Raw genomic sequence first — 461,373 nt, 5'->3', positions numbered from 1 at the left:
GCATGTAGAAGATCACGCCCGGCTTGTCCTGACGAAACCAGAACTGCTCGATTTTTGCGTCGAGATACAGTTGCAGCGTGGCGGGCACTTCCTTCGGCATCACCTGCGCCTGTTGCTCGGGCGACGGTGCTTGGGTGATCGAACCGATTGCGATGACTTTCATGAACGTTTCCTCGTTGGGGTTGAGTGGCGGAGTTGATACTAGCGATCGGACAGCCCATTCGATAGCGGCGTAACTGCCAACTTTATGGTCATTCGCGCCAGTCGAAATGACGTAAAAACTGGCTTGGGAACGAAAAATCCGCTACCGTCGTAACAGGTCACTTTTGAATCGATCTCGCCATGCGCATCCAGATCCTTGCTCTCGACGGTGTGTTCGACACCGGCCTCACCGCGCCGCTCGACGCGTTCACGCTCGCCAACAAGTTCTCGGCCAAACTGATGGGCGGGTCGCCGCACTTCGACGTGTCGATCGTCGGTGTGCGAAAGAAGGTGCGCTCCGGCCAGGGCTTTCCGATACCCGTGCAACCCGTCCCGCAGGATTCGAAGCCCGACTGGGTGATCGTGCCTGCGCTGAACACCGGCACGCCCGAGCTGCTGGTTCCGGCGCTCGCGCGAGCGGACATGAAGCAGGTGAGGGCGCAGCTATTGAAGTGGCATGCCGAAGGCGTGCAGATTGCCGCGTCCTGCATCGGGACGTTTTTTCTCGCGGAAGCCGGGCTGCTCGATCATCGCGAAGCGACGACGACGTGGTGGCTCGCGCCGCTGTTCCGGCAACGCTATCCGAAGGTGAAGCTCGACGAGTCGCGCATGCTCGTGCCGTCCGACATCGGCGTCACGGCCGGCGCGGCGATGGGGCATCTTGATCTCGCGCTGTGGTTGATCCAGAAAGCGAGCCCCGAGCTGGCGAGCGTCGTGTCGCGCTACCTGCTCGCCGATCTGCGCTCTTCGCAGGCGGCGTACATCATTCCGAATCATCTGTCGCAGGCTGATCCGTTGATTCATCGCTTCGAGCGGTGGGCGAGAAAACACCTGAACCAGGGGTTCTCGCTGGACGAAGCTGCTGCCGCACTGGCGACGAGCGCGCGCACGTTGCAACGACGCTGCACCGCTGTGCTCGGCAAGTCGCCGCTCGCGTACTTTCAGGATCTGCGTGTCGAGCATGCACAGTCGCTGCTGCACGGCAGCGGTCTCGACATCGATGCGATCGCGGCCGAGGTCGGTTATGCCGATGGCCGCACGTTGCGTGTGCTGTTGCGTGATCGGTTGGGACGGGGTGTGCGGGATCTTCGTGCGGAGTTGCGGTGATTCGAGCGCTTCGGGTTCACGTCGCGAATGAGCGGCGGAACCCATACCCCAGACCGCCTGCGTAGCGTCATGCCCTAGCGCGCAGCGCCGGCAGACATCGAGCGTGGCAGGTTGCTGCGCGAGATTGCATTCACTGCGCCGCGATGCCCTTCTTCTGCGCAAGCGCCTGCGCCATCTTGTAGTGATGCTGGATCGTCGGCAGCGCCTTTTGCGCGGCTTTCTTCAGGCTCGCGTTCTGACCGTTCGACGCTTCGTCCTGGAACACCGCGACGGCGTCCTTATGACCCTGCACCGCGAGCTTTTGCACATAGGCCGTGTCGAAGTCCTTGCCCTTCAACGGCTTCAGCGCGTCGAGCGCCTGCTGATCGGCATTGTCCTTCGGTATCGATACGCCGTGCGGCGCGGCCATCTTCAACTGGGCGGCGAGCTTCGTATGATCGACGATCATGTGACGCGCGAACGACTTCACGTCGGCATCGTTCGACTGATGCAACGCAAGTTTTGCCGCGTCGATTTCCGTCGAGCCTGCCGCAGACGCGGTTTGCACGAACTGTCGATCCGCATCCGGCAGCGCGTTCGCTGAGGTCGTCGACGCGGCATCGGTCTGCGCAAACGCCGACGAAGCGACGAAAGGCAACGGCAGCATGCCCGCGGCTGCGGCAACGGTGAGCGTAGCGAGCGTGGTAGTGGCTAGCTTCATGAATCCTCCATCGGGAACGATCGATCCGCGTGGGACGCGGAAAACATCTTCGAATCAGCAAGCCGCGTACCGGCGCACGTCGCATGCAGTTTCGCGGCTGACTCGTAAGCGCACCCGCACACCCCGGGCGCACAACTTGCGCTCAACTCCGTCTGGCGCCCAGCCGCCACAGGGAGGAAAGCAATGAGCGGGACACCCGGATCACCCGGCGACGCGTCACACGATGCGTACTCGAACGACGACGTCGTGCTATGGCGTCCGATTGCACGTGCAATGACCGACCACCGCCGCGTGCTGGTCGTCGACGACTATTGCGAAGCGGCCGACGCGCTGCAGTTGCTGCTGGACGCTGACGGCTTTGAATGCCGCACGTTGAACGACCCGCGCGAAGCCTGCGCACTGGCCGGCGCATGGCAGCCGTTCGCGGTCGTGCTGGACATCGCGATGCCGGGACTCGACGGGTTGCAGCTCGCGCGTCGTTTGCGTGCCGATCCCGCGACCGGGCACATGCTGCTGATTGCATGTACCGCATTTGCATCGAGCGGCGATCGCGAGCGCGCGAAGGAGGCGGGCTTCGATGCGCACTGCGCGAAGCCGCTCACGCCGCAGCGGCTGCTGCGTGTGCTCGAAGTCGCCACCGCGCGACCCACGGGCGGCGCGTCGTGAACTTGCACGACGGTTGCAAAAACTGCGCGACGTTGGGCGTGTGGCTGTGTCGACGCACTACTGCGACGAATCTCGCATCCGGTAGCGCTTCATTAGCGGCGTCGCCGACACGCCATGCACGATGACCGATGCCGCAACCACGGCCAGCACCGGCGACACGAGCGCCGCGATCTGCGCGCTGCGATCGCGTTCGAGCGCGAATGCGAGGTAGTAGAACGAGCCGATTCCGCGAATGCCGAACCAGCTGACCAGACGCCGCTGCGCCCGCGACGCGCTCGACCCCGTCAACGACAGTTCGGCAGCAACGGGACGCACGATCAGGAACAGCACGGCGACGAGCGCCGCGTTGTTCCACGTGAGCAGCGCGATGTGCTGCTGCGGTAGACCGGATAGCGTGGCACCGATCATCGTCATCACCGCCATTTCGGCAATACGCTCGAGTTCGATCGTGAAGCCGAGCACCGATTCCGCCATATACGCATGGGCTTTTTGCGGATCGGCGGCGGTCGCGGTGACGTCCTGCGCATCGATCGCACCGATCGCTTCGTGCGGCGAGCGGTCGCCGCTCGCGCGCTGCTCGACGCGTCGCATCGCGACGCCGGCTGCGAACACGGCGAGAAAGCCATACGTGTGCGCGATCTGCGCAACGCCGTACGCGAGTTCGATCAGGCCGAGCGCGAAGAAGCCTTCGAGTCCGAGCGCCTGCTCGTGACGCGTCCGCAGCCACGTCACCATATGCGTGGCCGCCCAGCCCAGCGTCCCGCCGACCACGAGCGCACCGACGACACCCCACAGCACGCTGCCCGCGAAAGACCACGTGATCGCGTCGGCACCGCTGGCTGAAGGCGCGGCGCACCACATGAGCCCGAGCAACGCGAACGGCAACGCAATGCCGTCGTTCAGACCGCCTTCGCCCGATAGCGCAAAACGCAGCAGATCGACGTCGCCGGGATTCTGCACCTGGACGTCGTGTGCGAGCACCGGGTCGGTCGGTGCGAGGATCGCGGCAAGCAGCAGCGCCGGTCCCCACGCGAGTTGCAGCACGTACACGCCGAACGCCGCGACGAGCGGCACCGTCAACACCATCGCGACGAAGCCGAGTCGCAGCGGCAACGCCCACAATCGGTCGAACAGCGGCACCCGCAATCGCAGGCCGATTGCGAACAGCGAGACGAGCAACGCGACTTCGGTGAGCAGGCGCAGCAGCGGTGCGTCGCGCACGGCATCGAGGACGAGCAGGCCCGCGCCCGACGGCCCCAGCGCGTAGCCGATCGCCAGATAGAACATCGCGGCGCTGCACGGCAGCCGCTTCAGCGTGGTTGCCGCGATGCCCATGAACACGAGCACCGCGCCGACGATCAGGAACCAGGCGTTCTCATGCATCGCGGCTCGTCGATTGGTAGCTTGATTCGGCGGTGCGTCGTATGCGGCGCGGGTGCAGCATCAGGGCGCACGTCCAAACGCTTCGCGGAGTTTGCGCTTGGCCTGTTGCAGCGTCACCTTGCGTGTCTTCGGCAGATTGTGACCCGCGCGGTTGATGTAGAAATTGAGCATCGACATCGCGGACTGGAACGGCGTGCCCTTGCGGCGACGGCTATGCGTCGACGAGCGTTTCAGCGACTGCGCGATGGCCTCGGCGCTGCCGGACTTGAAGATGTCGCCTTCGATGTCCATCGCGTCGCTGGTTTCCATCACGTGATGCGACCAGCGATGGTTGCTGTTTGCGGATGCGCGTGCCGTGTGTGCTGCGTTTGCCTGGGCGTGACGCTGACGCGGCGGATGGCCAGACTTGCCGCGCGTGGAAGGGTGTTGGGTCGGGTGCTTCGATTTCCGGGTAGTCATCGTGGCTCCTCGCAAAAAGTGAAGCGATGCGGAGGAGGCGCGCAAGGGGTGTGCCCGTGTTGGGTCGCGCGCCGAGCCTTGGGGGACGAAAAGGCGCCCGCAATGGGGCGCCGTGTACAGCTACATGCTCAGAGCTTCACGCCCCCCGCCTCCGGCGCATCCGACGACCCCGCCGGAATGTCGCCGACGCCGAGATCGTCGCGTGGCGGCTGCGCACGCGAACGGTCGCGTGCGTCGCCGTCATCGCTCCAGTAAGGCTCGATGCCGTAGTACTGATGAACGGAAGTAGCCCACGTCTGGTCCGCCATCGAAGGCCAGTGCTCCTTGTCGAAGCCCGGCGCGTTTTTCACCCGCTCCGACGAAATCGACAGCACGAAGCATTTGCGTCCGGTATCGAGCGTGAGCGCGCTCCACGGAATCGCGAGCAGTTTGTCGCCGATACCGAGAAAGCCGCCGCTCGACAGCACGACGTACGCGATCCGTCCGCTTCGCACGTCGAGCATGATGTCCTTCACCTTGCCGACGTCGTCGCCGTCGGTGCTGAGCACCTTGTTGCCGTCGAGTGTCGAGGCGGCCATTACGCTCGGGCCGGGACCGTCGGCGGTCGCGCTGCCTTTGCCGACGATGCGTGCGCCCGTGTCCGCGACAGGCGAGGGATGGTTGAGCTGCTGGGTCATGAGGGATCTCCCGATTCGAGGTGTGACGTTCAAGCGATACAGCAAACGCCGTTCCGCGAGAATCGGTCGCGGAACGGGAAGGTCTGGCAAGAACGCTTAAGGCCGCGCGGCAACCTCGTCGAGATGCAGCAGCAGATCCGCGGGGTCTTCATACACGCGCAATGCGCCCGAGCGTTCCAGTTCCTCCATTCCATAGCCGCCGGACAGCAGCCCTACGCCCAGCGCACGACAGCGGCGTGCCGCGAGCATGTCCCAGATGCTGTCGCCGACGACGACCGCGTGTTCGATCGGCACGCCCAACCGATGCGCGGCGGCGACGAACAGATCCGGGTCGGGCTTCGCGTACTTCACGTCATCGCGTGTGACGATCACCGACTTCGCCGGATCGATACCCAGTGCCTCAAGATTCAGGCGTGCGGTTTCCATCCGGCCGCTCGTTGCGACGGCCCAACGCGTGCCGGCCTGCGTCAGCGCATCGAGCAGCGCTCGCGCACCCGGCAGCGGACATACCTGCGCGCGCATCCGCGTATAGGCGTCCGCATGCGCGCGACGCAACCGGTCCACCCGTTCCGCGCTGATGTCGCCGCCGGTTTCGCGCAGCAACTGATTCGTGAACAGCCCGCCGCTCATGCCGATCTTGCGATGAATGCGCCACACCGAAAGCTCGATCCCTTCCGAGTCGAGCGCCTCCTTCCACGCGAGCACGTGTTGATAGACGCTGTCGACCAGCGTGCCGTCGAGGTCGAACAGGAAGGACGTTTCGATGCGCATGATGGGTTCTCCGTGGAAGAAAGCCGACGTTACACGATTCGCGTGGCAGCGCGCTACACGCAAATCCACACGCGAATCGCCAGTTGACCCACATACGGTGCAAAAAGAGGGGCGAAGGAATTACGTCGGCCTGTGTAATTTACCGCCGTTCTCCGGCCGCCTACCGCACCGCGAAGAACATGGCCTGCCTCGTCACGCGACGTACACAGGGTCTGGCCCGCACATTCGTGTGGCGGAAGGCACGGTGCTTGCTCCATCGTAATCGGGTTGCCACCAAAGCCAGGAGGGCTTGCAATGAAGCTGAACACGATCCAGATGAAGAACGTTCTCGTGATCGCATCGATCGCGCTCGTCACGCTCGGCGCAGCTGGCTGCAAGCGTGCGGACAACAGTGCTTCGAGCAGCGACAGCAGCGCGAGCAGTAGCGGTGCGATGAGTGCGCCTTCGCCGAGCAGCGGCGCAGCGGATTCAAGCGCAAACACGCCGGCGGCGGGTGCATCGGCCGATATGAGCGCAAGCGCACCAGGGGCTGACACTGGCGCGAGTGCACCGGCTGCGGCGTCGGGCGCGAGCCAGTAACGACGTTCCGGTCCGCGGAGTGTCCGCGGCCGGCCCCATGCAGGGCAGCAGTCGCCCTGCAAGGATTCGCGCGATGCCGCGGCATGCGGCATCGCGCAGTTTTACGCAGTGACTGGCTTGGTGTTCCGACGCTGCGAGACGGCAAGAGAGTGGCAGATGCGCGCAGTACGCCTGCGCCGAAGAGGTTTAATCATGGCATCGAAAATTCACTACCAGGCCAATGTGTGCGGCGGCGATTTCCAGCATGTCGAAGCCTGCTTTCATGAATGGAAGCAGCAGACGCTCGTATATCGCAAGGACGAGCACATGTTCGAAGGCAAGCAGGAGGTGCGTCGTCTGACCGATCGCGCGTTCAGCAACGGCGAGGTTGCGCAGACGATGCTCGCGCAAACCTGCAGCCCCGGCGACGCATATGCACTCGCAGCCGAGATCAAGGATGAAGATCACGACCTCTGGCTCGTGATGGCGGCTTACGACGAGTCGTAGCGGACGCGGGCTGTTCGATATGGCGTGTCTTTTCCGCAGGCTTTGCCCTTTTTGCGTTTGCATGGCTACCGTTCGCGTTGCGACGCGCATCACGGCGAGCCGTCCGTTCCGCGCGTTCGAGCAGTGCAGCGAGCGCCGCTTCATCCGATTTCATCCCGCGCCGCACCCGCTCCGTTACGAGACCCGTTAGCGCACCCGCTTCGAAAGCCGCGAGCACCGCAGGATGGATGTAGCACTTGCGGCACACAGCAGGCGTATTGCGCAGCAGCGCCGCGACGTCCTTCACGGTGTCGACGACATGACGCCGTATTTCCGCCGGACTTTCACACGTAGCGTGCCGCAGCGACGCGAGCGTGAACACGCTGCCCGCCCACGTCCGGTAGTCCTTCGCGGTGAAGTCCGCGCCGCTCGCTTCGCGCAGATAGTCGTTGATATCCGCGGAGCCGACCGTATGCCGCTCGCCGTCGCTGTCGAGGTACTTGAACAGTTCGTGTCCCGGCAATTCCGCGCAGCGCCGCACGATCTTCCTGACGCGCGGATTGTCGACCGTGACGTCGTGCTCGACGCCGCTCTTGCCGCTAAAGCGAAATCGCACCTGGCCCGCTTCGATCTTGACGTGCTTCTTGCGCAACGTCGTCAATCCGTATGACTGGTTGTCGCGTGCGTATTCGGGGCTGCCGATGCGGATCAACGTCGTGTCGAGCAGATCGACGACCGCGGCAATCACCTTGTCGCGTGGCATGCCGGCGAGTTTCAGATCGCGTTTGACGCGGCGCCGGATGCGCGGCAACGCGCATCCGAACGCCTGCATGCGACCGTATTTATCGGCATCGCGTGTCTCACGCCAGCGCGGGTGATAGCGATACTGCTTGCGACCGCGTGCATCGCGGCCCGTTGCCTGGAGATGGCCGCGTGGGTCTGTGCAGATCCACACGTCGGTATAGGCCGGAGGGATCACGAGCGCATTGATGCGTGCGATTTCCGCTTTATCGCGGATACGCTGGCCCGACGTGTCGTAATAGACGAATGCGTTGCGTTGTCGTCTGCGCGTGTAACCTGGGCGCGAGTCGTCCGCGTGCCGCAGGCCTGTGGGCATCGTCGGTGTGTCGACGGCTGGCGGGGAGGAGGATGCATCGGTCCGGGTCATGGATGGCTTGCCGGTAAGGGCGATCGGGTAAAGGTCGAAGACGATATCGTCTCCTAAGCAAGGTAAGTGCCTGTTGTGATTTTGGGGGTTGAGAGAATCGCCAGGGGGTTTCTGAGGGCATCGCTTTTTTCTCTGAACACACGAGCGCCTTCAGCGCAGGCAAATAAAAAAGGTGACGTGCCGTTCTGCAGCGGCACGTCACCTGTAGCGATTCACCGCCGCTCGTGACTGGCGGTGGTCCTGTTCATGCGTTGCCGGGATCGCCTGAATAACTCCGCTTGCGCGAGCGGCAATAGCAGCGACAGCGCAACAGATCCTCCCTCGCTACCCTCCAGACGCAAGATCGCTGGCAAAGTGGTTCGTGTAACCGAGCGCGCCCACACCACCGATCGAATTGCACGTCGGCGATGCAGCACCGGGCGCGCAGTCGGCATCGCGATCAAGCGACCAGAAGTGCAGGCCCACCAGGCCGTACTGCTTGACGAAGCTCGTGACGGTGTCCACGTCGCCCGGCGTGAACGTCTCGCCGGCCGAGTCGTTGCCGCCGATCATCGGTGTGACTTCGATCTGGTTATACGGCACGCCCCAGTGATCGTGCAGATTCAACGCAGCCTGGACGGTCGATTGCCCCATCTGGCACGCTCCACCCGACAGCACGCAGTTGCCTGGAAGCGCCGAACCGTAGTCCATCGTCATCAGGTTGATCGTGTAGTTCTGCAGGCCGTAGGTCTTGATGGCCTGCATCACCCAGTCGCCGTACGTATTGAAGCTGTCTGGCGCACTGGCGCCCCACGACGTTGCTTTCGATGCGCCCGACGGCGCAGGCGCAACCGTCGCGAGCGTGAAGCTGAAGCGCAGATTCGGGAACTGCTTCTGCGCTGCGACGACACGCTGTATGAGGTTGTTGATGACCTGCTGCGTTTGTCCTCCCTCGATGTCGAAGTCGATGCCGACCAGATTCTTCGACGCGTAGCGATTGATGAACGTCGTCATGCCCGCGTCGGTGCCGCAGGAAAACACGCCGCCTGCACCGCCCGTCGAAACGATGTAGTTGACGTTCGACGCAGTGAACAGCGACACGTTTGCCGATGCGAGCGCAGCGGCGCCGACGCCGCCCCAGTTCTCGCTGCCGCATTCGCCGGTCGCGAACGCGAGGGTGAGCGTGCGCACGCTGGTCGGCAGGACGGTCAACACGGGACTCAGTCTGCCGGTCACGTTTGTCGAGATCGTGTTGGTGTTCCAGTTCATCGAGATCGACGCGTCCTTGTACGGGCTATAGATGAACCCCGGCGCCGTCCCGGTCGGACCACCCGTACCTGGGCCCGACGGCGGCGTGGTGCCGCCCGAGCCGGAGTCCGGGCCGACGAGCGTCCATAGCGATGCAGTCGTCGGATTCCAGCCGGTACTCGAATAATCGGTCTGACTGACGAGTGCCTGGTAATCGTTGCCGTTGTAACTCACGACCGTGCCCGCCGCGTAATACGTATCGGGTGCCCATGCACTCGCTGCCGATGCGCGTTCGGACGATAGCCCGAGCATCAGCAGCGCTGCGGCGACGCTCAATACCGCGTTCTTCGCAATCGACGATCGTTTCTTCGACACATGAGAATCCGCCTGGACAGGGACATGACGGACACGGGATGAGGACAAATCGAATTGCATGCTGTTCTCCATGTTCTTGAGTCTCTATAAGGGATGGACTTTGATCAGCACAGCACTGCCGTTTCGCATAAGGGTTGCGAAAAAAGGCAGTGGCTAATCATCTGGATTTATAGCCGTCAGGTCAATTAAATTGGAAAAATTTCTGGATCAACATGAAATTAAGCGAGGCATTATATCGATTGAATGTTTTCGTAATATCGGGCTGAAATCGCCTGTCGCAGCGGAAATTGGTCTTGTGGTTACGGGGAGTGGTTCTATGGCTACATGGAAAATGCACGATGGGTCATTCCGGTATTTCAGATATTCCTGATTTAAATTTATATCCGGCGTAGTGGCTATTTAATAGAGGCAGGGTTTCATTGCTTTGTCGGGGTTTAATGATTCGATGAATCTGTCGAAGATGATTTCCGCGTGAATTTAACGGGCGCGTGAAACTGGATATCCCGATCAAATCGCACGGGTCGCGACCGCATATCGGTAAAAACGCAACGGGATCGAATACAAGGAAAAATCCGCCCCGAGCAAACGCGATGCCACCTCTACACACCTGACGAGGAACGACGTTTGCGGACCTCCTGAAGTACGCAGACGCGCACGCAGTGCATGGCGCTGCGGTTTTCATCTTCGTTTCTGGAGGCACGATATGAGCAGCACGTTGAATCCCGATGAAGAACCGTTGCATACGCCCGATGAGGGCGAACCACGCGGCCACGATACCGGGTCGCTGGGACCAAGCGATTCGTCCGATAGCGGCAGCGACGTCGCAGGTGCGAAGCGGCACGACTTCGACCGCGACAGCGAACTCGACGAGCACGCGCTCGAAACCGGCGATACCGAACTCGCGAGTGACACCGATCGTCATGGCACCGGCGAGCGCGCATCCGCGGACGGCGACGGCACGCTAGAACTGGACGAAGACATCGAACCGGATCGCATCGACGATCCGCTATCCGATGCTGATGCCGATGCGCGCGGTGAACGTTGAGTACCACTACCCGAAACCGAGGACCAAAGGAGGCATACCGATGAGCATTCACGTGAAGCCCGGTGACAAGCGCGAACTTGCCGAGACGCTGGGCCGCTACTTCGAGGCGCGCAGCATGCCGTTCGAACTCGATGAACACGCGAACGGCTCGCTGCACATCCGCTTTCATGCGGACGGTCACGACACGCTGGTGACGGTGTCGTTCGACGATGTCGCGTACAACGCATTCGCGCACAGCAACACGGGCGACAAGCGCCGCGCGCTTACACGTGTGGGACAGGAATTTGCGCAACTGATGAGGCATCGCAGGCCCACCGCGCTGGCGGGCGATTTCCATATTCGCCGCTTTTGATCAGAAGCGGGCGAGGCGTGCGGATTGCTGCACCGCACGCACGTCCGCACATCACTTTTCATCTGTTTTAAGGGTTTTTCTCATTCTTCCGGAAATTTTTCGCATCAAGGAGAGCCAGTCATGTCTAACGCTTTGAACGGTTGCAAGGTCGCGGTGCTGGCCGTCGACGGTTTCGAACAGGCTGAACTCGTCGAGCCGAAACGCGCGCTGGCCGAAGCCGGCGCCACCGTGCACGTGATTTCGGCGAAGCCCGGCAAGATCCAGGGCTTCAAGCACGTCGACAAGGGCGATCAGGTCGACGTCGACGCGACGTTCGACGATGCCATCGCGAACGATTACGACGCCGTCGTGTTGCCGGGCGGCGTCGTGAACGGCGACGCGATCCGCCTGCTGCCGAAGGCGCAGGCCTTCGTTAAAGACGCGGATGGCGCGAAGAAGCCGATCGCGGTGATTTGCCACGGTACGTGGCTGCCGGTGTCGGCGGGCATCGTGAAGGGCCGCACGGTAACGAGCTGGCCGAGTCTGCAGGACGACATCCGCAACGCGGGCGGCACCTGGGTGGATCGCGAGGTGGTCGAGGACGGCAACCTGATCACGAGCCGCAAGCCGGACGATCTGCCGGCGTTCAACCGCGCGCTGATCAAGCAGTTGACCGCGCAGTTGAGCAGGCGCAAGGCGGCTTGAACGCGACACGCCAGGCGATGCGTCACGACGCGTCGCACCGCAAACAGGGAGGCTGCGATGCACATCACTTTTCCCGACGACCCTCCGGCTTTCGACGGTGCGAGCCTGACCGTCCGTTTTATCGCGCACGTGGACGGCGAGCCGGTGATCTGCGAAATCACGGCGGAGGCACTCGAAGATCACTTCGGTGCCGATTCGCCGCTGGAGAGCGTGCTGCTCGCCGCGTTCGAGCGCGGCAGGCCGCGCATTCGTCCGGTGTGCTCGGCAGCGCTCGAACAGAACGAAGGGGCGAGCGTGGTGCTGCGCAGCGGATTCTTCCGCGTCGAAGGCATCGAGGCGGGGCGCGACGAATAGCATCGCGCGGTTGCCTCACGTTGCGTTTGTATGTCGTTCTAGAGGAGGCTGACATGTCATTGATCGTCGCTGCACGCTATACGACGTTCCCGTCCGCCGAGGACGCCGCCCAGCGGCTGTTCGAAAGCGGTTTCGTCGAAGAGGACGTCACGCTGTTCTTCGTCAATCCGCGCGGCCAGCATGCGCGGCATCCGATCGGCGGAGACATGAACGAGGACCCGGCTTCCGTCGATGCACCGAAGGGCGCAGGCAAGGGCGTGACGATCGGCGCGGTCGTGGGTGCGATCGTCGGCGTCGCCATCTTCGCGACATTCGCGGCACCGTTGCTCGTGTCGATCATCGCGGCCGGCGTCGGTGCGTATATCGGGTCGCTGATCGGCGCGATGTCGCATACGCGTCGCGGCGGCCGGCTTGCGCATCGAGAGAAGGGACCACACGAAGAGCACAGCTCCGGTGTGCTGCTGGCCGTGCACGTGTCGCCCGACACGCAGCAAGTGGCCGCACGTGTGCTGCGCGATACCGGCGGCGTGGAAGTGGAGCGTGCGAGCGGGCGCTGGCAGCAGGGGCGTTGGGCCGATTTCGATCCGACGCGTACGCCGACGCCGCTCGATCGCGTGAGCGAAGAGCAGATGCAGAACTCGAGTTCTGCGTAACGTTGTCGCTCGGTTGTCGCTCGGGTAACAAAACAAAAAGGACGGCGGCCCGGGACCAGCGACCGCCGTGCGCCTAAAGCGGATGTCTGTGCTGTCTATACCCAGATCTGTGCGCGATGCGTGATCGTGGTCGCGCGATCGGCCGGTTCATCAGCGTCGTTGCGTGTGCGGTCCTGGGCTTCATCGTGCGGCGTGCGCGAATCGCGTAACGACACGCACGAAGCCGGTATCACGCCCGCCGGCTGTTGCGCACAGGTAGTCGCGGTGGAACTCGCTGAGGTCGCGTGCGCGACCGGCAGCAGGTGTTCGCGAATCTGCATGACGCCGGCTGACGTGACGATTGCCACGAACACCAGCGACTCGATGGTCCTGGTTTTCATTTGTGCTGCTCCCTCTTTGTCGTGTTAAGGCCGTCTTCGTGCATCCGGCGCATGCGAATGCAGGCGGCGACGCGTGCGGGCGCTCAAATAACGCAATGTCCATGCCATTGAGGCGAATCATCGGCCGGCCAAGGCTTATCGGCGAATTCGCTCGCGTGACCACGCGTGATCCAGCGACATCACCGCGCAATATCTACGCAGCGCTGGTAATCCTGCCAGTCCCACGCGGTATCGCGACACGCATTGCATTCACGTAGCGCTCAGGCATGCACCGTGCGGAATCGGGAGCACGTCCCGCGATGCCCGCGGGCCGATGACAGCAAACGTAACCGGGAGAGACAGATGGCGACGAAAGTGGTGGAAGTGCTAAACGATCTGGTCGAAACGTCGAAGGATGGCGAGCGCGGTTTTCGCAAGGCCGCCGAGGATGCGCACGATCAACAGCTGAAGACGCTGTTCGCCGATCGTGCGGACAACTGTGCGGTCGGTGCGCGCGAACTGCAGGACGTCGTGCTCAAACTGGGCGGCAAGCCGGAGAGTCACGGGAGCGTCAGCGGCGCGCTGCATCGCGGCTGGGTCGATGTGAAGTCGGTGGTGGGTGGACGCGACGATCACGCGATTCTCGCGGATTGCGAGAAGGGCGAGGACGTCGCGAAGAAGCACTACGGCGATGCGCTCGGCAACGATTTGCCGGCGGATGTGCGCAGTGTGGTCGAACGGCAGTATCAGGGCGTGCTGCAGAATCACGATCGCATCCGCGATCTGCGCGACCAGTATGCGGCGCGGAAATAACGTTTGTAACGTTCGCCATAAAGAAGGGCCGCCTGCATCGAGCAGGCGGCCCGTTGAACTTCACGCGAAGCCGGCGAACCTGCACCAGCATTGCGAGCAGTCGCCCGCAGCGTTATTCCGCCGCGACCTTCAGATGATTCTTCACGCCCTTCACGCCGTCGACGTTTTGCACGACGTCCTGCGCCGCGCTCTTGTCGTCGGCGGACGGCACCGTGCCCGACAGCCACACGATGCCCTTGCGCGTCTTCACGTGAATATGCGTCGACTTCACGTTCTTCGCGCCGAGCAGATCGGCCTTGACCTTCGTCGTGATCGTGCCGTCGTCGATATGCTGGCCGACGGTTTCCGACGAAGCGGGCGGTGCTGAAGCACTCGTCTGCGCAGTAGCGTTCAGGGCAAACGCGACGCATGCGATGCTGCCAGCAGCCTTGAGGAACTGAATTGTTCTCATGATCTCTCCTTCCGGTTGTTGATGAATGCGGCGGTTCTACTGCCTTGCTGCGGTCTCTCGACCCAATTCAAAAAGCGAGGGCATCCGTCCACCCGTACCGGATCCGCAAGCGCTGTGCCCGGCAAATCTTGCGGCGTGCGCGCGTTGCGGCGGGACGGTGCTGCGACGCGTCGTTACAGCAGATCTAAAGATGTCGGGCGAGCGGAATGAATGCCGTGCGCCAGGTGCGAGCGATGTCCGCATTTTTCCGGTGCCTTGTAAAAACAGCGGTCGAAGTAGCAGGTCCCGGGCCACGTCGAAAGAACAAAGCGTCGATAAAACAGCACGTTGCCGCAATTGGCACAGGAGTTGCTGTTTTCACGATCGAATTTCATCGACAGGACCACCGACAATGCCTCAATCGCTTGAATTGCGCGCACGACAATCGCTGGCGCTCACGCCGCGTTTGCAGCAATCGGTACGCCTGCTGCAACTGTCTTCGCTGGAGTTTCAACAGGAACTCAGAACAGCGCTCGATACCAATCCGTTTCTCGAGTACGACTCGTCGCAGACCGAGGACGTCGCGCTCGAAACGTCGTCGACTGCTTCGAGCGATGCGGCCACGGGAGAGGCGGCCGCACTCGATCGCGACGCGTCGGGCGACACCGCCGTGGCTGAAATGCACGATGCACCAGCCGCATCACAGGACGACTCACGCGACGACGGCGGACACGACGATCACGGCGCCGATTTCCCCGGCGATCCGTATGGTCGCGGCGCGTCGCGCTCGAGTAGCGACGGCGAGGGCGCGGACCCGTCCTCGTGGGCGCGTGTGCAACCGACGCTACACGAACAGCTGCACGATGCGCTGTGTCTGTATCGCCTCGACGAGCGCGATCGCGAAGCGGCACGCCTCGTAATCGAAGCACTCGACGATGACGGCTATCTGCGTCAATCGTTTGCAGACCTCGTGACGCTGATCGATTTTGAACCTGCGCTGACCGAAGACGAACTGCTCGTCGCGCTGCGACTCGTGCAGTCGCTGGACCGGCCGGGACTCGCCGCGCGCTCGCTGTCCGAATGCCTGATGCTGCAGATCGCTGCGCTACCGGAAGACACGCCCGCACGCGACGTCGCGCGCGAGATCGTCGAACATCATCTGGAGCGTCTTGCGCGCCGCGAGCATGCGGAGTTGCAGAAGCAGACCGGTTGCAGCGCCGAGACGCTGCGCGAAGCAACCGCGCTGATACGCCGGCTCGATCCGAAGCCGGGCAATTCGTACGGCCGCACGGAAGACAACTACGTGGTGCCGGATGTGATCGTGCGTCAGGTGCGCAATAAGTGGGTCGTCGCGATCAACCCGGCGGTGCTGCCGCGCGCGCGCATTCACCGGATGTATGCGGAGCTGTTTGCGCAATCGGCCGGCGCGAGCCGTTCGCCGCTTGCGCAGCAGCTGCAGGAAGCGCGCTGGCTGATCCGCAACGCGCAGCAGCGTTTCGATACGATCCAGCGTGTGGCCGAATGCATCGTCACGCATCAGAAGGCGTTCTTCCAGTACGGTGAAATCGCGTTGAAGCCGCTCGTGTTGCGCGACGTCGCCGACGAACTCGGTCTGCACGAATCGACGATCTCGCGCGCGACGGGCAACAAGTACATGGCGACGCCGCGCGGCATCTTCGAGTTCAAGCATTTCTTCCCGCGCGAGCTGGGCACCGAAAGCGGCGGCACGTGTTCGGCTGCTGCCGTGCGCGCGCTGTTGAAGGAAATGATCGCTGCGGAGAACGTTCGCGATCCGCTGTCCGACGTGACGCTCGCGAAGATGCTCGCCGATCAGGGCGTGCTGGTCGCGCGCCGCACGATCGCGAAGTATCGGCATCTGATGAAGGTGCCGCCGGCGGAGATGCGTCGACAGGTGTAGGTGGTGGGTTGGGGGGACGGTGGGTCGGGCCGGCATGAGAGTGTCGGCCCGATTTTTATGGGCGGCGAGGTAGCGCGGTTCAGGCCGTTTTCACAGACTTCACACGCGAGGCAACGCCGCCCGCCGTCCACCCCTCAAACTCCGCGCAGCCGACACCCCCAACACCGCCGTCACGATCGCCGTAAACAGATAAAGCCCCGACGGCCCCGCGACGCTCATCATCGCCGATGCCAACGTCGGGCCGCCGCTCGCGCCGAGCGAAAAGATCAGCAGCAGGCCGGCGCTGACCGCGACGCGTTGATCGGCGGGAATGCTGTCGTTGACGTACGACGTCAGCACGCCGTACAGCGAGAAAGCGAGCCCCACGTACACATAGCCGAGCAGATCGAGCAGCGGACCGCCACGCAGCGTGAACAGCAGCGCGCTGCATACGGCGCAGACGACGGTGATCGCGAGCACGATGCGCCGCCGGTCGAAGCGGTCCGCGAGTCGTGCGACCGGCCATTGCGGCACGAGCGCGGCCAGCAGCGCGAAGCCCATGAAGTGCGATACGGACTCGACCGGATAGCCGAGACGTCGCATGAACACCGGCTGCATCGTATAGAACGCGGCGTTCAGCATGCCCGCCGCCGCGCAGCCGATCAAACCGAGCGGCGCCCACGCGGCAACCGCGCGCAGCCCCGAGATACCGAGTGCGAGTTTCGAGCCGGGCGTGCGATGGCTCTGCGCGGCGGGCATGTCGCCGGCCAGCGCGACCGGAATCAGCGATGCCGAAAACAGCGCGCTCACCACGCTGAACAGCACGAAGCCCGCCGGATCGGCGAGCCCGATCAGAAACTGGCCGATGCCGACGCCGAGGTAGTTCGTGATCAGGTACGCGGAGAACACGCGTCCGCGGTGCGCGTTGCTCGCGACCTGATGCAGCCAGCTCTCGACCACCGTGTAGATGCCGACGAGGCAGAAGCCCGTCACGAAGCGCAGCACGGCCCAGACAGGCGCGTTGTCCCAGACCGCGTAGCCGAGCGCGCAGCATGCGACAGCGGCCGCGAACGTGACGAACGCGCGATGATGGCCGACCCGGCCGATCAGCACGCCGCCCCACAGCGCGCCTGCCATGAAGCCGACGTAGTACGCGGACTGCACGACCCCGACGACGATCGACGGTGCCTGCTGCTGGATCAGTCGCAACGAGATCAATGTGCTGAGCAGCCCGTTGCCGGTGATCAGGATCGCGTAGCCGAGCAGGAGTACGGCGGTGGCGCGCAGACCGGAAGGGGCGGGGGATTCAAGCGGCAACGGTGACGATGAAGTGGACGGCACCGCTTCGAGCGCTGCCGTCGCCGCCTCCGACTCGACGACGGACGGCGGCAGCGGAGTGGAGCCGCAGGGCGGGAGGTCGTGCGCCGTTTTCATCGTGAGGCACCTGTCTTGTGCTTATCGTGCAACCGTGGCGCGACCGTCGCGCGTGTCTTGCTGTTTTCCTGATCACTCTAGCGCCGTCCCGCGACGCATCGCTTGACGCCGTGCGACGTCGGCTTGCTTGCCAGCGACCTTGTGATGACCTCGTGCGCGGGCATTCTGCCGCCGCTCCGTCGAGACATAGCCGTGGCCGCAGGAGATCAGCAATATAACGCAGCGCAGGAACCCTGGTCGCGGCCGTGACGTGCCGTTCCACGACGTCGAAACCGCGTTCTGGCATTGCTTCGTTTGCCGGCACGGAAGGTCTGGTGGTTTCTCGTGCCGCTTGCATGCGTCGGTTTCGCGGCGTTCCAGTAGTGGAGGTATCAGCACGGCACGCACGTCGTGCAACCCGGCTGGGCATCGACATGGGTGAGTGCGTGCGGCAAACCGCCAGCAAAAAGGCCATGCATCGCGCGCATGGCCTTTTTGCTTTCTTCACGGGCGACTGTCAACCCGCCGCAGGCTTTCTGTCCGCCAGTTCCTCAAGCAACGACGCCGACGGAACAAAAAACAGCCCACCCGTCACCGCATGACTGTAATCGAGCAAGCGATCGTAATTGCCCGGCGGTTTTCCGACGAACATGTTCTCCAGCATCTGCTCGATCGGTGCCGGCGAGTTCGCATAGCCGATAAAGTACGTGCCGAACTCGCCCGCGCCCGGACGGCCGAACGCCATGTTGTCGCGCAGGATTTTGACTTCCTTGCCGTTTTCTTCGAGTGTCGTCAGCGAGCTGTGGGACCACGACGGCTTCACTTCGTCGTCGAGTTCGACGTCGGACAGTTTCTTGCGGCCGATGATGCGTTCCTGCGCCTCGACCGTCAGCGCATTCCACGCGGTCATGTCATGCAGATATTTCTGCACCATCACATAGCTGCCGCCGGCGAAGCCGGGCTCCTGATCGCCGATCAACGTAAACTCGTCGCGTTCGCGGCCGCGCGGATTTTCCGTGCCGTCGACGAAGCCCACCATCGCGCGCAGATCGAAATAGCGGAAGCCGTGGACTTCATCGACGACGGTGACCGCTTCGCCGAGCCGTTCCATCAGCAGCGCGGCGAGTTCGAAGCACAGATCCGTATGGTCCGCGCGGATGTGCATCAGCAGGTCGCCGGGCGTGCCGATCGCGCGGCGGTCGCCGTCGCCGAATTCGCGGAATGCGTGCAGCGATGCGGGACGCGGCGCACCGAACAGCGTGTCCCACGCGGCGGAAGCGAAACCGCACACGCATGACAGGTTGCCGGTGGGGACACGCGTGCCGACCGCGCGCACGAGCGAGTCGACGTCGGCGCAAAACGCGCGCACGGTGTCGGCGTGGTCGTCGCCGGGCTTCAGCGTGGCGACCAGGAAGATCGCGCTGCGCGTGATCGGGCTGCAGACGGCTTGCGGTTCTGGGAGATCGTCGGGCATCGTGGGTTGTTCTTTCTCGACACGTTGGGGATCCCGGTGGAGCGGGGCGGATGGTTTGGGGCAGCGATCGACGTTGAGTATTTCTGCGCCGACAGATTAGCGGATTCTCATGAGCCGCGCGAGATGGGAAACGATTTCGCGTTTGGCGCAGGGCCAATTGCACAGTTGCCCCCTCAAGAGCCGATCGGATCGTGAGAGAATCGATTGTCCCGTTGCATTTCCCCGTCGCTTTCGATGTGCGCGTCACGCTGTTCGAGATTCGCGTGCCCGGTTTATCCCATTGCCTGGCTAGTCGCGTCATCGATACAGATCTCCTGACTACACACACTTTTCCCTCTATCCGGAGTTAACCATGTCCCGCACCGTTGCCGAAAAACGCGCCGCCTTCCGTGCCTTGCACGCGTCGGGCTGCTTCGTCTTGCCGAATCCGTGGGACGTGGGCAGCGCACGCTATCTGGCGAGCCAGGGCTTCAAGGCCATCGCGACCACGAGTTCGGGATACGCATGGTCGACCGGGCACGCGGACAACCAGGTCGACCGCGAGACGATCCTCGCGCATCTGCGCACGATGGTCGAAGCGACCGATCTGCCCGTCAACGCGGACTTCGAAAATGGCTTCGCTACCGACCCGGCCGGCGTGGCCGAGAGCGTCAGGCTGGCGGTTGCGACCGGCGTGGCGGGCCTGTCGATCGAAGACGCCACCGGCGACGCCGCGCAACCTCTATTGGCGATCGATGCCGCGGTGGCGCGCATCGAGGCGGCCCGTCGTGTGATCGACGAAACCGGCGGCGATACCTTGCTGATCGGCCGCGCGGAAAATTTCGTCGTCGGTGTGCCGGATCTGAACGACACGCTCGCGCGTCTGCGAGCGTACGCGGCGGCAGGCGCGGACTGCCTCTACGCGCCGGGTATTCGCACGCGCGAAGAAATCGAAGCCGTCGTTGCCGCGGTGGCGCCCAAGCCGGTGAACGTGCTGATCGGCTCGAACTCGGCGTTCACGTTGCAGGATCTGGCTGCGCTCGGCGTGCGACGCGTGAGCGTCGGCGGTGCGCTTGCGCGGGCGGCGTGGGGTGGTTTTATGCGCGCGACGCAGGCGCTTGCGGAGGGGCGCTTCGATGGGTTTGGCGAGGCGGCGGCTGGCGCGCAGCTTAATGCGTTGTTTGTCGGGAAGGAGTGACGCACTTATCGTCCTGAGCTCTCGATATGTCGCCGTCCGTTGACGAACTCCTTGCGCTCGATTTGCTGACGTTACGTGCCCACACGGAACAGGCCGGCGATACATTCGACGTAGACGAGCAGCGGATAAAGCTGCAAAAAGCGGTAGACGTCAGTGAGATATGTTCGGTGCGGCGCGACGGCAACCTCGTCGCGTACGCGATGCTTCGGCCGGATTCCGGGGCGTGCTGGTTCGTCGGCGCATTCGGTACCCATCCCTCGCACCGGACGTCCGCCGTTATGACTGATCTGCTTGCGAAGATCGCGACTCTCGCGAAAGAACGAGGAATCGGCGAGCTTCGAAGCCATGTCTACAAGACCAATCGATTGTCCGTCGCTTTCCACCGCAAGCTTGGATTTCGGGTGACGCGCGAGAACGACAAGGCGTTCGAATTCTTCACTACGGCGGATGAATTAACCATGAAGCCAGCAGTTCGACGCGCGGTTGCCAGAGCGGCATCCCACCCCGAGTAATTGGCGTTGTCGATGATGAGCTTGAGCTAATTTAAAAACCGGGACCCAGCCTCACCAGCCCCGTTTCCCAGCAGCTTCCCACCTTTGCTATCATCACTGTATATCCATACAGTGATCGCCGATCCCATGCCGGCCGAGCCCTCATCCGCTCCGTCCCCAGGCCCAACGCCGTACTACCTCGCGAACTTCGAACGCGCGCTCGCGTGGATCGGCGCGCGTTACGCCGACGTCCTCGACGAAACCGAGCACACGTTCATCACAACGTTCGCCGCATTACCGCTCGCATCGCGCGCGCTGCTCGTGCGGATGCTGATGCGCAAGGGGCCGCTGTTCCGCGCGAGCCGGCTCGTCTATGACGAAATCGGTTGTCCGTTACAGGCGGCCGCACCGCTCGTCGGAGCGGGTTGGGTCGATCCCGATCCGCTGCTCACACTCGACGATCTGTTCGCGCTCGCCACCAAGCCCGACCTGCTGCGTGCGTTTCCCGAAGCCAGCACGATGGCAACGCCGCGCAAGGCCGAACTGCTCGACGCATTACGCGACACACACGACGATTCGCGAACGTTCGCCGACTGGAATCTCTGCACGGAAAAGGAAGATCGCGTGCTGCACGTGACCGTCACGCCGCTGTGCGACCGCTTGCGATTGATGTTCTTCGGCAATCTGCATCAGGACTGGTCGGAGTTCGTACTCGCGGACCTCGGCGTGTATCAGTACGAGCGCGTTGCATTTGCACCGTCGTCGCGTGCGTTTCAGCGGCGCGGCGACGTCGATGCATGGCTCGCGCTGCATGCGTGCCGTGGCGCGCTCGATACGCTGGCCGCATTAGATCCCGAACCCGGTGCCGAAGCCGCGCTAGCGCTAGCTGACGAAGCCGGTTCGATCGACTGCGCGCACGCGTGGCTCGAAATGCGTCGCGCGAAGCTGCTGTTCCTGATCGGCCAGCATTGCGAGCGACGACACGATTGGGACACCGCACTCGACGTGTACACACGCAGCGCGTGGCCCGGCGCGCGACATCGGCGAGCTCGCGTGCTCGAACGCAGCGGACGCGATGCCGATGCGTTCGCACTCGCGTTACAGGCCGTTGCCGCGCCGGAAAGCGACGAAGAGCATCAACGCATCGCACGAATGCTGCCGCGTTTGCAGCGCAAGGCAGCGCCACGCGATGCAACCGCCGCACTCACGTCCCCGCAGCCGCCGATCACACGCGGCATGCTCGTTTTGCCGCGCCCGGATGAGCCGACGACCGTCGAATGCGTCGCGCGCGATCATCTCGCGCGGCCCGATGCGCCGGTTTATTTTGTCGAGAACGCGCTGATCAATTCGCTGTTCGGTCTGCTGTGCTGGGACGCGATTTTCGCGGCAATTCCCGGAGCTTTTTTCCATCCGTTCCAGCGCGAACCCGCCGATCTGCACGCGCCCGATTTCCGCGCGCGTCGTGCCGATGCATTCGCCGCGTGCTTCGCACAACTCGACAGCAGCGAGTATCGCGCGACGATCCGCCGGCACTTCGCAACCAAAGCCGGCCTGCAATCGCCGTTCGTGTCGTGGGGCCTGCTGACCGACACGCTGCTCGACGAGGCGCTTGCGTGTCTGCCGGCCGCGCATCTGAAGCACTGGTTCGAGCGCCTGTCCGCCGATATCCGCAGCAACCGGTCGGGCTTGCCTGATCTCGTGCAATTCTGGCCGGCCGAACAACGCTACGAGCTGATCGAGATCAAGGGGCCGGGCGATCGCCTGCAGGACAACCAGATCCGCTGGCTCGGGTACTGCGCGGAGCACGGGATTCCGGTGCGCGTGCTCGACGTGCGATGGGCTGAGCAAGTGGCCGAGGCGCGCGCATGAGCTACACAGTCGCCGTGCGCGCGATGTGCGAATTCACCGCGCGCTGCGGCGATCTCGATCTGCGCTTCACGCCGGCACCGACTGCACTCGAAGGGATGGCCGGTCACGCGACGGTCGCCGCGCGGCGCGGCGACGCGTACGAGGCGGAGGTCTCGCTGTCCGGCGAATATCGCGGTCTCATGGTGCGCGGTCGTGCGGACGGTTATGACGCGGCGCTCAACCGGCTCGAGGAAATCAAGACCTATCGCGGCGATCTCGCGAGCATGCCCGCCAATCATCGCGCGCTGCATTGGGCGCAGGCGCGTGTGTATGCCCATCTGCTGTGCGTGGCGCGCGGGCTCGCGGAGATCACCGTCGCGCTCGTCTATTTCGACATCGCGAGCCGGCAGGAAACGGTGTTGACCGAGACCCACAGTGCAGGCGCACTGCACGCGTTTTTTGTCGAGCAGTGCGAGCGTTTTCTCGGTTGGGCCACGCGTGAGACCGCGCATCGCACGGCGCGCAACGCAGCACTGCGCACGCTGCCGTTTCCGCACGAACACTTTCGCAGCGGGCAGCGCGAACTCGCAGTCGCCGTGTACCGCGCGGCACGCGACGGCCATTGTCTGATGGCGCAGGCGCCGACCGGCATCGGCAAGACGCTCGGTACGCTGTTTCCGGTGCTGAAGGCGTGCGCGGAAGAGCGCGTCGATCGCGTGTTCTTCCTCACGGCGAAGACGCCGGGTCGCGCGCTCGCTTTCGATGCGCTCGATACGCTACGTGTCGAAGGCGAAGCGCCGCCGCTACGTGTGCTCGAACTGGTCGCACGCGACAAGGCGTGCGAGCACCCCGGCAACGCCTGTCACGGCGATGCGTGTCCGCTGGCGCGCGGCTTCTACGATCGTCTGGCGCAGGCTCGCGATGCCGCGCTCGGCGCACCGCCCGATGCGCGACGCGACATCGCGCGACCGGCGCGTCTCGATCGCGCGACCGTACGCGCAGCCGCGCTCGCGCACGACGTCTGTCCGTACTACCTCGCGCAGGAGCTGGCGCGCTGGTGCGACGTCGTGATCGGTGACTACAACTACTACTACGACGATGGCGGTCCGCTGTTGTATGGGCTGGCGCAGGCAAATCAATGGCGCGTCGCGGTGCTCGTCGACGAGGCGCACAACCTGCTCGACCGCGCGCGCCGGATGTACAGCGCGTCGCTCGAACGAAGCACGCTACGTGCACTGAAAAAGACCGCGCCGGCTGCGCTGCGCGCGCCGTTGACGCGGCTCGATCGCGAATGGAGTGCATTGAGCCGTGCGCAGACCGAGTCGTACGCGGTGCATGCCGAAGTGCCGGCGCGAGTGCTGTCGGCTGCGCAGAATTTCGCGAGTGCCGTGACGGAACGGCTCGCCGATGCACCGCTATCGCTCGACGACACGCTGCTGCGCTTCTATTTCGACACGCTGCATTTCGTATCGCTGGCCGAGCAGTTCGGCGACCATTCGATTTTCGACGCGACGCGCACGGGCGGCACTGTACGACGGCCGGACCTGACGCTGTGCGTGCGCAACGTGATCCCCGCGCCGTTTCTCGCGCCGCGTCACGCGGCTGCGCAAACCGTCGTGCTGTTTTCCGGCACGCTGAGTCCGCACGGTTTCTATCGCGACACGCTCGGGCTGCGCGACGACACCGGCTGGCTCGACGTCGATGGGCCATTTCGCGCGCAGCAACTGACGGTGCGTGTCGCATCGCATGTATCGACACGCTGGCGCGATCGCGACAAGTCGCTCGAACCGATCGTCGAGTTGATCGCGCGGCAGTTCGACGATCGGCCCGGCAATTACCTCGGCTTTCTCAGCAGCTTCGATTATCTGCAGCGTGTGGTCGAGATGCTGCGCGAGCGGCATCCGGCGTTACCGGTGTGGGCACAGGCGCCCGGCATGGACGAGGCCGCTCGCGATGCGTTCCTGCGCCGCTTCGACGAAGCGCGGCAGGGCATCGGCTTCGCGGTGCTGGGCGGTGCATTCGCGGAGGGCATCGATCTCGCCGGCGACCGGCTGATCGGCGCGTTCATCGCGACGCTCGGGTTGCCGCAGGTGAACGAGGTCAACGAGCAGATGCGTCGCGCGATGGAGGCGAAGTTCGGTTGCGGTTACGACTACACGTATCTGTTTCCCGGGCTGCAGAAGGTCGTGCAGGCAGCCGGGCGCGTGATTCGTACCGAACACGATACGGGCGTCGTGCATCTGATCGACGACCGGTATCGGCGGGCAGAGGTGCGGAGGTTATTGCCGCGGTGGTGGACGGTCGGGTAGGGCAGGAGAAGCGCTCCGACGAGGCGTGATGCTTGATCCAGCGTTGTAGAAGAACAAAGGGGCCGCAATCGCGGCCCCTTTGTTCTTCTACCCGACGGTCATGCTCAAGCACGACTCGCGCAATTCGTCATTGATGACCGCTTTCCCGATCGCAAACACCCGAGGTCATGACGAATCCCGGCGGCCTGATCGTATCCGGCAGCGACGCTAAACCGGGGACATCGAGGCACCACAAAGCCTTCACGCCTCTTCCCTTTCCCAGCAAAACCGCGAGCAAGGGTAAACCACCCTATCCGATCGGTTTTTGGCTTCGCCATAATAAAAATGAATGTTGTTAACGAAGTACATTTTAACGAATGGATCAGGAATCGATGCCCACTCCCGTTATCACCGCGATCGAGCTGTCCCGTGCGTATGCGGTTGGCGAAGCCGATCCGGTCGAGGTGGCAGAAGCCGCGTTGCTGAAGGCGCTTGAGGCGCCCGCCGTGTTTCTCGCCGTCACGGCGGAGCGCGCGCGGCGCGAAGCCGCCGCGTCCGCGCGACGCTGGCGCGAAGGGCGGCCCCTGAGCGCACTCGATGGCGTACCGGTCGCCTGGAAAGATCTCTTCGATATCGCAGGCACCGTTACGACCGCCGGGTCCGCCGTCTTCGCCGAGCATCCGAATGCCGCCGAGGATGCACCGCTGGTCGCCGCCGGCACGCATGCGGGCATGGTGTGCATCGGCAAGACGGGGTTGAGCGAATTTGCATTCTCGGGGCTTGGCCTGAATCCGCACTTCGGGACGGCGATCAATCCATCACTCGATAGCGGCCGACGCGTGCCAGGTGGATCGTCATCCGGCGCAGCAGTCGCGGTGGCGTCGGGCATCGTGCCGATTGCAATCGGCACCGACACCGGCGGCTCGATCCGCGTGCCGAGCGCGTTCAACGGTCTCACCGGCTATCGCGCCAGCGCGGACCGGTACTCGCGCGACGGCATGGTCGCGTTGTCGGCGACGCTGGACACGTGCGGGCCGCTTGCCGCGAACGTAGCGGACTGCATCGCGTTCGATGCCGCCGTGCGTGCCAACCAGCCGCCATCGTCGACCGATACCGCTGCATTGACCGGCGCACGTTTTATCGTCGATCCGGATCTGTTCGAGCGTTATGCGGTGACGTCGATCGTTGCCGAAAACTTCGAACGCTTCGTGATGCGCCTGGAAGAGGCCGGCGCGGTGATCGAACGGAAGCCACTCGGCGTGCTTGCCGACGTGCGCGATCTGATTCGCGATTACGGCTGGCTAGGCGGACTCGAAGCGTTTGCGATGCATCGCGCGTTACTCGATTCGCCGGACGCGAGTCGAATCGATCAGCGCGTACGTGTGCGCCTCGAAGCGAATCGCGCGGTTGCGTCGGACCGCCTCGCGTACCTCCTCGCGCGACGCGGCGAATTGATCGACGCATTCGCCAAAGAAACCGCAGGCGCGACGCTCGTCATGCCCACGACCCCGCACGTCGCTCCGTTGCTCGCGCCACTCGAAAGCGATCCCGATCTGTTCGCACGCGTGAACCTGCAGACGCTCGCGATCACCATGCTCGGCAGCTTCCTCGATACCCCTGCGTTTGCGATGCCGTCCGGCGTCGACGCAAGCGGTCTCCCAACCGGCGTGCAACTCATGCGCGCACAGCACGACGACGACGCGTTGCTGCGCATCGCATCGGCAGTCGAAGTCGCCGTGCGTTGATAATACGCGCACGTCGCTCACTCACCATTCGCTGCACATTCGAACGAAGGAGAAACAAAGATGGCCAAGGAAATTCTGGTGGCATTCGGTATCGACGTCGACGCTGTAGCCGGCTGGCTCGGTTCATACAGCGGCGAGGATTCACCCGACGACATCTCGCGCGGCCTGTTCGCCGGCGAAGTCGGATCGATGCGTCTGCTCAAACTGTTCGAGCGCGAGAAGATCAGGACGACATGGTTTATCCCCGGCCATTCGATCGAAACTTTTCCGCAGCAGATGAAGGCGGTCGCGGACGCAGGGCACGAGATCGGCATTCACGGCTACAGCCATGAAAACCCGATTGCGATGACGCCGGAGCAGGAAGAGGCCGTGCTCGATCGCAGCATCGAACTGGTCACGCAATTGTCGGGACGGCGTCCGACGGGTTACGTCGCGCCTTGGTGGGAGTTCAGCCCGGTATCGAACGAGCTGCTGGTGAAAAAGGGCATCAAGTACGACCACAGCCTGATGCACAACGATTTCCACCCGTACTACGTACGCGTGGGCGACACGTGGACGAAGATCGACTACAGCAAACACCCGAGCGCGTGGATGAAGCCGCTCGTGCGTGGCCAGGAAACCGATCTGGTCGAGATTCCCGCCAACTGGTATCTCGACGACCTGCCGCCGATGATGTTCATCAAGAAGTCGCCGAACAGTCATGGCTTCGTGAACCCGCGCGACATCGAACAGATGTGGCGCGATCAGTTCGACTGGGTGTACCGCGAGCATGACGACTACGCGGTGTTCCCCATCACGATCCATCCCGACGTGTCAGGGCGCCCGCAAGTGCTGTTGATGCTCGAGCGGTTGATCGAGTATTTCCGCTCGCATGAAGGCGTGCGGTTCTGCACCTGCGATGAAATCGCCGATGACTTCCTCACCCGCCATCCGCGCGGGAAATAGACCACATCGATCTCTGTCTACCCCTATGGGAGAGCAATAATGAAAGAAAATCCGCTCGCTGCGTCCGGCTTCGTGCTGGAAAAGATTTTGCCGGTCGATGTGAAACGCGCAACCGTTGTAGCGTTTTTCGCGTGGGTGTTTGCCGTCTACGATTTTATTTTGTTCGGCACGTTGTTGCCGCAGATCGGTACGCACTACGGATGGGACGCGGCGATGCAAGCCGAGATCGCGACGTTTGTCGCGATCGGCACAGCGGTGATTGCGTTTGGGATCGGGCCGGTGCTGGATCGTGCCGGACGCAAGGCGGGTCTTCTGTGGACCGTGGCAGGCGCGGCGCTATGCTCGGGGCTGACGGTAGTGGGCGGCGCGCTCGGACAGTGGCCGCTCGTACTGATCCGCTCGCTGTCGGGACTGGGCTATGCCGAGGAAACCGTCAACGCGACCTATCTCAACGAACTGTATTCGGCGGCGAACGATCCGCGTCTGAATCGCAACAAGGGATTTATCTATAGCCTCGTGCAGGGCGGCTGGCCGATTGGCGCGCTGATCGCGTCCGGTTTGACGGCGCTGCTGCTGCCGCGCATCGGCTGGCAAGGCTGTTTTATCTTCGCGACGTTCCCGGCCATCGTGATCTTCTTCATGACGCGGCGTCTGAAGGAAAGCCCGCAGTTCCTGCTGCACAAGCGTATCAAGTCGCTGCGCGAAGCGGGCAACGACAGCGCCGCGCGAACGCTCGCAGGCGAACATCGGGTGGACTATGAGCAGCACAGCCGCGCCGGTCTGCGCGAAGCGTTTCGCGGCACGTCGCTGCGTGCGACGCTGGTGCTCGGCGGCGGCATCCTGCTGAACTGGTCCGCGATCCAGGTGTTCAGTGTGTTGGGCACGACGGTGCTGACGCGTGTGCATAACGTGTCGTTCGAAAGCTCGCTGCTGATTCTCGTGCTGTCCAACGTCGTCGGTTATTGCGGCTATCTGAGCCACGGCTGGATCGGCGACAAGATCGGCCGACGCAACACGCTTGCGATCGGCTGGATGCTCGGCGGTCTCGTGTTCGCCGGCATGTTGATGGGGCCGAGCAGCACGGGTGTTGTCGTCGCGCTGTATAGCCTCGGCCTGTTCTTCCTGATCGGACCGTATTCGGCTGCGCTGTTTTTTATCGGCGAGAGCTATCCGACCGCCATTCGCGGCACCGGCAGTTCGATCGTTCACGCAATGGGTCCGATCGGCGCGATTCTCGCGGGCGTCGGTGTGACCGCGATGCTCAATCATGGCGGCGACTGGATGCACGCGGCGGTGTGGTTTGGCGCGGTGCCGTGTTTCCTGTCCGGCGCGCTGATCTTTTTTGCGAAACACGTCAATCCCGAGGAAAGCAAATGACCGTGAGTTCAGGCGCATCGAATGGAAAACCGCAACGCGTCGCTATCGTGACCGGCGCGGCGAGCGGGATCGGACAGGCGCTGGCGGTGGCGTATGCGCAGATCGGCGTGGCGGTTGTTGGCGGGTATTTCCCCGGCGATCCGCACGACCCCGCGCAGACCGAACGCGCGGTACGCGAAGCGGGCGGTGAGTGTGTGATGCAGGCCGTCGACGTCACGTCGGCGGAAGAGGTCGATGCTTTTGCACAAGCGGCCGTCGACCGCTTCGGCCGGCTCGATTACGCCGTCGCCAACGCGGGTTTGCTGCGGCAGGCCGCGCTCGTCGAGATGCGTGACGAACAATGGTTCGAGATGCTCGACGTGGATCTCTCGGGCGTGATGCGGACGTTTCGCGCGGCCGCCCGGCATATCGGGGAGCACGGCGCGATGGTCGCCATCTCATCGATCGCCGGAGGGGTCTACGGCTGGGAGCAGCACGCGCATTATTCGGCCGCGAAGGCCGGGGTGCCCGGTTTGTGCCGTGCGGTCGCAATGGAACTCGCGCCGCGCGGCGTGCGCTGCAACGCGGTGATTCCAGGGCTGATCGAAACACCGCAATCGCTCGATCCCGTGAACTCGCTCGGCCCCGAAGGTCTGCGTGACGCGGCACGCGCCATTCCGCTGCAACGGGTCGGCCGTCCGGAGGAAATCGCGAGGCTGATCCGCTTCCTCACGAGCGACGATGCGTCTTATATCACCGGCCAGTCGATCGTTGCCGACGGTGGCCTCACTGTGCGCTGGCCCGGCTAAGGAGCGTATTCGAATGAGCAGTTTATTTTCACTCGATGGTCGACGCGCCGTCGTGACCGGTGCGGCAAGCGGCATCGGCGCGGCGATCGCGCGTCTTTACGCCGAGTCCGGCGCGCGTTTGCTGCTTGCGGATCGCGATGCGGCGCGTCTTGCGGTCCAGGCCGACGCGTGCCGCGCAACCGGTGCGACCGTCGAAACGGTGCAGGCAGATGTCGGCGATGAGGCAGGTGCGAACCGTATCGTCGATCGTTGTGTTGAGGCGTTCGGCGGTATCGATATCCTCGTGAACAACGCCGGCATGCTGACGCAGGCGCGTTGCACCGAGCTCACCACGGCGATGTGGGACGACATGCTCCGCGTCGATCTGCGCAGCGTGTTCCTGTGTACACGGCGTGCGTTGCCTTTCATGACCGCGCAACGCTGGGGTCGGGTGATCAACGTTGCGTCGCAACTGGGTATCAAAGGTGGCGCGGAGCTGTCTCACTACTCGGCGGCGAAGGCGGGCGTGATCGGCTTTACGAAGTCGCTCGCGCTGGAGGTCGCGCCCGACAACGTGCTGGTGAATGCGATTGCGCCGGGACCGATCGAGACGCCGCTCGTCGATGGCATCAGCGCGGCATGGAAGCAGGCGAAGTCGGCGGAATTGCCGTTGCGGCGTTTTGGCTACGCGGACGAGGTCGCTCCCACCGCGTTGCTGCTCGCATCGGATCCGGGCGGCAACCTGTTTGTCGGCCAGACGCTCGGGCCGAATTCCGGCGACGTGATGCCATGAAACCGTATTGATCCACCGGAGGGAACAGCATGTGCGGCATGTGCGGATTGCTCGGCGGCGGCGATCACTGGTCGAATACCACCGCGCCGGTGGCGGGCGCGAATCCGCGTCGGCAACGTCTTATCCAGGCGGCGCTGGCCAATCGCGTGCTGGTGCCGTTCCGGCTAAAACTCGACGACTTCCACGGGCAGTCGTTCATTCTGTCGTCGCCGACGGGTGCAAGCGAACTCGTCGGCGACTTCGCTCAGGTGTGGCGCGTTGCCGAGCGCATGCTCGGACATCCGCTCGACCCGCTGACGCTGTTCATCGACGACGCGAACACACCATGAGTCTGAGCTACGACATCCTGCCGCTGACGCTCGTCACCGGATTTCTCGGCAGCGGCAAATCGACGTTGCTCGCCGATGTGCTGCGCGGCGACGCCGCGCGCGACACCGCCGTTCTCGTGAACGAATTCGGCGACGTCGGTCTGGATCATCTGCTGATCGGCGAGGTGGATGCGCGAACCGTTCTGCTCGATAACGGCTGCGTATGCTGTTCGATCCGGGGCGAGTTGAAGGACGCGCTCGCGACGCTTTTCTCGCAGCGCGCTCGCGGCGACGTGCCGCCGTTCACGCGCGTCGTGCTGGAGACGACGGGGCTGGCCACGCCCGCACCGATTGTCGCGACCCTGCTCGCCGATCCCGTGATTCGCAGCCATTACGCGTTGAATGCGACGATCACCGTTGTCGATGCGGTGAACGCTACCGAGCAGCAGGCACGCTATCCGGAATGGCTCGCGCAGGTGACGGCTGCGGACCGGTTGCTTGTCAGCAAGTCCGATCTCGTCGATGACACGCATCTGCGGGAGTTGGCCGCTTCGCTCGCGGCGCTCAATCCAGCAGCCGATATTCTGATTCGCGGAGAGGCATCGAGCGCAACCGGTATCGATCGCGATAAGGGACAGCGCGGACGTGCGTTGCTCGACATGTTGTTTGCATCGGCGAGTTCGATCGATCTGATCGGACGACTCGGGCGGGCCCAGCGTTTGGCGAACCAGAATCAGGACGAGGCGGCGAACGGTCCGCTTGCGCATCGCGGAGTACCCCGTTCAAGCGACACCGCACCCATCCAGTCTTTCTGCATGCGAATAGACGAGCCCATCGACTGGCAGGTCTTCACGCTCTGGTTCACGATGCTGCTCAACCGTCACGGTGATAAGATTTTGCGCGTCAAAGGGCTGCTGTCCATCGCGGGATCGGATCGACCGGCTGTGCTCCATGCCGTGCAGCATCTGGTCCATCCGGTGCTGCATCTGGATGCGTGGCCTGCGGCCTCGTCGAACGCGGAGCGCAGTTCGCAGCTCGTGTTCATCACCGAGGGCCTGGCGCGCGACGCGATAGAAGCGTCGTATGCACGGTTCCAACATCACCTTGAAGAAGCGGTTCATTGAAACCCAAGTCGACGTCTTCCAGACCTGCCTCGGCCGCCGTGCATCCGGCGAAGATCGAATTGCGCGTGCTCGGCACCACGGTCACGCTGCAGGAACATATTCGCAAACGGGCAGAGCAGGATCTCGGGATCAAGCTGCGCTTTATCGTCGATGACGGCTCTGCCGTGCAGCGCGTGGGCGTCATGCACCCGGAAAGCTACGAAGTCTACGACCAGTGGTTTCACAGCATCGACTGTCTGTGGCCGGCGCGTGCGTTGCAGCCGATCGACATCGCGCGGATCGGCAGATGGGACGAGATCAACTCGTTGCCGCGCACCGGCCAGCTCGACGACCATGCGTGCACGAATGCGGGCAGCGTGCCGGTCGATCGCCTCTACGTGCAGCCGGACAATTCGCTCGCGCGCGCGCCGACGGATCGCATCAGCATGCTGCCGCTGACGCATAACGCGGACAGCTTCGTCTATCTGGAAGACGCGTTGCCGCCTGCGCTGCAGGCCACACCGGAAAGCTGGGCGTGGCTGCTCGCGCCCGAACTGAGCGGGCGAGTCGCCCTGCAGGCCGACGCGGCAATCGGCGCGATCGACGCCGCGCTCGCTGTCGAAGCAGCGGGCCTGATGACCTTCGCCGACATCGGCAATCTGACGATCGAAGAAATCGACGGCCTGATCGCGACGCTGATCGACTTCAAACGACGCGGCCATTTCGCCGGGTTCTGGTCGAGCTACGCGGAAGCTGCGCAACTGATGATCGCGGGCAAGGTCGCGATTCAAAGTATCTGGTCGCCGGCGACGGTCGAGCTGGAGCGCGCCGGCTTGCGGTTCCGGCTGGCGAGGCCGTACGAAGGGTATCGCGCGTGGTTCGGCGGCATGGCGCTGTCGCGCTGCGCACGTGGCCGCGTACTCGACGCTGCTTATGACTATCTGAACTGGTGGCTCGACGGCTGGGCCGGCGCGACGATGGCGCGACAGGGCTTTTACATCTCGAACCCCGAGCGTTCGCGCGGCCATATGAACGACGCCGAATGGGCTTACTGGTACGATGGCAAACCCGCCGAAGCGGAATTACCCGGACCGACCAGCAAGCATCTGGTCAGAGCCGGCCAGCAGCGCGACGGCGGTAATTACATTGCGCGCATGGGCCGCATCGCCGTTTGGGATTCCGTGATGGACGAGCATAACTACCTGGTGCGCCGCTGGAACGAATTCATGCGCGCCTGACGCCGTACCATGATCCGACCATGACAAGAAGCGCACGCGCGGCGCTCAAGCAGCCGCCCCATACCGAGACAGCAGCCGAATCCGCGATCGATACCCAGGTCGACACGCGGGTCGATACCGACCAGCGGCTGCGCTATCGCCTGATCCACGACCAGTTGAAAAGCGCGATTGTGCTTGGCCGTATCGCGCCCGGGCTGGTGCTGCTGGAAGGGCCGGTCGCGCGTATCTTCGGCACGAGCCGCGTGCCGGTGCGCAAGGCATTCGAGATGCTGCACGCCGATGGTTTGCTGCATACCTTCGAAGGGCGCGGTTATCTGGTGGCCGGCCCCGACGGCCCGGACGGCCATACGCCCGAGCCATTGCGTGCGCCGCTGTCGGAAGCATCGCTGGGTTTCGAACAGGCGCAGGCGCCGCTGGAATTGCCGTCGAACAGCGAACGCATCTATCACGCGCTCGAAGACGTGGTGTCCATCGCGATTGCGTTCGGTCATTACCGTATCGACGAAAGCGCAGCGGCGGCCGCGTTCGGTGTGAGCCGCAGCGCGGTGCGCGAAGCATTGAGCCGGTTGCGCGACTCGGGTCTCGTGGAAAAGTCGTCGTATTCGCATTGGCTCGCCGGACCGCTGACCGCGCGAGCAGTCGCACAGGATTACGAATTGCGGATGCTGCTCGAGGTGGCGGCTCTTCGCGCCAGCTATCCGAAGCTGTCGCGCGAGATGCTCGAAAGCGCTTGCGCGGAGATCGAGCGGGCGATTCACGATCCCGATTCAATCGATGCCGATGCGCTTCAGCGGCTCGAAATCACGTTGCATGTCGAATGTCTTCAACACGCACCGAACAAAAAGCTGCTCGGCACGATCGATCACGCGCTGATGCCGCTGACCGTGAACCACGCGTTTTTCAACGCGTTCAATCTGCATCCCGATCCCGCGACGCTCGCCGAACATCGTGCGGTGTTGCAGCCTTTGCTCGATGGAAACATCGATGCCGCAGCTGACGCGCTGCTCGATCACTTGCGCGCGGCGCAGAAGCGCACGCTGCAGCGATTGAAGGTGCTGGCTGTGCTGCCCGAACCGGATCTGCCGGGTTATATGCAGCGGATCGTATAGGCGCCTGAGCCGTTCATCCGCTTCTGGGTCGCAGACCTGATCGCACCATCGCCTCTGCCTCTGCGCGACTTCGCTTCGCGTTAAAAGCGGGCGACCTTCTACCAAGATACCGAAGACAAACAAAAAGCCGCTGTCGGTGAGGACAGCGGCTTCTCTTGTGACGCGCCGTAGATGACGAGCGCCTGTTCGCGTCGCGCTCGCGCCTCGGCGTCGACTCGACTTGCTGCTAGTTTGCTGCCGGCGAAGCGGTGCTCGGCCTTGCCAGCGTATTGTTGACCCCGAAAGCCGGGGTGGCAGGCGTCGCGTTGTTTTGCATGCGCATGTTCGACGATCCGGCGCTCATGCCGCTGTCCGAGTTCGCGGTGCCGGGCGTGCCGTAGCCGCTCGTTGAGGGTGCGGGTGCTGTTTGCGCGGCAGCCGGCGAAACGACGCTTGGAGTCGCCAGCGTGTTGTTCTGTGCGTAAGCGCCGGCCGACAGCGCGAGTGCGGCGGCAGCCGCGAGGGATGTATAGATTGCCTTGTTCATCATGCCTCTCTCCTTGATAGGAATGGAGTATCGATGCTGATCATCGTCGGCAGCGTGACCACGGGTGGTGAAATCGATGCATTTTGCGAGACCGTGGCAGCGCGTGCCTACCGCGACATGACCGCTCGATACACTTAGCAGTGTAAAACATCCGATCGAATCGTGTTTTGAAGCCCTCCATTCAAACCAGGAGCCTCCGTGCGGGCCATCGAATACTGCTTTTCGACCATCTGGCGATTCGATGCGCCGATGCCCACAGTATGGGACGCGATCCACGATTCCGCGCAATGGCCGCAGTGGTGGAAGAACGTCGAGCAGGTGGAGAACCTTGTGCCGGGCAATGGCGACGGGGTCGGCGCGGTCCAGCGCTATACCTGGAAGGGCGCACTTCCATACCGGCTGATCTTCGACGTGCACGTCACCGACGTCGAGCCGCTACAACTACTCGCAGGCGATGCGACCGGCGACGTCGCGGGCCGCGGATGCTGGCGTTTTTCCGCTGAAGGGGGCACGACGGTCGTGCGCTACGACTGGCAGGTACGCACGACGCGAACATGGATGAACCTGCTCGCACCGCTGGCGCGGCCCTTCTTCCAGTGGAATCACGATGCGGTGATGCGCGAAGGCGGCGCGGCGCTCGCGCGAAGGATCGGTGTGACGCTGCTCGACGACACGCACACGGAGTGACCGAAGGCTAACTATTGACCACGAACGTCGCGTCATGCATCGCGCCTGTCGCCCTGTTTATCACTGTGTTCGCCCTTGCCCGAAGAAGCATCATCGCCCGTACCATCGCGAGCCGCATCATCCCGCACCCACACACTCCGCTGCGGATTCGCAATGCTGATTCCCCGCGCCTTGAACTGCTCGGCAATCCGTCGATTGAATTCGCGCTGCACGCCCCAGCGCGCGGTATCGCGGCATTGAATCTGCCCCGACAGCGCGAGCGCCGAACCGTCGACCTGATCGATGCCCCAGTAGCTGAAGTCGGACAGGATGCCGCTCTTGAACGCATCGTCGGTACGCAGCGCGGCGCCGATTTCCTTCAGCGTCGCGATCGCGAGATCGATGTCCTGGCCGTACGCGATGCTGACCTTCACCGACGCGTTGCCGAGCCCACGGTTCGTGTTGTTCACGGTCGATACCGAGCTGAACGGCACGGTGTACAGCGAGCCGTCGCCGCCGCGCAACCGCACGGTGCGGATCGACAGATACTCGACGGTGCCCGACACGCCCGCGAGCGTCACCCAGTCGCCGACCTGCATCGCGTTTTCCATCAGCAGAAAAATGCCGGTGATGAAATCCTGCACGAGCTTCTGCGAACCGAAGCCGAGCGCGACGCCGAAGATGCTCGCGCTCGCGAGCAGCGGCGCGGTGTTCACGCCGAGTTCGCTCAACCCCGTCATCACGACGACGAGCGCGATCACGACGAACAGCGCGGAACGCAGCATCGGCAGCAGCGTGCGCAGGCGCGCGGCGCGGATGAAGTCGCCGTGCGCGGTCCAGTTGTCGAGCCGTCGTTCGATCGCGACGTTCACCGCTTCCCACACGAACAGCGCAATCGCGGCGGCAACAGCGATCGTCACGATCGCGGATGCGAGCCGGTGACCGATCGAGCCGCTCTGGAAGAACTGCCGCAGATCGACGCCCCACACGAGCAGCAGCAGAAACACGGTGACGATCGCGACGATTACGGAAATGGTCCGGCGCAACAGCGGGTAGTAGCGGTACGCGTGCCGGTGGAGGAGTGACGTCTGCGTCGTTTCGTCGACGTGAAAGAGCCGCGCGAGCGCGCCGAACACGACGATCGAACCGACCCGCGCGCCGACCAGGATCGCAATCGTAATCCCGCCGACATGCAGCAGCGTGTGATAACCGTTTTCGACGTCGAGTGCCCAGACGAACCACAGCGCCATCACGAGGAACACGGCGATTGCGGCCCATGCATCGGCGAAACCGTTGCCGACGATCGTGGTCGAGCGGTTGCGTGTGGTGTGCGCGCGGATCCATTCGGCGACCGGTTGCCGGCATTGCAGGATCATCACGCAGACCAGCACGTGACCGATCAGCGCGACGATTTTCGTCAGCGCGAGATGCGCGCCTGGGCTCAGGCCGAGCGCCGCAGCGGTCTCGACGATGGCCGCGCCCAAGCCGATCACGGTCACGCCGCGCACGACCCAGCGTTGCAGCCACGCGGACCACGTATCGCCGAGTCGCAGCAGACGCAGGCCCGGCGCATCGGGCTGCGTGAAGAAGCCGGCCGCGATCGCGATCACGCGGCAGAGCACGTAGATGTCGACCAGCGCGCCGAGCGCGTCGTCTTCGGGCGTGCCGTCCTGCGTGAGCAGCGACATCGCGGCACTCGCGACCGTGATGAACACAACGAGCGGCAGCGCCTTCACGATGAGCCTCAACAGCGCGTGCGGCAGACGCCGCAACAGCGACCAGTGATGCGCGGCGCGCTGGATGCCTTGCGTTTCCTTCGATGCACTGTTTTTGGCTGCGTCGGGCGCAGGCGGCGAAGCCGTTTGAGCCGGCGTCACATCCGATGCATCGCGCTCACGCGCGGCGAGCGCGGTGCTCGCGCGCAGCAGCAGACGCCGCGTGGCCCATTCGAAAATCAGCGCAGGCAGCAGCGCCGCGAGCAGCATGCCGATCACGTGCAGCAGCATCGAGCGATGCTGCGGATTCGTGATCTGATCGTTCCACCATGCGCGCAGCGACGACAGATCGAGCAGCGATTCGAGCGACGTGCGCAACACGTTGACCGCATGCAACGCCCAGTGCGCACCGTAGCGCACCAGTTGCGACGCGAGCCCGTTGGTCTTGAACGCGGTGACTGCCGATGCGCCGCTCGCAGCGCTGGCGGCGGCCGGTGCCGACACCGGCGTCGTGGCGGACGCGGGCGTGCTGAGCGCGCCTGCCGCGGCGATCGCGCGCAGCGTGTCTTCGACCTGTCCGCGTCGCGTGGGATTGTTCAGCACGTCGAGCGCTTCGCGCGCCTGGTCGGGTGTCAGCGCGACCGGCGGCGCGGTCGCGGCGTCCGCATGCGCGACGAAACCCGGCATCGCGATGGCGGACAACATCAACAGCAGGGCGGTCAGGAGCTTTTGCATGAATCGGTCGGAATTGGAATCGGGAGGACGACAGGGGAAGCAGTCGTAAGTGGTGCAATTTGCATGCCGCGAAGCACACGGGCAACAAGGAACCGACAACATGCAGGCGGTACAAGTTCCTGCTTCGACTGCACGTCCGGAACGTTTCACTCGATCACGCCGCGTCAACGCGGTTTGCGTCCGATCGTCAGCGCCGCGCCGATCGCACCGACAAACGCGCACGCCGCACAGACGAGCGCGACGGCTGCGAATGCATGATCGATGGCCATGGCCTGCAAGGCGTCGGGCGCGATTGCCGTTGCCGAGGAAGGCGCGGCATCGAGCGAAGCCGAAGCGTGCCCATCGCCATGTGTCGATAGTGCAGCATCGTGCGCGGCGACGAACACGATGCCAAGCACCGCGATCGCGAGCAAACTCGCCACGCGCGCGACTGCATTGTTGATGCCCGACGCAATGCCGGTTCGTTCGCGCGACACGGCGGTCATCACCACGGTCGTCAGCGGCGCGATCGTGATCGTCATGCCGAGGCCGAGCGTGGTCAACGCGGGAAAGTAGTGGCTCCAGTAGCGACCGTGCGCACCCGGCAGCGCGAACATCGCGAACCCGATCCCGGCGACCGCTGGCCCCGCGACCAGCAGCGCGCGCATCCCGAAGCGCGCGGTGAGCCCACCGGTGACACGCGACAGCAGACCGATCGCGAGCGGCACCGGCAGCAGCGCCGCGCCCGCCTGCGTCGCGCTGTAGCCGTGCGCGCGGATCAGCGCGAACGGCAAAAAGAAAAACAGGCCGCCGAGCGCGAAATACAGCAGCAGCGTGACGAGATTCGCGCCGGTGAAATCGAGCGAACGGAATACGTCGAGCGGCATCATCGGGTCCGCGCGCTTGCGCTCTAGCGCGATGAACGCGGTCAACAGCGCGATGCCGCACACTATCGGCACGAACACGACCGGCGCCGCGAAGCCATGGGCGGACGCAGTCGTGAGTCCGTACGTGAGCGCGCCGAGACCGGTGGCGGCCGTCAGTGCACCGGGCCAGTCGAGCGATTTCTGTGCCTCGGCGTTGCGGCTGTCGGGCACGGCGATCGCCGCGAGCGCGATCGTCGCGCATGCGAGCGGGACGTTCAGGAAGAAGATCGCGCGCCACGACCACACGTCGACGAGCCAGCCGCCCGCCACCGGACCGAGCGCGCCGGTGATCGCGCCAAAGCCGGCCCATGTGCCGATCGCGCGACCCCGGTCGCGTTCGTCGAAGACCGCGCCGATGATCGCAAGGCTGCCTGGCACGAGCAGCGCCGCGCCGATGCCCTGGACCGCGCGCGCGGCGATCAGCGTGCCGGAGCCGGGCGCGAAGCCGCACGCAATCGACGCGAGCGTGAACAGCGCGACGCCCGCGATAAACACCGTGCGCCGGCCGAAGCGGTCGCCGGCCGCGCCGCCGACCAGCACGAGCGAGCCGAGCAGCAGCAGGTATGCATCGACGACCCATTGCATCGCCGCGACGCTCGACCCGAGTTCGGTCTGGATCGACGACAGCGCGACGTTAACAACCGACCCGTCGATAAACGCCATGCTCGACCCGAGAATCGTCGCGATCAACGCGAGACGTTGATGCACACAGGGTTTGCCTGAATCGGACGGCTGCGCGCGGATCACGAGCGCATCGCACGGACCGGCCGTGGCGCCGCCCTGCGGGGTGGCACGTGGAGCTTGCGGCGGAGCGAGGGCGTCGTCGATGGGCAAGGCGGCTTCTCCGTGGGGGATTGCGCACAAGCATAGCAACGTCGGGTGCGCGGCGCCATGCTGCGCGCGCGTTCCGGTTGTTCGATACGCGGGATTCTGTGTTGACCGGCGTGAGCGCTAGTCCTGGTGTGCGGTTGTTGTGCCCGATGAGGTTCCTGAAACCGTCGCGCCGCCGTTATCCGCTGCCGCGCCCGTATCGCGCTGCCAGCCGCCGCCCAGCGCCTTGTACAGCGCGACGAGATCGGTCGTCACCTGGACTGTGCCTTGCGCGGCCTGCTGGCGTGCCTGCGCGAGTTGACGTTCCGCGTCGAGCACGTTGATGAACGTGACGATGCCTTTGCGATAACTGTCGCGGGCCAGCTCGAATGCGGCCTGCTGGGCGGCGACGCTGTCGTCGAGCGACGCGCGGCGCGTCTGGTCCGTCCGGTACACGACCAGCGCGTTGTCGACGTCGCGCAGCGCCGTGAGCACGGTCTTGCGATAGTCGAGTGCGGCTTCGGCCTGCTGCGCTTTCGACAGCTTCAGGTTCGACACCAGTGCACCGCCCTGGAAGATCGGCAGCGACACCGACGGCCCGAACGAATAGAACAGATGCGACCAGCGCGACAGATCGCTTGCATTCGTCGCGCGCGTGCCGACGTTGCCCGACAGCGACAGGTCCGGATAGAACTGCGCGACCGCGACGCCGACGTTGGCCGTCGCCGCGTGCAGGTTCGCTTCCGCGCGGCGGATGTCGGGACGTCGCCGCGCGAGCGTCGACGGCAGACCGATCGGGACCGTCGGCGGCACCGGCGGCACCGCGCCGGGTGCGGACAGTTCCGCGTCGAGCGCGCCCGGCGGCGAGCCGACCAGATACGCGAGCGCGTTCAGCGACTGCGCGATCTGCTGGTCGTATTGCGGCAACTGCGCCTGCGTCTGCGCGAGTTGCGCGGTCGCGTTCTTCACGTCGAGCTGGCTCGCGAGTCCGACCTTCGCCTGGCTCTGCGTGAGGCCGACGATCTCGTTCTGCTGATCGACGAGGCTTTGCGTAATGCTGCGCAGCGTCTGCGCGCCGCGCAGTTGCACGTAGGTTTGCGCGACCTCGGCTTCGAGCGACAGCAACGCGTCGTTGCGGCTTTCCTCGGCGGCTTCGGTTTGCGCCTGCGCGGATTCGACCGAGCGTCGCACGCGGCCGAACAGGTCGAGTTCCCACGACGCATCGAAGCCCGCCTGCCACAGGTTGACCGGCGACGTCAGCTGATCGAGCAGGTTGTTCGCGCCGTGTTGCACGGCGGCACCGCTGCCTGGGGCGATCTGGTTGACCGGCGAATTCGGTGCGCCGAGTCCATTCACCTTGCCGTACACATCGTTCGATTCGAGGAAGCCCTTGATGCCGAGCTGTTCGCGTTGATAGCTGGCGGTTGCGCGGACATTCGGCAAGCCTTGCGCGGCCGCTGATTGCACCTGCGTCCGCGCCTCGACGATCCGCAATACCGCTTCCTGCAGATCGGGGTTGCCCTGCGCGGCGCGTTCGATCAGCGAGTCGAGCGTCGGGTCGCCGAAGCTGCGCCACCAGCGCGGATCGGGATCGGAATCGACGGTCGGATTCGACACGACGCGCGACGATGGCGCGCTAGCTGCATTGGCTGCATCGGCGGTGCGCGACGTGTCGTGCCACGTTGCCGGCGTTTGAGTGTGCGGCGGCTTGAAGTCGGGTCCGACTGTGCACGCGGTGACGGCCGCACTCAGTAAGAGCGGAGCAACGCGTAAGGAAGAAAACGAAAAACGCATGTCAGTGTCCTCCTGCGCCGCCGGCGGCTTTCGCATTCGAGAAGAAAAACGTCATCGGCAGGCAGAGCAGGCAGAACACCGCGAGAATCGCGAACACGTCGATGTACGCGAGCACCGTCGCCTGCGAAACGAACGTCTCGTACAGACGGCCCGTTGCAGTCTGCAATGCGGCGGCCGGCGCCTGCCCGGTGAAGTCCGTGATGGTGTGAGCCGTGCGTTGCAACGTGTCGTTGTAGTTCTGCGAGAACGTCGACATGTGATCCGACAGATGCGCCATCCGCGCCTGCGTGCGCTCGCGTATCAATGCGGTGGACAGCGAAATGCCGATCGATCCCGCGACATTGCGGAACATCGTGAACAGCGCCGACGCATCGTTGTTCAGGCGCTGTGGCACCGTGAGGTACGCGAGCGTGGTGATCGGCACGAACAGGAAGCCGATCGCAATCGACTGCGCGCTGCGCATTTTGACGAGCGTCGTGTAGTCGACGTCGGGCACCAGCGTATGCGCATAGGCGAGCGCCAACGTCAGCAGCACAAAACCGCACGTGACCAGATAACGGGTCTGCACGTACGGCATCACCTTGCTGATGATCGGAATCTCCATCACGATCAGCACCGCGCCCGGCGACAGCACCAGGCCCGCGAGCGTCGCGGTATAGCCGAGCTGTTGCTGCGCGAGCTGCGGCACGAGCACCGCGCTGCCGTAGAGAATCACCGCGAAGGCAGCCATCGACGCGCAGCCGAGCGCGAAATTGCGATCTTTCAGACAGCGCAGATCGACCACCGGCTTTTTCGTGTACAGCAGCCACAACGTCGCACCGACGATGCCCGTCACCGCGAGCGCTGCGAACGTGCAGATGAGTGTCGACGAGAACCAGTCGTCGTCTTCGCCGCGATCGAGCATCACCTGCAGGCAGCCGAGCCCGATCGCGATCAGCCCGATGCCGATGTAGTCGATCGACAGCTTGCCCTTGCGTGCGCGTTTTTCCCATGGCGGATCTTCGACAAGCTGCATCACTGCGAGCGTCGTCAGGATGCCGACCGGCACGTTCAGCAGGAACACCCAGCGCCACGTGAAGTTGTCGGTGATCCAGCCGCCGAGCGTCGGTCCGAGCACCGGTGCGACGACGATCGCGATCGCCGAGATCGAGAACGCGCGGCCGCGCTGTTCGGGCGGGAACGTATCGAGAATGATCGACTGCTGGTTCGGTTGCAGGCCGCCGCCGAAAAAGCCCTGCAGTACGCGGAATACGATCAGTTGCCCGAGATTCGTCGCGATGCCGCACAGGAACGAGCACACGGTGAACGCGATGATGCACAGCAGGAAATAGCGCTTGCGGCCGAGCGCCTTGCTGAAGAACGCGGAGATCGGCAGCACGATGCCGTTCGCGACGAGGTACGACGTGAGCGTCCATGTGGCCTCGTCGTAGCTCGCCGACATCGTGCCCGCGATGTGCGGCAGCGCGACGTTGACGATCGTCGTGTCGAGCACTTCCATGAATGCGGCGAGCGTGACCGCGATCGCGATCATCCACGGGTTGGCCGACGGGCGCCACGTGCCGTTGCCGGACTTGCCTGCCTTGTCGGTTCCGCTGTTGTCCTGCGAACTCATCGGCGTTCCGTTGCGGTGTGCGCGGGCCGGACGGGTGGGGTCCGGCCGCGCGTCATTTCAGGTAGACGGTGGGCGTCACCGACAGACCGAGCGGCAGCGGATGATCGCGCGGCATGCCGTCGTCGATGACGATTTTCACCGGCACGCGCTGGACGATTTTCACGAAATTGCCGGTCGCGTTTTCGGTGGGAAATGCGGAGAAGCGCGAACCGCTGCCGAGCTGGATGCTGTCGACGTGGCCGTGCAGTTCGAGATGCGGGTACGCATCGACGCCGATCTTCACGCGATCGCCGGCACGCATCCTGTCGAGCTGCGATTCCTTGTAGTTCGCGGTGATCCACACGCGCGGCGTGACGAGCGCAAACAGCGTCGCGCCGGCTTGCAGGAAGCTGCCGAACTGCACGTTGCGGCGCGTGACCCAGCCGTCCGACGGCGCGCGTACTTCGCACCACGACAGATTCAGCTGCGCCTGCTCGAGTTGCGCATTGGCTTGTGCGACCTGCTGGCGACGTTCCTCGACTGCCGCCTCGGCCTGACGGATCTGCTGCGGCACGAGGCTCGCGGTCTGCATCTGCGCACGGGCCTGATCGACGGCTGCCTGCGTGGTGAGACGCTGCGCATCCGCGGTATCGATGTTCTGTTGCGACGTCGCGCGCGCATCGACCGCATGCTGGCGCGCGTACGCGGCCTGCGCCTGACGCTGGTTCGCCTCGGCCGATTGCGTCTGCGCACGTGCCTGGCGGAACTGCGCGGGATACTGCACGCGGGCGATGTCGAGTTGCACCTGCGCCGCGCTCAGCTGCGCCTGTGCGAGACCGAGCTGCGCGCGCGCCTGATCGACCTGCGCCTGATAGTCGCGCGGATCGATCTGCACGAGCAGATCGCCTTTGTGGACGTAGACGTTATCGTCGATTGCGAGCTTCGCGACGTAGCCCGAGACCTTCGGTGCGATCGTGATCGCGTTGCCGTCGGTGTAGGCATCGTCGGTGCTGACTTCGTTGCGGGTCGCGAACCACCAGATGCCTGCGCCGATCAGCAGCACCACGACGACGATGCCGAGGATGATCAGCGGTCGTTTGCTGGGGCGTTTGCCGTTGTTCTGATCGTCGCTGTTTTCGTCTTCGTCTTTGCCTTTGCTTTTGCCGTCGTCATGCGGGTCGTGGTTCGCGTCGTCGCCTTGGCGCTCGTCGCGTTTGCGGTGTTCGTCGTCGTCGGGGGAGTCGGCCATCGGTGCGGTTCCACGAAATGGAGGGAATTCGGCGAGCAGGGAGAACGAAGGAAGCGCGCGGTGGACGGCGCCGGCTGGGAGTGCCGGTTCGGGACCGCTCGTTGGGAGTCAGACTTCGAGCCCCACGGCGAAGACCGCGCGCCAGGGACGAGCCCGTCAGGACCGCGTGTCAGCGACGATGCGTCGCGTCGTCGTGCCGGCCTTTGTCCTTTTCGTGCGCCTTGTCGTCGTGTTCGATCTTCGTCGTGCCGCCGGTCGATGGCGGGTCGCTCGCGGGGAACGTGTCCTCGACGGCCTGATCGATCTGCTTTTCGCTCTTATCGCTGTGCGGATGCTGTTCCGACGGCCGGGATGCGTCTGCGCGGGTCATGGTGTGCTCCTTCGATCGATGAATGAAATGAGGAATCGCGGACGGGACATCGAGTGGCCGCGCTGCGGCGTCGCCGATGCTCCCAAAAGAGGGCCTGGCCAGTGAAGCAACCGGCGTTCCTCGGCAGCGGCGAGGCGGGCGAGCATGCGGGTCGGTCGACTGCGTGCGGGATCAGGTAAAAGCGGTAGAGCGCGAGTCGAATTTACATGCCGGGTAGACGATCGCCGTCCGCCTCGCGATCCGACGACGCAATGCATACCGCTACGCACGCGCGATCCGGCTTCGCGTGACCGAAGATTGCCGGAGCGGGTAATCGCGGACCGCATCTGGTCCGGGTATTGCATAGCTCGTCGACCGAATCGCGGCGGCGCATCGTGCCGGCTGTCGATCGGGAGGAGAGCCGTCGTCATGCCGTCACGTGTGTCGTTCTCTGCTGCTGCGTCGACAGCCGGCGCTTTGCCACTGCGACGGGTGCAGGCAGTCGCGCTTTCGGACGGCGTGCGCACGCCGGAGCCGGACGATCCACCGTCCGGCCCGGAGCCGCCACCGCCGCCCGCTATCGACCCGGACCCTGATCTAGGCGACCCGACCGGCCAACCACCGCCAGCCGGCGATCCACCGTCGCGTGAACCGCCGCAGCGCGCATCATCCAGCCAGTGAAAACTCAGACACAGACAAAGCAACGAGGCGACCGGACAACGTGTCCGGAGCGCTGTCGTCGTGAGAAAATCGGCTCGCGTTGCCGGCCTGCACCGGTGCATCGCAGCACCCATGCAACCGCCGGGTGGGCCGACGCGAAACCGCACCGTGACGCATCGCGCGGTGCCCGGGCAGCGCGATAACCGCATCAAGGAGACATCGTTGATGAAGCCGGACGATTCGACCGTGCGCACCGCGCCCGATAGCGTCAGCCCGACCCGCATCACCAGCCCGACCTTTCTCGCCGGCGGCGGCGAAATGGGCGAGCTGATCCGCGCTTACGACTGGAGCACGACACCGCTCGGTCGGCCCGAGCACTGGCCGCAGAGCCTGAAGACGGCGATCCGCATCATGCTCACGTCGCGGCAGCCGATCTGGATCGGCTGGGGCGACGACCTGCTGTTCTTCTACAACGATCCGTACAAGTCGATCATCGGCGGCCGGCATCCGGTCGCGCTCGGCCAGCCGACCGAAGTCGTGTGGCGCGAAATCTGGAGCGAGATCGCGCCGCGTCTCGACACCGCGCTGTCGGGCAGCGAAGGCACGTTCGACGAACAGAAGCTCCTGATCATGGAGCGCAACGGCTATCCGGAAGAGACGTACTTCACGTTCTCGTACAGCCCGATTCCCGACGACAGCGGTGGCACCGGCGGCATCATCTGCGCGAACAGCGACGACACGGCACGCGTGGTCGGCGAGCGGCAACTGCTGCTGTTGCGCGAACTGGCCGCGTCGACCGCGAACCGGCGCACCGAACGCGAGGCGTTCGAGATGAGCATGCGCGCGCTGCGCGCGAATCCGCATGACCTGCCGTTCGCGCTGCTGTACGTTGCCGAGCCGGGCAGCGATACCGTGTCGCTCGCGGGCACCTGCGGCATCGAGCCGAACCATCCGGCCGCCCCGCGCACGATGCACGCGGATCGCGACGCGCCATGGCCGTTCGCCGACGTGCTGCGGCACGACGACATGACGATGGTCGGCGACCTCGCGCATCGTTTCGGGCCGCGTCTGCCGACCGGCGCATGGACGCTCGCGCCGCGACAGGCCGCGATACTGCCGTTGCAGCCGTCCGGCGAGACGGGCCGCGCGGGTGTGCTGATCGTCGGACTGAATCCATGCCGTCTGTTCGACGACGACTATCGCGCGTTCCTGCATCTCGTCGCCGGGCAGATCGGCGCGGCGATCGGCTATGCGCATGCGTACGAGGAAGAGCGGCAGCGCGCGGAAGCGCTTGCCGAAATCGACCGTGCGAAGACGACGTTCTTCTCGAATATCAGTCATGAATTCCGCACGCCGCTCACGCTGATGCTCGGTCCGCTCGAAGAGCTGCTCGCGAAACCGGACGATCGTACCGACAGTCGTCAGCTGCTCGAAATCACGCATCGCAACGGGCTGCGTCTGCTGAAGCTCGTCAACGCACTGCTCGATTTTTCGCGGATCGAAGCGGGCCGCGTGCAGGTCGATCTCGCACCGACCGACGTCGCCGTGGCTACCGCGGAACTCGCGTCGCTGTTTCGCTCGGCGATCGAGGGTGCGGGATTGACGTTCGTGGTCGAGTGCGCGCCGCTGCCCCGGTTCACCCGGATCGATCGCGACATGTGGGAGAAGATCGTTCTGAACCTGCTGTCGAATGCGTTCAAGTTCACGCTGTCCGGCACGATCACAGTGAGCGTGCGAATGGCCGGCGACGAGCGCGTCGAGGTCTGCGTGTCGGATACGGGCATCGGCATTCCGGCGGATGAACTGCCGCGTCTGTTCGAACGCTTTCATCGCGTCGCGGGCGCGGCGGGGCGCTCGATCGAAGGCAGCGGCATCGGTCTCGCGCTTGTGCAGGAACTCGTGACGTTGCTAGGCGGCACGATTCGCGTCGACAGCGAGCCGGGCCGGGGCTCCTGCTTCACGATCGGACTGCCGGCCGACGTGCCGCACCTGCCCGCCGAAAAAGCTGCTCCTACGATTGCGCGCGACATGCGGCGCCACGCGCAGGCTTACGTCGATTCCGCCGTGCGTGCCGGTTCGACCGGCGGCAACGCGGCGCAGGACGATGTCGCAGGCGCGCTGTCCGTCGCGGACGGCACGGCCGCGAAACCGGCACCCGACGGCACGGTGCCGCGCGTGCTGGTCGTCGACGACAACGCCGATCTGCGCGACTACATGCAGCGCATTCTGCGCGCGGCGGGTTACGACGTCAGCGTGGCGATCGACGGTGCGGCCGCGCTCGACGCGATGCACGCCGGGCATTTCGATCTGCTCGTGTCGGACGTGATGATGCCGCGCCTCGACGGCTTCGGACTGCTGCGTGCATTGCGCGCCGATCCGTTGCTGAACGAGACGCCGGTGCTGCTGCTGTCGGCGCGCGCGGGCGAGGAAGCAACGGTCGGCGGGATCGAATCGGGTGCCGACGACTACATGGTCAAGCCGTTCTCCGCGCGCGAACTGCTCGCTCGCGTGTCGGGCAATCTGCAGCTCGCGCAGTTGCGTCAGCAGAACGAGCGGCGTTTGCGCGAAGAGTCGCGCACGCTCGAGATTCTCAATCGCGTCGGTATCGCGGTCGCTGCGGAACTCGATCTCGACCGCGCGGTGCAGGTCGTCACCGATGCCGCGACCGAGCTGACCGGCGCCGCATTCGGCTCGTTCTTCTACAACGTGCAGGACGCGGACGGCGGCAGCTACATGCTGTACACGCTGTCGGGTGTGCCGAAAGATACTTTCTCGCGCTTCCCGATGCCGCGCAACACGGCGGTGTTCAATGCGACGTTCAGCGGCGAAGGGATCGTGCGTGTCGACGACATTCGCGAGGATCCGCGCTACGGTCATACCCCGCCGCATCACGGGATGCCGGAAGGGCATCTCGCGGTGTGCAGCTATCTGGCCGCGCCGGTCGTGTCGCGTACCGGCGAGGTGATCGGCGGGCTGTTCTTCGGTCATCCGGAGCGTGGCGTGTTTACCGCGCGCGCGGAGCGCATTCTTGCCGGCATCGCCGCGCAGGCCGCGATCGCGATCGACAACGCGCGGCTTTATCATGCCGCGCAGGCCGAGATCGTCGAGCGGACGAAAGCGCAGCACGCGCTGCGCGAACTGAACGAGACGCTCGAGGCGCGCGTTACCGAAGCGGTGGCGGACCGCGACCGTCTGTGGGAAATCAGCGAAGACCTGCTGGTGGTCGCCGATTTCGACGGATTGTTCCAGCGGCTGAGTCCATCGTGGGGGCGTCTGCTCGGACACGACCCGAAATGGCTGCTCACGCAGCCCTATAGCGCGATGATCCATCCGGACGATCTGCCGACCGTCGCCGCCCGTCTCGGCGAACTGCGCGCGACGCGTGCGCCGTTGCGCTATGAAAACCGCGTGCGGCGTCGCGACGGATCGTGGTGCTGGATCGCGTGGACGCTGTCGGTCGACCCGGTATCGGATCATATTCACGGCGTCGGTCGCGACGTTACGTCGGACAAGGAAGCGGCCGAAGCGCTGCGGCACGCCGAGGAAGCGCTGCGGATGGCGCAGAAGATGGAAGCGATCGGCAAGCTGACCGGCGGCGTTGCGCACGATTTCAATAACCTGCTGCAGGTGATCGGCGGCAATCTGCAACTGCTCGCGCGTGAGGTCGAGGGCGCGGGCAAACCGGAGCAGCGCGTGCGCAACGCGCTCGCCGGAGTCGCACGCGGCGCGAAGCTCGCGTCGCAACTGCTCGCGTTCGGACGACGTCAACCGCTTGCGCCGAAAGTGGTCAACCTCGGCCGCTTCATTCGTGGACTCGACGACATGCTGCGCCGCGCGCTCGGCGACGGCATCGAGATCGAGACGGTCGTGTCGGGTGGCCTGTGGAATACGCTTGTCGATCCGTTCCAGGTCGAAAACGCGCTGCTCAATCTCGCGATCAACGCACGCGACGCGATGAGCGGACACGGCCGTCTCACGATCGAAGCAGGTAACGCATCGATCGACGAAGCGTACGCGAAGCGCAACGCCGAAGTTGCGCCAGGCCAGTACGTGATGGTCGCCGTTACCGACACGGGCTCCGGTATGACGCCCGAGGTGCGCGAGCACGTGTTCGAACCGTTCTTCACGACGAAGCCCGAGGGGCAGGGCACGGGCCTCGGGCTCAGCATGGTGTACGGCTTCGTCAAGCAATCGGGCGGGCACGTGAAGATCTACAGCGAGCCGGGACACGGCACGACGATTCGCCTCTATCTGCCGCGCGAGCGGCAACAGGAAGATCTCGAGATCGACGTCGACGCGGGGCCGATGAAAGGCGGCACCGAGACGATTCTCGTCGCCGAGGACGACGAAGACGTGCGCTTCACGGTGGTCGAAATGCTGTCGGATCTCGGCTATCGCGTGCTGAAGGCGCGCGATGCGCAGAGCGCGCTGGCGATCGTCGAGAGCGGTGTGCCGATCGATCTGCTGCTGACCGATGTCGTGATGCCGGGCCCGCTGCGCAGCACGGAACTCGCGCGTCAGACGCGCGAGCGCTTACCCGACGTTGCGGTGTTGTTCACGTCCGGCTATACGGACAATGCGATCGTTCACTCGGGGCGTCTCGACGAAGGGATCGAACTGCTCAGCAAGCCGTACACGCACGAGACGCTTGCGCGCAAGGTGCGTCACGTGCTGCGCAGTCGCGACGCGCAGACACCGTCGCTGATGCAGACGGGGCCGTCGGGTATCCAGCGGTTCGGCGTCCCCGCACGCGATCCGGTGGTGGCGGAGGCGATCGCGCGGCTACGCATCCTGTTCGTCGAGGATGACGAACTGGTGCGCGCAAGCACGGTGGAGTTGCTGCGCACGTACGGCCTGACGGTCGTCGACGCGGCGAACGAACGCGACGCACAACTGGTGCTGGCCGAACAGCCGGTGGACGTGCTGATGACCGACGTCGGTCTCGCGGGCGCATCCGGTGTCGATCTCGCGATCGATGCATGCGCGCGGCGGCCCGGTCTGCATGTGATTTTCGTGAGCGGTTACGACCTCGTGCTGACGCCGGAGCAAAGGCAGGTGCTGACGCGCGCGGTGCAGTTGCGCAAGCCGTATGCGCCGCTCGATCTCGTCAATGCGCTGGCTGTTGCTGTTGCGTCATGAGACTGGTGCGCTTGCGCTGCGTTATTTCCCGCTACCGTAATGTCGTCGCAGCGTATCGCGTAGCAACGCCACCGATGCACTGTCCGACCCCGGCACTGTCGCGAGCGCCACTTCGATCGACAGTGCATTGGCCCCACGCGCGACATCCGCTTCACGCAGTTCCCGATAGATCACGCCGCTACGCGCAATCGACTTCAACGATGCAGGAATCAGCGCGACACCTTCGCCGGCCGCGATCAAACCAAGCAGCACGTGATGGTCGGCAGGCTCGGGCAAGCGTTGCGGATCGAAACCGAGCGCGCGAAAGCGCTTCAGGTAGTGATCGAAATACGCGGGATTGACGCGGCGCTGCGGCCAGAACAACACGTCGTCGGCGAGTTCGAGCAGCGAGATGCGGCGCCGGCCGCGCAACGTGTGCGACGCAGGTAGCGCGGCGACGAGCGGATCGGCGAACAACCGCTCGACCTGCAAGTTGCCGGTTTCGCTCGGCAGGCCGATCAACGCGGCGTCGAGTGCGCCGCGCCGTAAATCCGCTACCGATTGCTGTGAGATCTGCCGCTTGCGCACCACCTGCAACGCGGGTTCGCGTGCGTGCAGCGCCGGTTCGAGCCAGCCGAATAGCTCGGGGTCCAGCACCGTCGTGATGCCGAGTCGCAGTGCCGGTCGCTGCGCCGCTGCGCGTTCCGCGACGCGGGCGACAAGCGCATCGGCATCGGCGACGAGACGCCGTGCTTCGTCCGCGAGCAGCGATCCCGTCGACGTGAGCCGCACGCCGCTGCGATCGCGATCGAGCAGCTTCGCGCCGACCGCTTCTTCGAGTGCCTGGATCTGTCGCGTCAGCGGCGGCTGCGTGATCGCGAGGCGGTCGGCCGCGCGGCGGAAACTGAGTTCGTCCGCGACCGCGATGAAATAGCGCAACTGCCAGAGTTCGATGCGTGGCTGCATGAGGTGAACGGGTTCGCCGGGTTGATACCCGAAAGGTATCACGCGAAAGGAATTGGCCGTGCTGCGCGCGGATCGATAACTTTCGGGTCGAAGGCAGCACGCATCGTGCGGCCCCTCTCTCTGGAGCACGTCATGCAACACACGCACCACGACATCGACACCCCATCCCGCCACGCGCTTGGCTGCCGTTATCTCGCAGCTGTCGAGGGCACTGATACGCCCGCGATCGTCGATGCACTGAAAGACGTCGCACCGGACCTCGCACGCTTCGCGATCGATTTCGCGTACGGCGATATCTACGCACGTCCTGCGCTTGGTCTGCGCGAGCGGCAGTTCGTGACCGTGGCCGCATTGGCCGCGATGGGCGGCGCGCAGCCGCAACTGCGTTTTCATCTTGGCGGTGCGTTGAACGTCGGCTGCACGCCGCGTGAACTCGTCGAGCTGATGATTCATCTTGTCGTGTACGCGGGATTTCCCGCTGCGCTCAACGGTGTGACGGCGGTACGTGGCGTGTTCGAAGAACGCGGCATCGCGGCCGATCCGCTCGTCGTGCCGCCGGGCAGCACGCGTTATGACGACGGCGTCGCGGGCCTGCGCGCCATCGACGGTGCAGTCGGCGAGCGCGTGATCGAATCGCTCGCCGACATTGCGCCCGATCTCGGCCGCTTCATCGTCGAGTTCGCGTTCGGCGATGTGTACGCACGCTCTGGCCTCGATCTCGTCACGCGCGAACTGATCACCGTCGCTGCGCTTGCCGCGATGGGTTCGGCCGAACCGCAGTTGAAGGTACACATGCACGGCTTTCTGAACGTCGGCGGCACGCAGGCGCAGATGATCGAGATCGTCACGCAGATCGCGGCGTACGCGGGCTTTCCACGCGCGATCAACGCGGCGCTCGCCGCAAAAGAGGTGATCGCGCAACGCGCGGCCGGCACGCATTGAGCGCGGCGCGAGCCGGGGCGGTGGGGTCGGTTGCACGAATCCGTGGACTGCTTTATTATTGAGTGAACACTCATTTATCGGAATCGAGCCGTGGCACGTCCCCGTAGCGAAGACAAACGCAACGCCATTCTGTCGGCGGCGACCACCGTGGTCGCGACGCTCGGCGTCAGCGCGCCGACGGCGAAGATCGCCAAAGGCGCGGGCGTGGCGGAGGGGACGTTGTTCACGTACTTCGAGAACAAGGACGCGCTGCTCAACGAACTGTATCTGGCGATCAAGCTCGAGTTGCGCGATGCGATGACACACGGTTATCCGGCCGCACAATCGATCGAGGAACGCGGTCGTTACGTGTGGGAGCGCTACGTCGAGTGGGGCGTCGCGTTTCCGTTGAAGCGCAAGGCGATGAGTCAGCTGGGTGTGTCCGGGCGCATCACGGAGCAGACTCGCGCAAGCGGCATGGCAGCGTTCGGCGAGATCAATACGGTGATCCATCGGATCTCGTCGGCGGGTCCGTTGAAGGATCAGCCGCCCGCGTTCGTCGGCGCGGTGATGAACGCGATCGCGGAGGTAACGATGGAGTTCGTCGAGCAAGATCCCAAACATGCGAAGCGCTACAAGAGCGCGGGATTCGCTGCTTTCTGGAGCGCGATCGCGGGGACGTGACCGCGTTTTTTATTGGCTTTTTAATGAGTGTGTATTCACTCAATTAAATGAATCTGAATCAAACCCTGCCGATCAAGGTCGGCGTTTTCGAAGGAGTTCGGTATGTCCAAGGTATGGTTGATCACCGGTAGTGCACGCGGCCTCGGCCGTCATATTCTCGATGCAGCGCTGGCCGCGGGACATCGCGTCGTCGCAGCCGCACGCGATCCTGGGCGCCTCGCCGATCTGCAGGCGCAGTTCGGCGAACAACGTCTGCGTACGGTCGCGCTCGACGTCACCGATGCAGCCGCTGCGCGTGCTGCGGTACAGGTTGCGCTCGACGCATTCGGTCGTCTCGACGTGCTGGTCAACAACGCGGGCTACGGCCACGTCGCGCCGCTCGAGCAGAGCAGCGACGAAGATTTTCGCGCGCAGATCGAGACGAATTTCTTCGGCGTCGTGAATCTCACACGCGCCGTGTTGCCCGCGATGCGTGCGCAGCGTTCGGGGCATATCGTCAATATTTCGTCGGTGGGCGGACGCATCGGGATGGCGGGTCTTTCCGCATATCAGTCGGCGAAGTGGGCGGTCGGTGGCTTCACCGAAGTCATCGCGCAGGAAGTCGCGCCGCTCGGTATCAAGGTCGTCGCGCTTGAGCCGGGCGGCATGCGTACCGACTGGGGTACGGTGGCACGCAGCCAGATTCCGGCGTTGCTGCCCGACTACGAGCCGAGCGTCGGCGCGTTGCTGGAACTGTTCAAGTCGCACATCGGCAACGAGGCCGGCGATCCGGCGCGCGTCGCGCAGGTCGTGCTGCGGATCGCCGAGCATGGCAACCCGCCCGCACATCTGCTGCTCGGCAGCGACGCACTGCATTTCTTCAATCAGATCGACTCGGAGCGCGTGCGCGCAGCGGACGCATGGCGCGAGGTCAGCATGTCGACCGACGTGATCGCGTCCGGTCCGATTCCCGAATTTCCCGACCGCTAGGCATTCATCGTGAAGAACTGGACCACCGACGATATTCCGGATCAGCACGGGCGTCTCGTCGTCGTGACGGGCGCGACCGGCGGCATCGGCTACGAGGCAGCGCTCGCGCTGGCCGGCGCGGGTGCCGAGGTCGTGCTCACCGGACGCGATGCCGCGAAGGGCGGCGTCGCGCTGACCCGCATCCGCGCGATTCATCCGGGCGCGAACGTGCGCTACGAGCATCTCGATCTCGCGAATCTCGCGTCGATCCGCGCATTCTCCGAGAGCTTTTCTAATCGGCATGCTTCGCTCGATCTGCTCGTGAACAACGGCGGCGTGATGACGCCGCCCACGCGCCACACCACGCACGACGGTTTCGAGTTGCAGTTCGGCACGAACTATCTGGGTCATTTCGCGTTGACCGCGCGATTGCTGCCGCTGCTGCGCGCGGGGCGCGACACGCGCATCGGTACCCGCGTCGTCAACGTGAGCAGCGGGGCGGATCGTCTGCTGTCCGATATTCATTTCGACGACCTGCAATGGGAGCGCCGCTATCACCCGTGGCGCGCGTATGCGCAGTCGAAGCTCGCGATGTCGCTGTTTGCGTTCGAGCTGCAGCGTCGAAGTGATCTGCATCGCTGGGGGCTCACGTGCGTCGTGTGTCATCCGGGTTACGCGACGACCGGTCTGCAAACGTCGGGGCCGAATCTCGGACGCGTCGCGGGACGTTCGACGATGGAGCGTCTGACGAAAGCGCTCGCACCGTACCTGTCGCAATCCGCTGCGGACGGCGCGCTGCCGACGCTGTTCGCTGCAACGTCGCCGCAAGCGCAGCCCGGGGGCTACTATGGGCCGGTGGGACGATTCGAACTGAAGGGACCGGTGGGTGCGGCGACCATCGGCAGGAAAGTGCGCGACGAGGCGTTGGCATCGCGGCTATGGACGGTCTCCGTGCCGCTCGTGGATGCCCGATGGCCCGCGGAGGCAATGACATGAAAGTGATGATTTTCGGCGCGACCGGGATGGTCGGGCAGGGCGTGTTGCGCGAATGTCTGCGCGATGCGGACGTGACGCAGGCGCTTACGGTCGGGCGCACGGCGACCGGACAACTCGATCCTCGTCTGCACGAACTGGTGCGGCGTGATCTGACTGACTACACGGGTCTCGACGACGAACTGTCCGGCTACGATGCGTGTTTCTATTGTCTTGGCGTGTCGTCGGTGGGGATGCAGGAGGCGGACTATGCGCGCATCACGTACGACCTCACGCTCGCGGCGGCAAGCGTGCTTGCGCGGCTCAATCCGTCGATGACGTTCGTCTACGTGTCGGGTCGTGGTACCGACAGCAGCGAGCAGGGTCGCGTGATGTGGGCGCGCGTGAAGGGACGCACCGAGAACGCGCTGCGCCGGTTGCCGTTCAATGCGGTGTATCTGTTCAGGCCGGGTGTGATCCAGCCGCTGCACGGCGTGCGCTCGAAAACCAGGCTGTATGACGCGGCCTACGTGGTACTCGCGCCGTTGCTGTCGACACTGCGGCGGCTCTTCCCCGCACAGGTGCAGACTACCGAGAGTCTCGGCCAGGCGATGCTCGAAGTCGCGCGGCACGGTGCGCCGCAGGCCGTGCTCGAGCCGGCCGATCTGAATCGTTTGGCTACTGCTTAATGATGTTCTTTAGCCTGCGTCGACACGCCCATCGGGACTCGCCCAGCCGAACGCCTGAATTCGCGTGACCGGTTGCGCGACCGCGACGGCCGTATGAATCGCACCGGGCATCGGCACGTCGAGGATGTGCCAGCGCGTCGGGCCGTTCGTACAGTTTGCCTCGCCGGTTTCGACGAAGCATGCGGCGGTGTCCTGGCGTAGCGCGTACGCATCGGTATCGACGAGCGGTTCGCCGGTGGCCGCGAGCAGGCTCGCGTAACGGACGCGGCTGCGTAGTTCGATCGATTGCGCGAGCGGTGTGCGCGCAAGGGGTGCGGCGGCGAGTGGGCCTTCGATGCTGTCGGCGTCGTCCTGAGCCGGAGCCGGGAGCCGCGTACCGAAGCCTAACGGTGTCGTCGCGAGACCGATCACGATCCACACGCCCGCATACGCGACCTGCATCCTGATGTGCTCGCGATGCGCATCGACGAATACCGGCTGGCCGCGCGTGTCGTCGCTCAACGCGACGTCGGCGGGTGCGCAGTCGAGCATCTCCGCGAGCACGCCGCGCAGCATCGCGCGGCCGACTGCGAAGCGCTTGCCGAGCGCGCGGTTCGGATGATTCTTCACGCGTGCGAGTTCGGCCTTCGACAGCCGCATGTACGCAGTGTCTTTCGAGATCGCCTGCCATTCCGGACGAAAGCGCCACAACAGCAACTCGCCGGCCGATGGCGGCGCGACGCCGTCCGGGCGTTGCCAGGCGAGACGCTGCGGCAGAAACGCGAGATCCGGCACGCGATAGATCGCATGAGGTATCGCGTTGCGCCGACGGCGGCTGGCGCCCGGTGTCATGCCGGTAGCCGCATCGAGAGGGGTTGCGAAGGTCGTGGTGGACACGCGTTGGCCTTCAATGCATGTACGTGACGCGCCGCACGCGCACGCGGATCACGATGCCTGCGTCGAGCAGCGAGATCGCGAACCAGCGGGCGATCTTCAGCATGCCGCTCACCGCAGGCTGCGGCAGCCAGTCGTTGAGCAACTGCATCGCGGCCTGGCTGTGAGTCTTCTGCAGCAGCGCGATGGTTTGCAGTAGCGAGGCTTCGTCTTTCGCGAGATCGCTGGCGCACCGGCAGCGCATGTCGAGCGGACGACACGTAGTGCGCATCAGTGAACGCATCAGCATGTCGAAGTAGGTCAGGCCGTCGGCGGTCATGCCGGCTTCCGACAGCACATCACGCCAGCTGTTGCGCGTACGGACCGCGTCGCACTGCGGACGCAGCCACGTGCGCACGGCGCTGACGACGGTCAGCTCGGCGACGTCGGGATGCTGCGCGAGCGAATCGTCGAGCAGCGAGTTTTGCCTCACGGGCGGGCTATGAAAATGCATGGGACCTCCGATCTGGACCGGATGCCGTCGGCTGATGTCGACGGCGGTGCTACCTGGTGTGCTGGCATCGGCACGCCGGGCAACACTATTAGCGTGTCGCCGGCCCGGTCCATTCGCGCACGTAAGCCGTGCGCTCCGGACGAACCGTGTCGCGTTGCGCGTCAGGCGGCGTGCCGACGAACAGGAAACCGAGCACCCGTTCGTCCGAACCGAAGCCCAGCGATGCATGCATGTGCGCGTGATACGAATCGGCACCGGTCGCCCAGAAGCCGCCGTAACCGAGCGCATGGATTGCGTTGAGCATGTTCATCGCAGCGGCGCCGACCGACAGCAGCTGTTCGACTTCGGGTACCGTCGACGATGCATCGACCGCCGCAGCGATCGCGATAATGACGGGCGCGGCCTGAGCCTTCTGCGCGCGATGCTGATGCGCGCTGCGCGGTTCGTCCGGCGAGCGGGTGTGTGCGATGTCGACCAGCACTTCGCCGAGTGCGGCCCGCGCGGCGCCGCGCACGAAGACGAAGCGCCACGGACGCAGCTTGCCGTGATCCGGCGCGCGCAACGCGGCGTCGAAAATCGACGCGAGTTCGGCGTCGTTCGGGCCCGGCGTGGTCAGCGGCCAGTACGACTGGCGCGACAGCAGCGATTGCAGCACGATCTGTGAGCTGTCGGAGGGGGCGATGGATGCGTCGGCGGTGTCTGCAGCGGTGAGAGGCGAGTTCATGAATAGAAACCTTGAAGGATCGCGGGAATATCAAGACAGTCCGAATCATGAGACAAAGTCCGTATAATTGCAAATGATTCTCATTTGTATGTGAGCTGGGTTGTGCGATGAATGAAGGAGCGAAGTCGATGACAGGACGCACTGAGCGGACCTACCCGGTGCGCGTCACCGCGCAGCGTCGCTGGCCCGCGGACGTCGAGGTCTGGCGCGTGCCGGTGCCTGCCGATCCGGCGGCGCTCGCGCCGCTGCTCGGCAGCGTCGACGATGCCGAGCGCGAGCGCGCCGACCGCTACCGGCAGTTCGCCGATCGCGCGCGCTTTCTCGCGGCGCGCGCCGCGCTGCGGATGCTGCTCGCCGGACGGATCGGCGCAGCGCCGCACGCGCTGCGCTTTATCGCGGGCCGCTACGGCCGGCCTGCGCTCGACGGTTATCCCGATCTGTCGTTCAACGTGTCGCATGCGGGCGAGCACGCGTTGATCGCGATTTCGGCGGGGCGGGTGGTCGGCATCGATATCGAGCGTATCGATCCGTCACTCGACTGGCCGCCGCTCGCCGACCTCGTGTGTACGACGGACGAGCGGCGCGCGCTGGAAGAGCACGCGCCTGAGAAGCAGTTGCGCGGCTTTCTGCTCAGCTGGACTGCGAAAGAAGCATTGCTGAAGGCGCTTGGCCTCGGCATTACGGAGGGGCTGCAATGCATTGCTGTCGATCCGTTCGTCGACGGTATCCAGCAGCCGTTTGCCGAGCAAGACTCGATCGCAGCCGATGCAAGTCGGCTGCGGTTTCACTGGATCGACGGCATCGAGGGGTACGCGGCCTGCGTTGCGTATGGCGAGCGGCACGACGGCGTGGCCGATACTGAAGCGCAAGTCGCGGACACGTACACAGGAAACCCCGCCGCGTGAAGCACGCAGTACCGCACAACAGCCGGACGCGCACCCCATCCGTCGATAACAACAAGCCCCCGCATCGCAGACCGGTTGCAGCAACAAAAACGCCAGGCGAAAATCGCCCCCATCGACGCGTGGCGTCGACGCGCGTGCACGTCACGCGTTCTGCACTCCCCATGCCGGTCGTTTTCGATGCCTTTCGTCAGTGCGCTGTTCGTCTATCCGGTCAAATCGTGCGGCGGTATTCCGCTCGAAAGCGCGTTGCTCGAATCGCATGGGCTCGCGTGGGACCGTCACTGGATGGTGATCGATCGCGACGGGCATTTCGTTTCGCAGCGTCAGTACCCGGCGATGGCGCTGATCCATCCCGTGCTGTCGATCTCTACCGGGATGCTCGAACTGTCGGCACCCGGCGCGGACACGGTGCTGCGTCTGCCGCTCGACGCACCGCGTGCCGCCGCACGCATCCCCGTGACGATCTGGAAAGACGCCGTGACCGCATTCGACGAAGGCGATGCGCCGGCCCGCTGGTTTTCCAGCGTGCTCGGCACCGACGTGCGGTTGGTGCGATTCGACCGCGCCGAGACGCGGCTCGCCAGCCAGCAGTGGACCCAGGGCGTCGACTCGCCGACGCAGTTCGCCGACGGCTTCCCGTTGCTTGTTACCGGCGAGGCATCGCTCGACGAAGTGAACCGCCGTCTGCTTGCGAAAGGCGCACCGGCGATTCCGATGAACCGCTTCCGTCCGAACATCGTGCTGCGCGGCATCGAGGCATTCGAGGAGGATTTCGTCGGCACGCTGTCCATCCAGCCGGCCAGTACAACCAGCACACAAGACGCAATCGAACTACGCTTCGTCAAACCGTGTGCGCGCTGTCCGATCACCACCGTCGATCATCTCGCGGGCCGGCCCGATCCGCAGTGGCCGAACGAGCCGCTCGACACGATGGCCGGCTGGCGCGCGAACGCGCGCGTTGATGGCGGGCTGACGTTCGGGCAGAACGCGATCGTCATCGAAGGGGCGGGCCGGCAGTTGAGCGTCGGCAGCGAAGTGCGCTGGGAACTCGATTTCCCCGACGACTTCTGACACATCGCGCATACGTAGTTACCGTTCATTACGAGGACGGCTCTCCTGCAGACGTATTGCGTATCGTCACAGTAAGATACGAGCCACATTGCTGTTCAGTGCGCTTTTCAATTCCATCTCCGGCCGCTTTCACTTTCGTCTCCGTTTTCGCACGGTGCGATGCGCGCCGTTTCGTCGCGTGCCCGCGACTCCCGTCGGAACGCCTCGTCGTTCTGCGTCGGCACGTGGTTCTTCATCGTCATCCGGGAGTGTCATGACTCCGTTGTTTCGCAGATTTTCCAGACTCCTGTCGACCGTTGCCGTCATCAGCGTTGCGGTGCTGCCCGCCGCACACGCGGCGTCCCCCGCAGCCTCTGCCACGCCGTATCGCGTGGACGTACGCCGTACCCAGGACGGCATCCCGCACGTCGAAGCCCGCGACTGGGGCAGCCTCGGCTATGGCTACGGTTACGTGCAGGCGCAGGACAACCTGTGCACGCTCGCCGACGCGTTTCTGACGTGGCGCGGCGAACGTTCCGCGTGGTTCGGCGCCGACGCGCGGACGCCCGACGCGGCGACCTTCGGCCAGCCTCGCAATCTCGACGCCGATTTCTTCTTCCGCTCGATCGCCGACGACGACGCAGTCGCACGCTATCGCGCCGCGCAGCCGCTGCAATTGCGTGAACTGGTCGCGGGTTTTGCCGACGGCTACAACCGCTACGTCGACGAGATGAAGCGCGGCAACTTTCCGGGCGCGCATGCCGAATGCGCCGGCAAGCCGTGGGTCAAGCCGATCTCCAGTGACGATCTGTACCGCCGTCTCGTCGCGGTGATGCTCGCGGGCGGCGGCACACGGTTTCTGTCGCAGATCGCGCAGGCGCAGCCGCCGCGTGTGCCGCAAGCGCAGTCGTCGTCGACTTCATCGTTGACCGATAGCGCGACGCTCGCCGCCATGAAGCCGATCGATCCCGACCAACTGGCGGTCGGCGGTCACGTCGGCATCGGCAGCAACGCGTATGTGTTCGGCGGCTCGGCGACCCGCGATGGTCACAGCCTGCTGTTCGGCAACCCGCACTGGTTCTGGCGCGGCCCGGACCGTTTCTATCAGGCGCAACTGACGATCCCCGGCCAGCTCGACGTCGCCGGCGTGTCGTTTCTCGCGGTGCCGGTGATCATGATCGGCTTCAATCACGACATCGCGTGGACGCATACGGTGTCGAGCGCACGTCGCTTCGGTTTCTTCGAACTGAAACTCGTACCCGGCGACCCGACGCGCTATGTGATCGACGGTCACGAAGAAGCGATGCGTCCGATGCCGGTCACCGTACAGGTTCGCGACATGAAGACGGGGCAGCTCACGCCCGTTACGCGCGTGCTGTACCGGTCGCGGTTCGGGCCGATGGTGGATCTGTCGGCGATGTCGCCGGCACTCGGCTGGAACGCGAAGCACGCATTCGCGCTGCGCGACGTGAACGAAGACAACACACGCGCGTTCGCGAATTTTCTCGCGTGGGGGAAGGCCACGTCGCTCGACGATTTCATCTCGATCCAGAAGCGCTACGCGGCGCTCCCGTGGGTCAACACGCTCGCGATCGGCCGTGGCGATCCGCGCGTGTGGTTCGCCGACATCGGCGCGGTGCCGAACGTGCCCGACACGCTCGCCGCTGCCTGCACGACGCCTGCAGGCCATGCATTCGATCAGCGCGTGGCGGGCGTGCCGTTTCTCGACGGCTCGCGGTCCGCGTGCGAATGGGTTGGGATGAACGGCAAAAACGCCGACGTCGCGCGTACCGCGATACCCGGCGCAATGCCGGTCACCGAGATGCCGAGTTTGCTGCGTCGCGACTACGCGGGCAATTTCAACGGCAGCTACTGGCTCTCGAATCCGCAGGCACCGTTGACGGGTTTCGCGCAGGTGCAAGGGGAAACGGGTACGCCGCAATCGCTGCGCACGCGGCTCGGCCATACGCTCGCACAGCAGTTGATGAGCGCACCGGGCGGCGTCGCGCGCGATGCGCTCGAACAGACAGTGCTGTCGAGCGGATCGATGTCGGAGCGTCTGTTCCGGCAGCCGCTGCTCGATGCGCTGTGCGCGCCTGGCCAATCCGCGCCGACGGTTGCGGTCGCGCCTCCTGCCACTTCTTCCGCAAAGGGCACACCGGTCGCGCGCACGGTCGATCTGGCCGAAGCGTGCCGCGTGCTGCGCGCATGGGACGGCACGGGGAACGTCGACGCGCGCGGTGCCAATCTGTGGGACGAATTCTGGGCGCGCGCGCAGCGCATTCCCGCAGCCAAGCTCTATGCGACGCCGTTCGATCCGAGCCGGCCGCTGGCGACACCCGCTGGCCTGAACACTGCGAACCCCGCGCTTGTGCAGGCGCTGGGCGCGGCAGTCCTCGCACTGCAAGACAACGGCTTCGCGCTCGATTCAACGCGCGGCACCGCGCTGTACATCGGCCGCGACGGCGCGAAAATTCCGCTGTATGGCGGCTGCGATCTGCAAGGCTATTTCACGTCGGCGTGTACGGGAGAGCCGCTCGACAGGCACGGCTATTCGCTCAACGAGCACGCGCACGGCAACACCTATGTGCAGGTGGTCGGGTTCGGTGCGGACGGTCCTGAAGCGGACACGCTGCTGTCGCATTCCGAATCGGACGATCCGGCTTCGCCGCATTCGCGCGATGCAACGCTCGCGTATGCGCAGAAGGCGTGGGCGCGGTTTCCGTTCACGGCGCAGGCGATCCGCTCGGCGCCGGGCATGACCGAAACGACGTTGAGCGGGCCGCGCGCAATCGATGCGAAACCTTGATCGCGATGCGGCTGCGTTGGACTTGCAGGTGAAGTAAGTGAACGGGTCAGGCGGCGCTGCGAGTATCGAGCGCCGCTGCTTCGCGATCGGCAGGCATGCTGCGCGATACAGACATGGACGCTGTGTCCCGACGCGGTACCGCGTACAGCGCCGCAACGTCGGGCGCATGACGCACGATCTGGATCGGCAGGGGCATCGCGCGTTCCGGCGCGGCTGTTGATACCGATGCAACAGACGTCGCCTGCACGACACGCGTCGCGCGGATGCCGTTCAGGCCGCGTTGTCCAAAGCCCCAGCCGGTCTTCGCGATCATCAGCCCGATCAATGCGGCGGCGACGTCGTCGAGTCGCGTGAGGCCGGCGAAGCTGCCGCAGATCGCGAGCGTCACGAGCAGCGACGAGATCGCGTCGGCGCGCACGTGCCATGCGTTCGCGAGCAGCAACGTGGAGCGTGTGCGCTTCGCTTCGCGCGACATCCAGCGGAACAGCACTTCCTTGCTCGCAAGCGTGAAGGCGGCGACGCCGAGCGTCGCCATGTCGAAGCTGCCGCCGGCGTTCGTGCCGAGCCGCACGACGGCCTGCCACGTCATCTCGATGCCGGTCGCGCCGAGCAGCAGCCCGAGCGCGAGCAGCGCGAGCGGTTCATAGCGGGGGTGACGACGCGTCGGATCGGCGGCGAGCGCACGCGCATCGAGCAGACAGGCAAGCAGGACGAGCGCGTCGGCGACCAGGTCGACGAATGAATGCAATGCGTCCGCGAGCATGCCGGACGAGTGGGCGTAAAGCCCGGCCGACGCTTGCAGGACCATCAACAGCAGATTCAGCACGATGCTGGCGGCGAGCACCTTCGATGCCGCGCCGGCGACCGAGGTTCTATCCTGCAACGGGGTGGTCATGGCATCCCGGTTGTGGGTGGGGATGCCAGACCTTAACGGCGCTTCGTTGCGCAACCGTGACAGCGGCGCAATTCCTCTGCTGCCTTCTTCGTGTAATCCGCGTGCGTTATTGCCGCTGCACCGAGCCGATAAGCGGAGCGAGCGCGTCGAGCAGCGCGTCCGGTGTGCACGGCGCATCGGCGCCTTTCAGCGCGGCTTGCGCGCCGCTCCAGCCGTCTTCGAATTCGGCGATCTCGATACCGATCGCGCCGCTGTCCGCGAGCACCTGCGTGCACGCGAACAGATCGTCGAGCGACAGCCCGTCCTCGACCGCGTACTCGGTCGGCACAACGCCCGGATTGAGCACGTCGCAATCGAGATGCACATACACCTCGCGACCCGCGATCGCCGTGCGCAGTCGTTCGGCCAGGCGCTCCCCGGCCGGCACCAGCGTGAGCGCACCCGAGTCGATCAGCGCGCGTTCGGGCGGATCGAGATCGCGCGCACCGACGAGGATCACGTTCGCGAGATCGAGGTCCGCACCGAGGCCGGTCGCATCGACGTGGCCTGTGCTCCAGCGTCCCGCCGCGCCGGTCAGGACCAGGCCGCCGAGGTAGCCGGACGTCGTCGTCGCGGGCGTGTTGCAGTCGCCGTGTGCGTCGAACCAGACGATCGCCGCGTCCGGGTGATGACGCGCGACGACCGGCAACGTCGCGAGCGCACTTGCGCAGCGACCCATCACAGTCAGCAGCGGCTGCCGCGGTTCGGCGCGCAGCAGTTGCTCGTAGCGCGCGGACAGTTGCCTGAGCGACGGCAGCGCCGCCGCGAGTTGCGCCCGCCAGTCGCCGTCGAACGGCGCGTCGGGCTCACCGATACGGACGGGTTCGAGCCCGAGTCGTCGGGCAAGCGCGGCACCGACTTTCGCCGCGCCGGCCATGCCGCGCGCGTTCCGGTCAGCGGTGCGGCCGGCGAAGATCGTCAGGGCAGGGCTTGCGGTGTTCATGCGAGGGCTCCTTTTTTAATGGCCGTCGGCTAGCAGTGGCACGACACGACGGCCGGCCAGTATCGCATCGCCGCACAAGCCCTTGCAATGCATCGGTCTTCGTATACATATAGACGTCTATACGTTTAAAATACGATTCCATCGACGCCATTCTCTGGACGACCATGATCAGTTATATCGGCGGCTTCGTGCTGCTGGCCGCGTTGCTGCACGCGACATGGAATGCGCTGCTGCACGGCAATCGCGACCGCTTTCTGTCGATGACCTGGATGAGCATCGGCATGGCCTGCATCGCGACGGTCGTGGTCGCGTGCGTGCCGTTGCCGGCCGCTGCGTCGTGGCCGTACATCGTCGCGTCGGGACTGATTCACGGCGTGTACAACCTGAGCCTCGTCCGTGCGTACCGGCATGGCGATCTCGGCGATGCCTATCCGATCGCGCGCGGTTCGTCGCCGATGCTCGTTGCACTCGGCGCGATGCTGTTCGCGAACGAGCAGCCCGGCCTCGCGCAGGCGGTCGGCATCGTGCTGGTGTCGGGCGGAATCGTCGGGCTTGCGCTGCAACGCAAACGACCCTCACGCGCGACGCTCGCGGCCGCGTTGCTGACCGGCGCGACGATCGCGATCTACACGGTGATCGACGGCGTCGGTGTGCGGCACTCGGGCGACGCGCTGTCCTACACCGCGTGGATGTTCACGTTCTACTGGTTGATGCCGCTGGTGTTCGTCGCGATGCGCGGCCATCGCGCGCTGCGTGCGCCGCGTGCCGATATCGGCACGTCGATCGCGGGCGGCGTGGTGTCGCTCGCCGCGTACGGCATCGTGATCTGGGCCATGCAGTTCGGCGCGATGGGATCGGTGTCCGCGTTGCGTGAAACCAGTGTCGTGTTCGCGGTGCTGATCGGGCGGCTGTTTCTCAATGAAGAGATGTCGGTGCGGCGGTTGTCGTCGTGTGTGGTGATTGCGTTGGGGGCGGTGTGTATTGGGTTGTGAAATCGGGTTGTGAAATCGGCTGCCGCACACACGCTGCACCTGGGTGACAATCGCGATCAGTCACGCACTCGCAACGAGAAACCCGTATGACGCACGATTCCTCTTCAACCCCGCTGACCGTGATCGCGATCAACGGTCCGATCAATAGCGGCAAATCGACGGTCGGCGCGGCGCTCGCGCATTTGCTGCCGGACGCGCGTTTCATCGACGGCGACGATAGCGACGATGACGACGCCCACGAAGATCTACCGCTCGCGGAGCAATGGACGTTCGCGCTCGAGCGCATCCGCCGCTGGATCGAAACGGTCGCGAGCCGGTATCTGATCGTCGCATGGCCGCTAAGGGATTCTGACTTCGCAGTACTGCGCGCCGCGTGCGAACGGCGCACAGCACGCCTCGTCGCCGTCACACTAGCCCCGCCGCTCGACGTCGCGCGTGCCGAACGCGGCGGCCGCGTGCTGACGGAATGGGAACGACAGCGCATCGACGAGATGTACGCCGAGGGCTATCACGCGCGTGCGTTCAGCGATCTGATCGTCGATACCGCCGGGCTGCTGCCCGCGCAGAGCGCCGCGCGCATCGCCGGCTGGCTGGCCGAGCCGCATTGACCGGACAGCACCACCAGGTCATTTCACATTGTTGTTAACATCGTCACATAACGTGCATCCAGCCAAGCCTGGAGCGCGTGCGCATGCCGTTAACCCGCATTAATCCACCGGTAAATGTTATTGACTCATCATTTCGATGATGACAAGATCACAAACATAGTCGCGGCCCGCTCGCGGCACAAAAATTTCGTCTCGCCGACGAAGGAGACAGTCCAGATGAGTGAGCCGGTTTCATCCGCGGCAAGTTCATCGCCCCGGATGCCATTGGTCCGTGTTGCCGGCGTCACCAAGCGGTTCGGCGGCGTGCAGGCGCTGCGCGGCGTCGACCTCGAAGTGCTGCCCGGCGAGGTCCATGCGTTGCTGGGCGAAAACGGCGCCGGAAAGTCCACGCTGATCAAGATTCTCAGCGGCGTTCACAGTTACGACGACGGCGCGATCGAGATCGCCGGCCAGAAAGTCGCGTTCGATTCCCCTGCGCGTTCGCGCGAAGCCGGCGTTGCGGTGGTCTATCAGGATCTGAGCCTGGTCGAATCGCTGTCGGTTGCGGCGAACCTGATGCTCGGCCGCGAACCGCGCACGAAACTCGGCTTCGTCAAAAAGCGCGCACTGCTCGCCGAGGTCGGCGCATTCCTGAAAGCACATGGCATTCCGCTCGATCCACGTGCATCGGTCGATTCGCTGCCGTTCGCATACCGGCAGATGACCGAGATCTGCAAGGCGTTGATGGGCGACGTGCGCGTGCTGATCCTCGACGAACCGACCTCTGCGCTGACCGGCGGCGAAGAGCAGATCCTGTTCGACGCAATCCGCGCGGTGACGGATCGCGGCGTCGGTGTGATCTACGTCACGCATCGGCTGAACGAAGTGTTCCGCATCTCGCAGCGCGTGACCGTGTTTCGCGACGGCGCGAACGCGGGCACGTTCGCGACCGCGCAGACCGACATGAAGCAACTGGTCGCGGCGATCGTCGGCTCGGGTCATGCGGCGTTGCATGCGCGTGAGTCGCAGAGCGTCGCGTCCACGACTACTTCGAATGCGAACGACGAGAAAGAGAAAGACGCATCCGTGCTCTCGCTGTCGAACGTCGGCAACGACCGTCTGCACGCGGTCGACCTCACGTTGCGACGCGGCGAAGTGCACGGCCTCGCGGGCCTGATCGGCAGCGGCCGCACCGAAATCCTGCAGACCATCTTCGGGTTGCGCTCCGTCGATAGCGGCGACATCGTGCTCGACGGCGAACCGCTCGCGGGCCTGACGCCCGCCGGCGCGATCCGTCGCGGCGTCGCGCTCGTGCCGGAAGATCGTCACGTGCAGGGCCTCGTGCTCGATCATTCGATCGAACGCAATCTCACGCTGCCCCGGCTAAGGCATTTTTCGCGTTGGGGTTGGCTGCGTCGCCATGCGGCGACCGGCGAAGCGCAGCGCGCGATGAAGATGCTGTCGGTGAAGGCACCGGGCACGTCGACCGACGTGAAGTTTCTGTCCGGCGGTAACCAGCAGAAGGTCGTGTTCGCGAAGTGGAATCATCCGCGGCCGAAGGTGCTGCTGCTCGATGAACCCACGGTCGGCGTCGACGTCGGCGCGCGCGAGGAAATCTACGGCGTCGTGCACGAGGCCGCGCGCGAGGGCACGGGCGTGCTCGTCGTGTCGTCGGATCTCGACGAACTGCTGCGGCTGTGCGACCGCATCTCGATCGTCGTCGACGGGCGCATCGTCAGCACCGTAGAGCGCGCGACGCTCGGCAATGCCGAAGACCTTCATCACCTGATCCAGCTTTCGCGCTCCCCGAACGAGTACGCATCATGAACGACTCCGTCCCCACGCTCGCGACCGATCGCGAGACTCCGCCGTCTCAGGCAACACCCGAGCAGCAAAGCCGCGCAAGAAAGCTCGCGCGACTGCTGCTGCAAGGCGACCGTCCGTACGCGCTGTACGTTGCGTTTGCGATCCTGCTGGTCGTGTTCAGCTTCGCGTCGCCGTGGTTTCTGTCGATCGACAACTTCCTCAACATCGGCCGGCAGACCGCGCTCGTATCGATCGTCGCGGTCGGCATGACGTTCGTGATCATCGGCCGGCAGATTGATCTGTCGGTCGGCTCGGTGCTCGCGCTGTCGGGCATGTCGGCGGCGCTCGCGATGACGCACGTCAGCGATAGCTGGATCGTCGGCGCGATCGCGGGCATCGGCACCGGCGCGATCGTCGGGCTGATCAACGGCGTCGCGACGACGCGCCTGAACGTCCCGTCGTTCCTCGTCACGCTCGGTACGCTGAGCGCCGCGCGCGGCCTCGCATTGATGGTCACGACGACGCGGCCCGAGATCATCACCAACGATTCGTTCATCTCGATCTTCGGCGAAGGCGATGTGTTCGGCGTACCGGTGCCGATCCTCTGGACCTTGCTCACGGTGGTCGCCGGCATTCTGCTGCTGCACTACAGCGTGTTCGGCCGACGCGTGTACGCATGCGGCGGCAACCCCACCGCCGCGCTCTATTCGGGCATCAACATCCGCCGCGTGACGACGCTGACGTTCGTGCTGACCGGCATGCTCGCAGGCGTCGCCGCGCTGGTGCTGTCCGCGCGCTCGCATGCAGCACGGCCCGACGTCGTGCAGGGGATGGAACTCGACGTGATTGCATCGGTGACGCTCGGCGGTTGCAGTCTGTTCGGCGGACGCGGCTTCGTGCTCGGCACGCTGCTCGGCAGTCTGATCATCGGCACGTTGAACAACGGGCTGGTGCTGCTCGGCGTCAGTTCGTCGCTGCAACTGGTGATTAAAGGCGCGATCATCGTCGCGGCCGTCGCGTTCACGAAGAAGTAGAAGAAGCGCAGCAGAAGTAACGGTCCGCGCGAAAGAATGAAAGCGCGACCGGGGATACCGCAGCCGCGTTCGCACGCGCTGCACAGCAAGCAGCAAACGGGCAGGAGACAGCCTCAAATCAAGACCAACGGAGAAGAGACATGAAGCAGCGTCGTATTTCCAGAGCGGTTCTGGCGAGTGTCATCGCGACGGCGAGCGCCGCAGCCGTGCTGTCGCCCAGCGCGTACGCGCAGACGTGCATGAAGGGTTTGACAGCGGATTCGATCGGCCCGAAGACGATCGTCGGGCAGGGGCCGAACGGCGAGAAGGCGGCATCGGTCGATACCGTGCAGCTGAGTGCCGCCGATGCCGCGAAGGTCAAGGCGGGCAAGTTCAAGGTCGGCATCGCGATGCAGACGATGAACCTCGACTGGGCGCAACTGCAGGTGCAGGGCATCAGCGACACACTGAAGAAATACGGCGTGCAGGTGATCGGCGTGGCGTCGGCCGAGTATCAGGTCGACAAGCAGATCGCCGATATCGAGAACACGATCCAGCGCCATCCCGACGGCATCATCTCGATCCCCGTCGACGGCACCGCGACCGCCGCGACGTACAAGAAGGTCTCGCAGGCGGGCATCAAGCTCGTGTTCATGGATAACGTGCCGACCGGTTTGCATCATCCCGATCAGTACGCGGCGATGGTGTCGGCGGATAGCGAGGGCAACGGCCAGATCGCCGCGAAGGTGCTCGCGTCGTGCATTCCGCAGGGCGGCACGATCGGGCTCGTCAACTTCGGCGTCGACTACTTCAGCACGACGGAGCGGACGAAGGCCGTCAACGAATGGATGAAGAAGAACCGTCCGGACATCCACATCAAGCAGGTCGCGTTCACCGATCCGTCGAAGGTCGGCCAGATCGCGGGTGACTTTCTGACCGGCAATCCGGACGTGAAGGGCGTGTTCGCGGTGTGGGACCAACCCGCGCTCGACACGCTGACGTCGATGCGCGCGCAGGGGCTCAACATCCCGGTGACGACGGTCGACCTCGGCCTCGAATCGGCGATCGAAATCGCGAAGGGCGGCCCGTTGAAGGCGACCGGTTCGCAGCGTCCGTACGACCAGGGCGTCGCCGAAGCGCTCGCGATGATGAAGGCGCTGATCGGCCAGACGCCGCCTGCGTGGATCGGCGTGCAGTCGCTGCCGGTGGTGCAGTCGAACGTGCTCGAATCGTACAAGACCGTCTTCAAGAAAGACCCGCCGCCGCCGCTCGCCGATGCGTGCAGGAAGGCGAAGCCCGCGTGCGGTTGAGTTTCAGAAAAACGGGGGAGCAGGGCAGCAGTACAGCAGCGCGTGGGGTCGCCCAATCGGCCCCGGATCGACGATGAGCGAAGTGATACGATGCTTGCCGCGAAGGCGGCAGGCATCGTTTTGACTGCAACGGCGGAACCTCAGCCTTCGTCGATACCGCACGATAGCGGCCGGCGCGCTTGAGGAGTTTCACCTTGATATACGACGTTGTCATCGCAGGCGCGGGCCCTGTCGGCCTGTTTCTCGCCTGCGAGCTGCGCCTTGCAGGCGTTGCCTCGGTGCTGGTGCTGGAGCAGGCTGAGAACCCGGCCTCTCCGTTGAAGCAACTGCCGTTCGGATTGCGCGGCCTGTCGGTTCCCACCCTTGAAGCTTTTCACCGTCGCGGTCTGCTTGACGACGTCACGACGCCGCCGGATTCGAAGGACGGTTCGAACAGCAGGGTGCCGAATGCGCCGCACTGGATGCAAAACAAGCGTCGACCGGCCGGCCATTTCGCGGGCATCCAGTTCTTTTACGACAACATCGATACGTCGAAGTGGCCGTTCCGGCTGCCGGGTCCGGTCGATAGCATTCTCGCGGTCGAGATGCAGCATCTTGAATCCGTATTGGCTGCACGCGCTGATTCGCTGGGAGTCGAGGTTAAACGTGGCGTAGGAGTCGAAGGCTTCGATCAAGCCGATGACGACGTGACCGTTCGCGCCGGTGGCGAGACGTTTCGCGGACGATGGCTCGTCGGTTGCGACGGCGGACGCAGCACCGTGCGCAAAGCCGGCGGCTTCGCGTTCACCGGCACCGATCCCGAGTTCACCGGCTATTCCGTTGTGGTCGAACTGGCTGATCCGGACAAGCTCAAGCCGGGCCGCCATTACACGTCGACGGGGATGTACACGTACCAGCAGCCCGGCATCGTCACGATGGCCGATTTCGACGGCGGCGCTTTTCATCGAAGCCAGGCGATCACGCTCGAGCATGTGCAAGCGGTGTTGCGCCACGTGTCCAACACCGATGTCACCTTAACGGCGCTTCCGCTCGCGACCACGTGGACGGATCGCGCGCATCAGGCGACGCCGTATCGCAAAGGGCGTGTGCTGCTCGCGGGCGACGCTGCGCACATTCATTCGCCGTTGGGTGGCCAGGGTCTCAACCTCGGTTTCGGCGACGCGATGAATCTTGCGTGGAAGCTCGCTGCGACGCTGCGTGGCGATGCACCGGATGGTCTGCTCGACAGCTACGAAAGCGAACGGCATCCGATCGGCGTGCAGATCCTCGACTGGTCGCGCGCGCAGGTCGCGCTGATGCGACCGACCCGCAGCACGCGCGCGCTCGAGGCGATCATTCGCGATCTGCTCGACACGCGTGACGGTGCGACGTACTTCGCTGAGCGCGTGTGGGGTCTTTCTCTTCGCTACGATTTCGGCGGTGGCCACGCGCTGGTGGGTCGCAGTGCGCCCGATTTTGAGCTGATCGATGGGGCGAGGCTTGGCGAACTGCTCAGAAACGGCAAGGGCCTGCTGCTGGATTTCGACGCTAGTGCGGCGCTTGAAGCGCTCGCAGGCAAGTGGAGCGATCGTATTGCGTACGTCGCGAGCGATGTGAAGGATCGGTTGGGCTTGAGCGCTGTGCTTGTGAGGCCCGATGGGTTTGTCGCGTGGGTGGGCGAGGGTAGCGGTGCTTCAGGCGATGAGGATGCGGCTCGGGCTGCGGTGCGGTGGTTTGGTGAACCGCTGAGCCACGCCTAATTCTGCGCGCTCGCTAGCGTGTCCTGCCTCACGCACCCGCACCCGGCCGCGCCCGATAACGAGCAAGAAACCGATCCAGCTGCGACGCGAACGTCTTGCTGTCGTTTGCACTATACGGCGAAGGACCGCCGGTCTCGATGCCTGTGCTGCGAAGCTGATCCATCACATCGCGCATCGTCAGGCGTTCCTGAATATTCTCGCGACTGAACCAGCTGCCACGCGGATCGAGCACCTGCGCGCCTTTGTCGAGCGCAGCAGCGGCAAGCGGAATATCCGCAGTAATCACGAGGTCACCGTTCTCGGCGAGTTCGACGATGCGGTTGTCGGCGGCGTCGAAGCCCGCGGGCACCTGCAGTGACTTGATGAAGCGCGAAGGCGGCGTGCGCAGATACTGATTCGCGACCAGCGTGACGCACACCTCGACGCGGTTTGCTGCCCGGAACAGCATTTCTTTGACGACTACGGGGCAGGCGTCTGCGTCGACGAGGATTTGCATGGGGCTATTTCCGGTGGAGAAGAGCGCGCATTTTACTGCCGGCGCAGAGGAGTGCCTCTTACGCCGATTCCCTCTGGCTATCGAACTCGGCACGAGCTGCCCGGACCGCATCGTAATTCGCGTCGGCCCAGACGAGCAAAACGTTCAGCGCATCGAACATCGATCGACCGAGATCGGTGAGGCTGTATTCGACGCCCGGCGGTTTCGTAGGGAACACCTCGCGATGCACATAGCCGTCGCGTTGCAACTCATGAAGCGTCTGCGTCAACATGCGCTGCGAAATGTCCGGCACCAGCCGACGAAGTTCGCCGAATCGATACGCTTGCTCGGACAGCGCGATCATCAGCAGCGAACTCCACCGCCCGTTGATCACATCGATGACGTCGCGCACCGGGCAATTCCCGATCGCACCATATTGAGTGCGGACCTCTTCCAGCTTCGCCTTGAGCTCGCTTATCCGCGTGTGGGTGGTTCCCATCTGGTAACTATCTCCTGAAAAACTGCCTCCTTTACGGAAGCGGGCCGAGGCCTGACTATCGAGGCACTCTCAAAAAGAGAGTAACACTCAGAATGAGGTTATTCCATGAGCAACACGATTTTCGTCACCGGCGCGTCCGGTCAGCTTGGCCGGCTCGTGATCAAGCATCTGCTTGCGCGCGGCGTGACGCACAACCGCATCATCGCCGGCACCCGCGACCCCGAAAAACTCGCCGACCTTGCGGCGGCCGGCATCGAAGTACGTAAAGCGGACTTCGAAGACCCGCAAGCTTTGACCGAAGCGTTCAAAGGCGCCGGTACGGTCGTCATCGTTTCGACGGATGCGCTGGATGGCGCCGACAAACGGTTGAAGCAGCATCGCAATGCGGTTGCGTCAGCGGTCGCAGCGGGTGTCGAGCGTCTGGCGTATACGTCGCTGCCCAATCCGGAAAGTTCGCTCGTGACCTTCGCGCCGGACCATCTGGAGACCGAGCGGGCCATCAAGGCCACCGGCTTGCCGCACGTGATTTTCCGGAACAGCTGGTATCACGAGAATCTGCTCATGTCGCTGCCTCATGCGCTGGCGAGCGGGCAATGGCATTCGGCTACGAAGGGTGGGAGAGTGTCGTCCGCCGGGCGGGAGGACATGGCCGAAGCGATTGCCGCAGCGCTGGTTGCGCCGTCGTCCGACAGCAGGACCTACACGCTCACCGGCAGCGAAGCGCTATCTCGCGAAGAGATCGCAGGCCTTGCTCGCGAGGCGACAGGCAAGCCGCTTGCCGTCGTCGATGTGACCGACGCGCAGTTCGCCGCCGGACTGGAAGCGGCCAAGGTTCCGGGCGTATTCGTTGCGATGCTGGTATCGATCGAGGTAGCGATCCGGTCCGGCAATCTTTCTATCGTCACGGACGATATCGAGTCGCTGATCGGACGCGCACCGAGGCGGCTTGGTGATTATCTGAAAGAGGCTAAGGCCAGCTATACAGGTTAAGTGTCTTTCCGCGCGGCCGCACGCATGACAAAAGCGGCCGCTGCGGTAGCGATGACACGAAGCGCGGCACACAAAAACAAAAGAACGTCCGCGCTTCGAGGTCGATCCATCAAAAGACCACAGCCGTATTACGCAGGCCGGCGCACAATAAAATCGATCTCAACCAGCGCATCCCGAGCAAGCCCCGTCACACCGATACACGTCCGCGCCGGCAAACGATCCGACGGAAAGTACGCAGCATAGGTCGCATTCATCGTCGCGTAGTCGCGCTTGAACTCGGTCAGAAAAATGCGCGCGGACACGACGTGCTCGAGCCCAAGACCGACGCCCGCGAGCACGAGCTTCAAGTTGTCCATCACGCGCGTGGTCTGCGCGGCGACGCCGTCGGGCAGCGGCGCCGAGTCGTCGTCGGGCGATGTAGGCATCTGGCCGGTCACGAAGATCCAGCCGTCCGACTCCGTCGCGTGCGAAAAAGGACCGACCGGCGTCGGTGCGCCCTGGACCATCCAGAACCGGGTGGCTGCGTTCATTGCTGCGTTCTCCTTTGAACCTTGAAAGGTAGCGGATGCGCGCCGCAAATCGTTTTCGCGGCTGGCACCGCACGACGGTATCACGACGCAAATCGTCGTGTAGTTCTGCCGCGCAACGTCGAGTTGCACTAAACTGCCGGCTTTCCCGACCGGCAGTGCCACGCCCGCGCGCACCGACTCACGACCGACCGATGACTCCCGACTCTGCCGACACCGAACCCCCTTCCGTTCTTGCATCTTCAACCGTCAGCCCGTTGCGCGATCCCGGGTTCCAGCGTTTCTGGTCTGCGCGCGTGCTGTCGTCGGTGTCGTTCCAGATGCTTGCAGTCGCGATCGGTTGGCACATCTACGCGCTGACGCACAGCGCGTACGCGCTCGGTCTCGTCGGGCTCGCGCAGTTCCTGCCGATGTTCGCACTGACGCTGGTCGTCGGCCACGCTGCAGATCGCTACGACCGTCGGCGCATCGCGGCGATCTGTCAGACGCTCGAAGCGCTCGCGGCCGGCGTGTTCCTGCTCGGCACGCTCGGCGGCTGGCTGACGGCGCCCGTTATCTACGTGCTCGCGGCATCGGTCGGCGCGGCGCGCGCGTTCGAATCGCCGGCGGTGTCGTCGTTGCTGCCGGGCATCGTGGGACGCGACGAGCTGCCGCGCGCGACCGCGTGGGCCACGTCGGCGAACCAGTCGGCGCAGATCGTCGGGCCCGCGCTCGGCGGTTTGCTGTACGGCGTCGGGCCGATGGCCGTGTACATCGCGTGTGCGATCGCGTTCGGTTGCGCGGCGATGCTGGTGAGCACGATCCCATTGCGCACGAAGCCGGCCACGCGCGCGCCTGCGACGCTCAAATCGATTTTCTCGGGCATCGCGTTTATTCGTCGCGAACCGGTGGTGCTCGGCGCGCTGTCGCTGGACTTGTTCGCGGTGCTGTTCGGCGGCGCGACCGCGTTGCTGCCGATCTTCGCGCGCGACATGTTGCACACGGGTCCGTGGGGGCTGGGCATACTGCGTTCCGCACCCGCAGTCGGCGCGCTCGCGGGCACGCTGTGGCTCGCGCATTTTCCGCTGCGCACACGGCCGGGCAGGGCGATGTTCGGTGGTGTGATCGCGTTCGGTCTCGTGACGATCGTGTTCGGGCTATCGAATCAATTTCTGCTGTCGCTCGTCGCACTCGCCGCGATGGGCGCCGCCGATGTGATCAGCGTGGTCGTGCGGCTGTCGCTCGTGCAGCTGCGCACACCCGACGAGATGCTGGGCCGCGTCAGCGCAGTGAATGCGCTGTTCATCGGCACATCGAATCAACTGGGCGAATTCGAATCGGGACTCACGGCGGGCTGGTGGGGTGCGCGGGCGGCGGTGCTCGTCGGCGGTTGCGCGACAATCGGCGTCGCGCTGCTGTGGATGCGGATTTTTCCCGAACTCAGGAAGATGCGTTCGCTCGAGCGCTGAGCGTCACGTCGAACACTATTCGCCGATCCACGACCCGCGCAGATCGCTGTCGTGCAGCAACTGCAGCAGCGTGCCTGCGGGGCGGCTGAGCCGCTTCGCCGCCAGTGCGATGAATTCGACGTCGGGTAGCACCGGCAGACTCGCGACGTTGGCCGGCGGCGCGAGTCCACGTGCCGACAGATACTGCGGCCGCACTGTCACACCAAGCCCACCTCGAGCAGCCGCGACGCAACCGGCGTGACTGCTGCTCGTGCAGACCAGTTGCCAGCGGAAGTCGGTTTGCGCGAGCGCATCGAGCACGACCGCGCGCGTCACGCTCGGTTCGGCGACAAGAATCAGCGGTAGCGGTTGCGTGAGATCCACCAGCGTGCCGGCGCGCGCGAGCCATTCGAGCCGTCCGGTGAATAGCGCGACGCCGCGTTTGTCGCCGAGCCTTCTCTTGCCCACCAGCAGATCGATCGATCCCGCGTCGAGCAATTCGTACAGCTTGCCGGTCATGCCGATCGTGATTTCGAGTTCGACGTCGGGGTGCGCGTTGCGGAAGGCGGCGAGCACGGTCGGCAACGGGCCGAGTGCGATGTCGTCGGATGAGCCTAGACGGACGCGTCCTTTCAGACGCGGTGCGCGGAATTGCGACTCGGCGCGGCCGATTGCCTGCAGGATCGCGCCGGCATGCGCGAGCATCGCTTCGCCGTCGGGCGTCATCGCGAGCGAGTGCGTGTCGCGGATAAACAGCCGCCGTCCGACCGCATGCTCGAGACGGCGAACGTGTTCGCTGACGCTCGACTGCGTGAGACCAAGCTGACGCGCTGCCTCGGTGAAGCTATGGCAGCTCGCGACCGTCGCGTATGTCTTGAGCCAGATGGGATTGAGCATCGCTCATTGTTATCGGCAACGGCGATAACAGTCAACATCGTTAGTGGGGTTCCCGATTGTCAACGATGACAATATCATGTCGGAATCCCCCAAGAACGCGTCGAAAGCCCATCTGTCGACGCACCCGAGAAGTATCGATGAGTCAGGATTCCAGCCACACCGCGTTACTGTGGATCGTCGCCGCAGGTTTCTTCATGCAGACGCTCGACACGACGATCGTCAACACCGCGCTTCCGTCGATCGCGCACAGTCTCGGTGTGAAACCGCTCGTGATGCAGCCGGTGATCGTCGCGTACACGCTGACGATGGCGATGCTGACGCCCGCATCCGGCTGGCTCGCCGATCGCTTCGGCACGCGGCGTGTGTACTTCACTGCAATCCTGATCTTCGTGCTCGGCTCGCTGTGCTGTTCGAGCGCACACACGCTCGGGCAACTGGTGGTCGCGCGCGTTTTGCAGGGCATCGGCGGATCGATGCTGCTGCCGATCGGCCGGCTCGCGGTGCTGCGCAGCGTGCGCGGCGAGCAATACGTGGCCGCACTCGCGATGATTTCGGTTGCGGGACAGATCGGCCCGATTGTCGGACCGACACTTGGCGGCTGGTTTGTCGAAGCGTTCTCATGGCACTGGATTTTCCTGATCAACGTGCCGATCGGCGCAATCGGGATGTTCGCGGTTCACCACTATCTGCCGCGTACGACCAGCGAGGCTGCACCGCCATTCGACGTGACCGGCTGCGCGCTGGTGTCGCTGTGCATGATCGCGTTCTCGCTTGCAGTCGATGCGCCGGTTCAATCGCATCGCGCTGCGTGGTCCGCAGGATTGTTCGTGCTCGGACTCGTCTCAGCGTTCGCGTACATCTCGTATGCACGGCGTCGCGAGAATCCGCTGTTCAGGCTCGCGTTGTTCAGGGAACCGAACTTTAGCGTCGGGTTGATCGGCAACCTGGTGTGCCGGATCGGCTCGAGCGCGGTGCCGTTTCTCGTACCGCTGCTGATGCAGCTCGAACTTGGCTACACGCCGCTGCATTCCGGTTTGATGATGCTGCCTGCGGCGTTGTCGGGCGCGCTTGCGAAGCGCTGGATCGCGCCGCTGATTCGCCGCTACGGGTACGACACGTTCCTGCTGGTGAATACGTTGATCGTCGGTGGATCGATCGTCGCATTTGCGCTGATTTCGCGCGGCACGCCGGTCGCCCTCGAGATCGTCGTGCTGGCGATTTTCGGCGCGGCCAATTCGATGCAGTTTGCGGCGATGAACAGCGTCACGCTGAAGGGGCTGTCGATCGAGGACGCAGGCAGCGGCAACAGTTTGTTCTCGATGGTGCAGATGCTCGCGCTCGGCCTGGGCGTAACGATCGGTGGTGCGCTCGTTAGCCTGTTCGCCGACCAATGGGGTTCGGTGACGCTCGGATTCCGGATGAGCTTCATCTGCGTCGGGGTGATTACGCTGATTTCCGCGGCGGTTTTTCGGGGTATCGATGCGACGCCGACGGTGACTTCGCCGACAAAACCGGCGACCGTGGAAGGGCGGTAACAGCGGTTCGCTGAAAGTGGCCGCGTCGCCGCCGATTACATCCGCAACGCCGCAATATACTTCGCACGCGGCCGCAGCAGGAACGCCTGCGAGCGCTGTTCAAGCACATGCGCGACCCATCCTGCCGTACGACTGATGATCCACAACGCAGTCGCGGTGCCGTCCGGTAGACCCAACGCACGCGCGAGCACGACGAGCGCGATCGCGACGCCCGGACGCATCGACAGTTTCTCTTCGGCGAGTCCGAGAAAGGCGAGCGTCGGCGCGGTATCGGTCGTCGCCTGACGCAGTGCACGCACCTGCTCGATGATCAGATTCGCGCGCACATCGCCTTCCGGATACAGCGGATGGTTGAAGCCGAACAGACTCGCGCCCACTTCACGCACCATCTGCAGACGCGGCGCGGTATCGGGATTGGACACATCGCGCAGCAGCAGCGTTTCGACTTTCTCCGTCGCGGTGCCCGTCGAAAAACCGACGTGCGATCCGATCGCCGCCGCGATGCAGTTGTAGAGATCCGCATTCGTCGATGCCGCGACACGCGCGGCGAACGTGGCCGGCGCGAGTTCGTTGTCGGCGAGCACGGTCAGCGCGCCGTTCACTGCGAACACCGCATCGGGCGAACCGATACCGCCTGCCGAACGCAGCAGATATGCCGCCAGACTCTCGCCGCGTTCACGTGCGACGAACGCCCGCGTATTGCTTAGAAACCCCAGGCATCCGGCCATCGTCTGCATGATGAGACGAGCGGCTTGCACTGCGCTGCCGTCGGAGATTTCTGCCGCGCCGCGTCCCTGCATGCCGAGCGCAAGCGGCACCATGCCGAGCAGGTTGGCTATGTCGCCGCCTTCCAGCTTGCCCGCGTACGCGCTGAACAGCGGCAGCACCGTCTGCGGCGTGTCGAGCGTGCCCCACGCAGTGACGCCGTCCTGCCAGACGCCGGTCATCAGCAGTTGCGAAACCGATTCGAACGATGCGCCGGCCTTCGCCATGTCGACAGCAGAGCGGTTGCGATACAGCGGACCCTGCGGTGTGATGTGCGTGATTGCCGACGCGAGCACCGGTTCGCCCCAGCGCATCGTCGATTCGGCCGACGCCGCCTTCGGCATGCGTCCGCGCTTGCGACTGCCCACGCGCTCGACATCGGCACGCACGTACAGGCTGCGGCGCCCGTCGTCGTGCGGCGCGGTGCCGATCAGGCCGCGGCTCACGTACGAGTAAAGCGTCGCCGGCTTGATGTTGAGGCGGGCCAGCACTTCCTCGCGTGTCATCAGATCTCTGGTCGTCATGGAATCAATCTAATCAATATAAATCGGCCGAATGGGTCGGACGCAGCATGTTCCTGAAAGTTTATCAGACCATTGCAGTAAAGCGGAGTCCGGCTATTCGTCAGTACGCGAGAGCCCGGCCCAAATATTTATATTGATTTTAAATATCAATCTTGATCGACAAAGCGCCGGCGAGTAATTTTCAGTCCTCGATTCCATTTCCGCACCTGGCCGCGACTGATCCCGGCGGGTGCTTTGAGGAGACTTCCGATGCATGACCTGAGACGCGAATTCGGGCCGGCGCAAGCGAGCTTTGTCGATCAGACTGGCCAGCGTCCCCGCGACAACCACTACTGGGCACCGGTGATCGTGAGCCGCGAAGAGATCGACGCGGAGGTCGAGCGTCTTGCCGCGTTGCCGAAGCCGGCCGACGGACGCCGTCATTCGTTGATCGTCCATCCGTCCGCGCGTGCCGGTTCGCCGGGCCTCGCCCCTGGCATTCAGGTGTCGCTGCAGGTGTTGTTGCCGGGCGAGACCACCGAGCCGATGCGTCACAACGCGACCGAGGTGAACTTCTGCATTCGCGGCGGCGGTTCGACGCGCGTCGCGGGTCGCAGCATCGCGTTCCGTCAATACGACGTGTGGAATCATCCGGCGTTCGTCGCGTACGCGCACACCAACGATACAAACGACATCCAGGTGCGGCTCGTCTACTCGAATACGCCGCTGCTGCAGCACATGGAAGTGTATGTGCCCGAGTTCGGCGTCGAGCTGGAAGTGCCAACCGAAACGCTCACGTCGCACGTCAGCGACGATCCGAAGCGCCGCAACCCGTTCGGCATGTTCCCGATCGGCGAAGACGGTGGCCTGCTGATGCCGTACGAAACGCTGATCAATCCGCAGGTCGTCGAATCGCGTCCGCTGCATTTTCCGTGGCAACTCGTGAAAGCCGAACTCGACAAGCTCGAAGCACTGGGCAGCGACTACGTCGGACGCCGGCTGTACATGATGTACAACCCGGTGACGGGTCGCACCAACGGCATCACGCCGAATTTCTTCGCGACGATGACGATCCGTCCGCCGAAGATCGTCGACCGTCCGCATCGTCATGTGTCGTCGGCGATCAACTACTACTTCTCGGGCTCGGGCTACAGCATGGTCGCGGGCAACCGCTACGAGTGGAAAGCCGGCGATCTGATGCTGTCGGCACCCGGCTGGGCCGTGCACAACCACGCGTCCTACGACGACTACGTCTACGAGCTGACCATCCAGGATCAGCCGCTCAACATCTACATGCAGTCGCTGCTGTGGCAGGAGAGCATGAAAGAGCCGCTCGCGCTGCTCGGCACGCAGACCGGTTTTTCGACCAATCGCGGTAATGAAAAAGCCGCTTGAGCCAACTAAGCCAATTCATCGACAAGGAATCCGAATCATGCGCGATATCTCATGGCTGAAGGGCTCGATTACGCCGATCGTCACGCCGTTCCGCAACCAGGCTGTCGACTACGAGACCTATGCACGGCTCGTCGACTGGCAGATCGTCAACGGCGGGCATGGCGTGCTCGTGAACGGCACGACAGCGGAGCCGAGTCTGCTGACGGTGGCAGAGCGTAACCGTCTCGTCGACGTCGCCGTCGAGGCCACGGCCGGACGCGTGCCGGTGCTCGCCGCGACCGGCTCGCAATCGCATGCCGAAACCGTCGAGCTGACGGCGCACGCGGACAAGGCCGGCGTCGATGCGATGCTGATCGTCACGCCTTACTACATCCGTCCGCCGCAGCGCGGTCTCGTCGAGTACTACGTGGACATCGGTACACGCACGGAACGGCCGCTGCTGATCTATCACATCCCGGGGCGCGCGGCGGTCAGCATGGATCTCGCGACCGTCAAGGCGATCCGCGAGCGCGTACCGCATCTGGTCGGGATGAAGCATGCGGTCAACGACATGGGCTTCGTCACGCACATGCTCGACACGTTCGGGTCGGACTGGCGCGTGTTCGTCGGTCTTGAGGAACTGAGCTATCCGATGCTCGCGGTCGGCGCATGCGGGTTGATGAACGCGGTCGGCAATCTGGCGCCGCGTCAGGTGGCGAATCTCGTCGAGGCGGTCGAGCGCAACGACTACGCGGCCGCACGCGATCTGCATTTCTCGTTGTTCGAGCTGAATCAGTCCGTGTTCTACGACACGAATCCGATCCCCATCAAATACATGATGAAGCGGATGGGCCTGCTGCCCGCGAACGAACATCGTCTGCCGATGATGCCCGCGACGCGCGAACTGGAAGTGCGTCTCGACGGCGTGCTCGATCGTGCCGGTCTGCTTTAAGCACAGCGCGATACGACAGGAAACCGGAGACATCGATGAGCGAGAAGATCCCCAGGCTGGAGCTGGCCGATATGCGGCCCGATCTGGCCGCCTATCTGACGCCGCGCGTCGAACGGCTGCGCTATCTCGGCGAGCTGTTCAAGTGCGCGGGCCATGCACCCGACGTGACGCTGCACTTCATGCATTTCACCGATGCACTGAAGCACGCGCTGCCTGATCGTCTGACCGAACTCGGCGCGCTGACGGTGGCGAGCTACATGGAGAACCGCTACGAGCGTCACCAGCATGAACGCCTGAGCGTGAAGCTCGGTTTTCCGCGCACGTGGATTGCGCAGGTCAATCGACTCGATCCGGCTGCGGCGACCGAATTGAGCGACGTCGAGAAAGTCGCACAGGCGTATGCGTTGAAGGCGTTACGCACACGCGGACTCGATGCACAAACGGAGTTCGATTCGCTCGCGAGCCTGCTGACGCCGGCCGAAGCGATGGCTTTCGTGATGCTGATTGGCCGCTACGTGACGCACGCGATGGTCGTCAACACGCTGCGGCTCGAACCGCCGGTGCCGTCGATTTTCGAGGGCGAAGCATGAACGCGGCGAGTACACCCGTCTGGATTTCCGAGCAGCAGATCGTCTCGCTGATGAACCTGTCCGGCGCAATCGAAGCGCTCGAAGCCGGCCTCGCGCAGCAGGCGAGCGGCGCGGCACGCAACATGGGCAAGACGCACGTCGCGTGGGGGCACAGCAATCTGCACGCGATCGGCGCGGCGTTTCAGGACGCGGGGATCGTCGGCACGAAAACCTGGGCGCATACCGAAGGCGGAGCGTGTCCGCTGCTGATGCTGTTCGACAGCGCGAACGGTCAGCTGAAGGCGATTCTCGAAGCGTTCGCACTGGGCCAGATGCGCACCGGCGGCATCTCCGGTGTTGCGACGAAATGGCTCGCGCGTCCCGATGCCGACGTGCTCGCGTTGATCGGTACCGGCAAGCAGGCGCTCGCGCAGCTTGCCGCAGTGGCCGCAGTGCGGCCACTGAAGCTCGTGCGTGTGTACAGTCCGACGCCTGACAAACGCCGCGCGTTCGTCGAGCGGGCGCGTGCGAAGTTCTACATCGAGATCGTGGCGGCGCAGTCGGTGGAGGCCGCTGTCGCCGATGCGCCGATCGTCACGACCGTCACGCGCGCGACCGAAGCGTTTTTGCCCGCGTCGGCGCTGGCAAGCGGCACGCATGTGAACGCAGTAGGTGCGATCACGGAAGAGCGCATCGAACTCGCCGACGACGTGTTCGCCCGCTGCACGCGCGCGGTCGTCGACGATCTCGGCGCGGCGCAGCGTCTGTCGACGGAATTCGTCCGTGCGTACGGCTCGCGCGATGCGTGGGACGAAATAACGCCGCTGTGCGACGTCGTCGCACGAGGACTCGCGCGCACGTCCGCCGACGACATCACGGTGTTCAAGGCGATGGGCATGGGCGTGTCGGATCTTGCGCTCGGCCTGCGGCTCTATGCGCTCGCGAGCGAAGCAGGGCTCGGTACACCGTTGCCGCAGCCGCGTCGCGAGGCTCCGCGTCTCGACTGAAGGCGCCCGCGTCGCAGAAGTGACCGAAGTCGTAGCAGTCTCGCCCGTGTCGTCGTCATGGGCGGGCCTGACCACGACCAGCAAGCACACGAATACAAAAACTTTGGAGACAGACACATGAAGAAACATCACGCTTTTGCCGCGCTGGCGTTGTCGTGCGCCGCCGTGCCCTACGTTCACGCGGAAGGGACGGTGACGCTCTACGGGATCACCGACGTCGGCATCGAAATCGCGAATCACGTGCCCGGTGCGAATGGCACATCAGGCACCGCGGTGCGGATGGAATCGGGCAGCCTTGCGGGCTCGCGCTGGGGCTTGCGCGGCCAGGAGGATCTGGGCGGCGGCATCAAGGCCATATTCGATCTCGAGAACGGCTTCTCGATCAACAACGGCACGCTCGGACAGGGCGGCCGGATGTTCGGACGAAAAGCGTACGTCGGGTTGAGCACACCGTATGGCGAAGTCAGACTCGGCCGGCAATACAACCTGCTGTACGACTTGATGTATGTGTACGATCCGCTCAACTTCAATCCGAGCTATTCCGCGCAGGGCTACGATGCAACGCTCGTCGGCCGCGCGGATAATGCGGTGCGCTATCTCGCGAACTTCGATGGCGTGACGTTCGCGGCGTTGTACAGCACGGGCTTCGATTCGACCATTCCCAACGGTGCACAGGTGGCAGGACATTCCAAGGTGGGCCGCGAGTACAGCGTCTCGCTGCAGTACGCGCACGGACCGGCCAATGTCGGCGTCGCGTACGACCAGATGCAGGGCACGTCGATCGCGACGCAGGACGTGTCGCAGATGCGCGTCGTCGGCGGGGCGACCTATGCGTTCGGTTCGGTGAAGGCATACGTCGGTACACGCTGGCTCAATGTGAAAAACAGCGTGACGTCGCCGGGTTCGCTGCTGTACTGGGTCGGCGCATCGTGGCAAGCGAGCGCGCCGCTGTTCCTGTCGCTCGGCGGCTATCAGGAGCGCATCCACGGCACGGGGCAGAAGACGTCGAGCGCGGTGCTGCTCGCCGACTACTTCCTGTCGAAGCGCACCGACCTCTACGCGGAAGTCTCATACGCGAGCAATTCGGATGGTCTGAACATCGGCGTGCGCGCGCTCGGCGATGTCACGAGCGGCAGCAACCAGACCGGCGCGATGATCGGCATCAAACACTCATTCTGAAGCGAGGCAGTCATGGCTCAACATAAAGTGTCGATGCCGGCGACCCGGATCGACGTTCGTCAGGAGATCGAGGAAGCGCCCCTCGGCGGCTTTCACTACCGGCTCGGCGTGCTGATCGCGCTGATCCTGCTGTTCGACGGCTACGACCTGTACAACTCCGCGTACATCGTCCACTACGTCGCGGGACCGTGGGGGCTGTCGCCGACGCGCATCGGCATCATGCTGTCGAGCGGGCTTGCGGGTTTCGCGGCGGGTTCAGCGGTGAGTGGCCTGCTCGGCGATCGCTTCGGGCGTCGCAAGATCCTGTTGCTCGGCTGCTGGGGCTCGGGTGTGATGAGTCTCGCGATCGCGCTGTTCGCACACGATCTCGCGACCTACATCGCGCTGCGCGTGACGATGGGACTCGCGCTCGGGCTGCTGATGCCGCTCGCTGTGACCTACATCAACGAGATCGCACCGACGCGTTCGTCGAACGTGTTTACCAGCGTGTTCTTCTCGCTCGGCTGGGTGAGCGGGTCGTCGTCGGCCGGGTTGATTGCTGCGTGGTTGACGCCGCATTACGGGTGGCAGAGTCTCTATTACGTCGGCGGCGTGGCGCTCGTGTTCGCGCTCGCGATCCAGTTGTGGCTACCGGAATCGCCGCGCTTTCTCGCGAGCCGTGGCCGCTGGGACGAAGTGAAGTCGCTGCTGTACCGGTTGCGTCCGGAACGCGCGGCGGCCTACGACGCCGGTCAGTTCGCGAGCGGTGGCGCGTTGTCGCACAGAAGTCCGCTCGGTCTGCTGCTGTCGCACGATTATCGATTGCGCACGCTGAGTTTCTGGGCGGCCGGCGCATTGAGCCTGTTCTCTGCGTACGGCTTGTCCGGCTGGCTGCCGACGATCATGCTCAAGCGCGGCGAAAATCTGTCGTCGAGCTTCGCGTACGGCTCGCTGTTCGCCGGCATGGCGGTGGCGGGCGGCTTGATCTCCGGTTTCATCGCCGACCGCGTCGGCGATCGGCGCAAAGTCATCTCGGCGTCGTACGTGCTCGGCGCGGCGATGGTCGCGCTGCTCGCATGGGCCACCGACCGCACCACGACGATGATCGCCGTGGCCGGCGCGGGTGCGTTCGTCGTCGGTTCGCAGATCGTGCTCAACAACCTCGTCGCGACCACGTACCCGACTGAAATGCGCGGCACCGGCGTCGGCCTGTTCCTCGGGCTGTCGCGGATCGGCGCGATGTTGGGGCCCGCCGTCGCGGGCGTGTTGCAGCAATGGTCCGGCGGCCCCGGCATCATGTTCGGCGCGATCGGCGCGGCCGTGCTGATGACTGCAACGCTGGTGCTGACCATCGGGCCTTCGCAACCGCATGTCGTCATCACGAATGCCCACTGAGGCCCACTGATTTTTCTGTCCCTACGAGAACCACTATGTCCAGACTGTCCTTGAGCCTCGCCGTGAGCGACTACGACCACGTACGCGATCTGGTGACCGGGCGCGTGCAGCCCGAAGGCATCGATCTGTTGCCGTCGGTGCTGAACGTCGAGGAGATTTTTTATCGCACGACGCATTTCCAGGAGTGGGACATCTCGGAGATGTCGTTCGGCAAGTTTTCGTCGCTGCGCTCGCAGGGCGACGACCGGCTCGTCGGATTGCCGATCTTTCCGTCGCGCTCGTTCAGGCAATCGTCGCTGTACGTGCGGCGCGATGGTCCCGTGCAACGTGCCGAGGATCTGCGCGGCAAACGCATCGGCATTCCCGAATGGGCGCAGACGGCTGCGATCTATTCGCGCGGCTGGATCGCGCATTCGCTCGGTATTCCGCTGTCGGAAATCGAATGGGTGCAGGGCGGTGTGAATCAGGCGGGGCGCAAGGAGAAGGTCAACGTGCGCGTGCCCGAGGGCGTGTCGTATCGTCCGGAGCCCGAGCATTCGCTGACGTCGCTGCTGCTCGACGGCAAGATCGATGCGGTGCTGAGCGCACGCGCGCCGGAACCGGGCCGCGAACGTGCGGGCGAAATCGTGCGGCTCTTCCCGGATTTCGCCGGCGTCGAGCGTGAATACTACGAAGCCACGCGAATTTTCCCGATCATGCATCTGATCGTGCTGCGTCGCGAGACGTTCGAGAAGAACCGCTGGATCGCGGGCAATCTGCTGAAAGCGTTCGACGAAGCGAAGCGCAACAGCCTTCATCGTCTGAGCGATATCACGTGCTCGCACTTTCCGCTGCCGTGGATGCCGTCGCGCGTCGCCGATGCGCAGGCGTTGTTCGGCGAGGACATCTGGCCGTACGGGCTCGAACCGAATCGCACGACGCTCGAAGCGTTTCTGCAGTTCGGGTATGAGCAGGGGGTGTGTCATCGTCTGTTGAAGCCGGAAGAACTGTTCGTCGCCGAAACGCTGAGTGCGGTGCGCGTGTGAGTGGGAGCGTTCGATGATCGCGCGAAGCAGAAAGAACCGTTGGCTGCTGGAACACCCGGCAGCGTGTGCGCGTGAGTGCATAGGCGTGAACGGAAGCGTCCGATGATTGCACGAAGCCGGAAGGACCGTTCGGCGCCGAAACGAGCATCAGCGTGCACACGTGAGAGCACTGACATGAATCGGAGCCGCCGATGATCACGCTTCGCAAGACGGGCAGCTTCTTCGTCGGCGGCCGGCGCGTGAGCGTCGAGGGGCGTGCGCCGTATCGCGTCACGTTGTCGTCGACGTCGACGCGCGAATACGATCCGAACGGCACGTACTGGATCGAAGCCGCGTACGTGCAGTACTTTCTGCAAGCGACGCCGCGTTACGCGGTGCCGCTCGTGCTGATGCACGGCGGTGGCCTGACGGGCGCGATGTGGGAGGACACGCCCGACGGCCGGCCCGGCTGGTTGCAGCGGTTGCTGGAAGAGGGCGTGTCGGTCTACGTGGTGGATAACGTCGAACGCGGGCGCGCGGGTTTCTGCGCGCTCGATGACGTGTGGCCTGCTCGTCCGCTGTCGCGTAGCGACGAAGAGTCGGCGCGGATCTATCGCTTCGGTTACGCGGGCCACCGTTTTCCGCTCGATGCGATGGCCGGTCTGTCAGCGCAGACGGTGCCGCGCTGGCCGAGCACGACCGCATTGCAACGGCAGGCGTTGATCGACGTCGTGATGCGCATCGGTCCGTGTGCGCTGCTCGGCTTCAGTCAGGGCGGCGGCCTCGTATTCGATGCAGCCGATGCGGCGCGTGATCTCGTGCGTGCATGTGTCGCGCTCGAACCGCATGGTGTGCCGGCTTCGTTCGATGCGGGTTTGCCGGGTAGGCCCGGGGTCGTCGTGTTCGGCGACTTTATCGAAGAGGACGACGCGTGGCGTGCACATGCGGCGCGCGCGAGTGCGTCGATGGCCGCATGGAATGCAGCCGGTGGACGCGGTGAACGTATCGATCTGCCCGCGCTCGGCCTGCGCGGCAACACGCACATGATGATGATGGACACCAACAGCGACGAGGTGCTGCGTGTGGTGATCGACTGGCTTGATCGGTGTGAGGGGATGCGGGTTGCGTGAGTGGGTGGGGCGGATGATGGCGAGGTCGGCGCTTTCTCTTTCGTCGTCGATGTCGCGGCCGCAACGTTCACTCGCCCGACGCAGGCCTGACTGCTTCGCCCCCGTGCTGCCTGTGTGGCTCATGCGGCCCATCTAGCGTGCGTCCTTGTTTCCGTAACACGCCTCCGCACGATACGTAACGCGCGAGGCCATCCCGCCACATTCGCGGCACACCCCCCCACGCCACCCAACCGCCCACGCCCCCGCAGCGGCCCCACACGCGTCATTGCCACAACGCCCAAAGATGGCACAAGATGTGCATGTTGTCCGATGGGAGGCCGGAACGAGCCGGTCGCGCAGCTCCCGCTTTCACGACGAACAGAACGAGACAATCATGCCGATACTTGACCGGTCCTGGCAGGACTGGCTGACCACCAATGTAGAACGAGGCTGCAGCGCCGAATCGATGATCGACGCGATGGTCGCTTCCGGCTTCGGGCGCGACATGGCCCGCGACACAGTCAAACAGATCGTGCTGGGCAAACCTGTTGCAACCGCGGCAACTGCGGCAACGGACGCAACCGTCGGCACCGTCGCAGCAGCAACGCAGCCGGCACCAGCAGACTCAACCAGCGCATCAACCCCCTATCGCTACGATCCATGCCCCGTGCCCGCCGGCAACGTGGTGCGCGCCGGCGGCCGCGACGTCAAGGTGTTGATGCGTTGCGAGCGTCCGCAGATCGTCGTCTTCGGCGACGTGCTGAGCGCCGACGAGTGCCACGAGTTGATGGAACGGTCACGCCACCGGCTGAAACGCTCGACGACGGTGAACGTCGTCGACGGTAGCGAAGACGTGATCCAGAACCGCACCAGCGAAGGCATCTGGTTCCAGCGCTGCGAAGATCCGTTCATCGCCGCGCTCGACCAGCGTGTCGCCGAGCTGATGAACTGGCCGCTCGAGAACGGCGAGGGCTTCCAGATCCTGCACTACAACGGCGGCGGCGAATACCGGCCGCACTTCGATTACTTTCCGCCCGATCAGGCCGGCAGCACGAAGCACACCTCACGCGGCGGCCAGCGTGTCGCGACGCTGATCCTGTATCTGAACGATGTGCCCGGCGGCGGCGAAACGATTTTCCCCGACGCGGGCATGTCGGTCGTCGCGAAGCAGGGCGGCGGCGTCTACTTCTCGTACATGAACAGCGACAGGCAACTCGATCCACTGACGCTGCACGGTGGCGCACCGGTCCGCGAAGGCGACAAGTGGATCATGACGAAGTGGATGCGCGAACACGCGTACGTCTGACGTGTGCCGCGCGACCCTGCTCAGTACGCGACGTACGGCCCGGTGCCGCCGGGCGTCGGCTGCTGTTCGATCGCGGCGTACACCGTGCGGCCGTAGAAGAACGGCAGTCCCCAGTCGAACACCGTCGACGTCACGAACGCAGGACCCGCGAACAGCGGCATCGCCGAGTCGTTGCCAAAGGTCTGCACGAGAGCGACCGCATTGCCGACGCTGAACGACACCGCGCTGTTCACGCCGTTGACGCCCTGGATCATCGCGCTCAACTGCTGCGTCGACGACGGGCAGTAGTACGCGTTGTTCGGACTCGAACACACAGGCAGCGCACCGGTCTGGAAGAAGAGGCCGGTCGAGCCGCTGTCGACGATGCTCTTCCCGTACGTCGTGCCGTTCTGCACGGTCGTGAACGTGCCGTTCGCGGGGCTCACACCGATCACCTGTGCGTTGCCGAGTCCGTTGTTGCTCTGCGTGCCGATGCCGAACACGAGCTGGCCGGACAGCGTTTTCGCGGCGTCCGCGACGGCTGGTAGCATGAGCAGCGAGCCGTTGTTATCGGTCGTGAAGTACGGCACCGGGTTCGCGACCTGCAGCGCTTCTTCGAGCGCGGTCGACGTGCAGTTCGAACCGTTGCACGTGTAGTACGTCGCCGGCAACGCCTGCTGCGTGCAGTTGAAACCGCAGTCGTGCTTGAACACGCCGATGCCGAGAATCCCGTTCGCGCCGAGCGCGCTCGCCGTGTTGCGCGATGCGCCGACGTTCGCGCAGTCGGTCGGCAACGATGCGTAGCCCGGATCGATCACCTGCACCGGCAACGACGCGGCCTTCTCTCCGCCGATCTGCACGTCGGCGATCCGCACGGGCCCCCACGTATAGCCGTCGAAGAACTGCATGCATTCGGCGAGCGCGCTGCCCGAGCCGTTCTTCTCCTGCGGCAGCGCGACCGATGTCGGCAATTGCGACGCGAACACGCGCAACCCCCACGAACCGGTATCGACCAGCACGTGATCGATCGTCTGACACTGCGTCGTGCCTGGCGCGCACACCGTCACGCTGACGAACGGCATGTTCGGCACACCGTTGACGCCTGCATCGACGGTGACCGCAGCAGCATTCGCGGCCAGCGTCTGCGCGGGGGGCGATGTGTTGGTCGTCTGCGTCGGCGATGAGGAGTTGGCCGTGGTGCTGCTGCCGCCGCTACCACCGCCGCCACCACCGCATGCGGTAACGCACAGCGAAACCAGTACGATCGACAGCCCTGAAAGCAGGCCGGAAAAACGGCGCTTGCCGTGCAACTGTGAATGGCTCATGAGCGCTCCGTTATTGAATGACGCTGGCGTCGACGCCGGCCGGGATCACGTGCGGCAGGTACGCGCGCCCGGAGAACGCGCGCAGATGACCGGCGGAAAACACGACCAGGTCGTCGCTCGATACTGCGAGCGGCGTCGCGCGTCGCGTCGCGTTGGCTGCGACGTAGCGATCGAACGACGTGCCGAGCGTCTCCTTCAGATCCGGCAGCGTCGGACCTTCCCACGCGACACCGAAGACGATGCCGCTGGCCGCGACGTATTCGCGCACGACGGTGCCGGACGCGAGCGTGATCGTGTGCACGGTGTAGCCGGCCGCGCTGGATTCGCTCTGCGACAACGCGTGCATGCGGACCTGGCCGGTACCGACGCTGGTGATGCCAGCACCGAGCGTTGCGTGGGCGGGTAGCGAGAGGACAAAAAGTGCCCCGAGCATTGCGTGAGCAATGCCTGTATGAAGCAGCGGTTTCAAGTGAATTCCTTCGCGGTGAGTGCGTCGGCGCAAACCGGAGAGCGTGCGCGGACGATAAACAGGGACGCCTGTACCCGGCCGCTCGCATCGTGTTTCAAGCGCGCGGAACGGGCGGCGTGAATGCGTCTACGGAGCGGCGGCGGGAAACTTTAGGAAGCGTCGCAATCGTTTGCCCGCGCTTGAAGGGAGCGCAGGTGGGGCGGTCGTCGCACGATGCGTTTGAGATAAAAAACGGCCGGGCCGATGGGGCGGCGCGGCGCTGCGTGTTTACCCGAAATCAGGCGTTTGAACCAAACACGTGTTTGACGGGGGCCGTCGTGCGAAAAATATTTTTCGTGTGACGCACGGTGGCTGCGTGCAGTTTAAAAATTCGCTCCATCCGCGGCGGTGGCGGTGGGTGGAGGTTTACCGAAGTGAAAGCCGTAGCGTGTGTGTTGCGTCTGGCCAATCCATGTTGAACGGCAACCGCCCGCGCTTCAGTCGAAGGTGCGCGCGATAAAAGAAGCCTTCACCGTGATCAGCCAGTTGCCATCCACCTTGTGCATGACCAGGTGATCGTTGAACAGCTTCTTGCCGATCCGCACCCTCGCGGTGGCGGTGGAAAGACTGTCCGAGATGTTTTCGATGGACAGGATCGCTTCGTCTCTCGGCGAGTCGGTCGATCGGGGGCTTGGCCTGTCGTTGATGAGCGCCGCGTAGTCCGGTGACGATAGCGTGTTCAGCCGGCCTTCATCCAGCCACTGGACAACGCAGACCGGATGAAAGACCTTGCCGAAGTCGCGGCTCTTCGGCTCATAGGCCAGATTGAAATAGTCGTCGATCAAGGCGGCGACGGCCTGGGTCTGGGTCTGGGTCGGGGTTTGGGTCTGTGTCATTGCCGGGTTTCCTCGATGGTTGATCGATCCGTATAGTGAGGATTTCCTCTGCCATCGGCTACGGCGAGTCGGTTATCGCTGCCATTACCGGAACACATAGATCATGGATGACCTCGATGGAGGGCTTGTCGGCGGCTTGCTCGTGCTGGCTGCGGTCGCCGAATCCGGCAGCTTCGGTCGGGCTGCTTCTCGTCTGGGCAAGACTCAGCCTGCGGTGAGTCGTGCCATCCAGCGACTCGAGGACCGTCTGCACGCGAAGCTCGTGCAGCGCACGAGCCGACACGTTGAAGTGACCGACGCCGGGCATGCGCTGTTGTCGAAAGTGCTGCCGCTACTCCAGGGAATCGAAGAGGCGACGCTCGATGCGTCAGGCGAGACTTCGGTCGTCGACGGCACGCTGCGGGTTGCGTGCGATGCGCGATTCGCCGACCTCGTACTGGCGCCGGAGCTCGCCCAGTTCATGAGAGACCATCCTGCGCTTCAACTGAAGCTTGAGACCAGGAATGGCCTCTCGGACCTGGTGAGCGACGGGTTCGATCTCGCGATACGGTTTGGGTCGCCGTCCATTTCAAGCCTGGTGTGTCGCCGGCTATACAGCCCGCGAGTGCTGACCGTTGCCGCGCCGTCTTATCTGCAGCGACGCGGTCGACCCAGGTCGCCGAACGATCTGGTCGACGATGGCCATGAATGCATTCAGGCCATCGATCCAGCGACCGGCCGACCCTTCGAGTGGGAGTTCTGGCGAGGCGACGAGAAGGTGAAGGTGGCCGTGAGCGGCAATCTGACAGTCACGGATGCGGGAACCAAAATCGGGACCTGTCTTGCAGGCTACGGGATCGCTCAGGTGATCGATCTGGGCATCGACGCGCATCTGCGGGCGGGCACACTGGAACCCATCTTGACGGACTGGCCTGACGAGACGTTTCCTCTTTACGTCTACTACCCCAGCCGGAGCCACGTCCCGGCCAAGGTCCGGGCATTCATCGACTTTGTTGTCGGCATGATGCCCGGGCGACAACCTCACACGCTGCGGGATGCGCTGGAAATCACGACTGGGTCCTGAGTCCCGCCTTCGTGGAAACGGTGCACGCTGACCCGGGCGACAGCATGCACCTGAACGCTCAGTACGCTCCCGGCGGAGGAGGCGGCGGCGAACCCGGCGGCGGAGGCGGTGGCGTATTCACGTAGCCCGACGACGACTGCATCGTGCGCATGCGACCCGACACCGGGATGCGATCGCCCGACGCGTACATGCACTGCAGGTACGCATAGTCGTAGCGCTGCTGCACGTCGTACGCGGAGCCTTGCGCGGCGCCTGCACCGAACACGCTGCCCGCGAGCAGACCGGCACCCGCACCGACCGCTGCCCCTGCGCCGCCGTTGAACGCCGCACCGGCCGCCGCACCAATCGCGGTACCCACAGCTGCACTGCCGAGCGCACTCGCCGTCGCTGCCTGATTGGTCGACACACCGCCGACCTGGTTGAACGCGAACTGGCGGCACGAACCGTCGTCGGCGCGGAACTGATCGAACGTCTTGCCGGTGCCCGGCAGCGCCATCACGCTCGGACCGGTCGGCACGATCGCGCACGCGCCGAGCAGTCCGCTCGACGCAAGCGCGGCGACGAGAGCAAACCTGGAAAATTTCATGAGCTTGTACCTTGCGGATTTCCGTTACGAATGAATCGTTCAAGCGATGTTCAGTTGTTCGGCGCGGGCGGCTGAGCGGGTACTGGTCGCCAGCCCGAGCGGCATTCTTTCGCGTACGGGTAGTACGTCTTCGTCGCGTCGCAGTAGTACCAGGTGCCGGCGGTCTGCGCGGGTTCGCCGTCGGCGGTGGTCGCGCCGGGTTGCCCCTGCTCGACGTATTCCTGCGGCTCCGGTGCGGGGACCGGCACGGGCACGGCAACAACCGGCGGATAGGGCGGGTAGTAGTACGGCGCCCACGGGTAGTAGCCACCGCCGCCGCCGATGTACACGCCCACGCGCGCAGCCTGGGCGACGCCGCTCGCGCAGATGGCCACGGCCGCGACAGACAGGCCGAGCACGACATTGAGTTTTTTCACACGTATCTCCACAACGAAACGACGGCAACGCGAATGCCGACACTCCCGGAGCAAAGCGCTGCTCTCCGGTATGGCTGAACGCTATGCCAGGCGTGATCGCAACTCAATTACGGGGACTCGCGCGATTTTTTCAGTGCATTACGCGATGCGTGGCGCCGCGCGGCACGAGACGGTGAGCGACGCGCGTACAGCCCGTCGCGACAACGTTTTCCGCGTGGCGAAAGATGTGCAGGATGGCGAACGAAAAGTTACCTGCCGGTAATATCCGCGGCGCACTGGAAAGGGATGGAAAGCCGGATGGCAAGGCGGGCGAAAGCCGTTACGGCGAGCCGTTCCAGCGATCCGTGGCGGCTAGCCGGAAAAGAACAGGAGGGTTATCGACAAGGAACCGTGCGGTTCGCGAGAACCGCACGGCATTGCATGGCGCGAGTGCCTCGATCGCGCAGGGATCGAGCGCTCAGACGTGGTGAACGCGCGGCGTGTCGGTGTCCGGTGAATGGGCGGCCGGATGCGCGGGCAGCGCCGAAGTCCGGTCGAATTCGTCGAGTTCGAGCAGCATGCCGTCGACTGCGACCAGTTGGCCCTTGGTCAGATGGTCGCGGGTCAGGATCTGATGCAGTCTGCGACGCCAGTAGCTCGACGGGAGGATCGGCCCGGCCAGGTCGCCGACCAGCGAAGGCCGCATGACTCTGCCGATGTGCGCGATCTCGTAATCGAGGAAAGTAATCATGACGCCCCCGTAGATTTCTTTAAATTGGCCGACAGAAATCGTCGTTTTGTATGACAAAAATGTAGTCCAAATTTCGTAAATTGCAACCTCGCAATTGACGTCGCGACGAACTTTGCAGCAGTTGCAATGACACGCAGTGTAAGGGGAGCGCGGCCGCGCTAATTTCCCGATTACCGAGGTTTTCCTGCCGCAGTTCGGCGCGCACGCTTCGGCTCCGCTCCCGGCCACGCGCCATACAAGGGTTTCCCCGACCATTAATGGCAAAAGCGCCATCGTTTCGCCAGCAACGGGCCACGGTGTGCCGCCTAGACTCCGCTCCGTACTGCGATCGTCTGTTGCATCGCTTTTTCCAGCGCGGATCGCCGTACTCGAGTTTTCCCGCCTCTCTCTATCGTCTCGTCTTCCAGGAGCCGCATCATGAACCGATTGCTTAACGCTGCCTCAACCGCCTCGCGCCCATCCGTGCGCGCGTCGTTCGCCGCGCTTGCCGCATTCGTTGCCGTCGCCGGCACCGGCGTTGCTCACGCGCAGGACGCATCCGATTCCTCCCAGCCCATGCAACAGATGCAGCAGACCCAGCCCGTCGCAGCGACGCCGGTCGGCACGAACGACGTCGGCGGCTCGTATGCCGGCTCCACTTCGTCGGGCGCCGGCCTCACGCGCGCCCAGGTGGTTCAGCAGCTTGATCACGCGCAACGAGACGGCCAGCTCAAACAGCTGGACGACACGCTGTACAAGGGCGGTCAATAAAGGGCGGTCAATAACCTGCCCACGGCCGGGCTCGCACCGTACGCACACACACGTGCCTGCATAAAAGTGCGAGGCGCTTCGTCGCCGCACGCCCGGCTTCCTCTTTCATCGCGATGCTGACAACCGCGCCATATTGGCGTCATGGTGGCGCCCGCCCGGCGCCCTAGCATCGCGGATGTTCAATGATCCGCCTGCCGCGGCGGCCTTTTTTCATGACTGCGGGTTGCCCCCATGTGGATCGTCAATCTGGCTCTCAAGCGGCCTTATACGTTCATCGTTCTCGCGATCGCGATCGTGCTTGCCACGCCGTTCGCGTTGCTGACGATGCCGACGGACATCTTTCCGTCCATCGATATTCCGGTGATCAGCATCATCTGGAATTACACCGGTCTGTCGGCGAAAGACGTCGCGGATCGCATCACGTCGGTCAACGAGCGCAGCCTCACGACGACCGTCAATAACATCCAGCACATCGAGTCCGAATCGCTGTCGGGTATCGCGATCATCAAGCTGTTCCTGCAGCCCGGCGCGAACCTGCAGACCGCGATTGCGCAGACGGTCGCGAACGAGCAGGCGCAGTTGAAGCAGATGCCGCCGGGCGCGACGCCGCCGCTCGTGATCACGTATTCGGCGTCGAGCATTCCGGTCGTGCAGCTCGGGCTGTCCAGTTCGACGATGAGCGAGCAGGCTGTCGCCGACATCGCGATGAATTTTCTGCGTCCGCAGCTGATCACGATTCCGGGCGCACAGGTGCCGTATCCATACGGCGGCAAGACGCGCGTCGTATCGGTCGATCTCGATTCGCGCGCGCTAATCGCACGCGGCCTCGCGCCGGCCGACATCGTCAACGCGGTCAACGCGCAGAACCTGATCCTGCCGACCGGCACCGCGAAGCTCGGGCAGACCGAATACACGATCGGTACGAACGGCTCGCCCGACACGATTGCCGCGCTCAACGATATTCCGGTGCGCACCGTCAACGGCTCGACGGTGTATCTGCGCGAAGTGGCGCACGTACGCGACGGCTACACGCCGCAGACCAACATCGTGCGTCAGGACGGCAGCCGTGGCGTGCTGCTGTCGATCCTGAAGAGCGGCGATGCGTCGACGCTCGAGATCGTCGATACGTTGCGGGCGCTGCTGCCGCACGCGCGCGATTCGCTGCCGCCAGGCATCAAGATCGTGCCGCTGTTCGATCAATCGGTGTTCGTGCGCGCGGCGATCAGCGGCGTGATCCGCGAAGCCGCGATCGCCGCCGCGCTGACCGCCGCGATGATCCTGCTGTTCCTCGGCAACTGGCGCAGCACGGTGATCATCGCCGTGTCGATTCCGCTGTCGATCCTGTCGTCGCTGCTCGCGCTGCATGCGCTCGGCGAAACGCTGAACATCATGACGCTCGGCGGCCTGGCGCTCGCGGTCGGGATTCTCGTCGACGATGCGACCGTGACGATCGAGAACATCGAGCGCCATTTGCATCTCGGCTCGGGTCTCGAACACGCGATCCTGAACGGTGCCGGCGAAATCGCGACACCCGCGTTAGTTTCGACGATGTGTATCTGTATCGTGTTCGTGCCGATGTTCTTCCTCACCGGCGTCGCACGCTATCTGTTCGTGCCGCTCGCCGAAGCGGTCGTGTTCGCGATGATCGCGTCGTACATCCTGTCGCGTACGTTAGTGCCGACGCTCGCGCTGCTGATGATGAACCACGGTCCCGCCGCGCAGCGTGCGCCCGGCGCGAAGCCGGGCGTGTTCATGCGCGTGCATCTCGCGTTCGATCGTGCATTCGAACGGGTGCGCGCGAACTACGTCGTGCTGATGGGCATGCTGCTCGCGCGGCGGCGTTTCTTTGCGCTCGCGTTCGCGGGTTTCTGCGTGGTGTCGACGGGGCTGGTGTTCACGCTCGGCCGCGACTTCTTCCCGAACGTCGATGCCGGCGATATCCGTTTGCATATGCGCGCGCCGAGCGGTTTCCGGATCGAGGAAACCGCGCGTCTCGCCGATGAAGTCGAGCGCACGGTGCGCGAGGTCGTGCCGCCGTCGGACCTCGAAACGATCCTCGATAACCTCGGTTTGCCGTACAGCGGGATCAACCTGTCGTACAGCAACGCGGGCACGATCGGCACGCTCGACGGCGAAATCCAGGTCGCGCTGAAACCCGGTCACCAGCCGACGCAGAATTACGTGCGGCGTCTGCGCGAATTGCTGCCGCAGCGTTTTCCGGGCGTCGAATTTTTCTTCCAGCCCGCCGACATCGTCACGCAGATCCTGAACTTCGGGCAGCCCGCCGCAATCGACGTGCAGGTGGTCGGCAACAATCTCGCGTCGGACATGACGGTCGCGAGTCAGTTGATGAAGAACGTGCGGCAGGTGCCCGGCGCCGTCGACGTACACATCGAGCAGCGTAACGACGAACCCTTGCTGACGATGCAGATGGACCGCACGCGGCTGCAGCAGGTGAATCTCGCGGCGAACAACGTCGCGCAGAATCTGCTGGTGTCGCTGTCGGGCAGTTCACAGACTGCACCGGCGTTCTGGCTGAACAAGCAGAACGGTGTCGAATATCCGCTGACCGTGCAGACGCCGCAGTACCAGGTGTCATCGCTCGACGACGTGCTGCGTACACCGGTCGCACAGCCGACCGCCGGCACCAACGGCAACCTGCAACTGCTCGGCAATCTCGCGTCGGTGAAGCCCGGTGCGCTGCCGGTCGTCGTCACGCACTACAACATCCGTCCGGCGATCGATCTGTACGTGAGTGTCGATGGACGCGATCTCGGCTCGGTCGCATCGCGCATCGACGGGATCGTGTCGAACGCGCGCGCGACGCTGCCGCGCGGTACCGATCTCGTCGTGCGCGGCCAGGTGCAGACGATGCGCTCGTCGTACGTCGGGCTCGGTGTCGGCGTCGCGATGGCGATCGTGCTCGTCTACCTGCTGATGGTGATCAACTTCCAGTCGTGGCTCGATCCGCTGATCATCATCAGCGCGTTGCCGGCGGCGATTGCGGGCATCGTATGGATGCTGTTCCTCACCGGCACGCATCTGAGCGTGCCGGCGTTGACCGGCGCGATCATGACCGTCGGCGTTGCGACCGCGAACAGCATTCTCGTCGTGTCGTTCGCGCGGCAGCGGCTCGCAGAAGGCGCGATGCCGCTCGTTGCCGCGCTCGAAGCGGGCGCGACGCGGATCCGTCCGGTGCTGATGACGGCCGCCGCGATGATCATCGGGATGGTGCCGATGGCGCTCGGACTCGGCGAAGGCGCCGAGCAGAATGCGCCGCTCGGCCGCGCGGTGATCGGCGGGTTGCTGTTCGCGACGGTGTCCACGCTGCTGTTCGTGCCGATGGTGTTCGCCGGTGTGCACAACCGCCTCGCGCGGCGTCGCGCACGCCGGGATGTGCGCAACGACACGCACGGCGACGCCCAACCCGATTCCCTTTCCTGATGCGTCACCGACCGACATGAACGACAAACATCACGAATCCCTCGCGATTCACGCGGACGATCCGGACCACGGCATGAACCTGCCGCCGCGCTCAGCCGTGCGCCGGCGTGCGCGCTACGCGCTGTACGGCGTCGTGCTGCTGCTCGCGGCCGGTTCGGTCCGCACGATCCTCGCGAACGTCAGTAACGAGCACACGCTGTCGAAAGTGGTCCAGCAGAACGCGCGTCAATACGTCGACGTCGTGACGCCGCAGGCCGCCGATGCGGCCACCGCCGCCGACGCGCAGGTGACGTTGCCGGGCACGCTGCGCGGCTACGCCGAATCTCCCGTCTATGCGCGCGCGACCGGCTATGTGAAACGCTGGTATGTCGATATCGGCGCGCACGTCGAGCAGGGTCAACTGCTCGCCGAGCTCGACACGCCCGAGGTCGATCAGGAACTCGCGCAGGCGATCGCGCAGCGTCAGCAGTCGGCGTCGACCCTTGCGCTCGCGAAGGTGTCGCTGGCTCGCGCGCAGCAGTTACGGCAACGCGACGCCGTGTCGCAACAGGAACTCGACGACCGCCAGGGCGCGTACAACCAGGACGTCGCGAACATCTCCGCCGCCGACGCGAACGTGCGACGCCTCACGCAGCTCGAATCGTTCAAGCGGATCGTCGCGCCGTTCGCGGGTGTGATTACCCAGCGCAACATCGATACCGGCGATCTGATCGACGCGGGCAGCGGCAGCAGCACGCGTGCGCTGTTCGCGGTCGCGCAGTCGGATCCGCTGCGGATTTTCGTACAGGTGCCGCAGTCGTACGCGAACACGGTCACGACGGGCGAGCACGTGCAGGTGCGTCAGGCCGAACTCGCGAACCGCACGTTCGACGGCGTGATCTCGCATGTGTCGGGTGCAATCGATGTCGGTTCGCGTTCGTTGCAGGTCGAAGTGCGGCTGCCGAATCCGGACGGCGTGCTGATTCCGGGCGCGTACGTACAGGTCAGTTTTGCGGGCGCGGTGCAGGGTCATCTCGTGTTGCCGGGCAATACGCTGCTGTTTCGCGCGCAGGGTCCGCAGGTTGCGGTGGTCGGCGCCGATAACAAGGTGCAGTTGAAGTCGGTTGTGATCGCGCGCGATCTCGGCACGGCGCTCGAGATCGAGAGCGGCATTACGCCGACCGATCGCGTCGTGCTGAATCCCGCCGATTCGATCTCGAACGGCGACACCGTCACGCTCGCGACGAAGGGGCCGGCGAAGGCAGTCGCCAAACCGGCATCGGGGGCGGCTGCATGACGGGGATGCTTAATCGGAGGCGAGGTGAGCTGCGCGTGTCGCTGATCGCCGCGCTTGCTACGCTCGCCACGCTCGGTCTCGCCGCCTGCACCGTCGGTCCGAATTATGTGCGTCCGCAGGTCGATACGCCGGCGGCCTGGCGTACCGCATCCGCGCCGCCAGGCTGGCGGCCGGCCGCGCCGGGTCACGCGCCGCTCGATCCGGACTGGTGGACGATCTTCGGCAGCACGCGGCTCGACTCGCTCGAACAGCAGGCGCTCGCGGGCAACCAGACGCTGCGTGCCGCGAGCGCGCACTACGATCAGGCGCGTGCGCTGCTCGCGTCGGTATCGTCGAGCGCGGCGCCCGAGATCGATCTGAACGGCGCGGCATCGCGCGAGAAAATTTCCGCCGATCGGCCGCAGCTGAACTACGGCACGCTGAACCAGTCGACCGTGCAAAACGATCTGACCACGGGTATCGGCGCGAGCTACGACGTCGATCTGTTTGGACGGATTCGTCGCGAGATCGAGGCGTCGAGTGCATCGGCCGAACAATCGGCAGACGACCTCGCGAACGCGCGGCTCGTCGTCACGACCGATCTCGCAACCGCGTATTTCGCGCTGCGCGAGCTCGACGCGGAAATCGATGTGCTCGACCGTTCGACTGCGTTGCAACAGAAGGCGCTCGCGTTCGTCACCGCGCAGCACGACAGCGGCGCGGTGTCCGGGCTCGACGTGTTGCAGCAGCAGTCGCAACTCGACGCGACGCGCACGCAGCGGCAATTGCTCGTCAACCAGCGCGCGCAGTTCGACAGCGCGATCGCTGCGCTGATCGGCGTGCCCGCGCCGGATTTCACGATCGAACCGGCCGTCGAGATGCCGCCGATTCCCGAATTGCCGGCCGGTGTGCCGAGCGATCTGCTGCAGCGACGGCCGGATATTGCATCGGCGGAACGCGCGATGGCTGCCGCGAACGCGAGCATCGGTGTCGCGCGTGCGGCATACTTTCCGGATCTGACGCTGTCGCCGCAGATCGGCTGGGAGGCCACGCGCTTCGCGAGCCTGTTCGGAGCGCCGGCTCTGGCGTGGTCGATTGGGGCGTCGGCGGGCGAGGTGCTGTTCGACGGCGGGCGACGCGCAGCCGGCGTCGCGTTTGCGCAGGCCGGCTACGTGGCCGCCGAGGCGACCTACCGGCAAGCCGTGCTGGACGCGTTCCAGCAGGTGCAGCGTGCGGTGACCGGGCTCGCGGTGCTCGACGACGCGGAGCATCGCGCGCAAGCGGGCGTCGAGGACGCGAAACATCTGTTGAGCCTCGCGAACGATCGCTATGCAGGCGGTCTGACGGCGTTCATCAACGTGCTCGACGCGGAGCAGCAGTTGTTGACGGCACAGCGCACCGAGGTGCAAATTGCGGGCAGTCAGGCTGCCCTTGTCGTGCAACTGGCGAAGGCGTTGGGCGGTGGATGGCGGGGTGGGGCGGCGGAGGGTAAGCCGGCTGGCACACCATCGAGCCCGGCGACCGCGCAGAGTACGAAGACGGGAAACGGCTGATGCAGCAGTAGAGGGGATGCGGCGAAAGAAGTATCGCCAGAGCCGCCCCTGCAACAAAGGGACACGATGAAAGTACTATTGATCGAAGACGAACCGAAAGTCGTCGAATACCTGCGTAACGGGCTGTCCGAGCAAGGCTGGGTCGTCGACGTCGCGACCGACGGCGAGGACGGCGCGTTCATGGCGAACGAGTACGACTACGACGTGGTGATCCTCGATGTGATGCTGCCGAAACTCGACGGCTTCAGCGTGCTGAAGACGATCCGCGCGCACAAGCAGACGCCGGTCATCATGCTGACCGCGCGCGACCGCGTCGACGACCGAGTGCAGGGACTGCGCGGCGGCGCCGACGACTATCTGATCAAACCGTTTTCGTTTCTTGAACTGGTCGAACGTCTGCATGCGCTGACGCGTCGCGCGCGCACGCAGGAATCGACGCTGATCTGCGTCGGCGATCTGCGTGTCGATCTGATCAGCCGCCGCGCGAGCCGCGACGGCACGCGGCTCGAACTGACCGCGAAGGAATTCCAGCTGTTGAGCGTGCTCGCGCGCCGGCATGGCGAGATCCTGTCGAAGACGCAGATCACCGAACTTGTCTGGGACGTCAACTTCGAGAGCGACACCAACATCGTCGAGACGGCGATCAAGCGGCTGCGCGCGAAACTCGACGGCCCGTTCGCTAGCCGGCTGCTGCACACGATCCGCGGGATGGGCTACGTGCTCGAAGAACGCGACGGAGGCGCACCATCATGATGAAATTGTCGATTTCCCGCCGCCTGTCGATCATGTTCGCGGCGGTCGCGCTGCTGGTGTTCACGCTCGTCGGCTTCGGCCTGTTCGTGATGATGGAGCAGCAGCTGAACGGCGATCTGCGCGCGACGCTGAACGCGCGCGCCGAGATCGCGCGTTCGGTGATCTCGCATGTGTCCACGGCGGAGAAATGGCATTTTGTCGGCGAGCATCTCGCCGATCTGTCGCAGGCTGGACGGCCGCTTTTCTATGTCGACAGCCCCGATCCGCGGTTTCGCCTCGGCAAGTCGTTCACCGATGGCGACCTGATCCGCACCGACGGCGCGTACCGGATCGTGCGCCTGAAGAACCACCACGCCGACATGCTGATCACCGAGTTCAACGTGCCCGCGTCGGGCGAGCGACCGGCAGTGCGGGTCGTCGTCGCCGGTGACTGCGGCGCGAGCGAGCGGATGCTGCATCGCTTCGCGGTGACACTGGTGGTGCTGATCGTGCTGGCAAGCGCTGCCGTGCTGCTGCTGAGCAGTATCGTCACGCGCTTCGGGTTACGGCCGCTCGCGCGGCTCTCCGAAGAAGCGGGGCAGGTTCGCGTGGGCAATCGCGGTCAGCGGCTGCGCACCGATGCATTGCCCGGCGAACTGCACGATCTCGCGACGTCGTTCAACGGTGCACTCGAACGGCTCGACGGCGCGTACGGACGACTCGAATCGTTCAACGCGGACGTCGCGCACGAGCTGCGCACGCCGGTCAGCATCCTGATCGGGCAGACCGAAGTCGCCCTCACACGCGACCGCTCGATCGGTCAGCTGCAGCAAACTTTGCAGTCGAATCTCGAAGAGCTCGAACGTCTGCGCGTGATCGTCAACGACATGCTGTTCCTGTCGCGGCGCGACCGCGGTGAACGCGCGGTCAACGTGACCGACGTGTGGATCGCCGACGAGATCCGCCGGATGGTCGACTTCATGGACATCGCGTTCGACGAGGCGCAACTGAACGTCGAACTGAGCGGCAATGCGCGCGCGGCGATCGATCCGTCGCTGGTCGGCCGCGCGCTGATCAACCTGCTCACCAACGCGATCCAGCACTCGAAGCCCGGCGGCACGGTGTCGGTGAAGGCGGAACAGCGCGGCAGGCAGGTGTTCGTCGCGGTATCGAATGCGGGCACGCCGATCGCGCCCGAACTGCGGATGAATATTTTCGAGCGCTTCTACCGGCTCGACGAATCGCGTTCGAACAGCGGCGAGAATCATGGCCTCGGGCTCGCGATCGTCAAGGCGGTCGCGGAGATGCACGGCGGCAGCGTGTTCGTCGCGTGCGAGCAAGGCGTCAATACCTTCGGCTTTTCCGTCTCGGCCGCCGATCTGGCCACGACGGTCGCGCGTCCCGAACCGCACGACGAACGTGACGATCGGGATGGGCGCACGATGCGTCCGAATCCGGTGGCGCGCCGACCGCGTCTCGGCACCGAAGCGGCCGCGTTGTTCGCGACGTCGCGACGGCGTCGGCGGGTTTAGCCGCTGCGCATCCGCGCAGACCACGCGGTTTCAACCCGCCGGCCTGCCCGGGCAAAACACCCCTTTTATCCCACCGGGTCACGCCCATCGCGCCTCTCACGATGCGGCGAGCATGATCCGCGTCCGCACCGCCCGCCGCCCGCGTTGGCACGTGCGTTCGCTTCCGTGCAGGGTTTCTCCCTAGATGACAGAATGGTCATTTTCCGGCCAGCGTTTGGACAGGGCCTCCTGCCTAGACTGTGCCATGCCGTGATAGTCGTGACCCTGCGTCCGGCTGCGGCGGCGCACCGCGGATCGACCCCCGCCGGTCCGGTGCATGAGTCACAGGAGCCGTTTCATGGATCATCTGGAATCGATGCGAATCTTCGTTCGCGTCGCCGATCTCGGCAGCTTTGCGCGCGCGGCCCAGGCAATGGATGTGTCCGGTGCCGTGGTCACGCGTCACGTCGCGGGGCTCGAAGGGCGGCTCGGCGCGCGACTGCTGAATCGCACGACGCGCAGCCTGTCGCTGACCGAAGCCGGTCAGCTGTATCTGGAGCGTGCGCGGCAGGTGCTCGGCGAACTCGAGGATGTCGAGCAGATGGTGCTGTCGCGTAACCATCAGCCGATCGGCACGCTGCGTATCGTCGCGCCGGTTGAGTTCGGCATGCACGCGCTCGGTCCGGTGCTGCAGAGCTATACCGAACGCTATCCGAAGGTGATTCCCGACGTCACGCTGGTCGACCGTCCGGTCGATCTCGTCGAAGAAGGTTTCGACGTCGGCGTGATGGCGTCGCAGCAGGTGCGCGCGGGCAGCATCGTCACGCGGCGCTTCATGACCACGTATCTGATCGCGTGCGCGGCGCCGACCTATCTCGCGAAGCACGGCGTGCCGCGCGAACCCGCGCATCTGAAGGGCCATGCATGGCTCGGATTGTCATCCGACGATAACGCCGCCGCGCAGACCTTCACCGGCGCGCACGGCAGCATGCGCGTGAGCCCGGTCGATGCGATCGTCGCGAACAACGCCGAGATGCTGCGCCGCTGCGCGTTGCTCGGGATGGGCGTCGCGTTGCTGCCGGCGTATCTGGTCGGCGACGATCTCGCATCCGGCCGGCTCGTGCGTCTGCTGGACGACTACACGCTGCCGCATGTCGAATACAGCGTCGCGTACCCGAGCCGCCGCCATCTGCCGGCGAAGGTGCGGACGTTTGTGGATCACGTGGTCGCGCGTTTCGGTGGTACGCCGCTCGATCTGCCGCCGGTGGTCGATGATGCGCTTGAGGATGCGCTGGCGTGACAGCGCGTCATGATAACCGTCGCGCGAAGCAGTGCTATGCGAGTGCGACGGCCATGGTCAAAGATGCGCTCGCGCTGACAGCGCTTCATGACCGCGCGCAATGACGGTCACCGCGCGAAGCAACCCTAAGCCAGCGCGACCGCCATAATCTCGACCAGCAGTTCAGGCGCCGCGAGCTGCGCCTGAACCGTTGCCCGCGCCGGTGAGCAGCCCGGCGCGACCCACGCATCCCATACTTCATTCATCCCCGCGAAATCGCGTTCGATATTCGCTAGCCAGATTTGCGCGGACAACAGCCGCGTCTTGTCGATACCCGCCTGCTTCAGAAAACCGTCGATCTTTGCGAGTACCTGCGCGGTCTGTGCCTTGACGTCAGGTGTGCGTTCGGCTGCAGTCTGCCCGCCGATAAACACGAGGCCAGCGGCCTTGACGACGCGGCTCATCCGCTGGTTGCTGTCGATGCGTTCGATATCGTTCATCAGTGTGGATCCTTCGAGTGAAAAAATCAGTGTGAAGCGGTGGCCGTCGCGGTTGCGGCGGAATGATCCGCACGCCCGAAGCGGTCGATCGCAAACGCGTCAACAGGCAGCGACGCGTATCCATCGAGCACGAGTTCGGCAACGAGCCGACCGCACACAGGGCCCAGCTGAAAACCGCTGCCGCAATAACCAAACGAGTAAGTGAGGTTGTCCGCGCGACGGCTGCGCGACAGCACCGGCAGTTCATCGTCGATGAATGCTTCGACGCCGGCCCACGCGCGATTAACGCCGAGATTGCGCAGATGCGGGAACAGATCGGTGACGGTCTGCGCGCTGCGCACGAGCCGCGCGAAATCCACTTCGCCGTGCCGCCCCGCGAGATCGGCGATGCCGATCAGCTTGCCGCCGATCACGACCGTCCCATTGTCGAACTGCTTGAACGACAGCGGCCGGCCGGTCGCACCGAGCGTCGCGTGGCAGAACGGCGCAACGCGATGCGTGACCATCAGCATCAAACCTTCCGGATGGGCGGGCACGTCCTCGCCGACCTGACGCGCGAGTTCCGCGGCCCACGCGCCCGCGGTCACAACCAGATGCGGCGCGGAAAACGTGCCCGTCGGCGTGTGCGCGAACCACTGCTTGCCGCGCCGTTCGATACGCGTAACCGGCGTGCCTTCATGAAAGCGTGCGCCGAGACGCTGGGCCGCGAGACGGAACGCGGTCGTCGTGCGATAGGGCCGTGCATAGCCGTCGTGCTCCACGTAGATACCGCCGGTGACGTGCGGCGCGAGTGCCGGTTCGAGCGCGCGCAGCGTTTCGCGATCGATCACGCGTTCATGCGTGAAGCCATGCGCTTCGAGCAGCGCGACGCGCGCGCGGCATGCGTCGAGTTCCGCTTCGGTTTCCGCGATCTTGATCTGGCCGGACGGCACGAAGCCGCCGTCGTCGCCGATCAGATCGGCGAGCCCGTGCCAGATTTCGCGCGATGCCAGCGCGAGCGGAATCTCCGGCAACGGCCGGCCAAGCGTGCGCACGCCACCCGCATTGACGCCCGATGCATGACGTCCCACGTAATCCGCTTCGAGCACGGTCGCGCGCACACCACGGCGCGCGAGATGAAACGCGCTGCTCGAACCGTGCAGTCCGCCGCCGACGATCAATACCTCGGTCGCATCATTCACCGGCAAGCTCTCCGAGCGTGAGCGGTTTGATCGGCGGACGGATGCGGTAGTAGCCGACCGCTTCCGGCTCGACGTTGCGCGCGGCGGCGATGACTTCGGTGACCGTGAGCCCGCACAGACGTCCCTGGCACGGACCCATCCCGCAGCGACCGAACGACTTCGCCTGGTTCGGTCCGAGACAGCCGAGCGACACGAAGTGCCGCACTTCACCGGCAGTGACTTCTTCGCAGCGGCAGACGGTGACATCGTCGGCGGGAATGCGGTTCGCGTCGCGCGGGCGGTACAGTGCGTCGAGGAATGGACGGATGCGCATCACGTCCGCCAATTTCTCGCGATGCGGACGTGCGGCCGCGTCGCGTGCGGCGGCGTCGAGCTTGCCGAGTTGCGTCGCGACCGCGAGCGCGGCGAGTTCGCCGCGTTGCGCCGCTGCTTCCGCACCGCCGATGCCCGAGCCATCGCCGGCGACGAATACGCCCGCGACGTCGAGTTCGCCCCATACATCGGTCTCGGGCGTGAAGCACAGTTGCGCTTCATCCCAGCGATGCTTCGCACGCAGCGCATGCGTGAACTGCGTGTTCGGCACGACGCCTTGATGCAGCAGCACCACCGATGTTTCGATGCGCTGCGGGACACCCTTCACGCTGAAGTGCAACGCCGCCGCGCGTGGTGTGCCGTCGTCGCCGGGTGCGCTTTCGATGCGAAGATCGTCCGCTGCCGTGTAGGTCGGCACGCCGGCTTCGCGCAACGTGCGCATCAGATGCAGCCCCTTGCTCAGAAACGGCCACGCGCGCAGCGCCGCGAACAGATGTTTCTTCGCACGCCAGCGATCCTCATGGCGTGTCGTATCGACGAGCGCACGAATCTTCACGCCCGCTCGCACGTACTGCCAGCCGAGCAGATACAGCAGCGGTCCGCAGCCGGCGAGCACCGGCGGTTCGGCGGGCACTTCGCCTGCGCTTTTCAGCAGGATCTGCGCGGCGCCCGCGGTCAGCACGCCTGGTAACGTCCAGCCGGGCACAGGGAACGGTCTCTCAAGTGCGCCGGTCGCGAGGATCACGCGACGTGCGTCGAAGCTGCCGACCTTGCCGTCGCGCAGATAGTGGACGCTGCGCTCGCGTGTGACCTGCCACACCGATGCGCCCGCGACATGGCGCGCACCCGATGCGGCGAACGCGGCAGCAAGCGGCGCACCAGCTGCGTAGTCGGGGCCGAGGATCGTGCGGCGCGTGTCGTCGCTGCGCTCGATCGCGCGATAGATCTGTCCGCCGACGGCGTCCTGTTCGTCGAGCAGCACGACCGACAAACCAAGCTGCGCGGCGCGCGTTGCTGCCGCGAGTCCCGCGGGGCCTGCGCCCACGACTGCGACGTCGATCGCTTCAGTGTTCATGAGCGTTCTCCGCGACGATGGACGGTGGCAGATCGCGTGCGCCTTCCTGCGAGTGGATGCGCATGCCGTCGCGCACAGCGACCATGCAACTCTGACGACTCGGCACGCCGTCGATCTCGACGAGGCATTCGAAGCACACGCCCATCATGCAGTACGGCGCACGCGGCGCACCCGATACGGGCGTCGCGCGAAAGCGATCTATACCGGCGGCGAGCAGTGCTGCTGCGACAGAGCGTCCGCCGGGCACGCGCAGCGGTTCGTCGTTGAACCAGATGTCGACGGGCGCGTCGGTGGCGCCGGGCAACACCGTGAAGAGCGGTTTCGTGGTCATGGAATGTGCGTATAGGTCAATGAGCGCGATGCGGCACAGCGGCGGCATCGAGAAAGCGGCGTCCGGTGAAAACGGGAAGTTCGTCGGGCATCGGCGCACCTGTGATCCACGGTGCGATGCGCATCGCGTGTGCTGCCGCGAGCGTGACGCCGCTGTGGCAGGTCACGACGAACGCGCCGGGATACTGCGCGGATTCGTCATAGACCGGAAAACCGTCGGGGCTGTAGACGCGCAACGCAGCCCACATCCGCACGAGCCGCACGTCGCGCAGCAGCGGGAACGCGCGCAGGTTGCGGCGAGCGATCGATGCGAGCACGTCGGTTGTCGTGAAGTCGTTGTAGCCGACTTCTTCCATCGAATCGCCGAACTGCACCGAGCCTTCGTCGGTTTGCCGGACATTGAGCGTCGGGTACTCGAGAAAGCGCTCGACGCGTTCGCTGACGAGTACCTGTCCGCGATTCGGCGCGACCGGCGCATGCAGTCCGACGTGCGGCGCGAGCGCGCGATTGCCGAGTCCGGCGGCGAGCACGATGCGCGGGGCGCGCCATGTACGTTGCGCTGAATGTACGACGAAGCTGCCACCCTGCGGTTCGATGCGCTGCACGTCCACACCGTTGACGAGTGAGACGCCGCGCTGCTGCATCTCCGCGTGCAGCGCGCGCAGCAGCTTCAACGGATTCACGTGACCATCCATCGGCGTGTAGCTCGCGCCGATCACGTCGGGGCCGATCGCTGGCAGGCGGTCGTGGACGTCGCGTGCGTCGAGCATCTGGTACGGATAGTCACCGGCGAGTTCGCGCCGCAGCGTCGACAGACGTTCTTCGCGCGCGGTGAGTTCTTCGTCCGAGAAGCAGAACTGAAAACCGCCCGGCTGGCGCAGCGCGACGTCGATGCCTGTACTCTCCAGCAGCGACGCGGCGAACGCGGGCCAGCGTTCCGACGAACTGCGGGTCCAGCGTGCATACGGCGTGAGCCCGTAGCCCTTGCCCTGCACCCACACGAGGCCAAAGTTGCCGCGCGATGCGCGAAAACCACCATCGTCCTGGTCGAGCACCGCGACGCGTGCGCCTTCGCGCGCGAGTCCGCAGGCTACGGCTGAACCCACGAGTCCGCCGCCGATTACCAATACGTCAGGGCTCGCGGAATACGATCCGTTCATCGGGATTCTCCGATCAGAATACGGTCCAGCCCGGCCAGCCGGTCGAGCAGCACCATCAATATGATCGTGCCGGCGATCATCAGCGTCGCCACCGAGGTGACGAGCGGATCGATCGTCTGCGCGATCTGGTTGTACATCGCAACGGGCAGCGTCGTCGTGCCGGGTGTGGCCACGAAAATCGTCATCGTCAGCTCGTCGAAGCTCTGGATGAACGACAGCACCCAGCCGCCAGCGACGCCGGTGCGGATCATCGGCAGCACGATGCGGCGAAACGCGGTGAAGCGGCTCGCGCCGCACGACAACGCGGCGCGCTCCGCATCGCGGTCGAGTCCGATCGCCGCCGACAGCGCAAGGCGCAGCGCATACGGCAGCACGACCACGACGTGCGTCGCGGCGAGCGGCCAGAACGAACCGTTCAGATGCAGCATCGACATGAAGCGCAGGAATGCGATGCCGAGCACGACGGCGGGAATCATCATCGGCGACAGGAAGAAGCTCGTCAGTGCCGAGCGGCCCGGAAAGCGATAACGCGCGATTGCGAGCGCGGCCGGCACCGCAAGCACGACGCCGATCGTCGCGGCGACGAACGCGAGCCGCGCGGACAGCCAGAATGCGTCGACGATGTCGCCGTTCTGCAGGATCGCCTTGAACCAGCGCAGCGATGCACCGTCGAACGGCATCGAGATGAAGCCCTTGTCGGTGAACGCGACGAGCACCACGACGATGAGCGGCGCCGCGATGAACGACAGGAACAGCGCGTTGTACGCGAGCGACCAGAAACCGTTGCGCGAGGTCCCGTTCATTCGAACACCTGACGGAAGCGGCGCTCGGCGAGCTTGCTGCAGCCCGCGACGATCGCGACGTTCGCGATCAGCAGCAGCACGGCGATGCTCGCGCCGAGCGGCCAGTTCAGCGTGCCGAGGAATTCGTCGTATGCGGCGGTCGCGACCACTTTCAGACGGCGTCCGCCGATCAGCGCGGGCGTCGCGAACGCGGACGCAGACAGTGCAAACACGATGATCGAACCGGACAGCACGCCGGGCAGGATCTGCGGCAGCACGACGCGACGAAACACCTTCGCCGGCGATCCGCCGAGCGAACGGCCGGCCCATTCGACCTGCGGATCGAGCTTCTGCAGCGTCGCCCATACCGACATCACCATGAACGGCACCAGGACATGCGTGAGCGCGATGATCGTGCCGGTCATCGTGAACACCAGACGTATCGGCTCCGACGTGATGTGCAGCGCCCGCAGCGCGTCGTTCAGCACGCCGTTGTTGCCGAGCAGGATCTGCCAGCCGAGCGTGCGCACGACGACCGAAATCAGCAGCGGGCCCAGTACGACGAGCAGGCACAGCGACTGCCACGGTTGTTTCATCCGCGCGAGGATGATCGTTTCCGGTACGCCGAACACGATGCTCGCGAGCGTGACCGCGCACGCGAGACCGGCGGTGCGCAGAAAGATCGTCCCGTAGTACGGATCGGTGACGACCTCGAAATAGTTCGTCAGCGTCCATCCCGGTTGAACGCCGGCCGTATCGCTGAACGCGTGGAACGACAGCATGAACGTGAGGATGAGCGGCACCAGCAGCAACGCACTGAACAGCAGCAATGCCGGTCCCGACAACAGCCACGGCGCGGCGCCCGCGCGATCGTGATCAAGCGTGGCCATCGGCGGCCTCCTGTTCGAGTACGCGCAGATCGTCGTCGGACCAGTCGATGCCGACTTCCATGCCTTCGGCTGGCGGCGGCGCGCCGAAATTCGGCTGCGCGATGGAGAGCTTGCCGAGCGCCGAATCGATTTCCAGCAACCACTGGTTGCCGACGAACACGCGTGTTGCGATCCGGCCGCGCGTGCGCGATGCGGTTGCCGTTGCTGATGTAGCGTCGGATTCCTGCGGTGAGAGACGCATTTTTTCCGGGCGGATATAGACGTGGACGTGTCCCTGTACTTCCCGGCCTTCGTGCGGCACTTTCAGCGTCGTGCCTGCCACCGACACTTCTGCGCAACGTCCGTTGCGGCGGATCACTTCGCCCGGTAGTGCGTTGGTGCGGCCGAGGAACGTCGACGCGAACGGCGTGCGTGGTCGCTCATACGCTTCGAACGGCGTGCTCAACTGCGCGATGGTGCCGCGATGCATCACTGCGATGCGATCGCTCATCGTCATCGCTTCCACCTGGTCATGCGTGACGAGAATCGTCGTGATGCCGAGGCGTCGCTGGATCGCGCGCAGTTCGATGTGCATTTCCTCGCGCAGCTTCGCGTCGAGATTCGACATCGGTTCGTCGAGCAGCAGCAGATCGGGCTGCATCGCGATCGCGCGTGCAATCGCGACGCGTTGCCGCTGCCCGCCGGATAACTCCTTCGGATAGCGCGCACCGAGTCCACCGAGCCGCACGAGATCGAGCGCCTCGGCGATACGCTGCATCCGCTCGGGCCGCTTCACGCGACGCATCTCGAGCCCGAAGCCGACGTTGTTCTCGACCGTCATGTGCGGAAACAGCGCGTAGCTCTGGAATACGACACCCATGCCGCGCTTTTCCGGGCGCTCGGCGGTGATGTCGCGACCGTCGAGCACGATGCGGCCCGTGGTCGGCGTGACGAAGCCGGCGATCATCTGCAGCGTCGTCGTCTTGCCGCAACCCGACGGTCCGAGCAGCGACAGGAATTCGCCGCGCTCGACGGAGAGATCGATCTGCTCGACGGCCGTGAAATCGCCGTAGCGTTTCGAAAGGCCCTGCAGGGTGAGGAAGGTCATGATCGCGTGCCGTATCGTGAGGAGGGGCGATTAGCGCTCGACCGAACGGTTCCAGCGCTCCGTCCATTCGGTGCGGTGCTGGTTGATCGTCGTCCAGTCGACGGCGACGAGCTTCGCGATCTGATCGGGACCGTACGGCACGCGCGCGGCAACTTCCGGTGTGAGCTTCACCGTGCGATTGACCGGACCGAGACCGATGGCCTGCGCCTGCATTGTCTGCACCTCGGGACTCAGCAGGTACTGGATGAACTGCTGCGACAGCGCCGGCTGCGCGTTCTCCGCGATCGCGCATGCACCGACCTGCAACGCGACGCCGCCTTCCTTCGGGTAGATAAACTTCAGCGGAAAGCCGGTGTTCTGCAACGCGACTGCACGGCCGCTGCCGTAAGGAGCCAGGATCACGTCGCCGCTTTGCATCAGCCCGTCCATCTCGCCGGGCGTCGGTGCCCACGACAGCACGTTCGGCGCGACCTGCTTCGTGATCGCGGTGAAGCCGGGGTCGATGTTCTTCTCGCCGCCGCCGTTCATCCGCGCGAGCATCACGAGCGTGTGCAGGCCATACGTGTTGGTGATCGGCGGGACACCGATCTTTCCCTTCAGACGTTTGTCGGTGAGCGCGTTCCACGAATCGGGCGGCGGCAGGCCCGCTTTCTTGAAGGCTTCTTCGTTGTAGCCGAGACCCGTCGCGACCATGCCGATACCGACGGCGGTCGGACCGAGTCGCGCGAGCGGGTACAGGTCCTTCAATACGGGCGCGTCATCGATTTTCGCGCACAGGCCGAGCTGCATCGCCTGGTACATCGGACCGTCGTCCATCACCGCGACGTTGATCTGCTGATGCCCCTTCTGCGCCTGCAGTTTCGCGAGCGTGTCGCTCGAATTCCCCGCGACGTAGACGATTTTCACGTTGTGCGCTTTTTCGAACGCAGGGATGATCTTCTGCCGGTACAGCTGTTCGTTCGAGCCGCCGACGTTCGCGACGTAAAGCGTCGTCTCCGCATGCGCGAGCATCGTGCCCGCCAGTGCGAGCGTCGCCGCGAGTACGCGGGCGAGCGGATGAATCGACGGGCGGAAGGGCGGCGGAAGCCGGCGGGACGATGGCTGATTCATGAACGCTTCTCCGATGACGGTGGGTTCCAGAACGGCTATGTGTTGTGTATTTCGTGTGTGCGGTCTCGATCGTGCACAGCGAGTGTCCTGCGTCGTGGCTATATCGTCCAATACGAATAAAATAACTATCCATGCATTTTTGATATGGGCTGGAATCGATGAACCTCAAACACATCGAAGCGTTTCGTGCCGTGATGTTGAGCGGCTCGATGACCGCTGCGGCGAAAGAACTGTTCACGTCGCAGCCGAACGTGAGCCGGCTGATCTCGCAGCTCGAGCGTGAGACGGGGTTGCTGCTGTTCCAGCGCAACGGCGTGCGGCTGATTCCGACCGGCGAGGGCAATGCGTTCTTTCGCGAGGTCGAGCGGACTTACGTGGGCTTGCAGGGACTCGCGAATGCAGCTGCGCAGATTCGTAATCGCGGTACAGGGCGGCTGCGCATCGCGGCGATGCCGTCGGCGGGACTGACGCTTGTGCCGCGCGCGATCCAGCGGTTTCATGCGCGTCATCCGGAGGTCACCGTGTCGTTGCATCTGAATACGTCGACCACGGTAAATCACTGGACCGCGTCGCACTTCTGCGATCTAGGGATAGTGGTGTACGTGAGCGAGCAATCGAACTGCGACACCGAGATGTTTTCGAATCTCGCGGCAGTGGGCGTGGTGCCGGCAAACCATCGGCTCGCCCGCAAGAAGATCCTGAAGCCCGCCGATTTTCAGGGCGAATCGTTCGTGTCGTTATGTCATGGGGACGGCACGCGCACGCTGATGGACGAAGTGTTCGATCGCGCAGGCGTGGAGCGCGTGATGGCGCTCGAGGCGCAATACTCTGCGATCTGCTGCGAGATGGTTCGCAGCGGTGCGGGCGTGACGCTGTCGCATCCGGTGGTCGCGGAGGCTTATGCGGGACCCGACATCGCGATCCGGCCGTTTCAGCCGTCGATCCAGTTTCCGAACTACCTGCTGTTTCCGCCGCATCAGCCGCGCGCGCGTCTCACGATGCAGTTCGTCGAAGTGCTGCGTGAAGAACACGCGGCACTGATCGCGTCGATTGAGAAACGCAAGCGGGCGGTGCGGTGATGTTTGCGATACCTGCGAGTCAACCGTGAGGCAAGCACGCGACAGCGACATGACACTGCTTCAGGCGGGACACTCGTCCGATGGAAGATCGTCCTGTGACGCGGTGCAATGACGCCGCAGTTCGTCGAGCACGACATCCATCACGCCGCTGCGCTTCCACTGCAGCCAGCGCGCGTAGCAGGTTTGCGACGGAGGGAACGTGCCGGGCAGGTGATGCCATTTTTCATCGTTCAACAGCACCCACAGTACGCCGTTGAGTACATCGCGGGAGCGTCGGCGGGGCCGGCCGACGCCGGCCGTGCTGGCCGGTTCTTCAAACAGATGACAGACGCGCAGCCAGGCTTCGTCGGTCAGGGGGAGGGTTGTCATACAGCACTTCATTAACTAATGGGTACACGAATTATGCCAAATCCGTGCATGAATTTAAATTCAAAAAACGACCAGTTTAGCGCGCTGCTACGCCGGTGAGCCTACGTCGAATGCTCGACATATGGGTTCGAAAATGGTCAGACAATTTTTTTGAGACAGCGCTGCAAGGGGCCTGATCCCGGCATTTAACGGGGGCTGGATCAACGCGATTCAAACAGCCGACTCACTGTCCGGGCTGCGCGCGCGGGGCGTCCAGCGCGGCGGCGAGGTCGCTGGTGGGGCGTGAGAAATAGAAGCCCTGGACGAGCACGTTCGGCCATTGTTCGAGCCATCGCGCCTGATCGATTGTCTCGACCCCTTCGACGACGACCCGCATGCCGAGTTCGTCGAGCAGCGCGAGAATGCCGGCGATGACCGCGCTCGCGCGTTGTCGAGAGGGTACAAACGCGAGCAGTTCGCGCGCGAGCTTCACGGTGTCGACGTCCATTTCGCTCAGCAGCGCGAGCGACGAATAGCCGGTGCCGAAGTCGTCGATCGAGATGCGGATGCCCGAATCGCGTAGCGGTCGCGTCAGCACGCGCGTCGCGAGAATGCGTGCAGTGTCCTCGGTTTCGACCAGTTCGATGTCGATCAGTCCGGGTGCGATGCCGTGCATGTGCGCGATCTGTTCGACTTCTGCGGCGAAGTCTTCCTGCGCGGCGACCGAAGGCGGAACGTTGACTGCGACGGGTAATGCAGGACGTCCGGTGCGGATGCATGCGCCGAGTTGCGCGCATGCGCGGTCGATGACGAAGTGCGTGACGTCGACGGCCAGTTCGGGATCTTCGTCGAGCACTTCGAGAAATGCATCCGGCAGCAGCAGCCCGTAGTCCGGATGCATCCAGCGCAGCAGCGCTTCGGTACTGACGAGCCGACCCGTGCCCGATTCGTGAATGCCTTGAAACACGAGATGGAATTCGCCGGCGCGCAGTCCTTCCCGGATCCGGTCGCTCAATCCGTTGCGTGTCGGCGTGTCGATCGTCTGTTTTAGTTGTCCGCTGTGCACCGGTCCCTCGCGTGTCGTTCGTTCTATTGATGTCGGCGTGTGGTGGGCGCAATCGTCGTCGCGATCGTTGCGGAATCGCTGATCCCGATCGATGCGGCCGCAATGCCCCGGCGGGAAACAGCAGGTTCCATGCCATCGAGGTTCGCGCGCGATGCGGCTCGCCGTCGATCGACATGCGGCGCGCGAGCCGCGACAGGCCGTCGTCCGGCGTGTGCGGTGTACGAAACCCTCACTCCGCGATGACCGATGTTCCAGGTCGTTACGCCCGGGCGTTACGTAACGGACGCTTCATCGAAACATGACCGGTTGCGACCGCAGCTGTCCGTCGTTGCAACCGCACACAAGTAGAACGCATATGCAGCATGGGCCACACGTCGATACGTGCGATTAATCGAAGCGTTGCTACCTATTTGGCATGGATGCTGCTTAGTGGATGTCGCATTGCACAACCTGACATACATAAGACAGGACCTGTAGATGACCCTCTGTTTGAATCGACCGCTTCGGCCCGGGGTGAGCCAGCGGATCTTCCGTTTTCCAACCCTGTCCGTACGCATGACGCGGACACGTCTTCAGTGGCGGGATCGTCGCGCGTGTGTCGTGCATGCGCCGCACTATCTCCGCGGCTCTTAATCCGCAGTTTCCGATGACCGGCTGACTCCGCGAGGACCAACGCGTCCTCACGGCGAGCCGGCTTGTGTCGGGTTTTTGTTGTGCGCATTTCGCGCGCGGGGGGACGTTTTGCCGCGCGAAACGCGATCAGTACGTGCAGTACCGCTGCGTCCACACCGCAGCGACGACATTCGAATAAATCGTGCGAGCCGGGAGAGCGGCCGTGCGTCTGTGAAAAATGAGGAACACCAGAATGAGCACAGACCGATCGAAACGCAGCAGGGCGGCGGCGCGGGGGCGCACGTCGATTGATTTTTCAATGCGGGACGCGATGTGAGCACCGTCGACTTCGCTCACTCACGCCGCAAGGCGCACGCTCACGCTCACGGTCCCGAGGGTCTACTCGCGCGTGCAGTCGATGTGCTCGTGATCGCGGGCGGCGCGGCTGCTGCTGCGCAGGCACGCTTCTCCGATCTCACGGTCGCGCATCTCGACTTCTCGTTCGTCGCATTTGCGACTGCATTGACGCTCACGCTCTTTCCGGTGTTCGGCATCTACGAGTCGTGGCGCGGCCGTTCGCTGATGAGTCTCGCGAGTCGCATCTCGCTCGCGTGGTGTGTCGTTCAGTGTTGTGCGGTGGTGCTGATGTTCTGGCTGCACCGGATCGATTTCGTGTCGCGGCTCTGGTTCGCGTACTGGACCTGCCTGACCGGCGGCGCGCTGATCGTGTCGCGGCTCGCGACGCATGCGGTGCTGCGCCGCGTGCGGCATGCGGGGCTCAATCTGCGCAACGTTGCGATCGTTGGGAGCGGTGCTCATTGCCGGGATGTCGTGCGCAATATTGCTGCGTCGCCTGCTAGCGGGTTTCGTGCTGCAGCAGTGTTCGATGTTGCGCCTGCCGGGTCTTTCGAGCAAACCGACGCGTCCGCGATCACCGGTGTGCCCACCTATAAAGACCTCGCGCAGTTCGTGCGCCACGTGCGTGCCGAAGGCTGGCAGGAGCTATGGCTCGCACTGCCGCTCTCGGAAGAACGCACGATGTTGCGGCTCGTCAGCGAGTTTCGCGACGACCTCGTCAGCATTCGTTTTATCCCCGACGTCAGCAGCCTTGCGCTGTTCGACAACTGCATGATCGATCTGATCGGCGTGCCGGCGATCAACCTCGTCGCGTCGCCGCTGTCTCCGCATGCGCTCGCGAAGAAAGACGTGTTCGATCGGCTATTCGCCGCAGCTGCGCTGTTTGCGCTTGCACCGCTGCTCGTCGTGATTGCGATTGCGATCAAGGTCACGTCGCGTGGACCTGTGCTGTTCACGCAGCAGCGCAAGGGCGCCGATGGTCGCGTGTTCCGCATCTACAAGTTCCGCTCGATGCGCCCGCACGACGAAGCACCTGGCGTGATCACGCAGGCGACCCGCAACGACAGCCGCATCACACGCGTCGGTGCATTCCTGCGCCGCACGAGCCTCGACGAACTGCCGCAGTTTTTCAACGTGTTGCGCGGCGAGATGTCGGTGGTGGGGCCGCGTCCGCATGCGCTAGAACACGACGAGCTGTACCAGAAGGTAGTCAACGGCTACATCCACCGCTACCGGATCAAGCCGGGCATCACCGGATGGGCACAGGTGAACGGCTTTCGCGGCGAAACGGATCGCGTCGAGAAGATGCAGGGGCGCGTCGAACACGACCTGTACTACCTGCGCAACTGGTCGTTCGCACTCGACATGCGCATCGTCGCCGCGACGATTTCGAAAGGCTTCCTGCACAGCAACGCATTTTGACTAACCGATGACCGCGCGTGCGCGCGTTTGGTCAGCGTCACATAGAAAAACAGCAAACGATACGAGGTGAACCAGATGGAACCGACGACACAAAACCAGCCTCACGCAGGCCCGCCGCCTGGATGGAACGCGCGCACCGGCATGCTCGCGTTGATAACGACGGCATGCGTTGCACTGTCCGCATGCGGCATCGCGCCCGGCATGCGGATGAGCGCACCCGCGACGCTGCCTGTCACGAGCGGCGACGCGCAGACGCAGGCGACCGACATGCAGGTGCCGATCGCCGACATCAACACGACGCTGATCCGTCAACTGCGCGAAGCGGCGACGCAAACCAACACGGACCAGTTGCGCGAGCTGTCGGCGAAACCGGGGCCTTACACGATCGGTGCCGGCGACGTGTTGCAGATCACGATATGGGACCACCCCGAACTGACCGCCGCACTCGGCGCGCAACCGCAGACCAACGGCCGGCCGTTCGATCCGGCGCTCGGTTTCGTCGTCGACAGCAGCGGCAACGTGCAGGTGCCGTACGCGGGCAACGTGCACGTCGCGGGACTGCGACCGGACGAGGCGCAACGCGCGGTCTTCACCGAACTCGCGAAGGTCTTCCAGAAACCGCAGGTGACGGTGCGCGTCGCGTCGTTCCGCGCGAAGCAGGTGTACGTCGATGGTGAAGTGCATACGCCCGGCACCGTGCCGATCAACGACGTGCCGATGACGCTGTACGAAGCGGTCAGCCGCGCGGGTGGTTTCAGCCCGAACGCGGATCAGAGCCGCATGGTGCTGGTCCGCGACGGCGTGTCGTATCCGCTGAACCTGTCGCGGATGCTGGAGCGCGACCAGAACCCGTCGAACATCGTGCTGAAAAGCGGTGACCTGCTGCGCGTCGTGTCGCGTGACGAAAACGGCGTGTACGTGATGGGCGAAGTGAATCGCCCGGTCACTGCGATTCCGATGAAGACCGGCAAGCTCACGCTGAGCGATGCGCTGTCGCAGGCGGGCAGCCTGAACACCGCGAGCGCCGATGCCGCGCAGCTGTACGTGATTCGCGGCTCGACCGATGCGACGCCGCAGGTGTTCCATCTCGACGCGCGCTCGCCGGTCTCGATGGTGCTCGCGAACCAGTTCGAGCTGCAGCCGAAGGACGTCGTGTATGTGGACGGCAATGGCCTCGTGCGCTTCAGTCGCGTGCTGAGCCTGCTGTTACCGGCGATCAACGCAGGACTGACCGCGGCGGTCGTGACCAAATGATCGATCGCATCCTGGTGGTTTGCGAAGGCAACCTGTGCCGCAGTCCGATCGCACAGGGACTGCTGACGCGTGAGATGGCAGACGTGGTCGTCGCGTCGGCGGGACTGTCGGCGGTACCGGGGACTGCGATTGATCCGGTCGCCGCGTCGCTGCTCGCTGATCGCGGCATCGACATGTCCGCGCATCGCGCACGCCGCCTCGACGAGCGGATGTGCCGCGTCGCCGATCTGATTCTCGTGATGGAGCTGGAGCAGAAGCACGCGATCGAACGTTTCTATCCGATCGCACGCGGCCGCGTGTACCGGCTCGCGGAAGCCTATCCGACCGACGTTCCGGACCCCTACGGACGGCCTCATCGCAGTTACGAATATGCGATGACGCTGATCGATCACGGCGTGCAGGACTGGACCCAGCGCATCGCCCGTCTGTCGTTCAGCAGGAGTTGACATGACATCACTCCATCACCGCTTCCTGCGTACCCGTGCCACGACAAACCAGCCGCAATCATGAATTCACCAACAATCCATAGCCAGTTTTCCCGCGATAACCGCGACGCGGACGAGATCGATATTCGCGCGGTGCTCGACGTGCTGATCAAGAACGTGAAGACCATCGTCGCGATCACGGTGGTGTTCATGCTGATCGGCGCGTCGTACGCGTTCATCGCGCGGCCCGTGTACAGCGTCGACATCACCGTGCAGGTCGAGAGCAACGGCGACCTCGCCGGCGCTGCGGCCGGCAATCTGATCGGCGGACTGAGTTCGCTGTTCGACGTCAAATCCACCGACGACGGCGAAATGGAAATCCTCCATTCGCGGCTCGTCACCGATCGCGTCGTCGACGATCTCGGTCTCTATATTGATGCGCAGCCACGCTACTTCCCGTTGCTAGGCTCATGGGTTGCGCGGCACGGTCGCACGCTGTCGCAACCCGGGCTGCTCGGTTTCGGCGGCTATGCGTGGGGTTCCGAGCAGATCGCTGTGAAACAGTTCGACGTACCGAAGGATTTCGAGGAAGACCGCTTCGTCGTCACCGCACTCGGCGGCAATCGCTACAAGCTCTCAGGCAGCGATCTCGATGCGGATGCGACCGGCGAAATCGGCGCGCCGCTGAAGGTGAGGACGTCAGCAGGCGACATCACGCTGCTCGTGTCTCAACTCGACGGTAAACCGGATGCGCAGTTCGTCGTGAAGCGCTATTCGAAGCTGAAGGTGCTCGACAAACTGCAGAAAGACCTGACGATCACCGAGAAGGGCAAGGACCAGTCCGGCGTGATCGGCGTCACGTACGAGAACCCCAACCCCGTGCTCGCGGCTGCGGTGCTCAACGAGATCGCGAACAACTACGTGCAGCAGAACGCCGATCGCAAGGCAGCCACCGCTGACAAGTCGCTGCAGTTTCTGAACGCGCAGTTGCCCGACGTCGAAAAGCAGTTGCGTACCGTCGAGGACCGCCTCAACGCGTATCAGAACAAGCACGAATTGGTCGACCTGAGCGAACAGGCGAAGGCTGTGCTGACGCAATCGGTGGCTGCGCAGTCGAGCCTGTTCGAACTCGAACAGAAGCGCAAGGAAATGGCCGCGCTGTACACGCCGCAGCATCCGGCGCTCGCGGCGCTCGATCAGCAGATCGCTGCGGCGCGACTGAACGTCGATTCGTTCAATGGCTCGATCCAGCGCCTGCCCGATGCGCAGCAGAACCTCGTGCGCCTGAAGCGCGACGTCACTGTTGAAACCGATCTCTATGTTGGTTTGTTGAACAGCATCCAGCAGTTGCGCCTTGCCACAGCGAGCAAGATCGGCAACGTGCGCGTGATCGATCATGCCGTCGTGCCGGACGAATCGGTTAAGCCGAAACGTGCGCTCGTCGTCGCGATTGCCGCCGCGCTTGGTTTGTTGTGCGGCATCGGTACCGCAGTCGTACGTGCCGCGCTGTTCGGTGGACTCACCGATCCGATGGACATCGAACGCGACGCGATGCTCAACGTGATCGCGACGATTCCGCTGAGCGTCGCGCAGCGTCAGTTGATGCGACCCGGCGAACGCTCCGATCACGTGCCGTCGATTCTCGCGCTGGCGAGACCACAAGAACCCGCGGTCGAAGCGCTGCGCAGCCTGTGCACCGCGCTGCAGTTCGCGCTGCTTGAGCGACCAGAGAACAACGTCGTGCTGATGACGGGACCGTCGGTCGGCATCGGCAAGTCGTTCGTGTCGGCGAATCTCGCGACGCTGATCGGCCTGTCGAAAAAGCGCGTGCTGCTGATCGACGGCGATCTGCGACGCGGCCACCTCGCAGCCGATTTCGGTGTGCCGGGACGCGTCGGATTCACCGACGTGCTGCGCGACGACATGCCGATCGAACAGGCGATCGTCACCGACATCACACCGAACGTCGATTTTCTGCCGGCCGGTCCGTTGACCGGGCAACCGGTCGAGCTGTTTTCCACCGGCGGCCTGGCCGAGATTATCGCGTGGGCGTCGCAGCGCTACGACATCGTGCTGCTCGATGCACCGCCCGTGCTGCCTGTCACCGATGCGACCGTGTTCGCGCCATACGCCGGCATCGTGCTGCTCGCCGCGCGCTCGGGGATGACCAGCAACGGCGAAATTCTCGAATCGGTGAAGCGGATCGAACGCGTCGGCGCGAAGGTGACCGGCGTCGTGTTCAACGGTTTCCGGCCGGGCCTGCGCTCCGCGCAATACGGCAACTACGGCGGTTACGCATATCGCGGCAACGAGCAGGAACCGCAACTGGGCGGCCAGTGAACGGACGGGCGGAGCACACCATGGACATCGAAAGAAAGAAGATTCTCGTGACGTTCGGCACGCGGCCCGAGGCGATCAAGATGGCGCCGCTCGTGCATCGCCTGCGCGCAATGGCGCACGTCGACTGCGAAGTGTGCGTCACTGCGCAGCATCGGCAGATGCTCGACCAGGTGCTCGACCTGTTCGCGATTACACCCGACTACGACCTCGACGTGATGCGCGCCGGCCAGACGTTGACCGACCTGACCGGTCATCTGCTCGGCAAGCTCGACCCGGTGCTGGAAGCGAGCCGCCCGGACCTCGTGCTCGTGCACGGCGACACCACGACGACGTTCGCGACGTCGCTTGCTGCGTACTACCGACGCGTGCCGGTCGGGCACGTCGAAGCGGGATTGCGCACCGGCAACCTGTATTCGCCGTGGCCCGAGGAAGCGAACCGCAAGCTGACCGCCGCGCTCGCCGCGCACCACTTCGCACCGACGGAAACATCGCGCGGTAATTTGCTGCGCGAAGGTATTGCGCAGGAGCGGATCGTCGTGACGGGTAATACCGTGATCGACGCGTTGCTCGCCGTGCAGACGCGACTGAACCGCGAACGCGATCTCGCGCAACGCCTGCACCAGATGTTCCCGTTTCTCGACGAAACGAAACAGATGATCCTCGTCACCGGACATCGACGCGAGAACTTCGGTCAGGGTTTCGAGGACATCTGCGCGGCGCTGCTGCGCATCGCTGAAAAGCATCCGCAGGTACAGATCGTTTATCCGGTGCATCTGAATCCGAACGTCCGCGAGCCCGTGAACCGGTTGCTCGGCAACGTGCGCAACGTCGTGTTGATCGAGCCGCAGGAGTACCTGCAGTTCGTGTACCTGATGACGCGCGCGTGGCTGATCCTGACCGACTCCGGCGGCATCCAGGAAGAGGCGCCGTCACTCGGCAAACCGGTGCTCGTGATGCGCGATACCACTGAGCGTCCCGAGGCCGTTGCAGCGGGAACCGTACGACTTGTCGGCACCGACGCGCAGCGTATCGCCGATACCGTCGAGCGCCTGTTGAACGATAGAAGCGAATACGACGCGATGAGCCGCGCGCACAACCCGTACGGCGACGGCCGCGCATGCGAGCGGATCGCTGCGGCGCTGCCGGCAGCGTTGTGGCCGAACGCGACCGCCGCGCTGCAACCCGTCGCCGTGCATTGAACACAAAAAGCGAAGAGACCACACACCATGTCATTCGACGTTATTTCCATCATCGGGCTCGGCTATATCGGCTTGCCCACCGCGGCCGCGTTCGCAGCGCGGCGAAAGACCGTTGTCGGCGTCGACGTGAATCGCACGACCGTCGACACGATCAATCGCGGCGAAGTGCACATCGTCGAGCCCGAACTCGACATGCTCGTGCGCGCGGCGGTCACGCAAGGTCATCTGCGCGCGACGACCGAACCCGAACCGGCTGATGCATTTCTGATCGCCGTGCCGACGCCGTTCGGCGAGGGGCACAAGCCGGACCTGACTTACGTCGAGGCCGCGAGCCGCGCGATCGCGAGCGTGCTGAAGCCGGGCGATCTGGTCGTGCTCGAATCGACGTCGCCAGTCGGTACCACCGAGAAGGTCGCTGCGTGGCTTGCCGAGATGCGGCCTGATCTGAGTTTTCCGCAGCAGACAGGTGAAGCGTCGGATATTCGTGTTGCGCATTGCCCCGAGCGCGTGTTGCCGGGGCACGTGATCCGCGAGCTGGTGGAGAACGATCGGGTGATCGGCGGGATGACGCGTCGTTGTAGCGAGACGGCGGCCGAGTTGTATCAGACCTTTGTGCGCGGCGAATGCGTGCTGACCGATGCGCGTACGGCCGAGATGTGCAAGCTGACGGAGAACTCGTTTCGCGACGTCAATATCGCGTTCGCCAACGAGCTGTCGATTATTTCGGACAAGCTCGACATCAATGTCTGGGAACTGATCCGGCTGGCTAACCGTCATCCGCGCGTGAGTATTTTGCAGCCGGGGCCTGGGGTGGGCGGGCATTGTATTGCGGTGGATCCGTGGTTCATCGTGGATTCGGCGCCGGAGCATGCGCGGTTGATCAGGACGGCTAGGGCGGTGAATGATGAGAAGCCGCGTTATGTGGTGGAGAGGGTCGAGCGCGCGGCGAAGCGCTTCCGTGAACCGGTGATCGCGTGCCTCGGGCTCGCGTTCAAGGCGAACATCGACGATCTGCGCGAGAGTCCGGCGATCGAGATCGTGAGCCAGCTTGCGGATCGATTCGAAGGGCAGGTGATTGCGGTGGAGCCGAACGTCGAAGCGTTGCCGCCGTCGCTGGATGGCAAGGTGCGGTTGGGCGATCTGTCGGGCACGCTCGCGCAGGCGGACGTGGTGGTGATTCTTGTCGATCACACGCAGTTTAGACGGATCGACCCGGTGAGGTTGCAGGCGAAGGTGGTGATTGATACGCGGGGGGTGTTGGCCGAAGCCCGGATGGCGGGTTGAGCGATGACGATGAGTGATCCGTCCAGCCTCGGCTCGGTTGCGGCTATTCCTGTGACGGGACCCGCGAAGAGTCTCGGCCGGAATTTCTCGGCAATGCTGCTTTGGCAGATCGGCAATTACCTCGTACCGCTCGTCACGTTTCCCTATCTGACGCGCGTACTGGGACCGGCGCAGTTTGGCGTACTCGGTTACGTGACGGCGATGACGATCTACGGAACCGTGTTGACCGAATGGGGTTTTAATCTTAGCGGGCCACGCGCGGTGGCCGAGTCTCGGGGCTCCTCCGCCAGTCTCAACGAGTTGATCTGGTCGATCATGGGCGCGAAGGCATGCCTCTGCGTGCTGTCTTTCGCGGCGCTGTTGCTGGTGCTTTATCTGGACCCACGTATCGCGGTTGCCGTACCTGTGATGCTGATATCGTGGCTCGTTGTGGTCAGTAACGTGTTTACGCTTAACTGGCTGCTGCAAGGTCTCGAGCGGTTTTCGCTCTTTGCAACCTTGTCGCTTGGCGCTCGCTTTGTCACGTTGCCGCTGACGTTCCTGTTCGTGCGCAATGCTGACGACGTTGCCGCAGCGGTAGCGATCCAGGCCGCAGCACCGTTCATCGGTGGGGTATTTTCGCTTGTTGTCGTGTCGCGCCTTGGCTTGCTTGGACGGCCAGAGACGTCATGGGTAGCTGTGTGGGCGCGATTGAGACAGGGCGCCGACATGTTTGCCGCGAGTGCTTCTGTCAGTCTGTTCAGTGCGACCAACGCGATCATTCTCGGGTCCACAGCGGGTTCATATCAGGTTGGCCTCTACGCCGCCGCAGACAAGCTGAAGACGGTTGGCAATATGGTGCCGGCCCAGATCAACACGGTGCTGTATCCGCGCATCTCGGCGCTATTTGCGGAGCTTCGTCCGGAGCGCATCCGCGATGCTGCAAAGCTTACTGTATTCGGCGCAATCGCAACGGTGGCGACAACGGGTACGGGCGTAGTGGTGATCGCGTGTCTTGCGGAACCGTTGACGAACCTGATACTAGGTGCCCGTTATGAAGGATCGGCGGCCGCACTGACGCTGCTCTGCGTCGCGACACTATTCGGCAATCTTGCCTATTTCCTCGGACTGCAGGTCATCGTGCCGTTTGGTGGCACCCGTCGACGCTCCGGCGTGATGCTTGCGGCAGGCGTTCTGAATATCGTGCTGGCGTTTTCCCTTGCGCCGCACTTCGGTGCCGAGGGGGCTGCGATTGCTTTCCTGATCGCCGAGGCGGCGATTCTGGGCGCCTATCTTTTCCTGATCGCAAGGTCGCCGTCGTTACGCGCCCATTTCACTCAGCTACTGAACCGATAGACGCGTGTCCATGTTCGATATTTTTGTTATTTCGCTCGCATTGTCTGAACGGCGTCCGTCGATCGCGAAGGCATTGAACGACCGCAGCGTGGCATTCCGTTTCGAAGATGCGTTCGATGCGCGCTGCCTGACCGATTCGGAGATCGATTCGATGACTGATCGTAGCGCCGCCGTTCGGCGCTACGGTCGCATGCTGACGCGTGGCGAGATCGGGTGCTTTATGAGTCACCGGGCAGTCTGGAGAAAAGTCGTGACATTGGGTCGGTCCGCTGTGGTCCTGGAGGACGATGCGCTGCTGGACAACGGATTCTTCGAACACGTGCTGACCGCCGAAGAACGAGGATTGAATGCGGCCGCCGATATTGTTTTGCTCGGTCGCTCCAAGTTACGTCAAGCGGATGCGAAACGCGCGTATCTACGTGAACCGTTGAAGCGGTTGCGCCTCGTCGGCGGATTGACCGTTGGCATACCGTTCAAGCAGTGGACGAGCGGAACTGTCGGCTACTGGATTAGTCCCGAAGGCGCAAGAAAAGCGTTGGCTCATACCGAAAGAGCGACCGACATGCTGATCGATGACTGGCCGTTACATCGGGATCGCGGAGGTATCTGCGTTGCTGAGCTTCGCCCGTATGTAGTCTGGGAGGCTTTCGAAACAATGCCGAGTAGTCTCGATGCGGCACGACGCGCGCAGACGCGAGGGCGTTCCGCATTGCTCGATGCACTACTGGGGCCGCTACGTGTTTTGCGGACGATTGGCAGATGGTCGATGGTCGCGGTATTGACTGTGACGGCATCACGGAAGCAAGGACTGACGAGCCATGAGTAGCTATGTGCTGCACGACGGGAACCGACTTGCAGATAGGGTGACGAGGCAGGCCACCACGCTGTCGACGACGTTCATTTGGGGCTTGTTGGCAATAGGTCTGGTGTTGTCGCCGATCGGCGATTTTCTGTCTGTTCGTGCGTCGCAAGGCGGCCTCGTCATGCACAGCGACGATGCGCGATTTTCGCTTCTGATACGAGGGGCGATGGTCGCCGGTTTGATGGCGGCGATGCTGTGGGGATTCAGGATGCGCATGTCGGGTTTGCGTTTGTCCGCGCTGGCGTTGCTAGCGGTTCTTTCCACCAGTATTACCTACGCGGTTGGCGATATGTCCGACCGGGAGTGTCTCGAACAAGCCGTTTTCATCTTCAAGATATTTTCATTCTTCGTTTATCTGGGGGCGATGTCGAAGCTCAGCGACGGTCGCCTGGCAAAACTGGAATCGATTGTGTGTTTCGTGTTGCTGGTGTACGCAGCCGCGATCGTTGCAGGCGCGGCGTTTTCAGTCGACATGTTCCGTAGTTACCAGGACGATACTCATATTCGTTCCGGCTACAAGGGAATCGTTTACGCGCAAAACGAAGCTGCGGCGCTCGTAATCGTCGGACTCGCCTTCGGATATCTGCAGGTATTGCAACGGGGATGGCGACTGTCGTCCATCCTTCTGGTCGGTGGAATGCTGCTGGCCTCCATGCTGACCGGAACGAAAGGCGCCGTGGTGGGGGCGCTAGGTGTGACGTGTGCGTACTACTTTGGTCGCTATAACGTCTTGAAGGCGACATTACGCGCGTGCGCTGTGATCGGGGTTCTGATGACGGCAGCTGTCCTTGCCTATCTGCTTGTGCAGCAGGTTCACGAAGCGGTGGAACTCAGCCTGCGCTATTTCCAGCACCAGGGCGGGCGCATCGGTACCGACAAGCTGTTGACGCTCCTGCTCTCCGGGAGAAATCTGAAATTCGCCAATGTCTGGGCGGATCTATCGCAACAGAACTACATTTCGCTGCTGACTGGTGGATATCCGGTAGTGCGTTACATGGTCGAAATTGATATTCCGGATCTGATCCTGGTGCTAGGTTTGCCTGTCTTCGTGGTGTATTTCGTTGCATTATTTCCCGCGTTTGTTCATCGAAGAGGCCGCAACCCGGTTCTGCGTTTCGGCACACTGTTTTTTTGCGTTCTGATGGCGGTAGCGGCCACTGCGGGACACGTGCTCGGCTCTGCGGTCATTGGTCCTTATCTGGCGATAATCGCGGTTCTCCTGGCACGTTCCGTCAAACCGAATCGACGCTTTATCGGAGATGCAGCATGACGATGCGTCAGGACGATCTGCCGGGAGATAAGCTACCCGCGCACGGTATCCGTGTGCTTCACGTGGGTCCCGGCTGGAAACAACGGGGAGGCATTGCGTCGGTGCTCGAAGAACTGGCGATGCAGAGAAGTCGCTTTGCATCAGAGAATGTTTTTGTTTCGTTCTTCGAGACGCATGGCTTTCATCGGGCGAGCGATCTACTGCAGTTCTTTCTACAGGATGTTCCGCGCTTTGTTGCTGCGCTGAGACAGGTTGATATCGTTCATTTTCATGTGTCGGAGAAAGGCTCCTTTTATCGAAAGGTCTTGTTGTTCTCTCTTGCGAAAGTTGTTGGGAAGAAGACGATTTTCCATCTGCATTCCGGCAATTTTGGACAGTTTGTCGGAGGCGGAGGCGACACGATACGGCGATTGGTCTCGTGGTTTATTGGCAATGCCAATGCGGCAATCGGTGTTTCTTCCGCAACAGCCGAAGTGCTGCGACGCTATGCCGGAACTACCCCACGCATCTATGTAATCGGCAACATGGCGCGTCTTGCTGAATACGCTGGGTCGACGGGTTCATTCTCCCAAATGGAATCGTCCGATTCGCCTTACGTCGCCTTTGCTGGTCGCTTCTCTGTCGAGAAAGGCGTTCATCTGCTAATGGAGTCGCTGGCGTTGCTTAAACGCCAGGGGTGTCCCGTTCATTTGCGACTCGCTGGGGCAGGAGAGACCAGAGTGTGGATGCGCATGGCCGCAGAGCGCGAAGTAGACGACCGTGTCGCCTTCATGGGCTGGCTGGATGGCGATGCGAAGCTGGCGTTCTACCGTAATGCACGTTTGTTCTGTATGCCGAGCAGGTTCGAGTCCTTTGGAATTTCGGCACTCGAAGCAATGTTCTGCGGAACCCCTGTGATTGGAACAAGGCTCGGTGGTTTTCTCGATCTGGTTGAAGAAGGCGTGACCGGTCACCTGATCGAACCAGGCGACGCGGAGGCACTGGCTAACCGTATTCGCGGACTCGTCGAAGATCCGCCGCGTGCTGCCAGCATGGGTGCAGCCGCGCAGCAACGGGCGCGGCTGAAGTATTCGACTGAAACCATCGTTCTGCAGTACGTCGAGTGTTACCGGGTGATTGAGAGGAGTCGACAATGACGGGCGTAGCTCGTTTCAGATTTCAGCGGTATACCGTCGCGTTGTTCGCGGTGCTGCTCTGCACGACTGTTCATGCAGAGCAAGCCAGCATGGCTGGCGATATCGATATGTTCCATAAGGTTTATGAAACGGCATGGAAGGACGGCTTAGGTAGCGATGCTGGAATTCAATCGTCCAGACAGTCCAACATTGCGCTGGTTGACGACCCGTTGACTCACGACCGCAAGGTGGTACGAGTCCATATCGAGCGGAGTGAAAATTTTTCGAAAATTATCAATGGTTTGCCCCGTGCGGAATTTTCACTTCCGCCTGACGTGCGCCTCAAGTCCGGACATCACTATCTGATTCGATGGAGCACGCTGCTTCCCAGCGGCTTCAGTTTCGATGGGCAGCAGATGGCGATCATCACGCAGATACATCAGAGTGCGTCGAGCGGTGGTTCTCCGCCCTTTATGTTGACGCTGATGGGATCGGACTACACGGTGTCGGAGCGTGGCGGCACGAACACCGTACACGGACGCGGTGCGCGCATTTGTTGCGCGTCGGGGGATGTGGGCAGGTGGATCCACTGGACATTGCTGTACACGCCAGATGCGGAGGGGAGCCAGGCGGTGACGCAGTTGCTGAAAGATGGCGTAAAGGTCTTCGATTCTCACGGGATGCCGAACGCCTATCCGGATGACCAGAGGGCGTACCTGAAGTTCGGCGTCTATAAACCCGGCTGGCAGCAGTCCGCATCGGATGTGGATCAGATAACCCTGTTTTATGGGCCGATTTCCGTTCTGGAACGTAGAGAGTGAACTGATGAACGGTTCCATCGATCCTGTCGATATCCTCGAAGCGCTGATCGCGCAATGCCGGGAATCGGACTATGCGGGCTACGATCCGTTTGACGGACTGAACAGCGGCTTGTTCCGATACTCCGGTTTAGGCCGGCTACCGGTTGCAAGCATTGCGTGGTTGCAACTGCACAAACGCAGTCCGATCAACTTGCGCGGTCTCATCGGCGTACCACGGCAGAGAAATCCAAAAGGTATCGCGCTGATCATTCTCGGTTTGCTCCAGCGCGAGCAGAGGACGCGGGATGGCATGAGTTTGAAGGAGGCCGAAGAGCTCGGAGAGTGGTTGCTCGAGCAGCGCACGGATCGCGCGGTTTGGCGATATAGCGCATGGGGCTATCACTTTGACTGGGCCGCACGCGCGTTCTTTGTACCGAAGGGAACGCCGAATGCGATCACTACCTGCTACGTGGCACGTGCGCTCCACGCCTTGGGGCGGGCAACGAATGATCTACGCTTTACCGATGCCGCAGTTGATGCAGGATTGTTTCTCGACAGCCTTTATCTCGGCGATGAAACGGCCGGTTACTACGCCTATATTCCGGGTGAGACCGCATTTGTCCACAACGCAAGTTTATGGACTGCGGCGCTGGTATCGGAGACGGCTCGGCATACCGGCGACACGCGTATGCGGCGGCGTGCGTTGACGGCAGCGAGTCAGTCTGTGTCGATGCAGCGCGCTGATGGCTCATGGTTTTATGGCCTGCGTGCTCATCACGCATTCGTCGACGGGTTTCACACCGGCTACAACCTCGAGGCGCTTAGCTTCGTGCAAGCTGCCCAGGAAACCGCACAGTTCGAGTCCGCGATCAATCGCGGGCTTGCGTACTATCGCCGGGAATTTTTTCTGCCCGACGGCACCGTCAAGTACTACAACAACAGGACTTGGCCCCTCGACACACATTCAGTTGCGCAAGCGCTGATCACGTTGCTGACGGTCGCTGATGAAGAAGAGGACCGACAACTGGCGCGGCAGGTTTTGCAGCGAGCCATTGAAACGCTTTATATGCCTGGAAAGCAGCGTTTCATGTATCAACGGCATTCCCTTTTCGCGAATCGTATCAACTACCTGCGATGGACACAGGCGTGGGCTTTCTACGCTATCGGTGTGTATACGAACCGCGTTGGAACGAGGGCAGACAACTGAGCGCTTCCTCATACGGAAAAGATCATGAAACGCATTGAGATGTTCGGGTGCCCGATGGATGTGGCATCGATGCAGGAAACGGTCGATCTGATCGAAGCGCGAATCGCTGCCAGGCAGTTCACGCAACACGTTGTCGTGAACGTGGCGAAGCTCGTGCAGATGCAAAACGATATAGAACTGGCCGGCTCGGTGCGTGCTTGCGACATCGTGAATATCGATGGGATGGGGGTCGTGTTGGGTGCGCGTTTGATGGGCATACCGGTTGCAGAACGGGTGGCGGGCATCGACCTCTTCGACCGATTGCTGGATATGGCCGAGGCACGCAGATTTCCGATCTTCATGCTGGGTGCGACGGAAGATGTCGTATCGCGTGCCGCATCCGTCATTGCCGCCAGATATCCTGCGCTCCAGATCGCGGGTCATCATCACGGATACTTCTGGGAGCATGAGGAATCGGTCGTCGACGCGGTTCGTCGCTCGGGTGCGCGACTGCTGTTTGTAGCGATCACGTCGCCGAAAAAAGAGAATTTCATCAATCGTTGGAAAGATAGCCTCGGTGTTGATTTCGTGATGGGTGTGGGTGGAACGTTTGACGTCGTTGCGGGGAAAGTGCGGCGTGCGCCGCGATGGATGCAGCGCAGTGGTCTCGAATGGGCCTACCGCGTAATGCAGGAGCCTCGACGGATGTGGAGACGCTATTTCGTGACGAATAACAAGTTTGCCTTGATGCTGCTGCAGGCACACATCGCGTCGGTCTTTCATTGGAGTACAGGTGGACGGGGAAAATAGTTTAGACAGGCGAATCGCGCGATACACCTGTATGTCTTGCACGTAGCCCGTCGCCTGTATATCCCCGACCGGGACCGGCGCGCGCGATTTCGATTCGAGAATGCTTGGCGTACGGGTATTGGAGTGAATATGATTTTTGTTTATCGAATTTCGAATCTGCTATATCGCTTCAACGTGCCATTTCTCCCTTGGTTGCTCAAGGTAGTGAACCGGACTCTGTTCTCGGTTTCGCTTCCTCCGTCGGTACAGGTAGGGAGAAATGTGACGTTCGGATATCAAGGGCTTGGCATCGTCGTGCACAAACAGGCGGTACTGGGAAGCAACATTACGATTGCTCCGAATGTTGTGATCGGGGGGCGAGGGCGTCCTGGTGCTCCAGTGATCGAAGACGATGTGCTGATCGGCGCGGGAGCATGCATCTTGGGTCCCGTCACTATTGGTCGAGGTGCAAGAGTGGGCGCAAACGCGGTGGTCATGTTCGATATCCCCGCCGGGGCGACCGCAGTGGGAGTTCCTGCACGCATTGTTCGAAGTGACGAGCGCTTGTGTAACGCGCCGTAACCAGTCCCGCTATGCATTGTCTTCGTGTTCTGAATAACCTTTTTATTTGCCCACTAACATTAACCCGTGCTACATGATGAGCAACTCCGTCGTCTTCGCCGCCCTCATCTTCGGCGCAGCGAATCGCACCTCTGCCCAGGTACCCGCCGGCTAACCCCGGCAAGTAACCCGCGCGCATCGCCGCCTCACTCCGCGATGCGCCAGCGTTGAATTCTCCATCAGCTCCCATAAGTGCCGTGATTGAAATCCCCTTGTCGGACGCGGACTGGACGCGCGTCAAACATCTCTTCGTCACACCGGAACCCGTGGTGTCGCGTGGCCGTCCGCGTCGCGATGCCCGGCCGCTGCTCGATGCGATTCTCTGGGTGCATCTGCATCGCGAGAAGTGGCATCGGCTGCCCACGCATTTCCCGCCGCAGCAGACCTGCTACGCGAAATACATCGCGTGGCGGCGTGAGGGGATTCTGCAACGCGTCGCTGGGATTCTCGAGATCGAGCCGTTCGATTCGTGATTCATGACACGCGTGACGTATATGGCATGCGCCATACGCGAGGCTAATAAAAATTCCGGCTGAGCGTCAGTCGTCAAGCCTCACGCAGACGCGACGGACTGACGAAGCGTCGCGCATCCCACGCGAGTTGCGTGCGGTGAATGGAAACCCACCGTGATGGCAGAGGTTCGTGGGCGCAATCGATACTATGTGCCCCGAGAAACGCGTGCGAAAGCACGCGTTTCTCGCGACATCAATCCAGCATTCACCGCGGATTCAAGCGGTCGCTCCGGCCGTCGATACTAGCGAGGATGCTCATCGCGATTGCCGTTGCTATGCTCGTGCTGCGGTTGAGGCCGCGGTTGAGGATGCGGCTGCACATTCGGGCGAGGCGGCTCCTGGGCATGCTGTGCTTCCTGAGTATGTTGCGCTTCGCGAGCCTGGTTCATCTGTGCCGCGTGTTGCTGTGCTTCGGAGTGCTGTTCAGCAGCAGCCTGCTGCTGTCTCTGTTGCTGCTGCCTTTGCTGCTCTTGCGTCTGCTGCTCCTGCCGCTGTTGTTCCTGCCTCTGCTGCTCTTGCCGTTGTTGGGCGATTGCCGCGTTTTCGCCTTGCGGTTGCTGCGCAGCGTGCATTTGCGCTTCACGCGCAGCTTGCTCCTGATGCACCTGCTCATTGCGTTCGGGCGACGGTGCGCCAATGGCAGGGTGTTGTCCCTCGACTAAATTTTCGCGTGACACACCGGGGCGAGGCAGATCTCCTGAGCGCTGACCCTCCAGCGCGGGCGCAGGCGCCGGACGCGCGCCCTGGCGCATGTCGTTCTGCGTGAAATGCGGCACCGACATCGGAGCACCGGGATGTGCCTGCTCTTGCACATGGGCCGCGTTCGTCTGCGCCGGGCCGAAGTTCGGGCGCGCCTGATTGTTGTTCTCCGTGTTATTGCGCACGAAGTTGCTGTTCGTCGAACCGTAGTTGTTTGTGACGTGCGTGTTGTTGATGTTGGTGACGTTAGTGATGTGATTCACGACCGTCGTCGACTTCGACACGTAAGTCGTGTTGTTATAGACCACCGCCGGGCGATGCCATCCACCGCCACCGCCGTTGCCATAACCGTTACCACCACCGCCCCAGTTCATCCCCCACGAGTGCCATCCCCAGTCGTGGTGATGGCTGATCGCGGAGCCGACGATGATGCCGATGCCGAACGAGATCACGCCCGCTGTAACGATCTCGCCGGTCGAGTAAGCAGGCGCGCTGTAAGCGTAGCCGGGATAGACCGGAACCGGCGCGCCGTACACGACGGCCGGGTTGTAGGCCGGCACGTAGACGACATCCGGCTGGGTCGGCTCGATCACGATGGTCTGCGGCGGTGGAGCGATGACGGCGGGCCCTGCGTACACAGGTGGCTCGTCGCCTTCGTTCGTGTACACCTGCGGTGCCGGAGTCGCGCGCGCAACCGTCGAAACCGCCATCTGCTTCGATGTCTTCAGGTTGCCGTTTTGCTGCGCCCGTTGACGCATGACCTGGATCGCATTCATCACGTCGTTCGGGTCGTTCACGTAGGCTTCGCCGAGCGCGGTCGTCCACTGGATATTGCCCGCCATCTGGCTCAGTACGGCAGGGAACGCGGTCAGCGATTTCACGCTCGGGTCCCACGGCTGCTGGTTCGCCGCGTTCTGCAGAGCATCTCCTTTCAGCGACGGATTTTGTGCAAGCCATTGGTTAGCTGCGGTGATCTGGTCCGGGTAGGTCGAACCGGCAAGCACCTGAGCAACCAGCTTGTCGGGGAACAGCGCGATCGGTGCGACCATCTGCTCGAGCTGATCCGCCGTCGGCGGCGTATAAGGGCTTGCGGCCGAGGCCGGTTGCGGGGCGGAAGCGGCGGAGGCAGCGGATGCCGCTGCGTTGGTTGCATCTGTCGGGCTGGTCTTGTTGCATCCGGACAGGGCCAACAGACTTACTATCAGCGACGATGCGACAACAGTACCGAAACCGAAAGTCTTCCTTTTGCCTTTCATATTTCCCTTTGTGTGTGGCGTCGTTATGTTTGGCGATTCAGTATCGATTAACGCATCGAAGTCTCTTTGGGAGTACCCATAATTTGTTACATGCATGAAGTTGTGTTTTTGAAAGCGACGATGCCCTGAAACGTCATAGTCCCGTTGCGGGAATGGACTGTCGAGGTCGCGAGCGATTAACTGCGCGGTTATCTGGCGATCCGAGAGCGGATGCTGATTTCCCGCTAATGAAAATTCCGGCTGACTGTCGGCAAATCTCGAAGAAGATGCGACAGATCTACCAGGCGTTTGGCAACCAGATGCCGCACGCCATCGACGCTTTGCCACACGCCGAATACCGCCAGCAATCCTGCACTGAGAACTTCCTTACGCTGCTTTTCCAGCAGGACGGGCCGGATAATTACGTTCACGTTCCCGGTTTCATCCTCAATCGTCATGAAGATCACGCCCTTCGCGGTTCCCGGCCGTTGTCGCACGGTGACCAACCCGCATCCACGCGCGAGCCGACCATTCGGATAAGTGTTCAACGTTGTCGCGGGCATCAGCTTCTTCGCATCGAGCTGCGGCCGTAAAAGTGCCACGGGATGCCGTCGAAGTGTCAATCCCATGGATTGATAATCGCTCCGTATTTCATCTCCTTCTGATGCGCATCCGAGGTCAGGCGTTTGATCATCCACACTGGCTGCAGCCAGAAGATCCTTATCCGGCACGGCAACGACGGATTGCCACAAGGCACTCCGTCGTCCATCCGCCAGCGACACGAGAGCATTGGCTCTCGCCAGGACATGAAAATCATGCCGATCCAGCTGAGCTCGTCTTCCCAGATCAGCCGTAGACGAGAAAGCCTTAACGGTTCGTGCCAAGCCGATGCGCTCAGCAGCCTCCACACGCATCCCCTGCAGAAGGGAGAGGCCTAACCTGACCGCTGGACGTTGAGCATCGGCTTGATACTCCAGCGACGATTCCCAATTGCTAACCATGACGTCGGCAGGCAAGACCGTCACTCCATGGCGCTGCGCATCCTGAATGAGCTGCGACGACGAATAGAAACCCATCGGCAGGCTGTTCAGCAACGCGGCGAGAAATGCCTCTGGCTCATGGCACTTGAGCCAGCTACTCGTGTACACCAGCAGCGCGAAACTGGCCGCGTGACTCTCCGGAAATCCATACTCGCCGAAGCCTTTGATCTGCGCGAAGATCGCATCTGCAAACGACTTCTGGTAGCCACGCTCGAGCATGCCGTTGACGATCTTGTCGTAGTACTTCTCCAGGTTGCCCTTGCGTTTCCACGCGGCCATCGCGCGGCGTAGTTCGTCGGACTCGCCCCGTGTAAAGCCCGCCGCGATGACGGCGATCTGCATCACCTGTTCCTGAAAAATCGGCACGCCCATCGTGCGTTCCAGCGCGACCTTTAGATCGTCGCTCGGATAGCTGACGGTGTCGATCTTCTGCCGCCGCCGCAAGTACGGATGCACAGCACCACCCTGAATCGGCCCCGGCCTCACGATCGCGACTTCGATCACGAGGTCGTAGAATTCTCGCGGCTGTAGTCTCGGCAACATCGACATCTGCGCGCGCGATTCGATCTGGAACACGCCGATCGTGTCGGCACGGCAGATCATGTCGTAGGTAGCTTTGTCTTCGGCAGGAATGTCCTGCATGTGGACACGCTCGCCGCGCCGTTCCGATACAAGGTCGAGCGTGCGGCGAATCGCGGACAGCATGCCGAGCGCGAGCACGTCGACTTTCAGCAACCCGAGCGATTCGAGATCGTCCTTGTCCCACTGGATCACACTGCGATCGACCATCGCGGCGTTCTCTACCGGCACGAGCCGCGTGAGTTTGCCGCGGCTGATCACGAAGCCGCCCGAGTGCTGCGACAGATGTCGCGGAAACCCAAGCAGTTGCGATGCGAGCGACGCCCATAACTGGATCAGCTGCGTGTTCGGGTCGAGTCCGCATTCTTCGAAACGCTCGAGCAGTTGCGCGCGCGTATCGAACCAGTGATGCGTCTTCGCGACCGCATCGACGATCTGCGGGTCAACGCCGAGCGCCTTGCCGGTTTCGCGCAGCGCACCGCGCGGCCGGTAGGTGGACACGGCAGCCGCGATCGCGGCGCGGTCGCGGCCGTACTTGCTGTAGATGTACTGGATCACTTCTTCGCGCCGCTGGTGCTCGAAGTCGACGTCGATGTCGGGCGGCTCGCCGCGCTCGCGACTGATGAAGCGTTCGAACAGCAGGTTGCCGCGCGCCGGATCGACCTCGGTGATGCCGAGGCAATAGCAGACCGCGGAGTTGGCCGCCGAGCCGCGTCCTTGACACAGGATGTTCTGACTGCGCGCATAACGGACGATGTCGTAGACCGTCAGAAAGTACGGTTCGTATTCGAGATCGCCGATCAGTTGGAGTTCGTATTCGAGCTGCTTCTGCACGTCATGAGGAATGCCGCCCGGAAAACGCTGGTGCGCGCCAACATAAGTTTCCTGTCGCAGCCACGCGCTCGGCGTGTAGCCGGCGGGGATGATCTCGTCGGGATATTCGTAACGCAGATCGCTGAGCAGGAACGAGCAGCGCTTCAGCAGGGCGACGGTCTCCTGGAGCGCGTGTTCCGGGTACAGATTCGCGAGCCGCAGCCGTGAGCGCAGATGCTGTTCGGCATTCGGCGCGAGCGCGTAGCCGCATTCATGCACGGGGCGACCGATGCGGATCGCGGTGAGCGTGTCCTGCAGCGGTTTGCGCGAGCGCACGTGCATCACGACGTGACCGAGCGCGACGACCGGCACGCTGTGACGCTGCGCGACGTATTCAACGGCGCCGCGATGGATGTCGTCCATCGCGCGCTGATGCAGGATCAGTCCGCACCTTGCGCGATCAGGGAACGTTTCGCCGAGCCATTCGAGTTGCGCGTCCAGTTTGTCTTCATGCGCGGGAAACTCGGGCACGAGGATCGCGAGGCAGTCGGGCATGCCGCGCAGATGGCCGTACTCGGGCTCGGGTCGCGACAGGTCTTGCGGCGTGAGCCGGTATTCGCCCTTCGGCGCGCGTTGGCGCGCGAGCGTGATCAGCTCGGACAGGTTGCCGTATCCCTCGCGATTCTGCGCGAGCAGGATCAGCCCGAACGCGGGTGAGCCGTCCGCATGGACAAGCCGGAAATACGAACCGATGACAAGCGGCAGGCCGGCCGCCTTCGCCGCGACATGCGCGCGCACGGCGCCGGCGAACGAACATTCGTCGGTGATCGCGAGCCCTGCATAGCCGAGTTGCACCGCGCGCTCGACCAGTTCCTCCGCATGCGACGCGCCATGCAGGAACGAAAAATTCGACAGGCAGAACAGCTCGGCATAAGCCGGCAACGAATGGGCGGACGGTTGCATCGCGTCACCCGAAGAGTCCGTGCAGGAACCAGTGGGGTTCCTTGTCGTCCTGGCTACTGGGGCGCTTGCGATAGATCCAGTAGCAGGATTGATCGTCGGCCTGGGCGACGAAGTAGTCGCGCGAGACGAGTTGTTCATCGAACCAGCCGGTCTCGATGCGCTCGCCGGGAGAAACCATTTTCAGTGGCGAACCGTAAAACGGCCGCTCCTTGCGCATCAGCAACTGCACGGGCTTTTTCAACAGCCAGGTGGGGCGCGGCAATCCGGTAGATGGCGATGTGTGTTGCGTCGCCGCCGACACAGTCTGGCCGAGCGGCACCCAGCGGTTGGCGATTTCCGGCCGATGATCGGAAAGCGGCGCAGGACGCAGCACGTTCTCTTCGCCGAGCCGCGCGACCAGCAGTTCGACGAGCCGCGCGTGATCTTCCGCCGAGCCGCCGGGCTCGGGGAACAGCGTGGTCGAAGCGGGCGCGGCGGCCTGCACCTGCGATGCGTCGAGCCGCAGTGCGATGACGGGCGCGGCCAGTTCGACACGCGCGAGCCGTTCGCGGATCAGCCGGACCAGATGCTCCTCATGCCATGCGGGCTCGCCGAGCGCGATGCCGATCTCAGTGGGCGCAATGGCCTGGCGTCCTCGTTCATGTTCGAGCAGCAACTGCACACTGGTGACCGCGAGCTGTTTCGCGCAGAGCCAGCCGCATAACTGGACGATCAGTCGATGCGCAGCGAAGAGCGCGCCCTCAGTGTGCTCGAGGCGGTCGGGCAACTCGATGCGCGCAGAAAAAACGGGCGGCAGTTCGAGCCAGTCGAACAGTTCGGGCGCGGTGCCGAATGCGCGATCGAGCGAGTCGAGCAGATGCTCGCCACAGCGACGTTGCAGTCCGGCGCGCGGCAGCCTGCGCACGTCGGCGATCGTCTCGCAACCGAGCCCGGTAAACCAGTCGATAAACGGCCGCACCTCGGGGACCGATGCGAGCGGCAGCGCGGCGAGCCGCTGTTCGAGCGAGCGCATTTTCAGGAGCCGGCGATTGCCGTGCTTCGCGAGCAGCCATGCACCCTGGCCAGTCGGCGCGAGACTCACGCGTGCGCTGAAGCCGAGCGTGGCGAGCAGCGTCTTCGCTTCGTGGCACAGCCGCAGCACGCCGCCGAACAGACGCAGGCTCGCGCTGACGTCGACGATGATCGTGGCCTCTTCGGTCAGCGCGACCTCGGGCGAGAACTTCATCAACGCGACCGCGACTGCCTGCTGTGCATCGGCTTCGCGTGCCGGGTCGCGCTCGAACATCTCGACACCGGGTTCGAGCGTGAGCACGCCGCCGCGCTTCATGCCGGGGCGAATGCCGGCCGTGCGTGCGGCGCGGCTGGCGACGAGCACCCGGTCCTGCTCAAGTACCGCGCAACCGTGCGCCGGCTCAGGCAGCCACTTCGGCCTGAAGACTTCGAGCTGCAACCGGGGCAGGTGAACGGCGAGCAGTGCGCGCATGACGGGAAAGCAGAATAGGGGTGGGTTGAAGGGGAAGCGGCAGCGGGTCCGTGCGCAACGGACCTCGTCGCTTGACGATATCGACGGCGAGACCTTCGCCGGTGGCTCGCAGCGCGAGCCGTAGCAACGCGGGCGACGTATCCGCCGCGGCGGCGAGCGGACGCATCGCCACGAAAAGCGTATCTGACGACTGTGCGGCCAGATGAAGCCGCCGCAGCGACGATACGGGCACGCGTTCTATCCACAGCAGCAGCGCGCCGCAACTGCCGGCGCGCAGGATTTGTTCCGTGGCCCACAGCGCGTCGCCGGTGGTTTTGGCGTTGACCAGCATCAACTGCTTGAGCGGCAGGCCGATATAGTCGAGCCCCAGTCCGTTCGGCACATGGGGCGGCTGGACCAGCGCGATGGGCCGCTTACCGGTGGCATTGGCTGCCCCGAGTGCGCCGAGCGCCGGACTCAACAGCCGCATTTCACCAACGCCCGGCTGCTGGACCAGCAGATCGACCAGCGCACCGATCGGCCAGCCGCCGCCGGGCAGTTCCGCCGACAGCGCCGCATAGCCGGTGTCGAGCGTGCGCGCGGTGTGGCGTGCAAGCTGCGACGCCCGCCAGAGCGACGGGTGCAGATCTTCCGGATGAGGCGTGGGTGAGGGCATCGGCTGATTGCAAAAATCACTGTATATATGTACAGTATCCTACACCGAAAACGAAAATGCCAAAGGGATAACTGAGAGGTAACTGAGCGCTACTTTTTTAACTGGTTGGCTGCATCGAAAAGGAGTCGTTGCCATGAACGCCCCTGTCCTCGAACGGGTGCTGGAGCCCGTTGCTGTTCACCCGATGCCCGAAACGGCCGCGTTCGTCGCGCGACTCAAGGCGGCGTTCGGCGCAGCGGAAATCGATGCGTCAATCCAGCGCGGTAAGGCCGGCGAGGCGACGTTTCATGCGGTGGAGAATGGTCATGAGGCGGGCACGGCCAGCGCATCGGGAAACAGCTGGGTGGTAGACGACAGCGTGCACGACCGGTATTTTTGCGCGGGCTGCGATGGGCGATGTGTCGGTACTGCGATGTCGTGCAAGCGGCGTTGACGAGTATCGAGGCATCAGAAGTACGCGATGAATCACGAACAAGAACCACGAAGACAAAGGCAACGGAGAGCGAATCATGAATGCCCGCGCGCTTGCGCTGACAGTACTGTTTTTTGGCGCGGCTACGGCCGCGCACGCGCAGACGTATGTCGAAATCTGGAATCCGCCGGAGGCGCGTGCGCATCCGCCGGTGCGTCATGGTGCGAGTGGGACACGTCCGAAAAGCGTCGCACAGGCACCGCGCCTCGCGAAGCGGGTGACCGGGCACGCCGGCGCCAGCGAGTCCACTGCACCCATCGTCACGCAGCCGAAAAAGAGTGACGCGTTGCCGGTCCTGCCACGCAAGATCGGCCCCGATGGCCGCGTGCTGCAAGTCTGACGGCGATAGCAATGCACATCGACAAAAGCACGAGCGGACGCGCAGTCCAAGCAGTTCAACCACCGAGCCCGATGCCGTCCGACGACACGCCGACCACTGGCGCCACCACGAACCTGCTGTGCTATCTCGCGGTGAGTGAACTCGCGGCGGTCGTGCTGCACGACACGCCGTCCACCGATGCGCACCTGGTCGAATCCGCGCGCATCTGGCTCGCGCGTCGTTCGCTCGACGCGGGCTGGCTCGAACGCGTGACGTTCGCCCGCAAGGCACGCCGTATCGCGAGGCAGTTGCACGGCGCGCAGACCTGGTCCGCCGCGCAGTTGCAGTCGGCCAATCTGTTTATCGATGCAACCACCGCGAATCCCGCCGATCCGATCGTCGCGGAAGTCTGGCGCGCGTGCGTCGACGCTACGGCCTGACCACGCTGTTCAACTACGCCGCGCCGGACGCGATAGATCGTCGGGCACCGGCACGTGGCTCGTCGATTTCACCTCACGTAATGCGAGGCTCGACTGGATCGATGCGACGCCAGGCTGTTTGCGCAGCACGCGTTCGACGAAATCGCCGTAGCTGTCGAGATCGGCGGCCAGCACCTGCAGCAGATAATCCGCGTCGCCGGTCACCTTGTGGCACGACAGCACTTCCGGCAACTTCGCGACCGCCTTTTCGAAGCGGTCTGGCGCGTTGTCACCATGCGACTGGAAGCGCACGTGCACGAACGCCAGCACATCGAAGCCGAGCCGCCGCCGGTCCAGATTCGCCTGATAGCCGCGGATCACGCCTTCGTCCTCCAGACGTTTTCTTCTTCGCCAGCACGGCGTCACGCTGAGCGAGAGCTGTTCGCTCAACGCAGCGTTCGACAGCCCGCCGTCTTCCTGCAACAGACGCAGCATTGCCCGATCGGTTGTGTCGAGTGTGGTGGGAGGGCGATTCGTTCTCATCGGTTCGTATCGGTAGTCTGTTTGTGCGAAAAGTGTAGGGTCGGGTAGATCGAAAAGCAAACAAAGTGCGTCGAACGGTCGATACACTGTTCGTTCAATCTCGCGGGAACTGCCATGCTTACCGTATTCAGCGACACGCATCGTTTGCACTACGGCATCGAGCTCAAAGACGGCCTGATTGCCAAGTCCTTCGAAAATCCGCAGCGCGCGGAGACCGTGCTTGCCCGCGTGCGCGCGACCGGTCTTGGCGACGTGATCGACGCGCGGCCATACGACCGCTCGCACTACGTCGGCGCGCACAGCGAACGCTACGTGCGCTTTCTCGAAACAGCGTGGGACGAATGGTCCGCGACCGGCCGCACGCACGACGCGTTGCCGCTCGTCTGGCCGGTGCGTTCATTGCGCGACGACATCGAGCCCGCGTTCATCGACGGCAGGCTCGGCTACTACGCGATGGACGCCGGCTCGCCGATCGCCGCGCACACGTGGGAAGCGGTGCGCGGCAGCGCGAACGTCGCGCTGACCGGCATGGACGTCGTATCGGCCGGCGCGCGTGGCGCATTTGCGTTGTGCCGTCCGCCTGGTCATCACGCGGCGCATGAGTACATGGGTGGCTACTGTTATCTGAACAACGCGGCGATTGCTGCGCAGCGCGGGCTTGTGCAAGGCGCGCACCGGGTCGCAGTACTCGACGTCGATTTTCATCATGGCAACGGCACGCAGGACATTTTCTACGATCGCGCCGACGCGATGTTCGTATCGCTGCATGGCGACCCGAGCGTGTCGTTTCCGTACTTCTCCGGTTTCGCCGATGAGCAGGGGCGCGGTGATGGGCTCGGCTTCAATGCGAACTATCCGTTGCCGAAGGGTACGGACTGGACGCGTTATCGCGATGCGCTTGCTGATGCCGGTCGACGTCTGTCAACCTATGCACCGGATCTGCTCGTCGTGTCGCTTGGCGTCGATACGTTCGAGGGCGATCCGATCAGCCACTTCGCGCTGGCCACCGACGACTTCGTTCGACTCGGCGAAGCGATCGCGGCGCTTGGTATGCCGACGCTGTTTGTGATGGAGGGTGGCTATATGGTCGATGAGATTGGGACGAATGCGGTTAACGTGCTGCTGGGGTTTGAGGGGCGGGTGGGGTGATTTTTTGGAGGCAGGCGGGTAAGCGTAAAGCGAGTGGTGCGTCGGGTGGATATCTGTCGGTCACGGTGGTTCGCCGCTGCGGATTCCACTTCAATGTTCGTGAGATTTCGCATGTTGCCCGGGTTCGGCCATAAATGGCCAATGACTTGCTGTATTTGAGCGGTAGGTAGTGCCGACGGAGTATATATTCACCAAGCTGTTGGCAGCGATGGTATCGAGAGATATATGTTCGCGAATCGCGTTATCGCGATGCTGGCAGAAGAGCTTCTGTCGGACGACGTACCGTCCGTTAGACAAGTGACCACGAACATTATTGCGATACAAGATGGCGCGTCTTTGTTGAGTCGATTTTTCGCTTCTACCTAGCGTAGAAAGAATTCATGGGTCGTCGAGGGATTGCAATGATGTGAGCCGATATGACGCGGTTACGCTGGCGATGACATTGATCCGCTAAATTCTCTGTATGATTTCGCCTATCGAACAGTGGGGTGGAGCAATGCAAAAGAAAATTCAAATTCGAGTAAGTCATAAACATGGCTCTGCTGGGTTGCTGCCGAGCCTTCCCTACACCGCTACATGGCAATGTAATGTCCTCACGACGTTGCTTTGGATCGGGGTATTGACGTCACCCCCAAGGTACACAGGAGTCGATCTTTCTACCTTCTGGGCATGGCTTAGGTATGCCAGTGCCATTTCGGAGCGTTATTCCGGCTTGCGTCTCAAACCTGTATGGTCAGAGATTGATACGCACCAAATGTCCGTCATGTCCGATGATTTTGGCATGGGCTTCGTGTGCCACTATCTAGCCGAACAACATGGCATACAAGCGTTTGCGAATACAAATTATCTGCTAGATTCCCTCGTCGGAGTCGTATCATTGCACCCGAGTAAGCGAGGGCCGGCTAAAAGCCCGGACTTCATCGGTATCGATGCCAACAGCCGATTGCATGTGCTCGAGTGTAAAGGTACGCAAACCTCGACCAGCTATTTGAGCGCAGCCCTCGAGACGGGTATCGACCAGAAGAACAATTTTTCCAACGGAACGATATTCGCATCGAGTATGGTGGGCGGGATCTATATTCCTCAGCATGCGAGCAAAGAAGATGCCTTGCTAATGTATATAGATCCTAAAGTCGATTCTAGAATCCAAAAGTTAGAAAATCTGTCTCCGGAGGTGATCGAGGCTGCTATCTATCGGATATCCTTCGCCAAAGAACTGATGGCTGCAGGACTGTGGCAAACAGCATCTGCCATTGACGGAAGAAAACAGCCCTCCGACTACTCGGAATCCGACGCCAGTATTATTGCCGACGAATTGCCGCGTGCTGGATTTTCGGTACTCGACCAGGCGTGGCTACGCAATATTCAATATCGGTCCATTGAAGTAGACCCGATCGAGCCAATATCTAATAAGAGCGAAGTGGAATACCAGCGGCTGACTTCTTTGACGCTAGAAGTACCGTCTGACACGGTTGCTTTTACTCGCGAGGTACTCGATATGGACAGAGGTGGGGCCCGGAGCCAAGCCGATCAACTTATCGTCGAACGAACCAAGGGACGACGAGAAAAGCGACGAGTGCGCGTCAGATCACAGGACTCTGAGGGCGCATCAATTCGAGTGCGGACGCATACTGTCCAATCACCTTGGAACGAAGAGACAGTCGACCCAACGTCTGCTTCTCTGACCGGACCGAGCGGTATTCGCTTTGCTCTTTCTCGACAGAAGGGAGACTAAGACGTTCTGTCGAGAAAGCGAGAGCAACGACTGTCGGTTATCCGGAGTCGGTTTCTTTAGTCAGATCACTGACGGAACGAATTTCCCGACATATACGTACGGATCGAGATCGAAAATTTTCTGAAGCTCTGCCGCATCGTAGATTACAACGTGTGGTTCGTTCAGGGCCGACGTGACCATCGCTAAGTGCCAATGCGGATCCGATTGCAGACCCTTTGCATACTCATTGCTGGTCAAGAAAAATTGTGGGACGTTGCCGGATGTTCCTTTGACTTCGACGTGCAACGTCTTCCGCCCGTTTGAAAAGATGAAGTCGTATCCGCATGGAAGATGTGTGACTCGTTCGCAATCAAATCCTCTGCTCTCGTAGTGAGCGATGACTGCTTTTTCTGCTGCCTGCTCGACACGTTTTCGTTGTTCTGCGGTACCAAATCCTTTCAATGGGTCGACCGCGTCAAGTTCGGGATCGGCAAACTCTTCTTCGTTGGGATTGACAATCGCGAACGGACGTAGCGTTCGAATGCGGTCTTCAAGCAACTCAAGAACTCTACGTCTCGTATCGTCGACTTTGACCGCTGGACCTACGAGATACATATATTTTGCTCGACGAACTGAATCATCCGAGAAAGGTACGTTGCGGAACTTAGGTGGTACGAAATAGGCCGTTTTGCTGGTGATACAGTATGACCAGTCGTACGCGAAATGATCTGTGTCGCCACGTTTTTTCACGAGGTTGGCTGGGGGTTCTAGCCATTCTCCATGCAGAGTGGCGTTCTCATACCAACCAACAATGTGAACACCAGGGTGCTTGGGATGCTTGGCAAGACAGATTACAGTCCAGCCAGTGGGTTCTTCACTTGTTGGTGCATATCTGCCAGCGTGAGGTGGTACATAACAATGGTAAATTCCATTCATGGGCATGAAGTTGAAAGCTTCATGCCCGCGGCCACCATTTTTCTCACCGTTCTCAACTAGCCATGCGAAGTTGCCGTTGACTACACCACCCTGATAGTACTCAGACCACCCGAATTTCACCCACAGGATTTTTTTCAATTTTTATCTCGACAGGTTACTAATTGTGGCCTCGACACTTACATATCTGAACCGAACTCTTCGGTTCACTGATGTCAGTGGGCGAGATCCCCGAAAACACGAACATGCCCTTGATCTATGAGGGTTGCTTGTCTGATGAAGTCAGTCTGCGGTTGTCGGGCAAATTCCTGACCGCAAGCCTGATGCTTGGATGTAGAAAGAACCGATCTTCGGTATGACCGGAGACACGATATGAGAAAGCTCCGGCCCGGCAGTTCACGGCTAGGCACCTAAACCCTTACCAAGAGGATAAGCGATATCGGAGTCCATGCAGGATGCGCTCAGGTTCATGACGTGCCAACGACACTTTCTCCCCCCTAAATCGTCCCATACAACGCCCGCGGCCGATCCCTCAACGTCCGCGACAAAACCTGCAACGCCCTCGACAACTCCTCACGCGACGTCGCACACGCGAGGTTCACGCGCACGCCATGCTCGATCGTCGAACGATCGACTGCGAACGCCGACGCCGGCATCGTATTGACGCCGCGCGCGAGCGCATTCGCGGCGAAGTCGTCGGAACGCCACGGCGCGGGCACCCGCAACCAGACGAACATGCACGCCGGATCGCTCTTCAGCAGTTCCTTCGGCAGCAGCCCGCGCGCGAGTTCCTGACGCGCCTTCAGCTCTTCGCGCTGCGCGTCGAGGATCGTCTGCGCGGTGCCGTCTTCGATCCAGCGCGTCGTGATCAGCGTCGACAGCGGCGCGGGCATCCACGCGGTCGTGCGTACTGCTTCCGCCGCGAGCGCGGCACCATGCGGCGGCGTGAGCAGAAAGCCGATGCGCAGACCAGGCGCAAGAATCTTCGACGTCGACGCAACGTGGAACGTCAGCTCCGGACACAGACTCGCAATCGTCGGCAGGCGTTTGCGAAGCAGCGGCCCATACACGTCGTCCTCGATGATCGCGACATGATGGCGGTGCGCAATATTGACGAGCGCAATGCGTCGCTCGAGGCTCATCGTCACGACACCCGGATTCTGCAGATTCGGCACCGTGAAAATCGCCTTGACCCGCATCCGCTTGCACGCATCTTCGAGCGCGTCGGGTAGCAGGCCGTCGTCATCGCTAGGAATCCCGATCAATTCGAACTGGAACACCGGCGCCAGCGCCTTGAGGCCGTAGTACGTGAGCTTGTCGCAGAGAATCACGCCTTCGTGTCCCATCAGGCTGCTCAACACCGCGTACAGCCCATGTTGCGCGCCGCTCGTCACGACGATGTCGTCGAGCTGCGGCGTGAAGTCCGGCGTGGCGATCCACTGCGCGCCTGCCGCGCGGGCCCATTCGGGCCCTTGCGGCGGCTGGTATTCCTGGGTCTCCGGGAAACGCGGGTCGCGTGAAATGACCGCCATCGTCCGCGCGAGCTGACTCAGGAATTCGCCCGTTGCCGGACGGTTGACGGTCAGGTCGATGACCGCGTTCGAGTTGCCGTCCGCCGAGCCCGCGACGATGCCCGCGCCGCGTTGCGCGGACGTCGTCACCGCCGGCATCGCGCCGCCCGTGACGATCGAGCCGCGTCGCTTGCTGGCAACGATCAATCCTCTTGCCTGCAACTCCTTGTACGCCCTCGACACCGTCGACACATTGAGGCCCAGCTCGAGCGCGAGATCGCGCTGCGGCGGCAGACGACTGCCCGGCGGATAGCGGCCGCTGCGCACCTGCTCCTCCAGGTTGCGCGACACCTCCAGATAGGTGGCTTGCCGCACTTTTGTCTGGATGTCGGTGCTGTCTTTTGTATGACTATCGTCGATTTTCATGCAAGTAATAACTCCATACAAAACTCTGCCGACCGGTTGCGAATGGGAGTGGCACGATCCGACCGTCTCCGTAGAAAAATCCTTATACCACGGCCGTGCAGCGCATTCTGCCTGATCTTTGGCGTGAGCAGTCAGGCATCTCAGGGAAATCACCGATCTCCACACAAAGCAATTCTATTTGCGAACAAAAAAGTTTTGTGTGAGCATGATTGGGTGGTTTTGTTCGGCGACCTGGCCGACGCAACACGCACTGTAGTACATGAGGAGATGCTCGTGATGGATCCGCAGTCTGCTATCGATTCAAATTCCGCTCCCCGCCACCTCGGCCACTCGCTGCGCAAGCGCCACGTGACGATGATTTCGCTCGGCGGCATCATCGGCGCGGGGCTCTTCGTCGGCAGCAGCGCGACGATCAGCGCGATGGGACCTGCCGCATGCCTGAGCTATCTGCTCGCCGGCATCGTCGTGCTGTTCGTGATGCGCATGCTCGGCGAGATGGCGCTCGCGAATCCGGGCGTCGGCTCGTTCACCGAATTCACGCGCATCGGTCTCGGCAACTGGGCCGGTTTTACGAACGGCTGGCTCTACTGGTATTTCTGGGTCATCGTCGTCGCGGTGGAGGCGGTGGCGGGCGCGGGCATTCTGCAGCGCTGGATTCCGGCACCGGTATGGGTGATCGGCCTCGTGCTGCTGTCGGTGCTGACTGCTGTGAACCTGCTGTCGGTGAAGTCGTACGGTGAATTCGAGTACTGGTTCGCGTCGATCAAGGTCGCTGCGATCATCGTGTTCATTGTGGTCGGCGTGAGCTATCTGTTCGGCTTCAGCTCGTGGCATCAGACGGTCGATCATCTGACCGGCAATCGCGGTTTCCTGCCGTTCGGTGCGATGTCGATATTCGCCGGTGTGCCGACGGTGATTTTCGCGGTGGGCGGCGCGGAGATCGCGACCATCGCCGCGGCCGAATCCGACGACCCGGGCCGCAACGTCGCGTCGATGACGCGCTCGGTGATCCTGCGCGTGATCACGTTCTACGTCGGCTCGATTTTCGTGATCGCGTGCGTCGTGCCGTGGGCGCAGATCAAGGTCGGCTACTCCCCGTTCGTCGCCGCACTCGAGACGATGCACATCCCCGGTGCCGCCGACATGATGAACGCAGTCGTGCTGGTCGCTGTTTTGTCTGCGCTAAATTCGGGCCTCTACGTATCGTCGCGGATCATGTTCCGGCTCGCCGAACGCGGCGACGCACCGCGTGCGCTGCTCGCGCTGTCGCCGAACCTGGTGCCGCGTCTCGCGGTGCTCGCCAGCAGCGTGGTCGGCTATGTCGCGATCGTCGCGGCGATCGTGTCGCCGCAGGGTGTGTTTCTCTATCTCGTGAATGCGTCGGGCGCGATTATGCTCTTCGTGTACCTGTCGATCGCGGTGTCGCAGATCGTCATTCGCCGTCGCCTGGAAGCAAGCGAGCCGCAGCGTCTGACGCTGAAAATGTGGCTGTTTCCGTGGCTCTCGTATGCCGTGGTCGCGGCGATCGCGGGCGTGCTGATTGCGATGGGCTTCGATCGATCGCTCGCCAGCCAGCTGCTGGCGAGTCTCGGCAGCGTCGCGGTGGTGTCGCTTGCGTTCCTGTTGACGCGGCACTCGCGAGCGCGTGCCGCGAAGCCGTCGCAGACGCCGACGAACATGCGCCGGCACTTCGACGAACCCGCCACGCACTGGAAGAAATAATGGCCGACGTCGCTGTCATCGGTGCAGGGTTTGTCGGATTGTCCTGCGCGCACTGGCTACTCCGCGAAGGACACAGCGTCACCGTGTTCGACCCGCAGGGCCCGGGCGAGGGCGCGTCGTACGGCAACGCCGGCACGTTCGCGAACTATGCGTGCATTCCGGTCAACAACCCGGACGTGTTCCGCAATCTGCCGCGCTTCCTGTTCTCGCCGACCAGCCCGCTGCGCATCCGCTGGCGTTATCTGCCGACGCTCGCACCATGGCTCGTGCGCTTTCTGTTGAGCGCGACGCCGCGACGCTACGAGCACAGTGCCGCTTCGCTGGCGGCGCTGCTGTCGCGCGCGTTCGAAGGCTACCGCGAGATGCTGGAGATGGACGCGCTGTCGGACTTCGTGCGCGAACGCGAATGCCTGTACCTGTACTCGAATGAATCGTCGTTTGAAGCGGCACAGCCTTCGCTTGCGCTGCGCCGCTCGCTCGGCGTGCGGTACGACACGCTCGATCGCGAGCGCATCCAGTCACTCGAACCGAATCTCGCGCCGATTTTCGCGCACGGGACACTGTTTTCCGGCAGCTGGTTTCTGAGCGATCCACGTGCGTTTCTGCAGGCACTGCATGCATCGATGACGCGTCGCGGCATGTATCACGAGCGCGTCGCGATCGATCGCATCGAGCCGACGCAAAACGGTGTGCGACTCGTCGATCACACCGGCCGCACATTCGACGCGGCCCGCACGATTGTCTGCGCCGGCGCGCTATCGAAACAGTTCGCGCGCCAGTGCGGCGACGCGGTGCCGCTCGATACCGAGCGTGGCTATCACGTGCGCTTCCCCGGCACGTCCGACCTGATCTCGCGACCGTGCGGCTGGGCCGAACGCGGCTTCTACATGACGCCGATGACCGGCGGCATCCGCGCGGCGGGTACGGTCGAGCTGGGCGGCTACGGCCCCGCTCGCAACGCCGATCTGCTGAACCTGCTGACGACTTCGGCGCGCAAGGCGCTGCCGGGTCTCGCACAACCCGACAGCGACTGGCTGGGTTTCCGGCCGAGCCTGCCCGACGGCTTGCCGGTGATCGGTACATCGCGCGCGTCGTCCAATGTCATCTACGCATTCGGGCATCAGCATCTGGGCGTGACGCTGGGTGGCGTCACCGGCAGCGTCGTCGCCGATCTGGTGGCGGGCCGCGGGAGCCCGATGGATCTTGCGCCATACAGTCCACGTCGTTTTTAACCACAGCCGCTTTCAACCACAGATTCAACCACAGCAATAGCTGCTCATAGGGGAAACACCATGAACCGCCGCAACCTGGTTTTCGCACTGGCTCTCGCGGCCCTGTGCGCGCACGTGCCGTCGTATGGCGCCGATCCCGAGATCGTCAAGATCGGCTTCGTTGGGCCGCTCACCGGCCCAGTGGCGCGCGTCGGCAAGGATCTGGAATACGGCGCGCAGCTCGCGATCGACGAGGAAAACGCGCGCAATCCGACGATCGGCGGCAAGCCCGTCAAGTTCGTGCTCGACGTGCAGGACGACCAGGCCGATCCGCGCGTGGCGATCCAGGTCGCGCAGAAGCTGCTGGATGATGGTGTGGTCGGCGTGATTGGCCATTACAACTCGGGCTGCAGCATTCCGGCGTCGGCGGTTTATCACAACGCGAACGTCGCGATGATCACGCCGGGATCGACCAATCCCGCGCTCACGCAGCAGGGCTTTGCGAACGTGTTCCGCACGATGGGCAACGACGGCATCGGCGGCGTGATCGCCGGGCGCTTCGCGGTCCAGCAGTTGAAGGCGAAGCGCATCGGCATCATCGACGACCGCACCGCCTTCGGCCAGGGGCTCGCGGACGCGTTTGCGAAGGGCGCGAAGGAGGCCAACGGCAACGTCGTGGACCGTGAGTTCACCAACGACAAGGCGGTGGATTTTCGCGCGATCCTGACCACGTTGAAGCAGAAGAACGTCGACGTGATTTTCTTCGGCGGCCTGGACGAGCAGGGCGCGATGCTCGTCAAGCAGATGCGTTCGCTCGGCATGCAGACGATGCTGTTCGGCGCGGGCGCGTTGAAGAGCAATGCGTTCCTGCAGATCGCGGGTAGCTCGGGCGAGGGCACCCAGGATCTGGAGCCGGGCCCGGCACTCGACAAGCTGCCGTCGGCGGTGGAGTTCGCGAAGCGCTATAAAGCGCGCTTTAACCAGGACGTCGAACTGTATGCGCCTTTTGCGTACGATGCCGCGCTCGCGATGATCAAGGCGATCCACGAAGCGAACTCGATCGATCGCGCGAAGATCGTTGCTGTGCTGCCGAAGGTGACGGTCACCGGTGTGACGGGCAAGATCGAGTTCGATCCGCATGGCGATCTGATCAAGCCGCCTTATACGCTGTTCCAGGTGCAGCAGGGGCAGTGGAAGAGTTTAAGGACGGTGGGGGGAAATGTTTGAGGGTGCGGGTTTTGCGAAACAACTAGCAGCGTGCGCGGGTACTGCTTTGGCAGTGCCGGCACGCTGTGTTCTTTTGGGGCTGGGGACTTAGACGATCCCATTCCCCGAGATCAGTTGGGCACCCGTTCCCCAGATCGCAACGTCAAAACCTGCACACCGTTTCGGGTCACAGCCACAGTGTGCTCAAACTGCGCCGACAGTTGCCCATCGCGCGTGACCACCGTCCAGCCATCTTCTTCGGTTCGAACGGAGTGTCGCCCTTGATTGATCATGGGTTCGATGGTGAACACCATGCCTTCCTGCAACACCAGGCCCGTCCGCGGTTTTCCCCAATGCAGCACCTGCGGATCCTCGTGCATTTCACGCCCGATGCCATGCCCGCAATATTCCCTGACGACCGAATAGCCGTTTCTGCGCGCGTGCCGCTCAATGGCATGGCCGATATCGCCAAGTCTCGCGCCGGGGCGAACGGCCTTGATCCCTTTCCACATCGCTTCGTAGGTCACCTGCACGAGCCGTTTCGCCAATGGAGACACCTCTCCCACGAGATAGGTCTTGCTGGAGTCCGCGATGTAGCCATTCTTCTCGAGCGTGATGTCGAAATTGACGATGTCGCCGCTTTGAAGAATGTCGGTCGTCGACGGAACGCCGTGACAGACAACCTGGTTGCGTGACGCGTTAAGCGCATAGGCGTAGCCGTACTGACCTTTGCTTGCCGGGCGCGCGTCGAGTTCGTTGACGATGAGGTCATCGACCAGATCGTTGACCTGCATGGTAGACATGCCGATCAGACTCATTTGATCCAGATAGCCAAATACATCCGCCAGCAACTGACCCGACTCCGCCATCAACGCGATTTCTTCGGGTCGCTTGGTCATGTCAATGCGACCTTGGCGGCTTGCACCACGACGCCCGCGGCTCTCAGTTCACGCGTCGCTATTTCATTGAAACTCAGTGTCGGACTCATTTCGCACAGCATGCCGACCTTGATCCAGAAGGCCGCTTGCGCGTTGATCGACCTGCATGACACGGAGCTTGCCTTCCGTACCTGATCGTGCAGATCGTCGTCGATATTCACGATGCCCACGCTTCTCTCCATATATATGCGATGTATACGAATCATATATTTAAATCATCAGACATGACAAGGGCTTTACGATTGGACGTGCGCGTGCGGGTCGAGCGTGCGACGTGACGACCGGCTTTGTATCTTCGGATTCAACCGGTTTCAGATGCTCGCCATCGTGGGTCACGTCATTCACAATCGACGCACAGGTGTACATTCCGCAGTACAACGAGCTACCTCTCTCGACACATGACCTCAAAGCGCGCTAAGTCTCGTCTGGCCGGCGAACTCGGTCGCTTTGTGCAGCAATATGCCCGCAAGGCTCAAGCGTGGGAGCCGAACGACCGGCAATACGATCACAAGCTCGAAAGAAAAATGAAGCGGCTTTCGGCGGTGGATTTATCAAATCTGCTTACGGGTGCGGAGGAGGATGCTAGTGACCAGACGCCCGTCGAGAGCAGGCCGGATAGCAAGTGAACCCATTGTCGGTAGGCAAGCGAGTAGCGGCGTAGACTTGAAGCGCGCAGTTGGCGAGAGGCTGCCTGGACAAATCACGCAGACATGCACGACCGTTAATGCCCGCTGCGAGTTCGGCAATGGAGGCGATCATGGTCCGGGTAATTTGCACATTCCTTTGGCTTGCGGTTTTGTCCGGGGTCGGCATCAACGCGTTGGCCGATCCCATCCGAATCGAGTCGGGCACCTATCGCGCGAATTGTGGTGCCCGTCCAGTCAATTCCACGCGTGAGCTGTCACTGCGCTGCAATTCCGTCGATACCTGCCGTTACCCGGTTGTCCTTCCGGCAGTGTTGCATACGCCACATGCGTGTAAAACCGATTTCGTTGCCGAATGGTCTTGCGGGCCGGGCGAGTTTCATCGAGCGGTAGTCAGAGCCGCCGCAGACAACGAAGGGACGCTCATGCTGACGTGTGTGCCGTCCACCGGTGCGGGCAAATAACCGAGGGCAACGTGGTCGTCAGTGCGGGGCGAATGACGAGCGTCGGGTCGAGAACAACGATTCGTTGTTCCGCTCGTCACAGTATCGATGCGAGCTTGGGCAGTCGAAGCAAAATTCCGGCAATCAGATAACAAAAGACGCAGGCGAAGCTGCCGGTTATAGCGAACTTCAGTAACGGTGCCGCTGCTACGTTTCGCCATGCGAGCGCGACAGCAACCAGTACCGGAGGATGCACGATATAGATCGTGTAGGCGCGTCGCGATAGCGGTTGCCACACGCCCTTTAGCTTATCGAAGCGGTCCTGAAAAATCTTTGCGAGAAACAGTATCGTTCCCCACGCGACGAACGGCTCCCAGAACGCGTAGAGCACCGAGAGCGGGCGCCCGCGTAATGCAGGAAAGTACGCACCGAGAAAGTAAACGAGCGGCAATACCGGTATCGTCAGCAACGCGACGCGCCACCATATGCGGACTTGCCGTTCCGGCAGATGTTCGATCCAACGCACGCGGGATGCGCGGCAGCCCGCTACGTAAAGCACGACATAGCTCGCAAAGTATCCCAGTTGAAGACCCCATACATTGATCCCGACAGGCCACCTGGACCGCAATGCGAGTGCCGCGAGACCCGTGAGTAGCGCCGCGCCGACCAGCGTCACGTGGGAAGGAAACAGCTTGCGTCCGGATCGGTCCAGCTGGTCATGAGCGGGGTGCGAGAATGCGGCACTCCAGAGCGCAGCGACCACACTGAAGATCAGCAAAGCCTGGGCGAACCACATGGGTCCGTTTTCGAAGATCGCATGTCTCCACAGGTAGACCAACGTGCTCGCGAATGTATGCCCATGACCTGTCTGCGCCAACGCTATGGTTGCGGGTCCGATCAGCCACCCGTATACGAGCAAAGGCACTCCGAGTCGAAGGAACCGGTCGGCCAGAAAGTGGCGCGGTCCTTTGCGGTCGATTGACCGTGGGGTGTAGTAGCCCGCGAGGAAAAAGAACAAACCCATGAAGAACGCCTGGTTGATCGTGCAGAAGAGCACCAGCGTCACGGATTCCAGAGATTTGCCCGGCGTTATTTCGTGGTAGTACCACCCACCGATCGCGCCGTACGTAATGGCGCAGTGATGAAATACAACGAGCAATGTCAGGCAAGCCCGCAGCGCGTCCAGACCGGCATTGCGATGCGTCATCGTATTGATCGACGGGTTTGCGAGGTCCATTGAAGCGTATTGAGTACTCATTGCACGTCCCGATCGGGTTGGCCTGCTGAGTCATGCCGATCGTGAAAAATACGCTTTCGTTCTTACAGGCTGCTAACCCGACGCAAACCCCACCGCCGCACCTGTGTAGACTGCACTCATCGCCCCCGCCCCCCAACACCCCATGAAAGCCCACTCCGACGAACTAAAAGTCTTCGTCACCGTCATCGAGTCCGGTTCGCTGACGGCCGCGTCACAGGAACTGAATCTCGCACCGTCGGCAGTGAGCCGTACGTTGTCGAAGCTCGAAGAAAAGCTCGGCACGACGTTGCTGAACCGCACCACGCGAAGGATGAAGCTCACCGAAGAGGGCGAGTTCTTTCTGGAAAACGCACGCAGCATCCTGCGGCAGATGGACGATCTCGAAGAGCGGCTAGCCGCGCGTCAGCATCGGCCGGAGGGACGGCTGCGCGTGAACGCGGCGACGCCGTTCATGTTGCACGCGGTCGTGCCGCACGTCGGCGCGTTTCGCGAACAGTATCCTGGCATCGAGTTGCAGTTGAATACCAGCGAACTGAACATCGATCTGCTCGCGCAGAGTACCGACATCGCGATCCGCATCGGTACGCTGAGCGATTCGACGTTGCACGCACGCTCGCTCGGTTCGAGCCGGCTGAACTTGCTGGCGAGTCGAGCGTATCTCGATGCAAACGGAACCCCCGCATCGATCGACGATCTGCAGCGTCACGCACTGCTCGGCTTCACCGAACCCGAGAGTCTGAACGCATGGCCGCTGAAGCATCCGGACAGCGAAGGCTTCGTCGTTCAACCGACGCTCGCCGCATCGAGCGGCGAGACGCTGCGTCAGCTGGCGCTGGCCGGGCAGGGCATCGCCTGTCTCGCGAGTTTCATGACCGCGCATGACATCGCGGCTGGTCGGCTCGTGAAGGTGATGCCGGAACTCACGCGCGTGCGTCGTCAGCCGGTGCACGCGGTGTACTACAAGAATTCGCAGCTCGCGCTGCGAATCCAGTGCTTTCTCGATTTCATGCAAGAGCGCCTGAAAAGCACGCTGGGCGACGCGGACTAAAGCACTGAGTCCACGTCACACGCGATCAGAACGCGTGACGTATCCCCACCATCCCGACAAACTGCGACGGCCCCGACGACGGCGTCGTGTTCTGCGAATCGCCGACCACCGCGACCGAATCCGCAATCGACACCCCCGACCCCGACGCGATCAGCGACTTCCCGCGCGCCAGCTGATACGCCTCAAGCGCATACAGGGTCGTGCGCTTCGACAGGCTGTAAGTCTGTTCGAGCGAAATCTGGTGATACCGCGCCGGATCGTCGATACCGTTGGCCTGGCTCGCGCGCGTGTAGCTGTAGCCGATGCCGGCGATCACGTCCGGTGTGAAACGGTACGTCGCGATCGCGCCGTACGTGTTGAACACCGCTTCGCTCGTGAACAGCGAGTGCGAGCCGGGCGCGTACTGCACGTTCGAGTAATTCACACCGACCATCAGGTTGTTGAACGTGTAGCGCGCGGCAGCCGCGATCATTTGCGTGCTGCTCGCGGTAGCGTAGCCGTTGTTGACCGGCGAGTTGTCCGCGAAGCTGCCGAGCGACTGGCTCGTCGTGATGTCCTTCAACTTCACGTAACCGGCCGCCGCGGAAAACGACTGATAGTCGTAACGCAATGCCGCGCTAAAGTTGCTGCCGTTCGCGACGCTGCCCGGCACGCCACCCAGTCCGTATTGCGCGGCGAACGTCAGGCCGGCGATGTTCGGCGACGCATACGTAATCGAGTTGTTGAAACGCAGCGTCGTGTCGAGTCCGTCGAGGTCGCCTGGGTGCGCACCGGTTGCACCGGTCAGCACGCCGGTCGGTCCGAGCGCGCCGACCATGTTGAAGTACGGCGTGTACTGGCGGCCGAGCGTGATCGTGCCGTATTTGTCGTTGCTCAGACCCACATACGCCTGCCGGTTGAAAATGAAGCCCGCGCTGCTTTGCGCGCCGGTCAGCGAATTGAAGCCGCTTTCCAGCCGGAAAATCGCCTTCGTGCCGCCGCCGAGATCTTCCGCGCCGAGCAACCCGAACTTGCTCGCCTGCAGGTTGCCCTGGCTCAGGTAGAAGTTCGAATGACCCTTCTGATTGCTGGAGTACGTGAAGGCGTTATCGACGATACCGTACAGCGTGACGCTGCTTTGTGCCGATGCTGTCGTGGACAGTATCGCGCCTGCGAGCGGCAGGCTCGAGAGAATCACTGCACGTGTGCGGGCGCGTTTCGAGCTTTTCATTGCGTTTATCTCCATTCCTGTTGACCGCATTTGCCGCGGTCCCGTGCAACATGGTTGCCGGTTGTTGTAAATGAGCGGTTTATTCCGCCTATGTTGAATTCAATGAGCGATGCGCAGTGTCAGACGACGCCAGCCGTCCACCACCGCATCGCTAACCACCTCTCCGCTAGTACAGACAACCGCACGCGTGTCCGACGCAGGTATGTCGAGCCGAACTTCGGTCTGTCCCAACGGGCCAGGCGGCATCTGTCCTTCACGTTCGATCGAAATGCGCAGCGTGGCCGCATCGCTATCGATCGTGACGTTCCAGCGTCCCTGCACACCATCGCGCCATGCTTCCGTTTCGCCGTCGTCTTCGATACAGCCGCCGTGCGTGGTGCCGACGTCAGAGAACGGCAGCGCGATGAACGCACGTTCGTCGGCGGGTTGCGCGAAGTGCTGTTCGGCAACGTTCAGCGGGATGACATGGCCTTCGCGCAGCAGCATCACTGGACGTTCGAACGGTGCAGGCAGCGTGACCGTCTGGCCGCCGGCGAACACTTCGCCGCTCCACCACGACGCCCAGCGCGCGCCTATGGGCAGATAGACGTCGCGTTCGCTTTGTCCTTCATCGACGACCGGCGCAACGAGCAGTGCCGAACCGAGCATCATGTCGTCGCCGTCGGCGAGGCACTGCGGATCGCGCGGAAACTCGGCGAACATCGGCCGCAGCACCGGTTCGTACGAACGATGCGACTGCCACAGCAGTTCGTACAGGTACGGAATCAATCGGTAGCGCAGCTTGATGAGACCAGCGATCTGGTCAGTGACGTCGGGATGCATCCACGGTTCGTTGACGGTGCCGTCGTCGTTCCACGAATGGATGCTGAAGCGCGGCAGGAAGATGCCGAATGCGACCCAGCGTACGAGCAGTTCCGGTGCCGGTGCCGGCCCGGAAAACCCACCGATGTCGTGACCGCTGTTCGACACGCCGGACATCGCGAGGCCGAGGCCCATTTTGAGGTTGTAGCGCAGCGTTTCCCACGACGTGTAGTTGTCGCCGGACCAGGTCTGCACGTAACGATGCATGCCGACGCCGCCCGAACGCGACACAAGGAACGGCCGCGCATAAGGCGCGTGTTCGCGCTGCGCGTCACGCGACGCGCGCATCATCATCTGCGTTTGCAGCACCTTCGCCTGCTTTGCGGGGAACGGTTGACCGAAACCGTGCGCGATCGCATCGGGACTCCAGATTTCGAACTCGTTGTTGTCGTTCCACGTCGACGCGATGCCATAGCGCAGCAGGCTGTCTTTCACGCGTGCTTTCCACCAGTCGATCGTTTCTGTACGCGTGAAGTCGAGATACGCGCCGACCTCGTCCCAGAACTGCACCCATGCGGGCTCGCCGTTGCGTGTCTGGATCAGCAGGTGGTCGCGCGCGGTCTCGTCGAATGCGGGATGGTCCTGCAGCAGACACGGCTTGATGTTCGCGCACAGTCGAATGCCGTTGCGCAGGTAGTCCTGCACGAAGCCTTCGATGTCCGGAAACTTGTCGTGATTCCAGTTGAACACATAGCGCTTCGCACCGATCGACGTATAACCCGACGACAGATGGAACGAATCGCACAGGATGTCGTGTTCGCGGCAGCGCTCGATGAACTCGCTCATTCGACGTTGCGCGTCGGGGGCATCGGTGTAGCTCATCGTCGAACCCGAATAGCCGAGGCCCCACTTCGGCAGGGACGCAGGCCGACCCGTCAGCCAGGTGAAGCGGCGCACCGCGTGCAACGGCGTGTCCGGCGACGCGATGAAGTAGTAGTCCAGATCGCCATGCTCCGCGACGAAGTGCCGGTAGTGGCCGTGATAGTTGTCCAGCTCGCGGCCCATGTCGAAACGGCAGTCGGCGAGCGTGTCGTAGAAGAGGCCATAACCGGTCGACGTCTGCGGCTGCCACGTCACGTAGAACGGGATGTGCTTGTACAGCGGATCGGTAGTGCGCGCGCTGTAGCCCATCGCATCGACGTTGCGCATCTCGTAGCTTTGGTCCGCGCGATTGAGCGTGCCCGCGCGTTCGCCGAGGCCGACGTAGATCTCGTCGCGCTTGCGCTCGACGTAGTGATACACGCGCTCGTCCCACCAGCCGAAGTTGTACGCCTGGGTCGTGCGATCGTTCATGACCGGCTGCCACGTCCCATCGCTGTTGATTTCCCACGAGCAGAAGCCGCCGTCCAGCGCGACCGTCAGACGCACTTGCGTCGTTTCGACAACGAGCTTGTCCGCGTCGTGCGCGAGCTTGAACGCGACCTGCGCGAAATCGCTCACGTCGCGCCGGTCGCGGCCTTCGAGCGGCACATCGTCCGTGCCGGGCGCGATCGACCACGTGCGCGGGCCGCGCAGCTCTCCGTGAGGCAGTACGAGTACGCGGACGATGTCGTCGGCGAGTACGAACAGTTCGATGCGTGCTCCGTCAGCCGAAGACAGGACGATCCGGTTGCCGGGTTGTTCCACAACCGCAGCGGCCGCAGAAAGCGAAAAGCGCGGTCGATTCTTCAATGTAGCCATGATGTGTTTCCGGAGCCAGTCAGTTCAAGCCGTGCGGCCTGCGGGGCGATCGTCGCGCGGGTTGTTCACCGCGCCGCGCATCAGGATCACGAGCAACGTTGCGCCGATCAGATCGAACGCACCGAGCGCGCCGAACAGCGGCGTGTAGCCGATCTTGTCGGCGAGCGCGCCGACCAGCAGCGAGAAACCGAGTCCACCGATCCATGCGGCCATCCCCGCAAAACCAGCCGCTGTGCCGACTTCGCCGGGTTCGAAGACATCGGCGGCGAGCGTGTTGACGAGCGCGGAGATCATCTGATGCGCGAAGCCGCCGACGCAGAAGAGGGCGATCGCCTGATACGGCGACGCGACCAGTCCGATGCACGCAGGTCCGATCATCATGAACGCGCCGAGCACGACGCCCGCGACACGCGACCAGATCAGCGGCATGCGCAGACGCTTCATCAGGAAAGGCGATAGATAACCGCCGAACAGACCGCCCAGGTCGGCGGCGAGAAACGGCAGCCACGCGAACAGCGCGATCTGCTTGAGGTCCATGTGACGTTCGGTGGCGAGATATAGCGGAATCCAGAAGCTGAATGTCTGCCATGCGGGTTCGGCGAAGAAGCGCGCCTGCGCGATCGCCCAGAAACGCCGCGTGCCCAGCACTTCGCGGATGCGTCGCTTGTCCTGCTTGCCGGTAGCAGAGGGCGTCTGTCCTTCGACGATCGCGTTGCGTTCCTTCGCGCCGATCCGCGGATGATCGGCGGGCGAGCGATAAAACACGTACCACACGACCGCCCAGATAAAACCCAGCGCACCGGTAACCGCAAACGCGCTTTGCCAGCCGTAACGCAGCGACAGAAACACGACGAGCGGCGGCGCAAGCAGCGAACCGAGCGACGTACCGGCATTGAAGTAACCGACCGCCACCGACTTCTCGCGATTCGGAAACCACTCCGCGACGACCTTCATGCCGGCCGGAATCGCGACGGCTTCGGACAGACCCATCAGACCGCGCAGCGCGGCGAGCGACATCCAGCCGCTCGCGAGACCGTGCAGCATGCCCGTCGCCGACCACAGACACGCAAACAGCGCGAAGCCGAGACGCAGGCCGATCAGATCGATGATGAGTCCGCAGACCGGCTGCATGATCGTGTAGCCGACCTGAAACGCGCCGACGACGTACGAGTACTGCTGGGTGCTCATATGCAGCAGCGTCTTCAACTCGGGCGCCATCACGCCAAGGGCGTTGCGCGACAGGTAGTTCACGATGGTCCCGGCGCACACGAGCGCGATGATCCACCAGCGCAGACCAGCGATTGTTCTCAAGTCTGTCTCCATTCCTTTGTATGGCCGCCGGGAGGCGAGGGCGCTCCGGTATCGGCTTTGGGCGATGCGCGAATTCGAACATCTATGCGCGTTTATGGTCAGTCATCGTATCAGTTGGCGAGCGACTGAATACCAGGGAAAACCATATGTATGAACGTTAAATCCTTGATAAGGCCAGAAAAAATCCTGCACCCGCAGGGTGGTGGTCAGATGAGATGAGATGTGGAAAGGCATGACCACTACGGCTGAATGTTCTTTCGAACATCACCCTGTTCCTTTCTGCGCGAGTCACGATTCGTGAGTCCACCGCAAAATTCTTGTCCCTCGCCCCGGCTTTTTCCGTACCCGCCGAGCCTGAATAATCGAAGCCTGTTCATGTTCATCGGAGACGCGTCGTGCCACTTGACCTCGCGGTCAGTCTGCCGTCGCCCGCACTTTTTATCCGCAAGCCGTTTTCACTTTCTGAGGGGTTAAACACATGAAGCTGCCATCGTTCGGTATGGGGACGTTCCGCCTGAAGGGCGACGTCGTGAAGCAATCGGTGCGCGACGGTCTTGCCGTCGGCTATCGCGCGATCGATACCGCGCAGATCTACGGCAACGAGGCCGAGGTTGGACAGGCGATCGAGGAGAGCGGCGTCGCACGCGATGAACTCTTTCTGACGACGAAGATCTGGATCGACAACCTGTCGCGCGACAAGCTCGTGCCGAGCCTGCGCGACAGCCTCGCGAAGCTGCGCACCGACCACGTCGACCTGACGCTGGTTCACTGGCCGTCACCTGGCGATGCGGTGCCGGTGCGCGAATTCATGAGCGCGCTTGCCGATGCGAAAGCGCTGGGCCTTACACGGCAGATCGGCGTGTCGAACTTCACGATCGATCTGATGACGCGCGCCATTGACGCGGTCGGCGCCGACGCGATCGCGACCAACCAGGTCGAACTGCATCCGTATCTGCAGAACCGCAAGGTGGTGGATTTCGCGCAGCGTCACGGCATCGACGTGACGTCGTACATGACGCTCGCGTATGGCAAGGTGTTGACGGATCCGGCGATCGTGCGCATCGCACAGCGACACGATGCGACGCCGGCGCAGGTCGTGCTCGCGTGGGCGTTGCAACTGGGTTATGCGGTGATTCCGTCGTCGACGAAGCGAGCGAATCTGGAAAGCAATCTCGTCGCACGCACGCTTACGTTGAGCGATGCGGACCTCGCGGAGATTGCCGCGCTGGATCGCGGCGAACGGTTGACGAGTCCGGACGGGCTGGCGCCGGCCTGGGATTAAGGGCAGCGCTTAGCGTTGCTTGTCGGAAAGGGACAGCGGCCACACGATCTCGAAGCGCTCGAACACGGTTTCGATTTCGTCGTGCATCGTGAGTCCTTCCTGTGCGGCCTGCTCGCCGAAGAACGCGCGATGCGCATCGAGCCACCACGCGCGAGTGCGGTCGCCTTCTCCTTCGTCCCATGCAAAACGCTCGTCGACGTCGATCAGCGGTTTGATGGTGACTTCGGTGGTGCGCCAGATCGCGCGTGGCATGCCGTCGCCGTCGAGCATCACGACGTGGTCGCCGGGTTTCGGCAGTGCGTCCGGTGACGCGTAGTCGCGCAGTAACGATGCGGTTGCTCGTTTGGTGCCGGCGATGACGAGGTTCGCGAGTTCCGTCGCCATCTCGGGGCTGTCGCCGAAGGCGACGACGTCGTAATCGGTCGATGCGATTCCGGTGTGTTGGGTGTAGTCGTGCCAGAAGGCTTCGGACTGTGGGGTTTGGGTGGACATCGGAGGCGCGGTGGAGAGTAGGTTAGCCGCGATTCTAGACTGATGTCGTGTGGTGGATAAAAGCCATTCGGTATGCCACTCCGGAAGTTTGGCACGTAGCCGGTCAAGCAAGGAAGGGCGAGAGCGTCACCAGGAAAGTACCTTCTCCGCCTCTGCAAAAGATTTGTACCCGCAAGTATCTACCGCAATGAACGATACACAGCGTGACAAAACTCCCATCGCCGCAATTTCGAACGTGAGTAGTGTTAGGGCTGGAAGGTTGATCTCCCTCACTCGAAGAAGTATCCGTTCATCGCTGTAGAAACCAGATTCAGATCGAAGGAGCAGGACTATGCTGAACAGACGCGGGTTCGTGTCCGGCGCGATTTGCGCCACGGTGGGTTTAGCTTTGTCTCAAGGCCGTGCCGATGCGCAGACGTCGCCGCAATACCCTCTCAGGTTCCTGAAGAAAATCGAATACCCTGGCGACAAATACGTTTGCATCCTTGTTACGCTCGATCTCGCTCCGGGAGAGCACGTCCCGCGACATATGCATCCGGGAGTCGAATCGAGTTATATCGCCACGGGCAGCATTACGCTATCGATAGTGGGGCAACCGGATCTCGTCGTGAAGGCCGGCGACGGTTATCAGATTCCACCCGAGACACCGCACAGCGTGCTCAACGGTCCCGAAAAATCGAGGATCGTTGCCACGTTCATTGTCGAGAAAGACAAGCAGTTGGTGGAGTCGGTGGCGGAGTAGATCAGACACGCATAGGGGGAGCGGCGGCTTCCGCTGTTTCTATAACGCCCCCGGCCGCGGATCAGCAACAAACCCTTCCCGATTCGGCATCCGCACCTTCGGCAGCGTCTTCGCGTCGAGTCGCGCGGTCGCCGGCACGATCCCGTTCAGATACAGCAGATACGCACTGACCGCGTAGACCTCATCGGCGGTTAGCGATTGCGGCGCGTTATACGGCATCGCGCGACGGATGTAATCGAACAGCGTCGTCGCATACGGCCAGTAACTGCCGACGGTTTTCTTCGGCTTTACGCTGGTCAGCGTGCCCGCACCGCCTACCAACTGATCGCCGATACCGCCTTGCCCCTGCGCGCCATGGCACATCGCGCACTTCGCCGCGAAAATTTCCTTGCCGAGTGCAACGCTGCCGTGACCCAGCGGCAAGCCTCGACCATCGGGACTCACGTCGATGTCCCACGAGGCGAGCGCAGAAGGTGCGACCGGCGTGCCGATATCGTAACGCTCGTGCGTCGTAACATCGGGTCGCGCCGACGTTTGCGCGAGCGCATCCAGCGATGCAAACGCGATCGCCCATACGACCGCTCGCGCTCTACGCATTACGCACCTCCCCATCCACTCCCACCCGCCAGCTCTGAATCGCGTTGTAGTGATACTGCGTATTCAGACCACGAGCAGCGACGAGCGCATCACGAGTCGGCTGCACGTAGCCGGTTTCATCGACGGCGCGACTCTGCAGCGTCGTGAGCCCGCCGTCCCAGTGCCAGTCCGCGACGAAGCGTGTCAACGCGCGATCGTGCACCGTGCCTGTGAGACGCGCCGCGCGCCACGTGCGGCCGCCGTCGTCGGACACATCGACGCCACGAATCTTGCCGCGTCCCGACCACGCGAGTCCGCTCACCGCGTGATAACCGCGCTCCGTGAGCTTATGGCCGGGCGAGGGCCGCGTGATCACCGACTTCGCATCCATCTCGAACACGAACTGCCGCGCGCAGCCATTCGGCAGCAGGCTCGTGTACTTCGACGTTTCCTCGCGCGTCATCTCCGGCGCGCGGATCAGCTTCATGCGTCGCAGCCACTTGATGTTCGTATTGCCTTCGAAGCCCGGCACGATTAATCGCAACGGATAACCGTTCTCCGGCCTCAACCGTTCGCCGTTCTGCGCATAGACGACGAGCGCACGCTCAAGAATCCGATCGAGCGGCAGACTGCGCGTCATCGCCGCGCCATCCGCGCCTTCAGCAAGCAGCCATCGCGCCGACGGCGCAACACCGGTTTCGTCGAGCAGCGTCGAGAGCCGCACGCCGGTCCACTCGCAGCACGACAGCAGTCCGTGAGTGAGCTGCACCGGCAGACCGCTCGGGCCGTTCCATTCGCTGCCCGTATTGCCGGAGCACTCGAGAAAATAGATGTGCGATTCTGATGGAAAACGCAGCAGATCGTCGATCGTGAAGATGCGTGGCTCGCGCACGAGGCCGTGAATCGCGAGACGGTGACGGTCCGGATCGATCTGCGGCACGCCGGCGTGATGGCGTTCGTAGAACAGGCCGTTCGGGGTGATGCTGCCGGCGAGATCGGCGAGCGGTGTCATCGATGAACCGGAGCCCGGCATCGCAGGCGCTCGTGCGACGCGCCGGATCACGCGAGCTTCGAACGAGGAGGGCACGCCATATGGTGGCGACAGCAGCGGTGCGCCTGGCTCGAGTGTCCACGGCGCGGGTTCGAGTACAGAGCCTGATGCAGCCGTTGCTGCGCGAGCTGCAGTAGCGAAGCCGCCTGCGAGCGTGCCGGTGACTGTACCCGCAAGGCTGCCAAGCACGCGCCGGCGATGTGGCGACGATGGTTTTGGATCGTGAGTCATCGATGAATCGGCAGCGGGTGCACGACGGACACAGCGCAAGTGAATGAACGAAAACATCGAGCGTTGCCGATCAGCCGCGAGCGACAGAAGCGTCACGAGTCATAGCGATCGATCCGGCAGGCAGTCGATGCAGGACAGCTATCGTAGCAACGCAGCCACTCATCGCTAACCGACCGTTTCAGCTAACCATTGCACCCACGCGCATAACGCCGTCAACAGCGCACAAATTCCCCCTCACGAAATCGATAGCAGAAAAAACTCGAAGCGATTCATTGACCCGCGTGGAATGTGCCACGCATGATGCGAGCACATCCGCAGACCAGTTTCATCGACAGGCACACGCACATGGCATCGAAAAAAACTTCCATCGACCACACGGGCAACGACATCGTCAGCACCACGCGACGTTCATGGCTGAAAGCCGCGAGTGCGGTTACCGTCGGCGGCGCGCTGGCGGCGGCACGTGGCACGGCACTCGTCAGCGGCGCGGCGGCGCTCGTCGCGAGCAGCAGCGCGCACGCGCAGGGCAACGGCAAGACGCTGCGCATCGGCTATCAGAAGTACGGCAATTTCATCGTGCTGAAGGCACGCGGCTCGTTGGAAAAACGGCTCGCCGCCGAAGGCGTGACCGTGCAGTGGCTCGAATTTCCCGGCGGTCCGCAATTGCTCGAAGGGTTGAATGCCGGCGCGGTCGACATCGGCACCGTCGGCGAAACACCGCCGATTTTTGCGCAGGCGGGCGGCGTCGACTTCGTCTATATCGGCAGCGAACCGCCGGCGCCGAAGGGCGAGGCGATCGTCGTGCCGGCCGATTCGCCGATCCGCACGGTCGCCGATCTGCGCGGCAAGCGCGTCGCGTTGAACCGCGGGTCGAACGTTCACTACCTGCTGGTGAAGGCGCTCGAACAGGCGAAGATCGGCTATTCCGAAATTGTCCCCGCTTATCTCGCACCCGCCGATGCGCGTGCCGCATTCGTGCAGCGCGGTGTCGACGCATGGGTGATCTGGGATCCGTACTACGCGGCCGCACAACGGCAGGCGAATGCGCGGGTGCTCGTCGATGGTGAAGGTCTCGTGCGCAACACGCAGTACTACATCGCGAGCCGCAAGTTCGCGGCCGCGCAGCCCCAACTCGTGCACGCCGTGCTCGACGAGGTCACGAAGATCGATGCATGGGCGCGCGACAACATACCCGCCGTGGCGACGCAACTGTCGCCGCTCGTCGGCCTCGACACCGCGACACTGGAGATCGCGCTGAAGCGCCAGAGCTACGGTGTGCAGCATATCGACGATGCGACGTTCGCGTACCAGCAGCAGATCGCCGACACGTTCACGAACCTGAAGCTGATTCCGCGCAAGCTCGACGTCGCGTCTGCACGCTGGCAGGCGGCCTGATTCGGTTTGCTCGATATAGCGCCCGTGTCGCGTGGAGTCGCGACACGGGCGTTGTGCTGTTCATGGGGTGCAGTAAAAATGAAACCTACCGCGCGCCCACCGTCAGCGGTTCCTGTTCATCACGCTGCGCATGCCGATTCACCGGCTTCGGCAAGCCCAGGTTCTCACGCAGCGTCCGCCCCTCGTATTCCGTGCGAAACAGTCCACGCCGCTGCAATTCCGGCACGACGAGTTCCGCGAATTCGCTCAAGCCGCCAGGCAGCCACGGCGCCATGATGTTGAAGCCGTCCGCGCCTTCTTCCTCGAACCACTGCTGCAACTGATCGGCGATGCTCTGCGGCGTGCCGATCACCTGCTGATGTCCGCGCGCGCCCGCGATGCGCAGATAAAGATCGCGGATCGTCAGGTTCTCGCGTCGCGCGAGATCGAGCAATAGCCGTTGACGGCTCTTGCCGCCGTTGGTTTCGGGCAGATCGGGAAACGGCCCATCGACCGGATACTGCGACAGGTCCACGCCACCCGACATGTTCGACAGCAGCGATAAACCGACAGTCGGATGAATCAGATTCTGCAGCGTGTCGAAGCGCTCCTGCGCTTCCTCCTGCGTGCGGCCCACCACCGGAAAAATGCCCGGCATGATCTTCAGATGATCGGGATGACGTCCATAGCGCGCGAGCCGTCCTTTCACGTCGCGATAGAACGCCTTCGCTTCGTCGAGCGTCTGATGCGCGACGAAGATCACCTCGGCGGTCTGCGCGGCCAGTTCGCGGCCGGCTTCCGATGCGCCCGCCTGTACGACGACCGGCCAGCCCTGCGGCGAGCGCGCGACGTTCAGCGGGCCGCGCACGCCGAAGTGTTTGCCGCGATGATTCAGGACGTGCAGCTTGTCTGGGTCGAAGTACACGCCGCTCGCCTTGTCGCGCACGAACGCGTCGTCTTCCCAGCTGTCCCATAGCCCCGCGACGACGTCGTAGAACTCGCGTGCGCGCTCGTAGCGCAGCGCATGGTCAGGGTGCTTGTCGAAGCTGAAGTTCAGCGCTTCCGATTCGGTGCTCGACGTAACGAGGTTCCAGCCCGACCGTCCGCCGCTCAGATGATCGAGCGACGCGAACTTGCGCGCGAGGTTGTACGGCTCGTTGAAGGTCGTCGATACCGTCGCGATCAACCCGATGCGTTCGGTCACGACCGACAGCGCGGATAGCAACGTCAGCGGTTCGAAGTGATCGGCGCGCGCGGTACGCGACAGCGACGGGAGATGCGTGTCGCGCACGCTCACGCTGTCGGCGAAGAAAATCGTGTCGAACTTCGCGCGCTCGGCGATCTGCGCGAGTTCCGCGTAGTGCGCGAAGTTGAGGCCACCGTCGGCCTGCGCGTCGGGATGACGCCACGCGGCGATGTGGTGGCCGGTTTCCATCAGGAAGGCGCCTAGCCTGATCTGGCGTTTGGGTATGGCGGTGTTGGTCATCGGGAGTCTCCGTGTCGTTGCTTTCGGTGCGGGTTTGACGGGCGTTCGTTGAACTACGGCACTACCACGCGAGCCGCCACGCGCCGATCGGTGTGTCGGCGGAAGATGGGACGCGCAGGCCACCGTGAGGCGGTTCGTCATCGCGTGCTTCACTGGGTTCCGCGAAATCCGCAAGCACCGCATCGCGCAGCTGCACGAAACGCGGATCGCTACGCTCGCGCGGACGCGGCAGCGCGACGTCGACGATCCGCTCGATGCGCCCCGGTCGCGGCGCCATCGTCACGACGCGGTCGCCGAGATACAGTGCTTCGTCGACGTCGTGCGTGACGAGGATCATCGTGATGCGTTCGTGTTCCCAGATACGCTGCAGCTCGTTCTGCAGACGGCCACGCGTGAGTGCGTCGAGTGCGCCGAACGGCTCGTCGAGCAGCAGCACGCGCGGCCGGTTAACGAGTCCACGTGCGATCGCAACGCGCTGCGCCATGCCGCCCGACAACTGATGCGGGTACGCATCCTCGAATCCATTCAGTCCAACGAGTGCGATATGTTCGGCGACCGCATCGCGCTTCTCTTTAGCGGACAACGGCGCGTTGCGCAGCGCAGCCTGGATGTTCTGCGCAGCGGTCAACCACGGAAACAGCCGGTGATCCTGAAACACGATGCCCCGTTGCAGCGACGTGTCGCGCACGCGTTCGCCCGCGACGCGGATCGTGCCGTCGTAATCGGTGTCGAGTCCGGCAATCAGCCGCAGCAGCGTCGACTTCCCACAACCGCTCGCACCCACGATGCTGACGAATTCGCCGGGACGAATGCGCAGTGTGATGTCGTCGAGGACGGCGAGCGTCGTGTCGCGTTGCGCGTAGCGCTTGCTGACGTGCAGCACGTCGAGTCCGTCGGAGAGGAGGGTGGTCGTCATGAACGGGTCCCGTGGGGAGGAATGGGCCAGGTTAGACCGGAGCGGACGACGCGGCACGTGCCGACAATCCAGGCCGCCGCGCGAACACGGCGCGCTCCAGCGCGCGGGCAAGCGCGTTCAGCGCCCAGCCGGTCAAGCCGACGACGATGATCCCGAACAGCACGAGATCCATCCGGAACTGCTCGCTGCCGTCGATCAGCGTGTTGCCGATGCCGCTGCCCGCGACCAGCAGATATTCGGCACCGAGCGTCGCGAGCCACGAATAGATCAGCGCGAGATAGAGGCCCGTGAAAATCGACGGCAGTGCGGCAGGCAAGATCACGTAGCGGATCAACTGCATGCGCGAATAGCGGAACGCGCGCGCGACCTCGATGTACGCGCGTGGCACCGTATGGATGCCGTCGCACGTGTGCGCGGCAACCGGCAGCAACGCGGCAAGCGACAGGAACACGACCTTCGCCGCATCGCCGAGGCCGAACCACACGGAAATCAGCGGAATCCACGCGAACAGCGAGATCTGTTTGAACGTGTCGAAGCTGGGCGCGACGATCCGCGCTGCGACGCGCGACAACCCGAGCGTCGCGCCGAGGACGAGGCCGGCGAGTGTGCCGATCGCGAAGCCGCTTGCTTCGCGCGCGAGCGATGCGGACAGCGCGCGGACGAGCGCGCCGCTGGAGATCTGTTCCCACGCGGTGTGCGCGACGTCAGCGGGACTGACGACGAGGCCGCTTTTCACGAGATGTGCAGCGCTGATCGCCCACCACAACGCGATCGCGATCAGCGGCAGGACTGCGCCACGTAGGTCGATGCGCTGTGCTTTACGTGTCGCGATGGCCGTGCTTGCTGACCGCGTTGAGCGCTTGCGCGATTGAGCGGCAGACGCGTCGGCCGTTTCACACGAGCAGGCCGGCGGTCCGTCGCTACGACGTGAACGCAGATGGGCAAGAAGCGTGAACGGAGTAGGCAGCATCGGCAGAATCCTTGATCGAGAATGCGAACGCGTCACTCGCGAAATGCTGAAGGTTGCCCACGTCGCAGACGCTTTTCGAGTGCATCGAGCAGACGGTTCATCGCGAAGCCGACCGCACCGACGACCACGACCGACGCCATCACCAGGTCCAGCTGAAACAGCTGCCGTCCGTAGACGATCAGATAGCCAAGCCCTTCGGACGACGCGACCAGTTCGACCACGACGAGCGCGAGCCATGCCTTCGTGAACGCGAGCCGCACGCCGGTTGCGAGCGTCGGCACGGCGGCGGGCAACACCAGATAGACGATTCGCTGCCAGCGCCGGTACTCGAATACGCGCGCGACTTCGTCGAGCGATGCGGGTGTCTGCCGGAATCCCTGCAAGGTGCTCAAGGTGACCGGCACAAGCGCCGCATGCGCAATCAGCAGATATTTGAGCGGCTCACCGACGCCAACCAGCAGCAACAGAAACGGCAACCAGCCAAGTACCGGAATCTGTACAAGCGCGTTGAAGCTCGGTAGTACATACGCTTCGAGCGTGCGCGATAACCCGAGCGCAGCGCCGATCGCGAACCCCGCGAGTGTCCCCGCGCCAAAACCGAACAGCACGCGCTGCACGCTGATCAGCGTGTTGCGCGCGAGATCGCCGCTGCGCGCAAGCTCGACGAACGTATCGTAGACACGCTCCGGCGGCGGCAGAATTTGCGGCGCGATCCAGCCGCGCGCACAACCGATGCTCCACAGCCCGAACAGCGCAGCCGGCAGCAGAAACGGCGCGATGTGCCACGCAAACGAGCGCAACAAGCGACGCGCAGGTCGCGGTGCTTCGACGCCTGTCGTTGCATGCGCGGACGCTTCGCCGTGAGTCGGTTGCAGGGAGAGGGCCGTTTCGCTCATCGTCGCACTCGCGTCGTGAATTGAAGGAATCAGATCGGTTTGCCCGCGGCGTCGTAGCGAGTCCAGTAGCGATCGAGCTTCTGCGTGCGCAGCGCGTTGTCGAGGTAACGCGTGTCGAACCAGCCGTCCACTTCGATCGGTTGACGGATCAGCTTCAACCGCAGCGCATTCTGCGCGACCGCCTTGTAGCGCCCGACGATGAACGGATCGATCAGCGGTGAATTGCGGTCCTTCAGCGTCTGGTTCGCGAACTCCGCCTGCCATGATGCTTCGCTGACGCCGCTCTTCGCCCACAGCTTGAAGAGCGCAGTACGGTTCGCTTCATCCGACGACCATTGCGCGCCTTTCACGAACGCGTTCACCACGCGCTGGACGATGTCCGGGTGTGCTTGCGAAAAATCGTCGAGTACCAGCAGATGCGATTGCCGCGTGAATTGCGGGCCGTCGGTCTGCGACTCGTAGACGATCTTCGCGAGACCCTGATCGCGCAGCTTGTACAGGTGATAGTCGTTGACCGACGCGTCGATGCCTTTCGATGCGAGCGCTGCAAGTGAACTCGCCGTGTCGAGATTGATCACGCGCAGATCGCGTTCGTCGAGATGATTGGCGGCGAGCACGTTATCGGCGACGAGCTGCAGATTGGTCCCGCGAAAGATCGACACGCGGCGGCCCTTCAGATCCTGGATCGTACGGATCGTCGAGTCGGGCGGCACGCCGATCTTGATGCCGACCCGCACACCCGATTCGAGCAGGATGTGCGTCTTCAATCCGTTCGCGCGTCCGAGTACCGACGGCAGATCGCCCTGAAACGCGAAGTCGAGCGACTTGTCGGCGATGGCCTCGTTGACCGCCGGGCCCGCGCCTTTGAAAAACAGCCATTCGACCTTGATGCCGTCCGCGGCGAATTCTTTTTCGACGAGTTGCTGAAGCTGCACGGTTGCGGCGGGCGAGCCGCCGAACGTGGGTGGATCGCCGGCACCCTGTTGCGCGACGCCGATGCGGATCGTCGAGGGTTTGTCGGCGTGAGCGGGGAGTGCAGTCGCCGACAGCGCGGCGAACGCGAACAGCAACGTGAGGAAGCGGGGATAGCGCATGGATTCGATGAGCGTGAATAAGACGTGGGCGGTGCGTGTTTTATTGCACGAGCGGCTTGCGTGCGGTCGCGAAGATCAGGCGGCGGGTCAATTGCAGACCGCGTGGTCCGCGCCGTGTTTCGAGTGCGGCGCCGAGGCGTTCGCGTAGCCGCGCGGTGTCGTCGGCGGGCAGCGCAGCGAAGAAGTTGCCGAACGAGCTTGCGCGGCTGAAGGCGATCACGTCGTCGACGGTATCGAATGCATCGTCGAATTCGCGGATTTCATTGAGCGTCGCCTGAAACCCGGTTGCAGCAAGGAGCAACGCGGCGCGTTCCCGCGTGAGCTTGTTTGGTGCGCCGACCGCCGCTTCGTGCCAGCCAGACTCGTTGTCGAGCAGCGTGCGCAGCACCAGGTGCAGATCGTGCGGGACGTCGGCGGGCATCGTCGTGAAGCCGACGCGTCCGCCAGGTTTCAGTACGCGAAACGCGTGTTGCAACGCTTTCTGCTGATCGGCTATCCAGTGAATCACGCTGTTGAAATACACCACGTCGTAGTGCGCATCGGGCAAGTCGTCGAGTGCTTCCGCGCGGCCGATGCGTACCTCGAAGCGTCCGTCTGCGCGTTGCCGTGCGCGTTCGACGCGCAGCGGCAGCGGATCGATGCCGAGTACTTCGCCGTTCGCGCCGGTGCGTTCGGCGGTCGCTTCGGTGAGCAGGCCCGTGCCGCAGCCGACGTCGAGCACGGCTTCGCCCGCACGCACATCGAGCGCATCGAGCAGGCCGAGGCCGTGATGGTACTGACGCGTGCCGAAACGATCGTACTGCTCGGCGAGCGTGGCGGAATCGAGTTCGAGACTGAGCGGCTGCGACATGAGCGTGTCCGGTGTTCGGTGAGGGATTTGTCGAACGGGAACGGACATTCTTGTCGAGCGAATGGGGCGGGACAAGAAAGCTTTTGAGCTATGCATATCGCGCGTGGCGGGTTTCTTTCGAACGACTGAAGGAGTGCAGGATGACGTGATGTTGCGGTGACGGAATCCGCGCAATGACGGTGATCGATGGCGTTATGACAGCGGGGAGGATGGCGCAGAACTGCAAGAAGGTACGAAAGTACCAGTCGATCTAGTCCGCTGAAATCTGTGCACGGCAAAGACGCGGCGCTACATTCGCAGCCATCCGGTCCGGCATGGCTAGTCAGATCAATGCGGAGCGTCGTGAGGAAGCTGCAATGGATCACGAATATATCAAGGCGGCAGCGCGGGAAGTCAACGGGACGATCCGCGCAGCCATCGACAGGTTGACGGGAACGCGCGCGGAGACCACCACGCATGCGCAGCAGACGCGGCACATAGCGCAGAACACAGAAGCGCCCGCAACGCATGAAACGCAACCCCAGACAAGGCCTCGCGCCGGCGACGAATCGACATGACATCGTCGCCCGCGACATCATCATGAACGAGATGACGAACACAGATTCATCGAACGACCCGAGCCCACGCGACGACGAAGCGTCGATGCACGTGCTGCAGATGCGCGAGGTGCATCATCGCGTGCGCAACAGCCTGAACCTGATTTCGTGCACGCTGCAGTTGCAGGCGCGGCAATCGGACAGCGAGGAAGTGCGTCGCGCGCTGACGCTCGCGGTGGAACGCATCGACAGTCTCGCGCGCATTCACGGTCATCTGTACGGACACGATGCACCGCGCGAGCGCGACGTCGTGCCGTACCTCGAAAACCTCGTACGTGATCTGCAGGCCGCGTTGCTGTCGCCGCACGACGAACGCTGTCTCGAACTGTTATCGACGGAGCCGTTTTCGGTGCGAGACGATGCGTTGATGTCGATCGGCTCGATCGTCACCGAACTGGTGACGAACGCGATCAAGTATGGCTCGGGCGATATCGCGGTCAGCGCGCGACGCACACCGGAGCAGGTGGTGATCGTCGTCGAGGACGGTGGACGTGGTTTTCCGGCGGACTTCGATCAGACCGCCGATGCGGGCTTCGGGCTGCGCCTTGTGAACCACCTATGCGTGCGCTCGGCAGGCTCGATGACGATCGAACCGGCCGCGGGGCGCGGCCGGGTTGTCGCGTGCCTTGGCGTTAGCTAACGCACAGGGCGTCGCGCGTCAAGGCGTCCAGTGATAAACGACGATGCTCGAGCCGTTGTAGTTGTCCTTCGTCACGACGTACTCGCCGGTCGAGCGCAGGTACGCGCGTAACCCATACATCGAATCGACGTCAGCACCCGTATCGACTGCGCTGGTGTTCGTGTTGATCAGCGTGGTCGCGAGGCTGCCGCTGTTGAGATCATACGCATCGATGTTCGGCACCGTGTGCACGTAACCGACGAACAGATAATTTCCGGCAGCGGTGATCGACTTCGGATTCGCATTCGTCAGCGTGATCACCGGATTCGGCGCGGTCTTGTTGCCCGCGCTCCAGCCGTGATACACCTCGATGCGCGTGCCGATCGACGTCCAGTCCGTGCTGCCGACAATGCCTTGCGCGAGGATCATCGTATCGCTCTCCGCGAGATAGATGATGCGCGTCAGCGGCCGGATGCTCAGCGGAATGTAGATCGCGATGCCGGGACCCCACGTCGGTTTGCCGGTCGCATCGAAGCCGGTCAGCGGGTAGTGGTAGATGTGGTTGGTCCGGTCGAGACCGGCCCACACGTCGCCCTTGCTGTCGAGACTGAAGCCGCCGGTGACCGGCGCAGTCGTATTGAACGCGGGGCCGGGAATCGCCGCATCCGGGATCGCGATGTAGCCGTTCGCCGCATTGAAGTGGAACAGGTAGTAGATCGCGGGATTCTGCCCGGTCGCGACAAGAAGACGATTCCCGCCGACGCTGACCAGTTGCCCGAAATGTTCGTCGCGTTGCGTGTCGTTCGGGTTGATGCGCGGGTCCGACGGGTAGGTGAACGGATCGACCGTGTTCGCGACGAAGGTGCCGCCTGCAGTGCCGGTGTAGATGTTGGTGCCGCTATAGAAGTACGCGCCGTCGGTGACCGGGTCCGGTGCAGCGACGCCCTCGAAGTTCAGCGCCTGCAGCTTCCAGCGCAGCGCGCCCGTGCTGTCGTACGAGTGGATATCGGTGCCGCCGTTGCGGCCGAGGTCCCACGTACCGCCCCACGGATTGTTCAACACATACAGGTTGCCCGCCGCGTCCTTGCCGATGCCGGTGATGCGCGTGAAGCGCTTGTCGCCGACCTGGCCTTTGGTACCGGTCGTGCTGTCGAGGTAGCCGCCCTGAACGCCGAACGTTCCCGCGAGCGTCGGCGTGCCCGACACGTTGTACTGCTTGATGTTCATGTCGGGGCCCTGATCGCCGACCAGCAGCAATCCCGTCGATGCATCGAAATAGAGTGCCGACGGCTGCGACGACGTGGGCATCTGGATCGTGTTCATCAACGCGCCGGCCGCGCTGAATTCGGTGACCGTGCCGAGGCTCTGCTGTGCGACCCACACGTTGCCCGTGCCATCGATTGCGAGCGCGCCTGGGCTCGCCACACTGATGTCGCGTTGCCATGTGCCGTCGGTCGTATAGACCCGCACACGATTGCCCGGCAGATCGCTCGCGTAGAGCAGTGAACCCGATGTTGCGAGCCCGGTGACGACGTCGCCGCGCGTCGCGGTCGTCGTCGCGCTGACGGAGATCAGCAGATCGCGTGTCTGCGTCGTACGGTTGTAGCGCCCCACCGCGCCGCTGCCATACGACGAGCTGTATTGCAGCGCTGCGAAAATCGACGTCGCGTTGCCGGTGATCGCGCTGCCCTGAAACTCGTTGTGAATGCCGATCGATCCTGCGCTCTGGCCGTTCTGATAGATCGCGACGCCGCCTTCGTTTTCATCCCACAGCGACGCGGTGTAGACGACGCCTTCCGGCGCGACCCACATCGAGCGCGCGCCGTTGCCCACGTGAGTTGCGATCGTGCCGTACGTGTTGGCGAGCCAGTCGGTGGTGTACTGCGCGTGCGAGGCCGTCGAGAGCGCAGCGATCGACACAGCGAACAGTACAGCACGTACAGCACGAATTCGTTTCCTGAACATAGGTGAGGCTCCTGAGCAATGATCCCTCGACACTATAGTTCGCAGAATGTGAATCGTTGGTGATTACATTGCCGTCAACCCGCAATGCATAGGATGCTTACGCGTCATGTGAGCTTTCGATGCATGCGTCGCAATGCGTGTGCACGAACACGCACACATGCGGATGCACACGCACTGTGAGGGTGCGCAATCGTGTTCATCGAGACCGATACTTTTCGCTACGCATCCGTCGATGAGTCGTCGCAAATGCATCGACATGAGCGCGATGCACCTGCCACGCGTGTACTACGTTGCGCAGCGCGAACGAAGTCACGAGCGCGTGCGCGAAATAGAAGAACGCAGATCCGCGAGAGGAATCGTCGAGCGCCGCCATCGCAGTCGCGGCCCGAAAGGCTTAACATCGAGGTTTTGCCGCGAGCGACCGGATGATCGCGTCGATCGCCGCGGCCGGCCCACCCCACGGTCTCCATACCCCGTTCCCGTTCTCGATGAACTCCCGACTCGCCGATCTCACCCGTATTCCCTCTTTTGTCCCGCTTGCCGGCGCCACCCTGATGCTCGGCGTGGCAATGTCGTTCACCGCGCCATACCTGTCGCTGTTCGGCGTCGAACGGGCGGCGATGACACCCCTACAGCTTGGGCTCTTCATGACAGTGATCGCCGCGAGCGGTGTCGCGGCGAGCGCGTGGGCCGGCAAGTGGTCCGACCGTCACGGCCATCATCGAGCGTTGCTGCTCGCCGCGCTGATCGCGGCGACGCTCGGCTTCGTCTCGCTGTGTTTCGTGCGCGACTACCGGTTGCTGCTGCTGATCGGCGTGCTGTTTCTCGGTGCGGGCGGCTCGGCGATGTCGCTGGTGTTTTCGTTCGGACGCGCGGCGCTACCCGTGCGCAACGAAGCGGAGCGCACGTTCGCGACCGCGACGCTACGCACGGTGCTGTCCGGCGCGTGGGTATTCGGGCCGTCGGTGGGCGCACTGGTGCTCGCGGCGTCGGACTTCTACGGGCTGTTCCTGTTCGCGGCGGCGAGCTTCGCGGGCTGCGGCGTGATCGTCTGGCGGATGCGCGACACGCCGGGCGGCGTCGTTCACGAACAGCCGGGGCATGTCGCGGGCGATCCCGCGTCGTCGCTCGAAGTGACCACGCACGAGCCCGAGACACCGGTGCAGCCCGACTTCGTGCATCCGGTCGCGCCGTCGCGACTCATCTGGCGCTCGGTGGTCGCGCTGACGCTGATCGGCCTTGCAGCCAACGCGACGATGATCGTGCTGCCGCTGTACGTCGTGCATGGCCTCGGCGGTGCGCGCATCGACGTGTCGATCATGCTCGGCCTCGGCGCGTTCCTCGAAATCCCGATGATGCTCGCGCTCGGTGCACGTGGCGCGTCGCTGAACAAACTACGCTGGCTCGCTGCGTGCGCGGCGGTGCACGTGGTGTACTTCATCGCGCTCGCGTCGGCCGGCTCGATCCCGGTGCTGATTCCGATGCAGGCGCTGAACGCGTTCGTCGTCGCGGTGACGTCGTGCCTCGGGATGATCTACGTGCAGGACCTGATGCCGCGCACGCCTGGCGTCGCGACCGCGCTGTTCTTCAACTCGGCGCGGGTCGGTTCGATCCTGTCCGGCGTGCTGTCGGGATTGCTGGTTGCGGGGCTCGGCTATCGCGGGACGTTTCTCGTGTGCGGCGCACTCGCGGCCGTCGCGTTGATCCTGTTTGCCGATCCGCCGTGGGGAAAGGTGCTGCGCGCGGTGCAGGACTGGCGGCGTTCGCGCGAGCTCTACTGAATTGAATTCTGTACCCGGTTATTGACGGCATTCACCCGAGTAAGAACCAATGATTCATTGGTATATCGGCGGGCTTTCAGAATCACTCTATAAATACAGTCAGTCTGATTCCCATCCCATTTGATGGGAATCAGACAGTCATTTCGGCAGCGATTGCGTGCCGACACGCGCTATCAGAACGGGAAACCCGAGCCCGACAGCGGCAGCTTGATTGCATGCACGCCGATCGCCGACGCGTCGAAGCGCTCCGCGCCGCCGCTCGGCGTGTTGACGATGAACGGCTGGCCGATCTGATCGGCGCGCACCAGTTCCGTCGAACCGCCGCCGTCGAGGTTGATCGCATCGGTCGCGCCGATCGCTTGCATCAGCTTCGCGGATTGCGCGTTGGTCGTGCCCGCCGAGTAACCGGTCACGCGGCCGTCGATGGCGACGAAGTACAGAAAGCGACCGTCATGCGACAGGCCGGCGAGGGTGCGCGGATTCGGATTCAGCGGATCGCCTTCGTTCGGGCTTTGCGCGCTGACGTCCTGGCCGTTCTTCAGCAGGATGGCCGAGCCCGACACCGCCGAGTCGATCAGTTGCAGTTCCTGCTTCGAGATGTCCGGTGCGTTCTTGATATACGCGCGCTTCGTGCGCGTGATCGCGAGCACGGCTTCGCTTTGCGTCGGGTCGGTCGTCAGCGGGCTGACCACCTGGCCGTGCGACACGAGCAGACCGATCACCGTCTTCGGCTCCGGCTGCGCGTTGCAGCACGGCGCGAAGAAGTTCGCGTTGATCGCGAGGCGCACGCCGGTGCGCGCTGCAAATTGCGAAATCGTTTCGGCCGTCGTCATCAGCGGACCGCTGTGGCCAGTCGTTTCCACCGATACACCCGGTGCCCACAGATCGATTCGCGTGACGTACGCACGGCTCACCGTTGCCGGGCCACCTGCGGTCGTTGGGTTCGACGGCACCGTGGCGGTTTCGGCATCGACGCCGAGGTACAGCGGCGAGTAGCCGCTCTGCGTGATTTCAGTGAGCGGGTTCGGCACATCGGCGTGCGCGCCGACGGATGCGAGGCCGAACAGTGCAACTGCAGCTAATGTCTTGAGGCGTGATGCAAAGGGGGTAGTGCGCGGCATTTCAACGTTCTCCCAGGACTGCAGGTTAAGGAACCGAAGTTCAAGCTCGTCGCTGGGAGATCACGTTAGGCAGAATCAATGACACGCTCGTGATATTTCGGAAGGATTGGTTTTGTTATTTTTTAGATCCGTAGAACCGAAGGCATAAGAATGGGAATAAAAATAAGGCAGAAAAAATAAAAAATTCATTCACCTGGACAGGCTCAACGTTGAGCAAATTCCGACTGCTGTTCATGCGTCTGCTGCCTGCAGCCACACAGGCAATTGAATGGAGCGGCAGCACCTTGAGCGTTTACGTCGTTGCTTCGAGCGCACGCACGCGTGGGATCACTTCTTCGGCGAAGCGCTTCATGTCGGCTTCGAACGGCTGGAATTGCAGCATGAAGAGTTCGATGCCCGCGCGGCGAAACGCGACGATCCTTCGCGCAACCGTGTCGTAGCTGCCGACCAGTCCTGCTGCCGTGCCGCCGTTAGAACCGACGCGCGGTGACTGCGCGAACGTCTTGAACATCACGGCGTTCGGATCGATGTTTTCTTTCTGCTGCGCGCGTAGCGGTGCATCCTGCGCGGCAAGTGCGAAGAGATGCGCGAGATGATCGTCGGCGAGTGCATCCGATTCGCGTGCAATCACGAACGCGGATAATCCGAAGCGCAGCGGTGCCGCGTTGTCCGGACGCGGGCGGCGCGACACGTCGGCGATCAATGAGGCGACGTCGTCGAGCGGCTGGCCATTGATGAACCACACGTCGCCTGCATCGGCGACCAGTGCACGCGCTGGTTCCGATTCGCCGCCTACGTAAATACGTGGCCGCGCCCGAAATGGATCGGTGGGCCGTAGCAGGTAATCGTCGATGCGAAAGTGCTCGCCTGCGAATTGCGTGCGTTCGCCGCGCAACAACGCGTCGACCACGGTAATCCATTCGCGTCCGTACGCATAGCGCGCGTCGTGCTCCGCGAAGCCGATGCCCGCGCGTTCCAGTTCAGGGCGGTTCCATGCATTGACCAGATTCAGCGCGAAGCGGCCGCCGCTGATGTGCTCGATCTGCTGCGCCATCTTCGCGAGCACGACCGGGTGGTACAGGTATGGCTTGATCGCCGCGATGATCTCGATGCGCGACGTCAGCGCGGCGAGTGCCGCCGATGCGGTCCACGCCTCGAGCTGGTCGAGGTTCGGGTCGTGCGGATTCATCGTGTGCTGCGCGACGAGCACCGAGTCGTAGCCGAGACGCTCCGCTTCGAGTACGAGGGCGCGATTGCGCGCCCAGGATGCGTCGTACGGTTCGTCGGGATCCTGCAGCGCCGCGCGGCTGCCGTGAACAAGCGCCCAGATGCCGAAGCGGGCCGGGAAAGTCGACATGAAAGAGAAGGCTCCGCAGAAAAACGGCCGATGACCGGTCGATCATGATGCCCGTCGTCGTGCGCGGAGGGTTCTAACTTCTGCCGATATCGATCGATGAAATTGGCATTTGGTGCGGGACGTGTTGTTTATATAGTGGTCGGTTCTCTCGTCAACCTGATCAACGGGAATCCGATCGATGCGTGCATTTCATTTTCTGTTTTGGCATTTCTTTCAACGCTCGCGTTCGAGAACCTTCGTCGTGGGTTTCGCGCTTGCCTGTGCATCGTTGATCTGCGCGCTGTTTGCGCCGCAGGATGCGGATGCGCGCGAGACCGTGTCGATCAGCTATCAGCGTTCGTCAACGCTGTTTTTGCTGCTCAAGCGCACCGGCGAACTGGAGAAGAAGCTCGGCGCGCTCGGCTACGACGTCAGTTGGCACGAGTTCTCGACGGGTCTGTTGCAGTCGTTGAACGCGGGCAGTGTCGATCTGCACGCGGACGTCGCCGATGCATTCGCGCTGTTCACGCAGGCGGCTAATGCACCGCTCACGTACTACGCGGAGGAAACGTCGGCGCCGTCCGCGCAGGCGATCATCGTGCCATCCGATTCGCCGATCCATACGATCGCGGATCTGAAGGGCAAACGCGTCGCGGTATCGAAGGGATCGGGCTGCAATTTCCTGTTGCTGGCCGCACTCGCGAAGGCGGGGCTGACGATCAACGACATACAGGTCCGTTACCTCGAAGCGCCCGATGCGCTTGCGGCGTTTCGCGGCGGCAACGTCGATGCGTGGGCGATCTGGGATCCGTTCCTCGCCGCGCAGCAGCGCGACGCGCATGTGCGTGTAGTCGCCGACGGTTCCGACGGAATCGCGCAGTACAACCGTTTTTACACGGCGACGACTTCGTTCGCGGAACGTCATCCGGATGTGCTGCGTGTCGTTTTCGACGAGCTGAGCACAACCGGTAAGTGGGTGAAGGCGCATCCGCAGGAGGCCGCGCAGATTCTCGCGCCAGTGTGGGGCAATCTGCCGACGCCGACTGTCGAACTCGCGAACAGCCGGCGCAGCTATGCAATCGTGCCGGTGCGGCGCGAGCAGCTCGGCGAACAGCAGCGGATCGCCGATACGTATCGTGCGGCGGGGTTGATTCCAGCGGCGTTGAAGGCGACGGACATTCGTATCTGGACGCCGGCGGGGCGCTGAGTGTTGAACAGGGCGCGGCCGCGCAATCGAAACGGAAACTCGGCGATTATCGGTGCTGCATAGCAAATGCCGCGCAGCCGCTGCGACAGAAAAGCTGTCATTGCATCGACCGAATTCGAGTACGCGTCCCCCCATATCGTTATCGCCTTTTCTTGGTTGCTTGCACCCACGCGCGAATTCTATTCTGGCTCGCTGCAGACCTACCGGAGAACACCATGACGACGATCCCGGTCCCGTTCAGGGACACGGAAACGCCTCCCGACGACGCCGAACTCGATGCCCGCTTCACGCCCGTCTTCGAGCGCATCGCGGCGGGCAACATCGACCGTGAGCAACGCCGCGAACTCGCCTATGACCCCGTTCGCTGGCTGAAGGACGCACGCTTCACCGCGCTGCGCGTGCCGCGCCGCTACGGCGGACTTGGCGCGACGCTGCCGCAGTTCTTCCGTCAGCTAACGCGGCTCGCCGAAGCCGATTCAAACCTGCCGCAGATCCTGCGCATCAATTTCGGCTTTATCGAATCGCGGCTCGAAGGCGAAGACGAGGCGCTGCGAGAACGCTGGCTCACGCGGATCGCGGCGGGCGAGACGGTCGGCGCGGCGATCTCCGAACGCACCGGCGCGACGCACAACACGGTCACGCTGACGCGCAACACGAATGGCGACGGCTGGACGCTGAACGGCGAGAAGTACTACAGCACCGGCACGCTGTACGCGGACTGGATCGACGTCGCGGCGCATGATGGCGACGACGATGTGCGCGTGCTGGTGCGCGGCGACGCGCCAGGTGTCGCGAGGATCGACGACTGGGACGGCTTCGGCCAGCGTCTGACCGCGAGCGGCACGACGCGTTTCGATGCGGTTCACGTCCGTGACGATCAGATCCTGTCGCGCTATAAGGGCTCGGAGCCGCGCCGCAATACGTCGCTGACCGCGTTCTATCAGACGGTCCATCTCGCGACGCTCGCGGGTATCGCGCGTGCAGTGCTGCGCGATGGTGTCGCATTCGTGCGGGGTCGCACGCGCACGTTCGGTGTCGCGGGCCGGTCGAGTCCGCGCGACAATCCGCTCGTGCATCGTGTGGTGGGGCGTCTCGCGAGCCTCGTGTATTCGGCGGAAAGTCTCACCGGTTCGGTGTCGGGTGCGCTCGAAAAAGCGTGGCAGGACCGGCTCGCCGGTCGCGCGACAACCGATACCTACATCGCGCTCGACATCGAAGCGTACCAGGCGCAGCAGATCGTGATCGAGCAGGTGCTCGAGGCGGCGACGCTGGTGTTCGAGGTGGGCGGTGCATCGGCGACGAGCGAAGCGCTGCGGCTCGATCGCCACTGGCGCAATGCGCGCGTGATCGCGTCGCATAACCCGGCGATCCAGCGGGAGAGTGCGGTGGGCAATTTTCATCTGAACGGCACGCCGCCTGTCGAGCGCTTCAGTCTCGTGCATACGAAAGCGGAACTGACCGGCGTGCCGGCAACCGATGACTACGAGCAGGCGGCAGTGCTCGACTGACGTTGCATGTGAGAGTCGCGGCGGCCGCTGTTGCGGTGGTTGTTATCAGGGTGATCATCGGCGCTGCGGCCACCGCCCCGTGCAAAGCTGCCGACGCGACCCACATCGCGCCGGTATCATCGCAGCATGCAACCCCTCGATTCGCCACACACCACCGACGTCGTCGTAATCGGCGGCGGACAGTCCGCGCTTGCGACCGCATACTTCCTGCGCCGCGCACAACTCGACTACGTGCTGCTCGACGATCAACCGTCGCCCGGCGGGGCATGGCAACACGCGTGGGACTCGCTGCATCTGTTTTCGCCGGCGCAATGGAGTTCGCTGCCGGGCTGGCCGATGCCACATACCGACGAACTCTATCCATCACGCGATCATGTGATCCGCTATCTGACCGACTACGAACAGCGGTACCGGATTCCTGTCGTGCGGCCGGTGCATGTGAGCGGCGTAACGCGTGAAGCAAGCGAAGGGCACACGCTCGCGGTCACAGGCGAGCATGCCGGCAAGCGCGTGCAGTGGCACGCAAAGGCCGTGATCAGCGCGACAGGCACATGGCGCGCACCGTTCGTACCGGACTATCCGGGCCGCGCGCAATTCACCGGCACACAGCTACATTCCGCGCACTATCGCCACGACAACAACCCCGTCGCGCTACATGGCAAACGCGTGCTGATCGTCGGCGGCGGCAACTCGGCCGCGCAGATTCTCGCGGAACTCTCCTCCGTCTGTGACGCCACGTGGGTCACGCTCGACGAGCCGACGTTTCTCCCCGACGACGTCGACGGCCGCGTGCTGTTCGAATGGGCGACCGAGCGATGGAAGGCACACGTCGCCGGTTTGCCGGACCCGTCGCCGCGCGGCGGTCTCGGTGACATCGTGATGGTGCCGCCGGTGCGCGCGGCACGCGAACGCGGCGAGCTGCATGCGGTGCGACCGTTCGAGCGCTTCGTTGCCGACGGTGTCGTGTGGCGCGACGGTACACATTCAGCGGTCGATGTCGTGATCTGGTGTACCGGCTTTCGGCCCGCGCTCGATCCGCTGCGGTCGCTCGGTATCGTCAACGATGCGGGCAGGGTGCACGTCGTCGACAACCGCGCAGTGAGCGAACCGGCGTTGTGGCTCGTCGGCTACGGCGAGTGGTGCGGCTTCGCATCGGCGACGCTGATCGGCGTGATGCGAAGCGCGCGCTCGGTTGCCGCGCAGGTCGCGCAATACATCGCTGGGACCGCGGGATAAGTGCGGCTTTCGGCATCCCGTCTCATATTTCCTCATTCGCATCTCGATATTCAGCCGCGACCGGAATGGTTAAAGCGCGGCGTTTTCCTTTCTGATGCAATGCGGAAAAACCATTAATTAAAATTAATCGCCGGATCACCGGTTAATTCGTGTGTCGAGGTGCGTCAAGAAACCAATCCTCAATAATTGTTTTCAAATGCCTTCCGGTGAGGAAATTTTTTGAAAGCAAGTTGACACGGTATCGTTTGCCAAATTAATCTTCCTCCCATCGCTGGCCGCCCACCGGTCTGAATATCTTTCCAGGAACGGCATTCAGGCAGCTCGGGCGGCGGTGAATTCTGCGAAGGCGAAGCTGCGCCAGAACGGCTTCCGTCATTATGTTTTTCTAACCAGGGTATGAACATGCAAAGAATCAGCTAATTGCGCTGAGGGTTATGCACGTCTGTTGTCGAGAACTGCGGTTACTCGTGGGGGAGACCATTCGCTTCGCGAAAAGTGAAAACAAAATACAAAGGTGATAACCGCACATTTTCCAGTCATTTTGCCGGCAGAGGATTAAAATGCGTATAAATTTCCGATTGCAGATACAGTGCCTGGCGCTAGCCGGGATACTGGCATTGAGCGGGTGCGGTGGCTCCGACAGCCCGCAGTCGATCACGAGCAAGAGTCAGACAGGCGCCGCCGATAACGCGGTCGTGCCGCCGGCCGCTCCGGCCGTCGCCAATCCGGCGATCACGAAGACCGTATCGCCGGTCGAGTTGCCCGACACGGTGACGCCGCTCAACTACAAGTTGTGGTTCCGTCCGAATCCCGCGCTGTCTTCGTTCGACGGCCGCGCTGATGTCGAGATCAAGGTGCTCAAGCCCGTCAACGCGATCGTGATCGCGGGGCACCGGATCAAGTTCGTCAACGGCAAGACCACGCTGCAGCCGGGTAACGTGCAACTGATCGCGACGCCGCAGGACGACGGCGACTACTACCAGCTGCGTCCCGTCAGCGGACAGATTGCGGCGGGTACGTACTCGCTGCATATGGAGTGGTCCGGCATCATCAACTTCAAGACCTATGACGACCCGGTCGCGAAGACCGGCGGCAGCTGCGGCGACGACCACTATCCGGGTTGCTCGGCGGCTGAAGGCGTGTTCCGCGTCGACCTGAAATCCACCGACGGCACGACGAGCGGCGCGATCCTCACGCAGGGCGAAAGCGATCTCGCGCGGCAATGGTTCCCGGGCTGGGACGAGCCTGCGTTCCGTCCGACCTACGAGGTCAGCGCGGAAGTGCCGCAGAACTGGCGTGTGGTGTCGAACGCGGCGGAACTGCCGGCGGTGAACGTCGACAGCGGCTACAAGCGTGTGTCGTTCGAAAAGACGCCGCCGATGCCGTCGTATCTGCTGTTCTTCGGCGGCGGTCAGTTCGATACGCTCGAGGATGACTTCACGAGTCCGCTGGCCGGTGGAGCGGGCAGCATGCATCTGCGGATCTTCACGCCGCCCGGCATGAAGGACTGGGCGAAGCCCGCGATGCAGGAAACGAAGCAGGCACTCGACTACTACTACCGCTATACCGGCATTCCGTTGCCGCTGAAGAAATTCGACACGATCGCCGCGAACGATGCGTTCAAGGCCGAGAAGGATCTGAACTTCGGCGGGATGGAGAACTGGGGGGCGATTCTCGAGTTCGCCGACGACATCCTGCCGCCGCCCGGCACGCCGATGTCCGACTACGGTCTTGTCGTGTTGACGCACGAAGCATCGCATCAGTGGTTCGGCGATCTGGTGACGCTCGACTGGTGGGACGACGTGTGGCTCAACGAGTCGTTCGCGACGTTCTTCGAGACCAAGACGAAGATCCGTTTCTTCCCGGATCACTTCAACTGGGTCGACGAAGTGAAGACCAAGTACGCGGTGATTTCGCGCGATCTGTCGTCGAAGGCATTCCCGGTGCAACCGAACTTCAATGCGTGGGCATCGAACGACTTCGTGCTGAGCGCGAGTGCTTTCACGTACGACAAGGGCGGTATCGTGCTGAAGATGCTCGAGAACTATCTCGGCGAAGACGTGCTGCGTAAGGGCCTGCAACAGTATCTGGCCGATTACCAGCTCGGCAACGGTACGCCGAAGCGTCTGTGGGATGAACTGTCGGGTGCGAGCGGGCAGCAGATGGGTCCGATCGGCGACAGCTTCGTGCGTCAGACCGGCGTACCGCTGATCTCGCTCGACACGCAATGCGATCTGACGAAGAACCAGACGGTCGTGACACTGAAGCAGTCGCCGTATCCGAACCAGAACCAGTACCCGGGCACGCAGTGGACCGTTCCGCTGACGCTCGCGTACGGCGACGGTCTCGCGAGCCGCAAGACGATCGCACTGAAGGACACGCAGATGCAGGTGCGACTCGACGGCTGTACCGCCGTGCTGGCCGACCCGAGCGGGCTCGACTACTACGTGACGAACTACGGCGACAACGCGTGGAGTCAACTGCTGGCCCAGGGCAGCGCATTGCAGGACCCGGTACTGCTGACCAGCCTGCAGATGGAAGCCGCGCTGCTCGTGAAGTCGGGGCTGGCTGCGCCGTCGCGTGCGACGAGCATCGGCTCGATCAACCCGCAGGCACTGGCTGTGATGCGTCAGCAGTTCAAGGCAGCTGCGCCGCAGGTGAACTTCGATGCACCGGTGCAGCAGCAACGTCCGGCGATCCGGATGCAAGGGCAGTTCAAGCTGCGCCAGAAGACGGAGTAACGTCCGTGCGGACCGCGTGACATGCGGTCCGCATTTTGAATGCGGGGTTGGGACCGGTGCGACGATGCGCCGGGCTCGACCCCGCTTCTTTTTTTATCTGCGGCTCACGACTCTCACGACAGCGGGATCTCCGTCGTCGACATGATTTCCTTAAGCACCATGAAGCTGCGAATCTGCCGCACGCCCGGCAGATACAGCAACTGCTCCGCGTGCAGCCGGTTGAAACTGTCGCTGTCCTTCGTGCGGACCAGCATGAAGTAATCGAATTCGCCGGTCACGACGTGACACTCCATGCATCCGACGACCTTGCGCGCCGCTTTTTCGAACGCGGCGAACGACTCCGGCGTCGAGCGATCGAGCACAAAGCCGATCACGACCAGCATCCCCGCACCCAGTCCCTCCGGATCGAGCAACGCGACGACGCGGCGAATCAGGCCGGCTTCCTTCAACCGTTCGACGCGCCGCAAACACGCGGGCGCGCTCAGCTTCACGCGCGCGGCGAGGCTCACGTTCGAGATCGACGCGTCCTGCTGTAACTGCTTGAGGATTGCGCGGTCGATCCGGTCGAGCGGCGGCGGGGCCTGCTTGCTGCGTTCCGGAACACGACGAAATTTTGTTGCGTTCATCTTGGTTTTTGAAAAATTCAGGTAGGAGAGTGTGGCGATATAGGTTTGAAAATTCGGTATTCCGCATTTACTTCGCAAGCTCATTTTGCCAGCAATTTCCTACCATGTATCCACCGCGACGACAGATCCGCGATACGTCCCGCGCCCATCGACGAACCGAGGCCTTCTCATGAACCTGAAACGTTTTCCCCGCTATTCGCTGACGTTCGGCCCGACGCCTATCCAGCCGCTGCGCCGGCTGTCCGACCATCTCGGCGGCAAGGTCGAGCTGTACGCGAAACGCGAAGACTGCAACAGCGGTCTCGCGTTCGGCGGCAACAAGACCCGCAAGCTCGAATACCTGATTCCCGAGGCGCTTGCGCAGGGCTGCGACACGCTGGTGTCGATTGGTGGCATCCAGTCGAACCAGACGCGTCAGGTTGCCGCGGTCGCCGCGCATCTCGGGATGAAGTGCGTGCTGGTGCAGGAGAACTGGGTCAACTATTCCGACGCGGTGTACGACCGCGTCGGCAACATCCAGATGTCGCGGATGATGGGGGCGGACGTGCGTCTCGTGCCCGACGGTTTCGACATCGGCTTTCGCCGCAGCTGGGAAGACGCGCTGCAAAGCGTGCGCGATGCGGGCGGTAAACCGTATGCGATTCCGGCCGGGTGCTCGGATCATCCGCTCGGCGGTCTCGGGTTCGTCGGTTTTGCGGAGGAGGTGCGGCAGCAGGAGGCCGAACTGGGGTTCCGCTTCGACTACATCGTCGTGTGCTCGGTGACGGGCAGCACGCAGGCGGGGATGGTCGTCGGTTTTGCGGCGGACGGGCGGGCCGATCGCGTGATCGGCATCGACGCATCGGCGAAACCGGAACAGACGCATGCGCAGATTCTGCGGATCGCGCGCAATACCGCGCAGCAGGTCGACCTCGGCCGCGACATCGCCGAGGCGGACGTCGTGCTCGACACGCGTTACGGCGGCCCCGAATATGGCCTGCCGAACGAAGGCACGCTCGAGGCGATCCGGCTGTGCGCGCGTTTCGAAGGCATGCTGACCGACCCGGTCTACGAGGGCAAGTCGATGCATGGCATGATCGACAAGGTACGGCTAGGTGAATTTCCGCCGGGTTCGCGCGTGCTGTATGCGCACCTCGGCGGCGTGCCGGCGCTCAGCGCGTACAGTTTTATTTTCCGCGACGGCTAGAGCTAGACGGGGTGAGGGTGCCCTTTCGGCTGCGCCAGGGTATCCGCCGTCGGGTGAGCGTCATAAAAGACGAACGATGGGTGGGCCCTCGCTTATTCTTGTGAGGCATAAACGCAGAATATTCCTATAAGGAATATTTGAATTTTATTCTTGATAGGAATAAAATGCGAATATTCTCCATGGGAATATTCGCCATGAAACTCGTCGTGAGTACGTCGGCCCAACTCGCTGAGATTCTATTGTCGGCCAGGAAGGCGAAGGGCCTGACGCAGGCGGAAGCCGCCGCACGGATCGGGGTCGGACAGCCACGGCTGTCGCTGCTCGAAACCACCGCCACCGCCACCATCACGCTGGACCAGATGCTCGCGCTGACGGCGCTGTATGGCCTCGAACTGTGCATGCAGTCGAAAGGCGACGCAGCGGCTGATCACGCGCAGGCGGAGTGGTAACGATGGGCCGCGCCTCCCGCTCCCGCGCACTGTCGATCTGGGCCAACGGTCAGCACGTCGGCACGTGGCGCATGCCCACGCGCGGCGACATGGAGCTGCATTACGAGCCTACGTGGAAGCGTTCGCCCGAGGGGCGGCCACTATCGCTGTCGCTGCCGTTCGGGGTCGGCGATACGCCGCTAAAGGGCGATCGCGTGCGCAATTATTTCGACAACCTGCTGCCCGACAGTCAGGCGATCCGTCGCCGGCTTGCCACGCGTTTCAGCACCGACACCACCGATGCATTCGATCTGCTGCAGGCCATCGGCCGCGATTGCGTGGGCGCGGTGCAACTGCTCGAAGAAGACGAAGCGCCGGTAGGCGTTGACCGGATCGAAGGCACGTCGCTTAGCGACGAACGGATCGAGCAACTGTTGCTCGACACCGCCAGTCCGTCGCTCGGCGCAGCGGACGACAGTGAGTTCCGCATCTCGATCGCCGGCGCGCAGGAAAAGACCGCGCTGCTGCGTCATCGGGGCCGCTGGATGCGGCCGCGCGGTGCCACGCCGACAACACACATCCTGAAGCTGCCGCTCGGCCTCGTCGGCAACAAACGGGCAGATCTGAGTACGTCGGTCGAAAACGAATGGCTCTGTCTCGCGATCCTGCGCGCGTATGGTTTGCCGGTGCCCGACAACGAAATTCTCACGTTCGGTTCGCAGAAGGTGCTGTCGGTGACGCGCTTCGATCGCGTCAAATCGCCGCGCGCGCAGCGTCTGCTGCGCTTGCCACAGGAGGACTTCTGCCAGGCGCTCGGCATCGCGTCGCATCGCAAGTACGAAGCGGACGGCGGCCCGGGCGTGCGCGACATCGCCGCGATCCTGCGGCAGTCCACGCACGCAGCCGACGATCTCGAGCGGTTGCTCGCCGCACAGATTCTCTTCTGGATGCTCGCCGCGCCGGACGGTCACGCGAAAAATTTCAGCATCCATTTGCGGCCGGGCGGCCGTTTCCAGATGACGCCGCTGTACGACGTGATGTCGATCTGGCCGGTCGAAGGCAATGGCGCGAACCAGTGGTCGTGGCACAAGGCGAAGCTCGCGATGGCGGTCGCGGGCAAGAACCGGCACTACCTGATGCGCAACGTCGCACGCCGCCACTTCAATGCAATGGCGCCGCTGTGCCACTACGGCCCGACGGCCGAACCGGTGATCCAGCGGCTGATCGGCGCGACGCCGGACGTGATCGCGCAGGTTGCCGCGACACTGCCGCGCGGGTTTCCGCAGAAGGTCGCGGACCGCATTCTCGGCGGGCTGCAGGATTCGGCGAACCGGCTCGACGCGATGCCGGTTGACTGAGCAACGTCCGCTGTATGCGAACCGGCCTGCGCCGCAGGTACAATCTAGGTTTTATCGATTGGCAGGCGTCATGGGCTTCGAACAACTGGCCGCGCTGAAAGCGCAACTCAAGAAACAGGCCGCGCAACAGCAGGCACAGCAGGCGCCGAAAAAGGCGCGGCCGCCGCGTCCGGCGCGCGGCGGGTCGGGTGCGCCGGCAGCGCCCGCTGAGGCGAAGGCGCATGCGAATGCGGGTGCGCGCCCGAAGGCTGCAACGCCCGGTGCTGCGCCCACTACGGCGCAGGCTCCAAAAGGAAAACCGGTCGATCCGGTCGTGCAGACTTTCGCGCGGATGCAGAAGCGTTTCCCGCTCGCATTCCCGAAGAACCCTGCGCCGAAGGTGCCGCTGAAGATCGGCATCTTCGAGGATCTGCTGACGCACGCGAAGGTACTCGGTGTCGACGAAGCGGGGCTGCGCGATGCACTGCGCACGTGGTGCCGTGGCAGCCGCTACTGGGCGTGCATGGTCGAAGGCGCGAAGCGGGTCGATCTGGAAGGCAACGAAGCAGGGGAAGTGACCCGCTCCGACGCGGTCCGCGCACTGGCGCTGAAGAAAGGGCGCAGTGCGAAGCCTGCGGCGAAGAAGGCTGACGCCGCCGCACCGGTTGCCGATGCTGTCGTCGCCGATGCGCAAGCCGCTGCGGTCGAAGTGAACACCGATGCAGCAGGCGAAGCACTCGCAGAAACGCCGACTGCACAGACCGAAGCGCCTGCCGACACCGCTGGCTCGCAACACGACGCCTGATACGCAGTCATCCGCGACAACAAAAAGCGCAGCCCGATGCACCAGGCTGCGCTTTTTTCATGACGAACTCCCGCGCAGGGAGTCAGCAGACTACGGCTGCGATTGCAGATACCGCTTCACATCGTCGAACGTCACCGAGCCTTTCTTGTTGACGTCGATGCTGCTGAAGTTATCGGAGATAAAACCCAGTCGGCTCTTCTGCGCCTGCTGCTGTGTCAGCGTGCCGCTCTTCGTGACGTCGGCGGCATCGAAGTTGGTTTTCAGGCGCGCCATCGCCTGAGCCTGCAGCGCATCGCCGGTCGATGCGACCGGCGCCGCCGTGAGCGGTCTCGTCGCGGGAAAGAACGGCCCATCCACATGCTTCACACCGGGGCGCGGAGGCGCAACGGCGAGATCGCTGGCCTGCGCGACGCCGGCCATTGCACACAGGGCAAATGCGATTGAATAGAGTGTACTTTTCATGGTGTTTCCTTAAAGCCTTCCTCATCGGGTTGGATCCAGCGCGAGCAGCGCCGGTTCCGCGAATGGCAATCCACGCTCAAGGCGCACGCTCAAGGCGCACGCTCAAGGCGCACGCTCAAGGCGCACGCTCAAGGCGCACACTCAAGGCGTACCGGCCGGCGGCTGATCGGACCACGGTTGCGGCAATTGCCTGAAGCGCATCGCACCCTCGATCGGGAAGCCGTAGTAGTAGCTCACCAGATCGGCTTTCATGTGCGGCCGCGACGTGTCCTCCAGATAGATCATGTGACCGCCCGCATAGTGCGTGACCTGAATATCCGGCCGCAGACCCTTCACGCTCTTCAACCGGCCCAGATCCTTTTCGGTCATGAAGAACGGCGTGACCAGATCGTGATAGCCGTTTTCGACGAGCACCTTCAGATGCGGATTGAGCGTCAGCGCGGCGAGCAGATCGGGAATCGTGTCAGGCTCCGACAGGCCGCCGTGGCTGAAATCCCAGTTCTCGTTCGCGGTATCGCTCAACGTCACATAGGTGGCGTTCGGCGCGGTGTACTTCAGGTAGTTCGGCAGCTGCTGGTCCAGGATCAGCGGGAACGGCGTGGACATCAACGCATCGGACGGATCGGAATCGCTGGCGATGATCGGGCTGTTGTTCGCCGCCGACACGCGTCCGTCGTAACCACCGATCGTGTAGCCGGGAATCAGCGCGGTATTCAGCGGATTGTCTCCCAGATAGGCCGTCAGCGTCCCTACGTTGAGACCGCTTTCCGCCGACAGCTGCGTATAGACCGCAGGCGTCGGAAAGACCGGCGGATTGGCGAGGCCAAGGAAGGTCGGACCATACGGCAGGAACTGCGAATAATCGCGCGTCGAAAACTCGCGCATCATCTGCGCGTAGTTTCTCAGCCAGTACAGCGGCGGCGTGACCTGCTGACCGAACGGCGGTGGCGGCGTGATCAGCCCGAAGAACGCAGCGACTTCCGCGTAGCCCGGTAGCAGCGATACCGTGTAATCGGTTGCGCGCTGCAGATCCGATGTACTCGGATACTGGTCGTTGTAGTCGAGAATGCACGACTGCAACACGATGCCCGTGAGCTTCACGCCCGCCTGTTGAAGCAACGGGGCGAGCACGTCGGTACGCGGCGTGCCATACGATTCGCCGTACAGATAGACCGGCGAATGCGGCCGTGGATTGACCGCCAGATAGCGCAGGATGAAATCGCGCATCACGCCCGCATCCTGGTCGACGCCCCAGAAGCTCTTGTTGGTGTTGGGCAGCACCGCTTCGGAAAAGCCCGTTCCCGGAGGATCGATGAACACCATGTCGGTGGTATCGATCAGGCTCTCCTGGTTATCGACGAGCGGGAAATTCGGCCAGCCGGTCGTGTACGGATCGGGCGTCTTGACCCGGCTCGGGGCGAACGATCCGAGCCGCAACCAGATCGACGACGATCCAGGACCGCCGTTGTAGAAGAACGTAACCGGGCGCGGGAACGGGCTGTTGTTCTTCGCGATATACGCCACGTAGAACATCGACGCTTCCGGTTTGCCGTTGGCGTCGGTGGCGGTCAGATGTCCGGTCGTCGTCGTGTACTCGACGCGTCGGCGGCCTGCGGTATAGGTCAACTGATGATGCGCGACCGCGGCATTCTCGTTGACGGCCGATGCCGCGAGGCCATCGGTCGCGCCGGATGCATAAGCGGTGTTATCGACATAGGGCGTGTCCGGCGGAGTCGTGGCAGCCGATGCCGACGCAAGAAAAATTCCGCACACGCCGACTGCGAGCGTCAGCGTAGGGAGTGCCGTGCCGATAAATCTTCGAAGTAGTCGAGATAGTTGAGGACCACGCCTTACATTTGCGTAACGATCTGTTTTCATATTTTGTCCTTTCTTGTTAATGGCATGCCGCAGCAATTCGCATTGCGGATGGACGTCGGCATGCGCACTCGTCATCAGGCGAGCGGCAATAGCGACCTCTTCGCGACGTCGTCGCGACACATACCAGGTTTCAGAACAGACTTCTGCGACGCATACCGGATTGCATGACGCTCCCCATGCGGCCTGGAATCCTGGTAGACAGGCTCGTGCCACAGGCGTGGCAAAGCACTATCTGCAACGCGGCACCGTTTTGCCAGGAGGCAGTGGGGAAAATAAACTCGCTGATGAAACCGCTTCGCGGAGCGTGCGTTGCGTGACATACGCTCCGGCGCTGGGAGGGGCTATCCTTTTTCAAGAATGGTGAGTGGCCGATGCTGTCACCGGCGGAGAGCACGGTGGCATATCACTTCCCCTGGCGCGTTGAGCGCGCCTGTATTTTCTTGTAATTACATGCGAGATATTAGGCGGGCGATCTGGAACGTCAAGGGAAACTTATGATGCACGCGTCGCCCGCTTTATCGTCTTTATCGCATTAACAGGATCGTCGTCGCGGTCTCGCGATGCAAAAAAATTCCAGCGTTTTATCGCGGTCGTCGACTCGCGATTTCGACGCTTCATCGCGTGTTAATCGCGTGTCGCTTCAGTGGTGAACTGACGAATTCCGTCGAACGATCAACGCCTTATGCCGACATTCCCGCGACCGTCGCAGCGATTCCGATCGTCGCGTGGTGACCGGTCGCTGGGTGGTATGGTGTACGAAATCACGCACGAACACTATTGAACCCAATAATCCGGTCGGTTACGCTGACACCATCCGTGTACGACGACGATTCGCAATATTCGCAATCCGCCGTCTCAATAATCACGACAACAGGCAACACGTATAGACAGGACACGGAGGACAGCAGTGAAGCCATTCGACGAGATGCTGACGTCCGGAGACGGCGTACGCGCACCCTATGAGTTGCTCAAGCAATGGCTCGATACGCAGGATCCCGCAACGCTCGCGCAGAAAGCGACGGATGCGGAAAGCGTGTTCCGCAAGACTGGTATCACGTTCGCGGTGTACGGCCAGCAGGAGGCCGCTGAACGTCTGATTCCGTTCGACATCATCCCGCGCATCATTTCCAGTGCGGAATGGACGAAGCTGTCGCAGGGCATCGAACAGCGCGTGATGGCGCTCAACGCGTTTCTCGACGACATCTACCATCGTCAGGAGATCGTCCGGGCAGGGCGTGTGCCGAAAGAACTGATCGCGCAGAACGAAGCGTTCCTGCCGGAGATGATCGGCTTTCGTCCGCCGGGCAACGTCTACACGCACATCATCGGCGTCGACATCGTGCGCACCGCCGAGAACCAGTTCTACGTGCTCGAAGATAACGCGCGCACGCCGTCGGGCGTCTCGTACATGCTCGAGAACCGCGAGACGATGATGCAGCTGTTCCCCGAGCTGTTCCAGCGCGTGAAGGTGCGGCCGGTCGAGGTTTATCCGCAACTGTTGCGCCAGTCGCTCGCGGCCGTGTGTCCGCCGGGCGGCAATGCGGAGAATCCGACCATCGCGGTGCTGACGCCCGGCATCCACAATTCCGCGTACTACGAGCATGCGTTCCTCGCGGACCAGATGGGCGTGCATCTCGTCGAGGGCAGCGATCTGCAGGTGGTCGACGGCCACGTGGCGATGCGCACGACCGAAGGCTTTCGTGCGATCGACGTGCTGTACCGCCGGCTCGACGACGCGTTTCTCGATCCGCTCACGTTCCGCCCCGATTCCGTGCTGGGTGTGCCCGGCATCATGGACGTCTACCGCGCGGGCAATATCACGATCGCGAATGCGCCCGGCACCGGCATCGCCGACGACAAGGCGATCTACTCGTACATGCCCGAGATCGTCGAGTTCTACACGGGCCGTCAGTCGATCCTCGAAAACGTCCCCACGTGGCGCTGTTCGGAACCGCAGAGCCTCAAGTACGTGCTCGATCATCTCGACGAACTCGTCGTGAAGGAAGTGCACGGCTCCGGCGGTTACGGGATGCTGGTCGGGCCCGCCGCGTCGAAGAAGGAATGCGAGGAGTTCGCCGCGAAGCTGAAGACGCGTCCGAACAACTACATCGCGCAGCCCACGCTCGCACTGTCGACTACCCCGATCCTCACCGAAAAGGGTCTCGCGCCACGCCACGTCGATCTGCGACCGTTCGTGCTGATGTCGGACCGCATCCGCATTACGCCGGGCGGGCTGACGCGCGTCGCGTTGAAGGAAGGATCGCTGGTCGTCAATTCGAGCCAGGGCGGCGGCACCAAGGACACCTGGGTGCTCGCGGACTGACGCACACGACGCATACGACGAAACCAACAAAAACAGCAACAGAACCGGAGCGGAGCAGCACATGCTTCTTGGGCGCACAGCGAGCGGGCTCTACTGGATGCACCGCTATATCGAGCGGGCGGAAAACATCGCCCGTGTGGTCGACGCCGGTTTGCGGATGGCGTTGACGAGAACGTCCGATGCGGCCGCGACGTGGTCGTCGGTGGTGGTGACGTCGGGCGCGGAGGAAGGTTTTCGCGCGAAGCACGACACCTACACGGCGGACACCGTGTCCGACTATCTGCTGCGCGACGCGGACAATCCGTCGAGCGTGCTGTCGTGCATCGACGCCGCGCGTTCGAACGCGCGGATGGTGCGCACCGCGCTCACGCGCGAAGCGTGGGAAAGCATCAACGAAGCGTGGATGGTGATCCGGCGCGTGCTCGCGTCGCCGGTGCGGGCCGGTGAACTGCCGGCGGTGCTCGACCGGATCAAACGCGAGGCCGCGCTGATTCGCGGCACGTTCCACGGCACGATGCTGCGCAACGAGATCTTCAGCTTCTCGCGGATCGGCACGTTCATCGAGCGCGCGGACAACACCGCGCGGATTCTCGACGTCAAGTATCACCTGCTGCTGCCGGCGATTTCCTACGTCGGCACGACGCTCGACAACTACCAGTGGGAATCGATCCTGCGCTCGGTCGATGCGCATCGTTCATACCGCTGGGTCTACGACGTGCAGTACAAGCCGGCCAATATCGCCGACTACCTGATCCTCAACGGGCGCATGCCGCGCTCGCTGAACTTCTGCTACATGAACGTCGTGCAGAACCTCGGTTTTCTCGCGGAAGACTACGGCGTCACGCATCCGTGCCAGCAGACGGCCGCGACGACGCTCGCGACACTCACCGACAACACCGTGAAGAAAATCTTCGCGGGCGGGCTGCACGAATTCCTGACCGCGTTCATCGCGCAGAACAACCGTCTCGGCTTTGAAATCGCCGAGACCTACAACTTCGATTGAGCCGGCCATGCGTATCGCCATTCGCCACCTCTCGCGCTACCAGTACGATCAACCGGTGCCGTACGCGCTGCAGCGGCTGCGGCTGCGTCCGCAGAGCGGACCCGGACAGACGGTCGTCGACTGGCGGCTGACCGTCGACGACGTCGAACCCACGACGTCCTATACCGACGGCCTCGGCAACCGCGTCGATCTCGTGCGCCACGAACGCAGCACGCGCGAGATCGTGATTGTCGCAGCGGGCACGGTCGAGACCGTCGATCGCGCCGGCGTCTACGGGATGACCGACGGCATCGCGCCGCCATGGATCTTCGAGCGCGAAACGCCGCTTACGCGTGCCGGCGACACGGTGAAGGCGCTTGCCGCGCAGGTCAGCGCGTCGGACGCGCAGCTCCCGCTGCTGCACGATCTGATGAAAATCATCCACGAACGCATCGCGTACGAGCCGGGCACGACCGGCGTCGGCACCGATGCGGAGACCGCGCTGCGCGATGGCCGCGGCGTGTGCCAGGACCATACGCACGTGCTGATCGCGGTCGCGCGGACATTGCGGGTGCCGGCGCGCTACGTGTCCGGCTATCTGCTGATGGAAGGCGTCGAGGATCAGGCGGCGAGTCACGCGTGGGCGGAGGCGTATCTGGATGGCCTCGGCTGGGTCGGTTTCGACGCGGCGAACAACCGCTGCCCCGACGACCGCTACGTGCGGATCGCCACCGGCTTCGATTACCGCGATGCGATGCCGGTCTCCGGCATTCGCACCGGGCAGGGCGCGGAAACGCTCGACGTCGAGATCACGGTGCAGCAGCAGGGGCAGTCGCAAAGTCAGAGCCAGAGCCAGAGCTGAACGCCTCTTTTCCATCGATTCGCACCGTCGCCACGCCGTCACCGCACAGCGCGGCTACAATCCCCGGCAGAGACCGCCGCCGATCACGCGGCGGCAACCCCATCCGAGGAGCGTTTCATGCAATTCACGATTGGCCGGTTCGATACGCTGTACTCCAAGCAGGGTTCCTGGTTCTGCATGCTGCAGCCTGGACCCAGCCGCGCGCAGACGGTGAGCGGCCTCGAATGGAAGTGGTCGATCTTTCGCGACATCAACGGCGCGCCCGACATGAACGACGCGGTCGCACAGGGCCGTGAAGACAGCGCGACGCTCGCGCTCGATGCAATCACCACCTGGCTCGGCGATCACCCTTCGGTCTGATCCATTCCGGCATCCGCAATTTTTGCCTGGCGGATGCATGCTATTTCGGCTTTTTCGGTAAATTCCGCGCGTCCGTTTTATAGCCGGTGCGCGGAATTTCTATTGCTTTTTCGATTTCCAGACATATAAGCGGTTTATGTTCGATGCATAGGGAAATGAAATATCGAAAAAGAAAACCGGGTGGATGCTCAATAAATATCAAATTCCCGAATAGTGATGAAGGGCGGTTTTCATGAGCCGGTTTCATTAGATTAAAAAAACATGTCGACCTAATGAATCTGAAAGAATGTGCGAAAAACGCGAGGTTTGCCTGAACGCCCGTCCGACCGGCCACAGCTGCCCGAAATAACTTCGCAGCCAGCGTAGACGAACCTCCGCACCGGTTCCACGCACGACGAAATTCTGCATCACTCCCTTTCTAAATTAATACAGATTAGAAACATCGGTATAACACGCTCTTGCGCCGCAAAATAACTCGTCTTGACAAGATATCGCCTTACAAACTATTTTTTCTCTGCGGCAGAAATTAGAAAATCCCTTCAGTCAACGAGGCGGAGGAATAAGCGTGCCTTTACCAGTTCAATAAGCCATTCAGACGAAATAGATAAGCAGGTGAATTCCCGCTATTGAACGACGACATCGCGATCCAGCCGGATCGGGATCCCGATTCCGCGTTCCCCGCCAGTACGGCGCCAGTCATTGGGCCCGGCGGAAGCGGCCTTTGTGAAGCGTATCCAACCTATCACCAGGGACAGAGATGAAACCAGACAGGAGCTGTGCGGGCTATCGCCGTGTGCGTCATGGCCGGCTAGCCGTATTGAGTGCGTTGACCGCCGGGATGCTCGCGCTGGCGGGCTGCGGAGGAGACAACGGTTCGCCGTCCGCGAGTGCGTCGAGTCTGAAGCAGGTCTCGAACGACGCCCAGCAGCAGAACCAGGATCAGGCGCAGGCGGCGAACACGACGTACGTCGACCCCGTCGCGTACTCGGAGAAAGCGGGCGATGGGCTCGCGGTGTCGCAGGTGTCGGAAAAGGCCGCGGTGATGCATTACACGTGGTCGTCGGGCAAGACCAAGGTCAAGTACACGACGACCACGGGCCACCTGACCGCGCAGGATGTCTCCGGCAATCCGGAAGCGTCGATGTCCTACGTCGCGTACACGGCGCCCAGCACCAACGGCAAGCCGCGTCCGGTGACGTTCATCTATAACGGCGGTCCGGGTTCGTCGTCGATCTGGCTGCGTCTCGGCTCGTTCGCACCGACGCGCGTCGCGACGCCCGATCCACTGTTCGGCAACAACTGGCCGAACTACCCGCTGATCGACAACAAGGAAAGCCTGATCGACACGACCGACATGGTCTTCATCGATCCCCCGGGCACCGGTCTGTCCGAAGCGGTCCTGCCGAATACGAACCAGAAGTACTGGACGACCGACGCAGACGTCAACATCATGCGCGACTTCGTGCAGCGCTATCTGAATGTCAACAACCGCGCCAGCTCGCCGATCTATCTGTACGGCGAATCGTATGGCACGCCGCGTACGGACATGCTCGCGCTCGCGCTCGAGTCGGCCGGTGTGCATCTGACGGGCATCACGCTGCAGTCGTCGATCCTGAACTACTTCGACGATGCGGTCGAGGCAGTCGCGATCACGGACAACACGGAAGGCCTGCTGCTCGATACCGATACGCTGGCCGGTTATTTCCCCGGCTACGCGGAGGTCGCGGCGTACTACGATCAGGTATCGCCGGCACCGCTCAGCCAGGGCCTGCTCGCGTTGCAGGAGGAGGTGTTCGCCACTGCGTTCTACAACCAGCTCAAGAAGTATTCGCAGACCTGGACCCTGACGCAGCTCGGCATTCCCACGGCACTGGGTACGCCGGTTTATCCGGGCAACGCGAAGCTCGTGCAATGGCAGATCCCGTCGAGTCTGACGATGTCGGCCCTGCAGGACTACTTCGGCCAGAGCACGACGCAGGCTCCGTTCGGTACGACGCTCAAGCCGGGCTTCACGATCGGCCGTTACGACGGACGCGTGTCGCTGCCGAATTCGGACCCGCGTCTGCAGAGCGACGGCGATCCGTCGGACATCCTGATTTCGCAGCCGTTCACGAACGCGCTCGCGACGCAGATGCCCGATTACCTCGGCTACACCGCGCCGAATGCGACCTACGTGCCGTTGAACGACGACATCATCGGCCTGTGGGACTTCTCGCATAACGGACAGCCGGTGCCGGACACGATCCCCGATCTGCTCGGTGCGCTGACGCTGAATCCGCAGTTGAAGGTGCTGTCGGAAAATGGCTTCCACGATCTGGCGACCCCGTTCTTCAGCACGGAGAAGCAACTCGCGCGGCTGCAGACAGTAACGGGTCTGAACCCGGATCTGCAGGTCAATTTCTTCCAGGGCGGTCACATGATTTACCTGGACGACGTCGCACGGCCTAAGATGAAATCTGACCTGGCGCTGTTCTACCAGAACAGAAGGCTGCCCGATGCGCTGACGTTGTGGACCCTGCCGCCGCCGTGGCGCGATGAAGGCCCGGCTGGCACGCCGACGGGCCCGGCACCGGCACCGGCTTCGGGGGCGTCGTCGGCGACGATCCCGCTCCCGGTAGTCCAGACGGCAACGGCACCCTGATTCGCACTGCGACCCTCAGGGAACATAGGGAACTTTCACTATTCATTGCGAGCGATCATGTCTCTCATCGATATCTTGCGGCGCCTTTCTCCGTTGATCGTCCTGGGCATCTTTGCCGGCAGCGCGCATGCGCTGCCTCCCCAGGCGATTGCGCCCGTCACGTTGCCTCAGGGCAGCAAGGGCGTGGACGGTCCTTTCTTTCCACACAAACGTGTCGCGCCGGTCGAACAGACCACCGGCACCGCGCTGCAGCAGCAGGCCCAGCAGCGGCTCGACGCGAGGCTCAATACCAACTCTGTACTGAGCAACGGCGCAGCCGTGACGAAGGCTCAGGCGCAGAGCAACGGCCTTGGCTTCGTGGCGAAGCACTTTGACGACATCGACACCGCCCACAGCGGGCGCGTGACGATGACCGACGTGCAGAAGTACATCCAGCTGCGTCAGCAGCAGGCGCAGCAACAGCAGCAACAGTAGGTGTGCGGGGCGGCGGCCTGCGGGTCGCGGCCCTTGTTCCGGAGCGCAGCAGGGGCGTCGCGAGACGCCCTTTTTTTGTTTGCTGTTTATGCGTTGTTTATGCGCTGTTCATTCGTTGCGATTGGAGGCAACGGTCGAGCAAAGTCGATGAAACGGGTGTGCTATTTGTGTATGCTGGCCCGGCATTCGCAGCGAGCGCCGCAGGTGGAAGGACATCCGCACGGCGCCGTACAAGGAGACAGAGATGAGCACGCCGCAATCCACGCACGAGATCGCCGAAGGTCTGCCGCAAGCCGTGCAGGACAAGTACCGCAATCTGCCTAGACCGCCTCGCTTCGAGACCGTTGCGGAAGAACGTCTGCACCGCAAGCAGCGGCTCGCCGCCGCGTTTCGGCTGTTCTCGAAATTCGGTTTCGACGAGGGCGTCGCCGGTCACATCACCGCGCGCGATCCCGAGTTCACCGATACGTTCTGGGTCAATCCGTTCGGCGTCCATTTCAGCCAGGTCAACGTGTCGAACCTGATTCGCTGCGATCATCGCGGCGAAGTGGTGGAGGGCGACTATCCCGTCAACGCAGCCGCGTTCGCGATCCATTCGCGTGTGCATCAGACACGCGCAGACGTGAACGCCGCCGCGCATTCGCACAGCACGTACGGCCGCGCATGGTCGACGCTCGGCCGTACGCTCGATCCGTTGACGCAGGACGTCTGTGCGTTTTACCAGGACCACGTGCTGTACGACGATTTCGGCGGCGTGGTCGTCGAACTGGACGAAGGGCAGCGCATCGCGAACGCGCTCGGTGCGCACAAGGCGGCGATCCTGCAGAATCACGGTCTGCTGACGGTCGGCCAGACCGTCGACGAAGCCGCGTGGTGGTTCATCACGATGGAGCGTTCATGCCAGGTTCAACTGCTCGCGGAAGCGGCTGCTGCACGCACCGGACGCGCGCCCGCGACGATCTCCGATGCCGCCGCGCGACAGTCGTACGCGATCATCGGATCGGCGCAGGCGGGCTGGTTCCAGTTCCAGCCGCTGTATGCGCGGATCGTCAAGGAACAGCCGGACCTGCTGGACTGAACTGAACGATGACTTCCTCCTTAGCCCCCTTCGCAGGCAAGAGCGTGCTGATTACCGGCGCGTCGGACGGCATTGGAGCCGAACTCGCGCGACGGCTCGCGCAGCAGGGCGCGCGCGTCGCGCTGGCGGCGCGCCGCATCGAACTGCTGAACGCACTCGCGCAACGCATCGTCAGTGAAACGCCGGCGGCCGACGTGATCGTGCTCAAGGTCGACGTCGCCGTGCGTGCCGAATGCGAGGCAATGGTGGCCGTGGTCGCCGAGCGTTTCGGCGGCCTCGACGTGCTCGTGAACAACGCAGGCGTGTCGGCGCACGGCTACTTCGAGCAGGTCACCGACATTGGCTATTACGAGCAGGTGATGCGTGTGAACTACTTCGGCGCGATGTGGTGCACGCATGCCGCGCTGCCGTGGCTGCGCAAAGGTCGTGGACTGATGGTCGCGGTGTCGAGTCTCGCGGGCAAGATCGGCGTGCCGGGTCGTACTGCGTATTCGGCGAGCAAGTTCGCGCTTGCCGGTTTCTGCGAAGCGTTGCGCACCGAACTGCGCGGCAGCGGCGTCGACGTCTGTGTCGTGTACCCGGGCGTGGTCGCGACCGCGACGCGCGTGAACGGTTTCGGCCCCGACGGCCAGCCGCTCGGCGAGAGCCGGCTGCGCGAGGACGATGCGATGTCGGTCGATACCTGCGTGGATCTGATGCTGCGCGGCATGACCCTGCGCAGACGCGAGGTGGTGATGACCGCAAAGGGCAAGGCCGGGCAGTGGCTGAAGCTGATTGCGCCGTCGCTGGTGGAACGGATGGCATTGAAGGCGTTGAAGCAGACAGGGCATTGAACGCGGACGGGTGCGGCTGCGCGGTTTTACGGAAGACCACACGCTCGCGAGGCATACTGTCGGCTACCGATGCGGACCAAACGGTCCCTTCTTCCACGACGACCTTCGTTCACTTCGATCATGGCCACGACCGATACTGCTGATACCTCGACTCATCATCCTTCCGAACACACCGAAGTCTGGCTGATCCGCCACGGCGAAACCGAGTGGAGCCTGTCGGGCCAGCACACCGGCCGCACCGATATCCCGTTGACCGAACATGGTCACGAGCAGGCGCGTTCGGTGCGCGCGGCGCTCGCTGCGCAGCCGTTCGATCGCGTGTTCACGAGTCCGCGCGTGCGGGCACGCGAGACCTGTCGTGAAGCGGGGCTCGGCGATCAGGCGCAGATCGAGCCCGATCTCGCCGAGTGGGACTACGGCATCTACGAAGGCCGCACGACACACGACATCCGCGCGACCGAGCCCGACTGGTCGATCTGGGAATCGGCGATTCCGCAGGGCGAGAGTCGCGAGCAGGTGCAGGCGCGCGCGCTTGGGTTGATCGAAAGATTGCTGCCGCTCGGTGGACGCATTGCGCTGTTTTCGCATGGGCACTTTCTGCGTGTGCTGGGCGGTTGCTGGGTCGCGGGATCGGCGGGGTTCGGCGCCCATCTGTTTCTCGATACCGCTTCGGTGAGCGTGCTCGGGTTCGAGCGCGATACGCATGTGCTTCGGCAGTGGAATGTGCGTTATCCGGTGAGTGCGAAATGATGCGGTGTTCTTCCGCTTCCAGTCGTGACTAGCGGCGCTGCGTTCTCGTTGCCGGAGAACCTCGCGAACCTGGGTGTAGCGACCGATCTGCTGTTGCACGCGGAAATCGGCGTCGTCGAAGAACGCGAGCGTTATGTCGTCGCGCGCACGCCCGATGCGCCCGAATACTTCTTCGGCAACATGCTCGTGCTGCCGACGCGGCCTTTAAAAAGCGATCTCGCACTGCTCGAAGCAGACTTCGCGCGACTCGTCGGCATGCCGCCGCGCATCCGGCATCGCACGTTCGTGTGGGCGGAACACGTGGACGTCACGCCCGATCTCTCGATGTTCATCTCGCACGGCTACGACGCGAACGTGTGCCGCGTGCTGGTCGCGCAACCCAACGACATACGCAACGTCGCAGCGAATCCAGCAGTGCACGTACGGCCGCTCGATTCGCAGAACGACTGGGACGCGTGGGAGAAAATGCAGCTCGCCGATATGAACGATCCGTCGGACGTCACGTCGATCCGCTACGTCGCGTGGCAGCAGAAGGCTTACCGCACGCTGATTGCGAAAGGACTCGACGACGAGTGGGGCGCGTTCATCGATGGCGAACTGGCCGGTAGTCTCGGGCTCTTTTTCACCGGCGGCGTGGGGCGCTTTCAGCAGGTACTGACCGGCGAACCGTATCGCAACCGTGGCGTGTGCAAGACGCTCGTCAGCGAGGCAATCGCACGCACGTCAACGCGTGCGAACCGGCTCGTGTTGGTCGCCGACGCAGCGCATCACGCGGGAACGATCTACGAAACGCTGGGGTTTCGGCGCTTGGAAGGAATGGGGCGTGCGTGCCGCGAGCCGCAGTGACTCCGCGCGATCAGATCAAAGCTCCGGCTTCAACCGCGCATACGTGCCGGGCGTGATTCCATACGCGCGCTTGAACAGCCGGTTCAGATGACTCTGATCGTAGAAGCCCACCGCGACTGCTGCATCGGCGGGACTGTGGCCGGCCGCGAGCAGTTGCTTCGCGCGGATCAGACGCACCTGGTTCGCGTACGCATGCGGCGGCAGACCGTATTCGGTGCAGAAACAGCGCATCAGGTAGTAGCGGCTGAGATTGACGAGCGCGGCCAGTTCGTCGATCGGAATGTCGCGCTCGCTGTGCGCTTCGATGTAGTCGCGCACGATTTCCATCTTGCGCGCCTCGCGCCCTTCGATATCGACGACGGGCTTCGGCTGCCCATAGCGGCCGAACAGCATCCCCATCGCCGCCCACCAGTTCGCCTGACGCTGCATCATCGGTGTCGCGCCGTCGCGATCGAGACTCGCGTGCGCCTTGAGCAGCAGCGCGGATAGCGCTTCATCGCGATAGAGGCCAGGTGGAATGACAAGCGGCCGATCGTCGCGTGAATCACCGCTAAAGATCGCGCTCAACGACGCAAGCCCCTGCATGTCGAGATAGATCGCGCGGTAGTGCCACGCCTTGTCTTCCCACACCTCGCCGCTGTGATATTCGCCGGGACCGAAGACGCGCACGGTGCCTGGTCCGGACACGTCGCTGCCGTCGCGTGTGTGGCATTTGCCGGCGCCGTGCTCGGTCATCACGATGACGAGTTCGTCGTGCACGTGCCGCGAGAATTCGTGCGCGCCATAACGCGCCGTGGCGAGGCACGCGCCTTCGAGCGCGGCATCGCGTGCGTACAGCACTTCGTATTCCCGATTAGCGTTCCTCACCGACGACCTCGCTGCATCACACCAGTTCGATTCTCATGCGCCGGTTATGGCGTCCCTTGTTCTCGATCTTCGTCACGCGCACCGGTCGCGATTGCGTGGTGTTCGTCAGATGCGTGCCGCCGCATGCCTGCCGGTCGAGCGTGCCGATCTCGACGATACGAATCGTGCCGTCCGGCGTCGGCGGCGGCGCGACCGACGCGCTGCGGATCAACCCCGGCGTCGCCTTCGCGTCGCTCAACCGGACATACGATGCGCGCACTTCCATCCCCTGACGGATCACGTCGTTGAGCGGCGCTTCGAGCGCGCGTAGCGCGTCGTTGGTCGCCTCGGGCAGATCGAAGTCCATCCGCGCGATACCGTCCGCACCGATCTGCGCGCCGGTGACCAGCGCGCCCGCAAACTGCTGATAGACGAGCGCGTTCAGGATGTGCGTGGCCGTATGCAGCTGCGCGACGGTCGATCGGCGTTCCGCGTCGATCGCGACGTGGACATTACCGGACAGTTCGAGCGGCGCATCGAGCAGATGCCAGTAGCGGCCGTTTTCCACTTCCATGCCGACGATTCTGGCGATTCCCTGCGCGTGGGTCAACGTCGCGGTATCGCAGACCTGACCGCCGCCGCCCGGATGCAGCGCGGAGCGGTCGAGCCGCACGGCACCGGGCCGCGCATCGGTGATGGCCGCGTCGAATTCCAGCAGATCCGGCTGTTCGTGGCAGAGATAGTGTGGCATGTGGACCCTGTGCGTGTGGCGATGGATGATCCGCAACACTGTAGGGCCGGGCCGGCGCGTGGGTATTGGTGAAAAGTGCGGGTGAAAAGTGCGGGTAAAAAGTGCGCCTGAGGAGGGGATGTAGGTTGCGCGTGCGGCACGGAATGCCGCACGCGATCTTCAAACCAAAATCAGATCAACTCCATCTTCGACGTCAGATACGTCAGCTCGATCCGGTTCGACACACCGAAGCGTTTGCGCAGTTTGCGAAGGTGGTAATCGACGTTGTGCGCGCTGGTGTCGAGGCGTTTGCCGATCTCCTTGTCGGACGCGCCCTCGGCGATGCCGGTCAGCAGCTTCTGTTCGAATGCGGTGAGACCGTTGACGGAGTTTTCGCGCGCGGCTGCGATCAATTTCGGCAAACTGAATTTATGTACCGACAGACCGATCGACAACACCTGCTCGACGGTCGTCGTCGTGATCCAGTCGCGATTCAGTTTCGGCGCGGTGAAGCTCATGAACGCATGCAGGCGCGTGCCCGGAATCGCCATCGAATACATGATGCCGCTGCACATACCGTCGCCGCGCATCGTGTTCAGGAAATCGTCGAGCGCTTCGCGCGTGGCGGGCACGCCGCTTTCGCCTGGTTCGCGCTTGTCGTGTTGTTCGCCGTACTGCTGACGCAGCTTGCGCAGATCCCACACCATCGGCACGTTGCACATCCGCGCGCCGAACGTGCGCGGATCGATGTCGAAGTGGCAACGGTCAACGTATTCGCCGCGATAAGTGGCGGGTGTGAACGCGTCGTGCAGGAAGAGCCGTTGCACGCTCTCGTGTGTGAACTCGAGCGCGAAGTACGCGAACGTCGAAAAGCCCATCAGATGCAACAGGCTCGCAACGATGCGCGCACGTTCGCCTTCGCTCTGCGCACTCGTGAGCATGTCGGCAACACCGAGACGCGGCGCGTCTTTCTGATCGACGACGATCTGCTTCGCGTCGTTATAACGGACTACGGGAATTGAACGCGTACGCGTTTCGTCGTCGTGTTCGCACAGCGACACGCAGAGGTCTGCGAACACGTCGTCATCGGTTGGATTTTCGCTTAATGCAATTTCTGACATGAAGGGTTCCTTGATGCAGCATCGCAGGATTTCACGCGGACAGAGAGAGCAGTTGTTCAGCGGCCGGGTAGTTTTACTTAGGTCCGCTCACGTCTTTCTACGTGTGCTACGTGTGAATGTGCAGCGACAGGAATTGGTGCAAGTGGAAAAATTCTTGAGGCCGCATTTGAAGCAACATTCGAACAGAGAGCTGTGTACAGAGTGTTAATTGCTCGCGTAACATATCGTAATATCAAAGCGCGCGCCGACTCAAGCGGACTCGCGAAGAAAAGAAAAAACATCAATAGACCAGCAACACTTCGGGGTTATAAAAAACACCAGGCAGAACAAAGGACCCCCGATGACCCCGTGTGAAGGCACGCCCGCAATCGACTGGTTTTCCTGCGCCGATGTTCTCGCGCATCGTATGGCAAGCACGACCGCTACGTCTCGCATTCCGCGCGAACTTGCGTCGACCGTGCGCAGCGATAGTGTTGTTGTTACCACCTCCCGCGACAACAGCGGCAAATCCGACCTGCTCGATTTCGATCTCGACGACTGTCGCGCGCACATGCGTCGTGCGGGCTTCAGCACGCTGAATTACGGCGCGTTTGAAATGATCGGCCAGCGCGTGCTGCACGCCCATCTGCTGCGCGATCTCACGCCGGCGTCTTACGTGCAGCCGTATTTCGAGGGCCTATGGTACGAGGCTGATCCGCGTTTTGCCAGCGTATTGCAAAGCGGCTTTCCGGTTGCGTGGCGGCTTGATCGCATCGAGGAAGAAGCTGCGCGCACCGGCGATCGCCGCACGCGCGCGCTGGCCGCATCGCTGCGCGCGCATGCAATGAACAGCGGGGTGATCTTCTCGCTGTCGGCGCCGCAGCTCGAATTGCGCGTCGGTGTGGGGCTCGCATCGGAGATGCACGACTCGGACTGGATCGACGATCGCGTGACCGGTGCTGCGCTTGCAGTGAGCCTTGCCGTGCATCGTTTCGTCCAGCCGTTTCTCGAAGCGCGCGTGCGCGGCCGCCGTGCAATCACGCTTGAATGCGAGCAGGAAGCGGTACTCGAAAGGCTTGTGCAAGGTTTGTCCGATCAGGAGATCGCCGACGCATTGCATCTGTCGCTGCACAAGGTCGGTTATCACATTCACGCGCTCGAACGAACGTTTAACGTGCACAACCGCGCACAGCTCGCGTACCTCGCCGCACGGCGCGTGCGCGCATCGAACGACGCATGAGCAGCACGTCAGTCATACGTCAGCCGCACATGACCCGCGTGTGAATGCACGCGGGTTTTTCAGCACTGCAGCACCGCGCGACACATCTCGTAGTCCCTTGCTCCGCGACCAGTCAAAGCACACGAATCGCTACGAGGCAGCCCCCTTCATCTGTCGAATGGCCCCGCTAAACTCGATCGCATTCGGATAAACAGCGGGACAACCAGCGGGAATAACAACGAGCCTCGGCTTCACTGCGCACAGCGCGGGCCGATGCGCGCAGACGGGCCGGCACGTGGACCACATGAGGCAGCCGGCCGGTCCCAAACAGCTTTCGCACACAGGGAGCCGGTACTCGACGATGGCAGATCTGAAGGCGTTTCCGCGCGAGTGGCGGCGGACGCTGTTCGCCGGCGCGAGCGTGTCCGGTGCCCGGCGTGCCGCTTCGCCACGCGCAGACCTGTTTATCGCGGCGTTCATCATCGCGGTCGTCGCGCTGTTCATCCTGCCGCTGCCGCAAGCGGCGCTCGACGGGATGATCTCGCTGAATCTCGCGGTCAGCATCGTGCTGCTGACGGTGTCGACGTATGTGCCGTCCGCAGTCAGCTTCTCGTCGTTTCCCGCGTTGCTGCTGTTCACGACGCTGTTCCGTCTCGCGCTGAACATCGCGTCGTGCAAGCTGATCCTGCTGCACGCGAACGCCGGTCATGTGATCGATGCGTTCGGCCGGCTGGTGGTCGGCAACAACGTGGTGGTTGGCGGCGTGGTCTTTCTCGTGATCGCGGTCGTGCAGTTCATCGTGATCGCGAAGGGCTCGGAGCGGGTCGCGGAAGTCGGTGCGCGTTTCTCGCTCGACGCGATGCCCGGCAAGCAGATGAGCATCGACGCCGATCTGCGCGCGGGCATCATCAGCGCGGACGAAGCGCGCGAGCGCCGCGAAAAACTCGAACAGGAATCGCAACTGCACGGCGCGATGGACGGCGCGATGAAGTTCGTCAAGGGCGATGCGATCGCGGGCCTGTTGATCGCGTTCATCAACATCGTTGCGGGCATCGCGGTCGGCACGCTGATGCACGACATGAGCATCGGCGAAGCGCTGCAGCGTTACGCGATTCTCACGGTCGGCGACGGCATGGCGTCGCAGATTCCGTCGCTGCTGGTGTCGATTGCGGCCGGCATCGTCACCACCCGCGTCGCGACGCGCGACACGCGGCAACGTCAGTTGGGCGAGCAACTGGGCGAGCAGCTCGGTGCGCATCCGCGTGCATTGCTGATCGCGGCGCTCGTGCTGGCGGGTTTCCTCGTCGTGCCGGGCTTCCCGGTCTGGTCGTTTGCGCTGATCTCGGTCGCGCTCGCGACGATCGCGATCATGCAGATGAAGCGCCGCACCGTCGCGCCGTCGTTCAACCTGATCAACGTTGCCGGTCGTGCCGACGGCGTGCAGGGCGAAGGGCAGGCGGCACGCGTCGCGCACGTCGCGGGCGTGACGTCGCTGATCGCAGTGACGCTCGCCGAAGATCTGCGCCGCGAGCTGAATCTCGCGCAGTTGCAGGCCGCGCTGTCGAATGCGAAGGCGCGCGTCGATGCGGACATCGGCACGGTGTTTCCGCGTATCACGCTGACCGACGACGAGCACGCGCCCGACGGCACGTATCGCGTCTATCTGCAGGACGTGCTCGCCGCGCACGGCGCGTTGAAGCCGGGCTGGCTGCTGTGGGACGGTGTGTCGGCGCTGCCCGAACAGGCCGAACGTCAGCCGGCCGAAGCGTTCGGTCCGTTTGCGACCGCGCTGTGGCTGAAGGGCGACACCGCGACGCCGGCAGAAGGTAAGCATCTGACCTGCGAGGCCGCGCTGGCCGCGCACGTCGAACAGATCGTGCGACAGCACGCGGACGAACTGCTTGGCATCCAGGAGACGCAGGCGCTCGTGCATCTGGTGCGACGCGATCATCCGGAGCTGGTCGGCGAACTGACGCGGCTGGTGCCGCTGCAACGCATCACCGAAGTGCTGCGACGGCTGCTCGCCGAACAGGTGCCGATCCGCAACCTGCGCGTGATTTTTGAAAGCCTGATTACGTGGGCGCCGAACGAGCCCGACGACGTGATCGCGCTGGTCGAGCTCGTGCGCATCGATCTGCGGCGGATGATCACCGATCGTCATGCCGGTGCCTCGCGGCAACTGCGCGTCGTGCTGTTCGAACAGAACCTGCAGGAGCGCATCGAGAACGCGGTGATGCGCACGAAGCAGGGCAATTTTCTGGCGCTGCCGAGCGGCGTCAAGGCGGACATCTGCGAGCAGGTGCGCGCGATCGCGAATGCGGCGAATGGTGCGGGAGGCGCGCCGGGGCCGCACGGCAACGCGCGGCTCGCGGTGATGATCGCGCTCGGTGCGCGCCGCTACGCGAAGTCGATCCTGCAGCCGGTGCTGCCCGATCTGCCGGTGCTGTCGTACCAGGAGATCGAAGAGGACGTGCAGCTGCATACGGTCGGCTGGGTGAAGAATCCGCCCGACGACGGCACCGTCGGTGCCGGCGCGGACGTGCGCAACGCAAACGCGGGGGCGCTGTCGTGACGAGTTCGACGATTCTCGATCTGACGCAGCAGGCGCTGATGCTGGTGCTGCTGCTGTCGCTGCCGATCGTGCTGATCGCGACGGTGACGGGGCTCGTAGTGGCGATCCTGCAGGCGGTGACGCAGGTGCAGGACGCGAACATCGGCATCGCCGTGCGGCTGATTGCCGTGATGGTGGCGCTGGTGGTGCTGTCCGGGTGGCTGGGGGGCGAGGTGCTGCGATTCGCGCAGCAAGCGCTGACACGATTGTTCGTTTCTTCGACGGGTATGCTCTGATGCGCCGACGCGCTATAACGTTCCGATTAGCGTTCTTATTCGACAGACGGCGGGCCCAGTTCGCCGCGACCATGCTGTTTGCGGCGGCGTTGCTGTCCATGTCGCTATTCACACCGGTCACGCCGTCCGCGCGCGCGGCCGAACTGCGCTGGCGCAACCGGCCGTTCACGATCGTCGCGAACGGCCGAAAGATTGCGGACTTTATCCGCGAGCTGGCGTCGTCGCAGGGCATTACGGCGGTGGTCGATCCGAAAGTGGACGGCACGATCAGCGGCCGCTTCTCCGGCACGCCAGAGCAAACGCTCGATACGGTATGTGCGACGTACGGCCTCACGTGGTACTACGACGGCTCGTTCCTGTACATCGATCCTGCCGATCAATCGCAAAGCCAGGTCATTCCGATTCCGCCGAATTCCGCCGGCGAAATCAGCCGCGCGCTGCAGACGATGCAGATCGCCGACAAGCGCTTCTCGCTCGTGATCAACGATCGCTCGAACAGCATCTACGTGTCGGGTCCGCGTCGCTACATCGAACTCGTGCGGCAGGCGGTGAGTTCGGTCGGCAATCCGGCATCGAACGGGCAACTCGCGGACGTCCACGCGTTCCGGCTGAAATACGGCTGGGCGTCGGACTTCACGGTGAACCGCTCGGGCAAGGAAGTGGTGATCCCCGGTGTCGCGACGATGCTCAAGCGTCTGTACGGCAGGGATAACGATCGCGCGACGCCCGCGCCCGTGAGCGCGACGCTCGGTGCCGCCGCGCGGCAGATGAAGCTCGGTTCGGGCATGACGATCGCCGTGCCGCGGATCGAATTCCCCGACATCGCGGGCGGTCCGTCGGGCAACAGTGGCTACGGCGCATCGGGTCTTGCGGGCGACGGCGCGGCGCTGCCGTTCGGCGGCGGTTCGAACGCCGATACGCTGCCGCACATCGAGGCCGATCCGGCGATCAACGCGGTGCTCGTGCGCGATCTGCCGGAGAACATGTACCGCTATCAGTCGCTGATCAACGAACTCGACGTGCGGCCGCGCATCGTCGAAATCAACGTGACGATCATCGACATCGACGATACGTCGCTCGACAGCCTCGGCATCGACTGGCGTCTGCATACGACGCACGGCGACGTGCAGATCGGCAACGGCTCGAATCCGCTGAACGGCAACACGCAGTACGGCGGTTCGGGCAACCCGCCGCTCACGTTCGGCGTCGGCACGAGCGAGTCGGGCCAGACGGGCACGTTTGCGCCGACCGGCATCGCGCTGACCGCATCGATCGGCGGCTCGCTGCGCGACTATCTGCTGACGCGCGTGAACGCGCTCGCGCAGAACGGCAAGGCGGAGCTGCATTCGAAGCCGAAGGTGCTCGCGCTCGACAACACCGAGGCGATCCTCGAAAACCTCACGCAGTTCTACGTGCAGGTGCAGGGCTTTCAGGATTCGTCGCTGTACAGCGTGACGACCGGCACGAGCATCAAGGTCACGCCGATGATCGTCGACGACAGCGCGGGTGCTGCTGCCGCGAAGGCGAATCCGGAGAGCGTGATGATGTCGATCGACATCCAGGACGGCAACGTCGTGCAGGGTCAGTCGGTGCAGAACATTCCGGTGATCCAGCAGCGCAACATCGTCACGAAGACGATGATCGACGAAGGCCGCAGCCTGCTGATCGCCGGTTTCAACGACGACCAGGTGCAGCTCAACAAGAGCGGCGTGCCCTGGCTCTCGGACATTCCGCTGATCGGCAATCTGTTCAAGTACACCGACAAGACCGGTTCGCACATGGAGCGTTTCTATCTGCTGACGCCGCGTGTCGTCGATACCGCGTCGCTGTATGCGCCGGACGGCTCGCCGGTGAATCCGGCCGCGAATGCAGCGTCGGATTCGAATGGTCTCACGATGTACCGGCCGCCCGACAACGACATCGCGGTGCCGCTGACGCCGAAGCCGCAGCCCGGCTCGCGCTTCGGTCCGCCGCCGCTGCCCGCTGCACCCAAGGATGCGGCCTCGCAACCGGCGGTGACGCAAACCGGAACCACGGATCATGGCTACGAGCACCCTTGATCCGCACACGGCGCTGAACAGTAGCGCGTCGGCCCAGCCGCGCGACACGGCAGCGTCGCCGTGGAATCTGTGCTTCCTGAGCGGTCCGATGTACGGCCGCACGATGTCGCTCGCGCGCGGGGCGAACTGGGTCGGCACCGCAGCCGATTGCGAAGTGATCCTGCCGGATCGCGAGATCGGCGCGAAGCAGGTGTGTCTGCAGGTCGGCGCGCTAGCGGTGACGGTGCAGAACTTCGGCGCCGCGAACGATGCGAGCGGCGGTGCGCCGGTGCTGTTCAACGACGAACCGCTCGACGCGTCGCGCCGCTCGCTGACGCCGAACGACGTCGTGACGGTCGGTTCGATCCGCCTCGGCATCGCGCGCAACGCGCAGGCCGCCGCCGCGATGCCCGCCGAGAGCGAAAAGCCGCAGACGGATCGCGATTCCGCGTGGCCCGCGTGGCTGGCGGATGCGATGCGGCGTGTCGGCAGCCGGCGCTTCGTGATCGTGCTCGGCGCGCTGTGGGTCGGTGTGTTGCTGGGCGCGCTGGGGTATGGGCTCGTCGCGTGGTCGGGCAGTTTGCCGTGGCAGCACGAATCGGCGTTGTCGCGCGTGCATCGCTTGCAGCAGGCGTTGAGCGTCTATCCGGAACTGAGCGTCGCGCCGCGCGACGACGGTGCGCTCGTCAGCGGCTATGTGAAGGATGCAGCGGAGCACGACAAGGTCGCGCAGATCGTGGCGGGTGTCGACAACGCGGCGCTCGGTACGGTGTATGTCGTCAGCGATCTGCTGGCCACCGCGCAGACCTATTTCAGCGATACGCCGCTGACCGTGTCGTATCTCGGGCACGGCAAGATCGAACTGACTGGCGACGCGCCGCATGCGCAGATCGCCACGCGGATCCAGAACTACATGAAGGACGCACGTCCTGCGCTCGAGGTCGTCGATCACGTGCATTACGGCGAGCCGGGCGCCGGCCCGACGCGCGCGGGAATGCTCGGCGGCACGGCCGGCATTCCGGAGATCGTCACGGTGTTCGCCGGCGACGGCGATCAGCGCTACATCGAAACCGCGGACGGCAGCCGCTATTTCGAAGGCTCGAAGATGAAGCAGGGGCCGACGGTCGTATCGATCAGTCCCGAGGAAGTGGTGTTCGACAACGACGGCCGCAAGGTCACGATGCCGCTCGGCGGCAGTTCGGCGGGCGCGCCGGTTGCTGCAGCATCGGATGCGTCTGCGTCTTCATCGGTGGTGGCACATGGGGCCGCGACGGGTGTCGCGATGCCGGTGTCGGGTGCGGTGGCGGATGCGGCGACTGGTTCATCGGCCAGTGCTTCGGCTAATGCAGTAACGACCGCAGCATCAGGCACCGCAGCAAGCAGTGTGACCGCTGCAGCAGCAGCGACACACGCAAGTGGAGCCACAGTCGCAGCACCGGCCACCCACGCGTCGCAGCCCTAGCGCGACGCAGCAGAACTCGCGCACGATGCATCGCCATGCATCGCGCGCAACCAGGACCGCACGCCGTGGCGCTCATCGAGCGCGGCGGCAGGCGGAGCGGTACACGGCATGGGGCCGTGGCCGCAGGCAGTAAAACGTTTCTGAACGAAGGAGTAGCACATGGGCACGACAGCAACTTCCCCGAACGGCGGCACGACGGATACCGGTGCCGTTCAGAACCAGGCAAACCAGTTGATCGCAGCGCAGGAAAAGCTGACCGAGATCCAGTTTCAGGTGCAAAGCTCGACGAGCACGTTCCAGACGACCGGCGCAGTCACGTCGGCAGCCGGGACGGCCGCGTCGCAGGCAGCAGAGCACATCGGTTCGGCTGGCCGCTCCTGACGCCGGGCGCTGGCCGCCCGCCTGTCGCAGTACCGCGACGCCGATGACGTGCATCGGCGGCGGCGTTGCGCACGCGCGCGTGCGGCCGGCTACCCGACGTAGCTGCACGACGTAGCAGTGATCCAGCACCGTGATTTAAGGAAGGAGGACAGATCATGACTGTCTCAGGTGTCGCGCCACCGTCGACGGCTGCGCTTGCGGCTTCTCAGTCTGCAACCCAGTCCGCCACGCAGTCCGTGCAGACGGATGGTGCCCAGCACGCTTCACAGGTCAAGCACTTCGATGGCCTGATGCAGCCGCCTGCGCAGACGACGGCCACGACCGCCGCGTTGCCCCCACAGGCGACGCAAACGGCGCAGGCCACGCAGGCCAACCAGACCACGCAACCCGTCACGCCCACGTCTTCCGACGTCCGCATGACGCCCGTCGATGCGAACCATTCTTCGCTGGTCGACCGGCTGCGCAATTTCACGAGCGATCTCGATACGCGGTACTCGAATCTGCAGAAGCATCAGACCGAGATGCTGTCGTCGATGACGCAGAACGCCAACGATCCGTTGATGTCGATGGCACAGGCGATGGACTTCCAGTGGAGCGCGACGACGACGATCTCCGAATACCAGTTGAGCCTCGCGGTCGCGCAGGCGACGAACGGGCTCACGCATTCGATTCTGAAGAATCAGGAATGACCGAGGAATAACTGAGGAATGAGCGCTCATCGATCGATCCGCTGGGGCCGCCATGCGGCGCGCGTCGCCATGGTCGGCGCGCTCGTGCTGCTGGCCGGCTGTCAGAAGGAGCTGTACTCGGGCTTAAGCGAGGCCGAGGCGAACCAGATGGTCGGCGTGCTCGCCGACGCCGGCATTTCGGCGTCGAAGGACAACGACGCGCGCGATACGTCGGATCGTCAGTCATGGCTCGTCGAAGTCTCCGACGACGACATGCACTCCGCGCTGACCGTGCTGCACTCGAACGGTTTGCCGCGCCCGCACTACACGAGCATCGGCGAGCTGTTCCAGAAGCAGGGGCTCGTGTCGACGCCCGCCGAAGAGCGCATGCGCTATCTGTACGGCGTGTCGCAGGATCTGTCGCGCACGCTGCAGGACATCGAAGGCGTAGTCGTCGCGCGCGTGCAGGTCGTGATTCCGGAGAACGATCCGCTCGCGGACAAGATCAAGCCGTCGTCGGCCGCGGTCTACATCCGCTACCGGCCCGGCGTCGATCTGCGCGCGATGGCGCCGATGGTGAAGGATCTCGTCGCGCACAGCATCGAAGGACTGCAGTACGACAACGTGTCGCTGTTTCTGCAACCCGCTGCGGAAAAACCGCTGCCGGCGAACGGCATCGGCAACGCGCTGAACGACATCGTGCATCTGCGTTCGCCGCTCGGCTGGCTGGTCGGTGCGCTGGTGGCGCTGACGTTTATAGTGCTTGCGCTGTCGGCGGCACGGCGTGGGATGTTCGGCAGACGGCTCGCAGGATTGCTCGGTAGCGCACGGGCAAATGGCGCGGCGGGTGGTGCGCGTCCCGGCGTGCGAGTAGCCGACAGTGCGCGCGACGGTGCATAGCGCGTTGCCGCTGCATCGCTTCAAGGAGCTTCAGCGATGACGCCCGCAGACCGTTCGCTGTCTTCGCTATCGATCCCACCCGCGCCGTGGATGCAGCCGCTCGAGCCGCCGACTGGCCCCCGTCGCATCACGTTCTACCGGATGGTGTGCGAGTTCAACCTGCGCCCGGACACCTATCTGCACGTGACGCGCGTGCCGTCCGCATGGCCCGATGCGTACCGTCAGCTGTCGCGCTTCGGCGATGCGGGGCGTCGATTGATCGCGCGGCATCTGCTCGATGCGCACGGCGTCGCGCAACTCACCGACTTCGATGCCGCGACGCCGTCCGCGCGTCTCGCGTTACTGCCGGGTGCGGCGCTCGAACAGCTAGCGTCGCTCGCGGGCCTGCTGCTGCACCGTAACTGGCTGCGCGACGCACTGCATGTGCGCCGCGTGCGTACCGAAGTCGCCGCGAAGCTCGGCGCCGACGCGCTCGAACTGACGCTCGAACGCGCGCCGGAATTCGGCGTGCTCGGCGAAACGCTCGAACCGTGGCGCAACGATCCCGCGATGTTGCCTGCGGTGATCCGCGCGCGCGGCGGTCGTCTGCTCGCGGATTTCGTCGCGGCGGCGGGCGTGTCGGTCGAACGTCGCGCGCGCCTGAAATTCAACCGCGCCATCGACGACGAAGCACCGTATCTGTTGAATCATGCGCAGCGCGACCAGTTCGGCGAGCTGCTGTTTCTGTTCCTGATACCCGAGAGGTTTGCGGCATGGGACTGGCTTTTCTGATCACGAGCGACAACCTGCAGCTGCTGTCCGAGCGCAAGGTGCTCAAGGAACGCGAATACGCGGCGCTGCTCGATGCGTCGGCGGTGATCGCGACCGCGCGCGAAGAAGCGGAGCGCATCGTCGCGGCCGCGCAGCGCGAATTCGACGCGCGTCAGGCCGCCGGCTACGAGGAGGGACTGCGCCGCGCGCAGCAGGAATACGCGGCGCGGACCTACAGCCAGGCGTTGTCGTCGGCGAAGACGATGGAGTCGATGAAGGACGCGATGGCGGAGATCGTCGTCAAGGCGGTGCGTACGATCGTCGGCGAGATGGGCACGCAGCGGTTGTACGAAGCGGCGCTCGCGCGGATCATGCCGCTCGTGCGCGACGAACCGTTTCTGATCGTGCACGTGGCGCCAGGGCATCGCGAGGAGATGGACGATGCGCTCGCGGGCGCGTTCGCCGGGCAGGTGCGGTCGCAGAAAATCCGCGTCGTCGAGGATGCGCAGCTCGCGGCGCGCGCGTGCATGGTCGAGACGCCGTCGGGGCGTATCGATGCGAGTCTCGATCTGCAGATCGATGCGTTGCGGCAGGCGATCCGTCGCGAGCCGTTCACGGGTGCCGGCGGACCTGCGAGATGAGCACCTACGCAGGCACGCTGGCCGGCAGCGACGACGAACCGCTCGTCGACAGCGGACGACTGGTCGGCGATCTCGATGCGGGCCTCGCGTTCTTTTCGCCGGTATCAGTGCAGGGGCGCGTCAATCACGCGGTCGGACAGATCCTGAACGCGACCGGCATCCGCGCGCGGCTCGGCGAAATCTGCGAACTGCGCACGCCGAATCAACCGACACTGCTTGCCGAAGTGGTCGGCTTCTCGCGGCAGACCACGCTGCTGACGCCGCTCGGCGACGTCGCCGGTTTGTCTCCGGAAACGACGGTCGTGCCGTCCGGCCGCGAGCATGTGTTTCCGGTCGGCGCGGGGTTGTTCGGGCGTGTGCTCGACGGCCTGGGTCAACCGCTCGACGGGCTCGGTCCAGTCAGCGGCGCGACATGGGTCTCGACGCAGCAGTCTCCGCCGAACCCGCTTGCACGCAAGATGATCGATACGCCGTTCACGACCGGCGTGCGCGTGATCGACGGGATGATGACGTTGGGCGAAGGACAGCGCGTCGGCATTTTCGCGCCGTCGGGTGTCGGCAAGAGCACGCTGCTCGGGATGATCGCGCGCGGTGCGAAGGCCGACGTGAACGTGATCGCGCTGGTCGGCGAACGCGGCCGCGAAGTGCGCGAGTTCATCGAACATTCGCTGTCGCCCGAAGTTCGTGCGCGTTCGATCCTCGTCGTGTCGACGTCGGACCGGCCCGCGATGGAGCGCGTGAAGTCCGCGCTCGTCGCGACCGCGATTGCCGAACACTTCCGCGATGAAGGCAAGCGCGTGCTGCTGCTCGTCGATTCGCTGACGCGCTTCGCGCGCGCGCAACGCGAGGTCGGACTCGCGAGCGGCGAGCCGCCGACGCGCCGCAGCTTCCCGCCGTCGACGTTCGCGGTGCTGCCGCGATTGCTCGAACGCGCGGGGCAGGGCGAACGTGGGTCGATCACTGCGCTGTATACGGTGCTCGTCGAAGGCGACGAGGAATCCGATCCGATCGCCGAGGAAGTGCGCTCGATTCTCGACGGCCACATCGTGCTGTCGCGCAAGATCGCGCTCGCGAACCGCTATCCGGCGATCGACGTGCTCGCGAGCCTGTCGCGCGTGATGCCGCTCGTCACGAATGCCGCGCATCAGCGTTCGGCCGCGCGGCTGCGCGAACTGCTCGCGAAGTATCAGGAGATCGAACTGCTCGTGCAGATCGGCGAGTATCGCGAAGGCAGCGACCGGCTCGGCGATCTCGCGTTGCGCGCGCGCGATTTGCTCGGCGCATTCTGCACGCAGCTCGCGACCGAGAATGTCGCGTTCGATGCGACGCTCGCGCGCCTCACACGGCTGGCGAACGATCATGTCTGAGATCGAAGAGATGCTCGCCCGCTTGCGCCGCGTGCGCGCGCTGCGCTCGCAACTCGCGCGGGTCGCGGCCGCGCGTCAGCAGGGCATTGCAGCGGAGAGCCGCCGTGCGCTCGACAACGCGCGTCAGCATCTCGATCGTCAGGTCGCGGCGAAGGTAGCAATCCAGCAGCGCCTCGCCGAACCCGCCGATACAGCACACCGCTCTGCGCGCGCCCTCCACGAAGCCGCTGCGGACACGCGCACGATGAATCTGCAGATCGGCACCGCGAACCGCTCGATCGTGCACGCGAGCACGACCCACAACGGCCACGAAGCGGAACTTGCCCAGCGTCAGCGTGCGGTGCGTCGCGCGAAGGCGGCAGAGGACAAGCTGGAGAAAGTCGGCGAACGGACGCAACGCGCGCTGGCTGCACGCGTCGAACGCGCGGACGAAGAAATCTCCGATGCGTACGCGGTGCGCCGCTTCACACCGCCGGACCTCGACGCACAGAACACGCAGGAACCCGTGCAAAACGATCAAGACCCCGCCGACGCCTTCCGCCCAGACACCCGATGCTAGATCAGGCGCAGAATTTTTCCGACATCGCGGCCAGCGCGAAGCCGCTACTCTACGTGATGCCGCGTCTGTTGCCGGTGATGCTGATCATGCCGATCTTCAACGAGGAGATTGTCACCGGCCTCGTGCGCAACGGGCTCGCGGTCGTGATCGCGGCGTTCGTCGCGCCCGCCATCGATCCCGCGCAGATCGCCGATCTGCCGTTTCTCGTCTGGTGCCTGCTTGCCGCGAAGGAAGCGGTGATCGGCATCCTGCTCGCCGGCGCGATGAGCGCGATACTGTTCGCGATCCAGGGCGTCGGCTATCTGATCGACTTCCAGACTGGCAGCGGCAGCGCGTCGTTCTTCGATCCGATGGGCGGACACGAAGGCGGACCGACGTCCGGCTTCCTGAACTTCGTCGCGATCGTGCTGTTCGTGACAGCAGGCGGTCTGCAGATGCTCGTCCAGGTGTTCGCGCAGTCGTATGTGTGGTGGCCGATCGGCTCACTGATGCCGAATTTCTCCGACGTGCTGGCGACTTTCATCCTGCGGCAGACCGACGCCGTCTTCGTGTGGATGGTGAAGATCTCCGCGCCGGTCGTGATCGTGCTAGTACTCGTCGACGCGGGCATCGGGCTCGTCGGGCGCGCGGTGCCGCAGCTGAACATCTTCACGTTTTCGCAGCCGGTGAAGAGCGCGCTTGCGATGCTGATGATGGTGCTGTTCCTGCCCCTCGTGTACGCGTCGCTGCACGATCTGCTGAGTCCCGACAGCGGAATGATCGCGCTGCTGCGCTCGCTGTTGACGCACGGTCACTGAGCAGGGCCAACCATGGCGGAAAAAAGTCAGAAGCCCACCGCGAAACGCCTGCGCGACGCGCGCGAGAAAGGCGACGTACCGAAGAGCCAGGACACGATCTCGACGGCGGTTTTTGTCGGCATCTGCATCGCGCTTGCAGCCGGTATCACGCAGATGTTCGCGCGGATCGACGCGCTGTTCCGGCTCGTGTTCGACGCAGTCAGCGCGCCGGACCCGGGCGAACGGATCGCGACGCTAGTCGATGCGGCCGCGCACACGTGGCTGCTGCCGTCGCTTGCGTTCATCGGTATCGGTCTCGCGGTCGGCGTGCTCGCGGGCTTCGTGCAGGTGGGCGGCGTGATGGCGTGGAGCCGGCTAGTGCCGTCGCTCGGGCGAATCAATCCCGCCGAAGGGATGAAGAACCTGTGGTCGATGCGCAACCTCGTCAACCTCGGGAAGATGCTACTGAAGACGACGCTGCTCGTCGCGACGCTTGGCTGGCTGATCTACACGTCGCTCGATCCGGCGGTGCAGTCGGGCTTCACGCGGCCGCTGTCGATTCTCGCGCTGATCGCGCATCTGCTGATGGTGCTGTTCGGCTGGGCTGCGCTGGTGTTCATCGTGATGGCGTTGATCGATATCGTGCATCAGCGTTTCGAGTTCAGCCAGAAGATGAAGATGTCGATCGAGGAAGTGCGGCGCGAATACAAGGAAAGCGAAGGCGATCCGCACGTGCAGTCGCGACGCAGGCAGATCGCGCTCGAAGTGCAGCTCGCGTCGCTGAACGACCGGATCGGCTATGCGTCGGCGGTCGTGTATTCGGCGCGCGTCGCGGTCGCGCTGTACTACGGCGGACTCGGCACGCTGCCGTGGGTGCTCGCGCGCGGCGAGGGCGAAGCGGCCGAGCGGATCGTCAAGCTCGCGCAGTCGTCGCTGCGGCCGACGCTTGCAAACACCGGCCTCGCCGAAGCCCTATACGACGCGACGCCCGAGAACGGAACGATTGGCCGCAGCCACTTCGAGGAAGTGGCGCGGCTGTTGAAGTGGGCGAAGGGCGCGGGCTAGACGGGCTGTGTTGAGGTCACTGCGCGTCGAGTTGTTCCTTGAAAAACGCCAGCACCTTCTCGTTGAAGTCCGCGTGAAACGCGCTGCGGTCGAAGCCGGGCGGATCGGTGCAGATCTCCGGTGCGGTTTTGAGCCGGGCCGGCGAGCACGGCGGCAGAAACCCGAAGTGCACCGAATTCGGCACCTTGTGGAAGTCCGGCGGATCGGGCAGGTTGTGCGCGATGGCGGCCACGGCTTCCGGCGCGACGCCGTCGCCGCCCTGTTCCGATGACCAGAGCTGGATCGGGATCGAGACGTCCTTCAAGCCTTCGGCGGTGAAGAGCGGCGCGAACGGGTCGGCGATCACGGCGGCGTCGATGCGGTCGTCGTGCACCACGGGGGCAGCGAGCAGTTGCTTGAAGCGCTGTCTGATCAGCGCGCAGGCCTTGCCTTCCGGGTCGGCTACGCACGGCGAGCCGGGCGGAGGTCCGAGCCGTTCGAAATCGGGATCGGCACCGGCGAGGACCAGGCCCGTGTAGCCGCCGCGCGAGAAGCCATAGAAACCGATGCGGTCGGCGTCGAGCTTCGCGTGCGCGGGCCATTTCTCGAGCATGTAGTCGATCAGCCGGCTGACGTCCATCGGGCGGGTGGCGAGCGCGATAATCGAATCGTTGGGGCCGCCGCGAATCTGGTAGTTGTCGTCCGAGTGATTGACCTCGGCGACGACGAAGCCCGCATCCGCGAGTTTTTCGGCGGTGTCGTGCTGATTGAGGAACGAGCCGCCGTAGCCGTGCGACATGACGATCAGCGGCAGGTCCGTGCCGGCGAGCGGGCAGTCGTGGGTCCCGTCGATGACCGTCTGGCCGAGTGCGATTTTCTCGGAGGGCGCTTTGCAGGGGGTCCACACGCCGCCGTATAACGCTGGGCCGTCCTTGCTGGCGGGAACCTGGATCAGATCGAAGCCGGCTGCGTGGGCAAGCGTGGCGCATAGACCGAGAGCCAGCGGGAAAAGACTCGGAAAAAGACTGCGACGGATGGCCTTGAAGCGGATGTGTGGGTGAAACATGGCACATGCTCCTTTCAGTTTTTGTGTGTAACGCGTGGTTATGGCGACGGGTTGATAAGGGTTATCTAATCGGATCGCGGCATCGGTGTCCTCGTACAGATCACCTTGCATCACGTTTTCAGGCGCCGGATTGCCGGCGTGCCCCAGCCGCCGTGCATCTACAAGAACGAATAAACGATCGATCGCCTGAAACGGCACTTTACGTGGAATTAAGGGGGAGTAGTGTGGCGGATTTAAGTACCGGCGTAATGCCCTATGCCGATGTCCGCTCTAAAGTAGCTTTCGCAGGGGTAATTTCCGGCGTATAGAATCAGTTTTCACATTATCTGCCGATAATGCGAATCCACCGACCGGCATTCTTTCGACGAAGCCGCAATACGGTCGGCACCCACACCCTATCGAGAATGACTGGAAGAGGAGCACGACATGTTTGGCATCGGCAAGAAAATCCAGGACGCAATAAAGAAAGCGGAAACCGACCCCGTCGGCGCGATGGAGGATCACAAGAAAACCTTGAACTCCGGATTAACCGGTCTCATGACAAAAACTTTTATGGGTAAAGGTTTTGTCGACAGGATGAACGGTGTGATGGACATGGGACAGAATGCGCTGGCAACACAGCAGGCACGTCTGAAACTGCTCCAGACCGGACTGGACGGCACCGCCGATATCCATTCCGTGCAGGACACCGGGGCCACGGTCAACGAGAGTCCCGTCGTCGTGATCCAGATGACGGTCACACCGGCGAACGGCGAGCCTTACGACGTCAACATCCAGACGATGGTCTCGCGCATTGCGGTGCCGCGGGTTGGCGACAAGGTAAAAATCAAATATGCCGCTGAGGATCCTCAGCAGGTTGCGATTGTCTAGGCGCGGGCGGCGTGGGCACGACGGTGCTCGACAGACGTATACCCACGCCGGGGACGACAGCGGAAGTCATTGTTTGCTGGTGTCGATGTGTTGCGCCAGCTGGCCGACCAGCGCCTGGTAATCGGCGTCGCTGCCTTTGTGCAGCACGCCGTCCATCACGTACCCCAACGACACCGTGATCGTTCGTTTGAGCGTGAGCGTGCCGGGTTTGAACGTACCGTCGAAGCCGCCCGACACCGGATCGTTTCCATCGGCAGGCCCGAGGACCCAGATGCCGGTTCGCAACGTGTCGTCGCCGGGCGTGTTTTCGGGCCACAGGTCTTTCACCTCGATGGCCTGCGGTTTCTCGCCGGCGATCGTCAGTTCTCCGCGGCCGCCGTACTTCTTCAGGAACGAATCCGTAATCGACAGCTTGAAGCGGATGACCGCGTCCTTGTGAACGGGTTGCGGATTCTGCACGAACACGTCGGGATTCGGGTTGGGGACATAGATACCGGAGATCTGCATCTTCCCGACCCACTCGCCGCGAATCGATCCGGCGGGAGCGGGCAGCACGTGCGAAAACCAGCCTTCGACGAAGTCCCGGTTCAGGTATCCGAAGACGACGATGAACAGCAGGATAACCAGCTTTGAAGGGCGCCTCATGGGGGTTTTTGTTTGCATGTTCCGTCGTTGCGGCGAGATGGTGCGTCGGCAGCTTCGCGGAGTATGCGCCTGATGGCAGGGCGGACGACAGTACAGGATGCGCGATCGCACCGGAGTAATCGATCGGCTGAAGCCAGCCCCCGCGTATTTCAACGCGCGGAGCAGGCTCCCGTTTGTTTGACGCTCAACCGACGACGATCTGCTGCCCCGGATTGATCTGCGCAGGATTGGCGATCTGCGGATTGAGCTGCAGGATCTCGTCGAACGCCTGCGTATCCTGTTTGCTGCTCGACATCGTCTGCTGCTGCGCGGCCGGAATGTGCGCCGCGTCGAGCAACGACTGACGATGACTCGTCGCGATCACCCACAGCGAATCGCCTTCGACGACGAGGTACGGCGCAGGCTTGGCGGGCGTCGACGGTGTAGACGGCTGCGTCCCCGACGACGGCGTCGAACCTGGCGCCGGTGTGTGCGTCGTGGACGGCGCCGGGGTGCCGTTCGCACCGGTGGTCGACGACACGCCGGGAGTCGGAGTGGGCAGACCGGATGAACCGGGTAGTTGTCCCGGGGCGAGATGGTTCGTCGGACTCGACGATCCAGGTTGTCCAGGTATCTGCCCGCCAGGCGGCGAGCCCGGGGACGCGTTGCTGCTTCCCCATATCAGGCCCTGGAGCAACGTCCCGCTGTAAATGACGACCGGCGCTAGCGCCAGCGCGGTCGGCAGGCGTTCGAGCGGTCGCGTCACATTCGGGAAGTGCTTGCTGATGCGGCCAGCACCGAGGATCGCTCCGGAGGCGATCGCAAGCGTGCCGAGCACCGGGTGGCCTTCGCCGATCTGTGTCAGGCCACTCGCGAAGCCCGCCGCAGAGGTTGTCATGTCGCCGAACGAATTGACGAAGCGCGCAACGCTGCTGCGTTTGTCCGCATTCACCTCGCGCAGGCTGCTGAAGAAGACGATGTTCGTGTAGGTGAAGCCGAGCGTGGCACCGAGCGTGGTCAGCGCAGGCGAAAGTCCGGGGTGATCGATGAAGGTCAGCAGGTTCGTCGTCGCGGTCGTCGTGTAACCGACGATCGCCGCGCCGCGCCCGAGCATCCCGACCATGTGACGCGGATTGCCGAGATGCAGGCGTCCTAGCGACGTGCCGCCCATCGCACTGAGCATTTGCTCGAGCGTGTCGGCGGCGATTTCCCTGGTTTGCTTTTTGGCGTAATCGAACGTGATCATGCCGGCCTTGTTCATGTCGCTCAGGTGTTTCGCCTTCACCTTGCCTTCCTGCGCGAACAACGCGAGCTGTTTGTCGCGTGCCTCGTCGAAGCCGAGCGGTCCCAGCTGCGCGCGCAGGTGGCGTTCGAGCCGGTCGACCGCGTCGTTGAACACGCGCGGATCGCCGTTTCGCAGGCTCCTCACTGCGCCCTCGTGGATAGCCTGGAGCATGCGGGCCGCGCGGGTGCCGACGAACATCGACGTCGTCGCGTGTTGCAGCGTCTCGTTGCCGACCGTATTCAGCAATTTCACCGCGACGCCGATGCCCACGCCCGTCAGCGGCGCGCCCGTCGCGACCGCAGCGGCCGCGATCCGTTTCTTGCCTATGAGGCGGACGGGACGGTGCACCCGCAGCGCATGCAGTTCGGCCTGCGCACGACTGCCCTCTGCAATCTCGCCGCCACCGAGTTGCGCGGCGGTTTTGCGGCTCGCGCTGATCGGCTTGGTGCCATCGTTCTGCAGCGCCGGGTGGTCCGCCACGGAGCGCCAGTAGTCGGCCGGCGTGGTGGGGGATGCCGTCTTGTTCGATCCGCTGCCGGTGGTCCGCGGCGTCTGCTTCGTTTTTACGACCGGCAGATTCAGCGAGTCGCCTGTCTCGGTCATCCAGCGCAGCGAATACCTGCGCGCGAGTTTTTCGGTCTGGCCGCGCGGCCCGTTGTCCGGCAGGTCCCAGAAATTCTTTGCATACGCGATGGTCTGCGTGCGTGCGCGGTTCAGGAATTGCGTCGTGTTGCCCTCGTAGAGCTGGCCCCGCAGTGCATCGATTTCTTCCGGCGTCATACTGTGCAGGCGACCGATCCGCTCCACCTCGGCGAACAGCAACTGGTGCTGGTCGGCAAACGTCTGCGCATCGGGCCGCAGGAGCACGCGGGTCAATGCGTCGGCGCCGTGCAGTCGCGCGAGCCGGTCGGGTGACGTGTGCGCGTAGTCGACGATCAGCTTTGAGAGCGCGGTCGTGAGGTCCTGGTTCGCGATGAAGTCGGCACCGTGCGTGCCGTACGACAGGCCCATGTGCACCCATTCCAGCGACGCGCGTTCCAGCACCGCCTTGATCAGTTCCACGTGGCCGTAGCCCGGCACCGATTCGAGCATCGAGTCCCAGCCGTGGAACGAAACCATCACGGTGGGTGCGGATTGGTGCGGATGATCGAGCGCCCACTGCTCCAGCACGCTGTAAGTGCGTACGAAGTCGTCGTAGGCGTCGTTCGTGCCTGCCACGAAGCGATGGTCGGTGGCCGACACGAGCGCGCGCGACGGCGCGGTTTCCAGCCGGATCGCGAAGCCTGCCTTCGCGGATGCATCGAGCCAGCCGTACAGGTGCTGCAGATCGTCGAGCGCCAGTTCCTTGCCGTCGGAACCGGGTGCTGGCCGGATCACGCCGTGTTCGCCGTCGAAGATAGCGCCCGACGGATCGCCGAGCGCCCGGGCATCGCGCAGGAACTCGCGGCTATGCGCCTCGCCAAGCCCGGCCGAGAGCGAATACGGGTCGACGACGAGCGTGAAGATCGGCGCCGCACCACCGTAGCGCTTGACCTGCCCGATTGCGAGCGCAGGGTCGTCACGCAGCGAGAACTCGCGCGACATGGGTGCGACGCGATCCTGTACGGCCGGATCGGAACGCACGTACAGCTGGATCATCCTCAGTTGCGCGACGGTCGCACCGCTGAAACGGCGCGCGAGCGACTTGAACGGAATCGGTGCGTTGCGTGACGGCAGCGTCGAATCCTTGCGCGCGAAGAAAAGCCGGTTGCCGAGCGTCTTCCACATCGACGTGTCGGCCATCATGACCTGGGCTTCGCCGGTCAGTTTCAACTGCTGTTCCGGCGGTGCGGTGCGGCGTTCGTTGAATGCCTGGACGCGGCGCATCTCGGGGAACCACAGGTCGAGGTCGGCGCTGCCGTAGCGCAGATTCGATTCGACGACCGTGCCCGTCGACAGCCCAGGTTGATACGGCTCGATCTGCAGCGGTTCGCGTGCGACGGTATTGTTTTTTCCGTTGATCTGTAGCTCATGGGCGAGCGTGTGGGCTTCCGACGTGACCTGGCTGTACTTGCGCTGAACGAAATCGGACAACCTGCGATAGGGTGTCGATTTCTTGCCGCTTGCGGCAAGCGCGTCGCGCTGTACGCGCAGTGCATCCGCGCGTGCTTCGAGGGCCGTGAACCGGGTCGCCTTTGTGTGCCGGGAAAACTCGGCGGGGTCGAGGCGCGTCAGCAGGAAGTGCAGATTCGCACCGTACGGGCCCTGTCCCACCGGCATCTCGTCGAGGCTGATACCGGTCTCGCTGAGGTTGCCTGCCTGGCTCAGGTCGTCGAACCAGCGTAGCGCGTCGTCGCGCGCCGCGATGACGCCGCGCGGCGTCAGCATCGATTCGGCGAGCGGGCCTTCGACGTCGTACACGACGATCGTGAAGGTGCTGTCGACGGCCTTCTGATCGATCGCGCGCAGCAGATGCAGCGCATTCGAGCCGCTGAAGTCGACCACGCTCAAGGGGGACGCTGCCGACGGCAACAGATTCGGCTCGACTATTGGCGTGTCGTTCGCCGCCTTTGCATTTTCGAACGCCTGCTGGCCGTGCATCCGTGCCGTGACGAGACGTGTGCCGCGGCTCAAGGTGGCGAGCGCAGACTGTCCGATATCGCCTGCGTTGCGGCGCGGTTTCCGTTCCGGTGCCGTCGGGTCGGGCACTTCGGCCGGCGTAAAGCCGCCGAGGCGCGATACCGTCGCGGGATCGAGGTCGCTGACGATGAAGGTAAAGCCGCGCCGTCCCGCGCGGCCGACCGTCAGACCAACGATATGGCGCCGGAACGCCGCCACCAGATCTTGCGGGGCGATTTCCGCGCCACCGACGCTGGTCTTCTCGTAGTAAGTCCAGTCGTACGCGGAGTCGCGTTCTCCGTGACCGAATACCTTGCCGCTTTTTATCTCGCTGACGAAGATGCGCTGACCTGTCTGCGTCACAGCTTGTGCCGCGAGCTTGGGCCGCTTGAAGCGTGGCGCGTCGGTGAGTGCCTGAATGTCCGACGTGACCGTCGGGTCGATCGCGTGGCCGGACGGTGTCGCGGACCATGACTGATCCTTGTTCGCGGTCTCGATCTTCGATGCGCCGCCGAACTTCGCGAGGTCGTCGGCAGACACCGGCGACAGGTAGAAGTCGAACTGCGCGCGCGCACGGAGTCCGATCGGGCCGGCTGCGCTCAGTGCGCTGCTCAACGTCTGGGTCTCCTTGCGTGTCAGGTTATGACCCGGCAGCAGACCCGGCGTCCCCAGCTTGCCGTGCTCGTCGGTTTGCAGTTCCGCGACGAAGGCGGGTTGCGAATGTTCGGCATTCGTGACCGGACGATCGACGTGCAGCGTGACGAGGACTTGCGCGCCGCGGCCCAGCGCCCGCGCGAGCGAGGCCTGGTCGGGCAGGTGTGCGCCGTCGATCCGGCGCAGCGTGCGCAGGTTGCGCCCGTCGAGCCATTCGGCCGCGTGCTGCTGGTCGGGTGCCGGGACGACAGACGCGGGATCGGGCGCCGCGCCGTACTGCGGCCACAGCGGCCCGCGTTTGAACATGCCGATGGCACGAAGACCGTTCGAATGGACGATCGCATAACCCTCGGGCAACCCGTGTTCGCCTGCATGGATCAATTGCAACGACGTCTCGCCGGTCGCCGGATCGTGCAGCTGGGCGACATACATGTCGACGCCCGCGGGCTTCACGTACACGCTGCCGTCGGGCAGGGCGATGTGCAGTTCCGCTGCCGGGTCGTGGCCGAGATCGGACAGTCGATGCATCTCGACTGGCGTGCTGCGCGCGACTGCATCGAGATTGGCCGCAATACGTGCGTCGAGGCGTTGCACCGGCGTTGCGTCGGGCGGCAGTGCGGCGACGACGGCCGCTTCGTCGGGCAACGCGCCGGCCTCGATGAACCCGTAGCGTTGCCGCGGGCCGTTCTGCTTCCGGTCGGCGATCGCGTGCGCCAATTCCTCCTGCGTGACAGTGACCTGGGCCGTGTTTCGATGTCCCGCCGAATTTGCGCCGCCGGCATCGTCTCCCGCTTGCGCACTGAACCGGAAATAGCCTGCTTCAGGATCGAACTGCGTGATGTCGACACCGGGGGCGCCGAGATCGATGCCCGTGTCCTTGCCGGTCATGAACATCGCGCGCGGCTGTGTCATGCCGCCGTCGACGAACGCTTGCAGCGTTGCGTCGATCAATGCCTGCGGATCCGGCTCGTCAAGAAAACCGCTTGGCCGATCGAGACTCACGGTCCCGCCCGGACGCGTGACGCGAGCGACATCGCCGAGCACGCCGGGCCGGTCGGCGAGTGCGCTGGCGAAACCCGGTTCGAGCGAAACCGAGTCGAAGGTTGCGTCGGCGATGCGCGAAAAATCGAAATGCGGATCGCTGAGCGGCAGATTGCGCACCTGCGGTGTGGGCGGCGGCTGAGGCGCTGGCCCTGCCGAGGTGTCGGTGCGCGCGCGGTAGGTCGAGCGTGGATCGGTGGTGCCGCTCGCCCATGCCGGGTCGCCGTAAAAAGCGCGCATCGGCAGATTGTCGCCGGTGATTTCGCCGGTAGCCAGCTTCGTATGCCGGACGACCGCCGTGCCGTCCGGCGACACCATCAGGATGTCGGGCGGCGCCCACACCGTGGTGCGCCGTCCGTTCACTTCTGCGAGACGTTGCGCGAGTGCCTGCGCAAAACCCGCGCCGGCGGCTGCGGCGGGCGTCGAGCCGCCCGTGCGCAGCGGGTCGCTGCGGTTCGAGCCCGCGAAGCACGAGTACAGCGTGACATCGCGGCCGTCGGCGACGAGCGGGGCAACCTGCGCAGCCACGTCGTCGACGCCGACCGGCTGATTGTCCGGACCCAGCATTTCATCGGGCGAGATGCCGTGACCGAAGATGACGTGGTGACCCGGCGGCGACATCAAGCCGTGACTTCCGGTCGCATGCAGTGCGTCGGCGGGCGGCATCAGCAGCGTGTCGGCGGCCCGCAGGAAGTCGGGGTACTCGCTCGCCTTGAGGCCGGTCACGTCGTCGAAGCCGGGTTGCACGAGCGGTCCGCGACCGTTGGCGAGTGTCGAGACGATACCGGTGCCGTCACCCAGCAGTTCGCGATGCGTATAGACCTTGCTGTTGTCCCGATAGGTCTTCTGCGTCCGGGGGCCTTCGTTTTCGGCTTCGCGCTGCGCCCGTTCGTCTGCGGTGGTGATGTCGTCGGGTTCGAAGACAAAGGGTTCCAGCGCACCCGACGGGTTCGCGACGGGTCCCTGCGCATCGGGCAGCTCGCCCGCCGATGCGGGAGGTGCGAGCCGGTTCAGGCCAGGCTCGGGAGGGGGCACGGGGGCACGCGCTGCGCCTTCGTGCTGGACCGGATCGGCCGGAGGCGGCACGACATTGTTCCAGTGGACCGGATGATCGCCTTCCGCGAGTGGCAGACCCGGCTGGAAGCGAATCACATTCAGTTTGTTGTCCTTGATCGAACTGTCGGGTACGCGGTTCGTGTCGTACGCATCCGGCGTGATCACGAGGCCGGTCAGGTAGCCGCTTCCGGGCTTGCCTTCCCCCGTCCGGGCCGAGCGCATTTCGACAAACCCGGTCGCGCCGTATACGTCGACGCGCAAAATGCTGGCGAGCTGTTGCGCCATCGGTGCCGCGCGCATCCCTGTACCGCACGAATACAGAATGACCGGCGATTCGCCGTCCCACCCAGCGGCACGGATGCGTTTTGCCATTTCGGTCGCGTCGAACGGCACACCGCCGGGATCGGAAAAAGCGTCGGTCCACGCGTGCGCATACACGGCGAAATGGCCTGGCGGCACGGGCAGCAGAGGCCGCTCGCCGTTGTCAAAACGGTTCTCCGGCTGAAGCGGATGGTCCGAGTAGATCGCGAGATCCGCCGGGCGCCGTGGATACGCCGCCCACTGCGTCTCCTCACGCCCATCCAATGCATTGATCGCGTCGATGCGCTGACCATTTTCCACGCGGATCAGCGGCTTGCCGGGTTCGAAATTGCTCGGGTAACGAATGCGCACTTCGTGCTGGAACGCCGGGTTCAGCACGAGATCCAGCCCCGATCCGTCGCTGTTGCGCACGTAATGACCGAGGACTGCTCCAGGGCTCACGGAGCCGTCGGGTTCCAGCGCATTGGGATCGACCAGCGCGATGCCGTAGCGACCCTCGAGCGCTCCTTTGAGACCGATCATCTTGACGTCGAAGTCGCTCGTATAACGCGTCACCGTCAGCGCGGGTTTGTCGTCGCCTGCGTTTTTCTTCGCGGCGAGCGCGTCGTCGTGTTCGGCCGCCTTGATATCTTCGAGGAGATCGCCTGGCCCGGTCGCCGGCAGACCCTGTTTTTGTGGTTCGCGCGTGCCGCCGAGCGCATCGTCGTGCAGCGCATAGATGTAATACTCGACACCCTCAAACCAGCTACCGCTTGCGAGCGCCGCTCCGATCACCTGTTGCGACAGATTCGGATTCGCGCGGACTTCCGGAGGCACCGTCCACGCGACCGGCTTCGGTTGGGCGGGCGGGGTGTCGAGACCGGGCTCCGTCGCGTCTGGATCGACGGGCAGATGCTCAGCCGAAGTCTGCGTCGGCGGCACGACTTCCCCGGCAGGTTCCACAGGGCGCACGCTGTCGCCGGTGTCGCCCGTATTGCCGGTGCCTTCCGTTTCGGGTGCCGGCATCATCCGGCCCGCGCCTTTCCCCGTCGCTTTCGCCGCAGCGTTGCCGTCCACGGCGTGGCGCGCATACGCGTCGTTGTAGAACTCCGTGTAGGTCTGTTTGACGGCACCCGATACCGGCGCGTCCGCGAAAGCGTCCATCAGCCGGCCGACGGTTTCGTAGTAGTCGCTCTCCGGCGTCCACTGGTCGGCGATACGCTGGATCTGCCTCGGCAGCGACACGTGCCTGGCGATGTCGCCGCCGCCTGCCATGTCGATCTCGTAGCGCGCCTCGAACGCGTTGATCTGCGCACGCGCTTCCGCCTCGAGCCCTTTGCGTGTGAAACGGCCCTGTCCCTCGCTGTAATCGAAGCCGCGCAAACCCTGAACGACTTCGACCGCATGCTGCGCTTCGTGCGCGAGTGCATAGGTCATGGAGCCCGGTTTGCGCAGGGCGCCGTCGATGGTCACGCGTCTGCGCTTGGTGTCGATGCGGCTGCCGCCGCCTTCGCGGCCGACCTTCACGCGCCAGCCCTTGTCGTTGAGCATGCGCAGCTGTTGCGACAGCGTGCCCGACTGCTCGGCGAGCGCGCTGACTTCGCTGGGCAACGGCGCGCCGCCGAAGCGCATCTGCAACTGGGTGAGCAGGCCCGGCGTGCCGGGGTTTCGCGCGGGCGCTTCGTCCATCTGCGGATGCGGGAACGTCGCGCCGTCGTCGTCGACGCCTGCGCGCGGGGTCGCCTTCTGCCCAGTCGGCGTGGCATCTGTTTCGCCCGTTTCGCGTGGCTTGAATGCGATCTGGGTCGGGTCATCGTCGTTCGTGCGATTTGCGTCCTTCGGCACGTAAAGGCCGTTGGTGTAGGCGCCTGGTTCGCTCGATGCGAGCGGCCGTTCGCCGGCCGGCAGAGGCGTGCCGTCATCCGGTACCAGCAGGCCGCTGCGCGACAGCACGAACGCATTCCGCGAGCTCGCCGTGACGGGCGCAGGATCGAAGCGCACGAAGCTGCTGCGCGACGTGCCGTCCGCCGCCAGCGCGTCGCGTGCCGCGACGAACACCGGCGTGCCCAACGCGTTCGCCAGCTCCGCTGCGATACCCGCTTCAGGGCTGCCCTCGACGAACACGATCGGCTGCGACAGTGCACCCGGCGCACGCAGCGACGCAGCGCTCGCCTGAGGTGCGATCGCTTCGTCCGTTTCTTTCGGCAGAGGCTGGCCGTCCGGCCCGAGCAGCGTGGACGGCGGCGCTTCGTTGTTGCGTACGACGTACAGCGTGCGGCCGTCGATATCCTGCGATTCGATGGTCTGCGACGTGCGCAGCGCAGGATTGCCCACCGGCATCCCGATTTCGCTGTCGAGGTTGCTGTGCTCGGGCAACGCTTCGGTTGCATTGAGCACGGTCCATGCGACGCGCTGCTGGAAGGTGACCGGCTCGTTCGTTTCCGCACCGCCGTTGCGTGAGTCGAGCGCATTCGCATTCGCGTTCGGCTCGTTGCCGCGGCCGTTCGTCCGCACCGACGGATCGACGTCGTGATCCGCCGCGTCCACCTCACTGCGGCGCACGCGTGCATCGGTTGTACTCTGCTGCTGGTCGGTGGCAGCGCGCACCGAATTCGTTTCGATATCGGAGAGCGTCGATGCGGCGTTGCGCGCGGCCTGCTGCGTCAGCGGATCGACTGTTTCGTCGAAGGCGGGCGCGGCACGGGGGGGCGGTTGTGTGGTCGCGGGATCGACGGAAGAGGGCGACGTCGGCGACGACGCACCCGCGTTTGTCGCGGCCAGCTGCGAGATGGTTTGCGCGATCTGGTCGGGCGTCTTCACATCGTCAGGATGGCTAAGCGACAGATTGTCCGACAGCCCGAGGTTGCCGGACTCGTCGATGGTGATCTGCGCATCGGTCCCGACCCGGGTGACGGACGGCTGACCGGTCTCCGGGTCGACCGCCGGATCGACGAGCGTGATCTTGCCGTCGCTGTCGAGCAGCGCCGTCGGACCTTCGGGCAGGGAGTCGTTGAGCGGCTCGCCGTCGGTGCCGCGAAGCTGCGCACGCACGGGGATGCCGTCGTAGGTCAACACCTGGCCACCCGCGCGCAATGTTCCGTCGGCGTCCACCGTGACGGGGTCGTCGCCGAGCATCGCGGCATTGCGGTTCACGGTCAGCATGCCTGGCCTGTTGATGTCGAGATCCGACGAGTCAGCAGGCTGAACGGAGGACGGCGCGACGCGCGGCGGCTCGGGTATGCCCAGCGCAGCGCGGATCGGCTTTTCCATCATTTTCGAGCCGGCGCCGAACTGCGCGACGCCGAGGCCGAAATTGAACAGCTGGTGAGCGCGATCCGAATCCGACATCGAATCCCAGTTCTTCAGCAGCGACACTCCCTGCTCGGTACTGAGATCGACACCCGATGCAGCGCCGATCAGATTGAACGCATGCGCGACCTTGCCGGTCATGTTCGCCGCGCCGTCGAACGCGCTCGCTTCGTCCGCGAACCGCGCGCCGTTGCCGAGCGACGCCGATACGTCGTTCACTGTGTTGAACAGCGACGCACCGTCGGCCAGCGTCTTGCTGACCATGCCGATTCCGCCACCCATCACGCCCGCGCCAGTGCCGATCAGGCTCACCCAGTCGGCGCGCGCCTGCGCATTGCCGAAGCCGAGTGACTGCCCGTGATCGCTGAGGTTGGACAGGTCGCTGATCGAGGCCACCGCGCCCACCGCCATGCCGGCACCGATTCCGGTCCATGCTCCGACGGTCGCGGTCAGCAGAAGGGCGCCTTCGGGCGCGCCGATGCCCGTCGCGACCAGCACCAGACCGCCGGCCAGTGCCAGCGGACCGGTGATGTCCTCAAGCACGTTCTCGACATGCTGCCAGCCGGACGTGATGTGCGCGGCCACCGTCTGGTATTGCACCGACCCGGGGGCCGACTGATCGATGGTCAGATTGGTCGGCACGTACAGTTTGCCGTCGTCGGACAGACCGTTGTTGTGCTGAAAATCGCTCAGGTCCTTGTATTGCCAGCCGCGGTCGTCGATATAGGTGAATTTCGACGGATCGTCCTTGTTTTGTACCTTGAACAGCGCGCCCGGACTGGCACCCGAATCCTTCGACACGTAGTAGATCGGCACCAGCGTGACGACCGGATGATCGCCGCCGACCGTGTGGATCTGATCGGTCACCGTGTTGATCATCGAGGTGGCTGTCTGGTTCTGCTGATACAGCGAGCTGGCGTTGATCTGCGACCCGTTCGAGACAATCTGCTCTTCGAGCATCGCCATCGACGGGTTGTAGTTCGCATCGAGCGGCACGGCCTTCGGATTGTCCGGCTGGATGCCGATCCCCGCGCCGACAAAGTTGCTCAGCTGATTCGAGCCCGCGGTGAACGTGTACGCCTTGTTGGTGTAGCCGGTCTTGAAGCCGTCGAAGTACGTTTGCAGCGATTGTGTCGGATTCGACTGGAACAGCCTGTAGCTCGCATCGGCATAAGCGCTGTCCTGCTTCTTCTGTACGCCGCTGTAGCCTTGCGAGAACGCCATCTGGAAATCGTTCGCGAAGTTGCCCTGAAAGCGCGAACTGCCCTGCATCTGGTTGAGCACGGTTTGCGAGAGCGTCGGGGAGAAACCGCCGCCGACTGTCTGGCGAATGCTGTCGAACCCGTAGGACGTGCTGTCGCCGCGCAGGATGTAGATCATCGATTGCGCCTTGCTCTTCGGATCGAGCAGCCACGAAGCGACGTCGTCTTCCCGATGCACTGTGCTGCCGTTCAGCGTCGGTTGCTGGTCTGCAAGTCCCACGGCTTCGCTGAGGCCCTTGTAGAACTCAACGCCGCGTTGCAGCGCGGGCGTGCCGGTGTTCGACTGGTACCACTTGTCGCTGAAATTGCTCTTGACGCCGTCGACCACCAGACCTGCGAACTCGGGCGGCGCATTCGCGAGGACGCTCTGCATCCATTTGCCGACCTTGTCGGCGTTCATCGTGCTGTCGTTGCGGGCGCGCACGCTGTCCGGATCGTTTGCGGTCCGGTCTGGTGCGACCATCAACTGATTCATCTGCGACGTGACGTACTGCGCGTTGAAGTGCGGCAGGCCAGCCTGATTCCACATCGTTTCGCGTTCGCTGGTCGAAAACGTCGCGTTCATGTTGGTGTTCAGCACCGTGAGCGCAGCGTTCGCGTTCGCGGGGTTTTTCATCAACGCGTTGACCGTGTCCTGCGTGTATTGCAGGCGCACGGTCGGCGCCACGGTCTGCAGCATCTTCAACTGGGCGACGCCCGCGCTTTTCGGGTCGGCGCTCTTCATCGCGTACTGGAACAGGTTGCCCTGGTCGGTCACGTAGAACGTCTGCTTCTGTGCAGGCGTCATGTGCGCCGGATTGACGTTGACGCCGGTGAGCTTGATGAACGCGTATGCCAGCGGATTCTGCGTCGCGAGGCTTTTTTCGTCTTGTGTCAGGCCCGGCGCGTTCGGATCGACCGTCTGACCGGTTTCCTGCAGCAGCGCGAACGTGACCGGATCGGTCTGCGCGAGCTTCTTCATCGTGGGCGTGAGCGTCGGATCGTTCGGATCGACGTTGGCCACATCGCGCTGCAACTGGCTTTGAGCGGCGACCGTGTCGATCACGCTGGGCTGCGTACCGCCGTTGCCGTCGTCAGTCGGGCTCGCGAACCAGTCGCCCTGATGCTGTGTCTTGAGGGCCGCCACTGCCTGCGTCTGTTCGTCGGGCGTCACGTAGGTCAGGGCCTTGTCGTTGCCGGCCATCACCTGGTCGTACTGCGATTGCGCCTGTCCCAGTTCCTGCGAGATGTCGTTTTCATCGGCGCGCTTCAGGCCGCCCGGTTCGCTCTGCCACGCGGCGTAGTCGGCCTTCGCGTCCTTCAGGCGCAAAGTCGCGGCCTGGACGTTGAATTCGTGCAACAGCGAACCCGTCAGGCTGTTATATGCGGCGTTGGCGTTCTGGTCCGCCGTGGTTTTGTCCTGCGTGAGACTGGCAGGGGATTCCTGCGTGTTGGCGAACGCCTGCGCCTGCGTCTGCTCGGCGGGTGTGACGTAAGTCAGTGCGCTGTTATTGCCGGCTGTCACCTGGTCGTATTGCGATTGCGCCTGCGACAGTTCCTGCGACAGTTCCTGCGTGATATCGCTTCCATCGGCACGCCGCACGCCGCCCGGTTCTTTCAGCCATGCGGCGTAGTCGGCTTTCGCGTCGTTCAGACGCAAGGTAGCGGCCTGAACGCTGTACGCATTCAGCGTGGTCGTCGCCGTCTGATCGGTCTGTGCGGCGAGCGCGAACTGAAAAGCCTTTTCGTTTGTGCTGCGCGCGGCCGGTGTCTCGGACGAGACAACCGTCTGCGCACTGTTGATGACGTCGCTCAGGACCGGATCTTTCGGTGCGAGCGCGCGTATATCCGCGCTCGCCGCCGATACCGCCTGCTTCACGTCGCCCCCGCCGTCGATGCTCACGCGCATCTGGTTCTCGACGGACGCCTGCACCGCGCCCCAGGCTGAGTTCGCCTTGTCGAGCTGAGCGTCGATGTCGGACTGACGCGCACCCCGGTCGTACATCTGCTGTAGCGTCTTCATTTCCTGCTGCGCCTGCTTCAGCAGCGCAGCGGTCTCGGCCTGCGCCGCGGCGAGCGCCTTCTGCTGCGCGATCTGGGCAGCGGTCGGAGTGGGGGCCGTAGAGGTCGGCTTGGTGTCAGTCTTGGGTGGGGGAACGTAAACCGGACCGCCCCCACCGCCAATCGCCATCAATGTCATCGTCGTCCTCTCCACGAGCTTGCGCTGCATGGCAACAGCGCAACCAGTCTGCACTGTGCAATTGAAAATTCTGCCGCCGGGGACTGGCTGTGTCGGGCCCGCATCTCGTAGTGATTGCGCGGATGCGCAGCGGTTCGTGTGGGGGTTCTACGATCTGGACGCTCGCGGTGCGGGTTCTTTCACACACCGAAGAGATTTGTAAGAGACGAACCGATGGGCAGGCTCTCTGACGTGGACAGGAGCCGATAAATCAGTACAGTTCCGTTTGACAGCAGTGTGTCGCCAGCCGCGGTCGTATTAGGGCGCCGGCAAACACCGCACGCACAGCGCCTTGATCTGCGCAGCAGTCAGGCCGTGGCATACAGTAATGATCGGTGCCGCGTGACACGATGGCGCTGCGCTTACGGTTGCGCGAACCGGGCGGAGCAGTGGACGTGGATGCGTTGAGGTGGTTTGCGTAGGCGCGCCGGTTGGCGGCGGTGTGGTCGGTGTAGTAGGGGCGCTCACGTTCCGCACATTCGCTACAGCGGTGGCCGTATTCGAACGTTCATGCATCGCCGTCGCTCCCTCCACCACAACCGGAATCGATCGCGCACCGCCCCGCAGCGCATCGATCCGCGCATTCGTCACGACCTTGCCGACATAACCCGCCCGAAACCCGGTCGTGAAATTGCCGCTGTAATAGCACGACAACGCAGCACGCAACGCGATCTGCCGATCGATGGGTGCGGCGCTCGAACGCGCGAAGCACTCAGTGAGAATCGCGCCGCCCGCATGCAGGTTGCGGCACGGTTCGAACAGCGTCGCCGCAGTCTCGCCATACTTCGCGAAATTCCGGTTGTTCACCTGCGTGAGCCCGACGCTGTAGCTGAACCCGCGCGCTTCGAGTTCACGCACGGTCGCGAGCGCTTCCGCGAGCGACACTGGCTGCCGTTCCAGACGCCCGCCGACCACGCCGATCGCAAACGGATTGAAGCCCGACTCGGTGCGCACGAGCGCCGCGAGCGTCGACGGATCGACGTTGGGGGCGCAGGTGCGTGCGAGGCCGTCAAATGCGGCTGCCTGCGGCCAGGCATGCGCAGGCGCGATGCCGGCGCCCGCGAGTGCCAGTGCGGCGAGCAGCACGCACAAGGCATCGCGTAAGCACCGCATCGCGCGTTTCATCCTGTCACCCGATACGACAACACCAACCCATGCACGAGCAGCGACCATCCGTCGAGTGCGACGAACAGCAGCAGCTTGAACGGCACGGAAATAGTCGTCGGCGAGATCATCTGCATGCCGAGCGCGAGCAGCACGTTCGCGACCAGCAGATCGACGACGATGAACACGATGTAGATCACGAAGCCGATCTGGAAGGCCTTCGTCAGTTCGGCGAGCGTGAAGCTCGGTACGAGCACCAGCAGGTCGTCGTCTTTCAGGCCATCGGCGCGGTTTTTCGGCCACACGCTCGTCGCGGTCTTCACGAAGAATTCGCGGTCGCGCAGCCGCGTGTGTGCAATCAGGAAGTCCTTGATCGGCGGTAATGTGGCGTCGGCGAGCGCGCCGATGTCGGCGGTCGACAGCTGGCTCGACGGATTGAAGTTGTGTTCCTGCAGCGCGTCGCGGATGTTCATGCCGACCGGCGCCATGATGAACAGCGACAGAATCAGCGCGATGCCGTTGAGCACCATGTTCGGCGGCACCTGCTGGATGCCGAGTGCGGAGCGCAGCAGGCCGAGCACGACGACGAGCTTGGTGTAGCTGGTCACCATCAGCGCCGCGAACGGCGCAATGCCGAGCGCGACGATGACTGCAATCAGCGAGACCGGATTCGGTAGATTACCCATCCTGACGCTCGCGTGACGCGTGTGGGGCGGGCGGCGTGAGCGTCGTCACGCGTACGCCCAGCTTCTGTCCGACGGCGATCAGATGTCCGGTGCCGATCAGCATCCCGTTCGCGACGATGTTGATCACGCTCTGGTTGATGCCCTGTTGCAGTTCGATCACGCCGCCGGGCTGCAACGTGCCGAGCTCGCCGAGCGACATCGAGCACGACGGTAACTGGAACGTGAGATCGACCGCGAGCCCGTCGAACTGGCGCAATGCAGTGGCAGACGATGCGGCGTCCGCGTCGGTGGACTGCGCGCGCGGCGCGTCCGGCGATTGGATGGATTCCAACGGCATCTCCCTGATTCGTTCGACGACAAGCCGGTTGCCCGACGGGCGGGCGACGATCTCCCATGCGGGCGCCGCCGGTATCTTTGCGGCGCATAGCAGGTTCGGCCCCTGCGCGCGCCAGAATTCGATCGCGATGATGTCGCCTGCGGCGACGTCGGCTACTTCGTGCGCGGTGAGGCTGGTGCGGCCGAGTTCGAATACGAGTGGTACGGGTAGCGTGGCGAAGGCTGCGGTGTTCTGCTGTGCCGTTGCTGTCGGTGGCGCAGCGAAGAACACGCCCAGCGCGTCGGGTGCATCGAACTGCAATGCGCCGTGACAGCGCCACGGAGTGTCCGCGCGGTGCAGTTCGAAATACAGCACAGCGGGCGCATGACGCCACGTGCTGCTCGTGTCGACGTTCGCTGTGGACGGCGGCAGCAACTCGACGCGTTGTCGCGTCAGCGTTTGCAGCGTTGTCGTGAGCGGTGTGCACAGATCGGCGAGCAAAGCCGCACGCAGCACCGGCGGCACTGCAGGGTCCGCTGCATCGCCGAGCCATTCCGCTTCCGCCGACGGATCGATCCACAGCGTGCCGTGCGCGGGGCCGATCACGAAGCGGTACGCGTTCGCGTCGGCGACGGGCTCGGCATCGATGCGCCACGTCACGTGATACGTGGCGTTGCCTAGTGCGAACGACAGCGGCTCGCGTGCCGCATACGCATGCGTGAGTCCGCGCGCGGCGGCGGCGGACAGTCGCGGCAGGTATGGAGAGGTGTCGAGCGCGGTCGCCTCGGGACCTACCGCAACATGTGCGACGGCGACAGTCGGCGCGGCGGTCGAGGTTTCGTCGTGCTTCACCTGATCCATCGCGTCGTCGACGTCGGCTTGCATAAAAGACAGAGGCAGCGCATGCACGGCGGGATCAAGTTTGGGTTCGCGATTTCGCTTGTCTGGAACGCTGGAGGGCCGCCCGGCAAGGACGGCGGCGGTGACCCGATCCGACGATTGTATTGACGCGTGCTGGGGAGCGCGGGGTGGGGAATCGTAGTCGGCGGGTGGATGGGCGGGGGTGGTGGGGGTGAGGCTACGAAGTGCGGGGAGCGGCGGGGCGAGCTAGACGTAGGGCGCTGTGGTTATCGCGGCAGCTCACGAAAAAACAAGCTCTTACGTGTAGCCGTGCCACGAAGGCCTGGTCGGTGCGTCAAAGTTTCTGCGATTGACTAACGTCCGCGCCAAAGCTGTAGCTGCGATCGTCCGTAACCGACCCATTTCCGCCCTTCGAGAATGCCGAAAGCAGTCACTCTGCGTGGCAATCTGGTACTGCCGGATTCTGTGTAACATACTGAACAGCCACTACATTGCAAACCCTTGGGAGGTTCGTGTATGAAAGCTCTGTGCGAATTGATGTTCAAGAAAAAGTCCTTCAATTTCGATACATCTTCGCAAGAGAAATCATGTCCGACACGAACAACGACCCATTTCGTTTTTCCACGATTGCACATCGTAGCCACCACTACCTGAGCCCGCTCTCACGCGTCAAAGCTCACGAACTGCTGCAAAGCCTGACGAGTAACCTTTCCGCCGAAGACATAGTGCTCGACGCCGGTTGCGGTAAAGCGGCGCTATTGCGCGATGCTCTCCAGATTTCGCCGGTGCGCGGCGTTGGCGTCGACATCAATGGATGCTTTCTCGACGAGGCACGCGTTCTCTTCCAGCGGGACATGCCAGAGGATTCACGACTAAGCCTGATCAACTCCCCGTTGCTCGAGCACGCGCGTCCGAGCGAAGGCTACGCTGCAATCCTCTGTGTTGGATCGACGCATGCATTTGGATCATTCGAAGAATGCCTGCGCGTCAGCTTCGACTGGCTCAAGCCAAATGGTCGTTTGCTTATCGCAGACGGTTTTTGGAAGCAGCCGCCATCGCAAGACTATCTGCACATTCTTGGCGGCACGATCGACGAGTTCGTCTCCCATGCCGAAAATGCAGAACGCGCGAGTGCATGCGGCTATCACCTGCTACGTACGGCAACCAGTAGCGACGATGAATGGGACGAATACGAGGGTAAGTACTGCAATGCCATGATGCAATACCTCGCCATGCACCCGGACGATCCGGACTCAGAGAAATTCTCAACCCGGATGCAGAGATGGCATAAGGCCTATCTGGAATGGGGACGTGCCACACTCGGCTTCGGCTACTACTTGCTGTCACGCCGTTGATCGATATTAGGAAACATGGCCCGGCCAGCCGCTTTTTGCTGGTCGGGCCAGCTCTAGCGTATTGCCGGTTGATGCCACCTCAAGCGTATTGATTGTTAGCGATCTAACTGGTGATGTCGAATGACCAGTTGTGGCCGTACCTGGCCCGATGCGATCAGGCGTAGCCTGGCCCGGAACGACCTGCCAATTTTCCCCACAGCACCCCCTCAATTTTGTAGCGAGGCTACGATTACCCCTGTTGCGCGACGAGCGCATACCACAAGGCATAAATTTCTCGCATACCCGGATCGTGATCGCTGGTCCACGCCGCTGTCTGTACGAGCACGAGCTTCGAGCGCGGGTCGATGATGATCCGCTGACCGTCCATACCCTGCAGCGCAAACATGCGACGCTCGCCCGGCAATATCCAGGTCTGATACCCGTAACCGAAGATCGGGTTGGCGTTGCCCGGCGCCAGGAAGCTATCACGAGAGGCAACACGGGTCGCCTGCAACACCCAGTCTCGCGGAACGATTTGCTGGCCGTTCCACCGGCCGTCATAGGCGAGCATCATTCCGAATCTCGCCCAGTCGCGCAATGTGGCACTCACGCAGCAATAAGTAATGTTCTGCCCGGTCGCGTCGCGACCCCACGATGCATCTGACTCCATACCCATCTTCTTCCAGATGCGCTCGCTTGCGTATTGCGCGACGGACATATGTGTCGCGTGACTCAACACAAGTCCGAGCACCTCCGTTTCGATGCTCGCGTAGCTGAAATGCGTACCGGGTGCGCGCTCACGCTTATCGAAGTGCTCGACGGCGTCGATGGCGCCGAGCCCGTGCGGATCGAAAAGATCGCGGCCCAACTTGTCCCGATCGTCGCCGGCGTTGCTGTCTTCGAAGAAATGGACGCCGGAGGACATGTGCAGCAGATCACGAACGGATGTCTGCCCATACGGATTGTTTGCGAGCTCCGGTACATAGACATCCGCAAGGTCATCGATCGAATGAATTGCCCCTTCGGATATCGCGATGCCAATCAGCATGCCGACGATTGTCTTCGCCATCGATTGCGACATGAACCGGTCTGAGTCCTTTCGGGCGTAGCGATAGTGCTCGTAAAGAATCGTATCGCCGCGCGCAATCATCAGGCCGGTCACCGGATTGCGATCGAGATAATCGTCGAGATTACGATACTGCCCGCCGTACGGGTATTCGAGCGTCAATTCGCGTTCGGATGTCTTCCATATGGACGGAGTACCGGCCCTCGCAATCGGATCGGCCGGATGAACCTCGTCAAAATGAGTGTAGTAGCCGACGAACTGCTTTTGCGTTCTCCCGTGCCCGGGCACGGGCAATGGGTAGTTATCCGCGGCACCGTAAGCGTCGGCCGCATATCCGGTCGTGGAAAACACGGGGTCCGACAGCGCAGCGCCACATGACAAAGCGAGAAGACAACCGACAGCGGCTGCTTTGACACTACGCGATATAGCCACACTCCTCTTCGGGGCTGAGGCTATCGTCCCTTCACAGCTCAACGGCCGGTGAGCGACGTTGTTGCCCAGCGAGGCTTGCTGATTCATGCCACGGTTGCCGCGCAGGAAGATCCGCATTGCTGCACATAGCGATAGCTCGGCCCATTTGGAGAAGGCCGATCCATTTTTCGTGTCTGACATTGTTGGTCTCGCTGACGGTCGTGATCGCTCTTTAACGTCACTTGCCTCCAGAATCCGTCGCAGATTTGCGAATTCAATGTGGGACGATGATGCCGCACGAGTCGCACCTACTTTGGCGCGCTATGCCCGAGGCGAACGGGTTCCACGCATTGCTCACATACCACCTGACCGCACCCGCCCCGTCGAAGCCCTCGCCACCAACACCGGCGTCGGCGCAAGCCGCATCGGATCATCAACCGGCTTACCGGCGATCAGCGCTTCGAGCAGCTCGACCGCAAGCGTCGCGGCCGCATCGGTAGGAATCGCGACCGTCGACAAACCAGGCCGCGATTCGCGCGCCAACTGAATGTCGGTGATACCCATCACGGAGAGATCGTTGGGAATCCGCAGCCCGCGATCCATCGCTGCGTGCATCGCACCGAGCGCGGGCAGATCGTTGGTCGAGAACAGCGCGGTGAGATCGTCATGCGCATCGAGCAGTTGCGACGCGGCCTCATAGCCGCCCTGGATCGAATCGACGGTGAAGCGCACGTCGCGCGGCCGGTGCGCGACGCGCGCCGTCTTCAATGCAGCACGAAAGCCCGCGTAGCGCGCGGCCTGCACACCGTCGTGCGGACCGCCGACGACCACGCCGATCCGCGTATGCCCCAGCTCCAGCAGATGACGCGCAGCCAGCGCTCCCGCCTCCGCAAAATTCACCGCGACGCACGGAATAGCCGGCGGCTCGTCGGGCCGTTCCCACAGACACAGCACGACCGGTGTGCCGCGCGCCTGGGTGCGGCGCAGCTCGTCGAAATCGACCTCCGCGTTCATCACGAGAATGCCTTCGGAAAGCGACCCCGCGATCTGATGCAGATACGTGCGCAGGATCTCCGGATCTTCGTTCGTGTTGCAGACGATCAAAAACCGTCCGCTATGCCGCGCCGCGCGTTCGACCGCGAGCGCGAACTCCGGATAGAACGGATTCGCGATACTCGATACCATCAGCGCGATCGTCGGCGTGCAGCCTTCGGCAAGTGCGCGCGCGGTGAGGTGAGGGCGATAATCGAGTGCCTTCACCGCGTCGAGCACGCGCTGGCGCGTCGCGGCGCCGACCTTGCCGCGTTCGCGCAGCACATTCGAAACGGTGGCCGGCGTGACGCCGGCACGGCGGGCGACTTCGGCAAGCGTAGTCATCGGTAAACGTCAGCAGGAAACGGGAAGGGCCAATGCGGCCGCACTGTCGCAAGGCGGCGCGCAACGCGCAAGCGGAACAGGGGCTGTCCACATTTCGGGATGACTTCCCGGTATTTGCATAACTGCGCATTCATCGCTTAGATTCGCTCCCAACACAGCATCACAAGAAACACGACGGAGACAGTCCCAACGCAAGGCGATCCAGTGCATGGATCGTTTTTCCGGGTCACAAGGTTAAGCGCTTAACCTCCTGCTGTCTCTACGGTGAAACACGGAGACGTCGAGCATGGCGAGCATTTCGTTGCAGGCAGTTCAGAAGGCTTATGGCGACCACGCCCCGGTGATCCGGGACGTCAATCTGGAGATCGGCGAGCACGAGTTCTGCGTGTTCCTCGGCCCGTCGGGCTGCGGCAAATCCACGCTGCTGCGGATGATCGCGGGCCTCGAAGACATCACCGACGGCGATCTGTACATCGGCGGCAAGCTCGTCAACGATGTGCCGGCCGCGCAGCGCGGCGTCGCGATGGTGTTCCAGAGCTACGCGCTGTTTCCGCACATGACGGTCTACGAGAACATGGCGTTCGGTCTGACGCTCGCGAAAACGCCGAAGGCCGAGATCGAACGCAAGGTGAAAGAAGCGGCTCGCGTGCTGCAACTCGAAGCGCTGCTCGATCGCAGGCCGAAGGCGCTGTCCGGCGGTCAGCGGCAGCGCGTTGCAATCGGTCGCGCGATCGTGCGCAGTCCCGGCGTGTTCCTGTTCGACGAACCGTTGTCCAATCTCGATGCGACGCTGCGCGGTCAGACGCGCGTGGAGATCGCGCGGCTGCATCGGCAGTTCAACGACGCGAGCGTGGTCTACGTGACGCACGATCAGATCGAAGCGATGACGCTCGCCGACAAGATCGTGCTGCTGCACGCCGGCGCCGACACGGCAAAGCACGGCAGCATCGCGCAGGTCGGCGCGCCGCTCGAGCTGTATCACCGTCCTAAAAGCCGCTTTGTCGCGGGCTTTATCGGTTCGCCGCGGATGAACTTCCTGCCGGCACGCGTCGTGTCGCGCAGTGCTAACGGCGTGCAGGTCGTGCTCGACATTACCGGCGAGCGGATCGACACGCTGCTCGATGGCTCGACGCTGCAACCGGATCAACCGGTCGCGCTCGGCATTCGCCCCGAACATCTCGAACCGGTCGACCACGCACACGCGGACGACGGCGTCCAGCAGATCGTCCGCGCGGTGTCGCTCGTCGAGCGGCTCGGCGAACACAGCTACCTGCATCTCGATCAACCGGGCGACACCGCGAACCCGCATGCGGGCGCGACGCTGATCGCAAAGGCACCCGGCGATCGCACGCCGCGCGCGGCCGAACGCGCCGCGTTCCGCGTACCGCCGGCTTCGTGCCATCTATTTACCGAGGACGGCTTCGCCGTGCCTTCGTCCATTACACGTCCTTCCGCGTAGGAGCGCATCGCATGCATCTTGGAGTCTGCTATTACCCCGAACACTGGCCCGAGTCGATGTGGCGCGACGACGCCGCGCGGATGCGCGCGCTCGGTATCGAGCGCGTGCGGATCGCGGAGTTCGCGTGGAGCCGGATCGAGCCGTCGCCGGGCGAGTACAACTGGGGCTGGCTCGATCGCGCGATCGATGTGCTCGGCGATGCCGGTCTGCAGGTGGTGATGTGCACGCCGACCGCGACGCCGCCGAAGTGGCTGATCGACCAGCATCCGGACATTCTTCCGGTCGGCGCCGATGGCCGCACGCGCGGCTTCGGTTCGCGTCGTCATTACGATTTCTCGTCGCCGGCGTATTTCGATGCGGCGTATGGCATCTGTACGGCGGTCGCCGAACGGTATGGCCGGCATCCTGCGGTCGCGTTCTGGCAGACCGATAACGAACTCGGTTGCCATCACACGGTCGTCAGTTATTCGACGGCTGCGGCCGAACGTTTTAGAGGCTGGCTGAAGGCGCGCTACGGCAGCATCGAAGCGTTGAACGCGGCGTGGGGCACGGTGTTCTGGAGCATGGAGTACCGCAGCTTCGACGAGATCGATCCGCCGATCGGCACCGTCACCGAAGCGCATCCGTCGCACCGGCTCGACTATCGGCGCTTCGCGTCCGACGAGGTCGTGCGCTTCAACCGGATGCAGGTGGAGATCATCCGCGCGCATTCGCCGGGGCGGCCGGTCGCGCACAACTTCATGCAGCTGTTCACCGAGTTCGATCACTACGATGTCGCCGCCGATCTCGATATCGCGACATGGGACAGCTATCCGCTCGGCGCGCTCGAAGAGCAGTGGTTCGATCCGTCGATCAAGGCGGCGTGGCTGCGCACCGGTCATCCGGATTTTGCGTCGTTCAATCACGACGTGTATCGCGGGATGTCGAAGCAGCCGTTCTGGGTGATGGAGCAGCAGCCCGGTCCGGTGAACTGGGCGCAATGGAATCCGGCGCCGTTGCCCGGCATGGTTCGGCTGTGGAGTTGGGAAGCGTTCGCGCACGGCGCGGGCTGCGTGTCGTATTTCCGCTGGCGTCAGGCGCCGTTCGCGCAGGAGCAGATGCACGCGGGGCTGAACACGCCGGACAACCGGCTCGACATCGGCGGCGGGGAAGCGTCGACGGTTGCGCAGGAAATTGCGCAGGTGCTCGAGGCGGGCTGTGACGCCGACGTGAAAGCACGCGTCGCGCTGGTGTGGGACTACGAAGCGAAGTGGCTGTTCGAGATTCATCCGCAGGGCGCGGATTTTCATTATCCGCGGATCGCGTTCGAGTACTACAGCGCGTTGCGCAGTCTTGGGCTCGACGTCGACGTGGTGCCGTCGAATGCATCGTTCGACGGCTACCGGATGATCGTCGTGCCGTCGCTGCCGATCGTCCCCGACGATTTCGGGCAGCGTCTGGCCGCGAGCGGCGCTCACGTTGTGCTGGGACCGCGTACCGGCTCGAAGACTCCGCATCTGACGATTCCCGACTCGCTGCCGCCGGGTCCCGCGATTACGCCGCTGCTGCCGATCCGTGTGTGGCGCGTCGAATCGATGCGACCGGGTGTCGTCGAAAAGGTAAGCGGCGGTGCGAGTGGTCAATTGAGCGGCCAGGCATGGGGCTGGCGCGATTTCATCGAACCTCACGAAGGCGGCCATGTCGATGCAACGTTCGCGGACGGTCATCCGGCCGTCGTGCGTCACGGAGCGGCCCGCTATCTGGCGGGACTGTTCGACGAAGCGCTGACGCGCGCGGTGTTCCGCGATGCCGCGAGCGACGCGGGGCTCGAACCGCAGACGTTGCCTGAAGGCGTGCGCATCAGCCGTCGCGGTGCGCTGACCTACGTGTTCAACTACAGCGCGACGCCGTACATGATCGATGGGGCGAAAGGCTTCGTCGTCGGGCAGCAGCAGGTCGAGCCGCAGGGCGTCGCGATTTATCGGACGTGATGAGGCGAGATGGTCAGGAAGAAGCAGTAAGCGAACTAATCGAAGTAACCACGCAAGCGAAGCAAACCGAAACACATCGACGCACACAGTAGTTCACTAAAGAGGAGACGCGCATGAAGCTTTCGATTCGCCCCCTATCGACCGGCAAGTTCCGGCCTACAGTCCTGGCAACGGTCTGTGCCGTCGCGCTCGCGGCGGCCGGATTCGCTGCGTCGAGTGCCGCCGAGGCCGGCACGCTCACCGCGAACATCGCGTTCAAGGGCGCGAGCCAGCGCGCGGTGTGGCAGCAGGTGTTCGATGCGTTCCACAAGGCGCATCCGGACATCGACGTAAAAATCTCGTTCGTCGATGAAGAAGCGTACAAGGTGCAGCTGCCCGGCTGGCTGACGACGGTCGCACCCGACATCGTCAACTGGCACAACGGCGAGCGGATGGCGTACTACGCGAAGCGCGGCCTGTTCGAAGACCTGACGCCCGACTGGACCCGCAACAACTGGAACGCGATGTACGCATCGACGAAGCAGTCGTCGACGTATAACGGCAAGCAGTATTCCGCGCCGACCGTCTACTACGCGTGGGGGATGTTCTATCGCAAGGATCTGTTCCAGAAGGCCGGCATCGCCGCCGAGCCGAAGACCTGGCCGGAATTCCTCGATGCGTGCAAGAAGCTGAAGGCCGCGGGCATCGTGCCGATCGCCGTCGCGGGCCGCGATGCATGGACGCTCGCGGGCTGGTTCGATTACCTCGATCTGCGTCTGAACGGCAACGCGTTCCATCAGCAGTTGATGGCGGGCGACATCGCGTATACCGATCCGCGCGTGAAGAAGGTCTACACGACGTGGAAGCAGTTGATCGACGACAAGGACTTCATCGACAACTCGCTGTCGTACGATCTCGATGCAGTGCAGCCGTTCCTGTTCCAGGGCAAGGCCGCGATGATGCTGATGGGCACGTTCATCACGGCGGGCTTCCCGGAGAACATCAAGCCGCAGATGAGCTTCTTCCAGTTCCCGATCATCGACGACAAGGTCCCGACTGCCGAGGATGGTCCGGTCGAGTCGCTGCATATTCCGTCGAAGGCGAAGAACAAGGCCGACGCGCACACGTTCCTTGCGTTCGCCGAGACGCCCGCGATCAGCGCGGTACTCGCGAAGGGGATGGGCTCGCTGCCTGCCAACAGCCAGGCACCGGAACCAGACGATGCGATCTCGAAGACCGGCTTCCAGATCCTGTCCAAGACGACGGGCGGCATCGCGCAGTTCTATGATCGCGACATGACGAAGGAAATGGCCGACGAAGGGATGAAGGGCATGCAGCAGTTCATCTCCGATCCGTCGAAGCTCGACGACGTACTCGCGCAGCTCGAAGCGACGCGCAAGCGCATCTACAAGAAGTGATGAGTCATCTCGGCGGGCGGTACGTGGCATGCGTTCACGCACCGCCTGCCGAGGCGAGGAGAGCATGATGTCCGAAACCCTCGGCGTGCCGGCGGTGAAAGTGAAGCGTCGCCGGCCCATGTCGGCCACGGCGCGGCAGCAGCGTCTTGCGGCGTTCCTGTTTCTCGCGCCCGCGTGCGCGATGATCGCGGTCTATGTGGTGTGGCCGATCCTCTCCAGCATTACGCTCAGTTTCTACAACTGGGACGGGATGTCGGAGAAGACGTTTGTCGGCCTCGCGAACTACGTGGAGCTGTTCCACACGGCGACGTTCTACACGGCGCTGCGCAACAACCTGCTGTGGCTCGTGCTGTTCCTGCTCGCACCACCGATGGGTCTCGCGGTCGCGTTGTACCTGAACCAGGCGGTCGCGGGCATCCGCGTCGTGAAGTCGCTGTTCTTCGCACCGTTCGTGCTGTCGGGCGTGGTGGTCGGGCTGATGTTCAGCTGGTTCTACGATCCGACCTTCGGCTTGCTGAAGCTGATCCTCGGGCATGGCGTGCCCGTGCTCGGCGATCCACGCTACGTGAGCTTCGGCATCATCTTCGCCGCGCTGTGGCCGCAGACTGCCTATTGCATGATTCTTTATCTGACCGGCCTCACGTCGCTGAATGCCGAGCAGATCGAAGCCGCGCGGATGGAAGGCGCAAAAGGCTGGTCGATGCTGTGGCACGTCGTGTTGCCGCAACTCCGCCCGACGACGTTCATGGCGATCGTCGTGACGATCATCGGTGCGCTGCGCAGCTTCGACCTGATCGCCGTGATGAGCGGCGGCGGACCGTTCGAAAGCTCGACCGTCCTCGCGTATTACATGTACGACCAGGCGATCAAGTACTACCGGATCGGCTACTCGGCCGCGATTGCGGTGGTGCTGTTCGCGATCATGATGGTGTACATCGTCTATCACCTGCGCCGTCTGCTGCGCACCGAGCAATAAGGGAATTGCCATCATGTTTCCGACCCCGGTCGCCCGCTGGAAACCCGTCAATCGTGTGCTGTACAAACTGTCGCTGCCGGTTGCGCTCACGATCTGGCTGCTGCCGCTGCTCGCGGTGATGGTCACGTCGATCCGCTCGTCCGACGAACTCGTCGAAGGCAATTACTGGGGCTGGCCGCGCCACTTCTCGCTGATCGCGAACTATCGCGACGCGCTGACCACGTCGCCGATGCTGCATTACTTCTGGAACAGCGTGCTGATCACGGTGCCGGCGGTGATCGGTTCGATCGCGCTCGCGGCAATGGCCGGCTTTGCGCTCGCGATCTATTCGTTTCGCGGCAACACAACCTTGTTTGCGACGTTCGTCGCGGGCAACTTCGTGCCGATCCAGATCCTGATGATTCCGGTGCGCGACCTGTCGCTACAGATGGGCATCTTCAATACGGTCGGCGCGCTGATCCTGTTTCACATCGCGTTTCAGACGGGTTTCTGTGCGCTGTTCCTGCGCAACTTCATCAAGCAGCTACCGTATGAGCTGGTGGAGGCGGCGCGCATCGAAGGCGCCGGCGAGTGGATGGTGTTCTACCGGATCGTGCTGCCGCTGATCCGCCCGGCGCTCGCCGCGCTCGCGATTCTCGTGTTCACGTTCGTGTGGAACGACTACTTCTGGGCACTGTGCCTGACGACCGGCGATGAGGCCGCGCCGATCACGGTCGGTGTTGCGGCGCTCAAAGGGCAGTGGGTGACGGCGTGGAATCTGGTGTCGGCCGGTTCGATTCTCGCGGCGCTGCCGTCGGTGATGATGTTCTTCGCGATGCAGCGGCACTTTGTGGCGGGGCTGACGTTTGGGGCGACGAAAGGATAGAGGTTGTGCGATGCGGCCGGTCTGAGGTTTTTTAGCGAGGAGGTAGGTGTTTCTACACGTTGCTGTGCGTCGTGACGTGTCGCAACACGTTGCACGATGCAGCCGGCGGAACCTGTCCGGCTGCATCGTCCTTTTTTCGCAGTCTACGACTCGCGCACGAACCACGTCCGCTTCGCTGTCGACAACATCGCGCGATAGACGACCCACGACACGACGAAGGTCGCGGGCGCCGACAGCGACTGCGCGAACCCTGGCGCGTTCATCAGCACGAAGCCCGCGAACGCACCGGCGAACCACGCGGTCAGTCCACCCGGATTGAACGAAGGCACATGCGAATCCCGGCATTCGATCGCACCGCCGAGCAGTTCGTCATAGCGCGTCGAGCGGATGTGCGCGAGCGCCACGCCGACCCACGCGACCACGAAGATGCCTTGCCACGCGAGCGCCTGCAGGATCCGCGAGAACACGTCGGCCATCATCAACGCGTAGACCACCGCACCGACGACCAGCGCCCACACGAACTTCGGCGCGCGCAGACCTGCCACCTTCTGAAAAAACGCCTGCATGTTGATCGCGGCGAGATAGTAGTTCGCGGTGTTGATCCGCGACTGCGTGACCCACACGAACAGCAGCCCCGCGATGCCCATCAGCTTCAGCAGCGCCAGCACGACCGATACTTCCGACAGCGTGCCGAGCCCCGGAATCGTGCTCACCAGATAGATGCCGACCGCGCCGTTCAGCAGGAACGTCACGAGATAAAACGGCATGCCGAAGTTGAAACGGCCGTGATACGTGACGTCCTCCTTGCGGCCAAAGCGCGCGTAGTCGAACGTGAACATCATCAGCACCCAGACGCCCATGTAGTAGACGAAGCAGTGCCACCAGCCGTCGGCGGGCACCGAACCCTTCGGGCCGAAGTCGAGCCATGCGGCGTTGTAGCCATACTCGTGCGTCGCGAGTACGACGGCGGCAATCAGCCCGATCAGGTAGAACGGCAGCAGCACGCCGTTGAACTTGTCGAGCCAGTGCTGCACGCTGCCGAAAATCAGCGGCACGCTGTAGCAGACGACGATCAGCGCGGCCCAGCGGTAATCGAGTGCCGGGAACAGATGGTTCGCCGCAACCGCAATCACCGAGCCCTCGAACACCGCGTAGTAGATCGCGGTCGCGAAGAAAATCAATGTCGCGAGCGCGGCGCCCGCGCTGCCGAATAACATCCGCGAAAACAGCGCGACTGAGAGTCCCGTTCGGATCGCATAGCGGCTGATCACCGAATTGACGAGCCCATACGACACAACCGACAACGCCATCCCGATCAGCGCGTTGCGTGCGCCGTATGTCAACGCGAGTGTCGCGCCGACGACGATGTAGAACACCGCGCTGCAGACGGCCCACCATGCCATCGTCAGCGAAAACGCCGGCATGCGCGCGCCGTCGGGAATCGCGACGGTCGATAAATCCAGTTCGCCTTCAGGAATCTCCTGCGCCATATTGGCCATGGTCGTGCTCCTCGATACGGTTGCATTTCAGGTGAGAGAACGGCATCGACGCGCACGCGCGTCACCCCGCGCGGCGTGCAATGTGCGACGCCGGCGCGCTGGATTCGATTGATAAGGCTTGAGAGAAGGGGCCGGCGTGCGGCGCCGGCTTTCTTATTGCTTTTATTCGCTAGCGGCTAGCCTCTAGCGCAGCAGTACATCACGTAGTCGTTGCAGACGGCGTTGTGCATCGCGCCGTGCCGCGAGCGCCTGTTCCATCGTGACCGGAATGAAATGCGCGTGATGGTTCGGCTGCATCTGGCCGATCAGGTCCATGTCGGCGCTGATCACCGTGCCGATCGTCGCGTAACCGCCGCCGGACACCGCGTCGCGATGCAGGATGATCGGTTCGAGTCCCGCGGGCACCTGGATCGAACCGATCGGGTAGCAAGCATCGACGATGTTCGACGGATCGGCACCCGCACCGAACGGTTGCTCGCGCTCGCGAAACTGCAACGGACGTCCTTCGCGATAGCGATAGCCGATGCGGTCGGCTTCCGGCGCTACCGTCCACGTGTCGTCGAAGAAGGTCTGTGCGGAGTGGTCGGTGAGCCTGTGATGATAGAGGCCGGGCAGTACGCGTAGTTCGACTTCGCGTGTGAGCGGCGTACAGAGCACGGCGGGCAACGCAGTACCTTCAGTGCCACTGCGAGCGCTCGCGCCGATCGTCAGGCGATCGCCTTTCTGCAGACGCCGCCCCTCATGTCCACCGATCGCCCCCAGCGTGTACGTCGAACGGCTGCCGAGTACGACCGGCACGTCGATACCGCCGGACACCGCGAGCACCGCTCGCGCACCGCCTTTTACGTACTCGAAGCCGAGCGTGCTGCCCGCGCGGATCCGCAGCGCGACGTTGCACGCCTGCACGACGCCGTCGATCTTCGGCGTCATCTCGGCACCGGTGACCGCGATCAACGCATCCGCATGAAACAGCAGTTGCGGCCCGAGCAGCGTGCATTCGAGCGCGGCGGCGTCTTCGGGATTGCCGACCAGCAGATTCGCCGCCCGCAGCGCGTATTGATCGAGCGCGCCGGAAGGCGGAATGCCCACGTGGTAGTAGCCGCTGCGGCCGGTGTCCTGAACCGAGGTCGCGAGACCGGGTTTAACGACTTCGATGGCGTTGTGCAGATCAGTCGGCATCGAGCACCTCGACGAGAGAACGGTTGTACGCGTCGGGATCGCGCATGAAGTCTGCCAGCGAGAAGTCGACCGGCCGTACGCGCAGCGAGAACGTGCCGGCTTCGACGGCCGCGACGGCCTGGTCGTATTCAGCGCGATCGATCGGTTTGAACTTCACGATGTCGCCGGGACGGAAAAACACCATGAAGTCGCGCAGATAATCGAGGCGTTGCGCGGGGTCGAAGATCGGCGCGGGCGTCACGCCGAACATCTGGTAACCGCCCGCACCGCGCACCGAGTAGATGCAACCGAAGCATCCGCCGTGACCGACAGTGAGTTTCGGTGTGTCGGTGCGGGGCCGCAGATACTTCGGTACTTCGAGCTGCCGCTTACGCTCGACCATCTGATACATGAACGGCAGACCTGCGACAAAGCCCACCATCGACACGAACCAGGGCGCGCCCGAATGCGCATCGATGAATTCGGCGACATCGCGTTTGCCGTTGATTTTCGCGGCGTACTCCAGATCGGTCGACTCGGGGTCCTGATGCCGCTCGCGAAACCGCATCAGCGTTTCGTGCGTCCACGGATCGTTGTACAGAACCGGCACTTCGACGATGCGCGTCGCGAGATTCAGGCTCGTGTCGCTGACCGTTGCCTCGACGTCCTTCAATATGCCGAGCAATGCGTCGGGTGAGATCACGTCTGGATCGTAACGCACCTGGTAAGACGCGTTCGCCGGACAGATTTCGGTGACGCCGGGCACGTTGCGCCGTTGCAGTTCACGGGTAATCGCTGTCCCCTTGAAAAAGGCGTCGAGCGACATTGCCTCGCTGATTTCGACGAAGATGAATTCGTCGCCGCCGAACGTGTAGCGGGTTGTCATAACGCCTCCTCGTGGGCGCTCGACTCGGTGCGCCGTGCCCGCCATGCGGTCATCCATGCTTCCAGAAAACTCGTGTGATAGCGACCGGCACGAACGTCTTCGTCGGCGACCAGCGCGCGATGCAGCGGTGCAGTCGTCTTCACGCCGCCGATGTGCAGCTCGCGCAACGCGCGTTCGAGCCGTGCGAGCGCAGCAGGACGGCTCTCGTCTAACACGATCAGCTTCGCGAGCAGCGAGTCGTAGAACGGCGGAATCGTGCAGCCAGGGTACAGCATCGAATCGATCCGGATGCCGGGGCCGGCGGGCCAGACCAGCTCGTCGATGCGACCGGGGTTAGGGCGGAAATCCTGATCGGGATCCTCTGCGTTGATCCGGCATTCGAGCGCCGCACCGCGCAGCGTGATATCGCTCTGCTTGAAACGCAGCGGCTCGCCGTCGGCGATACGCAGCGTCTCGCGGACCAGATCGACACCGGTGATCGCCTCAGTCACCGGATGCTCGACCTGAATACGCGTGTTCATTTCGATGAAATAGAATTCGCCGCGCGTTTCATCGAAGAGATATTCGAGCGTGCCCGCGCTGCGATAACCGACTTCGCGTGCGAGGCGTGTCGCGGATGCGCACAACGCGTCGCGCAACTCGGGTGTCAGTGACGGCGACGGTGCTTCCTCGAAAATCTTCTGTCTGCGCCGCTGCAACGAGCACTCGCGTTCGAACAGATGGACGACGTCGTTGCCGTCGCCGAGCACCTGAACCTCGATGTGCCGTGCCCGCGCGATGAAGCGTTCCAGATACACCGCCGATTCGCCGAATGCGGCCTGCGCTTCGCGCTGTGCGAGCGGCAATTCAAGGTCGAGTTGCGCGGCGTCCTGCGCGACGCGAATCCCGCGACCGCCGCCGCCTGCTGCTGCCTTGATCATCACCGGATAACCGATGCATGCCGCGACCCTGTGCGCTTCTTCGAGCGTCAGGACGACACCGTCGCTGCCCGGCACCGTGGGTACGCCGGCACGTGCTGCGGTTTCGCGGGCGCGGGCCTTGTCGCCCATCGTCGCGATCACATGCGAAGAAGGGCCGACGAAAATCATTCCAGCGGCTTCGATCTGCGCGGCAAACGCCGCATTCTCGGACAGAAAGCCATAGCCCGGATGAACTGCATCGGCACCGCATTGCTGGGCGGCTGCGAGCAATGCCGCAGGATTCAGATAGCTTTTGGCCGCGTGCGCGGGACCGATCAATGCGACTTCGTCGGCCATGCGCGCCGCGAGACTGTCGCGGTCCGCGTCGCTGACCGCAGCGACTGTACGCATGCCAAGTTCGCGCGCCGCGCGGATCACGCGTACTGCGATCTCGCCACGGTTCGCGACGAACAGCGTGCGGATGCGTTGCGGGCGGTATAGCGTCGACGTTGCGTTACTTGTGCTCATCGCCGTCATCCTTCGATCCGCAGCAGCACCTGGCCCGCGTCGACCGGCTCGCCATCGTCGACGAGAATTTCGGTGACTGTTCCCGACACCGTCGTTTCGACGTCGTTGAACTGCTTCATCACCTCGACCAGACCGACCACCGCGCCGTTTTCGACCGACGCGCCGACCTCGACGTAGGGCGCCGCATCGGGCGACGCGCGTCGATAGAACGTGCCCGGCAAAGGACTGACGATTTCGTGTTGTGCCATCTCGTGTGCTCCCCGTGTCTGATATGAAGAAGGTCAGTGCGCCGCTGCGGGCAACGGTGCCGCGATCCGGATGTCGTGCTGCAGCAGCGTCGCGCGCGTGGCCTGGACCAGATCGAGTGCGCCGGGCGTATCGCTGTGAATGCAGACCGAGTCGAAGTCGATCTCGATGTCGTCGCCATCGACGGTCTGCACGCGTCCCTCGACACAGGCACGCAGCACTTTCGCCGCGACGAGAGCAGGATCGAGCCGCGTGACGCGCCGCGTGAATACGATCGAGCCGCTGCGATCGTAATCGCGGTCCGCGTAAAACTCGCGGATCACCGGCTGCCCCAGCTCGCGTGCAATGCGGCAGGTCACCGAGGTTTCCATGCAATACAGCAGCAGGCCGGGATCGAGCGTCTGCAACGTTTCGATGAGCAGCCGCGACAGCTGTTCGTCACGGGCCGCCAGCATGTAGAGCGCGCCGTGCGGCTTCACGTGCTGCACGCTGACGTTGTAAAGGCGCGCGAATTCGCGCAGCGCGCCGAGCTGGTACACGATGTCGTTGACGAGCGCCTGCGGCGTCTCGTTGATGTGCCGTCGACCGAAACCGACCAGATCGCGAAAGCCAGGGTGAGCCCCGACGCCGACGCCCGCCTGCTTCGCCATCTGAACCGTGCGCGCCATGATGTTCGGATCGCCTGCATGGAAACCCGTGGCGATGTTGGCCGAGCTGATCAGCGGCATGATCTCTTCATCAACGCCATCGCCGATCTTCCACGCGCCGAAACCTTCGCCCATGTCGGAATTGAGGTCGATGCTGTGCTTCTTCATGCTGAATGTCTCCAGAGTGGCGGCCGCGTCAGGAAGGGCCGCGATCTATGCTGGATGCAACCTTAGCGCCGTACCGGTCGCCAAAATAGTTCTATTTTTATATGGCTCGTTATCTGTTTTTTTGATGTCATGGGTGGAAGCGAAAATCCTCGCGATCGCGCCAGGTGCTGCTGGCAGGGCCTGCCGATGCGTGCTTTCCCTAAGCAGGTATTAGGAGATACGATACCGGTTCGCTCAATATCGATTTTTCGGTGGTCTTCATGGCGCTTACGCTCCGGCAGCTCAAGTACTTCGTCGCCACCGCTGAACTGGGGCAGATTTCGCAGGCGGCGATCCAGTTGACCATCTCGCAGTCGGCCGTGACCAACGCGATCAAGGAGCTGGAAGACAGCCTCGGCACGCAGCTGTTCGTGCGCGCGGCAAGCGGCGTTACGTTGACCAACACCGGCCGACGCTTTCTGAATCAGGCTTATACGATCCTGTCGTCCGTCGACGAGGCGATGCGGATCCCCAACCTCGAAAGCACGCTCACGGGGACGCTGACGCTTGCCGCGAGCTACACGGTGCTCGGTTATTTTCTGCCGCATCATCTGCAGCGGCTCGGTACGCTGTATCCGCGGCTCACGGTGCAACTGCATGAGCTGAATCGCGAGTCGATCGAAGAAGGGTTGATTGCTGGCCGCTACGATATGGCGGTACTACTGACGTCGAATGTCGCGAACCCCGAACTCGTGCTTGAACCGATGATCCATTCGGTGCGACGTCTATGGGTCTGCGCGCAGCATCCGCTACTTAAACGCGAAAGCGTCACGCTCGCCGATGTCGCGCCGGAACCGTTCGTGATGCTCACTGTCGACGAAGCGGCGTACACCGCGCTGCGCTACTGGAACGACACGCCGCATCGGCCGAACGTGAAACTGCGGACGTCGTCGGTGGAGGCGGTGCGCAGCATGGTCGCGAACGGCAGTGGCGTGGCGATCCTGTCGGACATGGTGTACCGGCCGTGGTCGCTCGAAGGGCGACGGATCGAGACGATCCAGTTACGCGACCCGGTGCCGCCGATGAGTGTCGGTCTTGCGTGGCGCAGGAATACGTTGTTCACGCCGGGGATGCATGCGGTGAGGGAGTATTTCAGGCATACGTTTATGGAGCCGCGGGCGGTGGCGACGGGAGGGTGATCCGGCGCTTCGTTGTGAAGCTCACGCAGCGTCGGATTCCATGTGCATGGAGTCAATCAACCACGCAACCGTGGTGTCAAACTTCGACTAAAGCACCCGACCGAGAAAATCGTGCATCCTGCCGGCGATCTCCCCGCTTTTGTCGGCCAGCGCGCAATGACCGCTGTCCGTCAAATGCATCTCCGCGTTCGGCAACACCTCGCGATATCGCTCCTGATTTTGAGCCGGGAACAGGACATCGTTCTTGCCGCTGACGACCAGCGTCGGCGGTTGCTGTGAGCGCAGGTAGTCCTGCGCACTCTTCAGCGTGGGACCGTTCGTGCGAATGTCGTAGAGCAGGTCGAGCGAAATATCCGCGGCGCCTTCACGTTGCAACGAGTAAAAGTCTGCCTGCCATTGCTGCGGATCGATCAGCGATGGATCGCGCACACCGTCGACGTACAGACCGCGCACCACGTCGAGGGTGAGGTAGTGTTGCGCGGCCTTCGCGCGGCTCTCGGCCGTACCGTCCTTCCAGTACGGGACGAGTGGCCCGAACCATGGGCTTTCGCCGAGAAACAGCGGATTGTTCTGCGCGACAAGCGCTTTCACTCGCCGAGGCGTCTTCATCATCACGCGATATCCGACGAGACCTCCGAAATCCGTCGCGTACAAGGCGAACTGGCCGATGCCGACCTTGTCGACGAACTTGCCGATAACCTCGCCAAGCGCATCGAACGTATAGGGACCGTGCGATCGATCGGGCACGTCGCTGTTGCCGAAGCCCGGATAGTCCGGTGCGAAAACATGATAGTTCGCCGACAGCTCGCCAATCAGCTCGCGAAACATTGTCGACGACGACGGCCAGCCGGGCAGCAGAAGCACCACCGGCGCACCCGGTGCGCCCGCTTCACGGTAGAAGACGGAAACGCCGTCGATATCGACAGTCCGGTAGTGCACGGGGAAAGCCTGATTTCCCGTGGCAGACGATTTTCTAATCCGTGTAGCGGTCGGGGTTTTGGCCGACGCTGCTGTGGACACGACCATGGCTGCAGAAGCCGCGAGAAAACTCTTCGTAAAGGAACGACGCGTGAGCATGAAGGGATGATCCTGCAAAGGGTGAAGAAAACCATCTGTTTTCGTGGCGAAAAAACGTCGCGATAACTTCTGGAGGGTGCGCAAAAATGCATCCCGCTACGCAGCGGGAGATCGGCCCATATACCTGCATGTCTGCGTATTTGCTATCGAAGTAAACGACATCGTTTACACGGCGCATTTGTAAACGATGCCGTTTACTTTGTCAACGGGATCCGTTATAAATACGCAGCGGGAATTCACGAGGATGACAAGATGGGTCAGGACACAGAGATCGAAGGCAAAAAGCTCGAGATCGTGAAATATGCTTTCGATCGCTTCTACGAAGCCGGTTTCCATGCAACAGGAATGGAGGCGGCATTGGCCGGTAGCGGCATATCCAAGCGCACGCTTTATAAGTACTTCCCGTCGAAGGAAGATCTGATCGCGGCTGTATTGCAGCGCTATAGCGAGGTCGTCGTGGACCAGCTTTTCGAGCCGGTCGCACACGTAAGCGACCCGCGCGAGCAGATCGTCGAATTCTTCGACGTTCGCAAGAACCCAGGGCGCATGCTGACGCGTGGTTGCTTAGGGATGAAGGCGGCGCAAGAATTTGCGGGAAAACATCAAGGCATCGTCGAGCTCGGCGTACACGCAAACTCGCGCGGCGAAGTGAAATTTCTGGAGCTGTGCAAGCGGGCAGGTTTTGCGAAGCCTCAACGGCTGGCAAAGCAACTCAATCTGATTCTTCAGGGCGCGCTGGCGCTGGCGCACGCGTCGGGCGATACGTCGTCGTTCCTGCTGGCGAAGGATGCGGCGTCCGCGGTTCTCGACAAGGCCGCGCCCGTGCAACACGCGAGCCCAGGATCGAAGCACTAGATCGTGCGGATCCAGTGCTTTTATAAAGTGCCCGGCCTCGGCGGCCACGCCGGCACTGCCGACCGCAAGTGATCGATCAACGCGCGCAGCTTCGCCGGCATCTTCCCGCTGGACGGAAAGTACAGATAAAACCCCGGAATCAGCGGACAAAACGTTTCGAGCAGCACCTGCAGTTCGCCACGCACGACGTAAGGACGGAACGTCTCCTCCATACCGCAGGTGATCCCCGCGCCCGTGAGCGCGAGGTTGATCATCAGCCGCATGTCGTTCGTCGTGGTGCGCGGGTTCACGGCGACGTCGAACGGTCGGCCGTCTTCGGTAAATTCCCAGCGATACGGTGCGCTCCCCGGTGACGGGCGCCAGCCGATGCAATCGTAGTCGATCAACTCGCCCGGTTTCGCCGGGATGCCGCAGCGCGCGATGAAGTCCGGCGACGCGACCACGATCTGCCTCTGGGGCGCGGACACCGGCACCGCGATCATGTCGGCCTCGATCACTTCGCCTAACCGCACGCCCGCATCGAAACCGGCGGCGACGATATCGAACTCGTCGTCGGTGACCGATATGTCCAGGTCGATCGCCGGAAACGCTTCGAGAAACGTCGCGAACAACTTGCCGTCGAGCACGCGTTCCGCAATCGACGAGACCGCGACGCGAATCACGCCCGACGGCGCACCGTGCGCATCGCTGATCGTTTCCAGTGCGGCTTCGAGCGTTTTGCTCGCCGGTTGCAGCACGGCCAGCAGACGCTCGCCGGCCTCGGTGAGCCGCACGCTGCGCGTCGTCCTCTGGAACAGCGGCGCACCGACACGCGTCTCCAGCCTCGTGATGGTCTGGCTGACCGCGGGCCGCGTCACGCCCAGTCGCTCGCTCGCCAGACGGAAGCTGCCGGTCTCCGCGACGGCCAGAAAAGCGGTCATTCCATCGAATGGATCGGTCATTGGTAAGTTGGAGTGAATGGCCCATGTAACATCAGCTACTCGATCGTTGCACGTCTCACGCGTACTGTCCAGGTGTCCCAACCAACGACAGAACCATCGAATGAACACCTCTCTTTCCACGGCACAAAAAACCATTCTGATTACCGGCGCATCGGCGGGTATCGGCGAGGGCGTCGCACGCGTCGCCGCTGCAGCGGGCGCAAAACTCGTGCTCGGCGCACGTCGTCTCGATCGTCTGGAGGCACTCGCCGCAGAAATTCGCCGCGACGGCGGCACCGTCGAAATCATGCAGCTCGACGTGACGAGTCGCGACGAGATGCAGGCGTTTGCCGCATTCGCGCAGCAGCGCTTCGGCAGAATCGACGTGCTCGTGAACAACGCGGGCGTGATGCCGCTGTCGCCCATGCGCTCGTTGAAGGTCGACGAGTGGGACCGGATGATCGACGTGAACATTCGCGGCGTGCTGTACGGTATCGCAGCCGTGCTGCCGGTCATGGACGCGCAGGGCAGCGGTCAGATCATCAACGTGTCGTCGGTTGGCGGCCTGAGCGTGTCGCCGACGGCGGCCGTGTATTGCGCGACCAAGTACGCGGTACGCGCGATCTCCGACGGTCTGCGCCAGGAGAACGACAAACTGCGTGTGACCTGCGTCTACCCGGGCGTGGTCGAATCCGAACTCGCGAGCACGATCACCGACCCCGAAGCGGCCGAACTGATGCGCACGTACCGGAAGATCGCGATCCAGCCGGAAGCGATCGGCCGCGCGATCCTGCACGCGATCGCGCAACCCGACGACGTGGATACGAACGAGATCGTCGTCAGGCCGACGGCGACGCTCTGAGCGAGCGGCGCGCACCGATATTGACCGTAGTCTGCGACGGGGCCATGATCGAACCCGCCGCAGACCTACCCACCCATAGAGGAACGGAAAATGACGGAGACGATACGCGCCATTGCAGTGCTGAAAGCAAAACCCGGCAAGGGAGAGGATCTGGCTCAGTTCACACTGGACTGCCTGCCGCAGGTGAGGTCAGCGGAAGGCCTGACCCGGGTCGAGATGAGCCGCGTGACCGGCGATCCCGACCGGCTGTTCCTGTATTACTGGTGGCAGTCGATCGGCCATTCGGAGCGCTACGTCGCCGGGCCGATCTACTCGAAAATCGCGCCGGCACTGATGGCGCTTGTCGACGAGCATCTTCTTCTGGTGGGCGAATACGTCGACGGTTGACGGGCTAGCCCGCTTGGTGCGCAAACTGCGCGAGCACGCGTTCGCGTATCGCCGGCCTGATGTTCGAGTGCGTCATGTCGCCTTGATAATGCGCGACCACGCGCGGATTCATCACGCGGAACCATAACGGCGGCACGTACGCGAACATGATCATCGTCGCGTAACCCGACGGCAGTTGCGGCGCGGTATCGAAGTGCCGTAGTGCCTGATACGAACGCGTCGGATTCGCGTGGTGATCCGCATGGCGTTGCAGCTGATACAGGAACAGGTTCGTCACCACGCGATTGCTGTTCCATGAATGCTCGGGCTGGCAACGTTCGTAGCGGCCGTTCGGCAGTTGCTTGCGGCCGAGCCCGTAGTGCTCGAGGTAGTTGACCACCTCGAGCAGCGACGCGCCGTACGCCGCCTGGATCAGCAGGAACGGCACCACGACCTTGCCGAACACTGCGATGACCGCGCCCCACAGCACGACGGTCATCGCCCACGAATGCAGTACCTCGTTGCGCCAGGTCCACGGCGATTTGCCGAGACGGGCCAGTCGTTCCTTCTCGAGTCGCCACGCCGAGCCGATGCTGCCGAGCACGGTTCGCGGCAGGAATCTCCAGAACGATTCCCCGTAGCGCGCGCTGGCCGGATCGGGCGGCGTTGCGACGCGCACGTGATGGCCGCGATTGTGTTCGACGAAGAAGTGTCCGTAGGCCACGGGTGCCAGCGTGATTTTCGCGAGCCAGCGTTCGAACGGATCGGTCTTGTGACCGAGTTCGTGCGCGGTGTTGATCGACACGCCGGTCGCGGCGCCGAGCGACAGCGCGAAGCCGAGATAGTCGTACCACGCGAGCGCATGCGTGCCGACGACCCACACCGCACCTAAGAACGACACGTATTCGATCAGCGTCGCGAGGTAGACGATGCGGCGGTAGTAGCGTTCTTTCTCGAGTGTCGGGACGACGTCGTCCGGTGGATTACTCGAATCGTCGCCGATCAGATAGTCGAGCACGGGGATGATGCCGAACACGAAGATCGGTCCGAACCACCAGAACAGATGGATGCCGGTCAACAGCGCGAGATGCGCGGCGTTGAGCGGCAATGTGATCGTGAGTGCGCCCAGCAGCCACAGGTAGCGCTTGCCGTCGACCCAACGTTTCGGTCCAGCGGATTCGGCTCGTGCTGATGCCATTGTCTCCCTCCGTTTTGTCGGACTCCTGCCGGTCCTGGCGGAATCCGTTTGATCCATGATTTATATGGCCTGACGTAGGGCTTCGCCAAGGATTCGCTCCAGGCGGTCCGCTCCAAACGAAGACCGGTGCACGAGCGCGGACTGGGCGTGAGTCGAGCGGATGAATGAAACAGGCGTTAGACGCGCCCGATGCGGTCGGGCGGACGGAAAGATCTTCGGTACGTTAGTTTGTGCGGCGTTGCTGCATGCGCACATTACGCAGTGCAAGCTGGAGGTATGCGGAATAGCGTGAGGGCGGTTCGCGATTCGTTTCAAGAGCCTGCCGGCCCATTTCAACGCGTACAAACGCGCGAAGTGTATGCACGCGCACGCAGGCTGATGCATTCGTGGGCGTAGTCTCGATTGCGTGGCAAAGCGCGCACAAGTCACACGTTTTTCGTGTGACGTCGCTGCTGCGTGTTGCCGCATACAACGCTTTCAACAATAACTGCGAGACCACGTCTTATCGACGGCGACCGGGACCCCGGAAACGCCGATCCAGCTCTATTCGCGGGTAGACCTCTTTAACGGCAATGCTCATACGGGGAGCGTGTCCATGAACGTCCAGCCTTCGTTCGACCAGATTAACCAGCGAGCGTGGAATTCGCGCGACGCTTTACGCGAATTCACGCGCGACAAGACGTGGACCGATCCAGGCGAGGAATCCGCATTCGCGTGGTGCGCGGACGAGTGCCGCAATCAGCCCTTGCTCGACATCGGCATCGGTGCCGGCCGCACGATACCGATGATGAAACAGATCTCGTCGGACTACACCGGCATCGATTACACGGCCGCTCTGCTCGATGAAGCGCGGGCCCGTTTTCCCGACACCGCGCTGCATCAGATGGACGCGCGCAACATGTCCGCGTTGCCGTCCGATCACTATGCGCTGACGACGTTCAGCTGGAACGGTATCGATTGCGTGAGTTACGACGACAGGGTGTCGATCCTGAAGGAGATGTTTCGCGTGACGCGGCCAGGTGGCCTGGTGCTGTTCTCGTCACACAATCGCGAAGGCCCGGGGTTCCGCGAAAACATCTGGTCGCTGATGCCGCGTTTTTCGTTGAACCCATTGCGCTACGGATGGCGCACGCTGCGCACGATACGGGTGCTTCCGCTGTCGATCTATAACTATAGACGGCACGCACGTTTTCATCAAAACCACGAAGGGTATTCGATCAAGACTGCGTCGGCGCATTACTTCGGAATTCTGATCGTCTATACGACGATTGCCGAACAGCGTCGGCAGCTTGTTTCGTTGGGGTTCGTTCCGGAAGCGATATTCAACTGCGATGACGGCGGGCGTATCGACGATTCGGTGCAGACGAACGACGCGTGGTGGCTTCACTTCGTCGCACGTAAACCGCTTTCTGCGTGAAGTCTTCGCGGCACAGCGGGTTCGATATCAGCCTGTCAGGCGGGACCTTGTCCATCAGCTTTGCGAATCGGTGGCCGCGCAGTCTGTCGCGTGGCTGGCCGCTGACGTGTCTGCGTCGCAGCCGGATGGCGTAGCGGGTTGTCCGTAGCGAACGGGGAGTACGCGTGCATCGGTTGGCTGGGCCGGCGCGCTGCCCGTGCGAGTCAACCGCGCATTGAAGTTCTGCATCTGCGACATCACACGACGTGCGTAGCCGCGTCCGCCGCCGCTATAGCGAAACAGCGCGGCATCCAGATCGCCATCTGCTGCATCGAGGTAGTCACGCAGAATCGTGGTGCCAATGCGTACATTGACGGCGGGATCGGAGAGATCCTTCGCATGCGCGATCAACTGCGGATGCGCGGACGGCATGATCTGCATCAGGCCACGTGCACCGGCACCGCTTACAGCGTGACGATCGAAACTCGATTCGATCGACATCACCGCGAGCAACAACACCGGCGACATCGCATGACGGTGCGCTTCGGCAAGCACGGCATCCGCGATACGAACCGAGTCGTTACGGGCTACACGAAACTGGTCGCGCAACATCGCAACGATATCGTTCGATGCAGGCATCACTGCGTCGCCAGGTGTAGCGTCGCTAGCGGTGAACGGCGGCGCCGCGAGTGATTGCGCAACGGCTCCGGCGGTCGGACTCATCAGCAGCAGTGCACCGAATACGGCCGCAAGTGCCGGATGCCAGAGTGAATGCAGGCAGGGCTGCCATAGCGGATGAAATCCACGCTGCCCGATTCGATTGAGTGTTCTGTTCCCGCGCATGTGATCCACGGCTTGTTGGTGTGCGGAAACTGTAGGCGATCCAGCAGGGAGATTTCCGCAAAGAAATACGGGCACCGTATAAAGGATTCGTCAAGACCGAGGGATACGTTCAGACGTATACGCGGTTTTTATGTTTTTACTCGAGCTGTTTCTTACATCGATATCCGGCGACTGTCAGACTTCGATCGTCCACGGTTAATAGACGAGCGGTGTCATGTCAGATTTCAACGTTCCACGCTATGGCGGTGCCACGCACCTGTCACCGGATTCCCGGCATCGTTCGAATATCGCCGCGCGGTCGGTTCGTCGACGCGTACTGGTCGCATCAGCCGTTGCGAGCGGCGTGGTCGCGGCGGGCGCGATTGCGGTCGGTCTGCCGACTGCTGGCATCGCCGTTTATCTGGTGGCCACGTTGCCGTTCACGTTCTTCTCCTGAAGCTGCAATCACTTCAAGAACTTCAGAAACGCGAGGCGGATGCAGACATGACGCGATTGATCCGGGGCAACGCAGTGACCGTGTCGAAGCACGTGAAACCGGTCCAGCGAACGAAGGTCGCCTACGTTCGCCGTGGCATCGAACCTGTAGAGATACGACGCTTCGATCCCGAACGCGATTCGTTCGATGAACTGACCGACATGCTGCATCGCGCGTTCGCAAGACTCGGTGCGATGGGACTCGACTGCACGTGTGTCGATCAATCCGTGTCGGTCACGCAATCCCGTGCGATGCGTGGCGACTGTCACGTCGCGGTGAGCGGCGGCAGCCTCGTCGGCACGATGACGCTCGAAGCACCGGATCGCGCGTCGCAATGCGAGCTTTATCGACGCGACGACGTCGCAAGCGTGCGGCAGATCGGCATCGATCCGGCGTGGCAAAAGCGCGGCATCGGCACGCTGATGCTCGCACTCGCCGATCACTGGGCTGCGACACGCGGCTACGCGGAACTCGCGCTCGATACACCGCATGCCGCCGCGCATCTGATTGCGTTCTATCGAAGCCAGGGCTTCCGTATCGCCGACTGTATGCAGTTCGACGGCAAGCGCTACGAAAGCGCGATTCTGTGCAAGCCGGCGGTCGCGTCGCGTGCGCTTGCAACGTGGTCGCGACGGATTGCGCTGCCGCGCAATACGATCGCTCACGCGGCCTGACGCGGCCCGGCCTGAATTCCTTTTTCTCCTCTCTTCGTTTCCCTTCGCACATCACGCCGAGGCGTTTCGATATTGACGCGCGGTCATGGCCTGCTAGACTAATGCGCAGCTGGGTCATGTATACCGTAATTGTGGAACACGCATTCGCGCGACGCATGTGACGCGTGCCTGTTCCGTTTCGGCCAACGTCGGTTCGTCATTCTCCAAAAGGCAAACGATGAGCAAGGTTCGGGATGCAGGCGTGCCTGCACAACAGACGCGCCGCGTCTGGTTGAAGAGCGCAAGCGCGTTGGCCGCATGGTCGGCGATGGGTTCGATGGCCGCGACGCCGTCCCAGCCCGTCGCCCATGCGCGAGCGAAGTCGGTCGCCGCCGCGCAGACCGGCAAGCCGTTATTCGCTTACGTAGGCACCTATACGCCGAACGGTCTCGGCATTCATCGCTTTCGGGTCGATCGTCAAACGGGCAAGCTCGATGCGCTCGAACCGCAGCGCGGCATCGAAAACCCTAGCGCGTTGCTCGTCGATCCGTCGCAACGTTTTCTGTTCGCGGTCAGCGAGGTGAAGAACTACAACGGCACGACGAACGGCTCGGTCACCGCCTATACGATCGAGCAGGGCACCGGCGCGCTGCAGCCGATCAACACAGTCGACTCGCAAGGTGCGGGGCCCGTGTACCTGAGTCTGCATCCGAACGGCCGCTTCCTGATGGTGGCGAATTACAACAGCGGCAGCGTCGCGGTGCTGCCTGTTGCGGTCGACGGTGTGCTCGGCGAAGCGGTGTCGGTGCAACGTCCGCAGGCACCGGCCGGTGCGCAGCATGCAGCGGAGGGCGTGCCCGGCAGCTTTGCAATCAGCGATCACGACGGTCCGCATGCGCACACGATCGTGCCTTCGCCCGATGGCCGCTTTGCGATTTCGACCGATCTCGGTGTCGATCGCACGTACGTCTGGAAGTTCGATGCAACGAGCGGTGCACTGTCGCCGAACGATCCGCCGTTCGTCGCAGCATCGGCAGGCGCGGGACCGCGACATCTCGCGTTTCATCCGAACGGCCGCTACCTGTACGAAGTCACCGAAGAAGCGTCGACGCTTGTGTTCTACGAATACGATGCGGCGGCCGGCGTGCTGACGCAGAAGCAGTCGGTATCGACGTTGCCGCCGGGATACCAGGGGACGAGTTTTGCTTCGGAGATCGTACTGTCGAACGACGGACGCTTCATCTATGTCGCGAACCGTCTGCACGACACGATCGTGCAGTTCCGTATCGCAAGCGACGGCCGCGTCGAACGTCTACGTGAAGTGCCTACCGGCGGCGATTATCCTCGCGTGATTCGCTTCGATCCATCGGGGCGCTTCCTGTATGCGCTGAATCAGCGCAGCGATCACATCGCTGTTTTCGCCGCAGATATTGCGACGGGCAAGCTGCGCTTTACCGATACCTACGTGGGTGTGGGCAGTCCGTCGGATATTGCGTTTGCTTCGGTTTGATGCGTCGCCAAGGCCGTGAGCAGGTCACGGCCTTAGCGAGCGTATGAGGTTTGACTGCTGCGTCAAGCGTACGCAGTTCGCGTACCGCTCATGCTAAAGATCGTGCCCAGCTTTGCGCAGCAGATCTGCAGGCGGTGTGCGGTTGTTGATCGCATCGACGATGTCGGCGAGAAACCACGGCAGGATCAGTTGCGTGTTGGGGTCGCTCACGCCGACGCGCAACACCGGCTCCGCAGCTTTCGACGGGTTCTGGTTTGCGGCGGCCACATGCGATGTAGCGGTCGCTGCCGACGCATCGTTCGCATCGGACCACGCGGGCGTAGAAACGGCAGCTGACAGCATCAGCGCGGCAGCACAGGCAAAGACTTTCATAAGAACCTTCCCGATGATTAGACCCGGATCGAACTGGGGGAAGCACGCGCGGTGTGTCGACAGCTGCGTGCTTCATCATTCATTCTAGTCGACCCGGGCGAAGCGTGGTTTTGCCGAACAACTTACCGTTCCTTTCGCATTCGCTGCGTGCATGCGTCAAACCGGCGAGCCGTGCATTTCCATCGACTCTTCCGTTTTCGATGCGAGCTGCTGGCCTCTTCTCATGGCAGTTCCCCCCGCGACTGCGCTGAGCGCCCAGAATGCCCCTGACACGATGGTGTAGATGGCGGCACGCGCACTGTCTCCCTCTTCCGTTGCCTTCGCGGCCATCAGCGTAAACGCAGCGGCGACGCCGCCTGCGACCACGTTGCCGCCTTGCATGACGCGCGTCATCGTGTCCTTGAGGCTGGCCGCGCGAGCCCCGACTACCACCGTATTCGCGAGCCATGACGCCCCCGACGCGATGCCGACATACGCGCTTTTGCTTCCCGGCAGGAACGGAGAGACGGCGCTCAATACACCCGCTCCAAAGCTGAGCAGGTTCGCTGCCGACAAGCCCTTGCTATGCGGGCCTTTCCCCAACCAGTTATCGACTTCACTGACGATCGCGGCGACTGCCCATGTGACACCGCTGGTTGCGGTGGTTCCCTTGTAGGCGTCGAGAGCGCCGGGTTGAAGGAGTGCCAGGCCACCCGCCCCAATCGAGTGCACTGCCGCAATACCTTCCGTAACAGGCGGAACATACGGCACGACTGTTTGCAGGGACCCCGTTAGCTTGCGGCCCGATGCCGACGTGCCGGGTGTTTCCGCAGAGGCAGTCGTGTCGAGGGCCTCTGCTTCGACAGGCGGCTCGCTCGTGTTGCTCGTCGGTGACCTGGCCGGCAATGATGTGCGGCGCGTGGACTTGTCGACCTGGCTTTCCGGCCAACTGCGAGGCCGTGGCGGACCTTTGAGCGTGGCCAGTTTCCCGGATGCCTGCGGTGCAGGGGTCGATGCGCGGGCAGGTTGTGATCCGTTGGACGATTCCGGGGCGCGTGGCGCGATGGGAGGCGAAAGGGTCGAGGTAGTCGGAGCGATGCTGTTCATGATCCTGCTTTCGATAGAGAGTCCTTCGTGGGGATTTCGATCAGACGGTATGAAGGTAGAACGCGTGCTGTCGTTGGGCAGAAACAGTCTTCTGTCCGCACACACAGTCTCCGTTCTTCATTGCGCAAAAATCTCGTAAAACAACGAAGTGCCGGCACGGCGCGCGAAGAAAAACGCGCACGGTGCGGTGTGACGAGAGGGGTGTTTTGTCACGAACGTGTGTTGCGCGACGCGGAGATCAAGACGCTTGACGAGTGCAGTCTAGCGCGCACCGATACCATGCAGATAGTCATCGAAGATCGGCAGAATCTGCGTCATGTTCCGTCTTCCGAAGCCGATGCGGATATGACTGTTCCCATAGTCGACGAGCGTGCTGGGCAACAGCAATACGCCGGTCTTTTCGAGCAGTTCCAGACAGAACGCATCCGCGCGATGTTGCTTCAGTCGCGGGAAGCCGATTGTGCCTGCCTTCGGACGCCGCCATTCGAACGTCTCCGGATAGCCCGCAAAGAATTCATCCAGCACCGCAAGATTGGCTCGCGTGATCGACGTCGCACGTTCGATCAGCGCATCCGTGTGGCGTACGGCAATGGCTGCTAGATACTCACTCGGTGCGCTGTTGCTGATCGTCAGATAGTCCTTGAAGGTGCTCATCCGTTCGAGCACGTCGGGGTCGCGCGTGGCGATCCAGCCGAGCCGTAGACCCGCGAGTCCATGCGATTTCGACAGCGCGGACAGCGACACGCCGCGTTCGTACGCATCGCATGCTGCGGGCAAACGATCGGCGGCGTCGAGCTCGAGTCCGCGATAGACCTCATCGCAGAAGAGCAGCAGCCCGTGGCGCCGCGCGAATTCGACAATTTTTTCGAACCACTCTGCGGAAGGAAGATAACCGGTCGGGTTATGCGGCAGACAGACCAGCAACGCTTTCGTCTGCGGACGTAGCAGCGTTTCGAGTTCATCCGGATCGAGTGACCAGCCAGTTGCTTCGTGAGCACGCCACGGCGAGATGTCGACGCCTAGCGTTTGAGCCACCGAATAGTGCGACTGATAGCCCGGCATATGCACGATCGCATGATCGCCAGCGGCCAGCATCGTGTTCACGAACGAGAAAATCGCTTCCTGTGCGCCGGTGTGGACGATGATGTGATCCGCGTCGATCGACGTGTAGTGCTTCGCGAGCTCTGCGCGCAACGCAGGCGCGCCCGCATATTCCGTGTAACCGAGCCACGTTTCGCCGAGTCCTTTGGCGGAGCCGGGTTCATAGGCGAGCAGTTCATCGATCGACATCGATTCAGGATCGGAACTGCATAGCAGATACTTCGCGGTGAATTCGTGAGCGGCGAAGTAGCGTTCGAGCTTGAACGGAGGCTGTTTCATGGCGGGTGATGGGCATAGGAGGTGGCACAGTGTGCCGTTCGAAGGCGCGGGAGCGAAACGACCTTTCCTAAGCAACCGTAAGCGTTGCTAATGCGAGGGTTACCCATATAAACAATCGACAGCCGGGTGAAGGTCGCATGAAAGATTCGCCGATGCAGGCGTGTCAAGCATCGTCAAGGAAGCGGATAACGACTTCCCCAGGCATCGACGACTATTAACGGCGCGCCGGTTCCGCTGTATCGTGCCGGGATCGCGGTTCGACAACAGTTCAACAACGAAAGGGGGAGATCATGACGCTCGGCACCGATGTTCATCTCGTTCCCGCCAAACTCGACGCATTGCGCCCGACGCAAATGACAGTCGGCTATCGCGAGGTCAAGGCGAAGCGCAAGCACTGGAAGGGCCTCAGCAAGCAGGCCCGTAAAGCCGCGATCGACTCGCACTGGTTTCCCGCCGTGCTCGGACCCGGCAACGAGTACTTCATCGTCGATCATCATCACCTCGGGCTCGCGCTGATCGAAGAAGGCGTAACCGATGTCAAGGCGATGCTGCTCAAGGATCTGTCGTGGCTCGACGAGACGATCTTCTGGCGGATCATGGAGCACAACCAGTGGGTGCATCCGTTCGGCGTCGACGGCACGCGGCACGACTACGCGCGACTGCCCGGTGTGCTGACCGAGTTGAAGGACGATCCCTACCGGAGTCTGGCCGGCGAATTGCGCACGGCGGGCGGCTATGCGAAGGACACGACGCCGTTCAGCGAATTTCTGTGGGCCGACTATCTACGCCCGAAAATCACGCTGGCGAGCATCAAGAAAGATTTTTCGAAAGCGCTCGACGCGGCGCTCGATCACGCGCATAACCAGGACGCGCGCTATCTGCCGGGGTGGTCCGGCACGATCGCACCGAAGGGCTAAGACCAGGTTAAAGCCGGGTTTAAGTTCAACCCACGTTTATCGCACTCTCTTTAGCCGACAATATGGACATTCCTCCGAGCCGTCCCGATGCGGGGCCGCAGCATGTCACGCATTTCGCCCCGCTAAGCGAGCCGCCCGCGCCGCGTAACGAACGCGCGGTGCGCGATGCGCTTGCGGGCATTTCGATTGCGGGCCTGCTGATTCCGGAGGCCGTCGCGTATGCGGGTCTCGCGAATCTGCCGCCGCAGGCAGGGTTGATCGCGCTGCTGGCCGGGCTGATCGTCTATGCGCTCACGGGTAGCAGCCGCTTTGCGATCGTATCGTCGACGTCTTCGTCGGCGGCGGTGCTGGCCGCGACTGTGCTGTCGGAGCAGGGCGCGAACGTCGCCACGCAGCTCGCGCTGGCGGCCGCGCTCGTCGCGGCGACCGGCGTGCTGTTTATTCTCGCCGGCCTCGCGCGACTGGGCGGCATGTCCGATTTCATCGCGCGTCCGGTGTTGCGCGGTTTTACGTTCGGCCTTGCACTGACGATCGTCATCAAGCAGTTGCCAAAAATTCTCGTCGTGCAGGTCCAGCACAGCGACACGCTGCACGTCGCGCTCGATCTGCTGCGCGGACTCGCGCACTGCAACCTCTACAGCCTCGCGCTCGGCGCGACGGCGCTCGCGATCCTGTTCATCGTCGGGCATCGTTCGCGTGCGCCGGCCACGTTGATCGTCATCGTGCTTGGCATCGCGGCCGGTTACTGGATCGACTGGCAGCACTACGGCATTGCCGTCGTGGGCAAAATCGATCTGCAGAACATTGCGTTCGGCGTGCCGGTGCTCAACCGTGCCGCGTGGATGCAGACCATCGAACTCGGCTTCGCGCTGATGCTGATCCTCTATGCGGAGTCGTATGGATCGATCCGCAACTTTGCGTTGAAGCACGGCGATACGGTGTCGCAGAATCGCGATCTCGTTGCGCTCGGTTGCGCGAATCTCGTGTCGGGACTCTTTCACGGAATGCCGGTTGGCGCCGGGTATTCGGCGACATCCGCGAACGAAGCGGCCGGCGCGCAAACGCGCATGGCAGGTCTATGCGCGGCGGTCGTGATCGCGTTGATCGTGTGGCTGCTGCTGCCGCAGCTTGCGCGCACGCCCGAAGCGGTGCTCGCGGCGATCGTGATCTTCGCGGTCAGTCATTCGCTGCATCCGTCGGTCTTCAAGCCGTATTGGGCGTGGCGCCGGGATCGTCTCGTTGTGATTGCCGCGCTGCTCGCGGTGATTGTGCTTGGTGTATTGCAGGGGTTGCTTGCCGCGATCGGTGTGAGCCTGTTGTTGACGCTGCGCAAGCTGTCGGAGCCTAACGTCAGTGTGCTGGGCCGTCTACGTGACAGTCACGATTTCGTCGATGTATCGATGCACGAGGATGCGAAGACGATTCCCGGCGTGCTGATCGTGCGTCCCGAAGCACAGCTGTTTTTTGCGAACACGGAGCGTGTGCTGAACAAGGTGCGACAACTCGCGCACGCGGCGGCCACGCCGGTTCAGACGGTGATGCTGAGTCTCGAGGAGTCGCCCGACGTCGACGGTACGACGATCGAATCGCTAAAGACGTTCGCTGCGGAATGCGCGGCGCGGCATTGGCGGCTCGCGATGGTGCGTTTGAAGCCGGACGTACTGGCCGTGCTGCAACGAGCCGCCGACGACACATTGCGTGCGTGCATCCTGTCCGAGCTGAGTGTCGATGAGAGCCTGCAACAGGTGCTGGCGGCGCAGAAAGCGTAAGAACGCTGTACGTCAGTCGGCACGCGGCACGACAGGGTGCAGATCGACGTACAGCACGACGAGCCAGCGCTTCGGGCAGTTGTCGGCAATAGCGACCGTAGGCACGGTTCCCGGCCGGGGCCGCGTGCTTTTGATAAAGCCGTTCTTCTGCGCAAACGCGAATGCGCGATGCGCGTCCGCCTGCAGCCAGAACGACAGCAGTCCCGACGTCACCAGTCCGAAGATCAGGATGGCCTGATCGGACACGCTCACATCGAATTGTCGTGACACCCAGCCGAACGCGGCAATCATGATCTGATTGCATGCGAACACGATGAACACGACCTTCGCGATACCTCTAAATACCTGCAAAACAAGCCTCTGATTTTGAATCGGGCTGCACAAGGACAATGCACGTGAATGCCGTTCGCGCAAGCGCTCGCAGGAAGAATCATCGGCGTTGGAGACGCGTCGTCGAGTGTCTGTCCGGTCTAACGCGATGATGGGGCTCTTCCGCAAGCGCTTGCCCGAATGGCCTCGCGCGAATTGGGCTCATGGCCGCGAACGAGGACGCGACCATGAGCCCGCGCCTGCGGCTACGAAGCGCTCATGGCGCCTCGCAGTTCGTGCAGCGAGTCGCGCGCGTCGCGTAGTCGCGCGATCAGTTCGGTGGACGCGGGACTGATCGGCATCCGCGTTTCGGCCGACACCGGAAAATCCATCGCGAGCATCGCCTTGATCGCGGCGGGATTGGGCGCCGAAAACAGCAGCTTCAGCAGCGGGCGAATCGATTCGAGCAGCGCATCGGTTTCCGCCTGCCGGTTCTGTAGCGCGAGGTCGTTTGCTTCGAGCAGCAAGTCCGCACAGATATGCGCGGTCGCGAGAATCCCGCCGGCGCCGCCGTGCTTCAGACATTCGCCAAACGCATCGTCGGTTCCGCACAGCACGCTGACCGGCACGTTTCTCAACGCCTCGAAATTCTTCGGATCGCATTCCTTGATCGCGACGATGTTGTCGAAGCGGCTCAACTGGTTCACCGTTTCCGGATCGATCGACACACCGGTTCGATGCGGCACGTTGTAGAGCATGATCGGGCGCGCGGTGGCCTGCGCGACCTGTTCGAAGTGCCACTGCACGCCGGCCTGATCGGGGCGCACGTAGGACGGCGCCGACACCAGAAAGCCCGCGACGTCCCAGTGATCGAAGCGGCGGATTTCGTCGGTGACGTTGAGCGTGTTGTAGCCCGCCACGCCGACGATCACCGGCAGCCGGTTGCGGGCGACATCGGTGATGGCCTGCAGCACGGTGGCGCGCTCGGTGTCGCTGAGCAGCGCGGTTTCGCCCGTCGTGCTCAACGCGACGATGCCGCTGATGCCCGAGCGCAGATAGTGTTCGGTGAGCATTTGCAGCGCATCGATGTCGACGCTGCCCGAACGGAACGGTGTGACGATCGGCAGCCAGATTCCGTTGTACATGTCAGTGAACCTTCCATGCGGGTTCGCCCGTCAACGCGGGTTCGCGTGGTCTTGCGGGGCCGATCAACGCGCCCGGCAGGATCGAAACCAGCATGTGCAGCGTGAAATCGAGATCTTCCGCAGCGATGTCGAGCTGCGCAGAGACGCGCTCGCGGGACACGTCGGTGTGCGTCACGTAGACGCCGAGCGGGGAGCGCAGCAGCGCGATCAGATGGACCTTCGATCCGGCGGCCTTGTCGCCGCCCGGTATCACTTCCAGCAGAAGTCGCGTAGAGCGCGACGAAGAGTCGAGAGATTTTTTGGCACGACGCTCGGGAGCATCGTGAGACGTAACGGATTCCATGCCCGCGTTTCACCTGTGTGCATTGCGAATGAACGTAGCGTAGCGGCATCGATGTAAAAGCAGCGTAAAAAGCCGCAGTACGTACATAAGAAACTCGCATCGCGTCCGCGCGCCGCGCTCACGTGGGCGCGGGGTCCCTCATGCCTCAAATCCGCGTTTACCCTCGGAGACAAAGCGAACTCAGCACTCTAATCTCTGTATACAGAGTTCAGAGTACCGAACCGCACAATGCAAACCTGAGGCAATCACTGAAGGACGGACCCCATGAACATCAAGTCGGACAAGCTGGAAGGGCAGAAGAGTACGGGCGGCACATCTGGACAATCAGTACCGAAAAAACTCATCCCATACGGCGGCTATTACACCAACAAGGCACCGGGGCACGATCCGGAGCTGACCGAAACCGGGCCGGGCACGCCGATGGGCGAGTTCATGCGCGCGTTCTGGCATCCGGTCTGTATGTCGATCGAACTGACCGATACGCCGCGCTTTCTGAAGATTCTCGGCGAGGAACTGGTGGCGTTCCGCGACGGTTCGGGCCGCGTCGGCGTGCTGCACGCGCATTGCGTGCACCGGGGTGCGTCGCTCGAATACGGCGCGATTCAGGAGCACGGGATTCGCTGCTGCTATCACGGGATGGTGTTCGACGTCGACGGAACCTGCCTGCACGTGCCGTTCCCGAAGGGCGAAGAAAAAGAAGCAGAGAAGTATGCGTGCTCGATCCGGCAAGGCGCGTACAAGGCGGTCGAGCGCAACGGTCTCGTGTTTGCCTATATGGGGCCGCCGGAAGCCGAGCCGCCGTTTCCGGAATGGGAGGGCGACTTCACCGTGCAGCCCGGCGACGAACTCGTGCCGTACAGCAACTTCCAGCACTGCAACTGGCTGCAGGTGCAGGACAACGCAGCCGACAACTACCATCCGACCGCGCTGCACTCGGGCAAGAACGTCGTCGACGGTCACTATCAGGGGACCACGTTCGACGAAGTCGGCGCGGCGTCGATGGAAGTCGCACCCGACATGCACTTCGTTCCCGTGCAGCAGGGGCGCAGCCTCGCGTGCGCGGGTGCGCGGCGGGTCGACAAGGACAAGCTGTTCGTGCGCGTCCAGCATCAGGTGCTGCCGAATCTGAGCCTGCATGCGTACACGTCCGAAGACGGTTCGAAGAAAAAGCTCTTCAGCCGCTTTCACATCATCCGCTGGACAGTGCCGGTCGATGACGAGAACAGCAAGATGATCGGCTGGCGTGTGATGGGGCCGGGCATCGACACGCGCGGTATCGGCCAGAAAGAGCTGGTCGGCTACGAGTCGATCGATTTTCTCGAGGGGCAGGTGGCGATGCGGCGCCCCGAACGCTTCGGCCAGTACACGATCGACGACCTGCCGCCGATTCCGTCGAATCATCGCGAGCGTGCGAACTACAAGGACACGCAGTACGCCCCCGGCGACTACGAGGCGATCATCAGTCAGCGGCCGATCGCCGTGCATGCACTCGAGCATCCGACGCGGTTCGACGCGGGCCTGTACCAGTTTCGCAAGCTGTTGCGCGACGCGTTACGCGGCACCAACGCCCCTGCTTCGGCACAGGAATTCGTGCAGTGGTTCAGGGAGCAGGGCGGCGCACCGAACAGCTTCTGCTCGGGCAACGTGTTCGAGATCCCCGAAGGCGAAACAGTCGAGCAGGAAGTACAGCGCCGTCGTGCGGTGACGAAGAAGATCGTCGAGATCCTGTCGCAGAGCGACGCGATGAAAGGCGCCGAGCGTACGGCATTCGTGCGCGACCAGTTCGAATCGCTTGAACAATCGATGAAGCGCTAGGCGCACCACGTAGACATGAACATCGCAGACACCCCGCAGGATGTCCTTGAGCAAACGCTGCAACTGCTCGTCCGGCAGATCTGCCTCGAAGGGAAGGGCATCCAGTCGTATGAATTCGTCGATCCTTCCGGTGCCGATCTGCCCGCGTTCGATGCCGGCGCGCACATCGACGTTCATCTCGGCGACGGGCTGATTCGTCAGTATTCGCTGTGCAATCCGCCGGATGAACGCAAACGCTATGTGATCGCGGTGCTGAGAGACGAAGCGGGGCGCGGCGGTTCGAAGGCCGTGCACGAACGGCTGCACGTACAGGACATCGTGCGTGTCAGCCAGCCGCGTAATCATTTTTCGCTCGTCACCGACGCGGAGAAAGTGATCCTGCTCGCGGGCGGTATCGGCGTCACGCCGCTGAAGGCGATGGCGCATGCGCTCGACGCACGGGGTGTCGATTACGAACTGCACTATTGCGCGCGCGATGCGACATGTGCGGCGTTTTCCGATGAGCTGGCCGCGCTGCACGCGCGCGGCCGGTTGCACTATCACTTCGACGGCGGCACACCGGGCGCTGGGCTGGACATCGGTCGGCTGTTGACGAAAGCATCGCACGGTACGCACGTTTACTACTGCGGTCCCGGTGGATTCATGAAAGCGTGCGAGCAGGCGACTAATCACTGGCCAAAGGACTTGGTGCACTTCGAGCACTTCAAGGCGCCCGAACGTCCGCCTGCGAGTTCATCCGAAAGCGGTGTGCCGGATGCATCCGGCGCATTCGACGTTCGCATCGCGAGCAGCGGTCAGGTGATTCCGGTTAGACCTGAGCAAAGCATCGTCGATGCGTTGAGCGAGGCGGGCGTGTCGATCGAAACGTCGTGTTGCTCGGGATTGTGCGCAACGTGCAAGGTGCGCTATCTGGAGGGCGAGGTCGATCACCGCGACTACATTCTCGGCGAAGACGAACGCGTCGAGTGTCTGACGGCCTGCGTGTCTCGCGCGACGAGCAAGCTACTGGTGCTGGATCTGTAGCGGCGGTTCAAGTCCAACCGCTGCCAGCAGCCAGTCGCGAAACCGTCGCACCTTGTCGACGTTGCGTTGACTCTCGCGGTACGACAGGAAATGCGTTTCGCGTGCGAGCGGCTTGAACGCGCCCGCACCGAGTTCGACGAGATCGCCGCGCAGCAGCTCGCGCTCGGCAAGGCGCGTGGTTTCTAGCGCGACGCCCATTCCATCGACGGCCGCCGACAGCACCAGCGCCGCGCGATCGAACGACGGCCGAGGTCGCACCGGCAGCGCGATGCCGTTATACGCAAACCAGTCCGACCACGTGATGCGGCTCAACTGCGAATCGATCAGCGTCAGTTCGGTAATCAACTGATCGGGTGTCACGCCGTCGCGCAACAGCGACGGCGAGCAAAGCGGAACGATCCGTTCGTCGCCGAGCGCAACCGTGACGACGCCCGGCCGTTCCTGAGCGAATCCATACGAAATGGTCACGTCGACTTCATGCGCGCGCGTCATGTCGAGCGGTTCCGGGCCCGAAGAAAAGCGGATCGTGATGTCCGGGTGCGCCGCAATGAATTGCGGCAAGCGTGGCCCCAGCCACTTCGCCGCAAAACTCGGTGCGCTGTGCAGCACCAGCACCTGTGCATCCGGCGCAAGCGAGACCTCGTTGCACGCGGCCTCGATCACGTCGAACACGCGGCCCAGACTCTCCTGCAGGCGCAAGCCCTCGGGCGTCATCTCGACGCGTCGATTGCGGCGAATGAACAGCGGACGCCCGAAATATTCCTCGAGCTCCTTCACCTGATGACTGATCGCCGATTGCGTCAGATGCAGTTCTTCGGCCGCGAGCGTAAAGCTCTGCAGACGCGCAGCCGATTCGAATGCGCGCAGCAGCACGAAATTGGGAATCCGTCTCATGGGGTACTCGATGTATGAACCTGATTCATCTTTCTGTGAACAGCCATCGTTTGTCAATCGGTAACGCTCCCGCGACCATGGATGCATTCAACGCTTCCCCCATACGCGTATCACCCAGAGGAGAAATGCATGTCCATGGATCTCGTCGAAGACAAGCCGGAGTCGATCGTGACGCCCGGCAAGATCTCGATCTATCAACCCGATCAGCAAGGTCTGATTTTTCCTGAACTGCCGGCTTTCCATAACGCGGCGGAACAGCGTCAGCATTTGAAGGAACGGCTCGTCGGCGCATGCCGCGCATTCGCGCAGCAGGGTTTCGACTACGGCTTTGCCGGTCATCTGACGGTACGTGATCCGGAGAATCCGTCGCTGTACTGGACCAATCCGATGGCGATTCATTTCTCGCAGGTGAAGGTGTCGAACCTGATCTGCGCAGATCATCAGGGCAACGTCGTCGAAGGCAAACATGCAGTCAATCGCGCGGGCTTCGTGCTGCACGCTGCGGTGCATGAGATGCATCAGGACATCGTCGCGATGTGCCATGCGCACACGGTGTACGGGACCGCGTTCGCATCGCTCGGCAAGGCACTCGATCCGATCACGCAGGACGCGGCCGCCTTCTACGAAGACCACGTCGTGATCGGCGACGAGGCCGGCAAGGTGGCCGTCGAGGTGAAGGGCGGCAACAAGGTTGCGAATGCGTTTGCGGGCGTGAAGGCAGCGATTCACCAAAATCACGGACTGTTGACCGCGAGCCGCCACAGCATCGATTCGGCGGCGTTCTGGTTCATCGCGCTGGAGCGCTGCTGCCAGCAGCAGTTGATGGTCGAAGCCACCGGCATTACGCCGAAGCTCGTCACGCCGGAACGCGCGCGCTATAGCCGCGAACACGTGGGCAGCGAGTACATCGGCTGGTTGCACTTCCAGACTATCTGGAACGAACTCGTAGCGACGCAACCCGATATGTTCGACTGAGCATCCCCACGCTCTTGCGAAGCCGCGGAGCGGCTCGCAAGACCACACCGCACGGCGACCGAAAGAGCGTACGACACGCCGCGGTCGCCGGCCATAAGGAACACCAGGAGACAACACCATGAGTTCCCACAGAACGGTCGCGAGCGTTGACTGCGACGAACCGTCCACCTACGCAAAACTGATGTGGCGGCTACTGCCTTTTCTGTTTCTCTGCTACCTGTGCGCCTATCTCGACCGGATCAACCTCGCGTTCGCGAAGCTGCAGATGCTGAAGGATCTCGGCTTTAGCGAAGCCGTGTACGGGCTAGGCGCCAGCGCGTTTTTCGTCGGCTATCTGCTCTTCGAGATTCCTAGCAACCTGATCCTGCTGCGCGTCGGCGCACGGCGCTGGATCGCGCGGATCATGGTCACGTGGGGCATCATTTCCGCCGGCATGATGTTCGTCACGACGCCGACGAGCTTCTACGTCATGCGGTTTTTGCTCGGCGTCGCAGAGGCCGGCTTCATTCCGGCGATCCTGCTGTACCTGACCTACTGGTTTCCTGCGTCGCGACGCTCGAAGGTGACCGCGCTGTTTCTCACTGGCATTCCGATGTCGGGCGTCGTGGGCGGTCCGCTGTCGGGCTGGCTGATGACGCATCTCGGCGGCGTGCATGGCCTCGCCGGCTGGCAATGGCTGTTTGTGCTCGAAGGCATTCCGACCGCAGTGCTCGGCGTTGCCGCATTCCTGCTGCTCGATGATCGCGTCGCCGACGCCAACTGGCTAAACGACGCGCAGAAGCAGATGGTCGAGCGCAATCTGCGCAGCGAAACGCCTGCGCACATGATGCATTCGATCAAGGACGGTCTGCTCAATCCGAAGATCCTGCTGCTGAGCGCGATCTACTTCTTCTACACGATGGGTCTTTACGGTGTGAGCTTCTGGATGCCGACGCTGATCAAGGCAAGCGGTGTGAAGGACACGCTCGACATCGGCCTGCTCACGGCGATTCCGTATGCAGCGGCGGTCGTCGCGATGCTGGTGGTGAGCCACAGTTCGGACCGGACAGGCGAACGGCGCTGGCACCTCGCGTTGCCGGGTCTGATGGGCGCGGCGGGGCTCTATCTGAGCGTCGTCTTCGCACACTCGACGACCATCGCGATGATCGCGCTGACTGTCGGCACGATGGGCGTGATGACGACAATCTCGCAGTTCTGGGTATTACCGCCGGCGATTCTTGGCGGTTCAGCGGCGGCGGCAGGGCTGGCGCTCGCGAACTCGGTCGGCAGTATCTCAGGGGTAGTCAGCCCGTCGGTGATCGGCTTCATTCAGGCCGCGACGGGTTCGACCGGGGCAGGTGTACTCGGGCTCGCGGTGAGTCTCGTGATCGGCGGGGCACTGGTGTTCGCGGTGCCCGCGCAACTGGTCAACAACCGGCGGGCGACTGCCGAGCCTGAAGAAAGAACGCGTCACGAACACGGCGTGGCTTGAACGGCGTAGTCGTAACGATGCAGCGTCGCGCGGATTAACTAACGCGCGGCGCTGCTTTCGTCGCCGAGCACTTCGCTGATACGTTTGACGAGATTTTCACGCGCGATCTGCGTATGACGTTCGCTGAGTTCCATCGCGAGGCGCGTGTCGCCTTCCGCGATCGCAGCGGCGATGGCCGCGTGTTCGTCCCAGATCGATTTGCGCTGCCCCGACCCCTGCAGCACCGCACCCATCACGCGACGTAGATGCACCCAGTGATTGTGCGCAGTCTGTGCAATCAGCGGATTACCCGACGCAACATAGATCGCGGAATGGAATGCGATGTCGCACTCGATCATCGCCTTGACGTCGTCGCCTTTCGACGCGCGCCGGCCGTTCGCGATCAACGTCTTGTCGAGCTTGAAGTGCTTTTCTGCCGCAAGCCGCGCGGCGAGCGAATCGAGCGAACCGCGAATCTGATACAGATGCGCGATCCAGTCCGCGTCGAGCGGCGCGACGAGCAGCCCACGCCCGGGCGCATCCAGCACGAGACCATCCTTCTTCAACATCCGCAGCGCCTGTAAAACCGGCGAACGCGACACCGCCAGCTGTTCGGCGATGTCCTCCTGCGTCAGCCGCGCGCCGGGTGCGAGCGAACCCTCGCTGATCGCATCGACCAGCACGCGATAGACCTCGTCGACATAATCGGTTCGCGCCTTGAGCCTGGCGAGCGGTGCGGTCATTTTGCGGGTTCTCTCTGGATACAGAATACCGGTAGCTTACACAACGGGCGGGAGAGGGGGCAAGGCGGGGGTGAAACCTGCGGAGACCGGGCCGTTCTTTTATCTCTTTATTCAACGCCGATAGCGGCATGCAAACTTTCGCTTGCACGCCGTTGCTCAACGCACGAACGCCCGCTATGCTCACGCGAAATCGCGCTGATCCGTCGGCGCGCTCCCCGGGGATAACTAAAACTAAACGTCGTGAAAATATTCGCCTCCATCACCTCCGCGTCGAGGTTCGCGTCATCGACGATGCGTCGTCTGTCCATCTGCTGCGTCGTCGTTGCGTTGTCGGCGTGCGATCAGTCGGGCGGCAGCAGTGCTACGCCGCTCCAGGCCGACGTCAAGGCAGCCGTTGATCGTTATCAGCTCGGCAGTGTCGAGCGATCCGATCTCGACAAGGAGAAAACGCACCGCGCACTCGTTCAGCTCGGACAGGAGCCCTGCAATCGCGATGCAATGGGGAGTCTCGGTTATGAGCTGGACGTCGCGGGTTACCGTCGGCAGGCGGCGAACGCGTTGACCCGGTTCGTCGATGCATGCGGTCGCGCCGACGGATTTCTGAGCGCAGCGCTCGAAGATCTGATGGCTGTGAGCGATTACCCGGCGGCGATCGCACTCGGCGACCGCCTGCTCGCCACCGATCCCGCGAATCCCGATTACTACTTCGCGCGCGGCAGGGCCTACGAAGGACACGGTGAGAACGACCGAGCACTCGCCGACTACATGCAGACGATCGCGTTGATCCCCGATCGCCAGTCGATTACGAGCAACCTGTTTCTCCGTGCGGCGGACATGCACGCGAAAGCCGGCCGATACTGCGACGCGATCAGCATGATCCGGATGTGGATGTCCGCCGATCCGGACCGCGCGAACAACTCGCAGGCAAAGAACATCATCGCGAAGTATGCGACGCATCAGAGCTGTCCCGCGACCTACGCATCGGGTGACGACAGCTTCGTCCGGCAGTCGGGCGGTACGATTCGCGTCAAGGCGAGCATCAACGGGGTTGAAGGGAATTTCATCGTCGACACGGGCGCGACCTATGTGACGCTGACGCGCGGGTTCGCGAAACGTGCGCACGTCGAGACCGCACAGGCGACGAAGATCCGTCTGCAGACGGCTAACGGTCCGACCGAAGGGCTGCTCACGCACGCAGCGTCGGTCAAGGTGGGGCATGCGCAGGCGGCGGATGTCGCCGTGTCGGTGAACGGTCCGTCGGCACCGGCGCTGGGTGGCGGTATCGATGGGCTGTTGGGCCAATCGTTTTTGTCACGCTTCGGTATGACTGTTACGCCGACGCGCTGGGCGCTCGGCAAGGCGGTCGAATGACGGGAGACGGTGCGTCTGCTTTCGTGAATCGTTGGGCTTTCTTTCGCCAGAACGCCCGCAATTGACACCCCCGCTCAGCGACCGTTACAGTCGCTGCGCGGGGCGGTGGGTCAAGCACACGCCGGGAACAGGCAGCCGATGTTCCAGGACTACGGGGCTACCCCGTGGATGAGGTCGACTCACCGATGCATCGCAAGAGCCGGACTGCGCGCTGCGCAGGGCGGCTCTCGCAGCACCAGGCACGTTGACTCATCGTCCCGCCTTCGGTCTTTCATGAACGCATCGCTGTACGACCTCACCCACACGCTTGCCGAAGCGATGCTGGCCGGGCCGCCGGAGCCGGACGGCGTGACCGCGCGCATCGCATCCGTGCTCGGCGATTCGCCGCCGTGGGCGCGCGAGGTCGCGGTCAACGCGATCAATTCATTCGGCCCGCGTTGGGCCGATGCCACGCCACGCGATCTGTCGTTCGTCATCGCCGATACATCGGGCTTCGTCAATGCCTGGCAAAGCGATAACCCGCCCACGATCGCCCGCATCGTGCTGCGACCGCCTGAGCAAAGACCACCGCCACAAGCGCTCGCCGCACTCGATCTTCCGCAGTGGTCGACGACCCGCGATCTCGCCGACTGGCTCGGTCTCGCGATACCCGAATTCGAATGGCTCGCGGATCGCTGGCGCGTCGAACCGCGCAGCAGCGGAACGCCGTTGCATCACTACACGTATCGCACATTCGACAAGCGCGACGGTGGATGCCGTCTGATCGAAATCCCGAAGGGTCATCTACGCGAAGCGCAACGCCGCATCCTGCGTGGGCTGCTCGATCGTATTCCGCCGCATGAAGCGGCGCACGGTTTTCGCAAGGGGCGCGGCATCGTGTCGTTTGCCGAGCCGCATGTGGATTGCGATGTCGTGATCCGTTTCGATCTGGCGGACTTCTTCGTATCGATCGACGCAAAGAAGGTTCATGCGCTGTTCGCTACGCTCGGTTATCCGCTTGAAGTCGTCAGGGCGCTGACTGCGTTGTGTACGAATCGTGTGCCGTCGGCGCGGCTGCTCGCGGCGGATCTGCGCGACCGGTTGGATTGGGCGGGCCGGCAGCGTTATCGCGAGCGTCACTTGCCGCAGGGTGCGTCGACGTCGCCCGCGCTTGCCAATCTGTGTGCGTTCCGGCTCGACACGCGGCTCGCTGCACTCGCGCATTCGCTCGACGCAACGTACACGCGCTATGCCGACGATCTCGCATTCTCCGGCGGCCCCGTGCTTGCCCGGGTGGCTGAACGGCTACCGGTCCGGGTCGCATCGATCGCAATCGAAGAGGGCTTCACGCTGCAGTTGCGCAAGACACGTGTGATGCCGCGAGGCGTGCGGCAGCGGATCGTGGGCGTCGTCGTCAACCGGCATCCGAATCTCGCACGCGATCAGTTCGATGCGTTGAAGGCGACGCTGACGAACTGCGTCCGTCACGGACCGCTTTCGCAGAATCGCGATGCGCATGCGGATTTTCGCGGCTATCTGGCCGGGCGCGTCGCGCACGCGACGATGCTGAACGCGGCGCGCGGATCGAAGTTGCAGGCGATATTCGACAGGATCGTGTGGGAGGGCGTCTGAAGTAACGCCACCGCCGCACGCGGTCTGCCCCGCCGCGCACCAACGGTCAGCGTGAAACGCCCGATTGCGGGATCCGCGCCACGATGATATTTTGAATCCGCTTTGGGGTACCGCGACCTTTCCCTGCTCGCACCGACGCTCGGTATAAGCGTTGGGCTGGCAAGGTACGCGTATGCTCACCGCTCAAGCCGCATGGCTCATTCTCGCTGCAAGCGTCATAGCCGAATCACTCGGAACCGCAGCGCTCACACTTTCCTCCGGCTTTACCCGTTTGCTTCCTTCCGCATTGACGATCGCGTGCTACACGACGGCTGTCTGGCTGATGGCGCTCGCGACCAAACGAATCGAGATCGGCATGGCTTACGCGGCGTGGGCTGGCGCTAGTGCAGTGCTGACGGCATTGATCGGCGTCGTGTGGTTCGGCGAAGGATTGGGTGCGATCAAGGCCGTTGGATTGTGCACGGCGATTGTCGGGATTGTTCTGCTGAATCTGAGCGGCGGTGGTTCATAACGCGGCTCGCGACGCAACGCATTGCCCAAACGAACATGCGTTGCATCGCGAGCGCGATCCCGCGAAGTGACGCTACGCTACGGTTAGACTGCTCTGGCCGCTTCCTCAATAAACGCCGCGACCTCAACCGGTTTCGACGCAAGCGAAGCATGACTAGCTGCAAGCGTGATCACTTTTTTCGCGTTGAGGCGGTCTGACATCCTGGCCTGATTCTCGGGCGCAATCATCCGGTCTTCACTGGAAATCTGATACCACGACGGCTTGTTCCTCCATGCCGGCGCGCTGATCGTGTCGCCGAACGTGCTGGCGAGCGGGGCCTTTTGCGTCACGCCCATCACGAGGCCTTCGTCGGCGGTCAGGTCCTGGCAGAAGCTTTCGTGGAATTTCTCGGGCTTGACCCACAGGTAGCCGTCGCTGTCGGGGGCGAGATTTGCGGCTGCGGCGGGCAGGTGCTGCTGCGTGATACCGCCGGGGCTTTCGCCTTCATCGGGGGCAAACGCCGCGATGTAGACGAGGCCCACCACGTTCGGCTGGTTGCCGGCCTGCGTGATGACAGCGCCGCCATACGAGTGACCGACCAGCAGCACCGGACCGCTCTGCTGCGCAATCATCTTTCGGGTGCGCTCGGCATCGTCGGCAAGCGACGTGAGCGGGATCTCGACCGCGCGGATCGATTCGAAACCCCGTCGCGCCAACTCGGGAATGACCCTGCTCCAATGCGCTGCGCCGCCCCAGAACCCATGTACCAGAATGATCGTCGGATTGCCTGACATGATTGCTCCTTTGAGGTTGGGTACCGCGCGCCCATCATACTGCGCGCGGTATGTCGTACCGGAGGAATCGGAGCAGCGAACAATCGAGTTACGTCATCGTCGCAATCGCTTCGAATAGCGCGAGGTTCAGGTGCTTGAGATAGTTGTCGGTCGGTTGGGGCTGCGACGAGAATTTGACGATGACTGTCTCGCGCAACGGATCGACGTAGAGCCACTGTCCATGGATACCGATCGCAAAGCACGCGCCGCTCGCGTTGCCGACCTGATACCACTTGTTCGAATATTTGCCGTTCGGCAACCAGTCCGCAAAACTGCCGCGTCGCCAGGCATCGGCGTCGCCGCCGGACACGGTCTCTTTCATCCAGTCAGCCGACACGAGTCTGCGTCCATCGACGACCCCGCCCAGACGCACCATCTCGCCGACGCGCGCGAGATCGCGCGCGGTCATGCACAGGCCACCGCCCGAACGCGCGGTGCCCACGAGGTCGACGGTCACGCAGCCGTCGTGCCGCAGCCCCAGCGGTTGCCATAGACGCGTCACCGCGAAGTCCGCATAACGTTCGCCCGACGCACGCTCGATCAGCAGACCGAGCACGTCCGAGTTCGGCGAGCAGTAGTGGAACGGACCGCCGTGTTCGCTCGCGCCTTTGCGCAGCGAAGCGATGAACCCGATCACCGTTTCCTCAGGCACGCCGTCGAGCCGCGGATCCAGCAAACCGGCACGTCGATAGCGAGCAAAATCGCCCATCGGATCGAGATAGTCCTCGTTGAATGCAAGACTGGTACGCATGTCCAGCACATGCCGTACGCGGGCATCGCCGAACGCCGACTCCGCGAGTTCCGGCACGTACTGCACGACGGGCGCGTCCGGATCGAGCAGACCGTCGCCGACAAGCATCCCCGCAAGCAGTCCCGCAATCGACTTGCTGGCCGAGAACAGGATGTGCCGGCTTTGCAGCGTGAAGTTCGGCGCATGAAAATCGGCGACGAAGCGGCCGGTGCGCATCACGGTGAGCGCATCGGTGTGTGTCTGCCGCAGCGTCGCCGCGATGGTGCGGCGTTCACCGTCATGCACGAATTCGTGTGCGGTCAACGCGTCCGCATCGACCTTGGGCTCTTCGATAAGACCCGGTGTCGCAGCGATACGCGCAGTCGGAATCAATTCGTGCACGTGACGAAACGCCCACACATTCCACGGCGCATCGCGCCAGTTACCGAGCCGGACATTGTCCCGGCGAAAACCGTAGTCGCGTTCGAAGCGTGAAGAAATCATGGCGGCTGCAAACTCCCGTGGAAAGCGATCGCGCTGAATCGCAAGCGCATCAATGAACGTGCTGCAGGAACTCGCGGAAGCGTTCGCCCGGCGGCGTCGACAGCATCTCGACGGGCTTGCCGTCGTGCACCACGCGGCCCGCTTCCATGAACAGCAGACGGGAACCCACGCGCTTCGCAAAGCCCATCTCGTGCGTGACGACGACCATCGTCATGCCTTCGCCGGCCAGCGTCTGCATTACTTTGAGCACTTCCTGACGCAGCTCCGGATCGAGCGCCGATGTCGGTTCGTCGAACAGCATCAGTTTCGGTTGCACGGCAAGCGCTCGCGCGATCGCGACGCGTTGCTGCTGACCGCCCGACAGCTGCGACGGGTAGTGATTCATCCGCTCGGCCAGGCCGACTTTCTGCAGCAGCGCGGCGGCGATGTCGCGCGCCTCCGAACGCGAACGGCCACGCGCACGGATCGGTCCGAACATCACGTTCTGCATCGCGGTGAGATTAGGAAACAGATTGAACTGCTGAAACACCATGCCGGCTTCGAGCCGGATGCGCCGGATGTCGCGCGCGGAACCGAGCACGCTGATGTCGTCGACGCGCAGGTCGCCGCCGCTGATCGTCTCGAGTCCGTTGATGCAGCGTAGCAGCGTCGATTTGCCGGACCCGGACGGCCCGACGATCACCGCGACTTCTCCGCGTTCGATCGACAGATCGAGCGGATGCAGCACGACGTGCGGGCCGAAATGCTTCGACACCTGCTGAAATTCGATCATGCTCATGGCAGGCGCGTTCTCCGTTCGAGCACGCGCAGACCCAGCGCGAGCAGGCTGATCACAATCAGATAGATGACCGCGACGGCGGTCCAGATTTCCACTGCGCGAAAATTCTCGGCCATGATTTCCTGGCCGCGTCGTGTCAGTTCGCCGACCCCGATCACCAGAAAAATCGACGTGTCCTTCACCAGGCTGACGAACTGGTTGCCCATCGCCGGTAGCGCGCGCCGGAACGCGATCGGCGCGACGACGTGCGCGAGCACCGTGCGAAACCGTAGGCCCATCGCGAGACCGGCTTCGCGCAGTCCGTGCGGCACGGCGTCGAGCGCGCCACGAATGATCTCCGCGTTATACGCACCCGAATTGACGATCAGCGTGATGATCGCCGCGCTCGTCGCGCTGATGCGCAGGTTCATCATGATCGGCATCGCGAAGTAGACGAACATCACCTGCACGACGATCGGCGTGCCGCGAATCAACGCGACATAGATCTGCGCCGGGATGACGGCGATCCGGCCGCCGTAGGTCAGCGTCACGCCGGTGAGGATGCCTAGCGCGACGCCGCCGCCCAGCCCGGCCAGTGCGATCAGCAGCGTGAGCCGCAGACCTTGCAGCAGGTCCGGCAGCGCAGCAAAGACGGCTGCCCAGTCGAAACTCACGACGCTTCCTCGCCGAACCATTTGCGGTTGAGCGCCTTCAGACGTCCGTCGGCTTTCATCGCGGCGAGCTGAACGTTCGCGGCGGCGACGAGCGGGCTGCCTTTCTGAAAACCGATACCGACGTCGCGGCCTTCAAGCGGCGGCTGCACGACGCGCACCTTGCCCTTGCCGGCCGTGTTCGCGTAATAGAGCAGCGCCGGCTTGTCGTAGACGACCGCGTCGGTGCGCCCGGCCTGCAGCGCGAGCAGCGCGTTGTTGATGCTCGGCAACTGTTCGAGCTTCGCGTCCTTGATGTGGTCCTTGATGTAGTCGACGGCGATCGTGCCGGTCTCGGTGCCGATCACCTTGCCCGCGAGATCGGCGGGCGCATGGATCGTCGTGTTGTCGCTGCGGGTCACCGCGATCAGGCCGCTCTTGTAGTACGGATCGGAGAAATCGATCACCTGTTGACGCTCGGGCTTGATGAAGAGCTGCGAGACGACGACGTCGAGGTTGTGCGTCTGCAGCGCCGGGATCAGCGCGCCGAATTCCATCGGCTGCATCCGCCATTTACGGTTCATTCCCTTCGCGATCTCGTTCCAGACTTCGACGTCGAAGCCGGTGTAGACGTCGCCCTGCTTGAACGCGAATGGCGGGGCGCCGACGTTCGAGCCGACGATGAGTTCGGCATCGGCGGCCCGCACGGAGCGGGACAGGATGATCGCAGGCGCGGCAGCAAGGCCGAGTTGCAGCAGTTGACGACGGTTCATGGTTGTCTCCACGGTAAGTGATGGCGCACGGTGTTTGTTATGTCGATGCGGTGTGTTCGTCTGGACGCTGCTGCGGTGCGCGCGTCAACGCGACGACGAGTTCGATTTCGAGCAGCCCGCCGCCCGGCAGGCTCGCGACGCCGACTGCCGATCGCGCATGCCGGCCGCTGTCGCCAAAGATTTCATGGAGCAGCGCGGACGCTTCGTCCATGACCTGGCTGTGATTCGCGAAGCCCGGCACTGCGTTGACGAAGCCGCGCAGGAACAGGATGCGTTCGACGGTTGCGCTCGTAGGCAACGCCGGCATCGTCGCGACGAGCACGCTCAGTGCGCGCAGCACACAGGTTCGCGCGGCGTGCCGGATGACATCGTGCGGCGTGTCGCGATCGACCGGCCCCGCGATAACTTCATTGCCGACCCGACTGACCTGGCCGCTGATGTAAGCGATATCGTCGTGAATCACCGCGCCCACATACGCGCCGCGCGGCGACGGCGTGAGCGGCAGCGTCAGACCCAGCTGCGCAAGCCGGTTGACGATATCGGCCGAGGTCATCACGATGACGCTCCCGCCTGCGCCTCGAAGCGCACCGGGCCGCCGAGCCAGCAGCCGTTCGGTCGACCGTCGTCGAGCGGCGAGTCGACATTGAATCGCAGTGAAATCTGCGACGGACGTTTCATTGCGCGTCCCTGACAGATCGTGATGGTCCGCCCGGACGCTTCGACCATGCCGTTGGCGAGGAGCCCAAACGACAACGCGGAAGCGGCGATGCCGGTGGCCGCGTCTTCCGGATAACCCGACGCGCGCGGAAACTGCCGGGCGTCGAAGATCTGTCGATCGGCATCGGAGGTCGCGTAAGGGTAGAGGCCCGTCGAGCCGATCCGCGCACACAGCGCTTCGATTCTGTCGAAGCGCGGCTGCAGTGCGTCGAGATCGGCGGGGCTGGCGAGCGGAATCAGCGTCTTGACGCGGCTGGTCCACGCGTTCTGGATCGGCCACGGCGCGAGCTGCGCGGCCTTAATGCCGAGCACGTCGAGAATATCGTCGCGGCTTCGCTGCGCGTCGGGCAGCGGTTCGATGTGACCGGCGGGCTGCGAGATTTCGACGGCGGCGGTGTCGGACGCGGTCGTATCGATGCGCACCTCGACCCGGCCGCTGCGGGTATGGACCGTTAGCCGGTCGTGCTGCAGGCGTCCGCTTCGATGAAGCAGCCACGCCGCGCCGACGGTCGCGTGTCCGCACATCGACATTTCGTGGTTCGGCACCCAGAAGCGAAACTCGTAGTCGCAGCCGGAGCCTGGTGGGGCGGACAGCACGAAGCCGCTTTCATGGCCGTAGCGTTGCGCGACCGCCTGCATCTGCGCATCGGACATGCCGTCGGCGTCGACGACGATCGGCGCGGGGTTGCCACCGCCGGGACCGGCGGCGAAAACGCTGACGAGTTCGACGGGTTGCACTGCACGACGCTGAGACATGACCGTATGACCACCGCTGACCGGCGTATGTGTTTCTATCCGGTCAGATTACGGAGATCGACGGTCTGCCGCGCGTTCGGGCGGGCCCTAACTTTTGGCCGAACGGGCCATCGTCGTGCGCAGGTCGGACGGGGAGTGGCCGCCGAGGCGGCGCATCGCGCGCGCGAGTGCCGCGCCGCTTTCGAAGCCGACGCGAAATGCCACCTCACCGATCGGTAGATCGGTTTCGGCGAGCAGCCGGCATGCGTTCTCGTAACGCTTGCGCTGCTGGTACTCGCCGATCGACAGACCGGTGCCCGCGCGGAACAGTCGCGTGATGTGACGGCGCGAGATGCCGAAGCGTTCTTCGAGCGCATCGAGCGGGATGTCCTGATCGGCATGACCGGTCACGAACGCTTCGAGATCGGCGACGAGCGCCATGCCGTGTTCGCCCGGCGACGTGCCGGGCATCGTCTTGCCGGCGATCACCTCGCCAATGCACTGCATCAGTAACGCCGACGACAACGCATGACGGATCGTCGAACCGCCGTAGGTGCCCATGTCGTGACGCAGCGAGAGTTCCTGCAACGAGCGGATCGCGGCGGTCCGTCGGACGAGGATCGGTGTGCGCGTGCGGCGGCGGAATTCGCCGAGTGAGCCGACGCCGACGTCGAGCCGATGCAGCGCATCGGCGGTCACGTAGACGGCGACGTGCGTGTGCGTCGCGCATCCTGCCTGGGTCTGATGCGCGCGCCCCGGCGGCACGACCGCGAAACGATCCTGCGACAGCCAGGTGCCCGCGCGCCGGTCTTCATGTCGAAGCTCGACGGCGCCGTGGCTCGGCAGGATGAACATCAGACAGTCGTGCCAGTGCCACGGCATCGCATAGGTGCCGCCGCTGGTGAGCGTCGCGTGTCCGTCGTCGGCGGCGACTAGCCGATCCTTGTTGGCCGGCTGGCAGAGGTCGATGAACGATCTGAGCATGGCGGTACTCCCATGCGGTGGAAAAGGATGTCGTGCCGATGGCGGGGCCGGCCGGGTTGCCGGTGCCGATGCAGCACGAACGGAATGCACCGAGGATAGCAGCGCAAAAAAACGGCGGGGGCTTCAGTCCTTCAGGTCTGCTCGACAGCCACGGGCTCCGGCGTCACCGCTTCGCGATAACCGAGCCGCGCAGAAATCGCGAGCCCCGACTGCTTGAGCAATTCGATGTAGTGCGACTTCGTGTCGGCGCCGCAGCGCATCGTCGGAAACGAAATCGACAGGCCGGCGATCACGCGACCGAAGCGGTCGAACACCGGCACCGCGAGACATTGCAGACCTTCTTCCTGTTCCTCGTTGTCTTCGCCGTAGCCCTGGTTGCGCACGCGCGGCAGGATGCTCAGTACGGCTTCGGCGGACACGAGCGTCTTCTGCGTCGAGCGGCGCAGTTCGATGTGCGACAGCACCTCGCGTGCATCGGCGGGATCCATCCACGCGAGCAGCACCTTGCCGATCGCCGTGCTGTGCAGCGGATTGCGGCGGCCGATCCGCGACTGCATCCGCAGTCCGTAATCGGCGTCGATCTTGTGGATATAGATGATGCCGTCGTCGTCGAAGGCGCCGAGGTGAATCGCTTCGCGCGTGGCCTGCGCGATCTGGCGCATCTCGACGTCGGCCTCGCGCACGAGGTCCACGCTCTCGAGCGCCTTCGCGCCGAGTTCGAACAGCCGGATAGTGAGGCGGTAGCGTTCGGTCTCGGCTTCCTGCACGACGTAGCCGAGCACCTTCAGTGTCTGCAGCACGCGATGCACGGTGGTCTTCGACATGCCGAGTCGTTGCGACAACTCGCTGATGCCGATCTCGCCGCTGTCGCCGACCGCACCCAGGATCGCGAAGACCCGGCCGATCGACGAAGCCGATTCGCCTTTGTCGTTGCCGTCGGTGCGTTCCACGATGGCGTCGTCCCTGCGATGCCCGCCGATTGTCGTCATTGTCGTCATTCCCTGTCGTTACTCGATGCCTGATGCCCAGCGGCATCGCGCACACCGGGTGCCGCACGATCTTCCGGACGGGCCCACCCGTCGCTAGTAGTCGTGCGGATTTTAAATCTGGAACATTGATCCGAAAATATTGTACCGCCAAACCAGAGCCGGAAAGGGTTTCGCGTATTCCTCGGGTAAACGACGATCCGTTTGCATTTAAATAAATGGAACGGCGTTCCTGAACCGATGCTATATTGCGCCAAAAGAGGAGTCGTCTGACGACGGACGCGATATTACTCCCGGTAGATGCCGGGTAACTGGACGCCAAGTCCACGGAGGAGACATGAAGCTAAAGAAGGCCATCGACCGCATTCCTGGCGGGCTGATGCTGGTGCCGTTGCTGCTGGGTGCCTGTGTTCATACGTTCGCGCCCGGCGCGGGGAAATACTTCGGATCGTTCACGAACGGTCTGATCGCCGGCACGGTGCCGATTCTCGCGGTGTGGTTCTTCTGCATGGGCGCGACGATCGATCTGCGCGCAACCGGCGTGGTGTTGCGCAAATCGGGCACGCTGCTCGTGACGAAGATGATCGTCGCGTGGATCGCGACGATCATCGCGTCGCACTTCATACCGATCGACGGGGTCAAGGCGGGGCTGTTCGCGGGCCTCTCGGTGCTCGCGATCACGACGTCGATGGACATGACGAATGGAGGTCTCTACGCGGCCGTGATGCAGCAGTACGGCACGAAGGAAGAGGCGGGCGCGTTCGTGCTGATGTCGGTGGAATCGGGGCCGCTCATCAGCATGATCATTCTCGGCGCGACCGGCGTGGCGTTCTTCGAGCCGCGGCTGTTCGTCGGCGCGGTGCTGCCGTTCCTGATCGGCTTCGCGCTCGGCAATATCGACGAGGACATGCGCGAGCTGTTCGGCCGCTGCGTGCATCCGCTGATTCCGTTTTTCGGCTTCGCGCTGGGTAACGGCATCGATCTGAACGTGATCCTGACGAGTGGTATCCCGGGCCTCATACTCGGCCTCTCGGTGATCGTCATCACAGGCGTTCCGCTGATTCTCGTGGACCGCTGGATCGGTCGCGGCAACGGTGCGGCGGGTCTCGCGGCATCGTCGACGGCGGGTGCTGCGGTGGCGAATCCGGCGATCATCGGCGAGATGATTCCGCGCTTCAAACCGCTGGTGCCGGCCGCAACGGCGATGGTCGCAACGGCCTGTCTTGTGACCGCGATTCTCGTGCCGATTCTCACCGCGTTGTGGGTGAAGCGGCATCATGCCCGTCACGGGACGACGCCGAATCTCAATGCGTCGAACCTGCAACCGCAGCCGCTCGGCGAACGGGACGTGCACGTCTGACACAGCCAGGGAGCGACCTCTTCGCGTGCGACGAGGCGCTCCACGGTTGTCGCATCACTTCTTAACGACCACCCGCGTCTGACCGTCGACGGGCCCTGTGATTGAAGCAGGTGCCCGGTCCCGTCACGTCCTTATCTTTCGTGTTTCTGGTTTCAACGTGCGTCCCCGCTTCGCTTAAGGCGTACGACGTCACATGTCATCGGGTGCATCGGCGCAGTGGCCGACCGCATCTTTCTATCGTGCTTTTGATCCTCAAGGAGATTGCTCATGAAGAAAATCGTGTTGGCTATCGCAGCCGGCGTGCTGCTCAGTTCGAATGCGTTCGCGAGTACCGCGGACGAAACCGCGGTCAACGACGCCGTGCAGCGCCTCAGCGCCGCGATGATCGCGGGCAACGGACAACAGATGAAAGACCTGACCGCCGCGACGCTGTCGTACGGCCACTCCGACGGTCACCTGCAGACGCAGTCGGAATTCGTCCAGGTGATTGCGAGCGGACAGACGAAGTATCGACGGATCGATCTGACGAACAGCACGACGGCCGTCACCGGCGACGCGGCGGTCGTGCGCGACCACTTTTCCGGCACCGTCGATTCGGAAGGCAAGGTCAACGAGGTCAACTTCAACGTGGTGATGGTCTGGCAGAAAGAGCATGGCGCGTGGAAGCTTCTCGCGCGGCAGGGGTTTCATTAAGCAGCGAGGCTGACCCGATCGATACGAACCGCGCGTGTCGTTCAGCGCGCGTTCCTGAAGTAGAGCTGATTGTGAAGACGCGGCGAGGCCACGCGGCCTGCCCAACATCAAGGGAGCGGACATGAAAAGATGGGGAATGACTGTTTGGTGCCTGAGCATGGTACTGGGGGCGACCTCGGTGCACGCCGCACTTCCTTCGCGCGCTGCAGTGCTGGCTACGGTCAGCTCGGTGGCGGACAACTTCATCAGCGCTCACCCGAACCCGGAGAACAACGACTGGGCTGCGGGTGTGCTGTACATCGGCATGGCCGATGCATTCGATGCAACGGGTAACGCGAACTATCAAACGTACATGCAGCAGCACGCCGCCAGCCTGAAATGGCTGATCAACGGCGGCACCACCACGACGAATGCCAACAAGTACGCAGTAGGGCAGGAATACCTCCATCTGAGTTCGGACACCAGCGATCTCGCGAGCCTGGTCGCGCAGACGAACGCGATGGTCGATGCAGACAATATCGGGGCGTGGACGTGGGTGGACGCGATCTACATGCAGATGAACGACTTCACCGAACTCGGCAACCGGTTGGGCAACAGCGAGCGCGATTATCACGGGCACATGTACAAGATGTTCGACTACACCCGGACGAAGCTCAAGCTGTACGACACCACCGACCACCTCTGGTATCGGGACGGCACCTTTACATGGCCGAGTCACCAGTCACCGAATGGCAAGAAGATCTACTGGTCGCGCGGGAACGGCTGGGTGTTCGCATCGCTGGCCCGGACGCTCTCGACCTTGTCGCCCGCAAGCCCGGAGTATTCGGTCTACAAACAGGTGTTCACCGATATGGCGGCGGCGCTGGTCAGCCGTCAACGCAGCGACGGCTTCTGGAACTCGAACCTGGATGATCCGCTAGACCACGGCGGTCCCGAAACGACCGGCACGGCTGCGTTCACCTACGGCCTCGCTGTCGGTATCCGGATGAACCTTCTGACGGACCCGCGATATGCGACCGCGTTGCAGTCCGCATGGTCGGGTCTTGTCTCCACTGCGGTGAAATCGACAGGCGCACTAGGCTACTGTCAGCCCGAGGGGGCCGCACCCGGAACGGCGACGGCCACGTCGTCGTCTGATTTCTGTGTGGGGCTCGTCCTGCGAGCGGGTAGCGAACTCAGCCGGATTGCGCCGAGCCCACCGGCAGACTACGCCCTCAATGCGCCGGTCTCGTATTCGTCGCAGCAAACCGGCAATGAAGCCACCCACCTGGTGGACGGCATTACGACCGGTACCAATCGTTGGGCCGCACAGGGCTATCCGCAATGGGTGCGTGTGGACCTTGGCGCCGTCAAGACCATCACGCGTACCGAACTCACGCCCTATCTGTCGCGTGCGTATCAATACAAGATTGAGGGTTCCACCGATGGCGTCAGCTATACGACTCTGGTCGACCGCACATCGAACAAGGCAGGCGGGACCACGCTGTTCGACGTGTTCAACGCGGCGAACGTGCGCTACGTCAGACTGACCGTGACCGGCGCCACTGCGTACAGCAACCAGGGGGACTGGGTGAGTATTCAGGAACTGGCGGTACACCCTTAAGTCCGGTCGCCAGCGACTTGTCGTCCGGTGTGGAGCCTGTCGCGGCGACGAATAGATGTTGCTCGAGGGCTTTGAGAATGCGGAACTGGATTTCGCATTCTCAAGCTCCATTCCTATCAGAATTTTTCTGAAAAACAGAGGCGAGACTTCTTCGCGCGGGGGCATTTCGGTGAATTCGGAATGCTGTTCCGAAATTTGCATATCTATGTTTTAATGGGCGCCATACCGGCCGGGATTCACGCAGTCGTACCCGCACAAACAGGCCGCGCCCCTTTCCCACGGAGACATCGTATGGACGTCCGTCAAAGCATCCACAGTGAGCATGCGCGTACGCTCGACACGCAGGGACTGCGCAAGCAGTTTCTCGTCGAGAGCGTGTTCGAAGAGAACGCGCTGAAACTCACGTATAGCCACATCGACCGGATCATCGTCGGCGGTGCGCTGCCGGTGACGCGGCCCGTCGAGGTATCGACCGCGCTCGGCAAGGCGATCGGCGTGAACTATCTGCTGGAGCGCCGCGAGCTGGGTGCGATCAATATCGGCGGCGCGGGCTGGATCGAAGTGGACGGCAAGCGTCACGACATCGGCAACGAAGAGGCGCTGTACATCGGACAGGGCGCGCAGGCGATCACGTTCGGCAGCGTCGATGCGACGCGGCCCGCGAAGTTCTATCTGAACTGCGCGCCGGCCCACACGTCGTACCCGACGCGTCGCATCACGCTCGCGGACGCATCGCCGGAAACGCTCGGCGATCCGAAGACCAGCAACCGCCGCACGATCTACAAGTTCATCGTGCCCGAGGTGCTGCAGACGTGCCAGCTGTCGATGGGCATGACGAAGCTCGACGAAGGCAACCTGTGGAACACGATGCCATGCCACACGCACGAGCGCCGCATGGAGGTCTATTTCTACTTCAATCTCACCGACGATGCAGCCGTCTTCCACATGATGGGCGAGCCGCACGAAACGCGGCACATCCTCGTGCATAACGAGCAGGCGGTGATCTCGCCGAGCTGGTCGATTCACTCGGGCGTTGGTACGCGTGCGTACACGTTCATCTGGGGGATGGTCGGCGAAAACCTCGTGTTCAAGGACATGGATCATGTCGCGGTCGCCGATCTCCGCTGAGCGAAACATGATGATCCACGAAACACCGAACATGGCGCGTTTCTTCGATCTGAGCGGCAAGGTCGCGCTCGTCACCGGCAGCAACACGGGGCTGGGCGCCGCGATGGCGCAGGCGCTCGCGGCTGCGGGCTGCGATATCGTCGGCGTGCATCACAGCGGGCCGGGCGACACGCCGGGCATCGTGCGCGATCTCGGCCGGCGCTGCGTGGACGTGCGCGCGGATCTGTCGAGTATCGAGCCGGTCGAGCGGATCGTGCGCGAGGCCGTCGACGCATTCGGCCGCATCGACGTGCTCGTGAACAACGCAGGCACAATCCGTCGCAACGATGCACTCGATTTCACCGAGGCCGATTGGGACGCTGTGATCGGCGTGAATCTGAAGACAGTGTTCTTTCTGTCGCAGGCAGTCGCACGGCAGTTCGTCGCGCAGGGTAGCGGCGGCAAGATCATCAACATCGCGTCGATGCTGTCGTTCCAGGGCGGCATTCGTGTGCCGTCGTACACCGCGTCGAAGAGTGGTGTGCTCGGGCTCACGCGATTGCTCGCGAACGAATGGGCCGCGCGCGGGATCAACGTCAACGCGATCGCGCCGGGCTACATGGAGACGCGCAACACCGATCAGCTGCGTGCGGATGCGCAGCGCAACGACGAGATCGTCGCGCGGATTCCTGCAGGACGTTGGGGCGCACCTGACGATCTCGCGGGGCCGGTGGTGTTTCTTGCGTCGTCCGCTTCGGACTATGTGCATGGACATACGCTCGCCGTCGATGGGGGATGGCTCGCGCGGTAGGTTCGCTTTTAGTCGATCGCAGCGGCACGCAATGTGCCGCCTCAACCGCTCAATCGCACCAGTACTCTCACGCCGCGCGCGTCGTGATGCATGGGGCCTTCCCACAACCACCCGACGATCGGCAATAATGCGTGATCCCTTTCGGGCGATGCGCGATCCGGTCGTCCTGTGTTCGAAGCCCTTCCATGTCAGACCTGAAAATCGATCGAAACGCCAAGACGCTGAGAGAGTTGACGCTCGAGAAGCTCCGTGAAGCCATCGTGCAAGGCTACTTTCGCCCGGGCGCGCGGCTCGTCGAACGTACGTTGTGCGACGAACTCGGCGTGAGCCGGACGGTGGTACGTGAGGTGTTGCGCCATCTCGAAACGGAAGGGCTCGTCGAGATCGTCGCTCGGCAAGGCCCGATCGTCGCGCGACTCGATCCCGCGCAAGTCAGCGAAATCTACGAACTGCGCGGCCTGCTCGAAGCAAATGCCGCGCGCGCGTGCGCGGAAAAAGCCACGCCCGAGGTGATCGAGAAACTGCGCGACATTCGCCGCAAGATCGAAACCGCGTTCGCCAAAGACGCATTCGCCGACGTGCTCGCGCAGACCGAAGTGTTCTACGAGACGATGTTCGAAGGGGCGCAGAAGGCGGTCGCGCTCGCGGTGGTGCGCACGTTGAACACGCGGATCAACCGGCTTCGAGCGTTGACCATTGCGTCGACCGGACGCGGGGAGGAGTCGAATCGCGAGATGAATACGCTGCTCGCGGCGATCGAGCGCAAGGATGGTACCGCTGCGTTCGATGCATCGGTGGCCCATATTCGACGCGTATCGCAACTGGCGCAGGAGGCGCTCGGCCGCCTGGAAGAGTCGACCTAGCCTGTACTCCAGGCCTCCTGCCATCCCGATAAACCGCCCGTGAGGCGGTTTTTTTTCGTCCAGCGCGCGGCTGGATTTGCCCGTTTCCTTGTCCCCGATACCGCCAGAAGCGTGCCGGCTCGTCGTCTGCGCACATCATGGTATTCCATAATACAACCTGCGTATCGAAGTGAATAATATGGAATACCATAATCTCGTAACCCATCAAACGACTGGCCTAAGGAGAACGGTATGAGCCTGGAAGTGCGCAAGCTGGTGACCTTCATCGAGGAGACCCGCATCGAGGGTGAGAAGGCCGCGGCGCGGCCGTTGAAGCTGTTCGGGGCGGCAGCGGTGCTTCGCAATCCGTGGGCGGGTCGGGGCTTCGTCGAAGATCTCAAGCCCGAAATCCACGCACTAGCGCCGCAATTGGGCGAGATGCTGACCGCAGAAATCCTCCGCATCGCCGGCTCAGGCGACGCAGTCGAGGGCTACGGTAAAGCGGCGATCGTCGGGACTTCGGGCGAAATCGAGCACGCGTCCGCGCTGATCCATACGCTGCGGTTCGGGAATCACTTCCGCAACGCGGTCGGCGCGAAGAGCTATCTGAGCTTCACCAATCTGCGTGGCGGACCGAACTGCCCGATCACGATTCCGCTGATGCACAAGCACGACGAAGGCATGCGCTCGCACTATCTGACGGTGCAGTTCTCGATCGTCGATGCGCCCGCGCCGGACGAGCTCGTCATTGCGTTGGGCGCGTCGATCGGCGGCCGTCCGCATCACCGGATCGGCGATCGCTACCAGGATCTGAAGGATCTGCAGGAGCAGGGATCTTGAAGCCGGAGGCAAGCCGGCTCGTTTCGGGCGGCACGGTGGGCGGTACGCGATATGCCCTCTACGCGGCGCGGGCAGGTCAGCGCGATGAGACGGTGCTTCTGATCCACGGCGTCGGCATGAATCACAGCGTGTGGGCGCCGCAGGTCGATGCGTTGACCGAACGGTTCCAGGTACTGGCGCTCGACATGCTGGGTCACGGCGAAAGCGCATTGCCGGGCGCGCAGCCGTCGCTGGCCGAATACGCGGCACAGGTCGAGACTCTGCTCGACGCATTGAACATTGATCGCGTGCATGTGGTCGGCCACTCGATGGGGGCGCTCGTCGCACTCGAGTTCGCACTGTCGCATCCGGCGCGCACGCTGAGCGTCGCGGCGCTGAACGCTGTCTACGACCGCTCGAGCGAACAGCGATCAGCGGTGATGAGCCGCGCGAACACGCTCGACGAAACGTCTGCGGATGCCGGCGTCGACGTGACGATAGAGCGCTGGTTCGGCGAGCCGGTTCCGGGCCATCTCGAACAGGCCGCGCACGATCTGCGGCAACTGCTGCGGACGGTGAATCCGTCCGGTTACGCGCGGACTTACCGGTTGTTTGCGAGCGCGGATCGCGCGCACGTTGGAAGGCTCGGCGAGCTTGCGATGCCCGCGCTGTTCCTGACCGGCGAACACGATCCGAATTCGAGCCCGGCGATGTCGGAGGCAATGGCGGTCGCAGTACCCGACGGCCGCGCCGAAATCATCGCTGGGGCGCGCCATATGATGAACGTTACCGATCCGGTTCGCGTCAACGAGCGGCTGGTCGCGTTCCTGACGGACGCATCGACGACGCGCGCGGTTCACGAATCAGCTACAGGAGCACGTCATGACTGACCCGATAAAAGAATCTGTGGAACGCCCGCTGGATGCAGCGGAATTCCGCCGCGCGCTCGGCGCATTCGTCACGGGCGTGACGGTTGTCACGACGATCCAGCCGGACGGTTCGCCGCGCGGCTTCACGGCGAATTCGTTCACGTCGGTGTCGCTCGACCCTGCGCTGATCCTGGTGTGCATCGCGAAGACCGCGTCGAGCCACGCGGTGTTTTCGCAAACGGATCACTTCGCGGTGAGCGTGCTCGCGGAAGATCAGAAATCGGTGTCGGGCGTATTCGCGTCCAAGGCCGCCGACAAGTTCGCGCAGGTCGAATGGCACGTTCGCATCACGGGCGCGCCGTTGATGAACGGCGCGGCGGCGAGCTTCGATTGCCGCACGCACGAGGTCGTCGATGCAGGCGACCACATCATCCTGATCGGACGCGTGGTCGATTTTGTGCACACGACTTCGTCGCCGCTCGGCTATTGCCGTGGCGCTTACGTGAACTTCAGTCTGACGCAGGACGCACTGGCCGCCGCTGGTTCGCGCGCGCGGGTCGGTGCGATTCTCGAACATCAGAACGGACTCGTGCTGCTCGATACGCCGCAAGGCCTCGCATTGCCGGGCGGCGTCAAGCTCGAACCGGCCAGCGATCCGGAGAGTCTGCGCGGCGTGCTCGCGAAACTCGGCGTCGACGCGCATCTCGACTTCCTGTTCGCGGTGTTCGACGGCGACAGCAGCCAGCCGGGCACGCATGTCTACTATCGCGGCCGCGTGATCGACAACGGTTCAGCGTCCCTGGCCGCGTCGGTTCGCGTCGTGCCGCTCGCGGACATTCCGTGGGAGCGTCTGCAGGACGACGCCGTGCGTTCGATGCTGCAGCGCTACGTGCGCGAACGCAGCGAGGACGCGTTCGGCATCTACGTCGGCGATATGGCAGCGGGCACCGTGCAGTCGCTCGCGCTGTCGCACTGAACCGCGCACTGAACCCGTCACCGGAGCCACACATCATGAAGTTTTCGCTGTTTCTGCATATGGAGCGGTACGACACGCAGACGTCGCACCGCGAGCTGTTCGACCAGTTGACCGAACTCGTGCAGATCGCCGAGCGCGGCGGTTTCGAGACCGCGTGGATCGGCGAGCATCACGCGATGGAATTCACGATCGCGCCGAATCCGTTCCTCAATCTGTCGTACCTCGCGGCGAAGACCACGAAGATTCGCCTCGGCACCGGCACGGTCATCGCGCCGTTCTGGCATCCGGTGGCGCTCGCGGGCGAGGCCGGCATGGTCGACGTCGCGAGCAATGGACGGCTCGATCTCGGCGTCGCGCGCGGCGCGTACTCGTTCGAATACGAGCGTTTGCTGCCGGGTCTCGACGCGATGAGCGCCGGTGCGCGGATGCGCGAACTGGTGCCCGCGTTGCGCAAGCTGTTCGCGGGCGACTACGCGCATCAGGGCGAGTTCTGGTCGTGGCCCACGACGACGCCCGTGCCGCGTCCGGTGCAGGCGCCGCATCCGCCGATCTGGCTCGCCGCACGCGATCCGAATTCGCATGCGTTTGCGGTGGCGAACGGCTGCAACGTGCAGGTGACGTCGCTGGCTGCCGGCGATGCCGAGGTCGTAAATCTGATGGAGCGCTTCAACGCCGCGTGCGCCGCGCATCCGGACGTGCCGCGTCCGCAGGTGATGATGCTGATGCACACGTTCGTCGGTGCGGATGCTGCGGAAGTGGACGCGGCGGTCTACGATCTCGCGCGCTTCTATCGCTACTTCAGCAAGTGGTTCAAGAACGAGCGGCCGATTCAGCAGGGCTTCATCGAACCGCTGACGGATGCCGACGTCGAGATGTTTCCGCAGTACTCGCCGGAATCGATTCGCAAGAACCTGGTGGTTGGCGAGGCGGCCGATGTGATCGCGCGGCTGAAGCACTACGAGGAACTCGGCTACGACCAGTACAGTTTCTGGCTCGACAGTCACATGAGCTTCGAGCGCAAGCGCAAGTCGCTGGAATTGTTCATCGACAAGGTGATGCCGGCTTTCGACAGGCACTGAGCTTACCCACCGCATGAGAGGCTGACATGGTGCAGCGGTTCCAGCAGTACATCGACGGCGCTTTCGAGGACGGACATGCGCACTTCGACAGCATCGATCCGTCGAGCGGCGAGGTCTGGGCGCAGATGCCGCGCGCGAGTGCGGACGACGTGGATCGCGCAGTGCGCGCTGCGCATCGCGCGTTCGACGATCCGTCGTGGGCCGGTCTCACCGCGAGCGCGCGCGGCAAGCTGCTGCACCGGCTCGCGGATCTGGTTGCACAACACGCGCCGCGTCTCGCCGAACTCGAAACACGCGACACCGGCAAGATCATCCGCGAAACGCGTGCGCAGATCGGCTACGTCGCGGAGTACTACCGCTACTACGCGGGGCTTGCCGACAAGATCCAGGGCGCGTGGCTGCCGGTCGATAAACCCGACATGGAAGTCACGTTGCGGCGCGAACCGGTCGGCGTGGTGGCCGGCATCGTGCCGTGGAATTCGCAGCTGTTTTTATCGGCGGTGAAGATCGGGCCGGCGCTCGCTGCCGGATGCACGATTGTCCTCAAGGCTTCCGAGGACGGACCGGCGCCGTTGCTCGAATTCGCGCGGCTCGTCGACGAAGCTGGATTTCCGAAAGGCGTCGTCAACATCGTGACCGGTTTCGGCGACGACTGCGGGCGCACGCTGACGAGTCATCCGCTCGTGTCGAAAATCGCGTTCACGGGTGGACCGGAAACGGCACGTCACGTGGTACGCAATTCGGCGGAAAACCTCGCGGCGACGTCGCTGGAACTCGGCGGCAAATCGCCGGTGCTGGTATTCGATGACGCCGATATCGACAGCGCATGCAATGCGGTCGTCGCAGGCATCTTCGCGGCGACCGGGCAAAGCTGTGTCGCGGGTTCGCGGCTCATCGTGCAGCGTGGCCTGCACGATGCGTTCGTCGAGCGTCTCGTCGAGAAAGCCCGCGCGATCCGTATCGGCGATCCGCAGGATATGGCAACGGAAATGGGTCCGCTCGCGACACGTCGGCAGCTTGAACACATCGAACGTGTGTTGCGAGCCAGCGTAGATGCAGGGGCAAAAATCGTCACCGGCGGCACGCAACCGGACGGCATGAAGGGCGGCCTCTACTTTCTGCCGACCATCGTCGATTGTCCGCATCCGCACGTGCCCAGCGTTAACGACGAACTGTTCGGCCCGGTGCTGAGCGTCGTGTCGTTCGATACCGAAGCGGACGCGATCGCGCTCGCGAACGACACGCGTTATGGACTTGCATCCGGCGTCTTCACGAGCAACCTGACGCGAGCGCATCGGCTCACGCGTGCGTTGCACGCGGGCATCGTCTGGGTGAATACCTACCGGGCAGTGTCGCCGATCGTGCCGTTCGGCGGTTACGGGTGGAGCGGCACCGGTCGCGAAGGCGGTCTCGATGCGGCGCTGGAATACACCCGCACGAAATCCGTCTGGATTCGAACTTCCGATGAACCGATCGCCGACCCGTTCGTGATGCGTTGAATCGGCGTTCTGAAACACCTGCCCAACGAGGAGCCCATGTACTACGAGATCCGCACTTACCGCATCAAGACGGGCGCTGTCCCTGCTTATCTGAAGCTCGTCGAGGAGGAGGGGATCGCGCTGCAGCGGAAATACCTCGAGCAGCTGGTCGGCTACTTCTACTCGGAGATCGGGCCGCTGAACCAGATCGTGCACATCTGGGCTTATCCGTCGCTCGACGAACGCGATCGCCGTCGCGCGGCGCTTGCTAACGATCCGGCGTGGCAGGCGTTCGCACCGAAGATTCAGGCACTGATGGAAGAGATGGAAAACAAGATCATGCGGCCGACGAGTTTTTCGCCGCTGGCTTAGGTGGCTTAGATGGCTTCAATAAAACGGCTGGCATCGCATAGCCGAACGTGGCTTTTCATATCAAAGATGGCAGGAGACACAGCATGAACAGCAGAACCTTCGCAGCATCGGCGATCGCGGTGAGTGTGGTGAGCGTCGCGTGTGGATGGAGCACGCTCGCCAGCGCGGCCGACACCATCGTATTCACCAGTTGGGGCGGTACAACCCAGGCGTCACAGCAGAAAAACTGGGCGCAGCCGTTCACCCAGGCGAGCGGCATCAACGTGCTGATGGACGGCCCGACCGACTACGGCAAGTTGAAGGCGATGGTCGATAGCGGCAACGTGACGTGGGACGTCGTCGACGTGGAAGGCGATTTCGCGTACACCGCGCAGAAAGCCGGGCTCATCGAGCCGATCGACTACAGCGTCGTCAAGAAAGACGAACTCGATCCGCGCTTCGCGACGCCGTCCGCGGTAGGTAGCTTCTACTACTCGTTCGTGCTCGGCTACAACAAGGCCAAGTATGCGAGCGCGCAACCGGCGAACTGGTCCGATCTTTTCGACACCAAAAAATTTCCCGGCAAGCGCACGTTCTATAAATGGTCCGCGCCGGGCGTGCTCGAAATCGCGCTGCTCGCGGACGGCGTGCCGCCGAACAAGCTCTATCCGCTCGACCTCGATCGCGCGTTCAAGAAGCTCGACACGATCAAGAGCGACATCGTCTGGTGGAGCGGCGGTGCGCAGTCGCAGCAGTTGCTCGCGTCCGGCGAAGCGCCGATCGGCATGTTCTGGAACGGTCGCCTGCATGCGCTTGCGCAAACCGGCGTACCGGTCGGCATTTCGTGGAACCAGAACCTGACCGCCGCCGACATGCTCGTGATTCCGAAGGGCTCGAAGCACAAGGCCGAAGCGATGAAGTTTCTCGCCGCCGCGACGAGCGCACAGGCGCAGGCGAAGTTCGCGATCGAGACGGGCTACGCGCCGGTCAACGTCAAATCGCCGTCGCTGATGCCGGCTGACGTCGCGAAGACATTGCCGGATCAGCACAAGACCTCGCAGATCGACCTCGACATGAAGTACTGGGCCGACAACCGCGACGCAATCGCGAAGCGCTGGTACGCATGGCAGTCGAAGTAGGGACGTCGGCGCTGCCGGCAACACAGTCTGGATCGGGAGTCACCATGCCGAATGTTCTCAGTACCGTCGCGCCGCCCGCAGCGAAAGCGCGACGCAAACCCGACTGGCACCGCGTTCGCCTGCTCGCGCCGGCGTTGCTGCTGCTCGCGATTTTCTTCGTGCTGCCGGTGCTGTCGCTGCTGCTGCGTAGCATTCTGGAGCCGACGCCCGGCCTGCAGAACTACGCCGAACTACTCGGCTCGACGACCTACCTGAAGGTGTTCGGCAACACGTTTCTGGTGGCTAGCGTCGTGACGGCGGTGACGGTGGTGATCGGCTTTCCGACGGCGTGGCTGCTGGCCATCGCGCCGCGCAAGGTGAGTTCGCTGCTGTTCGCCATTCTTCTGCTGTCGATGTGGACCAATCTGCTCGCCCGCACGTTCGCGTGGATGGTGCTGTTGCAGCAGACCGGTCCGATCAATCGCGTGCTGATGTCGCTCGGCATCATCAGCGAGCCGCTTAATCTGGTCAACAACCTCGTCGGCGTGACGATCGGCATGACGTACATCATGCTGCCGTTTCTCGTGATGCCGCTGCACGCGACGCTACGCAGCATCGATCCGTCGACGTTGCGCGCGGCGGCGGTCTGCGGCGCGAGCCGCTGGCAGGCATTCTGGCGCGTGCTCGTGCCGCTCGCGATGCCCGGGGTTGCATCGGGTGCGCTGATGGTGTTCGTGATGGCGCTCGGCTACTTCGTCACGCCCGCGCTGCTCGGTGGTCCGTCGTACATGATGCTCGCGGAACTGATCGCGCAGCTCGTGCAGAGCATGCTGAACTGGGGCCTCGCAGGCGCGGCTGCGTTCGTGCTACTCGCGGTGACGCTCGTGCTGTTCATGCTGCAGCTGCGCTTCACCGGCGGTGTGCGGACCGGTCTCGGAGGACGCTGACATGCTGCTCGATTTCGATCGTCTGGGGGCGTTCCGCTGGGTGCTGATCGCCGTCGGCTGCGCGGTGGGGTTTTTCCTGCTGCTGCCGATCCTGTTTATCGTCGCGCTGTCGTTCGGCGACTCGCAGTGGCTGATCTTTCCGCCGCCGGGCTGGACGCTGGAGTGGTATCGCCAGCTGTTCACCGATCCCGGCTGGATCGATTCGCTGCTGACGAGCGCGAAGCTCGCCGTCATCGTCACGGTGTTGTCGGTGTCGATCGGCTTTCTCGCGTCGCTTGCGCTGGTACGCGGCAAGTTTCGCGGCCGGGGCGCACTGCAGGCGTTCTTTCTCGCGCCGATGGTGCTGCCCGTCGTCGTGCTGGCTGTCGCGCTGTACGCGTTCACGTTGCGCGTCGGCCTGAACGGCACGACGACCGGCTTCGTGATCGGCCATCTGATCATCGCGCTACCGTTCTCGATCATCTCGATCAGCAATTCGCTCGCGAGCTTCGATACGTCGCTCGAGGATGCCGCGCTGATCTGCGGTGCGTCGCCGCTGGCGGTGAAGCTGCGCGTGACGCTGCCGGCCATTCAGCTCGGCATTTTCGCCGCCGCGATTTTTTCGTTCCTTGCGTCGTGGGACGAAGTCGTCGTGTCGATCTTCATGGCGAGCCCGACGTTGCAGACGTTGCCCGTGCGCATCTGGTCGACGTTGCGTCAGGACCTGACGCCCGTCGTCGCAGCGGCATCTTCGATGCTCGTCATGTTGACTGCTTTCCTGATGCTCGCGGTTGCGGTGATGCGCCGCCCCCGTCCCGTGAAATGAGGTAACGATCCATGACTTCCACCTTCCTGCAGATTCAACGGCTGCGCAAAACCTACGACGATGTCGTCGCGATCGACAACGTCACGCTCGACATCAAGAAGGGCGAGTTCATGACTTTCCTCGGACCGTCGGGTTCGGGAAAAAGCACGACGCTCTATATCGTCGCGGGCTTCCAGGCGCCGACCGAAGGACGCGTGCTGCTCGACGGCAAGCCGCTGCTGTCGGTCGCGCCGAACAAACGCAACATCGGCATGGTGTTCCAGCGCTACACGCTGTTTCCGCATCTCACCGTGGGCGAGAACGTCGCGTTCCCGCTGCGCGTGCGTCGTCGCCCCGATGCGGAGGTCAAGCAGAAGGTCGGGAAGATGCTCGCGCTCCTGCATCTTTCCGAACTGCGCGACCGGATGCCCGCGCAGTTGTCCGGTGGACAGCAGCAGCGCGTGGCGATCGCGCGTGCACTCGCCTACGATCCGCCGGTGCTGTTGATGGACGAACCGCTCTCCGCACTCGACAAGAAGCTACGCGAAGAGATCCAGCTCGAACTGCGCCGGATTCATCAGGAGACGGGCGTGACGATCCTGTACGTCACACATGACCAGGAAGAGGCGTTGCGTCTGTCGGATCGCATCGCCGTATTCAACAAAGGACGCATCGAGCAATGCGGCACCGGCGAGGAGCTGTATTCGAATCCGGCGTCGCGGTTCGTCGCGAACTTCATCGGTAACTCGAACTTCCTGCCGGTGCGCGTGACCGCGAGCAGTGCGACCGAATCGAGTGGCGTGTTCCCGAGCGGGCAGCCTGTCGCGACGGCGGGCAATCCATCGCTGGCGGTCGGCGATGAAGGGACGTTGATGGTGCGCCCCGAGCAGATGCGCATTCGCGCGCTCGGGGCGGCCGACGGTGCGGCGGGTCTGCCGGTGACCGTGCGCGACATCACCTATCTCGGCGACGCGATGCACTATGCGGTGGCGACGCCGTGGCAGCAGGAAATCTCGGTGCGGATGCCGGCAGGCGCGCATCGGGACAGCGGGCTCGTCGTCGGCACGCATGCGCTCGTCGACTGGGATGCGCGCGACGTGCGTCTTTTTGCGCAAGGCTAGACGACGATGTCTTCCCCGTTGACGTCGCTCAAGGTCGAGCGCCCCACGACCACGTTGCGCGATCTCGTGCTGCAGAAGATGCGTGCCGCCATTCTGGACGCGCATTTTATGCCGGGCGACAGGCTGGTCGAACGCGCGCTCTGCGAGGAACTCGGCGTGAGCCGGACCATCGTGCGCGAAGTACTGCGCCATCTGGAAACGGAAGGGCTGGTCGAGTCGCTGCCGAATCAAGGGCCGATCGTCGCGATTCTCGAAGGAGATACCGCAGCGGAAATCTACGAGATACGCGCGTTGCTGGAGGGCGAGGCCGCGATGGCCTGCGCACAGCGTGCCGATGAGAACATCGTGATGGAACTCGAGTCGTGCATCGACAGGATCCAGCGCGCGTTCGACGCGCAGGACCATCAGGCCGTTCGCGAATTCACGACCGCTTTCTATGAGCACATGTTTATCGGCGGCGAGAAAAAGGTCGCGTGGGAGATCGTGCAGTCGCTGACCGCGCGGATCAACCGGCTTCGAGCAATGACGATCGCATCCGACGATCGCGGACGTCAGGCGGTGCAGGAAATGCGGCAGATACTCGCGGCGATTCGCGCGCATGAGCCGGTCGCGGCACGCGATGCGGCGACCGCGCATGTCGAGCGGGTCGCAGAGATTGCGCGTGGGTTGCTGGGGAGTGAGACGGGGGTGGTGAGGCGGGCGGGGTGAGAGGGGCATCTGACCGAGTCGGGCTGGCGTTGCCGATCGACGAAACCGGAGCCGGTTGATCGGTTGCATAATCGTCGGCCGAGGCGCTTTGCCCGTTCTCGTCACACCCGTGGAAGGAAAATATGAGTGATTCGAAACAGATCAAGGCCTACATCAAGGATGCGTCGGGACAACTGATCCCGCTTGCGGCGGATTCGGTCGTCCTGGAATTTCCAGCCGGTGATTCGCTTGAGATTGCGTGGGACGCACCGCATCCCGATGACCCTCGTCCGCTGTGCGCACAGGTGTGGGGTGGACAGCGCGAGGTTCATGATCTGTCGGAAGAAGAAATCAATGCGCGAACGCGGACCACGTCGGTCGCGCTGCTGCCGTCTGCGGCAAATCTTGTGCTCGTTCGACCGGATTCTTATCCTATCCGTCAGCGCGAATAGTGTTCGCACCCGCTTGACGACAGGAACCCAGGAAGAAATCTCATGGCCTCTCTCCGTCCGGGTCTGTTGCGCGTGGCGTTGCTGATCAACGCGATTGCCACGTGCGCCGCTGCGATTGTTCTTGTGGTCATGCCCGGCGCCATTCCCGGCGCTGTCGGCATACCGGTTTACAAGGCTCAATTTTTTATCGCGTATCTGCTTGCTGCGGGCGAGATGGGATTTTGTGTGCTGGCGAGTCTGGCGTTATGGGCGTCGCGTGATGGGGTAAGGATCGCTGTGTATTCGCTCGTTGTCATGCATGTCGCGGCCGGCGCAGCGGGAGTGATGGCCGTCGCCGAGGGCGAGAGTTCTTCGATACTGTTGAATGTTGTTGCGCGAGTCATCGTGGTGGGTCTGTTGATCGGCGGATGGTTCAGGGACCGGGAACGGATCGATTAGCGGCGCCTGTGCCGGACCGCGCAAGGTACTCTCCAAGAAAATCGACAAACGTCCTCAGTTTGACCGACAGCTGATTGCGCTCCAGATAGATCGCGTGGATGTCGGCGTCGGGCAATGTCCACTCGGTCAGCAGTCGCACGAGTTCGCCGCGTGCGAGATGTTCTTCGATCTCCCACTGCGACCGCACGACAATCCCGCGACCTTCTAGTGCCCATTGCAGCACGACGCCGCCGTCGTTGCTGGACAACGCACCATCGACCTTCACCGTCTCCGTGCGTTTGCCGCGAGACAGGTGCCATGTCCCGTAAGCCGACTCGTTCTCGCGCAGCACGATGCATGCGTGCTTTGTCAGATCGTGCGGCACGGAAGGCTTGCCGTGCTGTCTGACGTAGTCAGGCGACGCGCACACCCATCGTCTGTTTGCGAGCAGCAGCCGCGCGTTGATACGCGCGTCCGGCACTTCGCCGAAACGAATGCCGAGATCGAAGCCTTCGTCCTGAAGACTCACTGGCCGGTCCGTCAGATGCAGCAGGATTTTCATCGCCGGATAGCGCGCGACGAATTCCGACACCGCCGGCGCGATGCGCGCCCGTCCAAATCCAAACGATGCATTCACGCGCAGCACGCCCGTCGGTTCGCCACGGCTTTGCGTGACCCGATGCTCGAGCTCCGATAGATCGTCCAGAATGCGCGACCCGTCAGACAGGAAAAGCTCGCCTTCCGGCGTGAGGCTCAGACGCCGCGTCGTGCGGTTCATCAAACGCACGCCGAGGCGCCGCTCCAGTTGCGCGAGCCGCTTGCTGACCGCAGGCGGCGTCACGCCCAGTTCGCGCGCGGCTGCTGCTAGGTTCCGATGCCGCGCGACGAGCGCGAACAGGCTCAGGTCCGAGAAACCGTCCATCTTTGTGCTCCTTGTTCTCCGCAGGTTCCTTCGCTGATTCGTTCCTTAAAGTTACGGCTGGAATGCTTTTCAGGAAACCAAATCTCAGGATTCATCAATTAGACTCGAATCACGATCAGGAGACAACCATGTTCGAAGGTTTCAGGAACGTGTCGGCGACCGTCGACGGCATCCGTATTCACGCGATTCAGGGCGGACGTGGTCCTGCGCTGCTGCTGTTGCACGGGCATCCGCAAACGCACGCGATCTGGCACAAGGTTGCGCCAACGCTCGCCGAACACTTCACGGTGATCGCCGCCGATTTGCGTGGCTACGGCGACAGCGGCAAGCCACAAGGCGCAGCCGATCACGCGAATTACGCGAAGCGCCGCATGGCGCTCGATCAGATCGAACTGATGCGCGGTCTCGGCCACGACACCTTCGCGGTGATCGGTCACGACCGGGGCGGACGCGTCGCGGCGCGCATGGCACTCGATCATCCGGATGCCGTGACGCGTCTCGTGACGCTCGACGTCGCACCGACGCTCGCGATGTACGAACAGACCTCGTTCGACTTCGCGCGTGCCTATTGGCACTGGTTCATGCTGGTGCGTCCGGCGCCGTTTCCGGAGACATTGATTCGCGCGGACCCCGATCTCTATCTGAAGCAGACGATCGGTGCGCGCAGCGCGGGTCTCGCGCCGTTCACGTCGGCGGCTTACGCGGAATATCTGCGTTGCCTGTCCGATCCGGAGACCGCACACGGCATCTGCGAGGACTACCGCGCGAGCGTGACGATCGACCTCGAACACGATCGCGCGACGCTCGCTTCGCAGCGACACATCCGCTGTCCGTTCGTCGCGTTGTGGGGCGCGCAGGGTGTGATCGAACAATGCTTCGATCCGCTTGCCGAATGGCGCGCGTACGCGCCGGACGTGCAGGGTGAAGCGCTGCCGTGCGGTCACTACATTCCCGAAGAAGCACCGGAGCTATTGCTCGAACGCGTGCTGCCTTTTCTCAGCGAGTAAACCGCGATGTCCAGTCGAACCCTCTATCAGAAGCTCGTCGATTCGCACACGGTGTCGAGTATCGACGAGCATAACGTGCTGCTGTACGCCGATCTGCATCTGATGAACGAGTACACGAGTCCGCAGGCGTTCAGCGCGCTCGATGCACGCGGACGTACCGTGCGGCGTCCGCGGCAGCAGCTTGCCGTCGTGAGCCACATCATCCCCACGCACGCGGAGTCGCCACGCGTGATTCGCGACGCAGCGTCGCTGTTGCAGGCGCAGAACCTCGCGCGCAACTGCGAACGCGCGGGCATCCGGCTCTTTGCCGCGAACGATCCGCTGCAAGGCGTCGAGCATATCGTCGCGCCGGAACTCGGGCTGATCCGTCCCGGCATGGTCGTGCTGTGCGGCGACAGCCATACGACGACGTACGGCGCGCTCGGTGCATTGGGGTTCGGCATCGGTACGTCGGAAGTCGAGCACGTGCTCGCGACGCAAACGCTGGTGTACCGGCTCGCGCAGACCATGCGCATCACGATCGATGGGGCGTTGCCGTACGGCACAGCGTCGAAGGATGTCGTGATCTGGATCATCAGCCAGATCGGCGCGCAGGGCGCACGCGGTTACGCAGTGGAGTTTGCGGGGACGACGATCGCATCGCTGTCGGCCGAGGCTCGCATGACGTTGTGCAACATGACCGTCGAAGCTGGCGCGCGCGCCGCGCTGATTGCGCCGGATGCGACTACCTTCGACTACGTGCGCGCCCATACGCCTTCGCTCGATGCTACGCAATGGCAGGCTGCGCTCGAAGACTGGCGCGACCTTCATTCCGACGCAGACGTGCACTTCGACGCCGAGCACCGCTTCGACGCGCGCAACATCGCGCCGTTCGTCACGTGGGGCACAAGCCCCGATCAGGCCGTCGCAATCGATCAGCCGATTCCCGACGAAGCCGCGCAAACGACGCCCGAAGCCGCCGCGTCGCTGCGTCGCGCACTCGACTACATGGGACTCGATGCTAACCGGCCGATCGCCGGTACGCGTATCGATCGCGTGTTCATCGGCTCGTGCACCAACGGGCGCATCGAGGATCTGCGTACCGTGGCCGCGCTCGTGAAAGGTCGACGCGTCGCAGCCAACGTACGCGCGATGGTCGTGCCGGGCTCGGGCAGCGTGCGCCGCGCGGCCGAACAGGAAGGCATCGCGAAGACGCTGATCGACGCAGGCTTCGAGTGGCGCGAGCCGGGCTGCTCGATGTGCCTCGCGATGAACGACGACGTGCTCGATGCCGGGGAGCGCTGCGCGTCCACTACCAACCGCAATTTCGAAGGCCGCCAGGGACGCGGCGGCCGCACGCATCTGATGAGTCCCGCGATGGCCGCCGCCGCCGCGATCACCGGCTGCATCACCGATGTCCGCACGCTGGAGGCCACTGCACCATGACGCGACTCACGACGATTCAAGGCACCGCTGCGCCGTTGCCGATCGATAACCTCGACACCGACCAGATCATGCCGAAGCAGTTCCTGCGCATCATCGACAAGGCCGGTCTCGCCGATGGTCTGCTGTACGACCTGCGCTTCGACGAGCATGGTGCGTCGCGTGCGGATTGCGTGCTTAATCAGAGCGCGTATGCGGGCGCGAAGATTCTGATCGGCGGTTCGAATTTCGGTTGCGGGTCAAGCCGCGAGCACGCCGTGTGGGGACTCCAGCAATACGGTTTTCAGGCGGTGATTGCGCCGAGCTTCGCGGAAATTTTCTATTCGAACGCGATGAATAACCGTCTGCTGCTCGTGCAGCTGGAGCGCGATGCAATCGATGCGTTGATGCGCGCTGCCATCGAAACGCCAGGCACAGCAATCTCGATCGATCTCGACGAACAGACCGTGCAGTCCGCAGCGGGCGAACGTTACGCGTATCCGATCGGCGCGCGGCATAAGCGCATGGTGATCGAAGGCATGGATACCGTCGATCTGACGCTGGGCTCCGTTGACGCGATCGAAGCGTTCGAGCAGCAGCATTTTGCGCGGCATCCCTGGGCGCAGGTGATGTAACCGCGACAACCGTCGCACGTGACGCATCAGACGTCACTGCGACCTCCCTGTTTTAACCCGCCGATTCCCTTCCGATCGAAGAAGGGAAGGGCACCCCTTTGCCTTGAAGAAGGAGGAGACACATGAAACGCGTGCCGTTCTACAGGATTCTCTACGTGCAGGTGCTGGCTGCCATCGTTGTCGGCGTACTGCTCGGCCATTTCGTCCCGCAGGACGCGGTCGCATTGAAGCCGCTCGGCGATCTGTTTATCAAGCTGGTGCGGATGATCATCGGGCCGGTCATTTTTTGCACGGTCGTGACCGGGATCGCCGGGATGCAGGACATGAAGAAGGTGGGGCGCGTCGGCGGCAAGGCGCTGCTTTATTTCGAAGCGGCGTCGACACTCGCGCTCGCGATCGGCTTGCTCGCCGCACACGTGCTCGAGCCTGGCAAAGGCTTCAACGTCGATCCGTCGACGCTCGATGCACGCGCCGTGTCCGGTTACGCGGCGCAGGCCGCGCATGGCGACGGCATCGCGGGATTCATCACCCATGCGATACCCGACACGTTTCTCGGCGCGCTGGTTCAGGGCGATATCCTGCCCGTGCTGTTGATTGCGATCCTGTTCGGTACCGCGCTGGCCTTGATGGGCGAACCCGCCGCGCCGGTCACGCAGCTGGTCGAGACGCTGTCGAAGACGTTCTTTCGCATCGTCCGGATGGTCACGAGTCTCGCGCCGATCGGCGCACTGGGCGCGATGGCTTTCACGATCGGCCGCTACGGGATCGTGTCGCTGCTGCCGATGCTGAAGCTGGTCGGTACGTTCTATCTCACCGCGTTTCTGTTCGTGGCGGTCGTGCTCGGCATCGTCGCGCGGCTGTGCGGGTTCAGTTTGTGGCGCTTCCTCGCCTATATCCGCGACGAGCTGCTGATCGTGCTCGGCACGTCGACGTCCGAAGCCGCGTTACCGCAACTGATGGACAAGCTCGAACGCCTGGGTTGCCCGCGCGGTGTCGTGGGACTCGTCGTGCCGACTGGCTACTCGTTCAATCTCGACGGCACCAACATCTACATGACGCTCGCCGTGCTGTTTCTCGCGCAGGCGACCAATACGCATCTGTCGTTCGCGCAGGAAATCACGTTGCTGCTGGTGACGATGCTGACCTCGAAGGGATCGACGGGCGTGACGGGCGCGGGCTTCATCACGCTCGCGGCGAGCCTGTCGGTCGTGCCGACCGTGCCGGTCAGCGCGATGGTGCTGATTCTCGGCATCGATCGGTTTATGTCGGAATGCAGGGCGTTGACCAATATCGTCGGGAATGGGGTAGCGACGATTGTGGTGTCGGCGTGGGAGGGTGGGCTTGATCGGGTGAAGCTGGCGGCGGCGTTGGGGGATGAGCGGCGGGTGCGACGTGAGGCTTCGATGGACAGGGTTTGATGGTGGGGTTTGGAGATTCGGCAGGCTCGCTTTAGCGAGCCTGCTTGCCTCTGGCGGACCGCACTAACGAGCCTCCCGCTCCGCACCTCGAAACGCGTTCTCCGAATCGATCATGCGGCGCTTCAGCACCGGAACATGGTTCACCATCCGCAGACCCGTGCGCATGGCACCGAGCACTGCACGCCCGACCACCGGCCGGTGAATTGCGCCATGTTCATCGAACGACGCACGCGATTGAGCGACCGCGTCGAAGCCGTAGCGGCGCATCTCCGCCTCGTATCCCGCGACCGCGTCGTGCAGCGACCGCTTGCCCGATCGCATATCCGCAAGACGGCTCGCCAGCAACGTTGCATCGCGTAGCGCGGTGTTCGCACCGACCCCACGGCCCGGCGTCATCAGATGCACCGCGTCGCCGAGGACCGTCACGCTACCGGTCGGCCACGCGTCGACCGGAACCGAAGTGCGGATATCGACGGCAAAAGCAGTGCCTGGGTCGGACGCACGGATGAGCGCACGCAGGTTCGGATGCCAGCCGTCGGTCATTTCGGTGGCCAGCGCGAGCAGCGCCGGCTGTTCGAGTTTCATCGGACTGGCGGGCACGTTGCGCAGCGCGCCCCATACGCCCCACATCAGATAGTCACGGGTGTTGTCGAACCGCAGCCCCGGCCAGCGCGCGAGCAGCGCGGCATCGCTGTCGGCAACGCCAGGCTTGGGACCATCCGCGCTCCACGGAAATTCCATCACGTGCACGATCCCGCCGAAGCCCTTCGGCGCATTGACGAGCGTGATGCCATCGAGGATTTTCGGCGGCAGCAATGCGCGGTTCGCGTCGGTCATCGGGACCTTGGCAGCGATGCTCACGATGCCGGTGTTGTCGAGCCGCGCATGCGGCAGCAGTTGCCGACGGACCTTCGAGCGGGCGCCGTCGGCACCGATCAACAGATCCGCCGTGACGTGCGTGCCGTCTGCGAAATGTGCGGTCACGCGACCGTCGTCGTGCTGCTCGTACGCGGTAAAGATTTTGTCGAAGTGGATCCGGTCTTCCAGGCCGGTGAGCAGCACCTGCCTCAGCGTCATCCGGCTGACGGATTTGCCGCCGCTCATTGATTCGTTTGCCAGCGGGATCGACAGCAGCTCGGTCATGCGTTCGGTGACGATGTTGAAGTAGCCGGGCGTGCGGGCACACGTCGCGAGAAAGGTCGCGAAGAGATCGGGCGGAAGGCACGCCTTCAACGACGCGACGCCGTGATCGTTGATCCCGACGCGATAGCCCTGCAAACCGTCGGTACGCGTGCGGTCGCGTTCATACACAGCCACGTCGATGCCCGCTCGCTTGAGCCCGTGTGCAAGACAGAGGCCGCCCGTGCCGGCACCGATGATGACGACGCTCAATGGATTGCGGTTCATGCTTTTCCCTTTTTCTTGACGACGGCGCTGGCCGGCTTCGATGCAGCGGAGTCGGCAGACGGTGCAAAGCGTTGCGCGATCTCTTCGAGCCACGCCTGGTTCCACGTGAGGTTTCCTGTCTTCAGATCGGTCACGACGCTGCGCACCCAGTCGAGTTCGGACACGAGCCTCGCGCGTATCAATTCGCCTTCGAGCAGGAACAGACGCGGCACCTGCATCGCTTGTGCCTGTCCTTCCAGTTCGTCGAGACGTTTCAGTTCGCGTTCAAGCGCACCCGTGCGCGTGTGCAGCAACCGGCACACTTCCTCCGGCGGCAACAGCGGCAGGAAGGAGAGCGCTGCGGGGAAAGCCGGAAATTCGTTGGCCGGCTGCGCAAGCTGGTCGCGTAGCCAGACACGACTGGTGTCGCGGCCCGCGTCGGTGATTTCGTAGACCGTGCGCTCAGGAAAGTTGCCGTCGCGCGCCGTCTCGCGAGCGACGATCAGGTTGTCGCGCAGCAGACGATCGATCGTCTGATAGAGGCTGTTGCGCTGACTGACGTTGATGACTTCATGCTTGCCGCGCGCCTTGATGAGCTGCTGCATGCCGTACGGGTGCAGAGGGGCTTCGGTGAGCATCGCGAGGACGGCAAGTGCCAGCGGGGAATAGCGAGTCATGAGGGACGATAGTCATAAAGTGTTTAGTCATTTTATGACTATCAATGTTTCGGGTCAAACCGATATCCACGCTTGGCGAGAATCCACGGGTTAACCATCATTTGACGTCCTTTTTGATGAGATATATTGCATGCATGGATGCAAATATCCACTCTTACAGATAGCTTCGATGAGTATCCAAACCGATTCGCTGCACCCCCGTTTTCCGGCCACTGCCGAAGAAGAAGCCTATGCGTACGTGCTGCATCGCATCCGCATGGGCACGTACAAGGCGGGGGACAGGCTTGTCCCGGATCAGATTGCCGCGGAGATCAGTACGAGCCGCATGCCGGTTCGCGAAGCCTTCAGGCGGCTGGCGAGCGAAGGTCTGGTCGTGATCCGGCCCAATCGCGGCGCGCTCGTGCGCGGGCTCGACGCGAACGAGATGGAGGAGGTGTTCTTCATGCGCGGCGCGCTCGAAGGACTTGCCGCGCGAATGGCGCTACCCAGAATCACGCCTGAGCAGATCGCGCAGTTGATGCATCTGATCGACGTCATGGAGGGCGCCGAACATGACGTTCATCAATGGGTGACCGCACACCGTAACTTCCATGAGTACCTGTGCCAGTTGTGCGGGCGCCGGCGTCTCGTCGAGCAGATCGGTGGCCTGCACACGGTGATGGAGCCGCACATGCGCCTGTGGCTCGAATTTGCCGAGAAGCCGAAAACCTCGCGTGAAGATCACATGACGATCATCACCGCGATCAAGGCCGGCGATCCACTGCAGCTCGAGATGGCCGTGCGGGAGCACATCGAGGCGACCGTGCCGGCGCTACGGGACTGGGCAACATCAGATAGCTGACGACAGAGGCGAACAGTCTGGAATAGGACTCTGAACCTCTTGATTAGTATTGCTTACAGAAAGACGTTGAACCGATTTTTCGATTCAAAAGACAGCCATTTTCAACTCGATATCATGTGGGGAACGGTCATGCAACGAGGTTTCTGGAAGTCCCTTCTGTTAATTGTGCTCGCGTTGAGTGCGATGAATCTCCAGGCGAAGGAGTGGAAGGACATTCGCATCGGCTATGAAGGTGCCTACCCGCCGTTCTCGTCGATCCAGCCGGACGGTACGCCCGTGGGTTTCGACATCGACATCATTCATGCGCTCTGCGCGCAGATGCACGCGAACTGCACGCTGGTGCAGATCAGTTGGGACGGTCTGATTCCCGCGCTGCAGGCGGAGAAGATCGATGCGATCGTCGCGTCGGTCGCCATTACCGCCGAGCGCAAGCAGAAAGTGGCCTTTACCGCGAAGTACTACAACACGCCGCGTCGGCTGGTCGTGGCAAAAAACAGCCCCATCACGGACGCCACGCCGCAAGCGTTGAAGGGCAAACGCGTCGGCGTGCAGCGCGGCACGCTCGGCGACAAGTATGCGAACGCGTACTGGGTGCCTGCCGGTGTCCAGCTGGTTCGCTATCCGACGCAGGACGAGGTGTTCCTCGATCTTCGCTCCGGGCGTATCGATGCCGCGTTACAGGATGCGACCGCCGCGTATTCCGCTTTTCTGAGCAAACCCGAAGGTGCCAACTTCAAGTTCGTCGGCGCGCCGATTACCGGCACGACGCCTGAGCAGAAAACGCTGCTGGGCGAAGGCTATGGCATTCCGGTCCGCAAGTCCGACGACGACCTGAGGCTTCAGCTGAATCAGGCCATCGACGCCATCCGCGCGAACGGCACCTATCAGTCGATCGAAAAGAAGTACTTCAACTTCAGCATCTATTGATCGGTGCGGATCCGTGCGCCGTCGCGGCAGGACTCCATAAGCGCGCGGGTGTTCGAGGAAAATCCAGAGGCTTCGTCATGTCAGAACTACAGGCGTATTTGCCCGCGTTGATCAGGGGGGCAGGGGTCACGCTCGCGCTCGCGGCCTCGTCCGTCATTCTCGCGCTGCTGGTCGGGATGGCGGGCGCGATGGCCAAGCTGTCGAATTCCCGTGTGCTGGTGGCTATCGCCACTGCGTACACCACGCTGATTCGCGGCGTGCCGGAATTCGTCATGATGCTGCTGGTGTTTTACGGCGGCCAGATCGTTCTCAATCGCGTCGGCGCGGCATTGGGTTTTCATGCGCCGGACGTCGATGCGTCCGTCACCGCTGTGCTCACGATCGGCTTCATTTTCGGTGCGTATTACACCGAGACTTTTCGAGGCGCGATCCTCGGTGTGCCGCGCGGGCAGATGGAAGCAGCACGGGCCTATGGCTTTTCGGGGGCGCTCGCATTTCGCCGGATTCTTTTACCGCAGATGCTGCGTCTCGCGTTGCCGGCAGCGGTCAACAACTGGCTGGTGTTGCTGAAGACCACGGCGATTGCGTCGCTGATCGGCCTGCACGATGTGATGTTCATTGCGGACCAGGCGGGTCGCACGACCCAGGCGCCGATGACGTTCTATCTCGCCGCGTGCGTCGTCTACCTGCTCGTGACGTCCGGCTCGACGGCCTGGCTTGCGCGCGCACGAGCACAACTCGGCCGCGGTGTGCGTGAGGGGAGACTGCGCGCATGAGCTTCGACGAAATCGCCCAACTTTTCCCGGCGTATGCGAGCGGTCTGCTGATCACCGTGCAACTGACGGTGTATTCGCTCGGGCTGGGTCTGGTGCTTGCCATCCCGCTGGCTATCCTGCGCGTATCGCCCAGCCGGCTGCTGAGCGCGCCGGTAGCCGCCTACACCTGGTTCATGCGCGGCACGCCGCTGCTCGCGCAACTGATGATCGTCTATTACGGCTTCGGGCAGTTTCAATGGGTGCAGGATGCGTGGCAGCACGGCAATCCGCTGATGTTGCTGCTGCGCGACCCGTTCAGCTGCGCGATCATCGCGTTGACCGCGAACACGTGTGCCTACACCACGGAGATTCTCGCCGGTGCGTTGCGCGCCACACCCTACGGTGAGGTCGAAGCGGCGCAGGCCTACGGCATGAGTCGCACGACCGCATGGCGGCGCATTCTGTTGCCGTCGGCGATGCGCCGGTTCATTCCCGCCTATAGCAACGAGATCATTCTGATGCTGCACGGCACGTCGCTCGTGAGCGCCATCACCTTGATCGATCTGACCGGCGCCGCGCGAGATTTCTACGCGAATTTCTATGCGCCGTTCGAGGCGTTCATCTCGGTCGGCACCGTGTACCTCGGGCTCACCGCCATCTTTTCCTTTCTGATCCGCTTGACCGAGCGCAGATACCTCGTTCATCTGCGGCCCCAACATTTCCGCAAACTGGCCCGAGGCTAAGGCAACGTCACATGAATGCGCTTACTGTCGAAAATCTTCACAAGCGATACGGCGACAACGAAGTGTTGAAGGGTGTCTCGCTGGTGGCGAATCGAGGAGACGTCATTAGCATGATCGGCTCGTCGGGTTCGGGCAAAAGCACGCTGCTGCGATGTATTAATTTTCTCGAGTCGCCTTCGTCGGGACGGGTCACGCTGAACGGCAGCGAAGTGCGTACCTCGATCGACAAGGGCGGGCAGATACGCGTCAGCGACCCGGCGCAACTGCGCAAGATGCGCACGAAGCTGGCGATGGTATTTCAGCACTTCAATCTCTGGGCGCATATGACGGCACTGGAGAACGTGATCGAAGCGCCGCGTCATGTGCTCAAGCTCAGCAAGACGGAGGCGACCGAGCGTGCCGAGCGCTACCTCGATCAGGTCGGCATGTCCCGGTTTGCGAATGCCTATCCGGCGCATCTGTCGGGTGGCCAGCAGCAACGCGTGGCGATCGCACGCGCGCTTGCCGTGGAGCCGGAAGCGCTGCTGTTCGACGAACCGACCTCGGCCCTCGACCCCGAACTGGTCGGCGACGTGCTGAGGGTCATGCGAGACCTGGCCGAGGAGGGCCGCACGATGATCGTCGTGACGCACGAAATGGGGTTTGCGCGAGAGGTCTCGAATCACGTCGTCTTTTTGCATCAGGGCGTCGTGGAGGAAGAGGGACATCCTCGCGAAGTATTGAAAACGCCGCGAAGCGAACGGCTCCAGAAGTTCCTTTCTGGCGCGGTGAAGTAACGCCAGCGCGCGATTCACCACCGAATTCATGGACGAGACAATTCAAGGATGCATCCCATGCAAGATCTCAAACAGAACGACATCAATCACTACCTTCACCCTTATACGAACCTGAGCCTGCATCGCGACGTCGGGCCGATGGTCATCGACCGGGGCGAGGGCATTTACGTGTACGACACGGACGGCAATCGTTATATCGAAGGACTGGGCGGACTCTTTTGCGCGTCGCTCGGCTTCAGCGAGACACGCCTTGCCGATGCGGCGGACAGGCAGATGCGAAAGCTGCCGTTCTATCACGCGTTTGGCCACAAATCGTCGGAGCCGGCGATTCTGCTCGCGGAAAAGCTCGTCTCGATGGCCCCAGTGCCGATGTCGAAAGTGTTTTTTGCAAACTCGGGCTCGGAAGCGAACGACACAGCCGTCAAGCTCATCTGGTACTACAACAATGCACTCGGACGTCCGGACAAGAAGAAGATCATCTCGCGCACACGCGCCTATCACGGTGTGACCATCGCCTCGGCAAGCCTGACCGGATTGCCGAATAACCATCGCGATTTCGATCTGCCGATCGATCGCATTCTGCACACGGATTGCCCGCACTATTATCGCTACGGACAACCTGGCGAAACCGAAGAGCAGTTCGCGACGCGCTGCGCCGAATCGCTCGAACGATTGATCCTGCAGGAAGGCGCCGACACCATCGCTGCGTTCTTCGCGGAGCCGATCATGGCGTCCGGCGGCATGATCGTTCCGCCTGTCACCTACATGGAAAAGATTCAGGCCGTCCTCAAGCGGCACGACATCCTGCTCGTCGCCGACGAAGTGATCTGCGGATTCGGCCGCACCGGCAACATGTTCGGGTCGCAGACTTACGACATGCATCCCGACATCATCGTGATGGCTAAACAGCTTTCAGCGGGCTACCTGCCGATTTCCGCCGTCATGGTGAACGACGCGGTCTATCGCGGGTTGCTGACGGAGAGCGAGAAGATCGGCACCTTCGGTCACGGGTTCACGTACAGCGGACATCCGGTGTGTGCCGCCGTCGCGCTGGAGACGCTGCGCATCTACGAAGAGGACGGCATGCTGGAGCATGTCAAAAGCGTTGCGCCGCATTTTCAGGCGAGGCTCACGGAACTCGGCAAGCATCCGCTCGTCGGCGAGGCGCGCGGCGCGGGTCTGATCGGCGCGGTCGAACTGGTAGCGAACAAGGACACGCGCGAGCCGTTCCCGGCCTTCGAAGCCGTGGCAGCACGTGCGGGTACGTTCGCGTTGAGCCACGGCGTCATCACCCGTGCGCTCGGCGATACGTTCAATTTCTGCCCGCCATTGATCATCACGCACGATCAGATCGACGCACTGTTCGACGCGTCGGAAAAGGCATTGAACGATACGCTCGCGTGGCGTCGGTCGTTGGTCAACCATTGAACGGAGAAGAACGTCGATGAGAAATTTCGAACAACCCGGACGTTCGCTCGTGATGGCGAGGAACGGCATGGCGGCTACGTCACACCCGGCGTCGACACTCGCTGCGGTGCGGATACTCGAAGCCGGCGGCAATGCGATGGATGCCGCGATCGCCGCATGCGCGGTGCAGTGCGTCGTCGAGCCAGGCTCGACGGGTATCGGAGGCGACTGCTTCGCACTGTATTCGCGTGGAGGAACGGATGACATCGCCGGCTTCAACGGTTCCGGCTGGGCACCGCAGGCGGCCAGCGTGGCCGCGCTGCGCGAGCGTGGCGTGAGCACGATCGATCGTTACTCGCCGCATGCGGTCACCGTACCCGGTGCAGTCGACGCCTGGGCGACGCTCGCGCGCGACCACGGCTCGCTGCCGCTGAAGGAACTGTTTGCGCCCGCGATTCGCCTCGCGCGCGACGGCTATGTCGTCGCACCTCGCTGCGCGTCGGACTGGGCACATCAGGCGCAGTTGCTGTTACTCGATCCGACCAGCCGCGAACGCATGCTGGTCGACGGGCACGCGCCGCGCGCGGGAAGCGTGCACCGGCAGCCGTTGCTTGCGCGCACGTTCGAGGCGATTGCGGAACACGGCGCGCGCGTGTTCTACGAAGGCTTTATCGCCGAAGACATCGTCGCGTGTTTGCGCAGTATGGGTGGCCTGCACACGATGGATGACTTCGCACAGTTTCGCGGCGAGTACGTGAAGCCGATCAAGGCCAGCTTCCGTGGCTACGACGTGCACGAATGTCCGCCGAACGGGCAGGGCGTGATTGCGCTGCTGATCCTGAAGATACTCGAAGGCTTCGAAGCAAACGACGACCCGCTCGGCGCGACGCGCCTGCAACGCGAGATCGAGGCGACCCGCATTGCGTATGCGATCCGGGACGCGATGGTCGGCGAGCCGCGCCGTGGATCCATGGATGTGGATCAGCTCCTGTCCGATGCATCGATCCGTGCATTGCGGGCCCGCGTCGGCGATGGATCGATGCAGGGCCTCGGCGCTTCGACAGTGGCCGAGCACAAGGACACCGTCTATATCTGCGTGGTCGACAAGGACCGCAATTGCGCGAGCTTCATCAACTCGCTTTTTCATCCGTTCGGCAGCGGCATCATGGCGCCGGAAACGGGCGTGATGCTGCATAACCGTGGTCAGAGTTTCTCGGTCGAAGAAGGGCATCCGAACGCGATCGCCCCGCACGCAAGACCGATGCACACGATCATCCCCGGCATGGTGACGAAGGACGGCAAGGTCCAGATGACGTTCGGCGTGATGGGCGGTCATTATCAGGCGATGGGGCATGCGCATTTCCTGTCCAAGGTGCTCGATTACGGGCTCGACATGCAGACCGCGATGGATCTGCCGCGTCTGTTTCCGAAGCCAGGTACCCGTCAGGTCGAAGTCGAAAGCACGATGCCGGCGGCTGTACGCGAAGAGTTGACCCGCCGGGGTTTCGATCTCGTGCCGCCCAATTGGGCGATTGGCGGTGCGCAGGCCATTCGCATCGATTGGGACGAGGGGACACTTACCGGCGCATCCGATCATCGCAAGGACGGTTGTGCGCTGGGAATCTGAAGGCCGCACATTCAGGTAGGTGCTAACGAAGCAGGGAACATCGCCATGACAATGCAACAGGTCTTGCGGGGCGACGGTGCGATTCGACGCGAGTCTCCGTATGGTTCGTCGAAGGAGAATACCTATGCGGGTGTCGTGTCGTTCATGCGGCGTCTGTACACGAAGGAGCTTCGCGGTGTCGATCTCGCGGTGACCGGGGTGCCGCTCGATATCGCGACGACCAACCGCCCTGGCGCGCGGCTCGAGGTGCCCTCAAGAAACGGATTTTTTCGTACGCCAAAACGGCCCAGTCGCTTTTCTGACACGCCGCGACCGGAACGGTTTGTTGGCGTACGAGGGCACCCCTGATCATCTACGTGGCGGAGGATAACCTGCTGCCGACTGGATGCGCGACGGGTGGCGGCATGATTTATCGGCACATCGCACCTGCTCACCAACTATAGCGGTAGCCGCCTTGCCCAAATACCGCGCGCCCATAATCGCCACCGATGGCGCGCGCGTATTTCACATTCACGTACAGTTCTGAATGTTTGCCCATGCTGCCCGTGACGCCGAAACCGGCTTCCCACCATGTATTACCGAATCGATTCGCGAACGGCGTGCCGCCGATGCTCGTTTGTCCGGGTGACAGGAAATCGTGCAATACATCGACGGTGAAATACGGCGTCGCTGAACTGGTTTTTGTTTCGTTGCTGAGATTGGCTGTGAAAATCCGCGCGCCGAGACGGCCACGTAATGCGTTGGTCGATGTCGAGTCGATCGACGAAATGTTGTCGTCGAAGCTGTTCAGATGCACGTACTGATAGAGCAGTTGCGCCTGCGGTTCGACGGCAATACGCGTCGATCCAATCAGGAACGGCTTGCCGACCTCTCCTGACACACCCGCACCGAAACCGTTCTGGCTTGCGCCGTCGCCGTAGATATCGCCATACCGGTTGCCGTAGTGGGTGATCTGTCCGACGCCATCGAAGTACGCGCCGTCAGCCGCGTACTTTGTCCAGTAACCGCCGATCGATTGGGCCTGTGTTTGCACCGTGCCCGTCGGGTTCGTCAGCTGACCGTTGATGCTTCTCAGGTTGTCTTCGAATGAAGCGGACATCGAGCCGAACGTAAGCGTCGCTCCGGCGTGCTCGCTTGCGCCGTTGGTGTTGCACGAGAGTGTCCAGTCCTTGCCGAACTGCGCGACGTAAGTGTTTGCGTTTGTGGAAAAGCGGTTGCCTGCATTGGCGTCCAGGTTCTCGCCGCCTATGCGTCCCCAGATGCCATTCTTGTTGTCCGGTTGAGCAGCCTCCAGATTGGCGATATCGCCGACACGCTCGTGCAGACGGTCGAGAATTGAATAGCCGTAGTCAACATCGAGCAGGGGTGTCAGCGAATAACCCACTACGCCCGGTCGATATGCAGGCTGCGCGGGTACGGGACTGGACGGAGGCATAGTCTGTGGTGACGTCGTCGGTGCAGGCTGGGCTTCGAGTTGCGAGCGCAGATACCAGTCGTCGGCGTTGCTCGAACCGCCCTGATAGAGCAGGTATTGATACGCACCGCCCTGAACGGGCCCGGCCAGATGAAAGCTGCCCGCCGCTGCCGACGTACCGTTGACCTGCACCAGCAGAATGCCGTCGCCAGGTGTGTACGCGCCGTTGCCCGATCCATTCACCTTGATAGCCGTTTGTCCGCTCGCGTTTCCTCCGATCACCATCTGATCACTGTGCGTTGCCGGACCGCCTTCGTTGAGCAACGTGTTGAGCGCGAGCTGTCCATTCGAACCCGTGTAATTGCCACCGACTTTCAGTACGTTGCCAATCTGACCCGACGCAGCAGCGACATTCGCCAGGCCTGCGTTGTTCAGATTGCCGGCGATCGAAAATGTGCCGGTGTTTCCCGATGCAAGCGCGGGCAACGCACTCGCCACTGCGATCGTGCCGTTGTTGTTCACCGAGCCCAGTACCGAACCATAACCACCGAGCGTGGCGCCTGACGCTACCGTTGTCACGCCCGATCCGATCGTCGCGCCTGTGTGCGTCGCATCGCCGACGATAAGGGTGCCCGCCAGCACCTGCGTACCGCCTGCATAGCTGCTCGCGGCGTTGAGTAACAGCGTTCCGCCGCCCGCTTTCGTCAGCATGCCGGAGCCGCTGATCATGCCATCTTGTCTCAACTGTGTGCCGACCGCTGAATCGATCGTTCCACCGCCCGCGTCGATTGTCGTCGTGCGGTTCATTGCGATGCCTGATGTGGTGCGCAACGTGCCACCGTTGAAGCTTAAGGTTCCCGACGATGCACCCAGGTTCGCGTCCGCGCTAATCTGCACGACGCCACCGTCGAACGACGTTCCGCCCGTGTAGCTGTTCTTGCCACTGAGTGTCAGGGTGCCGTTGCCCACCTTCGTCAAGGCCCCGCCGACACCAGCAGGAAAACTTTCGCCGATGCTCGCATCGTACGCCGCCAGTTGCGGGGATTCACCGTCGGCGATCGTGCCAGATATCACGTCGTCTAGACCACGATTGCCCAACGCCAGGTTGTTTCCGCCTAGATAGACATTCCCCGCACCGGACAATGATCCGATTCCCAGCCGCTGGGACATCTGACTAATATCGACGGCAGCCCCGGCGTTGTTCACGATCGTCGCCGTGTCAGCAATGGACGCCCCGGAAAACGAGGTAAGTCCGCCCGGGTTATTAGTAATGTGCGCGGTGCCGGCGCTGGATTTGTCAGCAAATACCGTCTGACTTCCGGCGTTATTGGTGATGGTTGCCTGCCCCGCACTGCTTGTGTCGTTGAAGCTGAACTGCACCTGATTCGAACCCGTCAGCGTCGCATTCGATGCAGTCGACGTGTCGTAGAAAGAGATGTTGGCATCGTCATACACGCTCAGCCCCGATCCCGTTGCATTGATCGTGGCATTGGGGGTCGACGACGCCCCGAGCAATATCAGGGCCGTGTAGGTAGTAGCCGACCCCGGTCCCGGCCCGCCGCCTGTGAGTACGATGGTGCCGAGCCCGCCAATATTTGCATCGGTCGCGACCAGAATGCTCTGGACACTCACGGAAGCGGCCTGAGCGCCATCACCAGAAATCTCAGGAACGCCGTTGCCCTGAATGACAACACTGGTAGACGCGCCCGGAACCTGCCCTGTACTCCAGTTGCTGGCGGTGAACCAGTTCCCGTAGCCGGGCGCCGTAAAGCTGGCCTGCTGTGCTATAGCAGGTTGAGACACGAACGCGCAGACGGCCGTTGCGATGATCGTAAGAGGAACCGCCCGCGTTTGGCAAGCACGCGATCCACGGTTGAGAATGAAATGAGGAGAAAGCATGGTTTGACTGTCCTGTCCCACAACTGCTGTTGAAATATATTATGGACACCTACGGGTTTTGAAAAATTACTTCCATTCTCAGTACGGTGATCATCGCAACGTCTTTGCGATCAGCCCCCTGAAATGCAGGGCACATTTGCGGTCGATGGAATATTGCATGCGTGCCCACGAAAGAGATCGGATGTAGTCCTATGTCGTCCTACGCCGGACGCTGTCAACCTTGTCGGCAGCGGCACGAGGGTGTCCCATCCTTGGGCATGGTCCACTCGTGCCTGGCGAATCCGCGTTAACAACTCGACGCGTCATTTAACCGGCATGGTTACCCACTTCTCCTGATTCGCCGAGACGGCTGCCATTACCCGATCGATCTGCGGGAGTTGGGGGTGAGTGCGCAGTCGACAACGTCCGGGGAGCTTTCCAGTGGTCCGCTCCTGAAGTGGGTCATTAGTCATCTGGTTTTCGAATAATTAGTGCAATTGACCTAATTTTTTAGGCCCAACCGGTCTGACAGGATATCGCCGGTCGTGTGCCGAAAATTGCGATATTTACGGGTTTTTACGCAAAAAAACGAAAAATATTTCGCACAATTGTCGATACGCAGAAGTCACGAATCCTATACTATGTGTAGGCCATGTGACCTAAAAAGATTGCAAAATTTCGCACGCCGACCTGGTCCACATGTAATATCAAATCCGCGTACACACAATGAACGGAGACTCAATGAAGATGCCTGATCTGACGAGCGACTGCGCCTCGCAACGTACGGAGGCCGTGTCATGAGCGCCCCGGATCGAGTGGATGTCTGTATCGTCGGCGCCGGGATATCCGGACTTCGTGCGGCGCAGCGATTGAGCAAGAGTGGCTATCGCGTGCGCGTGCTGGAAGCGCGCGACCGGGTAGGCGGTCGCACGCTGGGCGACGAGCTGTGCGGCGAAACCGTCGACCTGGGCGGACAGTGGATCGGCCAGACGCAGACGCACGCCGTCGCGGTGTGCGAGGAGCTGGGTCTGGATCTCTACGAGCAGTATGCGGACGGCCGGCGTCTGCTGGAGATGGGCGGCCGGTTGCACAGCTATCGCGGCACGATTCCGCGCATGTCGCCATTCGCCCTGCTGGATGCTGACCGGGCCATGCGACTCATCGATCAGGCCGCGAAAAGCGTCGATCCGGAGTCGCCCTGGACGGCGCGCAACGCTGCGCGCTGGGATCGGATGACGGTGGAGCAATGGCTGCAAAATACGGTGTACACGCGCGGCGGGCGCAGTCTGATGGAGATCGCGATTCGCGCGCTCTATACCAGCGAGCCGCATGAAGTCTCGCTGCTTGGTTTCCTGAGCCTCGTCGCAGGGGCGGGGTCACTGCAGGCGCAGATCGAAGTTCGCGGCGACGGCGCCCAGCGGTTTCTGGTCAGCGGCGGCGCTTTCCAGATCGCGCAGCGGTTAGCGCAAAAGCTGCCACCCGGTGCGCTGGCGCTGAATGCGCCGGTGTACGCTGTCGATCAATCGGAGCGCGGCGTGAAGATCCGGCATGCCGGCGGCGAGGTCCACGCGTCGCGTCTGATCGTCGCAATCGCTCCGACTCTGGTGTCGGGCATCGATTTCCACTCGCCGCTGTCGGCGGCCCGCATGCAATTGCAGGCCCGCATGCCGATGGGTGTCGTGATCAAGGCACTGGTGGCCTACGAGCGTCCATTCTGGCGGGAGCAGGGATGGACGGGCGAGGCGATCAGCGATCATGGCTACTTCGGTCCCGTCATGGACGCCACGCCGCCCGGCAGCCGGCACGGCATTCTCGTCGGCTTCTTCGAGGCGACGCCCGCCCGCGAGTTGGCGGGCGTGCCGCAAAGCGTGCGCCGCGCCGCGGCGCTGGAGTGTCTGCAGCGTTACTTCGGCGCGCAAGCCGCTCAGCCGATCGGCTATATCGACAAGGACTGGACCTCGGATCCGTGGAGCCGGGGCGGGTTCGTCGGCACGACCGCGCCGGGCACGTTGACGGCCTACGGTCACGCGTTGCGAGCGCCTTGCGGCCGCATCCACTGGGCCGGCACTGAAAGCGCGACGCGCTTCATGGGCTATATGGATGGCGCGATCGAATCCGGAGAACGTGCCGCGAGCGAGGTCATATCGAGCGGCGTCTGAGTCACCGCGAAAGCAGCCGCTGATGCCCACATGATCGTTCGCGTTGCGTTGCGTTGCGTGGTGACGCGGGATGCGCACGAGTGTGTTTCGTGCGGCCACTTTGACGCGGTGCGGACCTAACGTCGGTTCAAGAGGCGAGCCGGGCGTCGCGCGGTTTGCGAAAGCGGCGCCGTCCCGCTCCCACGAATGTCGTACTCGCACACGACGGATTGATCCGGGTGCTGCGCGAGCAGGGTATCGAAGGCATGGCTGAACATGACTGACCATAGAGAAGAAACGATGAGTCAAACATCCCGCACGGCGGCCCGTTTCACCGGTTGGAGCGCCATTCTCGGCGGACTCCTGATTTACGTCACCGGGGCACTTCTGCTGATGGTGACGGGAACGGACACGGATAAGGTATTGCGTGGCGCGGCCATGCTGACACTTCCGGCTGAAGCACGCAATCTGTTCCGCGGGGCGATGATTGCCGATATCTTCGGTTTCTATCTGCCGATTCTCGTGATCGCGGGGTATTTCTGGCGCAGCCTGGCAGCGGAAGCCGGCGCGTACGGTTATATGGCAGTGTTGGCGATGGGCTTCTATGTCACCGTGGGCGTCAGCGGCGCGGCTATCCAGCAGGCCGTGATCCATCCGCTGACGGATCTGTATGCGGCCGCAGCCGATAGCGACAAAGCCATGCTGGCGGCCGTATGGACGAGCGTCGCGAATGCGACCCAACGCGGTTTATGGTGGAGCGAAGGTCCGGCTATTTTTCTGTGGGCGTTAATTGTTGGCAGCCAGCTTGCGAAGGCCGGGTGGCGAGGGGCGTTTCTGCTGAAACTCGTAGGCTGGTTCGCCGGCATGTTCTTTGTGTTCGGCCTTTTCCCGCAGCTCGGTGCCCTGACAAACGCATGCGAGATGGCCATCGCGGGGATTTTGCCGATATGGATGATTTCGTTCGGCTGGCAGTTGCTCAGCCAGGCGGAAAAGGGCGTGCAATCGGGTCGCCGGCGCACTGTCTGATGGAAGATGCGCGTGGCGCCGCGTGGTTGGGCGAACGGGCTAAGGGACTAACGGACTAACGGACTAACGGACTAACGGGTTACCACGGCCATGATGGCTTTCACCGCCTCGTCCTCAATGCCCTTCAAATCCGATGGAAAGCGATTGCGCTGCGGTATCAGCACGAAGAGCCCTTCGATCTGGCAGGTGATGAGTGCCGCCCGGCACGCCAGCTCAGAGGGAGACAACTGAGGATTCACTGCCGCAACCAGTTCGCCGATCGCGTGGCGTTGAAACTCGTATCCCTCTTCCATGCTCTTGCGCGCGAACTCCTGCGTTTGCGCCATCGCCCAGAAGTTGACGAACAGGCCTTGAGTCAACGGTTGTTTGCTGTCCTCGATCAGTACCCGGATCGTTTTTTCCAGCCGCTTGACCGGTGTGAGCGTGAGGTCGCTGACGATTTCCTGGTAGGTCTTCGAATATTCCTCGAGCGTGGCGTTAATGAGCGCCGCCAGAAGATCTTCGCGAGAAGGAAAATAGTGCTGCAGATTCGACAGCGCAAGTCCGGCTTTCACAGCCACCTTTCGCATGCTCAGTCCGCCGTAGCCTTCCGTGACGAATATCTCGACCGCGCTCGTCAGAATGCGGGCCATCGTGGCGCGGCCGCGTTCAGTGAAGGTGTGCGAGTCATCGCGAGCTTGCAGGGTTGCAGCCCCCACTGGCTCTTTGGCATGGGCCTCTTCCTGGCCTTTTTTCTTGCGAGCATTCTGATTTGTCGCTTTCGATGGCATGGATTCGTTTTCCTTGGCCCAAAAATCAGCGGAATTTTAACACTTAACAAAAACTTCCCCGTCGGCCGGTCGACCCATGCCAGTCCAAAACCCGCTGACATCCACGACACGGCCGCAGCGACCTGTCCGCAGGCGAACCGTTCCTCCGGGTGGCGGAAATTTTGCGGACATCGATACGCGCATTGCGGGGCTTCGCGCCGGTAGTCTGATCATGACGTTGCCGATCGCGCGACGGAATCCGCGTTGTGATCAGGCATGCGCGCTATCAAATATAGGTCAAGCTACCTTTTATTTCAGTGACTGTCCTTGACCACTTTCGAACGAATCATCGACGGTATGACCCTCGGTAGATCAAGCCGATCGCTTGCCAGGTATCGATGAATTGCGTTGAACGGTGCAGGGATGAGTCGGAAATAGCCATCTGCAACAGGTCGTCGATATTGCCTCGGGTACTGAGGGTTTAACCCAAGTTGCGATGCATATGGTTGTTCGATATAAATAGGTCAAGTGACATATTTAATGAGACAGGGTCAAAAGCGAACTGTTGGGACTGCCTCACATTGAGGGCGCTCGTGCGCCGAGCATTTCTCATCGGCCAACGTTCCAGCGCGGCTTATAGGAACGCTCGGATTGATGCATCCCACAGGCGCTTCCCACAGAAAAGACCGGCTGCCGGGTGAAGAAAAAAACGAAAGGTGAATCATGTCTAAAACACACAAAATCGCAGCCACGTCGGTTATCGCGACGGCCTTGATGGTGATCGCGGGATCGTCCATCGCGGCCGACGATCTAACCCCGGTCGGGGCCCAACGCGCGGCGAGCAAGGACGGTCTTGTACCGGTCTTCGCCGGCCGGCAGGCGCCTGACGCCGGCTGGACCTACGGGAAATTCCGCGGAGATTTCTGGAAGCATCGCAACGAGAAGCCGCTGTATCAGATCGACGCGTTGAATGTCGATAAATATGCCAACCTGCTTTCGCCGGGTCAGATCCAGTTGATCAGGCAGCAGAAGGGCTATCGGATGGACGTGTATCCGTCGCACCGCGAATGCCAGTTCCCGGAAAGCGTCGAACAGAATTCGGCGGCCAATTCGGCGGCGGCGAAACTCGCCGCCAATGGCGAGACGATCCAGTCAGCGATTTTGCCGGGTGTGCCGTTTCCACGGCCGAAGAGCGGTGCCGAGGCGATCCTGAACTACGAGATGCGCTACCGGGGGGTGGGTATCGAGTGGCCGCAAGCCACCACGTCCATTTCGCCGCGCCCGGGTAGCGACGCATGGATCGACACGGCCGGCCCGCAACTCCTTTACTTTCCGTGGGGTAAGCAGGGCAAGACCTCGCCGCAGGAAGTCGATCAGCTTAGTCTGGCCGCATACTCGGCCGCGACTTCGCCTGCGGCCCTGGCGGGCCAGGCGTTCGTCCAGCGGCAATATTTCGATAAGGAACCCGAAACATTCTATTACTTTCCCGGGCAGCGGCGCGTGAGACGCATGCCGACCTACACGCACGACGCGCCATTGATCGGTTATGAAAACCAGTATCTGGTCGACGAAGCCAATATGTTCAACGGCGCGATCGACCGCTTCAACTGGAAGCTGATCGGAAAACGCGAAATGATCGTGCCGTACAACGACTTCGGCATGTACGCATTCAACGCGAAGCTGCACGACATCGCGACGCCGAACGGCATCGCCGCGGATCACCGGCGCTACGAGGTGCATCGTGTCTGGGTCATCGAGGCGACCGTTAAGCCGACCGCGCGCCACGTCGCGTCGAAGAAAGTTTTCTATCTGGATGAGGACAGCTGGCTGGCACTCACCGGCGAGGATTACGACGCACAGGGCAAGTTGTGGAAGGTGCGGGAAAGCTATCCGATCCCGGTATGGGAGATGGGCGGCACCTGCGACAACGAACCCCTGGTGCAGTACGACCTGCTGGATGGACGTTACGTATTCGACAGTTCGACCATCGGGCAGGGTAAGGACCTGCGCTGGTACGAGCAGATCGACGATCCCCGCTTCAAGCCGGACTTCTTTACCGCGGAATCGCTGAGGTCGGTCAGCGAGCGGTGAAGATCGGCATGTGCAACGGTGCGTGAATAAAGAAAGCCGGCGGGCGAGCGGCGTTTGCTGGCTTCAGGGGAGGAGAGGGGACGATGAGAAGCAGAAAGTTTGTCAGGCATGCTCCGTTTTTTTTGGCTGCTTTGGGAACAGCCACGTCGAACGCGTACGGCTATGAGTTTTCGACAGGCATCAACGATCTCAAGGGCTCGTGGGTCACCAATCTCACGGCCGGCGCGGGCATCCGGACCAAAGATCCGAGCTGCTCGCTCACGGGCGATCCGAATGCCAACGGCTGCGCGACGGCGGCGAACGTCAATCAATGGGGCGCCGCCGACAACGGCAACCTGAATTACCGTAAAGGGCAACCGTTCAGCACGTATATCGGCGCGACCAGCGAGTTGCTGTTCAAGATGCCGAGCGAGGGTCTCAAGTTCATGATTCGCGGCACCGGCATGTACGACTTTCTCGCCGGAAACACGAACAGAACTCCGCTGTCGAGTACTGCCTCCGCGCAGGTCGTGTATAACGCGCAGTTGCTCGATCTGTGGGCTCAGAAAGATTTCACGATCGGCGGGCAGGTGGCGCACGTTCGATTCGGCAATCAGGTGATCAACTGGGGCGAGAGCATCTATGCAATGGGCGGCATCAACGCGACCAACTCGATCGACATTCAGAAGCTGCTGATTCCGGGTTCGCAACTCAAGCAGGCTCTGCTGCCGGCGCCCATGCTGAGCTTTGCCGCAGATTTATCGCACGGCTTCAGTGTTGAAAATTACTACCAGTTCCAATGGAACGGCAATCGCTACCCGCCGGTGGGCTCGTTCTGGTCGACCACCAACATACTGGGCCGCGGCATGAGCCCGCTCACCCTCAGTACCAACAATCTCAATGCGTACGGCCCCAGCGCAGGGACCATTGCGGGGTCGGGCAGCGGCAATGCCAACCTGATCAATGGGATCAACAGCGGACTCGTGAATGGCGCATTTGCCGGGCCGCCCTATAACGATATCGGCATTCCGGTTTCCTGGCAGGCGCCGTCGAAGTACAAGCCCCAGTTCGGCTTGAAATTCAATTATTCGCCGCGTTCCTTCGACGCGAATTTCGCGTTCTATTACGAGAACTATACCGACAAGTCGCCTGTCCTGGCGTCACTGGCCAACGGCACGGCGCAGTGGTCGTATCTTAGGAACCGTCAGCTATTCGGCGCCAGCGCGAATTTCGGGCTCGGCGACTGGGCGATCGGCACCGAGCTGTCGTATCGGCCTCGCGATGCCGTGGCCTTGACGGGGTGTTATGGCGCGGGCGGTCCCCTCGATACCAATACGAATGGCGCGGCGGGTATCGATTGCCAGCAGTGGGCCGACGAGAAGAAGTTTCAGTACGACATCAACGGCATTCTCGCGCTCACCCGTAGCGAGTATCCGTTTCTCAAGCTGCTCGGCGCCGATGCTGCCGCGCTGACCTGGGAGCTCACGTGGATCTACTATCCCGGCGTGAGTTCGAGCGGCGTCACTCGCTCGATCGCGGGACAAACGGTCACGCAGGTGCCGCAGGCCGGCTATCTTCCCTGGCTGAACAACGGCTCGGGATTGGGTTATCCGATCGCCGTGGCGCAGGGCACGTCGAGTTCCGTGGGGGCAACGGTCGATTTCAACTGGACCTACGACGGCACGCTGATCCACGGCTGGCAGGTGACGCCCGGCATGACCTTCGTCGACGGTCTGTACGGTTACACGCCGACGTTGAACGCGAACTACCTGCAGGGCGCGAAGTCGCTGAATCTTTACGTGCTGTTCAACCAGAATCCGGCGGCGTGGCAGGCGGGCGTCAATTACACGCTGTTCTGGGGTGGACACAATACGGTCGGTCAACCGTACGCGGACCGCAATTTCGTCGGGATGTTCGTCACCCGCAACTTCTGACGGCTGCAATGCCGAGGGGCGGCCCGCATCGCGCGCCGCCGATCTGCCTGAAAGGATCGTGTCGTGCTAAATCGTCTGCTTGGCGGTCTGGAGAAGATGTTGTTCGGCCATCGCGTGGCCGTGCTTGCGGTGATCGGCGTGTTCACCGCAGTCATGGCGGTTTTCGCCGTGCAGTTGCGGATGGACGCGGGCTTTGAAAAGCAGATGCCGATCGGCCATGAATACATTCGGACCTTTCAGAAGTACCGCTCCGATCTGCTCGGCGCGAATCGGATCACCGTTGTTGTGCGCGCCCGTCACGGTTCGATCTGGACCCGGGAGGGATTGACCCGTCTGTATAAGGTGACGCAGGCCGTGACGTATCTGCCGAACGTGGATCGGAGCGGGGTCCGGTCGCTCTGGACGCCTAACGCCTTCGTCAATGAAATCACCGACGAAGGATTTCGCGCGGAGCCGATCATCTCCGGGACGATCACCCCGGATCAGTTAACGCCCGGGACGATCGCAGGCATTCGCCGTTCGACGACGCTCGGCGGTTATATCGGCACGCTGGTCTCGCATGGCGAGGACAGCGCCATGATTACCGCCGAATTGAACGAGCAGGATCGCAACGGTCACGTACTCGATTACGTGGCGTTCAACCACCTGCTCGAAGCGCAAATTCGCAAGCCTTTTGAGGATGCGAGCTACGACATCCAGATCATCGGCTTCGCCAAGCAGATCGGTGATATTGCCGATGGCGCCACCGCCGTTCTCGGTTTCTGCGCGATCGCGCTGGTGCTAACCGCGCTCGCGGTCTACTGGTATTGCCATTCGATCCGCTTCACGGTCCTGCTGATTTCCTGCTCGCTGATCTCGCTGGTCTGGCAGTTCGGCATTTTGAAACTGCTGGGCTTCGGTCTCGATCCGCTCGCGGTGCTGGTGCCGTTTCTGGTGTTCGCCATCGGGGTGTCGCACGGCGTGCAGCAGGTCAATTTCATCGTGCGCGGCATTTCGCATGGACGCAGTTCGTTCGACGCAGCACGCGACAGTTTCAGTGGTCTGCTGATTCCCGGTGTGCTGGCTCTGGTCACGGCCTTCGTTTCATTCATCACGCTGCTGCGGATTCCCATTCCGATGGTGCGCGAGCTGGCCATCACCGCGTCGCTGGGCGTCAGCTTCAAGATCGTGACGAATCTGATCCTGCTGCCTGTCGCCGCTTCCTGTTTTAATTTCACCAGATCCTATGCGGACAGCGCGCTCCAACGCAGCGAGCGACGTTCGGCGTGGCTACGCGTGCTGGCGAGAGTTGCCGAGCCAAGATACGCCAGCATCACGCTCGCATTGACCGTGGTGGTTTTCGCGCTCGCCGCATGGCAAAGCCGCGACCGCGTGATCGGCACGCTGCAGCCTGGCGCGCCCGAACTGCGCGCGGATGCACGCTTCAACCAGGATGCAGGTTCGATCGCGAGCAACTACGACGTGGGCCTCGACTGGCTCACAGTGGTGATCGAGTCGAGTGCCAGGGCGTGCGGCAACCCGGCGGTCGGCTTGTATGAAGACGATTTCGCTGCGGCCATGCGAACCGAGCCCGGCGTGGTCTCGGTGCAGTCGTATGCGACCATGCTACGCACCTACAACCAAGGCTACAACGAAGACTATCCGAAGATGAGCGTCGTGCCGATCAACCCGGAAACCTACGGCGCGGTATCGGTCGACGTTGCGCGCGTGAAGGGCTTCATGAGCAGCGACTGCGGCATGAGCGCGGTCCATCTGTTCCTGAGCGACCATAAGGCCAGCACCCTCAACCGGATTCTGGACGACGTCAAGCGGTATCGCGCGGCGCATCCTTTCCCAGGCGTCAAGATCCGTCTCGCGGCGGGCAATGCGGGCGTGCTCGCCGCCATCAATGAAGAAGTGGCGCACAGCGAACTGCCGATGATGCTGTACGTCTACGCGGCGATTCTGTTTCTCGTGTTCTGCGCGTATCGCGATTGGCGAGCCATGCTGGCGTGCTGTGTGCCGCTGTCGGTCGCTACGTTTACCGGATACTGGTTCATGAAGGAACTGCAGATCGGCCTGACGGTTGCCACGCTACCGGTGATGGTGCTGGCCGTGGGGATCGGCGTCGATTACGCGTTTTACATCTACAACAGACTGCAGGTACATCTGGCGGATGGCGGGAACATCGTCGAGGCGGTCCGGCACGCGATGCTCGAAGTGGGCGTCGCCACGATCTTCACGGCGATCACGCTGGCGATCGGCGTGGCGACGTGGAGCTTCTCGGCACTGAAGTTCCAGGCCGACATGGGCAAGCTGCTCGCCTTCATGTTCCTCGTCAATCTTCTGATGGCCATGACCGCGTTGCCCGCCCTGGCATCGTTCCTCGAGCGGTGGTTTCCGCGCCGTAAGCGGGCCCGCGCGCCTGGCCTCCTGAGCCACTGATTGGCGCGCGCTCTCACGGAGACTTCCTCATGATCAAGATTCTTCTCGCCTGCGCCGCGCTGTGCGCGAGCGCCGCGGCTTTTGCGCAGACTCCCGGAAGCGTGGCGGCGTGGGCCGCGATGCCCGCTCATGCGTGGGCCGATCCAACTCACATGATGCTGCTGGATGCAACGCGCGCGGGCTCGCGCATCGTCGCGGTGGGCGAGCACGGTGTGATCCTGCTGTCGGATAGCGACGGGCGTACCTGGCGTCAGGCCAGTCGCGTGCCGGTTTCGGCGACCCTGTCGGCCGTGAGCTTCAGCGATGCCCGTCATGGCTGGGCGGTCGGTCAGTGGGGCGTGATTCTCGCCACCGACGACGGTGGCGAAACGTGGACCCGGCAGCGTCTCGACATCACGGTCGACCAGCCCCTGTTTTCCGTCCTTTTTACCGACAACCGAAACGGCATCGCGGTGGGCCTATGGTCGCTGATGCTCTCGACCCACGACGGCGGCAAGACGTGGACGCGAACGACCTTGCAGAAGCCGCCGGGAGGCGGCGAGGCGGACCGCAATCTGTATCACGTGTTTGCCGATCGTCAGGGGACGGCTTTTATCACGGCGGAGCAGGGCACGGTGCTCCGGTCGACCGACGGTGGGGCGAGCTGGACCTATCTCGAGACGGGCGGCAAAGGCTCGCTTTGGGCGGGAGCCGCGCTGCCCGACGGCAGGATTGTCGTAGGTGGCCTACTCGGCGACCTGTTCCAGAGCAGCGACGGTGGGGCGAGCTGGTCGGCGCTGAACGCGGGCGTGAAAAACTCGATCACGGATCTGAGCGCCGCCGGCCGCGACCTGGTTGCGGTCGGCCTCGACGGTTTGGTCATGCGGCAACAGGCCGACACGATGAAGTTTGCTGTGACTCAACGCCTCGACCGGGCGGCCCTGACCACGGCCCTGAGCGCCGTGGACGGCAAACTGATTCTGTTTTCGCAGGATGGCGTGCTCGGCGAGCCCTAGGTCTCGCGGCCATTCGCCGCGCAGAGTGTCAGCCCGGCCTGGTAACTCTTCACGGGGCATTGTCACGTTGCCGAATGGGTCGGATAACATCTGGCGATGCGGAACACCAAATCACTTTACTGCGGCCATCGCTTTCCCGCGATCGTTATCAGTTGCGCCGTGCGCTGGTGCTATCGGGCGGCTTCGCGAAGCGCGCGTTATAGGCGGCGATAAAGGCGGGCACATCCGCATTGGCGGCCTCAATGGTGCTGATGCCGCGCAGCCAGTCCCCAGTAGTCTGTTACCGGCGCGTCCACGCTTACGCGAAGTCAGTCCGGCCGCGCCGGATTCCCGGTACCGGATCACCAGCCGCTCGATCTGTCTGAGCGTCAGCCCAGTTCCTCAGCGGCGCGTCCGGGCTTAAGGCCGGTCTCCACAACAGACTCGATTACCTTCAGACGGTCGAGTTCTCGCATGTTCAATGTCACCAGCGCTGTTCGTTGCATGACCGGCTCCGTGATCCCGCAAGGAACCGGCAAGGAACCGGCAAGCATACCGAGGGCAAAACGCGACATTTCTATTTGGCTGGAACACGACATTTCTATAAAGCTACTACGATCTAACTGTTGATAATTTATCTTATGTCAAATTAATTAGCTACATCCGGGCGATGCTTCGTGCAGCCAAGGCAGTCTTTTTCGCAGCACTGCTTCGACCGGCAACAAGCTAGAAAATCCAGCACTTCCCGTTTCGAGACGCCTGCCACCAGCAGGCGTTTTTTTTGCGCCTCGATCTTACGATAGATCCGCCGACGACGTGCGTCATGCACCCCACGACGCGAATTCCGAATGAACCAATACAGGTTGCGAATCTCGCCCACCACAACGGCTAATTCCGCAGCAGACACCGCTACACGCGGCCAAAGCTCCAACTGAATCACGTAGACTCCCGGGCGCAAAATCCGGGATTACGGCTGACGCATGTCAGAACTTAAGATCAATCGAAACGCCTCAATAATAATCCAGCGTGTCGTCCACTTTCGTAATCTTCCACGCCCCATTAATTTTTCTCAAAAAAACAATAACAGTCTTCTTCTGCGTAGACCCAAGTGTCACAGGAACAATCGTTACATCATCAAGCGTAATTGCCGGATGCGCGGCAATATGAGCCAGCCAGTCCTTTTCATCGAAATCCTGCACGTCGGTGAAATATTCGGCGCGATCAGCGAACTTGTTTTTCTTATAGTCAGATCGCAGCAAATCGACCGTATCTTTCGATACGTAATCGTATATCCGCTTATCCATCAACGGATAACCGTGATCCTTCGCCCCTTCCCCTATGAACCAAGCGTAAAACGCCCTTGCCACGGCCTCAGGCGTAGCATTCTGGGTCTGCGCAATCGCGTGCGTCTGAAAACAGACAAGGCACAACGTTAGCCAAAGCTTAGCCAAAGACCCGATATGTTTTCTCATAACATCAATCATGTCGATACATTTGAAATGGAGGCGCGATATCTCTATAACTCTGACTTGGATAAAATCCATGATATTGCTTGAAATCAGAAATCCAGATATTTCCGTCAAACATCGCCATATGCCCATACGGATGATGCGGAATAGGCTGAATTACAACAACATCACCTTTAATCGGATACGCAGGTGACAGTACTCGATAAAAACCCGCCGACATCAACGGTGGGCCGTAATCACGTGCAGCAGCCGTTTGCATCACCTCAACACCACCAGCCGCGATTGCTTCGCGAACATATCGAGCGCACCAACCATGACTTACCGGCTCAGCGTGGGAACGCAAATGGTTGACCGCAGCATCCTTATTCCAAATAGACATAGTAACGAGCTATCTCAAAATAACACCTGATAATTTTAATCCGTATCATCCGGTACAGCGACGCGCACCATCCTATCAAAACAGATAGGTTCATATGATTATTGCACGCCATCGCGCACGCGCACCTGAATGCGCCCTCAATCCGAGGTCACTACAACATCCAACCCGCATATATCGGCGTAAAGCACTCACGCAACTCGACTACACTGAAACTAGCTACCGTTCATAAAGACCAACATCGAGCGGCCCAATCACCGGGACATCGCATCGAGGCAACGGTATGAAATTCTCCTATCACGGGTACGAGATAGACTCGACCCCCGCCTTTTCAGTTGGCAGATTCTTCGCAAAGGCCACCATCACCTGCCCACAATCAAACGGCGAAACCACGCGCAACGTCGTCCAGATCGGTGACTGCGAACAGTTCAACGATGCGCTCAGCGCAGAAAGTTTCGGCCGCAACCAGGCGATTGAATGGGTCAACGCCCGCATCTACGAAAAGAGCAACGAGCCCCACTAACTACGTCGCCAACGTCGCAAACAGAACATCGTCAGCATCACGCCGTGTTTCCGGTCGCCATCCAGAACACGCCTATTCCCCTATTCCAGAACCGTTGTGCGTTATCAAAATCAGCGCCAACCGCATCAGCGCAATCGAACGCAGCCTGTATAACCTCACCCCTATTCGACCCTTCCCCGAACCACGCCCATGGCTGCACTTCGGGCACTTCGATGCCCTTGCTGGTCCAGTACCGCTTTTTGTTGAACGTCGATTCGTCAACGTCTTTTCCGATGTACTTCGCGATGTACGTCGCAATCAAATGACGCATCGCCCGCCCCTTACCCGACAACTGTTTGCGCACAAGATACTTCTTGAAATCCTTGATTGAGTCGTACATCCCGCCATCTGTACCGACATCACGTAACACAACAAGCCACATCGCCCGCAGAATCTTCCAGTCCTGCCGTCCACTCACAGCGACGTGGATATGCCACGCACCGCGTTTCTGTCGCTCGAGCACGGCCACGTACTGGAAATTCTTCAGCTTCGACATGCGACGACGAAAGGTATCCCAAATCTTCGCCCACACCTTGACATCAGTGATGTTTGCTCGCGTGGAGAAGGTCAGCAATCGATCGGCAGCTATCGCCTTGCACCGAAGCCGCACCATACGCTTCGACCGTTCCACAGACGTTTTAAGCGACTTCTCAGACCGCGACACCACATCGCCCTGATTCTCGCCATCGCGAGCTTCACGCACCCCACGAAGACCCCGAGGACGCGCCCGCAACTCCTCCAGCGTATGCCACTGGTTCACCGGAAACGCAACGACCTCCTGCTGACCATCCACGAACATGCGATGCCGGACAACAAACCCAGCGTCTACCGGCGAATACTGCATCAACCCGTCGCCATACGGATCGCCCGCATCGACTACAATGTGTTCACTCACGTTGGATACTCTCTTATCCGATGTTGGGTCACCGCCCGGAATCGACGCCATCGATTGCCGGGTTTTTCTTTTCCTGTACTACCGCTACCGCACCTGCTAAAGCCCGTGGACAGGCTGTTTCCGTTAAGTGTTAGAGGTACAAGTTTAGGGGCGCGCTTCGCGCGCCCCGCCGCTGCGGCCTCCGGCTTCGCTTGCGGCGTGCCGCGCCTCGCGCCCTCACTACCTACCCCACACCCCGGGAACGCCACCACGGCCTTGCATTCGAGCCATAGCGATATGCTTGCGCCCACAACAGCGGCTTTGCAGTGAGGGGTTGCAGCGCTCACCGCATCCGCCTACGTTCGGCGCCAGCGTCGTTACCCGCTACTCGGTCCGGCAGGCCGCGCTGAGCCGCGCGATAACCGCCCGCACTTCGCAGCACCGCCGCAGACGTACCAGCGACCCCGACCACGCGCCGGACACTCCTGACGCTAGACGTCTTAACCAAGCCCGTCCCGACAACACAGCACCGCCAGCAAAGCCCACACACACAGCACCACCACCACAACCAGCACACGCCGCATACGCGACCGAGTGCATTTATATGCACCTCGCATCACAATCCCCGAATTCATGATTCGCGGTTATACGCGCGAGCACGGCAACCTACTGTGCGCACCCCGTCAGATTTTCTGCACCTGCAACACCAGCACAACCTCAGTGCGCCCCTTCAAGGTCGTATGCCCGCCGAGGAACGCCGGTAAAAACCGCTCACGGCTGTTCGATACCGTGTCCGAATCCTGTATCAGCCCGCCGAGCACAACCACTTCGCCGTCGCGCAGATTCGCCACCGTCTGCAGTGATCGTGTGTTCTTCGTCGGACTGCCGTTCACGCCCGTCGTCGTACTCACGAAGCTCGATATCTCCTCGTCGACGTTCAACTGGATCACGTCCTGCATCACGGTCGGCGTCACGTTAAAAATCACACCGGCATCTTGATACTCGATTGATTGAACCGGCGTCCCACTGTTGCCCTGGTAGCTCACGCTCGACACGGTCGGCACCTGTTGCCCGACGTTGAGCTTGACCTGTTGACCCGAGACACATCGCACGTTCGGCGACGACACCTCATGAAAACGCGAGTCAGCATTGAGCGCCGATATCGCGAAGCTCAACCGGCCCGCGCCGAACTGAAACGCGTTCGAATCCGCCGCCGTCGATCCTTCGCCCACCTGCAACCCAACGCCGAGCAGCTTCGACGCGATGCTAAACCCCGAATTACTGTTATCCGTATCACTCACTTCGTACGCCCACCCACGCACCACGACCTCACCCGCGACCGTATCCAGTTCCGGCAACAGCGCCTTCACCTGCGCGACTTCACTCGCTGTACCGGCAAACACGAACTGATCCGCTGACGTCGTGACTGGAGCCTGTGCGACTGGAGGTGATACCGGCATCGAGGCGGGAACGCCGGACGATCCGAACGGCGCAGACGCGACCGGAGCCGGTGGAACAGACGACAACACAGGCGGCACCAACGCCGTTCGCGAGAACAAAGGCAGTACCAGCGACGACAGATACGCCGCACTCCGATGCCGCGGTTGATACACATACGTCACGCGATCCTCTGCACGCGCTGCATCGGGCTTCTTCGCGATGAAATCGACACCATCGCGCGTCGTGACTGCGAAGCCTTGCGAATCGAGAAACGCCATCACGAACGCACGCAGATCGCCTTTGCTGCTATCGAACTGAAACGACACAACCCGCGTGTCCTGCAACACGTCCGACGAAATCACGTGCGGCACGTGCAACGCATCGCCGTATACCAGATCGACCACCTGCCCCACATTCACAAAGCGTAGATCGAACACACCGTTCCGCACATGAGGCAACGCAGCAACCGGCGTGACTGGCGCCATCGGCGTAATCGGACCACCCGGCAACGGCGGTATCGTCGGCACCTGCGCATGCGCTGTATTCGCGACGAACACGACCAGCAGCATCGACAATAGCCCGCGCATCATTTGTGGCCTCCCAGCGTCACAGCCATGTCCGCACCCGCACCCCCGACAGAACCCGTCCATGAAGCAACACGCTCGCCATCCACCACGCCAGCAGTACGCACCCCATCGCCCTTGAATCCCGCTGCATCGACCAGGCGAAACACACCTTTCTCGTTCGCAAGGACGACGAACGCAAGTCCGCCCGATACGTACCGCCCCGCCACGCGCCACGACCCCGACGCAACACCGCTTGCACCGCCAACATGCGCAGCCGACGCAGCACCAACGGACGAGCCCGCGACAGTACCAGGCGACGCGTGCGAACCTGCGCCGAAACCACCGTGCAGATACCTGTGAAAAAAATACGCGCCGACCACAGCAACGATCAGCGCGACAGGAATAAAAAAGAGCGACTTCGGAAGAACTGCTTTCGGCTTCGTATGAAGCTCCGCGCTGGTGTAAAGCTTGAACACGTCGCGCGGATATTTCCAGAACGTCTTCACCGCATCCTTAAGACTGCCGACGTTATGGCAATGGTCCCACTCGTAAAGCACTGCACGGTTCAACCCGAAAATCTTGCGCACGTGAACATGCCTGCCCACCAGATCGCGCACAGTTTTATTGATCCGCTGCGGATGCTGCGTGATCAGGATGAAATCAACGCCCATGTGCCGGTGCACGTGCAGTTTCTCAATATCCTCACCGGGCTTCACGCTAACGGACGTTGGCGGCCAGATCCGCTGCGCTTCGTCCACGATAATCAGATCGAGCGGCACAACGTGATTGAACCACTTGCGCAACCACGTCTCGTCAACGTCCTCATGATCGAGCGCAAGGTCTCTCACGCCATCCACCAGCAGCCGACGCCCCGCCTTCACCTCACGCCGCGCAGACGCCACCGCAAACAGCGACTTGCCGCTACCCGGTACACCGGTTACTAACGTAATGGTCATTTGAGAAAGAACCTTTTCGCGGCACCAAACCCGATCATCGCCACGCGCGCCGACACCGCACCAAGGATGTATGACACGCCCTGGAAAACGCCGCCCATCGCCAGCACATTCGCCATGTCAGCAGGAATACCGGACACGCCCGTTGTAATCCAGTTCACCAGTTGACTAAACGCCGCGTCAAATCCAACAACAGTCAGCACACCGACCCCGAGCGACACCAACGCCTGAATCAGCAGCGGTCCCGCGAGCGACATCAACCACGCAGCGAGACCCGTCATGATTTCAGCCCCGCACCGAACACCAGCGCCGCGATAATCCCGCACATCGCCAGCACGAACGGACGCGCACGCGACATGAAATCGCATTCAGCCTGATACGAAAAAGAAAGGCTCATGCCGAGAACCGACACGGAAACAGGCGCTGGACACACGCCATCCGCACTACCAACCGCAACAGGCGTCACCGACACTGAGCCGCTACTCGACGGCAGATCGGGCGCAGTCGCCGACCCCGGAGACTGACACGCGATGATCGACGGAAACTCAGTACATAGCGCCGTCGTATCCGGCGGTGAAGTGCCAGACGGCGAGCTTGCAGGATCAGTGCCGCCTGTAGGAGAACCCGTCCCAACAGGAATCGCATATGGATTACCGCCGCCGGTCGGCGCAGTCACTGGCGCAGCCAGCCCACCGACCGTAGGCCAGCTTGTAGTCGCCGTTTCGATCGGCGCAACGTCAGCCGCAGTCACCGGGTTCGTCGCAGGATACGGAATCCCCTGATAGCCGGGTTGCGCCGCCGCCTGTTCCCACAGGCCGTTCACAAGGTCCGCCATCACGTCCGGACTCACTGGCTTCGCAAGATCAGCTTGCGGAATCGCCGCAATGGCATCGGCCAGCGACATCGACTTACCCGCCTGATACTCGCCACCCGGATCGAGCGACGCAGGCGTGCCGTTCTTGCCGGTCGCAAAAGCAGCGGCACCAGTCGCAGGATCGGGCATCGTACCCTTCGTATCGTGCCCGGAAAAATCACACGTCACGTTCGACGTGGAATCATCACACGTGCCCACAAACGTCACGTGAATATCGGGATACGTACCCGGAGCCTGACTGGACGAGTAGGCATTGAACTCAGCGTCGTCCCACTCATTCTCATTATTCGCAAACGCAACAGCAGCGTCCGCGAGATTCGCAAAGTCCACGATGACGTACTGCGAGGACACCGTCACAGGCTCGCTTTTCAACCAAACTTCGTAGTACTGCCAATGCCCACCAATCACACCACCGGACCCTTTCACCGCCACCGTCACCGACCCATCGTGATTCAACTGCCACGTCGTCAGCGTATCGTCACCAAGCTCAGTCGGCGTCAACATCAACGCGGCAGCACCGGCAACCGTACCAAGAACGCTCAACCACGCTGCGCCCGCCACACCACCCGCTTCCGCCGCAACACCTGACATCGCGTTATACGTCGCTGCGATCACCGACTGCTCCGCATCCGAGAAACCAAGCTCGGCAATCTTGGCCGACTCGATGCGACTGATCAACTGCGCGATATTGGCATTGCCACCACCGGCCGTTTGCGCACGCGCGACCTGCACAGGCATCATTAAAACAATGCCGTACAACAGCGCTGCGACCATCGACACGAAGCCGGGAAACGGCACGACCGTCCAACGCGACACGCCCGCATAGCTCACCGCGCAGAATCCACGCATCATCGCGTCCTCACAGAAAAAGAATCAGACCGATCGACCAGCACGTCACAACCACAATCACCAGCGGTATCCAGAAGCCCATGACGGTCAACCCTCCGACGACGAATTCAGAAAATTGCGCAGCAGCCTGATACCGAACGCCACCGCCATCACACCAAGCACAGCACCGCCAATCGCAACGCCAGCGGCAACACCGTCGCCATCAGGCGCACCACTCCCCGGTAACGGCACCAACCCCACGTACGCGGCGAGCGGCCTGCCATCGCCATCCGCGCCGCAAATCACCAACGCACCCGCAGCCGATGCGTACACCAGCCCGCTCTGAAACTCTCGACCGCACATCAACACACTCACAGACGACGCTTGAGCCACCGCCCACGACGACGCACACGACAGCAGCAGCAACACCAGCACGCGACGACAGGCACCCATGCGACCCCCACAAGAAAAAAGCGACGCCCGACAACCGCCGGACGCCGCCCACATCACACGACCTTAACGGCCGATGAACGAACGAACCATCTTGATGCCCCACGCCACCGCGACCACGCCCAGCACAGCAGCGCCCACCGCGATGATCGCAGGCGTAACGCCGTTGATCGAAGCGACGATTGCCGTCGTATCGAACGTCGTGGACGGCGTGGTCTGCGCGAACGCACCCACCGACGCAGCAGCGGCAACCACACCGACCGCAGCACGCTTCACCGTCATCGACTTCACCGCCACCACTTCCTTCATTTGCTTGAACATCGTTTTTCTCCCTGATTACCTATCAGCCCGCTGATTAGGAACCGTCCGAGTGGGCCAGCTTCGAACGATTCGACTTCCTCGGCGGATCGCGACGCCCGATTACGGACCCCACGAACGCCACGCCCTTGCAGATCAGATACACCCCCAGCATCACGTTCAGCACCATCAACTGCACGGTGATACGGTCGAGCGCATCAAACGGAATGCTTTCCATCACGCACCGGCCCGCTATGCCGTCACGCCCTGACCAGCCTTTGCCACAGCTTTCGGCGGATTCGCGAGCCGCCACGACACGATGCGCGGCACCATCCGGCCCGCGTCCTGCCCGTAGCCCTCACCTAGCCGAAAATCGACCAGGTATTCCTGTCCGGCTTCGACGTTCACGTCCTTATCGAACAGGGACGTTTTCGCCACAAACGAGCCGTCCACGAGTTCGCCCTTCGCATCGGCATACGACTGCTCGACCCAGCAATGCAGCACGCGCATAGGACGCTTCTCGCCCTTCTTGTTCGTGATCTCCTGATGATCGATCTTCATGATGCGAATCTTTTCCGTTGCCATTTTTGATACTCCTGATTTAGGACTACTACGCGTAGTCGGTTCACAAAGAAAATTGCCGGACACCCCGGCGGACCTACCGCCCTTCTGACTTCAAATCACTACACGCACCGCAACCACCCGCACGGTCAACGCCGCACCACTCACACAACTCCTCTACCACCTCAACCGGCACCGAACAGAAATCACGACGGCGCACTTCGACCGCAAGCGTCCGCGACAGATCGCCAACGCGACCGTTGAACAGGTCAGGCGTCACGTGATCGGCGAGACATTTCGACATGGGATCAACTGCGGAACGGATTGGCCGGTGCGCCCACTTCAACGGGCACCAGCGTAAGAAAATTCGGTTGACGGCCCTGCTGATACAGCTTCGTGCGGGCCTTGTCGCGAGCCCCATCAACATCGCGGGCGCGGACATCGACAGTAGCAACACGCGTATGCGCGTACTGTGTGTAGGCGTGGACTCGATATGCTGGCATCACTACCCCCGTAACGTCGGCTTACAAACCCGGCCATAGGCGGGGTTTACCTTTTCGACCATGCTGATAGACTGCGAGAATCTACAGTTCGTATAATCTACGAAACGTAAATTAATCTACAGACTGTAAATTGTCAACGGAGAGATGATGCGAATCGCCAAATACCTCGACGCACTTCAGCTAGCGCTAGGAGTAACCACGGACAAAGACGTGGCAGCGAAGATGGGCTGGTCGCACAGCATGCCGAGCCACTGGCGAAAAGGACGGCGATTCATGGACAACCAGACTGCTGGCGCGGTAAGCGCTTTGATCGGCGTGCCGGTAATCCACATCATCGCCGCAGCAGAAGCCGACCGCGAGGAGGTGACCGGCCAACGGTCATTCTGGACAGATTTTTTTACCCGAACAGCGGCGACTAGCGTCGTTCTGCTGCTCGCCGTTGTCACAAATTTTGTGACACCCTCACCCGCTCACGCCGACCAGCCGGACGCGGCGCAACAAGCGTCTTTATCTTATGTAAAATTGCATAAACGTATCCACGCGACTCTTGGCGCAGCCAAAGCAGCCACTTTCACGGCACGGCTTCGACCGGCAGCAAGACCGGCCGCGGCCACAATTCAAACCGCTGCATGCACTGCCTTCTCAGTTACCCCTGCATGACGCTCGAAGTCAGCACGCAACGCGGCACCGTCCGTCCGCACGCTCTGATATCGAACCAACGGCAGGCCCGCAGCAACGCATATGTCATTTTTCGTCGTATCGCTCGCGGCATGACTGCGGTCGTCAAGCGCGTACACAAGCTTCGACGATGCCGCCGAAGACTGAGCCACACAGATCCGCGACAACCCGCGATTCCGTCAATGCTATCTACGCCAACGGACCATCACATGTGCAATGATTCTTGCGCAAGGCGGCTACGGCACAGACCCGAAGTACGCCGCCAAACTGCTCGCCATCATTCGCGCGCACAACCTTGACCAGTACGACACAACGGCCCCGCAATGACACGACGCGCCATCATCTACGTATTCGCACTCGCTATCTGCATCACAGCTTGCACAAAGCGCCCTGCTGTACCTGATGAAAACGCAGCGACACGGAAAGCCGCGGAATTGATCCAGAAATACCAACTCACATCGGATCGGATCGAATGCCTTGACTTCGAGGTCACCGACGAAGGCGCAGACTTTCTTGTCCGCGTTCGCGAAAACCACACCCCGAAATGCGGCGGTGACCCAATGGTCGCACCCACCCTCTTCTTTATGAAGATCAACAAAAGCGACGGGTCTGCAGCCACAACCGACTACGACAGCGAAAACTTCCTGCCTCTACGCGAACCGAAGCAGTAGCTTTTCATTCGAGGCGATCTCTGGTCAAGAAGCAACACAAAAACATCAGCTTTGCATTGAGGGGTTGCCACGCTCACCGCATGCACCTGCGCTAAGCGCCCGCGTCGATACCCGCTACTCGGTCCGGCAGGCCGCGCTGAGCCGCGCGATGCCCTCATCCGGAAGGGCGGTCACTTCATATGGACACGTCTTAACCTCACGGCCTTCTAGATCCAAAGTCGAACGACTGAACGTACGACACGCGGGAAGATCTTCCAACAGTCGCCAAAGCATCACACGACGAACGTTTCATCGCTTCCGACGCCGCCTCATCGAGACGAGCATATCCACTGCTCTGCACGATCTCGGTTTCCTGAATCGTGCCATCGAGTTCAACGAAGAACCTCACCTTCACGACCCCATGTTCACCCGCCGCGACAGACGACGTCGGATAACCCGGCTTTTGCACGCGACAACGAAGGCGCGGTGCGGCAGCACTTTGCGATTGCTGCTCTGATGAAACCGTTGTCCCATCGTGCGCGGACACCTTAGACGGCGCCGGTAACGGCGTGGGGCCTGGCGACGGAGGTGTTGACGAACACGAGCACAACGTAAAAGCAACCAGCACCATCACAATGCGATATTTCATAACCAGCTTTCCTGCCCGCTTTTAAGAAAACGATACGACACCGACCAGAACCATCTGTCTGCATTCAGCGCTGATATCGCGAAGCTAAACCGACCGCACCGAACTGTAACGGATTCTAATCGGCTGCCGTCGATCCCTCGCCCACCTGCACCACGTCAAATACCCATCACCCCGCCGCACTCGCCTCAAGCCGAACCAACCACGTCTTACCATCATGCGCCACCAAATAAGTGGCCTGAACCAGCAACCCTTTCGCCGCGACCTTCTTCGGAAAAACCAGCGCTCCACCGATCAGATAAAACTCCATCGTCGGCATGACGAAGGCTTCTTCCTTCTGGTCGGTGATGAGCCGTAGCGTGACCGTCGACCTGGTCATCGTGTTCCCCGGCATCCCCCACTCGACGACTCGTTCGCTCACATCCGCCACCACTGCGGGCGACCTCACACAGGTTGCGCGGCTCATGCTGTTGCGCAACGCCAGGATACGCAACTCCGCCCATATTCGCGGCAACGTGGCCAGCAGGAAGTAAGGCAACAACACGACCGAGATTCTGGCCATCGCCGCGAAGTCGGCAAGCCCCTTGCTCCAGCCCGACCTGGCGACGCAGATCACTCCCACGACGATCGCGAAAAGAATGAATCCAACGAACAGCAAACCAGCGATGAGCAGACCCACCGTATTGGCAAAAGACCGCCGCCCGCGAGCGATATTACCGACGATGCGCGCGATTTCCGGATCGTCTTCATTGAACAGGACCGCCAAATCCATCTCCTCCGAAACCAAAGCCGAAACCGAAACCAGCACGATAACCGCATGACTCAAAGCCGCTTTCGCTACGCCGTCCGCGTCTGCTTCAATCGCACCCCACTCCCATACAGCGGCAAAATCCTCGACTCGAGCATCGCAAGCGACTGCGTCGCCAGTTGCGACAGTGTGTGCTTGGTACTGGTCGCAATCGCAAGGCGGCTGACGAGCGTGGGCTCGGTCATCCGGATCAGTCGGAAGCGTCGCTTGAGCGCATCGCCGGCGATCGCGTTCAACGACAGCACCGCGTAGCCGATGCCCTCGCTGACAAGATCGAGAATCGACGCGACCGCATCGACTTCCAGCTCGATGCGCAGTCGCACGCCCTGCTCCGCTGCGGCCGCCTCGACCATTCGTCTGATCGCATGCATGCGACCGGGAATCACGAGCGGATAGCGCGCGATTTCCCGCAGCGGGATCGTCGTGATGGGCTCGTCATTGGCAAGTTCGTCCGCACCGCCGCTGCCCGCGCCGATCAAAAACAGCTCTTCGGTGAGGACGGTTCGTTTGTCGATCAGCGGCGTGTCGAACGTGTCGTAAATCACGGCCGCGTCGACGCGACCCATCATCAGCCATTCGATCAGATAGGTCGACAGCCCTTCGGCAACCGAAATCGTCGCGCCCGGAAACGACGTCCGAAAACTGCGCACGAGATCGTGGGTGGCGACCTTCGCGAAGCTCGGCGTGATGCCGATGCTGAAATGGCCGCCCACCCTGCCATGCAATTCGTCGAGATCCTGCGACGCGCGCTGCACCTGCGACAGAATCCCCTTCGCGTGCGCGAGCATCCGCTGTCCGGCCGGTGTCAACGTCACGCCTCGGCCGTTGCGCTCGAGCAGCGTATGGCGCAGCTCGACCTCCAGATGCCGGACGAGCCGGCTCAACGCGGGCTGGTTGGTGTCCAGTGTGATCGCGGCACGCGTGAAGCTGCCGAGTTCGGCGACGTGAACGAATGCCTCAAGTTGTTTCAGGTCCATCGAGCTATGCGAGGTTTGTATAACAGCTAGTCAGGTATGGCAATTGTAGCCATGGCCATCGGCAGCCACAATGCATCCATCCCAAGGAGCCGCACACGGCGCGGCCCAGCCACCCAGAGACGACGTTCGATGACATCCAGCTTGAAATCCTGCCTGCCGCCCGACCCTCACCCCGTTAAACCCGCTCACACGCTGCCCGCTAACGCCTGCGACGCGCACTGCCACGTGTTCGGCCCTGCCGAGCGTTTCCCGTATGCGCTGGACCGCAGCTACACGCCGCCCGACGCACCGTTCGAACGGTTGGTCGCGCTGCACGACTTTCTCGGCCTGAGCCGCGGCGTGATCGTTCAGGCGAGCTGCCACGGCACGGACAACACCGCGATGCTCGACGCGATCGCGCGTGGCAACGGACGTTATCGCGGCGTCGCGATCGTCGACGGTGACATCACCGATGAACAGCTCGCCGATCTTCACTCGAACGGCGTCCGAGGCGTGCGCTTCAATTTCGTCGCGCATCTGGGCGGCGCACCCGACCTCGACGTGTTCGACCGCGTGCTCGAACGGATCGAGCAACTCGGCTGGCACGTGGTGCTGCATCTCGACGCACAGGACATCCTGCAGTACGCGGACCGGATCGCCCGCATCAAGGTGCCCTTCGTGATCGATCACATGGGCCGCGTGCGCGCGGAAGCCGGGCTCGATCAGCAGCCGTTCACGCAGTTGCTCGAGCTGATGCGCAATCCGCTCGCGTGGGTCAAGGTGTGCGGCGCGGAACGCGTGTCGATCGGCCGCCGGCCGTTCGACGATGCGATCCCGTTCGCGCGCACGCTGATCGAGGCGGCGCCTGATCGCGTGCTGTGGGGCACGGACTGGCCGCATCCGAACATCAGCAAGGACATGCCGAACGACGGCGAGCTGGTCGATCTGCTGCATCGCTTCTGCCCGGATGCAGATTTGCGCGAGCAGTTGCTGGTGACGAACCCGGCGCGTCTCTACGGGTTCTGAACCGACCGTTGGACAACAAGCGCCGACGAAACCCGTCGACAAACTGCCGCATCAAGATGGCAGGCACGCGAAAAGCAGGTATAGACAGTCTTTTCGCTCACAAACCCGAAGTCAGGAGACAACGATGATTCACGCGCACGTCGCGCCGCCGGTCCTGGAGTCGCGTCATGACTAATAGTGCAGTCATGACGCCGCAGACACGCGGGTCGAAGAAGCCCTTCTACCGCACGCTCTATTTTCATGTGCTCGTCGCGATCCTGCTCGGCGTGCTGCTCGGGCATTTCGCGCCGTCGCTCGCGGTGAAGATGAAGCCGCTCGGCGATGCGTTCATCAAGCTGATCAAGATGGTGATCGGGCCGATCATCTTCTGCACCGTCGTGACCGGCATCGCCGGGATGGGCGACATGAAGAAGGTCGGGCGCGTCGGTGGGAAGGCGCTGCTGTATTTCGAAGTGGTGTCGACGCTGTCGCTGGTGATCGGGCTGATTGCCGGGCATCTGTTCCATCCGGGCTCGGGCTTCAATCTGAACGCCGCCACGATCGATACGAGCGCCCTCACCGGCTTCACGACGGCCGCGCATCAGCAGAACACGGTCGAGTTTCTGATGCACATCATCCCGGACACGATCACGAGCGCGTTCGCGACCGGCAACGTGCTGCAGATCCTGCTGATCTCGGTCCTGTTCGGCGCAGCGCTAGCCGCGACCGGTGAACGCGGTCGTCAGCTCACGACGATCATCGATCACTTCGCGCACACGTTCTTCGGCATCGTTCACATCATCATGAAGGTCGCTGCGATCGGCGCGTTCGGTTCGATCGCGTTCACGATCGGCACCTACGGCATCGGTGCGGTGCTGCCGCTGCTGAAGCTGATCGGTGCGTTCTACCTGACGCTCGTCGTGTTCGTGCTGGTCGTGCTGGGTGCGATCTCGCGGCTGCTCGGTTTCAGCATTCTGCGTTTCATGAGCTACATCCGCGAGGAAATCCTGATCGTGCTCGGCACGAGTTCATCGGAAGCCGCACTGCCGCAGATGCTTGAAAAGCTCGAACGTCTCGGCTGCTCGAAGTCGGTTGTCGGTCTCGTGATTCCTGCCGGGTATTCGTTCAATCTCGACGGCACCAACATCTATCTGACGATGGCCGTGCTGTTCATCGCGCAGGCGTTCAACATCGAACTGAGCCTCACGCAGCAGCTGACGCTGGTCGGCGTCGCGATGCTGACGTCGAAAGGCGCGAGCGGTGTCGCCGGTGCGGCCTTCGTGATGCTGACGTCGACGCTGCTGGTGTTCCCGCTGATCCCCGTGTCCGGCATGGTGCTGATCCTCGGCATACATCGTTTCATGGGGACCGGCCTCGCGATCGCCAACACGATCGGCAACGGTGTCGCGACGCTGGTGGTCTCCGCGTGGGAACACGAACTCGACCGGTCGAAGCTGAACGCTGAAATGTCCCGCCGCCGTACCGGTTGATCTGATGACCGGCTGACGTATCGGCCGGCTGCAGAGCCGGCCAACAAAAACGCAAACGTCCCGAACTCTGCGCGTGCACATCATCCGCACGCGCAGTGGGGAACGCTTGCGCCCAAAAAATAACTCGTTTGGAGACACGCTTGAAACTCACCCTCACACGACCGACCAGTCCGCGACGCGGCTCGGGTTTTCATCTCGCGCATTTCGCCTGCGTAGCGACAACCGGACTGCTGACTGTCAGCGGTACTGCGTACGCGGACTCGACCGGCACCGCGATCTCGACATCGTCGGTGCAGATGTATGGATTGATCGGCATGTACGTCGACAACTCGAAGCTCAGCACGACACGCGCAAGCACGGTGCAGGCAGCCGGCGGCGGACTCACGACGTCGTACTGGGGCATCCGTGGCCGCGAGGACATCGGCGGCGGTACGGCGGTGATCTTCGCGCTCGAGAGTTTCTTCCGGCCGAACACCGGACAGATGGGACGCAACACGACCGACGGTCTGTTCTCGCGCAACGCGTACGTCGGGCTCACCGGCCGCTACGGAACGTTCAAGCTCGGCGAACAGACCAACCCCACCTACATCAACCAGCAACTGGTGAATCCGTTCGGTTCGTCGGTGGTGTTTTCGCCGCTGATCGTGCAGTCGTACACGGCCGCGTACAACAACACGCAGATCGGCGACACGGTATGGCAGAACGCCGTCGAGTACGTGACGCCGGACTACAGCGGGCTGACGGGCACGGTGATCTATGGCGTCAGCAGCACGACCGGTCATCAGGGCAAGGACAATCTCGGCCTGCACCTGACCTACCGGAACGGTCCGCTGACGGCCGTGTTCTCCGCGCAGCGCGACCGCACGGCGGCGATCGCACCGTCGACGGGACAGTACCTGTATCTGGCCGGCTTCGCGTACGACGCGAAGTTCGCGAAGGTCTACGCCGCCGCGCAGACGACCAGCAACAACGACGTCGAGACAGGCTCGCATACATACGAACTCGGGCTGTCCGTGCCGGTCACGCCGTCGACTGCGATTCTCGCGGAATGGGCGCGCACGAAGCACAGCGCCCCACTCGACCGCAGCAACGTGCGCAATACCGGCACCGTCGCGTACGATTACATCCTGTCGAAACGCACCCAGGTGTACGTCGTCTACTCGTACGACAAACTCACCGACAACCCGTCGGGCAGCACATACGGCGTCGGCCTCCAGCACACGTTCTAGCGCGGCGCCGAATTTTTATCCTCAGAGGCTTTGAACATGAATGACAGTCGAACGCTCACCGGCATCTCTTCGATGGCGACGCGCCATCTGCTCGCCGAACTGGTCGGCGAATACGAGCGCGTGACGGGACAAGCGGTCAGCATCGAATCGGTCGGCGGTGTCGATGCAGCGTCGCGCGTGCGGAACGGCGAGCCGTTCGACATCGTCGTGCTCGCCGCCGATGCGATCGAAAAGCTGAACGCGGACGGCCATCTCGTTCCGGGCAGCCGGGTCGATGTCGCGCGGTCAGGTGTCGCGATTGCAGTGGCGGCCGGCGTGCGCCGCCCTGCGATCGAAACCGAAGCCGAGCTTCGCGAAGCGGTACTCGCGGCGCGCACCATCGGCTATTCGACCGGGCCGAGCGGTACGCATCTGGTTCGTCTGTTCGAGCGCTGGGGGATTGCCGAGACCATCGCACCGCGCATCGTGCAGGCACCGCCGGGCGTGCCGGTCGGCACGCTGGTCGCGAACGGCGAGGTCGAACTCGGCTTCCAGCAATTGAGCGAGCTGCTGAATCTGCCGGGTATCGATGTGATCGGTCCGCTGCCGGACGATGCGCAGATCGTCACGGTGTTTTCTGCCGCGATATGCAAGACGTCGACGCAGAAAGAAGCCGCGCAAGCGCTGCTGTCCTTCCTCGCGTCGGCGCAAACCGACGCGGTCAAACGCAATCACGGCATGGAGCCGGCATGACGTATAGCGGCAGCCGGCAGACTCAGTCCGTGTTGCTCGCCTGAGCCGGCAACGCGATGCTCAGCATCGCCACGAGCGCTGCGCCGACGAAGCGCCGCGCGGCAGCGTGCCATGCTCATCTGCCGACTACACGAGCTCAACGTGCACGGCCAAACGACGCTCCCCCCCCGACACGGTGCGAGGTTTCTCCGAAGGCGAGTGTCGGGGAAATCCCTTTCATTCGACAGAATCGAAAAAAAGAATGAACGGCAGATCGTAAGGGTTTGCAACCTGACCAGATCGATTTGCGTGTAATGAGGTGCGCAAAAAATCATTCACCGTGGATTAAAAACATCCGGTTTAAATGATGCCGGATAGATATTCGCACAGACTTGGTGAATCGCTGGCATGCACAGCGAATTCCCTGGAATTCAAATTTTATTTTAAATCGCATGATTAAATCAGGTTAATGATTGTTGTTTTATATAGAAACTAGGTTTATGCGGAAAAATATTTCATATCTCCGGCTTCGCGTTGTCAAATTTATTCAGTTTTTCAATCTTGTACCGATAAAGCTGTCACTCTCAATTTTTGCTGCATGCCTTGCCACGTGGGCCATTCACGGTGTTAATTAGTTGCCACAGAAAAATTTCATGCAGGATGAAAGGCAAATCTCTTCGTTACCTATCGACAGGTTTGCTCACCATGAATGTAAGCATTCGTCACGAAAATTGAATTACCGGAATTTCGCCTCTTATGCGGAAAAACCTGAATTTGCACCTATCAGTGTGTATAGGTAAATTAAATTTTTGCCGGACATAAACTTGAATCGCGGTGCGATCTGATAATGAGAAATATCACAAAAATGACACACTCAATCAGAAATTGAAGATCGCGAAACAAGCCCGCGCAATTGAAGTTCTTCTCACTTAAACGGGAGTTCCTATGTCACGCGTTACCGATGTGCTGGTTTCGATCGATACCGAAACGATCCTGAAGCTTTATCCAAACCCGAGCAAAAACCCGAGTACGCCGACGTTAATCGACTGGAAGCACGTTTACATGGTCACCAATCAGGACAATGTGGTCACCGGGCAGGCCGGCGGTGAACTCGACCTGAGCGCGCAGGTTGGCGACCTGATCCGCTGGCGTGAAACGAGTCTGTCGCTCGGCTTCGAAAATCAGGTGATTTTCTATAACTTCATTGCCAATCAGGGCAAGGATCTGATCTCGACGCCGACTCCGCGGAAGGCCACGGCGTCGGTCCCCATCCCGAACACGAGTTCACCGTCGACGCCGATCTGCCAGAAGGTCGACAACTATTACTGGTCGTCCGAAACCCTGGCAGAAGGACGGGTTACCTACCACTTCTACTTCCAGATCATCGATCGCAACTGCCAGTCGAAGGGTTGCTATCAATGGGACCCGTTCATCTCGATTCACAACTGACAGAGGCATGCGGGCGATTGTTTCAAGTCGCCCGCCTTATTCCGTTCCTGTGGAGGCCGTGTCATGTCAGGTCATCGTTATGACGTACTCGCCATTGTTGACGCTGCGACGCTGCTCTCGGAATATCCCGACGCCAGCAAGGATGCAGACACGCCGAGTCCGATCGACGGCCGGTATATCCACATCCTGAGTCCCGGCGACGATGGACAGGTCGCTCATAACGACGGTCAGATCTTTACCGGTCTGTCGGTGGGCGACGATCTCCATTTGCGCGAAACCGCGCTGGCACTTCGTGCTGAAGTGAGCGTTCTGTTTGTCCGCTTCGCGCTGAATGATCCGGACATCGTCTCGCCTGTCGAACCGCAGATTCGTGACGTCGACGTACCCGTGCCCAATTTCGACGACCTCTTTCAACCGAAGTCTCAGCCCATGAAGGACCACTTCTGGCACAGCACGGTATTGGCTGCAGGCAAGACCACGTGTATGGCCGACCTTGCGGTGCTGGATCGTGATGGGGCGGTGCTGGGTTATTTCCGCTGGGAGGCGTCGGTCGTAATCGTCGGCAATTAGCAGGCGCACACGCATCGCCGTAGCGACGCGTGCGCCTACGACGCAATCAATCGTTCACGGACAGCACCAGCGTCGGCGCCGGAATATCCTTCGCCTCGATCTCGACGTTCAGCGGCGCGACCGCCGTGCCGATCGCGAAGAATTCAATCACGTGGCTTTCCCACCGGTACGACTTTTCGTGAATGATCGTGCCGATCACGCCTTCCGCCTTCGCGGCCTGCGCTTCGATCTGCATCCGTTCGATCGCGAGTTCGCGCGCGCTGTAGATCGCCTGCGTGAACTGTTCGAGTTCGACGTTGCGGCCCGCCTGCGCCCACGCCTTCATCATCCCGCGATGCGCGACGTGATAGACGCAGCTGCCCATCACGAGTTCGATCGGCCGGTAGCCTGAATTCAGCAGCGTATAGAAGTCCTGCCCCGACAGATCCGACGTGAAAGGTCCGCCGTCGTGCGCACGAAAGCCCTTGGTGTCGTGGTTGTGCACGACGCCCGTGCCGATCGCGACGAACTCGAGGATGTCCGCGTCCCATTCGACGTGCTTGATCTCGAGCCGCACGCCGACGATCCCGTCGGCGCCCATCCCCCGTGCTTCCTCGCGCATCCGCGACATCGCCAGTTCGCGTGCGTGATACATCGCCTGCGACAGCACCTCGAGTTCCTGGTTCTTGCTCCACGAGCCGTACTGAATGCCCACGTGATAGATGCTGCTGCCCACGCACAAGCCGATCGGCTCGAAGCCGGCCTTGCGGACCAGCAGGAACTCGTTGACCGACAGGTCGGACGTGAAGACTGCGGTCGGATGCGCGGCGCTGCGCAGGCCCTGCAGACGCACGCGGGCATGAGCGGGAAGCTGGGTAGCGGGGTTCTGCGTTGCGGGATTTTGTGTCGTTGTGTCAGCCATTCTGTTCTCTCTCGATCAAAAGGAATTCAGATGCCGTCTGCGTACGAATTGTGGTGCACCGAAGTGCTCCGCAGGCTGTCGCGCTTGTCGCTCAGGTCGAGCACGAAGTCGATGTGGTGCGGCACCGTCGCGCCGGGCTCGCAGTCGACGACGGTTCCCATCACGATGTGCCGCCCGAGCAGCCGGGCGGGCTCCGGTCGCTCGACCTTGAACAGCTGACTGAACTGCAACTGCGCGAGGACGCCCGAGCCCTGCCGCGCGGTATCGGCCCGCAGATCGGCGTGCGCGTTGCGGCGGATGCGTTCCCAGAACGCGGTGGTCTGCGCCAACGCCTGGTTGTTGCCCCAGCCGATGCCGCTATCGAGCGGACCGTTGCTCCATTCGTAGCGCGCACCGACCGCGAGGCCGACCGGCACGATGCCGGCTTCCATCAACTGGATGAATTCGAGCGCAGGCACGGTCGACACCACCGGTGTATTGCTCGGCTGAAGTCCCTCGATCCGCACTGCCGTGCCGACGAGCGAGTAGTCCATGCTGCTTTCGATGTCGATATCGACGGTCACCATCTTCACGTCGATCACCGCGTTCGCGCCGAGTGCGACCGCCTCGGCCTGCAGCCGGCTCAACGCCGAGCGCCAGCCTTGCGCGTGACCCTGGGTCCATGAGTAGCCGTAGTGCATCCAGCAGGTCGCCGCGATCGGCGCGAGCATCTTGAGGCCGTGGCTGCGTGCCAGCGCCATCTCCGGCGCGGTCAATGTGGAGACCCACGGCAGTGCCCCGCTCTTCGAATCGGCGAGCCGTCGATGAACCAGATGCGGCACGCCGTCGGCATCGAAAAATTCCGGCGGTGGACCGGCTGGTGCGCTGGCTGGTGCGCCAGCCGGTGCCGTCTTGTTGCCGAACAACGAACTCAACCATCCCATCGGTTTGTCTCCCGGTAATGGCGATCAGCGGTTAGTGAGTGACTAAAAGCGAAGCAGCTAAAGCGAGGAAAGCAGTTCGGCGACCGAGCGCGCCTTCTCGGTCCGCTCGTGCACGTGAGCCATGAGCCCGGTCATCCACGCGTGCGCGTCGATCTCGCGCGTCGAGAGCACGACGCCTTTGACCTTCTTTTCGACTTCGGTGACCAGGTGGTGCCCGTCGCGCATTCGCATCACGTAGGTCTCGCTGTCGAATGCGAGCGACACGCCGACGACCTCTTCGGTCTTGCGGATCAGCCCGCGCCTGACGCGTTGTATCTGCGCGTGATTCGGCAGCGCCTGCGCGACGATCGCCGCAAAGCGTGCGAGAAACGCCGCGCGATCCGATTCCGCGTGACGCAGCCACGCGGCAGCCAGATCGAAGTTCGCGAGCGGCTTGTCAGTCACGCCGTCGGTCATGCCCTCGACGGGCACGATGCGATCGAGTTCGGCCATGTCATTCCCCCGCCGGACGCGATAACGCCTGCGCCTGCACGCCGCGCATCCCCGCGACGAGCTTGTCGCGCACCTCGATCAGCTTCTGTTCGCGCTCGCGATCCTGCGCGATGACTTGCTGCTCGATGTCCTGCACTTCCCTCATCGTTTCGATCGACTGCGCGGCAGCGGCCGCGAGCGCGTCGAGGTTGCGCGGATCGCCGCCGAGGCTGCGGGCGGCATCGACGGCTGCGTCGTGGCCGCCTTGTACAGCAAGCGCGGTAATCCTGCGCGCGGCGTCGTCGAGCTTTTCGTTTTCTTCGCCGGCACGTCGCGTGTCCGCCTGCACGACGGCCTGCGCGGCGACGGCCATCAGACGCGGAATCGTCACCATGATCCCGGTGCTGAGCTTGCTGACCCGCGTCTCCGCCGCCTTGCGGTTCGACGCAATCAACGGGATGAGGCTCGCCGCCGAAATCATCGCTTCGCGCAGATCGGCAATCCGCCCGCGGAAATTCGCGAGCGTGTTGCGGTAGTCCATCGCGATTGCGGCATCGCCGGCGGTGTTGGTGCGGATCGCCACCTGACGCAAATCCTCCGCTTCGACGACGCCGCGATCCAGCGCGAGCTGCATCGCGGCAATACCGATCGACAGGTCGGAAACGCCCTTGCGCACCGCCTGCGACTGCTGGTCGAGCTGCTGGATCGTCACGAGCAGATCGCCCTTGATGCGGCGCGCCCTCGCCTCCTCTTCGTCCATCAGGTTCAGGAACACCTTGCGGTTTTCCTGGAACGACTTGATCGCGCCATGCGCGACCTTGCCCAGCTTGCCGAGACGACTCAGAAAACCCGTGGCCTTCGGCGCGGCGTCGCGGGCTTCTTCCTGAAGCTCTTCGATGCGCAGGATCTTGATGCCGTCGATCACTGCAGCCGCGATCTTGCCGACTTCGCCCGCCTCGCCCACCGTCGTATCAGAGAGCAACCGGCGCGACGCGATCGCGAGCGGCTGCAACGCGTTGTCGACGAAATTCAGCACGGACGTCGAGTCGTCGAAACGGATTGCGTTGGCCCGCTCTTCGGCCAGCGCGCGCTGGTCCGGCGTCAACGACGCGATGTCCACGAGCCGCGCGACTGGCGCCATCGGCGTCAGCACTTCGGCCGGCACGGTGGCCGGTAACGTGGACAGTGAGGAGACTTCGGGAATCGGCGTCGCGACGGGCGCTTCGCTTTCGGGATTGAGATAGGCCGACAGATCCAGCGGTGATTCAGGTGAACCTTCCGGCTTTGAAATCGGATCGCTCATACGATGGCAGGACGAAAAATCCAGCGAGATGATTTAACGAACGGAGGCGATTATGACAAAACCGTCCCGTCCGGACGGCGAGTTTCATGAAACATCGCTGGACGCATAATATTCGATCAATCGATCCAGGTGAAACTGCTTCGCGATCTTTTCTTCAACCCGTTGATTTTAAAGGATGTGGATTTCGGATCCGTCTGAGGCTCGATTTCTTTCTTTACGAACCCGGCCCGAGATACCCGCATTAATCTTTCATTTTCATTTCCATGCGGGCACGTAAGGGGTTAATCCCGCGTCGTGCGATAGAACCGCAATCGATAAATGCGTGCACCGCGCGTTGCGCGTGAAATCACGGGCAACGGCGGTATGCGGCATCGCGCATCGTCTGGTGTCGTTCAGGTGCCGGGATGCGGCACGTTCTGCACCATCAGCATCTGCGGATTCGACAGCGAAATCTCTGCGGCGCGCAGCTGTTTCAGGATCTCGAACAGCAGGTCGCTCTTCGTCGATCCGGAGATGCGCGGACTGATCACGTAGCCGGTCACACTCAGCGTAATGCCGTCGGGCGTCAGTTGACTGAACGTGACCGAAGGCGCGGGCTTGTCGAGAATCGCGGGGTGGTCCTCGTAGGCCTTCAGCAGAATGTCGCGTATCTGCTCGGGATCGGTGTTCAGCGGGAACGTCAGCATCAGCGTCGCGACGCCTTGCGTGCTGTTGCCCATCGTCACGTTGCGCACGTTCTGCGAAATCAACTGCGAGTTCGGCACGATCACGGTGGAACGGTCGCTCAACTGGATTTCGGTCGCGCGGACGTTGATGCGCCGGACGTCCCCTTCCACGCCGCTGATGCTGATCATGTCGCCGACCTTCACGGGCCGCTCGGTCAGGAGGATCAGACCCGACACGAAATTCTTGACGACCTCCTGCAACCCGAAGCCGATCCCGACCGACAGCGCACTGACGATCCACGCAAGGCTGGTCCACTTCACGCCGAGCAGCGACAGCACGAGCAGCACCACCAGCACATAACCCAGGTTGCTGAACAGCGTGATCAGCGACATGCGCATGCCGGGGTCCATGCCGCTTTTCGGCAGCAGTTCGGCATCGAGCCAGCGGCCCACGGCGCGCAGCAGATACACGCCGACCACCAGCGCGATCGCGGCATTCAGGATGTGCGCGGGCACGATGTTCAGACGATGCAACCGCTCCGCGCCGAATGCGTTCAGCAGACTCGTGAGCAGATCGCCGGGCGTCGTGCCGAAGCCGCCGGTAAAGAGCGCGAACACGGCGATCAGCATCAGCAGGCTCGTGCCGATGCCGGACAGCACCGTCGATACCTGATCGAGATGCATGTCGGTCAGGCCGAACAGATGCTTGATCGAGCGACCGCTCGAGTGCTGCACGGAAAAGAGACTCTCGCAGCCGTCCCTGACGAGCTGCATCAGCAGATACGTGCTGCACAGCACGATGTCGAACCACACCAGTTCGTAGGTGAGGAATCGCGCGATCGTGATGTAGCCGATCAGCAGCGCACCGAGCGACACGACGATGGTCAGCGTGACGCCCGCGTGAATCAGGCCGGCGAGCGTCGAGCGCGCTTCAGGTGCTTCGCCCGCGGCGGCGAGTGCCGAGCGGACGCGGTTCGAGCGCACCAGCGACAGACCGATCGTCAGCACCACGACGAGCGCGACGATGCCACGCCCGAACAGCGTGACCTGCAGGCTGGTGTCGATCGTGCGGTTCAGTTGTTCGAGCGTGCCGAACAGCATCAGCAGGCCGGCGAGCCACGCGACGAACGGCCGCATCGAGCGCGCGACCGGATCGGAAATCGACGGCAGACGCCACGTCGGATGCCGCGTGCACAGCAGCGCTCGGCCGAGGCCGGCGATCAGCGCGCAGGTCATCGCGAGTTTGGCGAGTGAGTCGACGAGTTCGTCGAGCGACGGCGGCAGATCGGCGTGGCGCGTCAACGCGACATACACGAGCTGCACGGCGATCGCGGTCGTGACCACCGTCGCAAGCGAAGTCGACAGCGCGAGCGCACTGCGTCGCAAACGCCCCTCCGGCAAACGATGCAGACACAGGTACGCCATCCCCCGTTCGATCAGCTGACGCCCCGCCGTCCACACGGCGAGCGCGAGCAGCACGAGCAACGCGGTGACCAGTTTTTGTCCCGGCTGCCACACCGCTTTCAGCACCGGCGCGACCTCGTCGCCGAATGCGCGCATGCGGTCCTGATCGTCCGGATTCGGGTGAAACAGCGGCGACCAGAACTGCGGCGCGAGGACGCTGCCCGAACGGAACGCGAGCTGGTTCTTCAACAGTCCGTGTTCGAGTCGGGCTATCTGAGCGGTCAGGTTCGTGAGGTTGGTTTTGCCGTCGGCGGTCTGCTTGAGTTCACCGTCGAGTTGCGTCTTGCGTGTGTTGAGATCGGCGCGCTGCTGCGCAACCGACGCGGTTTCCGGCGTCGCGCCGGCCGCCGGCGCGGGTCCGAGCACGTCGAGCTGTGCCTGTAGTTGCGCGCGTTGCGGCAGCAGAGCGGCAGTCAGTTTGTCGGTGTCGTCGGCGAGCTGGTTCGTCGCAGCGTCGAGACCCGAGAGTTGCTTGAAGCTCGTCGCGTTGGACGCCTGCTGCTTGATACGGTCCTGCGCGCGCTGCAACCGTTTCAGCTCGGCCTCCGCGTCGTCGTGGGACAGCGCGACGGGCACCGGCAACGCGGCGCTCGATGCAGCGGACGTATCGCCGGCGGACGACGCGGCGCGCGAAGTATTCTTTGCCGTGCTCGCGAATGCGACGTCTGCGAGGCCCGTCACATCAGGCAGGAGTGGAGGAATCAGCGTGAGCGCCGCGGCGAGCGCGACGCGAAATGCGAACTTTAGCGACATATCCGGAATGGCGGTTGATGCAGGGCGTAAGCCGGACGACAGCGTCCGGCAGCGCCATAGCTTGCCACACTCGCTCTCCGGGTTCGGATACCAATTGTTTCGGATCTTTCGGACGGCCTGGTGTCCCAATATTCGCCGAAGCCGGGCGCCCAATGGAAAAGGGGCGCCTTGTCACAAGCGCCCCCTTTTTCACTCAAGCATCGTGTTACACGTCCGTCGCGTCAGGCCTCGACGAGCGCCTCTTCCGGCTGGCTTTCCTCGACCGAACTGCGGATCAGGTGATCGAACGCGCCCAGCGACGCCTTCGCGCCGTCGCCGACCGCGATCACGATCTGCTTGAACGGCACTGTCGTCACGTCGCCCGCAGCGAACACGCCGGGCACCGACGTCGCGCCCTTCGCATCGACGACGATCTCGCCGTGCTTCGACAGCGCGACTGTGCCCTTCAGCCATTCGGTGTTCGGCACGAGGCCGATCTGCACGAACACGCCTTCGAGTTCGACGCGCTTCCCGTGGCCCGACACGCGGTCTTCGAACACCAGCCCGTTGACCTTCTTGCCGTCACCGGTGATTTCAACGGTCTGCGATTGCGTGACGACCGTCACGTTCGACAGGCTGCGCAGCTTGCGTTGCAGCACTTCGTCGGCGCGCAGTTGAGCGTTGTACTCGAACAGCGTCACATGACTCACGATGCCGGCCAGATCGATCGCCGCTTCGACGCCCGAGTTGCCGCCGCCGATCACCGCGACGCGCTTGCCCTTGAACAGCGGACCGTCGCAGTGAGGGCAGTACGCGACACCGCGATTGCGGTATTCGCGCTCGCCCGGCACGCCGATTTCGCGCCAGCGCGCGCCGGTCGCGAGGACAATCGTTTTCGCCTTGAGCACCGCGCCGCTCGCGAGCCGCACTTCGTGCACGCGGCCGGGGATCAGCGCTTCCGCGCGCTGCACGTCCATGATGTCGACTTCGTAGCTCTTCACGTGCTGTTCGAGCGCGGTCGCGAACTTCGGTCCTTCGGTTTCCTGCACCGACACGAAGTTCTCGATCGCGAGCGTGTCGAGCACCTGACCGCCAAAGCGCTCGGCGACGACGCCTGTCGCGATGCCCTTGCGTGCAGAGTAGATTGCCGCAGCCGCACCGGCGGGCCCACCGCCGACGATCAGCATGTCGAACACCGGCTTGCTCTCCAATGCCTTCGCCGCGCGCGCTTCCGCACCGCTGTCGAGCTTCGCGAGAATTTCCTTTACGCCGGTACGACCCTGGCCGAACACGTCGCCGTTCATATAGACAGTCGGCACGGCCATGATCTGACGCGTCTCGACTTCGTCCTGGAACAGCGCGCCGTCGATCGTTATCTGACGGATACGCGGGTTGATCAGCGCCATCACGTTCAGCGCCTGCACGACTTCCGGGCAGTTCTGGCACGACAGCGAGATGTAGGTTTCGAAACGATAGTCGCCGTCGAGCGCGCGGATCTGGTCGATCACGGCGTCGTCGAGTTTTATCGGGTGGCCGCCGACCTGCAGCAGCGCCAGCACCAGCGACGTGAATTCATGGCCCATCGGAATGCCGGCGAAGCGGATGCCGGTGTCCTTGCCCGGTTCGCCGATCGTGAACGACGGCTTGCGCTCGGCGTCGCCGCGACGCTCGATGACCGTCACGCGCGTCGACAGCGTCGCGATGTCATTCAGCAGCGCGAGCAGTTCCTGCGATTTCGCGCTGTCGTCGACGGATGCCACCAGCTCGATCGGCCGGGTGACTTTTTCCAGGTACGTTTTCAACTGAGTCTTGAGATTGGCGTCGAGCATGGCGATTCCGATTCGTGGCGTGAGTGGCGCTTGTGGCGTTCGTGGCGTGCGTGTCCCCATGACGGCGGGACGACCGCAGTCTCGGAGCGACAGGAATATGGAGTGGTTTGGATCGGCGGACACCGCGACTAAAGCGTGCGGGCCGCCGAGATCGGTTCAGAGTACGGCGCGGCTATTGCGCGCCGTACCCGATCCGGCGCAGCGCGCTCAGATCTTGCCGACGAGGTCCAGCGACGGCGTCAGCGTTTCAGCGCCCGGCGTCCACTTGGCGGGGCAGACTTCGCCCGGATGCGCGGCGATGTATTGCGCTGCCTGCACCTTGCGCAGCAGTTCGCCGGCGTCACGGCCGATGCCGTTGTCGTGGATTTCGCACAGCTTGATCTCGCCTTCCGGGTTGATCACGAACGTGCCGCGCAGGGCCATCCCTTCTTCTTCGATCAGCACGTCGAAGTTGCGCGACAGCGTCAGCGTCGGGTCGCCGATCATCGGGTACTGGATCTTCGCGATCGTGTCCGACGTGTCGTGCCACGCCTTGTGCGTGAAGTGCGTGTCGGTCGACACACCGTAGATTTCGACGCCGATCTTCTTGAATTCGGCGTAACGGTCAGCCAGGTCGCCAAGCTCGGTCGGGCACACGAACGTGAAGTCGGCCGGGTAGAACACGACAACCGACCACTTGCCTTTCAGGCTTTCTTCGGTGACCGGCACGAATTCGCCGTGGTGATACGCGGTTGCCTTGAAGGGCTTGATCTGGCTGTTGATGATCGGCATTACGAGGTCCTTTTTGGTAAGTGGTTACAACGTGGACGAAGTATGCCGACTACCGGTGTTTTAGAAAAATTGATTGATCCGATTCACGTCATTGCGAAAACCTATGAACCCCGCCGGGTAAGGATTAGCGGGCTGTCCACAGCGCCGACGGCACGAGCACCTGACCTTCCATCAGGCGCCGCGCACTGCGGCTCATCACGGCCTTCGTGACCACCCAGTCGCCGTCGCGCTGCACGGCTTCCGCGCCGACCGTCATCGCGCCGGACGGATGCCCGAAGCGCACGCGACCGTTCTTTGCATCGGCGGTGAGCTGGTTCACGATCGTCCCCGGGATCGCCGCGGCAACCGCAATCGCGACTGCGCCGGTGCCGGTCATCGCGTGATGCAGCTTGCCCATCGACAGAATGCGCGCGTTCAGATCGACGTCGGTGGGCTCGATGCGCTTGCCGCTCGATGCGACGTAGCCTGCCGGCTCCGATACGAACGACAGTTTCGGCGTGGCCGGCCGCGACGCGCTCACCTCTTCCGCGCTCGCGCCGAGCCCCATGCGGACCGCCGCGTGCGCGCGGATCGCCTCGCATTTCTTCAGCAGCGCGGCGTTTTCGTTGACGTCGGGTTGCAGTTCGTTGCCGTGCAGGCCGAGATCGCGGGCGTGCATGAAGATCGTCGGGTTGCCTGCGTTGATCAGCGTGACGGGGAACGTGCCGTAGCCCGGGACGTCGAGTGAATCGACTACGTGGCCAGTGGGAAACATCGCGCCTGCTGCGGCATTACCGTCTTCGGCGCCGCCCGGATCGAGGAATTCCAAACGGATTTCGGCGGCCGGGAATGTCACGCCATCGAGTTCGAAGTCGCCGTCCTCGACGACCTCGCCGTCCTTCACCGGCACGTGCGCAATGATTTTCGCGCCGAGGTTCGCCTGCCAGATACGGACGGTTACGAGGCCATCGCGCGGCGCGTCGACCAGGCCCTGCGAAATCGCGAACGGTCCGACCGCGGACGTCAGGTTGCCGCAGTTGCCCGACCAGTCGATAACCGGCGTGTCGATCGACGCCGCGCCGAACAGATAGTCGACGTCGCAGTCGGGCCGCGACGACGGACCGATCAGCACGAGCTTGCTGGTGCTCGACGTGCCGCCGCCCATGCCGTCGATCTGCTTGCCGTACGGGTCCGGGCTGCCGATCACGCGCAGCAGGATCCGGTCGCGCAATGCCGGGTCGGTGGGCAGGCTGTCGGCCCGGAAGAACACGCCTTTGCTGGTGCCGCCGCGCATGTAGACGGCCGCGATTCTGGTTTGATTCACTGCTGCTCCTGAAGAAATCCGGTTCTGTGCGTGTGCAATGACGGGAACTGTACTGCGTGCGGCGATTCGGTGTTCTCGCACGCGCAAGCGACGCGTCGCGTTCAGCCGATCGCCTGCAGCAGTTGCTGACGCACTGCCCCCGTGATTGCCGGATGACTCCCGCTCTCGACCATCCCGACGATCCGCGCCGGCGGCCGGTGCGGCAGCGCGAGCGGCACGACCGAGCGGTCGCGCGCCCACGCGACATGCTTCAGCAGCGGCACGATCGCGATGCCGACGTTCTGCCGCACGAGATCGACGATGGCTGCAACGGAATTCACTTCGAGCACGTCGTTCGGCTTCACGCGCATCCGCCGCAGTGTCTGCTCGATCTTTGTACCCGTTTCCGATTGCCGGTCGAAGCGGATGAACGGACAGCTTTTCAGTAGCGCCGCGACATCCGCGTGCGGCGACGCGACGCGCGTGCTGGCGAGCAGCATCAGCGGTTCTTCGTAGAGCGGCGTCCATTGCGCGCGGACCGGCACCGCGTCGTGCGGCTTGACGACGAGCGCGGCGTCGAGCTCGCCTGCGTACACGCGCTCTGCGAGCCGTCCGGACGGCGCGAGTTCGAGCCGCACCTCGAGTGCCGGATGGTGTGCCTTCAACGCGATGACGTTCTCGGACAGGAAACCCATCGCCGATACGATTGCGCCGACGGTGATCGTGCCCGCGATCGCTTCGGGTGCGTCGGTTTCGGCCAGCATTGCTTCGTACGCCGCGACCACGCGTCGTGCGTGCGGGATCAGCGCGCGTCCGGCCGGCGTCAGCGTGACGACACGTCGCGAACGATCGAACAGTGGACGCCGCAGTTCGTCCTCGAGTGCGCGCATCTGCTGGCCGACGGCCGCTTGCGTCAACGCCACGCGATCCGCAGCGGCAGCCAGCGAGCCGTGCTTTTCGACCGCGAGAAATGTACGTAAAAAACGGATCGTGCTCATCGTGATCGAGCTTGGGGCGGATACGAACCAAGCCTCTTTAAACTAAAGCTTAAGTTTATCTTGAGTAAAGATAAATCAATTAGGGTTTTTGAATTGGCGATCGCAGAATGCGGACACCCCGTCACTTTTTCGTGCACACCGCCATGTCCTCACCCGCTTCCATTGCCGACTCATCCTCCACCGAAGCCGTCGATCGCGGCGCCGCACTGTACGACCTCGGTTCGACCACGGTTTTCTCGCATCGCGCCGATCCGCGTTTCGCGTACACGTTGTACGTGCCGCCCACCGTGCGCGAAGCGTCAAACGATGTCGAACTCGTCGTCGTGATGCACGGCACGGGTCGTCAGTTCACGCAATACCGCGACAAATTCGCGCCGTTCGGCCGCTGGAACGACTGCATCGTGCTGTGTCCGCTGTTTCCGGTCGGCGTACTCGGCGACGGTAATCGCGACGGCTTCAAGCATCTCGTCGAAGGCGACATTCACTACGATCGCGTGCTGCTCGACATGGTTGCCGACGTCGGCGAACGCTACGGCAAGCGGTTCGATACGTTCGCGCTGTTCGGTTTCTCCGGCGGCGGCCAGTTCGTGAACCGCTTCGCGTACCTGCATCCGGAACGTCTGTGGGCTGCATCGATCGGCGCGCCGGGTTCGGTCACGCTGCTCGACGTCGATCGCGACTGGTGGGTTGGCTTGCGCGGTTTCGAACAGCGCTTCGGCAAGCGCTTCGATCTCGACGCGTTGCGTCGCGTGCCGGTGCAGATGGTCGTCGGCAAGGCCGATCTGGAAACATGGGAGATCACGCATCGCGAAGGCGGCAAGCACTACATGCCTGGCGCGAACTCGGCGGGCAACACGCGTCCCGAACGGCTCGATGCGTTGAAGCAAAGCTTCGAGGCCGCGGGCGTTTCGGTTCGCTTCGATCTGCTGCCGAACGTGCCGCACAACGGCATGCAGGCGGTCGAAGCGGTCGAGACGTTTTTCGCCGATGTGCTGCGTAGCCGCCGCTCCGGCCGCGCGCGATAAGCACAACAGGCCCACGACACCATGCACGCCCCGCGCGAACACGCGCATCCGACTGGAGCCGACATGTCTTCATCCTCCGCCACGAATTTCGAACACGCGTCGCCGCGTCAGGTACGTCGCGCGATCGCGACGTCGGTGATCGGCAACGGTTTCGAATGGTTCGACTTCCTTGCGTACGCGTATTTCTCGAAGGTGATCGGCCAGGTGTTCTTCCCGGGCACCAGCAGCGTTGCATCGCTGTCGCTGGCACTCGCGACGTTCGCGCTCGGCTTCATCGTGCGGCCGATCGGCGGCGCGTTGCTCGGCATCTACGCAGACCGTGTAGGCCGCGCCCGCGCGTTTTCGCTGCTGATGCTGATGATGTGCGTCGGCACGTTATTGCTTGGCCTCGCGCCCGGCTACGCGACGATCGGCATCGCGGCGCCGCTGCTGGTCGTGCTCGCTCGATTGATCCAGGGCCTCGCGATCGGCGGGCAGTTCAGCATGTCGTCGGTGATCGTCGTCGAGAATGCGCCGCCCGGTAAAAAGATGTTCTACGGCAGCTTCAACATGTCGGCGCAGGCGCTGGCGATGCTGCTGTCCTCCGGCCTCAGCTTCCTGCTGACGAGCCATCTGTCCACGGCCTCGCTCAACGCGTGGGGCTGGCGGGTGCCGTTTCTGATCGGTTCGCTGGTCGGGCCGCTGGGTTTCTATATCCGTCACCGTGTGGGTGAATCGAAGGAATTCGAAGCGTCGCGCGCGCGATCTGCGACGCAAGCCCGCGTGAGCATGCTGCGCCGTGTCCGCGATTTTGTCTCGCAGCAAGGCGATGCAGCGCTGTGTGCAATGGGCGTCATGGTGATCGGCACCGCGTCGAACTATCTGTGGAACGCGTACCTGCCGCTGTACGTCGAGCATCAGTTGCATCTGCCGTTGAAGTCGGCGCTGTTCGGCACGTTTATCGCGGCGAGCCTGAACGTCGTGCTGTTTCCGTTTTCGGGCAAGCTCGCGGATCGCTTCGGCGCGTACCGTCTGTTCTATCCGTTCGTGATCGCGTGGGCGTTGTGTACGTTGCCGCTGTTCTGGTTCATCGTGTCAGCGCCTTCGATCGGCAGGCTGCTCGCTGCGCAGATCGTCGCGTCGCTGTTTCAGGCTGCGATCGCGGGACCGCATCCCGGGATGTTGTCGGCGTTGTTTCCTGCGCGAGCACGTACGACCGGCGTCGCGATCTCGTACAACCTCGCGGTCACGCTGTTCGGTGGTCTCGCGCCGTTGACGGTGACGCTTCTCACGCAAGCCACCGGCAGCAGCTTTGTGCCCGCGTTCTACGTGATCGCTGCGGCGTTGATCTCGCTTGCGCTGGTGCGCTTCACGCGGACTGGCCAGGCAGCGTTGGCTGCCGATCGTGCTGAACGGCACGTCGGGCGAGCCACGCATAACGATGACTCAATGGAGCGAGCCGCGAATGCGTCGCAGCGGCCGTGAGATGAATCGCGCGTAACGTAAAGCAACGCGCGATTCCACCTGCAGGCACATCAATCGCGCGCAAGTTGCTCGCACAGGTTGAACACCTCATCCATCGGCTGCCACAGACCGTCACCGGCCGAATCCGTGAGTCGCTGCTGGAGCGTCCCCATCAACCGCCCCCATTCCTGCACACGCGGCGGGCTCTCAGGCCCGACCGCGAGCTGCGCAAGATCGAACGAAGGCGCGGTTTCGATCAGCATCGTCAACCGATTGCCGCGTCGCCAGATCGTCATATCGTCGATGCCCGATTGCCGCAGATGCGCGAGCACCTCGGGCCAGACGTCGCGATGGTAACGATCGTATTCGGCAATCGCAGCGGGATCGTCGCGCAGATCCAGCGTCAGGCAATGGCGCGTCATTGCATGGCTCCCACGGTCACGCTGCAGCCTTCGCATCGATCGACAGATGCACATGCTGCGCAGCCGTGATCGCATCCCAGTCCCAGTCGATCCCCAGCCCCGGCTCCCGTGGCGCGACCGCGAAGCCCTCTTCGATCTGCACGCGCCGTCCGGTCAGCGAATCGAGTTGCGGAATGTACTCGACCCACGTCGCGTTCGGCACTGCCGCGCACAGGCTCACGTGCAGCTCCATGAGAAAATGCGGGCAAATCTCGACGTTCAGCGCTTCGGCGACGTGCGCGATCTTCAACCAAGGCGTAATACCGCCGACCCGCGCGACGTCGGCCTGCACGATCGCGCACGCATCGGCCTTCAGGTATTCGCCGAACTGTCCTGGGTGATACAGCGATTCGCCGATCGCAACCGGCACCGACGTCGACAGACACAACCGCCGGTGTGCATCGACGCTTTCCGCCGGCATCGGCTCCTCGAGCCACGCGAGGCGAAACGGCTCGAACGCGCGCGCGCGGCGCAGCGCTTCGGCGAACGTGAAGCCCTGGTTCGCGTCGGTCATCAGTTCGAAGCCGTCGCCGACTGCAGCACGAACCGCTTCGAGACGGCGCACATCTTCCGACAGATGCGGACGCCCCACTTTCAGCTTCGCGCCGCGAAAACCGTCGGCCTGTGCTTGCACCGTCTGCTCGACGAGTTCGCGTTCCGACAGATGCAGCCACCCGCCCTCGGTCGTATAGGTGCGGATGCGCTCTTTCGCACCGCCCGCCGCGACCCACAGCGGCAGCCCCGCGACGCGCGTGTTGCGGTCCCACAGCGCGGTATCGACGGCGGCGAGCGCGAGGCTCGTGATCGCGCCGACCGCGGTCGCGTGCGTATGAAAGAACAGGTCGCGCCAGATCGCTTCGTATTCGGCCGGGTGGCGGCCGATCAGGCGCGGCGCGAGATGATCGCGCAGCAGCGCGACGATCGACGAACCACCCGTGCCGATCGTGTACGTATAGCCGGTGCCACTGCTGCCGTCGCTGCAGCGGATCGTCAGCAGCACGGTTTCCTGCACGACGAACGACTGGATCGCGTCGGTGCGTTTGACCTTCGGCTGGAGATCGACCTGGCGGATCTCGACCGCATCGATTGTTGTCATGCATGCTCCCTTGCGTGTTGCATGTGTCTTGCTTTACGGCTTCTAGCCCTTGACGCCGCCGAGCGTCAGCCCGGCGATCAGATGCTTCTGCACGATGAATGTGAGGATGATGGCCGGCACGATGATCACGACGGCCATCGCGCACATACCGGCCCAGTCGACTGAAAACTGTGCGGTGAAGTCCATCAGGCCGACCGGCAGCGTCTTCGTGTCGGGGCTGCGGCAGAGCTGCGTCGCGAGCGCGAACTCGTTCCAGCTCGTCAGGAACGCGAAGATGCCGGCCGACGCGATACCCGAACGCGCAAGCGGCAACTCGATCCGCCAGAACGCCTGCCATCGATTGCAGCCGTCGATCTGCGCAGCCTGCGACAGTTCGATCGGCACCTCGCGAAAGAAACCGTCGATCAGCCACACGGTGAACGGCACGTTCATCGCGAGGTACACGATGATCACGCCGACGCGCGTATCGAGCAGACCGGTCCACGCCCACAGCATGAAGATCGGTAGCGACAGCGCGATGCCGGGAATCGCGCGAGTCAGCATCAGCAGCACGAAGAGCACGTTCTTGCGGCGAAACTCGAAACGGGCGAACGCATAGCCGCCGAGTACTCCGACGACAAGCGCGGCCGCCGTGCTCACGCACGAGATGATCACCGAGTTGACGAAGTACTGGCGGATCGGCAGCGACGCCATCTGCCCGAAACCAAACATGCTGCGGAAGTTGTCGAGCGTGTAGCCGCTCGCGGAAAACGGCGTCTGGTTCGACAGGATCGCGACGTTCGAACGGAACGCATTGAGCACGACCCACAACCCCGGCAGACAGATCACCGCCATCACGACGAACACGCCGAACCACAGTCCGAAGGTTTTCAGCCACTGCGCGGGGGTACGGCCCGGTGCATCGTCCGCGGCGAGAGAGAGTTCGCTCATGATGTCAGGCCGGTCCCATATGCCGGCGCGCGGCGTTCAGTTTGCGGAAGAAGTACAGCGTGAAGAAAATCGACACGAGCACCGAAACGTACGCAATCGCGTTCGCATAACCCATGTGCGAATCGTCGTACGCGATGCGACCGACCATCGTCCACAGCAGTTCGGTGCGGCCGCCTGGTCCACCGTTCGTCATGATCCGCACGATGTCGTACGCACGGCCGACGTCGAGTGAACGGATCGTCATCGCGATGTAGATGAACGGCATCAGGTACGGTAGCGTCACGTAGCGGAAGGTTTGCCATGACGTGCAGCCGTCGACCTTCGACGCTTCGATCGGATCTTTCGGCAACGCCATCAGACCGGCCAGCAGGATCACCGCGAACACCGGCGTCGAGTTCCAGACCTCGGCGGCAATCAGCGATGCGAGCGCCGTATTCGCATCGACGAGAAACGGAATCGCGGTCTTCACACCAAACACCGTCTGCAGCAGGCTGTTGATCACACCCGTGCTGTCGTTCAGCATGAACTTGAACTGGAAGCCGACCAGTACCGGCGAAAACATCATCGGGAACATCATCACCGTGCGCAGCGCGCGCTGCCCGACCGTCACGCGATTCAACAACAACGCAATACCGAGCCCGAACAGCAGTTCGAGATTCAGCGCGACGGTCAGAAACAGCACGGTGCGCCCGAACGCGGCCCAGAAGTCGCCGTTCGAAAACGCGCGCAGATAATTACGCCAGCCGATCACGTGCGACAGCGTTTCCGGATCGGTTAGGCGGTACGACGTGAAGCTCGTGTACAGCGAAAACAGCAGCGGCAGCACGACGACGATCGCGACCGACAGAAACGCAGGCAACAGCAGCCGCGCGGGCAGCGACAGACGGGCAGCGAGCGCATGCAGCACGCGAGAGCCCGCTGCATCGCGAGAGGAAGACGGCAGCATGTCGCCGCGACGGTTGTCGACGTTCATCATCAATCGTTGTCGGCTGCGTCCTGCATGATGTCGGAGACCTTCTTCGCCGCATCGTTCAGTGCCTGCGCCGAGGTCTTGTCGCCAATGATCGCCTTTTGCAGTTCAGGCCACAGCGCGTTCGAAATCTCGTTCCACTGCGCGATGCGCGGCGGCGTGAACGAATCTTCCTTCGCGGCCGTGCTGAACACACCGATCGCGTTCGCCATGAACGTCTCGTGCTTCGCTTCGAATTCCTTCACCGCATCGCGTTGCGCATCGAGCCGCGACGGGATCGTGCCGAGGCGCGCTTCGACCATCTGCGAATCGTGGCTCGTCAGGAACTGGATGAAGCTCGCGGCGACCTCGGGGCGATCGCAGGTCTTCGTGATCGAGAAGCTGTGCGAGCCGGACCATCCCGGTCGCCGGTTGCCGGCACCGAGCGGCGCACGCACCACGCCGACATTACCCGCGAGCTTCGACGTCTTCGGATCGTTGTAGAACGACGCGAAGCCGGGCCAGTCCATGTCGAGCGCGACCTTGCCCGACGCGAAGTTGTTGCCGAGGTCGTCCCACACGTAGCTCGGCGCGCCCTTCGGCACCGCACCGGTCTTGTACAGATCGATGAACCAGTCGAGCGTCTTCACACCGATCGGCGAATTGAACGTCGGCCGCATCTTCGCATCGAGCAACTGGCCACCGTTCGCGACCAGCAGCGAATAGAACGTGCCGGTCAGCGCTTCGTCCTTGCCGGGAAACTGCGTGCCGTAGAAGTTCGGCGCCTTCGTGAAGAACTTCGCCTGCTGCGTGAATTCGGCGTACGTGGTGGGCGGGGCAAGCGGCTTGCCGAACTGCTTGCGGTACGCGGCCTGATTCGCGGGATCGTCGAAGGCAGTCTTGTTGTAGTACAGCGCCTCGACGTCGGTCGAGCGTGGAATCTGCACGAGATGCCCCTTCACTTCCGACTGCTTCAGCAGATTCGGTGCGAACTGCGCGAGATAGTCGGCGGGGAAAAGACCCTTCAGGTCGCGGAAAATCGGGTACTGGGCGGCGAAATTCGTATGGTTCGACGACACGCAGTAGTCGATGTGATTCGACGCGATGTCCTGCTTCAATTCACGGTCGAGTTCGAAGTGACTCTTGCGCGACACGATCTCGACCTTCGCGCCGGTCTGCTTTTCCCACAGCGGAATGCGCGTGTACAGCGCTTCATACTGCACGCCGCCGATCAGCTTCACGCGCAGCGTGTAGCCCTTGTATTCGTTGTCCGCGCGAGCCGTGCCCGCCGCGACGATACCGGCGAGCGCCAGCATCGATACCACCGCGCGCACAAGTGCGCCCTTCCCTTTGATCTGCTGCCGTTTGCGGTCCTGCATCGCGCGTCTCCTGATGTTTATTGAACGCCGCCGTCGTTGCGGCGGGCGTTGTGATGCGAGCGTTAGCGCAGCCGGCGCCCGCTGTCCGGATCGAACAGACGAATGTTTTCGACCTTCGCACGCAGCCGCGCCTGCACGCCCGGCCGCAGATCCGGACGCCCGTTGACGGTCACGCAGCACGGCGTACCCGCGACGGTGCCGAACAGTTCGGTCGCGGCGCCGGTCGGTTCGACGACGTTCACCGTGAATGCGAAGCCGTCGGTGTCAGAAGCCGCGCAGAGTTCGAGATGCTCGGGGCGCATGCCGATCGTGACTGGCTGGCCGTCGGCCGCATGCACGCGCGGCGCGGGCAGCATCGTGTCGCCGATGCGCACGCGTGCCGCATCCGTCGTCTGCGCGTAGTGGCCGGTGAAGAAATTCATCGCCGGCGAGCCGATAAAGCTCGCGACGAACAGGTTGTCGGGATCGTCGTACAGATCGAGCGGCGCGCCAATCTGCTCGATCGTGCCGCCGTTCAGCACGACGATGCGGTCGGCCATCGTCATCGCTTCGATCTGGTCGTGCGTGACGTACACGGTGGTCGCTTTCAGCCGCTGATGCAGCACGCGGATTTCCGCACGCATCTGCACGCGCAGCTTCGCATCGAGATTCGACAGCGGTTCGTCGAACAGAAACACCTTCGGGTCGCGCACGATCGCGCGGCCCATCGCGACGCGCTGCCGCTGCCCGCCCGACAGATGCCGCGGATAACGGTCGAGCAGATCGTTCAGCCCAAGAATCGACGCGGCCTCGCGGGCCCGTGCATCGATCTCAGCGGGCTTCAGCTCACGCAGCTTCAGTGCGAACGTCAGGTTCTCCAGCACGCTCATGTGCGGATACAGCGCGTAGTTCTGAAACACCATCGCGATGTCGCGATCTTTCGGCGGCAGGCTGTTCACCACGCGACCGTCGATCAGGATGCGTCCACGCGTCACGCCTTCGAGCCCGGCGAGCGCGCGCAGCAGCGTCGACTTGCCGCAACCGCTTGGACCGACCAGCACAAGGAACTCGCCGTCGCGCACGGTCAGGTCGATCTGCTTCAACACATGGACGGCGCCGAACGACTTCTGCACCTGCTCGAATGCAACCTCGGCCATCCGGTGTCTCCTCCGCTTGTGTAGCGTTGATGTGTATGGATGGTAATTTTATACATAAAAACTATTTTTATATTTGAAATGACGTCGGTGTTTTCCCCACTGAGCCGATCGGCCCGCGTGGAGCGCGCCGCGCTCTACAATCTCGGCATCGCTGCGTCGCACGCAGCCACCGTCAAGGGAGTCACGTTGGACACCACGCGCTATTCGGCACCCGCGCTCGAGAAAGGGCTCGACATCATCGAACTGCTGGCGGGGCATCCGGAAGGTCTGTCGCTCGTCGAACTCGCGCGTGCGCTCGGCCGCACGACCGCCGAAATCTTCCGGATGGTCGTCGTGTTGCAGACGCGCGGCTATCTGGTCGCGCTCGGCGAACGCTATGCGCTGTCACTGCTGTTGTTTCAGCTTGCGCATCGGCATCAACCGGTGCGCTCGCTCGTGTCGACTGCGCTGCCGCTGCTGACGCAGCTCGCTAACGACGTGAAGCAGTCGTTCCATCTGTGCGTCTATCAGGCGGGTCGTGTGCTGATCGTCGCGGGGGTCGAGAGCCCGGAACGCTGGGGCTTTTCACTGAAGGTCGGCACGCTGATCGGGATGACCGACACCGCTTCCGGCCAGGTGCTGATGGCCTTCCAGGAGGACGCCGAGCGCACGCGGATGCTTGCGCTGCATGTACCCGTCGACGGCGAGGAAGCCATCGACGAAGCATCGCTCGCACACGATCTCGCGCAGATCCGCCAGCGCGGTTTCGCGCGGATGCAGAGCCGCCAGGTCAAGGGCGTGCGCAATCTCGCGTACCCGGTGTTCGGCCGCGACGGCCACGCGATCGCGACGCTGACCACGCCGTACATCGAGCGCATCGACAACGCGCCGGTGCCGTCGATCGCGGAGGTCGGCGCTCGAATGAAAGAGGCGGCGGACACGCTGACGTCGTTGATGGGACTCAACGTGTACTGGGAAAGCGGTAAAGGTAGCGAAGCGGAATAACCCCACGGAGCTATCGGCAGCACGATCCGGGCGGACCTGTCACACTGGCCGGGCGTTGTTCCCGTCACTCGCTTATCGAGCGGTCTGAAGTCAAAGGAACCCCACCATGAACGGCAAACCAGTCAAGCAACCCGGCCCCGACCATCCGATCACGGTCGGGCGCAATCCCGCGCGCGTCGTGGTATCGGTCGGCGGAAAAGTCGTCGCCGATTCGACGCGCGCGCTGACGCTGCGCGAATCGACGTACCCGGCCGCGCAATACATCCCGCGCGAAGATGTCGACATGGCGCAACTCGTGCGCACCGATCACTCGACGTATTGCCCGTACAAGGGCGACTGCGTGTACTACAGCATCACGGCCGCGGGCGAGCGCGGCGTCAACGCGGTGTGGTCGTACGAGACGCCGTACGAAGCGGTGGCCGCAATCGCGGGACATGTCGCGTTCTATCCGAACCGCGTCGACTCGATCGAGGAGCGAACCTAAGCAATACGCGGTTGCGCAACTCGCGACGGATTTCACGGGTCCGCGCATCGGGTATGCTCGTGCGATCCACTCCCTGCCCGTCGCCGAGGACCCGCCATGCCGCTTCGCCTGCCGCCCCTTTCGTCGCTGCGTCTGTTCGAGGCGGCGGGAAGGCACCGCAGTTTCAAGCTCGCCGCAGCCGAACTGAACGTCACGCCGAGTGCGGTCAGTCACGGCATCGTCGGACTCGAACAGGCGCTCGGCGTCGAACTGTTCGTCCGCGAAACGCGCGGGCTGTCGCTGACGCAAGCGGGCACCGACTATCTCGTCTACGTGTCGGAAGCGTTCTCGCTGATCGCGACCGGCACGCAACGCTTGCCTACCCATCACACGCGTAGCGCCATCGCACTCAGCTGCGCGCCGACGCTCGCATCGCGCTGGCTGCTGCCTCGTTTGCCGCGTTTTCGCAGCCGCTGGCCCGACGTCGACGTGACGATCGACACGTCACGTCGTCAGGTCGGTTTTCCAGTCGACGGTTTCGATTTCGCGATCCGGTTGAGTCGCGTGCCGGTCGCGGGCAATGCGTGGACGCGGTTGTTCGGCGAACGGCTCGTTCCCGTATGCAGCCCCGTGTATCGCGACGCGCTCGCGGACGACACCGGTGCCATCGACCTGCGACGCGCAACGCTGATTCACGTGAACACCGCGAGCGAAGACTGGCAGGCGTGGCTCGAACGGACCGGCATCGAAGGCGTCGACGTGACGGGCGGCCTGCGCTTCGACACGATCCAGCTCGCACTCGAAGCCGCCGTGATGGGCCTCGGCGTCGCGCTCGGCCGACGACCACTGGTCGACCGCGATCTCGCGACGGACGCGCTCGTCGAAGCCAGCCAGCACACGCTCGCAGCCGCGACGGTCTACTGGCTCGTCAGCGCCGATCACACCGCGCAGCGTCCCGATCTGCTCGGCTTCCGGCAATGGCTGCTCGAAGAAGCCGAGCGCTTCGAGGACGACCCCGCAACACCCTCCACCGACGTAGCCGGTTCCGCTTCGCAAAGCACCCAGAACGGCAAGGACTGAACAGGGTATTACCCGAACGATCGTCGGCGAGACGGTCGTTCGATGTCGCCCCAGCCTGGATCGATGTCGCTTGAGCACATCTCGTGAGCGCTGAAATCTTGCATCCTGCAATTTTTCGCGCATATCCACATTTGTGCACTCACCCTGTTCCGGAGCGATTCCATGCTGACACTCTTTCGAGGCATTGCTGCTGCATTGACCGTCTGTGCGTTGACCGTATCGGCCCACGCTACAGATCTCGCGCACTGGCCGCCCGAGGCAGCTAAGGCCATCGATGCGATGATCGCCGCGCACGCGAATCGCGGCGACTACGCGGTGTTCGACGCGGACAACACCACCTATCGCAACGATCTCGAGGAAGCGTTGCTGCCGTACCTCGAGGCGAAGGGACTGCTCACGCGCGACACGCTCGACCCGTCGTTGAAGCTGATTCCGTTCAAGGACTCGCCGGACTATCGGGAATCGCTGACGAGCTACTACTACCGGCTCTGCGAAATCGACGATCTGGTTTGCTATCCGTGGATCGCGCAGGCCTTCGCTGGCCTGTCGCTTGCGAACCTGAAGACGCAGATCGACGCGATGCTGGCTGCCGGCAAACCGATTCCGATCCGCTACTGGAGCGGCGACAAGGTCGTCGACGGGACCGTCAATCCGCCGCGCTTCTTCAAGGGAATGCAGGAGCTGTACGCCCGCTTGCAGGAGAACGGCATCGCCGTGTACGTGATGACGGCCGCGCATGAGGAACTGACGCGGATGGTGCTGTCGGATCCGAAGTATGGCTATAACGTGAAGCCGCAGAACGTGATCGGTGTGACCACGTTATTGCGCAACCCCACGACAGGCGCGCTCACGACATCGCGGCTGCAGATCAAGAAGGGAATCTACGACGAGGCGGCAAACCGGTCGCTCGTGATTACCCCGTTCCTGATGAATCCGATGACCTGGTATGAAGGCAAACTCGGTTCGATCGTCGGCTGGATCGATCAGTGGAAAAAGCCGGTGCTCGTTGCCGGCGATACGCCGACGTCGGACGGCTACATGCTGCTCAACGCGACCGATGTCGAGCACGGCGGCGTGCGCGTATGGGTCGACAAGAAAGACCGTCAGATGACGCAAATCCGTACGTGGTCCGATGAATCGGCGGCTCGCCAGAAGGCACTTGGCCTGCCGGTGACTGCGAACCGCAACTGGATCGTCGTGAAGCCCGACGCGATTCAGTGATAACCGGTCGCGTCGATGCGTAAGCCGGACAGATGAGCCACGCTCACCTGCCCACGAAAACTTTTCCGTTGCCGCACCGCCGGACCGCTGCCACCATCGATTAAGGAGGATCGAACGATGGCGACAGCAACCGGCGGGCACACGATGTCCGCGCAACACCGGACCGCACTCTGCGTCGCGGCTGCAGCCCTCATCCTGAGCGCCGCGATGGGAATCCGGCAGACCTTCGGACTGTTCGTCGGTCCGTTCTCGTACGACCGCGGCATTCCCGTTACGCTGATCGCGCTTGCGATCGCGATGCACAACCTCGTGTGGGGCTTCGCGCAACCGTTCGCCGGCGCGGCAGCGGATCGCTACGGCTGCGCACGTGTCGTTGCATTCGGCGCGGTCGCGTTTGCGGCGGGCCTCGCGCTGGCAGCGCTCGCACCGTCGGGCGCGATGCTCGTCGTCGGGCTGGGGGTGCTGGTCGGCATCGGCATCAGCTGCACGAGCTTTGGCGTCGTGCTGACCGCAGTCGGACGCGCGGCTTCACCTGAAAAGCGCAGCATGGCGATGGGGATCGCGAGCGCGGGCGGATCGCTTGGTCAGGTGCTGATGATTCCGCTGTCGCAGAGCATCCGGCTCACGTGGGGCATTGCCGCAGCGCTGCTGGTATTCGCGGTGCTGATGCTCGCGATTGCGCCGTTCGGCGTCGCGCTCGAGCGGCGCAAACCAAACGATGAAAAACATTCACCCGTTGCAACCGAACTGGCGATTCCGTTGCGCCGCACATTGCAACTCGCGCTGCGCCATCGAGGCTACCGACTGCTCACGATCGGCTTCTTCACCTGCGGCTTCCAGCTCGCGTTCATCGCGACCTACCTGCCCGGCTATCTGTACCTGTGCCACATGCCGACAGGACTCGGCGCGACGGCACTGATGCTGATCGGGCTCTTCAACATGGCGGGTAGCTGGGCATGCGGCTGGCTCGGCGGACGCTACCGTCAGCAGCACGTGCTCGGCTGGCTGTATCTGATTCGGGGCGTGACGATCGGTGCGTTCTTCCTGCTGCCGAAGACGTCGGTGTCGGTCGTCGTGTTCGCGGCCGTGATGGGACTCACATGGCTCGGCACCGTGCCGCTGACGAGCGGCTTCGTCGCGAAGGTGTTCGGCACGCGCCACCTGGGCACGCTGTTCGGCGTGTGCTTTCTGAGTCATCAGATCGGTTCGTTTCTCGGTGCGTGGCTCGGCGGCTTCGTGTTCGATACGACCGGCTCGTATTCGCTGCTGTGGGGCGCGACGGCGGCGGCCGGGCTGCTCGCAGCCCTGATGCACTTCCCGATCGACGATACATCCGCCGGCACGCCTGCGCTGCGCGGTGCGCCCGCTTGAACAAAGGAGGACAGCGTAGATGACCGGCACTGCACGCCCCATCGGTTTCATCGGGCTCGGCTCGATGGGCGAAGCGATGGCACTGAACCTTGCTAAAGCGGGCACACCGCTGCTCGTGTGGAACCGCTCGCGCGATAAAACAGCATCGCTCGCGGCAGTCGGCGCACGCGTCGCCGACAGTGCAGCCGACGTGTTCCGTCAGGCCGACATCGTGATCCTGATGCTCGCGGACGGCGCCGCGATCGACGCAGTGCTCGACCGCAATGGTCCCGCTTTTGCTGCGCGCGTCGAGAACCGCATCGTCGTGCATATGGGTACGACATCGCCGACGTATTCGCATGCGCTCGAAGCCGACATCCGCGCAGCCGGCGGACACTATGTCGAAGCGCCGGTGTCCGGCTCGCGCAAACCGGCCGAAGCGGGTCAACTGGTCGCGATGCTCGCCGGCGATCCAGCGACCGTCGAACGCGTTGCCCCCGTCTTCGCCCCAATGTGTCGACAGACGACCTTCTGCGGTGCCGTACCGAATGCGCTGCTGATGAAGCTCTCGGTAAATCTGTTTTTGATCTCCATGGTCACAGGCCTCGCGGAGGCAGTGCATTTCGCGCAGCGCAACGGCGTCGACGCGACGCAGCTGGTCGCAGTACTCAATGCCGGTCCGATGGCAAGCGACGTATCGCGCGTGAAGGCATCGAAGCTGACCGGTCGCGATTTCTCGATGCAGGCCTCGATCGCCGACGTGCTCAAGAACAATCGATTGATCGCAGAGGCCGCGCGCGAAGCGGGCATCGCTTCACCACTGCTCGACGTTTGCCATGCGTTGTATGGCGAGACGCTTGCACTCGGTCATGGTGCCGGGGACATGGCCGCAGTGTTGACTGCGATCGAGGCGCGGACCGCTGCGTTACCGGCAAGCGAAGCAACGCGCTAGCGCCGGAACGCACTCACAGATTCCCTCGAAGCATTGGCGGGTGTACGTGTCGAGCGACACCGCCCGCTTTTTTTGTCTGCTGCCCTTCCTTCGCCACCCTCGCGTCACTGCGCGCCACCGCACAGTCCGAACGTCCCTGCCCGCCGTACAGTATGCAACGGCGTCCATGCGGCGCCGCTTATTGCGGGTCGTCCCGCGCCGACCAGGACCGCTGTCATCGAGATGTCTTCGTCCTCCGCCCACATCAAAGGCTTCAACGGATTGCGCGCGCTGGCCGTGACGCTGGTTTTCCTCGACCACAAGGCGCGCATCCACGCATTCAATCTGTCCGATCTCGGCGTGTGGATGTTCTTCGTGCTGAGCGGGTATCTGATCATCGGCGAATTGCACCGGCAGCGTCGCAGGATCGAAGCGTCCGGCGAGACCACGACCGTACGCGAACAGATGCGCGTGTTCTTCACGAAACGCGCATTGCGTATCTTTCCGGTCTACTACGCGGTGCTCTGCTTGCTGCTCGTGCTGCAGCATTTCTATCGGCACGCGGGCCCGGATCTCGGGTTCGCGTATCACTTCACGTATCTGTCGAACGTGTGGATCGGGCTCGTCACCGGGCATTGGGTCGGACCGTTCGGCGTGTTCTGGTCGCTGGCCGTCGAGCAGCAGTTCTATCTGGTCGCGCCGTTCGTGTTTCTGCTGACGCCGTCGCGCTGGCATCCGTTCGTCTGCATTGGAGCGATCGTCGCGGGCGGCATCGCACATGTCGCGATGTACGCGACGCATGTCGACGACATCACGATCTACGTGCTGTCGCCGTGGAATTTCTCGATCCTGGCGATCGGCGGCTTGGGCTACATGCTGTCGACGATGCCCTCGTCGGTCGCATTGCGGCGGATGCTGAATGGCGCACCGATGCTGCTCGTCGGCATTGCAGGCATCGTGTTCTTCGCGGCAAGCGCGCAATGGCTCGGCGCAAACGATCCCGGCCGCAACGCGTGGTTCGATTTCGCGCTCACGTTCTCGGTCGCGCTCGTCGTGCTGTGGATCGTGCACAACCAGTCGAGCTACTTTGTCGCTGCGCTGGAGCTTCGGCCACTCGCGTACTTCGGTACGATCAGCTACGGCTTCTATCTGATGCACAACTTCATTCCGAATCCGCTTGGGCCGGCGCTTGCGATTTATGGTGGACTGCATGTTGCGCCGGTGCTTGTCGAAACGCTCGGCGTGTTGCTCGATTTCGCGCTATCCGTGCTCGCTGCGGGATTGTCGTGGCGGTTTCTCGAATCACCGATCATGGCGTTGCGCAAGCGCGTTACGGGTCGTCGCGAGGGTTGGCGGGACGCGGTAAAAGTCCGCCATATCTCGACGTGAATTTTCCGCGCTGCCCGCGCGGTGAATGCCGCGTTCATCCGCCCTCTTTTGCGCGATGTTCCGAGGCTGCAGAAGATGCCGCGGCCACTTGCCACTCGCAGTTTTTGCGCATGTCGACGCATCGAGCAAGAGGTCTTGAGGGATCGTTCTGCGAACCCTGCTCATCCGGTCATGACTTCCGGGCGAGGTCCGAGCCACGGCCTCGCAGCGTAGTACCGAACCTGATCGCAATAGATACCACGTGGGTCGTACAGGGCGCACGGCCACGACGTGAAGTGGGCGACCGAGTCATGCACATTGCCGGCCAGCAGCCCATCGACCGCAGGCGGCACCGCAGTGGGCACGTCCCACGCCGACAGGATGAGATCTTCATACGCTGTGCGCTTGCGCGGCTCCGGAGGCGGCCAGTCGCGATTGCCCTGCCGGCCTTCGACGGGATTGCGCAGGAAAGCAATACGTTGCTCCAGTCTGCGCTGCTCACCGAGTAACTGGACCGCCTGCTTCTCGGGGCTCGGCGGGACGGCATACGTCCACTCCGCCGGGTCACACTCAGGATGATCCCGGGTGGTGGCCGCCGCCACGACCTGGCAGGCTGCCGCGGACACGCCACGCATGCCGTATAGCTGTCCGAGGACGCGGCTGTCGGCGCCCCGTCGGGCAAGGCCGCCTCGCCACTGGAATAGCAGGCGCCGGTGGGCCTGGATCAGCGCTTCGACTGTGGGCTCCGCGAGAGGCAGGCTGGCCATGTAGTCCTGGTATTGCTTCACTATGGGCTCGTCGTCTGCGAGGAGGAAGTGGCGGTGCCACTGTGCAGGCAATCGATCCAGCGACAGCAGCGGCACACCGGCCGCAAGCGCTTCCGCATACATGTCACGCAACGGAATTCGCGACAGGAGGTTGCTGCGCCCCTGTTCGTCCGGCGCATAGCCGCCGCCCACATCGGCGTGCACGCCGGGATAGACGACTTCCTCGCAGTTGGCCAGATAGCTCCGGTCCACGCGCACCGAATCCAGCGGAAAGGCCTCACGAACCTCGTGCGCGGCAACGTAATGCACGCACTGCTCGACCTCGGGCGGAATCGCCAGTTCGGCCCCCCAGTCCAGATGGAGGGTGGGTCCGCCCACCGACGCCACCGTATCGAACAGACCCATGAACGTGATGCGCAGCGGAATGCGCCGCAGATCTTTCCCGATCCAGCACCGTTGCCCGTCCTTGTCGACGCACCGCGAGAGCAGTTTCCGCACGAACGCGCGGGCCTCGGTCGCGCCGCGCGAGAACCCCAACACCGAGAGGCTGATGAACGGCATGTGCTGCCGCGCTTCCGGGCTCCAGTCCTCGCCGAGGATTATTTCGAATGCGGCGATGGCCGCGTCGATCCGGGTCTGTCCTCCGACGCCCAGGCCCAACCCCGTGTTCCCGCCGCGATCATCGCGCAGCAGTTCGGTGAAGTATCCGGGTGCACGCCTCGGAACCCGGAACGGCGTGCCGACCCCGGAGATGTAGGTTGGCGTGGCGCCTTGTCCAACACGATCGTCGATCGCGGCCAGATAGAGCTTCGCCACGTTCGACAGCGCCTGCTCATGTTCCGGTTTCTCCAGTTCCTGGTACAGGTTGTTGCCTGTGCCGTCGAAGAAGAAGCTGAGCTTCGGGTAAAGGCGGCACTGCATGCGGACCTTGGGATCGCTGGGCCATTCGTCGGCAAACCGCCGGCTCATTCCGCGTGCAGCGGCGCGGTCCAGTTCGGCATCGCTCACGGGCGCGTCAGCCTGACGTACAGTCATGCTGGATTCCTTATCGTTGCGGGTTATTTGTTTGCGCAGCGAGTGCGGCTTCGCGCGAACGCCAGCTCTGCCGTATCGTTATCGCGCAGGATCAGGCACAGGTAGTCCTCATCCTTCGCGGGTCCACCCGGCGGGAAATGCGTCACCATTGAATGCGGTTCGGTTGGAGGCGCCACCTTTGTCCTGAGATCGACCACCGTGTCCCACTCCCAGTGAACCGTGACAGGCTTGCTCCAGTCCCTGGGGCCGGGGTAGCAGCACGCTGCGGCGCCGCCACCACCGTTTGGAGGCGCCCCTCCCATCCCGTATCGGTCAACCGCCATGTTGACCGCCCAGCGGTCGATATGATTGACGGGAACCATCCACAAGGGATGGTCGCTCGCGAGCGAATCGTCGGGCAGTAACGAACGGCCCTCGCAGGCGGACAGCACGAGTAACGCGTACGCAGCAAGAGCAACGGTACGAAGCGAGGCGGTCATGCCGAATTCCTTATCGTAGCGGGTTATTTGGTGGCGCAGTGAGAGGCGACACGTGAGAACGCAAGTTCAGCCGTATTGCGGTCGCGCAGGATGAGGCACAGGTAGCGGTCATCCTTCGCGGGTCCACCTGGCGGGAAGTGCACAACAATTGAATGCGGTTCGGTTGGAGGCGCCACCGTGGTCCTTAGATCGACCACCGTGTCCCACTCCCAGTGAACCGTGACAGGCTTGCTCCAGTCCCTGGGGCCGGGGTAGCAGCAGGCTGCGGCGCCACCGCCGCTATGTGGATAGGCGCCACCCATCCCGTACTTCTCGACGGCCATGTTGACGGCCCCGCGGTCGGTCTTGTCGATCGGGACCATCCACAGCGGATGGTCGCTCGCGAGCGGATCGTCGGGTAGTAGCGAACTGCCCGCGCAAGCAGACAGCGCGAACAGCACGCACGCGGCAAGCGCAGTTGTCCGAGTCGAGGCGAATCGTGAGCAGACTGTCAGCGCAATGTATCGGGCGAACGTCTTTCCGGACGGTTTCGAATGCGGCGCGAACATTAAATGGCAAGAGTGGATTACAGGAGCTCGCCACCATGACAGCATGACCGCCGCGCGGTCTATAAGACAAATCTGAATCTGACGACTCGTTGAGATTCGTCGGCCCAGGATCTACCTGGCGGGCTGATCCCGCTGACGGACTGAATCCCCGAAAAATTGACGCGCTTGCAAAGCGCGCTTCTATCGTTATCTGTTCCTGGCAATAGGGTAGCGCCCTGTTCCACACACTGCCGGTTTGCAAAACATGTCATGAGACGGACCGCTAGCGCTGCCATGTGCCGGTCTACCCGCAACCCTCTATCAGCGGCCGCCAGGACAGCCACACTCGTCACCCCGTCTCGCTCAACGCCTCCTTCAGCTTCACCAAAAACCGCTCGACAATAGTCGGCAACCGCCGATCCTTCATCGTCGTCACCTGCAACTGCCGCTGCTGTAACAACGGCTCGTCGATCTCTTTCGCGAGCAGCGAAGACTCGTTCTGCATGCCCTTCAGTGCAATACGGCTCCCGAGCGTGATCGTGCCGGTGAGTGCAGCGAAGTGATGCATCGCGCTGGAGTTGTTGCTCGTCAATATCGGTTCGAAATGACGGCCGCGCGCCGAACAGCACCAGTCGATCAACTGACGCACCGTCGTCCCGCGTTCGAGTACCGCGAGCGGATAAGCGAGCAGATCATCGAGCGTCAAGCGCGCCTTATCCGCTAGCGGATGATTGGGACGCAGCAGCGCACAGACCGGCGCGCTATCGGTGAACTCGACGCTGACGGACGTCGACGTCGCCGTGGAAAACGAAAGACCGAGATCGACGTCGCCGATCTCCACCCAGTGCTCGACCTGAGCGGGTGTGCCCGAACGCAACACGAAGCGTGTCAGTGGATTCTCTGTATGAAACGCGGCAAGCAGAGCCGGCAGAAAATAACGCGTGAAGCCCTCGGTACAACCGATCCGCACCATGCCGCCGCCTAGCGCATGCGCCGCCGAAATGTCGGCGAGCACGGTATCGGCATCCATCAGCGCACGCCGCGCATGCTGCGCGAGCAGCTCGCCGGATTCGGTCAGCACCATGCCGCGCGGCAGACGTTCGAACAGCGGCGTGCCGACCTCCTGTTCGAGCTTCGCGATCTGCCGGCTAAGGGCAGACACAGCGACGTGCAGATTCTCCGACGCCGCCGCCAGCGAGCCCGTCCGGGCGACTTCGACGAAATAGCGCAACGCGATGCCGTGCAACATGAATTGTCTCGTCGACGATGCGTTGCCGCTTTGCCATTTCGGCAACGCGATCCGCAAAGATTGAAATTGTCGCGAATTATTGGCCTTTCTAGACTGCTTCGCAACCTTGCATCCCCGCAAGCAGTCTGGAGAGATCGCCTTGACCGCAAGCCCGAGCACCCGTGCCGCAGCCATCGATGCGGCGTTTGACGTTTTCGATTCGGGCGCGCTGCTCGAACAACTCAAGCGCCGCGTCGCGTGCAAGACCGAGAGTCAGAATCCATCCCGCGCGGACGCGCTGCACGCGTATCTGACCGACGAAATCGCGCCGGCACTACGGCCGCTCGGCTTCACAACGCGGCTCGTCGCAAATCCCGATCCGAAAGGCGGCCCGCTGCTGTTCGCGGAACGCCATGAAGGCGCGGATCTGCCGACGGTTCTTACCTATGGCCACGGCGACGTCGTGCGCGGCTACGACGACCAGTGGCGCGCGGGACTAAAGCCATGGGAGATCGTCGTCGAAGGCGATCGCTGGTACGGTCGCGGCACCGCCGACAACAAAGGCCAGCACTCGATCAACTTCGCCGCGCTCGCCGCCGTGCTGCACGCGCGCGACGGCCGGCTCGGCTACAACGTGAAAGTGCTGTTCGAAACCAGCGAGGAAGTCAGCTCGCCGGGTCTGCATGCGCTGTGCGAAACGGAAAGCGATGCGCTCGCCGCCGATCTGTTTCTCGCCAGCGACGGGCCGCGCGTATCCGCCGAACGACCGACGCTGTTCCTCGGTTCGCGCGGCGCGGTGCTGTTCGAACTGTCGATCAATCTGCGTGACGGCGGCCATCACTCCGGCAACTGGGGCGGCGTGCTGCGCAATCCAGCCGTCGTGCTGGCGCATGCGATCTCGAGCCTCGTCGATCGTAACGGGCGCATCGTCGTCGATGGCTTGCGGCCGCCTCCCGTTTCCGCTGCGGTAAGGCGTGCACTGGCCGATATCGAACTCGGCCGCGACGAGCAGTCGCCCGCGATCGATCCCACGTGGGGCGAACCCGGTCTGACGCCGACCGAGCGCGTGATCGCATGGAACGCGCTCGAAGTGCTCGCGTTCAAGTCGGGCAATGCGGACGCACCGGTCAATGCGATTCCGCCGTCGGCGAAAGCGGTGTGTCAGTTGCGCTTCGTCGTCGGGACCGATTGGGAACAGACCGCGCATCACCTCGAAGCGCACTTCGCGCGACTCGGATTCGACGACGTGCGCGTCACGGTGTCGGCGGGCAGCGCGGCGACGCGGCTCGATCTCGACGATCCGTGGGTGACCTGGGCGCTCGCGTCGATGCGCGCGACGACCGGCAAGGAGCCGGCGCTGCTGCCGAATCTCGGCGGCACCGTGCCGAACGACGCGTTCGCCGGCACGCTGAATCTGCCCACGCTGTGGGTGCCGCATTCGTACCCCGCGTGTGCGCAGCATGCACCGAACGAGCACCTGCTCGGCTCGGTCGCACGCGAGGCGCTCGGGGTAATGGCGGGTCTGTGGTGGGACCTCGGCGATGCAGCGGCGGGCATCGTCGCGACACGTCGTGTAGTCGCGAATGCATCGGAGGCGTCATGAAAACAAGCCCGCCCAGCCTCACCCGAATTGTCTTCGCGACGTCGATCGGTAACGCGCTCGAATGGTTCGATATCGCGATCTACGGGTTCTTCGCGATCTACATCGCGAAGAATTTCTTCCCGGCCGCCAACGACACCGCATCGATGCTGCTCACGTTCGGCTCGTTCGGCGCGTCGTACCTGGTGCGACCGCTCGGCGGGATGGTGCTCGGCGCCTATGCGGACCGGCGTGGGCGCAAGGCCGCGCTCGTGCTGAGCGTCACGCTGATGATGGTCGGCACCGCGATCATCGCGGTGATTCCGACCTACGCGACGATCGGTCTCGCGGCGCCACTCGGCGTGTTTGCCGCGCGACTGATCCAGGGGTTCTCGGCGGGTGGTGAGTTCGGCGCGTCCACAGCGATGCTGATCGAACATGCGCCGCACCGGCGCGGCTTTATCGCGAGCTGGCAGTTCGCGACGCAAGGCTGCGCGACGCTGCTCGCATCGGGGTCGGGCTATGCGCTCGCGAAGCTGCTGTCGCCGCATGAACTGGCTGCGTGGGGCTGGCGCATTCCGTTTTTCTTCGGCTTGCTGATCGGGCCCGCCGGCCTGTATCTGCGTCGCTTCCTCGAAGACGCGCCCGATTTCAACGAAGCGACCCGCACCGCGACGCCGATCCGCGACGTGTTCGCGACGCAGAAATGGATGGTGCTCGCGGCGATCGGCGCGCTGACGGTGTCGACGTCGGTGAACTATCTGCTGCAATACGTACCGACCTATTCGATCCGCGAACTGCATCTCGATGCATCGACCGGCTTCGCTGCGAGTACGTTCGCCGGTCTCGTGCTGACGCTCGTGACGCCGCTCGCCGGTCATCTGTCCGACCGTATCGGTCGGCTCAAGCAGATGGCGATTACCGCGGTGCTGTGTCTCGTCACCGCCTACCCGGCGTTTTCATATGCGGTCAACCATGTGTCGATCGTCTCGCTGTTCGCGCTCGTCGGCTGGCTTGCGTTGCTGAAGTCGATCTATTTCGGTGCGTTGCCTGCGCTGATGGCCGAACTCTTTCCGGTCGCGACGCGCGCGACGGGCATGTCGATCGGCTACAACATCGGCGTGACTGTCTTCGGCGGCTTCACGCCGGCGATCACCGTCTGGCTGTTGAGCGCGACCGGCAATCGCAGTGCGCCCGGTTTCTATCTGATGTTCACGGCGACGGTGAGTCTTGTCGCGCTGGCGGGTGTGGCACGCAGCGCGTCGAGACGTCGTCGTGGTGTTGCGGCGCACGTTCGCGCGGATCAGGCGAAGACTGCCGGGATAGCGACCGACCCGCAAAGTCGTGCAGCGCTGTAGCACGGCGAACGCGGCGCTCCTGACGAGTGGCCGCGGATTCGTTATTCACCGAAGCGACGGACAACGACGAATCCCGCCCACGATCGACACAGTGCTATTTCTCCAACTGACGGTGGCGTGCCACGATCCATTGCTCAAGCTCTGCCGACTCCGCATGTGACAACGACAGTTTTGTTTCCGGGTCGCGCGCAAGCCCGTTAATTTCATCACGCCATTCCGACGCAAAAACCGGTCTGGATTCTGCGGGCAAACGCCTGGATACGAGGTAGCTCGCCTCGAAATATTCGTCGCGTGTGTGAGGGGTGCATGCATCTCTATGGCCCTCCACTCCGCCGCCGATCCGCGAAATTCTCTTTGCTGAAAAATATTCCTGAAATTCCTTGCGCGTATGAAGAACGATCTCATGCGTCAACGTCTGTGCAATCCTGGCGCAGGCGTGCGCGTCGAGCGTTGTTCTCCCGGGGGCGAGATGCGCGTCCAGATTCAGTTCGATAGTCGCTTCTTTTCCGTAGCAGACGGTTTGCGCCAAAGCCCGCGGAAGAGATTTCCGGGTGATCAAAAGGTCGTTGTGCCCAGGCGGGAAAATCGGGCCGAGAGCATCGATGATTTCGTCTACAAGTTTCGTCAATGCGGCTGTTTCCAAACTGGAGAAACCCTCCAACGTTGCTTCTGCTCGCGTATGAGCCGGAATCGCATTGTCGCTGAGCAGCTGAAAAACAGTGGGGGCCGCGGGGGCGCCCATCGCACTTGTCCGGCGGGTGGGTCCGGCTCCTTCGGCACGCGCGGGTCTGTTATGAATTGACGGGTAAGCCTGCCGTGTCTGCGTCGATGTCGGGCGGCGCAGCCTCGGCAACGCCGGGAGGTCCTGGCGCCACGCGCTTTCTTCTGTCAAGTATGGCGATGTTTCCGTCGTCGTCGAGCGGCGGCGAATGTCGTTTCTATCCCTGTTAGAGGTACCCGTTTCCGGTCGGACGTCGCTCCATCCGCTGGAATAATCACTGCCGATGCGTTGCCCCGCCATTTTTAAATCTCCCGATTTCTTTCAGGCGAAGATTTGCCCGAATAGCTCCGCTAACAGGGGTGCCGCACCTGACTTGACATTGCCACCGCCGGTTCACGCACGCAGCGCGTCGCGAGGATCTTTCGGTTCGCCACGCAGTGCACGGGCAACACGCTGGGAGATTTCCGCAGCGCGTTCGGGGTTTTTCTCGACCCATCGTTCCAGCTGACGCCCTTCCTTCGCGCGTGCGATAAGCGCCTTTGTCCGATCGTTCTGTGCTTTCGCGAATGCCCCGGCATTCGCGTAGCCCGTCGTTTTCTCCGAGAAAAGTTGCGTGACGGATGCCGGAAGATTCTCGCCCGTCGCCAGCGCGAAGATTTGCTCGACAACGCGCTCGACGCGGGTGCCCGGCGCACGGGACAGTTGCCACGCGACCGCAAGCGCGGCGTCAGGCGCGTCATGGCGAGTTCTGGATGCGGGTTCGAACTCCCGTTCGGACTCGATCACAGGTCGTTGAAGTCCGCCCAGCACAGCGGCACGCGGTATTCCGCCAATAGCGCCGAAAGTCTTCGATGGGTTTTCGTATTTCAGATCGTCGTCGCGCAGGAAATCCTGCATGTAGCCGCTGGGCGTCAGCGCGTCGGGAACTCGTGCATAGGGCTCATCAACGCGCGCCGGCTGGTTCGCCGCGCGCTGGCTGTCGCGCTTGAGGTTGCCGCCGAAGCCCGCAACCGGCGCCGTGTTACCCCAGTCGACGGTCGGCGCGTGGACACCCTCATCGTCGATCACGAATCCGGTGTTCGCGCGCTCGTGGTTGGCGAGGTCCCAGTTGCCGGGGACCTCGCCCAGGTAGAAAGCAGAGGCGAGCGCGCGATTGAATTCGTCCGGCAGCAGTTCGAGCATCCGGTCCTGTCTCTGCAGTGCGTCACGCGATCGATCGCGCAGCGGCTGCAAGGTCTCGTGCCCGGATTGATCCAGCTTGTCGAATCCGCCTTTCGGAAAACGCGTCATCAGCCCGGCGATGTCCGGCGTCTTGCGCAGTTCCTGTGCGCTACGGGACGCGTCGGCATGATCGCGAAGATGCGCGGCGTAAGCATCGCGATTGTGAGGCTCGACGTGGCGGGCACCTGACTCGACGAGAAACGGTCCCCAGTCCTTGAAGCCGGAGACCATCGGTGACGCGACCCATACTGCATCACTCCCCTTCCCGAGGCGATTGTCGTTGTCGACGAGGAAGACCGGCTGCGGCACATCGTCGAATCCGTATGCATGCACCATCATCTGCGGCATCACCACGTCGCTGAACGTATTCCGCGGGCGGTTCTCGTTAAGCTTGCAGCGATACAGCGTCTGCGTCGCGTTATCCCTCAGGTAGCGGGCCGGCTGCGTCGAAGCGCCTTCGCTGCGCTTGAACTCGGGATCCTCGGTGAAATCCGCTATCGTGCGCACGAGGCCACCGAGACGAAGCGGTGCATGATCGAGGTCAGGCGCCTGAATGCCCGCTGAACCAGTCCGCCCGACGATGTGAAGATCGAGGCCACGCGCGGAATGAGGCGCGAAGTTTGCGCTCGCCGGCATCAAGGCCACGCGAGTCTGTTGACGCGGGGTTGATCCTTCGGCGGCGTTGCCGGCAACCCCATTGCCGCTCTCAGTACGGCGGCGCTTGCCGGTCAATCCAGGAAACGCGTTTTCAGCGGTACTGACGGCTCCGCGCTTGGGCGCGCGCGACTCATCTGTGCCACGCGGCGCGGTGTCACCTGGCAAAGGAGAGGAATCACCGATGGAGGGAGGCGTCGGCGCGGAGTCGGTTAGTCGCATGTACGTGATTCCTGTTGGGTGTGCTTTGCAATGAAGTAACCGGGGGGTGCTCGCATTTGCGTGCAGCCCCAGCGAGCAGGCAAGCGAGGCGACCGCGAGATAGCTGTGGGCTAGCCTGTCGCATCGAGCGGAGACGTGACATGCAGCCTGTGTCGCTGATCTCGCGATCGCGCGGATTCATCGACTGGAATTCACCCAGCTTAGCGGCGCTGCGCGGGAGAGCGCCTCTTACATCCGAAGATCTGGCTTCGTTTGCGTAGCAGCGCTGTATCGCTGTACGAAATAAAGCCATCTTTGACGGCAAGCGGTGCTGTCACGTTGGCGGATTGGGGTAAGCCGCTCGCAGAAGAGCAGATTGCTCAGAAACCGGCACTGGCATTGCGGCGGATTCGCACAAGTGTGCGGTGCTGGAGTGCGGTGGAGAGGGTGTCTGGGTTTGACACAGGCGGTTCGCCACAGCAGCGAACCATGACGAATTCCGCCCATGGTCGGCTGATCGCGACCGGCCGCGCAGACAGCACGCGAAAACCCGTCACCCCGCCTGCGGCACAAACACACTCTGCCGAATATCGGTACCACGCGCGACGATCGCCGTCGCTTCGGGCACCTCCTCCCACACGCCCGGCAGATCGACCAGCGGTTCCGACAGCACCAGGTAAGCATCGTCGCCGACCGCCTTGATACGTGGATCGTCCGGATAAAGCTCGTGCAGATGCTTGAACGACGTGCTGTGAAACAGCGAGCGCGAATCGCGTTCGCTCGAATAGCGGACCGCGACGATCTGCTCGCCGTTCATCGCGCACACGGTCATGTTCAGCGGATGCTCGACGCCGTAACGTCGCCCCGTTTCCTCGACGAGTCCGACCATCCGTTCAAGCGCGGCAACCGGATCGCGTTCGAGCCCGAACGTCAGCGCGAGAAAGAACATCAGTTCCGAATCGGTCGACCCTTCCATGCCCATGAACAGATCCGGCGCGACCGCCATCATCAGATCGCGTCGCACCGCCGGAAAATTGCGGATCGAACCGTTGTGCACGAACATCCAGTGGCCGTAACGGAACGGATGGCAGTTGGTTTCCTGCACCGGCGTATCGGTGGCCGCGCGGATGTGCGCGACGAAGCGGCCCGCGCGCACCGCGCGGGCCGCTTCGCGCAGATTGCGGTCGCTCCACGCAGGCTGCACGCAGCGATAGCGGAACGGCGGATCGGTCGGATGACCGTACCAGCCGACGCCGAAGCCATCGCCATTGGTCGTCGTCGCGCCGAGGCGCGCGTGCAGGCTCTGGTCGATCAGCGAATGCTGCGCGCGAAACAGTACCGTTTCGAGCTGGATCGGGTTCCCTGTGTAGGCAAGCCAGCGGCACATGGTCGGTCTCCGTTCAGTCCCACTGCGCGTTGAAAATGCGCGGTGGCAATTTCAGTTGGCAGCATGCACACCCGCGAGCGGCGCGAGAAACTGCGACACGCCGGTCAGGATAATCTGCACGCCGATGCACAGCAGCAGGAACGCCGACACGCGCAACGCGACCTTGGTCCCTTCGGTGCCGAGATAGCGCGCAAAAACCTCCGCGCGGCTGTACGTCAGATAGATCGCGATCACCACCAGCACGCTGATCGTCACCGACGCGATCGCCGACATCAGAAACTCGGACAGCTTGTGCGTGCGGTTCGCGTTCAGCGCGATCGCGGTCGCGATCGTGCCGGGGCCAGTGGTAAGCGGAATGGTCAGCGGAAAAAATGCACGCGATTTCGCTTCGTCGGGGCTGACCTGCTTCACCGCTTCTTCGTTGGGCCGACGATCGGGTGCATTGAGCATGTTCCAGCCGCTGACCGCCACCGCGAGACCGCCGCCGATCCGCAGCGCCTCCATCGAAATCCCGAAGAAATGCAGGATCGGCGTCCCGACGAAGAACGCCACGAGCAGCACAAAAAACGCGTTGATCGACACGCGCTTCGCGAGCGCGGTGCGCTCCGCGCTGTCGAGCGATTCGGTGCGGTCGAGAAAAACGAATGCGACGCCGACCGGATTGATGATGCTGATGAGCCCGGTGAAGCCGAACAGGATGTCGGAAACGAGACTGTCGATCATGGCGGTGTCGGGTTTTATTCAGGCTAGCCGTCGCGTGCTCGATGCGAGTGGCCCGGATTTTTCTTGCGCCGCAGCACGACGCGCAGCGCGACCGGCGATCAGTGTAACCGCAACGCACCGCGAAGATCACCTACGTGCGCGCAGCAACGCATGCCGCACGCGCACATCGTTGCATCGTCTTTCAACCGGCCTGCTTATTTTTGACGACCTTTACGGCGTCGAGCTATCCGGCATACAGTCGGAGCCGAAGCTCCGCTGTTCCACACGACGTTCAACCCCGGTTAGAGGAGTCGTCCCATGTTCCTTCGTGTGCTCGCCGCGCTGCCGTTCATCGGCATCCTGCTCGGCGTCCCGTTCGTCAACCGTGTCGAGCCGCTGGTGCTCGGCATGCCGCTGGTGCTTGCATGGATCGTTCTGTGGGTCGTGCTGAGCGCGGTGATCATGACGGTCGTGTTCCGGCTCGATCCGGTGAACCGCGCGCCCGCTGACGAGACGGAGGTCCGATCATGAGCAGCGCTCTCGTTCTGATCGCCGCCGTCACGCTGTTCGCGCTGTACCTCGGCATACGGGCGCGCCGGGGTCATGACATGAACCTGGAGCAATGGGCAGTCGGCGGCCGCAGCTTCGGCACCGCGTTCGTGTTCCTGCTGATGGCCGGCGAAATCTATACGACCTTCACGTTCCTCGGCGGCAGCGGCTTTGCGTACGGCAAGGGTGCGCCGGTCTACTACATCCTCGCGTACGGCACGCTCGCGTACATCCTGTCGTACTGGATGCTGCCACCGGTGTGGCGCTACGCAAAAGCGCAGCGGCTCGTGTCGCAGTCGCACTTCTTCATGCGCAAGTACGACAGCCCTGCGCTCGGCGTGCTGGTCGCGGTGGTCGGCGTCGCCGCGCTGATTCCGTACCTCGTGCTGCAGCTGAAGGGACTCGGCATCATCGTCGCGACCGCTTCGTACGGCGCGATTTCGTCGAGTGCTGCGATCTGGATCGGCGCGGTCGTCGTCACGATCTACGTGATCGTGTCGGGCGTGCGCGGCTCGGCGTGGAACTCCGTGGTGAAGGACACGCTGATTCTCGCGATCGTGCTGTTCCTCGGCATCTATCTGCCGATCCACTATTACGGCGGCGTGTCCGACATGTTCCGCGCAATCGAGGTCGCGCGGCCCGACTTCCTGACCTTCCCCGCGAAGGGCTCGAGCGTGGTCTGGTTCCAGTCGACGGTGCTGCTCACCGCGCTCGGCTTCTTCATGTGGCCGCATACGTTCGGCTCGATTTTCACCGCGAAGAGCGAACGCGTGTTCCGGCGCAACGCGGCGATGCTGCCGCTGTACCAGTTGATCCTGCTGTTCGTGTTTTTCGTCGGCTTCGCCGCGACGCTGAAGGTGCCCGGCCTGAAGGGCGGCGACATCGACCTGTCGCTGTTCCGTCTGTCGATCCAGACTTTCGACCCGTGGTTCGTCGGCGTGATCGGCGCGGCCGGTGTGCTCACGGCGCTCGTGCCCGGCTCGATGATTCTCACGGCAGCGTCGACGCTGATCGCGAACGACATCTACCGCGGCGGGATACAACGGCAGGCGTCCGATGCGGCCGTGACGAAGCTCGCGCGTCTGCTGGTGCCGGTCGTCGCGCTGGTTGCGGTCGCGTTCACGCTGCATGGTGGCGACACGATCGTCGCGCTGCTGCTGATGGGCTACAACTTCGTCACGCAGCTGTTTCCCGCGCTGGTCTGCAGTCTCGCGCAACGCAATCGCGCGACGAAACAGGGGGCGTTCTGCGGCATCATCGTCGGGGTGGCGGTGGTCGCGGCGACCACGCTGATGCACCTGAGCGTCGCGCAATTGATGCCGTTCCTGCCCGACGCGTTGAAGGACGTGAACATCGGCTTTCTCGCGCTCGCGTTGAACGTGATCGTGTTCGTTGTGGTGAGTGCGATGACGCAGCCGCATGTGCAGCCCGGTGAAACGTCGGCGCAGACACCGGTGCGTTGAACGACGTGTGATGGTGTGAAGCGAACGGAAGCGGCATGTTGCCGCTTCCGCTTCTGCTTTTAGCTCTCTCGCGGCTAGTGCCGCGTGTCGCCTCCGCGCGTGCCCTCCTTCGCGTACAGCGTCGATTCGCCAAACGTCTCCGCACCCAGCACGCGTCCCACCAGAATCAGCGCAGTCCGTTCGATGTCGGTCGCACGCACCTTCGCGACGATGTCCGCGAGCGTGCCCATCACGCGCGCCTCGTCGGGCCAGCTCGCGCGATACACGATCGCCACGGGGCACGTTGCACCGTAGTGCGGCATCAATTCATCGACGATCGTCGCAAGATGGCGCACGCCGAGGTGAATCGCCATCGTCGCACGATGCCGCGCGAGATCGCCGAGCTGTTCGCCCGGAGGCATCGTCGTCTTGCTGGCGAAACGCGTGAGGATCACCGTCTGCGAAATGTCCGGCAACGTCAGTTCGCAGCCGAGTGCGGCGGCGCACGCCGCGGTCGCGGTGACGCCCGGCACGATCTCGTATGCGATGCCGAGTTCGGCAAGCCGCCGCATCTGTTCGCCGATCGCTCCATACAACGACGGATCGCCCGAATGGACGCGCGCGACGTCGTGTCCGTCGCGGTCCGCCTGCGCGAGCAGCGCGATGATCTCGTCGAGATCGAGGTCGGCGGTGTTCACGATGCGTTCAGCCGTGTTGCCTTCGAGTACCTCGGCCGGCACCAGCGACCCTGCATAGAGAATCACCGGACAGCGTCGTACCAGACGCTGCCCTTTCACCGTGATCAGTTCGGGGTCGCCCGGCCCCGCGCCGACAAAAAACACCGTCATGCCATGCTCCGTAATGAGAAGGATGAATGGACACGCAGGCAGCCCGGACGACGACGCGCGCGAACGCGCGTCAACCGGAATCGTGCAATGCGTGCAGCAGCGCGGCGTCGTTGTCGAATGCACGGTCCGCGGCGGGGAGTGAGGGACGCCGCAGCATCAACACCGGCACACCCCGCTCGCGCGCGACGTCGAGCTTTGCAACGGTCGCGCTGCCGCCGCTATTCTTGCTGATAACGACATCGATTGCATGCGCGTCGAACAATGCGCGTTCGCCGTCGTGCGTGAAAGGACCGCGAGCGTCGAGTACATGAGCACGTTGCGTGCCCGGATGTGCATCGAGACAGCGGACCAGCCACTGCTGATGCGACGGAATGTCGCCGAGATGCGCGAGCGGTTCGCGGCCCAGCGTGAAGAGTGGTCGGGAAAACGGTGCGAGCAACGCGACGAGGCCTTGCCAGTCGTCGGCGAAACGCCAGTCGTCGCCGGGTTGCGGTTGCCATGCGGCGCGATGCAGCGCCCAGTACCGCACATTCGCGATGCGGCTCGCTGCGGCCGCGTTAGCGCTGATGCGCGCGGCGTAAGGATGCGTCGCGTCGACCAGCAGACCGATCCGCTCGTCGACCAGATAGCGAGCGAGACCGTCGACACCACCGAAGCCGCCTACACGCACCGTGCATGCAAGGTCGTCCGGCACCTTGCCGAGTCCTGCGAGGCTGTACACGTGCGGTGTCTTCAGAGTGCGCGCGATCCGCAGCGCGTCGCCGGTGCCGCCGAGCAGCAGGATGCGCATCATCGATCGCCTGACGGTGCTGCCGTGTCGACAGGCTTGCGGCAATCGAGCAACGTGACCGGCAACGCGGGACGCCATGCGTCGAAGCCGCCGAGCGGTTGTGCGGTCGACAGCGCGATGCGCGTCAACGTGCCGCCATGGCGTTCGCGCCACGCGACCAGCTTCGCTTCGCCCTGCACCGTCACCGCGTTCGCAACGAGCCGGCCGCCGGGACGCAGCGCGGTCCAGCATGTGTCGAGCACACCGGACGCGGTCACGCCACCGCCGATAAAAATCGCGTCAGGCACCGGCAGTGAAGCGAGCGCATCGGGCGCGGTGCCGGCGACCAGTTGCAAACCAGGTACACCGAGCGCATCGCGGTTCTGCGCGATGAACGCCTGACGCTGCGGATGCGCTTCGATCGCAATCGCGCGACACGTGCGATGCGATCGCATCCATTCGATACCGATCGAGCCCGCGCCCGCACCGACGTCCCACAGCAGTTCGCCAGGAAGCGGCGCGAGATGCGCGAGCGCAATGGCGCGGACATCGCGCTTCGTCAACTGGCCGTCGTTGGCGAACGCTTCGTCGGGGAGTCCGGGTGTGAGCGGCAGCGGTTGCGCGTCGAGACCCGCGCGGCAGTCGAGTGCGACGAGATTCAGCGCGGCCGGGGACCATGCCGAAGGATCGGCGTGCCATGCGTCAGCACGCGTATCGATGCGGTGTTCGAGCGGTCCGCCCAGATGTTCGAAGACGATCATCCGCGTCGCGCCGAAGCCGCGTTCGACGAGCAGCGTAGCGAGCGCCGACGGCGCCGTCGCATCGCCACCGAGCACCAGCAGACGTGCACCGTCGTGCAGATGCGCATGCAGCGCCGCAATCGGCCGGCCCACCAGCGACAGCATCGTCACGTCCTGCAGCGGCCAGCCCGCGCGGGCCGCCGCGAGCGACAGCGACGACGGCGCGGGCAGCACGTGCAGTTCGTCGGCGGGCAGCGCGCGGGCAAGCGTCGCGCCGACGCCGAACAGCATCGGGTCGCCGCTCGCCAGCACGCAGACCGGTTCGGGACGCCGCGCGAGCAGCGGTGCAAGATCGAACGGATGCGGCCACGGTTCACGTCGTGCGTGCAAGCGTGCGGGCAGCATCGCAAGATGCCGTTCGCCGCCGATTACCACCGACGCATCGAGCAGCGCGCGCCGCGCGGTGCGGCCCAATCCCGCGAAGCCATCTTCGCCGATGCCTACTATGGTCAGCCACGCAGGCATCCCGCCATCCTCATCATGTCGTTTCAGTTCCGGCTGCGTGCCGACGCATGCGTGCTGCGCATGCGATCGAAGCGCCGGAGAAAGAAGGCATAATACAGCCTCGCCGGTGCCCTTCGGGGCCTAAAAGGGAACACAGCGACACTGTGGCTGCCCCCGCAACTGTATGCAGCGAGTCCGCGCTCCACACGCCACTGATTCATTCGGGAAGGCACGCGCGGACCACGACCTGCAAGCCAGGAAACCTGCCGGCAACACTGTTCGTGCCAGCCATCATCGGGCGGGGTGTACCGATGCCGCGTTGCTTCCTGTCGAGGCAACACCGGGCCGTCGCGCGACGCTAAACCGGTAATCGCTTGAATCGAGTTTTGTCCCCTGCTGCTGTCGATGCACGGTCTGCGCCGCGCGCGTCGGCGTGTCCGTCGCTTGCGCGCATCGTTGCCGCACGCGACGGCGGGCTCTGCCGGATCAAGCTGCCGGGCGGCGAACTGCATGCGCGCGATGCGGTCGCGGTCGCACAGGCCGCCGATCTGCACACGGCTGGTATCGTCGAGTTGACCAATCGCGCGAACCTGCAGTTGCGCGGCGTGCGGGCGGGTCACGAGACCTCGCTCGTTGCGGCGCTGATGCAGACCGGCCCCGGTACGCAGGATCCGAACAACGCGCACGCCGATGAACGTCGCAACGTGATGACGAGCCCGCTCGCAGGCCGCGATCCGCAGGCGCTCGACGACACGCGGCCACTCGCCGCTGCGTTGCTTTCGCGACTGCAACGCGAGCCGCGCTTCGCGGCGTTGTCGCCGAAATTCGCGCTGATGCTCGACGGCGGTGAACGCTTGATGGCGGTCGATCATCCGCACGATGTGTGGTTTTCGGCAATGGATTCGGCAGTCGGCGATGCGGATCGTGCGCGGTACGCGGTGGGTCTTGCGGGCTGTCCGTTGTCGGTGCCGGGCAGCGCACTTGCGTCAGTGGCCGCTGCCGATCTACCCGTTTTCGTCGAAGCGTTGCTGCATACGTTCCTGGACGTCAGCGGCTCTGACGACACGCGAATGCGCGACGTGCTCGCCAGCTACGACGCCTCCGCGTTATTGCAACGCGCGGCCGAACGAGCAGACATTGCTTTGCACGACGATCCCGCTGTCGCCGCATGGACCCGTGCACCAGCATCGCCGTCGTTGCGCGTCGGCGCTCATCGGCAACGCGATTCAAAGCTGTCTCACGTCGGCGGGCAGCCGGCGCTCGGGCGGCTCGATACGTGCACGCTGGTTAAGCTGGCCGCGCTCGTATCAGAACACGGCAACGGAACGCTACATGTCACACCGTGGCAAAGCGTGCTCATCCCCGACGTCGCCGACGATGCAGTGCCCGCCGTACTCGATAGCCTGCGCGCACTCGGCCTCGCGTGCGAGCCGTCGCATCCCTACGTGCGGCTGATCGCATGCGCCGGTTCGACCGGTTGCACGAAAAGCGCCGCCGACACAAAAGCCGACGCATTGCATCTCGCCACCCTTCTTCCCGACACGAGCGCAGACGATGCCGTCCACCTAAGCGGCTGCCCGCGCTCCTGCGCGGCCGCGCATTGCGCACCGCACACGCTGCTCGCAACCGCGCCCGGCTGCTATGACCTGTATCAACGCGCGAGCGTGGGCGGCGCCGACCGCTTCGGCATCCCCATCGCGCACCACCTGACTATCGAACAGGCCGCCGCGCTACTCGCGCGACCGTCCCGGAGCCACACCGATGCATGACTACCTTCGCGACGGCCAGCAGATCTATCGCCAGTCGTTTGCGACGATCCGCGCGGAAGCCGATCTGTCGCGCGTGCCGCCCGACCTCGAAAAGCTCGCGGTCCGCGTGATCCACGCGTGCGGCATGATCGACATCGTCGACGATCTGCGTTTTTCCGAGGGCGCAGGACACGCGGGCCGCAATGCGCTTGCGTCCGGCGCGCCGATTCTCTGCGATGCGCGAATGGTCGCCGAAGGCATCACGCGTGCGCGACTGCCGGCGAATAACCCGGTGCTGTGCACGCTCGGCGATGCAACCGTGCCCGACCTTGCGAAGCAGTTCGGCAACACGCGCTCGGCTGTGGCGGTCGAGCTGTGGCGACCGCATCTCGAAGGCAGCGTCGTCGCGATCGGCAATGCGCCGACCGCGCTGTTCCATCTGCTCGATCTGCTCGATGCGGGCGCACCGCGACCCGCGTTGATTCTTGGTTTTGCGGTCGGCTTCGTCGGTGCGGCGGAATCGAAGGCGCTGCTCGCGTCAGGTGGTTATGACGTGCCGTGGGTGATCGTCGCGGGACGACGCGGCGGCAGCGCGATGGTTGCCGCAGCGGTGAACGCGCTTGCGTCGGAGGTCGAATGAGTACGGGTAAGGGACGCCTGTTCGGCATCGGCGTTGGTCCAGGCGACCCCGAACTGCTGACGCTCAAAGCCGTGCGACTGCTGAAAGCGGCACCTGTCGTCGCGTATTTCGTCGCGAAGGGCAAAAAAGGTAACGCGTTCGGGATCGTCGAGGCGCATCTCGACGATGCACAGACGCACCTGCCGCTCGTCTATCCGGTGACGACCGAAGCGCTCGAACCGCCGCTATCGTATGAAGCGATCATCGCCGACTTCTACGACACTGCTGCCGCGATCGTCGCCGGGCATCTCGACGCGGGTCGCGACGTCGCGGTGATCTGCGAAGGCGATCCGTTTTTCTATGGCTCGTATATGTATCTGCACGACCGGCTCGCCGCGCGTTTCGAAACCGAAGTCGTGCCCGGCGTCTGCTCGATGCTCGGCGGCGCCGCCGTACTCGGCGCGCCGCTCGTTTATCGCAACCAGTCGCTTGCAGTGCTGTCGGGTGTATTGCCCGAAGCCGAATTGCGGCGCCGTCTCGCGGATGCGGACGCAGCCGTCGTGATGAAGCTCGGTCGCAATTTCGACAAGGTAAGACGCGTACTCGACGAACTCGGGCTCGCGAAACGCGCGCTGTACGTCGAGCGCGCGACGATGGCAAACCAGCGCATCGTGCCGCTCGCGGACGTCGATCCGATGGCGTCGCCCTACTTCTCGCTACTCGTCGTGCCGGGGCAAAAATGGCAGGGATGATGCCGCCGGCGATCGTGATTCTCGGCGTCGGTGCGCTCGATGTCGCGCGTCGTGTGCAGGCATGCTGTCCGGGTTCGCAGGTGCATGGACTCGCGGGCCGTGTCGAAGCGGACGTCGGCTACACGGAACTCGCCGCGCATCTGCGCGAGCTGTACGCGCGCGGCACGCCGATCGTCGCGTTGTGCGCGGCCGGCATCGTGATCCGCTGCGTCGCGCCGCTGCTCGCGAACAAGGGCGCGGAGCCGCCGGTGCTCGCGGTCGCGGAAGACGGCAGCGCGGTCGTGCCGCTGCTCGGCGGGCTCGCGGGTGTCAACGTGCTCGCACGCGATATCGCGGCCGCGCTCGGCATCGCACCCGCGATCACGACGAGCGGCGAACTGCGTTTCGGCACCTGTGTGCTGAATCCGCCGGAAGGTTATGCACTCGCGGATCTCGCGCACGGCAAGCGCTTCGTCTCCGATCTGCTGGCAGGCGAGACGACGCGCATCGAAGGCGACGCGCCGTGGCTCGACGATGCGGCGCTGCCGCGCGATGCTTCTGCGCAGCGGGCGATTCGCGTGACGCCGTTCGTCGATGCGTCGGCGGATACTTTGTTGATTCATCCGCGGAGTGTGGTTGCGGCGATCGGTGGTATTAGAGACGACGTCGAACAGCTGGTGCTCGATGCACTGCAAGCACACCACGTTGCGCATGCTGCGCTCGCCGCTCTGCTCGCGCCCGCTGCACGTTGCACCGATACGGCGCTTGCCGATGCCGCACAGGCACTCGCCGTGCCGCTGCGTTTTATCGACCTCGATGCCGACGCGGACCAATTGCTTGCAGCCGCGCTGACTGTTCCGCACAACGTACTGCACGAGGCAACCTCGTCGGTCACGCTCGCGATCGCCGACGCGCCGTTAGACATCGCGACGATCGGCCGCCCACGCGGCAGCGTGACCGTGATCGGCCTGGGCCCAGGCTCCGCCGATCTACTCGTGCCCGCCGCGCGCGACGCACTCATAGACGCCACCGATATCCTCGGCTACGCGACGTACGTGAACATGGCTGGCCCGTTCCGCGACAACCAGCGCGTACACGCGACCGACAATCGCGAGGAATTGCAGCGCGCACGCCACGCTTTCGAACTCGCGACGGAAGGACGCGCGGCGGTCGTCGTATCGTCGGGCGACCCTGGCGTGTTTGCGATGGCGGCGGCGGTGCTCGAAGCGCTCGATACATCCGACGATCCCCGTTGGGCACAAGTCGAGTTGCGCATGGTGCCGGGCGTATCGGCTGCCATGGCGACCGCTGCGCAAGCCGGTGCGCCGCTAGGCCACGATTTCTGCGTGCTGTCGCTGTCGGACAATCTGAAGCCGTGGTCGATCATCGAGACGCGGCTTAGACACGCAGCGCAGGCCGATCTGGTGATGGCGTTCTACAACCCGGTGTCGCGTGCGCGGCCGTGGCAACTGGATACCGCGCTCGATATCGTCCGCGAGTACCGGACGCCCGCGACGCGTGTCGTGCTGGGACGCGATATCGGCAGGCCGGGTGGCACGCTCACGACGACCACGCTCGGCGAGCTGCGCAGCAGCGACGTCGATATGCGGACGATGGTGATCGTCGGGTCGACGACGACGAGAGGGTTTGCGCGCGGCGATGGTGGCGAGTGGGTGTATACGCCGCGTTCGTACCCGTGACGCCTGGCGCCTGGCGCCTGGCGCCTGACACAGCTTTCTGCGTTTGACACACGCCTGCGTTGAATCCGGCATCGTGTCCGGTGCCGTATCCTCTGTCCCTCCCTTGAACACGAAGGCGACGGCGCCGTCGCCCCCCGGTAGCGCCGCATGCCGACGCCGGCGGCACATCCTCCATTCACCGACCGCAAGCGTCGGCAGACAGGCACCGGGCGTCACCGTGACGATCGCCCCACACCCACCGCCGCTGGCCGGATTAGACCCATCCAAAGGCCGCCTCTACCCTTGGTCGTCATTTTGACGATGGCTACTCTCACACTGCGCTCACCCCACAGTGAGACAGGGCGATCCCGCCTTAAAGCGGCATCGAATCGCAGCGTCACCGGCTAATCCACGACAAACAGAAACCCTCATGAGCGGCGTTTCGCCTTTTCCTGCAGAGGAACAACCGGCACGCGACTACGCGTACTACCGTGACGCGCTACGCGGCCATCGTCTGCCGGCTGCATTCGTCGATCTCGATAGCCTGGCGGCGAATCTCGCCGATATCCGTCGACGCGCGGCCAATCTACCGCTCCGTCTCGTCACGAAGTCCGTGCGAGCGGTCGGCATCATCCGGCTCGCGCTCGCGAGTAGTCCGCTCATGCGCGGCCTGCTGTGCTATTCGCCGATGGAAGCGGCGTGGCTGGCGACCCAGGGCTTCGACGACCTCGTGGTCGCGTATCCGTCGGTCGAGCCGTCTGCGCTTCGAGCGGTCGCCGAACAGTTACGCGCCGGCCGTTCGATCACGCTGATGGTCGACTGTCCGCAGCAGGTCGAATGCATCGATGTGCTTGCTCGCCGCGAGGGCGTCGCAATGCCGCTGTCGATCGATCTCGACATGTCTTCATCGTTCCCGGGCATTTACTTTGGTGTGTATCGATCGCCGGTGCGCGACGTCGCAAGCGCAATCGCATTGGCGAACGACATCGCCCGCCGGCCCAACGTGCGGCTTGACGGGTTGATGGGCTACGAAGGTCAGATCGCCGGGCTGATGGACAGCGTACCGGGCCAGTCGTTAAAAAATAGCGTCATCCGGTATCTGAAACGCCGATCGATTCGCGAGACCAATGGGCGACGCAGCAACGTCGTGCACGCGCTGGCCGCTGCTGGCCATTCGCTGCGCTTCGTCAACGGCGGCGGCACCGGCAGCATCGAAAGTACGCGCAGCGACGCGTCGGTCACCGAACTCGCGATGGGCTCGGGTCTTTATACGCCCACACTGTTCGATCACTACACCGCCTTTCGCACGCAGCCCGCCGCAGGGTTCGCGTTGCCGGTCACGCGCCGGCCTCGCGACGGCATCGTCACGTGCTCGGGCGGTGGCTACATCGCATCGGGGCCCGCCGGCACGAATCGCCTGCCGCAGCCGTGGCTGCCTGAAGGCTGCACCCTGATCGTGAACGAAGGGGCGGGCGAAGTGCAAACGCCCGTGTGCCATCCACGTTCGGTCTCCATTGAGATCGGCGATCCGCTGCTGTTCCGGCATGCAAAAGCGGGCGAACTCTGCGAGCGCTTCAACGAACTGCTGCTCATCCGGAATGGGCATGTCGTCGACTGCATTCCGACCTATCGCGGAGAGGGACAGAATTTCTTCTGACCGCTCACGCTTTCCAGCCCACCCACCCGATATGGAAAAACAACGCTATGTGGCGTAACTGGTCCGGCTACGTGAGTTGTCCTCAGGCAACGCTGGCGACGCCTGCGTCGCGAGACGAGCTTGTCGATGTGCTGCGCGACGCGGCCCAAAAGCTTATGCCGGTGCGTGTGGTGGGTGCCGGACATTCGTTCGCACCGCTCGCGCAAACCGACGGCGTAATCGTGTCGCTGGATAAACTGCAAGGTGTCGTGGACGTCGATAGCACCAGGCGCATCGCACGCGTACGAGCCGGCACGCGACTCTATACGCTCGGCAGCGAACTCGCCGCACATGGACTCGCGATGGAGAACCTCGGCGACATCAACGTGCAATCGATCGCGGGCGCGACCAGTACCGGCACGCACGGCACCGGCATCGAGCTCGGCAATCTGGCGACGCAGATCGCGAGCCTGCGCTTCACGACCGCCGACGGCCGCGATGTGGTCGCATCGCGCGACGAAAACGCCGACCTGTTCGAAGGCGGCCGGATCGGGCTGGGCGTGCTGGGTGTGCTCACCGAAATCAGCCTGCGCCTCGTCCCGTCGTACCGGCTCAAGCTCACACGCGGCAAGATGGACTTCGAAACGTGCCTCGCGCAGGCGGATGCGATGACGCGGCAGAACCGTTCGTTCGAGTTCTACTGGCTGCCCCACACCGACACGATGCTGACGAAGATCTGGAACCTGACCGACGAACCTGTCGACACCCGGAACTGGACGCACTACGTCACCGACGAAGTGCTCGAAAACGGCGTATTCGGTTTGCTGTGCGGCGTGAGCAAACATCTGCCGTCGCTGTGTCCGTCGATCAGCCGGCTCTGCGCGGCGCTCGTGTCGTCGCCTGCCGAACGGGTCGACGCAAGCCATTCGCTGCTGTCGACCGTGCGCCGCATCCGCTTCAACGAAATGGAATGGTCGCTGCCGGCTGATCGTGGCGCCGATGCATTGCGCGAGATTCGCGCGTTCATTTCGCGCAAGACATTCCCATTGATGTTCCCGCTGGAATACCGCTGGGTCCGGGGTGACGACATCTGGCTTAGCCCAGACTACGGCCGCGACAGCGTCCGCATTTCGGTCCACCAGTATCGAGGCATGCCGTTCGAACAGTATTTCGACGGCGTGCAGGCAATCTGCATGAATCACGGCGGCCGGCCGCACTGGGGCAAAATGCATTCGCTTAAGGGCCGCGACTTCGCCGCGCTTTATCCGCGCTGGAACGACTTTCTCGCACTGCGTGAACGCATGGACCCGCAACGCAATTTCATCACACCGTATCTGCGGACCCTGTTCGGTCTCTAGCCCACGTCTATCCGGATCACCAGGCGAAAATGACGGCACCCTCCACTTCGACGGATCCTTCTCAAGGCGCACACTTCGATATGACGAACCCGTCCGCCCCCGCTGCTCCGTCGACGCTCCGGCCCGAGCTGGGCCGTCGTGCGGTGTCGCAGCTGTCGCTCGCGTACGCGATCGCGACGAACGGCATGATCCTCACACCGTTCATCGTCGCCGCCGTGATGCTGCGGTTCCATCTCGACGAAGGCATCGCGACGCAGATCGCAGGCGTGGAGATTCTCGGCATCGCGCTGAGTTGCGCGTTATTGCCGCGCTGGATCGCAAGCGCACCACGCATCTTCACGCTTGCGGGTCTCTTCGGTACGCTCGCGGGACAGGCCGCGAGCGTGCTGGTCCCGACAGTCGTCTCCATTGCCATCGCACGCGGCGTGTCGGGCATATTCGAAGGCATGCTCTTCGTCGTCGTTGCATCCGCGATCTCGCAACGCGAGTCGGCGGACCGCCTGTGGGGGCAAATCAATCTGATCGCGGGGATCATCAACGGCGGCCTGCTCGTCGTCATCGCCTATCTGCCAGAGGCATGGCTTGCACACGGGATTTTTCTGCTGCTCGTCGCGACCATTGTGTTGATGTCGCCGGTCATCTTCGGCATCGACGCGTACACACATCGAGCCGCCACCGTGCGCACACATCGGCCGATGTCCAAAAAGCTCGTGTCGAGCATCTGGGCCGTCACCGTGCTGATTTACGGCGTGCAGGCATCGCAATGGGCGGTAGCCGGAATTGTCGGCACGAGAGCAGGACTGTCGACGTCGACGATCGGTATTCTGTTGTCGCTGTCGTCGTTGCTCGGTTTTGCTGGTGCGATCATTCCTTCTCAACGCGCAAGCCAACCGCACCGGTTGAAAATCATCCTGCTTGCTCAAGTCGCGATGATCGGCTCGCTGATCGCTTTCTTCGGTTCGAACGGCGGCACATCGTATTTCGTGAGCCAGCTCGTATTGAACTGCGCGTTCTTCGTCATCATTCCGTTTCTGACTGGGCTCCTGTCCGAAATCGATCCGGACGGCTCACTGGTCGCGCGCACGGTCGTCGTGACGTTCATCGGCGGGGGCATCGGCACCGCGGTCGCAGGCGGTCTGCTCGACACGTATGGCGGCATCCGCTTCGCTACGCTGCTGTGTATCGGCATCGCTGCGGCCATGCCGTTCGTGTGGCTCGCGCTGAGCAGCGCGCGATCACACAGGAACTAAGCCGATTCGCGCGGGCCGCGTCCGGTCCATCGCCTGAACGCGCGGCGGAAGTTGTGCGAATCGCTGAACCCCACCTCATACGCGACCTCTTCGATCGACAGGCGCGGGTTGCCCAGCAACGCGAGCGAACGTGTGCGTCGAATGTTGTCGAGCATCGTCTGATACGACACGCCGCTGTCCGCGAGACGGCGGCGTAACGTGCGCTCGCTCATGCACAGTTGCGCGGCGACTTGCTGGAGCGTCAGCACCGTGCGCATATCGCGTCGCACGATCCGCTCGATCGACTCCAGCAATTCGACTTCGGGGTTCTCCTGAGCCTCCATCAAATGCAGGAATTCGAGCGCCTGCCGATGGCTGAGCGGATCGTAGGTCGCGATCGGCTTGCTGGCCCATACCGCGTCGCATGCAAACACATTGTCCCGTTGCCCAAAACGGATCGGACATTTGAACACGCGCGTGTATTCGCTCGCGTACTCAGGCTGCGGGTAGATCAGATCGATCGACGTCGGTTTGAACTGCTCGCCGACCAGCGCCTGACCGACTTTCATGAAACTACCGAACGCCTCCTCCACCAGAAACATCTGGATGTCGGGCTCGTAGAAGCGGTTGGTCGCGTGGATCGACATCGCCGTATCGCTGTGCACGAGATCGAAATTCATCATGCCGCCCGCGAGATGCTGCATCTTGATGCCGAGTGCGACGGCTTCGCCGAGCGTCGGGCTCGTGAGCATCGCGTAGCCCACCATGCCGATCGAAGCGATGGTTTCGCTCGTACCGATCTCGAGTCCAAGCGCCCGCGACGGCACCATTTCGATAGCACGCCGGATCATCGCACTGGCCTGGCGGAACGACAGCCGGCACTCGGGATTCGACAGATCGGCCGCGTCGAATCCGAGACCCATGCACAGACGCTTTGGGTCGATGCCTGACCCGGTGCTCATCTCGGCAATGCATCGCAACATGTAGACCTGCAGATTCGCGGCCGTATAGCGCTCCGTTCCGTCCATGTGTCTCCCCTCTCTCTGGACCGGATTGTAGAGCGACACCCGCAACCGCGGACACCGCTCGGCGAACCACTCTAAACAGGCACAGGAAGGGAGGCTGGTGAAGTATGGCGTGATCGAATGTGTAGAAAACCCGTCAGAAGTAGTGGCGCAGGCCGACCATGATGCCGGTCTGGGTCGTACTGACCGATGGCGCCTGACCGTTGATCCCCACCAGTTGCGCGCCGGTGAGACCACCGCGATAGATCGAGTAGTCGGCTTCCGCATACAGCATGCTGCGCTTCGACAGACTGTAGCCCGCGACGACCTGGTACTGATGGGCGTTACCGTTGAAGTCGTCCGTGTAGCCGGTCTGCTTTGTCCACCAGCCGTTGACCGCGACCGTGAACGCCGGCGTAAAACGGTACGTGAGGCCCGCGAGAATCATCTTGCGCTTACGGAAGCCGCCGGGAATCGTGGGATCGACGGTCTGTTCCGGCGAGATGATTCCAAGGCCCGCCAGGTCGGGCGCGCTAAACGGACCGTTCGCGAATTGAGTAAAGTCGTTGTCGCGGCTGTTTTCGAAGTAGCCTGCGTTGACACTGAAGTTGCCGATGTTGACCGAGCCGCCGCCGGTGTAAATGTCGAACTTCGCATTCGTCACGTCGTCGCGGGTACGCAGGAACGACGCGCTGGCCTTGACCAGTCCCTTGTCCGGCGCGTACGCAACCGACGCGCCCAACTGACTGCCCGCACCGCCGCCACCGGCGTGACCGCCGGGCGCGTACTGCGCGAGAAAATACATACCGCCGATCTGCGCGCCGTACTGAATCATGTTGCTGGTACGCGAACCCGCAATCAACGTCTGCTCCGGCTTGAATTGATTGGTGTAGGGATCCTGATCGCCGGTCCACAGATTCGAGCCGTATGCGAGCGACACGCCTTCGAACGCCACGTTGTACTGCCGCCCAAACGACAGCTCGCCTAACGTGGACGACTGCAGCGCCACATACGATATCTGGAAGAAGTTCGGCGAGCCCTGTGGGGTAATGCTGCCGTCGCCCGGTGAGAAATGGCTTTCCAGCTGAAACAACGCCTGCAGGCCGCCGCCGAGGTCTTCCTGACCTTTTACGCCCCAGTAGCTTTCCGTGAGTCCGCCTCCGGTCGTCATCGCGAGCTTGCGGCCCACCGCTGTGGGCGTTCCATCCGGGCCGTAGTTCACTCCGTGGGTTTCGTAGCGAATGCCCGCGTCGATCACACCATAGAGTGTGACGCTGGTTTGTGCCCATCCCGAACTGCACAACGTGGAGAGTGCTGCACAAAGCGCTATGTTCTTCTTCATTTTGCGGTCGCCTGTCGAGTAGTAATGGGCGGATCGTGGGCTGCCAGGGCACCCACCGGCTGTCGCGTGACGTCGGCTAGAAGATCACTTCACGTCTCCTCCTCCGGTTCGTTTTTGTTCAGGCGTGCCTGCGCGAGCGAGTCGGCGCAGCGCGATGCCGCAGTGTTGCTGCAAAATGTAGAGGGACAAATTCATGTATGCCGGAGCCGATCCGGCCATTTACATGGTTCATTTCGGCCAGGTTGACGTGCGATTTCATCGCAGCCCGCCTCTGTTCGATGCCCGCGCCCTTCCGAAACAAAAAAGCCCACCCCGAGAAAACACAGGGCAGGCTGAGGCTTTAAACGGTATGCCCGTTGCGGGCATGTCGCAGATAATCGATGGAGTATCGGGAAGGCGTTTTTTGCATCGCGCAGCCGTTGGCGAGATGCGTTGTGCTTAGGCTTCCTTCTTTGAGGCCATTGCTCAAGCCCCGATCAAGTCGTCCGGCACGCAATACTCGGCACTCCACTCCCGAGCCAGCAGCGCACACCGCCCAAGCCGCACCGCCGCCCGTTCGAAATCGACGAACACGACGCGATCCGCTCCCGCAGGCCGCTGCGGCCGGTCGCGGCTGCGTCCATCCGACAGCACCCACAGCCAGCGTTGCTGCGCAGGTCTGCGCCGTGCGGCACGTTCGAGCAAGGTCGCCGCACGCTGCACACCCAACGCGAGCGGTGTACCGCCCGCACCGCCGACCGGGCGCAACCAGCGCTCGTTCCACCACCGAGGCGTAGCCGGCCCAAAGCGGACATCCGCTCCCATTCCGCCGAAGCATACGAGCGCGGCCTCACCTCGTTCGCGTGCGACACGATCGAACAGCGCAACGAGCAAGCCCTTCGCGAGCGCAAGCTGTTCGCCGGCCAGCATCGATGCCGAGCAGTCGAGTGCGAAGCAATGCAGTTCGCCGCCTTGCGATGCGGCCGAGACGAAGCGCAGATGTTCGGCGCGCAGCGGCGTGTGCCGTTTTGCGATGAGCGTCGCGGGCCATGCGATGCGCGTTCCCGGCGCGCCATCGCGTGTCGCTGTGCGTGCGCGTTGCAGCCATCGGAAGCCGCTGGGTCCGTCAGCGGCAGCGCCGTTCCGATGGCTCAGGTTTTTTTTACGGCGAGCGGGACGACGCTTTTGACGTGCGCGAGGCCTGTGGGCTCGGCTGGCAGGTAGCCCCAGTCGCTGTCGTTTTGCGACTGCATGTTGTTCTGACCTGAAGACGACGGTGCGTGGCTCTGGCCGTCGTCGCGAGACGAACGCTCCGAAGCGGACTGCATGTGTTCATCGTGCGCATGACGTCGATGCAGCAGCACCGCATCCGCGACACGCTCGACGTGCGCAAGCGTCACCGCTTCCGCTGCTTCGAGCGCCGCGAGCGCACGTGCTGCACGCAGCATCACGAGGTCTGCGCGCAAACCATCAACCGCTGCTTCGATACAGCACGCGCTGACCTGCTCGTGCACTGCATCGTCGAACACGAGCGTGGGCAACACATCGCGTGCCGCACGAATGCGCTGCGCGAGTGCAGCCTGCTGCGCCGCGTGGTCACGACGAAATGCGTCGGGGTTCGCATCGAACGCGAGCCGCGCCTTGACGATCCGCTGCCGCTGCGTCGCGTCGAAACAGTTTTCGAGCGCCACCATCAGACCGAAACGGTCGAGCAGTTGCGGCCTTAATTCGCCCTCTTCCGGATTCATCGTGCCGACCAGCACGAAACGCGCATCGTGACTGTGCGACACGCCATCGCGCTCGACCGTGTTCGTGCCGCTCGCGGCTGCATCGAGCAGCGCGTCGACGAGCGTGTCGGGCAAGAGATTAATTTCATCGACATACAGCACGCCGCGATGCGCAAGCGCGAGCAGCCCCGGTGAAAACTTCACCGCGCCGTCGCGCAGCACGCTCTCGAGATCGAGCGTACCGATCAGGCGTTCCTCGCTTGCGCCGAGCGGCAGCGTGACGAATCGGCCTTCTGGCAACAGCTCGGCGAGCGCGCGTGCAGCGGTCGTTTTCGCGGTGCCGCGCGGTCCGCTGATCAACACACCACCGATGCCCGGATCGACTGCCGCAATCAGCAACGCCTGTTGCAACGCTTCCTGACCGATCAACGCACTGAATGGAAAAGCCGGAAAAGACGCATTCATGACCGTGTTCCTTCGATATGCTGTTCGCTCGCGAGCAGATGCGTTTCGATCTGTTCGCGATAGTCGCCCGGCGTTTGCCATAGACCGCGCTGCATCGCTTCGAGCAGCCGCTCGCAGATCGCGTGCAGCGCATGCGGGTTGTGCTGCTGCATGAATTCGCGGGTGCCGGCATCGTTCACGTAAGCATCGGCGACGAGCGCGTACTGATGGTCCGCGACGACCCGCGCGGTCGCGTCGTAGCCGTACAGATAGTCGACGGTTGCGGCGATTTCCGCCGCACCTTTGTAGCCGTGCCGCTTCACGCCGTCGAGCCACTTCGGATTCACGACACGCGAACGGATCACGCGCGCGATCTCCTCGTGCAGCGTGCGGATGCGCGGCGCGGCGGGGTTGCTGTGATCCGCGTGATAGACATGGGGCTGCGTGCCCGACAGATGCCGGACCGCTGCGGTCATGCCGCCCTGGAACTGGTAGTAGTCGTTCGAATCGAGCACGTCGTGTTCGCGGTTGTCCTGGTTCTGCAATACGACGTCGAGCGCCGCGAGGCGTGTGCCGAATGCATCGCGTGCTTCGTCGCCGGCGCTTTTCTGCGCATACGCGTAACTGCCCCACGCGTGATAGGCGCCAGCGAGGTCGGCATCGGTTTGCCATTGACGCGAATCGATCATCTGCTGCAACCCTGCTCCATACGAACCGGGTCGCGAACTGAACACGCGCCAGCCTGCACGCCGACGCGCTTCGTCGGGTGCGATGCCGCGCTCGATCATTGCATCGCGATCCGCCTGCACGCGCGCGCGGATCGGATTCAGTTCGGGCGGCTCGTCGAGTTCGGCGACTGCCTGCACGGCTGCGTCGAACAGATGCATCACGTTCGCGAACGCATCGCGGAAAAAGCCCGACACGCGCAGCGTCACGTCGATGCGTGGCCGGTCGAAGGCCTCGATCGGCATGATCTCGAAGTCGGTCACGCGATGACTGCCCGGTGCCCATTTCGGCCGCACGCCGATCAACGCAAGCGCTTGTGCGATATCGTCGCCGCCGGTGCGCATCGTTGCGGTGCCCCATACGGACAGGCCGATCGCGCGCGGGTAGTCACCATGCTCCTGCAGATGTCGTTCGATCAACTGCTGCGCGGACTTCAGGCCGAGCGCCCACGCGGCCTGCGTCGGCACCGCGCGCGTATCGACCGAATAGAAATTGCGACCGGTCGGTAGTACGTCCGGTCGGCCACGCGACGGCGAACCGCTCGGACCCGGCGGCACGAAACGTCCTTCGAGTCCGCGTCGCAACTGACGCATTTCTTCGCGGCCGCATGCGTCGAGTGCGGGCAGCACCTGGTCGCGCAGTCGCGCGAGTACGCGTTCCGCGTGCGACAAAGCGATGCCTTCAGCCGGTGCGGGCATTCCCTCCACGCACAGCGGTTCGACGAGCTTCGCCGCGAGCATTTCCAGACGTTCGCGCGCATCGCCGACATGACGCCACGGTGCGGTATCGACTGCCTCAAGCAATGCAGGACGCGGTCCTTCCCACAGCGCGGACCAGTCCACCGTCAGCGGATCGAACAGATGATCGATCCCGAGATCCTTCGCGATTGCATCGATCAGCCCTGCATTCGCGCCCTGCCCATCGCCGACTGGAAAACGTCCCAGCGCGAGCAGCGTGTCGCGGCGCTGCACGCCCTCCGGCGAATGGCCGAACGTATGCAGCCCATCGCGGATCTGCGCTTCCTTCAACTCGCACAGCCATGCATCGACACGCGTCAACACCGCGTCTTCCGCGTCCTGACCGACCGGCTCCGCGAGACTCAGTTCTTCGTGCAACCGATGCTCGACAATCGTCGCGAGAATCGTTTTGCGCAGCAGCTTCGCGCGGCGCGAGTCGACCATCAACGCGTCGTAGTATTCGTCGACCTGTCGTTCGAGATCCTGCAACGGACCATAGTTTTCTGCGCGCGTGAGCGGCGGCATCAGATGATCGATGATCACCGCCTGCGCGCGCCGCTTCGCCTGACTGCCCTCGCCCGGATCGTTGACGATGAACGGGTATAGATGCGGCAGCGGTCCGAGCACGAGATCGGGCCAGCATGCGTCGCTCAACGCAACGCTCTTGCCCGGCAGCCATTCCAGATTGCCGTGCTTGCCGACGTGCACAACCGCGTCGATGCCGAAACGCTCGCGCAGCCACACATAGAACGCGAGGTACGCATGCGGCGGTACGAGATCGGCGTCGTGGTAGCTCGCGTAGTTGTTGTCGTCGCGCGAACGCGATGGCTGGATGCCGACGAACACGTTGCCGCAGCGCCAGCCCGCGATCATGAAGCGGCTGCGTCGCAGCGTCGGGTCTTGCTCGGGCGGCCCCCAACGTGCATTCAGCGCGCTACGCGCCGGCTCGGGCAGGCGCGTGAAATATTCAAGGTAGTCTGAGAGCGCGAGACTTTGCAGCGCGGGCCGCAGATCGCGCACGGCGGGATCGTTGGTCACGCCCTGCACGAGCCGCTGCATCAGTTCGGCACCGTCGGCGGGCACGTCGTCGATGCGATAGCCCTCGGCGCGCAGCATCGCGAGGATGCCCACGACGGACGCCGGCGTGTCCAGCCCGACACCGTTGCCGATGCGTCCTTCGCTTTGCGGATAGTTCGCGAGGATCAGCGCGAGCCGTTTGTCCGCGTTCGGCAACTGACGCAGCCGGCACCAGCGACGGCTCAGTTCCGCGACGAACGCGACGCGCTCCAGATCCGGCTGATAGCGGACCACGTCGACTTCGGTATGCGGACAGCGGTACGCGAGCCCCTTGAAACTGATCGCACGCGTGATGATGCGGCCGTCTACTTCGGGCAACGCGACATGCATCGCGATGTCGCGCGAATGCAGGCCCTGGTTGTCCTTCACCCAGTCTTCGCGATTGCCGCCGCTCAGGATCACCTGCAGCACCGGCGCGTCGCCGGCCAGCGCGAGCGGTTCGGGATCGTCGATTGCGCTCGCGGCGAATGCGGTCGTGTTCAGCACCAGCGATACGTTGTGCTGCTCGCACAGCCGCTGCACGACGTCGCGGCTGACCGCGTCTTTCAGCGACGTGATTGCGATCGGCAGCGGATTCATTCCGCGTGCTTCGAGCGCATCGATCAGCGCGTCGAATACTGCCGTGTTCGCGGCCTGCAGATGCGCGCGGTAGAACAGGATCGCCGTGACGGGCGCGTTCGCACGCCAGCGGGTTTGCCAGTCGTCGAGTGTGGGCGTGTCGCGTTGCGGGTGATACAGCGCGGCGGCAGGCAACGGCTGCGGCGGCGCCGGCTCGCGGCCCCAACCGAACACCTGCCACGCGATCCTACGCATGAACGACTCGGCGTTGCCCGGACCACCTTCGCGCAGATAGCGCCACAGGTGCTCGCATAACGCCGCGTCGGCGGTGCTTTTCGCGAGCAGGTTCGGGTCTTCCTGCAGATCGCCGGAAAACATCGCGAGCACCTGGTTGCGACGCGCCGCGAGCGCGACGACCTGCTCGATTCCGTACGGCCAGTACGCTTCGCCGCCGAGATGATCGACGACGACCACGCGCGCATGCTGCAGCACGTCGTCGAGATAGAAATCGACCGACGCCGGTTGCCGCAGCCACGTGACGTTCGCGAGCCGCACGCTCGGGAAACCGGGTTCGAGTCGCGTGACGACGCTCGCGAGCAGCGATAACGTCGTGTCGGCGGAACTGAGCACCACGATGTCCGCGGGCTTCTGGTCGATCCGGACGACGCCTGCTGTATCGTCGACGAAACCGCCCGGCGTGGTGCGCAGCAGATGCATCGCGGGTCAGGCCTCGTGCGCGTGCGTGCGGGCAAGCGCGTCGTCGAACGCGCGTTGCAACGTCGGCTGGTCGAGGTCTTCGCCGATCAGCACGAAACGGCTCTTTGCGTTCGCGTTTTCTTCCGGCTTCCAGCGGCGATCGAAGTAGCTGTCGAAGCGACGCCCGACACCCTGCACAACGAGCCGCATCGGCGCACCCGGCAGCGCGGCGAAACCCTTCACGCGATAGATCGTGTGTGTTTCGACGAGCCGTTGCAGCGCGGCGATCGCCGCTTCGCGCGACGACACCGTGCATTCGACGACGACCGAATCGAATTCGTCGTGGTGATGATCGGCGTCTTCAGCCGACCCGTGATGATCGTGCCGCAGATGAATCGTCGTCTCCGACGCGGCTTCGAGACCCAGCAGCGCATGCAGATCCAGCCGACCGTTCTGCGCACGCACCACTTTCACCTGCGGCGGAATTTCTTCGCGCACGAGCGCTTCGACGGCAGCGAGTTGCGCGTCGTCGAGCAGATCGGTCTTGTTGAGAATCACCAGATCGGCCGACGACAACTGGTCTTCGAACAGTTCATGCAGCGGCGATTCGTGATCGAGGTTCGGGTCGTCGCGACGCTGTGCATCAACGGCGACCGGATTGTCGGCGAACTGGCCGCTCGCCGCGGCGGGACCGTCGACCACGGTGACGACTGCGTCGACGGTGAAGCTGTTCTTGATCGCGGGCCAGTTGAACGCCTGCACGAGCGGCTTCGGCAGTGCGAGGCCCGACGTTTCGATCAGCACGTGATCGATCTGGTCGCGTCGCTCGACGAGCCGCTCCATCACCGGGAAAAATTCTTCCTGCACGGTGCAGCACAGGCAACCGTTCGCGAGTTCGTAGAGCTGGCCTTCCGTTTCGCGGCCCTCTTCGTCGCAGCCGATGCCGCAGCCTTTCAGGATCTCGCCGTCGATGCCGAGTTCGCCGAACTCGTTGACGATCACTGCGATGCGCAGACCGTCCGCGTGCTGAAGAATGTGCCGCAACAGCGTCGTCTTGCCGCTACCGAGAAAGCCCGTGACGATCGTGACGGGGATCTTGCGCATCTGTGTCTGCATTGCTGCTCCGTTCGTGCATGTGAGGGCGCCGGCAACGTGTATGCATCGCATGATTTCACGGCGTAACGATCGCGCGTGTCGCATGTGCCATGCAGCACCCGTCGCGAACAGACAGCGACGCGACGATGCGATGCGTTGAACACAGCGGACGGGGACGATACGGCGCGACTATGGCTCGCGAAAGCACACTAATGCGTGTAAAAAGCGCGTTGCAGGCGTGGCAAGCACCGCATCCCCGCGGCGCGAACCCATCATGTCTGGCCGGTATCCGGGCTGACGAAAACGCCGCTTCACCTTCCCGCGCGAACGCATTCCGTTCGCACAGTGGTCGACTGCAGGCGCGCGATGCGCTTGCAGCGAAGCCGGCTTTGCATCGCTTGCGCGATGCCTTCGCTTACCGTTGCGGGGGCAGCACAGGTTGGCCTCGCCGTGTCGGCAAAGCCCCCTGTTTCCCGTTTAACTGCGTGCGCGGGAGGCGCGCACGCGAGCACCAGAGTGCGTGCGAGTGTAGGCGTGCGGCATGATGGCGTCAAGGAAGGTGGGGCATGCGGAGCGTGATCGCAGCGCGCTCGCATCTGTTGTCTATCGCGACGTCGCGCAGTAAATGGTGGGGACGTCATCGTCGTCACATCGGACGCAGTATGGAGTCGTCCCGGTCGCTGCATCCATCGCATCGGATGCAGCGACCGCTAACGCTAACCGGCGTAGCGCGCCTCATCGAGATCGGCAATCAACGTCGGCCCGGTCGGATGCCAGCCCAGTCGCTCCTGCGTCCACGCACTCGAAGCCAGCATGTCCAGACTGACGAACATCCCCATCCACCCGAAATGCTCGGCCGCCTGCTCCGGCGCGATCGAAACCACCGGCAATTTCAGCCCCCGGCCCAGCGACTCGCTGATCTCGCGACTGCTGATGCCTTCCTCGCCGACCGCATGAAAACGCGCGCCCCGCTCGCCTGCTTCCACTGCGAGCCGGTACAGGCGCGCAGCGTCGGAAAGATGCCCTGCGGGCCAGCGGTTCTGTCCGTCGCCGACGTAGGCCACGACGCCCTTTGCACGCGCGATATCGATCAGCGGCGAGATGAGCCCTTGCCTGAATGGATTGTGAACCTGCGGCAGCCGCACCACCGACACGTTGATGCCCGTGTCCAGCAGCTCACGTCCGGCCAGTTCGGACGCGATGCGCGGATTCGGATGGCTCGTATTGAACACGTCCTCGCGCGCCGGTTCGCCGTGCTGGCCGCTGCCCATTCCGGTGCCCGACGTGATGACGAGCGGTCGATCGGAACCCGTGAGCACGGAACCGAGCGCGCCGATCACGCGCCGGTCCTTCTCGCAGTTCTCGACGAATCTCGTGAAGTCGTGATCGAAGGCCGCATGGATAACCGCGTCGGCTTTCGCGGCGCCGCTGCGCACGCTGTCCAGGTCTTCGAGCGTGCCGCGATGCACTTCGGCGCCGGCATCGGCGAGCGCCTGCGCGCCCGCGTCGGACCGCGTCATACCGACGACCTGATGGCCGGCAGCGATGAGTTCAGGAACAAGGGCCGAGCCGATGAAGCCGGTCGCGCCCGTCAGAAAAATACGCATGGTGAAGTCTCTCCGTGATCGTCACGGGCTCACTATCCGTTGATTTGTTATCCAGTTAAAGTAGTGAGTTCATCATGGTAAAGCGACTAACAGGGTCATCATGCCGGTAGATAGCGTCCGATCGCTTGGCGATTTTCTGAGAAGCCGCCGCACGCGGCTCGATCCCGCGAGCTTTGGATTTTCCGGTCGCAGACGCACGCCCGGATTGCGCCGCGAAGAGGTCGCGCAGCGTGCGAACATCAGCCCGACCTGGTACACGTGGCTCGAACAGGGACGCGGCGGTGCGCCGTCGGCGGAAGTGCTGGACCGGATCTGCGGCGCGTTGATGCTGACCGATGCGGAGCGCGAGCATCTGTTCATGCTGGGGCTCGGGCGCCCTCCCGAGGTTCGCTCGCGACCGGCTGACAGCGTCAGTCCTCGTCTGCAACGGCTGCTCGACTCGCTCGGTGCAAGTGCCGCGATCATCAAGACCGCGACCTGGGACGTCGTCGCGTGGAATCGCGCGGCGGCTGTCGTGCTGACCGACTACGGCGCGCTGCCGCCGGGTCAGCGCAACATCCTCCGCTTCCTGTTTCTCGACCCGGCGATTCGCGCGAAGCAGCACGACTGGGACAACATCGCGCGTTTCGTGGTGGGCTCGTTCAGAGCGGATGTCGCGCGCGCGGGGCTGATGTCGGAAGCGGGAGAACTGGTCAACGAACTCTCCGCGGCCAGTCCGGAGTTCGACGCGTTATGGCGCAACAACGACATACCGAACCATCGCGACGGAGACGGTGTCAAGCGTCTGCAGCATCCGAAGCTGGGGGCGATCGAGCTGGAGTACTCGGCGTTTTCTGTCGACGGGCGGCCGGATCTTGGGATGATCGTTTACAACCCGGTCGATGAGGAGGTCGCGCGGCAGATTCGGGCGTTGTGTGTGGGCGATGCGGTGGAGGTTGATGCTAGTGCGTGATGACGCGGGCCGCTAACTACACCACCCCGTCCGCTGCCCGCATCCCCCAGTACGACGCTTCCTCAAACAGCGAAATCCCCGACAGGTCCGCGTGCGCAAAACGCACCGGCCCATCGACGTCGCGCAGCGCGAGCGTGCCCTTGTGCGACAGGAAACCAGGGGCCGGCGTGGCCATCGCGTGTCCGCGCACGGTGATCTCGAGTGCTGACGCGTGGCGCCACAAGTCCAGACCGTAGACTTCCCGCAGATCGATCGCCGCCTGCTCGCGCAGATCGCTTGCGGCTGCCTGCGCGAGCCAGCGGCGCGTGTCCTCGGGCGATTTCGTGTCGAGCGCCTGGTACGCCGAAAACACCGACCGCTGCGGCGGACTCATCCGGATCAACTGATGGGTCGACACCACGTAGCCCAGTCCCGGACCTCGATAGACGACGTTATCCCACGCGAGCGGCACACCGTCGTGTTCACGCGGCATGCCGTCCATCAGAAAGTTCGATACCAGCCACGGTGCGCGCGGTTGCAGATCGCGTGCGGCATCGAATCCGTAGTCGGTGATGCGCGGCATCACGTGCGCGGCGACGAAGAGCGGCATCGCGCAGACCACACGTCGTGCGCGCAGAGTGAAGGTTTTCAGGTTCGCGCCATCGTATTGCGCGCAGGTCACGTCGACGCCGTTGCCCCGCTCCTCGATGCGCGTCGCGAAGCCGTCGAGCGCCCACTGCGCATGTCCAACGCGTGCGCCGATCGAATCGCCGAGCTTCGTCACCATCGAATGCAATCCGTCCGGCCAGGTCAGCACGGCGCCATCGGCTGCATTGCGCGCGTGTCCGCCACGCGCGGCGAAATAATGCAGCCCGGCCCAAGCGGACACGCGATCGAAACCCGCGCCGTAGTCGTCGCGACAGCAGTAGTTCAGATACCAGAGCAATGACGGCGCCGTGTAACCGTGATCGCCGAGCCAGCGCTGGAAGCTGATTGCGTCGAGTGCCCGCCACTGCGGATCGATCGAACTCTCCGCGAGCGGGATGCAGAACACCTTGCGGCCGTCGTTGCCGTGCGCTTGACGCAACGCGTCGGTATAGGCGAAGAAGCGGGCCTGCTGCTCGACTTCGGCATGTGCGATGCCGGCGGACGGAACGAGGCCGTCTTGCCACCGGCCGTTGACGAACAGCCGTTCGTCGGGCGCGTGCATCAGGATGCGCTCGTCGAACGTCGGACGATCGGAAAACGCACCGCTCTCGATCACGCCGAGGTCGGCCAGCATGTCGCGAAGATGCGTCGACTCCATCGACGGCAGCGGCAGATAATGCGCGCCCTTCGGATACCCGAGATCGCCGAACGTACCGCCCGCCGCGTTGCCGCCATACTCCGGCCCGGACAGCACGACGAAATCGCGATGCCCTGCCCGCGCGAGCTGCCAGGCGCACGATAAACCCGCAGCGCCCGCGCCGACGATCGCGACGTCGACCGTGCGCGTGGCCGTTGGCGGCGGCAGTGTCGCGTGATCGCGCAGCGCGTGTCCTTCGCGCATCCCCGGATAGTTGACGGTCGGCGTCGTCTCGATCCAGCCGCTGCGGCCGCACGCGGCCAGCGATACCGAAGCAGAAGCCAGCAGAAAGGTCCGGCGATCCATCAGCGCAACACGTGCTTCCAGTCGTCGTCGAAATAACGGACGAGCGGCTGGTCGTTGAGATGGTTCGGCGGCATCGACAACGCGGGCATGTCCGCCGGAAAGTGGAACATGTCGGCGGCAGTCTGCGGATCGAGCCAGCGGGTCGGCACCGAGTAATGCGTCGGTACCGTGAAATCCGCACGCTTGCCGGCGATCAGGAAACCCCAGTCGCCGAACGACGGCACGTAGCAGTGATACGGCCACGTATTGAGCCCGGCTTCGCGCAGCGTCGCGGCGATCGTCCAGAACGCGTGCGGCGCGAAGTATGGCGACGTCGACTGGATCACGACATAGCCCTGTTCCGCCAGATGCCGCGCAAGCAGCCGGAAGACCGGGACCGAATACAGACGCCCGAGCCCGAAGTTGGTCGGATCGGGGAAATCGACGACGATCGCGTCGAACACCTGCGCATTCGATTCGAGCCAGCGCACCGCGTCGTCGTTGATTACGGTGACATGCGGGTCTTTTAGCGAACCCTGGTTCAGTTTGACGAGCGGCGCGGAGGTCGAGAACAGCTTCGTCATCGCCGGATCGAGATCGACCAGCGTGATGTGCTCGATGTTCTTGTGCTTGAGAATTTCGCGCACCGCGAGACCATCGCCGCCGCCGAGCACCAGCACGTTGCGCGCCCATGGCAGCGCTTCGAAAGTCGGATGGATGAGCGCCTCGTGGTAGCGATGCTCGTCGCGCGACGAGAATTGCAGGTTGCCGTTCAGATAGAGCCGCATATCGTCGTGCCACTGTGTGATGACGATGCGCTGATAAGGCGTGGTCTCGGCGTGAACGATCTCGTCGCCGAAGATGCCGTGCTCGGCCCAGTGCGTCAGTTGCTCCGACGTGACGAAGCCCGACGCGAGCAGACCGATCACCAGCGTCGCGCGCAGCACCTTCTGCGGGACCGCGCTCAGTTGCGCGCGGAACACCCAGGTCGTGCCGAGCGCGACGAGCGCATTCAGAATACCGAACAGAAAACCGGTGCGCAGCAATCCGAGACGCGGCGCCAGCACGAGCGGAAAGATCAGCGACACCGCAAGCGAGCCGAGATAGTCGAACGTCAGCACGTTGCTGACGGTGTCGCGAAACGCCTCGTGACGCTGCTGGAACGCGCGCATCACGAGCGGGATTTCCATCCCGACCAGAATGCCGAGCGCGAGCACGAACGCGTAGAGCGCCGCGCGGAACGGCGCCGACACCCACGCGAACACCGCAAACAGCACGGCCGCCGAAATACCACCCAGCAATCCGACCAGCAGCTCGATATCGACAAAACGATCGAGCACATCTTCGTCTTCAATGTATCGGGACAGCCACGAGCCGATCCCCATCGCGAACAGATAACAACCGATCACCGACGAGAACTGCAGGATCGAATCGCCGAGCAGATAACTCGACAGTGCACCGCTAATCAGTTCGTAACCCAGCCCGCAGGATGCGACGACCAGAGTGGATAGAACCAGCGCGCGTTTATGCACCGAATCTCCGATGGGCGAAAACCATCGCACTGGATATACTGTGCGCAAATCGCGGCAGCCCGGCGATTATTGCGGTGGATTCGCGAAGGGATGTCAATTTTAATAAGGCGGACGAGAGGCGCATATGGACCAGGCTTTTTCTTACGCAATCCATCTGATTTCGGCTTTTATTCTGCTCGCGGGATTCGCCGGAGTTTACCTCAAGGTCACGCCTTTCGACGAACTGGCATTGATCCGCGCGGGCAATACCGCTGCGGTGTTATCGCTGGGCGGTGCGCTGCTCGGCTTCAGTCTCACGCTGGCCTCCAGCATCGTTCACTACTCCACCTTACCCATCGTCGTTGCATGGGCCGTGGGCGCGCTGATCGTGCAGCTGGTCGCGCACGCGGTATTAACTCGTATCCTCCCCGGTATGGACCACTCGATCGAAGAAAACAATGTCGCAATGGGTGGATTGATGGGCGCAGTATCGCTGACGGTCGGCGTGCTGAATGCCGCGTGTCTGAGCTGAATCGATTGGACAGGTAGGCGGCTATTTAAAAGGTGAATCGCGATGAGTCTCGGATCGTTTTTACGCAAACAGTTCGTCGATATTCTGCAGTGGACGGAAGATACGGAAGGCGTACTCGCCTGGCGTTATCCGATGCTCGACGCCGAAATCCGTTACGGCGCGCAGCTCACCGTGCGCGAATCGCAGATGGCGGTTTTCGTGAATGAAGGCAAAGTCGCGGACGTATTCGGCCCCGGACTTTATCAACTGACCACCCGCACGCTCCCGGTACTCACCTACCTGAAAAACTGGGACAAACTTTTCGAATCGCCTTTCAAGTCGGACGTGTACTTTTTCAGCACGCGGCTGCAGCTTGGCCGGCGCTGGGGCACGCCGCAGCCGGTCACGATTCGCGACAAGGACTTCGGCATGGTCCGCATGCGCGCGTTCGGGATTTACTCGTACCGGCTGGCCGATGCGGGCAAGTTCTATCGCGAGATCAGCGGCACGCGCGACGTCTTCACCGTCGACGATCTCGAAGCGCAGTTGCGCGATCTGGTCGTCGCGTCGATGAGCGCGGCATTCGGCAATTCGGATGTGCCGTTCGTCGACATGGCGGCGAACCAGATGAAGCTGTCTGAAAGCATGGTGGCTGAACTCACGCCGACGTTCGATCGCTACGGCGTCGCACTCGACCGCTTCGCCGTCGAGAACGTGTCGCTGCCCGAAGAACTGCAACGCACGCTTGATACGCGGATCTCGATGGGCATGGTTGGCGATCTGAACAACTACACGAAGTACCAGACCGCGCAGGCCATTCCGCTCGCCGCACAGAACGAAGGCGGGATTGCCGGTGTCGGTGCGGGCCTGGCGGCAGGTGCGGCCCTTGGGCAGACGATGGCACAAAGCCTGAATCCTTCTCCGGCTGCCACGCCTGCGCCGACACAGTCGCAAGCACCGGCAAGCACGCCGGCCGAAGCCGCCCCAGTCGAGCGCGACCCGGTCGATTTCGCGCAGCGCCTCACGCAGCTGAAGGCGCTGCTGGATCAGCACCTGATCGAGCCGCACGAATACGACGCGGCAAAAGCAGAAATCCTGAAGAAGCTGACGGGCTGATTACTTCATGTTTCGATTCTCCTGTCCGCAATGCGGCGCGGACGTCGAATTCAAGTCCGCCGCGGCTGTGATGGCGGTGTGTTCGTTCTGCCGCAGCACAGTTCTGAAGAACGGGGACGCACTCGAGCGCATCGGCACGATGACCGAAGCGCTCGAAGACTACTCGCCGATCCGCCTCGGCGTCACCGGCCTTTACCAGGGCGTCGGGTTCACGGTCATCGGCCGCATCCAGTTGCGCTACCGCGCCGGATACTGGAACGAGTGGTACGTGTCCCGCCACGACGGCACCGACGCATGGCTGTCCGATGCGTCGGGCCAGTACGTCGTCACGATGCGCGACGACGCGCTATCGTCGCAGGCGACGATTCCTGAGTTCGGCGCACTCACGCCCGGCATGCCGGTCCGCCTCGGCGAGTTGACGTACCAGGCATCGGACATTCGCACCGCGCAATGCAACGGCGGCGAAGGGGAATTGCCGTTCAGGGTCGGCGACGGCTGGACCGCGAAAGTCGCGGACTGCCGGCTCAACGATGCGTTCGCGACGCTCGATTATTCCGACGTGGGCGATGTGAGCGACGTGGGCAGCGCAGGCCGTCCTGTCGTCTATCGCGGTTTGGCTATCGAACTGGAAGAGCTTGCGTGCCAGGGGCTGCGCAGCGAGTCGGAAATTCGCGAAGCGGCGGGACGATATCGCGGCGACGCCGTACCGTTCACGTGTCCGGGTTGCGGCGCGTCGATCTCGTTCGTCGCGGGTATGGCCGACTACGTGACGTGCGGCACCTGCCACACCGGCATCGATTGCTCGGGTAAAGAGGCCGCGGTGTTCGCGAAGCAACGCCAGGTGGACAGCGTCAAGACCGCGCTTGCGCTCGGCGATACGGCCACGTTCGACTCCGTCAAATACACCGTGTTGGGTCTGACACGCTGCCGCGACAGTGGACACGGCTGGACATGGGACGAGTATCTGCTGTATCACGCGGTACACGGACTGCTCTGGCTCGTGCATAGCGACGAAGGCTGGGATCGCGTGCAGGTGCTCAACGAATGGCCGTCGACACCCGATGCATTGCATGTCCGCTTCCGCGGCAGGAACTATCGCAAGGGTGAGCCGTATCAGTCGGAAATCGTCTACGCGGCCGGTGCGTTCAACTGGCAGGCTAAGGTCGGCGACCGCGTGACTGTTATCGACTACGAGTGGACACCCAATAGCCGGCTGACCTCCGAGTCGAATGCCGAAGAACTGGTGTGGTCGCAGGCCACGCGCGTGCCGGCGAGCACGCTCGCGGAGCAGTTCGGCAAGCCGGAGCTGGCCGGCTCGACCGGTCTTGCCGCAGCAGTCGCCAACCGGAAACTTGACGCAAGCGGTAGCCCCGGCAAGGTCGGCGGCTTCGGCATCATGCCGTGGGCGTTCTCGATCATGCTGGCCGTGTTCAATCTCGACGTCGTGTTCGACGAAGACCGGTTCATCATCCTTGTTCTGCCGCTGCTGGCGATCTGGCTGCCGCCGCTGCTGGCCGGCAAGTTCGACTCGTCGATCCGCTCGGGGCAGAACAAATGAAACACGTCCTGTATGCGATCTATAGCATCGTCGTGGTCGTCCTTTTCAGCTGTTCGATGCATCCGGGTCTGGGCGGCTCCGGATGGGGTGGCTCGTCGGCGCGCGGCGGTTATTCGTCGTATGGGTCGCACAAGTGAGCCGCGCCGAATCGCTTCGTGAGTCTTGCGCGGTCGAGCCGCCCGATGCGGTCGGACTTCATGTACTCGCCGATCTTCACGACGTCGATCCGTCGATGTTGCGCGACGCCGATGCGCTCGAGACCTTGCTCGTCGAAGCCGCGCGTCTCGCGGGTGCGACGGTGCTGTCGTCGTCGTTCAGACACTTCGGCGGCGAGCATGGCGTAACGGGTGTCGTTCTGCTCGCGGAATCGCACATCACGATCCACACATGGCCCGAACACGGATTCGCCGCACTGGATGCGTTCATGTGCGGACATGCCAGGCCGCACGATGCGATCGACCACATTGCGCACGCGCTACGGGCGGGACGCGTTGAACTGCATTCACAGCGGCGTGGCCGCTGATCCGCATTCGGCGGATTACGTTTCACGACGCACAGCAAAAAGCGATAGCGGTAGACTTGCGCGTCCATCGCTTGTATCGAATGGACGCAGCGCAGAAATCTCCCTTCCCTCTGCAGTTAAATGTGAAATCGCCATGCCCATGTTCCGGAAGCTGTGTGTCGCTGGAGTAACGAGTCTTGTCGGCCTGTGTATCCACGCGCAGGCTGCGACGTCGCAGCCAAACATCACGAGCCTGTCCAACGACATCGATTACACGATCAACGCCGACGGCACCTTCGTTAAAACGGTCGCCGAGTCGTTCCGGATTGAGACCGAGCAAGGCGTGAAAGAAGACGGACAGGTTTCGCTCAGCTACAGCACGTCGCTGCAGCGGCTCGACATCGAAGAAGCGTATGTGACGACACCCGCCGGCAAACGGATCGACGTCGCGCCCGGGCAGATCCTCGAGCAGCAGAGCGCACAGGGTGCGCAAGCGCCGATGTTCGACGACAACAAGGTAAAAGTCGTGGTGTTCCCCGGCGTGACGGTAGGCGCGACGCTGACGCTGCACTATCGCCGCACGCAGAAGCGGGCGCTCTTCCCCGGCCAGTTCGCGGCGACCGAATATTTCTCCGACCGTATTCCGCGCGATTCGATGCGTCTTACCGTGCACGCGCCGGCTGCACTGCCGCTGCATGTCGATGCGGTCGATCTGGATGGCGGTCGCGTCGGCAGCACCGATGCCGGTGGTGCGAACATGCAGCAGTGGCAATGGACATTGACGAAGCGCCCCGCCCGCGCGCCGGAACTGGATTCCATCAGCGTCGCCGATCACAGCCCGCGTGTATCGATCAGTTCGTTTACCGATTTTGCAGCCGTCGCCGCCGCGTACCAGCAACGCGCACGTCCGAAGTCGGCGGTGACGCCCGCCGTGCAGGCACTCGCCGATCAACTCACCAAAGGCGTAAGCGATCCACGTCAACAGGCCGAGATTTTGTACGACTGGGTCAGCACGCACATCCGCTACGTGGCGATCTACTTCGGCTTCGGCGGCGTCGTGCCGCACGATGCGGACACGATCCTGTCGGCGGCTTACGGCGACTGCAAGGATCACGTCGCGCTGCTCGAAGCGCTGCTGGCCGCGAAGGGTATCGCCAGTGCGCCGGTGCTCGTCAATGCCGGGAACACGTACTGGCTGCCGACGGCGGCCGATCCGGTCGGCGTGTTCGATCACGCGATCACGTATCTGCCGGCTTTCAAGCTGTTCGTCGATTCGACGACCGGCACCGCACGCTTCGGCGTCCTGCCGCCGACGTTGCTCGGCAAACAGGCGCTCGTCACCGACGACGGCACCGGCAGCGCGCGCGTGGAACGTCTGCCGCTCGCGACGCCGGACAACGCGCGCGTGACCGTTACGACACGCATCATGCTGGACCGCGACGGCAACGCAACCGGCACCGCGCACATCGACAGCACCGGCGTGTTCGACTGGTACGCGCGACAACTGTTCGCGTCGATACGGCCCGGCCTCGAAACACAGGTCGCCGCTCGCATCCTCACGCTGACCGGCCAGGACGGCACCGGCGACTATCGTCACGACAACGTGCAGGATCTGAGCAAACCTTTCGACTACGACTCGCAGTTCGTGCTGCCCGACTACGCACAGTTTCCAGGGCCCGGCGCGATCCGCGTGCCGCTCGGTTTGGGCAGCTTCAGCAACATCGGCGCGGTGTTCGACGTGGCCAGCCCGGAGACGCGAACCTTCGCGATACCGTTCGTCGCTCAGCACCTGGCCGAGACGACCGCGATCACGTTGCCGGACGGCATCCGCATCCCGCAACTGCCGAAGCCGGCCGACATCGAGTCGCCGTTCGGCCGCTACACGTCGCTTTATCGAACCGAAGGATCGACGATCACGGTGACGCGCACGCTCGTGCTCAGCGCGTCGGGACCGTTGATCGAACCGGCGCAGTATCCGGCGTTCCGGCAGTTTGCGCGGGCGGTGAAGCGGGATTTGAGGACGCAGCTGGTTTATTGAGAATTGGGGGAAGCCCGATCCATCCGGCTGTGAAACGCGTCCGTGATGCTATGTCGCGATTGACGATGTTCATCGACAGCGCGCATAGCATCCCAACGCGACGCAGCTTCCACTCAATTCGCTCGACACTCCACAACCTTCGCGCGAAGGCGCACCCGTCACCGCCTTCACGCTGCGTCGGATCAGCGTCTTCGTTTGACGACACCCTACCAGGCCCACCGCACACCGGCGTTGCCGGTAATCGTGCGCTGGTGTTCGCCACCGAGGTTCGTCAGGTAACTGACCGCGGCATACACGCTGCCGCGCTTCGTCAATTGAGCGGTCACGCCCGCACCGATCTGCCCGTCCGTTTGCCCGACGTGGGTATCGAGTGTCGTGGTCGCACCGAAGGTCGTCGCGTCATTGGCACCGAACGACCGTAGCACGTTCAACCGAAGATACGGTTTCCACGCGACCCCGCCCACGTCGAACGCCCGTTGCAGCCGTGCGCCGATCCGCGCCAGGAAAGTATTCCCGTTGTTCCACGTGACGTCCGAGATTCCGTCGTTGAATCGATCCAGCGACAGCCATTGCCACACCAGTTGCGCCTGCGGCTCGAGCGTCAATCCGTAGCCCAGCGCGATGGGTAGTCCGGCTTCGACCGAACCGGTAAACGCGCCGCCATTCGTGGAAGCATTCGATCCGCCGCTCGAGTGCGTGCGCACGCTCAGTACGCTGCCCATCGCGACTGCATCGGTGTACCACCCGCCCGAACCGATGTGCGTCCAGTAACCGCCCGCGTCGTACGTGCTGACCTGCAGCGATCCCACACCCAGACCGGGCTGCCCCAGTGCGAGGCCGCTGACGTCGCCGACCGCGTGCGAGAAACCCAGCAAGAAACCGTAGTGATTGCGGTTGCCGCGCGCATCGCTGTTCGCGTACATGTCCTGGCCGACCTGCGTGCCCCACACGGTGCCGTCGAATGCCGGCTTGACGTCGCCCCCTTGACTGATGTTGCTGTGACCGCCCCATGCGCGCGCCCACGATGCCGGCACGGAACCTGTTTCGGTCAGCAATCCCTGGTCGCCCTGGCGATCGTGGAAGGTATCGATCTGCAGTAATCCCAACTGTCGTGCGACGGCGGGTGCCTCTGCATACAACGGCACTTCGGGACGATAAACCGGTACGGGACTCTCACCCGAAGAACCGGCATCGGCGACCGCTTCCGCGAGCGGCTTCGGCGTTCCGTCCGCTGCGACGACCGGCGGCTCCGTACCGGTGGTGGGCTTCGACGGAACCGTGTTGCGCAGATACCAGCTCTCGCCCGTGCCGCCCGATGTCCCGCCCTTCGCCAGGTAGTACGCGTAGGCGCCTGCGCTGACGGTGCCGCCCGCCAGCGTGAACGTGTCTGCGCCCGTCGTGGCACCGTTCGTCGCCTGTACGACCGTGATGCCGTCGCCTGTCGTCTGCGCACCAGGCCCGCCGACGTTCGTTACCTTGAGCGTGCTCGAACCGCTCGCCGTTCCTCCACTGACAACCAGCCGGTCCGACGGCGCGCCGTCGCCTGCTAGAAACGTGTTCAATGCAATCGTTGCGTTCTGGCCGGCGTAGTTGCCCGCAACTGTCAGCGCGTTGCCGATGCTGCTGCCCCCAAGCTGCACGAGTCCGGCATTGGTCAGATTGCCGCTGATCCGGAAATTGCCGGTTCCATTACTCGCGAAGGTCGGCAGTGCATTCGCGACCGCAATCGTGCCGTCGTTCGTTACGTTACCGGTGATGCTGCCGTACCCGCCCAGCGTGGCGCCGTTCGCCACCTGCACGGCACCGCCTGCCAGTGCGGCGTCTGCATGCGCCGCATCGCCGATCGCCAGTGCGCCGGTGTCGACCTGCGTGATTCCTGAGTAGGTATTTGCGGCAGTCAGTACGGTAGTGCCGGTGCCGGCCTGGCGCACGCCTCCTGTGCCGGAAATTGCACCGGTAAAAGACGAGACGTCAGAGCGATCGAACACCAGCGTGCCGTTGTTGGCCACATTGCCCGCGATGCTGCCCGTCGTGCCTCCATTGCCCAGTTGCAACGTGCCGGTATTGATGCGGGTGCCGCCTGCGTACGTGCTGTCGCTGGTGAGTACCGTGCTGCCGGCGCCGTTCTGCGTCAGCGAGCCGGTGCCTCCAATGACTGAACTCACCGTCAGCGTGGTGTCTGCGTCCGGGGCGAGCGTGCCACCACCAGCGTCGAGCGTGATCGCACGGCTGAGGGCAAGGCTGGATGTCGTTCGCAGACCGCCTCCATCGAAGGTCAATGCGCCGGCGGCGTCGCCCAGATTGTGATCAGCAGATATCTGTATCGTGCCACCGTCGAACTGCGTGCCGCCGATATAGGTGTTCGCCCCGTTCAGTACCAGCGTGCCGAGGTCTGTTTTCACGAGCGTGGAGTTGCCGACCAGGACCGCGTTGATGGTCGCGAAATCGGCGGCCCCGTCGGATGCCCCGTCGCCGACGCGGATCTCCGTGTGTCCAGGGTCGGCGACGGTACCGGCGAGCGTCAGGTTCTCCCCCTGTACGACGTACCCGTTGCTGGCGAACTGCATCGCACCCACGTTGACCTGCCCGAGGCTGTTGTCGACTGTCACCGTACCTGGCGCGGCTTCGAAAATCGCAAAGGCCCGATCGGTGAACGGTGCGTTCACCGCACCGGCGAGGTCGGTCCAGTTGTCGTTACCGCTCGCGTTCTGCCAGGTGCCGTTGCCTCCGTTGACGACCTGGTCGTTTTTGGGACCCGCTGCACCGTCCCAGTACCGGAGAGTGAGGCCATTCGTATTGATCAGGTTGATCTGGTTGTTCACCGATGTCTGCAGATAGAAGTTCTGCGACGGGATGGTGCCGATGCTCAGTCCGTTATTGGTTAACGTGCCGTTGTAATTGAAAACGCGATAAATGCCCGTATCGAACGATCCGCCTGGCGAAGTGACCACATTCAGCGTGCCGTCGAGAACCAGATTGCCCTGCACGTTCACGAGATCGTTGTACGCACCGCCGGCCACACCGGCTTGTCCGAGACTGTAGGACAGGTTGCTGTTGCCGGCGAGATTCAGATTGCCGCCGATGGTCAGCGTGCCTGGTATAGCGCCCAGCGCGCCCGGCGACAGGGTTGCGCCGGCCGCGACCGTGACATTGCCGCCGATGGTGCCGTTGCCTCCGAGCGTGGCACCGCTCGCTACAGCGGTAGCTCCGGTTGCAGCCGACTGATCGCCGTTCACGTAGAGCGCACCTGCATTCACATTGGTGGCGCCCTGGTAGCTGTTGGCGCCGCTCAGGATCGTGGTGCCGCTCCCCGACTGGGTGACGGTGCCCGTACCGGAGAGAAGCCCGTCAAGCGTCAACGCGTCGGACCTGTTGAACACCAGCGCGCCGTTATTGTTCACGTTGCCGACGATGCTTCCGGTTGTCCCGCCGTTTCCGAGCTGAAGGGTACCCGCGCTGATTGTCGTGCCCCCGCTGTAGACGTTGCTCCCCAGCAGGGTGAGCGTACCGCTGCCCGCCTTCGTGAGCGAACCGCTACCGGCGATCGCTTGCGAGACGGTTGTGTTGAATGCCTGGGTGTCGAGCGTGCCGCCGCCTGCGTTGAGCGTCAGCGCCCTCGAGGCCGCCAGATTGAAGCTGTTGCCGAACTGAAGCGTGCCGCCGTTGAAAGTCAGCGAGCCGGTCGCCGCGCCTAGTGCACCATCGGTGCTGACTTTCACCGCGCCCTGGTTGAAGCTGGTCCCGCCGCTGTAGGTGTTCGCTCCCGTGAGCGTCAGTGTTCCCCCGTTCGTCTTGGTCACCGCGCCCGTACCCTGGATCGCACCCGCATACGTACCGTCGGCCGTCTGGGCGAAGCGGACCTGGCCGTTGTCCGTGACGCTCGGCGGAAGACTATCGGAGTCGCCCTCCAGCGTGCCGGCCGCGGCTACCGTGACAGATCCGGTGAAGCCGGCATTGCTGCCGTCGAGGACCAGCGTTCCCTGGTTGACGTTGACCTTCATGCCGCCGGCTATGGAACCGCTCAGCGTCCACGTGCCGGTATCCTGCTTGTTGAGCGTCTGGAAGTTCTGGATCGCGCCCGGCAGACCCTGACTACCCGTGCCCCAAAGATTGATGACGTTGGTACCGCCGCCGCCGTTGAAGGTACCGGTGATCGTCGACCCGGTATACAGGTCGAGTATGTCATTGCCACCGGCAAAACCCAGATTACCCTTGACGGCCCCCTTGTTGATGAAATGCACAGCAGCGCTGCCCGATGAGCCAATGACGTTGCCCGATGCGCTCGTGGTCGTGATGACTCCCGTGGCCTCGTTGTCTATGGTGTTCAAACCGCTGAGATTATCGAAATAGATGGCTGACGAGTTCGCGGATCTGATCGTTCCGGAGTTGGTGATGACATTGCCGGAGCCCACGGTATTGATTGCCTCGGCGTTGCTGGCCGTACCGTTCGCTGAAACAGTTGCGCCCTGCTGAATGGTCACCGTGTTGTTACTGCCGAAATCGATCGTGTTGCCGCCCACTCCGTTGAGTCCCGCGATGGCGGTGTTGACCGTCGCACTGACCTGGGCGCCACTGTTGATGGCGATGGTCGCGTTGTTGCCAAGCGAAATGCCGTTACGGCCGGTGACTACGATCTGCGCGTTCGGATCGAGTGTCACGGTGGCGCCGGAGGCTGTGTTGCCGCCCAGGCCCACCGTATTCGTGTAGGGACTGGGCGACGTCGTGTCGCAGGTTGTCGCGTTGGAGGCTGTGGTGCAGTTCGCGAAGCTGCTTGACGGAAAGCACGCGATCGCTGCAGCCAATAGATTCAGGGCAAAAGGAATGACAAAGATGCGGTTGCGTCGGATAGGCCTCCGAGGGTAACGGATGTCTTTTTGCATCATGTCCTCGCAATGAATAATGTGATTTATATAATTCCGATAGTAATAATAAGCGGCACTCTATGAAAAGATAGGGGTGTTCTTAAAAAATGCTAATTGACTCTCTATTCCGTAATTCAATAGCGGCGCATGCTCCCCGCGTTAGCAGGATCACGTCAAGTCGGCAACCATCCCAGGCGCGGTGACTGACAGGCTACGCGACAGGCAATACGCGTAATTCACTGCAGCTCGCGGCATTTCCTGCGCTTTTTGATAACATATATGTGGGAATTGGTGCTATTCGTGACGTTGAACGGCAATGGATAAGCCGCCAGCATATCGGACGTATTTTAATTGCGGCACTCGGGGAAACAGGCTAATAGATTTCCAACGATAGAAATCAAAACCAATGCAAGCGGCATGATATTTTTTATTTCAGCTTAACAACGATGCTCTCAGTGAAAGGCGGAAGTCTTTCGAATGGATGTGCTCTTGAACCACATCACCATCTTGATTCGCTGCGGCAACTCCCACGATTCACATGCGCAACGCGGCCGCGTCGTTTGTGGCCTGGCAACTGCGCGTTGGCCTGCCGCAGCGAACCAGCCTGCATAAACCCTGTGCTATCGTACGCGCGTCTGGTGCCCGCACACGCACTCGCGTGTGCAGTTAAACGGGAAACAGGAAGCGCTTTGCGCCAGCCTGTGCTGTCCCCGCAACGGTAAGCAGCCTGCGGCCTTCGAGCCGCGCACGTCGTTCGACGCCACTGCGGCAAGAGTCGCGGGAAGGCAACGACGTGAGGCTGTCAGCCCGGATACCGGCCAGACGAAGGGGCACGCGCAAGCGTTGCCGACCGCCCGATCCGCGGGGGACGGATACACGGCGTACACGGTGCGCGTGCGTAAAGCGCGCGTCATCCGTATTGCAATTGCAGCCGCCTGGCATGGCCTGTTTCTTTTCGTCGAATTCCGTTGTGCGTCCTGACGCGCGGTATGCGTGGTATCGGGTGGAGCCGCGTCGATGAGTCGCGCGTCGCTCATTGCCGGCATCGGCTGCCGCAGCGGTGTCTCGGCCGCGCAGATCGATGCGGCCTTGCAGATGGCGCTCGGCGCATATCCACTCGCCGACGTGTGCGCGATTGCGACCGTCGATGCGAAAGCGCACGAGCCTGGCCTGCTCGCGTTTTGCGCTTCTCACGCGCTGCTTCTGTACGTGTTCACGCGCGAGCAGATCGCGGCGTTCACTTCGACATTCCCGGACACGTCCGCGCTCTCGTCGCCCTCGCCTGTCGTGCGCGCGCAGTTCGGCATCGATGGCGTGTGCGAACCCTGTGCATTGCTCGCCGCGAACGGCGGTCCGCTGATCGTCGGCAAGATCGTGTGCGATGGCGTCACCGTCGCACTCGCACGCGATCCCCGCTTCGACTGCCGAACCACCGCGCCGCTCGCTGCCGGCCTCCTCGACTCATCACACCAAAACCTCGAACAGGACCCCATCCGATGAAAACCGATCCCGAATCGCATGCGCGCATGACTCAGCGGCGTCGCGAAGGACACGAAAAAAAGCAGGCCTCCGCGACGATCGAGAAAGGTCTGTTGATCGTCAATACCGGCAACGGCAAAGGTAAAAGCACGGCGGCGTTCGGTATGGCCGTTCGCGTGCTCGGACACGGCATGCGGCTCGGTGTCGTGCAGTTCATCAAGGGCGCGCTGCATACGTCGGAGCGCGACTTCCTCGGCGCGATCGCGGAGTGCGACTTCGTCACGATGGGCGACGGCTATACGTGGAACACGCAGGACCGCGACGCCGACATCGCGACCGCGCGCAAAGGCTGGGCCGAAGCGTGCCGGATGATCGAAAGCGGCGAGTACCGGATGGTGATCCTCGACGAGCTGAACACGGTGCTGAAATACGACTACCTGCCGCTCGACGAAGTGCTCGGCGTGCTGACCGCGCGCCCCGAATCGGTACACGTCGTCGTGACGGGTCGTCATGCGCCCGACGCGCTGATCGAAGCCGCCGACCTCGTCACCGAGATGCGCCTCGTCAAGCACCCGTATCGCGAGCAGCACGTGAAGGCGCAGCCTGGCGTGGAGTTCTGAGCGATGCCCGCGTGTCCCGCGCTGTTCATCAGCGCGCCTGCATCCGGTCAGGGTAAGACGACCATCACCGCCGGGCTCGCGCGTCATCATGCGCGGCTCGGTCGGCGTGTGCGTGTGTTCAAGACGGGACCGGATTTTCTTGACCCGATGATTCTTGCGCGCGCGAGCGGCGCTGCAGTGTATTCGCTCGATCTGTGGATGGTCGGCGAGGACGCATGCCGCAGTCTGCTCGCCGAAGCGGCCGCGAACGCGGACCTGATTCTGATCGAAGGTGTGATGGGGCTGTTCGACGGGACGCCGAGCAGCGCCGATCTTGCCGAAGCGTTCGGTGTGCCGGTTGCGGCGGTGATCTCCGCGAATGCGATGGCGCAGACGTTCGGTGCGCTCGCGTTCGGGCTCGCGCACTTTCGTCCGCAGGTGCCGTTTCATGGTGTGTTCGCGAATCGCGTCGGTTCGGCGCGGCATGCACAGATGCTGACGGACGCGTTGCCTTCCGACATCGCGTGGCTCGGGCACACCGCGAAGGATCCGGCGCTCGAACTGCCCGATCGACACCTCGGTCTGCTGCAGGCCGACGAGATCGGCGACCTCGACGCGCGGCTCGAACGTGCGGCCGATGCGCTCGCGGGCGCCGCGCTTGCCGAATTGCCGCCGGCGGTCGAATTCGAACCTTCTCTTGAAGCGAGCACCCGTGTATCAAAACCGCGTCTGCTCGACGGCATGCACATCGCGATCGCACGCGACGCCGCGTTCTCGTTCATCTATCCAGCGAATCTCGACCTGCTCGCTGCACTCGGCGCCCGGTTGAATTTCTTCTCGCCGCTCGCCGACGAACCGGCACCGATCGATGCCGATGCGCTGTATCTGCCCGGCGGCTATCCCGAGTTGCACGCGACGACGCTTGCTGCCGCCTCGCGCACCGCAGCGTCGATACGTGCGCATGCCGCAGCGGAAAAAGCCATCGTCGCCGAATGTGGCGGCATGCTGTATCTACTCGACAGCCTGACTGGCAAGGACGGCGCGACACACCCGATGCTCGGCCTGTTGCCCGGCCATGCAACGCTCGGTACGCGTCTCGCCGCGCTCGGCATGCAGCAGATGGACAGCAGCAGGCACGGCACGCTGAAGGGACACACGTTCCACTATTCGCAGATCACGACGTCGCTCGAACCGGTGCTCAACGCAACGCGCGCTCAATCTGAACAAGCTGGTGAGCCCGTCTACCGCGCCGGGTCGATCGTCGCGACCTACATGCACGGCTACTGGCCCTCCAACCCGGCTTTCACGGCGACGCTCTTCAATGGCGAAGCGTTTTAGCGATCCGGAACGCGCGGCCGTCTACCGTGCGATCCACGAGCGGCGCGACATGCGCCACTTCACGCGTGAACCGGTCGATTCGCTACTGCTGCAACGGCTGTTCGATGCCGCGCATCATGCGCCGAGCGTCGGCTACATGCAGCCGTGGCGCATCGTTCGCATCACCGATCCCGTGCTGCGTATTGAGCTGCACGCCGCGGTCGAGCGCGAACGGTTGCTCACCGCCGATGCGCTCGGCAAGCGGCGCGACGAGTTCATGAAGCTGAAGGTCGAGGGAATGCTCGACTGCGGCGAATTGCTGGTCGTCTCGCTGATGGACGATCGCGAGCAGCATGTGTTCGGCAGACGGACGTTACCGGAGATGGATCTTGCGTCGGTCGCATGCGCGATCCAGAACATGTGGCTCGCCGCGCGCGCGGAAGGAATCGGACTCGGCTGGGTCTCGCTGTTCGATCCCTTCGAGATCGCGACGCTGCTGGGCATGCCGGCCGGCGCGAAACCGGTGGCGATCCTGTGCATCGGCCACGTCGCGCAGTTCTATGACGAGCCGATGCTGGAAACCGAACGATGGGCGACGCGCACGCCGCTCGCTCATTGCGTGTTCGAGAACCGCTGGCCCGTGGACGACTCCGGCTCCGACGACGGTTGAGTCGAAGGTCAGCGGTCCCTGGGTTCGACCGGTTTAATCGACACGACTTCCGGCGCAGTGGACGCGTCCTGCGTCTGCAATTTCACCTGCCAGTCCGCGTGGTCCGCATACGGAAGTTTCGCGAGCGCGCTCTTCACCAGATACGGAACCGCGTGTTGCGGGTCTGCCTCGCGATCGCGCGTCGTCGACGTGACCTTGTATGCTTCGCGGCCAGTCGTGCGTTCAAGGAAACGCAGCGTCAACGTGTGGCGATACGTCGTGCCGCCGAACAGCGAGAACGAGGTTTCGCCTGGTGTGCGGCAATCGGCGTTTACCGCATCGGTCGAGGCTGCCGCAGCATCGCCATCCGCACAGTCGCCCGCTACAACGCCGATCGCAGCCGGCCGCGTATCGTACGCAATCGACAGCAGATAACGCGTGTGCGTCGCATCCGCAGTCGTGAAGCCGTACTTCGCCAGTTCCGCCTCGACCAGCGACGCGTATTGCGGATACGTGGCACTCGTCTGCTGCGACGGCAGCCGCGTCAACGCGTAAGTCTTTTCGCCCTGCAGCGAGGTGGCGTTCGCGCCCGTCGATGCGTGCACGTCGGTCTTCACGCCGGCGCAGCCCGCCAGCGCGGCCGCACAACCTGCCACCAGCAGTGCACTGCGGATCGGCCCGAGATTCATCATGTTGTTCGCTCCGTAAGAGGGTGGGCCGTGTCAGCCGATATCGGACGGCAACGCTGTCGTCTCGTCGAGCGCCGGCAGCGCCAGCGTGAACGCCGTGCCCTTGCCCGGCGCGCTGTCCACGTACACGTCGCCACCATGCCGCGTCACGACGGTCTTCACGAACGCCATGCCGAGCCCCGCACCACCGATGTCGGGACGCTCCGTTTCATGAAAGCGATGAAAGCGTTCGAACAGCTTCGCCTGCTGCTCGACTGGAATACCGTAGCCCTGATCGCGAATCGTACATTGAACGTGGGGCCGCCGGCTGTCTGTCGATTCGACGCGTTCGATGGTGCAGAGAATCTGTGTGTCGGGCGGGCTGTACTTGACCGCGTTGTTCAGGATGTTGACGAGCGCGCGCGTGATCAGCGAACGGTCCGCGGAAATCCAGCATGCGTCGGCGCCGTTCTCTGCGTCGTCTTCGTCGGGGAATTGGGTTTCGAGGCGGATGTGCTTCGCGTGTGCCTGCGGCCACACTTCGTCGCTTGCGTCGATCAGCAGCTCGCCGAAGTTGACCGGTTCGAGCACGTAGGTCTGCGACTCCGCGCGCGCGAGTTGCACGAAGTCGTCGGCGAGCGTCAACGCGCGCTGCGCGTAGCGCTCGATCCGTTCGAGCAGTTCACGCATCCGGTCCGATTCGATCCTCGCGCGCTCGATCTCGACGAGCGCAAGAATCGACGCCTGCGGCGAACGCATGTCGTGCGACAGCAGCCGCAGCGCATCTTCGCGATGACGCTCGGCTGCATGCAGCGCCGTCACGTCGACGAGCCCGGCGATCCAGCCCGTGGCTTCGCCCTGCGCGTTCGTGCACTTCGCGTAGCGCAGCAGATGGTCGCGTCCATTCCGGTCGCTGACCTCGATGCCCTTTTCCATCAGCGTCTCGAACTCGTCGCGTGCCGGATCGAGCAATGCGGGCCAGTGCGTGCGCGCGAAGCCGTCGACGTCCGCGCTTTCATCGATCGATTTCACGTAGGTCAGATCGCCGAATATGTCGCGGATCGGCCGGCCTTCCGGCGACGGCTCGGCAATCCGCGCGAAATGCGCTTTCGCCGCCTGGTTCGCGATCAACACGACACCGGCGACGTCGCTGACGAGGATCGGCTCGGGCACGCTATCGAGGCTGTCCCACACGAAGCGCTTCATGTCCTGCACGCGCTGCGCGGCCTGCGCCATCAGCGACATGTGCTTTTCGAGCGCGTCACCGCCGAAGTCCGCGCTACGACGCGGCGTGCCGGGGAGCAGGTAGGGTTCGTCGGCGAGGCGCTGCAGCTCCTTACGCAGATACGACATCGTCATTTCGAGACGCCGCCAGTTCCAGATCGGATACACGGCGATCAATCCGACGATCGCCGGCATCGGTGACGCCCAGACCCGTGCGCCGTACAACAGCGCTGCACTGCCCGCTGCGGTGAACGCACACAGGCCGGCTGCGAGCAGCAGCGAACGCCACGGCGACAGCACGAGGAAGCCCGCGAGCAACACGCCGAGCGGCACCAGCGAGGCAATGAAGACGACCCAGCTGCGCGTCGGCTCGATCGTGCGACCGGTCAACAGCGAGTCGAGCACGTTCGCGTGAATGTAGACGCCGGGCATCAGCCCAAGCTCGCCCGACACCGGCGTCGCGAAACGATCGTAGAGGCCGGACGCGGTTGCACCGATCAGCACGATCCGCCCACGCAGCACGTCGGGCGAGACCTCGCCGTTCAACAGACTCGCGAACGATACCTTCCGATAGCTCTCGGCGAGCGGACTGAACGGGATCAGGAAGCGCTGCTCGCTGCCGTCGTCGATATGGGAACCCGGCGTATGCCACGTGCCGCCAGGCGGCGGCGCAAGCGGTACCGTGCCGTTCGAGATCGCGCGCCATAGCGGTAACGTGAGTTGCGGCCAGTGCGAATGCGCGTCGCCCTCGAACAGCGCGACACTCCGGACGATGCCGTCGCTGTCCACTTCGAGATTGATGTGGCCGAGCCCGGACGCCGCCTGTGCGAGCGGTGCGACGGGCTGCACGGCGTTACGCGTGCCGTCGGCGTTTTCGGGGCTCAGCAGGATGGGTAGAAACGTATGGTTCGCTGCGATCGAACGGGCGAAACGCGCATCGTCGGGTGACGACTCGGTGAACAGCACGTCGTAGACGATCGCGGCGGGCTGTGCTGCTGCGATCCGCTCGAGCACCTCCGCATGCACCGCACGCGGCCACGGCCAGCGGCCGATTCGCGCGATGCTCGCGTTGTCGATTTCGACGACGACCACGTTATCGAGCACCGGCGTCGCGCGGAACTCGAGGAAGCGGTCGTAGACGAGATGATCGACTGCGTTGGTCAGATGCCAGACCGCGCCGAACAGAACGACGATCACACCGAGGCAACCGACGCCCAGCCATTCGAAAAGAAAACGGCGCCCGACAGGGCGCCCGAGACGAGACCGCGGGTCGAGCGTCATTCGCGACGACTCACCGGCGCCGGCATCAGCGCGCGAGGGTGAACGAGCGGACAGAGCTGCCCTTTTCATAGAACTTGCCGTTCTCGAACTGCTCGGCGATCACGGTCCAGTAGTAGACGCCCTTCGGCAATTCGCTGACGACGAGCCGCCCGGACGACAGATCGGTGCGATCGATAACCGGATCGTGCAGATCGGCGGACTTCGCGAGTACGAAGCGGAATTTCGTCGCCGCTCCATTGCGACTGACGAACCAGCGGAACTCGAAATCGCGCGTGCCGGCGCGCTGCGCGGCCGTCGCAGTGAGACCCAGTTGGCGGCGCTCGAACGCATAGACCTGTGGAAGACCTTGCAGTCCGTTTGAATCGATTGCCGACAGACGCACGAAATACGTGCCGTCGGGCAGTGTGTCGAACGATGCCTTGGGCCCGGTGGTGCGTTGATCGAGGATCATGTCGAGCAGATCGGCGTCGCGCGCGATCTGCACGCGATAGCCGTGTGCATTGTTCGACGGCACGATGTCGAACGAGACGTCTTTCGCGTCCTGGATCTTGCCGGGATCGACGAGTGCCGGCGCGGGCAGCAGTTCGACCGGCTGGCCGACACCACCGCTACCGTGCGTGACGCTACCGAAATGCGCACTGACGAGTTGCGACGACGCCTGCAACGGAATGCCTCGCGCGGGCGGCGGTGTCGCGGCACTGTCGACGCCAACCGCACCGTCGAGCACTTCGACGGCCGTGGACTGAACGTCGCGATCGTAGTTCACGCGGAAACTCGTGCCACGCACACCCGCCACCACGGACGGCGAGCGGATCTGGAAGCGGTCGTCTTTCTTCGTCGCGTGCGTGACTTCGCTGTCGACTTCGCCGTGCTTCAAATTGATCACACGGTCGCTCGAGCCGGTCAACACGGTTTGCCGCAACGAGCCGATATCGATCTCACTGTTTTGCGGGACCGACAGATGTGAGCCATCTTCCAACGCCAGCGTCACGAAACCATTCGGGCCGGTGCGGACGCGGTCGCCTTCGCCGAGTGCCATCTCGGTTGCAACGGGAGTAAATGGCGCGTTACCGAATGCGTGTTCGGCCGGACCGCTCGTGGCGATGACCCGTGCGGAAAGTCGCTCTTGTTTCAGCAGCGCAACGGGCAGACGCACTTCGAGTCCGGGCGGTAAATGGCGCGGCGGCGGTAGATGGTTCAGACGGCTGAGTACGGTCCAGTCGCCCGGATCGCGCAGATAGCGGGCTGCGATTTCATAGAGGGTGTCGCCGGCCTGGGTGACGTACGGCGTCGTGGCCTGGGTAACGTGGGTGGTCGGCGTTGCGTGAGGCACGTGTTTCTGCGCGACGGCCGGCGCGGATAGCCAGCCAAGCGTCGCGACGACGCACGACAGCGCGAACGGCAATGCCCGGCGGTGGCGCTGTGCCCACTCGACGGATCCGGTCGCAATCACGGCTCGCCCACTAATCACGCATCCCCCTTCTCTATTCGCTCCAAACGATAACCATACCCGTAAATCGGCGTGAGCCGATAGCCATTTTCAGGTCGCAGACCGAGTTTAGCGCGCAGCATCGACACGTGGGTATCCATTGTGCGCGACGGAATTTCGGTGGCCTGCTTCCAGATGACGTCGAGAATGTGCGCACGCGATAACGGCCGGCTCAGGTGCTGGAACAGCAGCAGCGCCAGTTCGAATTCTTTCTGCGTCAACGCAACCGACTTGCCTTTGACTTGCACCTGCTTCGCGCCGATGTCGAATTCGAATTCGCCGAACACCTCTTTCGCGGCCGCCGGATTGAGCTGGTACGCGCGCCTGAGCAGCGAACCTACCCGTGCGAGCAGGACGCTTCCTGGGACAGGCTTCACGACGTAATCGTCGGCGCCGCTGTTGAGCATCGACGTGATATCGGTCTCGCGGCTGCGGCTCGTCATGAACAGCACCGGAAGCTTCTCCGACAGACTCTGTCTGACCCAGTGCAGCACTTCGTCGCCGGACATGTCGGGCACGTTCCAGTCGAGCACCAGCAGATCGAACGTCTGACGGCGCAACTGCTTCACGAGCACTTTGCCTTCGCCGAACGCGTGGCAGATATGCCCAGCCGTCGACAGCGTTTCACATACGAAATCGGCCTGAGCCGGATCGTCATCCAGAACAGCAATTCTCATAACACCCCGCATCGCACATCGTTCATCGATCTGGACAGCGTCGCAACCGGCCAATGCTGGATGCACCGCCGGCCACGCAGTCGATCGATCGTTGACGAAGCGCCCGCGTGCCGTTTGCTTCTATACGGCAGCGCAAACGACACAGCTTGAACACGGCGCTACATGCGACGCATGCAGTGATGTTCGTTGTTTGCGATCGGGGCGGTCATCATAATCGAAAAACCGTTGTCCTCTTCCGGCAGCGACATATCGCCAACCGGTTGCGGCCCGCGGGCGAGCCGCATGTCTTCTCTCAGGTTCTGGCCCGGACTGTCGCCGTGCTCTCTCGGGTGACGTCGTGTCGCGTCTACTTGTGATCTGCCGCTGGGTCTGCCGATTCCTCAGGGCTCTTCGCCATGGGTTGGCCTTCATCGTTGACCGGCGCCGGTGCGATACCTTGACCGCCGTCGGCTTCATCAACCTCGGCGTCCGCAGCGGTCCGCAATTTCGCGCGCAGCGCGACATCGAGTTGCCTGCGCACGTGCTCCCACGCTGCGTGCGCGTAGTCCGGCTGATCGGCGGCCCATTCCTGCGCGAGCGCAAACACGCGCATCGTCGTCGCCGCACAATGTGTGATCTCGCCCTGCTCATGAGCCGCCGATACACGCAGCAACTCGGCAAGCCAGGGCATCTCGGGCGCACACGAATCCGCGTAAGCCTCGATTGCGGCGCGTGCATGTACGTCGGTGGCCGGATCGAGTTCGATCCGCTGCAGACGGCGGCCGGTCTTGTTTGCGCGATCGTTCGTCCGGAACGGAAGGCGCGTCGTGCCAGGTCTGAAAAACATCCGTTGCTCTCTGCTTAGGCCAACGTCCTCCGCGGTCGTACTACTTGTGCCGCAGAGGTCCTCATATGTCGTTGTTCCGTCTTTTTGCGCCGAATCGTCAAAGGCTTCACAATCGGCAGCCCAGTATAAGAAGGGCCATCAATTAAATCGTTTAAGGATTGTCAGTCGGGTGGCCTCGCCCGATGCCTCACTGCTTTCAGTTCGTTATGCTGCTGGTTGGTCCCGTCGCGATCCCGTGGGAAGTGCGACACGCGTGTCGCGCGGATCGTGCGCCCGCTTGCGCGGGCGCCCCTTCCCTTGCTTTGTTGTTGCCGGTCTCATCGCCGGATGGCCCCGCCGCCCCGTCCCTGAATGCTGCCTTGCCTGTCGTCGTTGCCCTGCTGTTGTCCTGCTCTTGCTTTGCTGTTCTGTGGTTACTCGTGCTGCCGATCTCTCAGGTTCTGATTGTTCTGCTATTGCACTGTCAATTCCCTGCTGCGTGAATCCATCACTCCACTGCAGTCGTTCATCCAGGTCACCCCACCCGAACGCGCGACCAGCCGATCAAACGCAACGTAGTGAGGCGTCGGGTTGACCGCCTCGAGCGCATCACCGCCACGCTCCTTTCCGACGGATTTCCACGCGATGCCGGCTGCGGCTGCCGCTGCGTCGCCGGACAGACCCGCTGGTCGAAAAACCAGTCGGATTCTCGAGCGCTGCAACGATTGCCCGTTATCGCGATCCGCATCCGCTGCTCGATCGTCCTGCGGCGTTCGCTCTGCGACGTTGAGCCAGCGCAACGATTCACGGTCCTGCGGTAATCCGTCCTGCGCACCCTGCGTTCGAACGAACCGCAGATTCCTGCTTCGCTTCGGGTCGAGGCGAAAAGCTGGCGGCGACAGTGTGAAAGGCACTTTTGATTCGTCCGGTCTTGCATTCGGATTCCCCTAATCGAGCCACACCTGCATCCAGGCCGGCACATTGCCGTCGTTGCCGAGCTGGACGGTCACCTCGTTTGCTCCGCCCTCAGAGAGCACCCGTGTTCCGCCGATCGTCACGCCCGCCCGGGCGCCGCTCATGTTCAACGACATCACATCGCAATTGCCGCTGTCACCGCCACCACGTCTTTCGTACCGCCACACCCACTTCCCGAAGTACCAGGCGGACTGAAGTCCGCTCTTGCTGTCCTCGACCGTCGACGCCTTCGGTGGCGCCGGCAACCGCCCCGTAGCGATTGACCGTCCCGGTGAATCTGTGTCGACCACCGGCTTCTCTGTATGGGTCGTTGCCGCACCGTTCATCACGGTTTGGCGTCTGAATGCATTTTCGAGATATCGACGGGAGGCCACTGTCAGCAATAGTTAAATTCCGTCGATTTAAATGTTAAGGAATGTCAACGTTGGTGCTGGAAGGTGGCCTGGAGAGATTGCCGAGCGACGAAGTAGTTCGCGCTCAGGCAAGCTGGGCGGGACTTTGCGAGGAGCCTGCGGAGGGTGGCGAATCGGGTGACGCGGGCATCACGCGATGTGTTGGATCTGACGTTTCGTGAGTGCGTAGTGGGTGGAAAGCGGCGCGCGACGCGCGGCTACCGAATCGAATTTTGAGCCGTATTTAGCGATTCACCCTGTGCGGGGGTCGATGCCTTCGCGACCGGCGGCTCATGCAACCGCAGCACCGTCACCCGATACAGCAGACGGACGCCCCACTCGCACCTCCAGCCCAGCCTCTGAAAATGCACGAGCAATCGCGGGTGGCGGCGTTTCGTCGGTGACAAGTAGATCGATATCCGTTGGACCGAACGCATGCGCGAGCGCGCTGTGCCCGAACTTCGCATGATCCGCGGCAACGATGCATTGCTCTGCCTGTGCAAACGCGGCGAGCGAATACGACACATCCGATAGCTGTGCATCCATGAAGCGCCCTTCGTGATCGATCGCAGTGACCGACACGATCGCGAAACGCACATGAAAGCGCTTGATGAATGCGAGTACCTCGTCGCCGACTGCTGACAGATCGTCGGCACGCAACTCGCCGCCCGCAACGAACACGCGATTGCCGTTGCGCGGCGCGAGCGTGCGCGCGATCTCCACCGAATTGGTCACCACCGTGAGTCGCGAGCGCGCACATAGCGCGTCGGCGATATGCACGCAGGTCGTGCCGCTATCGAGAATCAGCGAGTCGCCGTCTTGCACCAGTTCGCACACGCTTGCGGCGACGATCTGCTTCGCGTCGCGCTGCTCGACGAGTCGGCGCTGGAACGGCGGCTCGTCGAGTCGATCGGGCAACATCACACCGCCGTGCACCTTCACGAGCAAACCGTCGGCGATCAGCGGTTTGACGGTGCGTCGCACGGTCTCGTCGGATACCGCGAACAGTTGTGCGAGCTCGGCAACCGTGCAGGTCTGTTTCGCACGGACGAGGCGCATGATTTCGGTCTGACGGGGCGTGGTGAACATCGCGGCAACTCGTGGCTGGATGGCGCGGAGTCTAGCAAAGGCCATCGCGGCCGACCAGACCAATCCCACACATATCCAACAAAAGCCAAATCATATCCAATAATAATGTTGTGTTTTGTGGCTTTATGTTGCATCCTTTCGCCCGTTATCTCTTCCTGTTCGTCTCTTCCTCCCGCGAGATTTTCATGGCCACGACTCTTCCCCAGCACACCCGCGTCGCGATCATCGGTGGCGGTATCGTCGGGTGCTCGGTCGCGTATCACCTGACCAAGCTGGGCTGGACCGACGTCGTGCTGATCGAACAGGGGCAGTTGTCGTGTGGGACCACGTGGCACGCGGCCGGTCTCGTCGGCCAGTTACGCGCACAGGAAAGCATGACGAAGCTGATCCGCTATTCGACGTCGCTGTATGCCCAGCTCGAAGCCGAGACGGGTCTTGGCACGGGCTGGAAGCAATGCGGGTCGCTGTCGGTTGCACGCACCGCCGAACGGATGACGCAGCTCAAGCGCACCGCGGCCGTCGCGCGCGCGTACGGCGTCGCGTGCGATGTGATCGGTCCGCAGGAAGCCGGCGACTTGTGGCCCGTGATGCGCACCGACGATCTGCTCGGCGCAGTCTGGCTACCCGGCGACGGCAAGGCGAATCCGACCGATCTCACGCAGGCGTTAGCACGCGGCGCACGCACAGGCGGCGCACGCATCGTCGAGAACACGAAGGTCACGGCAATCCATACGCGCGCGGGCACGCACGGCCGCGAAGCGTGCGGGCTCGCGTGGCGCAACAAGGACGGCGAAGAAGGCACGCTCGACGCGGAGATCGTCGTCAACTGTGCGGGCCAGTGGGCGAAAGCGCTCGGCCGTCTATGCGGTGTCACCGTGCCGCTGCATTCGGCCGAGCACTACTACATCGTCACCGGACGCATCGCCGGCGTGCATCCCGACCTGCCCGTGATGCGCGACCCCGACGGCTACATCTATTTCAAGGAAGAAGTGGGCGGCCTCGTGATGGGTGGCTTCGAACCCGACGCGAAGCCTTGGGGCATGCAAGGCATTCCGGAAAATTTCGAATTTCAGCTGCTGCCCGACGACTGGGACCAGTTCGAAATCCTGATGCAGAACGCGCTGCAGCGTGTACCCGCACTCGAAACCGCGGAGATCCGGCAGTTCTACAACGGCCCGGAATCGTTCACGCCCGACAACAACTTCATCCTCGGCGAAGCGCCTGAATTGCGGCGCTTTTTCGTCGGTGCCGGCTTCAACTCGATGGGGATCGCATCCGCCGGTGGCGCAGGCATGGCGCTCGCCGAGTGGATCGTCGCGGGCGAACCGACGATGGATTTGTGGCCCGTCGACATTCGCCGCTTCGCGCGCTTCAACGGCAACGATACGTGGCTGCACGATCGCGTGAAGGAAACGCTCGGGCTGCATTACGCGATGCCGTGGCCGAACCGCGAACTCGATTCCGCGCGTCCGTTCCGTCGCTCGCCGCTGTTTGCGCTGCTGCGCGACAAGGGCGCCAGCTTCGGCGGCAAGATGGGCTGGGAGCGGCCGAACTTCTTTGCGCCGAGCGCGGCAGAGACGCACATCGATTACGCGTTCGGCCAGCAGAACTGGTTGCCGTGGAGCGGCACCGAGCATCGCGCCTGCCGCGAAGGCGTTGCGCTATTCGACATGACGTCGTTTTCCAAGCTGCTCGTGAAGGGCCGCGATGCCGAGAGCGTGCTGCAATCGATCGTCGCGAACGACGTCGCCGTGCCGCCAGGCACGACGGTCTACTCAGGCTTGCTGAACGAGCGTGGCACCTACGAATCGGACTTCACGCTGACCCGCCTCGCCGACGACCAGTACCTGATCGTCACCGGTTCAGCGCAAACCACGCGCGATCTCGACACGCTGGAAAAGCTGATCCCTCCCGACAGCCGTTGCACGATCGTCGACGTCACCGGACAGTACGCCGTGCTCGCCGTAATGGGCCCGCATGCGCGTGCGCTGTTGCAGAGCGTATCGAAAGCCGACTGGAGCAACGAAGCGTTCGCATTCGGCCAGAGTCGCGAAGTCGACATCGGTTATGCGACCGTGCGCGCGACACGTCTCACGTATGTCGGCGAACTCGGCTGGGAACTGTACGTGCCGGTCGAATTCGCGGTCGGCGTGTACGAGACGCTGCACGCAGCGGGCAAATCGTTCGGGCTCGTCGATGCCGGCTACTATGCGATCGAATCGCTGCGTATCGAGAAGGGCTATCGCGCATGGGGCCGTGAACTCACACCGGACACGCATCCGTTCGAAGCCGGTCTCGCGTTCGCATGCAAGCTCGACAAGGCAATTCCGTTTCGCGGCCGCGATGCGCTGCTCAAACTGCGCGACGAACCGCTACGTCGCCGGATGGTCGTCCTCACCGCCGACGGTGCAACGGACCGCATGCTATGGGGCGGCGAAGCGATCTTGCGCGACGGCGCGCCGGTCGGCTTCGTGAGTTCGGCGGCATATGGTCACTCGGTGGGTTGTCCGGTTGCGATGGGTTACGTCGCGCGCGCTGACGGCGCTGTCGACGCCGCATGGCTCACTGCGGGCCGCTATACGATCGAGGTCGCTGGAGAACAGTTGCCGGCGTCGATTCATCTAAAGGCGCCGTACGACCCGCGTTCACTCCGCGTGAAAAGCTGAACCCCAACGCACTCAGTTAGCCGCCCCCCGATCCAACGACTGCGCACGCAGCGCATCCGCCGGATTCGTGAAAAAACGCTGCCGCAACTGCGCGACCTGCGCGTCGCGATCCTGCGGCGCGAGTCCCATCCGATCGATCTGCGCGCGCTGCGACGCATAGTCCGTATAGCGGCTCTGCCACGCCTGTTCCGTCTGCTCCATTTGCACGACCCGTCGCGCGGCTTCCGGACCGAGCGTCTGCGTCACCTGCGCGCGTATCGCATCGGCCGACGCGCCCTGCTTCTGCATCTGAGCGATCGCATCGAGTGCCGACTGCTGACGCTTCACGCGTTCGCGCGCATCGCGCTCGGCTGCGGGCAATGCGGCGTCGAGCGATGCAAGACGTGCGGCCTTCTCCGCGTCGCTAAGCGATGGGTCCGACGCGATCCGCAGACGCGCGAGATCGTCACGCTGCCTGCGTAACTCGTCGCCGAAGAACGGCTCGTTCCACTCGCCCATCGTCTGCGCGGCGAGCGTCGCGCGTTCGTCGAGCGTGCGTTGCAACGCGTCGAGATCGGTCGTGTTGCCGGGTGCCACAGAAACGGGTTGCGGCAAACGATCGAGTGCCATGCGATACGCGGTGTAGCGACGCCATGCGTCGACGGCTTCGTCTGCCGCTGCAGTGCCGTCGAGTTGCGCAGCGATATAGCGGCGCACCAGCGCATCGAGCGCCGCAGCGGAACGTTCGCTGCTTGCCGTGAGGAAATAATCGAAGAAGTCCCGAACCGCACGTGTGCGCGCAAGACGGCCACCTGTGTCGAGCGGTAAACGCGGCGGCGACGATCCTTGAAGCGAGTCCGGCAGCGCGTTCAGTTGCGCCTGCGTCGCGGACGCACTGGCCGGATCGACAGCGCGCGCGAGCGTCGCACGAGACTGATCCGCAACCGCCTGCGCATCCGTGTGTTCGTGCGACCGCGGGCCGAACCACCACGCACCCGCGCCCGTCGCCGCGAGCACTGCAACCACGAACCAGACTCTGCGCGCGCGTTCCCTCGATACGCGCCGTAAGCGTCGCTCATGCGCAAGCGTCATCGATCAGACGCCCTGCGTCTTCAACCGGTTCGCATGCGTGCGGATCACGGCGACTGGGTCCGCTGCATTTGCGCCGCGCACGCCGAGCAACTGATTGATCTCGTCGAGGTGATTCCACTTGTAGGTGGTACTCAGCACCTTGCCGAACAGCGCACTGCACACCGACACAAGCCCGTCGTTTTGTCCCGACTGCCGACCGATCATCACGGTGCCGGTCGCGTAGAGCGCAGGCGTCGAGATGTCCAACGCGTTTGCCACGTCGATCGGCGCGACACTGGTGTCGACCGCACCGGTCACACCGAACACGCTGACCGGTTGAATCGCGCTGCCCGCCCACGAGTACAGCAGATGCGTATTGCCGTTGACCGTCTCGCTCGACGCGCCCGTTTTGCACGAACCCGGCGCGCCTAATCCGGCGCTCGGATAGTTGATGTTGTAGGCCGCCGCCTTTGCGGTGGTCAACGTCTGCAGCGCGGCGATCGCATCCTGATTCGTGATGTGCGTGCTGTTCGTGAGCACGCCGAACAGGTTGGCGAACGTCGCGAGTATCGGGGTCGACAGGCCGGTCGGATCTTTCTTCAGCGCATCCTGGACGAAATCCGCGAACTCGGAGCCGCGATGTGGCGTGCTGATCGTCGTGACCGATGCGACGAGTTCCGGTGCGACGGCCGCGACATAGCGCGACGTGGTGCCCCCCTGGCTGTGACCGATCAGATTGACCTTCTGTGCGCCAGTGGCCGCAAGCACCTGCTTCACGTAGGCGAGTACCTGTTCGCCGCGTCCGTTCGGACCGTCGTCGCTCTGGAACCCCGACAGGTTCGCGACGTAGACGGTGGCGCCATGTTGCTCGAGATCGGACTGGATGCCGTACCAGTAGTCGAGCACGCCCAGGTACTTGTCGGTGCCCGTGAGACCGGGGACGAGAACGATCGGATAACGCGTCGCGGCGTAGGTGTCGGTCGTAGCCGTTGCCGCTACCGCCGGTGCGATGCTCGACGGCAAACCCAGGCTCAACATCGCAATAAGCGATGCGTTGCCCAGTGTCGCCGCAAGTGCCCATGCGACAACGCGTGCTCTTTTTGTTTTAGCCATGTGACAGTCTCCCGTGCAAAGTCCGCGTATTTAGCACTGGAAACAGTGAGAGCAGCAATAGTGCGCGGTAGTGCACGGACTCCAGACGCATGCACCGGGCCACGCACGCAAACTGCTTAACGCGTGTGCAGCAAAAGCCGTCTCTTATCGTCGACGTCGTCGTTCGTGGGCTCTGCGATGCGCGTCGCATGCGTAGACGAACGGACCAGTTCGCGCGGCGTGACGCCAAGCAAACGGTTCATCCAGTGCGCCATGTGGCTCTGATGCGCGAAGCCTGTTTCGAGCGCGACCTGGCTCGTGCTCAAACTCCCTTGCAACAGCAGCAGACGCGCACGTTCAACACGCCGCTCGATCACATAGCGATGCACCGGCATGCCGAGCGTCTCGCGAAACAGCACCTTGAAATGCGGCACGCTCAAATCGGCGAGCGCGGCTAGTTCGGTCAATGTGAGACGCTGGTCGAGATGGCTTTCGATGTAGTCGACCACACGTGCGACCATGCGCGGCGCGAGCGTGCGGCGCTTTTCTACGAGCGCCGGTGCGCCTTGTGTCAGGCGCACGATCATCGCCGTGCACAGGCTCTCCGCATACAGCGGATCGGATTTCTCGTCGGCCTCGAGTTCGGCGCGCAGCGCCCACGCGAGATGCTGAAAACGCGGGTCGCGAAACTGGAGGCGCGGCTCTATTTGCGCATGCGACGGCTTCACGCCGAGCTGTTCGAACGTGGTCTTCGCGAATTCGCCGCCGATCCAGATGCGCAGCACCGTGCAGTCCGATTCGTCCGTCCATTCGCCGTCGTAGCCGACGGGAATGACATCCGCGTCGCCGTGCGCCTGAATCCGCGCAAGACGACGGCCGCCGCACACGCAATGCGCCTTGATCGGTGTACCGACATGCACGCCTATGCGATGGTGCACGCTCGCCGGAACCCTGTGCACGCCCGCCGGAATCGCGATCAGTTCGGCACCAAAGCCTTTCCAGCCGTGGCCCGCGCTGGAACGCAGGCTGGCGCGCGGGCCGGCATACGGAATCACATCGGATTGGTGTATCGCTGAGGCCATCGCATGTCCCTGCTGAGGAAGTCGAATCTGCGAGCATTGTGCTTCGTTTCGATCCGCTTTGCATGACGTCGCCGCGATGCGTGATCCGGGTCCGTGAAAATCGTCATCCAGATCTGCGCAACGTCATCCCTGGCTGCGCGCGACGCGCTTCCGCCGCGCTTACGATCGCTTCATCGTCGGCCATACCCGGACCCGGCAAGGAGCAATCCAATCGTGTACATCATCTTCGGAGCAAATGGGCAGGTGGGACGCGCGAGCATTACCGCGCTGCGCCGTGCCGGCCAACCCGTCCGCGCCGTGCTGCGCGAACAGCACGACGCACGGCAACGCGAATTTTTCGAGCAGTCCGGCTGCGACGTTGCATTCGCCGATCTGCGCGATGCACGCGCCATCGGTGAAGCGCTGCGGGATGCGACCGCAGTGCAGATGCTGTGTCCGTTGCCGAACGACGACCCGCATCCCGCGCGCACAATGCGCGAAACCATCGCTGCAGCAGTCGACGCATTGAGCGCGCATCGGCCGCCTCTCGTGCTCGCGCTGTCCGACTATGGCGCCGAGCTTGAACACGGCACCGGCATTACGATGCTGTTCCATGAACTCGAAGCCCGGCTGAAACCGCTTGCGGGACCCGACACGCATCTGATCCTGCTGCGCGCCAGCGAACACATGCATAACTGGGCGCGTGTCGTACCCGCTGCTATCGCGACGAATCGGCTGCCGAGTCTGCATCATCCATTGACGAAACGCTTTCCGACCGTCGCTGCGCAGGACGTCGGCACGCTGGCGGCCGAACTGATGACGACGCCGCGCGATGCGCGCTCGCTGCGGACCGTCAGCATCGAAGGGCCTCGACGACTCGATGCTCGCGACGTCGCGCATGCGTTGAGTACGGCGCTCGGCCGCCCGATCGATGCGCTCGAACTGCCGCGCGACACCTGGACCCCGACGCTCAAGCACGCGGGCCTCAGCGACGAGCACGCACAACTGATCGTCGATCTGTACGACGCGCACAACGCGGGGCGGATCGACGTCGAACGTGATGCAACCGAGCGGTACTTCGGCGCGACGGATCTGGCCGACGTGTTCGCCACGCTTGTGCCGCATGTCGTGCAGAGTCTCGCCCGCTAACGGAGACTTCAATGTCTACTTGTCCTTTGTTGCGCGCCACGTTTGCTCCGCAAGCGACACGTCGCCGTTCGAACAATCGCTCGCACTGGCTTACGCTGTTCGCGCTCGTCGTAGCTGCCGCGAACATCGTCGGCTGGTTCGGATTACGCGACCTGCTGAACGCCATCCCCGACAGCAACGACGACTTCACATTCCCGTAGCGCATGTGAGCGACGATCAATAGAACGGCGTAATGGTCCATGACGTGACGACGCCGGTCGTTGGCGTGCGCGTATTGCCGTTGCAGAAACTCGTCTGGAACGCCGCGGAATTGACCGATGAATTGAAGATGATCCAGAACG

At 63.0% G+C, this 461,373-nt stretch carries 405 protein-coding genes, 6 pseudogenes and 3 riboswitches (2 of these 414 cut by a window edge); of the genes and pseudogenes, 229 read left to right on the top strand and 182 right to left on the bottom strand.

Annotated elements, in window-relative coordinates:
• On the bottom strand, positions 1 to 163 hold the 5' portion of the coding sequence (locus tag E1748_RS03555) for a hypothetical protein (RefSeq protein WP_133645764.1). It extends 131 nt beyond the left edge of the window; only the first 163 of its 294 coding nucleotides appear in the window; its start codon is at positions 161 to 163; its stop codon lies beyond the left edge, outside the window.
• A gap of 179 nt (positions 164 to 342) precedes the next feature.
• Here E1748_RS03555 and E1748_RS03550 point away from each other — a divergent pair, with 179 nt between their 5' ends.
• Positions 343 to 1,308, top strand: coding sequence for a GlxA family transcriptional regulator (locus E1748_RS03550; protein ID WP_133645763.1), 966 nt, complete (start codon positions 343 to 345; stop codon positions 1,306 to 1,308).
• A 130-nt stretch (positions 1,309 to 1,438) separates the two neighbouring features.
• On the opposite strand, the gene E1748_RS03540 is transcribed toward E1748_RS03550, so the two are convergent.
• Positions 1,439 to 2,008: a DUF4142 domain-containing protein gene (locus tag E1748_RS03540; RefSeq protein ID WP_133645762.1), complete on the bottom strand. Its 570-nt coding sequence runs from the start codon at positions 2,006 to 2,008 to the stop codon at positions 1,439 to 1,441.
• Between the two features lie 183 nt (positions 2,009 to 2,191).
• Here E1748_RS03540 and E1748_RS03535 point away from each other — a divergent pair, with 183 nt between their 5' ends.
• A complete protein-coding gene (locus E1748_RS03535) occupies positions 2,192 to 2,674 on the top strand; it encodes a response regulator (protein WP_133645761.1) in 483 nt (160 codons plus the stop codon).
• Positions 2,675 to 2,731: 57 nt separating this feature from the next.
• Here the strand turns inward: E1748_RS03535 and E1748_RS03530 are convergent, their stop codons facing one another.
• From E1748_RS03530 to E1748_RS03515, 4 genes are all read right to left on the bottom strand, one after another.
• The gene (locus tag E1748_RS03530) at positions 2,732 to 4,057 is read right to left on the bottom strand and encodes a cation:proton antiporter (protein WP_133645760.1); all 1,326 of its coding nucleotides are present in this window, start codon (positions 4,055 to 4,057) and stop codon (positions 2,732 to 2,734) included.
• A 60-nt stretch (positions 4,058 to 4,117) separates the two neighbouring features.
• Positions 4,118 to 4,516, bottom strand: coding sequence for a DUF3175 domain-containing protein (locus E1748_RS03525; protein WP_133645759.1), 399 nt, complete (start codon positions 4,514 to 4,516; stop codon positions 4,118 to 4,120).
• A gap of 128 nt (positions 4,517 to 4,644) precedes the next feature.
• The gene (locus E1748_RS03520; RefSeq protein ID WP_133645758.1) at positions 4,645 to 5,193 is read right to left on the bottom strand and encodes a PRC-barrel domain-containing protein; all 549 of its coding nucleotides are present in this window, start codon (positions 5,191 to 5,193) and stop codon (positions 4,645 to 4,647) included.
• Positions 5,194 to 5,289: 96 nt separating this feature from the next.
• Positions 5,290 to 5,964, bottom strand: coding sequence for an HAD family hydrolase (locus E1748_RS03515; protein ID WP_133645757.1), 675 nt, complete (start codon positions 5,962 to 5,964; stop codon positions 5,290 to 5,292).
• Between the two features lie 294 nt (positions 5,965 to 6,258).
• On the opposite strand from E1748_RS03515, the gene E1748_RS03510 reads away from it, so the two are divergent.
• Positions 6,259 to 6,543, top strand: a complete 285-nt coding sequence (locus E1748_RS03510; protein WP_133645756.1) for a hypothetical protein — start codon at positions 6,259 to 6,261, stop codon at positions 6,541 to 6,543.
• Between the two features lie 192 nt (positions 6,544 to 6,735).
• Complete coding sequence (locus E1748_RS03505) at positions 6,736 to 7,029, top strand: hypothetical protein (RefSeq protein WP_133645755.1); 294 nt, start codon at positions 6,736 to 6,738, stop codon at positions 7,027 to 7,029.
• On the opposite strand, the gene E1748_RS03500 is transcribed toward E1748_RS03505, so the two are convergent.
• Complete coding sequence (locus tag E1748_RS03500) at positions 6,974 to 8,176, bottom strand: DNA topoisomerase IB (protein WP_133645754.1); 1,203 nt, start codon at positions 8,174 to 8,176, stop codon at positions 6,974 to 6,976. The genes E1748_RS03505 and E1748_RS03500 overlap by 56 nt on opposite strands.
• A 324-nt stretch (positions 8,177 to 8,500) precedes the next feature.
• Positions 8,501 to 9,778, bottom strand: a complete 1,278-nt coding sequence (locus E1748_RS03495; protein WP_240766284.1) for a carbohydrate-binding protein — start codon at positions 9,776 to 9,778, stop codon at positions 8,501 to 8,503.
• A gap of 703 nt (positions 9,779 to 10,481) precedes the next feature.
• On the opposite strand from E1748_RS03495, the gene E1748_RS03490 reads away from it, so the two are divergent.
• The 5 genes from E1748_RS03490 (at position 10,482) to E1748_RS03470 (ending at position 12,866) form a co-directional block, all read left to right on the top strand.
• The gene (locus E1748_RS03490) at positions 10,482 to 10,823 is read left to right on the top strand and encodes a chemotaxis protein (RefSeq protein ID WP_133645752.1); all 342 of its coding nucleotides are present in this window, start codon (positions 10,482 to 10,484) and stop codon (positions 10,821 to 10,823) included.
• A gap of 40 nt (positions 10,824 to 10,863) precedes the next feature.
• Positions 10,864 to 11,175, top strand: coding sequence for a hypothetical protein (locus E1748_RS03485; RefSeq protein WP_133645751.1), 312 nt, complete (start codon positions 10,864 to 10,866; stop codon positions 11,173 to 11,175).
• A 120-nt stretch (positions 11,176 to 11,295) separates the two neighbouring features.
• Entirely contained in the window at positions 11,296 to 11,859 is a 564-nt protein-coding gene (locus E1748_RS03480; protein WP_133645750.1) for a type 1 glutamine amidotransferase domain-containing protein, read from the top strand.
• A 57-nt stretch (positions 11,860 to 11,916) separates the two neighbouring features.
• Complete coding sequence (locus E1748_RS03475) at positions 11,917 to 12,213, top strand: DUF1488 family protein (protein ID WP_133645749.1); 297 nt, start codon at positions 11,917 to 11,919, stop codon at positions 12,211 to 12,213.
• A 53-nt stretch (positions 12,214 to 12,266) separates the two neighbouring features.
• Positions 12,267 to 12,866 (top strand): hypothetical protein, encoded by a 600-nt coding sequence (locus tag E1748_RS03470; protein WP_133645748.1) that lies wholly within the window; start codon positions 12,267 to 12,269, stop codon positions 12,864 to 12,866.
• 95 nt (positions 12,867 to 12,961) lie between these two features.
• Here E1748_RS03470 and E1748_RS03465 read toward each other — a convergent pair whose 3' ends face one another.
• On the bottom strand, positions 12,962 to 13,246 hold the full coding sequence (locus E1748_RS03465; protein WP_133645747.1) for a hypothetical protein: 285 nt from the start codon (positions 13,244 to 13,246) through the stop codon (positions 12,962 to 12,964).
• A 342-nt stretch (positions 13,247 to 13,588) separates the two neighbouring features.
• Between E1748_RS03465 and E1748_RS03460 the strand changes: the two genes are divergently transcribed.
• A complete protein-coding gene (locus E1748_RS03460; protein ID WP_133645746.1) occupies positions 13,589 to 14,038 on the top strand; it encodes a PA2169 family four-helix-bundle protein in 450 nt (149 codons plus the stop codon).
• 112 nt (positions 14,039 to 14,150) lie between these two features.
• Here E1748_RS03460 and E1748_RS03455 read toward each other — a convergent pair whose 3' ends face one another.
• Both E1748_RS03455 and E1748_RS03450 read right to left on the bottom strand, forming a co-directional pair.
• Positions 14,151 to 14,489 carry a BON domain-containing protein gene (locus E1748_RS03455; protein ID WP_133645745.1) on the bottom strand — a complete coding sequence of 113 codons (339 nt, stop codon included), beginning with the start codon at positions 14,487 to 14,489 and terminating at the stop codon, positions 14,151 to 14,153.
• A 173-nt stretch (positions 14,490 to 14,662) separates the two neighbouring features.
• Positions 14,663 to 14,863 (bottom strand): hypothetical protein, encoded by a 201-nt coding sequence (locus E1748_RS03450; RefSeq protein ID WP_133645744.1) that lies wholly within the window; start codon positions 14,861 to 14,863, stop codon positions 14,663 to 14,665.
• Positions 14,864 to 14,880: 17 nt separating this feature from the next.
• Here E1748_RS03450 and E1748_RS03445 point away from each other — a divergent pair, with 17 nt between their 5' ends.
• A complete protein-coding gene (locus E1748_RS03445; protein WP_133645743.1) occupies positions 14,881 to 16,386 on the top strand; it encodes an RNA polymerase factor sigma-54 in 1,506 nt (501 codons plus the stop codon).
• A gap of 99 nt (positions 16,387 to 16,485) precedes the next feature.
• On the opposite strand, the gene E1748_RS03440 is transcribed toward E1748_RS03445, so the two are convergent.
• Together E1748_RS03440 and E1748_RS03435 are read right to left on the bottom strand one after the other, a co-directional pair.
• On the bottom strand, positions 16,486 to 17,799 hold the full coding sequence (locus E1748_RS03440; RefSeq protein WP_133645742.1) for an MFS transporter: 1,314 nt from the start codon (positions 17,797 to 17,799) through the stop codon (positions 16,486 to 16,488).
• 496 nt (positions 17,800 to 18,295) lie between these two features.
• Positions 18,296 to 19,252 (bottom strand): Dyp-type peroxidase, encoded by a 957-nt coding sequence (locus tag E1748_RS03435; protein ID WP_133645741.1) that lies wholly within the window; start codon positions 19,250 to 19,252, stop codon positions 18,296 to 18,298.
• A gap of 352 nt (positions 19,253 to 19,604) precedes the next feature.
• On the opposite strand from E1748_RS03435, the gene E1748_RS03430 reads away from it, so the two are divergent.
• The 13 genes from E1748_RS03430 (at position 19,605) to E1748_RS03370 (ending at position 34,441) form a co-directional block, all read left to right on the top strand.
• Positions 19,605 to 20,429 carry an isocitrate lyase/PEP mutase family protein gene (locus tag E1748_RS03430; protein WP_133645740.1) on the top strand — a complete coding sequence of 275 codons (825 nt, stop codon included), beginning with the start codon at positions 19,605 to 19,607 and terminating at the stop codon, positions 20,427 to 20,429.
• 26 nt (positions 20,430 to 20,455) lie between these two features.
• Positions 20,456 to 20,941, top strand: coding sequence for a GNAT family N-acetyltransferase (locus tag E1748_RS03425; protein ID WP_133645739.1), 486 nt, complete (start codon positions 20,456 to 20,458; stop codon positions 20,939 to 20,941).
• A 126-nt stretch (positions 20,942 to 21,067) separates the two neighbouring features.
• Entirely contained in the window at positions 21,068 to 22,789 is a 1,722-nt protein-coding gene (locus E1748_RS03420) for a VRR-NUC domain-containing protein (RefSeq protein WP_133645738.1), read from the top strand.
• Complete coding sequence (locus tag E1748_RS03415) at positions 22,786 to 25,077, top strand: ATP-dependent DNA helicase (protein ID WP_133645737.1); 2,292 nt, start codon at positions 22,786 to 22,788, stop codon at positions 25,075 to 25,077. The genes E1748_RS03420 and E1748_RS03415 overlap by 4 nt, the downstream gene beginning before the upstream one ends.
• Positions 25,078 to 25,448: 371 nt before the next feature.
• A complete protein-coding gene (locus E1748_RS03410; protein ID WP_133645736.1) occupies positions 25,449 to 26,801 on the top strand; it encodes an amidase in 1,353 nt (450 codons plus the stop codon).
• A 60-nt stretch (positions 26,802 to 26,861) separates the two neighbouring features.
• Positions 26,862 to 27,746, top strand: a complete 885-nt coding sequence (locus E1748_RS03405) for a polysaccharide deacetylase family protein (protein ID WP_133645735.1) — start codon at positions 26,862 to 26,864, stop codon at positions 27,744 to 27,746.
• Between the two features lie 39 nt (positions 27,747 to 27,785).
• Positions 27,786 to 29,123, top strand: coding sequence for an MFS transporter (locus tag E1748_RS03400; RefSeq protein ID WP_133645734.1), 1,338 nt, complete (start codon positions 27,786 to 27,788; stop codon positions 29,121 to 29,123).
• The gene (locus tag E1748_RS03395) at positions 29,120 to 29,911 is read left to right on the top strand and encodes an SDR family NAD(P)-dependent oxidoreductase (RefSeq protein ID WP_133645733.1); all 792 of its coding nucleotides are present in this window, start codon (positions 29,120 to 29,122) and stop codon (positions 29,909 to 29,911) included. The genes E1748_RS03400 and E1748_RS03395 overlap by 4 nt, the downstream gene beginning before the upstream one ends.
• 13 nt (positions 29,912 to 29,924) lie before the next feature.
• Entirely contained in the window at positions 29,925 to 30,683 is a 759-nt protein-coding gene (locus E1748_RS03390) for an SDR family NAD(P)-dependent oxidoreductase (protein ID WP_133645732.1), read from the top strand.
• A gap of 29 nt (positions 30,684 to 30,712) precedes the next feature.
• Positions 30,713 to 31,012 carry a hypothetical protein gene (locus E1748_RS03385; protein ID WP_133645731.1) on the top strand — a complete coding sequence of 100 codons (300 nt, stop codon included), beginning with the start codon at positions 30,713 to 30,715 and terminating at the stop codon, positions 31,010 to 31,012.
• A complete protein-coding gene (locus E1748_RS03380) occupies positions 31,009 to 32,115 on the top strand; it encodes a CobW family GTP-binding protein (RefSeq protein ID WP_133645730.1) in 1,107 nt (368 codons plus the stop codon). Before E1748_RS03385 ends, E1748_RS03380 begins: the two co-directional genes overlap by 4 nt.
• Before the next feature lie 65 nt (positions 32,116 to 32,180).
• Entirely contained in the window at positions 32,181 to 33,332 is a 1,152-nt protein-coding gene (locus tag E1748_RS03375; RefSeq protein ID WP_133647214.1) for an ABC transporter substrate-binding protein, read from the top strand.
• 20 nt (positions 33,333 to 33,352) lie between these two features.
• Complete coding sequence (locus E1748_RS03370; RefSeq protein ID WP_133645729.1) at positions 33,353 to 34,441, top strand: GntR family transcriptional regulator; 1,089 nt, start codon at positions 33,353 to 33,355, stop codon at positions 34,439 to 34,441.
• A gap of 226 nt (positions 34,442 to 34,667) precedes the next feature.
• On the opposite strand, the gene E1748_RS03365 is transcribed toward E1748_RS03370, so the two are convergent.
• Positions 34,668 to 34,967 (bottom strand): hypothetical protein, encoded by a 300-nt coding sequence (locus E1748_RS03365; RefSeq protein WP_133647213.1) that lies wholly within the window; start codon positions 34,965 to 34,967, stop codon positions 34,668 to 34,670.
• 198 nt (positions 34,968 to 35,165) lie between these two features.
• On the opposite strand from E1748_RS03365, the gene E1748_RS03360 reads away from it, so the two are divergent.
• Complete coding sequence (locus E1748_RS03360) at positions 35,166 to 35,654, top strand: SRPBCC family protein (protein ID WP_133645728.1); 489 nt, start codon at positions 35,166 to 35,168, stop codon at positions 35,652 to 35,654.
• Between the two features lie 32 nt (positions 35,655 to 35,686).
• On the opposite strand, the gene E1748_RS03355 is transcribed toward E1748_RS03360, so the two are convergent.
• The 6 genes from E1748_RS03355 to E1748_RS03330 form a co-directional block, all read right to left on the bottom strand.
• A complete protein-coding gene (locus E1748_RS03355; protein ID WP_133645727.1) occupies positions 35,687 to 38,083 on the bottom strand; it encodes a mechanosensitive ion channel family protein in 2,397 nt (798 codons plus the stop codon).
• Positions 38,084 to 38,247: 164 nt separating this feature from the next.
• On the bottom strand, positions 38,248 to 39,816 hold the full coding sequence (locus E1748_RS03350) for an MFS transporter (RefSeq protein WP_133647212.1): 1,569 nt from the start codon (positions 39,814 to 39,816) through the stop codon (positions 38,248 to 38,250).
• Between the two features lie 123 nt (positions 39,817 to 39,939).
• On the bottom strand, positions 39,940 to 41,592 hold the full coding sequence (locus E1748_RS03345; RefSeq protein WP_133645726.1) for an efflux transporter outer membrane subunit: 1,653 nt from the start codon (positions 41,590 to 41,592) through the stop codon (positions 39,940 to 39,942).
• A 1-nt stretch (position 41,593) separates the two neighbouring features.
• Positions 41,594 to 43,204, bottom strand: a complete 1,611-nt coding sequence (locus E1748_RS03340; protein ID WP_133645725.1) for a DHA2 family efflux MFS transporter permease subunit — start codon at positions 43,202 to 43,204, stop codon at positions 41,594 to 41,596.
• Positions 43,205 to 43,256: 52 nt separating this feature from the next.
• Positions 43,257 to 44,432, bottom strand: a complete 1,176-nt coding sequence (locus tag E1748_RS03335) for an HlyD family secretion protein (protein WP_133645724.1) — start codon at positions 44,430 to 44,432, stop codon at positions 43,257 to 43,259.
• Positions 44,433 to 44,601: 169 nt separating this feature from the next.
• On the bottom strand, positions 44,602 to 44,802 hold the full coding sequence (locus tag E1748_RS03330; RefSeq protein WP_133645723.1) for a hypothetical protein: 201 nt from the start codon (positions 44,800 to 44,802) through the stop codon (positions 44,602 to 44,604).
• An 864-nt stretch (positions 44,803 to 45,666) separates the two neighbouring features.
• Here E1748_RS03330 and E1748_RS03320 point away from each other — a divergent pair.
• Positions 45,667 to 50,580 carry a response regulator gene (locus E1748_RS03320; RefSeq protein WP_133645722.1) on the top strand — a complete coding sequence of 1,638 codons (4,914 nt, stop codon included), beginning with the start codon at positions 45,667 to 45,669 and terminating at the stop codon, positions 50,578 to 50,580.
• A gap of 21 nt (positions 50,581 to 50,601) precedes the next feature.
• On the opposite strand, the gene E1748_RS03315 is transcribed toward E1748_RS03320, so the two are convergent.
• Positions 50,602 to 51,525: a LysR family transcriptional regulator gene (locus tag E1748_RS03315; protein WP_133645721.1), complete on the bottom strand. Its 924-nt coding sequence runs from the start codon at positions 51,523 to 51,525 to the stop codon at positions 50,602 to 50,604.
• A 132-nt stretch (positions 51,526 to 51,657) separates the two neighbouring features.
• Here E1748_RS03315 and E1748_RS03310 point away from each other — a divergent pair, with 132 nt between their 5' ends.
• The 5 genes from E1748_RS03310 (at position 51,658) to E1748_RS03290 (ending at position 55,739) form a co-directional block, all read left to right on the top strand.
• On the top strand, positions 51,658 to 52,467 hold the full coding sequence (locus tag E1748_RS03310; protein WP_133645720.1) for a carboxymuconolactone decarboxylase family protein: 810 nt from the start codon (positions 51,658 to 51,660) through the stop codon (positions 52,465 to 52,467).
• Positions 52,468 to 52,557: 90 nt separating this feature from the next.
• Positions 52,558 to 53,130 (top strand): TetR/AcrR family transcriptional regulator, encoded by a 573-nt coding sequence (locus E1748_RS03305; protein ID WP_133645719.1) that lies wholly within the window; start codon positions 52,558 to 52,560, stop codon positions 53,128 to 53,130.
• A 102-nt stretch (positions 53,131 to 53,232) separates the two neighbouring features.
• On the top strand, positions 53,233 to 54,099 hold the full coding sequence (locus E1748_RS03300) for an oxidoreductase (protein ID WP_133645718.1): 867 nt from the start codon (positions 53,233 to 53,235) through the stop codon (positions 54,097 to 54,099).
• A gap of 9 nt (positions 54,100 to 54,108) precedes the next feature.
• On the top strand, positions 54,109 to 55,074 hold the full coding sequence (locus E1748_RS03295) for an SDR family oxidoreductase (protein WP_133645717.1): 966 nt from the start codon (positions 54,109 to 54,111) through the stop codon (positions 55,072 to 55,074).
• Complete coding sequence (locus tag E1748_RS03290; RefSeq protein WP_133645716.1) at positions 55,071 to 55,739, top strand: NAD-dependent epimerase/dehydratase family protein; 669 nt, start codon at positions 55,071 to 55,073, stop codon at positions 55,737 to 55,739. Before E1748_RS03295 ends, E1748_RS03290 begins: the two co-directional genes overlap by 4 nt.
• 9 nt (positions 55,740 to 55,748) lie before the next feature.
• Here the strand turns inward: E1748_RS03290 and E1748_RS03285 are convergent, their stop codons facing one another.
• From E1748_RS03285 to E1748_RS03275, 3 genes are all read right to left on the bottom strand, one after another.
• Positions 55,749 to 56,615, bottom strand: coding sequence for a 4'-phosphopantetheinyl transferase family protein (locus E1748_RS03285; RefSeq protein ID WP_133645715.1), 867 nt, complete (start codon positions 56,613 to 56,615; stop codon positions 55,749 to 55,751).
• Between the two features lie 10 nt (positions 56,616 to 56,625).
• A complete protein-coding gene (locus tag E1748_RS03280; protein WP_133645714.1) occupies positions 56,626 to 57,105 on the bottom strand; it encodes a hypothetical protein in 480 nt (159 codons plus the stop codon).
• Between the two features lie 88 nt (positions 57,106 to 57,193).
• Positions 57,194 to 57,829 carry a nitroreductase family protein gene (locus E1748_RS03275; protein WP_133645713.1) on the bottom strand — a complete coding sequence of 212 codons (636 nt, stop codon included), beginning with the start codon at positions 57,827 to 57,829 and terminating at the stop codon, positions 57,194 to 57,196.
• A gap of 128 nt (positions 57,830 to 57,957) precedes the next feature.
• On the opposite strand from E1748_RS03275, the gene E1748_RS03270 reads away from it, so the two are divergent.
• From E1748_RS03270 to E1748_RS03260, 3 genes are all read left to right on the top strand, one after another.
• On the top strand, positions 57,958 to 58,734 hold the full coding sequence (locus E1748_RS03270; protein WP_133645712.1) for a 4'-phosphopantetheinyl transferase family protein: 777 nt from the start codon (positions 57,958 to 57,960) through the stop codon (positions 58,732 to 58,734).
• Between the two features lie 177 nt (positions 58,735 to 58,911).
• Positions 58,912 to 59,805, top strand: a complete 894-nt coding sequence (locus E1748_RS03265; RefSeq protein ID WP_133645711.1) for an MOSC domain-containing protein — start codon at positions 58,912 to 58,914, stop codon at positions 59,803 to 59,805.
• Positions 59,806 to 60,058: 253 nt separating this feature from the next.
• On the top strand, positions 60,059 to 62,593 hold the full coding sequence (locus E1748_RS03260; RefSeq protein ID WP_133645710.1) for a penicillin acylase family protein: 2,535 nt from the start codon (positions 60,059 to 60,061) through the stop codon (positions 62,591 to 62,593).
• Positions 62,594 to 62,639: 46 nt separating this feature from the next.
• On the opposite strand, the gene E1748_RS03255 is transcribed toward E1748_RS03260, so the two are convergent.
• Both E1748_RS03255 and E1748_RS03250 read right to left on the bottom strand, forming a co-directional pair.
• Positions 62,640 to 63,488, bottom strand: coding sequence for a cation diffusion facilitator family transporter (locus tag E1748_RS03255; protein WP_133645709.1), 849 nt, complete (start codon positions 63,486 to 63,488; stop codon positions 62,640 to 62,642).
• Between the two features lie 106 nt (positions 63,489 to 63,594).
• On the bottom strand, positions 63,595 to 64,470 hold the full coding sequence (locus E1748_RS03250) for an arginase family protein (RefSeq protein ID WP_240766281.1): 876 nt from the start codon (positions 64,468 to 64,470) through the stop codon (positions 63,595 to 63,597).
• Between the two features lie 164 nt (positions 64,471 to 64,634).
• On the opposite strand from E1748_RS03250, the gene E1748_RS03245 reads away from it, so the two are divergent.
• The 6 genes from E1748_RS03245 to E1748_RS03220 all read left to right on the top strand — a co-directional run bounded on the left by E1748_RS03245 (position 64,635) and on the right by E1748_RS03220 (position 71,917).
• Positions 64,635 to 65,462: a DMT family transporter gene (locus E1748_RS03245; RefSeq protein ID WP_133645708.1), complete on the top strand. Its 828-nt coding sequence runs from the start codon at positions 64,635 to 64,637 to the stop codon at positions 65,460 to 65,462.
• 86 nt (positions 65,463 to 65,548) lie between these two features.
• Positions 65,549 to 66,070, top strand: a complete 522-nt coding sequence (locus tag E1748_RS03240; protein ID WP_133645707.1) for a shikimate kinase — start codon at positions 65,549 to 65,551, stop codon at positions 66,068 to 66,070.
• Positions 66,071 to 66,286: 216 nt separating this feature from the next.
• Entirely contained in the window at positions 66,287 to 67,876 is a 1,590-nt protein-coding gene (locus E1748_RS03235; protein WP_133645706.1) for a sugar ABC transporter ATP-binding protein, read from the top strand.
• Positions 67,873 to 68,889: an ABC transporter permease gene (locus tag E1748_RS03230; protein ID WP_133645705.1), complete on the top strand. Its 1,017-nt coding sequence runs from the start codon at positions 67,873 to 67,875 to the stop codon at positions 68,887 to 68,889. The genes E1748_RS03235 and E1748_RS03230 overlap by 4 nt, the downstream gene beginning before the upstream one ends.
• A gap of 140 nt (positions 68,890 to 69,029) precedes the next feature.
• Positions 69,030 to 70,178: a substrate-binding domain-containing protein gene (locus tag E1748_RS03225; RefSeq protein ID WP_133645704.1), complete on the top strand. Its 1,149-nt coding sequence runs from the start codon at positions 69,030 to 69,032 to the stop codon at positions 70,176 to 70,178.
• A gap of 194 nt (positions 70,179 to 70,372) precedes the next feature.
• Entirely contained in the window at positions 70,373 to 71,917 is a 1,545-nt protein-coding gene (locus E1748_RS03220) for an FAD-dependent monooxygenase (protein WP_205965189.1), read from the top strand.
• A 28-nt stretch (positions 71,918 to 71,945) separates the two neighbouring features.
• Here E1748_RS03220 and E1748_RS03215 read toward each other — a convergent pair whose 3' ends face one another.
• Positions 71,946 to 72,413, bottom strand: coding sequence for a YaiI/YqxD family protein (locus tag E1748_RS03215; RefSeq protein WP_133645702.1), 468 nt, complete (start codon positions 72,411 to 72,413; stop codon positions 71,946 to 71,948).
• Positions 72,414 to 72,471: 58 nt separating this feature from the next.
• Positions 72,472 to 72,891 (bottom strand): winged helix-turn-helix transcriptional regulator, encoded by a 420-nt coding sequence (locus E1748_RS03210; RefSeq protein WP_133645701.1) that lies wholly within the window; start codon positions 72,889 to 72,891, stop codon positions 72,472 to 72,474.
• 105 nt (positions 72,892 to 72,996) lie between these two features.
• On the opposite strand from E1748_RS03210, the gene E1748_RS03205 reads away from it, so the two are divergent.
• Positions 72,997 to 73,881: an SDR family oxidoreductase gene (locus tag E1748_RS03205; RefSeq protein WP_133645700.1), complete on the top strand. Its 885-nt coding sequence runs from the start codon at positions 72,997 to 72,999 to the stop codon at positions 73,879 to 73,881.
• Positions 73,882 to 74,009: 128 nt separating this feature from the next.
• Here E1748_RS03205 and E1748_RS03200 read toward each other — a convergent pair whose 3' ends face one another.
• The gene (locus E1748_RS03200; protein WP_133645699.1) at positions 74,010 to 74,411 is read right to left on the bottom strand and encodes a RidA family protein; all 402 of its coding nucleotides are present in this window, start codon (positions 74,409 to 74,411) and stop codon (positions 74,010 to 74,012) included.
• 191 nt (positions 74,412 to 74,602) lie between these two features.
• Here E1748_RS03200 and E1748_RS03195 point away from each other — a divergent pair, with 191 nt between their 5' ends.
• Positions 74,603 to 75,856, top strand: a complete 1,254-nt coding sequence (locus E1748_RS03195) for an MFS transporter (protein WP_133645698.1) — start codon at positions 74,603 to 74,605, stop codon at positions 75,854 to 75,856.
• 15 nt (positions 75,857 to 75,871) lie between these two features.
• On the opposite strand, the gene E1748_RS03190 is transcribed toward E1748_RS03195, so the two are convergent.
• On the bottom strand, positions 75,872 to 76,732 hold the full coding sequence (locus tag E1748_RS03190; protein ID WP_133645697.1) for a LysR family transcriptional regulator: 861 nt from the start codon (positions 76,730 to 76,732) through the stop codon (positions 75,872 to 75,874).
• Between the two features lie 137 nt (positions 76,733 to 76,869).
• Between E1748_RS03190 and mdtD the strand changes: the two genes are divergently transcribed.
• Positions 76,870 to 78,267: a multidrug transporter subunit MdtD gene (gene mdtD, locus E1748_RS03185; RefSeq protein ID WP_133645696.1), complete on the top strand. Its 1,398-nt coding sequence runs from the start codon at positions 76,870 to 76,872 to the stop codon at positions 78,265 to 78,267.
• Positions 78,268 to 78,302: 35 nt separating this feature from the next.
• On the opposite strand, the gene E1748_RS03180 is transcribed toward mdtD, so the two are convergent.
• Positions 78,303 to 79,538 (bottom strand): citrate/2-methylcitrate synthase, encoded by a 1,236-nt coding sequence (locus E1748_RS03180; protein ID WP_133647209.1) that lies wholly within the window; start codon positions 79,536 to 79,538, stop codon positions 78,303 to 78,305.
• Positions 79,539 to 79,805: 267 nt separating this feature from the next.
• Between E1748_RS03180 and E1748_RS03175 the strand changes: the two genes are divergently transcribed.
• The 9 genes from E1748_RS03175 to E1748_RS03135 all read left to right on the top strand — a co-directional run bounded on the left by E1748_RS03175 (position 79,806) and on the right by E1748_RS03135 (position 89,409).
• Entirely contained in the window at positions 79,806 to 80,930 is a 1,125-nt protein-coding gene (locus E1748_RS03175; protein ID WP_133645695.1) for a cupin domain-containing protein, read from the top strand.
• Positions 80,931 to 80,967: 37 nt separating this feature from the next.
• Complete coding sequence (gene dapA, locus E1748_RS03170; RefSeq protein WP_133645694.1) at positions 80,968 to 81,861, top strand: 4-hydroxy-tetrahydrodipicolinate synthase; 894 nt, start codon at positions 80,968 to 80,970, stop codon at positions 81,859 to 81,861.
• A 35-nt stretch (positions 81,862 to 81,896) separates the two neighbouring features.
• On the top strand, positions 81,897 to 82,451 hold the full coding sequence (locus E1748_RS03165) for a hypothetical protein (protein WP_133645693.1): 555 nt from the start codon (positions 81,897 to 81,899) through the stop codon (positions 82,449 to 82,451).
• Positions 82,448 to 83,437 carry an ornithine cyclodeaminase family protein gene (locus tag E1748_RS03160; protein WP_133645692.1) on the top strand — a complete coding sequence of 330 codons (990 nt, stop codon included), beginning with the start codon at positions 82,448 to 82,450 and terminating at the stop codon, positions 83,435 to 83,437. The genes E1748_RS03165 and E1748_RS03160 overlap by 4 nt, the downstream gene beginning before the upstream one ends.
• A gap of 117 nt (positions 83,438 to 83,554) precedes the next feature.
• The gene (locus E1748_RS03155; protein ID WP_133645691.1) at positions 83,555 to 84,616 is read left to right on the top strand and encodes a porin; all 1,062 of its coding nucleotides are present in this window, start codon (positions 83,555 to 83,557) and stop codon (positions 84,614 to 84,616) included.
• Between the two features lie 12 nt (positions 84,617 to 84,628).
• The gene (locus E1748_RS03150; protein ID WP_133645690.1) at positions 84,629 to 85,990 is read left to right on the top strand and encodes an MFS transporter; all 1,362 of its coding nucleotides are present in this window, start codon (positions 84,629 to 84,631) and stop codon (positions 85,988 to 85,990) included.
• A gap of 35 nt (positions 85,991 to 86,025) precedes the next feature.
• Positions 86,026 to 87,015 carry a substrate-binding domain-containing protein gene (locus E1748_RS03145; RefSeq protein WP_133645689.1) on the top strand — a complete coding sequence of 330 codons (990 nt, stop codon included), beginning with the start codon at positions 86,026 to 86,028 and terminating at the stop codon, positions 87,013 to 87,015.
• A 191-nt stretch (positions 87,016 to 87,206) separates the two neighbouring features.
• Complete coding sequence (locus E1748_RS03140) at positions 87,207 to 88,124, top strand: alpha/beta hydrolase (protein WP_133645688.1); 918 nt, start codon at positions 87,207 to 87,209, stop codon at positions 88,122 to 88,124.
• Positions 88,125 to 88,497: 373 nt separating this feature from the next.
• Positions 88,498 to 89,409, top strand: coding sequence for a 2OG-Fe(II) oxygenase (locus E1748_RS03135; RefSeq protein WP_133645687.1), 912 nt, complete (start codon positions 88,498 to 88,500; stop codon positions 89,407 to 89,409).
• Between the two features lie 20 nt (positions 89,410 to 89,429).
• Here E1748_RS03135 and E1748_RS03130 read toward each other — a convergent pair whose 3' ends face one another.
• From E1748_RS03130 to E1748_RS03120, 3 genes are all read right to left on the bottom strand, one after another.
• A complete protein-coding gene (locus E1748_RS03130) occupies positions 89,430 to 90,713 on the bottom strand; it encodes a DUF3443 domain-containing protein (protein WP_133645686.1) in 1,284 nt (427 codons plus the stop codon).
• A gap of 10 nt (positions 90,714 to 90,723) precedes the next feature.
• Positions 90,724 to 91,173 carry a DUF2844 domain-containing protein gene (locus tag E1748_RS03125; protein WP_240766479.1) on the bottom strand — a complete coding sequence of 150 codons (450 nt, stop codon included), beginning with the start codon at positions 91,171 to 91,173 and terminating at the stop codon, positions 90,724 to 90,726.
• Positions 91,174 to 91,658: 485 nt separating this feature from the next.
• Positions 91,659 to 92,057: a nuclear transport factor 2 family protein gene (locus tag E1748_RS03120; RefSeq protein ID WP_133645684.1), complete on the bottom strand. Its 399-nt coding sequence runs from the start codon at positions 92,055 to 92,057 to the stop codon at positions 91,659 to 91,661.
• 103 nt (positions 92,058 to 92,160) lie between these two features.
• Here E1748_RS03120 and E1748_RS03115 point away from each other — a divergent pair, with 103 nt between their 5' ends.
• The gene (locus E1748_RS03115; protein WP_133645683.1) at positions 92,161 to 93,120 is read left to right on the top strand and encodes a LysR family transcriptional regulator; all 960 of its coding nucleotides are present in this window, start codon (positions 92,161 to 92,163) and stop codon (positions 93,118 to 93,120) included.
• A gap of 58 nt (positions 93,121 to 93,178) precedes the next feature.
• On the opposite strand, the gene E1748_RS03110 is transcribed toward E1748_RS03115, so the two are convergent.
• From E1748_RS03110 to E1748_RS03100, 3 genes are all read right to left on the bottom strand, one after another.
• On the bottom strand, positions 93,179 to 93,706 hold the full coding sequence (locus E1748_RS03110; protein ID WP_133645682.1) for a hypothetical protein: 528 nt from the start codon (positions 93,704 to 93,706) through the stop codon (positions 93,179 to 93,181).
• Positions 93,707 to 93,756: 50 nt separating this feature from the next.
• Positions 93,757 to 94,122, bottom strand: coding sequence for a hypothetical protein (locus E1748_RS03105; protein WP_133645681.1), 366 nt, complete (start codon positions 94,120 to 94,122; stop codon positions 93,757 to 93,759).
• Positions 94,123 to 94,579: 457 nt separating this feature from the next.
• Positions 94,580 to 94,852, bottom strand: coding sequence for a hypothetical protein (locus E1748_RS03100; protein WP_133645680.1), 273 nt, complete (start codon positions 94,850 to 94,852; stop codon positions 94,580 to 94,582).
• Between the two features lie 417 nt (positions 94,853 to 95,269).
• Between E1748_RS03100 and E1748_RS03095 the strand changes: the two genes are divergently transcribed.
• The 7 genes and pseudogenes from E1748_RS03095 to E1748_RS03065 form a co-directional block, all read left to right on the top strand.
• Entirely contained in the window at positions 95,270 to 95,602 is a 333-nt protein-coding gene (locus E1748_RS03095) for a hypothetical protein (RefSeq protein WP_133645679.1), read from the top strand.
• Positions 95,603 to 95,833: 231 nt separating this feature from the next.
• Positions 95,834 to 99,046, top strand: coding sequence for an efflux RND transporter permease subunit (locus E1748_RS03090; protein WP_133645678.1), 3,213 nt, complete (start codon positions 95,834 to 95,836; stop codon positions 99,044 to 99,046).
• Positions 99,047 to 99,062: 16 nt separating this feature from the next.
• Positions 99,063 to 100,322, top strand: coding sequence for an efflux RND transporter periplasmic adaptor subunit (locus tag E1748_RS03085; protein ID WP_133645677.1), 1,260 nt, complete (start codon positions 99,063 to 99,065; stop codon positions 100,320 to 100,322).
• Between the two features lie 5 nt (positions 100,323 to 100,327).
• Positions 100,328 to 101,854 (top strand): efflux transporter outer membrane subunit, encoded by a 1,527-nt coding sequence (locus E1748_RS03080; RefSeq protein ID WP_133645676.1) that lies wholly within the window; start codon positions 100,328 to 100,330, stop codon positions 101,852 to 101,854.
• Between the two features lie 66 nt (positions 101,855 to 101,920).
• A complete protein-coding gene (locus E1748_RS03075) occupies positions 101,921 to 102,607 on the top strand; it encodes a heavy metal response regulator transcription factor (protein WP_133645675.1) in 687 nt (228 codons plus the stop codon).
• Complete coding sequence (locus tag E1748_RS03070; protein WP_133647208.1) at positions 102,607 to 104,118, top strand: heavy metal sensor histidine kinase; 1,512 nt, start codon at positions 102,607 to 102,609, stop codon at positions 104,116 to 104,118. The genes E1748_RS03075 and E1748_RS03070 overlap by 1 nt, the downstream gene beginning before the upstream one ends.
• 337 nt (positions 104,119 to 104,455) lie before the next feature.
• Positions 104,456 to 105,346: pseudogene (locus E1748_RS03065) on the top strand (LysR family transcriptional regulator); the annotation flags it as partial.
• 176 nt (positions 105,347 to 105,522) lie between these two features.
• Here E1748_RS03065 and E1748_RS03060 read toward each other — a convergent pair.
• From E1748_RS03060 to E1748_RS03020, 9 genes are read right to left on the bottom strand one after another with little or no spacing between them, the layout of a single operon-like run.
• Complete coding sequence (locus E1748_RS03060; RefSeq protein ID WP_133645673.1) at positions 105,523 to 105,876, bottom strand: RidA family protein; 354 nt, start codon at positions 105,874 to 105,876, stop codon at positions 105,523 to 105,525.
• Positions 105,877 to 105,902: 26 nt separating this feature from the next.
• A complete protein-coding gene (locus E1748_RS03055) occupies positions 105,903 to 107,057 on the bottom strand; it encodes an NAD(P)/FAD-dependent oxidoreductase (protein WP_240766275.1) in 1,155 nt (384 codons plus the stop codon).
• Positions 107,050 to 108,444, bottom strand: coding sequence for an FAD/NAD(P)-dependent oxidoreductase (locus tag E1748_RS03050; RefSeq protein ID WP_133645671.1), 1,395 nt, complete (start codon positions 108,442 to 108,444; stop codon positions 107,050 to 107,052). The genes E1748_RS03055 and E1748_RS03050 overlap by 8 nt, the downstream gene beginning before the upstream one ends.
• Positions 108,434 to 108,775, bottom strand: a complete 342-nt coding sequence (locus E1748_RS03045; RefSeq protein WP_133645670.1) for a (2Fe-2S)-binding protein — start codon at positions 108,773 to 108,775, stop codon at positions 108,434 to 108,436. Before E1748_RS03045 ends, E1748_RS03050 begins: the two co-directional genes overlap by 11 nt.
• 16 nt (positions 108,776 to 108,791) lie before the next feature.
• Positions 108,792 to 109,934 carry an NAD(P)/FAD-dependent oxidoreductase gene (locus E1748_RS03040; protein WP_133645669.1) on the bottom strand — a complete coding sequence of 381 codons (1,143 nt, stop codon included), beginning with the start codon at positions 109,932 to 109,934 and terminating at the stop codon, positions 108,792 to 108,794.
• Entirely contained in the window at positions 109,931 to 110,737 is an 807-nt protein-coding gene (locus tag E1748_RS03035) for an ABC transporter permease (RefSeq protein ID WP_133645668.1), read from the bottom strand. Before E1748_RS03035 ends, E1748_RS03040 begins: the two co-directional genes overlap by 4 nt.
• A complete protein-coding gene (locus tag E1748_RS03030; protein WP_133645667.1) occupies positions 110,734 to 111,606 on the bottom strand; it encodes an ABC transporter permease in 873 nt (290 codons plus the stop codon). Before E1748_RS03030 ends, E1748_RS03035 begins: the two co-directional genes overlap by 4 nt.
• Positions 111,593 to 112,693 (bottom strand): ABC transporter ATP-binding protein, encoded by a 1,101-nt coding sequence (locus E1748_RS03025; RefSeq protein ID WP_133645666.1) that lies wholly within the window; start codon positions 112,691 to 112,693, stop codon positions 111,593 to 111,595. The genes E1748_RS03030 and E1748_RS03025 overlap by 14 nt, the downstream gene beginning before the upstream one ends.
• A gap of 30 nt (positions 112,694 to 112,723) precedes the next feature.
• Positions 112,724 to 113,803 carry an ABC transporter substrate-binding protein gene (locus tag E1748_RS03020; protein WP_133645665.1) on the bottom strand — a complete coding sequence of 360 codons (1,080 nt, stop codon included), beginning with the start codon at positions 113,801 to 113,803 and terminating at the stop codon, positions 112,724 to 112,726.
• A 158-nt stretch (positions 113,804 to 113,961) separates the two neighbouring features.
• Between E1748_RS03020 and E1748_RS03015 the strand changes: the two genes are divergently transcribed.
• A complete protein-coding gene (locus tag E1748_RS03015; RefSeq protein ID WP_133645664.1) occupies positions 113,962 to 114,882 on the top strand; it encodes a LysR substrate-binding domain-containing protein in 921 nt (306 codons plus the stop codon).
• A gap of 60 nt (positions 114,883 to 114,942) precedes the next feature.
• Here the strand turns inward: E1748_RS03015 and E1748_RS03010 are convergent, their stop codons facing one another.
• Positions 114,943 to 115,251 (bottom strand): transposase, encoded by a 309-nt coding sequence (locus E1748_RS03010; protein ID WP_133645663.1) that lies wholly within the window; start codon positions 115,249 to 115,251, stop codon positions 114,943 to 114,945.
• A gap of 223 nt (positions 115,252 to 115,474) precedes the next feature.
• On the bottom strand, positions 115,475 to 116,296 hold the full coding sequence (locus E1748_RS03005) for an EAL domain-containing protein (RefSeq protein WP_166653496.1): 822 nt from the start codon (positions 116,294 to 116,296) through the stop codon (positions 115,475 to 115,477).
• 945 nt (positions 116,297 to 117,241) lie between these two features.
• Between E1748_RS03005 and E1748_RS03000 the strand changes: the two genes are divergently transcribed.
• From E1748_RS03000 to E1748_RS02930, 15 genes are all read left to right on the top strand, one after another.
• Positions 117,242 to 118,687 carry an undecaprenyl-phosphate glucose phosphotransferase gene (locus E1748_RS03000; protein ID WP_133645661.1) on the top strand — a complete coding sequence of 482 codons (1,446 nt, stop codon included), beginning with the start codon at positions 117,242 to 117,244 and terminating at the stop codon, positions 118,685 to 118,687.
• A gap of 75 nt (positions 118,688 to 118,762) precedes the next feature.
• Positions 118,763 to 119,941: a polysaccharide biosynthesis/export family protein gene (locus E1748_RS02995; RefSeq protein WP_420819287.1), complete on the top strand. Its 1,179-nt coding sequence runs from the start codon at positions 118,763 to 118,765 to the stop codon at positions 119,939 to 119,941.
• The gene (locus E1748_RS02990) at positions 119,938 to 120,387 is read left to right on the top strand and encodes a low molecular weight protein-tyrosine-phosphatase (protein WP_133645660.1); all 450 of its coding nucleotides are present in this window, start codon (positions 119,938 to 119,940) and stop codon (positions 120,385 to 120,387) included. Before E1748_RS02995 ends, E1748_RS02990 begins: the two co-directional genes overlap by 4 nt.
• A 60-nt stretch (positions 120,388 to 120,447) precedes the next feature.
• On the top strand, positions 120,448 to 122,706 hold the full coding sequence (locus E1748_RS02985; protein ID WP_133645659.1) for a polysaccharide biosynthesis tyrosine autokinase: 2,259 nt from the start codon (positions 120,448 to 120,450) through the stop codon (positions 122,704 to 122,706).
• 20 nt (positions 122,707 to 122,726) lie between these two features.
• A complete protein-coding gene (wecB, locus tag E1748_RS02980; RefSeq protein WP_133645658.1) occupies positions 122,727 to 123,905 on the top strand; it encodes a non-hydrolyzing UDP-N-acetylglucosamine 2-epimerase in 1,179 nt (392 codons plus the stop codon).
• A gap of 27 nt (positions 123,906 to 123,932) precedes the next feature.
• Positions 123,933 to 125,189, top strand: a complete 1,257-nt coding sequence (wecC, locus tag E1748_RS02975; protein WP_133645657.1) for a UDP-N-acetyl-D-mannosamine dehydrogenase — start codon at positions 123,933 to 123,935, stop codon at positions 125,187 to 125,189.
• Positions 125,190 to 125,198: 9 nt separating this feature from the next.
• Complete coding sequence (locus tag E1748_RS02970) at positions 125,199 to 126,524, top strand: flippase (RefSeq protein ID WP_133645656.1); 1,326 nt, start codon at positions 125,199 to 125,201, stop codon at positions 126,522 to 126,524.
• 10 nt (positions 126,525 to 126,534) lie between these two features.
• Positions 126,535 to 127,350: a glycosyltransferase family 25 protein gene (locus E1748_RS02965; protein ID WP_133647206.1), complete on the top strand. Its 816-nt coding sequence runs from the start codon at positions 126,535 to 126,537 to the stop codon at positions 127,348 to 127,350.
• Positions 127,343 to 128,656 carry an O-antigen ligase family protein gene (locus tag E1748_RS02960; RefSeq protein WP_133645655.1) on the top strand — a complete coding sequence of 438 codons (1,314 nt, stop codon included), beginning with the start codon at positions 127,343 to 127,345 and terminating at the stop codon, positions 128,654 to 128,656. Before E1748_RS02965 ends, E1748_RS02960 begins: the two co-directional genes overlap by 8 nt.
• Positions 128,653 to 129,792 carry a glycosyltransferase family 4 protein gene (locus tag E1748_RS02955; protein WP_133645654.1) on the top strand — a complete coding sequence of 380 codons (1,140 nt, stop codon included), beginning with the start codon at positions 128,653 to 128,655 and terminating at the stop codon, positions 129,790 to 129,792. The genes E1748_RS02960 and E1748_RS02955 overlap by 4 nt, the downstream gene beginning before the upstream one ends.
• Complete coding sequence (locus E1748_RS02950; protein ID WP_133645653.1) at positions 129,789 to 130,592, top strand: heparin lyase I family protein; 804 nt, start codon at positions 129,789 to 129,791, stop codon at positions 130,590 to 130,592. Before E1748_RS02955 ends, E1748_RS02950 begins: the two co-directional genes overlap by 4 nt.
• 4 nt (positions 130,593 to 130,596) lie before the next feature.
• Positions 130,597 to 131,778 carry a glycoside hydrolase family protein gene (locus E1748_RS02945; RefSeq protein ID WP_133645652.1) on the top strand — a complete coding sequence of 394 codons (1,182 nt, stop codon included), beginning with the start codon at positions 130,597 to 130,599 and terminating at the stop codon, positions 131,776 to 131,778.
• 24 nt (positions 131,779 to 131,802) lie between these two features.
• Positions 131,803 to 132,567, top strand: a complete 765-nt coding sequence (locus tag E1748_RS02940; RefSeq protein ID WP_133645651.1) for a WecB/TagA/CpsF family glycosyltransferase — start codon at positions 131,803 to 131,805, stop codon at positions 132,565 to 132,567.
• 129 nt (positions 132,568 to 132,696) lie between these two features.
• Entirely contained in the window at positions 132,697 to 133,128 is a 432-nt protein-coding gene (locus E1748_RS02935) for a serine O-acetyltransferase (RefSeq protein WP_133645650.1), read from the top strand.
• Between the two features lie 236 nt (positions 133,129 to 133,364).
• Positions 133,365 to 133,640 (top strand): transposase, encoded by a 276-nt coding sequence (locus E1748_RS02930; protein ID WP_133645649.1) that lies wholly within the window; start codon positions 133,365 to 133,367, stop codon positions 133,638 to 133,640.
• A gap of 281 nt (positions 133,641 to 133,921) precedes the next feature.
• Here the strand turns inward: E1748_RS02930 and E1748_RS02925 are convergent, their stop codons facing one another.
• Genes E1748_RS02925 through imuA form a run of 4 tightly spaced genes read right to left on the bottom strand, consistent with a single transcriptional unit; the run spans position 133,922 to position 141,146 of the window.
• Positions 133,922 to 135,961, bottom strand: a complete 2,040-nt coding sequence (locus E1748_RS02925) for a DUF3300 domain-containing protein (RefSeq protein ID WP_240766272.1) — start codon at positions 135,959 to 135,961, stop codon at positions 133,922 to 133,924.
• On the bottom strand, positions 135,859 to 139,008 hold the full coding sequence (locus tag E1748_RS02920) for an error-prone DNA polymerase (RefSeq protein ID WP_133645648.1): 3,150 nt from the start codon (positions 139,006 to 139,008) through the stop codon (positions 135,859 to 135,861). Before E1748_RS02920 ends, E1748_RS02925 begins: the two co-directional genes overlap by 103 nt.
• 4 nt (positions 139,009 to 139,012) lie before the next feature.
• A complete protein-coding gene (locus tag E1748_RS02915) occupies positions 139,013 to 140,491 on the bottom strand; it encodes a Y-family DNA polymerase (protein WP_133645647.1) in 1,479 nt (492 codons plus the stop codon).
• Positions 140,421 to 141,146, bottom strand: coding sequence for a translesion DNA synthesis-associated protein ImuA (gene imuA, locus E1748_RS02910; protein ID WP_133645646.1), 726 nt, complete (start codon positions 141,144 to 141,146; stop codon positions 140,421 to 140,423). Before imuA ends, E1748_RS02915 begins: the two co-directional genes overlap by 71 nt.
• Positions 141,147 to 141,279: 133 nt before the next feature.
• Between imuA and E1748_RS02905 the strand changes: the two genes are divergently transcribed.
• The 3 genes from E1748_RS02905 to E1748_RS02895 all read left to right on the top strand — a co-directional run bounded on the left by E1748_RS02905 (position 141,280) and on the right by E1748_RS02895 (position 142,377).
• Positions 141,280 to 141,579: a hypothetical protein gene (locus E1748_RS02905; RefSeq protein ID WP_133645645.1), complete on the top strand. Its 300-nt coding sequence runs from the start codon at positions 141,280 to 141,282 to the stop codon at positions 141,577 to 141,579.
• 76 nt (positions 141,580 to 141,655) lie between these two features.
• Entirely contained in the window at positions 141,656 to 141,958 is a 303-nt protein-coding gene (locus E1748_RS02900; protein WP_133645644.1) for a hypothetical protein, read from the top strand.
• 71 nt (positions 141,959 to 142,029) lie between these two features.
• A complete protein-coding gene (locus E1748_RS02895) occupies positions 142,030 to 142,377 on the top strand; it encodes a hypothetical protein (protein ID WP_133645643.1) in 348 nt (115 codons plus the stop codon).
• Positions 142,378 to 142,386: 9 nt separating this feature from the next.
• On the opposite strand, the gene E1748_RS02890 is transcribed toward E1748_RS02895, so the two are convergent.
• On the bottom strand, positions 142,387 to 142,899 hold the full coding sequence (locus E1748_RS02890; RefSeq protein WP_133645642.1) for an Lrp/AsnC family transcriptional regulator: 513 nt from the start codon (positions 142,897 to 142,899) through the stop codon (positions 142,387 to 142,389).
• A 114-nt stretch (positions 142,900 to 143,013) separates the two neighbouring features.
• Between E1748_RS02890 and E1748_RS02885 the strand changes: the two genes are divergently transcribed.
• Positions 143,014 to 144,048 carry a histone deacetylase family protein gene (locus E1748_RS02885; protein WP_133645641.1) on the top strand — a complete coding sequence of 345 codons (1,035 nt, stop codon included), beginning with the start codon at positions 143,014 to 143,016 and terminating at the stop codon, positions 144,046 to 144,048.
• Positions 144,049 to 144,544: 496 nt separating this feature from the next.
• Positions 144,545 to 145,783: a hypothetical protein gene (locus E1748_RS02880; RefSeq protein ID WP_133645640.1), complete on the top strand. Its 1,239-nt coding sequence runs from the start codon at positions 144,545 to 144,547 to the stop codon at positions 145,781 to 145,783.
• Between the two features lie 60 nt (positions 145,784 to 145,843).
• Here the strand turns inward: E1748_RS02880 and E1748_RS02875 are convergent, their stop codons facing one another.
• The gene (locus tag E1748_RS02875) at positions 145,844 to 146,836 is read right to left on the bottom strand and encodes a protein NO VEIN domain-containing protein (protein ID WP_133645639.1); all 993 of its coding nucleotides are present in this window, start codon (positions 146,834 to 146,836) and stop codon (positions 145,844 to 145,846) included.
• 356 nt (positions 146,837 to 147,192) lie between these two features.
• Positions 147,193 to 148,632 (bottom strand): aminotransferase-like domain-containing protein, encoded by a 1,440-nt coding sequence (locus tag E1748_RS02870; protein WP_133645638.1) that lies wholly within the window; start codon positions 148,630 to 148,632, stop codon positions 147,193 to 147,195.
• Between the two features lie 276 nt (positions 148,633 to 148,908).
• On the opposite strand from E1748_RS02870, the gene E1748_RS02865 reads away from it, so the two are divergent.
• The 3 genes from E1748_RS02865 to E1748_RS02855 are packed head-to-tail and all read left to right on the top strand — an operon-like array spanning position 148,909 to position 152,792.
• On the top strand, positions 148,909 to 150,354 hold the full coding sequence (locus tag E1748_RS02865) for an amino acid permease (RefSeq protein WP_240766469.1): 1,446 nt from the start codon (positions 148,909 to 148,911) through the stop codon (positions 150,352 to 150,354).
• Positions 150,354 to 151,586 (top strand): NAD(P)/FAD-dependent oxidoreductase, encoded by a 1,233-nt coding sequence (locus E1748_RS02860; protein WP_133645636.1) that lies wholly within the window; start codon positions 150,354 to 150,356, stop codon positions 151,584 to 151,586. The genes E1748_RS02865 and E1748_RS02860 overlap by 1 nt, the downstream gene beginning before the upstream one ends.
• 60 nt (positions 151,587 to 151,646) lie before the next feature.
• On the top strand, positions 151,647 to 152,792 hold the full coding sequence (locus E1748_RS02855; RefSeq protein WP_133645635.1) for a branched-chain amino acid ABC transporter substrate-binding protein: 1,146 nt from the start codon (positions 151,647 to 151,649) through the stop codon (positions 152,790 to 152,792).
• A gap of 110 nt (positions 152,793 to 152,902) precedes the next feature.
• Here the strand turns inward: E1748_RS02855 and map are convergent, their stop codons facing one another.
• Positions 152,903 to 153,670 carry a type I methionyl aminopeptidase gene (gene map, locus E1748_RS02850; RefSeq protein ID WP_133645634.1) on the bottom strand — a complete coding sequence of 256 codons (768 nt, stop codon included), beginning with the start codon at positions 153,668 to 153,670 and terminating at the stop codon, positions 152,903 to 152,905.
• Positions 153,667 to 153,879, bottom strand: a complete 213-nt coding sequence (locus E1748_RS02845) for a ParD-like family protein (protein WP_133645633.1) — start codon at positions 153,877 to 153,879, stop codon at positions 153,667 to 153,669. Before E1748_RS02845 ends, map begins: the two co-directional genes overlap by 4 nt.
• Before the next feature lie 228 nt (positions 153,880 to 154,107).
• On the opposite strand from E1748_RS02845, the gene E1748_RS02840 reads away from it, so the two are divergent.
• Positions 154,108 to 154,335, top strand: a complete 228-nt coding sequence (locus tag E1748_RS02840) for a hypothetical protein (RefSeq protein WP_133645632.1) — start codon at positions 154,108 to 154,110, stop codon at positions 154,333 to 154,335.
• A 558-nt stretch (positions 154,336 to 154,893) separates the two neighbouring features.
• Here E1748_RS02840 and E1748_RS02830 read toward each other — a convergent pair.
• On the bottom strand, positions 154,894 to 156,054 hold the full coding sequence (locus E1748_RS02830; protein ID WP_133645631.1) for an acyltransferase family protein: 1,161 nt from the start codon (positions 156,052 to 156,054) through the stop codon (positions 154,894 to 154,896).
• A 142-nt stretch (positions 156,055 to 156,196) separates the two neighbouring features.
• Between E1748_RS02830 and E1748_RS02825 the strand changes: the two genes are divergently transcribed.
• On the top strand, positions 156,197 to 157,102 hold the full coding sequence (locus E1748_RS02825; protein WP_133645630.1) for a LysR family transcriptional regulator: 906 nt from the start codon (positions 156,197 to 156,199) through the stop codon (positions 157,100 to 157,102).
• Between the two features lie 25 nt (positions 157,103 to 157,127).
• Here the strand turns inward: E1748_RS02825 and E1748_RS02820 are convergent, their stop codons facing one another.
• From E1748_RS02820 to E1748_RS02810, 3 genes are all read right to left on the bottom strand, one after another.
• Positions 157,128 to 158,312, bottom strand: coding sequence for a porin (locus tag E1748_RS02820; RefSeq protein WP_133645629.1), 1,185 nt, complete (start codon positions 158,310 to 158,312; stop codon positions 157,128 to 157,130).
• 99 nt (positions 158,313 to 158,411) lie between these two features.
• Positions 158,412 to 160,853: a glycoside hydrolase family 31 protein gene (locus tag E1748_RS02815; RefSeq protein ID WP_133645628.1), complete on the bottom strand. Its 2,442-nt coding sequence runs from the start codon at positions 160,851 to 160,853 to the stop codon at positions 158,412 to 158,414.
• Between the two features lie 24 nt (positions 160,854 to 160,877).
• The gene (locus E1748_RS02810) at positions 160,878 to 162,164 is read right to left on the bottom strand and encodes an MFS transporter (protein WP_240766270.1); all 1,287 of its coding nucleotides are present in this window, start codon (positions 162,162 to 162,164) and stop codon (positions 160,878 to 160,880) included.
• Positions 162,165 to 162,642: 478 nt separating this feature from the next.
• On the opposite strand from E1748_RS02810, the gene dkgB reads away from it, so the two are divergent.
• Positions 162,643 to 163,446, top strand: a complete 804-nt coding sequence (gene dkgB / locus E1748_RS02805) for a 2,5-didehydrogluconate reductase DkgB (protein WP_133645626.1) — start codon at positions 162,643 to 162,645, stop codon at positions 163,444 to 163,446.
• 9 nt (positions 163,447 to 163,455) lie between these two features.
• Here dkgB and E1748_RS02800 read toward each other — a convergent pair whose 3' ends face one another.
• Positions 163,456 to 163,938 (bottom strand): ASCH domain-containing protein, encoded by a 483-nt coding sequence (locus E1748_RS02800; protein ID WP_133645625.1) that lies wholly within the window; start codon positions 163,936 to 163,938, stop codon positions 163,456 to 163,458.
• Between the two features lie 331 nt (positions 163,939 to 164,269).
• On the opposite strand from E1748_RS02800, the gene E1748_RS02795 reads away from it, so the two are divergent.
• Entirely contained in the window at positions 164,270 to 164,680 is a 411-nt protein-coding gene (locus E1748_RS02795) for a cupin domain-containing protein (protein WP_133645624.1), read from the top strand.
• 39 nt (positions 164,681 to 164,719) lie between these two features.
• Here E1748_RS02795 and E1748_RS02790 read toward each other — a convergent pair whose 3' ends face one another.
• A complete protein-coding gene (locus E1748_RS02790; RefSeq protein WP_133645623.1) occupies positions 164,720 to 165,277 on the bottom strand; it encodes a c-type cytochrome in 558 nt (185 codons plus the stop codon).
• Positions 165,270 to 166,538, bottom strand: coding sequence for a sulfite dehydrogenase (gene soxC, locus E1748_RS02785; RefSeq protein WP_133645622.1), 1,269 nt, complete (start codon positions 166,536 to 166,538; stop codon positions 165,270 to 165,272). The genes E1748_RS02790 and soxC overlap by 8 nt, the downstream gene beginning before the upstream one ends.
• A gap of 345 nt (positions 166,539 to 166,883) precedes the next feature.
• Between soxC and E1748_RS02780 the strand changes: the two genes are divergently transcribed.
• Positions 166,884 to 167,933 carry a sulfonate ABC transporter substrate-binding protein gene (locus E1748_RS02780; RefSeq protein WP_133645621.1) on the top strand — a complete coding sequence of 350 codons (1,050 nt, stop codon included), beginning with the start codon at positions 166,884 to 166,886 and terminating at the stop codon, positions 167,931 to 167,933.
• 85 nt (positions 167,934 to 168,018) lie between these two features.
• On the opposite strand, the gene E1748_RS02775 is transcribed toward E1748_RS02780, so the two are convergent.
• The 6 genes from E1748_RS02775 to E1748_RS02750 all read right to left on the bottom strand — a co-directional run bounded on the left by E1748_RS02775 (position 168,019) and on the right by E1748_RS02750 (position 174,124).
• On the bottom strand, positions 168,019 to 169,398 hold the full coding sequence (locus E1748_RS02775; RefSeq protein ID WP_133645620.1) for an LLM class flavin-dependent oxidoreductase: 1,380 nt from the start codon (positions 169,396 to 169,398) through the stop codon (positions 168,019 to 168,021).
• A 61-nt stretch (positions 169,399 to 169,459) separates the two neighbouring features.
• Positions 169,460 to 170,314 carry an ABC transporter ATP-binding protein gene (locus tag E1748_RS02770; RefSeq protein WP_133645619.1) on the bottom strand — a complete coding sequence of 285 codons (855 nt, stop codon included), beginning with the start codon at positions 170,312 to 170,314 and terminating at the stop codon, positions 169,460 to 169,462.
• Positions 170,315 to 170,345: 31 nt separating this feature from the next.
• Entirely contained in the window at positions 170,346 to 171,284 is a 939-nt protein-coding gene (locus tag E1748_RS02765) for an ABC transporter permease (RefSeq protein WP_133645618.1), read from the bottom strand.
• 32 nt (positions 171,285 to 171,316) lie between these two features.
• Positions 171,317 to 172,180, bottom strand: coding sequence for an ABC transporter permease (locus tag E1748_RS02760; RefSeq protein WP_133645617.1), 864 nt, complete (start codon positions 172,178 to 172,180; stop codon positions 171,317 to 171,319).
• A gap of 29 nt (positions 172,181 to 172,209) precedes the next feature.
• A complete protein-coding gene (locus tag E1748_RS02755) occupies positions 172,210 to 173,274 on the bottom strand; it encodes an ABC transporter substrate-binding protein (RefSeq protein ID WP_133645616.1) in 1,065 nt (354 codons plus the stop codon).
• Positions 173,275 to 173,314: 40 nt separating this feature from the next.
• Positions 173,315 to 174,124 (bottom strand): class I SAM-dependent methyltransferase, encoded by an 810-nt coding sequence (locus E1748_RS02750; protein ID WP_133645615.1) that lies wholly within the window; start codon positions 174,122 to 174,124, stop codon positions 173,315 to 173,317.
• Between the two features lie 314 nt (positions 174,125 to 174,438).
• Between E1748_RS02750 and E1748_RS31405 the strand changes: the two genes are divergently transcribed.
• Complete coding sequence (locus E1748_RS31405) at positions 174,439 to 174,681, top strand: hypothetical protein (protein WP_166653495.1); 243 nt, start codon at positions 174,439 to 174,441, stop codon at positions 174,679 to 174,681.
• Positions 174,682 to 174,703: 22 nt separating this feature from the next.
• A complete protein-coding gene (locus tag E1748_RS02745; RefSeq protein ID WP_166653494.1) occupies positions 174,704 to 175,360 on the top strand; it encodes a sensor histidine kinase in 657 nt (218 codons plus the stop codon).
• A gap of 18 nt (positions 175,361 to 175,378) precedes the next feature.
• On the opposite strand, the gene E1748_RS02740 is transcribed toward E1748_RS02745, so the two are convergent.
• Positions 175,379 to 177,304, bottom strand: a complete 1,926-nt coding sequence (locus tag E1748_RS02740) for an SMP-30/gluconolactonase/LRE family protein (RefSeq protein ID WP_133645613.1) — start codon at positions 177,302 to 177,304, stop codon at positions 175,379 to 175,381.
• A 488-nt stretch (positions 177,305 to 177,792) separates the two neighbouring features.
• Here E1748_RS02740 and E1748_RS02735 point away from each other — a divergent pair, with 488 nt between their 5' ends.
• On the top strand, positions 177,793 to 179,085 hold the full coding sequence (locus E1748_RS02735) for a sugar efflux transporter (protein ID WP_133645612.1): 1,293 nt from the start codon (positions 177,793 to 177,795) through the stop codon (positions 179,083 to 179,085).
• Positions 179,086 to 179,258: 173 nt separating this feature from the next.
• On the opposite strand, the gene E1748_RS02730 is transcribed toward E1748_RS02735, so the two are convergent.
• Both E1748_RS02730 and E1748_RS02725 read right to left on the bottom strand, forming a co-directional pair.
• Positions 179,259 to 180,206, bottom strand: coding sequence for a phosphodiester glycosidase family protein (locus tag E1748_RS02730; protein ID WP_133645611.1), 948 nt, complete (start codon positions 180,204 to 180,206; stop codon positions 179,259 to 179,261).
• Between the two features lie 292 nt (positions 180,207 to 180,498).
• The gene (locus E1748_RS02725) at positions 180,499 to 181,563 is read right to left on the bottom strand and encodes an LLM class flavin-dependent oxidoreductase (protein ID WP_133645610.1); all 1,065 of its coding nucleotides are present in this window, start codon (positions 181,561 to 181,563) and stop codon (positions 180,499 to 180,501) included.
• Positions 181,564 to 181,804: 241 nt separating this feature from the next.
• Here E1748_RS02725 and E1748_RS02720 point away from each other — a divergent pair, with 241 nt between their 5' ends.
• The 4 genes from E1748_RS02720 (at position 181,805) to E1748_RS02705 (ending at position 188,234) form a co-directional block, all read left to right on the top strand.
• Complete coding sequence (locus E1748_RS02720) at positions 181,805 to 182,749, top strand: aliphatic sulfonate ABC transporter substrate-binding protein (RefSeq protein ID WP_240766267.1); 945 nt, start codon at positions 181,805 to 181,807, stop codon at positions 182,747 to 182,749.
• Positions 182,750 to 182,964: 215 nt separating this feature from the next.
• Complete coding sequence (locus E1748_RS02715; RefSeq protein ID WP_133645608.1) at positions 182,965 to 184,257, top strand: acyl-CoA dehydrogenase family protein; 1,293 nt, start codon at positions 182,965 to 182,967, stop codon at positions 184,255 to 184,257.
• Between the two features lie 126 nt (positions 184,258 to 184,383).
• The gene (locus E1748_RS02710; protein ID WP_133645607.1) at positions 184,384 to 185,493 is read left to right on the top strand and encodes an ArsO family NAD(P)H-dependent flavin-containing monooxygenase; all 1,110 of its coding nucleotides are present in this window, start codon (positions 184,384 to 184,386) and stop codon (positions 185,491 to 185,493) included.
• A 560-nt stretch (positions 185,494 to 186,053) separates the two neighbouring features.
• Positions 186,054 to 188,234 carry a M1 family metallopeptidase gene (locus tag E1748_RS02705; RefSeq protein WP_133645606.1) on the top strand — a complete coding sequence of 727 codons (2,181 nt, stop codon included), beginning with the start codon at positions 186,054 to 186,056 and terminating at the stop codon, positions 188,232 to 188,234.
• Positions 188,235 to 188,347: 113 nt separating this feature from the next.
• On the opposite strand, the gene E1748_RS02700 is transcribed toward E1748_RS02705, so the two are convergent.
• The gene (locus E1748_RS02700; protein WP_133645605.1) at positions 188,348 to 188,860 is read right to left on the bottom strand and encodes an Lrp/AsnC family transcriptional regulator; all 513 of its coding nucleotides are present in this window, start codon (positions 188,858 to 188,860) and stop codon (positions 188,348 to 188,350) included.
• Positions 188,861 to 189,029: 169 nt separating this feature from the next.
• Here E1748_RS02700 and E1748_RS02695 point away from each other — a divergent pair, with 169 nt between their 5' ends.
• The 4 genes from E1748_RS02695 to E1748_RS02680 all read left to right on the top strand — a co-directional run bounded on the left by E1748_RS02695 (position 189,030) and on the right by E1748_RS02680 (position 192,616).
• Entirely contained in the window at positions 189,030 to 190,046 is a 1,017-nt protein-coding gene (locus tag E1748_RS02695; RefSeq protein ID WP_133645604.1) for a 1-aminocyclopropane-1-carboxylate deaminase, read from the top strand.
• Positions 190,047 to 190,240: 194 nt separating this feature from the next.
• Positions 190,241 to 190,495 carry a helix-turn-helix domain-containing protein gene (locus E1748_RS02690; protein WP_133645603.1) on the top strand — a complete coding sequence of 85 codons (255 nt, stop codon included), beginning with the start codon at positions 190,241 to 190,243 and terminating at the stop codon, positions 190,493 to 190,495.
• A gap of 2 nt (positions 190,496 to 190,497) precedes the next feature.
• Positions 190,498 to 191,832: a type II toxin-antitoxin system HipA family toxin gene (locus E1748_RS02685; RefSeq protein WP_133645602.1), complete on the top strand. Its 1,335-nt coding sequence runs from the start codon at positions 190,498 to 190,500 to the stop codon at positions 191,830 to 191,832.
• Positions 191,833 to 191,902: 70 nt separating this feature from the next.
• Positions 191,903 to 192,616 (top strand): ProQ/FinO family protein, encoded by a 714-nt coding sequence (locus tag E1748_RS02680; RefSeq protein ID WP_133645601.1) that lies wholly within the window; start codon positions 191,903 to 191,905, stop codon positions 192,614 to 192,616.
• Between the two features lie 90 nt (positions 192,617 to 192,706).
• Here E1748_RS02680 and E1748_RS02675 read toward each other — a convergent pair whose 3' ends face one another.
• Together E1748_RS02675 and E1748_RS02670 are read right to left on the bottom strand one after the other, a co-directional pair.
• Positions 192,707 to 193,078, bottom strand: coding sequence for an EF-hand domain-containing protein (locus tag E1748_RS02675; RefSeq protein ID WP_133645600.1), 372 nt, complete (start codon positions 193,076 to 193,078; stop codon positions 192,707 to 192,709).
• 141 nt (positions 193,079 to 193,219) lie between these two features.
• A complete protein-coding gene (locus E1748_RS02670; RefSeq protein WP_133645599.1) occupies positions 193,220 to 194,956 on the bottom strand; it encodes a S10 family serine carboxypeptidase-like protein in 1,737 nt (578 codons plus the stop codon).
• Positions 194,957 to 195,881: 925 nt separating this feature from the next.
• On the opposite strand from E1748_RS02670, the gene E1748_RS02665 reads away from it, so the two are divergent.
• The 10 genes from E1748_RS02665 (at position 195,882) to E1748_RS02620 (ending at position 206,105) form a co-directional block, all read left to right on the top strand.
• On the top strand, positions 195,882 to 197,279 hold the full coding sequence (locus E1748_RS02665; protein ID WP_338119584.1) for a circularly permuted type 2 ATP-grasp protein: 1,398 nt from the start codon (positions 195,882 to 195,884) through the stop codon (positions 197,277 to 197,279).
• A gap of 61 nt (positions 197,280 to 197,340) precedes the next feature.
• Positions 197,341 to 198,282, top strand: a complete 942-nt coding sequence (locus E1748_RS02660; protein ID WP_133645597.1) for an alpha-E domain-containing protein — start codon at positions 197,341 to 197,343, stop codon at positions 198,280 to 198,282.
• A gap of 7 nt (positions 198,283 to 198,289) precedes the next feature.
• On the top strand, positions 198,290 to 199,123 hold the full coding sequence (locus E1748_RS02655) for a transglutaminase family protein (protein WP_133645596.1): 834 nt from the start codon (positions 198,290 to 198,292) through the stop codon (positions 199,121 to 199,123).
• A gap of 117 nt (positions 199,124 to 199,240) precedes the next feature.
• Positions 199,241 to 199,483, top strand: a complete 243-nt coding sequence (locus E1748_RS02650; RefSeq protein ID WP_133645595.1) for a hypothetical protein — start codon at positions 199,241 to 199,243, stop codon at positions 199,481 to 199,483.
• 757 nt (positions 199,484 to 200,240) lie between these two features.
• The gene (locus E1748_RS02645) at positions 200,241 to 202,124 is read left to right on the top strand and encodes a S10 family serine carboxypeptidase-like protein (RefSeq protein ID WP_133645594.1); all 1,884 of its coding nucleotides are present in this window, start codon (positions 200,241 to 200,243) and stop codon (positions 202,122 to 202,124) included.
• Positions 202,125 to 202,181: 57 nt separating this feature from the next.
• Positions 202,182 to 202,598: a 2-oxoglutarate dehydrogenase gene (locus E1748_RS02640; protein ID WP_133645593.1), complete on the top strand. Its 417-nt coding sequence runs from the start codon at positions 202,182 to 202,184 to the stop codon at positions 202,596 to 202,598.
• A gap of 244 nt (positions 202,599 to 202,842) precedes the next feature.
• Positions 202,843 to 203,676 (top strand): class II aldolase/adducin family protein, encoded by an 834-nt coding sequence (locus E1748_RS02635; protein WP_133645592.1) that lies wholly within the window; start codon positions 202,843 to 202,845, stop codon positions 203,674 to 203,676.
• A gap of 8 nt (positions 203,677 to 203,684) precedes the next feature.
• On the top strand, positions 203,685 to 204,509 hold the full coding sequence (locus E1748_RS02630; RefSeq protein WP_133645591.1) for an SDR family oxidoreductase: 825 nt from the start codon (positions 203,685 to 203,687) through the stop codon (positions 204,507 to 204,509).
• A gap of 120 nt (positions 204,510 to 204,629) precedes the next feature.
• A complete protein-coding gene (locus E1748_RS02625) occupies positions 204,630 to 205,259 on the top strand; it encodes a histidine phosphatase family protein (protein WP_133645590.1) in 630 nt (209 codons plus the stop codon).
• A 24-nt stretch (positions 205,260 to 205,283) separates the two neighbouring features.
• Positions 205,284 to 206,105, top strand: a complete 822-nt coding sequence (locus tag E1748_RS02620; protein WP_240766265.1) for a GNAT family N-acetyltransferase — start codon at positions 205,284 to 205,286, stop codon at positions 206,103 to 206,105.
• Between the two features lie 15 nt (positions 206,106 to 206,120).
• On the opposite strand, the gene E1748_RS02615 is transcribed toward E1748_RS02620, so the two are convergent.
• The 3 genes from E1748_RS02615 to E1748_RS02605 all read right to left on the bottom strand — a co-directional run bounded on the left by E1748_RS02615 (position 206,121) and on the right by E1748_RS02605 (position 208,802).
• Positions 206,121 to 206,972, bottom strand: a complete 852-nt coding sequence (locus tag E1748_RS02615; RefSeq protein ID WP_133645589.1) for an AraC family transcriptional regulator — start codon at positions 206,970 to 206,972, stop codon at positions 206,121 to 206,123.
• 16 nt (positions 206,973 to 206,988) lie between these two features.
• A complete protein-coding gene (locus E1748_RS02610; RefSeq protein WP_133645588.1) occupies positions 206,989 to 207,702 on the bottom strand; it encodes an alanyl-tRNA editing protein in 714 nt (237 codons plus the stop codon).
• A gap of 170 nt (positions 207,703 to 207,872) precedes the next feature.
• Positions 207,873 to 208,802, bottom strand: a complete 930-nt coding sequence (locus E1748_RS02605) for a helix-turn-helix transcriptional regulator (RefSeq protein ID WP_133645587.1) — start codon at positions 208,800 to 208,802, stop codon at positions 207,873 to 207,875.
• 340 nt (positions 208,803 to 209,142) lie between these two features.
• On the opposite strand from E1748_RS02605, the gene E1748_RS02600 reads away from it, so the two are divergent.
• From E1748_RS02600 to E1748_RS02535, 14 genes are all read left to right on the top strand, one after another.
• Positions 209,143 to 210,021, top strand: a complete 879-nt coding sequence (locus E1748_RS02600) for a helix-turn-helix transcriptional regulator (RefSeq protein WP_133645586.1) — start codon at positions 209,143 to 209,145, stop codon at positions 210,019 to 210,021.
• 340 nt (positions 210,022 to 210,361) lie between these two features.
• Positions 210,362 to 212,572 carry a type III secretion system export apparatus subunit SctV gene (gene sctV / locus E1748_RS02595; RefSeq protein WP_133645585.1) on the top strand — a complete coding sequence of 737 codons (2,211 nt, stop codon included), beginning with the start codon at positions 210,362 to 210,364 and terminating at the stop codon, positions 212,570 to 212,572.
• On the top strand, positions 212,569 to 212,847 hold the full coding sequence (gene sctS / locus E1748_RS02590; protein ID WP_133645584.1) for a type III secretion system export apparatus subunit SctS: 279 nt from the start codon (positions 212,569 to 212,571) through the stop codon (positions 212,845 to 212,847). The genes sctV and sctS overlap by 4 nt, the downstream gene beginning before the upstream one ends.
• Positions 212,847 to 214,907, top strand: coding sequence for a type III secretion system outer membrane ring subunit SctC (gene sctC, locus E1748_RS02585; protein WP_133645583.1), 2,061 nt, complete (start codon positions 212,847 to 212,849; stop codon positions 214,905 to 214,907). The genes sctS and sctC overlap by 1 nt, the downstream gene beginning before the upstream one ends.
• On the top strand, positions 214,888 to 216,348 hold the full coding sequence (sctD, locus tag E1748_RS02580; protein WP_133645582.1) for a type III secretion system inner membrane ring subunit SctD: 1,461 nt from the start codon (positions 214,888 to 214,890) through the stop codon (positions 216,346 to 216,348). Before sctC ends, sctD begins: the two co-directional genes overlap by 20 nt.
• Positions 216,349 to 216,507: 159 nt before the next feature.
• Positions 216,508 to 216,729 carry a hypothetical protein gene (locus E1748_RS02575; protein ID WP_133645581.1) on the top strand — a complete coding sequence of 74 codons (222 nt, stop codon included), beginning with the start codon at positions 216,508 to 216,510 and terminating at the stop codon, positions 216,727 to 216,729.
• A gap of 155 nt (positions 216,730 to 216,884) precedes the next feature.
• Positions 216,885 to 217,418 carry a hypothetical protein gene (locus E1748_RS02570; protein WP_133645580.1) on the top strand — a complete coding sequence of 178 codons (534 nt, stop codon included), beginning with the start codon at positions 216,885 to 216,887 and terminating at the stop codon, positions 217,416 to 217,418.
• 18 nt (positions 217,419 to 217,436) lie between these two features.
• Complete coding sequence (gene sctJ, locus E1748_RS02565) at positions 217,437 to 218,297, top strand: type III secretion system inner membrane ring lipoprotein SctJ (RefSeq protein ID WP_133645579.1); 861 nt, start codon at positions 217,437 to 217,439, stop codon at positions 218,295 to 218,297.
• Between the two features lie 36 nt (positions 218,298 to 218,333).
• Entirely contained in the window at positions 218,334 to 219,068 is a 735-nt protein-coding gene (locus E1748_RS02560; RefSeq protein WP_133645578.1) for a SctK family type III secretion system sorting platform protein, read from the top strand.
• Positions 219,050 to 219,688 (top strand): type III secretion system stator protein SctL, encoded by a 639-nt coding sequence (gene sctL, locus E1748_RS02555; protein WP_133645577.1) that lies wholly within the window; start codon positions 219,050 to 219,052, stop codon positions 219,686 to 219,688. Before E1748_RS02560 ends, sctL begins: the two co-directional genes overlap by 19 nt.
• Entirely contained in the window at positions 219,685 to 221,055 is a 1,371-nt protein-coding gene (locus E1748_RS02550; RefSeq protein ID WP_133645576.1) for a FliI/YscN family ATPase, read from the top strand. Before sctL ends, E1748_RS02550 begins: the two co-directional genes overlap by 4 nt.
• A complete protein-coding gene (locus tag E1748_RS02545) occupies positions 221,048 to 221,614 on the top strand; it encodes a hypothetical protein (protein WP_133645575.1) in 567 nt (188 codons plus the stop codon). Before E1748_RS02550 ends, E1748_RS02545 begins: the two co-directional genes overlap by 8 nt.
• Positions 221,608 to 222,411, top strand: a complete 804-nt coding sequence (sctT, locus tag E1748_RS02540; protein ID WP_133645574.1) for a type III secretion system export apparatus subunit SctT — start codon at positions 221,608 to 221,610, stop codon at positions 222,409 to 222,411. Before E1748_RS02545 ends, sctT begins: the two co-directional genes overlap by 7 nt.
• Before the next feature lie 12 nt (positions 222,412 to 222,423).
• Positions 222,424 to 223,455 (top strand): EscU/YscU/HrcU family type III secretion system export apparatus switch protein, encoded by a 1,032-nt coding sequence (locus E1748_RS02535; protein WP_133645573.1) that lies wholly within the window; start codon positions 222,424 to 222,426, stop codon positions 223,453 to 223,455.
• 16 nt (positions 223,456 to 223,471) lie between these two features.
• Here the strand turns inward: E1748_RS02535 and E1748_RS02530 are convergent, their stop codons facing one another.
• Positions 223,472 to 224,698 (bottom strand): alpha/beta hydrolase family protein, encoded by a 1,227-nt coding sequence (locus E1748_RS02530; RefSeq protein ID WP_240766263.1) that lies wholly within the window; start codon positions 224,696 to 224,698, stop codon positions 223,472 to 223,474.
• A gap of 228 nt (positions 224,699 to 224,926) precedes the next feature.
• Between E1748_RS02530 and E1748_RS02525 the strand changes: the two genes are divergently transcribed.
• Positions 224,927 to 225,370 (top strand): hypothetical protein, encoded by a 444-nt coding sequence (locus E1748_RS02525; protein ID WP_133645572.1) that lies wholly within the window; start codon positions 224,927 to 224,929, stop codon positions 225,368 to 225,370.
• Positions 225,371 to 225,436: 66 nt separating this feature from the next.
• Here E1748_RS02525 and E1748_RS02520 read toward each other — a convergent pair whose 3' ends face one another.
• The 5 genes from E1748_RS02520 to sctQ form a co-directional block, all read right to left on the bottom strand.
• Positions 225,437 to 226,015: a hypothetical protein gene (locus E1748_RS02520; protein ID WP_133645571.1), complete on the bottom strand. Its 579-nt coding sequence runs from the start codon at positions 226,013 to 226,015 to the stop codon at positions 225,437 to 225,439.
• A 184-nt stretch (positions 226,016 to 226,199) separates the two neighbouring features.
• Positions 226,200 to 239,708 carry an LWXIA domain-containing protein gene (locus E1748_RS02515; protein WP_133645570.1) on the bottom strand — a complete coding sequence of 4,503 codons (13,509 nt, stop codon included), beginning with the start codon at positions 239,706 to 239,708 and terminating at the stop codon, positions 226,200 to 226,202.
• Positions 239,709 to 239,975: 267 nt separating this feature from the next.
• Positions 239,976 to 240,830, bottom strand: coding sequence for a lytic transglycosylase domain-containing protein (locus E1748_RS02510; RefSeq protein ID WP_133645569.1), 855 nt, complete (start codon positions 240,828 to 240,830; stop codon positions 239,976 to 239,978).
• 8 nt (positions 240,831 to 240,838) lie between these two features.
• Entirely contained in the window at positions 240,839 to 241,507 is a 669-nt protein-coding gene (sctR, locus tag E1748_RS02505; RefSeq protein WP_133645568.1) for a type III secretion system export apparatus subunit SctR, read from the bottom strand.
• A complete protein-coding gene (gene sctQ, locus E1748_RS02500; protein ID WP_133647201.1) occupies positions 241,500 to 242,723 on the bottom strand; it encodes a type III secretion system cytoplasmic ring protein SctQ in 1,224 nt (407 codons plus the stop codon). The genes sctR and sctQ overlap by 8 nt, the downstream gene beginning before the upstream one ends.
• A 548-nt stretch (positions 242,724 to 243,271) precedes the next feature.
• Here sctQ and E1748_RS02495 point away from each other — a divergent pair.
• A complete protein-coding gene (locus E1748_RS02495; protein WP_133645567.1) occupies positions 243,272 to 244,039 on the top strand; it encodes an SAM-dependent methyltransferase in 768 nt (255 codons plus the stop codon).
• Between the two features lie 229 nt (positions 244,040 to 244,268).
• Here E1748_RS02495 and E1748_RS02490 read toward each other — a convergent pair whose 3' ends face one another.
• Both E1748_RS02490 and E1748_RS02485 read right to left on the bottom strand, forming a co-directional pair.
• A complete protein-coding gene (locus E1748_RS02490; RefSeq protein WP_133645566.1) occupies positions 244,269 to 245,696 on the bottom strand; it encodes a serine hydrolase domain-containing protein in 1,428 nt (475 codons plus the stop codon).
• Between the two features lie 153 nt (positions 245,697 to 245,849).
• Complete coding sequence (locus E1748_RS02485) at positions 245,850 to 246,872, bottom strand: LacI family DNA-binding transcriptional regulator (RefSeq protein ID WP_133645565.1); 1,023 nt, start codon at positions 246,870 to 246,872, stop codon at positions 245,850 to 245,852.
• A gap of 286 nt (positions 246,873 to 247,158) precedes the next feature.
• On the opposite strand from E1748_RS02485, the gene E1748_RS02480 reads away from it, so the two are divergent.
• From E1748_RS02480 to E1748_RS02460, 5 genes are all read left to right on the top strand, one after another.
• Positions 247,159 to 248,331, top strand: coding sequence for an ABC transporter ATP-binding protein (locus E1748_RS02480; protein WP_133645564.1), 1,173 nt, complete (start codon positions 247,159 to 247,161; stop codon positions 248,329 to 248,331).
• A gap of 11 nt (positions 248,332 to 248,342) precedes the next feature.
• Positions 248,343 to 250,301, top strand: a complete 1,959-nt coding sequence (locus tag E1748_RS02475) for a beta-galactosidase (RefSeq protein ID WP_133645563.1) — start codon at positions 248,343 to 248,345, stop codon at positions 250,299 to 250,301.
• Between the two features lie 113 nt (positions 250,302 to 250,414).
• On the top strand, positions 250,415 to 251,698 hold the full coding sequence (locus E1748_RS02470) for an ABC transporter substrate-binding protein (protein WP_133645562.1): 1,284 nt from the start codon (positions 250,415 to 250,417) through the stop codon (positions 251,696 to 251,698).
• Positions 251,699 to 251,762: 64 nt separating this feature from the next.
• Positions 251,763 to 252,674 carry a carbohydrate ABC transporter permease gene (locus tag E1748_RS02465; RefSeq protein WP_240766260.1) on the top strand — a complete coding sequence of 304 codons (912 nt, stop codon included), beginning with the start codon at positions 251,763 to 251,765 and terminating at the stop codon, positions 252,672 to 252,674.
• Between the two features lie 13 nt (positions 252,675 to 252,687).
• Positions 252,688 to 253,539 carry a carbohydrate ABC transporter permease gene (locus E1748_RS02460; protein ID WP_133645560.1) on the top strand — a complete coding sequence of 284 codons (852 nt, stop codon included), beginning with the start codon at positions 252,688 to 252,690 and terminating at the stop codon, positions 253,537 to 253,539.
• Between the two features lie 143 nt (positions 253,540 to 253,682).
• Here E1748_RS02460 and E1748_RS02455 read toward each other — a convergent pair whose 3' ends face one another.
• From E1748_RS02455 to E1748_RS02430, 6 genes are all read right to left on the bottom strand, one after another.
• The gene (locus E1748_RS02455; RefSeq protein ID WP_133645559.1) at positions 253,683 to 255,038 is read right to left on the bottom strand and encodes a purine-cytosine permease family protein; all 1,356 of its coding nucleotides are present in this window, start codon (positions 255,036 to 255,038) and stop codon (positions 253,683 to 253,685) included.
• Positions 255,039 to 255,221: 183 nt separating this feature from the next.
• Positions 255,222 to 256,217: a 5-oxoprolinase subunit C family protein gene (locus E1748_RS02450; RefSeq protein ID WP_133645558.1), complete on the bottom strand. Its 996-nt coding sequence runs from the start codon at positions 256,215 to 256,217 to the stop codon at positions 255,222 to 255,224.
• Positions 256,207 to 257,082 carry a 5-oxoprolinase subunit B family protein gene (locus E1748_RS02445; protein WP_133645557.1) on the bottom strand — a complete coding sequence of 292 codons (876 nt, stop codon included), beginning with the start codon at positions 257,080 to 257,082 and terminating at the stop codon, positions 256,207 to 256,209. Before E1748_RS02445 ends, E1748_RS02450 begins: the two co-directional genes overlap by 11 nt.
• Entirely contained in the window at positions 257,079 to 258,509 is a 1,431-nt protein-coding gene (locus E1748_RS02440) for an acetyl-CoA carboxylase biotin carboxylase subunit (protein ID WP_133645556.1), read from the bottom strand. The genes E1748_RS02445 and E1748_RS02440 overlap by 4 nt, the downstream gene beginning before the upstream one ends.
• A gap of 5 nt (positions 258,510 to 258,514) precedes the next feature.
• Entirely contained in the window at positions 258,515 to 258,757 is a 243-nt protein-coding gene (locus tag E1748_RS02435) for an acetyl-CoA carboxylase (protein ID WP_133645555.1), read from the bottom strand.
• A gap of 33 nt (positions 258,758 to 258,790) precedes the next feature.
• Entirely contained in the window at positions 258,791 to 259,570 is a 780-nt protein-coding gene (locus E1748_RS02430; protein ID WP_133645554.1) for a 5-oxoprolinase subunit PxpA, read from the bottom strand.
• A 260-nt stretch (positions 259,571 to 259,830) separates the two neighbouring features.
• On the opposite strand from E1748_RS02430, the gene E1748_RS02425 reads away from it, so the two are divergent.
• Positions 259,831 to 260,748 carry a LysR family transcriptional regulator gene (locus E1748_RS02425; protein ID WP_133645553.1) on the top strand — a complete coding sequence of 306 codons (918 nt, stop codon included), beginning with the start codon at positions 259,831 to 259,833 and terminating at the stop codon, positions 260,746 to 260,748.
• A gap of 87 nt (positions 260,749 to 260,835) precedes the next feature.
• Here the strand turns inward: E1748_RS02425 and E1748_RS02420 are convergent, their stop codons facing one another.
• Positions 260,836 to 261,909 (bottom strand): alpha/beta fold hydrolase, encoded by a 1,074-nt coding sequence (locus E1748_RS02420; protein WP_133645552.1) that lies wholly within the window; start codon positions 261,907 to 261,909, stop codon positions 260,836 to 260,838.
• Positions 261,910 to 262,077: 168 nt separating this feature from the next.
• On the opposite strand from E1748_RS02420, the gene E1748_RS02415 reads away from it, so the two are divergent.
• Entirely contained in the window at positions 262,078 to 262,680 is a 603-nt protein-coding gene (locus E1748_RS02415) for a TetR/AcrR family transcriptional regulator (protein ID WP_133645551.1), read from the top strand.
• 20 nt (positions 262,681 to 262,700) lie between these two features.
• On the opposite strand, the gene E1748_RS02410 is transcribed toward E1748_RS02415, so the two are convergent.
• Positions 262,701 to 263,600 (bottom strand): LysR family transcriptional regulator, encoded by a 900-nt coding sequence (locus E1748_RS02410; protein WP_240766259.1) that lies wholly within the window; start codon positions 263,598 to 263,600, stop codon positions 262,701 to 262,703.
• Positions 263,601 to 263,721: 121 nt separating this feature from the next.
• Between E1748_RS02410 and E1748_RS02405 the strand changes: the two genes are divergently transcribed.
• Together E1748_RS02405 and E1748_RS02400 are read left to right on the top strand one after the other, a co-directional pair.
• Positions 263,722 to 264,462 (top strand): SDR family oxidoreductase, encoded by a 741-nt coding sequence (locus tag E1748_RS02405; protein WP_133645549.1) that lies wholly within the window; start codon positions 263,722 to 263,724, stop codon positions 264,460 to 264,462.
• Between the two features lie 90 nt (positions 264,463 to 264,552).
• Positions 264,553 to 264,849, top strand: coding sequence for a putative quinol monooxygenase (locus E1748_RS02400; RefSeq protein ID WP_133645548.1), 297 nt, complete (start codon positions 264,553 to 264,555; stop codon positions 264,847 to 264,849).
• A gap of 4 nt (positions 264,850 to 264,853) precedes the next feature.
• On the opposite strand, the gene E1748_RS02395 is transcribed toward E1748_RS02400, so the two are convergent.
• Positions 264,854 to 266,026 (bottom strand): alkane 1-monooxygenase, encoded by a 1,173-nt coding sequence (locus E1748_RS02395; RefSeq protein WP_133645547.1) that lies wholly within the window; start codon positions 266,024 to 266,026, stop codon positions 264,854 to 264,856.
• 595 nt (positions 266,027 to 266,621) lie between these two features.
• Between E1748_RS02395 and E1748_RS02390 the strand changes: the two genes are divergently transcribed.
• Positions 266,622 to 267,443, top strand: coding sequence for a class I SAM-dependent methyltransferase (locus E1748_RS02390; RefSeq protein ID WP_133645546.1), 822 nt, complete (start codon positions 266,622 to 266,624; stop codon positions 267,441 to 267,443).
• A 54-nt stretch (positions 267,444 to 267,497) separates the two neighbouring features.
• On the opposite strand, the gene E1748_RS02385 is transcribed toward E1748_RS02390, so the two are convergent.
• Positions 267,498 to 268,265, bottom strand: coding sequence for a transglycosylase SLT domain-containing protein (locus E1748_RS02385; RefSeq protein ID WP_240766258.1), 768 nt, complete (start codon positions 268,263 to 268,265; stop codon positions 267,498 to 267,500).
• A 214-nt stretch (positions 268,266 to 268,479) separates the two neighbouring features.
• Between E1748_RS02385 and E1748_RS02380 the strand changes: the two genes are divergently transcribed.
• The 3 genes from E1748_RS02380 to E1748_RS02370 all read left to right on the top strand — a co-directional run bounded on the left by E1748_RS02380 (position 268,480) and on the right by E1748_RS02370 (position 270,903).
• Positions 268,480 to 268,701, top strand: a complete 222-nt coding sequence (locus E1748_RS02380; protein ID WP_133645545.1) for a hypothetical protein — start codon at positions 268,480 to 268,482, stop codon at positions 268,699 to 268,701.
• 47 nt (positions 268,702 to 268,748) lie between these two features.
• The gene (locus E1748_RS02375) at positions 268,749 to 269,414 is read left to right on the top strand and encodes a GNAT family N-acetyltransferase (protein WP_133645544.1); all 666 of its coding nucleotides are present in this window, start codon (positions 268,749 to 268,751) and stop codon (positions 269,412 to 269,414) included.
• A gap of 217 nt (positions 269,415 to 269,631) precedes the next feature.
• Complete coding sequence (locus E1748_RS02370; RefSeq protein ID WP_133645543.1) at positions 269,632 to 270,903, top strand: lactonase family protein; 1,272 nt, start codon at positions 269,632 to 269,634, stop codon at positions 270,901 to 270,903.
• Between the two features lie 93 nt (positions 270,904 to 270,996).
• Here the strand turns inward: E1748_RS02370 and E1748_RS02365 are convergent, their stop codons facing one another.
• The 3 genes from E1748_RS02365 to E1748_RS02355 all read right to left on the bottom strand — a co-directional run bounded on the left by E1748_RS02365 (position 270,997) and on the right by E1748_RS02355 (position 273,741).
• The gene (locus E1748_RS02365; protein ID WP_133645542.1) at positions 270,997 to 271,275 is read right to left on the bottom strand and encodes a hypothetical protein; all 279 of its coding nucleotides are present in this window, start codon (positions 271,273 to 271,275) and stop codon (positions 270,997 to 270,999) included.
• Between the two features lie 156 nt (positions 271,276 to 271,431).
• Positions 271,432 to 272,361: a hypothetical protein gene (locus tag E1748_RS02360; RefSeq protein WP_133645541.1), complete on the bottom strand. Its 930-nt coding sequence runs from the start codon at positions 272,359 to 272,361 to the stop codon at positions 271,432 to 271,434.
• 261 nt (positions 272,362 to 272,622) lie between these two features.
• Complete coding sequence (locus E1748_RS02355) at positions 272,623 to 273,741, bottom strand: aminotransferase class I/II-fold pyridoxal phosphate-dependent enzyme (protein WP_133645540.1); 1,119 nt, start codon at positions 273,739 to 273,741, stop codon at positions 272,623 to 272,625.
• Between the two features lie 290 nt (positions 273,742 to 274,031).
• On the opposite strand from E1748_RS02355, the gene E1748_RS02350 reads away from it, so the two are divergent.
• Both E1748_RS02350 and E1748_RS02345 read left to right on the top strand, forming a co-directional pair.
• Complete coding sequence (locus E1748_RS02350; protein WP_133645539.1) at positions 274,032 to 274,658, top strand: ParB-like protein; 627 nt, start codon at positions 274,032 to 274,034, stop codon at positions 274,656 to 274,658.
• Between the two features lie 62 nt (positions 274,659 to 274,720).
• On the top strand, positions 274,721 to 276,427 hold the full coding sequence (locus E1748_RS02345; protein WP_133645538.1) for a SulP family inorganic anion transporter: 1,707 nt from the start codon (positions 274,721 to 274,723) through the stop codon (positions 276,425 to 276,427).
• 12 nt (positions 276,428 to 276,439) lie between these two features.
• Here the strand turns inward: E1748_RS02345 and E1748_RS02340 are convergent, their stop codons facing one another.
• The 3 genes from E1748_RS02340 to E1748_RS02330 all read right to left on the bottom strand — a co-directional run bounded on the left by E1748_RS02340 (position 276,440) and on the right by E1748_RS02330 (position 278,224).
• Positions 276,440 to 276,778, bottom strand: a complete 339-nt coding sequence (locus E1748_RS02340; RefSeq protein WP_133645537.1) for a hypothetical protein — start codon at positions 276,776 to 276,778, stop codon at positions 276,440 to 276,442.
• 224 nt (positions 276,779 to 277,002) lie between these two features.
• Entirely contained in the window at positions 277,003 to 277,881 is an 879-nt protein-coding gene (gene dapA, locus E1748_RS02335) for a 4-hydroxy-tetrahydrodipicolinate synthase (protein WP_133645536.1), read from the bottom strand.
• Between the two features lies 1 nt (position 277,882).
• Positions 277,883 to 278,224, bottom strand: coding sequence for a hypothetical protein (locus E1748_RS02330; RefSeq protein ID WP_133645535.1), 342 nt, complete (start codon positions 278,222 to 278,224; stop codon positions 277,883 to 277,885).
• A gap of 264 nt (positions 278,225 to 278,488) precedes the next feature.
• Here E1748_RS02330 and E1748_RS02325 point away from each other — a divergent pair, with 264 nt between their 5' ends.
• A complete protein-coding gene (locus E1748_RS02325) occupies positions 278,489 to 280,039 on the top strand; it encodes a Rieske 2Fe-2S domain-containing protein (protein WP_133645534.1) in 1,551 nt (516 codons plus the stop codon).
• A 15-nt stretch (positions 280,040 to 280,054) separates the two neighbouring features.
• Positions 280,055 to 281,062: a PDR/VanB family oxidoreductase gene (locus E1748_RS02320; protein WP_133645533.1), complete on the top strand. Its 1,008-nt coding sequence runs from the start codon at positions 280,055 to 280,057 to the stop codon at positions 281,060 to 281,062.
• On the opposite strand, the gene E1748_RS02315 is transcribed toward E1748_RS02320, so the two are convergent.
• The gene (locus tag E1748_RS02315) at positions 281,042 to 281,956 is read right to left on the bottom strand and encodes a LysR substrate-binding domain-containing protein (RefSeq protein WP_133645532.1); all 915 of its coding nucleotides are present in this window, start codon (positions 281,954 to 281,956) and stop codon (positions 281,042 to 281,044) included. The genes E1748_RS02320 and E1748_RS02315 overlap by 21 nt on opposite strands.
• Positions 281,957 to 282,091: 135 nt before the next feature.
• Between E1748_RS02315 and E1748_RS02310 the strand changes: the two genes are divergently transcribed.
• Together E1748_RS02310 and E1748_RS02305 are read left to right on the top strand one after the other, a co-directional pair.
• Positions 282,092 to 282,931, top strand: coding sequence for a class II aldolase/adducin family protein (locus tag E1748_RS02310; protein WP_420819313.1), 840 nt, complete (start codon positions 282,092 to 282,094; stop codon positions 282,929 to 282,931).
• Between the two features lie 118 nt (positions 282,932 to 283,049).
• A complete protein-coding gene (locus tag E1748_RS02305) occupies positions 283,050 to 284,402 on the top strand; it encodes an MFS transporter (RefSeq protein WP_133645530.1) in 1,353 nt (450 codons plus the stop codon).
• A gap of 38 nt (positions 284,403 to 284,440) precedes the next feature.
• Here the strand turns inward: E1748_RS02305 and E1748_RS02300 are convergent, their stop codons facing one another.
• Positions 284,441 to 285,124, bottom strand: coding sequence for a GntR family transcriptional regulator (locus E1748_RS02300; RefSeq protein WP_133645529.1), 684 nt, complete (start codon positions 285,122 to 285,124; stop codon positions 284,441 to 284,443).
• A gap of 291 nt (positions 285,125 to 285,415) precedes the next feature.
• Between E1748_RS02300 and E1748_RS02295 the strand changes: the two genes are divergently transcribed.
• From E1748_RS02295 to E1748_RS02285, 3 genes are all read left to right on the top strand, one after another.
• On the top strand, positions 285,416 to 286,495 hold the full coding sequence (locus E1748_RS02295; RefSeq protein ID WP_133645528.1) for a retroviral-like aspartic protease family protein: 1,080 nt from the start codon (positions 285,416 to 285,418) through the stop codon (positions 286,493 to 286,495).
• A gap of 273 nt (positions 286,496 to 286,768) precedes the next feature.
• Positions 286,769 to 288,106 carry a reverse transcriptase family protein gene (locus E1748_RS02290; protein WP_133645527.1) on the top strand — a complete coding sequence of 446 codons (1,338 nt, stop codon included), beginning with the start codon at positions 286,769 to 286,771 and terminating at the stop codon, positions 288,104 to 288,106.
• A gap of 172 nt (positions 288,107 to 288,278) precedes the next feature.
• Positions 288,279 to 288,617, top strand: a complete 339-nt coding sequence (locus tag E1748_RS02285) for a DMT family transporter (protein WP_133645526.1) — start codon at positions 288,279 to 288,281, stop codon at positions 288,615 to 288,617.
• Between the two features lie 83 nt (positions 288,618 to 288,700).
• Here E1748_RS02285 and E1748_RS02280 read toward each other — a convergent pair whose 3' ends face one another.
• The 9 genes from E1748_RS02280 to kdgR all read right to left on the bottom strand — a co-directional run bounded on the left by E1748_RS02280 (position 288,701) and on the right by kdgR (position 296,268).
• Complete coding sequence (locus E1748_RS02280) at positions 288,701 to 289,390, bottom strand: alpha/beta hydrolase (RefSeq protein WP_133645525.1); 690 nt, start codon at positions 289,388 to 289,390, stop codon at positions 288,701 to 288,703.
• Positions 289,391 to 289,478: 88 nt separating this feature from the next.
• Positions 289,479 to 290,663, bottom strand: a complete 1,185-nt coding sequence (locus E1748_RS02275; RefSeq protein WP_133645524.1) for a serine hydrolase domain-containing protein — start codon at positions 290,661 to 290,663, stop codon at positions 289,479 to 289,481.
• A 49-nt stretch (positions 290,664 to 290,712) separates the two neighbouring features.
• A complete protein-coding gene (glnQ, locus tag E1748_RS02270; RefSeq protein WP_133645523.1) occupies positions 290,713 to 291,441 on the bottom strand; it encodes a glutamine ABC transporter ATP-binding protein GlnQ in 729 nt (242 codons plus the stop codon).
• Positions 291,438 to 292,094, bottom strand: coding sequence for an ABC transporter permease subunit (locus E1748_RS02265; RefSeq protein ID WP_133645522.1), 657 nt, complete (start codon positions 292,092 to 292,094; stop codon positions 291,438 to 291,440). The genes glnQ and E1748_RS02265 overlap by 4 nt, the downstream gene beginning before the upstream one ends.
• On the bottom strand, positions 292,091 to 292,843 hold the full coding sequence (locus E1748_RS02260) for a transporter substrate-binding domain-containing protein (RefSeq protein WP_133645521.1): 753 nt from the start codon (positions 292,841 to 292,843) through the stop codon (positions 292,091 to 292,093). The genes E1748_RS02265 and E1748_RS02260 overlap by 4 nt, the downstream gene beginning before the upstream one ends.
• A 37-nt stretch (positions 292,844 to 292,880) precedes the next feature.
• Positions 292,881 to 293,396: a RidA family protein gene (locus E1748_RS02255; RefSeq protein WP_133647199.1), complete on the bottom strand. Its 516-nt coding sequence runs from the start codon at positions 293,394 to 293,396 to the stop codon at positions 292,881 to 292,883.
• The gene (locus tag E1748_RS02250; protein ID WP_133645520.1) at positions 293,396 to 294,316 is read right to left on the bottom strand and encodes a PhzF family phenazine biosynthesis protein; all 921 of its coding nucleotides are present in this window, start codon (positions 294,314 to 294,316) and stop codon (positions 293,396 to 293,398) included. The genes E1748_RS02255 and E1748_RS02250 overlap by 1 nt, the downstream gene beginning before the upstream one ends.
• 87 nt (positions 294,317 to 294,403) lie before the next feature.
• A complete protein-coding gene (locus E1748_RS02245) occupies positions 294,404 to 295,279 on the bottom strand; it encodes an AraC family transcriptional regulator (RefSeq protein WP_133645519.1) in 876 nt (291 codons plus the stop codon).
• A 131-nt stretch (positions 295,280 to 295,410) separates the two neighbouring features.
• On the bottom strand, positions 295,411 to 296,268 hold the full coding sequence (gene kdgR, locus E1748_RS02240; protein ID WP_133645518.1) for a DNA-binding transcriptional regulator KdgR: 858 nt from the start codon (positions 296,266 to 296,268) through the stop codon (positions 295,411 to 295,413).
• A 334-nt stretch (positions 296,269 to 296,602) separates the two neighbouring features.
• Here kdgR and kdgT point away from each other — a divergent pair, with 334 nt between their 5' ends.
• The 19 genes from kdgT (at position 296,603) to E1748_RS02145 (ending at position 313,800) form a co-directional block, all read left to right on the top strand.
• Positions 296,603 to 297,625 (top strand): 2-keto-3-deoxygluconate transporter, encoded by a 1,023-nt coding sequence (gene kdgT, locus E1748_RS02235; RefSeq protein WP_240766257.1) that lies wholly within the window; start codon positions 296,603 to 296,605, stop codon positions 297,623 to 297,625.
• A gap of 267 nt (positions 297,626 to 297,892) precedes the next feature.
• A complete protein-coding gene (locus tag E1748_RS02230; protein WP_133645517.1) occupies positions 297,893 to 298,318 on the top strand; it encodes a nuclear transport factor 2 family protein in 426 nt (141 codons plus the stop codon).
• Between the two features lie 136 nt (positions 298,319 to 298,454).
• Complete coding sequence (locus E1748_RS02225; protein ID WP_166653493.1) at positions 298,455 to 299,921, top strand: glycoside hydrolase family 88 protein; 1,467 nt, start codon at positions 298,455 to 298,457, stop codon at positions 299,919 to 299,921.
• A 291-nt stretch (positions 299,922 to 300,212) separates the two neighbouring features.
• On the top strand, positions 300,213 to 301,049 hold the full coding sequence (gene kduI / locus E1748_RS02220; RefSeq protein WP_133645515.1) for a 5-dehydro-4-deoxy-D-glucuronate isomerase: 837 nt from the start codon (positions 300,213 to 300,215) through the stop codon (positions 301,047 to 301,049).
• A 7-nt stretch (positions 301,050 to 301,056) separates the two neighbouring features.
• The gene (gene kduD / locus E1748_RS02215) at positions 301,057 to 301,839 is read left to right on the top strand and encodes a 2-dehydro-3-deoxy-D-gluconate 5-dehydrogenase KduD (RefSeq protein ID WP_276324019.1); all 783 of its coding nucleotides are present in this window, start codon (positions 301,057 to 301,059) and stop codon (positions 301,837 to 301,839) included.
• A 185-nt stretch (positions 301,840 to 302,024) separates the two neighbouring features.
• Positions 302,025 to 302,702, top strand: coding sequence for a GntR family transcriptional regulator (locus E1748_RS02210; RefSeq protein WP_133645514.1), 678 nt, complete (start codon positions 302,025 to 302,027; stop codon positions 302,700 to 302,702).
• A gap of 231 nt (positions 302,703 to 302,933) precedes the next feature.
• Positions 302,934 to 303,521, top strand: coding sequence for an amino acid synthesis family protein (locus E1748_RS02205; protein WP_133645513.1), 588 nt, complete (start codon positions 302,934 to 302,936; stop codon positions 303,519 to 303,521).
• A complete protein-coding gene (locus tag E1748_RS02200; RefSeq protein WP_133645512.1) occupies positions 303,518 to 304,390 on the top strand; it encodes an alpha/beta fold hydrolase in 873 nt (290 codons plus the stop codon). The genes E1748_RS02205 and E1748_RS02200 overlap by 4 nt, the downstream gene beginning before the upstream one ends.
• Positions 304,383 to 305,345, top strand: a complete 963-nt coding sequence (locus tag E1748_RS02195; RefSeq protein WP_133645511.1) for a flavin reductase family protein — start codon at positions 304,383 to 304,385, stop codon at positions 305,343 to 305,345. The genes E1748_RS02200 and E1748_RS02195 overlap by 8 nt, the downstream gene beginning before the upstream one ends.
• Before the next feature lie 35 nt (positions 305,346 to 305,380).
• Entirely contained in the window at positions 305,381 to 306,424 is a 1,044-nt protein-coding gene (locus tag E1748_RS02190; protein WP_133645510.1) for an LLM class flavin-dependent oxidoreductase, read from the top strand.
• A gap of 26 nt (positions 306,425 to 306,450) precedes the next feature.
• Positions 306,451 to 307,923: an aldehyde dehydrogenase gene (locus E1748_RS02185; RefSeq protein WP_133645509.1), complete on the top strand. Its 1,473-nt coding sequence runs from the start codon at positions 306,451 to 306,453 to the stop codon at positions 307,921 to 307,923.
• A gap of 36 nt (positions 307,924 to 307,959) precedes the next feature.
• Positions 307,960 to 308,274 (top strand): NIPSNAP family protein, encoded by a 315-nt coding sequence (locus E1748_RS02180; RefSeq protein WP_133645508.1) that lies wholly within the window; start codon positions 307,960 to 307,962, stop codon positions 308,272 to 308,274.
• Positions 308,275 to 308,357: 83 nt separating this feature from the next.
• Positions 308,358 to 309,392, top strand: coding sequence for an ABC transporter substrate-binding protein (locus E1748_RS02175; RefSeq protein WP_133645507.1), 1,035 nt, complete (start codon positions 308,358 to 308,360; stop codon positions 309,390 to 309,392).
• A gap of 44 nt (positions 309,393 to 309,436) precedes the next feature.
• The gene (locus tag E1748_RS02170; RefSeq protein ID WP_133645506.1) at positions 309,437 to 310,318 is read left to right on the top strand and encodes an ABC transporter permease; all 882 of its coding nucleotides are present in this window, start codon (positions 309,437 to 309,439) and stop codon (positions 310,316 to 310,318) included.
• Position 310,319: 1 nt separating this feature from the next.
• A complete protein-coding gene (locus E1748_RS02165; protein WP_133645505.1) occupies positions 310,320 to 311,123 on the top strand; it encodes an ABC transporter permease in 804 nt (267 codons plus the stop codon).
• Between the two features lie 11 nt (positions 311,124 to 311,134).
• A complete protein-coding gene (locus tag E1748_RS02160; RefSeq protein ID WP_133645504.1) occupies positions 311,135 to 312,223 on the top strand; it encodes an ABC transporter ATP-binding protein in 1,089 nt (362 codons plus the stop codon).
• A 6-nt stretch (positions 312,224 to 312,229) separates the two neighbouring features.
• The gene (locus E1748_RS02155) at positions 312,230 to 312,931 is read left to right on the top strand and encodes a GntR family transcriptional regulator (protein ID WP_133645503.1); all 702 of its coding nucleotides are present in this window, start codon (positions 312,230 to 312,232) and stop codon (positions 312,929 to 312,931) included.
• Between the two features lie 122 nt (positions 312,932 to 313,053).
• Positions 313,054 to 313,362 (top strand): hypothetical protein, encoded by a 309-nt coding sequence (locus E1748_RS02150; protein WP_133645502.1) that lies wholly within the window; start codon positions 313,054 to 313,056, stop codon positions 313,360 to 313,362.
• A 42-nt stretch (positions 313,363 to 313,404) separates the two neighbouring features.
• Entirely contained in the window at positions 313,405 to 313,800 is a 396-nt protein-coding gene (locus tag E1748_RS02145; protein ID WP_133645501.1) for a hypothetical protein, read from the top strand.
• On the opposite strand, the gene E1748_RS02140 is transcribed toward E1748_RS02145, so the two are convergent.
• A complete protein-coding gene (locus E1748_RS02140) occupies positions 313,775 to 314,701 on the bottom strand; it encodes a LysR family transcriptional regulator (protein WP_133645500.1) in 927 nt (308 codons plus the stop codon). The genes E1748_RS02145 and E1748_RS02140 overlap by 26 nt on opposite strands.
• A 128-nt stretch (positions 314,702 to 314,829) precedes the next feature.
• Here E1748_RS02140 and E1748_RS02135 point away from each other — a divergent pair, with 128 nt between their 5' ends.
• The 4 genes from E1748_RS02135 (at position 314,830) to E1748_RS02120 (ending at position 319,162) form a co-directional block, all read left to right on the top strand.
• Positions 314,830 to 315,708: an alpha/beta fold hydrolase gene (locus E1748_RS02135; RefSeq protein ID WP_133645499.1), complete on the top strand. Its 879-nt coding sequence runs from the start codon at positions 314,830 to 314,832 to the stop codon at positions 315,706 to 315,708.
• 6 nt (positions 315,709 to 315,714) lie between these two features.
• Entirely contained in the window at positions 315,715 to 317,133 is a 1,419-nt protein-coding gene (leuC, locus tag E1748_RS02130; RefSeq protein ID WP_133645498.1) for a 3-isopropylmalate dehydratase large subunit, read from the top strand.
• Complete coding sequence (gene leuD, locus E1748_RS02125) at positions 317,130 to 317,744, top strand: 3-isopropylmalate dehydratase small subunit (RefSeq protein ID WP_133645497.1); 615 nt, start codon at positions 317,130 to 317,132, stop codon at positions 317,742 to 317,744. Before leuC ends, leuD begins: the two co-directional genes overlap by 4 nt.
• A gap of 122 nt (positions 317,745 to 317,866) precedes the next feature.
• Positions 317,867 to 319,162 (top strand): dicarboxylate/amino acid:cation symporter, encoded by a 1,296-nt coding sequence (locus E1748_RS02120; RefSeq protein WP_133645496.1) that lies wholly within the window; start codon positions 317,867 to 317,869, stop codon positions 319,160 to 319,162.
• Positions 319,163 to 319,225: 63 nt separating this feature from the next.
• Here the strand turns inward: E1748_RS02120 and E1748_RS02115 are convergent, their stop codons facing one another.
• Both E1748_RS02115 and E1748_RS02110 read right to left on the bottom strand, forming a co-directional pair.
• On the bottom strand, positions 319,226 to 320,569 hold the full coding sequence (locus tag E1748_RS02115) for an FAD-dependent oxidoreductase (RefSeq protein ID WP_133645495.1): 1,344 nt from the start codon (positions 320,567 to 320,569) through the stop codon (positions 319,226 to 319,228).
• Entirely contained in the window at positions 320,566 to 321,225 is a 660-nt protein-coding gene (locus tag E1748_RS02110; RefSeq protein ID WP_133645494.1) for a PadR family transcriptional regulator, read from the bottom strand. Before E1748_RS02110 ends, E1748_RS02115 begins: the two co-directional genes overlap by 4 nt.
• A 169-nt stretch (positions 321,226 to 321,394) precedes the next feature.
• On the opposite strand from E1748_RS02110, the gene E1748_RS02105 reads away from it, so the two are divergent.
• The 8 genes and pseudogenes from E1748_RS02105 to E1748_RS02070 form a co-directional block, all read left to right on the top strand.
• Positions 321,395 to 322,066 carry a GntR family transcriptional regulator gene (locus tag E1748_RS02105; protein WP_133645493.1) on the top strand — a complete coding sequence of 224 codons (672 nt, stop codon included), beginning with the start codon at positions 321,395 to 321,397 and terminating at the stop codon, positions 322,064 to 322,066.
• 129 nt (positions 322,067 to 322,195) lie between these two features.
• A complete protein-coding gene (locus tag E1748_RS02100; RefSeq protein WP_133645492.1) occupies positions 322,196 to 322,993 on the top strand; it encodes an ABC transporter substrate-binding protein in 798 nt (265 codons plus the stop codon).
• A gap of 77 nt (positions 322,994 to 323,070) precedes the next feature.
• On the top strand, positions 323,071 to 323,769 hold the full coding sequence (locus E1748_RS02095) for an ABC transporter permease (protein ID WP_133645491.1): 699 nt from the start codon (positions 323,071 to 323,073) through the stop codon (positions 323,767 to 323,769).
• Entirely contained in the window at positions 323,766 to 324,491 is a 726-nt protein-coding gene (locus E1748_RS02090) for an ABC transporter permease (protein ID WP_133645490.1), read from the top strand. The genes E1748_RS02095 and E1748_RS02090 overlap by 4 nt, the downstream gene beginning before the upstream one ends.
• 11 nt (positions 324,492 to 324,502) lie before the next feature.
• Positions 324,503 to 325,267 carry an ABC transporter ATP-binding protein gene (locus tag E1748_RS02085; RefSeq protein ID WP_133645489.1) on the top strand — a complete coding sequence of 255 codons (765 nt, stop codon included), beginning with the start codon at positions 324,503 to 324,505 and terminating at the stop codon, positions 325,265 to 325,267.
• A gap of 57 nt (positions 325,268 to 325,324) precedes the next feature.
• Positions 325,325 to 326,695: an aspartate aminotransferase family protein gene (locus E1748_RS02080; protein ID WP_133645488.1), complete on the top strand. Its 1,371-nt coding sequence runs from the start codon at positions 325,325 to 325,327 to the stop codon at positions 326,693 to 326,695.
• A gap of 16 nt (positions 326,696 to 326,711) precedes the next feature.
• The gene (locus E1748_RS02075; protein WP_133645487.1) at positions 326,712 to 328,301 is read left to right on the top strand and encodes a gamma-glutamyltransferase family protein; all 1,590 of its coding nucleotides are present in this window, start codon (positions 326,712 to 326,714) and stop codon (positions 328,299 to 328,301) included.
• Positions 328,302 to 328,352: 51 nt separating this feature from the next.
• A pseudogene (locus E1748_RS02070) lies at positions 328,353 to 328,544 on the top strand (agmatinase); the annotation flags it as partial.
• Between the two features lie 187 nt (positions 328,545 to 328,731).
• Here E1748_RS02070 and E1748_RS02065 read toward each other — a convergent pair.
• On the bottom strand, positions 328,732 to 331,614 hold the full coding sequence (locus E1748_RS02065; protein WP_133645486.1) for an autotransporter family protein: 2,883 nt from the start codon (positions 331,612 to 331,614) through the stop codon (positions 328,732 to 328,734).
• A gap of 776 nt (positions 331,615 to 332,390) precedes the next feature.
• Between E1748_RS02065 and E1748_RS02060 the strand changes: the two genes are divergently transcribed.
• Together E1748_RS02060 and E1748_RS02055 are read left to right on the top strand one after the other, a co-directional pair.
• Positions 332,391 to 333,752 (top strand): flavin monoamine oxidase family protein, encoded by a 1,362-nt coding sequence (locus E1748_RS02060; protein ID WP_133645485.1) that lies wholly within the window; start codon positions 332,391 to 332,393, stop codon positions 333,750 to 333,752.
• 255 nt (positions 333,753 to 334,007) lie between these two features.
• A complete protein-coding gene (locus E1748_RS02055) occupies positions 334,008 to 334,757 on the top strand; it encodes a hypothetical protein (protein ID WP_240766254.1) in 750 nt (249 codons plus the stop codon).
• A 71-nt stretch (positions 334,758 to 334,828) separates the two neighbouring features.
• Here the strand turns inward: E1748_RS02055 and E1748_RS02050 are convergent, their stop codons facing one another.
• Entirely contained in the window at positions 334,829 to 335,527 is a 699-nt protein-coding gene (locus E1748_RS02050; protein WP_133645484.1) for a TetR/AcrR family transcriptional regulator, read from the bottom strand.
• A 702-nt stretch (positions 335,528 to 336,229) separates the two neighbouring features.
• Here E1748_RS02050 and E1748_RS02045 point away from each other — a divergent pair.
• The 5 genes and pseudogenes from E1748_RS02045 to E1748_RS32050 all read left to right on the top strand — a co-directional run.
• Complete coding sequence (locus E1748_RS02045) at positions 336,230 to 337,597, top strand: DUF1329 domain-containing protein (RefSeq protein WP_133645483.1); 1,368 nt, start codon at positions 336,230 to 336,232, stop codon at positions 337,595 to 337,597.
• Positions 337,598 to 337,680: 83 nt separating this feature from the next.
• A complete protein-coding gene (locus E1748_RS02040) occupies positions 337,681 to 339,510 on the top strand; it encodes a DUF1302 domain-containing protein (RefSeq protein ID WP_133645482.1) in 1,830 nt (609 codons plus the stop codon).
• A gap of 63 nt (positions 339,511 to 339,573) precedes the next feature.
• Entirely contained in the window at positions 339,574 to 341,934 is a 2,361-nt protein-coding gene (locus E1748_RS02035; protein ID WP_133645481.1) for an efflux RND transporter permease subunit, read from the top strand.
• Positions 341,935 to 341,963: 29 nt separating this feature from the next.
• Positions 341,964 to 342,929, top strand: coding sequence for a WD40/YVTN/BNR-like repeat-containing protein (locus tag E1748_RS02030; protein WP_133645480.1), 966 nt, complete (start codon positions 341,964 to 341,966; stop codon positions 342,927 to 342,929).
• Between the two features lie 96 nt (positions 342,930 to 343,025).
• Positions 343,026 to 343,106 (top strand): annotated as a pseudogene (locus tag E1748_RS32050) (IS6 family transposase); the annotation flags it as partial.
• Positions 343,107 to 343,557: 451 nt separating this feature from the next.
• Here the strand turns inward: E1748_RS32050 and E1748_RS02015 are convergent.
• The 3 genes from E1748_RS02015 to E1748_RS02005 form a co-directional block, all read right to left on the bottom strand.
• Positions 343,558 to 343,848, bottom strand: coding sequence for a hypothetical protein (locus E1748_RS02015; protein WP_240766252.1), 291 nt, complete (start codon positions 343,846 to 343,848; stop codon positions 343,558 to 343,560).
• A 70-nt stretch (positions 343,849 to 343,918) separates the two neighbouring features.
• Positions 343,919 to 344,380 (bottom strand): DUF3828 domain-containing protein, encoded by a 462-nt coding sequence (locus E1748_RS02010; protein ID WP_133645479.1) that lies wholly within the window; start codon positions 344,378 to 344,380, stop codon positions 343,919 to 343,921.
• Between the two features lie 4 nt (positions 344,381 to 344,384).
• Positions 344,385 to 344,756 (bottom strand): CHAP domain-containing protein, encoded by a 372-nt coding sequence (locus tag E1748_RS02005; protein WP_205965188.1) that lies wholly within the window; start codon positions 344,754 to 344,756, stop codon positions 344,385 to 344,387.
• A 280-nt stretch (positions 344,757 to 345,036) separates the two neighbouring features.
• Between E1748_RS02005 and E1748_RS02000 the strand changes: the two genes are divergently transcribed.
• A complete protein-coding gene (locus tag E1748_RS02000; protein ID WP_133645478.1) occupies positions 345,037 to 345,276 on the top strand; it encodes a hypothetical protein in 240 nt (79 codons plus the stop codon).
• Between the two features lie 37 nt (positions 345,277 to 345,313).
• Here the strand turns inward: E1748_RS02000 and E1748_RS01995 are convergent, their stop codons facing one another.
• The 9 genes from E1748_RS01995 to E1748_RS01955 form a co-directional block, all read right to left on the bottom strand.
• On the bottom strand, positions 345,314 to 346,210 hold the full coding sequence (locus tag E1748_RS01995) for a rolling circle replication-associated protein (RefSeq protein WP_338119568.1): 897 nt from the start codon (positions 346,208 to 346,210) through the stop codon (positions 345,314 to 345,316).
• Positions 346,211 to 346,872: 662 nt separating this feature from the next.
• Positions 346,873 to 348,219: a type II secretion system protein GspD gene (locus E1748_RS01990; protein WP_240766251.1), complete on the bottom strand. Its 1,347-nt coding sequence runs from the start codon at positions 348,217 to 348,219 to the stop codon at positions 346,873 to 346,875.
• Positions 348,216 to 349,151 (bottom strand): zonular occludens toxin domain-containing protein, encoded by a 936-nt coding sequence (locus E1748_RS01985; RefSeq protein WP_133645476.1) that lies wholly within the window; start codon positions 349,149 to 349,151, stop codon positions 348,216 to 348,218. The genes E1748_RS01990 and E1748_RS01985 overlap by 4 nt, the downstream gene beginning before the upstream one ends.
• Positions 349,148 to 349,429, bottom strand: a complete 282-nt coding sequence (locus E1748_RS01980; protein WP_133645475.1) for a DUF2523 family protein — start codon at positions 349,427 to 349,429, stop codon at positions 349,148 to 349,150. Before E1748_RS01980 ends, E1748_RS01985 begins: the two co-directional genes overlap by 4 nt.
• Complete coding sequence (locus tag E1748_RS01975) at positions 349,426 to 350,796, bottom strand: virulence factor TspB C-terminal domain-related protein (protein ID WP_166653492.1); 1,371 nt, start codon at positions 350,794 to 350,796, stop codon at positions 349,426 to 349,428. Before E1748_RS01975 ends, E1748_RS01980 begins: the two co-directional genes overlap by 4 nt.
• 162 nt (positions 350,797 to 350,958) lie before the next feature.
• Complete coding sequence (locus E1748_RS31680; RefSeq protein WP_240766249.1) at positions 350,959 to 351,303, bottom strand: major capsid protein; 345 nt, start codon at positions 351,301 to 351,303, stop codon at positions 350,959 to 350,961.
• Between the two features lie 63 nt (positions 351,304 to 351,366).
• The gene (locus tag E1748_RS01965; protein ID WP_240766247.1) at positions 351,367 to 351,621 is read right to left on the bottom strand and encodes a major capsid protein; all 255 of its coding nucleotides are present in this window, start codon (positions 351,619 to 351,621) and stop codon (positions 351,367 to 351,369) included.
• A gap of 34 nt (positions 351,622 to 351,655) precedes the next feature.
• Positions 351,656 to 351,835 carry a hypothetical protein gene (locus E1748_RS01960; RefSeq protein WP_133645473.1) on the bottom strand — a complete coding sequence of 60 codons (180 nt, stop codon included), beginning with the start codon at positions 351,833 to 351,835 and terminating at the stop codon, positions 351,656 to 351,658.
• 14 nt (positions 351,836 to 351,849) lie between these two features.
• On the bottom strand, positions 351,850 to 352,182 hold the full coding sequence (locus tag E1748_RS01955; protein WP_133645472.1) for a hypothetical protein: 333 nt from the start codon (positions 352,180 to 352,182) through the stop codon (positions 351,850 to 351,852).
• 752 nt (positions 352,183 to 352,934) lie between these two features.
• Here E1748_RS01955 and E1748_RS01950 point away from each other — a divergent pair.
• Positions 352,935 to 353,321: a hypothetical protein gene (locus E1748_RS01950; RefSeq protein ID WP_133645471.1), complete on the top strand. Its 387-nt coding sequence runs from the start codon at positions 352,935 to 352,937 to the stop codon at positions 353,319 to 353,321.
• A gap of 341 nt (positions 353,322 to 353,662) precedes the next feature.
• Positions 353,663 to 354,010: a hypothetical protein gene (locus tag E1748_RS01945; protein WP_133645470.1), complete on the top strand. Its 348-nt coding sequence runs from the start codon at positions 353,663 to 353,665 to the stop codon at positions 354,008 to 354,010.
• Between the two features lie 196 nt (positions 354,011 to 354,206).
• Here the strand turns inward: E1748_RS01945 and E1748_RS32045 are convergent, their stop codons facing one another.
• From E1748_RS32045 to E1748_RS01930, 3 genes are all read right to left on the bottom strand, one after another.
• Entirely contained in the window at positions 354,207 to 354,620 is a 414-nt protein-coding gene (locus tag E1748_RS32045) for an energy transducer TonB (RefSeq protein ID WP_420819312.1), read from the bottom strand.
• A 184-nt stretch (positions 354,621 to 354,804) separates the two neighbouring features.
• Entirely contained in the window at positions 354,805 to 355,443 is a 639-nt protein-coding gene (locus E1748_RS01935; RefSeq protein WP_133645468.1) for a hypothetical protein, read from the bottom strand.
• 29 nt (positions 355,444 to 355,472) lie between these two features.
• On the bottom strand, positions 355,473 to 356,420 hold the full coding sequence (locus E1748_RS01930; RefSeq protein ID WP_133645467.1) for a LysR family transcriptional regulator: 948 nt from the start codon (positions 356,418 to 356,420) through the stop codon (positions 355,473 to 355,475).
• A gap of 141 nt (positions 356,421 to 356,561) precedes the next feature.
• Here E1748_RS01930 and E1748_RS01925 point away from each other — a divergent pair, with 141 nt between their 5' ends.
• From E1748_RS01925 to E1748_RS01900, 6 genes are all read left to right on the top strand, one after another.
• Complete coding sequence (locus E1748_RS01925; RefSeq protein WP_133647191.1) at positions 356,562 to 357,425, top strand: amidohydrolase family protein; 864 nt, start codon at positions 356,562 to 356,564, stop codon at positions 357,423 to 357,425.
• A 167-nt stretch (positions 357,426 to 357,592) separates the two neighbouring features.
• A complete protein-coding gene (locus E1748_RS01920; protein ID WP_133645466.1) occupies positions 357,593 to 358,894 on the top strand; it encodes a dicarboxylate/amino acid:cation symporter in 1,302 nt (433 codons plus the stop codon).
• A 227-nt stretch (positions 358,895 to 359,121) separates the two neighbouring features.
• Complete coding sequence (locus tag E1748_RS01915; RefSeq protein ID WP_420819311.1) at positions 359,122 to 360,123, top strand: porin; 1,002 nt, start codon at positions 359,122 to 359,124, stop codon at positions 360,121 to 360,123.
• A gap of 36 nt (positions 360,124 to 360,159) precedes the next feature.
• Complete coding sequence (locus E1748_RS01910; RefSeq protein WP_240766246.1) at positions 360,160 to 360,855, top strand: substrate-binding domain-containing protein; 696 nt, start codon at positions 360,160 to 360,162, stop codon at positions 360,853 to 360,855.
• 924 nt (positions 360,856 to 361,779) lie between these two features.
• Positions 361,780 to 362,283 (top strand): inclusion body family protein, encoded by a 504-nt coding sequence (locus E1748_RS01905; RefSeq protein WP_133645464.1) that lies wholly within the window; start codon positions 361,780 to 361,782, stop codon positions 362,281 to 362,283.
• Positions 362,284 to 362,346: 63 nt separating this feature from the next.
• Positions 362,347 to 362,853 (top strand): AidA/PixA family protein, encoded by a 507-nt coding sequence (locus E1748_RS01900; protein ID WP_133645463.1) that lies wholly within the window; start codon positions 362,347 to 362,349, stop codon positions 362,851 to 362,853.
• Positions 362,854 to 362,899: 46 nt separating this feature from the next.
• On the opposite strand, the gene E1748_RS01895 is transcribed toward E1748_RS01900, so the two are convergent.
• The 9 genes from E1748_RS01895 to E1748_RS01855 form a co-directional block, all read right to left on the bottom strand.
• Positions 362,900 to 363,754 (bottom strand): heavy metal-binding domain-containing protein, encoded by an 855-nt coding sequence (locus E1748_RS01895; protein WP_133645462.1) that lies wholly within the window; start codon positions 363,752 to 363,754, stop codon positions 362,900 to 362,902.
• 26 nt (positions 363,755 to 363,780) lie between these two features.
• Positions 363,781 to 364,677, bottom strand: coding sequence for a heavy metal-binding domain-containing protein (locus E1748_RS01890; RefSeq protein ID WP_133645461.1), 897 nt, complete (start codon positions 364,675 to 364,677; stop codon positions 363,781 to 363,783).
• A gap of 57 nt (positions 364,678 to 364,734) precedes the next feature.
• Positions 364,735 to 365,169 (bottom strand): hypothetical protein, encoded by a 435-nt coding sequence (locus tag E1748_RS01885; protein ID WP_133645460.1) that lies wholly within the window; start codon positions 365,167 to 365,169, stop codon positions 364,735 to 364,737.
• Position 365,170: 1 nt separating this feature from the next.
• Positions 365,171 to 366,451 (bottom strand): toxic anion resistance protein, encoded by a 1,281-nt coding sequence (locus E1748_RS01880; protein WP_133645459.1) that lies wholly within the window; start codon positions 366,449 to 366,451, stop codon positions 365,171 to 365,173.
• Between the two features lie 392 nt (positions 366,452 to 366,843).
• Complete coding sequence (locus E1748_RS01875; RefSeq protein ID WP_133645458.1) at positions 366,844 to 369,333, bottom strand: DUF3772 domain-containing protein; 2,490 nt, start codon at positions 369,331 to 369,333, stop codon at positions 366,844 to 366,846.
• A 221-nt stretch (positions 369,334 to 369,554) separates the two neighbouring features.
• Positions 369,555 to 371,141 (bottom strand): alkyl hydroperoxide reductase subunit F, encoded by a 1,587-nt coding sequence (ahpF, locus tag E1748_RS01870; RefSeq protein ID WP_133645457.1) that lies wholly within the window; start codon positions 371,139 to 371,141, stop codon positions 369,555 to 369,557.
• Positions 371,142 to 371,348: 207 nt separating this feature from the next.
• Positions 371,349 to 371,912, bottom strand: coding sequence for an alkyl hydroperoxide reductase subunit C (gene ahpC, locus E1748_RS01865; protein ID WP_133645456.1), 564 nt, complete (start codon positions 371,910 to 371,912; stop codon positions 371,349 to 371,351).
• 124 nt (positions 371,913 to 372,036) lie between these two features.
• Positions 372,037 to 373,215, bottom strand: coding sequence for a 2-methylaconitate cis-trans isomerase PrpF (gene prpF / locus E1748_RS01860; RefSeq protein ID WP_133645455.1), 1,179 nt, complete (start codon positions 373,213 to 373,215; stop codon positions 372,037 to 372,039).
• 101 nt (positions 373,216 to 373,316) lie between these two features.
• Complete coding sequence (locus E1748_RS01855) at positions 373,317 to 374,192, bottom strand: LysR family transcriptional regulator (RefSeq protein ID WP_133645454.1); 876 nt, start codon at positions 374,190 to 374,192, stop codon at positions 373,317 to 373,319.
• Positions 374,193 to 374,335: 143 nt separating this feature from the next.
• On the opposite strand from E1748_RS01855, the gene E1748_RS01850 reads away from it, so the two are divergent.
• Together E1748_RS01850 and E1748_RS01845 are read left to right on the top strand one after the other, a co-directional pair.
• A complete protein-coding gene (locus E1748_RS01850) occupies positions 374,336 to 375,217 on the top strand; it encodes an alpha/beta hydrolase (RefSeq protein WP_133645453.1) in 882 nt (293 codons plus the stop codon).
• 63 nt (positions 375,218 to 375,280) lie between these two features.
• Positions 375,281 to 376,681 (top strand): MFS transporter, encoded by a 1,401-nt coding sequence (locus E1748_RS01845; protein ID WP_133645452.1) that lies wholly within the window; start codon positions 375,281 to 375,283, stop codon positions 376,679 to 376,681.
• Between the two features lie 50 nt (positions 376,682 to 376,731).
• On the opposite strand, the gene E1748_RS01840 is transcribed toward E1748_RS01845, so the two are convergent.
• The 6 genes from E1748_RS01840 to E1748_RS01815 form a co-directional block, all read right to left on the bottom strand.
• Entirely contained in the window at positions 376,732 to 377,082 is a 351-nt protein-coding gene (locus E1748_RS01840) for an L-rhamnose mutarotase (protein WP_133645451.1), read from the bottom strand.
• Between the two features lie 16 nt (positions 377,083 to 377,098).
• A complete protein-coding gene (locus tag E1748_RS01835; protein WP_133645450.1) occupies positions 377,099 to 378,217 on the bottom strand; it encodes a mandelate racemase/muconate lactonizing enzyme family protein in 1,119 nt (372 codons plus the stop codon).
• A 42-nt stretch (positions 378,218 to 378,259) separates the two neighbouring features.
• Positions 378,260 to 379,147: a carbohydrate ABC transporter permease gene (locus tag E1748_RS01830; protein ID WP_240766244.1), complete on the bottom strand. Its 888-nt coding sequence runs from the start codon at positions 379,145 to 379,147 to the stop codon at positions 378,260 to 378,262.
• A 4-nt stretch (positions 379,148 to 379,151) separates the two neighbouring features.
• Positions 379,152 to 380,093 carry a carbohydrate ABC transporter permease gene (locus E1748_RS01825; protein ID WP_420819310.1) on the bottom strand — a complete coding sequence of 314 codons (942 nt, stop codon included), beginning with the start codon at positions 380,091 to 380,093 and terminating at the stop codon, positions 379,152 to 379,154.
• 29 nt (positions 380,094 to 380,122) lie between these two features.
• Complete coding sequence (locus E1748_RS01820; RefSeq protein ID WP_133645448.1) at positions 380,123 to 381,475, bottom strand: ABC transporter substrate-binding protein; 1,353 nt, start codon at positions 381,473 to 381,475, stop codon at positions 380,123 to 380,125.
• A 62-nt stretch (positions 381,476 to 381,537) separates the two neighbouring features.
• On the bottom strand, positions 381,538 to 382,611 hold the full coding sequence (locus E1748_RS01815; RefSeq protein WP_133645447.1) for an ABC transporter ATP-binding protein: 1,074 nt from the start codon (positions 382,609 to 382,611) through the stop codon (positions 381,538 to 381,540).
• A 186-nt stretch (positions 382,612 to 382,797) separates the two neighbouring features.
• Between E1748_RS01815 and E1748_RS01810 the strand changes: the two genes are divergently transcribed.
• The 7 genes from E1748_RS01810 (at position 382,798) to E1748_RS01780 (ending at position 390,029) form a co-directional block, all read left to right on the top strand.
• Positions 382,798 to 383,595 carry an IclR family transcriptional regulator gene (locus E1748_RS01810; protein ID WP_133645446.1) on the top strand — a complete coding sequence of 266 codons (798 nt, stop codon included), beginning with the start codon at positions 382,798 to 382,800 and terminating at the stop codon, positions 383,593 to 383,595.
• A 106-nt stretch (positions 383,596 to 383,701) separates the two neighbouring features.
• Positions 383,702 to 384,079: a DUF427 domain-containing protein gene (locus E1748_RS01805; protein WP_133645445.1), complete on the top strand. Its 378-nt coding sequence runs from the start codon at positions 383,702 to 383,704 to the stop codon at positions 384,077 to 384,079.
• 96 nt (positions 384,080 to 384,175) lie between these two features.
• Positions 384,176 to 385,138, top strand: coding sequence for a LysR substrate-binding domain-containing protein (locus E1748_RS01800; protein ID WP_133645444.1), 963 nt, complete (start codon positions 384,176 to 384,178; stop codon positions 385,136 to 385,138).
• Between the two features lie 162 nt (positions 385,139 to 385,300).
• Positions 385,301 to 386,359 (top strand): haloacid dehalogenase-like hydrolase, encoded by a 1,059-nt coding sequence (locus E1748_RS01795; RefSeq protein WP_133645443.1) that lies wholly within the window; start codon positions 385,301 to 385,303, stop codon positions 386,357 to 386,359.
• A gap of 117 nt (positions 386,360 to 386,476) precedes the next feature.
• Complete coding sequence (locus E1748_RS01790) at positions 386,477 to 387,730, top strand: MFS transporter (protein WP_133645442.1); 1,254 nt, start codon at positions 386,477 to 386,479, stop codon at positions 387,728 to 387,730.
• Between the two features lie 19 nt (positions 387,731 to 387,749).
• A complete protein-coding gene (locus tag E1748_RS01785) occupies positions 387,750 to 388,661 on the top strand; it encodes an NAD(P)-dependent oxidoreductase (RefSeq protein WP_133645441.1) in 912 nt (303 codons plus the stop codon).
• A 222-nt stretch (positions 388,662 to 388,883) separates the two neighbouring features.
• Positions 388,884 to 390,029, top strand: coding sequence for an acyltransferase family protein (locus tag E1748_RS01780; protein WP_133645440.1), 1,146 nt, complete (start codon positions 388,884 to 388,886; stop codon positions 390,027 to 390,029).
• A 161-nt stretch (positions 390,030 to 390,190) separates the two neighbouring features.
• On the opposite strand, the gene E1748_RS01775 is transcribed toward E1748_RS01780, so the two are convergent.
• The 4 genes from E1748_RS01775 to E1748_RS01760 all read right to left on the bottom strand — a co-directional run bounded on the left by E1748_RS01775 (position 390,191) and on the right by E1748_RS01760 (position 394,065).
• Positions 390,191 to 391,810, bottom strand: a complete 1,620-nt coding sequence (locus tag E1748_RS01775) for a T6SS phospholipase effector Tle1-like catalytic domain-containing protein (RefSeq protein WP_133645439.1) — start codon at positions 391,808 to 391,810, stop codon at positions 390,191 to 390,193.
• Between the two features lie 23 nt (positions 391,811 to 391,833).
• Complete coding sequence (locus tag E1748_RS01770; RefSeq protein WP_133645438.1) at positions 391,834 to 392,289, bottom strand: DUF3304 domain-containing protein; 456 nt, start codon at positions 392,287 to 392,289, stop codon at positions 391,834 to 391,836.
• A 23-nt stretch (positions 392,290 to 392,312) separates the two neighbouring features.
• Positions 392,313 to 392,729, bottom strand: coding sequence for a DUF3304 domain-containing protein (locus tag E1748_RS01765; RefSeq protein ID WP_240766240.1), 417 nt, complete (start codon positions 392,727 to 392,729; stop codon positions 392,313 to 392,315).
• A gap of 436 nt (positions 392,730 to 393,165) precedes the next feature.
• A complete protein-coding gene (locus tag E1748_RS01760) occupies positions 393,166 to 394,065 on the bottom strand; it encodes a LysR family transcriptional regulator (RefSeq protein WP_133645436.1) in 900 nt (299 codons plus the stop codon).
• 139 nt (positions 394,066 to 394,204) lie between these two features.
• Here E1748_RS01760 and E1748_RS01755 point away from each other — a divergent pair, with 139 nt between their 5' ends.
• Together E1748_RS01755 and E1748_RS01750 are read left to right on the top strand one after the other, a co-directional pair.
• Entirely contained in the window at positions 394,205 to 395,647 is a 1,443-nt protein-coding gene (locus E1748_RS01755) for a M20 family metallopeptidase (RefSeq protein ID WP_133645435.1), read from the top strand.
• Positions 395,644 to 396,897: pseudogene (locus E1748_RS01750) on the top strand (MFS transporter); the annotation flags it as partial. The gene E1748_RS01755 and the pseudogene E1748_RS01750, both read left to right, overlap by 4 nt.
• 178 nt (positions 396,898 to 397,075) lie before the next feature.
• On the opposite strand, the gene E1748_RS01745 reads toward E1748_RS01750, so the two are convergent.
• The 4 genes from E1748_RS01745 to E1748_RS01730 all read right to left on the bottom strand — a co-directional run bounded on the left by E1748_RS01745 (position 397,076) and on the right by E1748_RS01730 (position 401,888).
• Positions 397,076 to 397,723: a hypothetical protein gene (locus tag E1748_RS01745; protein WP_133645433.1), complete on the bottom strand. Its 648-nt coding sequence runs from the start codon at positions 397,721 to 397,723 to the stop codon at positions 397,076 to 397,078.
• Between the two features lie 372 nt (positions 397,724 to 398,095).
• The gene (locus E1748_RS01740) at positions 398,096 to 399,559 is read right to left on the bottom strand and encodes a hypothetical protein (protein ID WP_133645432.1); all 1,464 of its coding nucleotides are present in this window, start codon (positions 399,557 to 399,559) and stop codon (positions 398,096 to 398,098) included.
• Between the two features lie 772 nt (positions 399,560 to 400,331).
• Complete coding sequence (locus E1748_RS01735; protein ID WP_133645431.1) at positions 400,332 to 401,165, bottom strand: class II glutamine amidotransferase; 834 nt, start codon at positions 401,163 to 401,165, stop codon at positions 400,332 to 400,334.
• A gap of 51 nt (positions 401,166 to 401,216) precedes the next feature.
• The gene (locus E1748_RS01730; protein ID WP_133645430.1) at positions 401,217 to 401,888 is read right to left on the bottom strand and encodes a MarC family protein; all 672 of its coding nucleotides are present in this window, start codon (positions 401,886 to 401,888) and stop codon (positions 401,217 to 401,219) included.
• A gap of 297 nt (positions 401,889 to 402,185) precedes the next feature.
• On the opposite strand from E1748_RS01730, the gene E1748_RS01725 reads away from it, so the two are divergent.
• Both E1748_RS01725 and E1748_RS01720 read left to right on the top strand, forming a co-directional pair.
• Positions 402,186 to 402,398: a DUF3311 domain-containing protein gene (locus E1748_RS01725; protein ID WP_133645429.1), complete on the top strand. Its 213-nt coding sequence runs from the start codon at positions 402,186 to 402,188 to the stop codon at positions 402,396 to 402,398.
• Positions 402,395 to 403,879, top strand: a complete 1,485-nt coding sequence (locus E1748_RS01720) for a sodium:solute symporter family protein (RefSeq protein ID WP_133645428.1) — start codon at positions 402,395 to 402,397, stop codon at positions 403,877 to 403,879. The genes E1748_RS01725 and E1748_RS01720 overlap by 4 nt, the downstream gene beginning before the upstream one ends.
• Positions 403,880 to 403,953: 74 nt before the next feature.
• Here the strand turns inward: E1748_RS01720 and cobM are convergent, their stop codons facing one another.
• From cobM to cbiE, 3 genes are all read right to left on the bottom strand, one after another.
• A complete protein-coding gene (cobM, locus tag E1748_RS01715) occupies positions 403,954 to 404,706 on the bottom strand; it encodes a precorrin-4 C(11)-methyltransferase (protein ID WP_133645427.1) in 753 nt (250 codons plus the stop codon).
• Positions 404,707 to 404,776: 70 nt separating this feature from the next.
• A complete protein-coding gene (locus tag E1748_RS01710) occupies positions 404,777 to 405,499 on the bottom strand; it encodes a cobalt-precorrin-6A reductase (protein WP_133645426.1) in 723 nt (240 codons plus the stop codon).
• Positions 405,496 to 406,740, bottom strand: coding sequence for a precorrin-6y C5,15-methyltransferase (decarboxylating) subunit CbiE (gene cbiE / locus E1748_RS01705; protein WP_133645425.1), 1,245 nt, complete (start codon positions 406,738 to 406,740; stop codon positions 405,496 to 405,498). Before cbiE ends, E1748_RS01710 begins: the two co-directional genes overlap by 4 nt.
• An 87-nt stretch (positions 406,741 to 406,827) precedes the next feature.
• Positions 406,828 to 407,004: riboswitch (cobalamin riboswitch) on the top strand.
• An 89-nt stretch (positions 407,005 to 407,093) separates the two neighbouring features.
• Here cbiE and cobG point away from each other — a divergent pair.
• The 7 genes from cobG to E1748_RS01670 all read left to right on the top strand — a co-directional run bounded on the left by cobG (position 407,094) and on the right by E1748_RS01670 (position 415,740).
• Positions 407,094 to 408,488, top strand: coding sequence for a precorrin-3B synthase (cobG, locus tag E1748_RS01700; RefSeq protein WP_240766238.1), 1,395 nt, complete (start codon positions 407,094 to 407,096; stop codon positions 408,486 to 408,488).
• Positions 408,481 to 409,107: a precorrin-8X methylmutase gene (locus tag E1748_RS01695; protein WP_133645424.1), complete on the top strand. Its 627-nt coding sequence runs from the start codon at positions 408,481 to 408,483 to the stop codon at positions 409,105 to 409,107. The genes cobG and E1748_RS01695 overlap by 8 nt, the downstream gene beginning before the upstream one ends.
• Positions 409,104 to 409,838, top strand: a complete 735-nt coding sequence (locus E1748_RS01690) for a precorrin-2 C(20)-methyltransferase (RefSeq protein WP_133645423.1) — start codon at positions 409,104 to 409,106, stop codon at positions 409,836 to 409,838. Before E1748_RS01695 ends, E1748_RS01690 begins: the two co-directional genes overlap by 4 nt.
• Positions 409,835 to 411,517 carry a precorrin-3B C(17)-methyltransferase gene (gene cobJ / locus E1748_RS01685; protein ID WP_133647187.1) on the top strand — a complete coding sequence of 561 codons (1,683 nt, stop codon included), beginning with the start codon at positions 409,835 to 409,837 and terminating at the stop codon, positions 411,515 to 411,517. The genes E1748_RS01690 and cobJ overlap by 4 nt, the downstream gene beginning before the upstream one ends.
• A gap of 409 nt (positions 411,518 to 411,926) precedes the next feature.
• Positions 411,927 to 413,153: an amino acid deaminase/aldolase gene (locus E1748_RS01680; RefSeq protein WP_133645422.1), complete on the top strand. Its 1,227-nt coding sequence runs from the start codon at positions 411,927 to 411,929 to the stop codon at positions 413,151 to 413,153.
• A 47-nt stretch (positions 413,154 to 413,200) separates the two neighbouring features.
• Positions 413,201 to 414,490 (top strand): D-arabinono-1,4-lactone oxidase, encoded by a 1,290-nt coding sequence (locus E1748_RS01675; RefSeq protein WP_133645421.1) that lies wholly within the window; start codon positions 413,201 to 413,203, stop codon positions 414,488 to 414,490.
• A gap of 80 nt (positions 414,491 to 414,570) precedes the next feature.
• A complete protein-coding gene (locus tag E1748_RS01670; protein ID WP_133645420.1) occupies positions 414,571 to 415,740 on the top strand; it encodes an MFS transporter in 1,170 nt (389 codons plus the stop codon).
• Here E1748_RS01670 and E1748_RS01665 read toward each other — a convergent pair.
• From E1748_RS01665 to E1748_RS01635, 7 genes are all read right to left on the bottom strand, one after another.
• Positions 415,737 to 416,747 (bottom strand): AraC family transcriptional regulator, encoded by a 1,011-nt coding sequence (locus tag E1748_RS01665; protein WP_133645419.1) that lies wholly within the window; start codon positions 416,745 to 416,747, stop codon positions 415,737 to 415,739. The two genes, E1748_RS01670 and E1748_RS01665, sit on opposite strands and share 4 nt — an antisense overlap.
• A 133-nt stretch (positions 416,748 to 416,880) precedes the next feature.
• Positions 416,881 to 418,065, bottom strand: a complete 1,185-nt coding sequence (locus E1748_RS01660; RefSeq protein WP_133645418.1) for a porin — start codon at positions 418,063 to 418,065, stop codon at positions 416,881 to 416,883.
• A gap of 465 nt (positions 418,066 to 418,530) precedes the next feature.
• Positions 418,531 to 419,148: a vWA domain-containing protein gene (locus tag E1748_RS01655; RefSeq protein WP_133645417.1), complete on the bottom strand. Its 618-nt coding sequence runs from the start codon at positions 419,146 to 419,148 to the stop codon at positions 418,531 to 418,533.
• Positions 419,149 to 419,195: 47 nt separating this feature from the next.
• Entirely contained in the window at positions 419,196 to 420,236 is a 1,041-nt protein-coding gene (locus E1748_RS01650) for a magnesium chelatase ATPase subunit I (protein ID WP_240766236.1), read from the bottom strand.
• The gene (cobN, locus tag E1748_RS01645) at positions 420,233 to 424,030 is read right to left on the bottom strand and encodes a cobaltochelatase subunit CobN (protein WP_133645415.1); all 3,798 of its coding nucleotides are present in this window, start codon (positions 424,028 to 424,030) and stop codon (positions 420,233 to 420,235) included. The genes E1748_RS01650 and cobN overlap by 4 nt, the downstream gene beginning before the upstream one ends.
• Before the next feature lie 6 nt (positions 424,031 to 424,036).
• Positions 424,037 to 425,125: a cobalamin biosynthesis protein CobW gene (gene cobW / locus E1748_RS01640; protein ID WP_133645414.1), complete on the bottom strand. Its 1,089-nt coding sequence runs from the start codon at positions 425,123 to 425,125 to the stop codon at positions 424,037 to 424,039.
• A 242-nt stretch (positions 425,126 to 425,367) separates the two neighbouring features.
• A riboswitch (cobalamin riboswitch) is annotated at positions 425,368 to 425,635 on the bottom strand.
• 185 nt (positions 425,636 to 425,820) lie between these two features.
• On the bottom strand, positions 425,821 to 426,711 hold the full coding sequence (locus E1748_RS01635; protein WP_133645413.1) for an SDR family oxidoreductase: 891 nt from the start codon (positions 426,709 to 426,711) through the stop codon (positions 425,821 to 425,823).
• Positions 426,712 to 426,811: 100 nt separating this feature from the next.
• Between E1748_RS01635 and E1748_RS01630 the strand changes: the two genes are divergently transcribed.
• On the top strand, positions 426,812 to 427,663 hold the full coding sequence (locus E1748_RS01630; protein ID WP_133645412.1) for a helix-turn-helix transcriptional regulator: 852 nt from the start codon (positions 426,812 to 426,814) through the stop codon (positions 427,661 to 427,663).
• Between the two features lie 16 nt (positions 427,664 to 427,679).
• On the opposite strand, the gene E1748_RS01625 is transcribed toward E1748_RS01630, so the two are convergent.
• Both E1748_RS01625 and E1748_RS01620 read right to left on the bottom strand, forming a co-directional pair.
• Positions 427,680 to 429,293 (bottom strand): FAD-dependent oxidoreductase, encoded by a 1,614-nt coding sequence (locus E1748_RS01625; RefSeq protein ID WP_133645411.1) that lies wholly within the window; start codon positions 429,291 to 429,293, stop codon positions 427,680 to 427,682.
• On the bottom strand, positions 429,293 to 430,804 hold the full coding sequence (locus E1748_RS01620; RefSeq protein WP_133645410.1) for a polyamine aminopropyltransferase: 1,512 nt from the start codon (positions 430,802 to 430,804) through the stop codon (positions 429,293 to 429,295). Before E1748_RS01620 ends, E1748_RS01625 begins: the two co-directional genes overlap by 1 nt.
• Before the next feature lie 124 nt (positions 430,805 to 430,928).
• On the opposite strand from E1748_RS01620, the gene E1748_RS01615 reads away from it, so the two are divergent.
• From E1748_RS01615 to E1748_RS01595, 6 genes are all read left to right on the top strand, one after another.
• Positions 430,929 to 431,315, top strand: a complete 387-nt coding sequence (locus tag E1748_RS01615; RefSeq protein ID WP_133645409.1) for a DUF350 domain-containing protein — start codon at positions 430,929 to 430,931, stop codon at positions 431,313 to 431,315.
• A gap of 42 nt (positions 431,316 to 431,357) precedes the next feature.
• Positions 431,358 to 432,410, top strand: coding sequence for an SPFH domain-containing protein (locus tag E1748_RS01610; protein ID WP_133645408.1), 1,053 nt, complete (start codon positions 431,358 to 431,360; stop codon positions 432,408 to 432,410).
• A 7-nt stretch (positions 432,411 to 432,417) separates the two neighbouring features.
• Positions 432,418 to 433,968, top strand: coding sequence for a DUF4178 domain-containing protein (locus E1748_RS01605; RefSeq protein ID WP_133645407.1), 1,551 nt, complete (start codon positions 432,418 to 432,420; stop codon positions 433,966 to 433,968).
• A complete protein-coding gene (locus E1748_RS31400) occupies positions 433,965 to 434,105 on the top strand; it encodes a hypothetical protein (RefSeq protein ID WP_166653491.1) in 141 nt (46 codons plus the stop codon). The genes E1748_RS01605 and E1748_RS31400 overlap by 4 nt, the downstream gene beginning before the upstream one ends.
• Positions 434,102 to 434,491 carry an adenosylmethionine decarboxylase gene (gene speD, locus E1748_RS01600; protein ID WP_240766235.1) on the top strand — a complete coding sequence of 130 codons (390 nt, stop codon included), beginning with the start codon at positions 434,102 to 434,104 and terminating at the stop codon, positions 434,489 to 434,491. The genes E1748_RS31400 and speD overlap by 4 nt, the downstream gene beginning before the upstream one ends.
• 133 nt (positions 434,492 to 434,624) lie before the next feature.
• Positions 434,625 to 436,508: a DUF3857 domain-containing protein gene (locus tag E1748_RS01595; RefSeq protein ID WP_240766230.1), complete on the top strand. Its 1,884-nt coding sequence runs from the start codon at positions 434,625 to 434,627 to the stop codon at positions 436,506 to 436,508.
• A 206-nt stretch (positions 436,509 to 436,714) separates the two neighbouring features.
• Here the strand turns inward: E1748_RS01595 and E1748_RS01590 are convergent, their stop codons facing one another.
• On the bottom strand, positions 436,715 to 441,166 hold the full coding sequence (locus E1748_RS01590) for an autotransporter outer membrane beta-barrel domain-containing protein (RefSeq protein ID WP_166653490.1): 4,452 nt from the start codon (positions 441,164 to 441,166) through the stop codon (positions 436,715 to 436,717).
• Between the two features lie 823 nt (positions 441,167 to 441,989).
• Positions 441,990 to 442,207, top strand: a riboswitch (cobalamin riboswitch).
• Positions 442,208 to 442,387: 180 nt separating this feature from the next.
• Here E1748_RS01590 and E1748_RS01585 point away from each other — a divergent pair.
• Genes E1748_RS01585 through bluB form a run of 4 tightly spaced genes read left to right on the top strand, consistent with a single transcriptional unit; the run spans position 442,388 to position 445,435 of the window.
• Entirely contained in the window at positions 442,388 to 442,870 is a 483-nt protein-coding gene (locus tag E1748_RS01585) for a cobalamin biosynthesis protein (RefSeq protein ID WP_133645404.1), read from the top strand.
• Complete coding sequence (gene cobO, locus E1748_RS01580) at positions 442,867 to 443,469, top strand: cob(I)yrinic acid a,c-diamide adenosyltransferase (RefSeq protein WP_133645403.1); 603 nt, start codon at positions 442,867 to 442,869, stop codon at positions 443,467 to 443,469. The genes E1748_RS01585 and cobO overlap by 4 nt, the downstream gene beginning before the upstream one ends.
• Before the next feature lie 3 nt (positions 443,470 to 443,472).
• Entirely contained in the window at positions 443,473 to 444,786 is a 1,314-nt protein-coding gene (locus E1748_RS01575; protein ID WP_133645402.1) for a cobyrinic acid a,c-diamide synthase CobB, read from the top strand.
• Complete coding sequence (gene bluB / locus E1748_RS01570; protein ID WP_133645401.1) at positions 444,770 to 445,435, top strand: 5,6-dimethylbenzimidazole synthase; 666 nt, start codon at positions 444,770 to 444,772, stop codon at positions 445,433 to 445,435. The genes E1748_RS01575 and bluB overlap by 17 nt, the downstream gene beginning before the upstream one ends.
• An 8-nt stretch (positions 445,436 to 445,443) precedes the next feature.
• Here the strand turns inward: bluB and E1748_RS01565 are convergent, their stop codons facing one another.
• The 8 genes and pseudogenes from E1748_RS01565 to E1748_RS01530 form a co-directional block, all read right to left on the bottom strand.
• Positions 445,444 to 446,106 carry a DUF4136 domain-containing protein gene (locus E1748_RS01565; RefSeq protein ID WP_240766229.1) on the bottom strand — a complete coding sequence of 221 codons (663 nt, stop codon included), beginning with the start codon at positions 446,104 to 446,106 and terminating at the stop codon, positions 445,444 to 445,446.
• Between the two features lie 30 nt (positions 446,107 to 446,136).
• On the bottom strand, positions 446,137 to 448,587 hold the full coding sequence (locus E1748_RS01560; protein ID WP_133645400.1) for a CHASE2 domain-containing protein: 2,451 nt from the start codon (positions 448,585 to 448,587) through the stop codon (positions 446,137 to 446,139).
• Positions 448,588 to 448,612: 25 nt separating this feature from the next.
• Positions 448,613 to 449,992, bottom strand: a complete 1,380-nt coding sequence (locus E1748_RS01555) for a FecR family protein (RefSeq protein WP_420819309.1) — start codon at positions 449,990 to 449,992, stop codon at positions 448,613 to 448,615.
• Between the two features lie 62 nt (positions 449,993 to 450,054).
• The gene (locus E1748_RS01550; RefSeq protein ID WP_133645398.1) at positions 450,055 to 450,753 is read right to left on the bottom strand and encodes a response regulator transcription factor; all 699 of its coding nucleotides are present in this window, start codon (positions 450,751 to 450,753) and stop codon (positions 450,055 to 450,057) included.
• 454 nt (positions 450,754 to 451,207) lie between these two features.
• Positions 451,208 to 451,579, bottom strand: a pseudogene (locus E1748_RS01545) (hypothetical protein); the annotation flags it as partial.
• 452 nt (positions 451,580 to 452,031) lie between these two features.
• Positions 452,032 to 452,481, bottom strand: a pseudogene (locus tag E1748_RS01540) (fimbria/pilus periplasmic chaperone); the annotation flags it as partial.
• Between the two features lie 24 nt (positions 452,482 to 452,505).
• Positions 452,506 to 452,916, bottom strand: a complete 411-nt coding sequence (locus tag E1748_RS31970; RefSeq protein WP_133645396.1) for a fimbrial biogenesis chaperone — start codon at positions 452,914 to 452,916, stop codon at positions 452,506 to 452,508.
• Between the two features lie 300 nt (positions 452,917 to 453,216).
• Entirely contained in the window at positions 453,217 to 454,014 is a 798-nt protein-coding gene (locus E1748_RS01530) for a DeoR/GlpR family DNA-binding transcription regulator (protein WP_133645395.1), read from the bottom strand.
• A 185-nt stretch (positions 454,015 to 454,199) separates the two neighbouring features.
• Here E1748_RS01530 and E1748_RS01525 point away from each other — a divergent pair, with 185 nt between their 5' ends.
• Positions 454,200 to 456,680 (top strand): GcvT family protein, encoded by a 2,481-nt coding sequence (locus tag E1748_RS01525; RefSeq protein WP_133645394.1) that lies wholly within the window; start codon positions 454,200 to 454,202, stop codon positions 456,678 to 456,680.
• Between the two features lie 12 nt (positions 456,681 to 456,692).
• Here E1748_RS01525 and E1748_RS01520 read toward each other — a convergent pair whose 3' ends face one another.
• The 3 genes from E1748_RS01520 to E1748_RS01510 form a co-directional block, all read right to left on the bottom strand.
• Positions 456,693 to 457,751, bottom strand: coding sequence for a lipase secretion chaperone (locus tag E1748_RS01520; protein ID WP_133645393.1), 1,059 nt, complete (start codon positions 457,749 to 457,751; stop codon positions 456,693 to 456,695).
• A gap of 3 nt (positions 457,752 to 457,754) precedes the next feature.
• Entirely contained in the window at positions 457,755 to 458,843 is a 1,089-nt protein-coding gene (locus tag E1748_RS01515; protein ID WP_133645392.1) for an alpha/beta hydrolase, read from the bottom strand.
• A gap of 116 nt (positions 458,844 to 458,959) precedes the next feature.
• Positions 458,960 to 459,904, bottom strand: a complete 945-nt coding sequence (locus E1748_RS01510; RefSeq protein ID WP_133645391.1) for an AraC family transcriptional regulator — start codon at positions 459,902 to 459,904, stop codon at positions 458,960 to 458,962.
• Positions 459,905 to 460,117: 213 nt separating this feature from the next.
• On the opposite strand from E1748_RS01510, the gene E1748_RS01505 reads away from it, so the two are divergent.
• Complete coding sequence (locus E1748_RS01505; protein ID WP_133645390.1) at positions 460,118 to 461,032, top strand: NmrA family NAD(P)-binding protein; 915 nt, start codon at positions 460,118 to 460,120, stop codon at positions 461,030 to 461,032.
• Positions 461,033 to 461,043: 11 nt separating this feature from the next.
• Positions 461,044 to 461,232: a hypothetical protein gene (locus E1748_RS01500; RefSeq protein ID WP_133645389.1), complete on the top strand. Its 189-nt coding sequence runs from the start codon at positions 461,044 to 461,046 to the stop codon at positions 461,230 to 461,232.
• 16 nt (positions 461,233 to 461,248) lie between these two features.
• On the opposite strand, the gene pilV is transcribed toward E1748_RS01500, so the two are convergent.
• On the bottom strand, positions 461,249 to 461,373 hold the 3' end of the coding sequence (gene pilV, locus E1748_RS01495; protein WP_166653489.1) for a shufflon system plasmid conjugative transfer pilus tip adhesin PilV. 1,603 nt of this gene lie beyond the right edge of the window; the window shows 125 of its 1,728 coding nt (coding positions 1,604-1,728); its start codon lies off the right edge, out of view; the stop codon is at positions 461,249 to 461,251.

This window comes from Paraburkholderia flava, from assembly GCF_004359985.1.
Lineage (GTDB): Bacteria > Pseudomonadota > Gammaproteobacteria > Burkholderiales > Burkholderiaceae > Paraburkholderia > Paraburkholderia flava.
Note: the sequence above shows the minus strand (reverse complement) of the source record. Positions and strands in the feature narration are given on the sequence as shown.

Bases quoted from the DNA above. Each gene is read 5' to 3' on its own strand.
- E1748_RS02515 (WP_133645570.1), bottom strand. From the start codon at position 239,708: ATGCAGCGCAAGCTCGTGGAGAGGACGACGATGACATTGATGGCGATT.
- E1748_RS31400 (WP_166653491.1), top strand. From the start codon at position 433,965: ATGAAACACGTCCTGTATGCGATCTATAGCATCGTCGTGGTCGTCCTT.
- E1748_RS03015 (WP_133645664.1), top strand. From the start codon at position 113,962: ATGAACCTCAAACACATCGAAGCGTTTCGTGCCGTGATGTTGAGCGGC.
- E1748_RS03480 (WP_133645750.1), top strand. From the start codon at position 11,296: ATGTCTAACGCTTTGAACGGTTGCAAGGTCGCGGTGCTGGCCGTCGAC.
- E1748_RS01515 (WP_133645392.1), bottom strand. From the start codon at position 458,843: ATGGCTAAAACAAAAAGAGCACGCGTTGTCGCATGGGCACTTGCGGCG.
- leuD (WP_133645497.1), top strand. From the start codon at position 317,130: ATGACGCGACTCACGACGATTCAAGGCACCGCTGCGCCGTTGCCGATC.
- kduD (WP_276324019.1), top strand. From the start codon at position 301,057: ATGATGATCCACGAAACACCGAACATGGCGCGTTTCTTCGATCTGAGC.
- E1748_RS03045 (WP_133645670.1), bottom strand. From the start codon at position 108,775: ATGACCACGAAACCGCTCTTCACGGTGTTGCCCGGCGCCACCGACGCG.
- E1748_RS02105 (WP_133645493.1), top strand. From the start codon at position 321,395: ATGAGTATCCAAACCGATTCGCTGCACCCCCGTTTTCCGGCCACTGCC.
- cobO (WP_133645403.1), top strand. From the start codon at position 442,867: ATGAAAACCGATCCCGAATCGCATGCGCGCATGACTCAGCGGCGTCGC.
- E1748_RS03255 (WP_133645709.1), bottom strand. From the start codon at position 63,488: ATGACCACCCCGTTGCAGGATAGAACCTCGGTCGCCGGCGCGGCATCG.
- E1748_RS03335 (WP_133645724.1), bottom strand. From the start codon at position 44,432: ATGGCCGACTCCCCCGACGACGACGAACACCGCAAACGCGACGAGCGC.
- sctD (WP_133645582.1), top strand. From the start codon at position 214,888: ATGGCTACGAGCACCCTTGATCCGCACACGGCGCTGAACAGTAGCGCG.
- mdtD (WP_133645696.1), top strand. From the start codon at position 76,870: ATGAGTCAGGATTCCAGCCACACCGCGTTACTGTGGATCGTCGCCGCA.
- E1748_RS02725 (WP_133645610.1), bottom strand. From the start codon at position 181,563: ATGTCGACTTTCCCGGCCCGCTTCGGCATCTGGGCGCTTGTTCACGGC.
- E1748_RS03400 (WP_133645734.1), top strand. From the start codon at position 27,786: ATGAAAGAAAATCCGCTCGCTGCGTCCGGCTTCGTGCTGGAAAAGATT.
- E1748_RS02610 (WP_133645588.1), bottom strand. From the start codon at position 207,702: ATGCCACACTATCTCTGCCACGAACAGCCGGATCTGCTGGAATTCGAC.
- E1748_RS01805 (WP_133645445.1), top strand. From the start codon at position 383,702: ATGAACGGCAAACCAGTCAAGCAACCCGGCCCCGACCATCCGATCACG.
- E1748_RS03225 (WP_133645704.1), top strand. From the start codon at position 69,030: ATGAAGCAGCGTCGTATTTCCAGAGCGGTTCTGGCGAGTGTCATCGCG.
- E1748_RS31405 (WP_166653495.1), top strand. From the start codon at position 174,439: ATGGCTAGTCAGATCAATGCGGAGCGTCGTGAGGAAGCTGCAATGGAT.
- E1748_RS03370 (WP_133645729.1), top strand. From the start codon at position 33,353: ATGACAAGAAGCGCACGCGCGGCGCTCAAGCAGCCGCCCCATACCGAG.
- E1748_RS02280 (WP_133645525.1), bottom strand. From the start codon at position 289,390: ATGTCAGGCAATCCGACGATCATTCTGGTACATGGGTTCTGGGGCGGC.
- E1748_RS02010 (WP_133645479.1), bottom strand. From the start codon at position 344,380: ATGAGAAAACATATCGGGTCTTTGGCTAAGCTTTGGCTAACGTTGTGC.
- ahpF (WP_133645457.1), bottom strand. From the start codon at position 371,141: ATGCTCGACGCCAATCTCAAGACTCAGTTGAAAACGTACCTGGAAAAA.
- dapA (WP_133645536.1), bottom strand. From the start codon at position 277,881: ATGTACAACGGAATCTGGCTGCCGATCGTCACACCGTTCCGTTCGGGC.
- E1748_RS02465 (WP_240766260.1), top strand. From the start codon at position 251,763: ATGATGTCCGAAACCCTCGGCGTGCCGGCGGTGAAAGTGAAGCGTCGC.
- E1748_RS01725 (WP_133645429.1), top strand. From the start codon at position 402,186: ATGTTCCTTCGTGTGCTCGCCGCGCTGCCGTTCATCGGCATCCTGCTC.
- E1748_RS03165 (WP_133645693.1), top strand. From the start codon at position 81,897: ATGAGCGAGAAGATCCCCAGGCTGGAGCTGGCCGATATGCGGCCCGAT.
- E1748_RS01955 (WP_133645472.1), bottom strand. From the start codon at position 352,182: ATGGCAACGGAAAAGATTCGCATCATGAAGATCGATCATCAGGAGATC.
- E1748_RS02485 (WP_133645565.1), bottom strand. From the start codon at position 246,872: ATGACTACGCTTGCCGAAGTCGCCCGCCGTGCCGGCGTCACGCCGGCC.
- imuA (WP_133645646.1), bottom strand. From the start codon at position 141,146: ATGCCCTCACCCACGCCTCATCCGGAAGATCTGCACCCGTCGCTCTGG.
- sctL (WP_133645577.1), top strand. From the start codon at position 219,050: ATGGGACTGGCTTTTCTGATCACGAGCGACAACCTGCAGCTGCTGTCC.
- E1748_RS01980 (WP_133645475.1), bottom strand. From the start codon at position 349,429: ATGACGGGTCTCGCTGCGTGGTTGATGTCGCTCGCGGGACCGCTGCTG.
- E1748_RS03100 (WP_133645680.1), bottom strand. From the start codon at position 94,852: ATGATTACTTTCCTCGATTACGAGATCGCGCACATCGGCAGAGTCATG.
- E1748_RS03265 (WP_133645711.1), top strand. From the start codon at position 58,912: ATGCCTTTCGTCAGTGCGCTGTTCGTCTATCCGGTCAAATCGTGCGGC.
- E1748_RS02055 (WP_240766254.1), top strand. From the start codon at position 334,008: ATGACTGACCATAGAGAAGAAACGATGAGTCAAACATCCCGCACGGCG.
- E1748_RS01595 (WP_240766230.1), top strand. From the start codon at position 434,625: ATGCCCATGTTCCGGAAGCTGTGTGTCGCTGGAGTAACGAGTCTTGTC.
- E1748_RS02915 (WP_133645647.1), bottom strand. From the start codon at position 140,491: ATGCGCGCACTGCTCGCCGTTCACCTGCCCCGGTTGCAGCTCGAAGTC.
- E1748_RS01905 (WP_133645464.1), top strand. From the start codon at position 361,780: ATGTCACGCGTTACCGATGTGCTGGTTTCGATCGATACCGAAACGATC.
- E1748_RS02390 (WP_133645546.1), top strand. From the start codon at position 266,622: ATGAACGTCCAGCCTTCGTTCGACCAGATTAACCAGCGAGCGTGGAAT.
- E1748_RS02245 (WP_133645519.1), bottom strand. From the start codon at position 295,279: ATGCTCAGATCGTTCATCGACCTCTGCCAGCCGGCCAACAAGGATCGG.
- E1748_RS02680 (WP_133645601.1), top strand. From the start codon at position 191,903: ATGGGCTTCGAACAACTGGCCGCGCTGAAAGCGCAACTCAAGAAACAG.
- E1748_RS03315 (WP_133645721.1), bottom strand. From the start codon at position 51,525: ATGCAGCCACGCATCGAACTCTGGCAGTTGCGCTATTTCATCGCGGTC.
- cobW (WP_133645414.1), bottom strand. From the start codon at position 425,125: ATGCAGACACAGATGCGCAAGATCCCCGTCACGATCGTCACGGGCTTT.
- E1748_RS02685 (WP_133645602.1), top strand. From the start codon at position 190,498: ATGGGCCGCGCCTCCCGCTCCCGCGCACTGTCGATCTGGGCCAACGGT.
- E1748_RS01775 (WP_133645439.1), bottom strand. From the start codon at position 391,810: ATGACTGTACGTCAGGCTGACGCGCCCGTGAGCGATGCCGAACTGGAC.
- E1748_RS02475 (WP_133645563.1), top strand. From the start codon at position 248,343: ATGCATCTTGGAGTCTGCTATTACCCCGAACACTGGCCCGAGTCGATG.
- E1748_RS01850 (WP_133645453.1), top strand. From the start codon at position 374,336: ATGTCCTCACCCGCTTCCATTGCCGACTCATCCTCCACCGAAGCCGTC.
- E1748_RS02205 (WP_133645513.1), top strand. From the start codon at position 302,934: ATGAGCCTGGAAGTGCGCAAGCTGGTGACCTTCATCGAGGAGACCCGC.
- E1748_RS02310 (WP_420819313.1), top strand. From the start codon at position 282,092: ATGGATCTCGTCGAAGACAAGCCGGAGTCGATCGTGACGCCCGGCAAG.
- E1748_RS02060 (WP_133645485.1), top strand. From the start codon at position 332,391: ATGAGCGCCCCGGATCGAGTGGATGTCTGTATCGTCGGCGCCGGGATA.
- cobM (WP_133645427.1), bottom strand. From the start codon at position 404,706: ATGACGGTGTTTTTTGTCGGCGCGGGGCCGGGCGACCCCGAACTGATC.
- E1748_RS02905 (WP_133645645.1), top strand. From the start codon at position 141,280: ATGAACGCCCCTGTCCTCGAACGGGTGCTGGAGCCCGTTGCTGTTCAC.
- map (WP_133645634.1), bottom strand. From the start codon at position 153,670: ATGACCAAGCGACCCGAAGAAATCGCGTTGATGGCGGAGTCGGGTCAG.
- E1748_RS03280 (WP_133645714.1), bottom strand. From the start codon at position 57,105: ATGCATTTTCATAGCCCGCCCGTGAGGCAAAACTCGCTGCTCGACGAT.
- E1748_RS02080 (WP_133645488.1), top strand. From the start codon at position 325,325: ATGCAAGATCTCAAACAGAACGACATCAATCACTACCTTCACCCTTAT.
- E1748_RS02870 (WP_133645638.1), bottom strand. From the start codon at position 148,632: ATGAAAATCGACGATAGTCATACAAAAGACAGCACCGACATCCAGACA.
- E1748_RS03270 (WP_133645712.1), top strand. From the start codon at position 57,958: ATGACAGGACGCACTGAGCGGACCTACCCGGTGCGCGTCACCGCGCAG.
- E1748_RS01630 (WP_133645412.1), top strand. From the start codon at position 426,812: ATGCCGGTAGATAGCGTCCGATCGCTTGGCGATTTTCTGAGAAGCCGC.
- E1748_RS03180 (WP_133647209.1), bottom strand. From the start codon at position 79,538: ATGACACGCGAGGAAGTGCTGGCCCGCCTCAACATCAAGCCGGCGACG.
- E1748_RS02985 (WP_133645659.1), top strand. From the start codon at position 120,448: ATGAATTCACCAACAATCCATAGCCAGTTTTCCCGCGATAACCGCGAC.
- E1748_RS02650 (WP_133645595.1), top strand. From the start codon at position 199,241: ATGCAATTCACGATTGGCCGGTTCGATACGCTGTACTCCAAGCAGGGT.
- E1748_RS03260 (WP_133645710.1), top strand. From the start codon at position 60,059: ATGACTCCGTTGTTTCGCAGATTTTCCAGACTCCTGTCGACCGTTGCC.
- E1748_RS02510 (WP_133645569.1), bottom strand. From the start codon at position 240,830: ATGCGGTGCTTACGCGATGCCTTGTGCGTGCTGCTCGCCGCACTGGCA.
- E1748_RS03490 (WP_133645752.1), top strand. From the start codon at position 10,482: ATGAGCAGCACGTTGAATCCCGATGAAGAACCGTTGCATACGCCCGAT.
- E1748_RS02935 (WP_133645650.1), top strand. From the start codon at position 132,697: ATGATTTTTGTTTATCGAATTTCGAATCTGCTATATCGCTTCAACGTG.
- E1748_RS02715 (WP_133645608.1), top strand. From the start codon at position 182,965: ATGACGACGATCCCGGTCCCGTTCAGGGACACGGAAACGCCTCCCGAC.
- E1748_RS02460 (WP_133645560.1), top strand. From the start codon at position 252,688: ATGTTTCCGACCCCGGTCGCCCGCTGGAAACCCGTCAATCGTGTGCTG.
- E1748_RS03340 (WP_133645725.1), bottom strand. From the start codon at position 43,204: ATGAGTTCGCAGGACAACAGCGGAACCGACAAGGCAGGCAAGTCCGGC.
- E1748_RS02625 (WP_133645590.1), top strand. From the start codon at position 204,630: ATGGCCACGACCGATACTGCTGATACCTCGACTCATCATCCTTCCGAA.
- E1748_RS01825 (WP_420819310.1), bottom strand. From the start codon at position 380,093: ATGCTGCCGTCTTCCTCTCGCGATGCAGCGGGCTCTCGCGTGCTGCAT.
- E1748_RS03385 (WP_133645731.1), top strand. From the start codon at position 30,713: ATGTGCGGCATGTGCGGATTGCTCGGCGGCGGCGATCACTGGTCGAAT.
- E1748_RS02815 (WP_133645628.1), bottom strand. From the start codon at position 160,853: ATGGCTACATTGAAGAATCGACCGCGCTTTTCGCTTTCTGCGGCCGCT.
- E1748_RS02525 (WP_133645572.1), top strand. From the start codon at position 224,927: ATGTTTGGCATCGGCAAGAAAATCCAGGACGCAATAAAGAAAGCGGAA.
- E1748_RS03095 (WP_133645679.1), top strand. From the start codon at position 95,270: ATGAACCGATTGCTTAACGCTGCCTCAACCGCCTCGCGCCCATCCGTG.
- E1748_RS02385 (WP_240766258.1), bottom strand. From the start codon at position 268,265: ATGCGCGGGAACAGAACACTCAATCGAATCGGGCAGCGTGGATTTCAT.
- E1748_RS02435 (WP_133645555.1), bottom strand. From the start codon at position 258,757: ATGGCACAACACGAAATCGTCAGTCCTTTGCCGGGCACGTTCTATCGA.
- E1748_RS01735 (WP_133645431.1), bottom strand. From the start codon at position 401,165: ATGTGCCGCTGGCTTGCCTACACAGGGAACCCGATCCAGCTCGAAACG.
- E1748_RS01675 (WP_133645421.1), top strand. From the start codon at position 413,201: ATGTGGCGTAACTGGTCCGGCTACGTGAGTTGTCCTCAGGCAACGCTG.
- E1748_RS02970 (WP_133645656.1), top strand. From the start codon at position 125,199: ATGAGTGATCCGTCCAGCCTCGGCTCGGTTGCGGCTATTCCTGTGACG.
- E1748_RS02115 (WP_133645495.1), bottom strand. From the start codon at position 320,569: ATGAACCGCAATCCATTGAGCGTCGTCATCATCGGTGCCGGCACGGGC.
- E1748_RS02005 (WP_205965188.1), bottom strand. From the start codon at position 344,756: ATGTCTATTTGGAATAAGGATGCTGCGGTCAACCATTTGCGTTCCCAC.
- E1748_RS01920 (WP_133645466.1), top strand. From the start codon at position 357,593: ATGACTAATAGTGCAGTCATGACGCCGCAGACACGCGGGTCGAAGAAG.
- E1748_RS03550 (WP_133645763.1), top strand. From the start codon at position 343: ATGCGCATCCAGATCCTTGCTCTCGACGGTGTGTTCGACACCGGCCTC.
- E1748_RS02400 (WP_133645548.1), top strand. From the start codon at position 264,553: ATGACGGAGACGATACGCGCCATTGCAGTGCTGAAAGCAAAACCCGGC.
- E1748_RS01770 (WP_133645438.1), bottom strand. From the start codon at position 392,289: ATGACCGCCTCGCTTCGTACCGTTGCTCTTGCTGCGTACGCGTTACTC.
- E1748_RS03120 (WP_133645684.1), bottom strand. From the start codon at position 92,057: ATGACACAGACCCAAACCCCGACCCAGACCCAGACCCAGGCCGTCGCC.
- E1748_RS02380 (WP_133645545.1), top strand. From the start codon at position 268,480: ATGTCAGATTTCAACGTTCCACGCTATGGCGGTGCCACGCACCTGTCA.
- sctV (WP_133645585.1), top strand. From the start codon at position 210,362: ATGGCAGATCTGAAGGCGTTTCCGCGCGAGTGGCGGCGGACGCTGTTC.
- E1748_RS01815 (WP_133645447.1), bottom strand. From the start codon at position 382,611: ATGGCCGAGGTTGCATTCGAGCAGGTGCAGAAGTCGTTCGGCGCCGTC.
- E1748_RS01650 (WP_240766236.1), bottom strand. From the start codon at position 420,236: ATGAATGCGTCTTTTCCGGCTTTTCCATTCAGTGCGTTGATCGGTCAG.
- E1748_RS02550 (WP_133645576.1), top strand. From the start codon at position 219,685: ATGAGCACCTACGCAGGCACGCTGGCCGGCAGCGACGACGAACCGCTC.
- E1748_RS02775 (WP_133645620.1), bottom strand. From the start codon at position 169,398: ATGACCAACACCGCCATACCCAAACGCCAGATCAGGCTAGGCGCCTTC.
- E1748_RS03520 (WP_133645758.1), bottom strand. From the start codon at position 5,193: ATGACCCAGCAGCTCAACCATCCCTCGCCTGTCGCGGACACGGGCGCA.
- E1748_RS02195 (WP_133645511.1), top strand. From the start codon at position 304,383: ATGACTGACCCGATAAAAGAATCTGTGGAACGCCCGCTGGATGCAGCG.
- E1748_RS02120 (WP_133645496.1), top strand. From the start codon at position 317,867: ATGAAACGCGTGCCGTTCTACAGGATTCTCTACGTGCAGGTGCTGGCT.
- E1748_RS01790 (WP_133645442.1), top strand. From the start codon at position 386,477: ATGGCGACAGCAACCGGCGGGCACACGATGTCCGCGCAACACCGGACC.
- E1748_RS02660 (WP_133645597.1), top strand. From the start codon at position 197,341: ATGCTTCTTGGGCGCACAGCGAGCGGGCTCTACTGGATGCACCGCTAT.
- E1748_RS02410 (WP_240766259.1), bottom strand. From the start codon at position 263,600: ATGACCGCTTTTCTGGCCGTCGCGGAGACCGGCAGCTTCCGTCTGGCG.
- cobJ (WP_133647187.1), top strand. From the start codon at position 409,835: ATGATGCCGCCGGCGATCGTGATTCTCGGCGTCGGTGCGCTCGATGTC.
- E1748_RS03345 (WP_133645726.1), bottom strand. From the start codon at position 41,592: ATGCGTTTTTCGTTTTCTTCCTTACGCGTTGCTCCGCTCTTACTGAGT.
- E1748_RS02795 (WP_133645624.1), top strand. From the start codon at position 164,270: ATGCTGAACAGACGCGGGTTCGTGTCCGGCGCGATTTGCGCCACGGTG.
- E1748_RS02140 (WP_133645500.1), bottom strand. From the start codon at position 314,701: ATGGACGGTTTCTCGGACCTGAGCCTGTTCGCGCTCGTCGCGCGGCAT.
- E1748_RS03040 (WP_133645669.1), bottom strand. From the start codon at position 109,934: ATGAACGGATCGTATTCCGCGAGCCCTGACGTATTGGTAATCGGCGGC.
- E1748_RS03390 (WP_133645732.1), top strand. From the start codon at position 29,925: ATGAGCAGTTTATTTTCACTCGATGGTCGACGCGCCGTCGTGACCGGT.
- E1748_RS03530 (WP_133645760.1), bottom strand. From the start codon at position 4,057: ATGCATGAGAACGCCTGGTTCCTGATCGTCGGCGCGGTGCTCGTGTTC.
- E1748_RS02750 (WP_133645615.1), bottom strand. From the start codon at position 174,124: ATGTCGCAGCCGCTCAGTCTCGAACTCGATTCCGCCACGCTCGCCGAG.
- E1748_RS03090 (WP_133645678.1), top strand. From the start codon at position 95,834: ATGTGGATCGTCAATCTGGCTCTCAAGCGGCCTTATACGTTCATCGTT.
- E1748_RS02315 (WP_133645532.1), bottom strand. From the start codon at position 281,956: ATGAGACGGATTCCCAATTTCGTGCTGCTGCGCGCATTCGAATCGGCT.
- E1748_RS01835 (WP_133645450.1), bottom strand. From the start codon at position 378,217: ATGACAACAATCGATGCGGTCGAGATCCGCCAGGTCGATCTCCAGCCG.
- E1748_RS02090 (WP_133645490.1), top strand. From the start codon at position 323,766: ATGAGCTTCGACGAAATCGCCCAACTTTTCCCGGCGTATGCGAGCGGT.
- E1748_RS02345 (WP_133645538.1), top strand. From the start codon at position 274,721: ATGGACATTCCTCCGAGCCGTCCCGATGCGGGGCCGCAGCATGTCACG.
- E1748_RS03070 (WP_133647208.1), top strand. From the start codon at position 102,607: ATGAAATTGTCGATTTCCCGCCGCCTGTCGATCATGTTCGCGGCGGTC.
- E1748_RS02995 (WP_420819287.1), top strand. From the start codon at position 118,763: ATGGAACCGACGACACAAAACCAGCCTCACGCAGGCCCGCCGCCTGGA.
- E1748_RS02225 (WP_166653493.1), top strand. From the start codon at position 298,455: ATGACTGTTTGGTGCCTGAGCATGGTACTGGGGGCGACCTCGGTGCAC.
- E1748_RS03110 (WP_133645682.1), bottom strand. From the start codon at position 93,706: ATGAAATTTTCCAGGTTTGCTCTCGTCGCCGCGCTTGCGTCGAGCGGA.
- E1748_RS01795 (WP_133645443.1), top strand. From the start codon at position 385,301: ATGCTGACACTCTTTCGAGGCATTGCTGCTGCATTGACCGTCTGTGCG.
- E1748_RS03415 (WP_133645737.1), top strand. From the start codon at position 22,786: ATGAGCTACACAGTCGCCGTGCGCGCGATGTGCGAATTCACCGCGCGC.
- E1748_RS02180 (WP_133645508.1), top strand. From the start codon at position 307,960: ATGTACTACGAGATCCGCACTTACCGCATCAAGACGGGCGCTGTCCCT.
- E1748_RS02630 (WP_133645591.1), top strand. From the start codon at position 203,685: ATGACTTCCTCCTTAGCCCCCTTCGCAGGCAAGAGCGTGCTGATTACC.
- E1748_RS02940 (WP_133645651.1), top strand. From the start codon at position 131,803: ATGAAACGCATTGAGATGTTCGGGTGCCCGATGGATGTGGCATCGATG.
- E1748_RS02100 (WP_133645492.1), top strand. From the start codon at position 322,196: ATGCAACGAGGTTTCTGGAAGTCCCTTCTGTTAATTGTGCTCGCGTTG.
- E1748_RS01560 (WP_133645400.1), bottom strand. From the start codon at position 448,587: ATGACGCTCGACCCGCGGTCTCGTCTCGGGCGCCCTGTCGGGCGCCGT.
- E1748_RS03150 (WP_133645690.1), top strand. From the start codon at position 84,629: ATGGCTCAACATAAAGTGTCGATGCCGGCGACCCGGATCGACGTTCGT.
- E1748_RS02480 (WP_133645564.1), top strand. From the start codon at position 247,159: ATGGCGAGCATTTCGTTGCAGGCAGTTCAGAAGGCTTATGGCGACCAC.
- E1748_RS01785 (WP_133645441.1), top strand. From the start codon at position 387,750: ATGACCGGCACTGCACGCCCCATCGGTTTCATCGGGCTCGGCTCGATG.
- E1748_RS03515 (WP_133645757.1), bottom strand. From the start codon at position 5,964: ATGCGCATCGAAACGTCCTTCCTGTTCGACCTCGACGGCACGCTGGTC.
- E1748_RS02425 (WP_133645553.1), top strand. From the start codon at position 259,831: ATGGCGCTTACGCTCCGGCAGCTCAAGTACTTCGTCGCCACCGCTGAA.
- E1748_RS02170 (WP_133645506.1), top strand. From the start codon at position 309,437: ATGCCGAATGTTCTCAGTACCGTCGCGCCGCCCGCAGCGAAAGCGCGA.
- E1748_RS02570 (WP_133645580.1), top strand. From the start codon at position 216,885: ATGACTGTCTCAGGTGTCGCGCCACCGTCGACGGCTGCGCTTGCGGCT.
- E1748_RS03470 (WP_133645748.1), top strand. From the start codon at position 12,267: ATGTCATTGATCGTCGCTGCACGCTATACGACGTTCCCGTCCGCCGAG.
- dkgB (WP_133645626.1), top strand. From the start codon at position 162,643: ATGAAGCTGCCATCGTTCGGTATGGGGACGTTCCGCCTGAAGGGCGAC.
- E1748_RS03290 (WP_133645716.1), top strand. From the start codon at position 55,071: ATGAAAGTGATGATTTTCGGCGCGACCGGGATGGTCGGGCAGGGCGTG.
- E1748_RS01550 (WP_133645398.1), bottom strand. From the start codon at position 450,753: ATGAGAATTGCTGTTCTGGATGACGATCCGGCTCAGGCCGATTTCGTA.
- E1748_RS03130 (WP_133645686.1), bottom strand. From the start codon at position 90,713: ATGAGCCATTCACAGTTGCACGGCAAGCGCCGTTTTTCCGGCCTGCTT.
- E1748_RS02350 (WP_133645539.1), top strand. From the start codon at position 274,032: ATGACGCTCGGCACCGATGTTCATCTCGTTCCCGCCAAACTCGACGCA.
- E1748_RS03085 (WP_133645677.1), top strand. From the start codon at position 99,063: ATGAACGACAAACATCACGAATCCCTCGCGATTCACGCGGACGATCCG.
- E1748_RS03030 (WP_133645667.1), bottom strand. From the start codon at position 111,606: ATGGCCACGCTTGATCACGATCGCGCGGGCGCCGCGCCGTGGCTGTTG.
- E1748_RS01880 (WP_133645459.1), bottom strand. From the start codon at position 366,451: ATGAGCGATCCGATTTCAAAGCCGGAAGGTTCACCTGAATCACCGCTG.
- kdgR (WP_133645518.1), bottom strand. From the start codon at position 296,268: ATGACGACAATCGGCGGGCATCGCAGGGACGACGCCATCGTGGAACGC.
- E1748_RS02535 (WP_133645573.1), top strand. From the start codon at position 222,424: ATGGCGGAAAAAAGTCAGAAGCCCACCGCGAAACGCCTGCGCGACGCG.
- leuC (WP_133645498.1), top strand. From the start codon at position 315,715: ATGTCCAGTCGAACCCTCTATCAGAAGCTCGTCGATTCGCACACGGTG.
- E1748_RS02230 (WP_133645517.1), top strand. From the start codon at position 297,893: ATGAAGAAAATCGTGTTGGCTATCGCAGCCGGCGTGCTGCTCAGTTCG.
- E1748_RS03435 (WP_133645741.1), bottom strand. From the start codon at position 19,252: ATGCCCGACGATCTCCCAGAACCGCAAGCCGTCTGCAGCCCGATCACG.
- E1748_RS01605 (WP_133645407.1), top strand. From the start codon at position 432,418: ATGTTTCGATTCTCCTGTCCGCAATGCGGCGCGGACGTCGAATTCAAG.
- sctC (WP_133645583.1), top strand. From the start codon at position 212,847: ATGCGCCGACGCGCTATAACGTTCCGATTAGCGTTCTTATTCGACAGA.
- E1748_RS01710 (WP_133645426.1), bottom strand. From the start codon at position 405,499: ATGATGCGCATCCTGCTGCTCGGCGGCACCGGCGACGCGCTGCGGATC.
- E1748_RS01885 (WP_133645460.1), bottom strand. From the start codon at position 365,169: ATGGCCGAACTCGATCGCATCGTGCCCGTCGAGGGCATGACCGACGGC.
- E1748_RS03420 (WP_133645738.1), top strand. From the start codon at position 21,068: ATGCCGGCCGAGCCCTCATCCGCTCCGTCCCCAGGCCCAACGCCGTAC.
- E1748_RS02155 (WP_133645503.1), top strand. From the start codon at position 312,230: ATGTCTTCCCCGTTGACGTCGCTCAAGGTCGAGCGCCCCACGACCACG.
- E1748_RS03145 (WP_133645689.1), top strand. From the start codon at position 86,026: ATGTCCAGACTGTCCTTGAGCCTCGCCGTGAGCGACTACGACCACGTA.
- E1748_RS03455 (WP_133645745.1), bottom strand. From the start codon at position 14,489: ATGAGAACAATTCAGTTCCTCAAGGCTGCTGGCAGCATCGCATGCGTC.
- E1748_RS31680 (WP_240766249.1), bottom strand. From the start codon at position 351,303: ATGGGTGCCTGTCGTCGCGTGCTGGTGTTGCTGCTGCTGTCGTGTGCG.
- E1748_RS01530 (WP_133645395.1), bottom strand. From the start codon at position 454,014: ATGTTCACCACGCCCCGTCAGACCGAAATCATGCGCCTCGTCCGTGCG.
- E1748_RS01660 (WP_133645418.1), bottom strand. From the start codon at position 418,065: ATGAAGAAGAACATAGCGCTTTGTGCAGCACTCTCCACGTTGTGCAGT.
- E1748_RS01820 (WP_133645448.1), bottom strand. From the start codon at position 381,475: ATGCAGGACCGCAAACGGCAGCAGATCAAAGGGAAGGGCGCACTTGTG.
- sctR (WP_133645568.1), bottom strand. From the start codon at position 241,507: ATGGGTAATCTACCGAATCCGGTCTCGCTGATTGCAGTCATCGTCGCG.
- E1748_RS02450 (WP_133645558.1), bottom strand. From the start codon at position 256,217: ATGCCGACTGATCTGCACAACGCCATCGAAGTCGTTAAACCCGGTCTC.
- cobN (WP_133645415.1), bottom strand. From the start codon at position 424,030: ATGCATCTGCTGCGCACCACGCCGGGCGGTTTCGTCGACGATACAGCA.
- E1748_RS03355 (WP_133645727.1), bottom strand. From the start codon at position 38,083: ATGCAAAAGCTCCTGACCGCCCTGCTGTTGATGTTGTCCGCCATCGCG.
- E1748_RS02320 (WP_133645533.1), top strand. From the start codon at position 280,055: ATGAACATCGCAGACACCCCGCAGGATGTCCTTGAGCAAACGCTGCAA.
- E1748_RS02470 (WP_133645562.1), top strand. From the start codon at position 250,415: ATGAAGCTTTCGATTCGCCCCCTATCGACCGGCAAGTTCCGGCCTACA.
- glnQ (WP_133645523.1), bottom strand. From the start codon at position 291,441: ATGAGCATGATCGAATTTCAGCAGGTGTCGAAGCATTTCGGCCCGCAC.
- E1748_RS02670 (WP_133645599.1), bottom strand. From the start codon at position 194,956: ATGAAAACAGATCGTTACGCAAATGTAAGGCGTGGTCCTCAACTATCT.
- E1748_RS03210 (WP_133645701.1), bottom strand. From the start codon at position 72,891: ATGGGAACCACCCACACGCGGATAAGCGAGCTCAAGGCGAAGCTGGAA.
- E1748_RS02030 (WP_133645480.1), top strand. From the start codon at position 341,964: ATGATCAAGATTCTTCTCGCCTGCGCCGCGCTGTGCGCGAGCGCCGCG.
- E1748_RS02325 (WP_133645534.1), top strand. From the start codon at position 278,489: ATGAACATCAAGTCGGACAAGCTGGAAGGGCAGAAGAGTACGGGCGGC.
- sctJ (WP_133645579.1), top strand. From the start codon at position 217,437: ATGAGCGCTCATCGATCGATCCGCTGGGGCCGCCATGCGGCGCGCGTC.
- E1748_RS02375 (WP_133645544.1), top strand. From the start codon at position 268,749: ATGACGCGATTGATCCGGGGCAACGCAGTGACCGTGTCGAAGCACGTG.
- E1748_RS01840 (WP_133645451.1), bottom strand. From the start codon at position 377,082: ATGACGCGCCATTGCCTGACGCTGGATCTGCGCGACGATCCCGCTGCG.
- E1748_RS01665 (WP_133645419.1), bottom strand. From the start codon at position 416,747: ATGGACGGAACGGAGCGCTATACGGCCGCGAATCTGCAGGTCTACATG.
- bluB (WP_133645401.1), top strand. From the start codon at position 444,770: ATGGCGAAGCGTTTTAGCGATCCGGAACGCGCGGCCGTCTACCGTGCG.
- E1748_RS03245 (WP_133645708.1), top strand. From the start codon at position 64,635: ATGATCAGTTATATCGGCGGCTTCGTGCTGCTGGCCGCGTTGCTGCAC.
- E1748_RS02490 (WP_133645566.1), bottom strand. From the start codon at position 245,696: ATGTCAGACACGAAAAATGGATCGGCCTTCTCCAAATGGGCCGAGCTA.
- E1748_RS02370 (WP_133645543.1), top strand. From the start codon at position 269,632: ATGAGCAAGGTTCGGGATGCAGGCGTGCCTGCACAACAGACGCGCCGC.
- E1748_RS01740 (WP_133645432.1), bottom strand. From the start codon at position 399,559: ATGCCGGCGAGCGCAAACTTCGCGCCTCATTCCGCGCGTGGCCTCGAT.
- E1748_RS01800 (WP_133645444.1), top strand. From the start codon at position 384,176: ATGCCGCTTCGCCTGCCGCCCCTTTCGTCGCTGCGTCTGTTCGAGGCG.
- E1748_RS02285 (WP_133645526.1), top strand. From the start codon at position 288,279: ATGCTCACCGCTCAAGCCGCATGGCTCATTCTCGCTGCAAGCGTCATA.
- E1748_RS03275 (WP_133645713.1), bottom strand. From the start codon at position 57,829: ATGAACTCGCCTCTCACCGCTGCAGACACCGCCGACGCATCCATCGCC.
- E1748_RS02430 (WP_133645554.1), bottom strand. From the start codon at position 259,570: ATGAAGAAGCACAGCATCGACCTCAATTCCGACATGGGCGAAGGTTTC.
- E1748_RS01500 (WP_133645389.1), top strand. From the start codon at position 461,044: ATGTCTACTTGTCCTTTGTTGCGCGCCACGTTTGCTCCGCAAGCGACA.
- E1748_RS02965 (WP_133647206.1), top strand. From the start codon at position 126,535: ATGTTCGATATTTTTGTTATTTCGCTCGCATTGTCTGAACGGCGTCCG.
- E1748_RS01855 (WP_133645454.1), bottom strand. From the start codon at position 374,192: ATGAGCACGATCCGTTTTTTACGTACATTTCTCGCGGTCGAAAAGCAC.
- E1748_RS02665 (WP_338119584.1), top strand. From the start codon at position 195,882: ATGCTGACGTCCGGAGACGGCGTACGCGCACCCTATGAGTTGCTCAAG.
- E1748_RS03425 (WP_133645739.1), top strand. From the start codon at position 20,456: ATGTCGCCGTCCGTTGACGAACTCCTTGCGCTCGATTTGCTGACGTTA.
- E1748_RS01745 (WP_133645433.1), bottom strand. From the start codon at position 397,723: ATGGGCGCCCCCGCGGCCCCCACTGTTTTTCAGCTGCTCAGCGACAAT.
- E1748_RS01610 (WP_133645408.1), top strand. From the start codon at position 431,358: ATGAGTCTCGGATCGTTTTTACGCAAACAGTTCGTCGATATTCTGCAG.
- E1748_RS01910 (WP_240766246.1), top strand. From the start codon at position 360,160: ATGAATGACAGTCGAACGCTCACCGGCATCTCTTCGATGGCGACGCGC.
- E1748_RS03205 (WP_133645700.1), top strand. From the start codon at position 72,997: ATGAGCAACACGATTTTCGTCACCGGCGCGTCCGGTCAGCTTGGCCGG.
- E1748_RS01510 (WP_133645391.1), bottom strand. From the start codon at position 459,904: ATGGCCTCAGCGATACACCAATCCGATGTGATTCCGTATGCCGGCCCG.
- E1748_RS01950 (WP_133645471.1), top strand. From the start codon at position 352,935: ATGGACAACCAGACTGCTGGCGCGGTAAGCGCTTTGATCGGCGTGCCG.
- E1748_RS02255 (WP_133647199.1), bottom strand. From the start codon at position 293,396: ATGACCTCGGCCGATATCGTCAACCGGCTTGCGCAGCTGGGTCTGACG.
- E1748_RS02760 (WP_133645617.1), bottom strand. From the start codon at position 172,180: ATGAGCGAAACGGCCCTCTCCCTGCAACCGACTCACGGCGAAGCGTCC.
- E1748_RS02135 (WP_133645499.1), top strand. From the start codon at position 314,830: ATGTTCGAAGGTTTCAGGAACGTGTCGGCGACCGTCGACGGCATCCGT.
- E1748_RS03510 (WP_133645756.1), top strand. From the start codon at position 6,259: ATGAAGCTGAACACGATCCAGATGAAGAACGTTCTCGTGATCGCATCG.
- E1748_RS02260 (WP_133645521.1), bottom strand. From the start codon at position 292,843: ATGAACCGTCGTCAACTGCTGCAACTCGGCCTTGCTGCCGCGCCTGCG.
- E1748_RS03060 (WP_133645673.1), bottom strand. From the start codon at position 105,876: ATGAACGATATCGAACGCATCGACAGCAACCAGCGGATGAGCCGCGTC.
- E1748_RS02175 (WP_133645507.1), top strand. From the start codon at position 308,358: ATGAACAGCAGAACCTTCGCAGCATCGGCGATCGCGGTGAGTGTGGTG.
- E1748_RS01875 (WP_133645458.1), bottom strand. From the start codon at position 369,333: ATGTCGCTAAAGTTCGCATTTCGCGTCGCGCTCGCCGCGGCGCTCACG.
- E1748_RS02755 (WP_133645616.1), bottom strand. From the start codon at position 173,274: ATGCGCTATCCCCGCTTCCTCACGTTGCTGTTCGCGTTCGCCGCGCTG.
- E1748_RS03440 (WP_133645742.1), bottom strand. From the start codon at position 17,799: ATGAAAACGGCGCACGACCTCCCGCCCTGCGGCTCCACTCCGCTGCCG.
- E1748_RS02605 (WP_133645587.1), bottom strand. From the start codon at position 208,802: ATGTCAGAAATTGCATTAAGCGAAAATCCAACCGATGACGACGTGTTC.
- E1748_RS02440 (WP_133645556.1), bottom strand. From the start codon at position 258,509: ATGAGCACAAGTAACGCAACGTCGACGCTATACCGCCCGCAACGCATC.
- E1748_RS02640 (WP_133645593.1), top strand. From the start codon at position 202,182: ATGTCTCTCATCGATATCTTGCGGCGCCTTTCTCCGTTGATCGTCCTG.
- E1748_RS02705 (WP_133645606.1), top strand. From the start codon at position 186,054: ATGCGTATAAATTTCCGATTGCAGATACAGTGCCTGGCGCTAGCCGGG.
- E1748_RS03460 (WP_133645746.1), top strand. From the start codon at position 13,589: ATGGCGACGAAAGTGGTGGAAGTGCTAAACGATCTGGTCGAAACGTCG.
- E1748_RS02960 (WP_133645655.1), top strand. From the start codon at position 127,343: ATGAGTAGCTATGTGCTGCACGACGGGAACCGACTTGCAGATAGGGTG.
- E1748_RS01625 (WP_133645411.1), bottom strand. From the start codon at position 429,293: ATGGATCGCCGGACCTTTCTGCTGGCTTCTGCTTCGGTATCGCTGGCC.
- E1748_RS02575 (WP_133645581.1), top strand. From the start codon at position 216,508: ATGGGCACGACAGCAACTTCCCCGAACGGCGGCACGACGGATACCGGT.
- E1748_RS02820 (WP_133645629.1), bottom strand. From the start codon at position 158,312: ATGAAAAGCTCGAAACGCGCCCGCACACGTGCAGTGATTCTCTCGAGC.
- E1748_RS03140 (WP_133645688.1), top strand. From the start codon at position 87,207: ATGATCACGCTTCGCAAGACGGGCAGCTTCTTCGTCGGCGGCCGGCGC.
- E1748_RS01670 (WP_133645420.1), top strand. From the start codon at position 414,571: ATGACGAACCCGTCCGCCCCCGCTGCTCCGTCGACGCTCCGGCCCGAG.
- E1748_RS02830 (WP_133645631.1), bottom strand. From the start codon at position 156,054: ATGAGTACTCAATACGCTTCAATGGACCTCGCAAACCCGTCGATCAAT.
- wecB (WP_133645658.1), top strand. From the start codon at position 122,727: ATGGACATCGAAAGAAAGAAGATTCTCGTGACGTTCGGCACGCGGCCC.
- E1748_RS03475 (WP_133645749.1), top strand. From the start codon at position 11,917: ATGCACATCACTTTTCCCGACGACCCTCCGGCTTTCGACGGTGCGAGC.
- E1748_RS02150 (WP_133645502.1), top strand. From the start codon at position 313,054: ATGAGTGATTCGAAACAGATCAAGGCCTACATCAAGGATGCGTCGGGA.
- E1748_RS03215 (WP_133645702.1), bottom strand. From the start codon at position 72,413: ATGCAAATCCTCGTCGACGCAGACGCCTGCCCCGTAGTCGTCAAAGAA.
- E1748_RS32045 (WP_420819312.1), bottom strand. From the start codon at position 354,620: ATGGTGCTGGTTGCTTTTACGTTGTGCTCGTGTTCGTCAACACCTCCG.
- E1748_RS03395 (WP_133645733.1), top strand. From the start codon at position 29,120: ATGACCGTGAGTTCAGGCGCATCGAATGGAAAACCGCAACGCGTCGCT.
- E1748_RS02405 (WP_133645549.1), top strand. From the start codon at position 263,722: ATGAACACCTCTCTTTCCACGGCACAAAAAACCATTCTGATTACCGGC.
- E1748_RS02275 (WP_133645524.1), bottom strand. From the start codon at position 290,663: ATGATTTCTTCACGCTTCGAACGCGACTACGGTTTTCGCCGGGACAAT.
- E1748_RS03075 (WP_133645675.1), top strand. From the start codon at position 101,921: ATGAAAGTACTATTGATCGAAGACGAACCGAAAGTCGTCGAATACCTG.
- E1748_RS02690 (WP_133645603.1), top strand. From the start codon at position 190,241: ATGAAACTCGTCGTGAGTACGTCGGCCCAACTCGCTGAGATTCTATTG.
- E1748_RS02495 (WP_133645567.1), top strand. From the start codon at position 243,272: ATGTCCGACACGAACAACGACCCATTTCGTTTTTCCACGATTGCACAT.
- E1748_RS03485 (WP_133645751.1), top strand. From the start codon at position 10,864: ATGAGCATTCACGTGAAGCCCGGTGACAAGCGCGAACTTGCCGAGACG.
- E1748_RS03050 (WP_133645671.1), bottom strand. From the start codon at position 108,444: ATGAACACTGAAGCGATCGACGTCGCAGTCGTGGGCGCAGGCCCCGCG.
- E1748_RS02445 (WP_133645557.1), bottom strand. From the start codon at position 257,082: ATGACAACCCGCTACACGTTCGGCGGCGACGAATTCATCTTCGTCGAA.
- E1748_RS03465 (WP_133645747.1), bottom strand. From the start codon at position 13,246: ATGAAAACCAGGACCATCGAGTCGCTGGTGTTCGTGGCAATCGTCACG.
- E1748_RS03080 (WP_133645676.1), top strand. From the start codon at position 100,328: ATGCTTAATCGGAGGCGAGGTGAGCTGCGCGTGTCGCTGATCGCCGCG.
- E1748_RS02635 (WP_133645592.1), top strand. From the start codon at position 202,843: ATGAGCACGCCGCAATCCACGCACGAGATCGCCGAAGGTCTGCCGCAA.
- E1748_RS01965 (WP_240766247.1), bottom strand. From the start codon at position 351,621: ATGTTCAAGCAAATGAAGGAAGTGGTGGCGGTGAAGTCGATGACGGTG.
- E1748_RS02890 (WP_133645642.1), bottom strand. From the start codon at position 142,899: ATGAGAACGAATCGCCCTCCCACCACACTCGACACAACCGATCGGGCA.
- E1748_RS03450 (WP_133645744.1), bottom strand. From the start codon at position 14,863: ATGAAATTCGATCGTGAAAACAGCAACTCCTGTGCCAATTGCGGCAAC.
- E1748_RS03410 (WP_133645736.1), top strand. From the start codon at position 25,449: ATGCCCACTCCCGTTATCACCGCGATCGAGCTGTCCCGTGCGTATGCG.
- E1748_RS01690 (WP_133645423.1), top strand. From the start codon at position 409,104: ATGAGTACGGGTAAGGGACGCCTGTTCGGCATCGGCGTTGGTCCAGGC.
- E1748_RS02330 (WP_133645535.1), bottom strand. From the start codon at position 278,224: ATGGAATCCGTTACGTCTCACGATGCTCCCGAGCGTCGTGCCAAAAAA.
- E1748_RS02780 (WP_133645621.1), top strand. From the start codon at position 166,884: ATGGCATCGAAAAAAACTTCCATCGACCACACGGGCAACGACATCGTC.
- E1748_RS02945 (WP_133645652.1), top strand. From the start codon at position 130,597: ATGAACGGTTCCATCGATCCTGTCGATATCCTCGAAGCGCTGATCGCG.
- E1748_RS01760 (WP_133645436.1), bottom strand. From the start codon at position 394,065: ATGTTGCACGGCATCGCGTTGCGCTATTTCGTCGAAGTCGCCCGGACG.
- E1748_RS01890 (WP_133645461.1), bottom strand. From the start codon at position 364,677: ATGGGATGGTTGAGTTCGTTGTTCGGCAACAAGACGGCACCGGCTGGC.
- E1748_RS01615 (WP_133645409.1), top strand. From the start codon at position 430,929: ATGGACCAGGCTTTTTCTTACGCAATCCATCTGATTTCGGCTTTTATT.
- E1748_RS02695 (WP_133645604.1), top strand. From the start codon at position 189,030: ATGAACCTGAAACGTTTTCCCCGCTATTCGCTGACGTTCGGCCCGACG.
- E1748_RS01895 (WP_133645462.1), bottom strand. From the start codon at position 363,754: ATGGCTGACACAACGACACAAAATCCCGCAACGCAGAACCCCGCTACC.
- E1748_RS03310 (WP_133645720.1), top strand. From the start codon at position 51,658: ATGCAACACACGCACCACGACATCGACACCCCATCCCGCCACGCGCTT.
- E1748_RS02840 (WP_133645632.1), top strand. From the start codon at position 154,108: ATGACCTCAAAGCGCGCTAAGTCTCGTCTGGCCGGCGAACTCGGTCGC.
- E1748_RS03540 (WP_133645762.1), bottom strand. From the start codon at position 2,008: ATGAAGCTAGCCACTACCACGCTCGCTACGCTCACCGTTGCCGCAGCC.
- E1748_RS02645 (WP_133645594.1), top strand. From the start codon at position 200,241: ATGAAACCAGACAGGAGCTGTGCGGGCTATCGCCGTGTGCGTCATGGC.
- E1748_RS02990 (WP_133645660.1), top strand. From the start codon at position 119,938: ATGATCGATCGCATCCTGGTGGTTTGCGAAGGCAACCTGTGCCGCAGT.
- E1748_RS03535 (WP_133645761.1), top strand. From the start codon at position 2,192: ATGAGCGGGACACCCGGATCACCCGGCGACGCGTCACACGATGCGTAC.
- E1748_RS01945 (WP_133645470.1), top strand. From the start codon at position 353,663: ATGACACGACGCGCCATCATCTACGTATTCGCACTCGCTATCTGCATC.
- E1748_RS02110 (WP_133645494.1), bottom strand. From the start codon at position 321,225: ATGACTCGCTATTCCCCGCTGGCACTTGCCGTCCTCGCGATGCTCACC.
- E1748_RS01695 (WP_133645424.1), top strand. From the start codon at position 408,481: ATGCATGACTACCTTCGCGACGGCCAGCAGATCTATCGCCAGTCGTTT.
- E1748_RS02045 (WP_133645483.1), top strand. From the start codon at position 336,230: ATGTCTAAAACACACAAAATCGCAGCCACGTCGGTTATCGCGACGGCC.
- E1748_RS02560 (WP_133645578.1), top strand. From the start codon at position 218,334: ATGACGCCCGCAGACCGTTCGCTGTCTTCGCTATCGATCCCACCCGCG.
- E1748_RS03405 (WP_133645735.1), top strand. From the start codon at position 26,862: ATGGCCAAGGAAATTCTGGTGGCATTCGGTATCGACGTCGACGCTGTA.
- E1748_RS01575 (WP_133645402.1), top strand. From the start codon at position 443,473: ATGCCCGCGTGTCCCGCGCTGTTCATCAGCGCGCCTGCATCCGGTCAG.
- E1748_RS01990 (WP_240766251.1), bottom strand. From the start codon at position 348,219: ATGATGCGCGGGCTATTGTCGATGCTGCTGGTCGTGTTCGTCGCGAAT.
- E1748_RS03010 (WP_133645663.1), bottom strand. From the start codon at position 115,251: ATGACAACCCTCCCCCTGACCGACGAAGCCTGGCTGCGCGTCTGTCAT.
- E1748_RS02250 (WP_133645520.1), bottom strand. From the start codon at position 294,316: ATGTCTCAGCGTCGTGCAGTGCAACCCGTCGAACTCGTCAGCGTTTTC.
- E1748_RS02190 (WP_133645510.1), top strand. From the start codon at position 305,381: ATGAAGTTTTCGCTGTTTCTGCATATGGAGCGGTACGACACGCAGACG.
- E1748_RS02365 (WP_133645542.1), bottom strand. From the start codon at position 271,275: ATGAAAGTCTTTGCCTGTGCTGCCGCGCTGATGCTGTCAGCTGCCGTT.
- E1748_RS01780 (WP_133645440.1), top strand. From the start codon at position 388,884: ATGTCTTCGTCCTCCGCCCACATCAAAGGCTTCAACGGATTGCGCGCG.
- E1748_RS02395 (WP_133645547.1), bottom strand. From the start codon at position 266,026: ATGGCATCAGCACGAGCCGAATCCGCTGGACCGAAACGTTGGGTCGAC.
- E1748_RS01680 (WP_133645422.1), top strand. From the start codon at position 411,927: ATGAGCGGCGTTTCGCCTTTTCCTGCAGAGGAACAACCGGCACGCGAC.
- cbiE (WP_133645425.1), bottom strand. From the start codon at position 406,740: ATGCCTGCGTGGCTGACCATAGTAGGCATCGGCGAAGATGGCTTCGCG.
- E1748_RS01730 (WP_133645430.1), bottom strand. From the start codon at position 401,888: ATGATCGACAGTCTCGTTTCCGACATCCTGTTCGGCTTCACCGGGCTC.
- E1748_RS02730 (WP_133645611.1), bottom strand. From the start codon at position 180,206: ATGCCGCGCACTACCCCCTTTGCATCACGCCTCAAGACATTAGCTGCA.
- E1748_RS02765 (WP_133645618.1), bottom strand. From the start codon at position 171,284: ATGCTGCCTACTCCGTTCACGCTTCTTGCCCATCTGCGTTCACGTCGT.
- E1748_RS02885 (WP_133645641.1), top strand. From the start codon at position 143,014: ATGCTTACCGTATTCAGCGACACGCATCGTTTGCACTACGGCATCGAG.
- E1748_RS03195 (WP_133645698.1), top strand. From the start codon at position 74,603: ATGACTCCCGACTCTGCCGACACCGAACCCCCTTCCGTTCTTGCATCT.
- E1748_RS02920 (WP_133645648.1), bottom strand. From the start codon at position 139,008: ATGCAACCGTCCGCCCATTCGTTGCCGGCTTATGCCGAGCTGTTCTGC.
- E1748_RS01975 (WP_166653492.1), bottom strand. From the start codon at position 350,796: ATGGTCGCAGCGCTGTTGTACGGCATTGTTTTAATGATGCCTGTGCAG.
- E1748_RS02295 (WP_133645528.1), top strand. From the start codon at position 285,416: ATGCGTCGTCTGTCCATCTGCTGCGTCGTCGTTGCGTTGTCGGCGTGC.
- kdgT (WP_240766257.1), top strand. From the start codon at position 296,603: ATGAAGCTAAAGAAGGCCATCGACCGCATTCCTGGCGGGCTGATGCTG.
- E1748_RS02950 (WP_133645653.1), top strand. From the start codon at position 129,789: ATGACGGGCGTAGCTCGTTTCAGATTTCAGCGGTATACCGTCGCGTTG.
- E1748_RS02710 (WP_133645607.1), top strand. From the start codon at position 184,384: ATGCAACCCCTCGATTCGCCACACACCACCGACGTCGTCGTAATCGGC.
- E1748_RS02300 (WP_133645529.1), bottom strand. From the start codon at position 285,124: ATGACCGCACCGCTCGCCAGGCTCAAGGCGCGAACCGATTATGTCGAC.
- E1748_RS01720 (WP_133645428.1), top strand. From the start codon at position 402,395: ATGAGCAGCGCTCTCGTTCTGATCGCCGCCGTCACGCTGTTCGCGCTG.
- E1748_RS01525 (WP_133645394.1), top strand. From the start codon at position 454,200: ATGGCCACGACTCTTCCCCAGCACACCCGCGTCGCGATCATCGGTGGC.
- E1748_RS02520 (WP_133645571.1), bottom strand. From the start codon at position 226,015: ATGAGGCGCCCTTCAAAGCTGGTTATCCTGCTGTTCATCGTCGTCTTC.
- E1748_RS03160 (WP_133645692.1), top strand. From the start codon at position 82,448: ATGAACGCGGCGAGTACACCCGTCTGGATTTCCGAGCAGCAGATCGTC.
- E1748_RS02185 (WP_133645509.1), top strand. From the start codon at position 306,451: ATGGTGCAGCGGTTCCAGCAGTACATCGACGGCGCTTTCGAGGACGGA.
- E1748_RS02860 (WP_133645636.1), top strand. From the start codon at position 150,354: ATGGCCGACGTCGCTGTCATCGGTGCAGGGTTTGTCGGATTGTCCTGC.
- E1748_RS01830 (WP_240766244.1), bottom strand. From the start codon at position 379,147: ATGAGCGAACTCTCTCTCGCCGCGGACGATGCACCGGGCCGTACCCCC.
- E1748_RS02160 (WP_133645504.1), top strand. From the start codon at position 311,135: ATGACTTCCACCTTCCTGCAGATTCAACGGCTGCGCAAAACCTACGAC.
- E1748_RS02545 (WP_133645575.1), top strand. From the start codon at position 221,048: ATGTCTGAGATCGAAGAGATGCTCGCCCGCTTGCGCCGCGTGCGCGCG.
- E1748_RS03235 (WP_133645706.1), top strand. From the start codon at position 66,287: ATGAGTGAGCCGGTTTCATCCGCGGCAAGTTCATCGCCCCGGATGCCA.
- E1748_RS01985 (WP_133645476.1), bottom strand. From the start codon at position 349,151: ATGACCATTACGTTAGTAACCGGTGTACCGGGTAGCGGCAAGTCGCTG.
- kduI (WP_133645515.1), top strand. From the start codon at position 300,213: ATGGACGTCCGTCAAAGCATCCACAGTGAGCATGCGCGTACGCTCGAC.
- E1748_RS02740 (WP_133645613.1), bottom strand. From the start codon at position 177,304: ATGTTCAGGAAACGAATTCGTGCTGTACGTGCTGTACTGTTCGCTGTG.
- E1748_RS03300 (WP_133645718.1), top strand. From the start codon at position 53,233: ATGTCCAAGGTATGGTTGATCACCGGTAGTGCACGCGGCCTCGGCCGT.
- E1748_RS03250 (WP_240766281.1), bottom strand. From the start codon at position 64,470: ATGAACACCGCAAGCCCTGCCCTGACGATCTTCGCCGGCCGCACCGCT.
- E1748_RS01960 (WP_133645473.1), bottom strand. From the start codon at position 351,835: ATGGAAAGCATTCCGTTTGATGCGCTCGACCGTATCACCGTGCAGTTG.
- E1748_RS03025 (WP_133645666.1), bottom strand. From the start codon at position 112,693: ATGACCTTCCTCACCCTGCAGGGCCTTTCGAAACGCTACGGCGATTTC.
- E1748_RS02065 (WP_133645486.1), bottom strand. From the start codon at position 331,614: ATGCTTTCTCCTCATTTCATTCTCAACCGTGGATCGCGTGCTTGCCAA.
- E1748_RS02735 (WP_133645612.1), top strand. From the start codon at position 177,793: ATGAACTCCCGACTCGCCGATCTCACCCGTATTCCCTCTTTTGTCCCG.
- E1748_RS02900 (WP_133645644.1), top strand. From the start codon at position 141,656: ATGAATGCCCGCGCGCTTGCGCTGACAGTACTGTTTTTTGGCGCGGCT.
- E1748_RS03505 (WP_133645755.1), top strand. From the start codon at position 6,736: ATGGCATCGAAAATTCACTACCAGGCCAATGTGTGCGGCGGCGATTTC.
- E1748_RS02600 (WP_133645586.1), top strand. From the start codon at position 209,143: ATGACCCCGTGTGAAGGCACGCCCGCAATCGACTGGTTTTCCTGCGCC.
- E1748_RS01845 (WP_133645452.1), top strand. From the start codon at position 375,281: ATGTCTTCATCCTCCGCCACGAATTTCGAACACGCGTCGCCGCGTCAG.
- E1748_RS02790 (WP_133645623.1), bottom strand. From the start codon at position 165,277: ATGCGTAGAGCGCGAGCGGTCGTATGGGCGATCGCGTTTGCATCGCTG.
- E1748_RS02050 (WP_133645484.1), bottom strand. From the start codon at position 335,527: ATGCCATCGAAAGCGACAAATCAGAATGCTCGCAAGAAAAAAGGCCAG.
- E1748_RS02655 (WP_133645596.1), top strand. From the start codon at position 198,290: ATGCGTATCGCCATTCGCCACCTCTCGCGCTACCAGTACGATCAACCG.
- E1748_RS02770 (WP_133645619.1), bottom strand. From the start codon at position 170,314: ATGACGACCACCCTCCTCTCCGACGGACTCGACGTGCTGCACGTCAGC.
- dapA (WP_133645694.1), top strand. From the start codon at position 80,968: ATGCGCGATATCTCATGGCTGAAGGGCTCGATTACGCCGATCGTCACG.
- E1748_RS03500 (WP_133645754.1), bottom strand. From the start codon at position 8,176: ATGACCCGGACCGATGCATCCTCCTCCCCGCCAGCCGTCGACACACCG.
- E1748_RS03190 (WP_133645697.1), bottom strand. From the start codon at position 76,732: ATGCTCAATCCCATCTGGCTCAAGACATACGCGACGGTCGCGAGCTGC.
- E1748_RS01930 (WP_133645467.1), bottom strand. From the start codon at position 356,420: ATGGACCTGAAACAACTTGAGGCATTCGTTCACGTCGCCGAACTCGGC.
- E1748_RS03035 (WP_133645668.1), bottom strand. From the start codon at position 110,737: ATGAACGGGACCTCGCGCAACGGTTTCTGGTCGCTCGCGTACAACGCG.
- E1748_RS03135 (WP_133645687.1), top strand. From the start codon at position 88,498: ATGCCGATACTTGACCGGTCCTGGCAGGACTGGCTGACCACCAATGTA.
- ahpC (WP_133645456.1), bottom strand. From the start codon at position 371,912: ATGCCGATCATCAACAGCCAGATCAAGCCCTTCAAGGCAACCGCGTAT.
- E1748_RS01635 (WP_133645413.1), bottom strand. From the start codon at position 426,711: ATGCGTATTTTTCTGACGGGCGCGACCGGCTTCATCGGCTCGGCCCTT.
- E1748_RS02145 (WP_133645501.1), top strand. From the start codon at position 313,405: ATGGCCTCTCTCCGTCCGGGTCTGTTGCGCGTGGCGTTGCTGATCAAC.
- E1748_RS02455 (WP_133645559.1), bottom strand. From the start codon at position 255,038: ATGGCCAATATGGCGCAGGAGATTCCTGAAGGCGAACTGGATTTATCG.
- E1748_RS02825 (WP_133645630.1), top strand. From the start codon at position 156,197: ATGAAAGCCCACTCCGACGAACTAAAAGTCTTCGTCACCGTCATCGAG.
- E1748_RS03200 (WP_133645699.1), bottom strand. From the start codon at position 74,411: ATGAACGCAGCCACCCGGTTCTGGATGGTCCAGGGCGCACCGACGCCG.
- E1748_RS02865 (WP_240766469.1), top strand. From the start codon at position 148,909: ATGGATCCGCAGTCTGCTATCGATTCAAATTCCGCTCCCCGCCACCTC.
- E1748_RS03020 (WP_133645665.1), bottom strand. From the start codon at position 113,803: ATGAATCAGCCATCGTCCCGCCGGCTTCCGCCGCCCTTCCGCCCGTCG.
- E1748_RS02895 (WP_133645643.1), top strand. From the start codon at position 142,030: ATGCCGTCCGACGACACGCCGACCACTGGCGCCACCACGAACCTGCTG.
- E1748_RS02745 (WP_166653494.1), top strand. From the start codon at position 174,704: ATGAACGAGATGACGAACACAGATTCATCGAACGACCCGAGCCCACGC.
- E1748_RS02165 (WP_133645505.1), top strand. From the start codon at position 310,320: ATGCTGCTCGATTTCGATCGTCTGGGGGCGTTCCGCTGGGTGCTGATC.
- soxC (WP_133645622.1), bottom strand. From the start codon at position 166,538: ATGACTCACGATCCAAAACCATCGTCGCCACATCGCCGGCGCGTGCTT.
- E1748_RS02210 (WP_133645514.1), top strand. From the start codon at position 302,025: ATGTCAGACCTGAAAATCGATCGAAACGCCAAGACGCTGAGAGAGTTG.
- E1748_RS02000 (WP_133645478.1), top strand. From the start codon at position 345,037: ATGAAATTCTCCTATCACGGGTACGAGATAGACTCGACCCCCGCCTTT.
- E1748_RS02700 (WP_133645605.1), bottom strand. From the start codon at position 188,860: ATGAACGCAACAAAATTTCGTCGTGTTCCGGAACGCAGCAAGCAGGCC.
- E1748_RS02095 (WP_133645491.1), top strand. From the start codon at position 323,071: ATGTCAGAACTACAGGCGTATTTGCCCGCGTTGATCAGGGGGGCAGGG.
- E1748_RS03230 (WP_133645705.1), top strand. From the start codon at position 67,873: ATGAACGACTCCGTCCCCACGCTCGCGACCGATCGCGAGACTCCGCCG.
- E1748_RS02675 (WP_133645600.1), bottom strand. From the start codon at position 193,078: ATGAAAAGTACACTCTATTCAATCGCATTTGCCCTGTGTGCAATGGCC.
- E1748_RS03525 (WP_133645759.1), bottom strand. From the start codon at position 4,516: ATGACTACCCGGAAATCGAAGCACCCGACCCAACACCCTTCCACGCGC.
- E1748_RS03155 (WP_133645691.1), top strand. From the start codon at position 83,555: ATGAAGAAACATCACGCTTTTGCCGCGCTGGCGTTGTCGTGCGCCGCC.
- E1748_RS03320 (WP_133645722.1), top strand. From the start codon at position 45,667: ATGAAGCCGGACGATTCGACCGTGCGCACCGCGCCCGATAGCGTCAGC.
- E1748_RS01520 (WP_133645393.1), bottom strand. From the start codon at position 457,751: ATGACGCTTGCGCATGAGCGACGCTTACGGCGCGTATCGAGGGAACGC.
- E1748_RS03175 (WP_133645695.1), top strand. From the start codon at position 79,806: ATGCATGACCTGAGACGCGAATTCGGGCCGGCGCAAGCGAGCTTTGTC.
- E1748_RS01565 (WP_240766229.1), bottom strand. From the start codon at position 446,106: ATGATGAATCTCGGGCCGATCCGCAGTGCACTGCTGGTGGCAGGTTGT.
- E1748_RS02075 (WP_133645487.1), top strand. From the start codon at position 326,712: ATGAGAAATTTCGAACAACCCGGACGTTCGCTCGTGATGGCGAGGAAC.
- E1748_RS02290 (WP_133645527.1), top strand. From the start codon at position 286,769: ATGAACGCATCGCTGTACGACCTCACCCACACGCTTGCCGAAGCGATG.
- E1748_RS02085 (WP_133645489.1), top strand. From the start codon at position 324,503: ATGAATGCGCTTACTGTCGAAAATCTTCACAAGCGATACGGCGACAAC.
- E1748_RS03365 (WP_133647213.1), bottom strand. From the start codon at position 34,967: ATGAACAAGGCAATCTATACATCCCTCGCGGCTGCCGCCGCACTCGCG.
- E1748_RS02800 (WP_133645625.1), bottom strand. From the start codon at position 163,938: ATGTCCACCCAAACCCCACAGTCCGAAGCCTTCTGGCACGACTACACC.
- E1748_RS02415 (WP_133645551.1), top strand. From the start codon at position 262,078: ATGGGTCAGGACACAGAGATCGAAGGCAAAAAGCTCGAGATCGTGAAA.
- E1748_RS02360 (WP_133645541.1), bottom strand. From the start codon at position 272,361: ATGAACAGCATCGCTCCGACTACCTCGACCCTTTCGCCTCCCATCGCG.
- E1748_RS03115 (WP_133645683.1), top strand. From the start codon at position 92,161: ATGGATGACCTCGATGGAGGGCTTGTCGGCGGCTTGCTCGTGCTGGCT.
- E1748_RS02955 (WP_133645654.1), top strand. From the start codon at position 128,653: ATGACGATGCGTCAGGACGATCTGCCGGGAGATAAGCTACCCGCGCAC.
- E1748_RS03445 (WP_133645743.1), top strand. From the start codon at position 14,881: ATGCCTCAATCGCTTGAATTGCGCGCACGACAATCGCTGGCGCTCACG.
- E1748_RS03430 (WP_133645740.1), top strand. From the start codon at position 19,605: ATGTCCCGCACCGTTGCCGAAAAACGCGCCGCCTTCCGTGCCTTGCAC.
- E1748_RS01900 (WP_133645463.1), top strand. From the start codon at position 362,347: ATGTCAGGTCATCGTTATGACGTACTCGCCATTGTTGACGCTGCGACG.
- E1748_RS03240 (WP_133645707.1), top strand. From the start codon at position 65,549: ATGACGCACGATTCCTCTTCAACCCCGCTGACCGTGATCGCGATCAAC.
- wecC (WP_133645657.1), top strand. From the start codon at position 123,933: ATGTCATTCGACGTTATTTCCATCATCGGGCTCGGCTATATCGGCTTG.
- E1748_RS02880 (WP_133645640.1), top strand. From the start codon at position 144,545: ATGCAAAAGAAAATTCAAATTCGAGTAAGTCATAAACATGGCTCTGCT.
- E1748_RS01585 (WP_133645404.1), top strand. From the start codon at position 442,388: ATGAGTCGCGCGTCGCTCATTGCCGGCATCGGCTGCCGCAGCGGTGTC.
- E1748_RS02040 (WP_133645482.1), top strand. From the start codon at position 337,681: ATGAGAAGCAGAAAGTTTGTCAGGCATGCTCCGTTTTTTTTGGCTGCT.
- E1748_RS03380 (WP_133645730.1), top strand. From the start codon at position 31,009: ATGAGTCTGAGCTACGACATCCTGCCGCTGACGCTCGTCACCGGATTT.
- E1748_RS02855 (WP_133645635.1), top strand. From the start codon at position 151,647: ATGAACCGCCGCAACCTGGTTTTCGCACTGGCTCTCGCGGCCCTGTGC.
- E1748_RS02355 (WP_133645540.1), bottom strand. From the start codon at position 273,741: ATGAAACAGCCTCCGTTCAAGCTCGAACGCTACTTCGCCGCTCACGAA.
- E1748_RS03330 (WP_133645723.1), bottom strand. From the start codon at position 44,802: ATGACCCGCGCAGACGCATCCCGGCCGTCGGAACAGCATCCGCACAGC.
- sctT (WP_133645574.1), top strand. From the start codon at position 221,608: ATGCTAGATCAGGCGCAGAATTTTTCCGACATCGCGGCCAGCGCGAAG.
- E1748_RS02305 (WP_133645530.1), top strand. From the start codon at position 283,050: ATGAGTTCCCACAGAACGGTCGCGAGCGTTGACTGCGACGAACCGTCC.